Raw genomic sequence first — 356,039 nt, 5'->3', positions numbered from 1 at the left:
ACCCACACGAATTGCTTGATTCAGTTGTTAAAGAGCGGTTGGTTAAGATCTTTCGTCTCAACCGAGGCGCGCATTCTACAGCAGCCTCATTTGCTGTCAAGTGATTATTTTCAGAAGTTTTCGAAGAATTCTTCAACAACTTCAACCACTTGCGCTTCCGATCTCTCGTCAGCGGGAGGCGAATTCTACAGCGTTACACGCTGCTGTCAACACCTCTTTTTCACCGCTTTCGACCGAGAAGATCGAACCGTCAAAAGAGCCAAACATCACCGCCCTTTCAACTCCTTCCAGACTTCGATGAACTGAAGCAACTTGCTGTCGAAAACTGCATAACTCATTGAATCTCAAGGAGTTTTCCGTTTCGACTGCGCCGGAAGTGGGGCGAATTATAGACATCTGAAATCTGCCGTCAACACCTATTTTCATAATTCTGTCACATCGGTCAAAAACTCCCGAAAACACGAAGGCCGACCCACAGGGGTCGGCCTTTGTTGCACCGCTCTTCTTTTTACAAGCTAGGGAAAGCGAACTGCGAAGCCTCATGGCTCGCACGCTGCGGCCAGCGCTGAGTGATGGCCTTGCGACGGGTATAGAAGCGCACACCATCCGGGCCATAAGCATGCAGGTCGCCGAACAGCGAACGCTTCCAGCCGCCGAAGCTGTGGTAAGCCACCGGAACCGGCAGCGGTACGTTGACGCCGACCATGCCGACTTCGATCTCGTCGCAGAACAGACGCGCCGCCTCACCGTCACGAGTGAAGATGCAGGTGCCGTTGCCGTATTCATGATCGTTGATCAGCTTCATCGCCTCTTCCAGGCTGTTGACCCGAACCACGCACAACACCGGCCCGAAGATCTCTTCCTTATAGATGCGCATTTCAGGGGTGACGTTGTCGAACAGGCAGCCGCCGAGGAAGAAGCCCTCTTCATGACCCGGAATGCTCAAGCCGCGACCATCGACCACCAGGGTCGCGCCAGCTGCCACGCCGTCATCGACATAGCCGCTGACCTTGTCCCGCGCCTGACCAGTTACCAGTGGGCCCATGTCCAGACCGCAGGAAGTGCCAGCACCGATTTTCAGCGCCTTGATCTGCGGAACCAGTTTCGCTACCAGCGCATCCGCTACCTGATCGCCGACACACACTGCGACCGAAATCGCCATGCAGCGCTCACCGCAAGAACCGTAGGCCGCACCCATCAGCGCGCTGACCGCGTTGTCCAGATCCGCATCCGGCATCAGCACCGCATGGTTTTTCGCCCCGCCCAGTGCCTGAACGCGTTTGCCGCGCTTGGTGCCTTCGGCATAGATGTACTCGGCAATCGGCGTCGAGCCAACGAAGCTCAGGGCTTTGACTTCCGGCGCTTCGATCAGCGCGTCCACTGCGGTCTTGTCGCCATGCACCACGCTCAATACACCTTTCGGCAGACCGGCTTCGATCAGCAATTGAGCAATCAGCAGCGTCGAGCTTGGGTCACGCTCGGACGGTTTGAGGATGAAGCAGTTACCGCAGACGATCGCCAGTGGGTACATCCACAGTGGCACCATCGCCGGGAAGTTGAACGGCGTGATGCCGGCAACCACGCCCAGTGGCTGGAAGTCCGACCAGGCGTCAATGTTCGGGCCGACGTTGCGGCTGTATTCGCCCTTGAGGATTTCCGGTGCGGCGCAGGCGAACTCGACGTTCTCGATACCGCGCTTGAGTTCACCGGCGGCGTCTTCGAGGGTCTTGCCGTGTTCTTCGCTGATCAATTGCGAGATGCGCGCTTCGTTCTGCTCCAGCAGTTGCTTGAAGCGAAACATCACCTGGGCACGTTTGGCCGGAGGGGTATTGCGCCATGCCGGGAACGCAGCCTTGGCGGCGTCGATCGCGTGTTGAATGGTTTCGCGGGTGGCCAGCGGCAGCTTGTGGATCGCCTGACCGGTGGACGGGTTGAACACATCAACCGCGCGACCGTTCTCGGTCACAAGTTCGCCATTGATCAAATGCGGGATAACGCTCATCGAATAACTCCTGAATTCTTGTGTACAGACGCCCACATGGGGCGCCTGTTATTCGCAGGTATATATAGAGGGAAAAATCAGTCGAGCTTGTTCAGCACTTCGCCAACCGCGTCGAACAGGCGATCGAGGTCTTGCGGCTTGCTGTTGAAGGTTGGGCCGAACTGCAGGGTGTCGCCGCCGAAGCGCACGTAGAACCCGGCTTTCCACAGGGCCATACCGGCTTCGAACGGACGCACAATGGCGTCGCCGTCACGGGCCGCGATCTGGATCGCACCGGCCAGGCCGTAGTTACGGATGTCGATGACGTTCTTCGAACCCTTCAGGCCGTGCAGGGCATTTTCGAAATGCGGTGCAACCTCGGCCACGCTCTGCACCAGGTTTTCCTTTTGCAGCAGGTCGAGTGCCGCCAGGCCAGCGGCGCACGCCACCGGGTGGGCCGAGTAGGTGTAGCCGTGGGGGAATTCCACCGCGTATTCCGGAGTCGGCTGATTCATGAAGGTCTGGTAGATCTCGGAGCTGGCAATCACTGCGCCCATCGGAATCGCGCCGTTGGTGACTTGCTTGGCGATGCACATCAGGTCCGGGGTCACGCCAAAGCTCTCGGCGCCGAACATCGAACCGGTACGGCCGAAGCCGGTGATCACTTCATCGAACACCAGCAGGATGTTGTGTTGATCGCAGATCTCGCGCAGACGCTTCAGGTAACCCTGCGGCGGAACCAGTACGCCAGCGGAACCGGCCATTGGCTCAACGAAGACCGCCGCGATGTTCGAAGCGTCGTGCAGTTCGATCAACTTCAGCAGTTCATCAGCCAGAGCAATACCGCCCTGCTCCGGCATGCCACGGGAGAATGCGTTGCTGGCCAGCAGCGTGTGCGGCAGGTGATCGACGTCCATCATCGCCTGACCGAACAGCTTGCGGTTGCCGTTGACGCCGCCGAGGCTGGTGCCGGCAATGTTCACGCCGTGATAACCACGGGCACGGCCGATCATTTTGGTCTTGGTCGACTGACCTTTCAGACGCCAGTAGGCCCGGACCATCTTCACCGCAGTGTCGGCGCACTCGGAGCCGGAGTCGGTGAAAAACACGTGGTTCAGATTACCCGGAGTCAGCTCAGTGATTTTCTCGGCCAACTGGAACGACAGCGGATGACCGTACTGAAAGCCTGGCGAGTAATCGAGGGTGCCCAGTTGTTTGGAAACGGCTTCCTGGATTTCCTTGCGGGTGTGCCCGGCGCCGCAAGTCCACAGACCGGACAGCGAATCGTAGATCTTGCGGCCCTTGTCATCGAACAGCCAGCTGCCTTCGGCACCAACGATCAGACGCGGGTCGCGCTGGAAGTTGCGGTTGGCGGTGTACGGCATCCAGTGCGCGTCCAGCTTCAGTTGGCTGGCCAGTGGCGACGGCGCGTTTTCAGGCATGTTCATCGGGCAAAACCTCGCAGGGCATAAGCATCAGGGAGATAAAAAGCGTTGTTGCAGCTAAGTTGCCACGGGGATAAAGTCGGTGAAATTCAACTCTTCTAACCTTCAGTTAGAACTTTGCTAAACAATGAGAACAATAAAATGAGCAGCCGCCGCGCAGATCCGCTGGCCCAGGTCAGTGACTTTGATATTCGCCTGCTGCGGATTTTCCGCAGCGTGGTGGAGTGCGGCGGCTTCTCGGCGGCGGAAACCGTGCTCGGCATCGGTCGCTCGGCGATCAGCCAGCAAATGAGCGATCTCGAACAGCGCCTCGGCCTGCGTTTGTGCCAACGCGGTCGCGCCGGGTTCTCGTTGACCGAAGAAGGCCGCGAGGTTTATCAGTCAGCGCTGCAACTGTTAAGTGCGCTGGAAAGTTTCCGCACTGAGGTCAACGGACTGCACCAGCACCTGCGTGGCGAGTTGATCATCGGCCTGACCGACAACCTCGTCACCCTGCCCCACATGCGCATCACCCATGCCCTCGCCCAGTTGAAGGAACGCGGGCCGGACGTGCAGATCCAGATTCGTATGATCGCCCCCAACGAAGTCGAACAAGGCGTGCTCGACGGTCGCCTGCATGTCGGCGTGGTGCCGCAGGCCAGCGCACTGTCGGGGCTGGAATATCAGCCGTTGTACAGCGAACGCTCGCTGCTTTATTGCGCGGTGGGCCATCCGCTGTTTTATGTCGATGACAAGCAACTGGATGACGAGCGCCTTAATAGCCAAGACGCGATTGCGCCGACCTTTCGTTTGCCGGCGGAGATTCAGGCGCATTACCAGGCACTCAACTGCACCGCCAGCGCTTCCGACCGTGAGGGCATGGCGTTTCTGATTTTGACCGGGCGTTACATCGGTTATCTGCCGGATCATTACGCCAGCCTGTGGGTGCAGCAAGGTCGCTTGCGTGCGCTGAAATCGACGACGCGTTTTTATGATTTGAGTCTGGCATCGGTCACGCGCAAGGGGCGGCGCCCTCATTTGGTGCTGGAGAGCTTTCTCGAAAGCCTCGCTGCGACGCGTTGAAAATATAAATCCAGGATCAATCGCTCCGGCCTCGAACAGCAAGATCAAAGGATCGCAGCCTTCGGCAGCTCATACATTGGAGGGTACACAAGCAGAAAGCTGAGCAAGTGGACAGGTTTTTGCAGTGAAGGGTGAACTCGATCCCTGAACAAGAAGCCTTAAACCATGCAGCCAGATTCTGAACCGTCCAGCGACCTGATCTACGGCCTCGACGACCGCCCAAATCCACCCGCCGCAATCCTCGCCGCCCTGCAACACGTGCTCGCCAGTTTCGTCGGCATCATCACCCCGCCGCTGGTGATCGGCTCGGCCCTCGGGCTGACCACGCACTTGCCGTATCTGATCAGCATGGCGCTGATGGTTTCCGGGGTCGGCACCTTTATTCAGGCGCGACGGCCGTTCGGCATCGGCGCCGGGATGATCTCTTTGCAGGGCACCAGTTTCGCCTTCCTCGGCGCGGTGCTGTCGGCCGGGTTTCTGGTCAAGCAGCGTGGCGGCAGCCCGGAAGACATTCTGGCGATGATCTTCGGCGTGTGCTTTTTCGGCGCCGTGGTGCAGATCGTCCTCAGCCGTTTCATCGGTCAATTACGCCGGGTTGTTACGCCGCTGGTGACCGGGATCGTCATCACCCTGATCGGCATCAGCCTGATCAAGGTCGGCATCACCGATCTGGGCGGTGGATTCAATGCGCCGGACTTCGGCGCGCCGGGCAATCTGGCGCTGGGGGTGTTCGTGTTGCTGACGATCATCCTGCTCAACCGCTCGAACACGCCGTGGGTGCGGCTGTCGGCAATCATTATCGGACTGCTGCTCGGCAGTCTGGCCGCGTGGTTTAGCGGGAAACTGGTTCCGCAGGCATTGCCTGACCTGCCGCTGGTGAGTCTTCCTGCACCGTTCAAGTTCGGTTTCAGCTTCGACTGGACAGCTTTCCTGCCGGTCGCGCTGATTTATCTGATCAGCACCATCGAAACCGTCGGCGACCTCACCGCCAACTGCATGCTCGCCCGCCAGCCGATCAGCGGCCCCTCTTATATAAGCCGACTGCGCGGCGGCGTGCTCGGTGACGGCGTGAGCTGCATGATCGCGGCCACTTTCAGCGCCTTCCCCAACACCACGTTTGCGCAGAACAACGGCGTGATCCAGTTGACCGGCGTGGCCAGCCGCTATGTCGGGCTGTACATCGGCGCGATTCTGTTTTGTCTCGGTCTGTTCCCCATGATCGGTGCGGTGCTGCAGCAGATCCCGAAACCGGTGCTCGGCGGCGCCACACTGGTGATGTTCGGCAGCGTGGCGGCGGCCGGGGTGCGGATCCTTGCACAGTCGCCGCTGGACCGACGCAGCATGCTGATCATCGCCACCTCGCTCGGCGTCGGCCTGGGCATTGCCGCGCAACCGAACCTGCTGCACCTGTTGCCGAAACTGGTGCAGAACCTGTTCGACTCGGCGATCACCAGCGGCGGCCTGACTGCGATCATCCTCTGCTTGCTACTGCCGGAGGCGAAAACCGCCAGCGTCGAATCCGCCGCAGCGCTGAACAAGATCGAACAGGCGTAACGGTTTTATTGCATCAGGACTTGTCGGATGCCTGTGGGTGCGTTATCAACGCAACTGGTTGCACCCACAGACAAACCGGAAGTGCCTATGACCTTTGAAGTCCCCGCTCATGGCGGCAAACCCGCCAGCCGCATTCGTCAGAAGAACGAAGAGACCATCCTCAAAGCCGCCGAAGACGAGTTCGCCCGTCACGGTTACAAAGGCACCAGCATGAACACCATTGCGCAGAATGCCGGGTTGCCCAAGGCGAACCTGCATTACTACTTCACCAACAAGTTGGGGTTGTACGTGGCGGTGCTGAGCAACATCATCGAGCTGTGGGACAGCACCTTCAACACCTTGACCGCCGAGGACGATCCGGCCGAAGCGCTGACCCGCTACATTCGCGCCAAGGTGGAATTCTCCCGCCGCCAACCGCAAGCCTCGCGGATCTTTGCGATGGAAGTGATCAGCGGTGGCGAATGCCTGACCGAGTATTTCAACCAGGATTACCGCGCCTGGTTCCAGGGCCGCGCAGCAGTGTTCCAGGCCTGGATCGATGCCGGCAAGATGGACCCGGTGGATCCGGTGCACCTGATTTTCCTGCTGTGGGGTAGCACCCAGCATTACGCCGACTTCGCCACGCAGATCTGTCGCGTCAGCGGTCGCAGCAAGTTGACCAAGCAGGACATGGAAGACGCCGGCAACAACCTGATCCGCATCATTCTCAAAGGCTGCGGCCTCACCCCGACTATTTAAGACGTTTATGCCTTTCACCCTCAGCGGTTTTTGCGAGTACCGCGAAGAGATTCGCAAGAGCCGCTTCATCACCTTCGCCGCGCCGATCGGCAGCCCCGCCGACGCGCAGGCGTTCTTCGAACAACACAGCGACTTGAATGCCTCGCACAACTGCTGGGCGTGGAAACTCGGTGCGCAATACCGCAGCAACGACGACGGCGAACCCGGCGGCACCGCCGGACGACCGATTCTGGCGGCCATCGAGGCGCAGGATTGCGATCAGGTCGCGGTGCTGGTGATCCGCTGGTATGGCGGCATTCAACTGGGCACCGGTGGTTTGGCCAGGGCCTATGGCGGCGGCGCGAACAAGTGCCTGCAGAATGCGGAAAAAGTGGAGTTGATCAGCCGGGTACCGCTCAGTTGCGCCTGCGGCTTTGCCGAGTTGGCGCTGGTGAAGCTGCGGGTGGCGGATCTGGGTGGCTTGGTGGTGGAAGAAAACTTCACCGCCAATGGTGTTGAGTTGCAGTTGGCGGTGGGTGAGGCGCAGATCGAGTTGCTGCAAACGCAGCTGGCGGATTTGAGTCGGGGGCGGATTGTGCTGCAGCGTTAAAAGATCAAAAGATCGCAGCCTTCGGCAGCTCCTACAGAGGAATGTGCGTTTCCCTGTAGGAGCTGCCGAAGGCTGCGATCTTTTAGGGCGTCGACGGATTTCTTTATTCCAGCAACTTGCCCACATCTGCTGTGCACCCGACTGTGGATAACCTGAGTACATTCCGCTGTAACCCTTCTGTCACGTGGCTTTGCGCGATTTGCTCACTTTTCGTCCACTGCGTGTGAAAAAAGGTAAATCCCACGTAAAAACAGATAGTTAGCGCTGTTTATCACCATTGGGAGATAGCACCTCAGCGCTTATGCCAAGGATTTCCAATTGCGCACAAATACTGTGGAGCAACCTGTGGATAACCCGTTTATGGCTGGCGCAGCCGCAGGTTCTGCATAGGCCCCACGCATTTGCTCGTTTTTTGATCAGTTGTCCACGGGCAAAACTGGAGCCTGATCAACGGCTTTGCTCTCAATTGGTGCCGTACTTCTCGAGCATTACCCCTTCGACGCTCTACGGCAACCGTGGGCGCGCAAGGCCCGACAAGGTTCCTGACTCAATGGCCAGGAAATTGCTTTATCCACAGGCACAACTCCAAGTCAGTCGAGCCTGTCATGCCAAGCCCAGATTCAACGTCGCGCCTGCAACTGCGCCAGATCAGCAAACGCTACCCCGGTTGTCTGGCCAATGACGCCATCGACCTGAGCATCGCGCCGGGGGAAATCCACGCCCTGCTCGGTGAGAACGGCGCAGGCAAAAGCACACTGATGAAGATCATCTACGGCGTTACCCAGGCCGATTCCGGCGAGATGCTCTGGGAGGGCCTGCGGGTGAACATCCGCAACCCGGCGCAGGCCCGGCAGTTGGGGATCGGCATGGTGTTCCAGCATTTCTCGCTGTTCGAAACCCTCAGCGTCGCGCAGAACATTGCTCTGGCCATGGGGGCCAAGGCCGGCACGCCGAAACAACTGGAGCCGAAGATTCGCCAAGTGTCGCGCCGCTACGGCATGGCGCTGGAGCCGGAGCGACTTGTCCACAGCCTGTCGATCGGCGAGCGGCAACGGGTGGAGATCATTCGCTGCCTGATGCAGGACATTCGCCTGCTGATCCTCGACGAGCCGACGTCGGTGCTGACGCCACAAGAGGCCGACGAACTGTTCATCACCCTGCGCCGTCTCGCCGCCGAGGGCTGCAGCATTCTGTTTATCAGCCACAAGCTCGCGGAGGTGCGCGCACTGTGCCATAGCGCCACGGTCTTGCGCGGGGGACGGGTCGCCGGACATTGCCTGCCGGCCGAATGCTCGGATCAGCAATTGGCGCAGATGATGGTCGGCGAAGCGGCGGCGTTGATCGGCGAATACCAGAAAGTCAGTGGCGGTACGGACTTTCTACAGGTCAACGGCTTGAGCTGGCACAACCCCGATCCCTTCGGCTGCTCGTTAAGCGACATCAACCTGCAAGTGCGCAGCGGCGAAATCGTCGGTATCGCCGGGGTCGCGGGCAATGGACAGGATGAGTTGCTCGCCCTGCTCAGCGGTGAACAAACCCTGCCCCGCAACGGCGCGACAACGATTCGTTTCGCCGGGCAAGCGGTCGCCGATTTGCGCCCGGATGCGCGGCGCCAACTGGGTCTGGCGTTCGTCCCGGCAGAACGCCTGGGTCACGGCGCGGTGCCTGAACTGAGCCTTTCCGACAACGCCTTGCTCACGGCCTTTCAACAAGGGCTGGTGAGCAATGGTTTGATCCAGCGCGGCAAAGTCGAAACCCTCGCACAAACCATCATTCAGCGCTTCGGGGTGAAAACCCCGGGCACTCACGCTGCCGCGCGCAGCCTTTCCGGCGGCAATCTGCAGAAATTCATTCTTGGCCGGGAAATCCTCCAGCAACCGAAACTGCTGATCGCCGCGCACCCGACCTGGGGCGTCGACGTTGGAGCGGCGGCGACCATTCACCGCGCGCTGATTGCCCTGCGCGACGCCGGCGCGGCGATCCTGGTGATCTCCGAAGACCTCGACGAACTGTTCCAGATCAGCGACCGCCTCGGCGCCCTGTGCGCGGGGCGTCTGTCGCCGCTGCAGCACACCACCGACACCCTGCTGAGCGATGTCGGCGGCTGGATGGCCGGGCACATCAACCCCACGCATTCATCGGCCACGGCCTGACGGAGTTTCCCCAACATGCTGCTTTCCCTCGAACCCCGTGGCCAGCAATCGCGCCTGATGCTGTGGTGCTCGCCGTTGCTGGCGGCGCTGCTGACACTCGGCTGCGGCTCGCTGCTGTTCATCGCCCTCGGCCATGATCCGCTGCAAACCTTGCACACGCTGTTGATCGCACCGGTCAGCGATCTGTATGGCGTCTCCGAACTGCTGGTCAAGGCGCTGCCGATTCTGCTCTGCGCATTGGGCCTGGCGGTGGCGTATCAGGCGCGAATCTGGAACATCGGCGCCGAAGGTCAGTTACTGCTCGGTGCACTCGCTGGAAGTGCCTTGGCGGTGAACATCATCGACCTGCAAAGCCGTTGGGCACTGGTGCTGATTCTACTCACCGGCACCTTCGCCGGTGCCGCCTGGGCCGGGCTGACGGCATGGCTGCGCACGCGCTTCAACGCCAACGAAATCCTCACCAGCATCATGCTCAATTACATCGCGCTGAACCTGCTGCTGTTCTGCGTGCACGGGCCGCTGAAGGATCCGGCCGGCTACAACTTTCCCGAGTCGGCGATGTTCGGCGATGCCAGTCGCCTGCCACTGCTGATGGAGGATGGCCGGGTGCACGCCGGGGTGTATTTCGCCCTGCTCGCGCTGGTTGCGGTGTGGGTGTTGTTGCAGAAAAGCTTTGTCGGTTTCCAGATCAAGGTGCTCGGTCTGGATAAACGTGCGGCGGGGTTTGTCGGCTTTCGCGAAAAACGTCTGATCTGGCTCGCGCTGTTGATCAGCGGCGGCCTGGCCGGGCTGGCCGGGGTCTGCGAAGTCACCGGGCCGATCGGCCAATTGGTGCCGCAAGTCTCGCCGGGCTATGGCTATGCAGCAATCACCGTGGCGTTTCTCGGGCGGTTGAACCCGATCGGGATTCTGTTCTCAAGCCTGCTGATGGCGCTGCTGTACATCGGCGGTGAAAGCGCGCAAATGACCCTGAATCTGCCGCAAGCGATCACCCAACTGTTCCAGGGGATGATGCTGTTTTTCCTGCTGGCCTGCGACGTGCTGATTCTTTATCGGCCACGCCTGAAACTGCGCTGGGCACGGCGCGCATCGTCCCCTGCCGTAACCGCCGGAGCGCTGTGATGGATATCGATCTGCTGAGCAATATTTTCTACGCCATGGTGCGTTGCGGCACGCCGCTGTTGTTGGTGGCGCTGGGTGAGTTGATCTGCGAGAAGAGTGGCGTGCTCAACCTCGGGCAGGAAGGGATGATGCTGTTTGGCGCGGTGATCGGTTTTATCGTCGCCCTCAACAGCGGCAACCTGTGGCTCGGCGTGTTGCTGGCGATGCTCGCGGGGATGCTCTTGTCATCGCTGTTTGCCCTGGTGGCGCTGGTGTTCAACGCCAATCAGGTGGCGACCGGGCTGGCGCTGACGATCTTCGGTGTGGGCCTGTCGACCTTTGTCGGTGCAGCGTGGGTCGGCAAGCCGTTGGCCGGATTCGAGCCGTTGGCGATTCCGTACTTGAGTGAGATTCCGCTGATCGGGCGCATGCTGTTTGCTCAGGACTTGCTGGTGTACCTGTCGTTCGCGCTGTTTGCGCTGGTGGCGTGGGTGATCATCAAGAGCCGTGTCGGGTTGATCATTCAGGCCGTTGGCGAGAACCCGGACGCGGCCAGTGCGATGGGCCTGCCGGTACTGACCGTGCGCACGCTGGCGGTTTTGTTCGGCGGGGCGATGGCCGGGTTGGCGGGGGCGTATCTGTCGCTGGCGTACACGCCGATGTGGGCCGAGAACATGACCGCCGGACGCGGCTGGATCGCGCTGGCGCTGGTGGTGTTTGCCAGTTGGCGGGTATGGCGGTTGTTGCTCGGGGCGTATCTGTTTGGCCTCGCCAGCATCCTGCATCTGGTGGCGCAGGGCTTGGGGCTGGCGATTCCGTCGAGTCTGCTGGCGATGCTGCCGTATGTGGCGACGATTGTGGTGTTGGTGCTGTTGTCGCGCGATGCCGTTCGGACTCGGTTGTATGCGCCGGTGTCGTTGGGGCAGCCGTGGCAGGCGGGGCATTAAAGCGATGACCCTGCCGGCCTCTTCGCGAGCAAGCCCGCTCCCACAGTGTCCGTGTTGTGTACCTGACTTGCGAACACCGCTGAGGGTCCTGCGAATTTGACAAGCAACCGCGCTAAAGCCTGGAGTATGCTCCGGGGTCAGCAGCTCTTTTGAGACCCGGCTCGATGTGTTGCGACGAGTGTTGCAACTACGGCTGGGTCAGGCGTGTCCATTGACTCCGTGAACCGTAATCTTCAAGGAACCCCGTCATGTCCCAGGCAAAAAACGCACTGATCATCGGCGCCTCCCGTGGCTTGGGCCTCGGGCTGGTGAAAACCCTGCTGGCCGACGGCTGGCAAGTGACCGCCACCGTGCGTAATCCGCAAAAGGCCGAGGCGCTGCAAGCGCTGGGCAAGGTGCGGATCGAGAAACTCGACATGGACGACCAGCAGGCGGTGATCGCCCTGAGCCAACAGCTCAAGGGCGAGACCTTCGACCTGCTCTTCGTCAACGCCGGGGTCAAAGGCCCTGAAGTGCAAACCCCGGGCGGCGCGACACTGGCCGAAGTCGGGCAACTGTTTTTCACCAACGCCGTGGCGCCGATCAACCTGGCGCAGCGCTTCGTCGGGCAGATCCGCGACGGCAGCGGCGTGCTGGCGTTCATGAGTTCCGGTCTGGGCAGCGTCACCGTCCCCGACGCCCCGGAGCTGGCGCTGTACAAGGCAAGCAAGGCCGCGCTGAATTCGATGACCAACAGTTTTGTCACCCAGTTGGGTGAGCAGAAACTCACCGTGCTGTCGCTGCACCCGGGCTGGGTGAAGACGGATATGGGCGGTGAAGGTGCTGACCTGGATGTAGAGACCAGCACGCGCGGGCTGATTGATCAGGTGAATGCGTACACCGGCAAGGGCGGGCATCACTTCATCAACTACAAGGGTGAAACCATTCCCTGGTAAGCACCACAGATCTTCCCTGTAGGAGTGAGCCTGCTCGCGATCGCAGTGTGTCCGTCACCGATGATCTTGAATGAAAGACCGCTATCGCGAGCAGGCTCACTCCTACAAGGGGATGGTGGTGTCCTGTCGGGTTGGGCTTGCCCGATCCGGCGATTTGTTTGAAACTCCGCACCTCGTCCATCGCGACGACCCTGGATCAGCAGACAGGGCAACACTGAGCTGGCAACCCTGAACCCCACTTTCAGAGGAGCCGGCCACAATGCCTGCGACCCGTACCTGGTTAAAAAATCCCCTCGCCATTTTCACGGCCAACGCGCTCGATGCCCGTGGCGGTCTGGTGCTGCAAGACGGCGTGATCGTCGAAGTGCTGGCAGCCGGTCAGCAACCGTCGGCGCCGTGCAACGAAGTGTTCGATGCCCGCGAGCATGTGATCCTGCCGGGCCTGATCAACACCCATCACCATTTCTATCAAACCCTGACTCGCGCCTGGGCGCCGGTGGTCAATCAGCCGTTGTTCCCGTGGCTGAAAACCCTGTACCCGGTATGGGCGCGGCTGACCCCGGAAAAACTCGCCCTCGCGACAAAAGTGGCTTTGGCTGAACTGCTGCTGTCGGGTTGCACCACCGCCGCCGACCACCACTACCTGTTCCCGGACGGTCTGGAAAACGCCATCGACGTGCAAGTCGACACCGTGCGTGAACTTGGCATGCGCGCCATGCTCACTCGCGGTTCGATGAGCCTCGGCGAGAAAGACGGCGGCCTGCCGCCGCAGCAGACCGTGCAGGAAGGTCAGGTGATTCTCGACGACAGCCAGCGCCTGATTCACGAGTACCACGAGCGCGGCGACGGTGCGCAAATCCAGATCGCTCTGGCACCGTGCTCGCCGTTCTCGGTGACCCCGGAAATCATGTCGGCCAGCGCCGAACTGGCGAATAAACTCGACGTGCGTCTGCATACGCACTTGGCGGAAACCCTCGACGAAGAGGATTTCTGCCTGCAGCGTTTCGGCCTGCGCACCGTGGATTATCTGGACAGCGTCGGCTGGCTCGGCCCGCGCACGTGGCTGGCCCATGGCATCCACTTCAACCCGGAGGAAATCGCTCGCCTCGGCCAGGCCGGCACCGGCATCTGCCACTGCCCGAGTTCGAACATGCGTCTGGCCTCCGGCATTTGCCCGAGCATCGATCTGACCGATGCGGGCGCACTGTTTGGTCTGGGCGTGGATGGTTCGGCCTCCAACGACGCGTCGAACATGATTCTCGAAGCGCGGCAGGCGTTGTACATCCAGCGCCTGCGTTACGGCGCCGAAAAGATCACCCCGGAACGCGTGCTGGGCTGGGCGACCAAGGGGTCGGCGAGCCTGTTGGGACGCACCGACATTGGCGAGCTGGCGGTGGGCAAGCAGGCGGATCTGGCGTTGTTCAAGCTCGATGAGCTGCGCTTCTCGGGTAGCCATGATCCGATTTCGGCGCTGTTGTTGTGCGGTGCCGATCGTGCGGATCGAGTGATGATTGGCGGCAAGTGGCGGGTGGTGGACGGCCAGGTTGAAGGGCTGGATCTGAAGGGTCTGATCGCCGATCACAGCCAGGCTGCGCGCCAGTTGATCGCCGGTACCTGATCCACCGCCGATGAAACCCTGTAGGAGTGAGCCTGCTCGCGATAGCGGTGTGTCAGAGAAGAATATCTCGACTGACACTCAGCTATCGCGAGCAGGCTCACTCCTACAATTGTTTTGTGGTGGGCTTAAAGGCCGAGCAGGGAGAGCATGATAAACGTCGCAAACAGCACGAAGTGGGTCATGCCTTCGATGGCATTGGTCTCGCCGTCATTCAGGTTGATCGCACTGACGATCAGCGTGATGAAGATCATCACCGTCTGCACCGGGGTCATCGCCATCTGAAACGGCTGACCGGTGTACAGCGCCATCGCTTCCATCACCGGCACCGTCAGAATCACCGTCGACAGTGACGCGCCCATCGCGATGTTCACCACCGACTGCATGCGGTTGGCCAACGCGGCACGCAACGCCGTCAGAATCTCCGGTGCTGCGGAAATCGCCGCCACCAGAATCGCCGTGATCACCGGCGGCGCGCCCGTGCCTTCCAGGCCCAGATCGAGGGTCTTGGACATCACTTCGGCCAGTGCGCCGATCACCACCACGCCGAACACCAGAATGCCGATCGACCACGCCAGGCTCAGCGGTTTCGGTTCATCTTCCACCGGTTCTTTCTTGCGGCGCTTGTCCGGGTAGCTGTAGCTGAAAAAGTAACTGTGCGGCCCGACCTGCATCCGCAGGAACAACGCATAAAGCACCACCATCGCGCCGATGGTGAACGCTGAATAAATCTTCCAGTTCGCCGCCGGAATAAACTCCGGCACCACCATCGACACGCCCATGGCGGTGAGGATCATCACGCTGTAGCTGCGTGCCGAGTCATCGTTGTACGACTGCTCGCCATGCTTGAGTCCGCCCATCAATGCGGCGAGGCCGAGGATACCGTTGATGTCGAGCATCACCGCCGAATAGATCGTGTCCCGCACCAGCGTGGCCGACGCTTCATTGCTCATCATGATCGCCAGGATCACCACTTCCACCAGCACCGCTGCCAAGGTCAGGATCATCGTGCCGTAGGGGTCGCCGACTTTTTCGGCGAGCAGTTCAGCATGATGGGCAACGCGCATCGAGGCAGCGACGATGAAGGCGATCAATGCCAGCCCGCAGATCAGCGCGACGATCTGGCCGCTGTGGAGCATCCAGTGTTCCAGAGGATAGGCGATGCACGCGGCAATCACCGCCAGCAGCAGAAAGCTTTCTTGCTTGAGGATCGTGAGCATGGCGGGCCTTTTTGCCGAGAGGTTCGAATGAGCTACTGACTGCGGCGCGGCGCTAACGTTTCGTTACACCTTAGCGCACCAACTGATAGCGGTCCTTTGGCAGGTGCACTTTTATTGGCCTTGAAGGCCCTATCGCGAGCAGGCTCACTCCTACAGAGGAATGCGATCCTTTGTAGGAGTGAGCCTGCTCGCGAAGGCCATCACACGGTTTCAAACCAGTTTGTTGTCCTGTTGGTCAGCAATTTGCATTGCCCCTGACCACACACAACAAAATGGAGCTCCAATTCATGCAAATACGTCCGCTGCATAAACTGCTGTGCGCCGCCATCGGTCTGGGGATCAGCCTGAGCGCCAGCGCTGCCGATCCGCTGAAGGTCGGTTTTGTCTACATCGGCCCGATTGGCGACCACGGCTGGACGTATCAGCATGAACAGGGGCGCAAGGCGCTGGCGGAGAAATTAGGCCCGCAGATCAGCACCAATTACGTCGAGAACGTGGCCGAGGGCGCCGACGCCGAGCGGGTGATCCGCAACATGGCCAAGGACAACTACGACCTGATCTTCACCACCTCCTTCGGCTACATGAACCCGACGCTGAAAGTCGCCAAACAGTTTCCCAAGGTGACCTTCGAACACGCCACCGGCTACAAGCAGGACAAGAACCTCGGCACCTATCTGGCGCGCACTTATGAGGGTCGTTATGTCGGCGGTTTCCTTGCAGCGAAGATGACCAAGACCAAGAAGATCGGTTACGTCGCCTCGTTCCCGATTCCGGAAGTGATCCGCGACATCAACGCCATCCAGCTGGCGCTGAACAAGTACAACCCCGGCACCGAGATCAAAGTGGTGTGGGTCAACTCGTGGTTCGACCCGGGCAAGGAAGCCGACGCCGCCAACGCGCTGATCGATCAGGGCGTGGACGTGGTGTTCCAGCACACCGACAGCCCGGCGCCGATCCAGGCCGCCGAACGGCGTGGCGTGTACGCCGTGGGTTACGCCTCGGACATGGCGCACTTCGGCCCGAAAGCGGTGCTGACTTCGATCGTCAACGACTGGGCACCGCACTACATTCAGGCGACCCAGAGCGTGATCGACCACAACTGGAAGTCCCAGGATTACTGGGGCGGGCTGAAGGAAGGCACGGTTGAACTGCCGATCAGCGACCTGGTGCCGGCACCGGTGAAAGCCGAGGCCGAGCAGATCATTGCCGACATCAAGAGCGGTGCGCTGCAACCGTTCACCGGGCCGATCAAGGATCAGGCCGGCGTGGAGAAAATCCCGGCGGGCGTGAGTGCGACGAATGCGGAACTGGCGTCGATGAACTATTACGTGGAAGGGATGAAGGCCGAGATGCCGAAGTAATTCCGGCCCCACCACCATTCCCCTGTGGGAGCGGGCTTGCTTGCGAAAGCGGTGTATCAGCCAACGCATGTATCGACTGACACAGCCCCTTCGCGAGCAAGCCCGCTCCCACATTTGGATCTTCAGTGTTCTCAAGGATTGTGTATGGATCAGCTCCCGATCATCGACATCAGCCCGCTCTATTCCACCGACCAAAACGCCTGGCCCGCCGTCGCCGCGCAGATCGACCAGGCCTGCCGCGAATGGGGCTTTTTCTACATCAAAGGTCATCCGATTTCAGCGCAGCGCATCGACGCCGTGCTCGATCAGACTCAACGTTTTTTTGCTCTGCCCGCAGCGGAAAAACTCAAGATCGACATAACCCAGACCCGCCATCATCGCGGCTACGGCGCCATCGCCACCGAGCAACTCGATCCGAGCAAGCCCAGCGATCTGAAAGAAACCTTCGACATGGGCCTGCACTTGCCGGCGGATCATCCCGACGTGCTCGCGGAAAAACCGCTGCGCGGGCCGAATCGCCATCCGGCGCAAGCAGGCTGGGAGGCGCTGATGGAGCAGCACTACCTCGACATGCAGGCCCTCGCGCAAACCCTGCTTCGCGCCATGACCATTGCGCTTGGCATCGAACGGGATTTCTTCGACAGCCGTTTCACTGAGCCGGTCAGCGTCTTGCGAATGATCCACTACCCACCGCGCCACACCGCCAGTTCCGCCGACCAACAAGGCGCCGGCGCGCACACCGACTACGGCTGCATCACCCTGCTCTACCAGGACAGCGCCGGCGGCCTGCAAGTAAAGAACGTCAAAGGTGAATGGATCGACGCGCCGCCGATTGACGGCACCTTCGTGGTCAACCTCGGTGACATGATGGCGCGCTGGAGCAATGACCGTTATCGCTCGACACCGCATCGGGTGATCAGCCCGCTGGGGGTGGATCGCTATTCGATGCCGTTCTTCGCCGAGCCGCACCCGGACACCCGCATCGAATGCCTGCCCGGTTGCCAGGACGCACAGCATCCGGCGAAATATCCGACCACCACATGCGCCGAATTCCTGCTGTCGCGCTTCGCCGATACCTACGCCTATCGGCGCGAGCCGCAAGCGGTGTGATGGATCGCTTGGTCAGGTTTTGCCAATTGTTTCGGCGAGCATCTGTAGAATGGCCGCCATCTGCACCTGATGAGAAAAGAATATGTACGATTGGCTCAACGCCCTGCCCAAGGCCGAACTGCACCTGCATCTGGAAGGCTCGCTGGAGCCTGAGTTGCTGTTCGCCCTGGCCGAACGCAACAAGATCGCCCTGCCGTGGAGCGATGTCGAAACCCTGCGCAAGGCTTACGCCTTCAACAACCTGCAGGAATTTCTCGACCTGTATTACCAGGGTGCTGACGTGCTGCGCACCTCCCAGGATTTCTACGACCTGACCTGGGCCTACCTGCTGCGCTGCAAAGCGCAGAACGTGATTCATACCGAACCGTTCTTCGACCCGCAGACCCACACCGACCGGGGCATCCCGTTCGAAGTGGTGCTCAACGGCATCGCCGCCGCACTCAAGGATGGCGAGCAGCAACTGGGCATCACCAGCGGTTTGATCCTGAGCTTCCTGCGTCATCTGAGCGAAGACGAAGCACAGAAAACCCTCGATCAGGCGCTGCCGTTCCGTGATGCATTCGTCGCCGTCGGCCTCGACAGCTCGGAGATGGGTCACCCGCCAAGCAAGTTCCAGCGTGTGTTCGACCGTGCCCGCCACGAAGGCTTCCTGACTGTTGCCCACGCCGGTGAAGAAGGCCCGCCCGAGTACATCTGGGAAGCTATCGACCTGCTGAAAATCCAGCGCATCGACCATGGCGTACGCGCCATCCAAGACGAGCGCCTGATGCAGCGGATCATCGACGAGCAGATTCCGTTGACCGTGTGCCCGCTGTCGAACACCAAGCTCTGCGTGTTCGATCACATGTCGCAGCACAACATCCTCGACATGCTCGAGCGTGGGGTGAAGGTCACCGTCAACTCCGACGACCCGGCGTACTTCGGTGGTTACGTCACCGAGAACTTCCATGCGCTGCATGAACACCTGGGCATGACCCAGGATCAGGCCAAGCGTCTGGCGCAGAACAGCCTGGATGCGCGTCTGGTAAAACCATAAGCAACACCGCATAACCTCTGTAGGAGTGAGCCTGCTCGCGATAGCGGAGTGTCAGATACACATCTTTTAACTGACACACCGCTATCGCGAGCAGGCTCACTCCTACAATTGGATCTATGTTCAGCCAGCGTTCTCTGCTTCAGTCAGCTCTTCCAGGGTTTTACCGCGCGTCTCCATCCCGAACAGCCACACCACCCCCGCCGCAATCGCAAAGCACAGCGCGCCCAGCGCAAACACCCCGCCCTGCCCGGTAATCGGGAACACCAGCCCGGTCACCAGCGGCCCGAGCAACGAGCCGACACGGCCAATCGCCGAGGCAAAGCCCGAGCCTGTGGCGCGCGCCGAAGTCGGGTACAACTCCGGCGTATAGGTGTAGAGCACCGCCCACATGCCGAACAGGAAAAACTGCATCAGCAGCCCCGAGCTGATCAGCAAGGCGACGTTGCCGCCGAACACCGCGCTCTGCCCGTAGAGAAACGCCATCACCCCGCCGCCAAGCAACGTCACGATGCACACCGGCTTGCGCCCCCAGCGCTCCACCAGCCACGCCGCCATCAGGAATCCGGGAATCCCGCCCAGAGAAATCAGCACGGTGTAATACACCGACTGGGTCACGGCAAAACCCGACTGTTGCAACAACGCACTGAGCCACGATGTCAGCCCGTAGAAACCGAGCAAGGCGAAAAACCACAGGCTCCAGATCATCGTCGTGCGCTGACGATATTGCGGCGACCAGATCTGCCTGAGCGCCGAGAAGAAGTTGCCCGGCGGCGTCACTGTCCTTGGCAGGCGCACCGGCTCAGGCAGCGTCGCGACCCCGAGCGACGTGCGCACGCGCGCCTCGATAGCGCCGAGGACCTTATCCGCTGCTTCGTGGCGTCCGGCTTGCTCCAGCCAGCGCGGTGATTCGGGGATAAAGAACCGGATCGCCAGCACAAACACCGCCGGCACCGCCAACACCAGGAAAATGTCGCGCCAGCCAATCAATGGCAGCAGGAAGTACGACAGCACCCCGGCGGCGACGAAACCCAGCGGCCAGAAACCGTCCATCAATGCAATGTAACGCCCGCGCCGTTGCGCCGGGATCAATTCAGAAAGCATCGATTGTGCAATCGGAAACTCCATGCCCATGCCGATCCCCAGCAGGATGCGGAACAGTGTCAGGCTCTCGACCGTTTGCGCGGTCGAACACAGGTAACTGGCCACGCCCCACAGCACGATGCTCCACTGAAACACCGGTTTGCGCCCGAAGCGGTCGGCGAGCATGCCCGACAGCGAAGCCCCCAGCACCATGCCGAAAAAACTCGAACTGGCGAGCAGGCCAGCCTGTGCACTGCTCAAGCCGAACTCGGTTTTGATCGAACCGAGCAGGAACGTCATCATGGCCAGGTCCATGGAGTCGAAAAAGAACGCCAGGGCAATGATGATGAAAATGACCCGGTGATAACCGCTGAGCGGCAGCCGTTCCAGGCGTTCTGCCGCGCTGAAGTTTCGCGTATCCATGCCCATCCCCTCCGCAATGTGTGCGGATCGAGTGTGCGCGATAACGCCTCAGCGCTTTTTCTGGATACGACCTGTTCGCAGTCACAGGCGACGCCAGCGTCGAAGTGTCGGCCGGCGACCGCTCTACTACGCCAATTCCAGCTCTGTTTCCTTGGCGAACCGGTGAATTTCCCGCTGCCCGGCCGGGGTCACTTGCAAGGCTCGGGAATCCTTGGGCAATGCCAGCCAGCCGTACTGCATGAACAGTTGCAGCACCGCCGCGCCCAGTGAACCGCCCAAGTGCGGGCGACGCTCGCTCCAGTCCGGACAGGCACACGCCACCTGAGCCTTGCGATGAGCGAGGGCCTGGATGAATACCCCGCGGCTGGCCAGTTGCGTCGAGCCTTTGAGGGTCACCACGACCCGCTGCTCGATCTGTTCGAGCCATCCGGCATCGAGCAGACGTTGATACAGATCGGCGGCCAGCGTGCCCCCCAAATGGTCATCGCAAAAGCGCGCACGCAGCAGTGAAGACGGCGCAGTCCGGGGGTTGACGCTCGGCGTCGAGCGTTTGAATACGTGAGGAATTTCTCGTGGTGCGCTGGCGATCGTGGCACTGGCCAGGGCCTCGATGGCCGCCGCGATCTCCGGGGCTGCCAGGCGGAAAAAGCGCTTGCGCCCACGAACCTCGACTTTCAACAGCCCCCCGGCGGACAAACGCCCCAGATGCGCACTGGCCGAGGATGGCGACAACCCTGCCAGCAGCGCCAGCTCTTCGGTCTGGCGGGCCGAGCCATCCATCAACGCCCACATCATCGCACTGCGCTTGGGGTCGGCCAGCAGCGTGGCGATCTGGCTGATGCAAGGTGCATGTTCCATGTATTCACTCCCTGTTGAATCGTATCGTCTACTGCTCGAAGACATCTTGACCAGTAATGGGTCATCGGCCAAGACGGGTAAAACGCCATGAACCGGAGCAAGCCAGGCCGGTGCTGCGGCACCCGTCGATGGAGTGTCCGCGGCGTTTGTGCAGCGCTCGCCCGGCCCTGGAAAACCGGCCGGATTCAGTCCTGACCGGTTATCGGTGCAGGTTTGAGGCGGTGGCTAGTATAAGCGGGATGCACGCTGCTTCCTGCGCCGTGGCTGACACGAATGGTGATAGTTCCTGAGTGAAATTTCGCTAATTGCCTGCGACTAATGATCAACTTTCGGGAAATGGGGAAATTGACTACTCAATTCGGCGCATCGGCTGGCGAGCATTTCCCTCAAAAGGTTCACCGGCTTACTCAATTGTGCGCGATGGGCGCACAACAGATTCAGCGGAGCACGCTCACAGAGCAGCTCCGGCAGCAACACTTTGAGGCGTCCGGCGAGGACATCCGCACCGACATCGAGCCACGATTTGTAGGCGATCCCCGCCCCCGCCACCGCCCACAACCGCACGACGTCGGCGTCATCACTGAAGCGATCGCCACTGACCGTCAGACCGACTTCACGTTTGCCGTCATGAAAACTCCAATGGTCGTGCACGCGGCTGCCGAGCATGTAGAGCAGGCAGTTGTGCTGCGCCAGTTGTTCGAGCTGACGCGGTTCGCCGTGGCGCGCCAGGTACGCCGGCGATGCGCAGAGCACGCGGCGATTGTCCGGGGCGATGGGCAGCGCCACCAGGCTCGAATCTTCCGGCTCGCCATAGCGCAGGGCGATGTCCACCGGCTGGCGGAACAGGTCGGCGATGCGATCACCGAGTAACAGGCGCACGGTCAGCTTCGGATGCTCGCGCTGAAAATCGTCGAGCCACGGCAACAACAGGTTGCGCCCGAAATCCGAAGGCGCCGACAACTGCAGGATGCCGCTGACCTGATCCTGCGCGCTGGAGAGAAATCGCCGGCCTTCGTCCAGCGAACTCAACGCGGTTCGCGCGTATTCGAGAAAACCCTCACCCTCGGCGGTCAGGCGCAGGCTGCGGGTCGAGCGCGCCAGCAAGCGCACGCCCAGTTGTTGTTCGATGCGCTTGAGCGCCGCGCTGGCCACAGCGGCAGACATATCCATCACTCGCGCCGCTGCAGACAGGCTGCCCAGATCCGCAGCGCGAACGAACAACTGCAAATCGTCGAAACGCAGCATTTTCGGCCTCGATTATCAAAATAAAATTGAAAGAGACTGCTCTTTTAGCTGGTTTTATCGCGCCGATAAATAGCCAATGATGGGTTCAAGCAAATTTACCCAGCGACTGGAGCCAAACATGTCCCAAGCATTCACCGCCATCGCCACGCTGATCGCCAAACCCGGCCAGCAGGACACTCTCGAAAACGCCCTGCGCGCACTGGTTGAGCCGAGTCGCGCCGAAGAAGGCTGCGACCAGTATGACCTGCACCGCGACCTGGCCGATCCGCTGACCTTTTATGTGATCGAACACTGGGCCAGCGAGGAAATCCTTTCGGCGCACAACGCCAGCGCGCATTTTCAGAACTTCCAGGCCGCAGCCGGCCACTGCATCGAACACTTCCAACTGAAACGCCTGGGCGTCATCGCCTGAGCCCTTCTTCTATTACCGTTACGGAGCAAGTCATGAAAGCCATCGCCTATTACGCCTCCCTGCCGATCAGCGACGAAAAATCCCTGCAAGACATCGAACTGCCTGAGCCGGTCGCCGGCCCGCGCGACCTGCTGGTGGAAGTCAGAGCCATCTCGGTAAACCCGGTCGACACCAAGGTGCGGCAGAACGCGGCGCCGGAAAACGGCGCGGCAAAAGTGCTGGGCTGGGACGTGGCCGGTGTGGTCAAGGCTGTCGGCAGTGACGTGACGCTGTTCAAGGCCGGCGACAAAGTGTTCTACGCCGGCTCCATCGCCCGTGCCGGTGGCAACAGCGAACTGCACGTGGTCGATGAGCGCATTGTTGGTCACATGCCCAAATCCCTCGGTTTTGCCGAAGCCGCCGCGCTGCCGCTGACCGCGATTACCGCGTGGGAACTGCTGTTCGAACGCCTGCAGATTCGGGAGGGCAAGACCGATGAAGGTCAAAGTCTGCTGATCGTCGGCGCCGCCGGCGGCGTCGGTTCGATTCTTACCCAACTGGCCAGGCAGTTGACCGGGCTCAAGGTCATCGGCACCGCGTCCCGTGCACAGACTCGCGACTGGGTGACCGAGCTGGGCGCCGACCTGGTGATCGACCACAGCCAGCCGTTGAGCGAAGAACTGCAACGCGCCGGCATTGATCAGGTGACCCACGTCGCCAGCCTGACCCAGACCGATCTGCACCTGGAGCAACTGGTCGAGGCGCTGGCGCCGCAAGGCAAACTCGCGCTGATCGACGATCCGAAGTCGCTGGACGTGAGCAAGCTCAAGCGCAAGAGCCTGTCGCTGCACTGGGAGTTCATGTACACACGCTCGCTGTTCGAAACCCCGGACATGATCGAGCAGCACAAACTGCTCAACCGCGTGGCCGAGCTGATTGATGCGGGGACGCTGAAGACCACCGTCGGCGAGCATTTCGGCACGATCAACGCGGCGAACCTGCGACGTGCGCATGAGCTGCTGGAAAGCGGCAAAGCCAAGGGCAAAATTGTTTTAGAAAGTTTCTGAAAACCCGAACGTCGTCATCGGCGCCAGTCCTTTCAAGGGCTGGCGCTGTTGTTTGCCGTCAGTCAGATGCTCGCTCGTTGTCACAAATCCGATCGTATTCAGGTCTACACTCGAAGCCTCTGCGATGCATCTTTTACACAAGGGAGGTCAGTAATGAAGATCCTGATAAAAGAAGTGGCAAAGTCCCAATGGCAGGTTCGCCTGGACCAGCACGCCGTGACCTTTCGCAGTGAAGCCGAGGCGCTCGCCTTCACCCGTACCCTCGAAGCGCGCCTGCACGCGCCCCATCGGATTCCCGACCCCGGACAGCAACGCGCCGTCGGCTAAGGCAATCAGGCTTCGGCCTGTGCTTGCGCCAGTGCCCGGGCATTCTGCAAATGCCGGGTGTACATCGCGACGCTGACCACCAGCAACCCGCACAGACTGATGACCATGGCCATCGGCATGGCGCTGCCATCGTGCAGAACGCCCACCAGCGAAGCCGCGCCGGACGCCACGCTGAACTGCAGGCAGCCCATCAGTGCCGACGCACTACCGGCACGCGCACCTTGGCCGTTCATTGCACACGCCGCTGCGTTGGGCAGGATGCAGCCGAGGCTGGCGATACACACGAACAACGGAATCAACAGCGGCCACAATGCCTGGGTGTGCAGCGAGCTGACCGCGAGCAAAGAAACCCCGGCCAGCAGATACACCCACACCGCCCGCGCCAGCAGGAACGCCGGACCGCGCTTGGCCAACAGCCGCGCATTGACCTGGGCCACCAGAATGAAACCCGCCGCATTGGCGCCGAACAGCCAGCCGAAATGCTCGGCCGGTACGCCGTAGAGTTTGATGAAGACGAACGGTGATCCGGCGATGTAGGAAAACATCCCGGCAACCGCGATACCGCCGGTCAGCGCGTGGCCGAGAAATACCCGGTCGCCGAACAACCGGCCGTATTGGCGCAACGCACCGGACAATGGCTGGCGCGGCACGTGGGCCGGCAGACTTTCCGGCAGCCCCAACGCCACAGCCAGGCCGGCCAGTGCGCTGAAGCCCGTCAGTGCGAGGAAGATCGACTGCCAGCCCGTGGTGTTGACCAACAGACCGCCGAGCAACGGCGCGAGAATCGGCGCCAGGCCCATCACCAGCATCAGTTGCGAAAAGACTTTCGCCGAACCGACCGCATCACACTTGTCGCTGACCACCGCTCGTGAAATCACCATCCCCGCGCAGCCACCCAGTGCCTGAACGAAGCGCGCGCCGATTAGCCATTCCAGATTCGGCGCGTAGGCGCAAGCCAGCGAGGCCAGGGTAAACAGCCCGACACCGACCAGCAGCGGCAGGCGCCGCCCAAACCGGTCGGCCACCGGGCCATACAACAACTGCCCGATCGACAGACCGGCGAAATAGGCTGCCAGGGTCAGCTGGACGTGCTTTTCATCGGTGCCAAAGGCCAGCGCCATCGACGGGAACGCCGGCAAATAAAAGTCGATCGCCAGCGGACCGAAGGCGCTCAAGGCACCGAGAATCAGAATGGTACGGAAGTTCATCAGGCATCCAAGTGGGATAGGAGTCAGCAGCCCGACAGTCTAGCCGCACTGGGACACCATGAACATTCCGATAGCTCGCTAACTATTAGAAATCAGATGACCTACATCTGAAACCTGTGACGAGGGAGCTTGCTCCCGCTGGACTGCGCAGCAGGCCCAGTGTTTTTCAATTGGAAAAAAGGGCCGCTTCGCGACCCGGCGGGAGCAAGCCCCCTCGCCACAGGGGATTTATCGTTATCAGGCGAGTTTTACCCGGTAGCCCTCTTCGCTGATCACCTCGATCACCTGCTCGGGGCTGAGCGAACTCTCGACGCCGACTTCTTTGGCCGCCAGATCGACCCGCACGCTGGCCGCCGGATCCTTCGCTTGCACCGCGCTGGTGATGGCTTTGACACAGTGGCCGCAGGACATGCCTTGAACGTTGAACACTTGCATGGATTTGACTCCTTTGAGTGAGGTTGCCGGCAGTGTCGAGCTTGCCACCATGGCAAGGTCAAGTTCTGCAGAAACCTGCCGGGCTGGCAATCGGCGTCGCGCTCAGCCAAGCTGCGTGCATCAATGACTCAAATTCAGGAGATTCAGCCATGCGCTGGTCAGCTTTCAGCCTGTTTGGCTTGCTCAGCCTCTTTGCTGCCGTTCCTCAAGTACAAGCCGCCGGCGAGGATTTTGCGGTGCTGATCATTTCCCGCGAGCGTCTGGAAGTGTCGACCTCCTGCGAGATCGGCGTGTACCTCGAGGATCAGTTGTCGGCACGACTTTTCCAGGAGCAAAGCACCTCGTTCAACCTGCCCCCGGGCACTGTGTCGCTGCGTCTGAAACTACTGCCGGGGCAAGTGCCGGGCTGTAATCCGGGTTTGCTGGCGCCAGGTTCGCAGGAGATCAAACTGCAGGCTGGTGATGTGCAGAAGTATCGGATCGCGATGACTCAGGAAGGCATGTACCTCAAGCGCGCCGATCTCGGGTATTAAGTTGGCGCTTGACCTTGCCCGCGTGGCAAGGTTGATCCTTGTAGACATCTTCTACAGGGAGTAAGACCGATGTCCGATTCCATCACCTTCGATCTGCCGATTGCCGGCATGACCTGCGCCAGTTGCGCCGGACGTGTCGAGCGGGCGTTGCGCAAAGTCAGCGGCGCCAGTGCCGTCAGCGTCAATCTCGCCACTGAACAGGCCCGCGTCCAGGCGCCCGGCGACAGCTTGCCGGCGTTGATGGAGGCGGTTGAACGCGCCGGTTACAGCGTGCCGCAGCAGACTGTGGAACTGAGCATCGACGGCATGACGTGCGCCTCGTGCGTCGGTCGCGTCGAGCGCGCCCTGAACAAGGTCCCCGGGGTGAAGAGCGTCAGCGTCAACCTCGCCAACGAACGCGCGCACCTCGAATGGCTCGGTCAGGTCGATATTCAGTCGCTGCTCGATGCTGTGAGCAAGGCCGGCTACTCGGCCAGCGTCTGGCAAGCCGAACTCCCCGCCACCGATAAACAGCAACAGCGCCTGCAACATGAGCGCTGGGCGCTGATCTGCGCGATCGCCCTGGCCTTGCCACTGGTGTTACCAATGCTGCTGCAACCGTTCGGCATTCACTGGATGCTTCCGGCCTGGGCGCAATTCGCCCTCGCCACCCCGGTGCAATTCATTTTCGGTGCACGTTTCTACGTGGCCGCTTGGAAAGCCGTGCGCGCCGGCGCCGGTAACATGGACTTGCTGGTGGCCCTCGGCACCAGCGCCGGTTATGGCTTGAGCCTGTACGAATGGGCCACCGCCGCCGGGCGCATGCCGCATCTGTATTTCGAAGCTTCAGCCGTGGTGATCGCCTTGGTGCTGCTCGGCAAATATCTGGAAAGCCGCGCCAAGCGTCAGACCGCCAGCGCCATCCGCGCCCTCGAAGCCTTGCGCCCGGAACGGGCGATTCAGGTCATCGACGGTCGCGAGCAGGACGTGGCGATCAGCGCCCTGCGTCTGAACGATCAGGTCTTGGTCAAACCCGGTGAACGTTTCCCGGTAGACGGCGAAGTGCTTGAAGGCCAGAGCCACGCCGACGAAGCGCTGATCAGCGGCGAAAGCCTGCCAGTGCCAAAACAGCCGGGCGACAAAGTCACCGGCGGTGCGATCAACGGTGAAGGTCGGCTGCTGGTGCGCACCACTGCCCTCGGTGCAGAAAGCGTGCTGGCGCGGATCATCCGTCTGGTCGAGGACGCTCAGGCAGCGAAAGCGCCGATCCAGAAACTGGTGGATAAAGTCAGCCAGGTGTTCGTGCCCACCGTGTTGCTGATCGCCCTCGCCACCCTGATTGGCTGGTGGCTGTACGGCGCACCCATGGAAACCGCGTTGATCAACGCCGTCGCCGTGCTGGTGATCGCCTGTCCGTGTGCCCTGGGCCTCGCTACCCCGACGGCAATCATGGCCGGCACCGGCGTGGCTGCGCGCCATGGGATTCTGATCAAGGATGCCGAAGCGCTGGAACGTGCCCATGAAGTCGACAACGTGGTCTTCGACAAGACCGGCACGCTGACTTCCGGCACCCCGCGTATCGCCCATTTCAGTGCGCTGGATGGCGATGAAAATACCCTGCTGACACTGGCCGGCGCCCTGCAACTCGGCAGCGAGCATCCGCTGGCCAAAGCCGTGCTGGACGCTGCTGCCGAGCGCAGTCTGCCGGTGCCGGATGTCAGCGACAGTCAGTCCCTGACCGGTCGCGGCATCGCTGGCACGCTTGACGGTCGGCGCCTGGCGCTGGGCAATCGGCGCTTACTGGAGGAAAGTGGCCTGAGCGCGGGCAATCTCGCCGAGTTCGCCAAGGCTTGGGAAAGCCAAGGCCGAACCCTGTCGTGGCTGATCGAGCAAAGCCCGGAACCGCGTGTACTCGGCTTGTTCGCCTTCGGCGACACGCTCAAGCCCGGCGCACTGCAAGCCGTGCAGCAACTGGCCGCCCGAGGTATCCACAGCCATCTGCTGACCGGCGACAACCGTGGCAGCGCCAAAGTCGTCGCCGAGGCCCTGGGTATCAGCAATGTCCACGCCGAAGTGCTCCCCGCCGACAAAGCCGCGACCGTCGCCGAACTGAAGAAGACCGGTGTGGTGGCGATGGTCGGCGACGGCATCAACGACGCCCCCGCACTGGCCGCCGCCGATATCGGCATCGCCATGGGCGGCGGCACCGATGTGGCCATGCACGCCGCCGGCATCACTCTGATGCGCGGCGATCCACGGCTGGTGCCGGCAGCACTGGAAATCAGCCGCAAGACCTACGCGAAGATCCGCCAGAACCTGTTCTGGGCCTTCGTCTACAACCTGATCGGCATTCCGCTGGCGGCGTTCGGCTTCCTCAATCCGGTGCTGGCCGGTGCGGCGATGGCGCTGTCGAGCGTCAGCGTGGTGAGCAATGCGCTACTGTTGAAAACCTGGAAACCGAAGGATCTGGAGGAGCACCGATGAACATCGGCCAAGCGGCCCGGCACAGTGGCCTGAGCGCGAAGATGATCCGCTATTACGAGTCGATCGGCCTGCTCAAGGCTGCCCATCGCACTGACAGCGGCTACCGGATCTACAGCGACGATGATCTGCACACCCTGGCGTTCATCAAGCGTTCGCGGGATCTGGGGTTTTCCCTGGAGGAAGTCGGCAAGCTGCTGACCCTGTGGCAGGATCGCCAGCGCGCCAGTGCCGATGTGAAAGCGCTGGCCCGTCAGCACATCGACGAGCTGAATCAGAAGATCCGCGAGCTCGGCGAATTGCGCGACACCCTGCAGGATCTGGTCGAGCACTGTAATGGCGACCATCGCCCCGACTGTCCGATCCTCAAGGAACTGGCGTCGGGCTGCTGCGCGCAACCCGCCCGCGCTTGAGCGCCAGCAACTTCACGGTCAACAAGGTGCCTAGCGGAATGCCGTGGAACAGCATGACCACGGCACCCGGTGTCCACCAGCCGTAAAACGGCGCGGCAATCAGCATGCCGACGCCGAACCCGGTCATTTGCAGCAAGGTCAGGAAACTGAAAATCGGCAGACGCAAATGCTCCGGTTCACGTTGCAGGCGCGACATCAGGCCGACTTCGGAAACGCCGTCACCCAACCCCGCGGGCAGGGAAAACAGCAGCAGCCCGAAAAGGCTGTGCTGCTGAAACATCAGGATAAAGCCGCAGGACATTAACGCCACACCGAAGAAATACCGTCGCTCCAAATCACGGTTATCCGTGCCTTTAAGGCGACTGGCAATCCGTGCGCCGAGCAGTTTGCCGCTGGCCCACACCGCCAGCATCAGGCCCAGCGTGGTGCTGGCCGAATCGGGTGTGAGCAATTTGGAAATGATCGGAAAGCCGACGTTGTGCGCGGCGCTGCCCAAGGTATCGGCCATGGTCACGGCGAGCATCGCGGCAACCACCGGAGCACTGCGCAGGCCTTGTTTCAGGGCTGACCATTCGCCGCGTTCGCTGGCCGATTGTTCGCTGACGTCTGCAGCGGCAAAGCGCAACGGCGTAATCAACAACGCCGCCAGCAAGTAGGTCAATGCGTTGAGCGCGAATACCGTTTCGAAACCGAAGGCCGCCACCAGCAAACCGGAAACCAGACTGCCGCCGACCATCGCCGCCGAGGATGCCGAGGTGATCCAGGCATTGGTTTTCAATAGCTGCGCCGGGTCGATCAGCCGTGGCAACTGACTGTTGAGGCCGATGGCGAACATCGAGTTGCCAAAGCCCAAACCGAAGGCAATCACCGGCAACAGCAACGCCTGCTGGCTCACCGGCAGGATCAACAGCAGACCGAGCAGCGCCGCGCGCAAAAGATCGAAGGCAATCAGCGGCATCCGGCCATACCAGCGCCGGTAGAAACGCGTACCGATCAGACTGGCAAAGATCCCCCCGCCAACCCGGCTGGCGAGAAAGATCCCGACGCTCATGGCGCTGTTGCTCAGCAGGTAAACGTAAGTCGCCAGCGCGACCATGTTGAGGAAGGCGCCGAAATCGGAGATCAGCCGGGCGGTGATGATGAGGCGGGCGTTCACATTCAATCCTTGAGTGTGCGAGGGCGGACAAGATTCCCACACACATTCCAGGAACACCACACATCCCTATGGGAGCGGGCTTGCCCGCGAAGGCGGTGTGTCAGCCAACAAGGATGGCGGCTGATACGGCCCCTTCGCGAGCAAGCCCGCTCCCACAGGGGATCTGCGGTGGTGCTGGAAATGGGGCATGCACAAAAAACCCGGCCGAAGCCGGGTTTCTGTTCAAGCGCTTACTGCATCCACGGTGGCGGAGGCGGTTCGTCGGACTTGCCTTTGGGCTCGTCATCCGCCGCACGGATCGCCTGCTTGCGCTCTTCGTCGAGCCGCGCCGCTTCAATCTCGCGCAATACACCGCCAACGTCGGCCAGATCTTCCGGATCGTCGAACTCGCCAGTCAGCACGCTGTTGGGGTGCAAGGTGCCGGCTTCGTACAGCGCCCACATTTCTTTCGCATAGCGGGTCTGTTTCAGCTCCGGGGCAAAGCGCCCGAAGTACGAAGCCATGTTGCCCACATCGCGCTCGAGCATGCTGAACGCGTGGTTGTTGCCCGCCGCATCCACCGCCTGCGGCAGGTCGATGATCACCGGGCCGGTCGGGGTCAGCAGCACGTTGAACTCCGAGAGGTCACCGTGCACCAGACCGGTACACAACATCAGCACGATCTGCGAGATCAGGAACGCGTGATATTCGCGGGCCTGATCCGGCTCCAGCACCACGTCGTTCAGACGCGGCGCGGCATCGCCGTACTCATCGGCCACCAGCTCCATCAGCAGCACGCCATCGAGAAAATCGTATGGCTTGGGCACTCGCACGCCGGCACCGGCCAGACGGAACAGCGCCGCGACCTCGGCGTTCTGCCAAGCGTCTTCGGTCTCTTTGCGACCGAATTTCGAACCCTTGGCCATCGCCCGGGCCTGCCGGCTGTTACGCACCTTGCGGCCTTCCTGATACTCGGCCGCCTGGCGGAAACTGCGTTTGTTCGCCTCCTTGTAAACCTTCGCGCAACGTAACTGGTTACCGCAGCGCACCACATAAACAGCTGCTTCTTTACCACTCATGAGTGGGCGCAGCACTTCGTCGACCAGACCGTCTTCGATCAGGGGTTCAATGCGTTTTGGAGTCTTCATCAGCTTTTATTGTGGGTCCTTTATTACCAAACACGCGAATGTCACTCGTTATACGGCAATCCTCGCGCTACGGGGAGGGGTTGCCGACCTGTGAACCCTGTGGATGCACACACTATGCCGAAATAATCGACTATTGCCGATCATAGCCGAGCCCGTTTGAAATGTTGGCAATCAGCGTCGAGGGCATTTGCGACAGAATCTGACATCGCATGCATTTCCCTCCTGTGGGAGCGGGCTTGCTCGCGAAGGCGGTATGTCAGCCAAAATTACAGTAACTGACACGGCACCTTCGCGAGCAAGCCCGCTCCCACAGGGGGATTGCGCTCAACGTTCGATAATCGCGGTGACACCCTGCCCCCCAGCGGCACAGATCGAGATCAGCCCCCTGCCCTTGCCTGCCGCATCCAGCAATTTCGCCAGGTTGGCGACAATCCGCCCGCCGGTCGCAGCAAATGGATGCCCCGCGGCCAGCGAGCTGCCTTTGACATTCAACCGGCTGCGGTCGATCGAACCCAGCGGTGCGTCCAGCCCCAAGCGCGTCTTGCAGTATTCCGGGTCTTCCCAGGCCTTGAGCGTGCACAGCACCTGCGCGGCGAATGCTTCGTGAATTTCGTAGTAGTCGAAGTCCTGCAAGGTCAGCCCGTTGCGCGCCAACAGGCGCGGCACGGCATACACCGGCGCCATCAACAACCCTTCGGCGCCGTTGACGAAATCCACCGCTGCCGCCTCGCCATCGCGCAGATAGGCGAGGATCGGCAGACCACGCTCCTTTGCCCATTCCTCACTCGCCAGCAACACCACCGCGGCCCCATCGGTGAGCGGCGTGGAGTTGCCCGCCGTCAGCGTGCCCTTGGCGCTTTTTTCGAAAGCGGGTTTTAGCGTGGCGAGTTTTTCCAGAGTCAGGTCCGGGCGCAGGTTGTTGTCACGGGTCAGGCCGAGGAACGGTGTCATCAGGTCGTTGTGCCAGCCTTCGCTGTAGGAGGCGGCGAGTTTGTGATGGCTTTCGAGCGCCAGTTGATCCTGCTCTTCGCGAGGGATATTCCAGGTCTGGGCCATCAGCTCACAGTGCTGCCCCATCGACAGACCGGTACGCGGCTCGCCGATACCGGGGAGTTCCGGGATCAGGTGCCGTGGTCGCAGTTGCAGAAAGGTTTTCAGCTTGTCGCCGGTGGTCTTGGCGCGGTTGGCCTGCAGAAGAATTTTGCGCAGGCCTTCGCTGACGCTGATCGGCGCGTCCGAAGTGGTGTCGACGCCACCGGCAATGCCGCAGTCAATCTGGCCGAGGGCAATTTTGTTCGCCACCAGCAGCGCCGCTTCCAGCCCGGTACCGCAGGCTTGCTGGATGTCATAGGCCGGGGTGGCCGGTGACAGCCGTGAGCCGAGCACGCATTCGCGGGTCAGACTCATATCCCGTGAAAATTTCAGCACCGCACCGGCCACCACTTCACCGATGCGCAGACCGTGCAGGTTGTAACGTTCGATCAGGCCTTCAAGGGCAGCGGTGAGCATCACCTGATTGCTGGCAGTGGCGTACGGCCCGTTGGAACGGGCGAAAGGAATACGGTTACCACCGATGATGGCGACGCGGCGCAGCTGACTCATGAAAAGCTCCTTATCCAAATGGTCGAATTCACCGGAATCCCCTGGTAGGAGTGACCTGTGGCGAGGGGATTCATCCCCGATGGGTCGCGCAGCGGCCCCCTCATTGCAATCGCTATACATTGCGACTGCTTCGCAGCCGATCGGGGATGAATCCCCTCACCACAGGTCACTCCTACAAGGTTCAGCGTTGTTACTGAATTTGTGTTTGGCCACACAACCATCAGCGGCCGACTACTCTGCTGTTCTAGCGTAGGCCTTATTGCGTGGATCGAACGATTGATTGCCGTTGGTAGTCCACACTTTGAACCCCAACTTTTGGAGAGCGTTCCATGTCTGACCGCTATATCGACTTCGCCAACTCATCCATCGGCCACCGTCTGGTCGGGGCTTTGGGCCTGCCGTCGCCGGTGCGGCTGGAACGCTGGCAGGCCGGACGCCTGCGGCCGGTAGACGGTGCGCTGCTGATCGGTGGCGGGCCGCTGGCTGAACGGGTCAATGCGTTCGCCAACCGCCTGACCGATGCGATCTACAGCTACGGCACCGAACCTTCAATGGCCACCGCGTGGATTCCCGGGCACGGGCCGAAACTCAAGGCCGTGGTGTTCGATGCCAGCGACCTGCAACACACCGACCAGCTCAAACAGCTGCGCGAATTCTTCCAGCCACTGATGAAAAACCTCGACCACAGCGCACATCTGGTGATTCTCGGCCGCGCCCCGGAGACCCTGCGCGATCCCTTCGCCTCCAGTGCGCAACGGGCACTCGAAGGCTTTTCGCGTTCGCTGGCCAAGGAGCTGCGCAGCGGCGGCACGCTGCAACTGATCTATGTCGGTGAGGGTGCCGAAGATCAACTGGAAGGGCCGTTGCGATTTTTCCTCTCACCAAAAAGTGCCTTTGTCTCCGGGCAGGTGATTCGCCTGACCGCGTGCACTACACCCGTCAGCGACTGGACCCGGCCATTGGCCGGACGCAAGGCGCTGGTCACCGGCGCGGCACGCGGGATCGGCGCATCAATCGCCGAAACCCTGGCCCGCGACGGCGCCGAGGTGATTCTGCTCGATGTGCCGCCGGCCAAGACCGATCTGGAAGCCCTCGCCGCGCGCCTCGGTGGCCGGGCGATCACCCTCGACATCTGCGCCGACGACGCTGCAGCGCAACTGATCGAACAGCTGCCGGACGGCCTCGACATTCTGGTGCACAACGCCGGGATCACCCGCGACAAGACCCTGGCCAACATGACCCCGGAATTCTGGGATGCGGTGCTGGCGGTCAACCTCAATGCCCCGCAGGTGCTGACCAAGGCCCTGCTCGACAGTGGCACCCTGCACGACAATGCGCGGGTGATTCTGCTGGCCTCGATCAGCGGCATCGCCGGCAATCGCGGACAGACCAACTACGCCACGAGCAAGGCCGGACTGATCGGCCTGGCGCAGGCCTGGGCGCCGACGCTGCACGAACGCGGTATCAGCATCAACGCGGTAGCACCGGGCTTCATCGAAACCCAGATGACCGCGCACATCCCGTTCGGCCTGCGTGAGGCCGGACGGCGCATGAGTTCGCTGGGCCAGGGCGGTTTGCCGCAAGACGTCGCCGAAGCCGTCGCGTGGCTGGCGCAACCGGGCACCGGCGCTTTTACCGGCCAGGCGCTGCGGGTCTGTGGCCAAAGTGTTCTGGGGGCGTAGACATGAGCATTGAATGGCACACCCTCGACCGAGAACCGAGCTTGCCCGGGTTGTACACGCGGGCCGCGACGCGGCGCAAGATCACCGGCACCCGACTGCCCGAAACGGGTTTGCGTTGCTGGGTCGATGTCGACCCGCAGAAACTGGCGGCCTATCGCAAGGTCTGCGGCTTTGCCGATGACGGCCTGCTGCCGCCGACTTATCCACACATCCTCGCGTTCGCCCTGCAGATGCAATTGCTCACGGCCAAGGAGTTTCCGTTCCCGTTGCTGGGGCTGATTCACCTGAGCAACCGCATTCGCGTGTTGCGGCCGATGGGCGGGATCAACCGAGCACAAATCAGCGTCCGTGTGCACAACCTGCAGCCACATCCCAAAGGCGCGACTTTCGAGGTGTTGACCACTCTGGATGATCAACTCGGGCCGCTGTGGGAAGCCGAAAGCCAGATGCTCTGTCGCGGAGTGAAACTCGACGGCGAACCTGTCGAGCAACACTGGGAACCGTCCCAGGTGTTGACGCAAGTGGCGCAATGGAAAGCCCCCGCCGATATCGGTCGGCAGTACGCCAAAGTGTCGGGCGACTACAACCCGATTCACCTGAGCGCTGCCAGCGCCAAACTGTTCGGTTTTCCCACGGCGATTGCTCACGGTCTGTGGAACAAGGCACGAACCCTCGCCGCACTGGCTGATCATCTACCTAAGGCCAACCTTGAAATCGCCGTGCACTTTCGCAAACCGGTGCGCTTGCCCAGTGAGGTTTCATTGCTGGCGAGTGCACCGGGGTCCAGCGGCGAGTTGCGCCTGATCGGCAACGGCGATCTGGAGCACATGGTCGGTCAGTGGCAACCGGTTGCCTGACCCCGTACCCCGGAGGCAAGCCTGTAAATTGTGTATATATCACTTAAGTTTTGCCGCGCCCGAGACCGTACTCTGAAAAACTCCAGGCCTTGATTTTCAAGGCCTTTTTTTATGCGTCTATATCTTGGGTATTAGTGCTTAGGCACGGCGCGGCGCCTTATATATAAAGGCGTTAATACCAACTTGAGAATGGTAGAAAAGCACCGCGCGATCGAGATTGGCACCACGGACGAGGCATCACCGGCGACAGATCGGTGAGCCATCGAAAACGACGAATGTTGTTACAGGTGCAAGGAATCTCAATCATGAAAACTCAAGTGTGGTGCAAATCGGCAACAGCTCTGGCATTGATCCTCTCTCTCGGTCTGGCTGGCTGCAGCAGCGGCGGTGGCGGCCATCACAGCAGCTCCGGCAGTTCTTCGCCAGACGGCGCAACGTCGGGCACTGGCGGCACTGGCGGCACTAGTGGCAGTGGCGGTACTGGCGGCACCGATACCGCTGGCACAGGTGGTACCGGTGGCACTGGCGGTACCGGCACGACCAACCCGACCAATCCGACGAACCCAACCAATCCTACCAATCCGACAGACCCTACGGATCCAACCAATCCGACCAACCCGACCACGACACCACTGGTGACCACCACCCTGGTGCAGGATGTCGGTAACACCGTCGCCGGTGTCGGCGATGGCGTCGGTCAGATCGGTGATTCGCTGAGCACCGTTCCGGTGGTCGGTGGCGTCGTGCAAAGCGCGGCCAACACCGCTGGCAATGTGGTCAGCACTTTGGGTGATGGCGTGGCCAACGGCATCGGCAAACTGGGCACGGTCGACAATGGCCTGGGCGTCACCGCAGCCTCGGTCGGCGGCGTGGTTTCAGATGTCGGCACCGGCGTCTCGGACCTGAGCGGCAAACTGGCGACCGCCACCGGCAGCGTTCCGGTCGTCGGCGGCGTGGTGACCAAAGTCGCCCCGGTACTCGACGGCGTCGGCGAGAAAGTCACCATGCTCGGCGACACCCTGAGCCTGGCTACCACCACCGGCCCACTCGGTTCAGTGACCAAGAGTGTCGGCAACGGTCTGGTGCCAGTGATTGCGATGGTGGAAAGCACCACCGACAAAGTAGGCGATGCGACCGGCCTCGGCGCTCCGCTCAATGGCGTGATCGGCCAGGTCGGCGGCGCCGTCAAAGGCCTGGGTGGTCAAGTGACCGGTGCCGGTAGTGGCAACGCCTTGACCAACACTGTTGGCGGCGCCTTGACCAATGTCGGCACCGCCGTCGGCAAAGCCGGCGGGCTGGTGGATAACGGTACCAGCACCGGCGGTGGTCTGGGTGGCGGCCTGGGCGGTACCGGTCTGCTGCAAACCGTTGGTGGCGCCGTGGTCAATGTCGGTTCCGGCCTGAATGCCGGCAGCACCAACGGCGTGGTCAGTGCCGGCGGCGTCACGGCTGGCGGACTGGGCAACACCATCGCCTCGCTCAACACCGTACTCGGTGGCTCGGGCACGCCGATCACCGCCACCACCTCGCCACTGGCCACGGTCGGCGCCACCGTCGGTGCCGGGCTTAACCCGGTCACCAGTGCGGTCACCAGCGTTACCCAACAAGTCGGCGCCGCAACGGGTCTGGGTGCGCCGGTCTCCGGTCTCACCGGCCAGGTTGGCGGCGCCGTCAGCAGCATCGGCAACACCATTGCCGCCACCAACAACCCCGTCACTACCGCCGTCGGTGGAGTGGTCAGCAACGTCGGCGCTACCGTCGGTGCGGTCGGTGGCCTGCTCAACGGTGGCACCAGCACCGGAGGCACCGCAACCGGAGGTCTGGGCGGCGTGCTCGGTGGTCTGACCGGCGCCCTGGGAGGTAACAATCGCTAAATTGCACCTGGCCGATTCGACGGCCTCACCTACAGCGCCTACGCTTGGTTGAGGGCGGAAGATTCCCACGAGTCTTCCGCTTTTTTCTTAGGAAAAATTCAGCCCAGCGCTGTGATCTGACCATGGAGTGTCCTATGCGCGTAATGGCATCCCTGCTGTTCCTCAGTCTCAGTTCCGCCGCCCTCGCCGACACCCTGCCCAGCTTTCTCAACAGCAACGAAACCACGCGTAACCTGCCCGTGCCGAACCTGCCGGCGGATGCCTATCGCCCCGCCGCCACGCCCCTGCAAGTACCCGACCCCGGCGCGGCCACGGCGCAGCCGCTGTTGATGGAGACCAAAATCAATCTGAAAACCGTGCAGATCGAAGGCGGCACGATCTACCCGCTCAACGAACTGGCTGAAGTCTACAAACCCCTGATCGGCCACCCGAGTAGCCTCGCCGACCTGATCGAAGCCACACGCGACATCACCCGGCGCTACCAGAAGGACGGTTATCTGCTGTCCTATGCCTTCCTGCCGCAACAGCGTTTCGACGATGGCGTGGCCCGGGTGGTGTTGGTGGAAGGCTATGTGCGCGATGTGCAGGTGCAGGGCGATGTCGGCCGGGTCAAAGGCCTGCTCGACGAACTGGCAGCCAAAATCCAGGCCGAACGCCCGCTGACCCGCAAGACCTTCGAACGCTACACCACCCTGATGACCCGGATCCCCGGGGTGACCATCCAGGCGCAAGTGCCGCCGCCCGGCACCACCGACGGTGCAACGACGCTGGTGGCCCAGGCTAGCCGCAAACCGTTCACCAGCACCATGAGCACCACTGAAGACAACCGCAACGGTACGCAGGCGTTGCTGGGGGTCAGCAGTAATTCGCAGACGGCGATGGGCGAGCAACTGACCCTGAGCGGTCTGTTTCCACCGGGCGACGATCACGAGCGCTACTACCGTGTGGACTACAACCAGTTCCTCAACAGTGAAGGCACGCAACTGAGCCTGTTTGCCTCACGCTACCGGGCTGACCCGGGCACCAATGTGCTCACCAGCGACGGCTTCGAACTCAAGCCGCACAAGGAAGACGATCGTTACTCCATCGGCATCAGCCACCCGTTCATTGCCGCTTCCAACGAGCTGCTTAACGCGGGAGCGCGGCTGTATGCAGTGGATAACAAGAACCGCTACGACGTGGTCGGCTATCCGATCAGCATCGAAGAGCGTACCAACGTGCGTGCCCTCGCATTCGAAGGTGACTGGCGCAAAAGCGATGCGCGGCAATTGCGGATTCTCAGCGGCGGCGTGTATCAAGGTCTGGACAGCATGGGCGCGCATTCCAACAACCCGGCGCTGGACCTGAACTTCCTGCGCCTGCGCCTTTCCGGCGTGCAGAGCGACAAGTTCTTCGACAACTGGCAAGGCGTGCTGTCGGCCGCGCTGTACTGGAGCGACGACACCCTGCCTGACAGCGAGCGTACGGTGTTCGGCGGGCAGAATTTCGGCCGTGGTTACCCTGACGATCAGGCATCGGGCGACAAAGGCTGGGGCGCGGCTTACGAGGTCAACTACAGTTTCAATCGCGACGGCAACTGGGTGCGCATCCTGCAACCGTATGTGGTGCTGGATCGTTCGAAAACCTGGTTCAACAAACTGCAGGTGCAGAGCAACGACCTGTCATCGGCAGCAGTGGGGCTGCGCTTTGGCGACGCCAAGTACTACAACATTGCGTTGGAGGCCGCCAAGCCGATGTCCGATGAAGCACTGGATACGTTCAATCGTCGGGCGCGTTACAGCATCAGTTTCAGCTATCAACTGTAGGGTGTCTGATCAATCAACAGAGCAGACAGACCGCCTTCGCGAGCAAGCTCGCTCCCACATTGGAATGCACATCCCTGTGGGAGCGGGCTTGCTCTCACATTGCAGCGCATATCCCTGTGGGAGCGGGCTTGCTCGCGAAAGCGGTGGATCAGTCAGCATTTTTATCGACTGACACTACGCCTTCGTGAGCAAGCTCGCTCCCACAGTTTTTACGCGATGCGGATCAGAACGCGTAACGCACCTTCGCGGTGAAGCTGTCGGCGTCGAAACCGCTGGAGGTCAGATAGTTGTAGGAGCCGCCGACGCTCCAGGCGCCCATGCGGTAGTTGGCGCCCAGGCCCAGTTCATAGCTGTCACGCACCGGAGTGGTACCGCGGCTGACGGAGGGCTCGCCCCCCAGCACGAATGCCGATGTGGTGCTGACCTTGTCACCGATGAAGTCATGCCAGGCCATCAGCTTCGCTTCCGGTTCCAGGCTGCCGCTGCCGACATCGAATGCCGCCGCCAGACGTGCACCGACGCCCATCTCACCGACTTCATAACGCTGACTGCCGACCTTCAGCGACGCCGAGCTGCCCTTCTCGCGATACGCATCCATGCCCACATTGGCATAGCGCGCGCCGACTTGTGGTTCCAGCACCACATCAGGCATCAGCCGCAGGCTGTAACCGGCCAGAGCGCTCACGCCGAAAACGTCACTGTCGTAATCAGCCTTGGCTTGAGTGCCGGCGATATGACGTTTGTATTCGTTGTCGTTCCAGCCGTACATCAGCGACGAGTCGACGAACCAGTTGTCATGCACCCAGTTGCTGTACAGCGTCAGCGCATGCCCGGTGACTTTGGTCTTGTTGCCGAGATCGGATTTCACATCGGTATCGAGGTAGCTGTAGGCCAGACCCAGTGTGGTATCGGCATTCAACTGACCATCGGCACCGACCGCGATCCCGTGGCTGTCGGCGTCATAACCGGCCACACCGCGACGCTCGTCCTGGTTGGCATCGCTGCTCAGGGCTTGCAGCCACACACCTTTTTCCGGGGCGCCGGTGGCTGAGCGTGCGCGACTGGAGCGATCATTGATCACGCCCGAGACCAGCGTCTGGCTGTTGGTCGCCGCGTGCAGTACACCACGGCTGACATCCGGGCTGAGGGTTTCACTCAGGCGCGCCAGTTCGGCATCGGTGCTGGCGTTGGCGAATGCCTGGAACACCGGATCCTGTTCATCGAGGCGTGCCAGCAGTCCTGGCACATGCCCCACCGCCGTCGCCGCATTATCACTGCCGCCGACTGCCAGGGTGTTCTCGGCCAGCACCTCGCTCGACTTGGTTGTCACCACGCTGGTGATGTCATTGCCGCTCACGCCGAAGCTCTTCACGTCCAGCAGAGCGGAGGTCGAGGTCACGGTCAGGTTGTTGCCACCGACCAGATTCCCCGAGCTGATCAGGGTGTAACGCGTGCCACCGGGGCTCACGCGAAAATCACTGGAGCGCGCCAGCAGACGCAGTTGCGCGCCCGGGGCGACATCGGTGGTGCCGGTGACTTTCAGTACAGGCAGCGCCGGGTTGGTGTCATTGCCCAGGTACATCTCCAGCACCGAGTTCGACTCTTCCATGTCGAAGTCGCCGATGAAGGTGGTGTGCGGTTTCATCAGGGTCAGCGTGCCCTCCTCGATGGTGACGTAGCCGGAGCGGATGGTCGAGCCGTCGAAAATCGCGTCACCGTCGACCTTGACCCCGGACAGGCCGAGCAGATCACCCTTCACCGCGCCGCCATAGAAGTAGAAATAGCTCGCGCCGTCATCGACCTGGATCGCCGCCTTGCCACCCTCGATCAACCCGTTCATTTGATAAATGCCGAAAGGCAGGGCGCCATTGGCCTGGCCACTGACATGCACACCGATGTCCTCACCGGAGATGGTTCCGCCGTTCCACAGCGCGGTGGAATTGGCACCAATCGGACCGCTGAACTTGACCCCCTCGAACACCAATGCCTCGGCATTGGCGCCGGTCGCACGGATGGTCCCTGTGTTGTTGACCGACAGGCTCAGCGTTGCGCCGTCAAGCAATACGCCCAATGCGTCGGTACCGCTTGCGCTGATGGTGCCTCGGTTGCTCAGCCCGGTCATGCTGGTATGCACCAGCAACAGGCCACTGGCGGTCTCGCCGCTGACATCGATGCTGCCGTTATTGACGAATGAGTTGCCCAGCGTGCTGCCGATATCGGAAATACCGCTGGAGGTACCTGCATCGCTCAGGCCGTGAACCGAAATAGAGCCTTCGTTGATCAGCGCGCCGGCGATGTTGTTCGGCACCACTCCAGCGGTCCACAGACTGATACCGGTTCCGAACTTGGCACCGTCAATCCGGATATTGCCGGTGTTACGCAGTTGATCCGCCGTCACGCCAGTGAGTTGTGCGCCGTAGGTCATACTCACCTGGGAAACGGGCGCGATGTTGCCGTTACCGCTCAGAGTGATCAGCCCCCAGTTCTGCAGATTACTGGTCAGCGGGCCGCCACTCAGATCGTGGTTCAGGCTCGCGCCAGCGGCGACAGCCATAGAGGTGTGCAAAACAGTGGCGGCGGAGATGGAAAGCGCCAGGACAGAGCGGCGCAGGCAAACGATAGTCACGCGAGATTCCCTTCCAAAACATGAGAAACAGTTTCAGCAGGGTTCATTACGTGATTCAGGCATCCCTACCGTCCCGCCAGGTCGTCCTGGCTCGGGCGCGGGGGAATGTACACGAGCCATCATTTTGATACCACACAAAAGTCAAAGTGATGGCGTCAATTTTCAGGGCAATACATCGAGTATCCGCTCAGGCCGCATTCTCCTGCGCGCTTGAGCTTTGCGATCAACCTAGTTTTTGCTCTCGATCTTGCCGCCCGCATCCGGATCGTATAAGTCCGGAATCTCGTAGCTGTATTTCTTCAACCAGCGTTGCAGCGCCAGCTCCCGCTCTGCCGCGGTGGCGGTTTGCGGTTTGGGCGAAGCGGCGTGGTTGCGGCTTTGCAGCAATAGCCAGCCTTCGGTTTCCTGTTGCTGCGCCGAGGCCGGGCCGGCATCGATTGCCTGGGCGGCGAACGGCAGGCTGAGCAGGGCCAGGCAGCACACGCTGTGCAAGGTATTCATGGTCATCTCCCGGAGTGTCACTTAAGCGCCGACGGTTGTGGGTCAGCCACCACCGCCACCTGATTACCGGCCGCCGCCGGGGCCTTGGCCGGCACTTTGAGTTTTTCCGCGCGGGCTTGGGCGTCGGCGAACTGCTCCGGCGTCAGGTGCGCGCGGCTGACGATTTCGGCGGCTTGCTGCCAGTTGTTCTGGTACAGCAGCAAGCTCACCAGATTCAGCGTGGCCAGTTGGTCGTTCTGCTTGAGTTCAATAGCGGTAAGGAATTCGAAGCGCGCGTCCTCAAGACGCAACTGGTTGAGGTAGACCACGCCCAGGTCGTTGCGGATCTTTTCATTGGTCGGCGCCAGACGCACCGCGCGCTGCAGGTGCGCCTGGGCCTGACCGTTGTCGCCACGGGCGGCATAGATCTGTCCCAGGCCATGTTCGGCATCCGCCGTCAGACAGGTGCCGAGCAAACCGCGATACAGCGGCTCGGCTTCGTTGCGCCCGAGCAAGCGGTAAACCCTGGCCTTGCGCAGGCGTACCTCGACCAGTTTGTCGGGCAGACTTTGCAGATTGGCCAGGCTGGCGTGCAGCTTGCCGTCGTTGGCCAGATCGTCCGCCAGGTTCAGCGCCAGTTCCTGTTCGGAATCGAGTTTGCTGCAACTGCTCGGTGCGAGCATCGCCGACCACGGCGCCTGGCCGTCAGTGGCGCAACCGCCGAGTAACAACACACTTGCCAGGACAATCAATGCTTTCATCAAACGCTCTCCATGAGCCACGTTAGCTTGCAAATGCCCGGGTAATCGCGGTGAACCCCGGGCCGGCCAGTACGATCAGCAAGGCAGGAAACAGAAACAGCATCATCACCACCGACATCTTCGCTGACATCTTCGAGATGTATTCCTGCAGCCGGGTCAGGCGGCGGTCGTCGAGTAATTGTTTGAGCGCCAGCAGTGACTTCATCGCCCCGCCACCCTGCTGGATCAGTTGCTGCAAAATCACGCAGGTGTCGGTGAACTCATCGACCGCGAGCATCACCGAGGCCTTGTTCAGTTCCTGTCCCAGCTCCAGTCCCGAGTCAACCCGGGCCAGAATCAGGCGCAGTTCGCGGGTCAGTTCCGGCAGCAGTTTCTGCCCTTCGGTGCTGAGCACGCGCAAGGCTTGTTCGACTGCCATGCCTGATTCGAACAGGATGCGCAGCAGCGGAATGAACGTGGAGATTTCCACCGCGATGGTTTTCTGCCGGCGTCCGGCGGCGTAGGCCAGCAGCCGCTTGGGCAGCAGGTAACCGGCGCCGGTGGCGAGCATCGGCACGATCCAGCGGTTGGCCGCTTGAGGGAAGAACACCTCCTGCAGAAAGATCGCCAGCCCCAAAACCAGCAGCGGCGTGCCGATCTGGCAGGCGGCGAACAGCGAGCGCTCGTTGGCACGGCGCCAGCCCAGGCGACTGAGCAGGGTCTGGGTTTCGCTGTCGATGCTCACCGAGCGCTGACCGAACCTGCTGTTGCCCAGAGCCCGCAGCCAGCTACCAAAACGGTTCTCGCGCACCAGTTGCCCCTGCAAGCGCTGGTTGACCTGGCGCACCCGGCGGCGCTCGGTGAGCAAGTGATTGACCACCAGCAACAACGCACCGAGCAGCAGCATCAGAGCGGCGAGATAGACCATTTCAAATACTCCGCAACATGCGCCACAGCGCCAGGCAACCGGTCACTTGCAATACCACGGCGATGATCAACATGGTCCGGCCACCGGAGTCATGCCACATGCCGAGCATGTAGCCGGGGTTGGTCAGCATGAAGTAGCTCACCAGAATCACCGGCAGCGAACCCAGCACCCACGCGGTCATGCGTGTTTCGCCAGTGAGCGCGCGCAGCTGCCGGGCGCCCTGGTCACGCTCGCGGATCAGCTTGATCAGGTTCTCCAGCAGCTCACTGGCATTGCCACCGTAGCGATGGTTGACCTTGAGGCCGAGGGCAAACATGCGCAGTTCGTCCTGCTCGTAGAGTTCGGCGAAATCGCTGACCGCATCCGGCAGGTTGACGCCCAGTTGCACGTTGCGCTGCACCCGGCCCATGGCTTTTTTCAGCGGATCGTCGCTCGATTCGATGCCGCCCATGACCGCGTCGCTCAAGGTGCGCCCAGATTTCAGGCTGCGCACGGTGTAGTCGAGCAACTGCGGCAACTGCTCGATCATGCGTTTGATCCGGCGTTGGTACAGCCAGGAAATGTACAGACGCAGGATCAGCGGCGGCGCCAGCAGCATCGCCAGCAAACCGATCCAGTCCGCCAGCAGATAGCCGAGGACAATCGCCACGCCCCACAGGGTCAGCCACAGCCCGAAACGTTCGGTCGGACGACCAAGCCCGGCGCGCAGAAACATCCGTTCAAGCCCGACCCAGGTCGGCCTCTGCGCGACCAGTTGTGGCTGCCCCGCCGCCAGGCGATTGAGCACCCGTTCGTTAGCGGTCTTGTGGATGCCGTGCACGAACAGCCAGATCGACAGCCCGAGCAGAATCAGACAAAGCAGGATGAGAATGGCCGGTCCGATCATGATGCAAGTCCCATGCGGTCAGCCCAGGTGGGTCTCGTGGCGCAACTTGTCGCCGGCCGGATTGACCGCTTCGCGCAGGAAGCCGAAACCGGTACGCCGATCAAGGCGAAACAAGGTGTTGGTGACGTAGACGTCTTCGCGGATGCCGACCACTTCCACCACCTCGCTGACACAGCGACGGCCGTCGGGCATGCGGGTCAGCTGGATGATCACGTCGAGGGCGGCGCAGATCATCTGGCGCAAGGTACGCTCGGCGATCGAGCGACCGGTCAGCCCCACCAGCGTCTCCAGACGCAGCAACGCATCCTGCGCATTGTTGGCGTGCACGGTGCTCATCGAGCCGTCGTGACCGGTGTTCATCGCGGTCAGCACATCGACCACTTCGACCCCACGAATCTCGCCGAGGATGATCCGGTCGGGACGCATGCGCAGGGCGTTGCGGATCAGGTCGCTGGCCTTGACTTCGCCGTGGCCCTCGGCGTTCGGCGGACGGGTTTCCAGGCGCACGACGTGCGGGTGGCCAAGCTGCAATTCGGCGACGTCTTCGATGGTCACCAGACGCTCGTGGGGGTTGATCAATTGGCTGAGGATGTTCAGCAGCGTGGTCTTGCCGGTGCCGGTACCGCCGCTGATCAGCACGTTGCAACGCTTGCCCACCGCCTCCTGGAGGAACTCGAAAATCGCCAGATCGATGGTCTGCATCGCCATCAGGTCGCTGCTCTTGAGCATGTCCTTGCGAAACTTGCGAATCGACAGGCATGGGCCGTCGAGCGCGATCGGCGGGATGATCGCGTTGACCCGGCTGCCATCCGGCAGGCGTGCATCGACCATCGGTGAAGACTCATCGAGGCGCCGCCCAAGTGGCGCGAGAATCCGTTGCATGACCCGTTCGACGTGGTGCGCGTCGATAAAACGCAGGTCACTTTGATGCAGCACGCCATCGCGCTCAATGAACACCCGGTGCGGGCCGTTGACCAGAATCTCGGTCACCGACTGATCGCGCAGCAGCACTTCCAGCGGGCCGAAACCGGTGAGTTCATCGACGATTTCTTCGGCCAGCCGCTCCATCTCGTAACGGGAAATCGCCAGGTGCAGGCGGGCAATGTATTCGGCAACCTTGTCGGTGACAAACTGCGCCAGCAATTGGCGCGAGCCTTCCAGCAGGTTTTTCCCCGACTCCTCGATGGCGTCGATGATGTAGCGGTGCAGGACCAGTTTCAGGCCTTCGTGATCAGTATTGCCGGTCGCGCCGCGCTGCACCGCGCCGAACAGTTTTTCCGCGCTCATGAGGTGCCTCGCAAGCGGTCGAACCAGGTGACTTTGGGTTTGGCCAGGCCTTCGGAGCGCTTGGCCAGACGCTCGCCGAGAGCACGCAGGCTTTGCGTGAGTTTTTCCCGCGGGGCCAGTTCGAACAGGCTGACGCCCTGGTTCTTGGCGTTCAGGCGCACTTCGGCGTTGGCCGCCAATACCGCGATCACTTCGAGGTTGAAGGTTTTGCCCAGGGTTTCAGCATCCGGGGCAACGCTGCCCAGATAGCCGTCCACCAGCAAACGCGCGTGGTCGAGCTTCATGCCTTTCTCGCGCCACAGATTGAGCACGGCCAGGTTGCGGCGGCAGTTGAGCACGTTCTGATCGGTGTACCAGATCAGCTTGTCGCAGTGGCTGACAAAGGTGCGCAAGGCTTCACTGTCGGACTGCCCGGTGAGGTTCACGACGATGTGCTGGAAGTGTTGGCGCAAGGCGCTGAGCAACATGTACAGCTCGGCGGCGCTGGTGTTTTCCAGCGGCTCGTCGCTGCTGGCATACGCCAGAATCCGCAGCCCCGCTTCAGCGCTGGTGAAGGCACTGTCGATCAGGGTCGCGTCGAGCCTGCGCAAGTGACGCAAGGCATCGCCGAAGTGGAACGAACTCTCGAGCCCGAGCAGCGCCAGGCTGTCGCCGCGCGGCAGCCCCAGATCCAGTAGCAGGGTCTGCTGTCCGCTCTTTTGCACCACCTGCGCCATATGGTTGGCCAGCAGCGCGCCATCGCAATAGCTCTGCGTGCCGTACAACACTGTGAGGCCACCAAGCTGCGTGTTGGCCGCCACCGGTGGCAAGCGCTTGTTCAAGCGCCGCACCAGCCCGGCGACCTCACTGGCCCGCGAACCGTAGGCGACGAAATCCCGGGCGCCGGCACGCATCGCGTTTAGCACCAGTTGGTTGTCCATGCCGTCGCCGAGCGCGACGATGGCGAGCATCGGTTTGGCTTCCAGCGCGCCTTCAATCAACGCACTCTGCGCGACCACGTGGTCTCGATCGAGGCCGACGAACACCAGACTGGCGAAGGTGACGTCGACCAGCGCCAGCAACTCATCCAGGCTCCCGGCCCCGGCGCTCACCACCTGACCCAGCGGCGCGAGTGCGCCTTGCAGCCACTCCAGATCGGTGCTGTTACGGGTGATCGCGAGAAAGGTCTGGCTCAGGTTCTGGTTCATTGGGACAGCCCACTGCGCTTGTCGAAGTTACCGTTTTCGAGGAAGAACATGCGGTAGAAATTCGGATCGTAGTTGCGCAGTTTTTCCCCCGGCAGCGACGGCAGTTGCGCGTCCGCCGCCAGTGGCTGCACCAGATGCGGGGTGACGATCATCAGCAGTTCACGCTCTTCGCGTCTGATCTGCGAGCCTTTGAAAAAGGCGCCGAGCACCGGGATATCGCCCAGCCCCGGAAACTTGTTCACTTGCGAGGTGTTGCTGGTGCTGATCAAGCCACTGATGACAAAGCTTTCGCCGTCGGCCAGCGAGATGCTGGTGTCGGTACGGCGTACGGTAAGGGCCGGCACCGGGGTGCCGGCGATACTGATGGCGTTGGCGTAATCCAGTTCACTGACTTCCGGCGCGACCTTCAATGCCACGCGATTACGGTCGATCACAGTCGGCGTCAGGGTCAGGCGGATGCCGAACTCCTTGTACTCGATAGTCACCGTGTCGCTGCCGGCGCTGGGCACCGGAATCGGGATTTCACCGCCGGCCAGAAAGCTTGCGCTTTGCCCGCTCAGCGCCACCAGGCTGGGGCGCGCGAGGGTGTAGGCGAAACCGCTGGTTTCCAGGGCATTGATGATCGCCATGGTCTTGCCGCCGACCCACGAGAAATTGAACAGGCCGTTATCCACCGGCAGTCTCGGCGTCGGCACGCCGTCGATGGGTGGCAAAGTACCGGGCGATCCGAAGAGGAAATTGCCCCGAGTGCCGATCAGCGAAGCGGTGGCTTCCTTGAGTTTGGTGCGGCTGACTTCGACGAAACGAATGTCGGTCTGCACTTGCGAGGGCAGCGTCGGATCATCGGAAGGCAGTCTGCTGGCGCTGGTCAGTGCGGCGGTGGCACTGCCCTTGACGAACACCATGCTCTGCCGCGGTTCACTGGAGCACGAGGTCCAGACCATCAGGCTGGTGGCGCCGGGAGCCACCCCGGTGAGTAGAAACGAGGCGCTGCCGGTGTCATGCACGTCGGCGATCTTCGGGTCGCCGATGGCCACACGGGTGATCGCCACGGGTGACTGGATATCCTGCTGGAACCCTTCGCCAATCTCGATCACCGGCGGCATACGGCCGAGTGCCGAGCAATTGCCGGTAGCCGCGATAGCGGCGTTGATCGACAGTCCCATCAGTATCAAGGCCCGGACGACAGGTGTTAATAGCGGCCTGAATCGACTCTGCATGCACGTGGATCCTTGCTCAGTCATGGGGCTTGTTGGGAAAGCTGATTGCCGCGGATCACTTCCATCGGCCGCGCACCGCCGTGGCCGCCAGTGGCCGGCGCTTTCGGCGCGGCACCGAGGGCCAGTTGGGTGAACTGGAAGAGTTGGCTGTTGGCGTTGTCCAGATGCGCCGGCGCCTGCTTTTCACCGGCCCAGTATTTGGCCAGACGCTGTTCCTCGCTGCTGCGCACGGCCAGGCGCAGGGTACCGACCTGAGTGGCGAGCATCATCCGGCTCAGCAATTGTTCAGGCACGGCCAACACCACGGTGCGCGCGGCGATCCGGCGCTGATCCTGTTTGAGTTTTTCGTCGGCGCTCAGGGCCGGGCTGGCGGGCTGCCCATCGTTGGTCAGGCCGTATTGCTCACCGACGCCGAGCACGCGCATGGCCGGCACGACGATCTGCGCCGACTGCTGCAGATTGCTCGCGTCCTGACGCAGGTAGAGCAGCACATCAACGTAGTCGCCGGGCACCAGTTGCCCGGCGGCGCCGATCACTTCGTCCACGGCCACGGTGAGCGCGCGCTCGTCACTGCGGATCATCCGCGCCAGCGCTCCGCCGGCTTCGAAGCTTTCATCGTTGAGCCAGGTGCCGGCGCTCAAATGGCGCCACGGTTTACGCCCCACGACCTGATCAACACTGGTCAGGCTGCCGGCCGGCGCACTGCGCAATTTTTCCACGGCCACATCGGCAGCGGTCAACGGGGTGAACGGCGGCACATCGTGCAATAGCACGACCACGGGCTGACGGGTCTGATCCTCGGCGGCGGCCACGGTTTTTTCCACCACCACTGCTGAAGCGGCAGGCGCCGGGGCAACGGGAGCCGGCTGTCGACTGAGGACCAGGCCCCAGTAACCGACAATGATTGCCCCAAGCAACAACACTGCCGCAAGCCCCATGGTGACGCGACTGTTCATGACGGCTCTCCCTTTCCTCACTGCACCGACAGCCTGTACTTCCTGCCGAGAGAATTTTTCGCGATCAGGCAGCTATGAACATGCAACGATTTCGCTATTTCCAAGCTAGCTGATCCGAGCCAAAACGCCATTTCTGACAGCAAAATAACTCACTAAAGTATGAGTCCTGGCCAATTAACTGTAGGGTTTGGCTCGACTAACGTTCTGGTTAATCCTTTGTGATTAATCCGTTCTTACAGTTGTTGACCGGGGGTTTGTTGACAATGCTTTGATAGCACGGTGAAAGCATGCCGCTGTAGCGTTGGATCGGCGCCAGAGGCGCAAAGGAGTGGACGTATGATTCTCGAATATCTGCTGGCCAGGGCCCGTCTTTTTCTCAAAAGCGAGGAAGGGGCGTCGGCAATCGAGTACGCAATCGTGGTGGCCATGGTGGCCGTGGTTGTCGTGGTGTTCGTGACACCTGTCGGCAACAAGGTACTGGCGATTTTCAATTCAGTTCTGACCAGTCTTGGCGGAACGGCTCAGGTCCGACCTACGCCTTGATACCCCCCGCTCGTCCCCTTTCAATGCCCGCGCGCGGGTGAGCAATCGCGCGCCCGGGCGTTGACGAGGCCATTGAATTTCCAGCGTGCGGCCGAGGGCTGACGCAAAGGAGAATGCTCATGGTGCTTGAATATCTGTTGCTGCGTGCGCGGGCGTTTTTGGCAAATACGGAAGGCGCTTCGGCCATCGAGTACGCGATTGTGGTGGCCATGGTGGCGGTAGTGGTGGTGGTGTTCGTGACGCCGGTTGGCGCTCAGGTGCTGGCGATCTTCAACAGTGTGCTGGTATCCCTCGGCGGCACTGCACAAACCGCTCCGGTACAAACCCCCTGATGTGAGTCGCGTCCGGCGAATGTCGCGCTACACTCGATCTCACTTCCAGCTTTTCAGGGACTGCCCATGACTGCCTCCTCGCTCCCCCGCCAACAGTTGCTTCTGGTTGACGACGAAGAGGACGCGTTGCTTGAGCTGGCCGAGTTACTGGAGGGCGAGGGCTTTGTCTGCCACACCGCCACCTCGGTGAAACTCGCCCTGCATCACCTCACCCGCTTTCCGGATATCGCCTTGGTGATTACCGATCTGCGTATGCCGGAAGAGTCCGGCATGTCGCTGATCAAGCGCCTGCGCGAGCACACTTCACGCCAGCATCTGCCGGTGATCGTGACCTCCGGACATGCCGACATGGAGGACGTCAGCGACATGCTGCGCCTGCAGGTGCTGGATCTGTTTCGCAAGCCGATCTACCACGTGCGCCTGCTGGAAACCCTGGACAATCTGTTCCCCAAACCGAAGACGCAGGCCGGGTAATACGGGCGAGGTGTTTTTGGCAGAATTGACTGCCTGTCCGCGTGGGACAGGCAATCGCGATCAGTGTGCGGTTACACGCTGACGGGCGGCCGAAGCACTGGGCGACAGCGCCAATGCCAACTGCGTGCGGTTGTGCATATGGGTCAGGCGCAAGACCTGCGAGACATACAGTTTCACGGTGTTTTCGGTGATGCCCAACTCGCAGGCAATCTGATAGTTGGTCTGCCCCTTGCCCACCAGCCGAGCCACATCCAGCTGTCGTGGCGACAATTGACTGAAGATCTCCGGAATCTCCTGCTCGGCTTCGGCGCTGTCGCCGCCGAGCATGTCTTTGACCACCGCCGCCGGATTGCGTCGGACCTTGTCCAGATCCTGGTAGAGATCGTCGATGGACTCCGAGAGAAATTGCAGCTTCTGGTTCAGGTGCCCCAACTGCACATTCTTGTGCCGCTCGTGCAGCGCCGCTTCCTGACGCTTCACGCCTTCGAGCAGTTCATCGAGCTGGATCGGCTTCTGGTAATAGTCGGCAATCCCGGCGCGCAACGCCTTGATCACGTCCTGTTTGTCGGCGCGACCGGTGAGCATGATCGCTTCGAACACCCGGTGTTTGCCGCAGATACGTTGCAGTTCCTGCACCATCTGAATGCCATCCTTGTCCGGCATATGCAGATCACTGAGCACCAGGCCGATTTCCGGGTCTTCGCTAAACCGTTCGATCGCCTGCATGCTGGATTCACACGGCACACAGCGGTAGCCGCTGCTTTCGAGAAACTCGCACAATTCTTCGACGATCAAGGGTTGATCATCGACCACGAGCACTTTTACCGCCGACGTAAGCTTGTTCACGAACCACTCCATTGCTCGAGGCCAAAGCTGACTTTTTCTGCACTTTGGCGGTGTAACGACTTCATTTGAAAGTAGACGCACTTTCCGACTATGTACATAGGACTAGTGGCGCCTGGCGACTAATGGATCCAATGAATCGAAGCCAGTACCCCCAGCAGCACGAACGGTGCAAATGGCAGCTTTTTTGACGTTCCAGGCTCCAAATATCGAAGATGTTCTCTAAGTCGTTGACTCATATGAAGCCAGACTCTTGGCGCAATCAGCAGCCAGAGCAAACTGGCGATACCCGCGCCGATAAACGCACACAGAATGAATAAACCGTTCGTCGCAAGGCCCATGGCTGTCATTAATTTCACATCGCCCGCGCCCATCCGGCCCATGAAATATCCTGGAACAGTTAACCCCAGGGCGATCGCGGCGGCCCACCATCCTTGCTGCGCATCAGCCCCGAACCAAGTGGTGCCGGTCACCCACAGATGAATCAGCGCCAGCGCTCCCGCACCGAACGTCAGCACATTAGAGATGCGCCGTTGCCGGGCATCCTGGGCGGCGCACAGGGCGAGCCAGATCAGGAGAACTAAACTGTGCATCCGGTTAAATCCATCCGATTTTGCTGATTGATTCTATGCTGATACTACGCAGTGAAAGTCAGGGTAGACGCACTCATGAAAACCGGCTTCGCAAAATCACAGGCAGGCGCAGTGGCGATCGAATTCGCCTTGGTATTCGTGATTTTTTTCGCCGTGTTCTACGCGCTGGTCAGTTACAGCCTGCCGTTTCTATTGATGCAGAGCTTCAACGAGGCGACGTCCGAAGCGGTGCGCCGCAGCGTCGCGGTGGATCCGAATACCCCCGGCTATGCCTCGGTGGTGGTGAGCACTGCCAACGCCGTATTGGCCGATCAATTGCAGTGGACATCAACCCTGAATCTGGTGGTCGGCGTCGACACCTCAGCGGTCTATGACGCCGCTCAGGGCACGTTGACGGTCAGCGTCAATTACCCCACCAGCAAGCTCAATCAGATCATGCCGTTTCTGGTGCTGCCGGGGGTGGGCGCGGTGCCCAGCCTGCCCGCCAACCTCACCGCCTCGTCGAGCCTGAAATTTTGACCGGCGGCGACAATCTGTTCGGACGCCTGCTCAAGCGTGCGCCACCGCCAGCCAACGAACTGCCCGATCATCTCGGCGCACCGCCGCTGGGCTTGCACCTGCAACTGGATCACGACGGCTGCGTGTTGCAAATCGCCGGGCCGTTGCGTCACCAACTGGCACAACAACCGCCCCACAACTCGCCGTTGCCGCTGTCGACTTATTTGCTGGCGCACAGCACGCTGGCCATCGAGGGCTGCCCGCAGGACTGGCAGGGGCAAATGCTCGATCTGGACTTTCCCGGCCTCAGCGATCAGACCCTGCACCTGCGCGGTTGGGTGCAGCCTTCGGCGGCGGGCTGGGTGCTGCAACTGATGGACATCGGCGACCTGCTGCTGGAGCGCCAGCAAGCGCGCCACCGCGAAGCCTGCCAGGCACTTGCCGGGCAGATCAGCGAACACCTGCGCGTCTGTAGCCTGACGCGTTTGCCGAGGGTGGTCAGCGAGCAATTGCAGGCCATCGCCCAGCGCTGGCATATCCCGTGTCTGGCCATCGCCCTGCTCGACGAACAGGCACAGGGCTGGCAGATCTACGAGCAATATCGCGCCCACGATGCGCCCATGCTGTGGCAGGACGGCCAGCGTCTGGGCACGCCGCTCGACAGCCTCAACGGCAGCGCGCCGCAGCGCCTTGGCGCCCATCACGGCTTGTACGAACACGCGCGGGTAGAGGCCACGTTCGGTAACGCCGACGGATTCGCCGTGCCCTACAGCGATGATCGCGGGGTGGTGGCGTGGCTGCTCTGCGGCTTCTATACCGTGGACGTTGCCGCGCCGCACCTCAGCGACCGCGACTGGATGGCACTGACCAGCGCCCTCGCCGGCCCGCTGCTCAGCCGCCTGCGAGAACAGCAACATCATCACTACACCGAACGCCTGGAATCGCTGCAGACCCTGCTCGGCACCGGTTGGTGGGAACTGCATGGCGACGACGTGCTGCTGGCGCCGTCGCTGCTCGATGTGTTGCCGGCGGAACGTGCTCGCATCTCGCTGCAAGACTGGCTGGCACTGATTCATCCGGCCGACCGCGAAGAACTGCGCAGTCGTCTGCATGCCCTGCAATTGCATGGCGAAGCGCTGACCCTGTGCGTTCGCCTGCACCGCAGCGGTCCCGGACAAACGCCCCTGTGGTATCGCGTTCAGGGCCAGGTCGCCGGCAGCGGTGAACAGCGGCGACTGGTGGGATTCATGCTCGACATCAGCGACATCCAGAACCAGCAGCAACGCGCCGAAGCCGCCCATGCGCGGCTGGATAACCTGATCGCCAGTTCGCCGGCGGTGATTTATGTGCAGCGCTACGTCGAGGGTGCGCTGCTTCCGGACTTTTTCAGCGCCAGCCTGCAGCCGCTGCTGGGCTGGACGCCGGCCGAGGGCTGCGCCGCCGACTGGGTGCAACTGATTCATCCCGAAGACCGCGAACTGTATTTCGCCCGCACCCGACAGCTGTTGCGCGAAGGCTCGGCGCGCGCGCGTTTTCGCTTGCGCGACGCACGCGGCGACTACCACTGGCTGCTCGACGAAGCCAAGCTGCTGCGCAATGACCTTGGTCTGCCGGTCGAAGCCGTCGGGCTGTGGCTGGACGTCACCGAAGCGACCCTCGCCGCCGAACAGGTCAGACACAGCGAAGAGCGCTACCGGATTCTGGTGGAAGACTCTCCGGCGATGATCTGCCGTTATCGCCCGGACCTGACCCTGACCTTCGGCAACCGGCCGCTGGCGACCTATCTGGAATGCACCCCGGAGCAATTGCCGGGGGTCGATCTGGGCAGCTGGATGTCCGACGAACAACGCGCCGCCTTCGTCCAGCGTCTGGCACTGCTGACGCCGGAGCTGCCGGTGAGCACCGCCGAAATCAGTTTGCAATTGCCCGGGCGCGAGCACGCCTGGTGGGTGTGGTCTGATCGCGGGGTGTTCGATGAACACGGGCGCCTGCTTGAGGTGCAGGCCGTGGGCCGCGACAACACCGAGGTGCGGCGCTCGCAGCAGCAACTCACACAAAGCGCAAAAATGGCCACCCTCGGCGAAATGGCTACCGGTTTGGCCCATGAAATCAACCAGCCGCTGAACGTGATGCGCATGGCCATCGTCAACGTGCTCAAGCGTCTGGGTAACGGTGATGTGCAGATCGACTACCTCACCGACAAGCTCAATCGCATCGACGCCCAGGTGCAGCGTGCGGCGAAAGTGGTCGATCACATGCGCGTGTTCGGCCGTCGTTCGGAGATCGAGCAACAACTGTTCAACCCGGCCTCGGCCATTGAAGGCACGCTGTCGCTGCTGGCCGAAGGCATGCGCGGCAAGGGCGTCGACCTGCGGATCAGCGAAACCGCTTTCAGCGTGCAGGTGCGCGGTTATGTCGATCAGTTGGAGCAGGTGCTGATCAACCTGATGGTCAACGCCCGCGATGCGCTGCTCGGCAAACGCGAGAAAGACTCATCGTTCAAGCCATGGATCTCGATTTATGCCGAGCGCGACGAGCACAAGGTGCGACTGTGGGTCGAGGACAACGGCGGCGGCATCGACCCGCGCTTGCTGGAGCGGATTTTCGAACCGTTCTTCACCACCAAACCGGTGGGCGTCGGCACCGGGCTGGGGCTGTCGGTGAGCTACGGCATCATCGAAAACATGGGTGGTCATTTGAGCGTGCGCAACTCGCTGGAGGGCGCACGTTTCTGCATCGAGTTGCCGATTGCCCCGGACGCCTAGATCACCAGATAGGCCTTGCCGGTCTGGCCGCAGGTCATGTTGGCACCGACGTCGACGTCCATCAGGTTGATGCCCAGGCTTTTCAGCAGATTGTTGAGCAATGGGTCGAGCAATGGGCTTACCAGGTTGGTCACAACAGGCAGCAGATGATTGGTGACATCACTGATCAATGAGGCGACGCCAGTCACAATTGCGCCTAGCGGATTACTACCTTGTGGCCTGTATACGATCAAATTGATCCCCGCCAACGTATTGCTCAGGCTGCCGACGATATTGGAGGTCGGCGCAGCTGATTGCACGCTTGGCGGTAGTTTCAGGTTGGCGGGCGTTGCGAATGGCGTACCGCTGGAAAACAACAAGTCCTGCGAGTTTTGCGCAACGCTGGTATCCAGCATGATCGCGATACCGCCGGCACCGTATTGAATATGCGAATTGGGGTCACAACTGCCGAGCCCAACGACCCTGTAGCACGTCGCGATGCCAAGATCGATCAGCGGCAAGGGCGTGACCGTCGGCTCGGCTGAAGATGAGAAGGCATTGGTCGGGTCGATCTTGCCGAGCTTGAGGTCGGCAATCGAGGTAATGGTATGCGCCGTCAGGCTCTTGGTACCGGTGGATCCGTTCGGGCAACTGTAATCAGTGACATAACTTTTGGCACCACCGGCATCCAGGCTGATATCGATTCTCGGCGACGGCAAAAGCAGTGGATCCAGTTGCTGACAGCCAAGGCAGACCACCGAGTTCAGTACTGCCACCAGATTCAGGCCGAGCACAGCATTGAGCGTCGAGGTCAGCCCACCCACCAGGCCCAGCACCGCGTTGGTCAGCCCGGCCACCCCGCTCAATACCGGCAGATCCACCGAGAGCATCGTGCGGATCTGCGCCGTGCGCACATAAATCCGGTCCGCCCCCAACGGATTGGCCTTGGCCCGCGCCGGATCACCAATCGCCGAGAACTGCGGCGGCTCGATCACCTTGACCCGCACCGTGACATTCGCCAGCCCCAGCACGCTGATCGGCAAGGTCGCGGCCACCGCGCTTTTGCTGTTGGCCAGTTGCACCACACCCTGAATCAGTTGCAGCAGTTGCAGGTTGGCATCCAGCCCGGCTGCCGTGGTACCGGTCTGCAACTGCAGGATGTCGCCGAGTTTGACCGGCGCCGCATTGATCGCCGCAACCTGCAGCTGACCCAACGCAGTAATCACCGTGGCGGTCGCGCCATTGAGCTGCACCACCGTCGCGGCCGCCTGAATCAGCTGAGTGACCGTGGCCTGGGTGTTGAGCAGTTGCGTGTAGTTGCCGGCGGCGACGTTGAGGTTGATCGCCAGTTGATTGAGGTAGCTCAGCAGGTTGATGTCGGTATTGAGCAGACCGTCCCAACCCAGTGCCGTGAGGTTGACGTTGCCGCCGAGCAGCCCGGAGAACAGCGGATTGAGAATGTTCGACTGGGCGGTGTTGATGCTCGCCAGGGTGCTGCGGATGTTCAGTTGCGCAACCGTCGGGGTCGGTTGCGCGGCGACGGCCGAGGCGTTGAGCGTGGTGTTCAGGCTGACCGCCGAACCGCTGAACAAGGCCTGCACGCCACCGGCAAAACTGGTGGTGACTGTGCGGCTGGCGTCCACTTTGATTGCGCTCGACCGGGTTGCATCGGCGGTGAACGCGCGCAAGCCGCTGGCCGCGGTCTGCACGCTGCCGCAGGTGGTCGTCAGAGTGTTGTTGGTATCGACGGTATAGCCGTTGCGCACTGCGCTTTGCCCGGCATACGTGGCGGCGCTCAGACCGGACTGACAATTGCCGCCGCGACTGACCGCTTCCAGCGCCGCGCTGTCGACCACCCGCTGCAATTTGCGCTGTTCCATGTACAGCCGACCGGTATCGACCACCAACAGCATCAACACCAGCGCCAGACTGAGGGTGGCAGCCGCCATCAAGCTGATCGCCCCGCGTTGCCGGGCCGGGCCGTTGAACTGCGAACAAGGCGACATGGCGCACTCCTTTGCCGGCGCGTTGCCGAGCGCTACCTCCGATGGTGAATTTGAGTGTAGACGGCGCTAGTGGCAACGCGCCATTTGGTGCTGCACAAAACCCTGCTGGTCTTCGCCTGCTCGCGAATGCGCTGTGTCATTCAACATGGATGTGGCTGACACGCCGTCTTCGCGAGCAAGCTCGCTCCCACAGGGGGATTTGTGGTGGGGCAAAAAAATGGGAGCCTCTTGGGCTCCCGTTTTTTTTACAGCGGACTAGCGCGGTGGATAGTTGGCCAATATCCGGCTGACGGTTTCGCGCACCGCGTTGCTGCGATCCTGTGGATTGGGCGTGCTGCTGAGCATTTGCTCGTCGCTGCCACGCCACACCAGTTTGCCGTCCTTGCCATCGAGCAGGTCGATCTGGATGGTCGCCACCTTGTAGGTGATATTGCGGGTTTCGTTGTACATCGGCGCGCCCCAGTAACCGTTCCACGGGCCGCCCCAACCGCCGCCGTAGTTGGTGGTCACTTGCTGCTGACGATCCTCGACGATCAGGTAGGTCTGCACGCTCAAATCACCCTTGGCGCCCGCAGCGGCAGGGCGCAAACCGCGCTGGTCCAGTTGATCGGTGACGGCCTGGCGGATGCGCTGCTCGGTCAGGTCGCTCTTGATCCGGGGATCATCCGGGCGATATTGCAGCGCCGGTTCTTTCCAGCTCCAGCTGCGATAGGCGGCAAAGTCGCGGCTGGCGTCAAAGTCGTGATTGACCCGGTTGGCGGCACAAGCGCTGAGCAGCGCGGCCATGGCCAGTAAAGCGAGACGGCGGTACATGGTTTTTCTCCGGTTGAAGACATGAACCTGCTAGAGCTTCTCGATTAACCGAAGCTAGCTCGGAGGATACGCCGACATGGCCTTTTCCACAGCCTCGCGAATCGCATCGGTGCGGTCGATCTGGCTGCCCTTGTTGGCGGTTTCGGCGCTGGCGCTCCATACCGGTTGGCCGGTGCCGGCGTCGAACAGGTCGACCCGCACCACCACAACCTGCTCCTGATAGGTGCGAACAATCGGCACGCTGTTGTACATGCCGTAACCGTGCCCGTAGCGATCATAGCCACTGTATCCGCCGTAGCCGTACCCGTAATCGTCCTGGACCTGACGCAAGCGGGTTTCCAGACGCAGGTTGGCGGTAACGAACAGGTCGGCCGGGCGATTGTCGTGCAACGGGCGCAGCCCGCGCTGATCCAGCGCATTGCTCACCGCTTCGGCCACTTGCGCCGAATCCGCCCAGGCGGTGCCCGGCGGCAATTGCCCATTGAGCCAGGCCCAACTGCGATAGCGTCCATAATCGCGCGTTGGCGCCGGATAGGCGCTGCGATCAAAGGTGTTGGCCGCTTGCGGCGGCGCTGGCGGCAGCGGCCGCGACTGCGCGACGTAGGGGTTGCTGCCCTGGCAGGCGGCCAACCCCAGACAGATCAGCAGTAACCCCGATTGTGCTTTCATTTTGCGCTCCGATCAGATCGGCCGGCAGATCCAGTGCAAGTAACGCCCAAGCCCGGCGAAGCTTGGGTGACGACGGTGCGCGAGCTCCATCTCCAGCAAATCCACCAGTTCGGCGCGGGCCTGAAATTCCACCGGCATGTAGTCGTGGAAAACTCGGATCCCGCTCTGGCTTTCGACCTGCCACAAGCCTGCGAGTTGCGTTGCCAGTTCCCGCGGATCGAGTGGCTGCTGCGGGGTCAGGCTCTGCTTTTCACCGGCCATGGTGTTTTTGCGCATTTTCTTGAAATGGCCTTTGAGCAGGTTGCGATAAATCAGCGCATCACGGTTGTAGAACGCCAGCGATAGCCAGCCACCGGGTTTGGTCAATTGATGCAGCACCGGCAGGATCGCGTGGGGTTCGGCCAGCCATTCGAGCACGGCGTGGCAGATCACCAGATCGTACGGCTCGGTGAGCTGACCGAGCAGTTCCTGCCACGGCGCCTGAATGAACGTCGCGCTCTGCCCGGCTTCGGCGAAGCGCTGGCGGGCACCTTCGAGCATCGGTTCGGCCGGCTCGGTGAAGGTCACGTCATGGCCACGCTCGGCCAGCCACAGCGACATGTGGCCCAGACCGCCACCGATGTCCAGCACGCGCAACGGTCGATCCGGCAACGCTTCGGCAAGATCGGCCTGCAACACCGCGAGGCGAATCGCGCCTTTGGCGCCGCCGTAGATTTTTTCGGCGAAACGGGTCGCCAACTGATCGAAATGCCGGTCGCTCATCAGCTGAACCGCCGTTCGCTGTCGGCGAGCTTGCTGCGCACCACTTCATTCATGTCCAGCCCCAACTCGCTGCACAGCAGCAACAGATACAGAACGATGTCGCCGACTTCCTGCCCGGCATGCGCCAGTTTGTCCGCCGGCAACTGGCGCGACTGGTCTTCCGTCAGCCACTGGAAAATCTCCACCAACTCGGACATCTCGACGCTGGCGGCCATGGCGAGGTTTTTCGGGCTGTGAAATTGCCGCCAGTCATTGCGGTCGCGAATGGCGTGCAGGCGTTCGGTCAGTTCAACAAGGTTCATCGGGCTCTCCTGAAGGCGTATAGCTTCGGGGGGATACGCGTTGAAGGCAAGGCCCATGTTGGAGCTGCCGCAGGCTGCGATCTTTTGATCTTGCCCTTGAAAATCAACGGCAAAAGATCGCAGCCTGCGGCAGCTCCTACAGATTTTCCGTTCGGCGCAGCAATGGGCCATACTCCTGACAGGGAACTCGGCCACCCGCGTTGTGGCCCAAGGCTCAGCTCTTTCATCAGGATGCACACATGCAGGTAGAAAGCTTTTTCGAATGGCTCGGCCAGGCACTCGGTTCGATCATCCGTTTCATCGTCGATGGGCTCAGCGGCCTGTTCAACATTCTGAGCAACGCTGGCGGCAACTTTGTCGATGGCCTGGCCAAGACGCTGGGCATGGACACCTCGATCATCAGCATCCTCGCGCTGATCGTCGGCCTGATGCTGCTGTGGTCGGCCATTCGCGCGTTCATGAATGCGTCGATCATTGCCGGGATCATCTGGCTGCTGTTGGGGTTGTGGTTGCTGAGCTGGATTATTCACTGACACCCCTCTTCTACTGTGGGAGCGGGCTTGCTCGCGAAAGCGTCAGATCAGTAAAAGCTGTTTTGACTGACACACTGCCTTCGCGAGCAAGCCCGCTCCCACAATAGATCGCATGAATCGCTACAATCCCCGCTCCCCCAAGGAGCCCGCATGTCCAACCTGATTGCCGACTGGCGCGACCGCCCGACTCACCGCAAGGTCTGGGCGCTCGCCGCGCCGATGATTCTTTCGAATATTTCCGTGCCACTGGTGGCGCTGGTCGACAGCACTGTCATCGGCCACCTGCCCCACGCCCATCAGTTGGGCGCGGTGGCGGTCGGCGCCAGCCTTTACACATTTCTCGCCTGGGCCATGGGTTTTCTGCGCATGGGCACCACCGGGTTTGCCGCGCAGGCCGCCGGGCGCAGCGATGGCGCGGCGTTGCGGCAGATTCTGTTGCAGGGTCTGCTGCTGGCGCTGGGACTGGCAATCGTGCTCGGCACTCTCGGTGTGCCGTTGAGCGGCGTGGCCCTGCATTTCATGCAGCCGTCAGCCGAACTCGATCAACTGACCCGTGAGTTCTTCCACACCCGGCTATTCGGTTTGCCGGCAGCGCTGGCCAGTTACGCCTTGGTCGGCTGGTTCCTCGGTACCCAGAACGCCCGGGCGCCGCTGGCGATTCTGCTGAGCACCAACCTGATCAACATCGCTCTCAACCTGTGGTTCGTGATTGGTCTGGAATGGGGTGTGGTCGGCTCGGCCCGGGCCTCGGTGATTGCCGAGTGGAGCGGCGCCCTGCTCGGCCTGTGGCTGACCCGTGGCGCTTTGCGCGCCTATCCCGGGCACATCGCCTGGGCAGCCTTGAAGGTGTGGCAGAGCTGGCGCCCGTTGCTGGCGGTCAACCGCGACATCTTCATCCGCAGCCTGGCGCTGCAATCGGTGTTTTTCCTGATCACCGTGCAAGGCGCGCGACTCGGCGATGCCACGGTGGCAGCCAACGCCCTGCTGCTCAACGGTTTGCTGTTGACTGCGCATGCGCTGGACGGTCTGGCGCATGCGGTCGAAGCCTTGTGCGGACACGCCATCGGCGCCCGTGACCGGCTCGCCCTGCGTCGCTCGCTGGTGGTGGCCGGCGGCTGGTCGTTGCTGGCCAGCCTCGGTTTTGCCGCGCTGTTTCTGTTAGGCGGGCACCTGTTCATCGAGATGCAAACCGACATCCAGAGCGTGCGCGACACCGCGTTCATCTACCTGCCCTATCTGGCGGTGTTGCCACTGATTGCGGTCTGGAGCTACTTGCTCGACGGTCTGTTCATCGGCGCCACTCGCGCCCGGGAAATGCGCAACGGCATGCTGCTGACCGTCGCCCTGCTGCTGCCGTTCGCCTGGGCGCTGCAAGGGCTGGGCAATCATGGGCTGTGGATAACGTTCCTGCTGTTTATCGTGTTGCGCAGCCTGACCCTCGGCGCACTGGCCCTGTGGCTGCGGCGTAACAACGGCTGGTTCAGCGGTACCGCTCACTGAGCAGGCGTGTGTCTGACGAACGCGACGACCTGATCGAGCACCGGCGCCAGCCGTCGTAGTGGCCGCGACAGGCTCGCCACCAGCGTCACATGATTGGGGCGCGAGTAGTACAGATCCTGCACCGGGACGCCTGCCTCGCGCAGTTTGCGCGCCAGGCCTGCGGTGTTGCGTGCCGGGTTGACCAAATTGTCCTTGGTCGCGGCAATCAGCAGCGCCGGGGGTTCACCGCTACGGACATGGTTGATCGGCTGCGATTGCGGCGGTGAGTCGGGCCAGAAGAACACCGGACGCACCTGCGGATTCTCGATCGGCAGAAAATCATACGGCCCGGCCAAACCGATCCAGCCGCTGAGGTCTTCGGGCGACATGCCCACCGCATTGAGCAGACCCGGATCCAGCGCCAGCATCGCCGCGTTGTAAGCGCCGGAACTGTGGCCCATCAGGTACAGGCGTTGCGGGTTGCCGGAGAACTCGCGGATATGCGCCCGGGTCCAGGCCACCGCCCGCGCCGAATCTTCAAGAAACAGCGGATAGCGCACTTGCGGGTAGAGCCGGTAATCCGCCAGCACCGCGACAATTCCCCGCGACGCCAGCGCCTCGCCGACAAACGCGTAATCGCCGCGAGCGCCGCTGTTCCAGCTGCCGCCGTAGAAGAACACCACCACCGGCGCATCCTTCAGCGGCTGGCGAGGCACGTAGACGTCGAGCTTCTGTCGCGGATCATCGCCGTAGGCGATGCCGGTGGTGCTGTGAAATGTGTCATCGGGAGTCAGCGCATTCAGCACCTTGACTGGAGAACACCCGGTCAGCACCAGCAGCAGGAACCCGCCGAGCATTGCGCCGAACCGTTGCCACAGAGGGTTTGCCATGGATGCCGCACCTCAGGGTTGATCTGTCTGCCAGTGCTGTCGCACATGATCGAGGCGTTCCTGCTGGCTCAGTCCGTCCGGCGCGCCGGGCAGTTGCGCCCGCGGATGCTGCAGGCGTAGCCACAACCAGTCATCCAGCACCCTGCGGTCGCTGAAACCCAGGTTCAGCCCCTCCTGCACATGGGAGGCCATGCGTGCGTAGTCGGTTCCCATTGATTGACACCAGCGCCAGATGTGTTGCTCCAGCAGGCAGCTTTGCAAACGTTCGCGCTGACGATGGGTGAGGCTTTCGTCAATCCCCAGCGGCTCGACCGCCCACTGCGGGTTGCGCAGTTGCTGCCAGCCCTGACTGCCGATGGCGAGGTCAGCCCAGGTGCCACCGAACCAGCGCAGCAGACGAATCGGCCCGAGCCAGCGGCTCAAGTCGGCGGCGTCACAGGCGTCGAAGAAATAACTTGCCGTCTGCCGATTGTAATAACCGAGCAAGGCACGGTGATTGAGGTCGAACGAGACGCTGAGCATCCGCCGCAAGTGACGCAGAAGTATCGGCGACGAGGCATCGCTGGCGAGCAACAGCCCCCGCCAGGTCTGCGGATCGCGGTGGCACAGCGCAGCTAGTGCCGGGCTCTCATGCAGGTCGACCAAGAGCGGCCCGTGCTCGCTTACCGCCTGAAACTCGGTGCCCTCGAACAGCCGCGTGCAACGTACGCTGGCGAACCCCTGACGCAGTGTCGCCAGCGCCTGCTGCGCATTGGCGCCATCGAGCAACAGCCACTGTGCCTGCGGGGCAAACCCCACGCCGCTCAAGCGGCGCCGCCCTGATCCAGCGACGCGAGCAGTCGGCAACTGCAGATCGACGCCGTGCAGTGGTTGTAACTGCCGCCGCCGGGCATCAGGCACAACAGCAACAGCGGTTCGGCAGACGTGAGCCATTGCGCCAGGCCCGCGCTCGGCAGCACGTCCGGCAACACCAATGGCGCTTCGCAATCTTCGATCACCGCCGGTTCCTGCAGCACGCCACTGATCACCGGCTGATCCGGATCGCCTTCATGAAAACTCACCACCACTTCAACGCCTTCGCGCAACGATGTCAGTGGGGCGTCGCTCAACGCTGCTGCGAGCGGCAGCCAACAATGGCTGGCGGCAGCGCCTTCACCCTGATAAAGCCAGTCGAACTGCACCGCCACCGGCCGCCGATCGTCGGGCTGCGGTTCATCGACCGTCACCACCCACGCACGTTGCAGACTGTGCATGCGCGGCCTGGCACACGTGCTCGTCAGTGCGGGCAGTGGCGCCTGAGCGGCGGCGACGATCCGGTTGCTGTAAGACGGCTCGCTGGCGGGATCAGCACGATGCTCGATCCGGCTCAGCAACCAGCGGCGGTCGCATTCGGCAAACGGATGCGCGGTCAACGCCAGCCACTGTGCGGCGCGCAAGGTCGGCAGATCGCTGTGGCCATAAGCTTTGCCGGGTTGCGCCGAACACGCGTCCACATCGCTGGCGTCCACCTGCATCTGCCAGCGTCTTACCGCCGGGGTGCTCGCGCCATCGTCCACAGATGCCGCGCCGGCCACGGGAAACCGCGCAGGATCATCGACAAAGACCAGACAATGTCCGTCCGGCCGGTGTTCGAAGTAATAGTGTATTCGCGCCTGCGCGCACAGCCGCTGCACGAACTGCAGGTCCGACTCACGGTACTGGGTGCAAAAAGTGTGCACCGGGTATTCGCACTGCAAATCAAAACGCCGTTGCGCGCCCACGATGCCGTGCTCCTTGAGCACCTGCGCGAGAATCTTCGGTACGCAATGGCTGCTGAAAATCCGCTGACTGAAACGCAGCGCCAGATAACTCAGCTTCGGTCCCAGTGTCACTCGACACAAGCGGGTGTCCTGATCGTGCTCATGCTGGACGACACTCTGCAATTGCCCGCTCAGGCCATTGTGCCCGGGACCGAACTGCAGGAACGCCGAGCGGTAAAGCAGACCGGCAAGGTCCAGTTGCGGGTCATCGATCAACAGATCGATATCAAAGGCGAAGGGTTCGCTGATGCCCTCACTTCCGGTAAAGGCCAGCACCTCGAAGGGCTCGGGCAGCCCCGTTACATCGAGACGAAACGACGGCTCGTTGACTGATTCGAACATGGGCGGATCTCTACAGGAGGGGCGGCCGGGGATTCTCGCCGAGAGCCATGGCCGAGTAGAGAGCTGAAGTACAACTTAGGAAATGACCTACGCGAAAAGCAGACCGGATCACTTCTCCGGCTGTGGCAGGCAATTATTTCGCAGGGGATTTGGGAAATGTCCCACCGGGTCATCCGAATTTTCCACAGCTTGAGGGAAAATTTCTGACAACCCGGTGCAACAGACCTGACTCAGGAAGACAGGTAGGAGGAACGGGTCAGACCCAGACGCAAGGCATCGAGGAACTGCGTGCGTTCGCTGGCACTGATGCGGGCACTGGCGCACTTGTCGCGGTAGTGGGTCATCAGTTCTTCCGGCGATAAGTGCACGTAACGCAGCATGTCTTCGATGGTGTCGTGGGTCTCGATACCGGCGTGGTACACGCTGCCATCGGCGTTCTGGTAGATGTTCACCGAGTCGGTGTCACCGAACAGGTTGTGCATGTCGCCGAGGATTTCCTGATAGGCGCCGACCAGGAACACGCCCAGCAGATAGTCTTCACCTTCGTTCAGACCGTGTACCGGCAGGCTGGTCTCGATGCTCTGCTCGTCGACGTACTGGTTGATCTTGCCGTCGGAGTCGCAGGTCAGGTCTTGCAGCACGGCGCGACGCAGTGGCTCTTCATCCAGACGATGCAGCGGGATGATCGGCAGTACCTGATCGATCGCCCAGGTATCCGGCAGGCTCTGGAATACCGAGAAGTTGCAGATGTACTTGTCGGCCAGCTTGTCGTTGAGTTCGTCGAGCACCTGGCGGTGCGAACGCTGACGTGCCTTCAACGAGTTGTGCAGGCGACGGCACACGGCAAAGTAGCACTGCTCGGCCAGGGCTTTTTCCGCCAGGGTCAGTTTGCCGTCGGCATACTGGGCGGCCACGTCGCTCATGTAGTGGGTGGCGCGCCAGTAGGTCTCGGTGACCATTTCGATATCGGTCGGGCCAAGCAAGTCGACCAGCCACTGCACGGTTTCCGGCAGGTTTTCCTTGTTTTCGATCAGCGGGATTTCGTCGTTGTGTTTCTCGACGTCGGTCACCTGCACCACCAGCATCGCATGGTGCGCGGTCAGCGAACGGCCGCTTTCGGAGAAGATGTGCGGATGCGGCAGGCTCTGCGCGTCGCAGAATTCCTTGAGCATGCCGACCACGACACCGGCGTAATCGTCCATGTCGTAGTTGATCGAACTGGCATTGCGCGAGTGGGTACCGTCGTAGTCGACACCCAGACCGCCGCCGACGTCGATGTGATCGACCGGCAGGCCCAGGTTGCGCAGCTCGCCGTAGTAACGGATCGCTTCCTTGAAGCCGTGCTGGTAGTCAGCCAGGTTGGCGATCTGCGAACCCATGTGGAAGTGCAGCAGACGAATGCCCTGATCGAGGCCGGCGGCGCGGAAGCGCTCGACCACCGACAGCAGTTGCGCCGCCGACAGACCGAACTTGGATTTCTCGCCACCGGTGTCCGCCCACTTCGACGACGCCAGCGACGACAGACGCACGCGCAGGCCGACCTGTGGCTTGACCTTCAGCGAGGCAGCTTCTTCGATCACCAGGCCGACTTCGGATTCTTTCTCGATCACGATGAACACGTTGTGGCCGAGCTTCTGGCCCATCAGCGCCAGACGGATGAACTCGCGGTCCTTGTAACCGTTGCAGACGATGGTGCCGCCCTTCGGCGCCAGTGCCAGCACCGCCAGCAGCTCAGGCTTGGAGCCGGCTTCCAGACCGATGGAAACGTTCTGGGTGGCGATGATGTTCTCGATCACCGCTTCTTGCTGGTTGACCTTGATCGGGTACAGCGCGGTGTACTTGCTCTGGTATTCCAGGCGCTCGATGTTCGAGTCGAAAGCACCAGTCAGCTGACGGACACGGTCTTGCAGGATGTCGGGGAAACGTACCAGCAACGGCAGGGACAAGCCGCTCTTGCGCAGTTGGTCGACTTGTTCGAACAGGTCGATGGGCGAGCTGCTCGGGCCGTTCGGACGAACTTCGACGCGACCGGCGTCATTGATCGCGAAATACCCGGCCCCCCAATGGCGAATCCCGTAAACACTGCGGCTGTCCGCAACTGTCCATTGGCTGCCATCGTCTTTACGTGTGCGTCGTACGGACATCGAAGTCCCCTATAAAGAAGTCATAGTGCGTCGCCTGATCGCAGGCCGGCGCAGTCTAAAGAATGAAAATGACGGTTCGTCAGTGCGGCGGTAGACCGCACTGACTGCGTGGAGTTTAGAAACCGGTATGAACAGGCTCTGTGAAAACCATGGAGACGACGCCGGCGCTGAACATGCAGAACCGGAACAAGCCGCGGGTGGTTTTCACAGAGGCTGCTAGCCGCCGGACTTCTTCGCTTTGAAACCGTGTTTGATCAGCTCTGCCAAGAGTAGCTCGACATGATCGCCCTGGATTTCGATGATCCCGTCCTTCAACGCCCCGCCGGTGCCGCAACGTTTCTTCAACGTTGTCGCCAACTCTTTGAGGGCGTCTTCGGCCAGTGGCACGCCGGTGATGGTGGTCACCGTCTTGCCGCCACGGCCCTTGCTCTCGCGACGCACGCGGGCAATGCCGTCTCCGGCCGGGATCACGGTTTGTTTGCAGATACAGGCGTCCACCGGTTTACTGCATTCCGGGCAATGACGACCTGCGTCGGTGGAAAATACCAGGCCACCAAGGGCGGCGAAGGATGCGGCTTTTTTGGCCACCGGCAATCCTCTTGGGAGGACAAAGACTGATCGCGACCTTGGGCAAGGTCATCGACCGCGAAGCCCCACTCAGGCAGGGGCAGCGCTACTGCACCGAAATCGTTGAACCGCTCGACTTCGACCTGTAGGAGCTGTCGAGTGCAACGAGGCTGCGATCTTTTGATCCTGATCTTCAAGGATCAAAAGATCGCAGCCTTCGGCAGCTCCTACATGCCTGTCGTCGTTCAGGCCCACGTCAAACCATTCGGTGCAGCTTGAAAAGGTCGCGCAGTGTAACGGCAAAAAGCGCAATTGCTAAGAGCCAATCGGCGCCAATTTATGTGTTCTTTGCGACGCCGCTCTGCTGGGCCTTCAGATAGCGCATCAACGCGGCCAGAGAGTCCGGGCAGTAAGGCTTTTGCTGGATTTCCAGCATTACCTGATCGACCGGAATAAAGCGTGCTTCCAGCACTTCTTCCGGCTGCAGTTTCAACGGGCCGTCCCACACCGCGGAAAACGCCGAGCACCAGAGGCGATTGCCGGTGTCCTCGAAGAAGAAATGATCGTGGGCGGTCAGTTCCACCCCGCTCACGCCCAACTCCTCTTCCAGCTCGCGGGCGGCCGATTCGGCGTAGGTCTCATCGGCCTGCACCATGCCGCCGGCAGCCACGTCCCAGTAACCGGGGTAAATGGCCTTGCTCAAGGTGCGCCGATGTACGCAGAGTTCGCCGGCAGAGTTGAACAGCATGATGTAGGTACCGCGACCGATCAGGCCACGCTCACGCAGATCGGCTCGTACCAAGGCGCCGAGCAGATTGTCCTGCTCGTCGACCCAGGCGATCCGTTCGGCATCGGAGGCGGCGCGGTGCGCCGCCTCTTTGGCGCTATCGACCATGACTCAGCCCTGATTGAGCAGTTGGCGCAGATCGATCACTGCGGCGTTGGCCCGGGAAATGTAGTTGGCCATGACCAGCGAGTGGTTGGCCAGCACGCCGAAGCCGCTGCCATTGAGGATCATCGGACTCCAGACCGGCTCCTGCGACGCTTCCAGCTCACGGATGATCTGGCGCACGCTGACCGTAGCGTTCTTTTTCGCCAGCACATCGGCGAAGTCCACTTCGATGGCGCGCAACAGGTGCGACAACGCCCAGGCCTGGCCGCGCGCTTCGTAGAACACGTTGTCGATCTGCATCCACGGGGTTTCGACGACTTCCTCGTCAACCTGCGGTACTTCGCCAACCGCCGGCACTTCGGTTTTCAGCGCGGTGTTGAGCTTGACCCGGCCGACACTGGCGGACAGACGTTGCGACAGCGAACCCAGACGGGTGCCGACATCGCCCAGCCAGTTGTTGAGGTTGTCGGCGCGGGCGTAGAACAAGGCGTTTTTCTGCGTTGGATCAGACAAACGCGCCTGATAACGGCTCAGGGAGTTGATGCCTTCCTGATACTCCGATTCGCTCGACGGCAGGATCCAGCTCTTGTTGTCGAAGTTGAAACGCGGTTCGGCCTTGGCCAGATCGGCGTCTTCGGCCGACTGCGACTGCGAACGGGCGAAGTCTTTACGCAGGGCACGGGTCAGGTCACGTACCTGCACCAGCACGCCGTATTCCCAGCTTGGCGTGTTGTCCATCCACAGGCCAGGCGGGAAACGATCGTTGGAAATGTAGCCGCCCGGTTTGTTCAGCAACGTACCGGCAACGGTCTTGAGGGTTTCGACCGTGGTGTAGCCGACGACCATTTGCTTGCCTTCTTTCTCGGCAGCCGCCTGGGCATTTTGCGCCACCGGAAACAGCGCCGGCTCCTGGCTCCAGTACCAGCCCAGACCGATGGTCACCAGCAGATAAATGCCGATCAGCGTGGCCAGCGCGCGGCTGAACAACAGCCCGCCCACATAGCTGCGGGTGGCCGACTTCGGCTCAGCGGCACGTTCAGGCGCGCTGCCCGCGCGGTTCTTCCAGTCCAGCATGGCGATATCCTTTCAATCACTTGGGTTCAACGGTTCGACCACAACCATACAACAACGTGCCAAGGCCGGCACCCGCCATTGAAGAGAAGCAGAAAATCCACGGAACGCGCGGCATCGCCCCGCGAACTCTCTAGGGGTTTCCCTGATGCACTATCACCAAAGACGCCCCGGAACAGGCAATTGCAGATCAGCGCCTGTCTGCAGCACAGCGTTGTGCACACAGGCGTTTTGCCCCATCGATCAGCGCCATACGCCCGGTTTACGGGAGGCTCACCGACGAACAGGTCCAATCCGATACCACCCGGTCAGAAACTGAATTGTGCAGCACCGCAGATTATTGACGCACGACACTCATATAAGGGAAAAGAGGTGCTAGCATAGAGCCACCAGTCGATCTCAGCATGCGCCCTAACTAGTAGTCAGGATATGACCGAGCCAGAAGACCCCAGCCGTGAGCGCCTCAAGCACCACTTTGCCCAGCGGGTAATTCATCAGGCACGTCAGATTCTTGAGATATGGCAGCGCCTGCAACGCAGTGAGTGGTCCACCGCCGACCTCGCCGAACTGAGCGAGGCCAATTTGCGTCTGCTGCGTTTTGCCGAGCGCTTCGAACAGCCCGAGCATACGCAACTCGCGCGTCATATCGGTCAGTCGCTGGAAGCGGTGGACGCCAATCGTGGGCGCCTGAGCAGCGGCCTTATCACCGATCTCAATCGCTTGATGCAGCGCCTGTCGCGCACCGGTCTGCGCCATGGCGATCAACTCGATCAGACCTTCCTGCCGCCACTGCGCAAACCGATCTACGTCATGTTGCAGGATCACGACCGCGCCGAGCGGCTGGCCAAGCAGTTGGAATTTTTCGGCCTGACCGCGCAGGCGCTGGACAGTGTCTCGGCGTTTCGCTCCTCGATGGTTGAGCGCTTGCCCGCCGCGATCGTCATGGACGTGGACTTCAGCGGGCCCGGCGTCGGCCTGCAACTGGCTGCCGAAGCCCAGGTCGGCCTGGAAGAACCGCTGCCGCTGCTGTTTTTCAGCCTGCACGAAACCGACACCCCGACCCGCCTCGCCGCCGTGCGCGCCGGCGGCCAGGAATTTCTCACCGGCACCCTCGAAGCGTCGAGCCTGCTGGAGAAGATCGAAGTCCTGACCTGCGTCGCCCAGTACGAACCTTATAAAGTGCTGATCATCGACGACTCTCGCGCCCAGGCCTTGCACACCGAGCGCCTGCTCAACAGCGCCGGGATCGTCACCCGCACCTTGATCGAACCGATCCAGGCGATGGCCGAACTGGCGGATTTCCAGCCGGATCTGATCATCCTCGACATGTACATGCCGGCCTGCACCGGCACCGAACTGGCCAAGGTCATTCGCCACAACGACCGCTACGTCAGCGTGCCGATCATTTATCTTTCGGCCGAAGACGATCTGGATAAACAGCTCGACGCCATGAGCGAGGGCGGCGATGACTTCCTGACCAAACCGATCAAGCCTCGGCATCTGATTACGACTGTGCGCAACCGCGCCGCCCGTGCGCGCAACCTCAAGGCGCGGATGGTCCGCGACAGCCTCACCGGCCTGTACAACCACACGCACATCCTGCAATTGCTCGAAGACTGCTCGTTCCGCGCCCGTCGCGAGAACAAGCCGCTGAGCTTTGCCATGCTCGACATCGACCACTTCAAACGGGTCAACGACAGCCACGGCCATCCGATGGGCGACCGAGTGATCAAGAGCCTGGCGCTGTTCCTCAAGCAACGCCTGCGCAAGACCGACTTCATCGGCCGTTACGGCGGAGAAGAATTCGCTATCGTCATGCCCGACACCGATATAGAAGCGGCGCACAAAGTGCTCGACGAGATCCGCCAGCGCTTCGCCGAAATCCACTACCCGGCGCAGCCGCACGATTTGTGGTGCACCTTCAGCGCCGGCGTAGTGGAAATGCACGAAGACTCCGACAGCCTGATGATGGCCAGTCAGGCCGACGAAGCGCTGTACCGCGCCAAAGGCGCCGGACGCAATCGGGTGCAGACCGCGCGCGACTCAAAGCAAAGTGCCACTTTTTCATCGGAATCCACCGATTCGGTCATAACCCTGTAACAGAACCGCAATAAATTCAGGCGCTTACCATTTCTGCCGTTGGTAGCCGTCATGCGCCTGAAGTTGCTCACCAATCTCAACACTCTGCTGCTGGTCGCCGTCTGCGTGGCCCTCGGCGCGACGCTGTGGTGGTCGCAAAAAGCCCTGGAGCGTCCGTATCTGTTGATGGAGCGCTACCTCGGTCTGTCGCAGCAATTTCAGAATGACGTGGCGCGCAATGTCGAGGACTACCTCGCCAGCGGCGACGCCCTGCGCCTGAGCAGTGCCAGTCAGGCCATCGACGGCTTGCAGAAGGAACTCGGCGAACTGCCGCCGGCACTGGCCGACACCCTGCGACCAAGTCTGGCGAGCCTCGAAGAATTCAGCAAAACCGACCTGCTCGCGGCCGGCAAACTGGCCGGTGATCCGCAGGCGTTGCTGTTGCAGGCCGAACGCGAACTGAGCGCCAGCCTCGATCAACTCAGCACCTACGCCAATGGCAACGCTTCTTACCTGACGCCGCTGCTCGTCGCTTCGCAACACTTGGGCAAGCTGTCGCTGGCCCGCGACAAACTGGTCAGCAGCGGCCGCAGTGAATTGGCCGCCGACGTCGAGCGCGAAGTCGACAATATCCGCATCCAGGCTCAGGCCATCGACGCCCTGCCCCTGCTCGGCGTGGTCGCCAGGAACGAATCCGGCAGTGATGATTTCGCCGCAATGATGGGCATCGAAAGCACCGAAAAAGCCGCCGCCGAAGACGCCGGTGTCGGCCTCAAGCGCGAACTCAACAGCCTGCTCGGTCGCTATCCGGCGGAGCTGGCACGTACCCGCGAGCAGATCCAGAAACGCACCGACCTGAGCACCGCGACCCACCTGAAAATCGCTGCCGTGCAACACGCCATCGCCGGACTCGAGCCGGTGGTACGCGCCCAGCACGGGCAGATCCAGGGTGAAGTGCGGTTGATGCAGGGCGTGATGATCGGCCTGATTCTGCTGATCGCGCTGTTGATCGACACCCTGCAGCGGCGCCTGTCGCGCACTCTGACCAACCTCGCCCCGGCGCTATCGACCTGGGCTGAAGGCGATTTCAGTCGCGACATTCAGTTGGGCAAGACCAACCGCGAACTGCATGACATCGAGGCTTCGCTCAACCGCTTGCGCGCGTATCTGGTGGATCTGGTCGGGACGATTCGCGGCAACGCCGAACAGGTCGCAGGCAGCAGCCGCACCCTGGCCGAGCTGAGCAATGACCTGCACACCGGCGCCGAGCATCAGGCCGGCGACACCGCGCTGATCCGCGATTCGCTGGGTGAGCTTGAAGCGACGATTCAGCAGGTCGCTGGCGATGCACGACAGGCCGCCGATGCCAGTCGCCATGCGGGTCTTGCCGTCGAGCACGGACAAACCGTGATCGGCCAGAGCCTCACCGGCCTGCATGCGCTGGTCGGCGAGGTGCAAGGCAACGCGCAGATGATCGAGCATCTGGCCGAAGAGTCGGCGACCATCGGCGGCGTGCTGACGGTGATCCGCTCGATCGCAGACCAGACCAACCTGCTGGCGCTGAATGCGGCGATCGAAGCGGCACGGGCCGGGGAAATGGGCCGTGGTTTTGCGGTGGTGGCCGAGGAAGTGCGCTCACTGGCACAACGTACGGCGGGCGCGACGGCGGAAATCCAGACGCTGATCGCCGGCCTGCAAACTGCTGCCCGACAATCGGTTGAAGGCATGCGTGCGCAAGTCGAACACGCCGAAGCCACGGCCAGTCAGGCACAAGCGGCAGATGGCGCACTGGATAAAATCGTCGGCGCGATCCAGACCATTTCCGACACGGCGATCCGCATCGCCGACATCACCGCCCAGCAGAGCGGCGCGGTCAGCGAGATTCGTGATCACAGCGAGCGGATCCATCAATTGGGCGGGGATAACCTGCTGCGCATCGGCGAAGGTCGCGAACAGGGCGAGAACCTGCTGGTATTGGGCGGGCAATTGCATACCGCCGTGCAGGCATTCCGCGTCTGAAAAATCGCCTTCGCGAGCAAGCCCGCTCCCACATTGGAATGCGCACCCCTGTGGGAGCGGGCTTGCTCGCGAAGGCGGTATTCCTGTCCCCACAAATGACCGGATCAAATCACTCAGTCATAAATTTCGCGCAAACATCGGTCATCGTGCTGGCTATTGCAGAGAACTGGACAGTCACAAAGCCTTTGCGGCATAGTCGCCGGGTTCTGACGACTGCTCATTCATAACAAGGAACACGCAGATGGCGACGCTACTGGTGCTGCACGGCCCCAACCTGAACCTGCTCGGCACCCGCGAACCCGGCACTTACGGTTCAACGACACTGGCGCAGATCAATCAGGATCTGGAGCGCCGCGCCCGTGAAGCCGGCCATCATCTGCTGTATCTGCAAAGCAACGCCGAGTACGAATTGATCGACCGCATCCACGCCGCTCGCGGTGAGGGTGTCGATTTCATTCTGATCAATCCAGCAGCTTTTACGCACACAAGCGTCGCATTACGTGACGCGCTGCTGGGAGTGAGCATCCCATTCATCGAAGTGCATTTGTCCAACGTGCACAAGCGCGAACCTTTCCGCCATCACTCTTACTTCTCCGATGTAGCGGTGGGAGTGATCTGCGGCCTTGGCGCCAGCGGTTACCGACTGGCCCTGGAGGCCGCACTAGAACAGCTTGAAACACAGGCAACGACTTGAACCACAAGCGTTAAACGCCCCTGACCGACCCTTGGGAGTTGATGATTCATGGATATCCGTAAAGTTAAGAAACTGATCGAATTGCTGGAAGAGTCCGGCATCGACGAGCTCGAGATCAAGGAAGGCGAAGAGTCCGTACGCATCAGCCGTCACAGCAAGACCCCGGCTCAGCAGTACTACGCTCCGGCGCCAATGCAGGCTCCGGCCGCTGCACCTGCCGCCGCTGCCGCTCCAGTGGCTGCTGCCGCTCCGGCTGCCGCTGCTGCTCCTGCGCTGAACGGCACCGTGGCCCGCTCGCCAATGGTAGGCACCTTCTACCGTAAATCTTCGCCAACCTCGCCAGCCTTCGTTGAAGTCGGCCAGACCGTGAAGAAAGGCGACACCCTGTGCATCGTCGAAGCCATGAAGATGATGAACCACATCGAAGCTGAAACCAGCGGTGTGATCGAATCCATCCTCGTCGAAGACGGCCAGCCGGTTGAGTACGACCAACCGCTGTTCACCATCGTTTGAACTGCGGAGAGCCTTTGATGACTGCGAAGTTGGAAAAAGTTCTGATCGCTAACCGCGGTGAGATCGCCCTGCGGATTCTGCGTGCCTGCAAAGAGATGGGCATCAAGACCGTCGCCGTTTACTCCAAGGCCGACAAAGAGCTGATGCACCTGGGTCTGGCAGACGAATCCGTCTGCATCGGCCCGGCTTCTGCCGCTCAGTCCTACCTGCACATCCCGGCCATCATCGCTGCCGCTGAAGTGACTGGCGCTACCGCCATTCACCCAGGCTACGGTTTCCTCGCGGAAAACGCCGATTTCGCCGAGCAAGTCGAGAACTCCGGCTTCGCCTTCATCGGCCCGAAAGCCGAGACCATTCGCCTGATGGGCGACAAGGTATCGGCCAAGCACGCGATGATCGAAGCAGGCGTGCCTACCGTTCCAGGTTCCGACGGCCCGCTGCCGGAAGACGAAGAAACGGCGCTGCGCATCGGTCGTGAAGTCGGCTACCCGGTGATCATCAAAGCCGCTGGCGGCGGCGGTGGTCGCGGCATGCGCGTGGTGCACAAGGAAGAAGACCTGATCGCCTCGGCGAAACTGACCCGCTCCGAAGCTGGCGCGGCGTTCGGCAACCCGATGGTCTATCTGGAAAAATTCCTGACCAACCCGCGTCACGTCGAAGTTCAGGTACTGTCCGACGGCCAGGGCCACGCGATCCATCTGGGTGACCGCGACTGCTCGCTGCAACGTCGTCACCAGAAGGTGCTTGAAGAAGCACCGGCACCGGGCATCGACGAGCAGGCACGTCAGGAAGTTCTGGCTCGCTGCGTCAAGGCGTGCATCGACATCGGCTACCGTGGCGCTGGTACCTTCGAGTTCCTGTACGAGAACGGTCGTTTCTACTTCATCGAAATGAACACCCGTGTTCAGGTGGAGCACCCGGTTTCGGAAATGGTCACCGGTATCGACATCGTCAAGGAGATGCTCAGCATCGCCGCTGGCAACAAGCTGTCGTTCACGCAGGATGACGTGGTGATCCGCGGTCACTCGCTGGAGTGCCGGATCAACGCTGAAGACCCGAAAACCTTCATGCCGAGCCCGGGCACGGTCAAGCATTTCCACGCCCCAGGCGGCAACGGTGTTCGCGTCGATTCGCACCTGTACAGCGGTTATGCAGTTCCGCCGAACTACGACTCGCTGATCGGCAAGCTGATCACTTACGGCGCCACCCGCGACGAAGCCATGGCGCGCATGCGCAATGCCCTGGACGAAATCGTGGTTGACGGGATCAAGACCAACATCCCGCTGCACCGTGATCTGGTTCGTGACGAAGGCTTCTGCAAAGGGGGCGTGAACATTCACTACCTCGAGCACAAGCTGGCTGGCGACAAGCACTAAGCTTCAAGTCCGCACCAGACAAGGCCGCCTTCGGGCGGCTTTGTTGTTTCTACAGGTTTCATAAAACCCTGTAGGAGTGAGCCTGCTCGCGATGAGGCCGGCACATTCAGCATATGTGTCGACAGCACCATCGCCATCGCGAGCAGGCTCACTCCTACAAGGGATGGCGTTCCAAGTCTCTCCCACAAACCGCCTGCGCTCGCGTAAACTTGCGCGCTTCTCGCTGGCCGCTAGGCTGCAATCATATTTTTTTCAAAGGTGCCCGCCATGCCTTGGCTGCAAGTACGTCTCGCCATCAGCCCGGAACAAGCCGAAACCTACGAAGACGCTTTCCTTGAAGTGGGCGCCGTGTCGGTGACCTTCATGGACGCCGAAGATCAGCCGATCTTCGAGCCGGAACTCAACACCACTCCACTGTGGGCGCACACGCACCTGCTGGCCCTGTTCGAGGGCGGCACCGAGCCTGCGCCGGTGCTGGCCCATCTGGAACTGCTGACCGGCAGCCCGCTGCCCGAGCATCACAGTGAAGTCATCGAAGACCAGGACTGGGAGCGCAGCTGGATGGACGGTTTCCAGCCAATGCGTTTCGGTCAGCGCCTGTGGATCGTGCCGAGCTGGCACGCCGCCCCCGAGCCCGATGCAGTCAATTTGCTGCTGGACCCGGGCCTGGCGTTCGGCACCGGCACCCACCCGACCACCGCCCTGTGCCTGGAATGGCTCGACGGTCAGGATCTGAAAGACTGCAACGTCCTGGACTTCGGCTGCGGCTCGGGGATTCTGGCGATCGCCGCGCTGCTGCTCGGTGCGAAAGAAGCCGTCGGTACCGACATCGACGTGCAGGCGCTGGAAGCCTCCCGCGATAACGCCGGGCGCAACAACATCGCCGATGAGCTGTTCCCGCTGTACCTGCCGGAAGATCTGCCGCAGGTCAAAGCCGACGTGCTGGTCGCCAACATTCTGGCCGGCCCGCTGGTTTCCCTGGCGCCGCAATTGTCCGGCCTGGTGAAAACCGGCGGTCGTCTGGCCCTGTCAGGCATCCTCGCCGAACAAGGTGAAGAAGTCGCCGCCGCTTATGCGCAGGACTTCGATCTGGACCCGATCGCCAATCGCGATGGCTGGGTGCGTATCACCGGCCGTCGGCGCTAGAATGACCGCCTGCATAAACCGGATCGCCGCATGACCGACAGCTTCGTCACCCAGTGCCCGCATTGCCAAACCAGCTTCCGCGTCAGCCATGCTCAATTGAGCGTGGCCCGCGGGGTGGTTCGCTGTGGCTCCTGCCTGCAAGTGTTCAACGCCGCCAAACAGCTGCTGGAACAACACGCCGGCAAGGAAGCGGTCACGCCGGTGGCGCCGGCCATCGTCCAGCCAGCCCAGGCTCAGCCTCTGGTCAGCGAGCCGCCGCCGGTGGTCGAAGCGCCCGTCAACGACGAACCGCCCGCGCCGCGCGCCATCAGCCAAAAGCAATGGAGCGCCAGTGAGCTGGACCTGGACAGCCTCGATCTGGACGAAGAACTCGCCCGCCTCGAACAACGGGAAATCCAGCCAACCACCGAATTCGGTCGTCAGCGGGAAGAGTCCCTGAGCGCTCGGCGCGACAGCCCTGAAGCCGATGAAACGGTGTGGCGCGACAGCCTGTTCAGCGCCCGCGACGATGAACGCCTGCCCGAGCCCGAAGATCAAGTCGAACCCGAGATCGTCGAACCTGAACCGGTAAAAACCGCGCGCACCGAGCCTTCGTTGTCGCTGGAGCCGGTGGATCTGGATGACGAGCCGCCGATCCCGCAACTGCGCCTGCACGACCCGATCGATCCGAATGCCCGCCGCGAACGCCTGTCGGCCAACGTCGAGCCGGACGATGACGAGCTGCCCTCGGTCGAGCCGCTGCGCAAAAAACGTGAACGTGCCGAACCCGGCGTGCGCGCCGAAGTGCTGCAGGATCTGACCGACGACCCGCTGCAACTGGATTGGCAGAAACGCCGCTCGCCCTGGGGCCGGCGCCTGCTCTGGGGCTTGCTGGTGCTGTTGGCGGCCGCCGGTCTGGCCGGCCAGTACATCGCCTATCATTTCGATGAGCTGGCCCGCCAGGATCAGTACCGCCCATGGTTTCAGCAGTTCTGTCCGCAGATCGGCTGCACGGTGCCGTCCAAGGTCGACATCGCCAAGGTCAAGAGCAGCAACCTGGTGGTGCGCAGCCATCCGGAGTTCAGCGGGGCGCTGGTGGTGGATGCGATCATCTACAACCGCGCGACGTTCTCCCAGCCATTCCCGCTGCTGGAGCTGCGTTTCGCCGATCTTAATGGCCATCTGATCGCCAGTCGTCGCTTCAAACCCGGCGAATACCTCAATGGCGATCTCGAAGGCCTGGCGGAAATGCCGCCGCAGACGCCGATCCACATCGCGCTGGATATCCTCGATCCAGGCCCCAAAGCGGTGAATTACAGCCTGAGTTTCCACTCGCCCGAGTGAACCGCTTCATCGCTTCAGGTTTGACGGCAGTTTTCTGACTTTGTCCACGGCAACCAAACCGCGGGTAATAACAGAATAACTGTTCAGATTTTGTTCAATTCAGCCTTTATCCAGTCATCGAGAGCGGGTATCATGCCAACCCTTTTTCGAACTCTCATGATCCGGCCCCACTTCAGGGAAGTCCTATGTCGGCGGTACGCATCGGCCCATATACATTGCAGAACGGTTTGATTCTCGCCCCGATGGCGGGCGTCACCGACCAGCCCTTTCGTCAGCTGTGCAAGCGTTTGGGCGCAGGGCTTGTAGTCTCGGAAATGGTCACCAGTGACATGAGCCTGTGGAACACCCGCAAGTCGCGCATGCGCATGATCCACGAAGGCGATCCCGAGCCACGCTCGGTGCAGATTGCCGGTGGCGATGCGCAGATGCTGGCGGACGCGGCACGGGCCAACGTCGAACTGGGCGCACAGATTATTGATATCAACATGGGTTGCCCGGCAAAAAAGGTCTGCAACAAGGCCGCCGGCTCCGCGTTATTGAAAGACGAAGCACTGGTTACCGAGATCCTGCAGGCCGTCGTCGCTGCAGTGGATGTGCCGGTGACCCTGAAGATCCGCACCGGATGGGATCGCGACAACAAGAACGGCCTGACCGTGGCGAAGATCGCCGAGCAGGCCGGGATCACCGCGCTGGCAGTGCATGGCCGCACTCGCGCCGATCTGTACACCGGTGAAGCCGAGTACGACACGATTGCCGCGATCAAGCAGGCGGTGTCGATCCCGGTGTTTGCCAATGGCGATATCGATTCGCCGGAAAAGGCCCGTTACGTGCTTGACGCGACCGGTGCCGATGGCCTGCTGATAGGCCGGGCTGCCCAGGGGCGGCCATGGATTTTTCGCGAGATCGAACACTTCCTGCGTACCGGCGAGAAATTGCCGGCGCCGGAGCTGAGCGAAGTGGAACGCATCCTGCTGGAGCATCTGGCCGCACTTCACGCCTTCTATGGGGATGTGATGGGCGTGCGCATTGCCCGCAAGCATGTGGGCTGGTATCTCGCAACCTTGCCGGGCGCCAGGGAGTTTCGCGCCCACTTCAATCGTTTGGATGGTACGGAAACACAATGCGCCAACGTTCGGGAGTTTTTCGCCGAGCGTTACAAGAGCCTGACAGGGGACGAAGAAGGGGTGGCCGCATGACGATGATGACCGAGACTTTAGTGAGTGGAACAGCACCCGTGAGCGACAACGTGAATTTGAAACAGCACCTCAATACCCCGAGCGAAGAAGGTCAGACCCTTCGCGGGAGTGTCGAGAAGGCGCTGCACAATTATTTCGCCCACCTTGAGGGCGCGTCCGTCACGGATGTGTACAACCTGGTGCTCTCCGAAGTCGAGGCTCCCCTGCTCGAAAGCGTGATGAACTACGTCAAGGGCAACCAGACCAAGGCCAGTGAGCTGCTGGGACTCAACCGCGGCACGCTGCGCAAGAAACTCAAGCAGTACGATCTGCTGTAAGCATTCAATCAAACCAGAAAGGCGCCCGCGTAAAACCGGTCGCCTTTTTTGCTGACTTCCTTTGCTTTTGATGGAAATTGAGATGACCGACCAGACTACCCGCCTGCCGATCCGCCGCGCCTTGATCAGCGTTTCCGACAAGACCGGGATCCTCGAATTCGCCAAGGAGCTTGACGCTCTGGGCGTCGAGATCCTCTCCACCGGCGGGACGTTCAAGCTGCTGCGCGACAACGGTGTCGCCGCAGTGGAAGTCGCGGATTACACCGGCTTCGCGGAAATGATGGACGGTCGGGTGAAAACCCTGCACCCGAAAATCCACGGCGGGATCCTCGGTCGTCGCGGTATCGACGATGCGATCATGAACGAGCACGGCATCCAGCCGATCGATCTGGTTGCGGTCAACCTGTACCCGTTCGAAGCCACCATCAACAAGCCCGGCTGCGACCTGCCGACCGCGATCGAGAACATCGATATCGGCGGCCCGACCATGGTTCGTTCGGCAGCGAAAAACCATAAAGACGTGGCGATCGTGGTGAATGCCAGCGATTACGCCAACGTTCTGCAAAATCTCAAGGCCGGCGGCCTGACCTACGCTCAGCGTTTCGACCTGATGCTCAAGGCGTTCGAACACACCGCCGCCTACGACGGCATGATCGCCAACTACATGGGCACCGTGAATCAGGCTGCCGACGTGCTGAGCACTGAAGGTCGCAGCGAATTCCCGCGCACCTTCAACAGCCAGTTCATCAAGGCTCAGGAAATGCGCTACGGCGAGAACCCGCATCAGAGCGCGGCGTTCTACGTGGAAGCCAAACCTGCCGAAGTCGGCATCGCCACCGCGACCCAACTGCAAGGCAAAGAGCTGTCGTACAACAACGTGGCCGACACCGACGCCGCGCTGGAATGCGTGAAGAGCTTCGTCAAGCCAGCCTGCGTGATCGTCAAGCACGCCAACCCGTGCGGCGTGGCGGTGAGCCCGGATGCCGAAGGCGGTATCCGTCAGGCCTACGAACTGGCCTACGCCACCGACACCGAGTCGGCCTTCGGCGGCATCATCGCCTTCAACCGTGAACTGGATGCCGAGACCGCCAAGGCGATCGTCGAGCGTCAGTTCGTTGAAGTGATCATTGCTCCAAGCGTCAGCGAAGAGGCGCGCGCCATCGTCGCCGCCAAAGCCAACGTGCGCCTGCTGGCCTGTGGCGAGTGGTCGGCGGATCGCGCTGCGGCCTGGGACTACAAGCGCGTCAACGGTGGCCTGCTGGTGCAGAGCCGCGACATCGGCATGATCGGCGCCGACGACCTCAAAGTGGTGACCAAGCGTGCACCGACCGAACAGGAAATCAACGACCTGATCTTCGCCTGGAAAGTCGCCAAGTACGTTAAATCCAACGCCATCGTCTACGCCAAGAACCGTCAGACCATCGGTGTCGGCGCCGGCCAGATGAGCCGCGTAAACTCCGCACGTATCGCTGCGATCAAGGCTGAGCACGCCGGTCTGCAAGTGGCCGGTTCGGTGATGGCCTCGGACGCGTTCTTCCCGTTCCGCGATGGTCTGGACAATGCAGCCAAAGTCGGTATCACTGCGGTGATCCAGCCGGGCGGCTCTATGCGTGATGCTGAGGTGATCGCTGCCGCAGACGAAGCAGGCATCGCGATGGTGTTCACCGGCATGCGCCACTTCCGTCACTGATACAACTCGATCCAAATGTGGGAGCGGGCTTGCTCGCGAATGCAATCTGTCAGCAACAGCCGTTTTGCCTGACACACCGCTTTCGCGAGCAAGCCCGCTCCCACATAAAGCGCTCCAGCAGCGCCTGACAGATTTTTGAGGTTTTTGAAATGAATGTTTTGATCATTGGCAGCGGTGGCCGTGAACACGCCCTGGCCTGGAAAGTGGCTCAGGATCCGCGCGTGCAGAAGGTTTTCGTCGCGCCGGGCAACGCCGGTACCGCGATTGAAGCCAAGTGCGAGAACGTCGCCATCGACGTGCTGGCCCTTGAGCAACTGGCCGACTTCGCCGAGAAAAACGTTTCCCTGACCATCGTCGGCCCGGAAGTGCCGCTGGTGGCTGGCGTGGTCGATCTGTTCCGCTCCCGTGGCCTGGACTGCTTCGGCCCGACCGCCGGCGCTGCGCAGCTGGAAGGCTCGAAAGCCTTCACCAAGGATTTCCTGGCGCGTCACAAGATCCCGACCGCCGACTACCAGAACTTCACCGAGATCGAGCCGGCCCTGGCTTACCTGCGTGAAAAAGGTGCACCGATCGTGATCAAGGCCGATGGCCTGGCCGCCGGTAAAGGCGTGATTGTTGCCATGACCTTGGCCGAAGCCGAAGACGCCGTGCGCGACATGCTCGCCGGCAACGCGTTCGGCGATGCCGGTTCGCGCGTGGTGATCGAGGAATTCCTCGACGGCGAAGAAGCCTCGTTCATCGTCATGGTCGACGGCAAGAACGTGCTACCGATGGCCACCAGCCAGGACCACAAACGTGTTGGCGACGGCGACAGCGGCCCGAACACCGGCGGCATGGGTGCCTACTCCCCTGCCCCGGTGGTCACCGCCGACGTGCACCAGCGCGTGATGGATCAGGTGATCTGGCCGACCGTGCGTGGCATGGCCGAAGAAGGCAACGTCTACACTGGTTTCCTGTACGCCGGTCTGATGATCGACAAGGCCGGCAACCCGAAAGTCATCGAATTCAACTGCCGCTTCGGCGACCCGGAAACCCAACCGGTGATGTTGCGTCTGCAGTCGAGCCTGGTGCTGCTGGTCGAAGCCGCTCTGGCGCAAGCGCTGGACAAGGTTGAAGCACAGTGGGATCCGCGTCCGAGCGTCGGCATCGTACTGGCCGCTGGCGGCTACCCGGGCGACTACGCCAAGGGTGCGGCGATCAACGGTCTGGACGCAGCCGCAGTCCTGGAAGGCAAAGTCTTCCACGCCGGTACGGCGCTGAAGGATGGCAACGTGGTAACGGCCGGTGGTCGCGTACTCTGCGCCACCGCCATGGGCGCCAGCGTGAGCGAAGCGCAGCAGCAAGCCTACAAGCTGGCCGCCGCCATCGACTGGGAAGGCTGCTTCTACCGCAAGGACATTGGCTACCGCGCCATTGCCCGTGAACGTGGCGAAACTCAGGAATAAGCTGTCCTTCACGTCCGGCGCGGGATGCAGTCCCTCGCCGGGCTGTTCCGCCGCCGCGCATCGTTATATTCTGGCATCAACCTACGAAGGGATTTCGCCGTGCGCTGGCTCAGGATTGCCATAAGTTTCACCGTCACGATGCTGACCTTGCTCTGCATGCTCCCGGCCCAGGCCGCGCAAGGCAGTGGCTGGTCGGTATTGCTTGACGATCAGGGCAATCTGCAACTGAGCGACATCCGCTCGGCTCGCTACACCAATCAATTCAGCCCCATCGAACTTGATCGCCTCACGGCGGCCGAGCCCGATGGCGCACTGTGGCTGCGCTTCAAACTGGCGCCGGGCAAGCACGAACAAGTGCTGCGGATCTTTGCCCCCGACCTGTCCAACCTCAGTCTCTACGTGCTCGACGGCGACAAGCTGATCGAACAACGCACCTCCGGCACCCAGCAGCCACAAGTCGAACGGCCGCTGCCGAGCAGCGATTTTCTGCTGCCCTTGCCGCAGAGCGACAAGTCCCTCGATGTTTATCTGCGGATGGTTTCCGACCATCAGCTGCGCCCGCACATCACCCTGCAATCGGCGGTGATGAGTGCCGCCGACCAGAACCAGACGCTGATCTTCGGTCTGCTGTTCGGCTGCCTCGGCATGCTGCTGCTGCACAACCTCGTGCGCTACGCCTACTCGCGCTCACGCAGCAGCCTGTGGCTGGCGGTCTGCGAAGGCCTGCTGGGCCTGAGCCTGTTGCTGTTGCTCAACCTCGCAGGGCCTTGGTTGCCGAACTGGCACGCGATCCAGACCCCGGGCGCTTATCTGGCGTTATTGCTGACCGCCCCGGCCGGGCTGATGTTCGCCCTGCGCTTCTTCGCCCCGCTCGGCCCGCACCCGCTGAACAAACTGTTGCTGGGCGACATTCTGTTTATCGTGATCTGCAGCCTGCTGCTGTTGTTCGTCAACACTCTGCCGCTGAACATCATCACCTACGCGCTGGTGGCGCTGGCCGGTCTGAGCATGTTGCTGGTCGGCTTCTATCACTGGCAAAAAGGTTATCGCCCGGCGCGACTGTTCGTGGCCGGGATGGTGGTGTTCAACATCGGCACGCTGATCATCCTGCCGGCGTTGCTGGGGCTGACCCTGGTGTCGCCACAAGGCCTGATCATGACCCTGATGGGCTTCATCTGCATCAGCGGCCTGCTGATGAGCATCGCCTTGGGTGAACGCCAGCGCAGCATCACCGAAAGCCGTTTCAGCATCAGCCGCGACCTCGCCGCGAGCAATGCCGAGATCAACGCCAAGGCCGAATTCCTCGCCAAGATCAGCCACGAAATCCGCACCCCGATGAACGGCGTGCTGGGCATGACCGAACTGCTGCTGGGCACCCCGCTGTCAGTCAAGCAACGCGATTACGTGCAAACCATTCACAGTGCCGGCAACGAACTGCTGACGCTGATCAACGAGATCCTCGACATCTCCAAGCTCGAATCCGGGCAGATCGAGCTGGACGACGTGCAGTTCGACCTCAACGCGCTGATCGACGATTGCCTGAGCATCTACCGCGCCAAGGCCGAACAGCAGAACGTCGAACTGATCAGCTTCATCCAGCCGCAAGTGCCACGCGTGATCAGCGGCGACCCGACCCGCTTGCGCCAGACCCTGCTGAGCCTGCTGGAAAACGCCTTGAAAAAAACCGACGAAGGCGAAGTGCTGATCGTTGTCGCCCTCGACGAGCGCAGCGTCAAACCACGGCTGCGCATCGCCGTACAGGACAGCGGCCAGCCGATGGAGACGGAAGAACGCGATGCACTGCTGCACGCCGAACTGCACAGCAAACACTTCCTCTCGGCCAACCGTCTGGGTGGCAACCTCGGGCTGGTGATTGCGCGGCAACTGATTCGCCTGATGAATGGTGAATTCGGGATCAAGAGCGGCGCCAATCAGGGCAGCACCTTGTGGCTGACCCTGCCGCTGGACCCGGATCGCCTCGAACACCCGACCTCCGACCTCGACGGCCCGCTGCAAGGCGCACGCGTGCTGGTGGTGGACGACAACGACACTTGTCGCAAGGTGCTGGTGCAACAATGCAGCGCCTGGGGCCTGAACGTCAGCGCCGTGCCATCGGGCAAGGAAGCATTGGCGCTGCTGCGCACCAAGGCGCACCTGCGCGACTATTTCGATGTGGTGCTGCTGGATCAGAACATGCCCGGAATGACCGGCATGCAACTGGCGGCCAAGATCAAGGAAGACCCGAGCCTGAACCACGACATCCTGTTGATCATGCTCACCGGCATCAGCAACGCGCCGAGCAAGATCATCGCGCGCAACTCCGGGATCAAACGCATCCTCGCCAAACCGGTGGCCGGCTATACGCTCAAGACCACCCTCGCCGACGAGTTGAACCAGCGCAATAAAGGTCAGGTGGTGTTCCAGCCGCAAGTGCTCACACCCGCCACGGCAGCCAAGGTACCGAGCGACTTCCGCATCCTCGTCGCTGAGGACAACACGATTTCGACCAAAGTGATTCGCGGCATGCTCGGTAAACTCAACCTGCAACCGGACACCGCCAGCAACGGCGAAGAGGCCCTGCAGGCGATGAAGGCCCAGCGTTACGATCTGGTGCTGATGGACTGCGAAATGCCGATCCTCGACGGTTTCTCGGCAACCCAGCAACTGCGCGCGTGGGAAGTCAGCAATCAGCGCATACGCACGCCGATCGTCGCGCTGACCGCGCACATCCTCGCCGAACACAAGGAGCGCGCACGCCAGGCCGGGATGGATGGCCACATGGCCAAACCGGTGGAGCTGTCGCAACTGCGCGAGCTGATCGAACACTGGGTAGCCCAGCGCGATCAGCAGAACCGTACGGCGTCGACCTTTTAAGCAGGTGTACCACGCCAGTTCGAGCGTGACTCAATCGGCTGCGCCGTTCTCTTCGGCTGAAACATCTTAAGTCAGCCTCAACAACGCCACGTTCGCTTCAAGCCTGTCCTGGACTTTCAGGGCGATGGCTGAGCGAACCGGCCCATAAAGCGCTTCGGACAACTTGGCACTGGCAGAGCGCCTGCAAACACTGCCGCGAATATCCTCAGCCTGGAATAGCTCGGCCAAAGGGTTGTCAGCGAGAAGCCGTCCAGTCTCAAACTCGATGTAGACGCTGCTCATCGACATCGGCGAGTGCGCCTCGACCGCCAACAGCCGTACAGTCATGGCGACATCTGACTGATCCGTCGATACATCGCTGGCGCTTTTCTGCATGTAACCCCGCAGCAGCCCTATTGCCGGTTCGCTTGCGGAAAGTTCTGCCAGTCGACGCATGACTGCGTTCGCAACGCCACATTGCTCCACAGCATCCTCGAACTCAGGAGCGACCACCCAGTCAACGATAGACACGCTGTTACCCTGTGCGACGGACAGATCCAACCGTGCTCTGAAATGTCGCAGCCAATATTTGTCCAGAAATTCCATGTAGACGTCATACCAGCCAATACCCGGATTTTTCTCAAGTTTCTTGTTGGCCGCCAGTTGCGCCAACAACAGAGAGTTTATTAAATCCTGATAGCGTTCCGGTTTGTCTGCCGGCGGAATCAGTACAACGGCACCCGCAACGATCAAAACGGAATATTTGCAATTCATATAATCGCCCCCCCAAAAAAAAGCAGTCGAACTTCGACTGCTTTTTTCGATTTATCAGATATCAATATCTTCAATCTGATCGATACCCACCAGCTTTTTCTTGATCGTCTCACGCACTGCGTTGGCGACGTCGGTATTTTTGGCAAAGAAAGTTTGAGCTCGATACAAACTTACATTACGAACATCGACATCCACGAACATCACTTTGGTAGAGGTGTTCTTGCGCAGAAAACGCACCGTGCCCAGCGCCATGATTGCCTCACCGTCGAGTTCGACACACGCTCCGGTCGAGATGCCACCCACGCCGTGGTCCAGCAAATTTCGCTCATAAGCGGTCAACGCAGCAGTGTCCCGTTTTTGCAGGGCCGAGATTGCATCACCCGCTACCTTCAGCATCAGAACGCTGGTTGGCCCTGGCAGTGCAACATTAGCCAGCACGGAACCCAGAATCTCCAGTACCAGCTTGTCCATCCGCACACTCGTGCCTTCGACATTGAGGTCATTGTAGTACTGATCGATGGGCGTCCAGCCAGCGAGGGTCATCACCTCACGGAACCGCTTATACCACTCTCGGCCCTGATGCTCTTCGGGGTATAGCTTGTTCGCTGCACGTGTGGCGAACAGAAGAGCGTTCTGGGCATCCGACTTGTTCTGATCCGAAAGTTTGCCAGAAAAACCCATTGTGGCTTCGCCGACAACAGAACCTGTCGACGGTGCCTCGATTTCGTCCCCTACAGCCAACAGGCCGCGAGAGCGAATAACCGGCTTACCACCCACATCACAGGCTTCAATCGCGTTAATACAGGAAGAGATATAAAGCTCATTAACGATTTGGCTATGCACAATAAAAGTCCTTGTTATTTATCAGGCAAGTCCCTCTTGAACTTGCAAGAAAACAATAAACAAACAAACCCATCACTACAAACCCAAATCTGTAACATCTTATCCAGCCAACACGACACAACTAACAACATCGCACAAAACAACTATCAAAATAAAAAACGAAAAAACCGAAGGCCTCGCGCAGCATCTTCTGCACACACAAGCAACTAACCGACTGATAGACTTGCCGTCATCACTCTCCGGATGCGAGTCGCCCTCATGCTCCACGTGTTATTCAGCGTTTACCTGAAGATGCTGGTGCTCTACAGCCCGTTCTTCGTGTTGTCCTGCTTCATCAGCCTGACCCGTGGCTACTCGCGCAAGGAACAGCGGCGCCTGGCCTGGAAAGTGGCAATCGCCACTTTGATCTCCAGCGTCTTGCTGTACCTGTTCGGGAGGGTGATTTTCGATGTCTTCGGGATCACTGCGGACGCATTCCGCATCGGTGCCGGCAGCGTGCTGTTCATCTCGGCATTGGGCATGGCTCAGGGCAAGCCGGTGGTACAGAGTGATAACGTGCAACAGGACGTGACGATCGTCCCGCTGACCATCCCGCTGACCGTCGGCCCGGGCACCATCGGCGCCCTGTTGGTGATGGGCGTCAGTCAGCCGCACTGGGACGACAAACTGACCGCGATCATGAGCATCACCCTGGCCAGTTTCACCGTAGGGGTGGTGCTGTATCTGTCCAATCACATCGAACGGGTGCTCGGCGATCAGGGCCTGCAGATCGTCAGCCGGCTGATGGGCCTTTTCGTTTGCGCACTGGCGGCGCAAATCATCTTTACCGGGATCAAGGGCTACCTGGTGTCCTGAACGAAAAAAGGCTGCGGAGGACAATCTCCGCAGCCCGGTCTGATCTGCCAACTCGCAATGGCTTACTGGTCGATGGACAGCCCGATCAGCGCGCCGAGTTCCAGCACGGTTTCCGTGGCCATCGCACTCATCAGTTCCTCCAGGCGCACGGTCACCGAGGTTTCGTCAGGTAACGGAATCCCGAATGTCACCTGCTGTTGCCGTACCGCATCAAGGCTCGTGGCATTGCGCAAGATGATGCTGCTTCCCGAATCGGGATCCGTCAGCAGCAAGTGGCCGTCGGACATCGAGACCAGCCACCGCTGCATCGGCTCCAGTGTCAACGCCAGATGAATGCCTGCTTCCTCGGCGTCGACAATCAGGCAATCAAGCCGATCCCAAGTCTGTCGGGCCAGTGAAAGGTAATCTGCAGATTTCGCAAACTTGAGTACCAGTGTATCGACGCCATCCGGAATCGGTACAATCCTGCCCGATGAGCCAATACCGTCGATAACCAGCGTATCTGCAATCCGGCTGACCGCTTCCACAGTCATCGATGTATCGATGGGTTTAATGTCTTCACTGGCATTGCTGAACAGTCGGCCCGTCACAGGGTTATGCAGCACCAGGGTCTGATCGTTTGCCACGCCCAGATATTGTGGCCATTCACGTCCTGACACCGAGACACTGAGCAGACGGCCGGCTGCGACGTCATACCAGCTGCAAAGATTATCGCTCCTGCCCGCAAAGAGGTAAGGACCGCTACGCTGACCGGCAAGCAGTCGCGCCAGCTTTTGCTCCCGCGCCTGACGAGACTCCAGGCCATTGAAGAATTCGACTTCCACACCGACGATACGCGGTGGCTCGCCATCGGCCAGGTCGAACAGCACGTGGTCATGCCGGCGGACGTGCAGGCCGGCTCCATGTGGCACGGCCCAGGCAAAAGTGTCCCGCGGCATGACTCGCTGCATCGGGGCCAGCAGTTGCGCCTGCAGCAGACGTGTCCCCGAACCGAATGCCGCCGCCAGGCTTTCAGGCGCCATGAAGGGCTGACGATAGATTCGTCCGGATGCCCAGTCCATCATCCACGCCGCTTTTTTATCTGGCGTCAGCCTCAACACGCGCATGGCTTTGCCCGCCGTGTCGGCAATCAGAAATTTCTGATCCAGATAGATGACATACAGCGATGTCTTGCCCGTTGCATCGCTGATACCTCCGACTTCCACGCCATCGGCGGACCCGTTCTGAATGTTGGTCCCGACCGTTTCCCACCACTTGAACCCTTGCCCAGTGCGCTGCTGGCGGGCCGACAGCCATGCGTGATTGAGTCCCACCAGCCGAGTCTGGCCGTCGTCACTCATCTGGAACAGCATGCCTTCATCAGTGAGGATGACGTATTGTCCGCCCTGGCGGTGCACATGCTGCACCTCAAGGTGCAAGACACTTTGTGCAAACATCTCGGGCATCTGATCCGCTGCGCCGATGTGCTGTCGATAAACAAGGCGATGGCCAAGATGATGAAACAACACTGTATCGCCGCTTGATTGAAGCGGATCAAGCAGCACCCAATCGAGAAAGTCAGGTGTACCTTCCGTATTGCGCAGCACAGGCCGAATGACGCGCTCATCTTCACTGCGCACCCAGGCTCGGGTGGCTTTGCGCAAATTCTCGTCGAAGGTGTCGATCGTAATCATTGCGCCCAGTGTGAATTCCACTCTCTGGTCATCAAGTACCTCATGGTATGGGTAGTCGTGCCGTCGGAGGAAATCCGAAACATTGTCGCGTCCTTCGCGAATGATCCACGGATGGTCTGAATTCATATCGGAAATCGCAGTAAGGGCGAGGTAGTCTTCACCGAGCAGGTAAGTCAGCTTGTAGAAGCTTTTCCACATGTCTTCAAAGCGCTGAACCACTTGCAGCAAACCCTCTGGCGTCACCTGAATCGAAACAATGCAGGGGTTTTTTGTTGAATGTATTTTCATCACCCGGTAAGTGCGCTTGATCTGTCCGGTGACCAGATCCGTACGCCAGATGATTCCCTGCGCCGGGCAGTAATAAAACATCTCTTCGCCGATCTTCGGGCCGATGCAGATCTGCGCCGCATACTGCGGGTCCAGTCCGCGCACCAGGTGCATGGCATCTTCGGTGTGGTCGTACCAGGCCGTGGTACGACCGCCAGTCAGGGCATCGTGATAGTTGCGGATGACCGTCGGGCCATCGGCCAGACGATGAGCGCGGGCGAGTTCGCGCAAATGCTTGCGTGTGGCCGGGCCGTCGGCATCGTTGAGCGCGTCGAGTTCAGCAAAGAGCAGCGCGCCCGTTGCCCAGCCAACCTGATAGAAGCCCTCCGCAAGTTGCAGGTACACGACACTCCTGGCGGGCACCTGCACCCGCATCGAGCCCAACTGAAAAGTATCCTGTTCCAGCTTCACCGCCGCCGCACTCACCCACGGGGCACGCAATGACCACGTCATTGGATCATCGGAGGAAACCTGCAGCCGCAACGACTTGACGCCCTCGGTCAGGGTGATCGAGCAGTGCCCGCCAGTGGCATCGATGTCATAGCAAAGGTAACCGTGCACCTCCTGCGGCAATGGGGGGACGTGCAGAAAACGCTGATCAGGGCCAATCGCAACGCTGACGCGGGTTTCCACGTAGTTGGGCACCATTTTTTCGATGATGTATTCGGTCGGCAACCGGTAAAAAGTGAACCAGAATTGCCGCTTGCCTTCCCTGTCGTGCTCCAGCGCCAAAGCCGTTTCCAGGTTTTCCCTGAGTGTTGTCGAAAAGGGTAGACCACCGTATTCGTAGCCCAGGAAGCACTCTGGCAAACTCGGCAGCACGACGCTTTCAATACCGGGAGTCATATCGAGGGAAATCGTGCCGCGAAGGTCGAGAGTCTCTCGAATGCTGAAAGCCTTGCTGCGATCCCCAATGATCTTCGGCGGATGCAGATCGGAGTAATCGTCCGCTGCGAAAATCCTGTGATGGCCGAAGGTAATGAGTCCTTTGCGCAAATCAAGCCCGGTATAGACCGCACAAGGATTGGCAATGTAGGTATCGCCTTGCACCGAATGGCTTTGCGGTCGATAGGCCGAATGCACATCATTCAGATAACGGCCGATCCGTCTTCCACGTTCAGCCCTGGCGCTGAACCCCTCGACCAGGGCGCCGATGCCCACCGCGAGTCCGCCCAGAATCACTCCGGCGCCGCCGAGGAAGGCCGCCGCCGTGCCCGCACCGGCAACACCGGCGCCCAAAGCGCCAACACCCAGCGCCAGCCCAGCTGAATCGAAGGCCAGCTGCGTAGCATAGACCGCACGCTGGATATCGTTTTGGGCATTGACCAACAGATAAATGTCGAAGCCGATGCTGGCCAACTGCAAAACGGTTCCGACACCTTCGTTCAAGACGTTGCCCAGTGCATTACTGACAATCGACGAGGTGGTTTTGGCCACCCGCAGACCGTCGGTAAAGGCATGACGCACCAGATTCAGCAGTTGCACTGCGTCGACCACCAGCCCGTGAGCCATCTGCGCGTAGGCCAGGTAACCGTGGATGCGCACTGCCGACGTCAACGCGGTCGACCCCATCCCGGACTCCGCGTTCTGCAACCCGAGCAGCAGGGCTTGAATGGCAAATCCGGCATTGAGCGTGTGCACCGCACCGACATCCGTCGGATCGATCACTGGCGCCCCCGCGCGTCTGCCGGACAACGCTTCAAACGTATCGCTCAGGTAAGACTTGATCCCTTGCAGGCGCGTGTCATTGGTCTGCACTGTGCGTGTGCGCTGCGGATCACTGGCACTGACCATGGTGATTTCGCTGCGCCCTTGCGCAGTGTTCTTCAGGGAGTCGAATACCGGAACGAAGTCACGAGACAGTTGATGCTCGTCCTGTAACCGCAGGGTGGAGCTTTCGATCCTCCGCGCCCACTTGTGGCTGTCCACACTGCTCAGCGCCTGTCCCAGACGCGCATTCTCTGACAGCGAACGCGCGCGCAAAGCGGCATGCTGACTCCAGGGTTCGACGGCACGCCCGCCACCCAGCGGGTCACTGCTGAGCAAATGCTCAACGCTAATTTCCGAAGGCAACGATTTACCGGCAATGCTTGCGCCCTCGAGTTCGATGACCTCGAAAACGCTGGCAGCCCCCCGTTCCAGACCATAAAGCCTGGCAATCACTTCCTCCTGCATGAAGCGCTGGACGCCTTGTTGCAGATCCTCAATCCGGGCGAACGCATACAGCCCGAAGTTGGGATCGTAGAAGCGATAGGATGTCTCGCCTTGCGCTACAACCTTGCTCACCAGCATCGAATGATTGTCTGTGTTGAGCAACAGGCTGCCGGCAGCGGTTTTCGCTTCCAGCGTCTGCATCACAGTGGCCAGGTTCGCCGCCGGTTTCTTCTCGCCGAATCGCGCCATGGGTACGCCACGCAACTCGTCCAGCACCTTGAGCAGGGCATGGGCTTGCGGTGCGTCGGGAGTGAGATTGGCAATCGCCAGTTTGCCGATCAGCGCGCGCTCGGCCGAAGCGCCTTTCTCCAGCGCGGCGGCCATCACCAGCGCCAGTGGATAGCAGCGTCGGCCCGGATCCCCCGCACCGCGCAACAACAAATCCTGCGGCAATTGTCTGGCCGTATGCGCACCCGCCTCGAAGAACGCCTCGCGCACTGCCGCACCCCGCGCAAGGATCGACGCCCGGCGCTCATTCACGGCGGCGACCTCGACCCGACTCACGTACTCGCGCCATTGCCGCACGCTGATCGGTTCGGCAAATGCCTGCGCCTTCAGCACCCTGGAGTTCTGCCCGAGCGATTCGCGCTCCGATGCATTGACTCGTGCCTCGACCGGTGCAGGATCGCGATTGAGCAGTGTCTGTTCGATCACCTCGTAGCGCGCGACCAGGCCACGCTCGCGCGTATCTTCGGCAAAGGCGACTGTGGTTGCCCAGGCGTCAGCGAACCCGGCCTGATCCAGCGTCACAGCACCGAACAGGCCACCAAACATTACCCGGTGCAACGGGCTCAACTGATCCAGTGGCAACTTGCCCGCAGCGATGCGCGCCAAGGCCTCGTTGAGATTACCCAGTGACTCGGCCCCCATGGACGTTGGAGCTTTGTCGACTGCCTGGTTCAGCACCTGCTGTCGAGCATCAAAATCGAGGCGGATGGGGACGTTGAACGTCACATCACCGCTCAAGCGGTCATTCATGGCCCGTACAAACGGCTCACCCAGGTCATCCAGCAGTTGCTGCAGAACCGAAGTCAGCAACACTGATTTTCCTTCTATGACCGGCCAGCCAAGTTTGAACGTGAGGGTCCGCTCTTTCAGCAAGTCGGCCAGATTACCGGCGTAGCGCGACTTGATCTTGCCCGAATTCCACTTCTCATGTTCTTTTGCCAGCCAGTCTTCGGGGGTACCTTTCACGGCCCAACCGGAGATCATTTCCTCTTCGGTGAAGACGTTGAAGCCCTCGACCTGCTTCAGGTGTTTGCGAATCGTGGGCAGTTGCTCATGCTGCATGTCTCTTTCGACATAGCCGACTACACCGCTTTCAAGCGCACCTGGTCCGGTCATGTCGATAGTGCCCAAAGCGTCGAGACGAATTCCGTCCTGGTAATAACCGGCGATGGCCCTTACGAGTCGGTCGGGGGAATAGCCAGACGAACTTGGCAAGCGCCCGTCAGCCTGGGCTTCAAGTACGACCTTGACTGTAATATCCAGGACTGCCGCCACATCTGATGGCGTCACGCCTGCGAGGCTCATGCGGCGCTCAACCTCATACAGGCAGTCATAGTTCGTCCGGATCAAGTGCATGCTCGCATTGACCATGCCGCTGCCAGGGTGAGCCAGAACATAGGCATTCATTTCACTCGCCGACGGATCGCCCCAGGCCGCGCCGCGCCCGATGGCATCCTGGGGCAAAGACGTCGACAGTGGCGAAGCAAAAATCTGCTCGGCACCCGGTTTGCTCCGGGCGAATGCGCTCAGTGCCTGAAGATGTTCGGCGGGAATATGTGCGGTTCTGTCGACATAACGTTGCCGATCCCGCCCCGGCATCAAGGCATCGTCATGGTTGAGCAGCAACTGCAGGACACCGATCTTCGCGTCTGTGCTGAAACCACTGATGTCCACGCCACCCGGCTTCTCGATCAGCGGCGGCAAATAATCCATGTCGCTATAACGCCCGCCCTCGAGAAATTCGGCCTGCAACCGCACCACATCACTAGCTGCAGCGAAGTTGCCGCGCATGGCGACTTCGCGCTGGTAGACGTCCGCCAGAGAGTGACTGGCAAACTCCTGGCGAACATCGCGCAGGCGCAAATCCTCACCCACCATGGCCTGATGTGAATCCAGACATTTCTGGCGGAAGGCTTCGAGCGTCGCACGGTCCTTGCCATAACCCCGCACCATCAGGTCGATCCGCGCCTCGTCTGCGCGTCCGGCCCAGCGTGGCTGATTCAGGTAGTCGAACATCTGCTGTTTGAGTACCCGTGCGCGGTCTTCGATCATGCGGGACAGCGCCGTCGCGTTCGCCGAACTGGCGTCTGGTGATTCCATCGTGTGCGCACGGGCACTGTCGAGAATCACTCGGTTCATTTCAAAGGCCAGCAGCGCGTCACTGTCATACCAGAGATTGAATGCATATCCCTGCGACGCCAGTACCTTGCGCCAGATGTTCATGTAATCGCGCTGATTCGGCCCGACCTCACTGCCACCGACCCAGACAAAATGCATGATGCGCGGTATCGGTTTGCCAGCGGAGAGCATCTTCACAGTCGCACTCAAGCGGCGGTCGTAGTCGCCCAGTTTCAGGCGCAGTTTATTGACCTGAGCATCCGCGGCGTCCAGCTGTGTTGATTCAATCGCGTCCTTTAGCAATCTGATCGCTATCAATTGTTCTGCAAGACTGGTAGCCGCCGTAGCTCCGTCGTAGTAGCGCCAAGGAGCCTCCCCCAGGCTACCGCTGACGGACTCAAGTTCTGTACGCGCAATAAGATCGGCGAACACTCTGCCCATCGTGACTTCATCCATAATGCTCAATGCAATTTCCTTTTTTTTGGCCAAACGAACCCATCGCGACGACATGAGCCGTCGCGACACAGAGAAAAAACAAACTTCAAAAAAAACCAACGAAGACTTTCGTCAGGCCGGCACCGCTCCCAGCAACTGCGCAAGCGTTGCACTAGCGTCGGCATCATCGACTTCGACGATTTCCCGCAGCCTGTGCACCAGGCTCGATACCGCATAGGAACGCCCGCCCTCGAACCCGAGGAAGACGTCGCCGCGCATCGCCGGATCCGCCGAGCACACATCCCGCAGGATCAGGCTGTGCTGGCGATCCGGGTCGACGATCAGCAAGTGCTCGTCGACAAACGACAGTTGCAGTTTCTGCGGTGCGTCCAGCGCCCAGACCAGCTTGCCGGGAATCGCCGGAACCTCGCCCAGTGGGTGCCGACAATCGACAATCACCGAGTCCAGCCGCAACCAGCAGGCCCTCGACAGGTGGTACGTGACGCCGCCCTGCCCCAGGCGCAACACCAGACAGCTCACGTCATCAGCGATCAGTGGCAACAGGTCTTCGACCTTGTTCTGCCCCTCGACCACCAACACCTCGGCGTCGCGCCGCACGTATTCGAAAGGGCCGATGCTCTGCTGACCGGGATAGACGTGCACGCGGTGTGCCCGACGCTCGTGCAACAACACGTGCCGATGGCGGGTGCCGAGCAATTCGCAATCGTGTGGCAGATCCTGGCCCGCTACCCGAATCAGTTGTGCATTCGCCACGTCGTACCATTGCAGGTTGCCCGCGCCAGACTCCACGGCGATGTAGGACTCATGCCCGGCGGTCTCCAGCAATGCCTGCAGAGACTCCGGCAAATGCTCCGCGTGCTCGCTTGCCCAGTGACGATCAACGCCAATGATCTTTTCAGCTTCCTGATATCGCAGCTTGAGTGACACGCCGTTGACCGATGTCCCGCACAGACCGGAGCCGTCGTTGCTCACGGCACTGAACCGCCAGTCGTCCCACTCGGCCTGCGGTGCCGGCAGCAACTCGCTTGCCAGTAACTGTGCGCCGCTGCCGAACGCTGGTTCGAGCTGCCGACTGTCGAAGAACAGCTGACTCCAGATCTCACCGCTGGCGACGTCAAACAGCCAGGCCGCCTGGTTGTCCGGTGTGACCCCGAGCAGGCGCATTTCCCGTTCGTGCCCCGGATCGCACAACAGCAGGCGGTTATCCACACACCAGGCACACAGGCTGCGATCACCGGCGGCGTTGCGCAGACCCAGAATGGCGAAACTATTGACCGGGTACTTCGCCGCCAACGCTTCCAGCGCTTGCCACCACTGTGCGCGCCCCCTGAGCCAGCGCTCACTCAAGCCACCCAGATGCACTTCACCCTCTGCGGTCAGGTTGAAGAACAGGCCGTCATCGGTCAGTGCCAGATACCCGTCCTGCACCGGCACCACGTCATTGAGCCCGTCGGGTTGCAGCCATTGATGCGTCCATTGCGCCGGCCAGCGCTCGCTGCCGGCGGGTGCGCTCTTTTGCACCTTGCACAGTTTTTGCGCCAGCCGGTCGTAGATGAAAAACAGCTCCTGCTCATCGTTGACCGGCAGAAGCAGCAGATCATCCAGATGCTTGATCGAATCGACCCAGCCGCGGTCATGCCCGAAGGCAAACGGATGAATGCACAACAGGTCACGGCTGCGAATCCAGACCAGGTCACGTTTGCCCGGATCGAACGCCCAGCAGACCGACACGTAGGCGGCCGGTTGCCAGTCGACGGTGCTGACGCCTGCGCGTTCGGGCACCGGCGGTAACGTGAAATAGTGACCAAGCACCACCGACCAATGCGTCAAGGTCGGACTGGCGAACACTCGGTGGCCCAGCTCACGGTCCACCTCTCGGGTAACCGCAACCAGCTGCAGTTGGCCCTCATGGATCAGGTAATTGAATTGCGTGGCATGCCGATCGGCCCCCAACCATTGCTGTTCGATATGAATCACGCCCTGCGCATCGACCTCAATACGCCGAACGCTGCACTGCCCCTCCATCACCAGCAGACGGTAGCGGCATTTGAGCAAACCGCTGACAGCATCGATCTGCCAGATATCGTAGTTGTGCACCTCATAGAAGAATGCAGAATCGCCGACCACCGCCGCCAGCAGCATTTCATCGGCAGCCAGTACCTCTTCACTGCGGATGTACAGGAAGCGATCCTCGGCAGCGTCGTACCAGGCCGTGGTGTGGCGCGGTTGTCCCTGGGGCTCGAAAGGAATCGGAAAGTGATGAACCGGCGTGTAAGGCAGCACCAGTCGATGCTCCCGGGCCAGCGTCTGGTAATGCGTGAGGAGTGACTGCTCATTCTCCCCGGCTGGCGCGCTCTGCTCGATAATGTCCAGTCGTCCGCCACTGCGGTTGACCTTGAACGATTGCCGCCCGGTCAGTTGCAGAATGACCTCATGCCGTCCTCTGCCGCTGAACGTCACCTTCACGCCACCCACAGAAAGAACCCCGCCGACGTCGATCCGCACATCCCTCTCGGTGGCCCAGGCAGCTACCAGATTCCAGCGGCACTGCTGCAGGCTGGGAGACTGCAACTGGACATTGACCCCGCGATTGAGGATCAGTGAACAGGCGCCGCCCGCACCTTCGATGCGGTACGACACCTTGTCGTGCCAGACCGGTGGCGTCATCGGCACCGCCAATGCACGTTCGTGGGCATCCAGCCGCACCTCGATCACGGTGGGCCGATACGACGGTGCGAGACGGTTGATGATGTAGTGCACGGGAAAGGAGTAGAACGAGAACAGAAACCGCCATTGGCCAGCCGCATCCTTCTTCTCCAGCTTGCGGGCCGTATCGAAACCGGTGTCGTGACGCAGCGTCGAGAATGGCAGCGCCTTGTATTCGTAACCGTAGTACGTGGTCGGCGTACACGGCAGGACGACCAGTTGCGTAGTCGGCGGATCGAAGTGGATGTAGCCGGGAAGCCCCAGTTCACGCCGCAGATCGAGCGCTTGTTGATCATCCGGATTGAAATCCGGCACCCCGAAATGGTCGCGCAGCCGATACACCTTCGGACTGTCGAGCACCAGCATCGCACGATTGAAGTCCAGGCTCTGGACGACCAGCGAGGGGTGAGCGACCCACGCCCCGAGCCCGTCGTCATAGCGATAACCGACACCCCGACAGGCCCGCTCCAGATCATCGAAGAACAGCCCGACCTCCTGCGCCTGCTCAGCGATCCTGGCGAACCCCTGGGCCAGGGCCGCCACACCCACAGCCAGTCCGCCCAGAATCACCCCGGCTCCACCGAGCACGGCTGCCGCTGTTGCCGCACCCGCCGCGGCGGCTCCCAGACCACCGGCGGTCAACGCCAGACTGGCGGAGTCGAAGGCCAGTTGGGTGCCGAACTGCGCGCGCTCGATCTCGCTGTCTGCCGTCGCCAATTGATAGATGTCGAAGCCGACATTGGCCAGCCCCAGCACCGCGCCCACACCTTCGTTGGCCACATGTCCCAGCGCCTCGCCAACCACCGGCGCACAGGTACGGGCGATGATCTTCTCTTCATTGAGTGCGGTTTTGATCAGACTGATCAGGCCGGCGACATCCGTGACATTGCCATGCACCAGCTGCGCGTAATTGACGTAAGCGTGCAACCTCACGGCGGTGGTCAAGGTGCGGTCTTCTCCCTCTCGTCCACGCAAGACGTTCATCAGTGCCTGGATGGTGAAGCCGGTATTGAGCGTGTGTACGGCCCCGGCCTCGGTCAACTGTGGCGAGGCTCGGGTGCCAAGTACCGAAAACTGCTCCGACAGATAACTTCTGATGCGCAGCAGGCGATGATCGGTGCTGACCACCTGCACCACATGCTCGGCCTGCGAGGGATCGATCAGGTTGATCCGGTACTCGCCGGCGGGCGTTATCTCCAGGGTTTCGAACAACGGCACCAGCGGTTTTGCCGAAGCATGCAAATCCTGTAAAGCCTCAGTCGTCTGGGCAATCTGCTGTCCCCACCACTGGCTGTCCAGATCGCGCAGGCTGCGCCCCAGATGCGGATTGCTGACCAGTGAATGGCCGCGGGCACTGTTCAAGCGCCGACGGATCGGTCGCGGTGTATGCTCCGGCAGGACATTGTCGGACTCCAGCAATTGCCCGACACGCAATCCGCCGGACAGATTCAGGGCCGAAATCTTTTGTCCCTGCAGCTCGATCAGATCAAACGTCGGGCGCGCGTCGTCGCCATAGGCCGCATAGTATTTCGCCATGCCCTGTTTCTGGAAAAGGTCGGTCAGTGCCAGTTGGAACTGGTCAGGCTGGCTGAACTCGAACACGCCGAAATTGGGGTCATAGAAATGATAGGTGGCGTGCCCACCATTGAAGATTTTCGCCACCAGCATGGCGTGGTTGTCCGAGTTGAGCATCAGCGTGCGCGAGCTGGCGAACGCTTCCAGTGTGGTGCCGAGCTGCTGCAGATCGACGCGCCCCAACGGCTTGCCGATGTCGTGCAATTGCACGCCACGCAACTCTTCGAGTGCCTCCAGAAACACCATTGAATCGTGCTGCTGCGGCTCGGCAGTGGCCAGGAAGAATCGCTCACGCAAGCGTCGCGACGCCGCCACGCCGTGCTCCAGAGCAGCACTCATGATCAGCGCCAGCGGGTAACAGCGGCCACCGGGATCACCCGCCCCCTGGAGCAACAGATCCTGTGGCACCAGTTTGACGTCACTGGCCTCGATTTGCCCCAGTACCTGACCCAGCCGCAGGATCACCTGTTCACGATGCTCGCGGGTGGCGATGGTCTGGATATGGGCAACATGACGCCCCCATTGAAACAGCGTGTGCGCCTGCGACAGCGCGGCTCGTTTCAACGTCAACGCGCTGTCCGACGACACCATCGGCTGATCGACATGACTGGCGAGACCGGCCATGAATTGCGGCGCACGATGCTGATAAAGATGGCGTTCAATGGCCGCATAACGCACCGACGCCCCTACCTCGGCAACGCTGTTGGCCAGATTTTCCAGTTCGGGGGCAAGTTGCGTGAAGCTTGAGTTATCCAGTGAGCGTGCGCCGAGCATCTGTCCCAACACTACCCGTTGCAAGGGACTGATCTGGAAGAACTGCAGCGAACCCTCGGCAATGCCGCTTAGCAACTCATCCAGCGCCAGCCTCTGAATCCGCGCATCGCTGAGCGACGCCGGAGCTAGCAAAGTGACGGGCTGGGCCTTGATGGCCTGACGATCGTCGAACCCCAGACCCGGCCCTTCGGGAAAAACCAGCGGACCGTTATGACCTTGTCTCATCGCCTCCACAAACGGTGCACCGAGTCTGTCGATCATCCGTTGCAGTACATCCGTCAACAGCACCGGCCGGCCCTCGATGAGCGGCCAACCCTCCTCGAACACCACGCTTTGCTGGGTCAGCAATGCCGTTACATCGCCGCTGTAGCGCGCGCTGTACTGCCCTTCACGCCAGCGTTGCTGCTCGTCGAGCACCCACTGCCGGGTATCAATGGCGTTGTCTTTCCAAGAGTGATCCAGCTCTTCCTCGGTCTTGTCGTTGACCATCCACAGCGGTTCGATAGCCGCCTCCACACGTAACGCTTCCGCTTCGCGCGGGACGAAGTTGTGCCGTTCGTAATCGGCCATGCCATCGCGCATCGCGGCTGGCCCCGTCAGATAAATCGTTCCCTCGCTCTGCGGGCGGATGCCGTCACTGAAGTAGCCCGCGATGGCGAGCATCAGAAAATTGGCCGCCAGGTCCTCGGTCATCGACAGTTCGGCCAGAGGGCCAAATGTCTGCTCGAGCACTTCGCGCGCCAACCCCGTCATGCCTTCAAAGTCGCTCAGTGCAACGCCACGCTTGGCGGCGAGGCGGCTCGTCTGTTCAATGGCCTCATAGTTGAACCGAAACCGCTCGATCACGCTTTTGAGCATCGGCGATTGCGCGTGAGCCATCAGGAACGAGTTACTCAACGTGTTTTGCACGGCAACGGCGCGCAGGTCCTGCGGACGCACCAGCAACTCTGCCGGCGCCTGGAACACCTCGCTCAGTGCCGGCTGCTGTCGGGCAAAAACCTCAAGCGCGGCGCGGTATTCCTCGGGAATCCGGTCAAGATAATCGGTGTATCGGTCACGCAATGCCTGGCGTCCCGGCATCCAGTGCGGGTTGTGATCGAGCAGCAGTTGCAGCACGCCAAGGCGCGCATCACCAGCGAACGTACTGATGTCGATCCCGCCCATGGTTTTGACCAGTGGTGGCAGATTATCGACATCGACATAGCGGCCACCTTCGTCGAACACCGCCTCGACCCGCACCACATCGGAGGCGGCAGCCAGATTGCCACGCATCCGGGTCTCGCGATCATAGATGTCCTGCAATCGCAGCGGTGCGTCGAGGTCACGCAAGTCGCGCAACTGCAAATCACCACCTGCCACAGCCAACAGACTGCGCCGGTTTTGCTCGATCACGCTTTCCAGTTGTGCCGCATCCTGGCCGTAGGCACGGGACAACAGGTCGACCCGCGCTTCATCCGCTGATAACCCTCGCTCCAGCGCCGCATTGATGTGCAGGAACATCTGCTGCTTGAGGACGATGACCCGCTCTTCATACAGCGTACCCAGCCTGGCGTCGGTAATATTCTCGCTGCCGCCGTGCTGCATGGCGTCAGCCTTGGCAGCCTCGACAATCAACTTGTTGGTTTGCCAGGCCAGTAGCGCGTCACTGTCATACCAGAGATGGAGGCTGTAGCCCTGCCCGCTCAATACTTGCTTCCACAGATTGAGGTAATCATGCTGAATCGCGCCCAGACCACCGCCCAGCCAGACGAAGTGCAGGTTCTTTACAACCGCTGTTGCGGCAGTCTTCGCGTAAGTCTCGCTGTTTCGCAGGCGGGTCTCGAAAGCCTGAATACTGCTGTAGATTCGCGATAAAGCGTCTTTCGGCGGTTCAGCCTGGCTATGGGAGTCACGACGCAGACGCGATACGCCAATCAACTGTTCCAGCGAATGTTTGAGCAATGTCAGGGGTTCAATCAATCGCGGGGAATCGAGCAACCCGATACATGCAAAGTAATAGCGCCAGACTGACTGATAAACGTCACTGTCCCGGTGGACCAACAGGGCCCGCTCAAGATCAGCCTGTTTGAACAGGCTGATAAAACTAACATAACCGCTGGCATCTTGAAGTCTTTGATCGTGCATGAAAGTTCCTCCGTTACTTGACCAACATCATGTGTGCAGATGGGCACTTGGATGACGAACAAGCTAACGGCTGGCGAACCATCGCTCAAACTTCAGAACTTTCAATACATGTCAAAAAAGACAATTCAAAAACAACTGATAACGCGTGTAACAGCAACAAGTTATTGCAACAACCCTGATATATAAATCAACACAGCTGGAGAATATGCGGCACAACTGCGCGCGGACTGTTGCTGTGATCTGTCAAGATTCAGAATAAGTCCGACAAGATGTAAGTAACAAGAAAGATCCCACGCGGGGCTGATGCAGGTCACACACGTCCCGCTGAAAAATACGACACCGGCAAATCCGGAAACACTCTACCCGCAATATCCGGCATGGCGAGGGAGCAGCCCCCCTCGCCTGCGGTCAGGACTGCGGCTTTTCGCCGTACCAGCGCGGCGTGTAGACCCACTCGCCACCGTCCGCTTTGGCAAAGGTGCAAGTGGTCGAGGAACCGATCAGGACCATGGTGCGCATGTCCACCTGATCCGGGGTCAGTTGCCCCAGTGTCGTCACGCGCAGGGTTTGCCCCGGACGACCGATGTCGCGCCCCAGCACCACTGGCGTAGCCGCAGTGCGATGCTGCGCGACGATTTCCAGCGCACGCCCCAATTGCCACGGGCGCGCCCGGGAGATCGGGTTGTAGAAGGCCAGGGCCAGATCGGCCTCCGCCGCCAGATCCAGACGTTTTTCAATGATCGACCACGGCTTGAGGTTGTCCGACAGCGACATCACGCAGAAATCATGACCCAACGGCGCCCCCGCTTGCGCAGCCGTCGCAAGCGAAGCGGATACACCTGGCAGGATTTCCAGCTCGACACTGTGCCAGGCCGGATCGGTCGACTCGTGCAACGCTTCGAGCACCGCCGCGGCCATGGCGAACACGCCGGGGTCGCCGGACGAGACCACGATCACCGAACGGCCCTCGGCCGCCAGCCGGAAGGCGTGGCGGGCGCGCTGCATTTCTTCGCGATTGTCGGTGCAGTGCTGCACCTGATCATCGCGGAACGGACCGGCCATGCGCACATAGGTCTCGTAGCCGAGCACATCGGTGGCCCGCGCCAGTTCGGCCTTGACCGCTGGCACCATCAGTTCGGCAGCGCCGGGGCCGAGGCCGATCACCGCCAGACGCCCGCGCTGCCGACCGATCTGCGCGACGTCCAGCGGCTGTTCGGCGAGCGCAATCGCCAGACCGTTGGCATTGCTGATCGCGGCCTGCGGCAGTGCCTGACGAGCCAACTCGCCGAGGTCTTTCTGCGCCGCGACAAAGCGCAGCGGCACCCCCAGTTCGAGGGCTGCTTCGCGGAGTCTGGCCGACGCCATTTCAGTGTCAGCCGCCAGCAGACAGGCCAGCGACTGCTGAGCAATCCCGGCCTGCTGCAACGCGGCGCGCACGGCATGCGGCAGATCGTCCACCTGCGCGCTCACCGCCAGCGCTGCGCTGCGCGGATAGATCAGCAACTCATTGGCGCTCGCGACACGCTCGGCACTGCCGACATGAATCGAGCGCTGCGCCTGCGGGTCTTGCGGCAACTGCGCCTGATCCAGCCACGGCGCGGCGCCTTCGATGCGCACGCTGTGCCCGGCCAGCAGATCGGAAACGAAACGCTTGCCCAGTTCCAGATCAGCCAGCGCATAACCGCTGGGTGGATTGAGCAGACAAGTGCCAAAGCGCAATTCGCCACTGGTGGTGATCGCGACTGCGACCTGCAATGCCGCGCCGATTTCCCGGGCCATGACATTCACCCCGCCGAGGCCACCAAGCAGTGGCACCACGGCGCTGCCGTCTTCAGCAACAGCGAGTACCGGCGGTTCAGCGCCCTTCTCCAGCAGCAACGGCGCCAAGGTGCGAATGACAATGCCGGCCGCACACAGGGCGATGATCGGTGTGTCTCGCTGGTACAACTCACGCAGGGTCGCGCCGAATTCCTCATAGATGCGGTCGGCGCCCTCGACGCGCCCGGCGAGGCCGTGGATCTGCGCCGTCGGATACAACTGCTGGATCCGCCGTGCGGTGGCGAGCGCGCCCTGTCCGAGGATGACAATGGCCGGTGTGGATTGCGTCATCAACCTTGCCACCGTTCGCCCGGGACGATGATCAGCGAGAAGTACGGCGAGGACATCGGCTCGACCTGATCCAGCGGCACGATCTTCTGATTGGCCATGGTCGCGCGTTCGACGTACAGCGCCCGCTCGGCCAGACCGAGTTCTTCGAGTACCGCACGGACCTTGGGAAAGTTGCGCCCCAGTTTCATGATCACCGCCGCATCGGCGTCGGCCAGACGGCGCTTGAGATCCTCATGCGGCAGCACGCCGGAGAGCACCGACAGGCTCTGGTTGCGATACACCAGCGGCGCGCCGAGCACCGAGGCGCCGCCGAGCATCGAGCACACGCCCGGCACCACTTCGGCTTCATAGCGCGTGGACAATCGATCGTGCAGATACATGTAGGAGCCGTAAAAGAACGGATCGCCTTCACAGATCACCGCCACATCGCGGCCGGCGTCCAGATGCGCAGCCACTGTCTCGGAGGCTTCATCGTAGAAGTCGCTGATCACCTGTTCATAGGACAGTGGCGCCGGCAGCACTTCGGTGGTCACCGGGTACACCAGCGGCAGCAGATTCTGCGCGTCCTGCAGGTGCGCTTCGATGATGCCGAACGCATTGCCCTTTTTACCCTTGGCGACGAAGTACGCCACCACTGGCGACTCGCGCAGCAGTCGCAGGGCTTTGACGGTAATCAGTTCCGGATCACCGGGGCCCACACCGAGGCCGATCAGACGTCCTTTGGCCTGCATCATTCGATCTCCGTGGCGAGGGCATTGACTGCGGCGGCGGCCATGGCGCTGCCGCCGAGCCGGCCTTGCATAATCACGAACGGTACGCCGCGACTGTCAGCCGCCAGCGCCGCTTTCGATTCGGCAGCGCCGACGAAGCCCACCGGAAAGCCGAGGATCAGCGCCGGTTTCGGTGCGCCGGCATCGAGCATTTCCAGCAGGTAAAACAGTGCGGTCGGCGCGTTGCCGATCACCACCACACTGCCTTCCAGGTGCGGACGCCACAGCTCCAGCGCCGCCGCCGAGCGGGTGTTGCCCAGCTCACGGGCCAGATCCGGCACGCTGTCGTCGCGCAAGGTGCAGATCACCTGATTGTTGGCCGGCAGACGGGCGCGGGTCACGCCTTCGGAGACCATCCGCGCATCACACAGGATCGGCGCACCGGCCGCCAGCGCATCGCGCCCGGCCTTGCCGGCACCTTCGGAGAACTGCAGACCATCGACGGCCTCGACCATGCCGCAGGCGTGAATCACCCGCACCGCGAGTTTTTCCAGATCGGCCGGGATGCGCGCCAGATTGGCCTCGCTGCGAATGATCGCGAAGGAGTTGCGATAAATCTCCTGACCGTCGCGGATGTAATCAAGCATCAAGGGGGCTCCGTGAGCGGGCGTCGAGCAGAATCGCGGCCGCTTCAATAGTAAGGTTGCGTGCGTGCAGCGTGCCGAAACCCGGCAGCGCTGCATCGCGAAAATAGAGATCGTAATGACCGGGGCTGACCGCCAGCAATGTCGCCGCTGCGCGATGGGCCGCCGCGCAAGAGCGCGGGCAACCGGACAGGTGCACGTGCTGCGCCTGTGGCAGCAGCGTCGCCAGCAGCCGGGCGTCATATTTGGTATCGGCCAGGCCTTTGCCGCAGCCGCTGGAGCCGGTGCAGGCAATCAGTCGGGACAGCGGCTCGCCGGCGTCGGTCAGCCAGTGCAATTGCGTCAGGTATTGCAGGACTCGCGCCGCGTCGGCGGGCTTCACGTTCGGCAGCAGCAGACTTTGCCAAGGGGTGAAACGCAGGCTGCCATCCCCGAACTCGCGGGCCAGTCGGGCCGCACCACGCAGCATGGCCGGAGCGAGACGGCCGAGCGCCGGCACCGCACCGACATACACCCGGTCGTCAGCATTTTGCCGGTGGACACCGATGTGCAGAGCATCCGCCAGCGGCGTGCGCTGTCGGGTGACGGCAGCTTTGATCGCCACGCGTTCGCGCAACTGTTCGAGAAGCGCCTGCAGCGGCAGTTCATCGAGCAAATGGCGCATGCGCGTCTGCTCCGGTCGTGCCAGATCAAGGAACAACTCCAGCACCGCGACCACCAGCGCATGGCCGTTACTCAGTGTCACAACACCGGCCGCATGATCGATCGGACTACCGGCCAGACCGAACGCCAACAAAACCTCACCGTCACGTTCGAACGCCGAAAGCCACAGATCATGCGGATGCTCGAGCATCGCCAACGCCTCACCGCCGTCCAGTTGCACGGCGAACTTGGCGCTCAACTCATGAAAGCGCGGATGTGTCTGCAGAGTCGCCAGAATCTGTTCGGCCAAGGGCCGGGTATCGAACAGCAACTGCCGATCGATCCCGGCACTCGGGCTGAGCATCAGATTGCGCACATCGTCGCCCGCTGCGGTTTGCGGCCCCAGGCCGGCGGCCAGCAAACTGTCGATCAATGCCGCTGACTGCTCGCCGATGCCGCGAATCTGCAGATTGGCGCGGTTGGTCGCCTCGATCGCGCCACTGGCAAAACGCTCGGCGGCATCGGCCACCGCGTTGGCCTGATCAGCAGTGATCGAGCCGCCATTGAGCTTGATCCGGCAGATACCGCCATCCAGCGCCTGGACAATACGCAGCAACCCCGGACAAGCCGAGGGGCGCAGAGCGGTGGACATAGAGCGTTCGTTCAAGGGATGACCGGCTGGCTGGCAGCGCTGTGATGGGCGAAAGGTCGCCATTATGCCTGCTTTGCCCGAGCGCATGAAAATGCCTGCCGGTCGGAAACTGCGGCTTTTCAGAGTTCGACCTCTTCAAGGTCAACCACGCTCTCGCGAATCGCCTGATCTACAACGTCCCGGTTTTTGTCGATGTCCCGGCGATTGATCACCATTCTTCTGGCGCGGATGTCCAGTTGCGACATCGGTTGATGGACCTGCCAGAACAGGTAGTTGGTACTCAATACCAACTTGAAAAAGCGGATTTGGCTGAACACCACAACCAACTCGCCGTTGGCGTTCTGACTGACCGGCACAATGTGCGAGGTGAAGGCCTTGCCACTCAGGGCGGTAAACTTTTGCAGTAGCGCTACATCTTTTTCAAGCGCTGCCAGCCCGGCTTCAACCTGCGCTAATTGAACGCTCGCGAGCAAGGGTGCTGTCGACCGCCGCCACGCCTCCTGCACACTTCCGGAAAACGCCTCCTGGACCAGCACCACCGGTTTCTCCTCCTGTTTCCAGTCACATGACCACAGGCCTCCGACAAAGTAATCGAACCACTCTGCAGGCTGCAGGCTGCTGTCACAACGGCTGTCCGCCGCAATCTGCGCGAGATAAATGCAGTTCCTCACAAATCTGTTATCGGCCTCTGCCCGCCCCTCCAGTCCGACGAACAACATATTATTAACGGCAACTGCATTATTCTGACTTAAACGTGTAGCTGAATTGATATCCATATCGCCCCCTGCCAACTTGGCACGTATTAAATTTATAATTTCATTGCGCCAGACTTATTAAAAAGAACTGACTTGAATCAAACTAACAAAAACGGAAGTTTAAAAAATCACTATTACTCGACATTAAGTTTCCGCGTTGCTCTCGACTCGCCGCGACGACAGACCCGCGTCAGATGCCGGCAGCCGCGTTATCATGCCGCCCGTGAAGATCTACTCGGAATTAAGGAACGGCATGACACCCTGGCTGACGGTTGTGGGAATCGGTGAAGACGGCTTCAAGGGCCTGGGCAAAAATGCCCGGCGGGCCCTGATGGGCGCCTCGCGGATCATCGGCGGCCAGCGGCAACTGGACTTGCTGCCGGTGTGCATTCGTGGCGAACGCACTTTGTGGCCGAGTCCGTTTTCCCTCGCGCCGGTATTGGAGCAGCGCGGCGAAGCGGTGTGCGTGTTGGCCAGTGGTGATCCGATGTTCTACGGCGTCGGCGCGAGCCTTGCGCGACACGTGCCGAGTATCGAGATGCTGATCCTGCCCGCGCCCTCCTCCTGTTCACTGGCCGCCGCCCGGCTCGGCTGGCCGCTTCAAGAGGTGGTCACCCTATCGCTGGTGGCGCGACCACTGGCGGCACTCAATGCGCAGCTGTTCAGCGGGGTGCGTCTGTTGTTGCTGAGTAATGACCGGCAAAGTCCGGCGGCAGTCGCGGCGCTGCTGCGCGAGCGCGGTTTTGGCGGCAGTCGCCTGACTGTACTTGAGCACCTGGGTAGCGATACCGAACGGCGCGTCGAAAGTACGGCCAATGAATGGAATGACCCGGCGACTGCCGATCTGAATGTGATCGCCATCGAATGCCTGGCCGATGCGCAGGCGCCACGCCTGTCGCGTCTTGCCGGACTGCCCGACTCGGCATTCCAGCACGACGGTCAACTGACCAAACGCGATGTACGCGCGATCACCCTCGCCCGCCTCGCGCCGATTCCCGGCGAACTGCTGTGGGATGTCGGCGGTGGTTGCGGCTCGATCAGCATCGAATGGATGCGCGCGCACCCGAGCTGCCGCGCCATCGCCATCGAGGCGGACGAAGGCCGACAGGCCTTGATCGAACACAACCGCGACGCGTTGGGCGTGCCCGGTCTGCACTTGGTGCGTGGCCGTGCGCCGCAAGCCCTCGCCGGACTGGAGCGCCCGGACGCGATCTTCATCGGCGGCGGCGTGACCCGCGAAGGCGTGTTTGAAACCTGCTGGGAACAACTCAAGCCCGGTGGCAGGCTGGTCGCCAACGCCGTGACCCTGCAAAGTGAACTCGCCCTGATGCACTGGCGCGAACGCCACGGCGGCGAACTGACCCGAATCCACGTGGCCCAGGCGCAACCGCTGGGCGAGTTCGACACCTGGCGTCAGGCGTTGCCGATTACCCTGCTGGATCTGGTCAAACCCCTCGATGCGTGACGAAACCGCCGAACAACCCGCGCCCCTGCGCAGCGGTCTGACCACCGGCAGCTGCGCCACCGCCACCAGCCTCGCCGCCGCCCGCCTGCTGCTCGGCGGTACGTCGGCGGATGCGGTGCAGATCGTCCTGCCCAAAGGCAAACAGGTGCAGATGCGCCTGGAGTTCTGCCGGCTGACCGAAGGCGGCGCCGAAGCCGGGACGATCAAGGACGCCGGCGACGACCCGGACGTAACTCACGGTGCGCTGCTCTATTCACACGTGCGGCTGCTGGCCGAGCCGGGGATTCGCTTCGTCGCGGGCGCAGGTGTCGGCACCGTGACCCGACCGGGGCTGGTGCTCGGCGTCGGTGAACCGGCGATCAACCCGGTACCGCGCAAGATGATCAGCGACCACCTGACGCTGCTCGCCACCGAAAGCGCTTATGCCGGCGGTTTCGAGGTCACGGTCAACGTCGAGGGCGGCGAAGCGCTGGCGTTGAAAACCATGAATCCGCGTCTGGGCATTCTCGGTGGTTTGTCGATCCTCGGCACCAGCGGCATCGTCCGGCCGTTTTCCTGCGCGGCGTACATCGCCTCGATCCATCAGGGCATCGATGTCGCCAAAACCAACGGCTATCTGCACATTGCCGCGTGCACCGGCAACACCAGCGAAGACACCATGCGCCGGGTCTACGACCTGCCGGAAATCGCCTTGATCGAAATGGGCGACTTTGTCGGTGCGGTGCTCAAGCATCTGCGCAAAGTGCCTGTGGATAAACTCAGCCTGTGTGGCGGCTTCGGCAAGATCAGCAAACTGGCGGCCGGGCACATGGATCTGCACTCGCGGCATTCGAGCATCGACCTGCCGCAACTGGCTGAATGGGCGGCGGCGATGGGTGCCGATCAGGCGTTGCAGCAGAGCATTCGTAAAGCGAACACCAGTCAGCAGGCCCTGGCGATGGCCAGTGCGGCAGGCGTCGCCCTCGGCGATGAGGTCTGTCGCCATGCGCTGAATTTCGCCCGCAGCGTGGTGCCGGCGAAAGTACAGGTCGAGGTGTTTGCAATTGATCGCCAGGGCGGCATCGTCGGCCATGCCGGAGGTTTTGCATGAAACGGATCTTGTTGCTCGGCGGCGTCACTGAGGCGTTGGCCATCGCCCGTACGCTGGGGCCAGAACACATTTACAGTCTGGCCGGCGTGGGCCGAGTGCCTACCGACCTGACCTGTCAGGTGCGCGTCGGCGGTTACGGCGGCGCCGAAGGTCTGGCGCAATTCATTCGCGCTGAAGGCATCGACCTGCTGTTCGATGCGACCCACCCTTACGCCGCGCAAATCAGCCGCAACGCCGCCAGTGCCGCGCAACTGTCCGGCATTCCCTGCTGGGCCCTGCGCCGCCCCGCGTGGCGGCCGCAACCGGGCGATGACTGGCGTGAAGTCAGCGACTGGGCCGAACTGATCGAAGCCCTCAAACCGTTCCGCCGCCCGCTGTTCACCCTCGGCCGCGAACCGCTGCAACACCTCGACGAAATCCCTGCCAACCAGTTCTGGACCCTGCGCGCCCTCGACGTCTACCCCGGCAACGAACGCTGCGAAGTGATCGGCGCCCGTGGGCCGTTTCTGCTTGAGGAAGAACACGCACTGTTCGAGCGCCGGCAGATCGATGTGTTGATCAGCAAGAACAGCGGCAGCACCGCGACCGAGCCGAAACTGGAAGTGGCGCGGGAGTTGCGAGTGCCGGTGATGGTGTTGAAGCGGCCGGTGTTGCCGGGGGTTGATCGGGAGTTTGTGACGACGGATGAAGTCCTTGCTGCCCTTGCCGCCTTCATCCGGCTTTAACCCAGTGTAGCTCTCGAATACGCCTTCGCGGGCAAGCCCGCTCCCACAGTGGTCGGCGGCGACTGCATAGTCTGTGTATGCCAGAAACCCTGTGGGAGCGGGCTTGCTCGCGAAGGCGCCGTCCCTGACAGCTCGTATGCTGAACGTTGAAAAGACAGATCAAAAGATCGCAGCCTCGTTCCACTCGTCAGCTCCTACAGGATCGGCGGATGAGAATGGCGTAGCGAATTTCCACCGCTACACTCCTTTCAATTGATCTGCGACACCAAACCGCACGACGCCTTTTTACTTATCGGCCCTGATCAGGCTAAATAGCCCGCGCCTGATTGCCCACCCAACGGATCTGTCCCATGAACCGACACCGGCTTGCATTTGCCTGGATTGCCTGCTTCGCAGTGCTGTTCAACATGCTCGCCATGCCGATGACCGGGGCGATGGCGCAGGCGGCCAGTTCACCGGCCGAACAATTGCTGTGGAGCAGTTTCTGCACCGGCAGCGGGACGAAGATGGTGGCGATCAACATCGGCACCACGGAGCAGAAAGCCCCGTCCAACGACAGCCATTCCAACATGCAGCATTGCTGGTGCTGCTCGGGTTCTGCGCCGCTGGTGGCGTTGCCGGGCCATACGCCGCAGCTGTATTTCGCCCGCTACGAAAGCAATCGCAGCGTGGCGCCGCCCTCGTTGCAAACACCGACACCGCGCCAGCAATGGCCGAGCCTCAATCCCCGCGCCTCGCCTCTGGTCTGATCTGTCTCGCAATTGACCTGCGTTTCACATCGTTCTGGAGAACTGCCATGTTGAACAAACTCTTCGTCATCGCTGCGCTGTTGCTGCCTGCGTGCTTCGCCCATGCCCACGAATACAAGGCCGGCGAGCTGGAAATCGCTCACCCGTGGTCGCAGGAGCTGCCGCCCAACGCGCCGACCGTCGCCGCTTATTTCGTGATCAGCAATCCCGGCAAGACCGACGACCGCCTGCTCGGCGTCGACTCGCCGATCACCGCCGAAGCGCAACTGCATGAGCACGTGATGCAGGGCGATCTGATGAAGATGCAGCAGGTGCCCGACGTGTTGATTCCTGCCGGCGGCAAGGTCACGTTCGCGCCGATGGCCTATCACGTGATGCTGCTCAACCCGAAAGACCGCAGCCTGCTCAGCGACGGCAAACGCTTCCCGCTGACCCTGCATTTCGAGAAGGCCGGAGACGTGACCGTCGAAGTCGCGGTGCAGAAGAAACCACCGCAAGACACCCAGGCACACGATCACGCCCAGTAACCGATCCGGCTGACCACGCCCGTGCGCCCGCAACGCGCCGGGGCGTCCCGCCTGCATCGCCAGAGCCAGACTCTGACCCGCGGTAGCTGGATCGCCCTGTTCGCCATGTTGATGATCTTCATCGGCCCGCTGATTTCTCAGTCGATGCCGATGGATCAGCACGCCTCGACTTCCATGGCGATGTCCATGGACATGCCGGGCATGGATTACTCCGCGCACGGCGCACAACCGGCTGCCGAACACTGCCCGCCACAATCCTCGCACCACGCCCTGTGGGAAAAATGCGGTTATTGCAGCCTGCTGTTCAACTGCCCGGCGCTGACCGGTGGCGGCACTTTCGCCACGTTCAGCATCGCCCACGTCAACACCTTCACCCCATCCTCTCCACGCCTGGGCCATGCCCGGCAGACCTTCTTCCCCGGCGCCCGCACCCGCGCCCCGCCCGTCAACGCGTAAACACCGCACCTTTGATTGCACACGGTTGAGAAGACAGCTTCAGGCTGCCGGCCGTGTCGTTTACGACTGTTTGATGGAAATTGTCATGTCCAGGTTTTCTGCTGTTCCACGCTCGGGTTCTGCCCAGGCTTCCTTCGCCTTGAACGAATCGCGCATTCGTTTCTCACATGCTACTGCCGTCCTTTGCGGTGTCCTGCTGTCCCCGCTGGTGCTCGCCGATGACCACGCCGGGCACAACCAAGAACTGAGTCCGACGGTGATCACCGCGATCGCTCCAAGCTCGCCGCTGACTATCGTCACCAACCCCAAGGACCCGCGCCAACCGGTGCCGGCCAGCGATGGCGGCGATTATCTGAAGACCATTCCCGGCTTCGCTCTGGTGCGCAACGGCGGCACCAACGGTGATCCGGTGCTGCGCGGGATGTTCGGTTCGCGGCTGAACATTCTCACCAACGGCAGCATGCTGCTCGGCGCCTGCCCGGGGCGGATGGACGCACCGACCTCGTACATCTCGCCGGAAACCTACGACAAACTCACGGTGATCAAGGGCCCGCAAACCGTACTCTGGGGGCCAGGCGCATCGGCCGGCACGGTCCTCTTCGACCGTGAGCCGGAAAGCTTCGGCGAACTCGGCACGCGGGTGAATGCCAGCGTGCTGGCCGGCTCCAACGGACGTTTCGACAAGGTCGTCGACGCCGCTGCCGGCGGGCCATTGGGCTACGTGCGAGTGATCGGCAACACCGCGCACTCCGACGACTACCGCGACGGCAACAACGACATCGTCCCGTCGCGCTATGACAAGTGGAACGGTGACATCGCCGTCGGCTGGACCCCGGACGCCGACACCCTGATCGAACTCACCGCCGGCAAGGGCGATGGCGAAGCGCGCTACGCCGGACGCGGCATGGACGGTTCGCAGTTCCTGCGCGAAAGCCTCGGCCTGCGCTTCGAAAAATCCAACATCACCGACGTGCTAGAGAAACTCGAAGCACAGGTCTACTACAACTACGCCGACCACGTGATGGACAACTACAGCCTGCGCACACCATCCGGCACCGGGATGATGGCCGGGCCCATGGCCTCCAACGTCGACCGTCGCACCCTCGGCGCGCGGATCAAGGCGACCTGGCGCTGGGCCGACATCCAGCTGATGACCGGTCTCGATGCGCAGACCAACGAGCATCGTCAGCGCAGTGGCATGGGCATCGACACCTACAAGGATCAGCCCTACACCAAGGATGCCGATTTCCATAACTACGGCGTGTTCAGCGAACTGACCTGGTACGCCGCCGACCGTGATCGCCTGATCACCGGCGCCCGGGTCGACCGTGCTTCGGCCAAGGATTACCGGCAGAGCATTGGTTCGGGAATGATGAGCCGGCCAAATCCGACCGCCGACGAGACCCGCGCCGACACCCTGCCAAGCGGCTTCGTGCGTTACGAGCATGACCTTGCTGACAGCCCCGCCACGCTGTACGCCGGCCTCGGTCACGCGCAGCGCTTCCCGGATTACTGGGAGCTGTTTTCACCGAAGTCCGGCCCGGCCGGTTCGCTGAATGCGTTCGACTCGATCAAACCGGAGAAGACCACCCAGTTCGACTTCGGCGTGAACTACAAGACCGCCGAACTCGAAGCCTGGGCCTCGGGCTACGTCGGTGTGGTGCGCGACTACATCCTGTTCGACTACACGCCAACGATGATGGGCATGAGTACTTCGCGCGCGGAAAACATCGACGCACGGATCATGGGTGGCGAACTCGGCGCCGCCTACAAACTCACCGATAACTGGAAAGCCGACGCGACCCTGGCTTACGCCTGGGGCAAGAACAGCAGCGACGGCAAGGCCCTGCCGCAAATGCCGCCGCTGGATGCGCGTTTCGGCCTGACCTACAGCGAAGACAACTGGAGCGCCGGGGCGCTGTGGCGCGTGGTCGCGGCGCAAAACCGCATCGACCAGAACAAGGGCAACGTGGTCGGCAAGGACTACGACAAGAGCGGCGGCTTTGGCGTGTTCTCGCTCAACGGCGCCTACCGGATCAACAAAAACTGGAAGGTCAGCACCGGCGTCGACAACCTGTTCGGCAAGGCTTACGCCGAGCACCTGAACCTGGCCGGTAACGCCGGTTTCGGCTACCCGGCCAACGACCCGCAAGCGATCAACGAACCGGGGCGCACGCTCTGGACCAAGGTCGATATGAGTTTCTAACAGTCAAATCCCACCCTGTGGGAGCGAGCTTGCTCGCGAAGGGGACGGCACATCCAACATAGATGCAGCCTGACACGACGCCTTCGCGAGCAAGCTCGCTCCCACAAGGGTTGCAGAACAACTAAAAGATCCAAGCCAAGCGGAGCAAACGTGATGCAAAAGCCCAAACCGAATTTCTACAACCTGGCGTGGCGCTGGCATTTCTATGCCGGATTATTCGTCGCGCCGTTCATGGTAATGCTGGCCCTGACCGGCATCATCTACCTGTTCAAACCGCAACTCGATTCACTGATGTACAGCAGCCTGCTCAACGTCCCCGCCGGGCATCACACGGTGCCGGCCGATGATCTGCTGCAACGGGTCAAGAGCGCTTATCCACAGGGTCAGATCACCCAATACCTGCCGCCGGCCAACGCCGAACGCAGCGCGCAATTTGTCGTGAAGAATGAAGGTCACGAACTCAATGTGTTCATCGATCCGTACCACGGCGACATCCTCGGCGAGCAGGATGCGAAGAAAAATCTGCAAGCCGTCGCGCGCGCCATTCACGGCGAACTGATGATCGGTACGCTCGGTGATCGCCTGATCGAACTCGCCGCCGGTTGGGGCGTGGTGCTGGTGGTGTCGGGGGTGTTTCTGTGGTGGCCGCGCGGTCAGGCCGCCGGAATTCTGTGGCCACGCCTGAGCAGTCGCGGTCGAGTGTTGTGGCGTGATCTGCACGCGGTCACCGGGTTCTGGGGCGCGGCATTGCTGCTGGTGATGCTGCTCAGCGGCATGACCTGGACCGGCTTCTGGGGCAAGCAGTACGCCCAGGTATGGAACGTGTTCCCGGCCGCGATGTGGAACAACGTGCCAACCTCCGACGTCGAGGCCGGCAGCCTCAACAACGCCGCGCGCCAGACCGTGCCGTGGGCAATGGAAAACACGCCGATGCCGATGTCCGGTGACCACGCCGAACACATGGCCCACGGCGGCATGCAGCACGGTCCCGCCGCTCCCGCGATCAGCCTGCAAGAGGTGCAGAACATCGCGCTTGAACGCAAGGTCGAACCCGGCTACAGCATTACTCTGCCGACCACCGCGACCGGGGTGTTCACCATTGCCGTGTTCGCCGACGACCCGCGTAACGATGCGACCCTGCATGTCGATCAGTACACCGGCAAGGTCCTCGCCGATGTGCGTTTCGAGCAGTACGGCGCAGTGGCGCGGGCCACGGAAATCGGCGTGATGCTGCATGAAGGCAAGATGTTCGGCACCTTCAACCAGATCATCGTGCTGCTGATCTGCCTGATGATTCTGCTCAGCGCCGTCAGCGGCGTGGTGATCTGGTGGAAGCGGCGTCCGCAGGGCAAGTTCGGCGTGCCGCCGCTGCGCCATGACCTGCCGAAATGGAAAACCGGTGTGGCGATCATGCTCGCGCTGGCCGTGATCTTTCCGCTGGTGGGCGCTTCGCTGGTACTGGTCTGGCTGCTGGATCGCCTGCTGTTGTCGCGTCTGGGCCGCCAAGCTGAATCTGCCTCACCTTCATCGTGAAGCAGGCGAGATGCGCGTTTCAGACAGATCTTTAAACTGCCGGGGCTTAAACTTCGGCATTTTTTAGTGTTACTGTGTAACACAAATATGCCGCTCTGCCCGCAGCCACAAGTTGCGGGCTTTCTTTTGAAGAAGTGATTCACCGCCCCGATGAACAAGTACCTCTTGTCCAGCCTCTGCCTGTTCGCCCTGAACAACGCCAACGCTGACGGCCAGCCGCTGACGCTGCCCACCGGCACCATCTCCGCGCCTGCGATTGACGAAGAAAGTGTCAGCCTGACCACGCCGACCGCCGCCGGCTCGCGCCTGAACCTGACGGCCATGGAAACTCCGGCCAGCGTCGAAAGCCTCAGCGGCGAGCAGGTGCGTGCCCGTGGTGATCGCAGCGTGCAGGACGCCGTGTCGCGCAGCACCGGCATCAGCCGCACCGGCACCCCGGGCGATGGCGGTACCTCGTTGCAGGCACGCGGTTTTACCGGGCAGAGTTCGGTGATGCAGTTGTATGACGGCAATCGGATGTACACCGGCATGGGCACCGTGACCTTTCCGGTCGACACCTGGTCGGTGCAGCGCGTCGACGTACTGCGCGGCCCCGCCTCGGTGCTGTACGGCGAAGGCGCGACCGGTGCGGTGGTCAACGTGATTCCGAAGAAACCGTTCGAAGGCGACATCGAAAACCACTTGCGCGTTGGCTACGGCTCCTACGACAGCCAGCAGCAGGCGTTCGACAGCGGCGGCTCGCTGACCGACACCCTGAGCTATCGCCTCAATCTCAATCGCCTGCGCAGCAACGGCTGGATCGATCGCGGTGATTCATCAAGCGACTTCATCAGCGCCGCGCTGCGCTGGCAGGCCACTGATGATCTAGCGTTCACCCTCGCCCACGACTACGGCGATCAGCGCCCGCAGAACTACTTCGGCACGCCGCTGATCAACGGCCGATTACGCGACAGCCTACGCAACAAGAACTACAACGTGCGTGACGATCAGCAGCACTACAACGATCAGTGGACGCGCCTGACCACCGATTGGCAGATCAACGACGCCGTCAGTGCCAGCAACGAGCTGTACTACCTCAAGGCCCAGCGCCGCTGGCAGAACGCCGAGAACTACAACTTCGACCGCGACAGCCAGCAACTCAGCCGCAGCGGCTACTTCGGCATCGGCCACAAGCAAGAGCAGGTCGGTGACCGTCAGACGTTCACCTTCAAGCACTCGCTGTTCGGCCTCGACAGCCAAACGGTGACTGGCGTCGATTACAACCGCATCCGCTTCCAGCTCAACAGCAACTCGCCGTTCAACGACGTGCTACCGAACGGTCAGGCGCTGGATCTGTATCACCCGCAACCGGGCTACTTCGAAAGCGCCAACCCGTACCGCGACCAGTTCGACAGCACCACAAAGCAGATGTCAGTGTTCGGCGAAAACCGCACGCAACTGAGCGAGCGCTGGTCGTTGGTGACAGGAGTGCGCCGCGATTACGTACACGTGGATCGCAACAACCTGATCGACGACAGCCAGAGCGACAAGACTCTGACCGGCAACAACTGGAAGGCCGGACTCGTGTTTGCCCTGACGCCCGAGACTTCGCTCTACGCTCAGGTCGCGACCAGCACCGACGGCATCGGCGGCCTGATATCCCTCAGTCCGAGCCAGCAGCAATACGACCTCTCGACCGCGCGCCAGACCGAGGTCGGCCTGAAGCAGTTGTTCTGGGATCAGCGTGGCGAGTTCACCCTGGCGGCCTATCGCATCGTCAAGAAGAAGCTGCTGACCGACGATCCGGGCAACCCGACGCTCAAGCAGCAAGTCGGCCAGCAATCTTCCAACGGCCTGGAGGCCAGCCTCGATCTGCAACTGCCACACGCCTGGCAACTGCAGGCCAACGCGGCGATTGTGAAGGCCAAGTACGATGACTTCTCCGAGGTGGTCAACGGGCAAACCCTGTCGTACAACGGCAATCGCCCGGTGGATGTGCCACGGCGCACCGCCAATCTGTGGCTGAACAAAAACCTCAGCGATGATCTGAAGGCCGGTGCCGGTGTGCGTTACGTCGATGCGCGTTACGCCGACATGGCCAACCGCAACGAGCTGCCAAGTTACACCGTGGTCGATGCAACGCTGTCGTGGCAAGCTCTGCGCAACACCACGCTGGGCCTGCAGGTGAACAATCTGTTTGACCGCCAGTACGCACAAAGCCAATACAATGAGGGCCAGCAGTGGATTCTCGGCGAGCCGAGATCGTTCTTCGTCACGGCCGATTACACCTTTTGATTCACTGGCCCTTCGCGAGCAAGCCCGCTCCCACATTGAAACGCGATCAACTGTGGGAGCGGGCTTGCTCGCGAAGGCGTCATCAGCAACACCCGATATTTCAGAGTAGAAGATGACCTCACTGACCCTCGCCAACCTCGCCTGGACACCCCTGGGCCACGGCCACTGCCATCACCAGTTCCAGCTGCGTGACGCCTCGTTGCAGGTGGCCGCCGGTGAGTTTGTCGGTTTGATCGGTCCCAACGGCAGCGGCAAGACCAGCCTGCTGCGCTGCGCCTATCGCTTCAGCCAGCCGGAAAGCGGAGAGGTCAGACTCGATCATCACAACGTGTGGAAACAGTCCTCGCGCTGGTGCGCAAAACGCATCGCCGTGGTCCTGCAGGAATTTCCCGACGCCTTTGGCCTGACCGTCGAAGAAGTGGTCGCCATGGGCCGCACACCGCACAAAGGCCTGTTCGATGGCGACACGCTGGAAGATCGCAATCTGGCGACGCAAGCGCTCAAATCAGTCGGCCTCGACGGCTTCGAAGACCATGCGTTCGCCACCCTCTCCGGCGGTGAAAAACAACGGGTGATCCTCGCCCGCGCCCTGACCCAGCAACCGCAATTGCTGATCCTCGACGAGCCGACCAACCACCTCGACCCGCGTTATCAGCTCGAACTGCTGCAACTGGTCAAACGTCTGCAGATCGGCACCCTCGCCAGCATTCACGACCTGAACCTGGCCGCCGCGTTCTGTGACCGACTGTACGTGATCAATCACGGGCGCATCGTCGCCAGCGGCACGCCGCAACAGGTGCTCACCACCGAGCTGTTGCGCGACGTGTTCGGCGTCGAGGCGTTGATCGACTCCCATCCCCTCCACGGCTACCCGCGAATCACCTGGATAACCCGACCATGACTGTGCGCTCCCTGCTTTGCGTCGCTCTTCTGTTGTGCAGTGCCCCGGCCTTCGCCGAAGCCACGAAATACCCGCTGACCATCCACAGCTGCAACCGCGAAGTGACCTTCAACGAGGCGCCGAAGCACGCGGTCAGTCACGACATCAACATGACCCAGATGATGCTCGCCCTCGGCCTCAAATCGCGCATGGCCGGTTATAGCGGCGTCAGCGGCTGGAAGTCGGTGACGCCCCAGATGCAGTCGCTGCTCGACGGTTTGCCGGAACTGGCCGCGAAATATCCGTCGGTGGAAACCCTGCTCAACGCCAACGTCGATTTCTTTTTCGCCGGTTGGGATTACGGCATGCGCGTTGGCGGCGACCTCACCCCGCAGACCCTGCAACCGTTGGGCATCAACGTGTATGAGCTGACCGAGTCCTGCGCCTTCGTGATGAAGCGCCCGGCGGCGACGCTGGACGACACCTATAACGACCTGCGCAACCTCGGGAAAATTTTCGACGTGCAGGATCGCGCCAACGCACTGATCGCCGACATGCAGAATCAGGTCGCCGAGATCCGCAAAGACCTGCCCGCCAACAAGCCGCGGGTATTTCTCTACGACAGCGGCGAAGACCGCGCCATGACCTCCGGGCGTCTTGGCATGCCGCAAGCGCTGATCGACGCTGCGGGCGGGCGCAACATTCTCGATGACGTCGAAGCGAGCTGGACCCGGGTCAACTGGGAGACCGTGGTCGAGCGCAATCCGCAGGTGATCGTGATCGTCGACTACAGCGAAATCACTGCTGAACAGAAGATCGAATTTCTGCTGAAGAACCCGGCGCTGCAATCGGTGGACGCGATCAAGAACCAGCGCTTCATCGTCATTCCGTACGTGCAGGCCACGCCGGGGATCGATAACGTGCTGGCGGTGGAAACCCTGGCCAAGGGGTTCCACGGCGAATGATCGACCGTCGCTACGCCTTGTTGCTGATCGCCCTCGGCGCCGTGTTGCTGGTGTCGTGCGTGGTGTCGCTCGGCTTTGGCCCGGCGCGGGTGCCGGTGGACGTGGTGTGGCGGATTCTCCTGCACAAGGCCTTGGGTTTCGGCGAGGTGAGCTGGAGCGCCGGGCAGGAACACATTGTCTGGCTGATCCGTGTGCCGCGCATGTTGCTCGGGGCGTTGGTCGGTGCCGGGCTGGCGTTGATTGGCGCGGTGCTGCAAGCAGTGACGCGTAATCCACTGGCCGATCCGCACCTGCTCGGCGTCACTTCCGGCGCGACACTTGGCGCCGTGATCGTGGTGCTGCACATCGGTGAAATCATCGGTCTGCTGACCTTGCCGATTGCCGCATTCATCGGTGCATTGCTGAGCATGTTTCTGGTACTGGGCATTGCCAACCGTCAGGGTCGGCTCGACAGCGATCGCCTGCTGCTGTGCGGCGTGGCGGTATCGTTCGTGATGATGGCGATCGCCAACCTCCTGCTGTTCATGGGCGACCACCGCGCCAGTTCGGCGGTGATGTTCTGGATGCTCGGCGGTCTCGGCCTGGCGCGCTGGGAGCTGCTGGCGGTACCGGCGCTGAGCGTGTTGTTCGGCCTCGGACTGTTGCTGGGCATGGCCCGGCCGTTGAACGCCTTGATGGCCGGCGAACAGACTGCCGTGACCCTTGGCCTGAATGCCCGCGCGGTGCGTTTGCGGGTGTTTGTGATCGCCTCGTTGATGACCGGGGTGCTGGTGTCGATCAGTGGCTCGATCGGTTTTGTCGGGCTGATGGTGCCGCACATTGCCCGGCGTCTGGTGGGTGCCGAACACCGCCGATTGCTGCCCGCCTGTGTGCTGCTCGGCAGCCTGTTTCTGGTGTGGGTCGATGTCGCCGCGCGGACTCTGATCGCGCCGGAAGACCTGCCCATCGGCGTTGCCACCGCGGCCATCGGCGGCCTGTTCTTCATTGGCCTGATGCGCCGCCGTTGAGCCTCCTGTAAGGCATGAGGCTGGTTTCGCCAGCGCGGAATCACCAACGTGACGTTTACTCCGCCCGGCAAAAAACCAAGATTTTTCCTACAGGTTTTTCAGGTTGTCCGTCGGAAGCACGCGCCCTAGTGTTCCGCGGTCGCTGAACACTCAGCCCTCCGCTGCGCAAGGCTCGGCGAGTCCTGCGCCTGTCCGAACACGAAAGGAAAATCACGTTGCTCAAGACCATTCTTGCCTCAATCGTATTTATCTCGGCGCCTGCATGGGCAAGCCCGCCCCCCTTCACCGGCACGGATTACAGCGGTACGTACGAATGCAAGGGAATGGACAGCCATATCGGCGAATTCAGAGGCACTGTCGATATGTCACTGAATGCCGGGCAAAGTACCGGTGAGTACGGTGCTTACCGCTTCACCCTGACCCTCGCCGACAAGTCTCTGTACAACGGTTTTGCCGCAGCCGATGCAGACTCGCTGGCCATTTACTTTGCGCACACCGATCCCGCCTTGAAGGACTACGGCGTTGGCATTGCAAAGATGAAATCAGCTCCAGACGGCAAGACGTCCTTTATCAAGTACTACTACGGCCCGGAATATGAGGGCGGCGGTCACGGTATGGAAAACTGCGTCAAGGGCTGATTCGGCCCACTCCCTGAAAAGTGCTGTCGCCCTGCGGCAGCACCACAATGAAGCACGCCCTCGCACCACCGCCACTCGCTTGTCCTCTCCTGGTGCGCGCCGCTATCGCGCAACCGCTCTGACACGACATTTTCCTGCCCGATCCCGACCGGGCACAGCCCTTGCAAAACACACCTTCAGTCGTCCGCATCTGCCAACCATAAAAAACTTTAACGTTCATGGAGATCGCACAATGAAGCGTCGCAGTTTGATCAAGGCTTTCACACTCACGGCATCCATTGCCGCGATGGGCATGACCTGGACTGTCCAGGCGGCCGAGACCATCAAGGTCGGGATTCTGCACTCGTTGTCCGGGACCATGGCGATCTCCGAAACGTCGCTCAAAGACATGGCGCTGATGACCATCGACGAGATCAACGCCAAGGGCGGGGTGAACGGCAAGATGCTCGAACCGGTGGTGGTCGACCCGGCATCGAACTGGCCGCTGTTCGCCGAAAAAGGCCGGCAGTTGCTGACCCAGGACAAGGTCGCCGTGGTCTTCGGTTGCTGGACCTCGGTGTCGCGTAAATCGGTGCTGCCGGTGTTCGAAGAACTCAACGGCCTGCTGTTCTACCCGGTGCAATACGAAGGCGAAGAGATGTCGCCGAACGTGTTCTACACCGGCGCCGCGCCGAACCAGCAAGCGATCCCCGCCGTTGAATACCTGATGAGCGAAGAAGGCGGCAGCGCCAAGCGCTTCTTCCTGCTCGGCACCGACTACGTCTACCCGCGCACCACCAACAAGATCCTGCGCTCGTTCCTGCATTCCAAAGGCGTGGCCGACAAGGACATCGAAGAGGTCTACACCCCGTTCGGTCACAGCGACTATCAAACCATCGTCGCCAACATCAAGAAGTTCTCCGCCGGCGGCAAGACAGCGGTGATCTCCACGGTCAACGGCGACTCCAACGTGCCGTTCTACAAAGAGCTGGCCAACCAGGGCCTGAAGGCTACCGACGTACCGGTGGTGGCGTTCTCGGTGGGTGAAGAAGAGCTGCGCGGCATCGACACCAAACCGCTGGTGGGCAACCTTGCGGCGTGGAACTACTTCGAGTCCGTGGAGAACCCGGTGAACAAGAAGTTCGTCGCTGACTGGAAGGCCTACGCGAAGAAACACAACCTGCCGGGCGCCGACAAAGCGGTGACCAACGACCCGATGGAAGCCACTTACGTCGGCATCCACATGTGGGCGCAGGCAGCGGAAAAAGCCAAGTCCACCGACGTCGACAAGGTTCGCGAAGCGCTGGCCGGCCAGACTTTCGCCGCGCCGTCCGGTTATACGCTGACCATGGACAAGACCAACCACCACCTGCACAAACCGGTGATGATCGGCGAGATCCAGAGCGACGGTCAGTTCAACGTGGTGTGGCAGACCGAAGGCCCGATCCGCGCGCAGCCGTGGAGTCCGTTTATCGATGGCAACGACAAGAAGCCGGATTATGCGGTGAAGAGCAACTGAGCCATTGGGTGTCGGCCTCACGCCTGGCGTGAGGCCGACTCGATCCCCCTGTGGGAACAATATTTTGTGGTGAGGGGATTCATCCCCGATGGGTCGCGAAGCGACCCCAAATGCTACAGGCGCGATGTACCTGTGAATCGCGGCGACTGTTTTTGCGACTGCTTCGCAGCCGATCGGGGATGAATCCCCTCGCCACAAAGACTGTGCCCACAATTAGTCCGCGCAAGGCGACTCTTTATGCCGACTACCCTATACCGCTTCATCCTCGCCATCGCACTGCTGTTGCCGATGACTGCCTTTGCCGGCGACGCCGAAGACTTCGTCGCCGCCAACCCCGTGCAACAGGCCAAACTGCTGGAAGCCTGGGCCGCGCAGCCCGAGCCGGCGCGTGTCGAGCTGATCAACGCCCTGCAACAAGGCGAATTGATCATCGACGGCCAGCCGAAAACCCTGCGCCTGAACAACCGCCTGCGAGGTCTGATCGACACCGCTCTGGCCAGCCACCAATTGCTCGCCGCCGACGCCAAAACCCGTCTGATTGCCGCGCAGCAATTGCAGAAAAGCGCGAAACCCGCGCAGCTGAAATTCCTCGACCAGCAACTGGCTGGCGAAAAAGACGAGAACGTCCACGCCGCCCTGAGCCTGGCGCTGGCCAATCTGCAACTGGTGGACAGCGACCCGGCGGTGCGTCTGGCCGCCGTGCGCCTGCTCGGTGAAACCGGCGATCCGCTGGCCCGCACGCGCCTCGAAGGCCTGCTCGAACCCGGCGTCGAAAGCGATGCCGGGGTGCGCACCGCCGCCGAAACCAGTCTGGCTCAGGTCAAGCGCAAACTGCTGATCGGCGAAGTGTTGGGTCAGGCGTTCAGCGGCATGTCCCTCGGCTCGATCCTGCTGCTCGCGGCCCTCGGTCTGGCGATCACCTTCGGCCTGCTCGGGGTGATCAACATGGCCCACGGCGAGATGCTGATGCTTGGCGCCTACTCGACCTACGTAGTGCAGTTGCTGTTCCAGCGCTACGCCCCGCAAGCCATCGAGTTCTACCCGCTGATCGCGCTGCCGGTGGCGTTCTTCGTCACGGCGGCAATCGGCATGGCGCTGGAACGCACGGTGATTCGTCATCTCTACGGCCGACCGCTGGAAACCCTGCTCGCCACCTGGGGCATCAGCCTGATGCTGATCCAGTTGGTGCGCCTGCTGTTCGGCGCACAGAACGTCGAAGTGGCGAACCCGGCGTGGCTGTCCGGCGGTATTCAAGTACTGCCGAATCTGGTGTTGCCGTACAACCGCATCGTGATCATCGCTTTCGCCTTGTTCGTGGTGGTGCTGACCTGGCTGCTGCTGAACAAGACCCGCCTCGGTCTCAACGTCCGTGCGGTCACGCAGAACCGCAACATGGCTGCCTGCTGCGGCGTGCCCACCGGCCGCGTCGACATGCTCGCCTTCGGCCTCGGCTCGGGCATTGCCGGGCTCGGCGGTGTGGCGCTGAGTCAGATCGGCAACGTCGGCCCGGACCTGGGTCAGAGCTACATCATCGACTCGTTCCTGGTGGTGGTGCTCGGTGGCGTCGGGCAACTCGCCGGCAGCGTGCTCGCCGCGTTCGGGCTGGGCATCGCCAACAAGATTCTCGAACCGCAGATCGGTGCGGTACTCGGCAAGATCCTGATCCTCGCGCTGATCATTCTGTTCATCCAGAAACGTCCGCAAGGCCTCTTCGCACTGAAAGGACGGGTGATCGACTGATGAACCAGCCTCTACTTGTCACGGCCACGCAAAAAGCCGGGCCGAAAGTCACCATTGCCATCGGCGCGGTGATCCTCGCGCTGCTGATCGCCCTGCCGCTGCTCTCGCTGCTGGCGCCGGACAGTGCGCTGCATGTCTCGGCGTATACGCTGACGCTGGTCGGCAAAATCCTCTGCTACGCCATCGTCGCCTTGGCGCTGGATCTGGTCTGGGGTTACGCCGGGCTGTTGTCGCTTGGCCACGGTCTGTTCTTCGCCCTCGGTGGTTATGCGATGGGCATGTACCTGATGCGTCAGGCCGCCGGTGATGGTTTGCCGGCGTTCATGACCTTTCTGTCGTGGACCGAACTGCCGTGGTACTGGAGCGGCACCAGCAGTTTTATCTGGTCGATGTGCCTGGTGGTGCTGGCGCCGGGTCTGCTGGCGTTGGTGTTCGGCTTCTTCGCCTTCCGCTCGCGGATCAAGGGTGTGTATTTCTCGATCATGACCCAGGCCCTGACGTTCGCCGGGATGCTCCTGTTTTTCCGCAACGAGACCGGCTTCGGCGGCAACAACGGCTTCACCAACTTCCGCACGATTCTCGGTTTCGGCATCACTGAACCCGGCACTCGCGCAGTGCTGTTTCTGGCCACCGTGTTGTTGCTGGTGGCAAGTCTGTTCATCGGCTGGCGTCTGGCGCAGAGCAAGTTCGGCCGGGTGCTGACGGCGCTGCGCGATGCGGAAAACCGCCTGATGTTCTGCGGCTACGACCCGCGCGGTTTCAAACTGTTCGTCTGGGTCTTGAGCGCGGTGCTGTGCGGTCTGGCCGGGGCCTTGTATGTGCCGCAAGTGGGGATCATCAACCCCAGCGAAATGTCCCCGACCAACTCGATCGAAGCGGCAGTGTGGGTGGCCCTCGGCGGTCGCGGCACGCTGATCGGGCCGCTGCTCGGCGCCGGTGTGGTCAACGGCATGAAGAGCTGGTTCACCGTGGCTTTCCCCGAATACTGGCTGTTCTTCCTCGGCGCGCTGTTCATCGTCGTGACGTTGTATTTGCCCAAAGGCGTGATCGGCCTGCTGAAGAAACGAGGTGAACAATGAGAGTCACTGCGAGTGCTGAATTCATGCTCGAACCGGCGTTTTTCCCCGTGGAACCGAACAAGGACGAAGGCACCAGCCGTGACTCGATCGGCCTCGGCCAACGCGTCGGCCCGGGCCTCGATACCCGTCACGGCACGATCCTGACCCTGGAAGACATCAGCGTCAGCTTCGACGGCTTTCGCGCGCTGAACAATCTGAACCTGTACATCGGTGTCGGCGAACTGCGCTGCATCATCGGCCCCAACGGCGCGGGCAAGACCACGCTGATGGATGTGATCACCGGCAAGACCCGCCCCAGTCACGGCAAGGCGTGGTTCGGCGAAACCCTGGACCTGACGCAGATGAGCGAAGTGCAGATCGCGCAGGCCGGGATCGGGCGCAAGTTCCAGAAGCCGACGGTGTTCGAAGCGCTGAGCGTGTTCGAGAATCTTGAGCTGGCGCAGAAGACCGACAAGTCGGTGTGGGCCAGTTTGCGCGCGCGTCTGAGCGGTGAGCAGAAGGATCGCATCAGTGACGTGCTGGAAACCATCCGCCTGACCACCTCGGTCAATCGCGCGGCGGGCTTGCTGTCCCACGGTCAGAAGCAGTTTCTGGAGATCGGCATGTTGCTGATGCAAGACCCGCAATTGCTGCTGCTCGACGAACCGGTGGCGGGCATGACCGATGCCGAAACCGAATTCACCGCCGAGCTGTTCAAGTCGCTGGCCGGCAAGCATTCGCTGATGGTGGTGGAGCACGACATGGGCTTCGTCGGCTCGATTGCCGACCACGTGACGGTGCTGCATCAGGGCAGCGTGCTGGCGGAAGGATCGCTGGAGCAGGTGCAGGACAACGAGCGGGTGATCGAGGTTTACCTCGGCCGCTGAGCTGCAAACACCTTTCCAAACTGTAGGAGTGAGCCTGCTCGCGATAGCTGTGTATCAGATAAGCCGGCGTTGACTGATACGCCGCTATCGCGAGCAGGCTCACTCCTACAAGGGATTTGAGGAGATTCTGAACATGCTGCAAGTCGACAAGCTGCACCAGTACTACGGCGGTAGCCACATCCTCCGTGGCCTCTCATTCGACGTAAAAGTCGGCGAAGTCACCTGCCTGCTCGGGCGCAACGGCGTGGGCAAGACCACCCTGCTCAAATGCCTGATGGGCCTGTTGCCGGCCAAGGAAGGCGCGGTGAACTGGGAAGGCAAAGCGATCACCACGCTCAAGCCGCACCAGCGTGTACACGCCGGGATCGCTTACGTGCCACAGGGCCGGGAAATCTTCGGCCGGCTCACGGTGGAGGAGAATCTGCTGATGGGCCTGTCACGGTTTCCCGGCAGCGAAGCGAAAGAAGTACCAGGTTTCATCTACGAATTGTTCCCGGTGCTGCTACAAATGAAGCAGCGCCGCGGCGGCGACCTGTCCGGCGGTCAGCAACAGCAGCTCGCTATCGGGCGCGCATTGGCCAGTCGTCCGCGATTGCTGATCCTCGACGAACCCACCGAAGGCATTCAGCCCTCGGTGATCAAGGAGATCGGCGCGGTGATCAAGAAACTTGCGGCGCGTGGCGACATGGCGATTTTGCTGGTCGAGCAGTTCTACGATTTCGCTGCGGAGCTGGCCGATCAGTACCTGGTGATGTCCCGGGGCGAGATCGTGCAGCAGGGTCGCGGCGAAAATATGGAGGCCGAGGGTGTACGAGGTCTGGTAACAATTTAATCTGTAGCTTCCTAACGATAATTACAAACCATGAACTTACCGCTTCCCACTGCCCTGTTTACCCCGAGCTGGCACGCCGAGCTGGAGCTGGCCTACGCCCGCTTCGGCGACTGCACACGCCCGGTTCAGCGCCGGCACCTCGGCCCGCTGCGCGTGCAAAAGCACCTGTATGCCGAAGGCCCCGAGGTCTGCCAGCACATCATCGTCCACCCGCCGGGCGGGATCGCCGGGGGTGACCGACTGAACATCAGCGCCCGCGTCGAACAGGACGCCTGGGCACAGATCACCAGCCCCGGCGCCGCCAAGTGGTATCGCGCAACGGGGCCGGCGTATCAGCAGCTTGACCTGAAAGTCGCTGCCGGTGCGACGCTGGAATGGCTGCCGCAGGAAACCATCGTCTACAGCGCCGCTCAGGCTGAACTCACCACCTCGATCGAACTTGAGGGCGATGCGCGGCTGTTCTACTGGGACGTGGTGGCGCTGGGCCGACCGGCCAGTGGCGAGCGCTTCGACCTTGGACACTTTCAAGCGCATCTGGATATCCGCCGTGATGGCCGGTTGCTGTGGCACGAACGTCAACGGATCACCGGCAATGACGGTTTGCTGGATTCGCCGATCGGTCTGGATGGCAATCCGGTGTTTGCGACGCTGCTGGTCACCGGTGAAATTGATGCCGAGTTGCTGGAGCGCTGCCGCTCGCTGGGGCATGCAGTGCGCGGTGATCTGACCCAGTTGCCCGGCCTGTTGGTGGCTCGGTGTCTGGCGTCAGAAGCATTGCTGGCCCGTGCCTGGCTGATCGATTTATGGCGCTTGTTACGCCCGGCTCTGCTAGGCCGCGAAGCCCAGCCACCGCGAATCTGGAACACCTGAAATGCATTCTCCATTAAACCCCTGTAGGAGCTGCCGCAGGCTGCGATCTTTTGATCCTCAAGAGCAACATCAAAAGATCGCAGCCTGCGGCAGCTCCTACAGGGCGTACGACTTAACTTTCTTCTGCCGAGATTTGAAAAACAAATGGACCTGACCCCACGCGAAAAAGACAAGCTGCTGATCTTCACCGCCGGCCTCGTCGCCGAGCGCCGACTGGCCCGTGGCGTGAAGCTCAACTACCCGGAAGCCATGGCCTACATCTCCGCCGCGCTGCTCGAAGGCGCCCGTGACGGCCAGACCGTGGCCGAGCTGATGCACTTCGGCACCACGCTGCTGAGCCGCGAGCAGGTGATGGAAGGCATCCCGGAAATGATCCCGGAGATCCAGGTCGAAGCGACGTTCCCCGACGGCACCAAACTGGTCACCGTCCACCAACCGATCGTCTGAGGCCGCGCCATGACCTACACCATTCGCGATGCGCTGCACGCCGACCTGCCGGCGATCCGCGACATCTACAACGACGCGGTGCTCAACACCACCGCGATCTGGAACGAATCGGCGGTCGACCTCGGCAACCGCCAGGCGTGGTTCAGCGCCCGTCAGGCCCAGGCCTACCCGATTCTGGTGATCGTCGACGCCGACAACGTTGTGCTCGGCTACGCTTCCTTTGGCGACTGGCGGCCGTTCGACGGTTTCCGCCATACCGTCGAGCACTCGGTCTACGTGCGCAGCGACCAGCGCGGCAATGGCCTTGGCCCGCAATTGATGAGTGTGCTGATCGAGCGGGCCAAAGCCTGCGACAAGCACGTGATGGTCGCCGCCATCGAAAGTGGCAATGCCGCCTCCATTCGTCTGCATGAGCGTGCCGGTTTCAGCATCACCGGACAAATGCCGCAAGTCGGCACCAAGTTCGGTCGCTGGCTCGATCTGACCTTCATGCAACTGACCCTCAATCCTGGCGCCCAGCCGCCGGTCGCCAACAAGGAGTGACACGCGATGAACCCCGCCCAACTGCGACGCGTCAATGCGGAAAGTTTTGCGCACTATCGTCAGGGCCTGATTGATCTGCTGCTCGACGCCGTAGGTTATGGCGCCAGCGTCGGTTTCATGGCCGACCTCGATGCCGCGCAGGCCCGCGCCTATTTCGATGAAGTGCAGCAACAAGTGAACAAGGGCAGTGTGTTGCTCTGGGTGGTGGTCAAGGATGAAGAGGTGCAGGCCAGCGTGCAGTTGGGCCTGTGCCAGAAGGCCAACGGCCTCAATCGCGCCGAAGTGCAGAAGCTGCTGGTGCGCGAACAGGCGCGTCGACGCGGCCTCGGTCAGCAATTGATGAATGCGCTGGAGCTCGAAGCGGCCAAGCACAAGCGCGGCATGCTCTACCTCGACACCGAGGCCGGTTCGCCCGCCGAAGATTTCTACAAGGCCCTGGGTTACACCCGCGCCGGCGAAATTCCCGATTACGCCTGCGACCCGCACGGTACCTATCGCCCGACCGCCCTCTACTACAAGATTCTGCAAGGAGCCCGGCCATGATTCCCGGCCAGTACCAGATCCAGCCCGGCGACATCGAACTAAATGTCGGCCGCCGCACCCTTAGCCTGAAGGTCGCCAACAGCGGCGACCGGCCGATTCAGGTCGGTTCGCACTATCACTTTTTCGAAACCAACGACGCGCTGACCTTCGACCGCGCCGCCAGCCGTGGCATGCGCCTGAACATCCCGGCCGGCACCGCGGTGCGCTTCGAGCCAGGGCAGAGTCGCGAGGTCGAACTGGTGGAGTACGCCGGGCATCGGCGGGTGTTCGGCTTTGCCGGGCGAGTCATGGGTGATCTCGACTGAGATCGGTGCGCCCCCAAAAAGATCGCAGCCTTCGGCAGCTCCTACAAATGCTCTGCGGTCTCGAGCCGAGCACTGACTGTAGGAGCTGTCGAGCGCAGCGAGGCTGCGAAAGCGAGCTATGCGAGCGGTCTCAAATCCAATTGAATCCCAAGGCAAGCACATGAAGATTTCTAGAAACGCCTACGCCGACATGTTCGGCCCCACCGTCGGCGACAAGGTGCGCCTGGCGGACACTGAGTTGTGGATCGAAGTCGAAAAGGACTTCACCACCTACGGCGAAGAAGTGAAGTTCGGCGGCGGCAAAGTCATCCGGGATGGCCAGGGCCAGAGCCAGTTGCTCGCCGCCGAGGTGGTCGACACGCTGATCACCAACGCGCTGATCATCGACCACTGGGGCATAGTCAAAGCCGACGTCGGTCTCAAGGACGGGCGGATCGCCGCGATCGGCAAGGCCGGTAACCCGGATGTGCAGCCGAACGTGACCATCGCCATCGGCGCCAGCACCGAAGTGATCGCTGGTGAAGGTATGATCCTCACCGCCGGCGGCATCGACACGCACATCCACTTCATCTGCCCGCAGCAGATCGAAGAAGCGCTGATGAGCGGCGTCACCACCATGATCGGCGGCGGCACCGGGCCGGCGACCGGCACCAACGCCACCACCTGCACCTCCGGCCCATGGCACCTGGCGCGCATGCTCCAGGCCGCCGACGCGTTCCCGATGAACATCGGCCTCACCGGCAAGGGCAACGCCAGCCTGCCGGAGCCGCTGATCGAGCAGGTCAAGGCCGGGGCTATCGGCCTCAAGCTGCACGAGGACTGGGGTACCACCCCGGCGAGCATCGACAACTGCCTCAGCGTCGCTGACCAGTACGACGTGCAGGTGGCGATCCACACCGACACCCTCAACGAGTCCGGTTTCGTCGAAACCACCCTCGGCGCGTTCAAGGGCCGCACCATCCACACCTATCACACCGAAGGTGCCGGCGGCGGCCATGCGCCGGACATCATCAAGGCCTGCGGTTTTCCTAACGTGCTGCCGAGCTCGACCAACCCGACCCGGCCATTTACCCGCAATACCATCGACGAACACCTCGACATGCTGATGGTCTGCCACCACCTCGACCCGAGCATCGCCGAAGACGTGGCGTTCGCCGAAAGCCGTATCCGCCGCGAAACCATTGCCGCCGAAGACATCCTCCACGACCTCGGCGCGTTCTCGATGATCAGCTCCGACAGCCAGGCCATGGGCCGCGTCGGCGAAGTCATCACACGCACCTGGCAGACTGCCGACAAGATGAAAAAGCAGCGCGGCCCGCTGCCGCAGGACGGCGAAGGCAACGACAACTTCCGCGCCAAGCGCTACATCGCCAAGTACACGATCAACCCGGCGATCACCCATGGCATCAGCCATGAAGTGGGTTCGGTGGAAGTCGGCAAATGGGCTGATCTGGTGCTGTGGCGTCCGGCGTTTTTCGGCGTCAAACCGACGCTGATCCTCAAGGGCGGCGCCATCGCCGCCAGTTTGATGGGCGACGCCAACGCGTCGATTCCAACCCCGCAACCGGTGCACTACCGCCCGATGTTCGCCAGTTACGGCGGCTCGCTGCACGCCACCAGTCTGACCTTCATCAGTCAGGCCGCGCAGGAGGCCGGGCTGCCCGAGGCACTGGGATTGAAGAAGAAAATCGGCGTGGTCAAAGGCTGCCGCGAGGTGCAGAAAACCGACCTGATCCACAACGATTACCTGCCGAACATCGACGTCGACCCGCAGACCTATCAGGTCAAGGCCGACGGCGTGCTGCTCTGGTGTGAACCGGCGGAAACCCTGCCGATGGCCCAGCGCTACTTCCTGTTCTGACGCACGGCAAAAGGCCCCGGGTCCGTATCTTGCGCACGGTCCCGGGGCCTTTTTCGTGATGCTGGGAAAGCACTGTGCAAACGGTCGTGTATTTCCCGCCAAAGGGGCTAATATTCGATTCGCTCCGCCTATTTTCAGGAACTGCCCATGCGTCTTTCCGAGTTCATCGTGGCCAATATCGACCCTATCGTCGATGAGTGGGAACAGTTCGCCGCGACCATCACGCCGGCCGCCGACTATCTGGATTCCACTGCGCTGCGCGATCACGCCAGCGAGATTCTGCGGGCTGCGGCCCGCGACATGAACAAGCCGCAAAGCCCCGCCGAACAAGCTGACAAAGCCAAGGGCGAAGGGCCGGAAATGACCCCGAGCCTGGACGAGGCCGGCGCCAGCCATGGCGAATTGCGCCACACCGTCGGTTTCGATCTGGTGCAAATGACCAGCGAATTCCGCCATTTGCGCGCCTGCGTGATCCGCCTGTGGGTCAACAGCCTTGAGTCGCCGGACGTGACCTATTTCCAGGACATGATCCGCTTCAACGAAGCCATCGACGAAGCCCTGGCCGAATCCACCGCGGCTTACGCCGAGCAGGTCAACCGCTCGCGGGATATCTTCCTCGCCATCCTCGGCCATGACCTGCGCGCGCCGCTGCAGGCGGTGAGCATGTCCACCGAACTGTTGCTGCGCAAAGCCAGCCTTGAAGGTGATGCGCTGGAATGTGCCTTGCACATCAAACGCGGTGCGCGGCACATGGCGGCGATGGTCAGCGATCTGCTGGAACTGGTGCGCAGTCGCCTGGGCCGTAGCTTGCCGATCGAGCCGGCACCGATGGATCTGGCCGTTGCGGCGCGAGCGGCGATTGCCGAAGCCTGCGCCGGTCATCCGCAATCCGATCCACGACTCACGGTGCACGGTGACACCCGCGGCGTGTGGGATGCCGGACGGATCGACCAGTTACTGCAAAACCTGATCGGCAATGCCTTGCAGCACGGTGCCAACCAGCGCGACGTGACCCTCGATCTGCGTGGCGAGGGCGATAGTGTGTGCCTGTCGGTGCACAACTACGGCACACCGATTTCCGAAGAGGCGATCGGCACGATTTTCGACCCGCTGGTGCGCAGCGCCGACGAAGAACTCGGGCAGCCGTCGACCAGCCTCGGGTTGGGCTTGTTCATCGTCAAGGAAGTGGTGACCGCCCATGGCGGGACGATCGACGTCAGCTCAAGCGAGGCTGACGGCACGCTGTTCAGTGTGGTGTTGCCGAGAAAGGTTTAGCAGGCCAACCGCGTAATCGTTCTTCGCGAGCAAGCTCGCTCCCACAGGAGACCGCAGTCAACCTGTGGGAGCGAGCTTGCTCGCGAAGGAGCCGGCATATACACCCCATAAACAACGCTAGAACTACTCGACCACCAAGCGTCCCAATCGCTGACGCAGCATCCGGTTTTCCGCCCGCAACTCGTGCACTTCCTCCAGCAGATTCAGTGCCAGGGCGACGCCCTCCCACTCCAGCTCAAGCTCGCGCCGCAACTTCGCGGCGCGCTTGGCCAGGCTCAGTTCGTAGTCGGTGAACCGCCATTCCCGGGGCTGTGCGCCCTGAGGTTCGAGGATGCCGTGTTCGACGATTTCGATCACGTAGACGTCCGACAGATCGGCCGCCTCACAGAATTCTGCCATGTCCAGTTGAACGATCAGGGGGCTGCTCATGATGGGCTACTCCGTCGTCGGATTCAGAAGTTCTCTCGTGGGTTGAACGCTGCTTTTTTCGCCAGTTCCTGCCACAGCGCCTTGACCTCGTCGTCGGAGGTTTTCGGCATCACGGCCTTGAGCTGCACGAACAGATAACCGCGCTCACCGGCCTTGTTCTTCAAGCCATGCCCCTTGGCGCGCATGCGCTGGCCGTTCTGGCTGCCGGCTGGAACCTTGAGGTTGATCTTGCCGGTCAGGGTCGGCACGGCGACTTCAGCGCCTAGCGCCAGCTCCCACGGTGCCAATGGCAGGGTGATGATCAGGTTTTCGCCTTCGACATCGAATTTCGGATGCGGCGCAAAGCGAATGGTCAGGTACAGGTCACCATTGGCGCCGCCACCGATGCCCGGTGCGCCCTGCCCTTTGAGGCGGATGCGCTCGCCGTCGGTCACGCCCGCCGGAATCTTCACGTTCAGGCTCTTGCTGGTGTTGCTGACGTGCTGACCGTTGGCGTTGTATTGCGGGACCTGAAAGCTGACCTTCTTCGACTCGTCCGACAGCGTCTCCTCAAGGAAGACCGGCAGTTCCATTTCCACGTCTTGCCCTCGGCGCCCTGCACTGCGTTGTTGCCGACCGTCGCCACCGAAACCGGCGCCGCGATTGCCGAAGATCGAACTGAAGAAGTCCGAGAAGTCGCCGGTGTCGCCACCGCCGCCACCAAAACCGCCACGGCTCTGCCAGCCCGGCGGGCCCTGGAACGGCTGACCGTGCTGGCCATAACGGCGCAGTTCGTCATATTCGGCGCGCTTGTCGGCGCTTTTCAGCGCTTCATAGGCTTCCGAGGCGTCCTTGAACTTGGCCTCGGCGTCTTTTTCCTTGCTGACATCGGGGTGGTATTTGCGCGCCAGCTTGCGATAGGCAGCCTTGATCGCCTTGTCGTCCGCTGTCGGCTCCACGCCGAGTATCTTGTAATAGTCTTTAAAGTCCATCGAAGGAATCACCATCCGTTATCGATTTCGCGCCGAGGCCAGCATGCGCTCATTCGCGCGTGCCGGGTTGACCGATCTCAACTTTGTGACCGGGTGGCGCAGCAGAAGTTTATCGGCAGTGGACGACGGTTCTTGCGACCGCCGGTATGTCTGCCGGCCCATGCCAGCAAGTTTGGGGCGAAGCTGCGACTTTCAAGAAGCTTAGTCGTGAAATAGCAGATGACCGGCCTTCGAATCTGCCGCGCACTGACATACACTGCGCGGCCGTTTTTTGACCGGAACCCGAAAGACATGAACAACGCCTCTCCAGCCCGTGCCTGCGGTATCGACTTCGGCACCTCCAACTCCACCGTCGGCTGGCTGCGCCCCGGCATGGAAACGATGATCGCGCTGGAAGACGACAAGATCACCCTGCCGTCGGTGGTGTTCTTCAACATCGAAGAGCGCCGTCCGGTTTACGGTCGTCTGGCCCTGCACGAGTATCTGGAAGGCTACGAAGGCCGGCTGATGCGCTCGCTCAAGAGCCTGCTCGGCTCCAAGCTGATCAAGCACGACACCAGCGTGCTCGGCACGGCGATGCCGTTCAAGGATCTGCTGGGCCTGTTCATCGGTCAGCTCAAGAGCCGTGCCGAAACGGCCGCCGGTCGCGAGTTCGAACAAGTGGTGCTGGGGCGTCCGGTGTTTTTCGTCGATGACGACCCGCTGGCTGACCAGGAAGCCGAAGACACCCTGGTCGAAGTGGCACGCAAGCTCGGCTTCAAGGACGTGTCGTTCCAGTACGAACCGATCGCTGCAGCATTCGACTACGAGTCGACCATCGAAAAAGAAGAGCTGGTGCTGATCGTCGACATCGGCGGTGGTACTTCGGACTTCTCGCTGGTGCGCCTGTCGCCCGAGCGTCGCGGCATGGACAACCGTCACGACGACATTCTCGCCACCGGCGGCGTGCACATCGGCGGTACCGATTTCGATAAACAGCTGAGCCTGCAAGGCCTGATGCCGTTGTTCGGCTACGGCAGCCGGATGAAGAGCGGCGCCTACATGCCGACCAGTCACCACATGAACCTGGCGACCTGGCACACCATCAACTCGGTGTACTCGCAAAAGTCGACTCTGGCGCTGGGCAGCATGCGCTACGACATCGAGGATACCGGTGGCATCGACCGTCTGTTCAAGCTGATCGAACAGCGCGCCGGGCACTGGCTGGCGATGGAAGTCGAAGAAACCAAGATCCAGCTGACCCACGCCGACAGCCGCCACGTACCGCTGGACCGCATCGAGCCGGGCCTGAGCGTGGAACTGAGCCGCGCCCTGTTCGAGTCGTCGATCGACGCCTTGCTTGAACGCGTGCGCGGCAGCGTTACGCAGCTGTTGAACGATGCCAACGTGTCGGTGGCTCAGGTTGATACGGTGTTCTTCACCGGCGGTTCGAGCGGCATTCCGGCGCTGCGCAACAGTGTTTCGGCGATGCTGCCGAATGCGCGACATGTGGAAGGGAATATCTTTGGCAGCATCGGCAGCGGTCTGGCGATCGAGGCGATGAAGCGTTACGGCACTATGGCCTGATCCGGAATCGGCGGTGCGCCCTTCGCGAGCAAGCCCGCTCCCACAGGATCACACTCAACCTGTGGGAGCGGGCTTGCTCGCGAAAGGGCCCTTTCAAACGCTATAAGGCTTGAATCAAACCATCCCGCCCAGCTTCAACTCACTCTTCAGATACGCGTAATAAATCGGCCCCGCCACCACTCCCGGCAGGCCGAACGCGGCTTCGAACACCAGCATCGCCAGCAGCAACTCCCACGACTTGGCACTGATCTGCCCGCCGACAATGCGCGCGTTGAGGAAGTATTCGAGTTTGTGGATAAAGATCAGATAGCCCAACGCCGCCAACGCCACCCAGATCGACAGCGACAGGCCGACGATGGTGATCAGCGTGTTCGACATCAGGTTGCCGATCACCGGCAGCAGGCCGAGCAGAAAGGTCAGGACGATCAGGGTCTTGGTCAGCGGCAGCTTGATGCCGAACATCGGCAGGATCACCGCCAGAAAGACCCCGGTAAAGATCGTGTTGAGCAGGGAAATCTTGATCTGCGCGAAGACGATGTTGCGAAAGGCTTGCACCAGCAGATGCAGACGGTCAAACAGTGCCGCGGCCAGCGGTTTGCGCTTGGTCACGTCGGGAATGCGCTGCAAGGCGATAATCGCGCCGAGCACCATGCCAATCAGCAGCGTGACAAACATGTGCGCCGCGTCCTTGCCTACCAGTTGCAGCTCGGACAGGTGCTTGCTGGCCCATTGACCGATAGCCACGCGAAATTCTGCGGCACTGGCCGGCAGGTAGGCATCAAGAAACGGCGGCAGTTGCCCGCGCGCGCGATCGACCACGCCCATGAATTTGTCGAGCGAGGCGCCGGGGTTTTCCGCTTCGTGCAGCAGGAAACTGATGGCGCCGGCAAAGATCAGCGCCAGCGCACTGACCACCAATGTGCCGAGCAGCGCCACTGCCAGCCAGCGCGCACGCCGGCCTTCGATCAGCCGTTGCAGTTGCGGCGTGAGCATGTTGACCAGTTCGAACACCAGCAGACCCGCCAGCAGGCTGGGCAACAAACGCAGCGGCAACACCAGCAACAGACCGCCAAAGATAATGATGCAACTGACCCAGAACACAACATGACGCTCAGAAAACGTTGGCATACAGCCTCAAAACGAACGGCGTAAAAGGATTGGCAGTCTGCCAGCGTTCCGGGGAGAGCACTAGGTATATGCGGTGCTTGAGATTGGCGGTGCCAAGACCGGTTTCTTCGCGAGCAAGCTCGCTCCCACATTGGAATGCGCACTCCTGTGGGAGCGAGCTTGCTCGCGAAGAGGCCAGCCCGCTCACCACAAGACTCAAGTGCTTACTTTTTCTTCAGGCAATCACTCATGAAGGTCTTGCGCGCATCGCCGGTCAGCGCCTTGGTTTTCGCATCGGCGTTGCAGGTCTTCATTTTTTCCTGCTGCGGGGTCAGCACTTTGCCGTCATTGGCGGCCGGTGCTGCCTTGAGGCAGGTGCTCATGAAAGTCTTGCGCTCGTCGCCCTTGAGGCTCTTGGCGGTAGCGTCGGCATTGCAGGTGGTCATTTTGTTCTGTTGCGCCGTGGCGGCGAAACCCTGGGAACACAGGAGCAGACCGATCATCAACAACGGGACACGCAGCATCTTCATGGAGTTTTCTCCTTGTCGCCGCATCGATGGAGGCGGCCTGCGCTGAAGTGTAGCCAAATCTTGTTACACCTTCCTGCCTTCCAGGTGGCTACGCCGATACTGTTCCGGCGTACAGCCGGCCTGCCGGGCAAACATGGCGATGAAGGCCGAGCCGCCGCTGTAACCCAGATCGAAGGCGATTTCCTGCACGCTCTTCGTGCTTTCCAGGGCCTCGATGGCAGCCAGATAGCGCAGACGCTGACGCCATTCGCCGAAACTCATCCCCAGCTCGCGCACGAACTGCCGGGCCAACGTACGCTCGCTGACGTGCACCTGCGCCGCCCAGTGCGCCAGTGGCTGGTTGTTCCCCGGTTCAGCCTGCAACGCGTCGAGGATCGCCAGCAGCCCGGGATTGCTCGCATACGGCAGATAGCACTCATGCACTGGCGCCTGTTGCAGTTGATCGACCAGCACCTGGGCCAGACGCTGATCGGCCTCCAGTTCGGGGATCTTCACGTCGCGGGCGGCGAAGTCCTTGAGAATCGCCTTGAGGATGTCGCTGATCGCCAGGGTGCAGGCGCGCGCCGGCAGATCGGCGCAGACCTTCGGATCGAGGCACACCGCGCGATAGTTGACCGGTTGGTGGCTGTAGAAACTGTGCTCGACCTGCGGCGGCACCCACACCGCGTAGTGCGGCGGCGACATGAAGCGGTTGCCGTCGACGTCCATGTGCAGCACACCGTGGGCCGCGTACTCCAGCGTGCCCCACGGATGACGGTGCGGCGCGGCGTATTCATGGGCGTTGAAGTCGGCGTAGCGGAAGTACACCGCCGACGGCAGTTCGCTGAAATCCAGCAGATCGATGTGTTTGCTGTTCATGCTGTCCGGTTGCAGAGGCAGGTTGTCCGGTTCGCAGTATAGGGCTGCATCCAGACAAGGGATAATCAGCGTTCATCAACGTTCTGGTTTTAACCCATGCAATACGCGTTTCCCCTGCTGGCGATTTTCATCTGGGCCGGCAATACCGTGATCAACAAACTGGCGGTCGGGGCGATCTTCCCCGCCGAGATCGGTTTCTATCGCTGGCTGCTCGCCGGTCTGTTGTTCACCCCGTTCATGCTCAAAGCGGTGATTGCACACTGGCCGCAGATCCGCCCGAATCTGGGCAAGATCTTCATCCTCGGCGTGCTCGGGATGGCGGTGTATCAAAGCCTCGCCTACTTCGCCGCGACCCTGACCACGGCGACCAACATGGGCATCATCCTGTCATTGATGCCGCTGATGTCGCTGGCCATGGCCATCATCAGCCTCGGCCAGCGCCTGACCGCCGGCGCCTTGTTCGGCGCAGTGCTGTCGTTCGCCGGCGTGCTGGTGGTGGTGTCGTCCGGCAGCCTCGGCGCCTTGCTGCAACACGGGGTAAACCTGGGTGACGCGATGATGCTGATCGCCACCCTGGCCTACGCGATCTACAGCACCTTGCTGAAAAAATGGCAGCTGCGCCTGCCGCCGCTGGTGTTGTTGTATTTGCAGGTGCTGGTGGCGATTGTGGTGCTGTTTCCGCTGTACGCCGCCTCGCCGAAAACCGGCTTCACCGCGCAGAACATTCCGCTGGTGCTGTATGCGTGCCTGCTGGCCTCGATGCTCGCGCCGCTGGCGTGGATGCAGGCGGTGCAGCGTCTGGGGCCGAGTCGCACGACCTTGTTCTTTAACCTGCTGCCGCTGATTACCGCGCTGATTGCGGCGGTGGTGTTGAAGGAAGAGCTGGCGATGTATCACCTGGTGGGTGGGGTGTTGACGTTGGGTGGGGTGATTCTTTCCGAGCGCTGGACCACCGTTCTAGGCCGCAAACTCAGCGTTGCCTGATTTTGCCCTGTGGTGAGGGGATTTATCCCCGATGGGGCGCGAAGCGACCCCGCTATTTATCTCAAAACAAGGGCTGCTGCGCAGCCCATCGGGGATGAATCCCCTCGCCACAAAAGCGAGTCACAATCCCGCAGCCTTTAGCCGCGCCGCATGCTCGACAAACAACCGCACCGGATCCGCCCCTTTGCCCACCAGCCCCAGCGACTGATTGACGATATCGAAGTGATCCAGCGGATAGTCGTCGCCAATCACCGTGCCGAGGTGTGAGCTGTAGCGCCCGACCATCCCGTCACACTGCCCTGGCTCGCGCACGAAGGTTTTCGCGAACAAGCGACAGCTGCGGTTGGTGCCGTCGAACAGGTTGCCGCCGCGATCGGTCTTGCCCGGTTGCAAGGTTCCCGACCACGAGTAATACCGCACGCCATTGACCTCTTCCGGCCCCTGCCCGCCCCAGGTCTCGGGCAGGCCCTGTGGATAACGCTGATTGAACAGCGCCACGCCTTCGCTGGTCAGCGATTGATGCGAAGCGTGGATGTCCACCGGCAGTTTCGGCCCGTGATAGCCGGTTTCCAGCAATGCCATCAGCCAGCCGACAAAACGCAACAGCACCTCAAGCACGCGGCCCTTGGCACTGTTCGCCGGGTAGTGTTTCTGCAGATAGTCGGCCAGTTCCGAACCGTGATTGGGCCCGGCCACGGAGGTCACCGAGGCGACCAGATCCGGCCGTTTGGCAGCGGCATAACGCGCGGTCAGCGAACCCTGGCTGTGGCCGAACAGATTGACTCTGGCGGCGCCGGTCTCGCGCAGAATCTCGTCGATCCGCGCCAGCAACTGCTCGCCGCGCACCTCGGTGGAATTGAGCGGCGACACCTGCACCGCAATCACCGTCGCCCCGCCACGGCGCAACGCCTTGATGATCCCGTACCAATACGGATACAGCAGCAGCCGGATAAACCCGAGCATGCCCGGCACCAGTACCAGTGGATAACGTGTCGCCGAACCTTGTGACATGGGCAAACATCCTTGTGGTCGCTGAGTGGATGCCAGACGTGCAAAACGCCCGCCAAGCTTCCTCCCTGATGATGACAACTGCACCATCAGCCTACTTCAGGCCCACCACCCCCGCCACAATCAGCCCCACCGACAGGAGTTTGACCAGGGTCAGGCTCTCGCCGAGCAGGGCAAAACCGAGAAACACCGTGCCCAGCGAGCCGATCGCCGTCCAGATCGGATAGGCGATGCTCACCGGCAACTCGCGCATCGCTAACGTCAGGAAGTAGATCCCGCCAATCGCCGCCGCCACCGTGATCAGAGACGGCCACAAGCGGGTGAAGCCTTCGGTGTACTTCATGCCCATGGCGAAAGTCACCTCGAAGCCGGCGGCGATCAGCAGGAACAGCCAGGCCACTTAGAACGTCCGGGCGAGGTCGAGCAAACGCTGCTCGGCCTCGGCCACTGACACGGCGAAGGTGCGCTCGGCCGACTCTTCGCCCTCGGCCGCGACCACGCTGACGTCGTTGATGCCGATAAAGCCCAGCGCGGTGCGCAACCACGGATCGGCATGGTTCAACGCTTCCAGTTCGCCGCCGGGGCCGAAGCCGAAACCGCCGCGACTGGTGACGATCAGCGCTTTCTTGCCTTGCAGCAGCGGCGTGTACTGGGCCACGCCGTTGTCCAGGGTGTGGTCGAACGTCAGGCCCAACCGTACGATCTGATCGACCCAGGCCTTGAGTCCGCTGGGCACGCTGAAGTTGTACATCGGCGTGGAAATCAGCAGCAGATCGTGTTCGAACAACTCGCCGACCAGTTGATCGCTGAGCGCCAGATCGGCCTGCATCGACAACGGCCGTGCTTCGGGTTCAGGGTAAAAAGCCGCCGCCACAAACGCTTCGTTGACTGGCGGGATCAGCGCCCGTCCGACTTCCCGGCGGGTGACCTGCGCCTGTGGATGGCGCACCTGCCAGGCGCTGAGAAAACTTTCTGCCAAACGTCGTGAGTGCGAACGATCACCGCGCGGGCTGGCATGGATCGCAAGAATCTTGCTCATCTGAAACTCCTTGGGACTAGACTTGAGTGGCTAAGTGGCGCCAGATTGGCGCCGACCCGCTGCTGTCTCAACTGAGCAAAAATCAGTCGGGATGAATCCATTTCACCCATGGAGTATTCAATGTTCGCCTCGTTGCCGCTGACCGCCCTGCGCGCCTTCGAATCCGCGTCGCGGCTGCTGAGTTTCAAGGCTGCCGCCGAAGAGTTATCGGTTACGCCCACGGCGATTTCTCATCAGATTCGCGCGCTGGAAGACTGGCTTGGCGTGGCGCTGTTCGAACGTTTGCCACGTCAGGTACGCCTGACCGAAGGTGGCGAGCGGCTGTTTCGCAGCCTGCACGGCGCGCTGCTGGAAGTCGCGCAAAGCGTCGACACCCTGCGTCCGCAACGCAGTGGCAGCAGCCTGACACTGTCGACCACCGCCGCGTTTGCCGCGCTGTGGCTGGTGCCGCGCCTCGGGCGGTTCTATGCGCAACACCCGAACATCAACGTGCGCCTCGATACCCACTGCGAAGTCATCGACCTGCATCAGGACGCCAGCGTCGATCTGGTGTTGCGCTACAGCCTCGACGACTACCCCAATCTTTACGGCGTGTGCCTGTTCGATGAGTCTTTTGGCGTGTACGGCTCGCCGGAGCAAGTGGCGCTGGCCGCCCGGCGCACGCCGGCGCTGATCAGCGTGCGTTGGCACAACTCGAAGCTGTATGCCCACGGCTGGGAAGCGTGGTGTGCTGGCTCAGGCGAAAACTGGTTGAACCAGCAACTGGCGATCCGCGAATACGACGAAGAGCATTACGCCCTGCAAGCAGCGATTGCCGGGCAAGGTCTGGTGCTGGCGAGCAATATTCTGGTCTCGCAAAGCGTCGCCAGCGGGTTGCTGGTGCCATACAAGGGTCAGGTGCAGGTCGATGGTGCCGGGTACAGCGCGCTGTGTGTGCCGGGACGGGAGCGGCATCCGCCGGTACGGGCGTTTTTTGCCTGGTTGCAGGAGGAGGCCGTGTTGTCCGGCCTGACACCACGATCGCAGCCTTCGGCAGCACCTGCAGGGGGCTCGGCGTAAAACCGATAAAACTTTTTGCATCGCGCAGGACTCACAACCTGGGTAAGCGATCACGTCCGCAGAACGTGACGCCAATCGGATTAGCCTCCAGGAGACTGAAATGAGCGACCTGCATTTGTCTGATGTTCAAACCCTGCGCGAACGCGCACGGCAACACGTCGAGAACGGCGCGGTAACCGAGAGCTACAGCGCCAACCGTGAAGAGGTGCTGCGCTTGCTCAACGAATCGCTGGCCACTGAACTGGTCTGCGTGCTGCGCTATAAGCGTCACTACTTCATGGCCAACGGTCTGAAAGCCAACGTGGCCGCCGACGAATTCCTCGAACACGCAACCCAGGAAGCACAACACGCCGACCGTCTGGCCGAGCGCATCGTGCAGCTGGGCGGCGAGCCGGAGTTCAACCCGGACCTGCTGTCGAAAATGTCCCACGCCCAATATGTGGCCGGGAACACCTTGAAGGAAATGGTCTACGAAGACCTGGTGGCCGAGCGGATCGCCATCGACAGCTACCGCGAGATCATTCAGTACATCGGCGAAAAAGACCCGACCACCCGGCGCATCTTCGAAGACATCCTGGCGCAGGAAGAAGAGCATGCCGATGACATGGCCGACATTCTGAAAGACCTCTGAACCTTCTATATCGCTATCGCGAGCAGGCTCACTCCTACAAGATTTGCGCTGTACCTGTAGGAGTGAGCCTGCTCGCGATGACGCTTTTACAGACGCTGAAGATTTACTTGGTTGGCTTGACGGTGACCGGCGCCTTGCCCGACTTCATCTGCTCAAGCAGAGGCGCGCATTGATTCGGCTCCCCACCACTCGGCGCCACCAGCGCCAGCAGCCCCGCAGCCGGCGCAGCAATCACGCCCAGCGCCACCATCCCCGCGCCGCGCAGCATCAATGGCACGGCCTTGACCCCGGCGTCCGGCTTGATGAACTTGCCGCGCACGTACAGCGGTGAGCGCAGCGAAATCAGACGCCAGCCCTTGGATTCCGGCGTAACGGTCAGATCCAGTTGCTCGGTGGCCATGTTCGCGGTGCCGTCGATGTAAATGATCGCGTTCTCGGTATCGAACACAAACAACCGCGTGGTCGCCAGGCCGGTCTTGATGTCGAAGTCCGCCGCCGCGCAGTTGATCTTCACTTCCTTGTCGCCAAAGATTTTGCCGACTACATAGTTGCCGACGTTGAGCCCCGCCAGTTCCATCAGCTCACGGCTGATGGCACCGTCGTTGATCAGCATCTTCAACTGGCCGTTGGCGCCGCCGAGCAGCTTGGCCACCGAGTTGCCGCGACCGCTGATGTCAGCGTCGCCATTGAGCTCGCCGAAGCTGGTTTTCATCGGTTCGAAGGTCGGGAACAACTGCTTGAGCTTGAAGCCGCGCGCGGTCAGTTTGGCCCGGCCCTCCAAAGGTTCGGTGCGACCGTTGAGACGGATCTGCGCGTCCAGATTGCCGCCGGCCACGCCGAAGCGCAGCGGTTCGAGGCTGAGTTCACCGTCGTTGAGTTTCAGGTGGGTATAGAGGTCGGTGAACGGCAGTTTCTCGCTGTGGACGATGCGCTTGCCGGTGAACTCGACATCGGCATCCATCGCGCGCCAGCGGTCGGTCTTGAATTCTTCCACCGGCAACACTTTGTCCGTCGGCTGCTTGCTCTCGCCGCCGCGGGCCTTTTGCTTGTCATTGGAGTCGGCGCCGATCAGCGGCGCAAGGTCGGCGAACAGCAGTTGATTGGACAGCAACGCGCCGCTGAGCTTGGGCCGTGGCTGGCTGGCGACGTAGGTCAGATTGCCGTGAATATCACTGCCGCCGATCTTGCCGTTGAACTGTTCATAGGTGAACTTCGCCCCGCCCGCATCATGCAGCTTGGCAATCAGATGGCCGTCGGTGGCGTACGGCGGCGTGTCCGGCAGGGTCACTCCGGTCAGTGGATAGAGGTTGCCGAGGCTGGCACCGGCCAGTTTCAGCCGCAGATCAAGAGCGCCGAGGTTGAGCGGATCGGTCAAGGTGCCGGCGAGCTCGATGCTGGTGGCGCCGATCTTCGCCTGGGCCTGCAGCGGGAATGGTTTGTTCGCGTCCTGCAACGCCAGCAATCCGCCGATCTTGCCTTGGCCAGTGAGGTTCTGGCCGTGGTATTGGCCTTTGACCTTCAGCGCGAACGCATAGTCCTGCGGCGCGGCGCCCTTGTCCTGCGCGGTCTTCGCGGCTTTGGCGCCGACGATATCGCTGAACGGAATCGGCTTGCCCAGCGGATCGATCAATACGTCGAGATTAGTCTTCAGCGTCTGGTCATCGAGCGTGACGTGGCCCTTGTCGAAACCGATGGCGCCAATGTCCACCACCCAGTTCGACGGTTCGGCATTCGGGTCTTTCGGGTCGAACTTGAAGGTCCAGTTGGCGCGGCCATCAGCCAGGCGTTGCAGTTGCGCATTGGGTTCGGTCAGGTCGATGCGCGGGATGGTCACCCGTTGCGCCAGCAGGGCCAATGGCGAGATGCGCAGCTCCACGCGTTTGAGCGTGACCATCTGCGGCTGCTTCGACCAGTCCGGATTGCCCAGCGTCAGGTCTTCAGCGACCACGTGCGGCCACGGCACCCAAGCCCGCCAGCCGCCCTCGTCCGGCTCGCGCTGCCAGATCACCGCAAGGTTGCCATTGATGGCGAACGGTCGATGCAATTCTTCCGAGACTTTGGCGTTGAGCGGCGGTTTGATCCGGTTCCAGTCGAAGAACACGATGATCAGAACCAGTACCGCCAGCAACAGTACGAGGATGGCGAAGGTCCAACTGAAGATTTTTCCGGTGCGCGTCATGCACAAAACTCCTGATGACGACCGCACGCCGATTTCGCGACGCACAGCTGAAACGGCGGGCCAAAGCGGCCCTCATGAAATCTACGACTGGCAAACAGTACGCAGGTTTAATCGAAATATGGATTCCATGGCAAAAAATCGCCCGAATGCTGACTGATTGGTCGAGCAGCGTTACCGCCACCCGCACATTTGCGAGGCGCGAGTGAGTCGAAAATACCCACCACGGTGCAAAACCACCGCCCGCAAACGCCCGAGCTAGAGCGCCTCGGCAGAACAATCAATTCTGTTGATTATTACCATTGCGTTTATGAACTTTTATATCGACTTATCGAGAGTAGCATTGGCTTCGTACCCACTTTATCGCCCTCCCAAGGAGCAACCCATCATGAAACGCCAATTACTGCTCAGCCTTACCCTCTCGATGCTAGCCAGCACTGCTTTCGCCCTGCCCGCTGCCGAACAGGCTACCCCACAAGTGAAATCCAGCCACTCGGTGTTCAGCCAGACTGTTGCTGCTGATGGCGGCGACCGCACTCCACAAGGCCAGACCCTGGCTGAAAACGGCCGTAATCGTCTGGAAGAAAAAGGCCTTGTACAAGATGGCTACGACAAGACTCCACAAGGTCAAGCTGTAGCAGAAGGCGGCCGTGATCGCCTGGAAGAGAAAGGTCTGGTGCAAGACGGCTATGACAAGACTCCACAAGGTCAGACTCTGGCTTCCGATGGCAGCGACCGTACTCCACAGGGGCAGACCCTGGCTTCCGATGGCAGCGACCGCACTCCACAGGGTCAAACCCTGGCTTCCGACGGCAGCGACCGCACTCCACAAGGCCAGACCCTGGCTGAAGACGGTTTCGATAAAACCCCACTGGGCCAAGCCGTTGCCGAAGGCGGTGGTGACCGTGTGATCGAACGCAACAGCGCTTTGAGCTAAGCCCATGGCGGCCTGGAAAAAAAGCCCAATCACCGGATTGGGCTTTTGACTTTTTCAGCACTGACAATCTGCAAAATCCCTTTTTCCGCTGACTTCCCCCCCCCCTGCCGTTCGACGCCAGCAAAGCCGATTTGCTAGAGTGCGGCGCTTGTCCCGCTCAAGAAAACGCCTCTGCGATGCTGCCCCGCGCCGAACAGAAACAACAGACCCGCAACGCCCTGATGGACGCTGCCCGCCATTTGATGGAAAGCGGCCGAGGATTCGGCAGCCTGAGCCTGCGCGAAGTAACCAAGACCGCCGGCATCGTGCCCACCGGTTTCTACCGGCACTTTGCCGACATGGACGAGCTGGGTCTGGTGCTGGTCAGTGAAGTCGGCCAGACCTTCCGCGAAACCATTCGCCTGGTGCGCCACAACGAATTCGTCATGGGCGGCATCATCGATGCGTCGGTGCGGATCTTCCTCGACGTGGTCAGCGCCAACCGTTCGCAATTCCTGTTTCTCGCTCGTGAGCAGTACGGCGGTTCGCAACCGGTACGTCAGGCGATTGGCCGCCTGCGCGAAAACATCAGCGCCGACCTCGCGGCCGACCTGACATTGATGCCCAAGTTGCAGCATCTGGACGCTGCCGGTCTGAGCGTGATCGCCGACCTGATCGTCAAATCGGTATTCGCCACCCTGCCGGACATCATCGACCCGCCTGCCGAAGCCCTGCCGGAGCATCTGACGCCACAGGCGAAGATCACCCAGCAATTGCGCTTCATCTTTATCGGCCTCAAGCATTGGCAAGGGCTGGGCAGTACAGAGTAATTCCCTCTCTCTTTCTCTGACACAACACTGATCCCCTGTGGGAGCGGGCTTGCTCCGAGCGGCGATCCGACGAAAGCGGTGGGTCAGTCACTTCATTGTTGACTGATGCACCGCTTTCGCGAGCAAGCCCGCTCCCACCTTGGTCATGCACCGTCGCTCACATTTGGTGCATGTAAAAATCTTCACGCACCAAAACCTTCCAAAATTCCGCAACATCTTGAAACATCCTCTACGCTCCGACAGGGATTTCCTACATCTCGCCCGGTTGGCAAGCACCTTGCTCTAGCCCTCCTACAAGTCCACTGCTGGAAGCTTTCCGATGCTGGTGATTCATCGCAGAATCGACCCTCAACCTGTCTGGTCCGCCGAGTTGCACCTGACCTTCGAAGCGCGGAGCAAAAGCCGCCTGCGCTGTTTCAGTGCCGACGGTGAAGACGTCGGGTTGTTTCTGGAGCGCGGTCAGGCACCGTTATATGACGGCGAATGCCTACAGGCCGAGGACGGCCGCATCGTTCGCGTTTGCGCCCGCCCCGAGCAACTGCTGCACGTCACCTGCGCCAATGCCTTCGAACTGACCCGCGCCGCCTATCACCTGGGCAACCGCCATGTCGCTCTGCAAGTCGGCGATGGCTGGCTGCGTCTGCTCGACGATTACGTGCTCAAGGCCATGCTCGAACAGCTTGGTGCCCAGGTCGAGGCGATTGAGGCGCCGTTCCAGCCGGAACACGGTGCCTACGGCGGCGGCCATCACCATTCGCGGCATGGCGACGAAGATTTCAATTACGCGCCCAAACTTCATCAGTTCGGCGTACGCCTGTGAATCCGGCCTGGGCGCTGTTGCGCCTGGCCAGTCCGCAACTGCCGATTGGCGGCTACAGCTATTCGCAAGGCCTGGAAATGGCGGTGGATAACAGCCGCGTGAACAGCCCGGACAGTGCCCGCCGCTGGATCAGCGATCAGTTGCTGCTCAACCTCGCGCGTTTCGAGGCGCCGCTGCTGCTTGCCCATTGTCAGGCCGCGGCCGAGGAAAACTGGCCCGAGTTGCTGCGCCTCTGCGAAACCCACCGCGCCAGCCGCGAGACCCGTGAGTTGCATCTGGAGAGCCGGCAGATGGGTTACTCGCTGCAGCAATTGCTCAATGGTCTTCCGGAACTCGACACGCCGGCCCGCAGCTTTCTTGAGCAATGCGTTGAACCGCACCTGGCCCTCGGCTGGGCACTCGCCGCGCGCGCCTGGGGCATCAACCCGCAGGACGCCCTCGCCGCGTGGCTGTGGAGCTGGCTGGAAAACCAGTTCGCCGTATTGATGAAAACCCTGCCGCTGGGCCAGCAAGCCGCCCAGCGTCTGACCAGCGAACTGCTGCCGCTGCTGCAACAGGCGCAGCAGGACGCCACCCGCATCAATCCCGAACACATCGGCAGCGCCGCATTCGGCCTGTCCCTGGCGTGCATGGCGCATGAGCGCCAGTACAGCCGACTGTTTCGCTCTTAGGAGAACAAACCATGAACACACAACCCCTGCGCGTCGGTATCGGCGGCCCGGTCGGTTCCGGCAAGACCGCATTGACCCTGGCCCTGTGCCTGGCATTGCGCGATCGCTACAACCTGGCCGTCGTCACCAACGACATCTACACCCGCGAAGACGCCGACTTTCTGGTGCGCAACGAAGCGCTGGCCCCGGAGCGGATCATCGGCGTGGAAACCGGTGGCTGCCCGCACACGGCAATTCGCGAGGACGCCTCGATCAACCTCGAAGCGGTCGATCAATTGAACCGGCGCTTTCCGGGGCTGGACCTGATTCTGGTGGAATCCGGCGGCGACAACCTGTCGGCGACTTTCAGCCCGGAGCTGTCGGACCTGACCATCTACGTGATCGACGTCTCCGCCGGTGACAAGTTGCCGCGCAAGGGCGGACCGGGGATCTGCAAGTCCGACCTGCTGGTGATCAACAAGATCGACCTGGCACCGCTGGTCGGCGCCTCGCTGGAGATGATGGACAGCGATACCAAACGCATGCGCAACGGCAAGCCATTCGTCTTCAGCAACCAGAAAACCGGTCTGGGCCTGGAAGAAATCATCGCCTTCATCGAACGCCAGGGCCTGCTGAACGCCGCCTGACTTATTGACCAACAAGGAAGCTTCTCCATGACACTCAAACGTATTCTCGGCGCCGTGGCGCTGCTGCTGACCCCGGCCCTGGCCTTCGCCCACCCGGGCCACGGCGACAGCGGTCTGGTCGCCGGCATCAGCCACCCGATCGGTGGCCTCGACCACTTGCTGGCGATGGTCGCGGTCGGCCTGTGGGCGGCGCAGCAACAAGGCGCGGCGCGCTGGGCGCTACCGTGCACATTCGTCGGCACCATGCTGATCGGCGGCATGCTCGGCTTTGAAGGGCTGGAGCTGCCGGCGCTGGAAAGCGGGATCGCCGCTTCGGTGCTGGCGCTGGGTCTGGCGGTGGCACTGGCCGTGCGTCCGCCGCTGGTGATGGCGGTGACGGCAACGGCACTGTTTGCGTTGTTCCATGGCGTGGCGCATGGCCTGGAACTGCCGGACATGAGCAGCCCTTGGGCGTATGCCGCCGGTTTTGTCGCGGCGACGGCGGCGCTGCATGCGGCGGGTTATGGCTTGGTGCGCGTGTTGCCTCATGCTGCTGCGCCGCTGGTGCGACTGGCCGGTGCTGCTTCGGCGCTGACCGGCGCCTGGTTGCTGGCAGGCTGATCACTATCGCCTGAACCGGCCTCTTCGCGAGCAAGCCCGCTCCCACACTGGATTTGTGGTGTACACAAAACCTGTGGGAGCGGGCTTGCTCGCGAAAGCGGTCTGACAGACACCGCGTCTCTAAAGGACGCCGCTCTGCTACCATGTCGCGCAATCGCCCCAGCCGTGACGACGTCCGCCAATGCCCCATGCCTCCCGCTCCACCTCCCTGCCCGAATTGACCGCCCTGTTCAGCAACGTGCAACAGCACTTTCTGAACGTGATCGTGCCGCTCTGGCAAGGCCCGGGCTGGAACGCCGACATGGCGCTGCCCTACGAAGCACTCGACGCGGCGCATCATCCGTTGCCACCGCAACGCTATCGGGCGATGGCCTGCGCACGGCAGCTGTATCTGTTTTCCAGCCTGATCGGGGTTGTGGATAACGCCGAGGTACGCGCCGCCGCGCTGTTCCGCTCGCTGCAACGGCATTTCCACGATGCCGAGCACGGCGGCTGGTTCTACAGTATCGACGCGCAAGGCAAGCCGCTGGATCAGCGCAAAGATCTCTATACCCACGCCTTCATCCTTTTCGCCTGCGCCCATTACTGGGCCAAGTCCCGGGAGCCGCTGGTGGAATCCACGCTCAACGCCGCACTGGAAATCATCGGCCGGCGCTTCGCCACCGGTGATGGCCTGTACGAAGCCTGTCTGGACCGCGACTGGATAACCCTGCAAACCGGGCCACTGCAAAACCCGCTGATGCACTTGGCCGAAGCGTTCCTCGCCACCTTGGCGGTGCGTGAAGACGCGGCGACGCAGCAAGCGCTGGTCGAGTTATGCACAGCCATGCACAAGCAGTTCGTCGATCCGCAGCATGGTGTGTTGATGGAGAAACCGCTCGGGGCTGTGGATAACTGGTACGAGCCAGGGCATCAGTTCGAATGGTATTTCCTGCTTGAATCTTCAGCCCTGCTGCGCGGTTCGAAACTGCACGCGGCGCTGGAGCGAGCCTTCGCGTTCACCGAGCAATTCGGCGTTGAACAGCCGTCCGGCGCCGTGCGGGCAATGCTCGATCTGGAACTGGACGGTCGCCCGAAAGATTCGACTCAGCGCATCTGGGCGCAGGCGGAATACCTGCGCGCCCTGACCTTGCGCCCGGACAGCGAAGCCACCGTACTGCGCCAGTTGCAGGCGCTGCAGCAGCGGTTTCTGCATGCGGGCGGGTGGCATGAATGCCGGGATGAGCTGGGAGAGGTCAGCCGCAAGGACATGCCTTCGACGACGCCTTATCACTTGGCGACGTGCTACAGCGGGCTGGCTGAATATCTGCGTTGATTGAAAAATAGCTTTCGCGAGCAAGCCCGCTCCCACAGGGGAATTTCAGCGAACACAAAATTTGTGTACAGCTCGGATTCCTGTGGGAGCGGGCTTGCTCGCGAATAGCCGTTACACGGTCTCTAGGCAATCCACTTCTTGTCGCCCGTAAAGCTGATCGTCAACCAGCGTGCCGCATCCGGCTCGCCGAGCTGCGCCGAAATTTCCTCACGCAAGGCATCCAGCTGCCCCACGCTCTGCAGCCGGTAATCCGCCGGCAACACCACATGAATCTCGATAAACCGCGCCCGCCCGTGCTTCTGCACGTAGGTCACGTAATCATCGAAACCATGCTCGGCCTTCGCCGCTTCCATGACCTGACGCACCTGATCATCCAAGGTGTCCGGGGCAATACCCAGTACATCACGCAGCGCCGGGCCGAGGATCTTGAACGCCGGCGGCAGCATGGTCAGCGCCAGCACGATCAGGATCAGCGGGTCGACAAATTTCGCCCACTCGTCAAAACCCTGAGCCTTGAGCAGCAACGCGGCGAGAAAACTGATCAACAGACCCACCGAGAGCATCGCGTCCACCAGCCAGCTGATGTTGTCGAACTGAATCAGGCTGGACTTGAGCTTGCGATTACGCCGACGCACGTAGAAGAAATAGGCGAATTCGACGACGGTGAACACCGCCGCATAAATGATCACCAGTCCCAGCTCGATCTCGCGGCCACCGTTGATGATGCCGAACACACCGTTGAGAAACGCGTAGATGGCGATCAACAGCAGGAAGCTGCCTTCGATCAGCAGCACCATCGGCTCCAGATGCCAGAAACCGAACTGGAAGCGGTGATTGCTTTCTTTGGCGATCAGCCTGGCGGTGATCAGCATCAGCACTTTGATGAACGTTGCGATCAGCGAGAAAAAACCATCGAAAAGGATGGATTGCGAACCTGAAACAAAACCGGTGACGATCCCGGCAATCGACACCGCGAACATCAGGATGGTCGATTGTTTGAGCAGTGACTGCTCACCTCGGTTACTCACTTTAACTCCTCGAAAACCTTGAAAACCGCGGGGTGCGGTGGGGTTGTTGCGAGGGGAGTTTACCTTATCGGTATTTATTGCCTGTGACGGCCCCTTCGCGAGCAAGCTCGCTCCCACATGAGACCGCGATCAAATGTGGGAGCGAGCTTGCTCGCGAATGGCCTCAAGGCGGTGTCAGGCCTTGTTACGCTCAATGGCAAACCCGGCCCAGGTCTGGCTCACCGGCATCAGCTCCAGGCTGTTGATATTGATGTGCGCCGGGGCGTTGAGCACCCAGAAGATGGTCTCGGCGATGTCCTGCGGCTGGATCGGCTCGGCACCGGCGTAGGTCGCGTTGTAGCGTTCCTGGTCACCGGCAAAACGCACCAGCGAGAACTCGCTCTCGCACAGACCAGGCTCGATGTTGCTGACGCGCACGCCAGTACCCTGCAGGTCGCAACGCAGGTTCAGCGAGAATTGCTTAACGAACGCCTTGGTGGCGCCATACACGTGGCTGCCCGGGTACGGGTAGTTGCCTGCGATCGAACCGAGGTTGACGATGCCGGCGCCACGGCCGTGAGCGATCAACCGCGGCAGCAGCAGACGAGTGCTGTACATCAGGCCTTTGACGTTGGTATCGACCATGGTGTCCCAGTCGTCGAGATCGCATTTGGGTGCTGGATCGACGCCCAGCGCCAGCCCGGCGTTGTTGATCAGGCCACGCAGCTTGGCGAACGACGGTGGCAGATTGGCAATCGCCTCTTCCATTGCCTTGCGGTCACGCACGTCGAGCACCAGGCCATGCACTTCGGTCTGTTTCGACAGCTCGGCGCACAGGGCGTCGAGACGTTCTGCACGACGACCGGTCAACACCAGTTTCCAGCCGGCCTCGGCAAAACGACGGGCACAGGCTTCACCAAAACCGGAGGTTGCGCCGGTAATAAACAGGGTGTTGGACATCGTGTTCTCCTTGCGTCGGCCGCCAGCGCAGCCATTGGAATAGAAAATCAGCAGCCAGCATGCCCGGCCCGGCATTCACGAGCAACACCTGCACCGGGACATCTTCCGATCAAAATTCGATCAATCGTCGCTACACCTTATGTGGCGTGGCCTGTAGCCATGTGCACGCACGTTATCCACAGTCCCTTCCACAGTTTCCGGGGGCAAGTGGAAACGCGTAAAGCCGCGCCACACAAGGCTTTGCGCGGGAAATAGAAAGTTTTTTGCTTGACCCTGAAGCAGCTGTTGTGCCGGAGATGGCATTTTGCACGACCGGCCGGTCAGCGCGGTGATTGCGCGAGGCCAGTAATTACGGCCCTCAGCGCAGTCTTTCCAGAGTTTAGTCACAGACTTATCCACAGGCTTACTCACATGAAATTGCCTCTACAGCACAGCCTAGAAAAAGGTTGACAACAGCGTCTTCAGCTCCCGCAAAAACACCTGATCAAAAATCAATCACCAGCCTGCAGGCCACGTTCAACAAGGGCTTCAGCCAGCTACTCCCACGTTATTCACAGCCAGCTCCACAGTAAACGGGGACAAGTCAAAACTGTGGAAAAACAGCCATTTGCAGCGTCTATATGTCGCGCTTTGGCAGCGATGGGAATTTGTTTTCCACAATTTTGTAAATCGCGCAAAACCTTGTAGGAGTGAGCCTGCTCGCGATAGCGGTGTATCAGCCACCTCGAATGCGGAATTTAGTACCGCTATCGCGAGCAGGCTCACTCCTACAGGGGATTTGCGCTGGACTTGGGATGTAAAAAGCCCCGGGACTTTCGTCGCGGGGCTTTGTGGACAACTCAAGCAGAATCAGTGCCCGCCCAGATAGGCGTTACGCACCTCCTCGTTCACCAACAACTCTTTACCGGTACCGGTCAGGCGAATCTCGCCGTTGACCATCACGTACGCCCGATCCGACAGCTTCAACGCATGGTTGGCGTTCTGCTCGACGAGGAAAATGGTCATGCCGGTTTTCGCCAGTTCACGCAGGGTGGCGAAGATCTGTTTCACCACGATTGGCGCCAGGCCCAGGCTCGGCTCATCGAGCAACAACAGCTTCGGCCGACTCATCAGGGCGCGGGCAATAGCGAGCATTTGCTGCTCGCCGCCGGACATGGTCATCGCCCGTTGAGTGCGACGCTCTTCGAGCCGCGGGAACAGCTCGAACATGCGCTGCATATCCTCCTTGGCGTACTTGTCACCAATCGGGATGGTGCCCATCAGCAGGTTTTCCTCGACGGTCATGTCGGGGAACACCCGCCGCCCTTCCGGCGACTGCGCGATGCCGTTGGAGGCAATGTAGTGCGAGGACTTGTGAGTGATGTCGACGCCTTGATAGAGGATCTGCCCCCCCGCCGCCCGTGGCTGGCCGAAGATCGACATCAGCAGCGTCGATTTACCCGCGCCGTTGGAGCCGATCAGGCTGACGGTCTCGCCTTCGTTGATCTGCAGCGACACGCCTTTGAGGGCCTGGATCGGGCCGTAGAACACGTCCAGGTCTTTGAGTTCGAGGATCGGTTGGCTCATACCAGTTCCTCTTCATCGGCGCCCAGGTAGGCGGCAATCACTTTCGGATCGTTGCGGATCGCGTCGGGCCCGCCCTCGGCGATGACCACGCCGTGATCCAGCACCACGATGTGGTCGGAAATGCTCATTACCATGCCCATGTCGTGTTCGATCAGCACCACGGTCAGATCATGCTCGTCGCGCAGCAGCCGGATCATCGCGCTCAGCGCTTCGGTTTCCTGAGGGTTGAGGCCGGCGGCCGGTTCGTCGAGACAGATGATCTGCGGCCGTGTGCACATGGCCCGGGCGATCTCCAGACGGCGTTGCTGGCCGTAGGACAGTTCACCGGCCAGACGGTTGGCGCAGTCCACCAGATCGACCACTTCCAGCCAGTAGAACGCGCAGTCCAGCGCATCGCTCTCGGCCTTGCGGTAGCCCTTGGTGTTGAGGATGCCGGCGAGCATGTTGCGGTTGACCCACATGTGCTGCGCCACCAGCAGGTTTTCCAGCACCGACATTTCCTTGAACAGGCGAATGTTCTGGAACGTCCGGGCCAGGCCGGCGCGGTTCACCAGGTGGGTGCCGCCAAACATCTTGTAGTACAGACGGCTGAGGAAGCTTTTCGGCGACACGAAGTCGGTCGGTTTGAACGACTCGCCCAGCAATTGAATGACGTTGGTCTGCTGGCCACGCACGTTGAGCTCGATCTTGCCGCCGGAGGCCTTGTAGAACCCGGTCAGACAGTTGAACACCGTGGTCTTGCCGGCACCGTTCGGCCCGATCAGGGCAAAGATCGAGTTGCGTTTGACCTTGAGGCTGACATCGCTCAGGGCCTTGATGCCACCGAAGTGCATCATCAGTTTTTCCACAGAGAGTACGACTTCACTCATGGCGCAGTCCTCTCATAGTGAATGGCACCTTTGCGTGGAGTGACCCCGGTACGGCTGATGCGGATCAGCCCTCGTGGTCGCCAGATCATCATCAACACCATCAGGATGCCGAACAGCAGCACGCGGTATTCAGCGAAGCCGCGCAGCAGTTCCGGGGCAACCGTCAGCACAAATGCAGCGATCACCACACCGATGGTTGAACCCATGCCGCCGAGTACGACGATGGCGAGGATCAGTGCCGATTCGAAGAAGGTGAACGAGGTCGGGTTGACGAAGCCTTGATAGGTGGCGAAGAACACCCCGGCCAGGCCCGCGGTCGATGCACCGATGGTGAACGCCGAAAGTTTGACCAGTACGTGGTTCAGACCCATCGAGCGGCAGGCGATTTCATCTTCGCGCAACGCTTCCCAGGCGCGACCCACTGGCATCTTCACCAGACGATGCTTGATGTACAACACAGCCAACACCACCAGGAACAGTACCGCGTAGATGAAGTAATACTTCACGTCCGGGTTGTAGGCGATGCCGAAGAACTCGTGAAACGGCACCCCGCCATCTTTGGCCCGCTTGCCGAACTCCAGACCGAAGAAGGTCGGCAGCGGCGCCGGCATCCCATTCGGGCCGCCAGTCAGCGACAACCAGTTGTTGAGGACCAGGCGAATGATTTCACCAAAGCCCAGGGTCACGATTGCCAGATAGTCGCCGTGCAGACGCAGCACCGGGAAACCGAGGATGCAGCCGGCAAGCCCTGCGGTGATCGCCGCCAGTGGCAGCACGGTCCAGAAGCCCAGCCCGAGGTATTGATAACCCAGCGCCAGACCGTAGGCGCCGATGGCGTAGAACGCCACGTAACCGAGGTCGAGCAAACCGGCCAGACCGACCACGATGTTCAACCCCAGACCCAGCAGCACGTAGATCAGCCCGAGGATGACCACGCCCAGCAGGTACGAGTTGGAGACAAACGGCACGATGACGGCGAGCACAATCAGCAGCGGAATGATCCAGCGCAGGCGTGATTTGTGATCGGCAGGCAGCACATGCACACCGGACCCGGTGCTCTCGAAACTGTCGAGAATTTTCAGGCCTTTGGGGGTTTGCAGGAACAGGCTGAGGGCAAACCGGCCGATCATGACAATGCCGATGATCCACGCCACACGGGTCGATTCGAGGTTGAAGCTGTAACCGTCGAGGACGACGCCGACAATCGGCCCGAATACGATCAGGGCAATCAGGCCGGCCAGGACCGCCTCAACCAGACTTTTTTTGATATCGATGGTTGTTTTAGTGGTTGAAGACATCGCTTACACCTTCGACACAAGAGGACGGCCCAACAGGCCCTGAGGCCGGAAGACCAGAACAAGTACGAGCAGCGAGAAGCTGAACACGTCTTTGTAGTCGGAGTTGACCAGGCCCGAGAACAGCGACTCGGAAATGCCGAGAATGATCCCGCCAAGCATCGCACCAGGCAGAGAGCCGATGCCGCCGAGCACCGCCGCGGTGAATGCCTTGATGCCAATGATGAAACCGGCATAGAAGTCGAACGTGCCGTAGTTCATGGTGATCAGCACGCCGGCCAGAGCCGCCATGGCTGCACCGATGATGAACACATAGGAAATCACCCGGTCGGTGTTGATCCCGAGGATCGAGGCCATCTTGCGGTCTTGCTGAGTGGCGCGGCACATGCGGCCGAGCTTGGTGTACTTGATCACGTAGGTCAGCAGACCCATACCGACGAATGCGGCCACCAGAATGAAGACTTTGGTGTAGGTCAGTTGCACGAAGCCAGTACCGACTTCAACACGCCAAGCCCCGGTCAGCAGGGTAGGCACACCCTGTTGTTTGGCGCCTTGGGCGATCTGTGCGTAGTTTTGCAGGATCAGGGAAATGCCGATGGCGCTGATCAACGGTGCCAGTCGAGTGGAGTTGCGCAGGGGTTTGTATGCGACACGCTCGATGACCCAGCCATACACCGCTGTGATCACGATGGTGAAAATCAGTGTGCCGAGCATCAGGAGCGGGAAGGATTCAATACCGAAGTAAGCCAGCAGAGCCAGACTGATTGCCGCCAGGTACGCGGAAATCATGTAAACCTCGCCGTGGGCGAAGTTGATCATGCCGATGATGCCGTAGACCATTGTGTAGCCGATGGCGATCAGGCCATAGACCGACCCGAGGGTCAGGCCGTTGACCAGTTGCTGCAGGAAAATACCATCCATAACGCAATCTCACGCAATGAGAACCTGCCCACCGAAGCGGGCGGTTCTTCTAGGAAAAATACAGATTTACGTCGGAGCAATGCAGACACGTTCCCCCCGAACACCATCGCCTCCTGTGGGAGCGGGCTTGCTCGCGAAAGCGGTGTATCAGTTACCGTTGATGGCGACTGACACCCCGCATTCGCGAGCAAGCCCGCTCCCACAGGGGTTCATGGCGTTCGGATGATCGCGTCAGCCCTTACTTCTGTTTTTCCAGCTGGTGATATTTGCCGTCCTTGTCCCACTGGTACACCACGTAGTCGGAGACTTTCAGGTCGCCCTTGGAGTCCCAGGTTTTTTCGCCCATCACGGTTTTCACCGGATTTTTCTTCAGCCAGGCCGCAGCCTCTTCGCCCTTGTTGGACTTCGCACCGTTGAACGCGGCAGCCAGGGTTTGTACCGAAGCGTAGGCATACAGGGTGTAGCCTTCAGGCTCGGTGCCGGCCTTACGGAACGCGTCCACCACGGTCTTGCTGTCAGGCAGCAGGCGTGGGTCGGCGCCAAAAGTCATCAGCACGCCGTCAACGAATTGCGGGCCACCGGCGGTGGTCACCAGTTCGTCAGTCACGATGCCGTCATCGGACATGAACTTGACGTCTTTCAGGCCTTGTTCACGCAATTGACGAACCAGCGGGCCGGCCTCCGGATGCAGGCCGCCGAAGTAGACGACGTCGGCGCCAGCGCCACGGATCTTGGTGACGATGGTGCTGAAGTCTTTTTCGCCACGGGTCAGGCCTTCATACAACACGGGCGTTACGCCGCGCTTGACCAGTTGTGCCTTGGTGGCATCCGCCAGCCCTTGGCCGTAGGTGTCTTTGTCGTGCAGTACGACGACTTTCTTGCCCTTGAGCACGTCGACGATGTAGTCGCCGGCCACGATGCCCTGCTGGTCGTCACGCCCGCACATACGGAACATGGCGCTCAGGCCGCGCTCGGTAACCTGCGGGTTGGTGGAACCCGGGGTGATCGCGATGATCCCGGCTTCGTCGTAGATTTCCGAGGCGGGGATCGTGGAGGAAGAGCAGAAGTGTCCGACCACGCCGGCGACTTTCTGGTTGGTCAGGTCCTTGGCGACTGTCACCGCCTGCTTCGGTTCGCAGGCATCATCGCCCTTGACCAGTACGATCTTCTCGCCGTTGACGCCGCCTGCCGCGTTGACCGCGTCCGCCGCCGCCTGTGCACCCTTCATGTACTGCTCGCCAAATGCCGCGTTGGCGCCAGTCATTGGACCCGCTACACCGATTTTCACATCAGCTTGAGCAAACGCAGAAACACCCAACGCAGTAGCCACTGCGAGGGCCAGAAAGCCTTTCTTGTAAAACGTCTGGGACATGAGGTGGTGCTCCAAGGTTTTTTTTAGTTGGCACTGCGACTTCACTTCACTGAATGCTCTGAGCAAGCGCCGTGCCATCGGTTTTTTATTCTTCAAAAAGTCGCTGCTTTCTTGTTATTTCGACTGTTTCGTTCCCATTTTCATTGGGCGTGCAACCGTCTAAACCGCGGAAGGTGAAACCTTATTAAATCTGAGGCGCAACCCGCTTGCGCCATCATTGCAACCGCGGCACCAAACGACGTGCAACCAGCCTGTAACAGCTCGCGTCACCGAACTGCACACTGCTGGTGCGGGACTGCTACAACCCGCACCATTAGAGGCTAGTCGTTACTCCGAAAAGCGCCGCGTTACGCAACATATTTCAACACTCAAATCACGATGCGCAGGCACTGGCCCGCGTGATACAGCGAGAACCCGGCCTCGTACAGACAGCTGCGCAAACCGACACCGGCCAAGGGCTGCATCGGTGCGAAGGGAATCGGCAGGGCTTGAGGATTGCCGTTACACAGGTAGTCGGCGAAGGCTTTGCCGACCACAGTGCCGGTGGTCACGCCGCGACCGTTGTAACCGGTGACGGCCACCAGGCCGGGCGCCGGTTCGAACAGGCGCATCAGGTGATCGGGAGTGAAGGCGATGCGCCCGGTCCAGGTGCATTCCCATTCCACCGGCTTCAGATGGGGGAAGTAATGCTGCTGCACACGATCGGCCCAGGCCTTGAGGAACCACGTCGGTTTCTGATTGCCATTGCCCAGACTACCGAGCAACAACCGGCCGTCCTTGTCGCGGCGAATACTGCTCAGCACCTGGCGCGTGTCCCACGAGCCCTGCCCGCCCGGGAGGATTTCCTGGGCGGCGTCTTCGGTCAGTGGCACCGACGCGACCTGATAGTAATAACCGGGGAAGAAGTTGCGCTTGAGTTCGGTCCAGTCGCCTTCGGTGTAGGCGTTGGAGGCGATCACCACTTGCTCGGCGAGTACCGAACCTAGCTCGGTCTGCACCGACCATTGCTGGCCCACGCGCTCAAGACGGGTCACTGGCGAGTGATCGAACATCTGCCCGCCCAGCCCCTTCACCGCGTTGGCCAGTCCGGTGACATAAGCCATCGGGTTGAGCGTACCGGCGCGGCGGTCGAGCAGTGCGGCGGCAATCTTCTGCGTGCCGGTGGCTTGCTCGCAGGCCTTGCCGGTGAGCAGTTCGACCGGCGCCCCGCGACGCTTCCACTGTTGTTCGCGACTGCGCAGATCCGCCTCGCCCTTGGCGTTGTGCGCCATGTGCAGGGTGCCTTCGCGGCGCAACTGACAATCAATGTTGTATTTATCCACAAGGCTGAACACCAGCGCCGGCGCCGCCCCGAGCATTCGGTTGAGCTGACTGCCGACCGCTTCGCCGAAACCGGCTTCGATCTCGTCCGGCGGGATCCACATGCCGGCGTTGACCAGCCCGACGTTGCGTCCGGAGCCGCCGTGCCCGGCGCGGTGCGCTTCGAGCACGCAGACGCTTTTGCCTTTTTCCAACAGATGCAGCGCCGCCGACAACCCGGTAAATCCGGCGCCGATCACGCAGACATCGACTTTGACCTCGCCGCGCAGGGCGGAGTTATCCGGGCGCTGCGGCGTAAGTGTTTCCCACAGACATTCTTCGCGTAACGGCATTGCCAGACTCCAACAGAAACCTGCCAAACACACTGCTGATCCTGTGGGAGCGGGCTTGCTCGCGAAAGCGGTGTTTCAGCCAACATCTGTGTCGACTGACCCACCAACTTCGCGAGCAAGCCCGCTCCCACAGGGGATCTGCGTCATTCCAAGCTCAGTCGAAGGTGATGCCCTGCGCCAGCGGCAACTCCAGCGAGTAGTTCACGGTGTTGGTCTGGCGGCGCATGTACGCGCGCCAGGCGTCGGAGCCCGACTCACGACCGCCACCGGTTTCTTTCTCGCCACCAAACGCGCCGCCGATTTCCGCGCCGCTCGGGCCGATGTTGACGTTGGCGATGCCGCAGTCGCTGCCGACCGCCGACATGAACTGCTCGGCCTCACGCACGTCGGTGGTGAAGATGCACGACGACAGGCCTTGCGGCACCGCATTGTTCAAGCGCAGCGCTTCCTGGAAGTCGCTGTAGCCGACCACGTAGAGGATCGGCGCAAAGGTTTCGCTGCAGACCACATCACTCTGCTCTGGCATTTCGACAATGGCCGGCGACACGTAGTAGGCGTTGGGGAACTGCTCTTCGAGCTGACGCTTGCCGCCGAACACCCGGCCGCCCTCGCTCAGCGCCTGCTCCAGCGCGTCCTGCATGTTTTCGAAGCTGTGTTTGTCGATCAGCGGGCCGACCAGATTGCCTTCCAGCGGATGGCCGATACGCACTTTGGCGTACGCGGCTTTGAGGCGAGTGACGATTTCTTCCTTCACCGACTCATGGGCAATCAGCCGACGCAGGGTGGTGCAACGCTGACCGGCAGTGCCGACCGCGCTGAACAGAATGGCGCGCACGGCCATGTCCAGATCGGCGCTCGGGCCGAGGATCATCGCGTTGTTGCCGCCCAGTTCGAGAATGCTGCGGGCAAAACGTGCGGCGACTTTCGGCGCCACTTCGCGGCCCATGCGGGTGCTGCCGGTGGCGCTGATCAGCGCGACACGCGGGTCATCCACCAGCGCTTCGCCAGCATCGCGACCACCGATGATCACCTGGCAGAGATTCGCCGGCGCATCGGTGAAATTCTTCACCACACGGTCGAACAGTGCCTGGCAGGCCAGTGCGGTCAGCGGGGTTTTCTCCGATGGTTTCCACACCACCGGGTTACCGCAGACCAGCGCCAACGTGGTGTTCCACGCCCACACCGCGACCGGGAAGTTGAACGCGCTGATCACGCCGACCACGCCCAGCGGATGCCAGGTTTCCCGCATGTGGTGGCCCGGGCGCTCGGAGGCGATGGTCAAGCCGTACAACTGACGCGACAGGCCGACGGCGAAGTCGCAGATGTCGATCATCTCCTGCACTTCACCGAGGCCTTCCTGAGTGATCTTGCCCGCTTCCCACGACACCAGTTCGCCGAGGTCAGCCTTGTATTCGCGCAGCACTTCGCCGAACTGACGCACCAGCTCGCCGCGACGCGGGGCCGGCACCTTGCGCCACTGCTCGAAAGCATGATCTGCGCGACTGATGTGCTGCTCGACTTCGGCCGGGCCTTCCCAGTTCACAGCGGCGATGCGGCTGCCGTCGATGGGCGAATGCACCGGCACTTTGCCGTTCTGGTACAGGGCCGGGTTCACACCAAGACGATCAAGCAATGCGGCAACCATGGGTCACTCCTCAAGCGAAAAACTGAATGTGTGCGGCCGAATGTTCACGACCGGGCAGGCCTTTAGTTGTAGCTTCCCGAGGGCAAGGCAACAAACGACCTTTACGCGAGATATCATTCCGTTTATTCATGCTGCGCACAGAAAGACAAGAAAAAGGGACCACCCATGCTGAATAAACGCCACTTGCCGTCGATCACCGCGTTGCAGTGCTTCGAGGCCGTGACCCGGCACCTGAGCTTTACCCGGGCCGCCGAGGAGCTGAACCTGACCCAGAGCGCTGTCAGCAAGCAAGTGGCGCAGCTTGAGGAATTGTTGCAGCACTTGTTGTTCCGTCGGGTGCGTCGGCGTTTGCAGATGACCCCGGCCGGGGATTTGTACCTGGTGGAAGTCCGAAAAATCCTCACCCAGGTGGAAATGTCCACGCATTACCTGCGTTCCTACGGCGGCGAGACCGAAGTCCTGCGCGTTTCTACCCCTTCGACCTTCGGCGCGCGCTGGCTGGTACCGCGTCTGAAGGGCTGGCGTCTGCGCCATCCGTCGATCCATCTCGACTTGTGCAACGAGCAGGAGGCCGATGACTTGCTGCAGGGTCGCAGCGATCTGGCGTTCTATTTCGGCCAGAGCTCACGGCCCGGCACCGAATGCCTGAAGCTGTTCGGCGAAGAGCTGGTGCCGGTCTGCGCCCCCGGCAGCCTGCCGGACACGCCCTTCACCGACCCGACGCAACTGACCGATCTGGTGCTGCTGCAAAATGCCTCGCGCCCACAGGCCTGGCACGACTGGTTCGACAGTCAGGGTTACCACACCGAGCACAGCTATCACGGGCCGCGTTTCGAAACCTTTTATATGTGCATCCGCGCTGCTCAGGTCGGCTGCGGTGTGGCGCTGCTGCCACGGTTTCTGGTGGAAGAGGAATTGGCCGACGGCAAACTGGTCATTCCCTGGCAGCATGCAATGCCCAGCTCCGACGCCTATTACCTGGCCTACCCGGAGCATGCGGCGGAAGTGCCGAAGGTGCGGGATTTTGTGAAGTGGATGCTGGAGCAGATCGACAGCCCGGACCTGACGCCGATATAGAGTTTTCAACAACCCTGTGGGAGCGGGCTTGCTCGCGAATGCGGTGGGTCAGTCAATTCAAATGTGACTGATGCACCGCATTCGCGAGCAAGCCCGCTCCCACAGGTGATCTCGACGCTCTTAAAAAATGCTGGCAATCCCCACCGCTGATATGCGCCACTAGCGTCATTGATTGATCCCGCGCAACCGCGCGGTGCACCTGGAGACCCCGTTTATGAGCGAGAGTGTGTTTGCCGATCGCATCGTGCAGAACCTGCTCGACACCGACTTCTACAAACTGACGATGATGCAGGCGGTGCTGCACAACTACCCCAACGTCGAAGTCGAATGGGAGTTTCGTTGCCGTAACAGCGAGGATCTGCGGCCGTATCTGGCCGAGATTCGCTACCAGATCGAGCGTCTGGCCGAGCTGAGCCTGAGTGCCGACCAGTTGAGTTTTCTCGAGCGCATCACCTTCCTCAAGCCGGATTTCCTGCGCTTTCTCGGACTGTTCCGCTTCAACCTGCGCTACCTGCACACCGGCATCGAGAACGGCGAACTGTTCATCCGGCTGCGCGGTCCGTGGCTGCATGTGATTCTCTACGAAGTGCCGCTGCTGGCCATCGTCAGCGAAGTGCGCAACCGCTATCGCTACCGGGAAATCGAGCTGGTACAGGCGCGGGAAGAGCTGTATCGCAAATTCGACTGGCTCAGCGCCAACGCCTCGACCGACGAACTGGCGCAATTGCAGGTCGCCGACTTCGGCACCCGCCGGCGCTTTTCGTATCGCGTGCAAGAAGAAGTGGTCAACGTGCTCAAGCACGATTTCCCCGGGCGCTTCGTCGGCACCAGCAACGTGCACCTGTCCCGCGAGCTGGATATGAAGCCGCTGGGCACCATGGCCCATGAATGGATCATGGCCCATCAGCAACTCGGCCCACGGCTGATCGACAGCCAGATCGCCGCCCTCGACTGCTGGGTGCGCGAGTATCGTGGTCTGCTGGGGATTGCGCTCACCGATTGCATCACCACCGACGCGTTTCTCGGCGACTTCGACCTGTTCTTCGCCAAGCTCTTCGATGGTTTGCGCCATGATTCCGGGGATCCGGTGCAGTGGGGCGAAAAATGCATCGCCCACTATCACAAGCTCGGCATCGACCCGATGAGCAAGACCCTGGTGTTCTCCGACAGCCTGACCCTGCCCAAATCGCTGGAGATCTTCCGCGCGCTGCACGGGCGGATCAACGTCAGCTTCGGCATCGGCACCAACCTGACCTGTGACATTCCGGGTGTCGAACCGATGAGCATCGTGCTTAAAATGACCGCCTGCAACGGCCAGCCGGTGGCGAAGATCTCCGACGAGCCAGGCAAGACTCACTGTAAAGACCCGAATTTCGTCGCCTATTTGCGACATGTGTTCCAGGTTCCTGCCGTTTCCAGCCTATCTAGCAAGGAGTGAATTCATGCAAGCCGTACAGCGTGAGATTGCTGAACAGCTCAAGGTGCAACCGCCATTCGCCGGGCATCAGGCCCTCGAAGCGGAAGTCGCCCGGCGCATCACCTTTATCCAGGATTGCCTGGTCAATTCCGGCCTCAAGACCCTGGTGCTGGGCATCAGCGGCGGCGTCGACTCGCTGACCGCCGGCCTCCTGGCCCAGCGCGCCATGCGTGAACTGCGCGAGCGCACCGGCGACGACGCCTACAAATTCATCGCTGTGCGCCTGCCGTACGAAACCCAGTTCGATGAGCACGATGCGCAAGCGTCGGTGGATTTCATCGCCCCGGACGAACGCCACACCGTGAACATCGGCCCGGCGGTCAAATCCCTGGCCAGGGAAGTGGCGGCGTTCGAAGGCAAACACGCGGTGTCGGTGGATTTCGTGCTCGGCAACACCAAGGCGCGGATGCGCATGGTCGCCCAGTACACCATCGCCGGCGCGGCGCACGGGCTGGTGATCGGCACCGACCACGCGGCGGAAGCGGTGATGGGCTTCTTCACCAAGTTCGGGGACGGCGCCTGCGACCTGGCCCCGCTCAGCGGTCTGGTGAAAAACCAGGTTCGCGCGATCGCCCGCAGCTTTGGCGCGCCGGAATCGCTGGTGGAAAAAGTGCCGACCGCGGATCTGGAAGACCTGTCGCCAGGCAAACCCGACGAAGCCTCTCACGGCGTGACCTACGCCGAGATCGATGCCTTCCTGCACGGCGAGCCGGTGCGTCAGGAAGCGTTCGACATCATCGTCAACACGTACAACAAGACTCATCACAAACGGGTCATGCCGTTTGCGCCTTGATTGCATGGTGATTGAATGAAAAAGCCCGCTGAGGAGTGATCCTCAGCGGGCTTTTCTTTGGCCAGTTCACCTGTCGATGCTGATGGCCTCTTCGCGGGCAAGCCCGCTCCCACAGTGTCCCGGTTGTTCACAAAATGTGTGACCGACACAAACCCTGTGGGAGTGGGCTTGCCCGCGAAGAACGATGATGCGGTGCGTTGATTACTTAACAGTAATCGTGCCTTTCATCATCGAGATGTGGCCCGGGAACGAGCAGAAGAAGCCGTAGCCACCGTCTGCAATCTTGGCCACGTCAAAGGTCAGCGAATCGGTTTCCTTGGCGCCGATGATCTTGGTGTGAGCGATGATGCGCGCGTCACCTTCCGGCAGGTAGTTCTTGTCGATGCCCGCGGCCAGGCCAGCGGTAGCGATTGGCTGCATGTCAGCTTCTTTGCTGATCACCAAGTTGTGGCCCATGACGTTCTTCGGCAGGTTGCCGGAGTGGGTCAGTTCGACAGTGAAGGTCTTGCAGCTCTTGTCGATCACGATCTCCTTGGTGTTGAAGGACATCTGATCGGTGGAATCAACGGTGGTTTTGCACTCGGCAGCCATCAATTGGCTGCTGGCCAGCGCCAGCAGGGATACCGCAACAACTTTGGAAAACATGGTGAATCTCCAAGGCAGGGTTAACAAAAACACGAATGGTGGAAAGACTGCCTGAAATCTTCGCAAGTTCCTATGACTTGAGTCAAAAATTGTATACAACTTTCAGGCTATGACACTCATCGAAACAATCTACCGGCCAGATTCCCCGGCCGGGCCTATGATCGGCGCATCTACTGAAACGGAGTGCCGATCATGTTCTTTAACGGTCTGTTGTGCAGTTTGCTCGCCGCCTACGCCTGTGGCGCCAGCGGTACCTTTGAATCGCCAGAACGCGAAGTCTAGCCCTTGGATCGAGGCCTGCCAGCCATTACCCTGTGACGGATTGACCCAGGAGGAAGGCATGTCTCTCAAATCCGTTTGTGTATTTTGCGGTGCCAACGCCGGCACTGATCCGGCTTACACCGAAGCCGCCCAAGCCCTTGGCCGGGCCCTCGCCGAGCGCCAGCTGACGCTGGTTTACGGTGGTGGCGCCGTGGGATTGATGGGCCTAGTCGCCGACGCCGCCCTGGCCGCTGGCGGCGAAGTGATCGGGATCATTCCGCAAAGTCTGATGGACAAGGAGATCGGCCACAAAAGCCTGACGCGCCTCGAAGTGGTCGATGGCATGCACGCGCGCAAGGCGCGCATGGCCGAACTGAGCGATGCGTTCATCGCATTGCCCGGCGGCCTCGGCACGCTGGAAGAGCTGTTCGAAGTCTGGACCTGGGGCCAGCTCGGCTACCACGGCAAGCCGCTGGGCCTGCTGGAAGTGAACGGTTTCTACAGCAAACTCACGGCTTTTCTCGACCATATCGTCGGCGAAGGCTTCGTTCGCGCGCCGCATCGTGACATGCTGCAAGTGAGCGAATCGCCACAAACCCTGCTCGACGCCCTCGATCAGTGGAAGCCGACCGTCACGCCCAAGTGGGTCGACCAAAAACCCGGCTAACCGCCGGACACCGATACAGGGCAGAATACGCGCCGCTCAACCTCACCTTCGACCCCAGAGGATCGCCCATGGCCAAACCCAATTACTCCTTCGCCAAACGTCAACGAGACCTGGCAAAGGAGCAGAAGAAAGAGGAAAAGCTTCAGCGCAAGAAACAAATGGCTGAAGAAGCGGCACTGAACCCTGACGGGGAAGTGGCGACTGATGACGATGTTGATGTTGATGCACCGAAAGACCAGGCGCCTGACGCCTGAGCCCCACCGGGTTTGATGATCGAGTCAGACCCTGCGGATTTGTGACGGGGCTGGCGGCTCAGCCGCTGGCCCTCACAGCCCTCCCCGTTTTCCGAACACGATACGACTTCCTGTGGGAGCGGGCTTGCTCGCGAAAGCGGTGTGTCAGTCACATCAACGTTGAATGTGAAGACGCTTTCGCGAGCAAGCCCGCTCCCACATGGGTTGTTGTGTTATTCCAATGGCATCACGGTAACGCGGACCTCCGGGTCGTGAGACCCGCCCCCCAGAATCACCCCGCGCAACGGCGACACATCGGAAAAATCCCGGCCCCACGCCAGGGTGATGTGCTCCAGCGCCGGCTGCACGTTGTTGGTCGGATCGAAATCCACCCACCCGAGTACCGGGCAGAACACCGAGACCCAGGCATGCGACGCATCGGCGCCGATCAGCCGTGGCTGTCCCGGCGGCGGCTGGGTCAGCAGATAGCCACTGACGTAGCGCGCTGCCAGCCCTCGCGAACGCACGCAAGCGAGCATCAGGTGCGCGAAGTCCTGACACACACCGCGTCGGCGCTCCAGCACTTCCACCAGCGGCGTCGCCACTTGCGTGGCCTCGGCGTCGAAGGTGAATTCGCTGAAAATCTTCTGCATCAAGGCCTGCACGCCCAGCAACAAAGGCCTGCACGGTGGAAAACAGCTTTCGGAAAATTCGACGAAGCTGCGCTTCAAATGCACGTAGGGTGACTGAAACCGATAGCGACAAGCCTCGAGCATTTCGGCGGACAACGGCTGGCTACTGTAAGTCAGCGCGTTGCGCGTCTGCTCCCACGCCGGGGACAGATTGAAGTCCGCCAGCGGCCGCGCCAGCACCTCAACCGTGAGCCGGGCGTTGACCTGCAACTCGTCATGCGGGCGCTCGAAGGCCAGTCGGGTCAGCGGATTGCCGAACACATCCAGCTCATCCCGCCGCGTGGTCGGCTCCGGGCTGATCAGCAATTGCTGCTCGGTGCAACGCTGCCACGTGCACTCACGCGGCCACAGGTGCGCGAGTTGCTGCGCCAGCGACACCGGGCTGTCGTAGTGGTAACAGGTGTCGTGGAAGATCTGGTAGTGCGCGCTCATCAGACGGACACCGTGCGCTGGCTGACATCGTCGACATGGGCAAAGTGGCGCAGCGCCAGCCGATCGGACACCTGACCGCTGGCTTCGGCAATCTCCTGCAGCAGGTTCGCCAGACCATCAAGCGCGGCACGCACGCTGTTTTCCCCGAACAGCGGGTTCTCCAGACAGCCCAGATCGAACCGCGCCAGACGCTCGACCAATTGCGGCAATCCGGCCTCGCGAGGCACGCCGAAATCATCATTCAATCGCTTGAGCGTGCGGGTCACCAGTTTCAACTGAAACAGCACCGCATGCGGGTTCTGCTCATCCAGCAGCAACAGGTCGAGCACCGGAATCAACTGCGCCACCGCCAGATACCGCGAACGGTAGGTGATGCTGCTGTTGCCCAGCTCCAGCAGCCATTCCAGCCCCGCCTGATCGAACGCCCCGGCGCCGCGCAGAAACGCCGCCAGACTGCTGCTGAGAAACTGCAACCGTTCGATGCGCCGGCCGATCATCAGAAAGCGCCAGCCTTCGTCGCGGGTCATGTCGTCGAGCGCGAACCCCGAGAGCGCCGCCAGCGACATCACCAGTCGGTTGAGGAAATCCAGCAACTCGCCGAAGTCCGGCTCTTCGGTGTCCAGCTCCATTGCCTCGCGCTGCAACTCGACCAACGCCTGCCAGTTTTCCCGTGAAAGCTTGCCGCGCACCTGCGAGGCCGCCCACTGCAAACGTTGCAGGTTGGAGCGCAGGCTGAACGACCAGTCCTCGCCGAGCAGCGCCGCCAGCAGCCGCTCCGGCAGCTCACCCTCCTCCGGCAGCAACATCAGCCGCTCGCCCAGCTCCACGGCGGCCTGCAAGGCTTGCGGGTCATCACCATCGACATACCGCGCGAGCATGATCCGCAGCAGTCGCGCACTGTCGTCGCAACGCTCGCAGTAACGGCCGAACCAGAACAGGTTCTCCACCACCCGCGAGGGCAGATAAGGATCGCGGCGCACCAGATCGTGTACGCCGACGTTGCGCTGGGTTTTCCATTGCTCGCCACTCGGCGCACGATCGCCCAACACCCAGGTGTCCTTGCTCGCGCCACCGCGTTGCATCGACACCACTTCGGCATCGGCCTCGGCGGCAACCCGGGTCAGTCCACCGGGCAATACGCGATAGCCATCACCACTGGCCACCGCATACACGCGCATGCCGATCGCTCGCGGTTGCAGTTGGCCGTCTTCGGCCTGCCAGATCGGCGCCTGGGACAGCTGCGCCAGTTCTTGCGCGACATAGGCGTATGGCCGCGCCTGCATCCGCTCGGCGAGCGCCTGGCGCTGTTGTTCGCTCAGATCGCGGCCGAATACCGGCGCGAAGCTTTGTGAGGGGAACGCCGGTTTGATCAGCAGCTCCGGAAGCTTTTCCAGCGCCTGCGCCAGCACCGGCGCCTCGCCGCACCACCATGTAGCGATGGACGGCAGCAGCAGTTCTTCGCCGAACAGGTACTGATTGATCTTCGGCAGAAATCCGAGCAATCCCGGCGACTCCAGCACGCCGCTGCCCAAGGCATTGGCCACCAGCACCCGGCCCTGACGTACCGCCTCCAGCAAGCCGGGCACACCGAGTGCCGAATCGGTACGCAGCTCCAGCGGATCGCAGAAGTCATCGTCGAGGCGGCGCATGATTGCATGCACCCGGCGCAGACCACTGAGGGTTTTCAGGTACACCGTCGCATCGCGCACGGTGAGGTCGCCGCCTTCGACCAGCGGATAACCGAGCTGGCGTGCCAGATAAAGGTGTTCGAAATAGCTTTCGTTGAAACGCCCCGGGGTGAGCAACACCACCAGCGGCGCGTCGTCGGCACACGGCGCCTGACGCGCGAGGGTTTCCTGCAGGGTGCGGAAGAAGCCGGCCAGGTGCTGCACCTTCAGATCGCGGTACAACTCGGGAAACGCCCGCGACACGATGGTGCGATTTTCCAGCGCATACCCCGCGCCCGAAGGTGCCTGAGTACGATCCGCGGTGACCCACCAGCGGCCGTCCGGCGTGCGCGCCAGATCCACGGCGTATAGATGCAGAAAGGCATCTTCCGGTGGCGCGATGCCCTGACAGGGCCAGAGAAAATTGTTGTGACCGAACACCAGCTCCGCCGGTAACAGCCCTTCGCTGATCAGCCGCTGGGGCCCATACAGATCGGCCAGTACCGCGTTGAGCAGGCGTGCTCGCTGGGCAATCCCCGCCGACAGTTGCTGCCACTCATCAGCAGCGATCACGTGCGGCAGCAGGTCCAGTTCCCACGGGCGGTCGGCGCCCTTGGGATCGGCATAGACGTTGTAGGTCACGCCGTTTTCCTGAATCTGCCGGGCCAGCAACGCCTGCCGCTGCACCAGTTGCGCCGGGGTGCTGCGCTGCAATTGATCGAACAGCCGCCGCCAGTGCGGGCGCACTTCCCCGCTGTCATTCAGCAGTTCGTGATAAGTGCCCGCAGTGCGCGGGTAGCGGTCTAGCAGGTCAGGCATGGAAAGCTCGGCAGACAGCAGGGAACGGTCAGACTAACGCAGGCACATGACATGCGGATATACGAAAAATCCGCATGTCGTGCAGGACTTAGAAACGTCGCAAATCGAGCGTCATCGGCAGCTCGTCAGAGATTGTCAGGTTGGGTATCGGAAGTTTCCCCGGCGTGTGCCCGATGCGGAAAAACCGCGCCATGCGCCGGCTCTCCGCTTCGTTGGCATTGACCGGTAACGTCTCGTAATTGCGCCCGCCCGGGTGCGCCACGTGGTACTGGCAACCGCCCAGCGAACGCTGCATCCAGGTGTCGAGCAGGTCGAACACCAGCGGCGCGTGCACCGGGATGGTCGGTTGCAGGCAGTTGGCTGGTTGCCAGGCCCGAAAGCGCACACCCGCGACGAACTCACCGATGCGCCCGGTCGGTTGCAGCGGCAGCGGAATGCCGTTGCAAGTCAGCAGATAACGCTGCGGCGGCAGGCCGCTGAGCTTGATCTGCAAACGCTCCAGCGACGAATCGACATAACGCACCGTGCCGCCCGCCGTACCCTCCTCGCCCAGCACATGCCAAGGCTCCAGCGCCTGACGCAACTCCATCTCGATGCCGTTGACCGCGTAATCGCCGACTTTGGGAAAACGGAATTCCAGATGCGCAGCAAACCACTCGGCGCGCAATGGATAACCGGCGTTGTTCAGTTCGACGATGACGTCGGCGAAATCCTGCTCGATAAAGTGCGGCAGCATAAAGCGGTCGTGCAGCTCGGTGCCCCAGCGCGCCAGTTTCGGCGGCGCATACGGCTCGCGCCAGAATCGCGCAACCAGCGCGCGCAGCAACAACTGCTGAGCCAGGCTCATGCGCGCGTGCGGCGGCATTTCGAAGGCGCGCAGCTCTAGCAGGCCGAGGCGCCCAGTGGCACCGTCCGGCGAATACAGTTTGTCGATACAGAACTCGGCGCGATGAGTGTTGCCGGTAACGTCGATCAGCAGATTGCGCAGCAGGCGATCCACCAGCCACGGCGCGCACTCTTCGCCCGGTTCAGGCATCTGCGCGAAGGCGATTTCCAGTTCGTACAAGGCGTCGTTGCGTGCCTCGTCGACCCGCGGCGCCTGCGAGGTCGGGCCGATGAACAGGCCGGAAAACAGGTAGGACAGCGACGGGTGGTTGTGCCAGTAGCTGATCAGACTGCGCAGCAGATCCGGGCGGCGCAGGAACGGTGAGTCCGCCGGGGTCGCGCCACCGAGGACGAAATGGTTGCCGCCGCCGGTGCCGGTGTGGCGCCCGTCGATCATGAATTTTTCGGTGGTCAGGCGGGTTTGCCGCGCCTGTTCATAGAGAAACTCGGTGCGCTCGACCAGTTCGTCCCAGGTCGCGGACGGCTGCACGTTGACCTCGATCACGCCCGGATCCGGGGTAATGCGGAAGTTGCTCAGGCGCGGATCGCTCGGCGGCTCGTAACCTTCCAGCAGCACCGGGCAATGCAGCTCTTCGGCGGTGGCTTCGATGGCCGCCACCAGTTCCAGATAGTCCTCGACCCGTTCCAGCGGCGGCATGAACAGATACAGACGCCCTTCGCGCGCTTCGGCGCAGAAGGCGGTGCGGGTCAGCCAGTCGGCGGACTCGTCGATTTTCGGCGTACGTTCGGCGGCCGTTGCGGATTCGGCATGGCTGTTGAGCTGGGTGGTGTCCGGCAGCTCGGGGAAGTCCTGATTCGGATCGTTGGGATGAATGAACGGATACTCCGCCGCCTTCACCCACGGCTGCGAGCCGAGCGGCAAGCGGTAACCCAGCGGCGAATCCCCCGGCACCAGCCGGCAATGCTCGTCGCGCAAATACCAGCGCCCGCTCTGCCATTGATCCCCCTTGGCGGTACGCGCCAGCGGCAGCACCTGGCCGATCACTTTATCCAGGCCCTGAGCGAAGACTTTGCGCAGACGCGCACGCTCCAGCGGTTCTTCCAGACGCGAGTCTTCGGCACTGACGTTGCTCGGCAATGCGCCCTCACGCCAGAGGTAATAGAAATTGTCTTCGTAGGCCGGAAACACGAAACGTGCCGGCAGTTTCAGGCGCTCGGCAACACTCGCCAGAAAGCGCCCGGCCAGTTCGCCATTGGCGCCGTAATCCTGTTGCTCGTCGGCGATCAGCGCGCTGTTGTGCCAGATCGGCACGCCGTCGCGGCGCCAATAGCAGTTGAGCGACCAGCGCGGCAATTGCTCGCCGGGGTACCACTTGCCCTGACCGAAATGCACCAGGCCTTTCGGCGCATAGTGCTGGCGCATGCGCTGGAACAGTTCGGCGGAGAGGCGGCGCTTGTCCGGGCCCAGCGCGGCGGTGTTCCACTCGGCGCCATCGGGGTCGTCGATGGAGACGAAGGTCGGCTCGCCGCCCATGGTCAGGCGCACATCGCCTTCCAGCAAGTCGGCATCGATCTGCCGGCCCAGCGCCTGAATCGCCAGCCACTGCTCATCGGTGTAGGGCTTGGTCACCCGTGGCGCTTCCCAGATCCGCTCCACCGACATTTCGTGGCTGAACTGGCATTCGCACGGTTCGACCAGACCACTGATCGGCGCCGCCGAGGATGGATCGGGACTGCAGGCCAGCGGGATATGCCCTTCACCGGCGAACAGCCCGGAAGTGGCATCCAGACCGATCCAGCCAGCGCCCGGCAAGTACACCTCGCACCAGGCGTGCAGGTCGGTGAAGTCCACTTCGGTGCCGGACGGGCCGTCGAGACTCTTCACGTCGGCGGTCAGTTGAATCAGGTAACCGGAAACAAACCGCGCGGCCAGCCCGAGGTTGCGCAGCAGCTGCACCAGCAGCCACGCCGAGTCGCGGCAGGAGCCGGACGCATGTTCGAGGGTGTGTTCCGGGGTCTGCACGCCCGGTTCCATGCGGATCAGGTAGCGAATGTCTTCGCTGAGGCGCTGGTTGAGCATCACCAGGAAATCCACAGCGGGCAGCGGCGTGGGGTCGATCCCGTCCAGATAGGCTTTGAATGCCGGGGTCAGCGGCAGCGTTTCGAGGTACGGCGCCAATTCCTTGCGTTCATCTGCGGCGTAAGTGAAGGGGATTTTCTCGGCATAGGGTTCGAGGAAGAAGTCGAAGGGGTTGAACACCGCCATCTCGGCCAGCAGGTCGACCTCGATGCGCAACTCATCGGTTTTCTCGGGGAACACCAGCCGCGCGAGGTAGTTGCCCTGCGGGTCTTGCTGCCAGTTGATGAAATGCTGCTCGGGCGAGACCTTCAGCGCATACGAGAGGATCCGCGTGCGGCTGTGGGCGGCCGGGCGCAGGCGTACGATCTGCGGGCCGAGTTCGACAGCGCGGTCGTAGCGGTAATGCGTGACGTGATGCAATGCGACATGAATCGACACGGCGTGCCTCCTGCGAGCCTAAGCGTATTCGAAAGCGCGCAAGACTTATGCCATGCAGGGGCTTGGGCGCTTTCCCGGAATGCTCAAGGCAGTACAGCACCAAAATCGGGCGATGCGGGGAAATGGTTTGGCGAGTTTGCTTCTATTTGTGGCAGACATGCGATTGGTGGTTGCATGTGCCGTCCTCTTCGCGAGCAAGCTCGCTCCCACACTTGAAATGCATTCCCCTGTGGGAGCGAGCTTGCTCGCGAAGAGGACAGCAGGCTCAACACATTTCCTGAGGCCTGCAAATGCAAAACGCCAACCCGAAGGTTGGCGTTCTGTTGAAACAAAAAGCGACTTAGCGCGGTACGACCGGCTTGCGAGCCGGTTTCGGCCCCTTGCCCTTGGCTGCTTCCTTGCGCTCCTTGGCCGCCTGCTGGTTGCGGGCGAACGCCGCAGCCTTGGCTTGTTCACGCTTGTCCCAAGGATTGCCACCGTCGCTGGCACGCGGCGGCAGGCCGGTGTGCTGGGTGAGAATCTTGGTGGTCTTCTCTTTCGCGACCTTGTGGCTGCCGGCCGGCGTCGAGTTCTTGCGACGGGCGCTCTGGTAGCTGTCGGTGGCCGGCTGGTGCAGCGGGATCAGCTGATTCTTGCCCGGCCCGATCAGGTCGGCGCGGCCCATGCGGGTCAGCGCTTCACGCAGCATCGGCCAGCCTTTCGGATCGTGATAACGCAAGAACGCCTTGTGCAGACGCCGCTGCTCTTCGCTCTTGACGATGGTCACACCGTCGCTCTTGTAGGTGACCTTGCGCAGCGGGTTCTTGCCCGAGTGGTACATCGCGGTCGCGGTGGCCATCGGCGACGGATAGAACGCCTGCACCTGGTCGGCACGGAAACCGTTGCCCTTGAGCCACAGCGCCAGGTTCATCATGTCTTCGTCGGTGGTGCCCGGGTGCGCGGCGATGAAGTACGGGATCAGGTACTGCTCTTTGCCTGCTTCCTTGGTGTACTTCTCGAACATCCGCTTGAAGCGGTCGTAGGTACCGATCCCCGGTTTCATCATCTGGTTGAGCGGACCTTCCTCGGTGTGTTCCGGGGCGATCTTCAGGTAACCGCCGACGTGGTGGGTCACCAGCTCTTTGACGTACTCCGGCGACTCGACCGCGAGGTCGTAACGCAGGCCGGAGGCAATCAGGATCTTCTTCACACCCGGCAATGCACGGGCGCTGCGGTACAGCTGAATCAGCGACGAGTGGTCGGTGTTCAGGTTCGGGCAGATGCCCGGGAACACGCAGGACGGCTTGCGGCACGCGGACTCGATTTCCGGGCTCTTGCAGGCGATGCGGTACATGTTCGCGGTCGGGCCGCCGAGGTCGGAGATGACGCCGGTGAAGCCTGGAACCTTGTCGCGGATCTCTTCGATTTCGCGAATGATCGACTCTTCGGAACGGTTCTGGATGATCCGGCCTTCGTGCTCGGTGATCGAGCAGAAAGTGCAGCCGCCGAAGCAGCCACGCATGATGTTTACCGAGAAACGGATCATGTCGTAAGCCGGGATTTTCTCCTTGCCATACGCCGGGTGCGGAACCCGCGCGTAAGGCATGCCGAACACGTAGTCCATTTCTTCAGTGGTCATCGGAATCGGCGGCGGGTTGAACCAGACGTCGATCTCGCCATGCTTCTGCACCAGCGCGCGGGCATTACCCGGGTTGGTTTCCAGGTGCAGCACGCGGTTGGCGTGGGCGTACAGAACCGGGTCGTTACGCACCTTTTCCATCGACGGCAGGCGGATCACGGTCTTGTCGCGGGTCATGCGCGGGCTGGCCAGAATCTGTACGACCTTGGCTTCTTCGGGATCATCCACCGGCCCCTTCTCTTGCTCGATGGCGCAAGCCTGGGTGTCCTGGGTGTTGACGTACGGGTTGATGATCTTGTCGACCTTGCCCGGACGGTCGATGCGCGTGGAGTCGACTTCGTACCAGCCCTGCGGCGTGTCGCGGCGGATGAACGCGGTGCCGCGCACATCGGTGATGTCTTCGATCTTGTGCCCGTAGGAAAGTCGCTGGGCGACTTCGACGATGGCGCGCTCGGCGTTGCCGTACAGCAGAATGTCGGCGCTGGCGTCGATCAGGATCGAGTTGCGCACGCGATCCTGCCAGTAGTCGTAGTGGGCGATGCGGCGCAGGGAAGCTTCGATGCCGCCGAGGACGATCGGCACATGTTTGTACGCTTCCTTGCAGCGCTGGCTGTAGACCAGGCTCGCGCGATCCGGACGTTTGCCCGCCATGCCACCCGGGGTGTAGGCGTCGTCGGAACGGATTTTCTTGTCCGCGGTATAGCGGTTGATCATCGAGTCCATGTTGCCGGCCGCGACGCCGAAGAACAGGTTCGGCTCGCCGAGCTTCATGAAGTCGTCTTTGGATTGCCAGTTCGGCTGGGCAATGATCCCGACGCGGAAGCCCTGGGACTCCAGCAGCCGGCCGATGATCGCCATGCCGAACGACGGGTGATCGACGTAGGCATCACCGGTGACGATGATGATGTCGCAGGAATCCCAGCCGAGCTGATCCATCTCCTCCCTGCTCATCGGCAGGAATGGCGCTGGCCCGAAACATTCGGCCCAGTACTTTGGATAGTCAAATAACGGCTTGGCTGCTTGCATGTCGATAACCGGTGTTGGCTTTCATTGAATTTCGCGGGCGGAATATAGCACAAATTTTGACCAATTCCGACGGCTGTGGTCGGAAATTGCGCCACGCCCATTCGCGAGCAAGCCCGCTCCCACATTTGAATGCATTCCAAGTGTGGGAGCGGGCTTGCTCGCGAAGGCGTCAGCTCAAACGATGAAGAATTTACTCGTCGTCGTCGAAGTTGTAACTGCCCGGCGCGAGGTTTTCGAAGCGGGTGTATTTACCGATAAAGGCCAGGCGGATAAAGCCGATCGGGCCGTTCCGCTGCTTGCCGATGATGATTTCGGCGATGCCCTTGTGTTCGGTTTCCGGGTGATACACCTCGTCCCGGTACACGAACATGATGACGTCGGCGTCCTGCTCGATCGCTCCGGATTCCCGCAAGTCGGAGTTCACCGGACGTTTGTTGGGACGTTGTTCCAGGGAACGGTTGAGCTGCGACAGCGCCACTACCGGGCAGTTGAATTCCTTGGCCAGGGCTTTGAGGGATCGGGAGATTTCGGAAATCTCGTTGGTCCGGTTGTCACCGCTGGAGCCGGGAATCTGCATCAGCTGCAGGTAGTCGATCATGATCAGGCCGATGTCGCCATGCTCGCGCACCAGACGTCGGGTCCGCGCGCGCATTTCCGACGGGCTGATGCCGGCGGTATCGTCGATGAACAGTTTGCGATCATTGAGCAGGTTGACCGCCGAGGTCAGGCGCGGCCAGTCGTCGTCTTCGAGCTGGCCGGAACGCACCTTGGTCTGATCGATACGACCGAGGGACGAGAGCATACGCATGATCAGCGATTCACCTGGCATCTCGAGGGAGTACACCAGCACCGCCTTGTCGCTGCGCAGTACGGCGTTTTCCACCAGGTTCATGGCGAAGGTGGTTTTACCCATCGACGGACGGCCGGCGACGATGATCAGGTCGGACGGTTGCAGACCGCTGGTCTTCTCGTCGAGGTCGGTATAACCGGTGGACAGACCGGTGATTGCGTCGGCGGTGTTGAACAAGGTGTCGATGCGATCGATGGCCTTGGTCAACAGTTCGTTGACCCCCACCGGGCCGCCGGTCTTGGGCCGCGCCTCGGCGATCTGGAAGATCTGCCGTTCGGCCTCGTCGAGGATCTCTTCGGCTGTACGGCCTTCAGGGTTGAAGGCGGCGTCGGCAATTTCGGTGCTGATACCGATCAACTGACGCAACGTCGCCCGCTGGCGAACAATCTGCGCATAGGCCTTGATGTTGGCGACGGACGGCGTGTTTTTCGCCAGCTCGCCGAGGTAACCGAGGCCGCCGACCTGAGACGTCTGACCTTCCTTGTCCAATTGCTCGGCCAGGGTCACGACGTCGATCGGCATGTTCTGATCGGCCAGTTTGGCGATCGCACGGAAGATCAGACGGTGGTCATGTCGGTAGAAATCGCCGTCGGAGACTTGATCGAGCACACGTTCCCAGGCGTTGTTGTCCAGCATCAAACCACCGAGTACGGCCTGTTCGGCCTCGATGGAATGCGGCGGCACCTTCAGGGCAGCGGTTTGCAGATCGTATTGCTCGGGAGCGGTGATTTCGTTCATGGCCACTTGGAGTCAGGTTTGAAAACGGGAGTACCAGAAAGACAAAGGGCACGACCTGTAAACAGGATCGTGCCCGATGTTACCGGCAAGCACCCGAGGGTGCCAGCCGACAAGTATTGCTTAAGCTGCTACCACGACAACGCGTACGGTGGCTTCAACTTCGGCGTGCAGGTGCACAGCCACGTCGAATTCACCCACGTTGCGGATGGTGCCGTTCGGCAGACGAACTTCGCTCTTCTGCACTTCAACGCCGGAAGCGGTCAGTGCGTCAGCGATGTCGTGAGTACCGATCGAACCGAACAGCTTGCCTTCGTCGCCAGCGGTGGCAGTGATGGTCACTTCCAGCTCGGCCAGTTGGGCAGCACGGCTTTCAGCCGATGCTTTACGGTCTGCGGCAGCTTTTTCCAGCTCGGCACGACGCTCTTCGAACGCAGCCAGGTTGGCAGCGGTCGCAGCGGTAGCCTTGCCGAAAGGCAGCAGGTAGTTACGGCCGTAACCGGCCTTAACGTTTACTTTGTCGCCCAGGTTGCCCAGGTTGGCGATTTTTTCCAGAAGGATCAGTTGCATGTGGAAATCCTCTTAACTTTTAACCTTCACCGTTCGCGTTATCGGTGTCTTTCGACACGTGACGACCGCGAAAATCAATCAGGCTGTCGACAATGGCCAGAACCACGAGCAACGGATAGATCAGCTGCATGAACAGCAGCAGTGTCACGTACAACCCCACCAGCCAGAAACCGGCCAGTCGCTTCTGCCCGACCAGCCCGTGAATCAGGGCGAGTCCGGCGAACACCAGCGGTACACTGCACAACGGCGTCAACATGGCCATCTGTGCACCGAGATTCGGGCCCAGAAGCATCAACGCCAGCAGCAACATCGCCGGCCCCATCGGGATCCGGATGGCGCGAAACTCGCGACCAAAACCACCCGGGTTGTACAACAACGCCTGCCAATGCCGCCCGACAATCAGGCTCAGCACGCTGACGATCTGCAACAACGCCGCAATCAGTCCGGTCAGGACCGGTGCAATCAGGGACGCGAACCGCGCTTGCTCATCGACCGACAATTGCTTGTAGGTTTCACCAAGAAGCGCCGGCATGACCTTTATCAAGGCCTGCGCGAGCATCTCGATCTGGGCCGCAAACGCCGCCCCGAGCACCACTGAAAACACCGCTCCAATCACTACGCTGACCAGCAGCGTGCGAACCCAGGACTCGCTTGCGCGCAACACCAACGCAAGCCCCGAAGACCCCAGCAGCACCAGAAGTGCCCGTGGATCATCGGCATACAGCCACCAGACCAAAGCCGGCAGCAGCCCCAGAGACAGAACACCCAGGGCGTCCGTCAGTCCGCGCCGCAGAAGCACCAGGCTCCCGGCGGCAGCACCCAACCAATACAACAACGGCAATGTTGCACATCCAGCCACCACGAGAGTGGCCTGCATACGGCCTCGCATGATGAACTCAGCTAAGGCACGCATGCATTCAATCCTTTGCTACTTGTCGACTGCCCGGTCTCAGCGGCCGTGGCTGTCGGTGTAGGCCAGCAGGGCCAGGAAGCGGGCGCGCTTGATAGCGGTGGCCAGCTGACGCTGATAACGAGCTTTGGTACCGGTGATGCGGCTTGGAACGATTTTGCCGGTCTCGGATACGTAGGCTTTCAGAGTGTTGAGATCTTTGTAATCGATCTCTTTCACGTCTTCAGCGGTGAAGCGGCAGAATTTACGACGACGGAAGAAACGTGCCATTTGATAGGCTCCTTAAAAGGTCCGTGGATTACTCGTCAGCGTTATCGCTGTTGTCGCTGTCATCACCCTCAACGCCATCAGCGTCGGAGTGCTCAGGACGGTCGCGACGCTCACGGCGCTCACTGCGGTTTTCTTCAGCCTTGAGCATCTCGGACTGGCCGGTAACGGCTTCGTCGCGACGGATGACCAGGTTACGGATCACAGCATCGTTGTAGCGGAAGTTGTCTTCCAGCTCGGCCAGGGCCTTGCCAGTGCACTCAACGTTCAGCATCACGTAGTGAGCCTTGTGAACATTGTTGATTGCGTAGGCCAGTTGACGACGGCCCCAGTCTTCCAGACGGTGGATTTTGCCGCCGTCTTCTTCGATCAGCTTGGTGTAACGCTCAACCATGCCGCCGACTTGCTCGCTCTGGTCAGGGTGGACCAGAAAGATGATTTCGTAATGACGCATGAATGCTCCTTACGGGTTGTAGCCTGCCGCTCAAAAACGGTCAGACAAGGAGTGAATGACACTTATGGACTTGCTGGCGCGGGGCACATGCGTGCCTGCCGCCACAGCAAGGGGCGCAATTGTAGAGAAGGGACTGCGCAGGTGCAAGGCAATTGGTGATTATTTGAACAACCACCGGATACAGGCCACACCACAAAACAATGTAGGAGTGAGCCTGCTCGCGATGAGGGCGCAACATTCAACTTTGATGCTGAATGTAACTCCGCTATCGCGAGCAGGCTCACTCCTACAGGGGATTTGCAACAGGTCAGGCTTTCCTGGCAGCAGCCTTGGCCTTGGCGCCGCGTTGGCGCTGCGCTTCGAACAGGCACACACCGGTTGCCACGGACACGTTGAGGCTGCTGACGCTGCCGGCCATCGGCAGGTTCACCAGATAGTCGCAGTGCTCGCGAGTCAGGCGACGCATGCCTTTGCCTTCGGCACCCATGATCAGGATGGTCGGGCCGGTCAGGTCCTGGTCATAAATGCTGACCTCGGCCTCACCCGCCGTGCCGACAACCCACAGACCGCGCTGCTGGAGCTTTTCCAGAGTGCGCGCCAGGTTGGTCACCGCCACCAGTGGAATCACTTCCGCCGCGCCGCAGGCGACTTTACGCACCACCGGCGTCAGAGTTGCCGACTTGTCCTTGGGCACGATCACCGCCAGCGCGCCGGCAGCATCCGCCGACCGCAGGCAGGCGCCGAGGTTGTGCGGGTCGGTCACGCCGTCGAGCACCAGCAACAGCGGTGCGCCTTCGGTACGATCGAGCAGCTCGTCGAGCATTGCCTCGCCCCAGACCTGGCTCGGACTGACGTCCGCCACCACGCCCTGGTGCACGCCTTCAACCCAGGCGTCCATTTCGCGGCGCTCGGCCTGACCGATCTGCACACGATTTTCGTTGGCCAGTTCGATCAGGGTCTGCACGCGCGGATCGTTGCGGCTTTCGGCCAGCCAGATCTGCTTGACGCGTTTAGGGTGATGACGCAGCAACGCTTCTACCGCGTGAACGCCGTAGATTTTTTCCAACTGACTCATGACTTCGCCTTCGGTTTACGCGACCCGCCACTTTTGGCTGGAGCCGAACCCGCTTTCGGCGGGCCTTTACGGTGTTTGCTCGGTTTGGCTGGCTTGCCGCCGACGGCCTTCTCAGGCGCCGACCGTCCGGTCTTTCCCCCAGACGCCGCTTTACCACCGCTTTTGGCTTCGGCCAGCAAGGCCTTCTTCAATTCACGGCTTTTGCGCAGCTCGGCATTTTTCGCCACGGCATCGCTCGGGCGATAGGCCTCGACAGCTTTTTCCTTGGCCGGACGACGGCTGGCGGTTTTGGCCGGAGCCTTGTCTTCCACAGCCTTGCTCGCAGGCGCTGCGGTATCGGCGCCACGTTTCTTGCGACCGATCGGTGCGCTGATGGTTTTTTCGGCCATCTCGAAGTCGATCTTGCGCTCGTCGAGGTCGACGCGCATCACGCGCACTTCAACGGTATCGCCAAGACGGAAGCTGCGACCGGTGCGTTCGCCCGCCAGGCGGTGATGCACAGGATCGAAGTGGTAGTAGTCGCCCGGCAGCGCGGTGACGTGCACCAGGCCTTCGACGTAGATATCGGTCAGTTCGACGAACAGGCCAAAACCGGTCACGGCGGTGATCACGCCCGGGAACGATTCGCCCACACGATCTTTCATGAACTCGCACTTGAGCCAGTTCACCACGTCGCGGGTGGCTTCGTCGGCACGGCGCTCGCTCATCGAGCACTGCTCGCCGAGTTGCTCCAGCGCCGCTTCGTCGTACGGATAGATGCGTGCCTTCGGAATGGTCATCGCCCCGGCACGACGAACGTGCGGAGTGTCCTGTTTCGAATGGATCACGCTGCGGATGGCGCGGTGCGTGAGCAGGTCCGGGTAACGACGGATCGGCGAGGTGAAGTGGGTGTAGGCTTCGTAATTCAGGCCGAAGTGGCCTTCGTTCTGGGCGCTGTACACCGCCTGGCTCAGGGAGCGCAGCATCACGGTCTGGATCAGATGGAAATCCGGACGGTCCTTGATGCTAGCCAACAGGGCCTGATAGTCCTTTGGCGACGGGCCGTCCTTGCCTTTGTGCAGGGACAGGCCGAGCTCGCCGAGGAAGGCGCGCAGTTTTTCCAGACGCTCCGGTGGCGGGCCGTCGTGGACGCGGTACAGCGCGGGGATTTCGTGCTTCTTGAGGAATTCGGCGGTGGCCACGTTGGCCGCCAGCATGCACTCCTCGATCAGCTTGTGCGCATCGTTACGAGTAGTCGGACGAATTTCGGCAATCTTGCGCTCGGAACCGAAGATGATCCGGGTTTCCTGCGTTTCGAAATCGATCGCGCCACGCACGTGACGAGCCGCCAGCAACACCTTGTACAGCGCATAGAGCTGCTTGAGGTGCGGCACCACGTCGGTGTATTCGCCGCGAAGCTTGCGCGCTTCGGTGGCTTTCGGCGTTTCCAGCATCGCGCTGACCTTGTTGTAGGTCAGACGGGCGTGGGAATGGATCACCGCTTCATAGAAGCAGTAGTCGGTCATTTCGCCGGACTTGGAGATGGTCATCTCGCAAACCATGGCCAGACGATCGACGTGCGGGTTCAGCGAGCACAGGCCGTTGGACAGCTGCTCCGGCAGCATCGGCACCACGCGCTCGGGGAAGTACACCGAGTTGCCGCGCACCTGGGCTTCGTTGTCCAGCGCCGAACCGATCTTCACGTAGCTGGAGACGTCGGCAATCGCCACGTACAACTTCCAGCCACCGGAGAACAGACGCAGTTTGCCCGGTTTGGCTTCGCAATAAACCGCGTCGTCGAAGTCGCGGGCATCTTCGCCGTCGATGGTGACGAACGGCAGATGGCGCAGGTCGACACGCTTCTCTTTGTCTTTCTCTTCGACTTCCGGCTTGAGCTTGGCGGCTTCCTTGAGCACCGCTTCAGGCCAGACGTGCGGAATGTCGTAGGTACGCAGCGCGACATCGATTTCCATGCCCGGCGCCATGTAGTTGCCGACCACTTCGACCACATCGCCTTGCGGCTGGAAGCGCGGCGTCGGCCAGTGGGTGATCTTCACCTCGACGAACTGACCGATCTGCGCGTTGGCATTACGGCCTGGCGTAACCAGCACTTCCTGCTGGATCTTCGGATTATCGGCAACAACGAAACCGATACCGCCCTCTTCGAAGTAGCGACCGACGATCGTTTCGTGGGCACGGGACACCACTTCGACGATCACGCCTTCACGGCGGCCACGACGGTCGAGACCGGACACCCGTGCCAGCGCACGGTCGCCATCGAACACCAGACGCATCTGCGCCGGGCTCATGAACAGGTCATCGCTACCGTCGTCCGGCACCAGGAAGCCGAAACCGTCACGGTGACCGCTGATGCGGCCCAGGATCAGGTCGAGCTTGTCCACCGGCGCATAGGTGCCACGGCGGGTGTAGATCAATTGAGCGTCGCGCTCCATGGCGCGCAGACGGCGGCGCAGGGCTTCGATCTGGTCTTCTGTGGTCAGACCAAACTCTTCAACCAGTTGCTCGCGGGCAGCAGGCGAACCCCGATCTGCGAGATGCGCCAGGATCAGTTCGCGGCTGGGAATAGGGTTTTCATATTTTTCCGCTTCACGAGCGGCCTCGGGATCGAGGGACTGCCAATCGGCCATTAGAGAGTTTTCACCTTGTCTATATGCGGGTTAGTTTGGCATAGGCGCCATCAAACGGGAAATTTCCGACTATATAAGGCCCTTGTGGAGCCTTGTATCGACGCCTGAAAGCCCTTTTGAACACCGCTGGTAAAAAAATTCATTTTTTTTGCTGACAGGGGTTTACAGTTAAAAAGGCGCTCCGTATAGTGCGCGCCATCGACGACGTACACACGTTGACGAGATGCCCAGGTGGTGAAATTGGTAGACACGCCAGCTTCAGGTGCTGGTGACCTTACGGTCGTGGAAGTTCGAGTCTTCTCCTGGGCACCAATTTCGAGTTTGAGACTAGATCAGTTTCAAGACTCACACAAAACCCGCGAAAGCGGGTTTTTTGCATTCTAAGCAACGGGTTTGTTAAAACTGATTAATTAAAATTAAATCAGGGGTTTACAGATCAAAAAGCGCTCCGTATAGTGCGCCACATCAACAGCGGCGACGCTCGCGATGAATGCCCAGATGGTGAAATTGGTAGACACGCCAGCTTCAGGTGCTGGTGACCTTACGGTCGTGGAAGTTCGAGTCTTCTTCTGGGCACCAATTCAAACTCAAGGTTACGACGTTGAGTTTCCCAAAAACCCGCGAAAGCGGGTTTTTGCGTTTCTGGCCTTTAAAAATCTACAAGCCTCTGTGGCGAGGGAGCTTGCTCCCGCTCGACTGCGAAGCAGTCGCAATCTCTGAGCGCAACGTTAATTGAAGCAGAAGCGAGGGCCGCTTCGCACCCCAGCGGGAGCAAGCTCCCTCGCCACAATGATCATAGCGACCAGCCTCTAGCAAACACTCAACCGACCCGCAAGGCGCACTTGAGAAACAATATCGTTTATCATTGTTGCAAGTTTTTGCAATGCGACAGTGAGGAACCCTGCGAATGATGTTTCGAAATACCCTGCGCCGCGGCTTGACCTTCACCCTGCTCGGCCTGGCACTCGCCACTCCCCTCACCCAGGCAGCCGATGCGGTTTCCCTGACGCTCTACAACGGTCAACACAAAGAAGTCGGCGATGCGATCGCCAAGGCTTTCGAGGCCAAGACCGGCATTCACGTCAACGTACGCAAGGGCAGCAGCAACCAGCTCGCCAGCCAGGTCATCGAAGAAGGTGACCGCTCCCCCGCCGACGTGATCTACACCGAAGAATCTCCCCCACTGAACAACCTCGGCGAGCAAGGTCTGCTGGCCAAGACTGACGACGCCACGCTGGCCGTACTGCCCAAGCAATACGTAGCCGGCAACGGCACCTGGATCGGTGTCACCGCGCGGGTTCGCGTGGTTGCCTACAACCCGAAACTGGTCGATGAGAAAGACCTGCCGAAGTCGGTGATGGAGTTCTCCGATCCAAAGTGGCAAGGCAAAGTCGGTTTCGTCCCGACCAGCGGCGCCTTCCAGGAACAGGCCGTGGCGATCATCAAGATGCACGGTCGCGACGCCGCTGAGGAATGGCTGACCGGGCTGCGCGCTTTCGGTAAAACCTACAGCAACAACATGGTCGCGCTCAAAGCCGTGGAAAACGGCGAAGTCGCCACCGTGCTGGTGAACAACTACTACTGGTTCGCTCTGCAGCGCGAGAAAGGCAAACTCGACTCGAAACTGCATTACTTCACTGGCGGTGACGTCGGCGGACTGATCACCGTATCCAGCGCTGCCGTGCTGAAATCCAGCAAACACCCAAAAGAAGCCCAGCAATTCCTTGCCTACATGGCCAGTGAGGAAGGCCAGCGCGTGATCACCCAGACCACCGCCGAATACCCGCTGCACAAAGGCATGGAATCGGATCGCGGACTCAAGCCGTTCAGCGAACTGCAAGCGCCGAACGTAACCCCGGCCGATCTGGGCAACGCCGAAGAAGCGCTGGAACTGGAACGTGAAGTTGGCCTGAACTGATGGCCACATCGTTATCTGCCCCCGCCGCGCGCGGGGGTTACGTGCCACGACGCAAACGCCCGTCGATCTGGCTGGTGCTGCCAGTGTTATTGCTGGTGGTCATGAGCCTGTTGCCACTGGCTTACGTCGGCCTGAAAGCCTGGCAAGCCGGGTGGGCGGAGGCGCTGCACTTGTTGTGGCGCCCGTACGTGTTCGGTCTGCTGCGCAACACCCTGGCGCTGATGGTTGGCGTGACGCTGGCTTGCGGTGTGATCGGCCTGTCGCTGGCGTGGTTGCTGGAGCGCAGCAATCTGCCGGGACGACGCCTGTGGGGGGTGATTCTGTGCCTGCCATTTGCGGTACCGGCGTTTGTCAGCAGCTTCACCTGGGTGTCGCTGAGTGCGCAGTTCGAAGGCCTCGGCGGGGCGATACTGGTGATGAGCCTGTCGAAGTATCCGCTGATCTTTCTGCCGGTAGCGGCAACCTTGCGCAACCTCGATCCGTCCCTTGAAGAATCCGCCCGCACCTTGGGACAGAACCGCTGGGGCGTGTTTTTCCGCGTCACCCTGCCGCTGCTCTGGCCATCGCTGCTGGCCGGTTCGCTGCTGATTGCTCTGCACATGCTGGTCGAGTTCGGCGCGCTGTCGATCATCGGCCTGCAAACCTTCACCACCGCCATCTACCAGCAATTCGAACTGGAATTCAGCAACGCCAACGCGGCGATGCTTTCGGCAGTGCTGCTCGCGCTGTGCCTGATGCTGTTGTGGCTGGAGCTGCGGGTACGCGGCAAGGGTCGCCACGTACGCACCGGCCAGGGTGCAGCGCGGCAGGCTGAACAAGTACGCCTGGGGCGGTGGGCGGTTGTCGGTCAGCTGTATTGCCTGTTGCTGGCGATTATCGGCAGCGGGATCCCGTTGGGCATGCTCGCGTACTGGCTGGCGGTCGGCTCATCGGCAGCCTTCCCGGTCGCGGCGATCACCGAGGCCCTGCTGTCGTCGCTGGCCTTGTCGCTGGGTGGCGCGGCGCTGTGCCTGCTGCTGGCGGTGCCGGTCGGGCTGCTGGTGGTGCGTTACAAGGGTCAACTGGCGATCTGGGCCGAACGCTTGCCGTATCTGCTCCACGCCTTGCCGGGCCTGGTGATCGCGCTGACGCTGGTGTATTTCGCCCTGCATTACGTGCCGGCGCTGTACCAGACCTCGGCATTGCTGCTGATCGCTTATGCGCTGCTGTTCCTGCCATTGGCACAGGCGCCGATTCGCACGGCACTGAACAAGGCTGCGCCACAACTGGAAGAAGCGGCACGCACGTTGGGGGCATCGTCATTCACCGCGTTTTGCCGGGTGACCCTGCCGATCATCTTCCCGGCACTGGGTGCGGCGTTTGCGCTGGTATTTCTGGATGCAATGAAGGAATTGACGGCGACGCTGCTGCTCAGTCCGACCGGGCTGAACACGCTGGCGACCGAGGTCTGGGCGCATACGGCGAATGTCGAGTTTGCGGCGGCGGCGCCTTATGCGGCGTTGTTGATTGTGGTGTCGGGGTTGCCGGTGTATCTGCTGACGACGCGGATGTATCTGAGCCGCTGAAATCGCCTTCGCGAGCAAGCCCGCTCCCACAGTTTGACCGAGTCCCTACCTGGGAATGCGATCGAATGTGGGAGCGGGCTTGCTCGCGAAGAGGCCCGCCCGGACACCTTTAAGCCCTGAACTGCCCCAGGCTGGCTTTCAACTGCGCCGCCAAGCCATCCAGCACCCTGCCACTCGCCGTAGTTTCCACCACCGCCTGCGCCGCCTTCTCGGCCTGGGCATGAATCGTTTCGACCCGTCCGCGCACTGCCTGCGCGCCCTGCGCCTGATGCGCCGCTGCCTGGGTCGCCAGACCGATCGCCGCGTGCACCTGCTCGACCGAAGCCTGCACTGACTGCTGCAACCGTGCGCTATCGCGCAACACCAGCAAACCTTCGCTGGCCTGACGCCCCGCCTGACCGATCGCTTCTACCGCTTCACGCGCGCCCTGCTGCAACGCGACGATGTGCGCCTGAATGTCGCCGGTCGAGCTTTGCGTCTTGCTCGCCAACGCGCGCACTTCATCCGCGACCACGGCAAAACCGCGCCCGGTCTCACCGGCCCGCGCCGCTTCGATCGCCGCATTCAAGGCCAGCAGGTTAGTTTGCTCGGCGATGCCGTGAATCACCGTCAGCACCACTTCGATCTGCTCACTCTGCTGCGCCAGCCGCTCGATGACTTTCGCCCCGGTGTCGACCTGCCCGGCCAGCGCCTCGATCAGGCTGCCGACTTTCGCCGAGGTACGAGTGTTTTCATCGGTGGCCTGGCGAATATCCACCACCTGCTTCAACGCCGCCTGCATGGCATGGCTTTCCGATTGCGCCTCGTCAGCCATTTGCGACAGCGCGCGCAGGCTTTCCGCCACTTCGTCACGCTGCATCCCGGCCGCTGCGTCGGCACCGGCATTGCGCAGGGTCATGGCGCCGATTTCCACACCGGTACGCTGGGCCACGTCGCCCGCCTCGCGCACGATCGGCTGCAACTTATCCACAAAGCGATTGACCGCCGAGGCCATGTCGCCGATTTCGTCTTTGCTGTTGATCTGCACGCGCTTGGTCAGGTCGCCCTCGCCTGCCGCCAGATCGTCCATCGCCGCGTTGAGCATCTTCAAGCGATTGACCACCCGATGCCCAAGCACCACCGCCAGCAACAACAGCACGCCGCAACCGACCAGCGCCAGGCCCACGCCGATACGCCAGCGCAAGGTCGCGGCGGCGTCCTGCACGGTGCTGGTGGTGTTGGCTTTCATCTCGGCGGCGGTAGATTGCGCCGACTGCAGGCGCGCCTGCATCGCTGCCGCGCTGTCGGCGGCAGCGCCCTTGAGGCTATCGCCGACCAGTTGATCACTGCTGGCGATCAGCGCCGAGAAGCGCTGGTCGAGCGCGGCCAGATCGGTTTCCACCGACGCCGTCGAAACGCCCATCAGCACTTTGCCGATCTCCACGCCGTTGGGGTTGATCGAAGCTTCGAGGTAGTAGACCGAAGGATCGTTTTTCGCCGCGTCCAGCACCTTGTCCAGCGCACGTTCGCCCTGGCCTTTTTCCAGCAAGGCCTTGTTGATCGGGTTTTCTCGATTGAGATAGCGCGTCAGATGCTGCCCGGTGGCATCGTCGTAAACCACGAACAACACGTTGGGATTGCGTTGAGCGCGGCGGGCGAATTCGGAAAGGGTTGGCACGTCACTGTCCCACATGGCACGCGGCGCCACCGAGGCGAGCAACTGGGCCATATCATTGGCCGAGTCCTTGAGATCTTTTTCAAGTGTCGTACGCAGTTGCGCCTGCTCGTCCTTCAGACGCGCGGACAGGCCGGCGGTCAGACGCTGCCGGGTACTGGAGGAAAGGTTATCGAGGCTTGAGGTGACTTCACGCCCGGCCTGCTCCAGTTCGCCGGAGAGCTTTTGGCTGTCAGCGCCCAGACGAGTGCCGAGATCGGCTTCCAGCGCCGTGACCGTGCTTCGTGTCAGGGCGACTGCCACCAGCACTTGCACCAAAAGGGCGATACCAAGGGTAACGAACACGGGCCGCAACAAACGGCTTTGTAACAGTGAGAGAACGGCCGACACTGTGAATCCCTCTACTTCTGACGCCATTAATTTGATGGCACTCTTGTAGGAAGATTTACAGCAAAGGTCATGCCGTCCAACAGGCATAAACGACAAAGGCCCCGATTAAGGGGCCTTTGTTTTTTACATCAACGACTTATCAAGCGAACGGATGGCGCAGAACGATGGTTTCGTTGCGATCCGGGCCCGTCGAAATAATGTCGATCGGCGCGCCGATCAACTCTTCAACGCGCTTGATGTAGGCACGAGCGTTAGCTGGCAGTTCTTCCAGGGACTTGGCGCCCACGGTCGATTCGGTCCACCCCGGCACTTCTTCGTACACGGGCTGCAGGCCTACGTAGCTGTCAGCGTCGGTCGGCGCCACGGCGTTGCCTTGCGCGTCTTTGTAACCGGTGCAGATGTTGATGGTTTCCAGGCCATCGAGTACGTCCAGCTTGGTCAGGCAGATGCCCGAGATGCTGTTCACATCGATAGCGCGACGCAGGATAACGGCGTCGAACCAGCCGCAACGACGGGCACGGCCGGTAGTCGCGCCGAACTCGTGACCTTGCTTGGCCAGGTGCGCGCCCACTTCGTCGAACAGCTCAGTCGGGAATGGACCCGAACCTACGCGAGTGGTGTAAGCCTTGGTAATGCCCAGGATGTAGTCGAGGAACATCGGGCCAACGCCCGAACCGGTCGCCACGCCACCGGCGGTGGTGTTGGAACTGGTCACGTACGGGTAGGTACCGTGGTCGATGTCGAGCAACGAACCCTGGGCACCTTCGAACATGATGTCTTTGCCGGCGCGACGCAGGTCGTGCAGCTCGGCAGTCACGTCGAGCATCAGCGGCTTGAGCAGCTCGGCGTATTCCTTGCACTCGGCCAGGGTCTTTTCGAACTCGATGGCCGGCTCTTTGTAGTAACCGACCAGCATGAAGTTGTGGTAATCCACCAGTTCACGCAGCTTGTCTTCGAAGCGCGGCATGTTCAGCAGGTCGCCCACGCGCAGGCCACGGCGTGCAACCTTGTCTTCGTAAGCCGGGCCGATGCCGCGACCGGTAGTACCGATCTTCAGCTCGCCACGGGCTTTTTCACGGGCCTGGTCCAGCGCCACGTGGAAGGACAGGATCAGCGGGCAGGACGGGCTGATACGCAGGCGCTCGCGCACCGGTACGCCTTTCTCTTCCAGCTTGGTGATCTCACGCAGCAGGGCGTCAGGTGCAACCACCACACCGTTGCCGATCAGGCACTGCACGCCTTCGCGCAGCACGCCCGACGGGATCAGGTGCAAGACGGTTTTCTCGCCGTCGATCACCAGGGTGTGGCCAGCGTTGTGGCCACCTTGGTAGCGCACTACGGCGGCAGCATGTTCGGTCAGCAGATCAACGATCTTGCCTTTGCCCTCATCACCCCATTGGGTGCCCAGGACTACGACATTCTTACCCATAACACTTGTCCTCATTCGCGCAAACTTGGTGCCGGCGATGGCCGGCAGGAAAACTCAAGAAGCCAGTGGCGATACTTGCCAAAGCCCGTTCTGCTGAATCAATTGCCGGTCGCAGTCCGCATCACGGGCGGCGGCCAAAGGTTGTCCAGGCAATGCCTGAACGACACGCTGACCCTCACTGCGCAACTGGCAAACCTGCTGCCAGAGTGCCGCATCCGTACTGTCAGGCATCCAGATACCGCCAGACGGTAGCTCGATCTCAGCACGCCCCAGGGTCACCAGGGTTTTCAAATCGGTGGAAAAACCAGTCGCCGGACGCGCGCGCCCAAAATCCGCGCCGATGTCGTCGTAGCGACCGCCCTGAGCGATGGACTGGCCCACGCCCGGGACAAACACCGCGAACACCACACCGGTGTGGTAGTGGTAGCCGCGCAACTCGCCCAGATCGAAGTACAGCGGCAGCTCCGGGAAACGCGTCGCCAGACGATCGGCGATCTCCAGCAAATCTTCCAGCGCCGCCAGAACCGGCGCCGGTGCACTGGCCAGACGCTCACGGGCGGCAGTCAGCACTTCACGGCCGCCACACAGGTCGACCAGCGCCCGCAGCATGCCGGACAGATCGGCCGGCAGGCCTTCGGTCAAGGTAATGACCTCGTCGATGGCCTTGCGTTGCAACGCATCGAACAACTGCTGCTCGACTTCACCGGACAGACCGGCGGCGCGCGCCAGACCACGGTAGATGCCGACATGGCCAAGGTCCATGTGCACATCCGGCACGTCGGCCAGTTGCAGCATGGCCAGCATCAGGCTGATGACTTCAACGTCGCTGCTCGGGCTGGCATCGCCGTACAGCTCGGCACCCAGTTGAATCGGGCTGCGCGAGGACGACAGTGCGCGCGGCTGGGCATGCAGCACGCTGCCGGCGTAGCACAGACGGCTCGGGCCTTCGCGACGCAGGGTGTGCGCATCGATGCGCGCCACTTGCGGCGTGATGTCGGCCCGGAACCCCATCTGCCGACCCGACTGCGGGTCGATGACCTTGAAGGTACGCAGATCCAGGTCCTGGCCCGCACCGGTCAGCAGGGATTCCAGGTACTCGATATGGGGAGTCACGACAAACTCGTAACCCCAGCTCTGGAACAGATCCAACACCTGACGACGCGCGACTTCAATGCGCGCCGCTTCCGGTGGCAGTACTTCTTCGATGCCATCTGGCAGCAGCCAGCGGTCTACCGTTGCCATTACGCCATTCCCCTTTGATCCGGGCGGCCAGCCTGCGGGCGAGCCTTGAGTGAAGCAGAAAATGACCGATCCGTTCAAAACGCACGCGCATGAACGACGCGGCGAAAGGCCTTTTACCGGCTTCGCCCATCACTTTCCTCGAAAATCTCTCGGGCCATTCAACCCGATGCCTGCAACAAAAAACAGCAATCAAACGTGCAGACGCAAAAAAGCCGGGAATTTCCCGGCTGCCGCATCATACACACGTTTTCCCAAAGGATCACCCCGCCCGAGGTTTTAGCCGCCGGGCGGAATGATTCAGGTCAACGTCGTATCAAGGCTTGGACTTTTCCAGGTAACGGAAGAAGTCGCTGCTTGGGTCGAGAACCATGACGTCGGATTTGTTCGCGAAGCTTTCACGGTAGGCACGCAGGCTACGGTAGAAACCGTAGAACTCCTGGTCCTGACCGTAGGCCTTGGAGTAGATCGCAGCGGCCTGGGCATCGCCGTCACCGCGAATCTCTTCGGATTCACGATAGGCTTCAGCCAGCAGCACGCGGCGTTGACGATCGGCGTCGGCACGGATGCCTTCAGCCAGCTCGTTACCCTTGGCGCGATGCTCGCGAGCTTCACGCTCACGCTCGGTGCTCATACGCTCGAACACGCTGCGGTTCACTTCTTTCGGCAGATCGATGGTTTTGACCCGGACATCGACCACTTCGATCCCCAGCTCTTTTTCCGCCATCTTGTTCAGCGATGCGGTGATGTCAGCCATCAGCGCATCACGCTCACCCGACACGACTTCGTGCAGGGTGCGCTTGCCGAACTGGTCACGCAGACCGGACTCCAGACGACGGGACAGACGCTCGTCGGCGATCTGCTTGAGGCCGGACGTCGCGGTGTAGAAACGCTCGGCATCTTTCACCCGCCACTTGGCGTAGGCATCGACCATCACGGCTTTCTTTTCCAGGGTCAGGAAGCGCTGTGTCGGTGCATCCAGCGTCATCAGACGTGCGTCGAATTTACGCACCTGGTTAACGTAAGGCACTTTCACATGCAGGCCTGGCTGAACATCGGCCTGAACCACGCGACCGAATTGCAGCAGCACCGCACGCTCGGTCTGAGCCACGATGTAGAAGCAGTTCCAGCCCACCAGTACCACGACGACGCCTACGATCAGGGCGATCAGCGATTTATTGCTCATCAGCGGGTCTCCCTTGTACGTGTCTGCGGCACGTCAGAGACATGCGGCGTGACGTCCGTTTTGTTGCTGGCGGCGGCCGAACCGGTAACCGGTGCATTGCCGCCCGAACTGTTCTGGATCATTTTGTCCAACGGCAGGTAAAGCAGGTTGCTCTGGCCGTCCTTGTTGCCGGTTACGAGTACCTTGCTGGTATTACTGAAGACTTCCTGCATGGTGTCCAGATACAGACGCTGGCGGGTGACTTCAGGCGCCTTGCGATACTCGGCGACCAGTTTGGTAAAGCGATCAGCCTCACCCTTGGCGCGCGAGACCGTTTCGTCGCGGTAACCGTTGGCATCCTCGAGGATACGCTGGGCCTGACCACGAGCTTCCGGCACTACGCCGTTGGCGTAGGTTTCCGCCTGGTTGCGCGAACGCTGCTCGTCTTCACGGGCGCGGATCACGTCGTCAAAGGCTTCCTGCACTTCACGCGGTGCCGCTGCGCTCTGTACGTTGACCTGAGTGACGGTGATACCAGTACGATAGGTATCGAGGAAACGTTGCAGACGCTCCTTGATTTCGCTGGCCATCAGTTCACGACCTTCGGTCAGCACCTGGTCCATGGCGGTTGAACCCACCACGTGGCGCAGGGCGCTGTCGGTCGCATGCTGCAGGCTGATTTCCGGCTGATCGACGTTCAGCACGAAGTCCTGCAGGTTGCTGATCTTGTACTGCACGGTCAGCGGCACTTCGACGATGTTCTCGTCTTCGGTCAGCATCTGGCCCTGCTTGGTGTAGGCACGCTCACGCGTGACGTTCTCCATGTACTTCTTGTCGATCGGCGGGAAATAGATGTTCAGGCCGGGACCGACCGTCTCGTAGTACTTGCCGAAGCGCAGCACCACGGCTTGCTCCTGCTCGTCGACCACATAGACCGCGCTGTACAGCCAGACAGCCGCCAGCACGACAAGGCCGATGCCGAGCAGACCGCCGAAGCCGCCACCACTCCTGCCCGAACCACCGCCGTCATCACCACCGCGTTTCTTACCACCACCGAACAACCCGTTCAGGCTTTCCTGCAGCTTTCGGAAGGCCTCGTCGAGATCCGGTGGCCCCTTGCGGTCGCCGTTATTGCGGCGCTTGCCACCCCAAGGATCCTGATTATTCGAGTTGCCACCCGGCTCATTCCAAGCCATAGCGCTCTCCATCTGATAAAGCAAAGACGCACCCACGGCGCGCCGACCAATGCTACAGAATGCCTGCCGTTGCGGCACAACCGCTTTGCCAGGCTTTTATTGCAAAGTGTGTTGCTCGATGAATTCCATCGGCTGCAATCCTTCGCGGCTTACCAGTCGATTCAACTCGACCCGGGGCAAACGAACGGCCAGCAGGCAGATGCCTTCTTCGTCATGCTCTTCTTTCTGTACCGCACCGAGTTCGAAGAACTGCGCACGCAGTCGAGCGAATCGTTGCGGCAAGCGCAATGTGCCCACGAACAAATCACTGCCCAGCAATTCGGCAATGGCTTGCTCAAGCAATTCCAGCCCCGTGCCATCACGCGCTGACAGCCAGACCCGCTGCGGTTTGCCATCGGCATCGCGCTGGATCTGTGGCTCCACGCCTTCAAGCAAATCGAGTTTGTTGTATACCTCGAGGATCGGCAAGTCCTGGGCTCCGATCTCGCCCAGTACCACCATCACCTGCTCGATCTGCAACATGCGATCCGGCTCGGCCGCATCGATCACGTGCAACAGCAGGTCGGAATTGCTCGACTCTTCGAGCGTAGACCGAAATGCCTCGACCAGCTTGTGCGGCAAGTGCCGAATGAACCCTACCGTGTCAGCCAGAACGATCGGCCCCAGGTCGTCCAGTTCCAGACGGCGCAGGGTCGGGTCCAGCGTGGCGAACAATTGGTCGGCCGCGTACACCTCGGACTTGGTCACGTTATTGAACAGCGTGGATTTGCCGGCGTTGGTATAGCCCACCAGAGACACGGTAGGAATATCCGCACGAGAGCGGCCGCGACGCGATTGCTCGCGCTGGCTGCGCACTTTTTCCAGACGACCCTTGATCTGACGCAGACGAACCCGCAGCAGACGCCGGTCGGTTTCGAGCTGGGTTTCACCCGGGCCGCGCATGCCGATACCGCCACCCTGACGCTCAAGGTGAGTCCAGCCGCGAACCAGCCGGGTGCTCATGTGATCAAGCTGCGCCAGTTCTACCTGGAGCTTGCCTTCATGGGTACGGGCGCGTTGGGCGAAGATATCGAGAATCAGGCCGGTACGGTCGATCACGCGACACTCGAAAACACGTTCGAGGTTACGCTCCTGACTGGGCGTGAGAATGTGATTGAAAATCACCAGATCGGCCTTTTCGGCATGGACCAGGTCGCGTAATTCCTCGACCTTGCCGCTGCCAATCAGGAATTTGGCGGTTGGCCGATGACGCGGTACGTTAAAAAACGCAACGGTCTCGGCGCCCGCCGAATTAGCCAATTCCTGAAACTCCTGCGGATCTTCGCGCGCCTCAGGGTCCTGACCTTCCAAGTGAACGAGGATGACTCGCTCACCACCACCGTGGCGCTCAAAGAACAAAGGAGACTCCTATCAGGCGTTACCTGGCTCAGCGTCACCTGCATCGGATTCGGTTGCGCTAGGCAGACGAATTGGACGTACTGGCACGACTGTCGAGATAGCGTGTTTGTAAACCATCTGGCTGACGGTGTTTTTCAGCAGGATAACGAACTGGTCGAACGACTCGATCGTGCCTTGCAGTTTGATCCCGTTGACCAGGTAGATGGAAACCCCAACTTTCTCTTTACGTAAAGTATTCAGGTAAGGGTCTTGTAGCGAATGCCCTTTTGACATGTGCCGCACTCCTTTAAGGATTCAATAATAAAAATAGGTAATTCAGATGGCTTTGGCCGCCACACCCCCAAGGATAGACGGCAATTGCAAGGACTCAGCTCAATATGGAGATGGTCCCAAGGTATTTCAAGGCGCGTGGCAGATTGTCGCAATCAAGACTGTCCAGCCAGTGCAGTTCTTCCCAGCTGCGCAGCCAGGTGAACTGGCGCTTGGCCAATTGACGCGTGGCAATGATGCCGCGTTCCTGCATTTCAGCTAACGACAGCTTGCCATCCAGGTAGTCCCAGACTTGGCGGTAGCCTACCGCACGTATAGACGGCAACCCGGAATGCAGGTCACTTCTTTTACGCAGGGCTACGACCTCGTCGATGAACCCCTGTTCCAGCATATTTGTGAATCTTTGTTTAATGCGCTCGTGCAGTACCTGGCGATTTGCCGGAGCAATGGCCAAGTTCGCGACAGTATAGGGCAATTGTTGCCGTCCCGAAGCGGCTGCTTCAGTACTTTGCGCAGATTGTTGCTGACGCAGGGCGGTCATGCTCTGACCGCTGACCCGATAAACCTCCAGCGCCCGACTCAGGCGTTGCGGATCGTTCGGATGAATGCGTGCTGCCGACACCGGATCGATGATCGCCAGTTGATCGTGCAGGGCTTGCCAGCCAAGGCGTGCAGCCTCTTCTTCGATCTGCGCACGGACCTCGGGATCGGCCGCCGGCATGTCCGCCAGACCGTCAACCAGCGCCTTGTAATAGAGCATGGTGCCACCGACCAGCAGCGGAATTTTTCCGCGCGCGGTGATTTCGGCCATGGCTTGCAGGGCATCGCGACGAAAATCTGCAGCCGAATACGCTTCGGCGGGATCGAGAATGTCGATCAAACGGTGTGGATATTCGGCCAGCAACTCTTTGGAAGGCTTGGCGGTACCGATGTCCATGCCGCGATAGACCAGCGCCGAATCGACACTGATCAGCTCGCACGGCAGCACCTTGGTCAGCTCGATGGCCAGGTCGGTCTTGCCCGCAGCGGTCGGGCCCATCAGGAAAATCGCTGGAGGAAGCTGGCTCATCAACGACCGCGCAGGAACAGTTTGTCCAGATCGTCCAGGCCCAGTTGGGTCCAGGTCGGTCGGCCATGGTTGCATTGACCGCTGCGTTCGGTGTTTTCCATGTCGCGCAGCAGGCCGTTCATTTCTGGCAGGGCCAGGCGCCGGTTGGCACGGATCGCGCCGTGGCAGGCCATGGTCCCGAGCAGTTCGTTCAGGTGCGCCTGAATCCGGTCGCTGGTGCCGTATTCCATCAGGTCCGACAACACGTCACCCACCAGCCGATTGGCCTCGGCCTGCTTGAGCAGCGCCGGAATCTGGCGGATTGCCAATGTTTCCGGGCCCAGACGCTGCAGCTCGAAGCCCAGTTTCTGGAACCATGCAGCGTGTTCTTCAGCGCAATCGGCTTCACGCTGACTGACCGCCAGCGATTCCGGCACCAACAGCGGCTGGCCGCTGAGACCTTCGCTGGCCATGGCGATTTTCAGGCGTTCGTACATGATCCGCTCGTGCGCGGCATGCATGTCCACCAGCACCAGCCCCTGAGCGTTCTCGGACAGAATGTAAATGCCCTTGAGCTGCGCCAGTGCGTAACCGAGCGGCGGAATGTCTTCCTGACCGGCCGGCAGCGCGTTGGCATTCGCTTCCGGCAACGGTGCGAAGAACTCGCGGTAAGCGGCTTGAGCCTCGGCGGCCGGCACAGCCGACTGCGGACGCGGTGTGTACTGATACTGATAAGCGCCGCCAGCACTGGCGCCCGACGAAGTATTAAACGCCGGTTGCGCCTGCGGCTGCTCCAGCAGCGCATTGGCCGCCAGGCGCATTTCGCCCTGCGGGCCGAATTCGCCGGCCTCAATACCCGTTGGACGCACCACGGCTGTGGTGACAGAGCCGGCCAACTGATCTTCCGGACGCACATCGCCCAACGCGCGGTGCAACGTGCCGTAAAGGAAGTCATGCACCATGCGCCCGTCACGGAAGCGCACTTCGTGCTTGGTCGGGTGCACGTTGACGTCCACCGCCGCCGGGTCGACCTCGAAAAACAGCGCAAAAGTCGGATGACGACCGTTGAACAGCACATCGCGATAAGCCTGACGCACCGCGTGGGCCACCAGTTTGTCGCGTACCGCACGGCCGTTCACGAAGAAATACTGCAAGTCCGCCTGGCTACGGTTGAAGGTTGGTAACCCGACCCAGCCCCACAGGTGCAAGCCATTGCGCTCGATCTCGATCGGCAGCGCCTGTTCGAGGAAGCCCGAACCGCAGATCGCCGCCACACGCCGGGCGCGGGCCGCATCGTCATGGGCCTCGTGCAGGCTGAGGATGGTCTTGCCGTTGTGGCGCAGATGGAAGGCCACATCGAAACGCGCCAGCGCCAGGCGCTTGATCACTTCTTGCAGGTGATCGAATTCGGTTTTTTCAGTCTTGAGAAACTTGCGCCGCGCCGGGGTGTTGAAGAACAGGTCGCGCACTTCCACCGACGTACCGACCGGATGCGCCGCCGGCTGCACCCGAGGCGCCATGTCGCGACCTTCGGTTTCGACCTGCCAGGCCTGATCGGCGTCGCGGGTGCGCGAGGTCAGGGTCAGGCGCGCCACGGAGCTGATCGACGCCAGTGCCTCACCACGGAAGCCCAGGCTCATCACCTGCTCGAGGTCTTCGAGATTGCGAATCTTGCTGGTGGCGTGACGGGCCAGCGCCAGCGGCAGGTCGTCGGCGGAAATGCCGCTGCCGTCGTCACGCACCCGCAGCAGCTTGACGCCGCCCTGCTCGACATCGACGTCGATGCGTTTGGCACCGGAGTCGAGACTGTTTTCCAGCAACTCCTTGATCACCGAAGCCGGGCGCTCGACCACCTCGCCGGCGGCGATCTGGTTCGCCAGCCGTGGGCTGAGCAGTTCGATGCGGGCAGCGTTCAACACCTGGTTCATTCTTTGGACGCCAGTTCGGTGCCTGGAATGGTCAAGTGCTGACCGACTTTCAGCTCATCGCTTTTCAGGTTGTTGGCAGCACGCAGCGTGGCCGGCGACACCTGATAGCGCACGCCGATCATCGCCAGCGTTTCACCCGGACCGACACGGTGGTCACGCGGCCCTTGGGCGATCTTGCCGGAATCACGCAGCCAGGCAATGTAGGTGCCCGGCGGAGGGTTCTGCTGGAAGAACTGGCGCACGCCGCTGCTGATCGAACGCGCCAACGCCTGCTGGTGGCTCGATGCCGAGAGTTTGTTCGCTTCGTTGGCGTTGGAGATAAATCCGGTTTCGACGAGGATTGACGGGATGTCCGGCGACTTCAGCACCATGAACCCGGCCTGCTCCACACGCTGCTTGTGCAGCGGGGTTACGCGGCCGATGTTGGTCAGGACTTTCTGGCCGACGTTGAGGCTGGAAGTCAGCGACGCGGTCATCGACAGGTCGAGGAGCACGCCGGCGAGCATGCGATCCTTGTCGTCGAGGCTGACGTTGCCGGCACCACCGATCAGGTCGGAACGGTTTTCGCTGTCGGCCAGCCAACGGGCGGTCTCCGACGTCGCGCCGCGATCAGACAGGGCAAACACCGAGGCACCGAAGGCTGCCGCAGACGGCGCAGCGTCGGCGTGGATCGAAACGAACAGGTCGGCGCCCTTCTTGCGGGCAATTTCGGTACGGCCGCGCAACGGGATGAAGTAGTCACCGGTCCGTGTCAGCTCGGCGCGGAAGCCTTTCATGCCGTTGACCTGACGCTGCAGTTCGCGGGCAATCTGCAGCACCACGTCTTTCTCACGCTGGCCGCGCGAGCCGGACGCACCCGGGTCTTCGCCGCCGTGACCGGCGTCGATCACCACAATGATGTCGCGCTTGCCGGCCGGGGCTGGTGGCAGTTTGATCGCCGGTTCCGACGGTGTCACCGGCACTGCCGGCACGGTGGCGACGGATGGCGTCGGGGCTGGCGGCGGCGCGGCATCGGCCGGGTTGTCGAACAGGTCGACCACCAGACGGTTACCGTATTGCGCGTTCGGCGCCAGCGAGAAACTTTTCGGAGTGACGGCTTTTTTCAGGTCGATGACCACCCGCAGGTCGGTCGGCGTACGCTGGGCCGAGCGCATCGCGGTGATCGGCGTGTTAGCGGTCGAGACCTTTAGCGGCGCCCCCAGGGTGGCGCCATTGATGTCGATCACCAGCCGATCCGGTGCGGTCAGGGTGAAGACGCTGTGCTGCACCGGGCCGCTCAGGTCGAAGACCAGTCGCGTGTTGTCCGGCGCCCGCCACAGGCGCACGCTGTTGACCTTTGTCTCGGCCACAGCGTTGACGGTTACTGCCATCAACATCAGTCCAACGGCAGCCACCAACGCGCGAAAGCGCATACCTAACCCCATCATTTAATTGGATTCCAATGCCAAAGCGGCACACCAGGCCTCGCCACGCGAGCCCTGGGATAAAATTTTCAGCGAACGCCCGCTGTCTTGCGGGCTAATGGTAATGGTCAGGTCAGGCTTTGGCAAAAAGCCTGCACCTTTATCGGGCCACTCGATCAGGCACAGGGCATCGTCTTCGAAATAGTCGCGGATGCCGAGAAACTCCAGCTCTTCCGGATCGACCAGACGATACAGGTCAAAGTGGAAGGCGCGCACGTCGCCGATCTCGTAGGGCTCGACCAGGGTGAAGGTCGGACTTTTTACCGCGCCAACATGCCCCAGGCCACGAATGATGCCCCGCGACAGGGTGGTTTTGCCCATGCCCAGGTTGCCTTCCAGGAAAATCAGGCCATGGCCCTGGGTCACGCGGGCGATCCGTGCGCCAAAGTCGCTCATGGCCTGTTCATCGGCCAGGTACAGGGTTACTTCAGACACGGTGCATGCTCCTCCAACAACTGACGAATGACTGGAATCAGATCACTGGCCGCCAGCCCACGGCCGAAATTACCTTGTTGCGCGCCGGCATTGGCGTGCAGCCAGACTGCCAGGCACGCGGCATCGAAGCCATCCATGCCTTGGGCCAACAACGCGCCAGTCAAGCCGGCGAGTACGTCGCCCAGGCCGGCGGTGGCCATGGCCGGATGGCCTTGATGACACAGCGCCAGACGCCCATTGGGGTGGGCGATCAGGCTGCCGGCGCCTTTGAGCACGACGACGGCCGAGTATTTTTTGCTCAACGCCCGAGCGGCGGCCGGGCGATCGGCCTGCACCTCAGCGGTACTGACGCCCAACAGCCGCGCGGCTTCGCCCGGATGCGGGGTGATCACGCAATCCTTGGGCAGGCTGACAGAACCGCTCGCCAGCAGATTCAAGGCATCGGCGTCCCATACCTGTGGCAGCGGCGCATTGGCGGCAGCGGACAACAGCGCCCGCCCCCAACTCGCCTGCCCGAGTCCCGGGCCTACCACCAGCACCGAGACCTTTTCCAGCAGCCCCATCAACTGATTGGCCGACGACGTGCCGAGCGCCATGACTTCCGGCATCCGCGTCAGCGCTGCCGGAACATGTTCCGCACGGGTTGCCAGCGACACCATGCCTGCGCCGCTACGCAGCGCACTTTCGCTGCTGAGCAGAATCGCCCCGCCAAAGCCCTGATCGCCACCGATCAGCAGCAAATGCCCGAAGCGCCCTTTGTGTGCAGCGGGCGCACGCGGAGCCAGTCGTGGAAGATTAGCCGTGGTGATACGCAGAGCGCTGACAGGAATGTCACGGTAGATGTCGGCGGCGGCTTGCAGATCGTTAAACACCAGCGCCCCGACCTGATCCGCCGCTTCCCCGGTGAACAGGCCGAGCTTCAAGCCGATAAAAGTCACGGTAAGGTCGGCATGAACCGCAACGCCGAGGACATGCCCGGTGTCGGCAGACAATCCGGAAGGAATATCCACCGCCACCACCGGCAGGCCACTGGCATTGATCGCCTTGATCGCAGCGGCATACGGCTCACGTACATCGCCGGCCAGCCCGGTGCCGAGCAAGGCATCGACAATCACCCCGCGCAGCTCGCTTTGCGCGATCCAGTCCTGCACAGCGACGCCATCGTTGATGGCCTGTGCATAAGCCTGTGCTGCATCGCCCTGCAAACGTTGCGGATCAGCTACGGCCAGCACCCGCACCGCCCAACCGGCTCGATGCGCCAGCGCGGCGATCAGAAAACCATCGCCGGCGTTGTTGCCATGCCCGGCAAGCACGGTCAATTCGTTCGCCGCAGGCCACTGCCGTACTAGTGCACGCCAGGTCGCGTGCGCGGCGCGCTGCATCAATTCGAAGCCCGGCGTACCCGCAGCGATCAGCCGCGCATCGAGTGCTCGCACCTGTGCGGCGCCATACAGCGCGTCGGGTAATTCATCTTTCGTGTGCGGCATGCGTCTTCGGACTCCGATGTCTGGCAGAATTATACGCACCTCAGCTCCGGTTTCTCTCGCCTCATGTCCGCCATCACCACAGATCTGCCCGCCCTCGCCCAATCGATCAAGGATTGGGGCCGCGAGCTGGGCTTCCAGCAAGTCGGCATCAGCGGTCTGGACCTGGCCGAGCATGAACAGCACCTGGAGCGCTGGCTCGCCGCCGGTTACCACGGCGAAATGGATTACATGGGCGCTCACGGCAGCAAACGCTCGCATCCGGAGCAATTGGTTCCGGGTACGCTGCGTGTGGTTTCGCTGCGCATGGACTACCTGCCCGGCGACACGCAAATGGCGCAAATGCTCGCGCAACCGGAGAAGGCTTACGTCTCGCGTTATGCCTTGGGCCGCGATTACCACAAATTGATCCGTAAACGTGTGCAGCAATTGGCCGACAGGATTCAGTCGGAGATCGGCCCGTTCGGTTTCCGTGCCTTCGTCGACAGCGCCCCGGTGCTGGAAAAAGCCATCGCCGAGCAGGCCGGGCTGGGCTGGATCGGTAAAAATACCCTGGTGCTGAACCGCAAGGCCGGCAGCTATTTCTTCTTGAGTGAACTGTTCGTCGATCTGCCGCTGCCGGTGGACGAACCGCACAGCAGCGAACATTGCGGACGTTGCACCGCGTGTCTGGATATCTGCCCGACCAATGCTTTCGTCGGCCCCTATGTGCTGGACGCCCGGCGCTGCATTTCCTACCTGACCATCGAACTGAAAAACGCCATCCCCGAAGACCTGCGCCCGCTGATCGGCAACCGCGTGTTCGGCTGCGACGACTGCCAGATCGTCTGCCCGTGGAACCGCTTCGCCCGGCCATCCGGGGAAAGCGATTTCAAGCCACGGCACAACCTGGACAACGCTGAACTGGCCGAGCTGTTTCTGTGGGACGAGGACAAATTTCTCAGCAGCACCGAAGGCTCGCCGTTGCGCCGCGCCGGTTACGAGCGCTGGTTGCGCAATCTGGCAGTCGGGCTGGGCAACGCGCCGTCGAGCATTCCGGTGCTGGAAGCCTTGAAGGCGCGCCGCGATTACCCGTCCGATCTAGTCCGCGAACACGTCGAGTGGGCGCTGAAACAGCACGATCAATTGTAGGAGCTGCCGCAGGCTGCGATCTTTTGACTTTGATTTTTAAAAGACAAGATCAAAGGATCGCAGCCTGCGGCTGCTCCTACAGGGGAATGCATTAATGCTCGTCGTTGTAGACGAACTTGGGCATTTCCCAGTGAAAACGGATCGCCAGCAACCGCAACAGAAAACCGCCGAACAAGGTAATCAGGATCGCCTGTTCGCTCGGAACATTCAGGTACAGGCACAGCATGTAGCACCACGCGGCGGCGAACGAGACGCTGGCGTACAGTTCGCGACGGAAGATCAGCGGGATGTCGTTGCAGAAGATGTCGCGCAGGATGCCGCCGAAGACGCCGGTGATCACGCCGCTGACCGACGCCACCAGCATGCCGTGGCCCATTTCCAGAGCGGTCATGCAGCCGATCAGGGTGAACGCCACCAGACCGACCGCATCGAGCACCAGAAACAGTGACCGCAGGTGACGCATCCAGCGGGCGGTGAACACGGTGAGCATCGCGGCGGCGGAGGTCAGCACCAGATATTCCGGGTGTTTTACCCACGTCAGCGGATAGTGCCCGAGCAGCACATCGCGCACCGAACCGCCGCCCAATGCCGTGACGCAGGCAATCAACACCACCCCGAACCAGTCCATGCCGCGCCGCCCGGCAGACAGCGCGCCGGTCATGGCTTCAGCGGTAATGGCGATCAGATAGAGCATCAGCAACATGGCGGCGGTCCTGGCAGGAAGGCGCGCAGTCTAGCCATTTCAGCGCCGCACCAGAAGGGGGCGCACTCCGGGTTGCATTTCTGACTTGAATCTTACGGGACTCTGACGCCCTCTTCGCGAGCAAGCCCGCTCCCACAGGGGGAACGCATTCCAAATTGTGGGAGTGGGCTTGCTCGCGAAGACGTCAGGGCAGACACCCCTCAATCAGAACTTGATGAAATGCTTGCGGTAGTGCTGCAGCTCGGCGATCGACTCGCGGATGTCGTCCAGCGCCAAGTGGGTGCTGCCCTTCTTGAAGCTGTCGCGCACGTCCGGTGCCCAGCGTGCGGCCAGCTCTTTGAGCGTCGACACGTCGAGGTTGCGGTAGTGGAAGTAGCTTTCCAGCGCCTTCATGTGGGTATAAAGGAAGCGGCGATCCTGGCAGATGCTGTTGCCGCAGATCGGCGACTTGCCCTTCGGCACCCACTTTTCCAGGAAAGCGATGGTTTCAGCCTCGGCCTCGGCCATGCTGATACGGCTGTCACGCACGCGCTGGGTCAGACCCGAGTTGCCGTGGGTGCGGGTGTTCCACTCGTCCATACGGGCGAGCACTTCGTCACTGTGGTGAATGGCGATTACCGGGCCTTCGGCCAGGGTGTTCAGGTCACTGTCGGTGACGATGGTGGCCATTTCGATGATGACGTCGTTTTCCGGATCCAGACCGGTCATTTCCAGGTCGATCCAGATCAGGTTCTGCGGGTTTTGCATATTCGGGCTCCTAGGCAATGCTGCGCAGTTTAGCCTAGGCCGATGCCCGGGCGTGCTAAACTCGCGGCCGTTTTACCTAATCGCTGCATTCTTCAGACGGAACACCCATGGCCAAACGCCAACTCAATCGTCGTCAAAACTGGCGCATCGAAAAGATTCAGGGCGAGCGCGCCGCGCGCGCCGCCAAACGCGAGTCCTCGGCGGTCGAAGCCCTCGAGGGCGGCGACCTCGGCCCTGAGCAACACGGCCTGGTGATCGCCCACTTCGGTGTGCAGGTCGAGGTCGAGGCCGTGGACGGCGAACAGGCCGGCCAGGTTTTCCGTTGCCACCTGCGGGCCAACCTGCCGGCGCTGGTAACCGGTGATCGGGTGGTCTGGCGCGCCGGCAACCAGGGCATCGGGGTGATCGTCGCGCAACTGCCGCGCAACACCGAGCTCTGCCGCCCGGACAGCCGTGGCCAGCTCAAGCCGGTCGCCGCCAACGTCGACATGATCGTCATCGTCTTCGCGCCGCTGCCCGAGCCGCATGCCAACCTGATCGACCGCTACCTGGTTGCCGCCGAACACGCAGGCATCCGCCCGCTGCTGTTGCTGAACAAGTTCGACCTGATCGACGAGCAGAACGCCCCGGCGCTCAATGCCCTGCTGGCGGTGTACCGCACGCTGGGTTATCCGGTGCTGGAAGTCTCGGCGCATCACGGCAACGGCATGGAGCAGTTGCAGAAGCAGCTCGACGGGCGCATCAGCGTGTTCGTCGGCCAGTCCGGCGTCGGCAAGTCGTCGCTGGTCAACAGCCTGCTGCCGGAAGTCGAAACCCGTGTCGGCCCGTTGTCGGAGTTGTCCGGTCAGGGCACGCACACCACGACCACCGCGCGCCTGTTCCACTTCCCAGGCGGCGGCGAGCTGATCGACTCCCCGGGTATCCGTGAGTTCGGCCTGGGCCACGTCAGCCGCGCCGACGTCGAAGCCGGTTTCATCGAGTTCAATGACCTGCTCGGCACCTGCCGCTTCCGCGACTGCAAGCACGATCGCGAACCCGGTTGCGCACTGCTCAAGGCCCTGGAAGACGGCCGCGTGCAGCAGCAGCGGATGAACAGCTACCGCTCGATCATCGCCAGCCTGCCGGAAAACGGCTACTAAACATCTGCACCGGCAGCCTCTCGTCCGAGGGCTGCCGGATGTCGGATCGCGCCTGACAAATCCTCGATTCCGTTAAACGTCAGACTCTTCTGACAGACTCGCTCGCACCTGATTGCAGGACATTTCTCTTTCACCGCCCAGCCCTTGTAGGCTCGCGTCAGATGCCTAGATTGGGGTCCTCCTTCGCACCTTCGCGACCTTCGAGGAACCCCATGCAGACCTTTCACCTGTTCATCAGCCATTCGTGGAACTACGCCCACGCCCACGACAATCTGGTACGCCTGCTCGGCGCCAAACCGGATTTCAGCTTCAAGAATTTTTCCGTGCCGCCGCACAACCCGATCATGGGCGCGCAGACCGACAAGCAGCTCGAAGAAGCCATCGAAAACAAGATCCGTCCGTGCTCGGCGGTGCTGATCATGGCGGGCATGTATTCGACCTACAGCAAGTGGATCAACAAGGAAATCGAGATCGCCAAGCGCATGGGCAAAGTGATCATCGCCATCAAACCGTTCGGCGCCGAGCGCATTTCCACTGTCGTGCGTGAGGCGGCACACGCCGAGTGCGCGTGGAACACCAACAGCATCATTGGTGCGATCCGTCAGCACACGGCGGTCTAAACATGCGCAAGGGGCTGTTTATCGGCATCAACCACTACGACTACGTTTCGCCCTTGAGCGGTTGCTGCAAAGACGCCATGGCCATGGCGTCCGTGCTGAAGACCGACGCCAACGGTGATCCCAACTTCAAGAACGTGGTGCTCACCTCGGCTGAGGACAACCTTGGCCGAGGCAAGCTCGAAGACCAGATTCGCGAGCTGTTCTGCGGCGACTGCAACGTCGCGTTGCTGTACTTCGCCGGGCACGGCGGCTTCGACAGCGACAACGATGAAGGCATGCTCCTGCCGCAGGACTATCGCAGCGCCAAGGACGGAATCCGCATCAGCGACATCCTCAACTGGGCCGCCAAAGCCACGAAAATCAAAAACAAAGTGATCATCCTCGACTGCTGCCAGAGCGGCGCGGCCGGCGAAGTGCGCGCCTTGCGCAGCGAAAGCAGCGTGGTCGGCGAAGGCATGACCATTTTGACCGCCTGCAAAAAGGAAGAGCCAGCCATGGAAGGCGCGCAACACGGTGTCTTCACCGGCTTGCTGTTGCAGGCCCTGCACGGCGGTGCGGCGAACATTCTCGGCAAGATCACACCGGGCAGCCTGTATTCCTTCGTCGACAACGCGCTCGACGCCTGGGAGCAGCGTCCGGTGTTCAAGACCAACGTCTCGCAGTTCATTTCCCTGCGCGAGGTCTCGCCGCTGATCCCCAAGGAGATTCTGCGCAAACTGCCGGAATGGTTCGCCGAAGCTGAATCGACGTTCCGCCTTGCCCCCAGCTACGAACCCACCGAAGCAACGTTCGACCCGGAGCACGGCGAGGTTTTCGCTCAGCTGCAAAAGTGCAATCGCCACAGCCTCATCGAACCGGTCGACGCCGAACACATGTACTACGCCGCCATTCACTCCACGGGCTGCCGCCTCACGGCGCTCGGCGCCTATTACCGTGAACTCGCCATAAAAGGACACTTCTGATGCCCGTATTCATCAGCTACCGCCACATTGATCGCCCGCAGGCCATGGCGATCAATGCGCAATTGATGCAGGCCAACATCAAGACTTACCTCGATGTGCTCGACCCGGAGTCGCAGACCACCGATGACATCACCGGGGTGATCACCCGCAACATCACCGAATGCACGCACCTGCTGGCGGTGGTTTCGGAGAAAACCGCACTGTCGTGGTGGGTGCCGTTCGAAATCGGCGAAGCGACCATCAGCAACCGCCGGATCTGCTCGTTCCGCACCGGGCAGACGCAACTGCCGGAGTATCTGGACAAGTGGCCGAAGCTGAGCACAGCCAGTGATCTGAATTTCTTCATCGATGCCTATCGTGAAGAAGTATCGAGCAAGCGCTCGATGACGCTGGATTCGAGCAACGAATCCTTCAGCGGCACCTATAAGCGCAACGCCGATCTGTTCCATGAACAACTGAAAAACCGGATTCGGCGCGGGTTCTGAAGCCGCACGACAGCCACAAAAAAGCCGACATCACTGTCGGCTTTTTTGTCGGTCACTGCTTCGGCGCGGGGGCCGGCGCAGCAGCTGGTGGAGCTGTTGGCGCTGGCGCCGCAGTCCCCGGCGCGGCCGGTTTCGGTGCGGCGTCGTCGAACAGGTTCAAGCGTTCGCGCAACTCGTGTGCCGGCACCGGTTGCTGATCCGCCGGCAGCGCGTTCGGATCGACCGGCGTCGCCGGAGCGGCGCCGTTCTGACCTTCGGCGGCGGGCTTGGCCGCGTCGGCACCTTGCGAACCTTCGATGGCGGCCTGGGCCTTTTTGGTCAGGACCACGATGTCGATGCGGCGGTTGACCGGATTGAACGGGTTTTCCTTGTCGAACAGCGCCGACGAGGCATAACCGACAACCCGCGCCACCTGCGAATCCGGATAGCTGCCGGCCACCAGCGCACGCCGTGCAGCGTTGGCACGGTTGGCCGAGAGCTCCCAGTTGCCGAAATCGCCGGTGCCGATATACGGCTTGGCGTCGGTGTGGCCGCTGATGCTGATCTTGTTCGGCACCGCTTTGATGGTGTCGGCCATGGCCAGCAGGATGTCTTCGAAGTACGGCTTCAGACGTGCGGAACCTGAGTCAAACATCGGCCGGTTTTCCGCGTCCATGATCTGGATGCGCAAGCCGTTCGGGGTGATCTCGAACAGGATCTGATCCTTGAACTTCTGCAACTGCGGGTTCTCGTCGACCTTGTTCTGCAGTTCTTGCAGCAACAGCTCCAGGCGTTCTTTCTCGACCTGTTCGGCCATGCCTTCGACCTGCTCGGTGTCGACCGTGACCTTGTCCGGTTGCGGCTGGGATTTCACCTCAGGGTTGAGGGTGTTTTCCGGTGCCAGGGTCGGCGTGCCGCCCAGATCAATGATGTACGGCGTGCCGCTTTCGGAGAAGCCGACCGGATCCTTGAAGTAACCGGCGATGGCGATCTTCTGCTCCGGTGTCGCGGTGGACAGCAGCCACAACACCAGGAAGAACGCCATCATCGCCGTGGCGAAGTCGGCGAAGGCGATTTTCCACGCCCCGCCGTGGTGCCCACCGGCTATGCGCTTGACGCGCTTGATGATTATCGGCTGATTATTTTCCATGGCTTAGCGACCGCGAACGGCTTGTTCCAGCTCGGCAAAGCTTGGACGGTGCGCCGGGTACAGAACCTTGCGCCCGAACTCCACGGCCAGCGATGGCGGCATGCCGGAAGCCGAAGCCACCAGCGAGGCCTTGATGGCCTCGTAGACGTTCAGTTCTTCCTTGGCATCGTGCGCCAGGGAATGCGCCAACGGCCCGAAGAAACCGTAGGCCGCGAGAATACCGAAGAAGGTACCGACCAGTGCCGCACCCACGTGCAGGCCGATGGATTTCTGATCGCCTTCACCCAGCGACGCCATGGTCACCACGATACCCAATACCGCCGCAACGATACCGAAACCGGGCATGGCGTCGGCAATGCCGTTCACCGCATGGGACGGGTGCTCGAGGTCTTCCTTAAGGCTGTAGAGTTCCATGTCGAACAGGCCTTCCAGCTCATGCGGAGCCATGTTGCCGGAGGACATGATGCGCAGGTAATCGCAGATGAACGCGGTCATGCGCTCGTCTTTGAGCACGGCCGGGTACTTGGCGAAGATCGGGCTCGCGGCAGCGTCTTCGATATCGCCTTCGATGGCCATCATGCCTTCGCGGCGGCTCTTGTTGAGGATCTCGTAGATCAGGCCGAGCACTTCCAGATAGAACGTGTGGCTGAAGCGCGAACTGAACATGCTCAGGGATTTCTTGAGCACGTGCATCGTCATGTAACCGGGGTTGGCCTGGAGGAATGCACCGAGGGCCGCACCGCCGATGATCATCACCTCGAAGGGCTGGATCAGGGCGGCAATCTTGCCGTGGGAGAGCACGTATCCGCCGAGCACGCTCGCGAATACGACGATGATGCCGATAATTTTAGCCATAGGTAGAAAGTACTTATTTAAGTCGGGTTCAAGGTCATATTCGGAAGTTAAAAAATCTCTTCTTCTACTTATCGGCAAAACTGCGCCAGACTATAGCCAGTTCAGGCGAAAAGCCAATTTAGCCCATGCCGGGCGCGTCTACAGTCAGTGAAGATCTCGTCCAGACATGGCTAATGAAACGAACGTCCCACACGCAAAACCGACCACGCTCGAGGGCTGGGTCAAACTGCTCGATGGCGTGCGCCTGCCCGTGCCGCAAGAGGCTCACGACAAGGTTTGCCGGGCGATCCGCGACAACCGCAGCTCGCTGCGCGATATCGCCGACCTGATGCAGGACAGCCCGGCGCTGGCCTTGAGCATCATTCGTGAGGCAAATCGTCACACCCACGGCACCATGGCCGCTCCGGCGGAAAATCTCGAGGTGGCGATCAACCGCCTGGGCCTGGCGCGTACCGAAGAACTGCTCGCGCGTCTGCCCGTCGAACCGCAGATGCAGATCCCCAAGGCCCTGCGCCAACTGCAAATGATCAGCCAGCACGCGACGCAACAGGCCAACGGTTTTTTTGCCAGTCGCCTGGCGCGCCTGTGGCAGGACATTCACTGGGGCAGCCTGTTGTTTCTCTCGCCGTTATGGCCGCTGGCGCTGACGTTTCCCGAATTGCTCGAAGAGTGGGAGCTGCGGGTTATCCACAAGGGCGAATCGGCGCGCACGGTCGAGAAGCAATTGTTTGGCGTGCGCCTGCTGAAGATCGCCGAAGCGCTGGTGCAAGTCTGGCACCTGCCGATCTGGGTGCAGCAGGGCTATAAACTGCTGCTCAGCGAACAGCGCGAACTGGTGAAAGTACTGCGCATCGCCCGCGACAGCGAACATCCGTTGCGCCAGCAGAATCGCCTCGACGACGATCCCACCCTGCGCCGCTGGCTCAACCAGCCGGCCAACACCGTGTTGCTGGCCAACGGCCTGGCGCTGTCGGCGCAACAGGCCTGGGACAGTCCGCACAGCGAGCGCTGGCAGTACCTGACCAGCCTTTATCTGCAAATCTCGATGGACGAAGTGCAGCAGCAGTTGCACCAGCAAGCCGCCAATAGTGCGCGCCAGCATGCCATGCCCGATCTGTGGCACCCGGCGGTGTCGTTATTATGGCCATGGGGCACCCATCGCTTGCCGGCCGGGATGCTGCCGGCGGCGGCACCGAATGCCGAGGATCTGACGCAGTGGCGCCGGCAATGCGCCGAACTGCTGGCCGAGCCGAGCCGCTTCACCAATGCCATGAGCCTGACCGTCGCCGCCCGTGATGCGCTGGTCGCCAGCGGCATGCGTCGGGTGATGCTTCTGATGGCCGACCGCACGCAATCGAATCTGCGGGTGCACCAGACCTTCGGCCTGCCGAAGGAAGCAGCCGCGCTGAATTTTGTCGTCAGTCAGAGCAAAGTCCTGCAACGGTTGCTCGCGCAGCAGGCACAGGTGCGGATCAACCCCGAGAACAACGCACAGTTTTCCGCATTGTTGCCGCCGGGCCTGCGTGCGCTGTTCCGTGGCGAGCATCTGTTCCTGCGCTCGCTGGTCAATAACGGCCGGGTGATCATGATCGTCGTCGCCGACCAAGGCGGCGGACCGTTCGCCGACATCACCGTGCAAGCCTTTGGCAAAACCGCGCAGTGCATCGAAAAAGCCCTGCACAGCTTTAGCAGCCGTGGCCGATGAGGCTGCGCTACAATCCCCCCCTTTGTGCTCTGGAGACCTCACATGTCTGACTTCTCTGGCTTGCCGCTCGTCATCGAGCCGAGCGACCTGCTCTCGCGTCTCGATTCCCCTGAACTGATTCTGGTGGATCTGACCAGCCCTGCCCGTTATGCCGAAGGTCACCTTCCCGGCGCACGCTTTGTCGACCCCAAGCGCACCCAGCTCGGCCAGCCACCGGCGCCGGGGCTGCTGCCGGCCAAAGCCGATCTGGAGGCGTTGTTCGGTGAGCTGGGGCATCGTCCGGACGCGGTTTACGTGGTCTACGACGACGAGGGTGGTGGCTGGGCCGGGCGTTTCATCTGGCTGCTCGACGTGATCGGTCATGACAAATACCACTACATCGACGGCGGTTTGCCGGCATGGCTGGAAGCGGGCATGCCGATGTCGATCCAGGTACCGCCTGCAGTGGGCGGCCCGGTGGCGCTGACCCTGCACGACGAGCCGACGGCAACCCGCGAATACCTGCAAAGTCGTCTCGGCGCCGCCGATCTGGCGATCTGGGACGCCCGCGGGCCGCTGGAATATTCGGGCGAGAAGATGCTGGCCGCCAAGAGTGGACACATCCCCGGTGCGGTGAACTTCGAGTGGACCGCCGGCATGGACAAAGAGCGTCAATTGCGAATTCGCACGGACATGCCGCAAATCCTCAAAGACCTCGGGATCACCAAGGACAAAGAAATCATTACCCACTGCCAGACCCATCACCGGTCGGGCTTCACTTATCTGGTGGCCAAGTCCCTCGGTTATCCGCGGGTCAAGGGCTACGCCGGTTCCTGGGGCGAGTGGGGCAACCACCCTGATACGCCTGTTGAGATTTAAGGTTTTTTAAGGACAACCAATGAAAGAGCGTCTGTTTATCCTCAGCCAGTACCTGCTGCCTCATCACCTGCTGTCGCGCCTGGCCGGCTGCGTTGCCGAGTGCCGCGTGCGCTGGTTCAAGAATGCCTTCACCCAGTGGTTCGCCAAGCGTTATCAGGTGGACATGTCGCAAGCGCTGGTCGAAGACCTGACCGCCTACGAGCATTTCAACGCGTTCTTCACCCGTGCCCTGAAAGACGGCGCGCGGCCACTGGACCAGACGCCGGGCGCGATCCTCAGCCCGGCCGACGGTGCGGTCAGCCAGCTCGGCCCGATCGAACACGGTCGGGTGTTCCAGGCCAAGGGCCACAGCTTCAGCGTACTGGAACTGCTCGGCGGTGATGCGGCCAATGCGGCGCCGTTCATGGGCGGCGACTTCGCCACCATTTACCTGTCGCCGAAGGACTACCACCGCGTGCACATGCCACTGGCCGGCACTCTGCGCGAGATGGTCTATATCCCGGGCCGGATCTTCTCGGTCAACCAGACCACCGCGGAAAACGTTCCGGAGCTGTTCGCCCGCAACGAGCGTGTGGCGTGCATTTTCGACACCGAGCGCGGGCCGATGGCCGTAGTGCTGGTCGGCGCAATGATCGTCGCTTCGATCGAAACCGTGTGGGCCGGCCTGGTCACCCCACCGAAGCGCGAACTGAAAACCTTCCGCTACGACGAAGCCGCCCGTGCGCCGATTCATCTGGAAAAAGGCGCGGAGCTGGGTCGCTTCAAGCTGGGTTCGACGGCGATCGTGCTGTTTGGCCCGGATCAGGTGAAGTGGGCCGAAGAACTGGTGGCGGGTTCGCCAGTGCAAATGGGCCAGGCCCTGGCCCTGCCGACGGCCTGAGCCGGCTGATCCGCCCTTTCACACGTCTGTGAAGGGGCGGACACGACCTGAGAGGCGCCGTTACTCTATCTGCCCACGGAAGCCGATCGGCCCTTCGTTGGCGTAGGTATTGGTGCCACTGAGGTTTTTCCCTCCATCGCTGGAAGTGACGCTCAACGCGACTACGTTCTGATTGTCCCGTCCACCGATCACCCACTTGCCGCCCGGATGCCATGGGGCATCATTGCCACCCCACTGGTTCTCGACGTTGTATTGATTCTGACCGGTGCGCTGCGCCTTGAAGCCAATCGGGCCTTCGCCGGCGTAAGTCATGGTGCCGGTGAAGCTTTTGCCGCCATCGCTTGACTTGATCTCGATGGCGACGACTTGCTGGTTGTCCCGCCCGCCCAGCACCCAGGTTCCACCCGGATGCCACGGTGCCGAACTACCGCCCCATTGATTTGCCACTGCATATTTAGACATGAACCTCATCTCCTTGAAGTTTCGGGAGACCTGCCCGAGGTTGACGGCAGGCCGTGCAACCGTGCGTTTCCGATCGCACGTCTGAGAGACTAGTAGGGCTTGTTGAATGGCATCCGGCCAGTAGACCAGCGGTCAAAAAGCCTGACGCCATCCGGCGAAACAGACCACAACTGCTAGAGTTCCTGGTGTTGCCAATTTCGCCGCTGGAGCCAATCACGGCATGAGTGAGTCACGCCCCCAACCCTCCCTGCGCGCCCTGATCCCGACGCAAACGCGCCTGTCGTTCTGTGAAGCCACCCCGCGCGACCTCAAGCGCTGGATCGCCGGCCTGCCCAAGGCCAACATCGGCGAAACCGCTCGCCAGTTGTATCAAGGCCTGGGCGAACTCAACCAACTGCTCACCCCCAGCGACAATCGCCTGCAACTCCTGGAGCTGCTGCGCCCCGAGGTTTACTTCGTCTGCCAGCATCTGGAGCGGCACTTTCTGCATCAGGCGATCATGCTCGATGAGCGCTCTCGCAAGATCAGCAACCTGTGTCAGGCGCTACAAAGTCATCTGGCCATCGGCTACAAGCAGATCGTTCTGCGCATTGTCCCCAAGTATCACAAGGATCGTGCGGCACTGGTCAGTCAGGCCCTGCAACGCGCCGCGCATGCGCTCAAGGGGCAACTGCTGCGGGCGACGCAGCTGTACAGTCCGCCGCCGGAACATCTGTGGTTCGAGCTGCATCAGCTGTATCGCTGCGCTTGCGCCTTGCAGTTGCAACAGCGTCGGGTGCATGACGATCTGGCGAGCCTGAGCAGCGAACTGAGCCTGGAACAGACCTACATCGCCGCCCTGCTGCTGGGCAGCGCCCGTTGCAATCAACTGCGGCAGAACCAGATCGCCCGGCTGGCCGAAGTGCTGGAACCGTGGAGTGCCTTGCTCAAATTGCATCCCGGCAGTCCGCAGGATGGATTGTTCGCCATCAGTGCCGAACTGGATGCAGGGCCGCGCTACCGCAGCATGTTTCGCAAAGAACAACAGGGCGCATTGCTGGGCTTCGATCCGCAGCCGCTGGTGAACGTGATCGAAGCGCATTTACTGCAGCAGGAAACGTCGACGCCGCTGCCAGTCCCGGCAGGACTGAGCCTCGACACCCTGCAACATTTGCACGCCAGTTGGGGCCAGGCCGCCGAGCGCAGTTTTCAGCGCACCGCAGGTCAGGGCAGCCTGACCGTGTGCGTGGGCATGAGCGCCCTGCACTTTTACCTGGGCGGCGAACGCAGCTTCAGCGAACTGCTCAAACATCCCGGTGCTCGCGCGGCCAACTTCAGTCGCGTCGTGGTCCAGGGCGAAAAGGACAGCTGGAGCCAGGCCTTCGACGCCGCCCCGCAAAGCAATGCAGATGAATTTCTGCCCTACGAGGAAATCCAGTACGACCATCTCGGTGAAGACGAAAACACAGCCGACCACACACCGCACTACCCGACCTACGCCTTGCCGGTGATCAACCACAGCCCCGGTGGTTATTGCCTGGGCTGGCCGGGTGAGGTGCCAACCGAGTTGCAGGCTGGGGAGATGGTCGGGATTCAGGACAGTGCGAGTCAGGGCTGGAGCATTGCGGTGGTGCGCTGGATTCGTCAGGTACGCGGCAGCGGGCCGCAAATGGGCATCGAGCTGGTGGCGCCGCACGCCGAGCCCTGCGGCTTGCAACTGGTGCGTGCGCGGGATGATCACAGCCATTATTTGCGCGGCTTATTGCTACCGGAGATCAGCGCCATCGACTTGCCCGCGACCTTGCTCGCACCGCGTCTGCCATTTCAGGAAGGCAATAAAGTGCTGATCAACACCCACGGCGAAGAACACCGCGCCGGGCTGGATCGACGGGTGGCGAGTACGCACAGTTTCAATCAATTTGCCTATCGCTCGCTGGAAGCCGCGCAGAATGGCGGGGGCGAGGAGGATTTTGATTCGTTGTGGAAGTCGCTTTGAAAGCAAAAGATCGCAGCCTGCGGCAGCTCCTACAGGGAAACGCGTATTCCAGTGTAGGAGCTGCCGCAGGCTGCGATCTTTTGATCTTTAATTACAACTGCCCGTCGCGATCGCGGAAGCCCAGCAGATACAACACGCCATCCAGCCCAAGGGTGGAAATCGCCTGCTTGGCCGACTGCTTGACCAGCGGCTTGGCGCGGAACGCCACACCCAGCCCGGCAATCGCCAGCATTGGCAGGTCATTCGCACCGTCGCCCACGGCGATGGTCTGCTCCAGACGCAAGCCTTCCTTGTCCGCCAGCTCCTTCAACAGATCAGCCTTGCGCTGCGCATCGACAATCGGCTCGATCGCCACGCCGGTGCACTTGCCATCGACCACTTCCAGTTCGTTGGCGAACACGTAGTCGATGCCGAGTTTGGCCTGCAACTGCTTGGCGAAGTACGTGAAGCCGCCGGACAGGATCGCGGTCTTGTAGCCCAGGCGCTTGAGTTCGGCGAACAGGGTTTCCGCGCCTTCGGTCAGGCGTAGCGACGCGCCGATCGAGTCCAGCACGCTGACATCCAGGCCTTTGAGCAACGCCAGGCGCTCCTTGAAGCTGGCGCGGAAGTCCAGTTCGCCGGCCATCGCGCGCTCGGTGATGGCCGAAACTTGCTCGCCCACCCCGGCCGCCTTGGCCAGTTCATCGATGACTTCGGCTTCGATCAGGGTCGAGTCCATGTCGAACACCGCCAGACGCCGATTGCGCCGGAACAGCGAATCTTCCTGGAAAGCGATGTCGACGTTCAGCTCCTGCGCGACGCTGAGGAATTCGGCGCGCAGAGCCTGCGGATCCGCCGCTTCGCCACGCACGGAGAACTCGATGCAGCCCTTGCCTTTGTCCGCCGGAGTGTCCAGCGGCATGCGACCCGACAGACGGTCGATATGATCGATGTTCAGGCCATATTTGGCGGTGATCGAGCTGACCGCCTGCAATTGGCCGGCGGTCACTTTGCGGGTCAACAGGGTGACGATGTGGCGTTTCTTGCCCTGATTGCCCACCCATTGCTGGTAATCCTCTTCGGACACCGGGGTGAAGCGCACCTGCTGGTCGAGCTCGTAGCCCTTGAACAGGATGTCCTTGAGCACGGCTTTGCCCTGCTCGGAGTCGGGAATTTCAACCAGGATGCCGAACGACAGGGTGTCGTGGATCACCGCCTGACCGATGTCGAGAATGTTCACACCACCTTGTGCCAGAACGCCGGTAATGGCCGCAGTCAGACCCGGACGGTCGACTCCCGTGATGTTAATCAGGACGATTTCGCGCAACGCGCACCCCCGCAACTGGAAAAAAACCGCATTCTACCCACTTTCAGTGACCATCGGGCACCGCGAGCGCTTTGCCGGTCTAGGGCCTGTCGCTATACTGCGCGTCAACTTCACGGACAAAAGAGCCGAGCTCAGTGAACCGGCCCACGCCAGTTAAAACCGATAACTTCTTCCTGCTGATCTTCCGTGCACTGCGCCATCGCCGTGTACCGATTGCATTGCGCATTGCCAGCCATAACGTGATCCTGGTCGCTCTGGCCCTGGTGATCTATGCCGGGGTAATGGGCTTGCAGTTCAAGCAGGCCATGCACGAGCAGGCCGATGCGCTGGGTGAAAGCCTGACCACGCAGACCGCCACTTCCGCCACGGAACTGTTGGTGTCCAACGACATCCTCAGCCTCAACGTGCTGCTCAACAACCTGACCAAGAACAAGCTGGTGGCCCACGCGGCTATCTATAGCGTGGATAACCGCATCCTCGCCGAGTCCGGTCAGCGCCCCAAGCACAGCCTGCTGGGCGAAGCCGAGGGCATGTACGAGAGCAAGATCACCTTCCAGGACGTGACCGCCGGGCAACTGCGCATCAGCCTGGACATGGATCAGTTCCAGCAGCCGATGACCATCAGCCTGCAAAGCATGGGCATTCTCAGTGCGATTCTGTTGGCGCTGTCGCTGGCCCTGAGCCTGCGTATGGGCCGCTACCTGTCGACGCCGTTGCTGCAATTGCGCGTCTGGCTGCGGCGCATCGACGAACACACGCCGGGCATAGATCGTCAGGACGAAATCGGCGATCTGGCGCGTCAGCTGCACGCCAACTTCGCGCCGGAGCCTGCGCCTGAACCCGAGCCCGAGCCGGAACCCGAGTTTGAAGACGAAGATGAGCCAGAGTTCGAAGTGCGCAACCTGCGTGACCCGAGCTTTGACGAAACCCGCCCGATGGCCGCGCAAAAACCGGCACCGCGCCACGTGGTCAGCACGGTTGAAGACGATGATGACGACGAAGACCCGTTTGCCGATCTGCGCGACGAGTCGCTGACCGAAGCTGTTCCGGTGCCGCGTAAAGCGACCCCGAGCGTGCCGCAGCACAGTGCGGTGCTGGCGATCCAGCTGGGCTCGCAAGAGCAACTGCGTCGCCTGCCTCGCGCCCGTCTGGAAGAGTTGCTGGAGCGCTACCGCGACTGCCTCGATCAGGCCGCTTCGCTTTATCAGGGCGAAATCGAAACCCTGAACGATGGCAGCACACTGATGCTGTTCCACACTGAAGACAGCGGTGACGACTACCTGACCAATGCGATCTGCTGCGGCGAGTTGCTGCGGGCGCTGGGCCATCAGTTGCAGATCGAAGTCGCCGACAGCGGCATCACCCTGCAATTGCAACTGGGCCTGACCCTGGGCGACGAATTGTTCGGCCTGAGCCAGATCGACCTGCTGCTGACCGATTCGGCTCAGGATGCACTGGCCCTGTCGCAACACAGCCGCAACCTGCTGCTGGTCGAGCGCAAGATCGGTGACGACGCGCTGATTCGCCAGCGTGCGCGGATCCGTCCGATCGCCAGCCCGGAAGGCGCTTGCTGTGTCGAGCGCTTGATGGAGCCGTATCCGTCGATGCTTGAGCGACAACTGGCGCGGATGCATGAGCGCCGGGCGTAAGCCTCAGGCCTGAAACACAGAAGCCCGCAGACAAGTGATTGTCTGCGGGCTTTTTTGTTGCCTGTACCGGCCCTTTCGCGAGCAAGCTCGCTCCCACAGTGGACGGTGGCTGCCACAGACCTTGTGAACACCTTCAAGACCTGTGGGAGTGAGCTTGCTCGCGAAGAGGCCCGCACTGACGGCAAAGATTTCCAGCCCCCAGACACAACAAAGCCCGCACAAGGCGGGCTTTGTTTTGACTCAAACCACACTCAGAAGCGGAACACTTCCATATCGGTACGAATCGGCGAAGCCATCGGAATCTTCGGCTGCTTCTCTGCATCCGCTGCCGGCGCTGCCGGTTTAGGCGCTGCCTTACGCGGTGCTTCGGCCACCGGAGGCTGGTTGGCCAATGGCTTGAGCGCCACCGACAACTGCTCGGCCAGACGCTGCAGCAGAATGCCTTGAGCCTGCACCTGCGAAGCCGTGGTGCCGGCATGCAGCTCCTGCAGATGAACGATGCGGTTGTCGCGCACCTGACCACGACGGTCGATCAGACGCCATTGCGCATCGAGGATCGCCGGTTGTTTCTCACCGGAGTCCAGACGCGTGATGGTCAGCAATACCTGCACATCCGGAGCAAACCCCAGAGTGGCGGGTGCCAATACCACACGCTGGCTGTCCAGATGACCGGCCACCTGCCGCATCAGCAATTGATCGATATCCGACGAAAGGCTGCCCGCCCAGCGACCGTCGGTCGAGGCTTGCAGGCTGCCATCCGGTTGACGTTGCAGCAAAGTTTCACGTTGCAGGTAATCAGCAATGACTACCGGACCCAACAAAACCGCCATGCCTGTGCTTTGCGCAGGCTGAGCCGGACTTCCGCTGTCCAGCTGATACAGCGACACCGGCTGGTGAACGCTGCAACCCGCCAGGCCCAAAACGCCGGCGAGCAGGAAAATAAGGGGGCGCAGAGCAGTCATCATCCCGTCCAGGTGGCCGCCACAAGGCTGACCACAGTGAAAATACTCAATAAATATGAAGAACGCTCGGCCACGCCGGCGCTTGGAAAGGCCATATCATCCGTGAATATGCGTTCCGACTCCAGCGCCAAAGCGTCGATCTACGCGTTAAATCGTAGATCGAGCTCTCTAGGACGCCTGATTGAGGTTTTCGACGAGCAGCGCATCGACCCGCTGGAAGCCCCTTGGCAGCTTATTGCCACGACGGCCACGTTCACCTTTGTAGTGTTCGAGGTCGTCGGCTTTGAGCGACAGGGTCCGTTTTCCGGCCTGCAGCACCAGAGTGGCGCCTTCCGGAAGCACGGCGATGTCCGTGACATATTCTTCGCGACTGGCCACGCGTTCACCGGAGATCCCGATGATCTTGTTGCCTTTGCCCTTCCCTAATTGTGGCAGATCGCTGATTTTGAAGATCAGCAGGCGACCTTCGGTCGTGACCGAAGCCAGCCAGTTCTGCTCACGATCGGCCACTGGACGCGGCGCGATCACCTTGGCGTTGTTCGGCAGGCTCAACAGGGCTTTACCGGCCTTGTTCTTGGCTTGCAGGTCTTCGCCTTTGACCACGAAGCCGTAACCGGCATCGGAGGCGATCACGTACAACGCATCGTCTTCCGGCATCAGCACGCATTCGAAGGTCGCGCCCGGTGGCGGGGTCAGACGGCCGGTCAACGGCTCGCCCTGGCCACGCGCCGACGGCAACGTATGCGCGGCGACCGAATAGCTGCGGCCAGTGGAGTCAATCACCACGGCAGACTGGTTGGAACGCCCCGCCGCCGAGGTCTTGAAGCCGTCGCCGGCCTTGTACGACAGGCCGGTGGCATCGATGTCATGACCTTTGGCCGAACGGATCCAGCCTTTTTCCGACAGCACGACGGTGACTTTCTCGTTCGGCAGCAGATCGTGCTCGGTCAGCGCTTTCGCTTCAGCACGCTCGACGATCGGCGAACGACGGTCATCGCCGTAGGTTTCAGCGTCTTTCAGCAGCTCGGTGCGCACCAGCTTCTTCAGCTTGGCTTCGCTGCCCAGCAGGGCTTGGAGCTTGGCTTGTTCCTTGAGCAGTTCATCCTGCTCGTCGCGCAGCTTCATCTCTTCCAGACGCGCCAACTGCCGCAGGCGGGTGTCGAGGATGTAGTCGGCCTGGATCTCGCTGAGGGCGAAACGCTCGATCAGCTTGGCTTTCGGGTGCTCCTCGGTGCGGATGATGTGGATCACTTCATCCAGGTTGAGGTAAGCGATCAGCAAACCGTCCAACAGATGCAGGCGACGCTCGACCTTGTCGAGGCGGAATTGCAGGCGGCGACGCACGGTCAGCACGCGGAATTCCAGCCATTCGACCAGCAATGCCCGCAGGTTCTTCAGCTGCGGCTTGCCGTCCAGACCGATGATGTTGACGTTGACCCGGTAGGTCGACTCCAGCTCGGTGCTGGCGAACAGGTGCTGCATCAGCGCCTGGTGATCGACGCGGCTATTGACCGGAATGATCACGATGCGGCACGGGTTTTCGTGGTCGGACTCGTCACGCAGGTCAGCGATCTGCGGCGCTTTCGACGGCTTGGCCTGCATCAGCGCGGCGATCTGTTCCAGCACTTTGGCCCCGGAGACCTGGTGCGGCAGCGCGGTGACGATGATGTCGCCATCCTCGACGTGGTACACGGCGCGCATGCGCACCGAGCCCTTGCCGGTTTCGTACATTTTCAGCAGGTCGGCGCGCGGCGTGATGATTTCCGCTTCGGTCGGATAGTCCGGGCCTTGAATGTGTTCGCAGAGCTGTTCGACCGTGGCTTTCGGCTCATCGAGCAGACGCACGCAAGCAGTGGCGACTTCGCGCAAGTTGTGCGGCGGCACGTCGGTGGCCATGCCCACGGCAATGCCGGTGGTACCGTTGAGCAGGATGTTCGGCAAACGTGCCGGCAACACCAGCGGTTCCTGCAGGGTACCGTCGAAATTCGGGCCCCAGTCGGCCGTGCCCTGGCCCAGCTCGCTGAGCAGCACTTCGGAATAGCGCGACAGGCGTGCTTCGGTGTAACGCATAGCGGCGAAGGACTTCGGATCGTCCGGCGCACCCCAGTTGCCCTGGCCGTCGACCAGCGTGTAGCGATAGCTGAACGGCTGGGCCATCAGCACCATCGCTTCGTAACACGCCGAGTCGCCGTGCGGGTGGAACTTGCCGAGCACGTCACCGACGGTACGCGCCGATTTCTTGTGCTTGGAATCGGCGTCCAGCCCCAGCTCGCTCATGGCGTAGACGATACGCCGCTGTACCGGTTTCAGGCCGTCGCCGATATGCGGCAGGGCACGGTCCATGATCACGTACATGGAGTAGTTGAGGTAGGCATTTTCGGTGAAGTCAGCCAGCGAGCGGCGTTCTACACCGTCCAGGCTGAGATCAAGGGAGTCGCTCATGCGGGCCTCATCGGTTCGTTGTCTGGCGCAGCAGCATGGTGCCACCGCGCTGGGTAAATTCAAGTTTGTTCAGGGCGCTCATGCCGAGCAGCACCTGATCGCCATGCAGCCCCGGCGCCACCAGTGCGCGGACATCCCGCAGCACGATGTCGCCCAGTTGCAGGCGGTCGATCTTTGTCCGGTAGCCCTGGCTCAGGCCGTTGGCCGTGCTCAGGGTCACACCGAAACCTTCTTCCAGTTTCAACCGCTTGGCCAGATCCGCCGGGATCGCCACATCGGTCGCGCCGGTATCGAGCATGAACTCCACCGGCTCACCGTTGATCTGGCCACTGGCGACAAAATGCCCTAGGGCGTTGCCGGCCAGCCTTACTTCGATCACGCCGCCATGCTGCTCGGACGTGACCACCACGTTCGGATTCTGCTGACGCTCTTCCCACTGGCCGAAAAACCGCGTGGCCAGAAACAACCCCGCGCACCAGGCCAGAATCATCAACACCCGGCCGGCGCGCTTGCCCGGCGGTTGCTGACTCACGGTTTGGCGCTCCAGCCACCTTCAGGCGCGGCGAAGCGCCAAACGACCGGGCGAACCTCGCCGTCGGCCCGCGGGCCGAAATTATTGTCGACGCCGACCCATGCACCATCAGCGTCAACGATCAGCGCTTCTTCCAGCCCGAAGTTCTGCGAGTAACGGCGGTTGGCCTGCAACAATTCAGCGGCGTACGACCAGCAATGCTCGACCTTGGCGGTCTGCGCATCGCGCCGACAAATCTGGAAGGCGTTGCGCTCAAGGGTAAACAATTTGCCGTTGAACAACGAAAGGTCGGAAAAGTCGCGATCGACCGCTCTGGCCTTCGGGAACTGCGGCGGCTGCATCTGCTTGCCGCCCTCGCTGAGCAGCACGCAACGACCGTCGCAATCCCACACCGTCTGCTGACGCTTGATCAATAGCAAGCCCCGGTTTTGCCGTTCGCCGGCCAGCCACATCTGATCACCCGCCGGGTTGATCGCCAGACCTTCGAAGATCGCATTGAAATGCAGGAGCATGCCACTGGCCCGCGCTTCGCGAACCATCATCGGCGAAATCTTCAGCCAGTTGACCGGGCCGCTGACGGGCACCTGCAAGACCGCCGCGTGGCCCTCGCTGACAATGTAGCGATTGCCGGCGCTGTCGCAGCTGATGCCCTCGAAATCCAGATCGCCACCGCGCACGAACGACGCGGCCCAATTGCGCGAGCGTAATCCCCACGGCAAACCGGTCTCCGGCACCAGAGGCACGTCGATGTGCAAAGCCTCGGCCTGCCAGACCTGATCGGCGGTATTGAGCCGATAAATCTGGTCGTCATCGCGATCCGACACCGTCCACAACTCGCTGCCACACATGGCCAGCCCCGACAGGTTGCCGCCGCGCATGCCGACGACCGGGTGTTCGGAGAGCACGCGCAGTTCCTGCAACGGCTCCGCCGACACGCTCATCGCACTCAGCAGCAACACACCCGCCAAGGCCCAGCCAAGCCGCATCAGGCCAGCACCTCGGCGAGGTTGCCTTTGGATTCGAGCCAGGTCTTGCGGTCGCCGGCGCGTTTCTTCGCCAGCAGCATGTCCATCATTTCCGAGGTTTCGGCAAAATCCTCGCCCAGCGTCAGTTGCACCAGACGCCGGGTGTTCGGGTCCATGGTGGTTTCACGCAGCTGCGGCGGGTTCATTTCACCCAGACCTTTGAATCGGGTGACCTGCGGTTTGCCGCGCTTCTTCTCGGCCACCAGACGATCGAGAATCCCGTCGCGCTCCGCTTCGTCGAGGGCGTAGTAAATCTCTTTGCCGAGGTCGATGCGGTACAGCGGCGGCATCGCCACGTAGACGTGCCCGGCATCCACCAGCGGGCGGAAATGCTGGACGAACAACGCGCAGAGCAAGGTCGCAATGTGCAGACCGTCGGAGTCGGCGTCGGCGAGGATGCAGATCTTGCCGTAGCGCAGTTGACTCATGTCTGCCGCGCCCGGATCGACCCCGATGGCCACGGCGATGTTGTGCACTTCCTGGCTGGCGAGCACTTCGCTGCCGTCGACTTCCCAGGTGTTGAGGATCTTGCCGCGCAACGGCAGGATCGCCTGGAATTCCTTGTCCCGCGCTTGCTTGGCGGAACCGCCAGCGGAATCACCTTCGACCAGAAACAGCTCGGAACGCATCGGATCCTGACCCGCGCAGTCGGCCAGTTTGCCCGGCAGCGCAGGGCCCTGAGTGACGCGTTTACGCTCGACTTTTTTACTCGCTTTCAAGCGGCGACCGGCGTTGTTGATCGCCAGTTCGGCCAGCGCCAGACCGGTTTCCGGGTTGGCATTGAGCCATAGGCTGAAGGCGTCCTTGACCACCCCGGAGACAAACGCCGCCGCTTCACGGGACGACAGACGCTCTTTGGTCTGGCCGGAGAATTGCGGTTCCTGCATTTTCATCGACAGTACGAAAGCGATGCGCTCCCAGACGTCCTCCGGCGCCAGCTTCACGCCGCGTGGCAGCAGGCTGCGGAATTCGCAGAACTCACGCATCGCATCGAGCAGGCCCTGACGCAGACCGTTGACGTGGGTACCGCCCTGCGCCGTCGGGATCAGGTTGACGTAACTTTCCTGCACCGCGTCGCCACCTTCCGGCAGCCACAGCAGCGCCCAGTCCACCGCTTCTTTATTACCGGCCAGGCTGCCGCAGAACGGCTCGTCCGGCAGGCGTTCGAATTCGCTGACTGCGTCCACCAGATAGGAGCGCAGGCCGTCTTCGTAATGCCATTCGACTTTCTCGCCGGTGCCCTTGTCTTCGAAGCTGACCAGCAGCCCCGGGCATAGCACAGCCTTGGCCTTGAGCACGTGCTTGAGGCGGCTGATGGAGAATTTCGGTGAATCGAAATATTTCGGATCCGGCGCGAAGTACACGCTGGTGCCGGTGTTGCGCTTGCCAACGGTGCCGACGATTTCCAGTTCGGTGGCCTTGAAGCCATCCTTGAAGGTCATCTGGTATTCGTTGCCGTCACGCTTCACGCGCACCCGGACCTCGGTCGACAGGGCGTTGACCACGGAAATACCCACCCCGTGCAGACCGCCGGAGAACTGGTAATTCTTGTTGGAAAACTTGCCGCCCGCATGCAGCTTGGTGAGGATCAGCTCGACACCCGACACGCCCTCTTCCGGGTGAATGTCGACCGGCATGCCGCGACCGTCGTCGCTGACTTCCAGCGAGTGATCGGCGTGCAGAATGACCTGCACCGATTTGGCGTGGCCGGCCAGGGCTTCGTCGACACTGTTGTCGATGACTTCCTGGGCGAGGTGGTTCGGCCGACTGGTGTCGGTGTACATGCCGGGGCGTTTGCGCACCGGGTCGAGGCCCGAGAGGACTTCGATGGCGTCGGCGTTATAAGAGCTAGCGCTGGGAGTGGCCATAGGGTCTCGTCGTCAGTGATTCAATGAAAAAGGGGCAAGACTTCACAGTGCGGTGAAATCGATTGCCTGATACAAATCGGCGCCAATGCCGGCAAAACTCAACAACGCCGGCAATTGCCCGGCAAAACCCTGGTAACCATGGTCGCCGCCGGCCTGAATGCGCAGGGCACAGGCCCGGTAATACTGCTGGGCGAGGCGATAATCCAGTGTTTCATCGCCGGTCTGCAACCACACCTGATAACGCTGTGCATCCACGGGCGCCGGCACTTCCAGCTCGGCCAGGGCGGTTACATGGTCGTGGGTCAGTTCCCAGGTCTCATTGGTATACAGGTTTTGCTGCGTGCCCAGGTAACCGTCGAACATCCGGTGCGGGCTGACCGCCGGGTTGACCAGCAGGGCTTTCAAGCCGTGGCGCTCAGCCAGGTGAGTCGCATAGTAGCCGCCGAGTGAGCTTCCCACCAGCAACGGCCGGCCCAGCTCGGCAATCGCCTGCTGCAACTGACCGATGGCTTCACGCGGGTGGTGATGCAGCGCCGGGACACGCAACTGGTCGCTCAAACCCAGCCGTTCCATCACCTCGACCAGCTGGCAGGCCTTTTTCGAGGCCGGCGCGCTGTTGAAACCGTGGATATAGAGGATCGAACCGGACATTGGAGCTCCCTGGGTGTCGGCGAAAGATAGCGGAGTTTACAGGGAGTCAGGGGAACGGCATAAACAAAAACCCTGTGGCGAGGGAGCTTGCTCCCGCTCGGCTGCGCAGCAGTCGTAACCCAGACAATTCAAATCATCTACGGATATGCGGTGACTGGGTTCAGGTCTGCTGCGCAGCCCAGCGGGAGCAAGCTCCCTCGCCACAAGAGTGTCAGTAACCGTTGGAGCCGTAATCGACGGTGAATTCGAAGTCGGTAACGCGCTCGACGCCAGTTTCCAGCCGCCCGTCCGGCAGCAGCCGCAACCAGCGATAACCCGGCGCCTGCTCACCGACCTTGAAGTCGTGACTGCCCGGTTCGAACTGAATGCAGGTCGATGGCGAGGCCATCAGCCGCACGCCATTGCGTTCGCGGTCGATTTCCTGATGCACATGCCCCCACAGCACCGCGCGGGCCTGTGGAAAACGATCGAGCACGTCGAAGAATGCTTCGGGATTGCGCAAGCCGATCGGCTCCATCCACGGGCATCCGATCGACACCGGATGATGGTGGAAGCACACCAGATGATGGCGCTCCGGGGCTTCGCTCAATGAGCGCGCCAGCAACTGCAATTGATCATCCTGCAGATACCCCGGCACAGAGCCCGGCACCGCCGAGTCGAGCAAGGTCACGCGCCAGTTGCCGATATCGACCACCGACTCCAGCAGAGCGCTTTGCACCGCGGCCTCCGCCATGATCAGCGGTTCATCGTGATTGCCGGGAATCCAGCGCGCCGGTGCATCGATCTGCGCGCTCATCTGGCGAAACAGCTGATATGACTCCAGCGTGCCGTCCTGAGAGATATCGCCAGTGGCCAGCATCAGATCGATCTGCGGCTGCTGCCTTAGCACCAACTCAATGACCTTTTGCAGGCTCTCGCGGGTGTTCATGCCCAGCAGCGTGCCGCCCGCCTCGGCGAACAGATGACTGTCGGATAACTGCACCAGCAGCGCCGGATCGGCGGTGGTCAATGTGGATACGCTCGGCAAGGCGTTCTCCCAGGGCAAAAGCACGGAATCGGTTGAGTGCCGCAATTATGCTGGGGGATGGCGCAAAGGGGAAACCGGCGAACCGGACGCAGTTCACAACTAGCGTACGACTTCGTACTCGTGCCCCAGGGCCAGACAATGGCTCAGCCACTCCCCCAGGAACAGATTGAGCTGGGCCTTTTCATCCGGCTGATGCATCGCGGCGTTCGGGTAAGGATAGATGCCGCGAAAGCGTCGTGCATGCTCGGCGCTGATCACTTCGGCCATGCGCGCGTCGTGATAGACCTGCACTTCCAGTTGTGGCACCGGCAGCCACGGCAAACTGTGTTCCTGACGCACCTGCAAAGTGGTGGTGTACGGACAGGTCTGCAGCACTTCGAGGGCCAGCACGCCGAGCATCTGCTCGCCCTGGGTCACGGCGATGCGCCGCGCCTCGGGGTCGTTGCGCATGTCCGGCACCAGTCGCATCAGGCGCGCGTAGTTGGCCTCGCAGGCGGCTTGCAGCCCGGCGAGGTCGACTCGATAGCGATCGCGCAGCTTGTTTACGACCATAACCCCCTCACTTCGGCGCGGTTCAGCGCCAGCCATTGCAAAGCGATGATGCTCGCCGCGTTGGCAATGCGTCCGTCACGGACGGCCTGCAAGGCATCTTCAAAGGCCCAGACCGTGACGCGGATATCTTCTGCTTCTTCCTCCAGCCCATGCAGGCCGCCTACGCCCTCGGTGCTGCAACGCCCCAGGTACAAATGCACGAATTCGTTGCTGCCGCCCGGCGACGGAAAGTATTTGGTCATCGGCCACAGGGCCTTAATGTTCAGTCCAGCTTCCTCCTGCGCCTCACGGTGAGCAACTTCTTCCGGTTGCTCATCCTTGTCGATCAGACCGGCGACCAGTTCGACCAGCCACGGGTTGTCGGTCTTGCCCATGGCGCCGATGCGAAACTGCTCGATCAGCACCACTTCGTCGCGCTGTGGATCGTATGGCAGCATGCACACGGCATCGTGGCGGACGAAGATTTCACGGTTGATTTCGCGGCTCATGCCACCGGCGAACAATTCATGGCGCAGGTGAACACGGTCGAGCTTGTAAAAGCCCTCGTAGCATTTTTCGCGCCGCACGATATCAACGGCGGTCGGAATGGCGTTGGCAAAATCAGTCATGAGCATCCTCTTTACTGCAATTCCATTACGAGGCTGCCTTGCGTGAGTGGCAACCTCGACTTCGCGCCATCCTAACGCGCCCGAACGGTTTGATGCAGCCCCTTTACCGTCAGCGGGATGGACGGTGGCGGCGAAACCCACTCTAATTAGCTTAGTGGCGAACTGACTGCTTCGGCGAGGGTCGAAGCGGATAACTTTTTGCCTTCCCCTGTTTCAGAAAGGACGCCCATGTCGCTTTTCAAAATTGCCTCCGTGGCCGCCATCGCCCTGACCCTGGGTGCCTGCGCCAACCTGTTCCAGCCCAACTACCGCACGCCGCTGGAAACCACCCGCGACGCGTCGGAAACCCTGAAACCCGGTTGCTCCAACCCGGACTGCCCGCTGGTGAACATCGACACCCTGCACTTCCCGGCAGAACCTGCACTGGACGGCATCATCGAAAAACGTCTGCTGCAAATGACCCGCACTGAAGCGAACGCGCCGGTAGCGCCAACCCTGGCCGCCTATCGTGATCAATTCCTGCGCAACGCCGGCCCGCGCAACAGCAGCTATTTGCAGGCCAAGGTACGCGAGCAGCATGACGGCTTGGTGATCATCGAACTGTCGAGCTACCTCGACACCGGCGGCGCCCATGGCACCCCGGGGCGCGGCTTCATCAACTACTCGCGCCAGCAGCATAAAGTGCTGAACCTGTCGGACATGTTGCTGCCGGGTCAGGAAGAAGCGTTCTGGAAAGCGGCGCAAGTGGCGCACAACAGCTGGCTGATCAGCACCAAGCTCGATCAGGAAGCGGATTTCGTGAAGAGCTGGCCGTTCGTCAAAACCCCGAACGTGGCGCTGACCTACGGTGGCGTGATCCTCAAGTACGACGTGAGCACCATTGCGCCTTACGCACTGGGCCACGTCGAACTGAAGATCCCTTACCCGCGTCTGAACGGCATCGTCAAACCCGAGCTGTTTCCGGGCCGTAACTGAAGGCTCGCCCCAGCACCAGCTGCAACAGCCCTGCCAGCACCAGTGCCGGCAGGGTCGCGCCGACATCCGGATACAGATTCGCCAGCAAGTGGTAGGTGCTGATCCCGCCCAGCCACGCCAGAAGCGCCGGCCAGCGCAACGCGGCTGACGCCACCTGAGCACTGCGCTTGCGCAGGATGAAGTGATCCACCAGCACCACGCCGAACAGCGGCGCGAACACCGAGCCGATCAGCAACAGGAAGTTCTGGTACTGCGCCAAGGGTGCCAGCAGTGCGATCAGGGTGCAGATCACGCCGATGGCCAAGGCCAGATGTTCGACTTTCAAGCGCAACAGAATCCCGCTCGATACCGCCGCCGAATGAATATCGGCGAAAGCGTTTTCCGACTCATCCAGCAGAATCAGCAACAGCGGAATGCCCAGACCGGCCCCGGCCAGTGCCAGCAGCAACGCATTGACTTCACCGCTCGGCGCGAACGCCAGGGTGTAGGCCACGCCGAGACTCATCAACCAGAAGTTACCGATAAAGAAGCCGATCGCAGTGCCGCCGAACACGTTCTTCGCACGCTTGCCGAAGCGCGAGTAATCGGCGATCAGCGGCAGCCACGAAAGCGGCATCGCAATGGCAATGTCGAAGCCCACGGCGAACGGCATCGAACCGTCCCCGTCCCGCGCCCAGAGTGCCGCCAGATCAGCCTTGGCGAACAGATTCCAGGTCAGCCAGATGCACGCGGCCAGAATTAGCCAGATGCCCCACTTGCGCAGGATTTGGCGCACGAACGTCAGCGGCCCGCTGACCGCGAGCAAAGTCGCCAGCGCACCGAAGCACAAGGTCCAGAGCATCGGACTGGCCCACAGCGAACCTTCGCTGAACGCACGGCTGCCGAGCAGGCTGGCGGCGTCACGCATGACGATGATTTCGAACGAGCCCCAACCGATCAGTTGCAGCAGGTTGAGCAGCGCCGGCAGGCTTGCGCCTTTGTGGCCGAGGCTGAGTTTGAGCGCGGCCATCGACGACAGGCCGGTGTCGCTGCCGATCACGCCGACCGCTGCCAGCAGCAGCACGCCCACCAGCGTGCCGAGGAAGATCGCCAGCAGTGAACCGGAGAGGCCCAGACCGGGCGCGAGCAAGGCACCGGTCTGCAACACCATCAGGCCGATGCCGAGGGAAAACCACAGGGAAAACAGATCGCGACCGCCGAACACCCGCTTGTCGGCGGGTACGGCTAGGTCGGGGGAATAAGTGCCGGGTTGAATGCTCAAGGGTGTTATCTCGGAGGAGTATTTTTGTCATTGAGATCCTTGGTGCCTGTTCTGACGCCTTCGCGAGCAAGCCCGCTCCCACACTGGATCGCCTGTGAACACAAGTTTCGTGAACAACTGGATTCAAATGTGGGAGCGGGCTTGCTCGCGAAGGGGCCAGCACAGACACCGCAGACTTCAGGTCAGATCAAACCTTCTTGTACAGCTGACTGCCTTCCTTCTTGAACCGCTCGGCCTGTTCCGCCAGGCCCTGGGCGACGTCCACGTCGACCGCGTCGATCCGCTGGTTGGCCGCGTACTCGCGGACTTCCTGAGTGATCTTCATCGAGCAGAATTTCGGCCCGCACATCGAACAGAAGTGCGCGACCTTGGCCGAGTCTTTCGGCAGGGTTTCGTCGTGATACGAACGCGCGGTGTCCGGGTCCAGACCGAGGTTGAACTGGTCTTCCCAGCGGAACTCGAAACGCGCCTTGCTCAGGGCGTTGTCACGAATCTGCGCGCCCGGATGCCCTTTGGCCAAGTCCGCCGCATGCGCCGCAATCTTGTAGGTGATGATCCCGGTCTTCACGTCATCCTTGTTCGGCAAGCCGAGGTGTTCCTTCGGCGTCACGTAGCAGAGCATGGCGCAACCGAACCAGCCGATCATCGCCGCGCCGATGCCCGAGGTGATGTGGTCGTAACCCGGAGCGATGTCGGTGGTCAGCGGGCCGAGGGTGTAGAACGGCGCCTCGTCGCAGCACTCCAGCTGCTTGTCCATGTTCTCTTTGATCAACTGCATCGGCACATGGCCCGGGCCTTCGATCATGCACTGCACGTCGTGCTTCCAGGCGATCTTGGTCAGCTCGCCGAGGGTTTCCAGTTCGCCGAACTGCGCTTCGTCGTTGGCGTCGGCAATCGAGCCCGGACGCAGGCCATCGCCCAGCGAGAAGCTGACGTCGTAGGCCTTCATGATTTCGCAGATTTCGTCGAAGTGGGTGTAAAGGAAGTTCTCTTTGTGGTGCGCCAGGCACCACTTGGCCATGATCGAACCGCCACGGGAAACGATGCCGGTCACGCGCTTGGCGGTCAGCGGCACGTAGCGCAGCAGCACGCCGGCGTGGATGGTGAAGTAGTCGACGCCCTGCTCGGCCTGCTCGATCAGCGTGTCGCGGAACAGCTCCCAGGTCAGGTCTTCGGCGACGCCGTTGACCTTCTCCAGCGCCTGATAGATCGGCACGGTACCGATCGGCACCGGCGAGTTGCGGATGATCCATTCGCGGGTTTCGTGAATGTGTTTGCCGGTGGACAGGTCCATCACCGTGTCCGAACCCCAGCGAATGCCCCAGGTCAGTTTCGCCACTTCTTCTTCGATGGACGAACCCAGGGCGCTGTTGCCGATGTTGCCGTTGATCTTCACCAGGAAGTTACGGCCGATGATCATCGGTTCCAGTTCGACGTGGTTGATGTTGGCCGGAATGATCGCGCGACCACGGGCGATTTCTTCGCGGACGAATTCAGCGGTGATTTCTTTCGGAATGCTCGCGCCGAAGCTGTGGCCGGCGTGTTGCTGGTTCAGCAGGCCAGCGGCGCGGGCCTCTTGCAGCTTCATGTTTTCGCGGATGGCGACGTATTCCATCTCGGCGGTGATGATGCCTTTGCGCGCGTAGTGCATCTGGCTGACGTTGGCCCCTGCCTTGGCGCGGCGCGGGTTGTTGACATGAGCGAAACGCAGTTTGGTCAGTTCAGGGTCGGCGAGGCGCTCCTGACCGAAGTTGGAACTCAGGCCTGGCAAACGCTCGGTGTCGCCACGGTCATCGATCCACGCCGAACGCACGTCGCCCAGACCTTTGCGCACGTCGATCACCACGTTCGGATCGGTGTACGGGCCCGAGGTGTCATACACGGTGACCGGCGCGTTGATTTCGCCGCCGAAATCGGTCGGCGTCACATCGAGGGTGATTTCGCGCATCGGCACGCGGATGTCCGGGCGCGAGCCCTGAACGTAGACTTTTTGCGAACGGGTGAACGGCTGAACCGACTGCTCATCGACCTTGGCCGAGTCACTCAGGTTGATCGCGTTTTTTGCTTTTGTAGTCATCACGGGCTCTCCAGACAGCATCCAGGCAATGGATTGTCGGAGCAGAACCTGAAAGGCACGGACGCACCAGGACTGGTGCTGTGCATCGTCGTCGAGCGTTCGATTGTCGAACAATTTCCCGGACGAAGCACAAGAGGACTCGCCGGGTGACGAGAAATCTTGTTCCCTACGCAGGCGCTAACCTGATCAGGTTCAACGGGATCCGAAATTATTCGATCTCAGCCTCATAGCAAGGCACCCCGACAAGAACCCGGCCAGTCTAGACACAACCGGCAAAGAACGCCAACACCGCGGCAAACACCATGATGAATGGCGCAATTACCGGGACTTGCAGGATTGTTGCCGCACGATTGCGCAACTACACTCGCTTTGCCCTGCGCGCCTTGACGCTGCCGGGGCCGCGCCGTAGCCTTGGCGCGCACATTATTTCCGTAATATTTTTGCTAGGGATCGCCTCATGCTGCGCAAACTTTCACTGGCTCTTGCCGTGTCTTGTGCGTCCAACGCAATGGCCTGGGCAGCAGAAGCGCCCTTGTCGACCAAGACCGATCTGGTCAGCGTCTATCAGGAAGCCGTCGACAACAACGCCGATCTGGCCGCCGCCCGCGCCCAGTACGGGGCCCAGAAAGAAGTGGTGCCGCAGGCCCGCGCGGGGTTGCTGCCTAACCTGTCCGGCGGCGCCGAAGTGGCGGATGTGCGCACCTCGATCGACCAGCCTTCAGCCATTGCCAATCGCAGCGCGCATTCCTATCAGGCGACCCTGGCCCAGCCCTTGTTCCGCGCCGACCGCTGGTTCCAGTATCAGGCCGCCAAGGACGTCAACGAACAAGCCGCGCTGCAACTGTCGGCCACCGAGCAGAACCTGATCCTGCAATCGGCCGAAAGCTACTTCAACGTGCTGCGCAGCCAGGACAATCTGGCCTCGACCAAGGCTGAAGAAGCCGCGTTCAAGCGTCAGCTCGACCAGTCCAACGAACGCTTCGATGTCGGCCTGTCGGACAAGACCGACGTCCTGCAATCGCAGGCCAGTTACGACACCGCGCGCGCCAACCGTATCGTTGCGCAGCGTCAGGTTGACGATGCGTTCGAAGCGCTGATCACCCTGACCAACCGTCAGTACAACTCGATTCAGGGCATCGTCCACACGCTGCCGATCCTGCCACCGGCGCCAAACGACGCTAAGGCCTGGGTCGAAACCGCGGGCAAGCAGAACCTCAATCTGCTGGCGAGCAACTTTGCGGTCAGCTCCGCCGAACAGACCCTCAAACAGCGCAAGGCCGGTCACCTGCCGACCCTCGATGCCGTGGCCAAATACGAAAAGGGTGACAACGACGCCCTCGGTTTCGCCAACCCGAACGCCTTCGGTACGCCGTACAGTGGCAACGTCGAGCAAAGCACCCTGGGCCTGCAACTGAACATCCCGATCTACAGTGGCGGGCTGACCAGTTCGCAAGTGCGCCAGTCCTATGCGCAACTGGATCAGAGCGAGCAACAGCGCGAATCCCTGCGCCGGCAAGTGGTGGAAAACACCCGCAACCTGCACCGCGCGGTGAACACCGATGTCGAGCAGGTACAGGCGCGCCGCCAGTCGATCATCTCCAACCAGAGCGCAGTGGAAGCCACGGAAATCGGTTATCAGGTGGGGACGCGCAACATCGTCGACGTGCTCGACGCCCAGCGCCAGCTGTACACTTCGGTGCGCAACTACAACAACACCCGTTACGATTACATCCTCGACAACCTGCGTCTGAAGCAGGCGGCGGGGACGTTGAATCCGGGCGATCTGGAGGATCTGCGGCGTTATTTGAAAGCCGACTACAACCCGGACAAGGATTTCCTCCCGCCGGATCTGGCCAAGGCAGCCGAAGCGCAGCTCAAGGCCCGGCCTTAAGCCTGAAAAGCAAAAGATCGCAGCGTGCCGCAGCTCCTACAATGAAATGCATTTTCCTGTAGGAGCTGCGGCACGCTGCGATCTTTTCGCTTTTGGGTGTGCTGACTTACTTGATCAACCGGCCCAAGCCATCCAGCAACCGCTGCAGCGCACCCTGATTACGGCGCATCACCGCCAGCCCCGCCTCGGCCATGCGCTGGGCATCGCGCGGCAATTCGAACAAGCGCTGCACTTCCACCGCCAGCCCTTCGGCATCATCCACTTCGGCCAGCGCACCGGCCTCGCGCAACTGCGCGGCGATGTCGAGGAAGTTGAACAGATGCGGGCCGCTGATTACCGGTTTGGCCAGGGCCGCCGGCTCCAGCAGGTTATGCCCGCCGTTCGGCACCAGGCTGCCACCGACAAAGGCGCTGTCGGCCAGCGCATAGAGAAACAGCAACTCGCCCATGGTGTCGCCGAGCAGCACTGAAGTGTCCGCCTCGACGTTGGCACCGGTGGAACGGCGCACCGTGGCAAAGCCTTCACGCTGGCACAACTCGAACACCGAGTTGAAGCGCTCAGGATGGCGCGGCACCAGGATCAGCAACGCATTCGGGTAGTTCGCCAGCAGCCGGCGATGGGCGTCGAGCACCACTTCGTCTTCGCCTTCGTGGGTACTGGCAGCGATCCACACCGGGCGCTCCAGCGCCTGCCATTGACCGCGCAACTCATGGGCGCGCTCCAGCAGTTGCGGGTCGATGGTCAGGTCGAACTTGATCGAGCCAGTGACTTCGACCGTCTGCGGACGCGCGCCCAGATCACGGAAGCGCCGAGCTTCGGCTTCGGTCTGCACCGCGAACAAGCTCATTTCAGCGAGCATCGGCGCGGTCAGCTTAGTGAAACGGCCATAGCCCCGGGCCGATCGTTCGGACAACCGGCCGTTGGCCAGCGCCACCGGAATTCCGCGCTTGGCGCACTGATGGATGTGGTTGGGCCACAACTCGGTTTCCATGATCACCGCCAGTTTCGGTTTGGCGTGATCAAGAAAACGCGCCGCTGCGCACGGCAAATCATAGGGCAGATAGCAATGCTGGATGCGCGGCTCGTTGGCGAACAGCGCCTGTATCCGTTCTGATCCGGTCGGGGTCATGCAGGTCACGGTGATCGGCAGCTGTGGATAACGTTGCAGCAAGGCGCGAATCATCGGCGCAGCGGCGATGCTTTCACCTACCGACACCGCGTGCACCCAGATCCCGCCGGGCTGCAGTGACGGCATCCCGTAGGAGAAGCGCTCGCCAATCCGTTTGGCATATGCCGGGGCCTTGCGCGAGCGCAGCCACAGCCGAATCGCCACCAATGGCAGCCCCAGGTAAAACAGCGCGGTGTAGAGAGTTCTATTCATGGCGGCGGAGTTTATCGACTTTTGTCGCCAATCGCCCGCAAGTGCACGGCAAAACGTTCAGCCAGCCAGCGTGCAGCCGGGCCGAGGGGTTCATCCCGGCGCCAGACCAATTCCACCACCAACGCCGGCGGGGTCCATTCGCTGTCCAGTTCGACCATCAACCCCTGATAGGCCGAGTACTGCACCACATGCCGGGGCAGCCAGGCCCAGCCGAGATCGCGCACCAGCCATTCGGCCATCACGTAGAAGCTGTCGGCGCGCCACACTTGCGGGCTGGCCGGTTCGTTGCCGGGGTAGACGCTGGTCTGCGTCGACATCAACAATTGCCGATGCTGCGCCAGTTGCTGGCAGGTGACGTAGGACTGCGTCGCCAGCGGATGATTGATGCCGCAGACCGTGACCATTTCCACCCGACCCAGAACCCGACGCTCCAGCGCTTCGGGAATTTCGTCGTGATAGAACAGAAGGCCCAGATCAGCGCGACGCTCGACCAGTTTGCGTGCGACTTCACCTTGAGCGGCGCTGGTCAGTTGCACTTCGAGGCTGGGAAATTGCTCGGCCAGCGCATCGAAGCTTTCCACTAGTGCCTGATACGGCATGGCTTCATCCTGAGCCACGCGCAACTGCGCTTCCTGACCGCGCATCATCGCCATCGCCCGACCATTGAGGCGCGCGCACTGACGCAGCACTTCCCGGGCTTCTTCGAGCAGGGCTTCGCCCGCTTCGGTGAGCCTGGGCGAGCGACCACTGCTACGCTCGAACAGGCTGACGCCCAAATCGTCTTCCAGCATGGCAATCGCACTGCTGATCGCCGACTGCGCCTTGCGCTGCTGACGCGCCACCGCAGAAAACGAGCGTTGTTCGGCGACGCTGACGAAGGCGCGCAGTTGTTCCAGATTCCACAGGGTATTCATGCAGCAACCCATCTTCAAAACAGATAGGTAATGACTTTACCCCATCTGGCGAGCGACTAGAATGCCGCCTCAGCAAGCAACGTTTTACATGAGGATCTACACATGAACGCCTACGCCTTTCTGGCTATCGCCATCTGCGCCGAAGTGATTGCCACCGTTTCGATGAAAGCGGTCAAAGGCCTGAGCACCCCGCTGCCGTTGATTCTGGTCATCGTCGGCTACGGGATCGCGTTCTGGATGCTGACGCTGGTGGTGCGCACTGTGCCGGTGGGAGTCGCCTACGCCGTGTGGGCGGGCATGGGCATCGTCATGGTCAGCGTCGCGGCGCTGTTCATTTATGGGCAGAAGCTGGACGTGCCGGCGATGCTCGGGATGGCGCTGATCGTGCTCGGCGTGGTGGTCATCCAGCTGTTCTCCAAGACTGCCGGGCACTGATTTGCATTAACGCAAATCCCCTGTGGGAGCGGGCTTGCTCGCGAATGCGGTGTGTCAGTTAACAGAAATGTTGTTGACACACCGCATTCGCGAGCAAGCCCGCTCCCACATTTGGTTTTGCATCTGCCCTGTTGATCATCGACAAATCCCGCTCTTTCCCGAGTCTGTATACTGCGCCCTCGTCTTGAACACTGAGGTCGTTGCATGCCATCCGTTATTTCCACCGACGTTCTGATTGTCGGCGCTGGTGTCGCCGGCCTCTGGCTGAACGCGCGTCTGCGCCGCCAGGGTTTTTCGACCGTGCTGGTGGAAAGCGCCAGTCTCGGCGGCGGGCAGAGCGTGAAGTCCCAGGGCATCATTCACGGCGGCGCCAAATATGCGTTGCACGGTGCGCTGACCGGCGCCTCGGAAGCCATCGCCGACATGCCGCGCCGCTGGCGTGAAGCGCTGGCCGGCAACGGCGAGCTGGACCTGTCCGGTGTGCGTCTGTTGTCCGAAGCGCATTACCTGTGGTCGCCCGGTACACTCGCCGGCAACCTCACCAGTTTCTTCGCCAGCAAGGCCGTGCGTGGCCGGGTCGATCAGGTCAAGGGCGAGCAACTGCCGCCGGCCCTGCAAGACAAGCGCTTCAAGGGCAAGGTCTATCGCCTCGCCGAACTGGTGGTCGACGTGCCGAGCCTGATCCAGCGCCTGGCCGATCTGGCCGGTGACGGTCTGCTCGCCGGGCAAACCATCGAGCCGCTGCTGGAAGCGGGCGTACTGGTCGGCCTGAAAGTCGACGGCCGCGAGATTCGTGCCCAGCGCATCGTCCTCAGCGCCGGTGCCGGCACTGCCCGATTGCTGGAAGACCTGGGCCTGACTCAACCGGCAATGCAACGCCGGCCGCTGCACATGATTATCGCCAAAGGCCCAAGCCTGAAGCCGCTGTACGCTCACTGCCTGGGCGGCGGCACCAAGCCGCGCATCACCGTCACCACCCACCCGGCCGCTGATGGCAACTGGGTCTGGTACCTGGGCGGCGACATTGCCGAAAGCGATGGCGTGGCCCGCGAACCGGCCGAGCAGATCGCCACCGCGCAGAAAGAGCTCGGCCAGTTGCTGCCATGGATCGACCTGAGTCAAGTGCAATGGGCGACCTTGCGCGTCGACCGCGCCGAACCTCTGCAAACCGGCCTGACCCGCCCGGACAACGCCTTCCTCGCCGAAGAGGGGCGCTTGCTGGTGGGCTGGCCGACCAAACTCGCACTGGCGCCAGACTTTGCTGACCGGGTCATCACCTCGCTGGAGCGCGACGGCATTCAGCCACAAGCCGCCGAACCTTTGCCGGCGTTGCCAAAACCACCGATGGGCGTTCCAGCCTGGGAGCAACTGCTGCCATGACTATCGCGAACCTGCACGAACTGCACCGCCCACTGGGCAGCACCGGCCTGACGGTCTCGCCGCTGGGCCTGGGTACGGTCAAACTGGGCCGCGACCAAGGGGTGAAATACCCCAACGGTTTTCAGATTCCCGATGACGATGCCGCGCGCATGCTGCTCAGGCAGGCACGCGAATTGGGCATCAACCTGATCGACACCGCCCCGGCCTACGGTCGCAGCGAAGAACGCCTCGGCCCGCTGCTGCGCGGCCAGCGGCAAGACTGGGTGATCGTCAGCAAGGTCGGTGAAGAGTTTGCCGACGGCCTGTCGCGCCATGACTTCAGTGCGGCGCACACGCGGATGTCGGTGGAGCGCAGCCTGCAACGTCTTGAAACCGATTTTATTGACCTGGTGCTGGTGCACTCCGACGGCAACGACCTGGCGATCCTCGAACACGAGGAGGTCTACGCCACCCTCGCTGCACTCAAGGCCGAGGGCAAGATTCGCGGTTTCGGCTTCTCCGGCAAAACCGTCGAAGGTGGACTCAAGGCGCTGGAGCAAGGGGACTGCGCGATGGTCACCTACAATCTGAACGAACAGAACGACAAGGCAGTCATTGACTATGCTGCTGCCCACGGCAAAGCCATTCTGGTGAAAAAAGCCCTGGCCAGCGGCCACGTATGCCTGAGTCCGGGCGTGGATCCGGTGCGCGCCAGCTTCGAGTTGTTGTTCCAGCAGCCCGGCGTGGCCAGTGCTATTGTCGGGACGATCAATCCGCTGCACCTCGCCCATAACGTTGCGACCGTTGCCCAGGTCCTTCGTGGTCACTGACGCCGCCCCGCGGCCTTAAGCAGGAGCCGACATGCCGCGCACGCTCATCAGAAAGAACCCGAGCAACTTCAAGACACTGCCGCTGTTCGTCGAGGCCACGCCCGAAGGCCTGACCTATCAGAGCGTCGGCATGCCGCTGAACTTCGCCCAGACCTTGCAGCGGCGTAAACCGGTGAGCGTGGCGGATGCCGAGCGCTTCGCGGTGGAGTTGGCCAACCTCGGGGTCTCGGTGCGCCTGACGCTGCATTGGCAAAATCGCGATTACTGGGTGCTGGTGCGCCAGCGCCGGCAGGATCGCGGCGATGTGGTGCTCAAGCTGATTTCCGGTTATGTGCCGGCTCATGAGCTGAACATCCCGCTGCACACGGCGATTCAGGAAATCGCCGAAGAGTGTCTGCTGGAAACCCCGGAAGGCTGGCTCGGCGGGCGTTTCAACGACACTTGGCTACCGGCGCCCTACTCCTCCGCGCTGCATTATCGCGAGGCCCTGCCGTTTCGCCTGACGCCGCTGTCCGGCTCGGCACGACCGGTGCGCTGCGCCAATCTGCAATTGCTCGAACGACCACGGGCCTACGTGCATCTGCCGACAGCATCGCTGCAACTGATCTACGACTTGCGCCTGGACGTGCCCAAGGAAGCGAAATCCCTCAGCCTGTTTCACGTCGATGAACGCCTGGAAGGTGATCAACTGGTGGCGCGACTGGACCGCAAGCGCCCCGATCTGTACCTGATGCCGTTGCAGGACGGCGAACCGCTGGCCGAGCTGTATACCTTGAAGAAAGGTCAGCTGTCTCCGGCGGGCACGCGCGGTCTGTATCTGGCCGAAAGCTTTGCCAGACAGGATGGCTGGCTGGTGCGCGAGGAGCGGATTCGCTGGAAGGACTGGTTACGCCAGCAAGGCCTGACGCCGCCAGAGAAACCTACCGGATTGGCGCGGTTGCGCGGCAAGGCAAAGCAGTTGCTGAAGAAGATCGTGCCGCGCAAAAAAGTCAGCTCCTGAAACGCAAAAGATCGCCGCCTGCCTCAGCTCCTACAGGGAAACGCATTCCAATGCAGGCGCTGCCGCAGGCGGCGATCTTTTCAGCTTGAATCAGTGACCGCGGATTTTTTCCACGATCGCGGTGGTCGAGCTGTTTTCCACCAGCCCCAGCACTTTCACCGTACCGCCGTAAGCCTTGACGATATCAGCGCCGACCACTTGGTCGATACCGTAATCACCACCCTTGACCAGCACATCCGGCTTGACCTCGCGCAGCAGGTTTTCCGGGGTGCCTTCGGGGAAGCTGATCACCCAGTCCACCGCACCGAGGCCGGCAAGTACCGCCATGCGTCGGTCGACACTGTTGATCGGACGACCCGGCCCTTTCAGGCGGCTGACCGAGGCGTCATCGTTGATTGCCACGATCAGCCGGTCGCCCTGGGCGCGCGCCTGCTCGAGGTAGGTCACATGACCGGCATGCAGAATGTCGAAGCAGCCGTTGGTGAAGACGATGCGCTCGTTGTGCGCGCGAGCATCGGCCACCGCCAGTACCAGTTGCTCCAGCCCCAATACGCCACGTTCCGAGCCCTCTTCACGCTGGATCGCACGGCGCAGTTCAGGGGCGCTGATCGCCGCAGTACCGAGCTTGCCGACCACAATGCCCGCCGCCAGATTGGCCAGCGCCACCGCGTGCGGCAGCTCTTCACCGGCAGCAATCGCCGCCGCCAGGGTGGAAATCACCGTGTCGCCGGCACCGGTCACGTCGAACACTTCACGGGCACGGGCCGGCAAATGCAGCGCCGGATGCTCCGGACGCAGCAGGGTCATGCCGTGTTCCCCACGGGTGACCAGCAATGCGCCGAGTTCGAGATCGTGCATCAGGGCGGCGCCCTTGCTCACCAGCTCGTGTTCATCGGCGCAACCGCCGACGATGGCTTCAAATTCACTGAGGTTCGGCGTGATCAGACTGGCACCACGGTAGATCGAAAAATCCTTGCCCTTGGGATCCGCCAGCACCGGAATGCCTTTGGCACGGGCTGCCTGAATCAGGGCCTGATGGTTTTTCAGCGCGCCTTTGCCGTAGTCCGACAGCACCAGCACCTTGATGCCTTCGAGCAGATCATCGACCTGCGAGGCCAAGGCCAGCGCATCGGTGGCAAACGGTTCTTCGAAGTCGATACGCAGCAATTGCTGGTGGCGGCTCATGACCCGCAGTTTGACGATGGTCGGCTGATGCGCAATGCGCTGAAACAGCGCGCGTACGCCCGCACCCTTGAGACTGTTGCTCAGGCTGTCGGCGGCTTCGTCATCACCGGTCACACCGACCAGCGACGCCGGCGCACCCAGCGCGGCAATGTTCAAGGCAACGTTGGCAGCACCGCCCGGGCGGTCTTCGATTTGCTCGACTTTTACGACCGGAACCGGTGCCTCAGGGGAAATCCGTGAGGTTCCACCATGCCAGTAACGGTCGAGCATGACATCGCCGACCACCAAGACTGGGGCTTGATCGAATCGCGGCATGGACAACTTCATGGAGCAACCCACATACAAAATGAACAGGGGCGCGATATTAACACAGGGTTGGCGCAGGCTTGAGTGCAGCCTGCAACAGGATGAAACAGTCCGTTATTTTGCTCATTTTTTGAGCACCAACGCTGCCAGTTGTCCACAGGCTTCGGACAATTGCAGCGCCTCGGTGTCGATCTGCCACTCGGCTGCCAATGGCGCTTCGTAAGGACTGTCCACGCCCGTAAAGTGCGTGATCCGACCTTCCCGTACAGCCTGATACAAACCTTTCGGATCACGACGGGCGCAGACTTCCAGCGTAGTGCTGACGTGCACTTCAATGAACTCACCCGGGGCAAACAGTCTGCGCGCAGCGTCGCGTTCGGCGCGGAAGGGCGAAATGGCCGCAACGATCACAATCAGCCCGGCGTCGACCATCAACCGCGCCACCTCGGCCATACGCCGAATGTTTTCCCGGCGACAGACGTCGCTCATGCCCAGGTCGCGGCACAGTCCATTGCGCACATTGTCGCCATCAAGCAAAAAGGTGTGCAGACCCGACGCATGCAGGTGCAGTTCGAGGGCATTGGCCAGGGTTGACTTGCCGGCGCCGGAAAACCCGGTCAACCACAGACAACGCGGGCGCTGTGCCTTGAGCGCTGCCCGGGCCTGGTGCGAGAGCGCCAGACCGTAAGGCCGAATGGCGAGCGTCTGTAGCGGCAGTGACAGGGACTCATTCATAACCGAGCAACTCGTAATCACGCTGATACACCCGACGCACCAGTCGCCGGGTGCGCACCGAACAGAACTCGCGCGCCGGCGTCGATTGTCGTTCCCGCGACACGTTGACGTGAGGCAACTCCACAGTCAGCCCCAACTGCTCACATACCAGACGAAAATCCCGCGTCAGGTGTTCCTGATACCCGATGAAGTCCAGCGCCAGATGCCCCAGCGAATCGGTAAGAAAGTCCGTCTGCGCGGCAAAGTGCAACTGCCGGGAAATCGTTTCCGGATGCAGCCAGCGTGCAACAAAGTCATCAAAATCGCGGTATTGCCGCACCAGCCGCTGCGCCAGATGGTCACGCGCGCTCAACTCGTTGCCACGCAAAAAGGCGTAGGCCGAATAGGCGCGTTCCAGCGGGTCGCGAACAAAAGCGAACTTGAAGGCGTTGGCGAACTGCTCGGGGAATTGCTCTTCGTACCAGTACAACGGCAAGTGCCCGGGACGCCAGCCGTTGAACAGCGCCGTGCAAACGCTGCTGCCAGCACATTTCGGGACATGGATGAACAGGCAGGAACGTTGCTGGAAGGGCTGGGGAAACGTCAGGTTGGCCGACATCGACTTGTTCACCACCTGCCGATCGACCACCGACAGGCGCCCGAGCAGAAAGGCCCGCTGCGGCTTGGGCAGCAGTTTCCAGAGATAGCGTTGCAACATGAAAGCACCCGCGCGACGGGGATGGCCCCCTCGATGAAAAGTCAGAGTTCGTTGAGGAACCTTAACAAGCGCGGTGCCCGGATTTATTCCGGTTTGGTCAAGAAGGGTAAAGGTCTGGATACAAACGACTGTGGGAGCGAGCCTGCTCGCGATAGCGGGTGAACATTCGACACGGACGTCGTCTGTTGCAGCGCTTTCGCGAGCAGGTTCACTCCCACAGGGCAGGGCCTGGAATCAGGCGATATCTTCGGCCGGGGCATCGAGGCCCATGGCGTTGAGGCGCGCGTAGTAACCATTTTGCGCCAGCAACTGGTCGTGGGTGCCGCGCTCGACGATGCGGCCCTGATCCATGACCAGAATCAGGTCGGCCTTCTCGATGGTCGACAGACGGTGAGCGATCACCAGCGTGGTACGCCCCTTCATCACCTGATCCAGTGCCGCCTGAATGTGCCGCTCGGACTCGGTGTCGAGTGCTGAGGTGGCCTCGTCGAGAATCAGCAGTGGCGCGTTCTTCAGCAACGCACGGGCAATCGCCAGACGCTGACGCTGACCACCGGAAAGCAGGACGCCGTTCTCGCCGACCTGGGTGTCCAGACCTTGCGGCAGTTGCGAAATGAAGTCCATCGCGTAGGCATCACGTGCGGCTTTCTCGATGTCCTCGCGCGGCGCACCGGCCAGATCGCCATAAGCGATGTTGTTGGCCACGGTATCGCTGAACAGGGTCACGTGCTGGGTCACCTGAGCGATGTGACGACGCAGGTTGAGCAGTTTGTACTGTTCGACTTCCACATCGTCGATGAGGATTTCGCCCTTGTCGTGGTGATAGAAACGCGGGATCAGGTTGGCCAGCGTCGACTTGCCACTGCCCGAACGCCCGACCAGTGCGACCATCTGCCCCGGCTGAACCGAGAAGCTGATGTCGTCCAGCACCTGGCGTTCGGTGCCAGGGTAGGTGAAGCTGAGGTTGCGCACGTCCAGACGACCGCTCACCGCATCGCGCTCGACCGTACCGGTATCGACTTCCGGCTCGACGTCCAGTTGCTCGAAAATGCTCTCGGCACCGGCCACGCCTTTCTGAATGGTCGAACTGACTTCGGACAATTGACGGATTGGCTTGGGCAGCAGGCCCGCCAGGGTGATGTAGGCAACCATGTCACCGGCCGAGGCGTCACCGCGCAGGTACAGCACGAGGAACATCAGCACCGCCATGGCGGTGTAGATCACCAGTTGCAGCATCGGCGTATAGATCGCACCCGTGCGAGTCATGCGCAGTTGCTTGTCGGTGTTGCCCTGGCTGGCATCGAAGAAGCGCTTTTCTTCATAGGCCTCGCCGCCGAAGCTGCGAACCACGCGATAACCCTGAATGGTTTCCGAGGCCACATGCGTGACGTCACCCATCGCCAGTTGAATCTTCTTGCTCTGTTTGCGGAATTTCTTGCTGGCGGTGCGCACCATCAAGGCGATGAGCGGCAGGATAGCCACCATCACCAGGGTCAGCTTCCAGTTCATGAACAACAGCGAGGCGAACAGGAAAATCACCGTCATGCCTTCACGGATTACGACCTTGATCGCATCTGTTGCCGCCCCCGTGACCATCGTCACGTTGAAGGTGATACGCGAAATCAGATGACCGGAGTTATGCTTGTCGAAGTAGCGGTTAGGCAGCACCAACAGGTTGTTGAACAACTGCACACGCAAGTCATGCACCAGGCCCAGGGAAACCTTGGCCAGGAAATAGTTGCCCAGATAGGAGCCCAGCCCCTGCCACGCGGCGATCAGGATGATCAGTAGCGGTACGGCCTGCAACAGTTGCAGGTCACGCAGGTACGGCACGGAGGGAAACAGCACCGCTTCAGGGTTGGACAGGCCATCGACAAAGTACTTGAGGATGTAGCCAAGCATCGGTTGCGTCGAGGCGAAAATCAGAAAGCCGACGATGCTGATCAGGAACAGACTGATGTACGGCCGGACATAGCCGAGCAGGCGGAAGTAGATTTTCAAGCTCGATGGGCTTGCGGCGGGACTGGAATCGGTCATATCACGCGAAAGTCGATAAAAAGGACGCTGACTTTAGCACAGCTTCTTCAGGGTTCTGGCAATCGGCGAAAGGCTGTTATTGTTATGCACCTTTTCTGCATCAAATAGCCATCACTCGAATGGTCGATCAACCTCAGGAATGAATCTCACAGCATGCAACTTCGCGGCTTCAGCAGTACGTCCAATCGGATTTTCGATTTCATTAGCCTGTGGATTCTTCCCGCCGGTTATTTCCTGCTCCTGTGCGCGCTGTTCTTTTTGCCGGGTCGAAGCCTGCATCACAAGCTGTTCTATGGCCTGTTCAGCATTCCGACACTGATCGCCCTATGCCTGCGCCCGCGCGAACTCAAGGAGCTGCTGCGCGAGCCGATCTTCATTGCAGTCCTGCTGTTTGCTGCGTGGGCCTTGCTCAGCCTGGCGTGGGGCCCTGGCGAGCTACTTGGCGGAATGTTCAAGCCACCGCTGCACACTTTGCTGCTGTTTGCCGGCTGTTACCTGCTGGTGCGCTATCGCAGCGATATTCTGCAACCCTTGCTGTTCGGCGCGGCGCTGGTCGCACTGATCGCCACGACCATTTTCCTGTTCATGTTCGCCCGGGTTTATGAACCAGGCATGCGCCTGATCGGCGGTGGTGCCTTCGATAACCCGTTGCTCAGCTCGCACCTGTTCGGCTTCTTCAGTGCCTACTGGCTGAGCGTGACCATGACCTGCAAGCGCCGCCAGATGATGTGGCTCAGCGTGCCGGCGATGGCGATCATGTTCATGTCGGTGATCGGCACTGGCTCCCGAACGCCGCTGGTAGCACTGACCATGGCCGCGCTGTGGCTGTGCTTCATCTGCTGGAACCGACGTTCAGTGGGGTTGCTGGTGGCCCTGGCCCTGAGCGGGGTCGCGATCTTCACGCTGTTTTCGCAGATGATCATTGAACGAGGTGATTCCTACCGGCTGGAAATCTGGCAAATCGTGTTGCACAAGATTGCCGACCACCCGTGGCTCGGTCATGGCTACAGTGCCACCCTCGCTGTCGACCCGGGCGTTGGCTACATCCTTCAGGAACCACACAGCTTTGTCCTCGGTGTCCTGTATTACGTCGGGATCATCGGCCTGCTGCCATGGTTGTTTTTCCTGTTCTGGGGCCTGCTGAGCAGTTGGCGCCAGCGTGTGCAGCCACTGCTGATCATTGCCTCGACCTGGCTGGTATTCGGTATCGGTGCCGGGCTGACCGAAGGCGGCGGGATCATTTCGCGGCCCAAGGAACACTGGTTCCTGTTGTGGATCCCACTGGCACTGATCGCGGCGTTGAGCATCAATCAACGCGCGCGGCGTCTGTTGACCCTTCCAGTGCAAAAGCTGTCGCTTGAAGGCCTGGAACAATTGAGCCGCGAAGCCCGGATCATCGAAGAAGACGGCCTGGGCCCGAAAGTCCTGCGCCTGTCCGATGGCAGCTTCCTCAAACTGTTCCGCCGTCGCCGCTGGTACACCTCCGGCAGTTTCAATCCCTACTCCGAACGTTTCGCGGTCAACAGCGAACAACTGCGCCAGATGGGCATTCCGACCCCACAAATATTGAATCTGTACCGTCTCGACGATGGCAGCAGTGCCGTGCATTACACGCCATTAGCGGGGCACACGCTGCGTCAGGTGCTGCAGAGCATTACGGCTCCGGCGGTGCGCCAGGCGCTGGTGGAGCGCTTTGGCAAATTCATGGCGCAACTGCACGAGAAAGGCGTGTATTTCCGCTCGCTGCATCTGGGCAACGTACTGGTGCTGGAAGATGGCGAGTTCGGCTTGATCGATCTGGCCGACCTGCGTATCTACCCTACTCCGCTCAGTCTTTCCCTGCGCCAACGCAATTTGCGTCATATGCAACGTTACACTGTCGACAAACGCTGGCTGTTCGAGGATCACCTCGATGCGTTGCTCCAGGGGTACGCCATGACGGCGTCCAAATCCGCGGTTGAAAATCTGCACAGGCAAGTGCTGGCCGGCAACGCCCCGGCCCGAGTTCAGTGATGATCGAAACCAATCCGCTTATCGCGCTGGCAGCCTATCTGCTGGCCATCGTCACCTCCGCCCTGCTGTTGCGCGCGGTGCCGAAAATCGCTCGGCACCTGCAGCATTCCGGCGAAAGTCGATATGCCAGCATCGACGGTCTGCGCGGCTATCTGGCGTTTGGTGTGTTCGTGCACCACTCGGTCATTACCTGGATCTTCTTGCGCACCGGGGTGATCGACTTTCCGCCGAGCAACTTCTATTCGATGCTGGGTCAGGGCAGCGTCGCGCTGTTCTTCATGATCACCGGTTTTCTGTTCTGGAGTCGCCTGCTCGCGCAGGGACGCAACCATGACTGGCTGGCGTTCGGCGTCTCACGGGCATTTCGTCTGTATCCGCTGTACCTGCCGCTGATGCTGCTGGTGTTCGTCTCGATCTTCCACTTGCAGGACTGGCAAATGAAGGAGCCTGGCCTGGAGCTGTTCAAACAGATCCTCGCCTGGCTGACGTTCGACCGCCCGGACATCAACCAGTACCGTCATTCCGGCATGCTGATATCCAACGTCACCTGGACGCTGGCCTATGAGGTGTTTTTCTACATGGCGCTGCCATTGGCCGGGCTGGTGTTCATCTACCGCGGCAGCTGGTTGCAAGTGGTGCTGTGCCTGATCGGCATCTACACGCTGTACCAGGTCATCGGCTGGGAACATTCGCTGAAGAAACACTTTCTGGCGAGCTTCCTCGGTGGCATCGCCGCCGCCTACTGGATTCGCCGACCGGCGCTCGTGGCATGGAGCCAGTCACGCCTGGCGAGCATCATTGCCGTGCTCGCGCTGGTGATTGCGTTCACCGCGTTCAGTCGTGCATTCAAGACTGCACCGCTGTTTTTGCTGGGATTGTTTTTCGTGATCGTAGCGTCCGGCAATAATCTGTTCGGCGCGCTGAAACCACGCAGCATTCGCTGGCTCGGCGAAATCAGCTACAGCACCTATCTGCTGCACGGGTTTGTCCTGTGGTTGATGGTGCAACGGCTGCCGCTATTGCTGGATATCGATGCGCGAGAAACGGCGGTGTACCTGCCCTTGGTGGCCGTCTGCACGTGCTTGCTGATTCTGATCAGCAGCGCGACGTTCCTCTATATCGAACAGCCGGGCATGGCTGCCGGCAAGAAGGTTGTGCATTGGCTGCGCCAGCGTCAGAAGGGCGAAAAGCGCCTGCCGGAGAAGGTCGCTCGCTGAGTGCGAGCGACTGCCGGCTCAGTCCTTTTCCAGCGGGGAAAAGAGCAAACGCCCCAGTCCGCGCCAGGTCTTCTTGTTCCAGGCCTTGAACGGGATCTGTGCCAGTAGCTCGCGTGCCAGCTTGCGATTTCGGTTGGCGGTCTTGAGGAACATCGAGTTCAGCGCCTTGAAGCGCACTTCGTCGTACAGCGGATGATCGCTGAACAGCGCATAGGTGCGCAGGATGTTCTCGATCATGAAGCGATGGTTCTTGTACGAGTTGGTGGCGTGCTTGCGGTAGCGCGCCATCACCACATTCAAACCGTCGATGAAGTAGCCAGCACGGGTCACCTTCAGCTCGATGTACAGGTCTTCAAGACGAATCGTCGGATCGAATCCTCCCACCTTCTCCAGCGCCTCACGACGGATCATCAACGTCGGTGCCGGTGGATACGGCTTGCGTTCAAGAAACATGTCGTCGAAATCGAGGCGGCGAAACGGCACGTCGCGGCGCTGACGCTTTTCTGGATAAAGGCTGCCGTCGGCGTGCATCAGCTCGATATTGCCGGCACAGATCCCGACTTCAGGCTTGCCGTCCATGTACGCCACCTGGGTGGCAATACGTTCGGGGTACATGATGTCGTCGGAGCCGAATGGCACGATCAGGCTGCCCTTCGAGCGGGCGATCGCGCCGTTGAGGGTGTTGGTCAGGCCCTGATTCTGCTGCACACGGAAATCGAAGCGGTACTGCGCCTGCAAAGCGCTGATGCGCTCGACGCTGTCGTCCTTCGAACCGTCGTCGACCACCAGCAGCTCAATATTCTTGTAACTCTGGTTGAGGACGCTGAGGATGCTTTCTTCAATATACGGGCCGTGGTTGTACGAGGCGATGATCACGGTGACGAGAGCGTTGGCTTCGCTCATGGCTTGTTCTTCGCTCACGGTTTTCTCTTCGCTCACGGCTGCTCCTTGCGGGCCTGCTCCAGGCCAGAGTCGATCAGATCCAGGTATTCCTGACGGAACACCTCGATGTCGTGTTGTTCCTGCAGATAGCGGTAGGCCTGCTCGCCCTTGGCCTTGAGTTCGTCGTCCGACAGCGCCAGATAGTTATCCAGCGCGGCGACCAGACTCGGCACGTCCTTGGGCGTGATCGCCAGACCACCGGCACCTTCGATCAGCGGCAACATCGCCGGCACGTTCGAAGCGATCACCGGCAGGTGTCCGCTCATGCCTTCGAGCAACGCCAGGCCCAGGCCTTCGGCCAGCGACGGCATGGTCCAGATGTCGAACGCACGCACGTATTGCAGAGCGTTTTCCTTGAAACCCAGCAGGTGCGCGCGACCGCTCAGGCCCAGTTGCTCGATCTCGGCCGCCAGCGGTGCCTGCAGGCGCCCGGCACCGATGATCGCCAACTGGGTGTTCGGGTATTTGTCCTTCAGTGCGGCAAAGGCTTGCAGCAGATAGGTGTGGCCCTTGACCGATACCAGCCGCCCCAGCGCGCCGATCAAGCGCACATTCGGATCGATGCCCAACAACTCGCGAGCTTTTTCGCGGCTGTGCTGCAAGCCTTCGGCCTGCTGGATGTCGATGGCATTGGTGATGGCGTAGGTGTTCTGGTCGGTGAAGCCGCAATCGCAATCGAGCAGGTACTGTTTGACCGCCGGCGACACACCGACGAAGCGCCAGTGCCGATCGATCAGACGCTGGGTCTGACGACGCCGGTAAAAGCGGTCGTATTCGCCGAAACCGTGGGAGATGCCAATGCACAGCGGCACCTTCAGCCAGCGATTGAGCGCCAGCATCATGTTCACCGGTTTGAAGCGGTTGCAGATCACCACGTCGAACTTTTCCCGGCGGCAGAACTTGTACAGCTGCCACATCGCCCGCAGGCGCATGCCCTTGAGCGACTTGTCGGAAAACTCGAAGTACACCGAATGGTCGGCCCGGCTCACCGGCTCGCCCGGCCCCGGTTTGCCGCGCAGGAAAGCCGCGGTGATCTCATAGCGATCGCTCGGCAGCGCCTTGACGATCTGCTCGGCGAGGTCGGCAAAGTCATGGGCTTTGACGTTGTAGTCGGGTTGCAGCTGCAACACCTTGAACCGTTGACTCATGACTCTCCCCGCTGAACGACTGTCTCACCGTGCTTCAGTAGCCAGAACAACTCCTGGCGCCTGACCGCTTTTCGAAAAAATTCGTTTTCGCCGTACACCGACGCGGCCCGCCCGGCGAGCACACACTGGATAACCCGGCGCAGGCGACGCTTGAACGGTGCCGGCGGCTGCAAGTCATGCATCATGCCCAGCGCCATGGCCTTGTCCCGCTGCAACTCGATGGACAGCGGCAGGCACAGCGGCTGCATCGGCACCGCCAAATCGAAGGCCGGCGGCAAGGCAATGCCCTGCCCGGTGTTGCCCATCGGCCAGCGGTCGTTGTCATGCAAATGGTTGGCATAACCGAGCAACGTCGGCTGCCAGTCGAGACCCTGGAGCGCCTGCAAAACCGCTTGCTGGGCGCAGATATGGTCAGGGTGCGGATCGAGGGTCGGGTGCGGCAGCACGATCACCTCCGGACGCGCGCGCAGCAGCACTTCACGCAGGTCGGCCAGCAGGTTGTTCCAGGTCGGCGCGCCGTCGGCATCGCCCGGCAGAGTGAACGGATTCAACTGACGAAACAGTCGCGTGTCGTTCAAGTCCGCTTCGCGCGAGCCCGCCGCCTGATTCGGTGCGGCCTGCATCGCCGCCAGTTGCAGGCAGAAGTAGCCGAGTTGCACGCAGTGTTCCTGCGGCACACCAGCCCAACGCGGCACGGCGAGGCTGTCCCAGGCACGCAGACGGCCCTTGAGCCGCGCCGCCTCGACCTTGTTCATGCCCATCTGTTGATAGTGTTCGGCTTCGATCTCACCTGCGGTCAGAGTGACGATCCAGGCTTCATCGGCCTGACTGTACAAGCCATACGCCGCCAACTCGGCATCGTCGGCGTGCGGGGCAATCACCATCACCCGCTGACGGCGGTAGTCCGGTTGCTCCAGCGCCCACAGCAGCGGCTCGCCGAAGACTCGGCAAAAGCGCCCGCGCAAGCGCAACTGGCCTTGCGACAAAGCTTGCGCCTGACCGCTCAGATTCAGATAACGCAGGCCATTGACCCCGCGCTCGAAGGTTTGCGAATCGGGATTCGCCCCGCCGAGCAGTTCGACGCGCGGATCAAAGAAGCGTCCGAGCCAACTGCTTTTCACTCGCACCGCGAGGATCAACGTCGCTTCGTCGACCAGCATCACGCCTTCATCCAGACGCAACTGCTCGCCGCTCAAATGCACCTTCGGCTGCGGTGTGAACGGCGGAAAGCTGTACTGGTAATCGTCTTTCGGCGAATAGAACAGATGATCGGCAAACCACGCCTCGTGGGCGATCCAGCCAACCACCGCGAGCACCAGCGGCAACCACCACGCGACCAGCACACCGAGCGCGATCAACGCGACCAGGGCGATCAGCAAGGTAATGCGTTTATTGCGCCGATGACGCTTGAGCAGTTGCTGTTTGCGGCTCATGGGCTGACTCATACGGTGAACACCGGCACAGGATTGCACCAGCGATCCTTGTATTCACGGTCGGCGCGACCGAAGGAAAACCGCAGCGGCTTGTTCAGGGCGCGCGCATGTTCCCAGGCGCTTTGCGTATTCAGAAAGCTCAACACACTTCCGGGGCTGAATTCGCGGGTCTCGGGATCGACGCCACCGTTGATGTATTCGACGCTGATCCACTCCGGCGCTTCGACGCGGTACACCAGTTGAATGGCGATCGGCGCATCATTGAGGAAGATCACCGAGCCAATCAGCAGTTCGCGCAGCAGCTCGATGACCTCGGCCATGCGCGCCGCGCCGGTGGCCGGGAAGCCCCAGCGGCGCTGGAACAGATCACAGTAGATCGCCGCCAGTTCGCCACTGGAAAACTCTGCGACCGGACGTACCACGCCACCCGCCTCTTCCAGCAGGCGCAGTTCGCGGCGCTGGTTGTAGCGAAACTTCTTCGACAGCTCTTCGGGGGTGCGGGCCATGGCCAGTTGTTCGGTCTGCAACTTGAGGCCGCTGAAGCGGTTTTCATTGAGCGCCGACAGATAGCGTGCGCGATGGCGCAACGGTGCCTGGGCATCGACGGCGGCCGGCAGGATCAGCTCGGCATTGCCGAGGTCGAACAGACCTTTCTTGCCGTTACGCTTGAGCACGTCCTTGGACAGGGCCAGGTCGCGGCCCCAGGTCGGGATCGCCGCTTTGACTTCGCCGCCCTGCTCCCACGCCAGATAGCGCACCGGGATGCCGGCCAGATCCGCCAGACGCTCGACAACCAAAGGATGGGTCGCGACGCTGCCGCCAAAACGCTGCCAGGCGGTGGCATAGGTGGAGGCGTCAACGGGCGACCAGCCACGTTCGCGCCAGCCTTGAAATCGGTTGAGCATCAGCCCCTCGGTGCCAGATCGGTAACTTGCGGCAGACGCCAGAAGGTGTCGCGCACCGCACGGTCGGAGAAACGCTCGCGCAGGCGGTCGAGCATCAGCTCGGCGCACTGCCGGCGCTGCTGATCATCCATACCGGCCAAATGTTGCAGGCCTTGTGCAAGGTGTTCGGCATCGCCCAGCGGGAACAGAATGCCAACGCCTTCGACCACTTCCTTCGCCCCGCCACACGCAGTGGCGAGCAACGGTACGCCGGCGGCCATGGCCTCCAGCAGCACCATGCCGAACGGTTCGTGATCGGAGCTCAGGGCAAACACGTCGAAGGCGCGGAAGTAATTGCGCGCGTCCGGTACCTGACCGAGAAACAGCACCCGGTCACCGATGCCCAGCTCGCGCGCCAGCTCCTTGAGGTCCTGTTCCAGACGGCCCTTGCCGAGAATCACCAGCTGACTGTTGCCCGGCAGTCCGGGTAACGCCGCGGCGAAACCGTGCAACAACGTGGCTTGATCCTTGTCCGGGTGCAGCCGTCCGACGTTGCCGACAATGAACGCATCCGCCGCCAGACCGAGGGTCTCGCGAGCCTCGCGGGCTGACACCTGACTGGCCTGCAAGGCCGGCACATCGATGCGGTTGTACAAGGTCTGGATGCGCGTCGACGGCCATTTCGGCAGACAGCGCCGCATGTCGTCGCGCACCGCGTCGGAGACGCCGAGCAGGCTCAGGCGCTTGCGGAAAATGTGCGCGAACAGCTTGCGCGTGCCGCGTTTGTAATCGTCAAACGCGTGATGCACGCCAATCACCGGCAGCGAGGTGCCGAGCAAGGCGATGTAGATCGGCTTGAAGCGATGGGCGATGCAGAAACTGAAATTGCGTGAAGCGGCGATCTTGCGCAGATCGCCGATGGCGCCCAGCTTCAGGCCACGAATGGCCTTGGAGCTGTATTCCATGAACAACACTTCATCGGAAGCACACGCTGCGGCCACCTCGCTGTCGGCGGCCCCGGTCAGAAAGACCGTGGTCACCCGATAACCGGTGCCCGCGAACAGGCTGGCGTACTGCCGTGCGCAGTCGAGGAACGGCCCGTCATAGCCGTGACAGAACTGCAGCACATGGCGTTCAGCCGAGCGAGTCATAAGCGTTTGCGCCCTCTTTGACCACCAGAATGTCTTCCATGATCAGGTACTGCAGATCGGAGCCGAAGAACATGTTCAGGGCGTCGGTCGGCGAGCAGATCATCGGTTCACCACGACGGTTCAGCGAGGTGTTCAGCGACACGCCGTTGCCGGTGAGGTCTTCCAGTGCCTTCATCATGTCGTAGTAGCGCGGGTTGTATTCGCGCTTCAGGACCTGAGCCCGGGAAGTGCCGTCTTCGTGGACGACTTCCGGCACGCGGGTCTTCCACTCTTCCGCCACTTCGAAGGTGAAGGTCATGAACGGCGCCGGGTGATCGATCTTGATCATCTGTGGCGCAACGGTATCGAGCATCGACGGGCAGAACGGCCTCCAGCGCTCGCGGAACTTGATCTGGTGGTTGATGCGGTCAGCCACACCGGCCACGCTCGGGCAACCGATGATCGAACGACCACCGAGCGCACGCGGACCGAACTCCATGCGGCCCTGGAACCAGGCCACCGGGTTGCCATCGACCATGATCTTGGCGATCTGCTCCGGCATGTTGTCGAGCTTGCGCCAGGTCGGCTTGTTCTCGTGACGGGCGCACGCGGCGATCACGTCTTCGTTGCTGTACGACGGGCCGAGGTAGACGTGTTCCATCTTCTCGACCGGCACGCCACGGGCGTGGGACACATAGGCCGCTGCGCCGACCGCGGTACCGGCATCGCCGGACGCCGGCTGTACGAACAGTTCCTTGATGTCATCGCGGGCGATGATTTTCTGGTTCAGCTTGACGTTCAACGCGCAGCCACCGGCGAAGGCCAGCTTGCCGGTTTCCTTGAGCACATCGCCCAGGTAGTAGTCGATCATCTGCAACGCCAGTTTCTCGAACAGCGCTTGCATGCTCGCGGCGTAGTGGATGTACGGTTCGTCGGCGATATCGCCTTCACGCTTGGGACCCAGCCACTCGATCAGCTTCGGCGAGAAGTAGAAGCCTTTGCCCTTCTCTTTATAGCGACGCAGGCCGATCACATTGGCGTAGTCGGTGTTGATCACCAGTTCGCCGTTCTCGAACGAGGCCAGACGCGAGAAATCATATTTGCTGGCGTCGCCGTACGGCGCCATGCCCATGACCTTGAACTCACCGTCGAGCATCTCGAAACCGAGGAACTCGGTGATCGCGCCATACAGGCCGCCGAGAGAGTCCGGATCGAAGAATTCCTTGATCTTGTGGATCTTGCCGTTTTCGCCATAACCGAAGAAGGTCGTCGCGTACTCGCCCTTGCCGTCGACGCCGAGGATCGCGGTTTTCTCTTTGAAACCCGAGCAGTGGTAAGCGCTGGAGGCGTGAGCCAGGTGGTGCTCGACCGGCTCGATCTTGATCTTCTTCGGATCAAAACCCAGTTGCTCCAGGCACCAGACGATCTTGTTGCGATAGCGCTTGTAGCGACGGTTGCCCATCAGGATCGCATCGAGGGCGCGATCCGGCGCGTACCAGTAACGCTTGGCATAGTGCCAGCGGGCCTTGCCGAACAGGCTGATCGGGGCGAACGGAATCGCCACCACGTCAACGTCGGACGGCTTGATACCCGCCTGTTCCAGGCAGAACTTCGCCGATTCGTAGGGCATGCGGTTCTTTGCATGCTTATCGCGGACGAAGCGCTCTTCTTCAGCCGCCGCCACCAGCTTGCCGTCGATGTACAAGGCGGCTGAAGGGTCATGGCTAAGGGCGCCGGACAGGCCAAGAATCGTCAATGCCACAGGGTCTAGCCTCTTTAGTCTGCATTCAGGCGCGATGCGCCTTGAAAATTGATGTGCCCTCGCACCGGGCGAGAGACAGCTAAAGGGCGGGATTATAGCGTAAACGTGGCGGGAATGACCCTGTGCGAATTGCCCTTGGTGAATCGGCCCGGTGAAACCTTGCTTTCACACTCAATAACCGCCCGCGCGCCAATAGATACCAAGATTGCCGTCACTGGCTTGGCGGTAAATCGTATACGGCAACACCACCGTATCCAGCACCCCGGACAATGGCAGGTCCAGCAACACGAATGGCACCAAGACGCCGGAGGGGTCAGGGGGCGCGTGGAGCACACAGAAGTCGAACGCCAGACCACTGTAGATCCGCGGTATCGATTGGCAGTAGGTTTTCTGTTTGCGCATGTCGCGGGCGACGTCAGCGTCCATTTGCAGCACCGAGGCGGTGGTGCCGCAGCCGGATAAAAACCATGCGCAGGTGCTGAGTGTTACGGCGTTTTTGATGGTCAAGTCTTGCCCTCCGAAGTGGTCAGGGCAAGCTAGCATCGAGGCTGGAGCGGGCACAGTTCATGGCTTCTGGAGAAGCTGTAGGACAAGTCAGTGGAGTTTGTCCGCTATTGCTCAACGGGAGATTTTTGGGCCGTAAAAGCCCTATCGCGAGCAGGCTCACTCCTACCGGGGAATGCATTCCCATGTGGGAGCCAGCCTGCTGGCGAAGGCGGCTCAGGCCGCGCTGGAGATGTCCTTGGGCAACCGCTGATCGATCACCTGATACAGCGCGCTGCTCTCGGGCCAGTTGCGCATGAACCGCGCCCGATCCCGCGCATAGGCCGGTGCGAAACTTCCGACAGAGCTGTGCTGACACATCGAATCCAGATCGATCAGTGCCCAGCGATCTTCCTGCCAGAACAGGTTATGCCCCTTGAAGTCGCCATGACTGATGCGCTCGGCAATCAACCGTGCGAACAGTTGATCCAGCGCCTGCAACTCGGACTCCGGCGCCGCACCGCTTTCCACATATGGCGCAAAGCGCTCGATGATGTCCGGCCCTGGCAGGAACTCGGTCACCAGATAGGCGCGGCTGCGCAGCCACAAAAAGCGCTTTTCCAGCACTGCCAGCGGTTTCGGCGTAGCGATGCCAAGGAATGCCAGACGATTACCTTCACGCCAAGAGTGCCACGCGCGGCTCGGACGCCAGAAACGCTTGAGCCAGTGCGCGAAGCCTTTGATGTTGTAGCGCTTGATCACCAGCGAGCGCCCGGCCACCTCGACCTTGCCGACGCTCGCCGCGCCGCCAGTCTTGTACAGATGGCCCTGATCGAGCAGCGCATCGGCCTGATCCAGCACCGGGAGCATCGCCGCTTCTTCCTCGCGACGGATCGCCCGCAAGGCGAACGCACCGCGCTGCACACTGAACAACGTGCACTCGCGGCCCACCTTGATCAGGTAATCCTTCAGGCGCCAGGCGCGCACCTTGGCGATCTGCTTCTGCAAGGCTTCCAGCGGCAACGCGTGCTCGCTATTGCTCAGCAGGTAATACACCAGCAATTCTTCGGTGAACGGCTCCAATGACTTGGGCAACTGGGCGAAAAACACACCGAGGTTTTCCAGCACTTTCTGCCGCGACAACGGCTGGCCAGCGGTCTCGGCGCAGATCCCGGCGCCATCGATCAGGTACAGCTGACCGCCCTGACGCAGCAGGTTGTCCAGGTGCAGATCTTCCTGCCACAGGCCTTTGCCATGCAGTTGACCGATCGCGCCCAGCGCCTCGGCGAGTACCGCCGATTGCTCGTCCGCCAACACTGGCAGCGATTCGACTTTCTGCCAGGCCTCACCGAGGCTTTCGGCACCTTCGAGGAATTCGAACAGCAGCCAGCCGCCCTCGCCGTCCTGCAAGCCATCGGCCAACAGCAACGGCGTGGTCAGACCTTGCTCCGCGAGCAGCTTGACGCCCGCCAGCTCGCGCTGAAAATGCCGCGCAGCCTTGCTGCCCACCAGCAATTTGGCCAGCACCGGCCGTCCGCGCCAGACCCCGGCACCGACATAGCGCTGCCCCGGCAACACCCGCAGCAGGCTCAGCAGTTGCAGATCCGCAGGGCCTGCAGCATCGGCAAGCGAAATCGTCAGCGGCAGACTCGGCGCACGTCCGGCGTTTTTCAGTTCGGACAAGCGCATCAACGGGTCTCCTTGCGACTGCGCCGTGCGGTCAGGCGCGTCACCCAACTGTCGACCAGCGAACTGTTGACTGGCTGATCGAGATAGGCCGCGAGCAACTCGCGCAATTGCGCTTCGCTCCACTCCGGCGCGCGCCGCAGCAGCGGTTCCAGATCCTTGACCCGGTCGCGCATGCCGAACAGCAGGGGCCGGGTCTTTTCCAGGTCGATCAGCTGTGCCCGATAGCGCTCGCCGTCAGCCTGCAAAAAGATGTGTTTCGGATAAAAGCAGCCGTGCACCTGACGCACGCCGTGCAGCTGGCGCGCCAGTTGTCCACAGGCCTTGAGAATGGCCGATTGCTGCACGGCGGTCAGCTCGGACCAACGCTGAAGCAACGAGTCGAGATCATCCCAGCCGTCGAGGGCACGGGTCAGCAGGATCGCCTGGACTTCGCCCTTGACCTTGCGCTCACCGAAGAACGCCGCTTGCAGCGCCGGGATCCCCAACTTGTTGTAGCGGCTGATATTGCGAAACTCACGGGCGAAACTCGGCTCGCCGAACGGCGCATGCAGGGTGCGGGTCAGGTAGTTGCTCTGGCGCTTGAGGTAGTAGGCCTGCCCTTCAAGCTCCAGGCGAAACACGCTGCTCCAGCCACCACCATCGGTGTTCGGTTCGTCCACGGCTTCGAGCTGTTTGGCCCAGAGCGCGTCGAAAGTGCCGAGGCCATGACGCTCAAGCAGCGCCCGGTCTTCAGCGGCCAGGAAATCAGTCATTCGCGTCCCTCGAAAAATCTCACCACGTGGCGAATCCGTTTCTTGTCGGCGGCATTCAGCCGATCACGTCCGCGGTATTGCAGGTAAAAGCGCAGGCGCTGGGTATTCGACAGGTGATACTTGGCCACCTTGTCGAGACAGGCCAGGTCCTTGGTGATCCGGTACTTGAGCCAGAAGCCGCGCCAGAAATCGCCATTCGGGCAGTCGATCAGAAACAGCTGCGCCTGATCGTCGATCAGCAAATTGCGCCACTTCAGATCGTTATGGGTAAAGCGGTGATCGTGCATGATTCGGGTGTAGCCGGCCAGTTGCCGGCTGATGCCATCAACCCACAGGCGATCCTTGAGTTTCGGATCGTTGCGTTCGGCCAGCGCCGAGAGGTCTTCGGTGCGCGGCAGCTCGCGGGTGATCATCGCGCCACGGGCATAGGCCGCGCCACGTCGCTCCAGGCCCCAGGCCACCACTTCGGCGGTGGGAATGCCCCACTTGGCGAAGCGCTTGAGGTTCTGCCACTCCATCTTCACCCGGGGCTTGCCCAGGTAACGGCGCAAGCCTTTACCGGCGCCGACGTAGCGTTTGACGTAGTAATTCACGCCGTTGCGCTGCACGCGGATGACTTCGGACAGCGGGTCGCGGGTCAGGCGCTCGCCCTGCAGGGCAAACACCGCTTCGAGGCTGCCGAAATCTTCGGCCAGTTCGCTGTATTGCGGTTCAAGCGTCCAACCCGCCATCAGAGCGCATCCCCGTAACGCTGTTTGCGCGCATATAGCTTGTTGGCCTTGCCCTCGAGCCAGCTCAGCAGCGGCGCTTCTTCCGCCAGGATCTGTCGCAGCGGTTGCTGGAAATAGCCCTTGAGAAAACGCAGCTTGTCGCGACGGGTCAGGCCGATGTCCAGTGCCGAGAAATACAGCGCGGCCAGATCCTTGTTGCGCCAGCGTTGAGTAATTCTTGGGCGAGTCTGGGCGCGGTGCAGGTCGATCACCGACAGCTTGAAATCTTCCGGGGTGATCGGCTTGTCGGTGTGCAGCAGAAAGTGGCAGATGTAGCAGTCGCGGTGGTTGACCCCGGCGCGGTGCATCATGCCGGTCATGCGTGCCACTTCAGCGATCAGCGCGCGCTTGAGTTTTGGCTGCGGCGGATTCTTGACCCAATCGATGCTGAAATCTTCGAGGCTGATGGTCGGCGCCAGCTCTTCGGTGACGATGAACGAATGCTGATCGGCCGGGTTGCTGCCCTTCTCGCCGTAAGCCACGGCGGTCATGGTCGGCACGCAGACTTCCTGCAGACGCTGGATCGCCTTCCACTCCTGACCCGCGCCGAGCACCGGCAGCTTGGCGGTCAGCAGGTTCTTGAAGATCTCGCCCCAGCCGATGCCCCGGTGGATCTTGACGAAAAAGCCGTTGCCGTCGACTTCCGTGCGCAGCGTGCGTCGAGCTTCCAGCTCGCGGTAGACCTCGCCCTGCAAGCCTTCGACTTCGGCGAACGGGTCGCGTCCGGCCCAAAGGCTTTTGAACGGTTCAGCCAGCATCAACTTCATTTAAGCGTGCTCCGCCAGAATCACATCGGCCGCGTGCTGCGGCATGCTGTAGAGGTCGGCCGTCTCGGCGAAGGCCAGACCATTGCGGCTCCAGGCCGCGCGTGCAGCGTCGTCATTCAACATGTCAGTCAGGTATTGCGTCAGTTGCGCCTGATCGAACGGTTCGTCCAGCACTCGCCCGGCGTCCGCCTCGGCAATGTAATGGGCGTAACCGCAGACCGCGCTGACCAGCACCGGCAACCCGGCGACCAGCGCTTCGAGCAATACGGTGCCGGTGTTTTCGTTGTACGCCGGGTGGATCAACAGGTCGGCGCCCAGCAGGAAACGCGGGATGTCGCTGCGGCCCTTGAGGAACGTCACGTTGTCGCCCAGGCCCAAAGTCGCACTCTGCATCTGGAACAATTTGGGGTCATCCTGGCCGATTACAAACAGCCGGGTGCGTTTCTTCAGCTCGGCGGGCAATCCGGCCAGCGCCTTGAGGCTGCGATCGACGCCCTTGGTCTTGAACCCGGAGCCGATCTGTACCAGCAGCAACTCGTCGTCCTTGAGGCTGAATTCGGCGCGGAAACCGGCGCGAATCTCGTCGGCATCCGCCGGCCGGCGACGATCCTGGGCGATGCCCGGCGGCAGCAGGTGGAAGCGCTCCAGCGGCGTGTCGTAGTGCTTGATGAACAGCGGCTGCTGCACTTCGGAAATCATCAACACTTCGGTTTTCGCATCTTTGGCGAACACCGCGCGCTCATACTCGGCGAAGTGCCGATAGCGGCCCCAACGGCGGTACAGCGAATGGCGCAGATTCTGCGCCTTGTCTTCGAAGCAGCCGTCGGCGGCGTAGTAGACGTCCAGACCCGGCATCTTGTTGAAGCCGATCAAGCGATCCACCGGACGCTTGGCCAGATCCGCTTCCATCCACGCCGTGAGCTTCTCGTTGCGCCGATGATTGAAGAACGCCTTGACCGGCGCCACCAGCACTTCGAAACCGGGCGGCACGTCGCCTTCCCAGATCAGGGTGTAGACGCGGATCTGATGGCCGCGCTTCTGGCATTCGAGGGCGATGCGCATGAAATCGCGCTGCAAGCCACCGAACGGGAAATATTTGTACAGGACAAAAGCCAATTGCATCAGCGCAGCTCCTCAGCCATTAACAACGTGCTCAGTCGGCTGGCGACACGCTCGGGATTCACACGCGTGAAGCACAGTGGCTGCTCGCGTTTCAGGTCAAACTGACGGGCATCCTGCGCGGTCGGTTGATACGTACATTTCTTTTGCAGGCAAGGGGCGCAGGGGAAATCACTGGCCATGTGAATCTGCACCTTGCCATAGGCGCCGGTCAGGCCCGGGTTGGTCGGGCCGAACAGCGAAATTGTCGGCACATCCAGCGCGGCCGCAAGGTGACCGAGACCGGTGTCCACCGCGACGCAGGCCTGGGCACCGGCCAGCACTTTGCCGACCCCGGCCAGATTCAGCTTCGGCAACACTTCGGCGTGTTTGAAACCGGCGGCAATGCGTTCGGCACGGGCCTTCTCCAGCGGGTTGCCCCACGGCAGTTTTACCCCGACGCCCAGATAGCCGACGCGCTCGGTCAGCTCGCGCCAGTAGGCTTCCGGCCAGTGTTTGGTGTCCCACGTGGTGCCGTGCAAGAACACCACGAAGGAGCTCTTGCGCGGCAATTCGACCAGACGCTCGACGTTGAGGCCGTAGTCGCCCAACCCTTTGGGCAGGTCATAGCCGAGGGCGATGGCGAACAGCTGACGCACCCGTTCGACCGCATGCTGCCCACGGGCCACCGCCAGTTTGCGGTCATAGAAACGTGCAGCGATCGGCTCACGCGCCGAGCCTTTGTCGAGACCAGCTACCGGGGCTTTGACGTAGCGCGTCAGCCAGGCGCTTTTCAGCAGGCCCTGAGCGTCGATCACCAGATCGTATTGGCTGGCGCGCACGCTTTGCTTGAAGCGCTTCCACTCGCCGCTCTTGATCGTCTGCCAGAGGTTCTTGCGCCAACGGCGGATCGCCACCGGAATCACCTTGCCGACGGCCGGGTGCCAGGTCGGGATCTCGGCGAAGCCTTCTTCCACCACCCAGTCGAACTTGATCCCGGGGATGGCCCGGGCCGCGTCGGTCAGCGCCGGCAACGCGTGAATCACGTCGCCCAGCGATGAAGTCTTGATCAGCAATACCCGCAACTTAATGAACCTCGACCACGGAGCCCTGCAGTTTCTGCAAGGCATCGTTGACCGCGTCCGGCATCAGCTGGCGCAGGCAGTTGTAATGGCCGAAACGGCAGGTACGGTCGAAGCACGGGCTGCAGTCGAGTCCCAAACGAACGATTTCGACGTGCTCGGCCAGCGGTGGGGTGAACCCCGGCGACGTCGAGCCGTAGACCGCCACCAGCGGACGGTTCAGCGCAGCAGCGACGTGCATCAGGCCGGAGTCGTTGGACACCACCGAGTCGGCACAGGACAGCAGGTCGATGGCCTCGGCCAGCGAGGTACCGCCGCTGAGGTTGACCGATTCTTCACGCAGGCCGGGAATCAGCCGTGCGCGAATGTCTTCGCCCACCGCGTGGTCATTTTTCGAGCCGAACAGCCACACCTGCCAGCCTTCGCGAATCCGCGCTTCGGCAACCTTGGCGTAGTGCTCGGACGGCCAGCGCTTGGATTCGCCGAACTCCGCGCCGGGGCACAGGGCCAACACCGGGCGGTCGAGGGTCAGGCCGAACTTGGCCAGCGCCGCTTCACGGGTCACCGGATCGATTTGCAGGCTCGGACGCGGATAAGGTTTCGGCAGCTCGGCGTTCGGCTCGTAAGCCAGGGCCATGAAGCGTTCGATCATCAGCGGATAACGTTCTTTATCCAGCGTGCGCACGTCATTGAGCAGGCCGTAGCGGAATTCGCCACGCCAGCCGGTGCGTTGTTTGATGCCGGCGAAAAACGGCACCAGCGCCGATTTCAGCGAGTTCGGCAGCAGGATCGCCTGATCGTACTGGCCGGCCAGGGACTTGCCGATCCGCCGGCGAGTGGCCAATTCCAGTGCGCCATGGCCGAGCGGAAAGCTCAAGGCCTTGCGCACTTCGGGCATGCGCTCAAGGATCGGCCGGCTCCACTCGGGGGCCAGCACGTCGATTTCGCATTGCGGGTGGCGCTGCTTGAGACACTGAAACAGTGTCTGCGCCATCACCATGTCACCGACCCAACTGGGCCCAACGATCAGAATATTCATGTGGTTTCCATAAACGAACCGGGGAGGCATTTACGCCTCCCCGCCTCGAGAATTCTACAAACACTGTAGATCTGCTGTGGAAGCGCGCTTGCTCGCGAAAGGGTCTTCACATCCAACATTATTGTCGTCTGATACTCCGCTATCGCGAGCAGGCTCGCTCCCACAGGGTTTTGCATCCGGCCCTTAATCTGCAATCAACGCAGATCCAATGTGGGAGCGGGCTTGCTCGCGAAGGGGCCGTCACATCCTGCATCGATGGTGACTGACACTGCGCTTTCGCGAGCAAGCCCGCTCCCACAAGGTATTCGGTGCTTTAAATATCCGGTTTCAGCTTAGCCCCAACTCACGCCAGATCCGCAATACCTGCCGGCGCTCCTCGACAAACTGGTCGCCTGCAATCACCCCGGCGTCCTTCTGCAAGGCCTGCCGGTGGGCGGCGGAGCGGTAGGCTTTATAGGCCTCACGCAACAGGCTGGCATCTTCGGCAGGCATCAGCCGTTCGTGCTCCAGCTCTTCCAGAATGCGGATGTTATCGGTCCAGCGCAGCAATGGCGGGTGGCTGTGCGACCACGCCAGGGCCGCGTATTGCACCATAAATTCAATATCGACGATACCTCCGGCGTCCTGCTTGAGGTCGAACGGCGCCGTGGCCTCGAAGGCATTTGCCGCGGTACCGGCCGCCGTGCTCTTGCTGCCGAGGTTATCGCGCATCTTGGCGCGCATCTCGCTGACTTCCTGTTGCAGCTTCGCCAGATCCCGCGCCTTGCCCAAAACCTGCGCGCGGACTTTCTCGAAGGCCTGGCCGACATCCTGACTGCCGACCAGCACCCGCGCCCGCACCAAGGCCTGATGTTCCCAGGTCCAGGCTTCATTTTCCTGATAGCGCTCAAACGCCCCGAGCGAGCTGACCAACAGCCCCGACGCGCCGGACGGCCGCAAACGCATATCCACTTCGTACAGCTGACCGGAGTTGGTCTGCGCCGTCAGCAAGTGAATGATCCGCTGCCCCAGTCGGGTGAAGAACTGTGCGCCATCGATCGGCTTCGGCCCGTCGGTTTCCGCCTGCGGATCACCGTCATGGATGAACACCAGGTCCAGATCCGAACCATGCCCCAGTTCCAGCCCGCCGACTTTGCCATAACCGACAATGATGAAGCCGGGATCGCACAAACTGCCGTCAGTGCGCAGCGGCGTGCCGTATTTGGCCACCGTCTGGCGCCAGGCCAGCGCCAGCACTTGTTCGAGAATCGCTTCGGCGAGCCAGGTCAGGTAATCACTGACTTTCATCAACGGCAGACTGCCAGCGATTTCCGAGGCGGCGACGCGTAAGCGGTGCGCCAGTTTGAAGTGGCGCAGGGCTTCCATCTGCTGTTCGAGGTCATCTTCGGGGATCCGCGTCAGGCGCTCGCGCAATTCGGCGGCGAGCTCCGGGGCCAGTGGCGGCTTGAACAGCCGGCCTTCGTTGAGCAATTCATCGAGCAGCAGCGGGAAGCGGGTGATTTGCTCGGCGATCCACGGACTGGCCGCGCACAGCGTCAGCAAGCGCCGCAGGGCGCCGGGGTTTTCCGTCAGCAGGACCAAATAAGCCGAACGTCGGGCGACCGCTTCGACCAGCGGCAGCACCCGCTCCAGCACCAGATCCGGGTTGTCATGCTCCACCGCCTGAGCCAGCAGGCGCGGAATAAACGCATCGAGACGCTCGCGACCCAGCCGCTGCATCGCGCGCAATTGCGGGCTGCCGCGCAAACCGGCCAGCGCTTTCAGCGCTTTGGTCGCGTCCTTGAATCCGCCTTCTTCCAGTTGCCGGCAAGCAGCCTCTTCGTCCTGCTCTTCTTCCCACAGCGGCAACCACTCACCGCCCACCACCACTTCGCAGTCGGCGCCCTCTTCTTCATCGGGATCGGCGATCACCTGCGCGAAGTGCCAGGCCACCCGGCCGCGCCAGAACATCAGCTTTTCATGGAAGGCCTGCCAATCGGCGAAGCCGAGCATGAACGCAATGCGCGCCTGATCCTGAGCGCCGTCCGGCAACATCTGGGTCTGGCGGTCGGCAATCGCCTGAATCGCGTGCTCGGTGTAACGCAGGAATTCGTAACCTTCAAGCAGCTCGCTGATCACCGCCGGCGGCAGATAGCCCTGTCCTTCCAGCGTGCTCAGCACCTTTAATAGAGGACGCTGTTGCAGGCTGAGGTCGCGCCCGCCGTGGATCAACTGGAAGGCCTGGGCAATGAACTCGACCTCGCGGATACCGCCGGAGCCGAGTTTGATGTTGTCGGCCATGCCCTTGCGCCGCACTTCCTGCTGGATCAGCTGCTTCATGGTGCGCAACGCTTCGATCGCCGAGAAGTCCAGGTAACGGCGGTAAACGAACGGCCGCAGCATATCGAGCAACTGTGCGCCCGCCACCTGATCGCCGGCCACCACCCGCGCCTTGATCATCGCGTAGCGTTCCCAGTCGCGGCCCTGATCCTGGTAATACTGTTCCAGCGCATTGAAGCTCAGCACCAGCGCGCCGGACGATCCGTATGGACGCAGGCGCATGTCGACGCGGAACACGAAGCCGTCGACCGTCATCGGGTCGAGGGCCTTGATCAGGCGCTGACCGAGACGAATGAAGAATTCCTGATTATCCAGCGCGCGCTTCACACCGACGGTTTCGCCGCCCTCGGGGTAGGCGAAGATCAGGTCGATGTCCGACGACAGATTCAACTCGACCGCGCCGAGCTTGCCCATGCCGAGAATGACCATCTGCTGTGGCAGACCACTGCGCCGGCCGGTCGGTGTGCCGAACTGCTGGCAATGGCGGCTGTACAGCCATTGGTAGGCCTGGTCGATAGTGGCGTCGGCCATGTCGGAAAGGTCGCGGCAGGTCTGCACCAGATCGGCCTGGCGGTTGAGGTCACGCCAGATGATCCGCACTTGATGCCGTGCGCGCTGGCGGCGCAGGACGCGCCCAAGTTCGTCTTCGCTTTGCGCCGTGTTCACGGCGGCGGCAATCTGCGCGCACAATTCACCCGGCGCGAACGGCCGATCAAGTTCGCCGGACTGCACCAGTGACAACAACATCAAAGGGTCACGAACGCTCTGTTCAATGACGAAATCGCTGGCGGCACTGACGCGGGCGAATTGCGCCCAGCGTTCCGGGGTCCAGTTGGAGAAGCCGTGATCGTCTTCCAGCGCGGCGACGGCCGTACGGAACGACTGCTCGGATCGAGTGACCAACGGCAGGAGAATGGCGGGGAGTTCAGCGAGCACGGGCAGGGTCATGGTCTATCCTTGATCGGCGTGTAAATGGCCGCTTGTAGTGTTTGATGAAAACCCGCTACGCGAAGGACTGTCGAACAAAAGTTAGAAATAGCTGAAATTTCTTCTTCTTTGGCATCCAGCATCAAACTTTCACCTTTTTCGGATGGTAATCGACCAACCTTAACGATTATTCTCACAACGCAGTCGGAGGCCACAAGCCTTTCCTCTGTAGTTTTACTACTCGTCTATACAGGCGAAAGGCTGAAATGCTCAAAGATTTGTAGTAAAACTACACGCCGCCGGAACAACCTGTCGGCAATCCAAGAATTTTAAATCGTCTGCCCACAAGGCCAGTCGCAAACTCAGGCAACCGATTCTGGAAGCCTTTCCGCCCTGGAGCAAGCCATGCAAGACCTCGATCCCGTCGAAACCCAGGAATGGCTGGACGCCCTGGAATCGGTTCTCGACAAAGAAGGCGAAGACCGTGCTCACTATCTGATGACCCGTATGGGTGAACTGGCGACCCGCAGCGGTTCGCAGCTCCCTTACGCCATCACCACGCCTTACCGCAACACCATCCCGGTAACCCACGAAGCACGCATGCCTGGCGACCTGTTCATGGAACGCCGCATTCGCTCGCTGGTACGCTGGAACGCGATGGCCATGGTAATGCGTACGAACCTGAAAGATTCTGACCTGGGTGGTCACATCTCCAGCTTCGCTTCCAGCGCGACCCTGTATGACATCGGCTTCAACTACTTCTTCCAGGCCCCGACCGACGAACACGGCGGCGACCTGATCTACTTCCAGGGCCACACCTCGCCAGGCGTTTACGCCCGTGCATTCATGGAAGGCCGCATCACCGAAGACCAGATGAACAACTTCCGCCAGGAAGTCGACGGTCAGGGCCTGTCGTCCTACCCGCACCCTTGGCTGATGCCTGACTTCTGGCAGTTCCCGACCGTATCCATGGGTCTGGGTCCGATCCAGGCGATCTACCAGGCACGCTTCATGAAGTACCTGGAACACCGCGGTTTCATCCAGCCGGGCAAACAGAAAGTCTGGTGCTTCCTGGGCGACGGCGAGTGCGACGAGCCGGAATCCCTGGGCGCGATCTCCCTGGCCGGCCGCGAGAAGCTGGACAACCTGATCTTCGTCATCAACTGCAACCTGCAGCGCCTCGACGGCCCGGTTCGCGGCAACGGCAAGATCATCCAGGAACTCGAAGGCGTGTTCCGCGGTGCACAGTGGAACGTGACCAAAGTCATCTGGGGCCGTTTCTGGGACCCACTGCTGGCCAAGGACGTCGACGGCATCCTGCAGCGTCGCATGGACGAAGTCATCGACGGCGAGTACCAGAACTACAAAGCCAAAGACGGCGCGTTCGTTCGCGAGCACTTCTTCAACACGCCTGAACTCAAGGCGATGGTTGCCGATCTGTCCGACGACGAGATCTGGAAACTCAACCGTGGCGGCCACGACCCGTACAAGGTCTATGCGGCATACCACGAAGCGGTCAACCACAAAGAACAACCTACCGTCATCCTGGCCAAGACCATCAAGGGTTATGGCACCGGTGCCGGCGAAGCGAAAAACACTGCGCACAACACCAAGAAAGTCGACGTCGACAGCCTGAAATTGTTCCGTGACCGCTTCGACATCCCGGTCAAGGACGAAGAGCTGGAGAATCTGCCGTTCTTCAAGCCAGAGCCAAACAGCGCCGAAGCCCGCTACCTGAGCGAGCGCCGTGCCGCACTGGGCGGTTTCGTACCGCAGCGCCGCGCGCAGAGCTTCAGCGTACCGACCCCGGACCTGGACACCCTGAAAGCCATCCTCGATGGTTCGGGCGACCGTGAAATTTCCACCACCATGGCCTTCGTGCGGATCCTCGCGCAACTGGTCAAGGACAAGGAAATCGGCCCGCGCATCGTCCCGATCATCCCGGACGAAGCCCGTACCTTCGGTATGGAAGGCATGTTCCGTCAGTTGGGCATCTACTCCTCCGTCGGCCAGCTCTACGAGCCAGTCGATAAAGACCAGGTGATGTTCTACAAGGAAGACCAGAAAGGCCAGATCCTTGAAGAAGGCATCAACGAAGCGGGCGCCATGAGTTCGTTCATCGCCGCCGGCACTTCGTACTCCAGCCACAACCAGCCGATGCTGCCGTTCTACATCTTCTACTCGATGTTCGGCTTCCAGCGTATCGGTGACCTGGCCTGGGCCGCTGGCGACAGCCGTACCCGTGGCTTCCTGATCGGCGGCACCGCCGGCCGTACCACCCTGAACGGTGAAGGCCTGCAGCACGAAGACGGTCACAGCCACCTGCTGGCCGCGACCATCCCGAACTGCCGCACCTACGATCCAACCTACGGCTACGAGCTGGCGGTGATCATTCAGGACGGCATGAAGAAGATGACCGAAGAGCAACAGGACATCTTCTACTACATCACCGTGATGAACGAGTCGTACCAGCAGCCAGCCATGCCGGCCGGTGCCGAAGAAGGCATCAAGAAAGGCATGTACCTGCTCGAAGAAGACACCCGCGATGCGGCGCATCACGTACAGCTGATGGGCTCCGGCACCATCCTGCGTGAAGTGCGTGAAGCGGCGAAGATCCTGCGTGAAGAGTTCAACATCGGCGCTGACGTATGGAGCGTCACCAGCTTCAACGAACTGCGTCGCGACGGCCTGGCCGTAGAGCGCAGCAACCGTCTGAAGCCTGGCCAGAAGCCTAAGCAGAGCTACGTTGAAGAGTGCCTGAGCGGCCGTAAGGGTCCAGTGATTGCCTCTACCGACTACATGAAGCTGTTCGCCGAGCAGATCCGCCAGTGGGTACCGTCCAAGGAATTCAAAGTCCTGGGCACCGACGGTTTCGGCCGCAGCGACAGCCGCAAGAAACTGCGTCATTTCTTCGAAGTCGACCGTCATTTCGTGGTGTTGGCAGCCCTGGAAGCACTGGCTGACCGTGGTGATATCGAACCTAAAGTCGTGGCCGAGGCCATCGTCAAGTTCGGCATCGACCCGGAAAAACGCAACCCACTGGACTGCTGAGGAGACATTTTGTGAGCGAACTCATTCGCGTACCTGACATCGGCAGCGGTGAAGGTGAAGTAATTGAACTGTTTGTGAAGGTCGGCGACCGTATCGAAGCCGACCAGAGCATCCTGACCCTGGAATCGGACAAGGCCAGCATGGAAGTGCCAGCCCCGAAAGCCGGCGTCATCAAGAGCCTGAAAGTCAAGCTGGGCGACCGCCTGAAAGAAGGCGACGAACTGCTTGAGCTGGAAGTCGAGGGCGCCGCTGAAGCGGCCCCTGCACCTGCTGCTGCACCGGCTGCAAAAGCTGAAGCCAAACCGGCTGCCGCTCCTGCTGCTGCCGCGCCAGCCGCTGCCCCTGCTGCCGCTTCGGTGCAGCAAGTGCACGTGCCGGACATCGGCTCGTCGGGCAAGGCGCAGATCATCGAGATCCAGGTCAAGGTCGGCGACACCGTCGAGGCTGATCAATCGCTGATCACCCTCGAATCCGACAAGGCCAGCATGGAAATCCCGTCGCCTGCCGCGGGCGTGGTCAAGGCCATCAGCGTCAAGCTCAACGACGAAGTCGGCACTGGCGACCTGATTCTGGATCTGGAAGTGGCGGGTGCTGCGGCCCCGGCTGCGGCCGCTCCGGCTCAGGCTGCTGCGCCGGCCGCTGCCGCTGCGCCTGCTCCTGCGGCAGCCCCGGCTGCTCCAGTGGCTGACAGCGTTCAGGACATCCACGTTCCGGACATCGGTTCGGCCGGCAAGGCCAAGATCATCGAAGTCCTGGTCAAGGCTGGTGACAGCGTTGAAGCCGACCAGTCGCTGATCACTCTGGAATCCGACAAGGCAAGCATGGAAATCCCATCGCCTGCCGCTGGCGTGGTGGAAAGCGTTTCGATCAAGCTGGACGACGAAGTCGGTACCGGCGACCTGATCCTCAAGCTGAAAGTCAAAGGCGCGGCCCCTGCTGCTGCCCCGGCTCCAGCTGCCGCCGCTGCTCCTAGCGCTCCGGCGCCAGCCGCTGCTGCTCCGGCTGCCGCTGCACCTGCTGCTGCCGCTCCGGTTGCTGCTCCGGCCAAGCCAGGCGCGAAGGTCCACGCCGGCCCTGCCGTGCGTCAACTGGCCCGCGAGTTCGGCGTCGAACTGAGCGCCGTTGGCGCCAGCGGTCCGCACGGTCGCATTCTGAAAGAAGACGTGCAGGTTTACGTCAAAGCCATGATGCAGAAGGCCAAGGAAGCACCGGCCGCTGCCGCTGGCGCAACCGGTGGCGCGGGCATCCCGCCGATTCCGGTCGTGGACTTCAGCCGCTTCGGTGAAATCGAAGAAGTGCCGATGACCCGCCTGATGCAGGTCGGCGCTGCCAACCTGCACCGCAGCTGGCTGAACGTGCCGCACGTGACGCAATTCGACTCGGCGGACATCACCGAGCTGGAAGCCTTCCGTGTGGCGCAGAAAGCCGTCGCGGAGAAGGCCGGCGTCAAGCTGACCATCCTGCCGTTGCTGCTCAAGACCTGCGCGCACCTGCTCAAGGAACTGCCGGACTTCAACAGTTCGCTGGCGCCAAGCGGCAAGGCGATCATTCGCAAGAAGTACGTCAACATCGGTTTCGCGGTCGACACCCCGGATGGCCTGCTGGTACCGGTCATCAAGAACGTCGACCAGAAGAGCCTGCTGCAACTGGCCGCAGAAGCTGCTTCGCTGGCTGAAAAAGCCCGTACCAAGAAGCTCTCTTCGGACGAGATGCAAGGCGCCTGCTTCACCATTTCCAGCCTCGGCCACATTGGCGGCACCGGCTTCACGCCGATCGTCAACGCGCCGGAAGTGGCGATCCTCGGTGTTTCCAAGGCAACCATCCAGCCAGTCTGGGACGGCAAAGCCTTCCAGCCGAAACTGATGCTGCCACTGTCGCTGTCCTACGATCACCGTGTGATCAACGGCGCTGCTGCTGCACGCTTCACCCAGCGTCTGGGCAGCCTGCTGGGCGACATCCGCACCATCCTGCTGTAAAGCATTCGGCCCTCCGGCAACGGAGGGCCGATTGCGTTCCACGTTTTCGAGCGCCACACGCTCGTACCTCAACCCCGTCAGTTTGACGGGGCTTTTTTTGCCCGAAGAAAAGTTACGAGGGTCTTATTCCTACAACTTCGGTCTACTTAAGCCACGAGCCCAGTCCACTTCGCGCCGATATTTTTTATCCGCCGACAACTAACCTTGGCGGCACAAGTTAAACGAATAACTTTCTAAACACTGACCGTTATTCAAGTATCAATTCGAATGGATTCGAACATGTTAAAACCAACTGTCGGCCCGATTATTGGCCATACAACAACTAATCACGCACGCATCTTCATGCGCGGCGACTCGCAAAACAACGCCACCATATTCGCCGGCCTGCGTTATCGAAAGCGCGACAGCAAACAATGGTCAAATAGCCTTTTTTCCCGTTTAAGTGCATTGCGCGATTTTTGCCAGGTCTTTTCATTGAATGACCTGGAGAGCCATTGCGAGTACGAATATCAGGCGGGCTGGTTCAGCCCCATGAGCCCTGTGCATACCGTCGAGAGCATCGCCGAATTGCCTTTGCAATGGCCGCGCGAGATCTACCGTTTTCGCACCCGCGCCAGCGACGCCGCGCAGCCACGCGCTTACATCATCGGCTCCTGTCGCTACTTGCGCATGACCGCCGGCATTGCTTCCCTACCCCAATTTGGCGACCGAATATTCGCCTCGATCAATCAGTTGATCGAAGGCGCCGAACCCCCGATCAGCGCCACCCTGATGACCGGAGACCAGATCTATGTCGACGACCTCAACCTGATTGCCCCGGATCGCGAATACAAGGACATCCTCGATAAATATCGCGCGGCCTTCTCACAACCGAATATTCAGCAGCTGATGTCCGGCACTTCGACTTATATGATCCTCGACGATCACGAAATTGAAGACAACTGGCCGGCGAACGCCAGCAAGTCCGATCATGAGTTATATCGCAATGCAATGGCGGCGTATGAGTTGTATCAAGCCAGTCATAGTCCGGCGCATGAACTAACGGTTGATGGCGAGATTGATCATTCGAAACTGGCGCGTTACTGGTATCAGTTCAGCGATGGTGATATTGAATGGTTTGTCACTGATAGCCGCACTCGGCGCAACCTGGCTGCTGATGATCGACGCATCCTGGACAGCGAGCAGGAACAGGCCCTGGTCGCCTGGCTGAGCACCAGCAAGGCACGGGTCAAATTCGTGGTCACCAGCGTGATGTTCTATCCGGATCGCAAACTGCACGGCGACGATGCGTGGAAAGCCTTCCCGGAGCAGCGCCTGCGCCTGCTGGAAACCATTCGCACCCGACAGATCAGGAATGTCGTATTCGTCTCGGGCGACGTGCACGGCTCGCTGACCTCGCGCCTGACCCACAGCGAAGACCCGGACTTCGAAGTCCATACCATCGTCTCCTCGCCGTTGTGTAACAGCAAACTGTTGCCCTATGCCAAGGCGTCGACGTTCATTCTTGATCAGCCACTGGTGCGCACTGCAGCGGGCGACTATCAACACGAGTTGACCTGCGCAGTGGTCAGCGAAGACAACTTCGCGCATATGGTGGTCGAGACTGATCAGATTTTGATCAGTTACCATGATCGGGATGGCAAGAAGCTGCAATCGATCAGCCTGAAATTACGTTGAGATCCTGAAAGATCGCAGCCTTCGGCAGCTCCTACATTGGTATGCATCGCCTGCAGGAGCTGCCGCAGGCTGCGATCTTTTGCTCTTTTCCAAGAGGGGCTGGAGAAATGCGCTATGCGGCCGACACATTCTTATAGCACTTGGCCTTCATCTCTCTTGTCAGTCGGTGCCGCAATGATGCAACCTTGCCGCAGGCAACAGTAAAGAGGGCGAGAGCCCGGCGCGTTCAGCATATTTCCAAGCGAGTTCCTTCATGAAGAGCCAACCCGATGCCGCCAGCCGTATGGCGGCCGAGGTAGTGACGCAGTTGCCTGTGCCCTCGCGGCTCGGCATGCTGCGTTTCGAGCGCTTGAATGAAGCCAGTTGGGCGATGCTGTTTCTCGATCCCAATTGCGAACGCCAGTTCGGCCAGCCGGCCGTTGAACTGTGTGCTCTGGTCGGCTCGCCCTACGCCAGCCTGATGGAGCCCGAAGCGCGTTATCAACTGCACGACAATATTCAGCAACAACTGTGCAACAGCCCGCATTATCTGGTGCGCTACACCTTGCACACCGCCGCTGGCGACTTGAGCATCCTCGAACTCGGCGAAGCCTATAAGCAGCACAATCGGCACTTGCTGCGCGGTTATCTGCTGGCGGTCGATAATGTGTTCGACGAGGCACCAGCGTTGCCCTCGGTCGATCTCGAAACCCAGAACTCGCGCCTGCAGATCGCCCTCGAACTCAACCAGCGCGCCCAGCAGGAACAACTGCAGCACCTCGATCGCGTACGCGCCCAGCAGGATCTGATTCTGCTGCTCGCGCGCCAGCGCTACAGCAGCCATAACTCGCTGCAGGAAGCCGCTGAACTGATCACCCGCTGCGCCTGCGACATCTATGAAATCGACTGCGCCAGCCTGTGGAACCTCGAAGGCAATCTGCTGGTGCCGATTTCCGCGTATCACCGCGCCACGCAGGAATACATCCTGCCGGAGGTGATCGACATCAGCGGTTTCCCCGACTACATGGAAGCGCTGCACGGCAGCCGCGCCATCGACGCGCACAATGCGATGCGCGACCCGCGCACCCGCGAGATGGCCGAAGCCCTGCGCCCGCGTGACGTCAACGCGATGCTCGACGCCAGCATCCGGGTCGACGGCCAGGTGGTCGGCGTGCTCTGTCTGGAGCAGACCGGCGTCACCCGCGCCTGGCAGTCCGATGAAATCGCCTTTGCCGGTGAGCTGGCCGACCAGTTCGCTCAGGTCATCAACAACCACAATCGCCGCACCGCCACCAGCGCCCTGCACCTGTTCCAGCGCGCGGTCGAGCAAAGCGCCAACGCCTTTCTGCTGGTCAATTGCGACGGCGTGGTCGAGTACGTCAACCCGAGCTTCACCGCGATTACCCAGTACTCCACCGAGGAAGTCCACGGCCAGCGCCTGTCGGAACTGCCGGCGCTGGAGAACCTCAGCGAGCTGCTGTTCGACGCGCCTTCGGCGCTGGCCAAGAGCAACAGCTGGCAGGGCGAATTCAAGAGCCGGCGCAAGAACCTCGAACCGTACTGGGGCCAGTTGTCGATCTCCAAGGTGTACGGCGACAACCGTGAGCTGACGCACTACATCGGCATCTACGAAGACATCACCCAGACCAAACTGGCGCAGCAGCGCATCGAACGCCTGGCGTACACCGACAACCTGACCAACCTCGGCAACCGCCCGGCGTTTATCCGCAATCTGGACGAACGCTTCGCCCGCGATAGCGATACGCCGATCAGTCTGCTGCTGGTGGACATCGACAACTTCAAGCGGATCAACGACAGCCTCGGTCACCAGACCGGCGACAAACTGTTGATCAGCCTTGCCCGGCGCCTGCGCAACAGCCTCAGCCCGAGTGGCAGCCTCGCGCGCTTCGCCAGTAACGAGTTTGCGGTGCTGCTCGACGACACCGACCTCGCCACCGGCCAACAGATTGCCAATCAACTGCTGGCGACCCTCGACAAACCGATGTTCGTCGACAACCAGCTGATCAGCGTCACCGGCTCCGTGGGCCTGGCCTGTGCGCCGCTGCATGGCCGCGATCCGCAGACCCTGATGCGCAACGCCGGCCTCGCACTGCACAAGGCCAAGGCCAACGGTAAACATCAGGTGCAGGTGTTTACCGAAGCACTGAACGCCGAGGCCAGCTACAAGCTGTTCGTCGAGAACAACCTGCGCCGCGCCCTGACCCAGAACGAGCTGGACGTGTTCTACCAGCCCAAGCTGTGCCTGCGCAGCGGTCGCCTGCTGGGCATGGAAGCGCTGCTGCGCTGGAACCACCCGGAACGCGGCATGATTCGCCCGGACCAGTTCATCAGCGTCGCCGAAGAGACAGGCCTGATCATTCCGATCGGCAAGTGGATCGCGCGTCAGGCCTGCCGCATGAGCAAGGCGCTGACCGCGGCGGGCATGGGCAACCTGCAAGTGGCGATCAACCTCTCGCCGAAGCAGTTCTCTGATCCGGATCTGGTCGCGTCCATCGCCAATATCCTCAAGGAAGAAGCGCTGCCGGCCAATCTGCTCGAACTGGAGCTGACCGAAGGCCTGCTGCTGGAAGCCACCGAAGACACCCACTTGCAGCTCGACCAGCTCAAGCGCCTGGGCCTGACCCTGGCCATGGACGACTTCGGTACCGGCTACTCGTCACTCAGCTACCTGAAGAAATTCCCGATCGACATCATCAAGATCGATCGCAGCTTCATCCACGAAATCCCCGACAACCAGGACGACATGGAAATCACCTCCGCGGTGATCGCCATGGCCCACAACCTGAAACTCAAAGTCGTGGCCGAAGGCATCGAGACCGCCGAGCAACTGGCGTTCCTGCGTCGCCACCGCTGCGACGTCGGCCAGGGCTACCTGTTCGACCGGCCGATCCCCGGCGCCGAGCTGATCCAGGCGCTCAAGCGCTACCCGCGCGGCCCGCTCTGCCTCTAGCCCCCACAGATATCCCTGTCGATGAATTCCCCTTGTGGGAGCGGGCTTGCTCGCGAATGCGGTTTGTCAGGCAATGTTGATATCGACTGACACACCGCTTTCGCGAGCAAGCCCGCTCCCACATTTGAATAGTGCGAAATCCGGCATCATTGGGCACACTGGCGGTCTGACTTTTTACATCCCATCCTGACTGAGAGGAACGATCATGGTTCTACGCTCGGAAATTCTGGTGAACAAAAACGTGCTACCGACCAAAGATCAAGCTCTGCCCGGCCGCGAAACTGCGATGACCCTGCCTGAAAAGCATTTCGTCTTCGAAGAAACTCCGCTGCTCGGCCCGTTTTTCCAGGACGTCGACTTTGCGATCTTCGGCTTGGGTTGCTTCTGGGGTGCGGAACGCCGTTTCTGGCAGCGCGAAGGCGTGGTCAGCACGGTGGTCGGCTACGCCGGCGGCTACACGCCGAACCCGACCTACGAAGAAGTCTGCTCGGGCCTGACCGGCCACGCTGAAGTAGTGCTGGTGGTGTATGACAAAGCCAGAGTCAGCTACGAAGAGCTGCTGGCAATGTTCTGGGAACTGCATAACCCGACGCAGGGCATGCGTCAGGGCAACGACATCGGCACCCAGTACCGTTCGGTGATCTACGCGACCAGCCCGGAGCACCTCGACGCGGCGCTGAAGAGCAAAGAGGTGTATCAGGCTGAACTGTCGAAGGCGGGTCTGGGCGAAATCAGCACCGAGATCGAGCAGGCGCCGACCGTGTACTTCGCCGAGGCGTACCACCAGCAATACCTGGCGAAAAACCCGGAAGGCTACTGCGGAATTGGCGGCACCGGCGTGTGCATGCCTCCGAGCCTGGCGGGTAACTAAGTCCTAAAAGCATCGCGGGCAAGCCCGCTCTCACAAGGTCGTGCGCGATTCCAGAATCTGCGCGAACCCTGTGGGAGCGGGCTTGCCCGCGAAGGCGTCCGATCAGACACCGTTAAACCAATTGATCAGCTCTCGGCGATCAACCAATCCATCTGCCACCCACCCTGGGTCTGCCCAAGCTTCTTCGACAACCAAGGCAACAGCTCACGCAACTCTTCCTCCAGCCCCCACGGCGGATTGGCAATCGCCATCCCGGACCCGTTCAGGCTGTTCGGCGTATCCAGCGGATGCACCAGCAACTCCACGCGCAGCAACTTCGGCGCGCCGGTACCGGCCAGATCCTGATAAAACCGCCGCAACGCACGCTGATCCTTCACCGGGTACCAGATCGCCGCCACGGTTTGACGCATCCGGCCAATCGCTTCTTTCAGCGACGCCGCACACTTTTGCATCTCGTCGAGCTGCTCAAACGGCGGATCGATCAGCATCACCGCACGTTTCTCCTGCACCGGCAGCATCGCCCGTGCCACATGCCAGCCCTCGCCGAGATGCACCTTTACCCGACGGTCGCCGGCCATGTTCTCTTTGAGCTGCACGCCGTCTTCCGGGTGTTTCTCGTTGAGCATCACCCGATCCTGCGGCCGGGTCAGACGCCGCGCCAGCTCCGGCGAACCCGGGTAGTAGCGCAACTGGCCATCCGGGTTCATCTCGTGCAGCACCTTCATATAGTCGGCGGTCAGCGCCGGCAGATCCGGCTGATCCCACAAGCGCGCGATGCCTTCCAGATACTCGCCGGTACGGTTGGCCTGATCGCCCTGCAAGTCATACAGACCGATACCGGCGTGCGTGTCGAGATAGGCAAACGGCTGCTCCTTGCGCGACATCAGGGCGATGAGGCGGGTCAAGGTCAGGTGTTTGAACACATCGGCGTGATTGCCGGCATGGAAGGCGTGACGATAATTCATGGCTGCTCCTGCGAGGGCCGTGAAGTTTACCTTTTACCGGACGGCAAGTCAGGGGGTGGCGGCCGAGCGGGCAAAAGCCTTTCCCTCACCCTAGCCCTCTCCCGCTGGGAGAGGGGACTGACGGTGGTGATCTTGCGGGTTACATCGACCTGAAAGATCAACGTGATCTCAGGCTTGGCCAATCGAAGATCACCGCAGCAGTCGCAAGTCGGCGTATATCGCCCAGACACCTCGGTCAGTCCCCTCGCCCTCTGGGCGGTCCGACGTTTCGGGGGGCTAGGGTGAGGGCATGGATTGATGGAGTTACATTTGCCCGACATGACCGACAGGACGTCAAAAAACCATGCGTCATTTCATTATTTCTTTACTGTCTCTTACTGCCTCATCCCTGGCCCTCAGTGACGAAAAAAATGCTGACCAGGCTCGCCTAATGCTCAAGAACTACGGTTTGAGTCACTGCATCCTGAAGCCATTCAAAGAAAATTCAGCATTGGAAAAAGACATCGGTCTGTCCGCTATTGCAGACTGACTGCCGCACCCTCAACGTCAAAAGATCGCAGCCTTCGGCAGCTCCTACAGATGATCCCGTGTAGGCGCTGCCGAAGGCTGCGATCTTTTGGTCTTGTTCCTGGAAATTCAGGAAGGCATCGCGCGCAACCGCTTGCCGATGACATCGAGTACATCACACCCATCACGTAACGGAATCACGCAGAGCTGGGCGAAGTCGCTGAGGATCATCGAGTCGCACTCGATCGAGCCGCGCATGCACAGGTTTTCCAGCACTTGGACGACGGTGCGGATGCGGTGGTTGGCAGCGACCGTCCACTCCTCATCGCGACAAAAGCAACATAAAGAAACATCTTCCTACTGAATTCACGTCGTTCCAATCGCAGAGGGAATGCGAAGATCCGTCTCACTTAAAACCTGTAAAGAGGGAAATTTACATGGGTAGAAAGGTGATCGGAATCGGTGCTCCAACTTCAACAGGAGGCTCGGTACTGGAAGGAAACGTCGGAATTAACATTGATTACGCCGTGAGCACTTCGTCCATCGGACACATAGCCAGTTGCCCTGTATGCCCTCCTGGCAAAGGCCCCATCGTCGCTGTCGGACCAAGAACAGTCACTCTACCTGCAGGGCCGGTTGCGCTAGAGGGCGATTATGTAGCGTGTGGTTGTCCACCGAAATCCAACACTGTTCTCTCTGGTCAATCATCCGTTTTTGGCGGCGGCGAACACAGCGCTGCGAGCTTCTCAGCCATCATCCCTTTGATCCCCAAACCAAAGAGTATTCAACGCATTACGTTTTCATATGGGGAGAGCCAGATTCCGGTCGACTCGGTTTCTCGCTTCTACACCGACCTGAATATTCATGTAAAAACTTCGGGTTACTCACCCGGCGAGATCGTTAGTGTGACGATCACGGGTGCAGCAGAAAAAACTCTGTCCGGCCTCGTGGGGGCGAAAGGTATAGCGATTATTCCAAACGCTTTTCAAGGTGAAGTCTTCGACATGGAAGGTGAAGTCTAATGGCTCAGCTCAATATCAGCTCAGGTGGCGTAACCACTAACATCGTCGTAAAGCGTCCAAAATTCAGCACTCTGTGGACTGCTTACGCGGAAGTTGGCCTGAAAAGCTCAATTGATGTTTATGCGCTTGTTGGGGGTAACGTTGAGGCAGCCCGAGCAGAAAAGCCTGACGCTTACGCGAACGCTTGCGCACTGAGGATAAGCAGGGGATTTAATTATGGCGGATACAAAATTCCGAAAGGAACGATCATTCCGAGCAAGTCCATTTATCGTCTGGCCGGTGCAGACCAACTCCCCTACATTATGAAAGTCGCAGATTTTCTGACGTTCCTGAAACACAACTGGGGCGCTCCGGATCGCGAGCTAAAAATGAGTGAGGCAGATTTCATCAATGGCAAGAAAGGCGTGATTATCATGGAGATCACGGGATGGCTCGATGCTACGGGTCATGCGACTTTATGGAATGGCAGCACCACCGGAGACAACAGCGACTACCATCGTCCGGATAGCCACACTTACGACCGGCCAAGCGTAAAGCTGGAAAAGATCAACTTTTGGGAGTTAAAGGGATGAAATTCCAACTAATCATCGCATTGAGCGTTTTGGGCCTTTCTGGCAATGCCCTAGCGAGCGAAGTTGACGTGAACAGTGCGAGGACTTCATTGAAGAATTACGGACTCGCCAACTGTATTTCAAGTCAATTCAAAAATCAGTCCGATATTAAGTCGGATATCGGACTTGCTATCGGCGCTTACTCCGCCATGGGGAAAGGGCAACACGCAATATCGCAGAATGAAGATACGCTTGAAGTCATCCATGACCCTTATGCGGAAACCGAAAAATTCATGACAGACGCATATGCGAAGGCTTCTTCTACCAGCAAGCAGTCGGGCAAAAATGTTGTGTTTTATTCTTGCCTCGAAATTTACAACTCACCTGCCTTCGAAGCATTTATCAAGTCGCAGGATGCGTATATCTCAGACTGACTGCCGTACCCTCAACGTCAAAAGATCGCAGCCTTCGGCAGCTCCTACAGGGGATTCCATGTAGGAGCTGCCGAAGGCTGCGATCTTTTGATTTTGCTTCTGGAAACTCAGGAAGGCATCGCGCGCAACCGCTTGCCGATGACATCCAGCACATCACAACCGTCGCGCAACGGAATCACGCAGAGCTGGGCGAAGTCGCTGAGGATCATCGAGTCGCACTCGATCGAACCGCGCATGCACAGGTTTTCCAGCACCTGGACGACAGTGCGGATGCGGTAGTTGGCGGCGTCCATCAGGACGTCGGAGGGGGCGTGGGTGTCGACGAACAGCGTGGGCATGTCGTTGCAGTTGCTGGTCAGGGCCATGTAGCGGTTGTCGGGGTGGGGAATGTATTTTTCGTAGGGTGGATCCGGTTTAAGCGTCGTCATCTTTTGAACCTCTGGTAGTGAAGTGGGCGTCCACCATTTCCCTCCTACGGGTTTGGGTGGCAGCCGTGCGCGGGGTAGGAGTACCGAGACCAGAGAACTCGGCCACGCCGAAGCGTGCCCGCGCATAGCCGCCGCAAATGATCTTACGGACGCACGTAGACTGCCGCAAATCGGGCAATGACGTTTATGCACTCTTCTAGTCTCAAGGCTCCTACACCCTGTCGCCGCATCTGCGGTGACCTTTTAAGACTATCCCTGCAACCCATCGCCCACCAGTTCATGAAAACCGCCGCAACTCGAAGGAAGCGTCCGAAGCCTTCGCCCGGAAATGTCACTCCGACTCTGCCAGCAAATACGCCAACAACGCCGATTGCGACGATTCTTCCGACGTTGAGCGCTGAAAAAACTGCCCGATCTTGCAGCGCAGTACAGCCTCAGGAAAAGCCTCGAACAACGCCGGATGCTCCTCGCTCAGCCACTGCACGGCGTTGCCGACCCGAACGTCATCCCCTGCCGAAGCCAATACCGAATCAGGCACCGCCCACCAAGGAAAAGCCCGCCCCGAAACCGGCGCCCGCCCCCCGATTTCCAAGGCCTGACCATTGATCAGTCCGCGTGAAATCACCGGCAACAACTGCGCCGGATCCACGGCATCCGACTGCAAGATCGGCAACAAAAACCGCCCATCCCAAAACCGAAAGAACACCGCTTTGCCGTCCGGCATCAGCACCTGAGTCAGGCTGCGAAAGTGCTCGACCAGCACTTCCAGACTCGCCGAAGACACCGCCAGCCAACCCCAGTCGCAAGACTCGGTAGAGGCCACCCAATCGAGAAACTCACTGTCAGTAGCGACAATTCCCACGAAGGGCATCACCGCGTCCCACTCGGCGTAGATCGTCTCCGCCCAGATCGGCTTAGGTGCGACCAATGGAGGCCTGGCGTCGCTGGCGTTACTGAAGATCGCGAACAGTTGTTCCGAAGGTTTCAGCGGTTCACGCGCCAGCCACTCTGCCGGCATGAGGCAATCAGGCTGCACAAACACCATCCTTGCAACGCTCACACTCTTCGCAGAACGGCGCATCGCCTTTGAAACTCATGATTTGTGCGGCGGTGAGCATGGCCGCCGGCGCTGCGGCCAGTTTCTCCGGCAACCCCGGCACCACCGGCGCGGCGTTCATCGCTGCCATCGGCGCGCCGCCCACGACAATCGGCACGCTACTGAAAATCCCGCCGGGACCGATGTTGATCCACTGCCCGCCGGCCTGAATCGTCGCGCTCGCGCCGCCGTCGATTACCACTTGTTGCCCGGCACTGACGTGGATTTGCGCGCTGGCGCTGGTCATCTGATTGCTCACCCGAATATGCCGATCGCCAACCACCGTCAGGTGATCGTCCTGTTTCACTTCGGTCTGGCGCTGACCATGAGTAATGCGTTGTTCGTCGGCCCGCAACTCATGTTTGGCGGTACCCGTGACCACGATGCTGCGCTGGTTATCGACCTGCACCTGTTGGTCGTGCAGTACATGCTGGGTCCAGTTGCGCTGGGCGCGCAGGTAGATTTCTTCGGCGCCCTTTTTGTCCTCGATTCGAAGCTCGTTGTAACCGCCGCCACCGGGACTGCTCTGGCTGCGGAAGATGCTGCGGGTCTTGTCCGCTGGCAAATCCAGCGGCACCGGAGTCGCGGCGTTTGGCAGACAACCCATGACCAGCGGTTTGTCGGCATCAGCATCGATGAAACCGACCAGCACTTCCATGCCGACCCTCGGGATCAGCACGCTGCCGTAACGGTCATGCGCCCAACCCCTGGCGACGCGCAGCCAGCAACTGGAATGCTCGTTGAGTTCGCCGTCGCGATCCCAGGCCAGTTGCACCTTGACCCGCCCAAACTCGTCGCAGTGGATTTCGCTGTCCGGCGGCCCGGTGACAACCGCCGGTTGATAGCCGAGCATGCGCGGTTTTTCCGGTCCCAACGCCGGTCGAAAGAACACATCCCACGGCGTGGCAAGAAAGGTATTACGGTAACCCTGGAATGCTTCCCCATCGCTGGTCACCGACTCCTCCAGCACTTGCGGCTGTCGGCCGTGGTGTTCGACCGAGGTCAGCAGCCACAGGTCGTTCCAGTCGCTACGCGGATGGTCGATCAGTTGCAGGAAATGTCCACAAACCAATGCGGATTCGTCGCTGACGCCCTCGGCCTGACGGTAATCGGCGACATGTCGCTCCAGCGCTCTTTGGGCGAGGTGCTTGCCGGTTTCACGATCGTTGAATTGGCCGGGGAAGTGATAATCCTCGAGCACCGGGCGCAGCTCACCGTCGACTCGACTTTGCAACTGCAGACGCGGCTTGATGAAGTTGTAATCGCGCCGGGTCACTACGCTGGTACGGGTCTCCACGCGAACATTGAAACGATTGATCGCCGGCGCGCCACCGGCCATGCCGCTGCCGGGCAGATACAGCGTCGGTCGAGCCAGTTTCGGGAACACCGTCTGATCATCACCGAACACCAACAGGTGACCTTCCGGGCTGTGCTGAAAGTGGTAATGAATGCCGACTTCGGCGCACAGGCGCTGGATAAACGCGAGGTCACTTTCGGCGTATTGCACGCAGTACTCGCGCTCCGGGTACTCGCTGCCTAGGCGAAATTCGAATGCATCGCGCAGAATCGAATGATCCTTGAGCACCTGCGCGACGATTTGCGGCACCGTCTGATGCTGAAAAATCCGCTGATTGATGCGATGCCCAAGGTAGGTCAGACGCGGTACCAGGCTTAAGTGATAGCGCGTCAGACGCTTCCCGGAATCACCCTGCCCGACCTGATAAATCTGACCATGGACACCGGAACCTTCCGCATCGAATCTCAGAAACGCCTGACGGTGCAGCAGGCTTTCGAGGTCCAGATCCGGTCGCTCACTGACCAGTTCCAGCTCGAAACGAAAGGGTTGGCTGATGGCTTCCTTGCCCGTGAACTCAAGGACTTTGAGATCAATTTGGGCGCCTTCTAGGGTCAACGTGAAACGCGGTTGATTGGCAGGCGCGAACATCCGATGTCTCTCTGCAGATTGAGGGCGGGCGATTCTGCATGAGGGGCAAGGGGTGTTGGGTGGGTGACGGGAAAATCAGATTTGCCCTACTTTTTCTGGTGAAAAAGCCTTCGAAAATCGGCGCATGCGACTACAGACAACCTCTCAAACTCACCACCGAACAACTGTGGGAGCGGGCTTGCTCGCGAAAGGGCCGTGTCAGTCGACATTGATTTCATTTGACCCACCGCATTCGCGAGCAAGCCCGCTCCCACAGGGGATCTATGCTGAGTCAGGGGTATTGCAGGCATAAAAAAACGGCCCGCCTCCAGTAGGAAACGGGCCGCTCTCTTGTGAGCCGAAGCTCAATGCATCACTTGTTCAGGTGGAAATCTTTTTCCGCCGCTTCGAAGCGCTGCACCATGCCTTTGGTTGGCTCGCCCATTTTGCTGACGATGTAGATGGCCAGACTGGCGAAGATGAAGCCCGGGATGATTTCGTACAGACCCAGCAGTTCGAAATGCTTCCAGACCACGACGGTGATCGCGCCGACCAGGATGCCGGCCAGTGCGCCGTTGCGGGTCATGTCTTTCCAGATCACCGAGATCAGCACCACCGGACCGAACGCGGCACCGAAACCGGCCCAGGCGTAGGACACCAGGCCCAGTACGCGGTTTTCCGGATTGGCGGCCATGGCGATAGCGATCAGCGCCACCAGCAACACCATCGCGCGGCCGACCCACACCAGTTCTACCTGGGAGGCGGATTTGCGCAGGAAGGTTTTGTAGAAGTCTTCGGTCAGGGCGCTCGAGCACACCAGCAACTGGCAGCTCAGGGTGCTCATCACAGCAGCCAGAATGGCCGACAACAGCACGCCAGCAATCCATGGGTTGAAGAGGATTTTCGCCAGCTCGATGAACACCCGCTCGTGGTTCTCGGTCACGGGACCGGCGACTTCCGGGTGCGCCGAGAAGTAGGCGATACCGAAGAAGCCCACAGCGACGGTGCCGCCCAGGCACAGAATCATCCAGGTCATGGAGATGCGACGGGCGTTGGCAATCGACTTCACCGAGTCAGCGGCCATGAAACGCGCGAGGATATGCGGTTGACCGAAGTAACCCAGACCCCAGCCCATCAGCGAGATGATGCCGATGAAAGTGGTGCCCTTGAGCATGTCGAAGTTGCTCGGGTCCTGCGCCTCGATGGCCAGGAACGTGGTATCGACGCCGCCGGTGGCCAGCAGCACGATGATCGGCGTCAGCAGCAGGGCGAAGATCATCAGCGTGGCTTGCACGGTGTCAGTCCAGCTCACCGCGAGGAAACCGCCGACGAAGGTGTAGGCAATCGTCGCCGCAGCACCGGCCCACAGCGCCGTCTCGTAGGACATGCCGAAAGTGCTTTCGAACAGACGGGCGCCAGCCACGATGCCGGAAGCGCAGTAAATGGTGAAGAACACCAGAATCACCACCGCCGAGATGATACGCAGCAGGCCGCTTTTGTCTTCGAAACGGCTGGAGAAGTAGTCCGGCAGGGTCAGGGCATCGCCGTTGTGCTCGGTCTGCACGCGCAGACGGCCGGCGACGAACAGCCAGTTCAGGTAGGCGCCGACGATCAGGCCGATGGCGATCCAGCTTTCGGACAGACCGGACATGTAGATGGCGCCCGGCAGGCCCATCAGCAACCAGCCGCTCATGTCGGAAGCACCGGCAGACAGAGCCGTGACGACGCTGCCAAGGCTGCGGCCGCCAAGAATGTAATCAGAAAGGTTGTTGGTGGAGCGATAGGCCATGAAGCCGATCAGCACCATTGCTGCGATGTAGATCACGAACGTGATCAGTGTTGGATTGCTTACGCTCATTAAGTTACGCCCTGGCTTTGTTTTTATGTAGCAGCGGTGATCTATCGCACACAAACGACGACGTTTGGCAGACGAATCGGGATCCCGCGCATTTAGGACTGATGTTTCCCCAGGAAAGCCACCAGCCGATGCACCGGGTATTCCCGGTTGCACCTTGGGCGCGAATGCTATGCAACAAACCAAAAAAGGTGCAACCAGTTTCTGGTGATTAAGTTGCACCTAGTCGGATATACCGATAAACAGGCCGTTTTTGCTCCCTTTTAGCGCAGTCAGCTCGCTCCGCTAGAAGTAAAAGCACCAAGCAGGAGCGGCACTTCAGTACCAGAAAATAATTCCTGACGAAGCGTTTATTTTTCCGACAAAAAAGGGTTGCACCCGGTTGCACCTCTTTCGGCGCACGGCTAATCTTGCCGCCAGCTGATGCCACGCAACTGTGGCAACCATGAGGATAAAAATATGGCTACCACCACCCTTGGGGTCAAACTCGATGACCCGACCCGCGAGCGCCTGAAGGCTGCCGCGACCTCGATTGATCGCACACCGCACTGGCTGATCAAGCAGGCAATTTTCAATTACCTGGAAAAACTCGAGGGTGGTGCAACCCTGACCGAGCTGAACGGTTTGACCGCCAAAGACACCGACGATGCCGGTGAAGTCCATACCGATCACGCCCACCAGTGCTTCCTCGAATTCGCTGAAAGCATCCTGCCGCAATCGGTACTGCGCGCATCGATCACCGCTGCTTACCGTCGCCCTGAGCCGGAAGTGGTGCCGATGCTGATCGAGCAGGCGCGCCTGCCGGCACCGATGGCCGACGCCACCAACAAACTCGCCGCGACGATTGCGGAAAAACTGCGTAACCAGAAAAGTGCCGGCGGTCGTGCAGGCATTGTTCAGGGCCTGCTGCAGGAATTTTCCCTGTCGTCCCAGGAAGGCGTGGCGCTGATGTGCCTGGCCGAAGCGCTGCTGCGCATCCCGGACAAAGGCACTCGCGATGCACTGATCCGCGACAAGATCAGCACCGGCAACTGGCAGCCGCACCTGGGCAACAGCCCGTCGCTGTTCGTCAACGCCGCGACCTGGGGTCTGCTGCTGACCGGCAAACTGGTGTCGACCCACAATGAAGCCGGCCTGACTTCGTCGCTGAGCCGGATCATCGGCAAGAGCGGCGAGCCGATGATCCGCAAGGGCGTCGACATGGCCATGCGCCTGATGGGCGAGCAGTTCGTCACCGGCGAAACCATCGCCGAAGCACTGGCCAACGCGAGCAAGTTCGAAGCCAAGGGCTTCCGCTACTCCTACGACATGCTCGGTGAAGCGGCACTCACCGAACACGACGCGCAGAAGTACCTGGCGTCGTACGAACAAGCCATCCACTCGATCGGCAAAGCCTCCCACGGCCGTGGGATTTATGAAGGCCCGGGCATTTCCATCAAGCTCTCGGCCCTGCACCCGCGATACAGCCGTGCGCAGTACGAGCGCGTGATGGACGAGCTGTACCCGCGCCTGCTGTCGCTGACCCTGTTGGCCAAGCAATACGACATCGGCCTGAACATCGACGCTGAAGAAGCCGACCGTCTGGAGCTGTCGCTGGATCTGCTCGAGCGCCTGTGCTTCGAACCGCAACTGACCGGCTGGAACGGCATCGGTTTCGTGATTCAGGCTTATCAGAAGCGTTGCCCATACGTGATCGACTACGTGATCGATCTGGCTCGCCGCAGCCGCCATCGCCTGATGATCCGCCTAGTGAAAGGCGCGTACTGGGACAGCGAAATCAAGCGCGCCCAAGTCGAAGGTCTGGAAGGCTATCCGGTCTACACCCGCAAGGTGTACACCGACGTTTCCTACATTGCCTGCGCGCGCAAACTGCTGTCGGTGCCGGAAGTCATCTACCCGCAGTTCGCCACGCACAACGCCCACACCCTGTCGGCGATTTATCACATTGCCGGTCAGAACTATTACCCGGGCCAGTACGAATTCCAGTGCCTGCACGGCATGGGCGAACCACTCTACGAGCAGGTTGTCGGCAAAGTTTCCGAAGGCAAGCTGAACCGTCCGTGCCGCGTGTACGCACCGGTTGGCACCCACGAAACCCTGCTGGCGTACCTCGTGCGTCGTCTGCTGGAAAACGGCGCAAACACCTCGTTCGTCAACCGCATCGCCGACCAGTCGATTTCGATTCAGGAGCTGGTGGCCGATCCGGTGGCGCAGATCGAGCAGATGGCAACCGTGGAAGGTGGTTTCGGCCTGCCGCACCCACGCATTCCGCTGCCGCGTGATCTATACGGTGCCGAGCGCGCCAACTCCGCCGGCATCGACATGGCCAACGAACATCGTCTGGCCTCGTTGTCCTGCGCGCTGCTCGCCACCGCGCACAACCACTGGAAAGCCGCGCCGATGCTCGGTTGCGCCTCCAGCAACGAAGCCCCGGCACCGGTGCTGAACCCGGCGGATCACCGCGATGTGGTCGGCCATGTGCAGGAAGCTACCGTCGAAGACGTCGACAACGCGATCCAGTGCGCGCTGAATGCTGCGCCAATCTGGCAGGCCACTCCGCCAGCCGAACGTGCAGCGATTCTGGAACGAGCCGCCGACCTGATGGAAGGCGAGATCCAGCCACTGATGGGCCTGCTGGCCCGTGAAGCCGGCAAGACCTTCGCCAACGCCATTGCCGAAGTGCGCGAAGCGGTCGACTTCCTGCGCTACTACGCGGTGCAGGCGCGCAACGACTTCAGCAATGACGCCCACCGCCCACTGGGCCCGGTAGTGTGCATCAGCCCGTGGAACTTCCCGCTGGCCATCTTCAGCGGTCAGGTCGCTGCCGCACTGGCTGCCGGTAACCCGGTACTGGCCAAACCGGCTGAACAGACTCCGTTGGTTGCCGCGCAAGCCGTGCGCTTGCTGCTCGAAGCCGGGATTCCGGAAGGTGTGCTGCAACTGCTGCCGGGTCGCGGTGAAACCGTCGGTGCCGGTCTGGTCGGTGATGAGCGCGTCAAAGGCGTGATGTTCACCGGTTCTACCGAAGTTGCGCGTCTGCTGCAGCGCAACATCGCCGGCCGTCTCGACAGCCAGGGCCGTCCGATTCCGCTGATCGCCGAAACCGGCGGGCAGAACGCGATGATCGTCGACTCCTCGGCACTGACCGAACAAGTGGTGATCGACGTGGTGTCCTCGGCCTTCGACAGCGCCGGTCAGCGTTGCTCGGCCCTGCGTGTACTGTGCCTGCAGGAAGATTCCGCCGACCGCGTCATCGAAATGCTCAAAGGCGCGATGGCTGAAAGCCGTCTCGGCAACCCTGAGCGTCTGTCCGTGGACATCGGCCCGGTAATCGACGCCGAAGCCAAGGCCGGTATCGACAAGCACATCCAGGCCATGCGCGATAAAGGTCGTAGCGTCTATCAGGTGGCTATCGCCGACAGCGAAGAAGTCAAACGCGGCACCTTCGTCATGCCGACCCTGATCGAGCTGGAAAGCTTCGACGAGCTGCAACGCGAGATCTTCGGCCCGGTGCTGCACGTGGTGCGCTACAAGCGCAAGGACATCGACCAGTTGATCGGCCAGATCAATGCCTCCGGTTATGGCCTGACCCTCGGCGTGCACACCCGTATCGACGAGACCATCGCCAAGGTGATCGACAACGTCAACGCCGGTAACGTCTACGTCAACCGCAACATCGTCGGTGCCGTGGTCGGCGTGCAGCCATTCGGTGGCGAAGGCCTGTCGGGGACTGGCCCGAAAGCCGGTGGCCCGCTGTACCTGTACCGCTTGCTGTCGACCCGCCCTACTGACGCGATCGAGCAATCCTTCGCTCGCGGTGATGCGGTCGTCGCCCCGGACGTGCGTCTGCGTGATGCCATGAGCAAACCGCTGAACGCCTTCAAGGCTTGGGCCGAGAGCAACAAATACGCCGACCTGAGCACACTGTGCGTGCAGTACGCCGCGCAATCGCAAAGTGGTATCACCCGCGTGCTGGCCGGCCCGACCGGCGAGAAAAACAGCTACGCGATCCTGCCGCGTGAACACGTGCTGTGCCTGGCGGACGTCGAAGGCGATCTGTTGACCCAACTGGCGGCGGTCCTGGCTGTCGGCGGTTCGGCGGTATGGCCGGAGTCCGACATCAGCAAGGCCTTGTTCGCACGCCTGCCGAAGGAAGTTCAGGCGCGGATCAAACGGGTTGCCGACTGGCACAAGGATGAAGTGGTGTTTGATGCCGTGCTGCATCACGGTCATTCCGACCAGTTGCGTGGTGTCTGCCAGCAGATTGCCAAACGCGCCGGTGCGATCGTTGGCGTTCAGGGCCTGTCCCAGGGCGAGACCAGCATTGCGCTGGAGCGTCTGGTGATCGAGCGGGCGTTGAGCGTTAACACTGCTGCGGCGGGTGGTAATGCGAGTTTGATGACCATCGGTTAAGACCCGATGGGCCAGGCAACCGCAATGGTTGCCTGACGATCAAATCCCAATGTGGGAGCGGGCTTGCTCGCGAAGGCGTAGTGTCAGTCGACATCTGCAGTGACTGATGCACCGCTTTCGCGAGCAAGCCCGCTCCCACAGTTGTTTGGGGTGCTTGGTAAGTCGGTGCTCGGCTCCAACATCACCGTCATCAATCATCCTGTTAAGTCTTTATCAGCACGCCTAGACTCGGCCCAACCCCAAATTTCAGGTAGGCCGCCATGTCCGAGACGCTGCTCAGTTCCCGCAATCTGGCTTTCGAGCTGTACGAAGTCCTCGATGCCGAGGGCCTGACCCGGCGTGAGCGGTTTGCCGAGCACAATCGTGAGACCTTCGACGCGGCGATCGGCACTGCGCGCAGCATCGCCGAGAAATACTTCGCACCGCACAACCGCAAGGGCGACGAGAACGAGCCGCGCTACGAGAGCGGACAGGCGATGCTGATTCCCGAAGTAAAACCGGCGGTGGACGCATTCCTCGAGGCGGGTTTCCTCAATGCTGCGCGCAGCTTCGAAGCGGGCGGCATGCAACTGCCGACGCTGCTGTCACAAGCGTGCTTTGCGCACTTTCAAGCGGCGAACGCGGCGACCACCTCGTACCCGTTCCTGACCATGGGCGCGGCGAACCTGATCGAAAGCTTTGGCACCGACGAGCAAAAACAGCGCTTTCTGCAACCAATGATCGACGGCCGTTTCTTCGGCACCATGGCCCTCACCGAACCCCATGCCGGCTCCTCACTGTCGGATATTCGTACCCGCGCCGAGCCGGCGTCCGACGGCACTTATCGGCTCAAGGGTAACAAGATCTTCATTTCCGGCGGCGATCACCCGCTGTCGGAAAACATCGTGCACATGGTCCTGGCCAAGCTGCCGGATGCGCCGCCGGGGGTGAAAGGCATTTCGCTGTTTATCGTGCCGAAGTTTCTGGTCAACGCTGACGGCAGCCTCGGCCAGCGCAACGATGTGCTGCTGGCCGGGCTGTTCCACAAGATGGGCTGGCGCGGCACCACCTCCACGGCACTGAACTTCGGCGATAACGGCGAGTGTGTCGGCTATTTGGTGGGCAAGCCGCACCATGGCTTGAGCTACATGTTCCAGATGATGAACGAGGCGCGGATCGGCGTCGGTATGGGCGCGGTGATGCTCGGTTACGCCGGCTACCTGTATTCGCTGGAATACGCCCGCGAACGCCCGCAAGGCCGAGTGCCGGACAGCAAGGATCCGACCACGGCGCCAGTGGCGATCATTCAGCACGCCGATGTCAGACGCATGCTGCTGACGCAAAAGTCCTACGTCGAAGGGGCCTTTGACCTCGGCTTGTACGCCGCGCGGCTGTTCGATGACACCACCACACTGGAAACCGAAGCCGAGCGCAAACAGGCCCATGAGTTGCTGGATTTGCTGACGCCGATCGTCAAATCCTGGCCGTCGGAGTTCTGCCTTAAGGCCAACGAATTGGCGATCCAGATCCTCGGCGGCCACGGTTACACCCGTGAGTATCCGGTGGAGCAGTATTACCGCGACAACCGTTTGAACCCGATCCACGAAGGCACCCACGGCATTCAGTCGCTGGACTTGCTCGGGCGCAAACTGGCGCAGAACGGCGGCGCCGGATTGAAGCAACTGATCCGTCTGATCGCCGACACCGCCGAGCGCGCGACTGCGTATGAATCGTTGACCGCGCTGCGTGAGCCATTGGAGAAACTGGTGGCGCGCCTGCAAGCGGTGACCATCGGCCTGCTCACCGATCTGGCGCAGGGCAAGATCAACAGCAGCCTGGCGAATTCGGCGCTGTACCTGAAAGTGTTCGGGCACACGGTGATTGGCTGGCGCTGGCTGGAACAGGCGATCCGCGCCGAGGAGGGGCTGGCCAAGGGCAATACGGCGGATGCTGACTTCTATAAGGGCAAGCTGCAGGCGGCGCGGTACTTCCTGACGTGGGAAGTGCCGGGTTGCCAGCATGAGCTGGCGTTGCTGGAGGCGCGGGATGATACGTGTCTGGCGATGCAGGATGCGTGGTTTTGATCCGGATTATGTGTCGCAGTTGAAATCCAATCGCGAGCAGGCTCACTCCTACAGTTGGAATGTGTTTCCTTGTAGGAGTGAGCCTGCTCGCGATGGCGCCAGTTCAGGCAATACATCTCTCAACTCAACTTGAACCCACCCATCTGCCTCGCCAGATCATCCGCCAGCTTCTGCAACATCTGACAATCCTCGCGACAGGCCCGAACCTCCCCTGCCGTCGCCCGGGCCAGATCGGAAATCCCCTGCACGTTGCGATTGATCTCTTCAGTCACCGCCGATTGTTCTTCCGTCGCGGTCGCCACCTGATGGTTCATGTCGCTGATGCGCTCGACCTGTCCGGTAATCGCGGTCAACGACGCGCCCGTACGTTGGCTCGACTCAACCCCGGTGCCGGTCGCAGCCTGACCCGTACGCATCGATGACACGGCATTCTCGGCGCCTTGCTTGAGGCTGCCGATCATTTGCTGAATCTCGTCGGTGGAGGCCTGGGTTCTGCGCGCCAAGGTGCGCACTTCATCCGCCACTACCGCAAACCCGCGCCCCATATCTCCGGCGCGCGCCGCTTCAATCGCCGCGTTGAGCGCCAGCAGATTGGTCTGCTCGGACACCCCGCGAATCACCGCCAGCACCGAATCGATCGACGCCACCTGATGCGCCAGCTCACCGACCGCGCCCGCCGCCACGCCAATCTCGTCGGACATGCGTTCAATATGGCGGATCGAGCCACCGACCACTTCCCGCGCCTGCATTGCTTCATCGCGAGCAGTTTGTGAAGCCAGCGCGGCGTTGCCGGCGTTCTGCGCGATTTCCTGCACAGTCAGGCCCATTTCATGCACCGCCGTGGCGACCATGTCGGTCATTTCCTGCTGGCGCCCGGAGCGTTCGGCGGTGTTTTCCACCACTTTCGCCACTTGGCCGACCGCCGTGCGCAAGCGCTCACTGGTGGTCAGCACTTCGCCAATCAGCCCGCGCTGGCTGTCGAGAAAACGGTTGAAGCCGCGCGCGAGATCGCCCAGCTCATCGGCGCGACTGGAATCTAACCGATGGGTCAAATCTCCACCGCCGCTACCGATCGCTACCAGCGCGGCTGTTACCTGACGAATCGGCCGCACCAGCCCTTGGGCCAGCCACACCACCAGCGCCAGGCACACCAAAGCCACCGCCAGGCCGATACCGCCACTCATCCACATCGCCTTGCGGGCTTCGGCGTAGATCTGCGATTGCGGCACTTCGGCCACCAGCGTCCAGCCCAGATCACGCAACGGCAGGCTGAAGGCGAGGAAGTCTTCGCCATCGCGCTGGAAGGAACTGTTGCTGGCGACTTTCTGCCCCATGACCGCTTGCGCCGCCGACGCACCGATCTGCTCCGTGAGGGTGCGCTTGCCGCTGAACTGCGCCTCGGGATGGACCTGGATCAAACCGTCGGAACGCACGAGGTAGACCTTGCCGCGCTCGCCAAAGCTGAAGTTGTGGATCAGCTCCGACAGCTCTTTCATGCTCAGGCCCAACCCGGCCACGCCGACCACCTTGCCGGCGTGCTCGACCTTCAAGTCGATGAACAGCGCCAATTCTCCGGTGGCGCCATCGTTGTCGATGTTCAGGGTGCGCGGCTGATTGCTATCGAGAAAGGAGTAGAACCAGGCATCGGCCGGTTTGGCCCGACTGAGGGTGCGATCCAGGCCCTTTTCGGTAATGTAGTGATTGGAGTCGGTGCCGATGATCAATGCGGTGAAGGCTTTATGTTCGGCGCGGATGCCTTCCAGATACTGCGCGAAAGCCGCTGTTTTGCTGTTGTCTTCGCCCGCTGCCAGCCAGTCGCGCACCATGCTGTTGCTGGCGATGTCTTTGGCGGCGGTCAGGGGTTGGACGAGGATGCGTTCGATATCGTTGCGCGTCGCTTCGATGCTCGACGGCAGCGCTTGTTCGACCAGATAGTTCTGGGCGAGGCGGTTGACCACCAGGGTATAAATGCCAACCACGATCAGGATGCTGACCAGCAGGGCGGTGCCCATGCTGAGAATCAGCTGCCATTGAATACTGCGTCGCCACAACTGCATGGAGCACCCCCAAAGAATAAGTGGCCGAAACAATGCAACAGCCGTGCCGATTGTATACAATCCGATCGACAATCTATTCTTTGGTTGTGCGCAACCCCATCAGCCCTGATTGATGGTCTTGGCGATGGTGTCGACCGTGGCGCTGACTTGCTCTTGGTAACGGTCGAGTTCTTCCTGGTGCTGCTTCTTCATTTCGATCTGCTGCGAGCACAGGTTCATCGCTGCCAGCACCAGCAAGCGGTCACCGATCAGCGTCGGGTATTTGCGTTTGGTGTCGGCCAGTGCGGCCTTGAGCATCAGTGCGGCGTCCAGCAGGGTCTGTTCTTCCCCGGCCGGTGCCTTGATCGAATAGTCCTCCCCGAGAATGGAGATGACTTTTACCCCTGCGGTGCCGTGGTTCATGCGCTGACAGGGCCTGCGTTGACGCGATCAACCAGAGCCTGGATGCGCGCTGCGGTGGCGCCGTGCTTCTCTTCCTGTTCCATCAGGCTCAGTTGCAGGCTTTCGTTTTCATCCTTGGCCTGGGCCAGTTCCGTGGACAGGGTCTGGTTGGTTTGCGCAAGGGTCTGGTTCTGTTGCACCAGGTCGCTGACGAGCTGTTCCAATTGGCTGAGGGATGCTTCCAACATTTTGATCTTCCAAGCGTTTTTCAAAGGGCGCGTACGATAAAGAAAAGTCACTGCGGATGCCAGGGTTATACCGGCGCAAGGCCTTGATTTTCCTGGCGGCCGACCGTTCTCGCGAGTTTAAAAGACTGTGATCTGCCGATCTGGTTCCTGCACTTCGTCGCCCAGGCCCATATGCGACAAATACGCACAGTGCCTCAAGACTTTAGTCGTATGACCGATAAGTCATCCATACAGCAGTCTCAGCCCGCATGGATGCGGCCCTTTTTGGTATCCGCGCCATGTCCCTTCGCAATATGAATATCGCCCCCCGGGCGTTCACCGGTTTCGCCCTGATCGGCGGCCTGATGCTGATTCTCGGCGTGTTTGCCCTGAACCAGATGAGCAAAATCCGTGGCGCTGCCGAGGACATCACGTCCAGCAGCGTGCCGAGCATCAAGAACCTCGACGAGTTCACCCAGCTGACCTTGCGCCTGCGGGTGCTGTCGTATCGTTTGCTGGTCAACCGCGAGCCGGACGTGCAGCAGAAGACCGTCGAGTTGCTGGACATGCGCAATCAGCAGATTCGTGCCGCCCAGACCGCCTACGAGCCGTTGATCGGCAGCCCGGAAGAACGCGCCGCCTACGATCAATACGTGCAATTGCTCGGCCAGTACCGGCAGATCGAAGACCGGATGAAGAGCTTGTCGCGCAACAATCAGGTGGACGAGTTGCGCAACCTGCTCAACACCGAGTTGCTGAACAACTCCGAAGCGATGAACACCGTGCTCAACCGCCTGATGCAGATCAACGGCGAGCAGATCAGCCAGACCAATCAGGAAGCGGCCGACCAGTATTCCTCGGCGTTCAATCTGGTGGTCACCCTGTTGGTGATCGCCACCGGCCTGACCTTCCTGTTCGCCTGGCTGCTGACCGTCAGCATCACCAAGCCGATTTCCAAAGCGCTGGACGCGGCGGAAACCATTGCCGAGGGCAACCTGACCCAGCCGATCCACGTCGACGGTAGCGACGAAGCCGGGCGCCTGCTCGCGGCAATGGCCAAGATGCAATCGAAGCTGCGCGACACCTTGCAGCGCATCTCCGGCTCGGCCACCCAGCTTGCATCTGCGGCGGAAGAGCTGAACAGCGTCACCGACGAAAGCGCCCGTGGCCTGACCCAGCAGAACAACGAAATCGAACAGGCCGCCACCGCGGTCAACGAGATGACCAGCGCCGTGGAAGAAGTCGCCCGCAATGCCGTGAGCACTTCGGAAGCCTCGAAGAACGCCACCACTTCGGCCGGCGACGGCCGCGACCTGGTGCAGGAAACCGTCAGCGCCATCGAACGCATGAGCGCCGACGTGCAGAGCACCGCGACCCTGATCGGCGATCTGGCGAATGAATCCCGTGACATCGGCAAGGTGCTGGACGTGATTCGTGGTCTGGCGGATCAGACCAACCTGCTGGCCCTGAACGCAGCGATCGAAGCGGCGCGTGCCGGTGAAGCCGGGCGTGGTTTTGCCGTGGTGGCCGATGAAGTGCGTGCCCTGGCGCATCGCACCCAGCAGTCGACCAGCGAAATCGAACGCATGATCGGCAGCATCCAGAGCGGCACCGAACACGCCGTGGACTCGATGCGCAACAGCACCGAGCGCGCCGAATCGACCCTGAACATCGCCCGGGGTGCCGGGATGTCGCTGGACACCATCAACACCGCGATCGTCGAGATCAACGAGCGCAACCTGGTGATCGCCAGCGCTGCCGAAGAGCAGGCGCAAGTGGCCCGCGAAGTGGATCGCAACCTGGTGAACATCCGCGACCTGTCGGTGCAATCGGCCACCGGCGCGAATCAGACCAGTGCGGCGAGCAACGAGCTGTCACGGTTGGCGCTGGATCTGAACAATATGGTCGGGCGGTTCAGCCTGTAACAACATTTACCTTGAAGTAAATGAAATCTCTGTGGCGAGGGAGCTTGCTCCCGCTCGGCTGCGCAGCAGTCGCTGATCCAGCCAACTTGTTTATCCTGATAAACCTTTATCCTGATAAACCGCAGCATCTGCATTTGGGGGCGCTGCGCACCCCAGCGGGAGCAAGCTCCCTCGCCACAGTCATCACCCGCCATACAAACGATGTGACTGCTTTGCAAAAAGCTTTTTGACAGCATCACATTTCAACAGGTTAGAATCGCTGGCACGCAGACTGCATGGTCAGTTTGTGCCCGTCTTTACGCTTCTGGAGTACTGCCTTTGAATGCGACGACCATCAACAGCCTGTTCTTGATCGGCGCGTTGCTGGTAGGTGCAAGCATTCTTGTCAGCTCACTTTCCTCCCGTCTCGGCATCCCGATTCTGGTCATCATTCTCGCGGTCGGCATGGCGGCGGGGGTCGATGGCGGCGGGATCATTTTCGATAACTACCCGACGGCCTATCTGGTCGGCAACCTCGCACTGGCGGTGATCCTCCTCGACGGCGGCTTGCGCACACGGGTTTCAAGTTTTCGCGTGGCGCTGTGGCCGGCGTTGTCGCTGGCGACGGTCGGGGTGCTGATCACCACCGGGCTGACCGGCATGGCGGCGGCGTGGCTGTTCGACCTGAACCTGATTCAGGGCCTGCTGATCGGCGCCATCGTCGGCTCCACCGACGCCGCTGCGGTGTTCTCGCTGCTCGGCGGCAAGGGTCTCAACGAACGGGTGACCGCCAGCCTGGAAATCGAATCCGGCAGCAACGATCCGATGGCGGTGTTCCTCACCGTGACCCTGATCGACATGCTCGCCAGCGGCCAGACCGGCCTGCACTGGAGCCTGCTGACCCACCTGATCCGCGAATTCGGTATCGGTGGCGTGATCGGTCTGGGCGGTGGCTGGCTGATGCTGCAACTGGTCAACCGGATCAACCTCGCCACCGGCCTGTATCCGATTCTGGTGATTGCCGGCGGTCTGGTGGTGTTCGCCCTGACCAACGCCCTGCACGGCAGCGGCTTCCTTGCGGTGTACCTGTGCGGTCTGGTGATCGGCAACCGCCCGGTGCGCAGCCGTCACGGCATTCTGCACATGCTCGACGGCATGGCATGGCTGGCACAGATCGGCATGTTCCTCGTGCTGGGGTTGCTGGTTACCCCGCACGATTTGCTGCCGATCGCCCTGCCCGCTCTGGGTCTGGCGCTGTGGATGATTCTGTTCGCCCGGCCGCTGTCGGTGCTGGTCGGTCTGCTGCCGTTCAAGGCGTTCCACGGCCGCGAGAAAGCATTTATTTCCTGGGTCGGCCTGCGCGGCGCGGTACCGATCATTCTCGCGGTGTTCCCGTTGATGGCCGGGCTGCCGAATGCGCAGCTGTACTTCAACCTCGCGTTCTTCATTGTGCTGGTGTCGTTGCTGGTGCAGGGCACGAGCCTGCCGTGGGTGGCCAAACTGTTGAAGGTGACGGTGCCGCCCGAGCCGGCGCCTATCTCCCGTTCGGCACTGGAAGTGCACATCACCAGCGAGTGGGAGCTGTTCGTTTACAAGCTCGGCGCCGAGAAATGGTGCATCGGTTCGCCCCTGCGCGAGCTGAAAATGCCCGAAGGCACCCGCATCGCCGCCCTGTTTCGTGGCCAGCAACTGCTCCATCCGTCGGGTAGTACGGTGCTGGAAGTCGATGATTTGCTGTGTGTTATCGGCCATGAACACAACTTGCCAGCGCTCGGAAAACTGTTCAGCCAGGCGCCACAACGCGGTCTGGATCTGCGCTTCTTCGGCGACTTCGTGCTCGAAGGAGACGCCCAGCTTAAAGCGGTTGCCGCGCTGTATGGCCTACCGGCCGAAGGCATCGATCCGGACATGACCCTGGGTGCGTTCATTGCCCAAAAGGTCGGGGGTGCACCGATCGTTGGCGACCAGGTGGAGTGGAACAACACCCACTGGACGGTCGCGGTAATGGACGGGAACAAGATCGGCAAAGTGGGCGTCAGATTCCCCGAAGGAAGTCGCCCGGGCCCCGGTCTCTTCCTCTAAACTGCGTCCACTCTCACTTGCTTGACCGGTCTCTATGCCTACCCTGCGCTCCTTCTTTTTCGCGGCCCTGCTGGGCCTGAGTCTTTCCGTCGGCCCGCTCTACGCCGCCGAACCGCCGTCCAGCGAAGCCGTGCAGGCCAGCCTGGACAAGCTGGCCGACAGCAAACTGCCGGATGCCGACAAGAAGTCCCTGCAGTCAGTCCTGCAAACCACGCTCAATCAACTCAACAGCCGGCGTGATTACGACCAGAAGCTGATCGACCTCAAGCAGCAACTGGCCTCCGCCCCTCGGCAGACCATCGAGAATACCCGCGAACTGTCACGCCTCAAGGCCACGGCGGTGGTGCCGGTGGCGCAGCGTTTCAGCAAAGAGTCGATCCAGCAGCTGGAGCAGATCCTCACTGATCGCTCGACCCAGCAAAGTGACCTGCAAAAAGCCCTGGCCGATGCCAACAGCCTGATCATCACCGCCCAGACTCGCCCCGAGCGTGCGCAGGCAGAAATCTCTGCCAGCCAGACGCGCATCCAGCAGATCAACAACATCCTCAAATCCGGCAAGGACGCGGGCAAGACCGTCAGCGCCGAGCAGCGCGACCAGTTGAACGCCGAGCTCGCTGCGTTGAACTCACTGATTCCGCTGCGCCGTCAGGAACTGGCGGGCAACAGCCAGTTGCAGGATCTGGGCAACAGTCAGCACGACCTGCTCTCGGAGAAGTCCGACCGTCTCGACCGTGAGATCCAGGAACTGCAGACCCTGATCAACCAGAAGCGTCTGGCGCAATCTCAGGAAACTGTCACTCAGCAGTCGATCGAGGCACAGAAGGCCGGCGGCAGCAGCCTGCTCGCCACCGAAAGTGCAGCCAACCTCAAGCTCTCCGACTACCTGCTCAAAAGCACCGACCGCCTCAACGAAGTCACTCAGCAGAACCTGCAGACCAAACAGCAGCTCGACAGCCTGACCCAAAGCGATTCGGCCCTCGACGAGCAGATCAACGTGCTCAAGGGCAGCCTGCTGCTGTCGAAGATTCTCTATAAGCAGAAACAGGCGCTGCCGCGACTCAAGGTCGACCGCGATCTGGCGGACCAGATCGCCGATATTCGCCTGTATCAGTTCGAAGTCAGCCAGCAGCGCGAACTCCTGAGCAATCCGGCGACCTACGTCGACAACCTGCTCTCCACCCAGCCGCCGGAACAAGTCACCCCGCAACTGCGCAAGAGCCTGATGGAACTGGCCAACACCCGCGCCGATCTGCTGGAGCGCCTGAACCGCGAACTGAGCGCGGTGCTCAACGAATCGATCACCCTGCAACTCAACCAGAAACAATTGCTGAGCACCGCGCAGAGCCTGCGTGCGACCCTTGACGAGCAGATGTTCTGGATCCCCAGCAACAAACCGCTGGACGCTGAATGGATTCGCGGCGTGCCAGAGCGGCTCAAGCGTCAGATCGACACCCTGCCGCTGGCCTCAAGCCTGAGCGAGCTGACCGACGGTCTGACCCAGCGCCCGTTGCTGTTCCTGCCGCTGGCCCTGTTGATCGGCGCTCTACTGTGGCGACGCAAAGCGCTGTACGCGCGACTGAACAAGGTTCACCAGGACATCGGGCACTTCAAGCGTGACAGCCAGTGGCATACGCCGCAGGCGATTCTGATCAACATTCTGCTAGCGATGCCGGTGGCGCTCGGTCTGGGCCTGTGCGGCCTGGCCTTGCAGATCGACGCCCGTGGGCAGAACGCCAACATGGGCGCGGCGCTGCTGCAGATGGGCCAGGCGTGGCTGGTGTTCTACACCGCTTACCGGATTCTCTCGCCGGGCGGTGTGGCCGAGTTGCACTTCCGCTGGGACAAGCCGCAGGTCGAGTTCCTTCAGGGCTGGATCCGTCGCCTCGGACTGGTGGTGATGGCCCTGGTGACCGTGGTGGCCGTCGCCGAGCTGCAACCGGCAGCGCTGGCCGACGACGTGCTCGGCATGCCGGTGGTGCTGACCTGCTACGCGCTGATGGCGTGGCTGCTCAGCCGCCTGCTGATCAGCAGCCCGGCCCACGAAAACACCTCGCTGTTCCGCAAGGCCGTCGGTGTGATGTTCACCCTGCTGCCGATCGCCCTGTTCGTCGCGGTGTGCTTCGGCTACTACTACACCGCACTGAAACTCAGCGACCGATTGATCAACACCCTGTACCTGCTGATGTTCTGGCTGGTGATCGAAGCCACCTTCGTCCGTGGTCTGGCGGTCGCCGCACGCCGTCTGGCCTACCAGCGCGCCTTGGCCAAACGTCAGGCCGCGAAAGAGGCCGGCGACGGCGAAGCGGTGATCGAGGAGCCAACCCTGGACATCGAAAAGGTCAACGAACAGTCGCTGCGCCTGATCCGTCTGGCGCTGCTCGGCGGCTTCATCGCCGCGCTGTACTGGGTCTGGGCCGACCTGATTTCGGTGTTCTCGTACCTCGACAACATCACCCTCTACGAATACACCAGCGGCACCGGCGCCAACATGAGCATGGTACCGATCAGCATCGGCGACATGCTCGGCGCGCTGATCATCATCGGCATCACCTTCGCCCTGGCGCGCAACCTGCCGGGTCTGCTCGAAGTGTTCGTGTTGTCGAAACTCAATCTGGCGCAGGGCAGCGCCTATGCGACCACGACGTTGTTGTCGTATGTGATCGCCGGCGTCGGTTTTGTCTCGACCCTGTCGACCCTCGGTGTGAGCTGGGACAAGTTGCAGTGGCTGGTGGCGGCGCTGTCGGTCGGCCTCGGCTTCGGTATGCAGGAGATCTTCGCCAACTTCATCTCCGGCATCATGATCCTGTTCGAACGTCCGGTGCGGATCGGCGACACCATCACCATCGGCAACCTGTCGGGCACGGTGAGCAAGATCCGCATCCGCGCCACGACCATCACCGACTTCGACCGCAAGGACATCATTGTCCCGAACAAGACGTTCATCACCGGGCAACTGATCAACTGGTCGCTGACCGACACCATCACCCGCGTCACGCTGAAACTCGGCGTGGATTACGGCTCCGATCTGGATCTGGTCAAGGAACTGCTGCTCAAGGCCGCCCGGGAAAACCCGCGCGTGCTCAAGGAACCCGAGCCGCACGTGTACTTCCTCAACTTCGGCGAAAGCACCCTCGACCACGAATTGCGCATGCACGTACGTGACCTCGGTGACCGCAACCCGGTACTCGATGAGGTCAACCGCTTCATCAACCGCGAGTTCAAGAAGCAGCACATCAACATCTCGTTCCGCCAGATGGAGGTGTACCTGAAGAACCTCCACGGTCAGGAATACAAGATGGTGCCGATCGAGCCGGAGACCAAAACCATCGTACCGATCCCCGACGATCAGAAACCGCTGCAAGAGCCGCCGCCGGCCAAACTCGACTAACCGGTCTGATCCCAGCAGAATGCTCGGACATTCTGCTGGAGCCGGCCCTTGAAAGCCCTCGACGAACTGACCTTCGACAATCGCTTCGCCCGCCTGGGCGACGCGTTCTCCGCCCATGTGCTGCCCGAGCCGATCGACAACCCGCGTCTGGTCGTCGCCAGCCCGGCGGCCCTGGCCTTGCTCGATCTTGATCCGGCAACCGCTGAGACTCAGGAATTTGCTGAACTGTTCGGCGGCCACAAGTTGTGGGCCGATGCCGAACCACGAGCGATGGTCTATTCCGGGCATCAGTTCGGCGGCTACACGCCACAACTGGGTGATGGTCGCGGACTGTTGCTGGGCGAGGTCTACAACGACGCTGGCGAACACTGGGATCTGCATCTGAAGGGCGCCGGACAGACGCCGTTTTCGCGTATGGGCGATGGCCGCGCTGTGCTGCGTTCGTCGATCCGTGAGTTTCTCGCTTCCGAAGCACTGCACGGGCTGAACATCCCGTCTTCACGGGCAGCCTGCGTGATCGGCTCCGACACTCCGGTGTGGCGCGAAAAGCAGGAACGCGCGGCGATGGTACTGCGTCTGGCGCCAAGCCATGTGCGCTTCGGCCACTTCGAATACTTCTACTACACCAAGCGTCCCGAGCAGCAGAAATTGCTCGGCGAACACGTATTGGCGATGCACTATCCCGAGTGCCTGGAGCAGCCGGAGCCGTATCTGGCGATGTTCCGCGAGATCGTCGAGCGCAACGCCGAACTGATCGCCAAGTGGCAGGCCTACGGCTTCTGTCACGGGGTGATGAACACCGACAACATGTCGATCCTCGGCATCACCTTCGACTTCGGCCCGTTCGCCTTCCTCGACGATTTCGACGCCAACTTCATCTGCAACCACTCGGATGATCAGGGCCGCTACTCGTTCAGCAACCAGGTGCCGATCGGCCAGTGGAACCTCAGCGCTCTGGCCCAGGCCCTGACGCCGTTCATCAGTGTCGAAGCCCTGCGCGAAACCCTCGGCCTGTACCTGCCGCTGTTCCAGGCGCACTACCTCGACCTGATGCGCCGCCGCCTCGGCTTCACCACCGCCGAGGATGACGACCAGAAACTGCTCGAAGACCTGCTGCAACTGATGCAGAACAGCGGCGTCGACTACACCTTGTTCTTCCGCCATCTCGGCGAAGAGTCAGCAGAACAGGCTGTCGCCCGATTGCGTGATGACTTCGTCGATATCAAAGGCTTCGACGCCTGGGGCGAGCGCTACGTGGCACGGGTTGCCCGTGAAGGCGACAGCGATCAGGAACAGCGCCGGGCGCGGATGCACGCGGTCAACCCGCTGTACATCCTGCGCAACTATCTCGCGCAAAAAGCCATCGACGCCGCCGAACAAGGCGACTACTCCGAGGTGCGCCGGCTGCATGCGGTGCTGAGCAAACCGTTCGACGAGCAGCCGGGGATGGAAGGTTATGCCGAACGGCCACCGGAGTGGGGCAAGCATCTGGAGATCAGTTGTTCTTCCTGAGACGTCTTAGACAAATACGTCTACAGGAAGCTTGAAAAACTCGGCCAGCCAGCGAACCTGCCGCAAGTTTAACTGCCGCTTGCCGCTCAGGATTTCCGAGACAACTGACTGAGTACCGACCCCGGGCAAATCGCTCTGGGTCAAACCATGTTCACGCATTAAATATCCCAACACTTCATGACCTGGTGGTTTAGGCACCGGATGATGCGTGCGATCCCACTCCTCAATCCAGTCACTGATGATGTCCAGCAGGCTCGCGAGTGGATGCGAGCCATCATCACCGGTTATCTCAAGGATCTCGTCGACGGCCTGAACCAAGGCGTCGTAGTCATCTTCATTTTCTGGCCGACGCAGAGGACGAGGAAAGAAATCCGGATTTTGGTCAGCACCGGAATCTAGCCAAACATTCTCGAAACCAACAAAGTCCCCGGCAAACGAGTAAATCGCGCGGACATTTAAGTCTTTAACAGACTCAGATCCTTCTAAAAGCTGTGAGAGCGAAAGACGTTTACCCGTTGTGAAGGCCATAGGGATGGGAGTCCAAGCGTTATTTGGTTCAGGTCTGCTCAAGATTACCAATTGGATCAAATACAGATAATCAGATTCAGCACCGACGCGCGTAGGTCCTTTCCTTAAGTGACGATGGTAATGACCTACAGACCGATTCCTTGATAATCGCGACTTTGCCTCCAGATCAGTCTTATAGACTTCCTGCCCGAGAGCCCATCATGTCTGAACCACTCCTTATCCCGTGCCCCGCCTGCAACGGCCTCAACCGCATCCCCGCCGAACGCCTCGCCGACCAGCCAAAATGCGGGCGCTGCAAATCCGCGGTACTGCTGAGCAAGCCGTTCGAACTCAAGCAAGGTGACTACGCCAGCCAGATCAAAGGTGATCTGCCGTTGTTGGTGGATGTGTGGGCGGACTGGTGTGGGCCGTGCAAGTCGTTTGCGCCGGTGTTCGAGCAGGCGGCGGCGCAGTTGGCGGGCAAGTGCCGGTTGGCCAAGCTCGACAGCGAGGCCAATCAGCAGTTGTCGGCGCAGTTGGGGATTCGTTCGATTCCGAGCCTGATTCTGTTCAAGAACGGTCGGGAAGTGGCGCGCCAGAGCGGGGCCTTTCCGTTGCCGCAGTTGATGGCGTGGCTGCGTAGCCAGGGCATCTGATACCACACAGAACCCAATGTGGGAGTGAGCCTGCTCGCGATGGCGTCCGGTCAATCAACTCATATGTTGGCTGACAGGACGCCATCGCGAGCAGGCTCACTCCTACAGTGGATCTGCGTCGCTCAGCAAATCAGTGGTCTTCGAGCAGGTTGTGCAGTTCGACGAACTGCTGCGTCAGCTTGTGCCGTGGGTCGAGGTGGATCAGCGGGGTGCTGGCCTGGTGCGACTCGCGCATGCGCACCGAGCTGTTCAGGTACACCGGCAGCACCGGCAAGCCCTCGGCAATCAACTCATCGAGAATCTGTTGCGGCAGGCTGGCCCGGACCTGGAACTGGTTGACCACGATGCCTTCGACTTCCAGACCTTCGTTGTGGTCTTCCTTCAACTCTTCAATCTCCGCCAGCAGCCCGTACAGCGCCTGGCGCGAGAAGCTGTCGCAATCGAAGGGAATCAGTACACGATCGGCGGCGATCAACGCCGACACAGCATAAAAGTTCAGCGCCGGTGGCGTATCCAGATAAATCCGGTCGTATTCGCCATCCAGCTCATCCAGCAACTTACGCAGCTTGTTGATCTTGTGTTTGGCCTCAAGCTTGGGCTGCAGATCGGCCAGCTCAGCGGTGGCGGTGATGATATGCAGGTTGTCGAACGGGGTTTCGTAGATGTCGGCCTGGTTTTTCTTCGAGAACGGTCCTGATGACAAGGTTTGCTTGAAGAAGTCGGCAATGCCCATCGGTATGTCATCGCCGGTGAGCCCCGTCAGGTACTGAGTGGAGTTGGCCTGGGCGTCGAGGTCGACCAACAGCGTGCGATAGCCCTCGCTGGCACTCACCGCGGCCAGATTGCAGGCAATGCTGGATTTGCCCACGCCACCTTTCTGATTGAACACCACGCGCCGCATGACAAAACCTCCGTGTATCAAAGAATGACCGAGTGTAGTTGCCTGTGCGCACGCTTCGCTACCTCAACGACGCGGACTACAGAGTCAGGCGCAAAAATCAGCGGGCACAGTGGGCAAAAACCTCGCGATTGCGCTGATATGCCCGACAGACAAATCCCGCACGATCCGGATAATGGCCAAGTGACATTTTTTCCACGAACCACTCGGTACATTTCGTTGCGCAAAACGTAACCAACATTTGCTACACACCCGTCGCACCGGGATAATGCGCGCCACCCGGCGCCATGCGCCACGTCAAGTCAGCCGCGGCCCTGGCGACTCAAAGCGTCATAAAAGCCCGCAGGGGCGGGATGAACATCCGTGATCAACTTCAACATCGCCCAATGGCGCGCGTGGGCCCCGGGGCTCGACAGCGTGGACGCGTGGCAGGCCTGGAGCCGACAACCGGTCGTGCTCCCGGGCAGCGATGTCGCGCCCGATGTGTCGTTTCTGCCAGCCATGCAGCGTCGACGCCTCAGCCGTCTGGCGCGGATGGCGTTCAGTGTCGGCTGGCCGCTGGCCGACGGACGGGAGAACCTGCCGCTGGTGTTTGTTTCACGACACGGCGAAACCCCGCGCACCTTCGAGATCCTCAGTGACCTGGCCAAGGACGAGCCGTTGTCGCCGACCCAGTTCAGCCTGTCGGTGCACAACGCGATCATCGGCCTGTGGTCGATCATGCGCGGCGAAACCAGCGAAATGACTGCACTGGCGGCCGCAGGCGATGGCCTGGAACACGGCATCCTCGAAGCCGCCGCCCTGCTCGATGAGGGCGCGCCGGCGGTGCTGCTGATCATCACCGAAGAACAGCCGCCACAGGCCTATTCGCAGTGGATCGACGACGTGCCGTTCCCTTATGCGCTGGGTCTGTTGCTCACCCCCGGTACCGACTGGCGGCTGACCCTGAACAGCGGCCCGCAAGCACTGTCCAAAGCGCACTGGCCCCACGCGCTGAATCTGTTGCGCGCCCTGCTCGGCCAGCAACCCCATTGCCAACATGCCTGGAAAAATCGTGTATGGACCTGGCAACGCAACCCGTGACCGAGAAGAACCGCGACGCCTATTACTGGCGCCTGCTGGCCACCGCCGCCAGTTTCGCCCTGTTCGGGCTCGGCGGGCTGTGCCTGCGGCTGCTGGTCTTTCCGCTGCTTGGCTGTCTGCCCGGGGATGCACTGAAACATCGTCAGCGCGCGCGGCAGACCGTCAGTCGGCTGTTCTGGTTTTTTGTGCGGTTCATGGCCCGCACCGGCGTGCTGACTTACGACATTCAAGGCGCGGAACGCCTCGGCCGCCCGGGGCAGATGATCATCGCCAACCACCCGTCGCTGATCGACGTGGTGTTCCTGATCGGTCTGGTGCGCCAGGCCAATTGCGTGGTGAAGAAAAGCCTGTGGGAAAACCCGTTCACCCGCGGCCCGCTGCGCCGCACCGAATACATCAGCAATGACGGCAGCATGGACATGCTCGACGCCGCCGCCGAGTCCCTGCAAAACGGCCAGACCCTGATCATCTTTCCCGAAGGCACCCGCACCCAGCCGGGGCAGGCACCGGCCTTTCATCGGGGGGCCGCGGCGATTGCCCTGCGCGGTGCGAAAATCCTTACGCCAGTGGTCATCAAGGTCAGTCCGACTACCCTGACCAAGGCCGAACCCTGGTATCGCATCCCCCGCCGTCGCGTGCACTTCAGTTTCCGTGTCGGGGCCGATATAGATCCACAGACTTTCGCCACGCAAGGCCCCGCCCCGCAAGCCTCGCGCAAGCTCAACGACTATTTGCACACTTACTTCATCAAGGAGCTCGCCGAAGATGAGCGATCTGCACCGTGACATAAAACTGTTGATCATCGACGCCCTCGGCCTCGAAGACATCAGCGCCGACGACATCGGCGACGACCAGACGCTGTTCGGCGAAGGCCTCGGCCTGGACTCCGTCGACGCACTGGAACTGGGTCTGGCGATCCAGAAAAAGTACGGCATCAAGATCGACGCCGACGCCAAAGACACCCGTAACCACTTCACCAACGTGGCGAGCCTTGCGGCGTTCGTCACGGCAAAACAGGCAGCTTGAGACCGGACCATGCAAACTCGTGACGACATTTTCAACACCCTGCGCGATGCCTTGGTCGAGCTGTTCGAACTGGATCCGGCGCGGATCAGCCTGGAGTCCAACCTGTATCAGGATCTGGAGATCGACAGCATCGACGCGGTCGACCTGATCGATCACATCAAACGTCAGACCGGCAAGAAAATTGCCGCCGAAGAATTCAAATCGGTGCGCACCGTCGGCGACGTGGTCGAGGCGGTCTACCGTCTGGTTCAACCGGCCGCATGAGCCGATTGATCGGCCTCGGCCTGCTGCTGGCGGGGCTGCTGTACCCCTTTGCGGTGTATTTCGGCATGGAGCACTTCGCCCCGTGGCAGTTCGGACTGCTGCTGGGCGGGTTGTGGCTGGCGCGCGCACTGACCGGCGAGCGCAAGCCCGGCAGCCGCTGGATGGCGTGCGTGGCGATCGGGTTCTGCCTGCTGCTGGCGCTGTTCGACAGTCCGCTGTTACTGCGCTGGTATCCGGTGCTGATCAGCGGTTTCATGCTGGTGCTGTTCAGCCTGAGCCTGAAATACGGGCCGCCAATGGTCGAGCGTCTGGCGCGATTGCGCGAGCCGCAATTACCGCCCGAGGCGATCCGCTACACCCGTCAGGTCACGGTGGCCTGGAGCGTGTTTTTCTTCTGCAACGGTTTGTGCGCCGCGCTCCTGACCCTGTGGGCGCCGCTGCATTGGTGGATGTTGTACACCGGTCTGATCTCCTACGGATTGATCGGCCTGATGTTTGCCATTGAATGGCTGATACGACAACGGGTAAGAGGCCGTAAATGAACTGGATAAAACTTGAGCAACTGTTGCTCAAGGCCCTGCCGGAACGCGCGATCAGCGCCGCCCCGGCCCTCGACCACACGCAACTGCGCGAACAGGCGCTGAGCGTTGCCGCCGGCCTGCAGGCACGCGGCGTGCAGCGTATGGCGGTGCATCTGGAAGATGCTGCCGACCTCGCCATCGCCCTGCTCGGGGCCTGGCGCGCGGGTGTCAGTGTATTGCTGCCCGCTGACCTGCAAGCGCAGACCCGCCAGCGCTGGTCGAATGAAGTCGATCTATGGCTGACCGATCACAGCGCGGATGTTCACTTGAACGATCTGCTGCAGCCGGCCCTGCCCGGCGCTGAACTGGATCTCGACCAGTGCCGCCTGAGCCTGTGCACCTCCGGCTCCAGCGGCGAGCCCAAGCGTATCGACAAGACCGTGCACCAACTGGCCAACGAGGTCGAAGCGCTGGAGCAACTGTGGGGCGCAGATCTCGGTGAAGCCTGGATCATCGGCAGCGTCGCCACCCAGCACATCTACGGTTTGCTGTTCCGGGTGCTGTGGCCGCTGTGCGCCGGACGGCCGTTCGTGCGCAGGCAACTGGCGTTTCCGGAAGACCTGCAGCGCGCCAGCCGCGAACACCCGGCCTTCGCCTGGGTCGGCAGCCCGGCATTGCTCAAGCGCATGGGCGACAACCTCGACTGGCCGGCCCTGAGCGCCGTGCGCCGGGTGTTTTCCTCCGGCGGCGCTTTACCCGCAGACGCGGCGCAGAGCCTGCAGCAACGCCTGCAACAGTGGCCGACCGAAATCCTCGGCAGCTCGGAAACCGGCGGCATCGCCTGGCGTCAGGGCGCCAGTCTGTGGCAGCCCTTCGCCGGGGTTGAGCTAAGCCAGGACAGCGACGGCGCCCTGCTGATCGCTTCTCCCTATCTGCCGGCCGGGCATGTCGAACATACCGCCGATGCCGTGCGCATCGCCGCCGACGGACGTTTCGAACTGCTCGGGCGGCTGGACCGCATCGTCAAACTCGAAGAGAAGCGCATCTCCCTGCCGATGCTCGAACAGGCACTGGTCGCCCACGAGTGGGTCACCGAAGCACGGTTGGGCGTGGTTCAAGAAAACCGTGCGGTGCTTGGCGCCTTGATGGTGCTCAGCGAGGCGGGCCTGTTTGCCTTGCGTGAGCAGGGCCGCCGCAGCCTGACCGAAGCCCTGCGCAAACACCTGAGCCAGCATTGCGAAGCCCTGGCCTTGCCCCGGCGCTGGCGTCTGGTGCGACAACTGCCACTGAACAGCCAGGGCAAGCTGCCGCAGGCCGACATCGAAGCGCTGCTGCTGGCGCCACGGCCGAAAGCTCCAGAAGTGGTGGAACAGGTCGAAACCGACGGCGAGTGGAGCCTGCAATTGAGTGTTCCACCGGACCTGGCCTACTTCAGCGGTCACTTCCCCAAGGCCCCGGTGCTGCCCGGCGTGGTGCAAGTCGAATGGGCGCTGAACCTTGGCCGACAACTGCTGAACCTGTCTGGCAAATTTGCCGGCATGGAAGTGCTGAAATTCCAGCAATTGGTACGCCCGGGCGATGAAGTCCAGCTGCACCTGCGTTTCGATCCCGAGCGCGGCAAACTGTATTTCGCCTACCGTAACGACACCGCGACTTGCTCCAGCGGACGAATCCTCCTGGGAGCTGCCGATGCTTAACCTGTGGCGAGGGAGCTTGCTCCCGCTGGGCTGCGAAGCGGCCCCAAACTCGGTCCACGCAAAACTGCGAGCGAGTGCTGCGCACTCGAGCGGGAGCAAGCTCCCTCGCCACAATGGGGGCGTGAATCATGCATAACCCCTGCGCCGTGATTCCGGTCTACAACCATGAAACCGCGATCGGCACCGTGGTCGATGCCCTGCTCGCCCGGGGCCTGCCATGCATTCTGGTGGACGACGCCAGCACCCCGTCCTGCGCGCGCGTGCTGGATGCGCTGGCCGAACGCGAAAGCGTGCATCTGGTGCGCCTGACCCTCAATCAGGGCAAGGGCGGCGCGGTGATGACCGGCCTGCGCGAAGCTGCTCGTCTGGGCTTCACCCATGCCCTGCAAGTTGACGCCGACGGCCAGCACGACCTGCACGACGTCGCCCGTTTCGTCGAGGAATCCCGCGCCCACCCGGACGCGATGATCTGCGGTTATCCGCTGTTCGACGAGAGCGTGCCCAAGGGCCGTTTGTATGCGCGTTATCTGACCCACGTGATGGTCTGGATCAACACGCTGTCGCTGCAGATCCGCGATTCGATGTGCGGCTTTCGCGTCTATCCGCTGGCTCCGACGCTGGCGGTGATCGACTCGGCGCGGGTCGGCAAGCGCATGGATTTCGACTCCGACATCCTCGTGCGCCTGTCGTGGCGCAACCAGCCGATGCGTTGGCTGCAGACCAGCGTGCATTACCCGCTGGACGGCGTCTCGCACTTCCGTCTGCTGCACGACAACGCGCTGATTTCCAGCATGCACACCCGGTTGTTCTTCGGCATGCTGCTGCGCCTGCCCGTCATCCTCTGGCGCCGGTGGCGCACATGAGCGTCGAGACCGACAAGAAGCACTGGGCCGACCGCGAAGAGCGCGGCAGCTTCCTGCTGATGAAATTCACCGCGTTCGCCGCCAAGGTGCTTGGCCGACGCCTGCTCAGTCCGTTGCTGTACGGCATCGTCCTGTACTTCTTCCTGTTCGGCCGCACCGCGCGCAACAGTGCCTGGCAATACCAGCAACGGCTGGCCGACTGGAGCAACCGCGCCGAATTGCGCCCGAGTTACTGGCGGGTGTTCCGCCAGTTCATGGCGTTCGCCGATTCGCTGCTCGACAAGCTCGACGTGTGGAACGGCAAGCTGCGCATCGAGCAGATCGAAATCATCGACCCGGCACTGCTGCGCAATCAGTTGCGCGGCAGTCGCGGGCAACTGCTGGTCGGCGCGCACCTGGGCAACCTTGAGGTATGCCGGGCGCTGGCCGAGATCGGCGAAAAGGTCACCATGAATGTGCTGGTGCACACCAAGCACGCCGAGCAGTTCAACCGCTTGCTGGGCGAGGCCGGGGCGACCAATCTGCGCCTGATTCAGGTCAGCGAACTGGATCCGGTGATCATGCTGCAACTGCACGAACGTCTGGAGCGCGGCGAATGGCTGGCGATTGCCGGCGACCGCGTACCGTTGCATGGCGGGCGCAGCGTCACCGTGGATTTTCTCGGCCACCCGGCAGCGTTTCCGCAAGGCCCGTGGTTGCTGGCCGGTTTGCTCAAATGCCCGGTCAATCTGCTGATGTGCCTGAAACAACCGGACGGCCACTATCGCCTGACCCTCGAGCCGTTCGCCGACAGCGTGACGTGGACGCGCCGCGAGCGCGAGCAGGTCATTCATCAGTGGGCCACCCGCTATGCGCAGCGCCTGAGTCACTATTGCCTCGAAGCCCCGCACCAATGGTTCAACTTTTACCCTTTCTGGAAGACCGATGACGACGCCAACCCATGAGCCGGTAACCTTCGGCGAACGCCCTTTGCGCATCGAAGACGTGCTGGCCCTGGCCAACCGTCAGGCGCCCGTGCAGTTGCAGAGCGACGCCGCTTACCGCGAGCGTATCGCCAAAGGCGCACGGTTCCTCGATTCGCTGCTGGACAAGGAAGGCGTCATCTACGGCGTGACCACTGGTTACGGCGATTCCTGCGTGGTCGCGGTGCCGCTGCATCACGTCGAGGCACTGCCGCGTCATCTCTACACCTTCCACGGTTGCGGCCTCGGCAAACTGCTCGACGCCCAAGCCACACGCGCGGTGCTGGCGGCGCGCTTGCAGTCGCTGTGCCACGGCGTGTCCGGGGTGCGAATCGAACTGCTGGAGCGCCTGCATGCCTTCCTTGAACACGACATCCTGCCGCTGATTCCGGAAGAAGGTTCGGTCGGCGCCAGCGGTGATCTGACGCCGCTGTCCTACGTTGCCGCAACCCTGTCCGGCGAGCGCGAAGTGCTGTTCCGTGGCGAGCGTCGCCAGGCTGCCGACGTGCATCACGAACTGGGCTGGACGCCTTTGGTGCTGCGCCCGAAAGAAGCGCTGGCCTTGATGAACGGTACGGCGGTGATGACCGGCCTCGCCTGCCTCGCGTTCGCCCGCGCCGACTATCTGCTGCAACTGGCCACGCGCATCACCGCGCTCAACGTGGTCGCGCTGCAAGGCAACCCGGAACACTTCGACGAGCGTCTGTTCGCCGCCAAGCCGCATCCGGGGCAGATACAAGTCGCCGCGTGGCTGCGCAAGGATCTGGCGATCGACGCGCCGACCGCGCCGCTGCATCGCCTGCAGGATCGCTACTCGCTGCGCTGCGCCCCGCACGTGCTCGGGGTGCTGGCCGACAGCCTGAACTGGCTGCGTGCGTTCATCGAGACCGAACTCAACAGCGCCAACGACAACCCGATCATCGACGCCGAAGCCGAGCGCGTGCTGCACGGCGGGCACTTCTACGGCGGGCACATCGCGTTCGCCATGGACAGCCTGAAAAATCTGGTGGCCAACGTCGCCGACCTGCTCGACCGGCAGCTCGCGCTGCTGGTCGACGAGCGCTACAACCATGGCTTGCCGAGCAACCTGTCCGGCGCCCCGGCGGATCGCGCCATGATCAATCACGGCTTCAAAGCCGTGCAGATCGGCACCAGTGCCTGGACCGCCGAAGCGCTGAAAAACACCATGCCGGCCAGCGTGTTCTCACGCTCCACCGAGTGCCACAACCAGGACAAGGTGAGCATGGGCACCATCGCCGCCCGTGACGCGATCCGTGTACTGGAGCTGACCGAACAGGTCGCCGCCGCCACGCTGCTTGCGGCCAATCAGGGCGTCTGGCTGCGCGGTCGCGATGAAGACGCGCGTGCGCTGCCACCTTCGCTGGCCGCCATGCACGAAGAGCTGACCAAGGACTTCCCGCCGGTCATCGAAGACCGTGCACTGGAAGGCGAACTGCGCCTGTGTCTGCAACGCATCGCCGAGCAACACTGGAGGCTGCATGCGTAGCGCCGGAGTCCTGCACGCCGACACGGAAATCCTCGTGCCGTTTTTCGACGTCGACACCATGCACGTGGTCTGGCACGGGCACTACGTCAAATACCTGGAAGTGGCGCGCTGCGCGCTGCTCGATCAGATCGGCCACAACTACACGCAGATGTCCGAGTCCGGTTACGCGTGGCCGATCATCGACCTGCAACTGCGTTATGTGCGGGGCGCGGTGTTCGGCCAGCGCTTGAACGTGCGCGCCAGTCTGGTGGAGTGGGAGAACCGCTTGAAGATCAATTATCTGATCACCGACCTGCAGACCGGCGAACGCCTGACCCGCGCCAGCTCGGTGCAGGTAGCGGTCGAGATCAGCAGCCGCGAGATGCAACTGGCCTCACCGAAAGTGTTCACCGATGCGGTGGAAGGGATGCTGCGATGAACCTGTTCTGCAAATGCCTTGGCGCGATGGCACTGCTCGCCGTGTCGACACTGGCCAGCGCCTTCGACCTGCAACAGCTCAGCGAGCAACTGGCGAAACCGGAAGTGATCCACGGCCAGTTCATTCAGGAAAAACACCTGCGCGCGCTGCCTCAGCCGCTGATCAGCAAGGGCAGCTTCGTGCTGGCGAAAAATCACGGCTTGCTCTGGCTGCTCAAGAGCCCGCTGCAACAGGATTACCGCATCACCGCCAACGGCATCGCCCGTCGCGACGGCAACGTTTGGCAGTTGCTGCCGAACAAGAGCGCCGGTGCAGAACAGAACCGCTTGTTCCTCGCTGTGCTGCAAGGCGACAGCAGCGGTCTGCAACGGGATTTCGAACTGGCCCTGAGCGGCGATGCACAGCAGTGGAAACTCACCCTGACCCCGCGCTCGGTGCTGCTCAAGCAGGTATTCAATCAGATCAATATCGACGGCGGTGCCCTAGTACAGACCATCGAACTGCTGGAAACCCAGGGCGACAGCACCGTGCTGCGCATGCAGGACAGCAGCGCCGGACAACCGTTGAGCGAAGCGGAGCAACATGACTTTGCCGAGTGAACGCAGGCTGCCGCGGCTGTTCCTGATCCTGCTACTGGCGGTCGTCGCGCTGGCCGGGTGGCAGTGGCGCGACGGTGCGCCGCTGTCGGCCAACCTCATGGAGCTGGTGCCCGGAACCAATCCTGACGCCCTCGAACTGCGCGCCGAACAACGCATGCAGGAGCCGCTTAATCGGGAAATGCTGGTATTGGTCGGCCACGCCGATCGCCAGCAAGCGGTGGCCATGGCGCAGACTCTGGGCGAGCAATGGCAGACCAGCGGTCTGTTCGAAAAGGTCCAGTGGAACCTGCAGGCGGATCTGCCGGCGCTGCGCACGCAACTGCTGCAAGGTCGACTGGCGATGCTCTCGGCAGATGACCGGCAACTGCTGACCGAGCATCCCGATGCGTTCATTCAGCAACGGGTGCAGGCGCTGTTCGACCCGTTCAACGGGTTCACGCTGGTGCCGAGCCAGGACGACTGGCTGGGCCTGACCGGACGCATTCAGAACAGCCAGCCGAAACACGGCGCGGTGCAACTGGACATCGGCAGCGGCGCACTGGTCGCCGATGCCGACGGCAAGAGCTGGGTGCTGCTGCGCGCGCGCACCACCGGCAATGCCTTCGACATGAATCTGCCGCTGCAAGTCGCTGATCTGCTGCAGCACAGTCGCGAGCAGGCGGCGAAATCCGACGTGCAACTGTTGGCCGCCAGCGGTCTGCTCTACGCCGCCAACGGTCAGCAGCAAGCCACCCGCGAAATGACCTGGGTTGGCGGCGGCGCGACGGTCGGCATTCTGCTGTTGCTGCTGCTGGCGTTTCGTCGCTGGCGGGTACTGCTGGCGTTCGTGCCGGTGCTGGTGGGCATGCTGTTCGGCGCGGTGGCCTGCGTGGCGCTGTTCGGCCACATGCACGTGATGACCCTGGTGCTCGGTTCCAGCCTGATCGGCGTGGCGGTGGATTACCCGCTGCACTATCTGTCGAAAAGCTGGAGCCTCAAGCCGTGGCGCAGCTGGCCGGCGCTGCGCCTGACCCTCTCCGGACTGACGCTGAGCCTGATCACCAGCGCCATCGGTTATCTTGCGCTGGCCTGGACGCCCTTCCCGGCGCTGACGCAAATCGCGGTGTTCTCCGCTGCCGGCCTGCTCGGTGCTTACCTGTCGGCGGTGTGCCTGCTGCCGGCCCTGCTGAAAAACGTTGAACTGCAACCGGCGCAATGGCCGCTGCGCCTGGCCGAGCGTCTGGTGCAGCTGCGCGAAACCCTGCTCGAACACGTGCGCACCCCGGTGCTGTTGGCGCTGTTGGTCGCCTTCTGCGCCGGCGGTCTGGTGCAGCTGCAAAGCAAGAACGACATCCGCCAGTGGGTCGGTGCGCCACAACGCCTGACCGATGAAGCACAAACCATCGCACGCATCACCGGCTATCAGCCGACCAGCCAGTTCTTCCTCGTGCGCGGCGCCAATCAGCAGCAACTGCTGGAGCGTCAGGCCGCACTGAGCGAACGTCTGCAGCAACTGGTCAACCTCGACAAACTGCAAGGCTATCTGGCCCTCGACCAACTGCTCAGTCCGCCGAGCCAGCAACAGCAGGTTCGCGAAGCGCTGAGCAAACTGCCGCAATACTGGCAGCCATTGCTCGACCTCGGCGTACCGCTCGCGTCGTTGCAAACCGAGTTGCAGCAGCTGCAGAACCTGCCTGCCGAAGACATCGACGCCGCACTGGCCGGGCCGTTAGGCGAGCCTTACCGTACGCTGTGGCTCGGCCCGACCGCTGACGGCGTGGCGGCGATGACCAGCCTGCAGGGCCTGAACAATCCGTCACTGCTGCGGGTGCAGGCGCTGGACTTGCCGGGGGTGACGCTGGTGGATCGTCTCGGCGAATTGAACAATGTATTCGCCGCGACCCAGATCAGCGCCGCCGAACTGAAACTCGCCTCCTGCGTGTTGATTGTGCTGGTACTGACCGTGCCGTTCGGCTTCGGCGGCGCCTTGCGCATCGTCGCCCTGCCGCTGCTGGCGGCGCTGTGCAGCCTGGCCAGCCTCGGTTGGCTCGGTCAGCCGCTGACCCTGTTCAGCCTGTTCGGCCTGCTGCTGGTGACGGCGATCAGCGTCGATTACGCGATCCTCATGCGTGAGCAGGTCGGCGGTGCGGCGGTCAGCCTGCTGGGCACCTTGCTGGCGGCGCTGACGACCTGGCTGTCGTTCGGGCTACTGGCGGTGTCGAGCACGCCGGCGGTGAGCAATTTCGGCCTGTCAGTGAGCCTGGGGCTGGCTTTCAGTTTCATTCTGGCGCCGTGGGCCGGACGTCACGTCCACCGCGCCGCCGTCGCAGAGCCGGCAGCATGATGGTCGTCGGTTTCTGGCTGATGGCCCTGGCGCTGTTCGCCGTGGCGACCCGTATCGGCCGGCATTTCGGCCTGATCCCGATCGTCAGCCAGTTGCTGCTGGCCAGCTTCGGTTTGCCGTTGTTGATGTACTTCTGGATCGAACCGGGCTGGCAGCTCAGCGGTGCTCAACTGATTGCACCGGGGTGGCTGAAACACCTCTACAGCCTGAGTTTCGCGCTGTTGCTCGGGCACATTCTCAGTGATGTGATCGACCTGCGGCTGGACCGCCAGAGCGTGAAAATCGCCGTGCCGAGTTTTGCCGTGCCATTTGCCTCCGGTCTGGCCGCCGCCTGCTGGCTGCTACCGGCGCAACCGTGGCTGAACTCGCTGGCCATTGGGCTGGTGTTCGCGATCACCGCGATCCCGGTGCTGTACCTGTACCTGCGCCACATCGACTATCCGCCCGCCGCCACCCGGCGTCTGGTGCAGACCGCCATCATCATCGACCTGACCTGCTGGACGCTGTTCGGTCTCGCTCAGGGCAGTCTGCATCTGAGCAGCCTGTTGCTGCCACTCGGCCTGGCCTGCGTGCCGCTGCTGTTGCATCTGCTGCGCGTGCGCCGACCACTGACCTACAGCCTCGGCTTCTTTGCGCTGCTGGTGTTGGCCGAGCACTACAAACTCAACGCGCTGATTTTCGGCATCGGTTATCTGCTGTGCATGGCGTTGCTGAAAGTGCCGTTGGTGCTGCCATTGCCGGCGCGGTGGATGAGCCGTTTGCAGACGTGGATCGCGATCCCGCTGATCCTCACCTTCGGCATCGTCCAGATCGACGTGCACAGTGCCCTCGCCAGCCTCGGCGCAGTGCAATGGGCGGCGCTGCTGCTGTTGCCGATTGCCAGTAAACTGCTCGGCAACTGGCTGGGTCTGGGCTGGGCCGGTGCATCGTTCGAAGGCGCCAGCCGCTGGCGTGAAAGCGTGCTGCTGAACATTCGCGGCTTGAGCGAAATCGTCTTTCTCAATCTGTTGCTGCAACAACAGCTGATCAGCCCGGCGCTGTACTTCGCGCTGATGCTGATGGGCCTGATCGCGACGCTGCTGCCGGCCCTGATCGGCCTGCACCGCGCGCCCCTGAAAACCACCGCCACTGTGCCCGGGAGTTCACGTGCCAACCGTTGAAATGCAACGTCGTCAGGTAGTGATCATCGGTGCCGGCCCGTCCGGCGCCATCGCCGCCGCCCTGCTCAAGCGCAAGGGCCACGATGTGCTGGTGATCGAGCGCCAGCACTTCCCGAGGTTTTCCATTGGTGAAAGCCTGCTGAGTCACTGCCTGGACTTCGTCGAAGAAGCCGGCATGCTCGACGCCGTCAACGCCGCCGGCTTCCAGCGCAAGACCGGTGCTGCGTTCGCCTGGGGCGAGCGCTACAGCGCCTTCGATTTCAGCGACACCTTCAGCGCAGGTAAACCCACCACGTTCCAGGTGCAGCGCGCCGATTTCGACAAGCTGCTGGCCGATCAGGCCGAATTGCAGGGTGCCGAAATTCGCTACGGCGACGCCATCGTCCGCGTTGATTTCGACCGCGCCAGACCGCAGCTCGACGTGCTACGCGAAGACGGCAGCGAGTACCGCGTCGAAGCGGATTTCGTGCTCGACGCCAGCGGCTACGGGCGGGTGCTGTCGCGCATGCTCGATCTGGAAGCGCCGTCGAATTTCCCGGTGCGCCAGGCGGTGTTCACCCACGTTGAAGATCACATCGACAATCCGGCCTTCGACCGCGAGAAGATCCTCGTCACCACCCATCCCGAGCACCGCGACATCTGGTTCTGGACGATCCCGTTCAGCAACGGTCGCTGCTCGGTGGGCGTGGTCGCCGCCGCCGAACATTTCAAGGGTCGCGACAGCGATCTGGATGCCTGCCTGCGTGGTTTCATCGCCGAAACCCCAAGCCTCGCCGGCGTGTTGAACAACGCGGTGTGGGACACCCCGGCGCGCACCCTCGGTGGTTATGCGGCCAATGTGAAAACCCTGCATGGCCCGGGCTTCGCCCTGCTCGGCAACGCCGCGGAATTTCTCGACCCGGTGTTCTCCTCGGGCGTGACCATCGCCATGCGTTCGGCGAGCATGGCCGCCGCTGTCCTGCACCGGCAGTTGCAGGGCGAAACCGTCGACTGGCAGCGCGAGTTCGCCGAGCCGCTCAAGCGCGGGGTCGACACCTTCCGCTGCTACGTCGAAGGCTGGTACGCCGGCACCTTTCAGGACGTGATTTTTTATCAAGACAGTCAGGCGGACATTCGCCGAATGATCTGCTCGATCCTCGCCGGCTACGCCTGGGATGAACGCAACCCGTTCGTCAGCGAAGCGCGCCGCCGGTTGAAGATGATTTCCGAACTCTGTGCAAAGGACGCCCCATGAATTACTTGAGCGACAGCTACGTCGAGGAAACCCGCTTCGGTTTCTGGTTCCTGCGCAGCCACACCTGGCAGCACCATGTGTTGCGCGTGGCGATCAACGACCTGCGCGGGTTGTTCAGCGAGTCGCTGCCGGCCAATCCGGTGCTGCTGGATGCCGGCTGTGGTCAGGGCAAATCGTTCCGCCACCTGCGCCAGACCTTCGTCCCACAGCGTCTGATCGGCGTCGATGCCGATCCGCACAGCCTGCAATTGAGCGCCGAAGAAGCGGCGCGCCAGGGTTTCGATGTGGAGCTGATCGGTAGCGATTGCGCAACGCTCAATGTCGCCGATGCCAGTGTCGACCTGCTGTTCTGCCATCAGACCTTTCATCATCTGGTCGAACAGGAAAAAGCCCTCGCCGAGTTCTACCGCGTGCTCAAACCGGGCGGTTATCTGCTGTTCGCCGAGTCCACCGAGGCTTACATTGATACTTGGGTGATCCGCTGGCTGTTCCGTCATCCGATGCATGTGCAAAAGAGCGCGGCGCAGTACCTGGAGATGATTCGCCAGCAGGGTTTCGAGTTCGGCGAGCGCAACGTTTCGTACCCGTATCTGTGGTGGAGCCGGTCGCAGGATTTCGGACTGCTGGAACGGTTTGGATTGCGCCGGCCGAAGCCGTTTGGCGAGCGTGAGGAGACCTTGGTGAATGTCGTCGCGCGAAAACCATTGGCAGGGGCTTGCTGATGCAACACTTAACCTGTGGGAGCGGGCTTGCTCGCGAAAGCGCTGGGTCAGCTTGCATTGATGTCGGATGTGCCGACGCCTTCGCGAGCAAGCCCGCTCCCACAGGGGTTGTGGTGTGGCTGGTATTGTTGCTAACGGCCCTGTTGAGTGGTTGCGCCAGCCAGGCGCCGTTGCCAGCGGGCAACCCGACATTGCCGCTGCCGATGCAATTGCACATCGAACGCCAACAAGCCGATCAGCGTCAGGACTGGCTGTTGGTGATCCAGCGCGAAGGCCCCGGCATTCGCTGGTCGATGATGGATCCGCTGGGCATCCCCCAGGCGCGTCAGCAACTGATCGACGGTCGCTGGCAGGCCGACGGGCTGCTGCCGCCCAACCCGGAAGCCCGGGAGCTGTTTGCCGCGTTGCTGTTCGCCCTGACCCCCTCCGGCGAACTGGCGCGCAATTATCCCGCCGCGCAGCAGCAGGGCGAGCAACGCACGCTGGCGCCGCGCTGGACGATCCGTTATGCACAACCGTTGAGTTTCCAATTGAATCTGCCCCAAGGCCCGAACTATCGGGTTTCTCCCCTCGGTGAACCGACGCCATGACTGCCTACCTCAATGCCCTCGGCGTGATTTGCGCGCTGGGGCGCGACAAGCAACAGGTCGCGCAAAACCTGTTTGCCGGTGACTGCTCGGGGATGCGCCGCGAGTCCGGCTGGGTGGCCGGGCATGAATTGCCGGTGGCGGCGGTGCACGGTGAGCTGGCGGCGATTCCGGCCGAACTGGCCGACCAGAGCAGCCGCAACAATCAACTGTTGCTGGAAGCCGCGCTGCAGATTCGCGAGGACATCGACCGGGCGATCCAGACCTACGGTCGCGAGCGCATCGGCGTGGTGCTCGGCACCAGCACTTCGGGGATCGACGAAGCCAGCCGCGGGTTGGCGCATTACCTTCGCGAGCAGCAGTTCCCTGGCGAATACGACTATCGGCAACAGGAACTCGGCGCCCCGGCGAATTTTCTCGCCGACTGGCTGCAACTCAGCGGCCCGGCCTATGTGATTTCCACCGCCTGCACGTCCAGTGCGCGGGCGTTGATGAGCGCGCAGCGCCTGCTCGATCTGGGCCTGTGCGACGCGGTGCTGTGCGGCGGGGTCGACAGCCTGTGCAAACTCACGCTCAACGGTTTCAGTTCACTGGAAGCGGTGTCTGACCAGCGCTGCAATCCGTTCTCGGCCAACCGCAACGGCATCAACATCGGCGAAGCGGCGGTGCTGTTCCTGATGAGCAAGCAACGCAGCGACGGCCCGGCCATTGCCCTGCTCGGCAGCGGTGCCAGCTCCGACGCGCACCACATCTCCGCGCCGGAACCGAGCGGTCGCGGCGCCCTGCAAGCGATGCAGAAAGCCTTGCACCGCGCGCAGCTGCAAGCGGCGCAAATCAACTACCTGAACCTGCACGGCACGGCGACCCAGCACAACGATGCGATGGAAAGTCTGGCGGTTGCCACGCTGTTTCCTGAAGGCGTGGCCTGCTCGTCGACCAAGCCGATGACCGGTCACACCCTCGGCGCTGCCGGTGCCCTCGAAGCGGCGTTCTGCTGGCTGAGCCTGAGCGCCGACAACCCGCAGCACGCCTTGCCGCCACACGTCTGGGACGCCCGGCCCGACCCCGACTTGCCGGCGCTGAAGTGGGTGACCGCGAGCGAACGCCTGTCGTCCATTGCACCCCGCTACCTGATGAGCAACTCGTTTGCTTTCGGCGGCAACAACGTCAGCCTGATTATCGGAGACGCCCCATGAACGACTGGCCGCTCGCCGAACTGCTGCCCCACGCTGGCGACATGATTCTGCTCGACCGCATCCTCAGTTTCGACGAAGAGCAGATCCACACCCGCCTCATGGTCAAGCCCGACGGTTTGTTCAGCCTGCCCGACGGCAGCCTGCCAGCGTGGGTTGGCGTTGAGTTGATGGCGCAAAGCGTCGCCGCGTTTGCCGGATGCCATGCACGGCGGAAGGGCAACCCGGTGGAGTTGGGGTTCCTGCTCGGCACGCGCAAATTCGAGTGCAACGTCGAGGCCTTCCCGGCTGGCAGCGAACTGACCATCCACGGGATCCGTTCGCTGGAAGACGACAACGGCATGGGTGTTTTCGAATGCCACATCCACGGGCCTGACATACAAGCCAGCGCACGCTTGAACGTGTTCCGCCCGCCGCAGCCCAGCCAATACCTTGAACAAAACAGAGAGTCGAACGATGACTGAATCCGTACTGGTCACCGGCTCCAGCCGTGGCATCGGCCGCGCCATTGCCTTGCGTCTGGCGCAGGCCGGGCATGACATCGTCCTGCACTGCCGCAGCGGCGTGGCTGAAGCCCAGGCCGTGAAAGCCGAAGTCGAAGCGTTGGGCCGCAGCGCGCGCACCCTGCAATTCGACGTCGCCGACCGCGAAGCCTGCAAAACCATTCTCGAAGCCGACGTCGAAACCCACGGCGCCTATTACGGCGTGGTACTCAACGCCGGCCTGACCCGCGATGGCGCTTTTCCGGCGCTGAGCGATGACGATTGGGACGTGGTGTTGCGCACCAATCTCGACGGTTTCTACAACGTCCTGCACCCGGTGATGATGCCGATGATCCGTCGTCGCGCCGCCGGTCGGATCGTCTGCATCACCTCGGTGTCGGGTTTGATCGGCAACCGTGGCCAGGTCAACTACAGCGCCTCCAAGGCCGGGGTGATCGGTGCGGCGAAAGCGTTGGCGATTGAACTGGGCAAGCGCAAAATCACGGTTAACTGCGTCGCGCCGGGCCTGATCGACACGGCGATGCTCGACGAAAACGTGCCGGTGGAAGAGCTGATGAAAATGATCCCCGCACAACGCATGGGCACCCCGGAAGAGGTCGCCGCTGCGGTGAATTTCCTGATGTCGGCGGAAGCCTCGTACATCACCCGCCAGGTTCTGGCGGTCAACGGAGGTTTGTGCTGATGAAGCGCGTCGTCGTCACCGGCATGGCCGGCATCACCTCGCTGGGCAGCGACTGGCAGACCATCGCCGGGAACTTCGCAGCCAACCGCAGCGGCATCCGCCGGATGGACGAGTGGGACCGCTTCAGCGAACTCAACACCCGCTTGGCCGGGCCGATCGATGATTTTGTCGTGCCGGCGCACTGGACCCGCAAACAACTGCGCAGCATGGGCCGGGTGTCACGGCTGGCGGTGGGCGCGGCGGAACAGGCACTGGCGGACGCCGGCCTGCTCGGTGACGAATCGATCAAGGACGGACGCATGGGTGTGGCCTGCGGCTCATCCACCGGCAGCACCGACGAGATCAAGGCGTTCGGCAATATGCTGCTCAATTCGGTGGCCGAGGGCCTCAACGCCAACTCCTACGTGCGGATGATGCCGCACACCACCGCGGCCAACATCAGCATCTTCTTCGGCCTCACCGGGCGGCTGATCCCGACGTCCAGCGCCTGCACCAGCGGCAGTCAGGGCATCGGCTACGCCTACGAGGCGATCAAGTTCGGACGGCTGCCGCTGATGCTCGCCGGCGGTGCCGAAGAACTGTGCCCGACCGAAGCCATGGTGTTCGACGCGCTCTACGCCACCAGCCTGAAAAACGATGCACCGCAGACCAGCCCACGCCCGTACGACAAGGGCCGCGACGGTCTGGTGATCGGCGAAGGCGGCGGCATGCTGGTGCTCGAAGAGCTGGAGCATGCGCTGGCTCGCGGTGCGCGGATCCACGCCGAGATCGTCGGTTTCGGCAGCAACGCCGACGGCCAGCACACTACCCGCCCCGAGCAGGTCACCATGCGCCGTGCAATGGAACTGGCGCTGGAAGACGCCGGGCTTGCGCCGGATGCCATCGGTTACGTCAATGGTCACGGTACCGCTACAGAACAGGGCGACATTGCCGAAACACTGGCGACCAGCAGTCTGTTCGGCGAACACATGCCGATCAGCTCGCAGAAGAGTTTCCTCGGCCACACGCTGGGGGCCTGCGGCGCGCTGGAGTCGTGGTTCAGCATCGAGATGATGAATCGCGATCTGTACGTGCACACGCTCAACCTCGACGAGGTCGATCCGCACTGCGGCAAGCTCGACTACCTGCGCGGCGAATTCCGCCAGATGCATCACGAATACGTGATGAACAACAATTTCGCTTTTGGTGGCGTCAACACCTCGTTGATTTTCCGCCGCTGGCACTGACCGCAACACGTTTGGAGTGAAGGGAATGACTCAGTTTCACCGCATCGCCGCCCTGCTGGCCCTGGCCTTTGTGCTCGGCGGTTGCACCAGCAAACCGGTTTACAACGCCAAGGAAGAGTTCTCGCCCAACCTCGGCTTCACCCAGCAACAGATGAGCCGCGCCATCGTCACGGCGCTCAATGATCGCCAGTGGGTGGTGCAGTCGGTGCGCCCGGGCATGATCAAAGCGGCGATTACCGTACGCGGCCGTCATCACGCCGAAGTCGACATCCCGTTCAGCCCGACCTCGTTCGAAATCGACTACCGCAGCAGCTACGGCCTCGACGCCAAGGACGGCAAGATCCACGGCAACTACAACCGCTGGGTCAACCGCCTGCGCGACAACGTGCTCAAGGAACTGTCGATCAACCCGGACATCGAGTTCGTCAACGACCTGGGCATCGTCAAGCAAGGCGCCGACGAGCCGACTTACCTGAGCTTTCGCGAGGGCGTCAAACGCGCCACCGACGCCGGCCTGCTCGACGGCAGCGTGAAGTTCTACCTGGCCGGCGAAACCCTGCCAAAACAGGTGCGCAAACTCGACACCGTCAGCAGCAGCCGCAAAACCAACGGCTCGAACAAATCCGACACCGACGCCTGCTTCTGGGCCCTGCAATCGGCCCTCGCGACCCTGCAGAACGCCGCGAAAAAAGCCGACGCCAACGCCGTGATCAACATCGCCAGCGTCGACCAGCGCGACCTCTACAAAGACACCGAGAAATTCCAGTGCCGTGCGGGCCTGGTGGTGTCGAGCGTGGCGTTGCGTGGGGATCTGGCGCACGTGGATTGATTGAACTGTAGAAACGACAAAGGGCGCCCTGCGGCGCCCTTTGCTATTCTGTTCAGCTCAAGTGCTGGCATGTAACTTCAAGCCCAACGCCTTTACCACTTTCAGAATCGTTCCAAACTCAGGATTTCCTTCACCTGACAGTGCACGGTAGAGACTTTCTCGAGACAGCCCGGCGTCACGTGCGACTTGGGTCATGCCTCGCGCTCTCGCAATGGTGCCCAGTGCCTTGGCGATAAAGGCAGGATCATCTCCAGCCTCCTCCATGCAGGCATCCAGATAATTGGCCATGTCCTCTTCTGTCTTGAGGTACTCGGCTGAGTCCCAACGAGTGAATTGTTCGGTCATGGGTTTTGCTCCTGCCAAGACTCCGCGATGAGCTTGGCTTGCTTGATATCTCGGGGTTGGCTGCTCTTGTCTCCACCACAAAGGAGGATGACCACTTGCCGACCTTGTTGCATGAAATAGACTCGATATCCGGGGCCATAGTCAATTCTGACTTCGCTGAGCCCTCACCGACGGCTTTGACATCACCAAAATTCCCATCGGCCATACGATCAATGCGCACCTGAATACGCATCCTGGCGCGGCTGTCAGCCAGCTTCAAAAGCCAGCTGGAGAATGTTGAACTTCGAATAATCTCGGGCATGCTTGGAAGTGCAGCCCTTGAGCTACACATGTTCCAGATGGTTTTATCTGCACCGACGTACGGTGTCTACACTCGTTAAATCGTTGAATGCTGACTCGCAAAGTCAAGGAGATGACCATGCAAGTGAAAGCCCTGATCGCCGCCGCACTCCTCGGGCTATTGCCCAGCGCCAGCCACGCCACCAACCTGATGTACATGCCGTTCGAAACCGTGCTCTCGGATGCGATTCGCGCCGGGCGGCTGGATGGCAGTGTGAAGTTCTATCTGATCGGCAACGGGCCGCAGGGCACTCAGCAGTTGTTGCGCCGGGATGTGATCAGTGATTTGCGCACCAACGGTTTCAACAAGAGCGATCACGACTCCTGCGAGTGGGTGCTGCAGTCGAACCTGATCAAGTTGCAGGCCGATGCCAAACGGGTCGGGGCGAATGCGGTGGTCAACATCGTCAGTTATTACGACCAGCATGTGCGCAAGGATTTGAATACCTATGAGTGCCGTGCGGGGGTGTTTGTGACGCGGGTGGCGTTGAAGGGGGATCTGGTGCGGTTGCCCTGAGAGGTGTGGTGTTTGGGCGGGCGCCTTCGCGAGCAAGCCCGCTCCCACAGGGGAACGTATTCCAGGGTGGGAGCGGGCTTGCTCGCGAAGAGGCCGGCAGGCATCACACTGATGAAGGTTCGACCTTGCGTGTAAGCAGTTCGACAAATGCCTTGGCCATCGGCGATTTCTGATCCTTGCGCTGCACCAGCCACACCGCCGACACCGCCTCCGGATCGAGCAGAGGTCGATAGACCACACCGTCAATGCGCATCCGCTGATACGACGCCGGCAACACCGAAACCCCCAGCCCCGCTGCGACCAGTCCGATGATGGTCATCGCTTCCCCGGCCTCCTGGGCGAAGTGCGGGCTGAACCCGGCATCGCGGGCCAGACTGAGTAGTTGCGCATACAGCCCGCTGCCGTAGCTGCGTGGAAAGAACACAAACGGCTCCAGCGCCAGCGCCGAGAGGAACAGGCCTTCCTCGCTGCCTTGCGCCAACGGATGTTTGGAGCCGAGCACCGCCACCAGCGGCTCACGCATCAGCTCGACCACACTCAGCGAATCCGGCAGGCCCAGCGGGCGCATGATCCCGACTTCGATCGACTGATCCACCAACGCATCCGCGACCATGGTGCTGCTCATCTCCCGCAGGTTCAGGTGCACTGCCGGGAAGCGCTGGCGAAAAGAAAAAATCGCCTGGGGAATGGTCGAGTTGAACGGGGCCGACGAGGTGAAGCCAATCTTCAATTCGCCCAGTTCGCCGAGTTGCGCACGCCGGGCGACGTCCGCCGCTTTGTCGACCTGCGCCAGCACCAGCCGCGCCTCCTCCAGAAACAATCGGCCAGCCTCACTCAGCTCGACCCGACGATTGGTGCGTTCGAACAACCGCGCGCCGACCTCTTGCTCCAGCGCCTGAATCTGCTGACTCAGCGGTGGCTGGGAAATACCCAGCACCTGTGCGGCGCGGCCGAAATGCAGTTCTTCGGCGACGGCGATGAAGTAGCGCAGATGACGCAATTCCATGGAAACCCCATTAGGTCGTTAAAGCTATCAAACAGGTCGAACAATATATTGGATAGAAACATTAGCCAGCTATATGATTTTTTCATTGCCTGCCTGGCCGTGTCCTCCGAGGTCTGATGTGAAAACCGCCGCCGCCCCTCTTGCACATGAAGTTCCGCCTGCCGCGGCGGACGATGTCATCGCCGAGCTGCAGGAGATCTACATCGAAAAAGGCACGCCGATGTTCATGCGCACAGTGCTGGCGCTGTTCAGCGGTGGCTTCGCGACCTTCGCTTTGCTGTATTGCGTGCAGCCGATGATGCCGCTGCTGTCCAACGAGTATGGAATCAACGCGGCGCAGAGCAGCCTGATTCTGTCGGTGGCGACCGGCATGCTCGCCATCGGACTACTGATCACCGGGCCGATTTCCGACCGGGTCGGACGCAAGCCGGTGATGGTCGCAGCGCTGTTCGCCGCCGCGCTGTGCACCATCGCCAGCTCGATGATGCCGAGCTGGCAGGGCGTGCTGATCATGCGCGCGCTGATCGGGCTGTCGCTGAGCGGCCTGGCGGCCGTGGCGATGACTTACCTGAGCGAGGAAATCCACCCGCAGCACATCGGTTTGGCGATGGGCCTGTACATCGGTGGCAACGCGATTGGCGGGATGAGCGGGCGGTTGATCACCGGGGTGTTGATCGACTTTGTCAGCTGGCACACGGCGATGCTGGTGATCGGCGGTCTGGCACTGGTTGCGGCGGCAGTGTTCTGGAAGATCCTCCCCGAGTCGCGCAACTTCCGCTCACGCTCGCTGCACCCACGCAGCCTGCTCGATGGCTTCACCATGCACTTTCGCGACGCCGGCCTGCCGCTCCTGTTTCTTGAAGCATTCGTGCTGATGGGCGCCTTCGTCACTCTGTTCAACTACATCGGCTATCGTCTGCTCGCCGCGCCGTACAACCTCGATCAGGTGTTCGTCGGTTTGCTGTCGGTGGTGTACCTGTCGGGCATCTACAGCTCCGCGAAGATCGGTTCGCTGGCGGACAAACTGGGACGGCGCAAAGTGCTGTGGGCAACCATCGCACTGATGTTCGCCGGCCTTGCGCTGACTATGTTCACGCCGCTGTTGCTGGTGATCGTCGGCATGCTGATCTTCACCTTCGGCTTTTTCGGTGCGCACTCGGTGGCAAGCAGCTGGATCGGCCGGCGCGCGACCAAGGCCAAGGGCCAGGCGTCTTCGCTGTACCTGTTCAGCTACTACGCAGGCTCCAGCATCGCCGGGACGGCGGGCGGGGTGTTCTGGCACTTGGGAGGCTGGAACGGGATTGGCCTGTTCATTGGTGCGCTGTTGCTGGTGGCACTGCTGGTGGCGTTGAAACTGGCGAAGTTGCCACCTCTGACCGGCGCGACTATCTGAGCTGCAGCCGCGCCTCGATCAGCGTGTCGCGCGGCTCCAGCGTCAGTGACTGCAACAAGACGTCGTCCCGCTCAAGCCTGTCCAGCCAGCGCAGCAGTGGCTCGGGCTGGCCGCTGAGGGTCAGGCGAATCTGCTCGTTATCGCTGTCCATCTGCTGCACCTCAAGCCCTGCCGTAACGAGGCTCTCGCTGATCCTCAAGGACAACGGCTGACTGGCATCGGACAACGATCGGCTCTGCGGTTGAGCGCGCTCCAGCTGCACGGCGAAATGCTGTTGCTGGCGATACCGATGCTCGGCCGCGTCCAGCCGTTGCATCGCCGGTTGCCAGATGCAAAAAAATAGCGCGCCGCCGAGCAGCCCGGCGATCAACAGCACAAGCAGGCCACGCTCACGCTGCGAGAGGCGTCGCCATCGCTTGATGTGAACGTCGGTGTTCATACGTCATCCTCCCAGGTCAGCGTTGCCGTCACCCGGTCGACCATCTTGCTGGCGCCATCGATCCTGATTGTCAAACCTTGCTGGCGACCGCGCTCACGCAGGCGCTCAAGCTCGGCAAAACTGTTTGCCGTCAGTTGCACTTTCCAGCCATTGGCTTGCTCATATTCAATGCGCCTGACCTCAACCTGACTGGCGCCAATCACTTGTTCGACCAACCTGACCAGCGCTGCAATGCGCGTATCGCGCGACTGCGCAGGCACACTCTGAATCGCCTCGATCTGCGCGGTCAGGCCAACGATTTGCGCGTGTTGTGGATACAGCGTCTTGAAGCGCTGGTCATTGATCTGCGCCAGGCGCCGTGTTTCGCCATCGAGGAAACGTATCCGCGTTTCACTGGCGCCCGCGCCCAGCAACAACAGGATCAGCACCACCGCCGATAAGGCACGCCACGGCAGCGGTGAGTTTCGGGGAGCAAATTCGCCATGTCGCAGGTTGATCGCCTGACGAAAACCCTCCGTCAGCCATGCCTGTTCATCCGGCTCATCACGCCAGAGCATGTCCTCGGGCAACACACTCTTCAGCGCCAGCAAACCTTCCTCCGTCAACGCGAGCCGGGCCGGCAACGCTCCACCCAATAGCCATCGCCCGAACCATCGGGTAGCGATCGGCTGATCCGTGGGCAGCAAATCGGCATCAACGAACACCGAGCGCACCTGCAGGCCATTTTCGGTGAGCAGCGACAACACCGCCGCCAAGCGCTCACGAGCGATGACGATCAGCGGATAACGTCGCTCGGCATCCGCTCGACCGACGCTCAAGTGCACCTTGTCCAGCGCTTCGCCAAGCTGCTCTTCCACCGCAAACGCGAGGGCCTGCGCGGCGGGCGCACGGCGGCCGGGCCAGGGTTCACTGCGCAACCAACTGCAGGATTCGATGGGCAGTAACAAGTCGATTTTTTGCCCGTGCAGCACTTGGGCCGCTTGATGCAGCGGCATTGTTAACCGCTCGCCGGTGTGCGACCAGAGACAACAAGGCCAGTCGGACGACATGTCCGCAAGCCCTTCGGCGGTCAGGTAAAGCCAGTTTTTCATTGCGTTATCTCGTTGCCGCGGGAGGGAAGTAAACGGCGTTGCAGGACTGTCAGTCGGGCTGTTTTCGCGATGTACTCGATGTCGGTGCTCAGCGTCAGCACCTGCTGGTCTTGCACGACGCGCACAGTCAGGCGGTGCCAGCGGCTGTCGACACCGAGGCCATGCGTGTTGACCCCGGCATCGGCAATCAGTGGATCGGTGCCGAATGCTTGAACACCGGGCCAAGGCTGCGCCGAGCGCTGGCGAACCAGCGCATCGGCGGTGGCGGATTCGATTTCCAGCACGCGCAGCAACAGCGCCGGTGCGGTGTTGATATTCAGCGTCGCATCCGTGGGCAGCAGCGCTACCCACGGTTCCAGGCGGCGCAGCGTGGTCGCATCAAAACCCGGCAGTAGACGCAACTGGCTCACTTCGGACAAGGCGCCGACCTGACTCGGTTGCAGCGCGGGCAGCTCCAGCAATTCGAGCAGCCTCGCCCAGCGCTCCAGCGTCACCACCTCGATCTGGCCCTGGCGCAGCAATGCGTTGAGATTGAACCGCGCCGACAGGTCCTCGATTTGCACCTCGACCTGCGCCTGATCGCTATCGAGTTCGAGAATGATTCGGGGCCAGTCGCGAAGTATCTCGGCGTGGCTTTGCTGACTCACCACAGCCCGATGCAAACGCCGCAGCGCCCAGGCTTCTCCGGCCTCTGCCAATTGGCGCAGGTGCAGGGTCTGCAACTGCTGCGCGCTGCTCTGCAAGGACAGTCGGTGGCTGCGCAACAGGCCACTGGTGATCAGCAAGGCCAGGCTCAACACCAACATCACGCTGATCAGCGCCAGCCCTTGTTGCCGGCGCTTCATGACAAGGCTCCCGGCAACAACCACACCCGGCGAATCGCCTCATAGCGCCGAGTCGACACCTGCAGCTCCAGCGCCAAAGGTGTACCCGCAGAGGCCTCGATCATTCGCCATCGCAGATCAATCACCTCATCCAGCAGTTTCTGCCGCTGGACAGTCAGCGCCCCCTCGGCGCGGCTTTCGCGCCACAGCACGCCGTCGTGCAGGCGATAGGTCAGTTCCTGGCGTTCGCTACGCGGTTGATCCAGCGGATTGCGCCAGTTGCTGCGTTGCACACGCAGTTGCCCGGCATTCAAGACCAGGGGCTGCCCGGTGACCTGCAACAGGTCACGCTCGATCGCCGCCACCGCCCGTTGCAGACTTCTGAACCCGCGTTCGTGGTCGGCCGTCGCATGCTGCACGCGCAACACGCTGTCAAACAGGCCCCAACTGGCAAGACCAAGCACGGCGAAAATCGCCAGCGCGATGATCAGTTCCAGCAAGGTGAAACCGCGTTGGTCAGTCATGACGACTGTGCAACCGAGCCATTGTTCGATAGAGCGGCTGATCGCTGTCGGCCAGACTGACTTCCAGCTCCACCGAAAACTGCCCCGCTGTATCGACTTCGCGCAAGTGCTGGCTCAGGCGCCAGTCACGACGATCCATGCGCACGATCTGCTGCTGTTGCCCGCTGACCCAGGCGCTTTGCAGGCGCAGTTCGCTGAGCCGGTTATCCGCCAGCCATGCTGCAAACAGCCGCTGCTCAGCCGCACCGCTCTGCTGCACCACGTAACGGCTTGCCGATAACAGGGACGCCGCCAGCACCGCGAAAATTGCCAGCGCCACCATGACTTCCAGCAACGTGAAACCTTGCATCCGCCTGACCATCGCTCGCTTATTCATCGAGCGTTACCTCACTCAAGCCATCCGACGCCAGACCGGCCCAGACCCGCTCGCGACTTGCCAGCAACAAGCTGAATGCGCTGATTTCATCACTGCTGAGCATCAATAATTGCGGAGCCGGTGCGCTGTTCAGCAAACGCACCGGCAGACCATCCAGCACAAGCTGCGCATGCAGATCCGCCGGCCATTGCTGCAGGGCCGTCAACGGCTGCCAGCCTTGCGCGTCGAGCTGCAGAACGCGATAGCCCTCAAGGCTGAAACCCACGCCAAATTCCCGTCCCTCAAGCACCGCGCGTTCGCGAAACTGCTCGATCATCCGCGCAATCCGGCTCGCCTCCTGTCGCGCCACTTGCGCCGGATTATTCCCGCCGACCAGGCTGACCATGCCCAGCAGCATGCCGATCAGCACCATGACCACCATCAATTCCAGCAAGGTGAAACCCCGGCAACGCTGGCGCATCAGTCGACGGTCCAGTTGCCGATGTCGGCGGCGTGACCTTCCCCGCCACTGACGCCATCGGAGCCCAGCGAATACAAGTCGTAACCGCCGCCCACTGAGCGCGTGCCAGGGTTGAGGTATTGATACGGCGTGCCCCACGGATCACGCGCCAGACTTTTCAGGTAACCGGCAGGGTTCCAGTTGCGCGCCACCGGTGTGCCGGTCGGGCGTTTAACCAGCGCTTCCAGGCCCTGCTGCGTGGTGGGGTAACGCGCGTTGTCCAGCCGATACATCTCCAGCGCCGTGGCAATTGCCTGAATGTCGATCTTCGCCGCGGTGGTCTTCGCCTGATCCGGCCGGCTCATGAATTGCGGCACGACAATCGCGCCGAGAATGCCGATGATGACCACCACGACCATGATTTCGATCAGGGTGAAACCGCGCTGCGCGGCCGCTGTGTTTCTGTGCAGAAGAGCCATGGATCAATTCACCAATTGGTTGAGACTGAGGATCGGAAGGAGGATGGCCAGGACGATCAGCAACACCACAGTGCCCATCACCAGCAGCATCGCCGGCTCGAACAGACTCACCATCAACGCGATGCGCGCGGCGAGGCTGGCTTCCTGTTGTTCGGCGGCACGGCCGAGCATCGCGTCGAGTTCACCGGCGCGCTCACCGCTGGCAATCATGTGCAGCATCATCGGCGGGATATCGCCGCTACGTTCCAGGCTGCGGCTCAGGGTCGAGCCTTCGCGCACCGCGCGCGCGACCGCGCTCATGCGTGCACGAATGGTCCGGTTACCGATGACGGCAGCGGCGATTTCCAGCGCATCGACCAAGGGCACCGCGCTCTTGCCCAGAATCGCCAACGTGCTGGCAAACCGCGCCGCTTCCATGGCACGCAGCAACGCGCCGATCAGCGGAATGTTCAACACCAGCGCATGCCAGCGCAGCCGCCAGATGGGCTGACGCAAACTCCAGCGCCAGCTGCCAAGCAGCGCCAGACCACCGCCCGCAAACAGCAGACCAGTCTGGCGTACACCGTCGCTGAGACTGATCAGAGCGCGGGTCAGCCATGGCAGCGGCTGGCCGCTGTCGATGAAAATTTTCACGACGTCCGGCACCACATAGCCCAGCAGAAAAGCGACGATGACCACGCTCGCGAACATCAGAATCGCCGGATAGATCAGTGCCATCTGGATCCTTTGCCGCGATGCCTGCCGCGCCTGGGTGTAAGCGGCCAGTTGTTCAAGCACATGCCCGAGATGACCGGAGCGTTCACCCGCCGCCACAGTGGCCCGGTACAACTCGGGAAAAGCCGCCGGAAAGCGGCCTAACGCGACGGCCAGCGCATGCCCTTCCATGACTCGTCCGCGCACTGCCCACAGCAGTCCGGCCACGCGTCGCCTGGCGGTTTGACGGGCGACCACTTCCAGAGCTTCCTCCAGCGGCAGACCGGCCTGCACCAGCGTCGACAATTGCAGCGTCAGCAGTGCCAGATCGCCAGCGCTCAGGCGGCCGGCGCGCCATGCTCCGTGGCCGTCGCCATGGCCGCGCAGTTCCTTGAGCTGTAATGGCCACAGCCCACGCTCACGCAACTGCTGTCGCGCATGCCGGGAATTCTCCGCTTCGAGTTGGCCACGGCAGCGATGACCCTGAGCGTTGTCGGCGCGGTAATCGAAGGTCGGCATCGGCTAGTCCTCCTGCGTCACGCGCAGCCACTCATCGACGCTGGTGACGCCATCGAGCACCCGTTGTCGAGCAGCCTGAAACAGACTTCGCGACTCCTTACGCGTGGCGTCGGTCAGTTCGCGCTCACTGGCCCCCTGATGAATCAGCGCGGCAACCGCATCGGTGATGCTGATCAATTCGTAGATGCCGATGCGTCCCCGATAGCCATGCTGACAATGCTCACAGCCCTGCGCACGAAACAGTGGCGGCGCCGCCAGGGGCTCAAGCCCCAACCGCTGGCAGGTCGCCGCATCGGCGACATACGCTGTCTTGCAGTGCACACACAGCGTGCGCAACAAGCGTTGCGCGAGAACACCGACCAGCGACGAGGCCAGCAAATACGCATCCACGCCCATGTCGACCAGGCGCGTCACCGCGCCGACGGCGTGATTGGTGTGCAATGTCGACAACACCAGATGTCCGGTCAACGAAGCCTGGACGGCGATCTGCGCCGTCTCGCGATCACGGATTTCACCAACCATCACCACGTCCGGATCCTGACGCAGAATGGCGCGCAAACCGCGTGCAAAGGTCATCTCGACTTTCGGATTGACCGGCATCTGGCCGATCCCCGGCAGGTGATATTCAATCGGGTCCTCGACCGTGAGAATGTTGCGCGACGGATCATTCAGGCTGCTCAACGCGGCATACAGGCTGGTGGTTTTGCCGGAGCCGGTCGGCCCGGTGACCAACAAAATGCCATGAGGTCTGGCGAGCAGTCGTTGCAGCGTGGCGAGGGTGTCATCCGGCATGCCCAGACTTTGCAGTTCCAGGCGTCCGGCCTGTTTGTCGAGCAGGCGCAGCACCACGCGCTCACCGTGCGCCGACGGCAGCGTCGAGACCCGCACATCGACTTCGTGGCCGGCCAGACGCAGGGCAATCCGGCCATCCTGCGGCACACGTTTTTCCGCGATATCCAGCCGCGCCATGACCTTGATCCGCGACACCAGCAACGTTGCCAGTTCGCGCCTTGGCCTGAGCATTTCGCGCAACTGGCCGTCGACGCGCATACGCACCGAAAGGTATTGCTCGAAGGTTTCCAGATGCACGTCCGAGGCCTGCGCGCGCACCGCTTCGCTGAGCAGTGCATTGATCAGGCGAATCACCGGTGCATCGCCCTGTTGCTCCAGCAGGTCTGCGGTCTGCGGCACTTGCTCGGCGAGGCTGAGCAGATCAAGTTCATCGTCCAGCCCTTGCGCGACCTGTTGCGCGGCGCTCTGGCCTTCACGATAGGTCGCGGCCAGTCGCTCAGCGAACAGCTCCGGCGCAAGCACCTCGATCGACAACTCGCGGGCGCACAACCGGCGCACTTCGGCGAGCGCCGTCAGTGACGTGTCGCCGCGAATGAGCAGGCAGGCCTGCGTGCCCGTGCCTTGCAGCAGCACGCCAAACCGCCGGGCGAAGCCGAACGGCAGGACTTCCAGCGCGGCACTCATGGCGCCACCGTTGCCGGCTCAAACAAATGTCGCGCCTCGGCCGGTAGCAACAGCGAGTTGCTCTCCCCGGCTTTGGGCTGGCTCAGATCACGCAAGGTGTCGTAACGCTGCTGGCTGATGCCGGAGAGATCCTCGCGACTGCGCACGATGGTCGGACGCAGAAACACCATCAGATTGCTTTTGGTCTGGGTGTCGCGGCTCCAGCGAAACAACGCGCCGAGATAGGGAATGTCGCGCAGCAGCGGCACACCGCTTTTCTGCGTGCGCACGTTGTCGCGGATCAGCCCACCGATCACAATGATCTCGCCGTCGTCCGCAAGAATCGTGCTTTTCAGGGCACGTTTGTTGGTGATCAGATCCGAGGAATCAATCCCCGACACCGAGGGCGCGATGTCCGAGACTTCCTGCTCGACTTCCAGGCGCAGGGTCGAGCCTTCGTTGATGTAGGGTTTGATCTTCAGGCTGATGCCGACATCCTTGCGCTCGACCGTGGTGAAAGGATTCTCTGCACCGCTGCTGTTGGTGGAGTACGAACCGGTCTTGAACGGCACGTTCTGCCCGACGATGATTTCCGCTTGCTGATTGTCCAGGGTCAGCAGGCTCGGCGTGGACAGCAGATTGCTCCGCGTATTGCTCGCAAGGGCCGAAATCAAAGCGCCGAAACGGTCGCTGCCCAATTGCAGAATCGCGCCGTCGGGCGCCGATATTTTCTCGTCGAACGTCAGCCCGCCGACGATGGGAATGTCGGTACCGGGAAAGTTGATAAAGCCCTTGGCGTCACCGGTGCTCAAGCCCCACTGCACGCCCACGGCGTCAGCGATATCGCCGGAAATTTCCACGATGGCGGCGTGGATCAGCACTTGCGCGCGAGGCTGATCCAGCTCGCGAACGATATTTTCAATGGTTCTGACCTGAGCCGGATCGGCAATCAGCACCAACGCATTCTGGCTCTCGTCGGCCTTGAGCATGAACGGCGTCGCCACGGCCGCGTCCTTGCCGTTGCCGAGGGCCACTGGCTGCTTGCGATTCTGGCCCATGCTCTCCAGCACTTCTGCCAATTGCCTGGCATCGCTGTGGCGCAAACGAATCACCCGCGCAGTGTCGAGACTGGCGGTGGCCGGAACATCGAGCTCGCGAATCAGCTCGGTCAGACGCTGACGTACGACAAGGGGGCCAATGACAATCAGTCGATTGGTTCTGACATCGGCCAGCACCTGAATCGGCGAGTCGGCATTGCGCTTGCCCAGCGAAGACTCGATGACGGTGGCGACATCACTGGCCTGGGCAAAGCGCAGCGGCACCACGGCGTGCTGATCTTGCTGCCCTGCGTCGAGTTGGAGCACCACGCGGGCGATGCGCTCAACGTTGGCCTGAGTGTCGGTGATCACCAGGGCGTTGGCCGACACTGACGGACCGAAGTAGCCGTTGGCAGACACCAATGGCCGGAGCAGCGCGGCCAGATCGGCAGCGCTGCTGGTGTTCAGTTCAATGACCCGGGTAATGAATTGCGCCGGAGTCGCTTGCGTATCGGCAGATTGGCTGGCGCGGGTTTTCACGTCGGCCACCGGGGTGATCAGGATGCGGTCGCCCTCATCGATCACGGTGAAGTTGTGCGCGTCCAGCACCGAGTAGAACAAGCGCCGTACGCCTTCGCGATCCAGCGCCTGACGGGACATGACGGTGACGCGGCCCGACACGCGCGGGTCGAGCACCACGGTGGTGCCGAGGATCGCCGAGATTTCTTCGACGATGTCGCGCAACTCGGCCTGATTCATCGCCAACTGCCAGCGCTGTTCCACGGCGTGCACCGGGTATCCGAGAAGCGGCGTCGCCAGCACGGCGCAAGCCAACAAGACGCGCAGGGCCTGCGCGCCAATCAAACTGTTCATCAATGTGGTCACTCTGACTGCCCGACGAGCGGGCGTAGAAAACGTGCGGAAATCTCAGCGGGTTTTGCCTCGGCGGGCGCTGACAAGTGCGTGAGGAATGCGCTGGCAGGGCGCGCGAAAGGTAATAATTCCTCCCGGCCCTTGTTCCATAACACCACGTGCTGCGCTTCAACCCGACGCAACACGCTGCCGCTCGGCAAGTCGTCGCCAACCCGATACAACCGCGCCCCTTGAGCGGTGCTGATCAACGCTTTCGACAGGCCACTGTCGGCGACAAACGTCGCTTGCAGGGTCAGCGACTCGGCACTTGGCTGAAGTGCGGTGAGCGTTGCGAGGCCGAATACCGTCGCCACCGCCGTGGTGTTCAACGGCCCGGGCATGGGCGCAGCCGGCAGCGGTACGGCGACCGGCAGCGGCAGGCGTTGCGCATGGCGAAATGCCCACTCCTGCCACGCAAGAAACACGGCACATGCGACCGGCAGCGCCCACAGGCTCAATGATGAAAAGATCCTCACCGGTTGCTCATCCCGAACGTCCGCACGCCTGACGAATGCGCGAACGCCACGACATGCGCCGCAACACGCGATAACCCCGCAGCTCGTGCAGGATCACCGCGCCGATATGCATGGCGACCAGTACGGCCAGGCCGGTGCAGGCCCAGATGTGCAGCACGAAAAAGCCATCCGTCAGCGCTACATCGTTCAGCGGTTGAGGGAACTCGAGCAGGCCGAATACAGGGATCGGCCGATCCATCATCAACACGCCACTCAAAAGCACCACCACCACCAGCACATAGATCAGCCGATGGACAAACATGGCGAGCATTTTGCCCGGGGATACCTGCGCCATGCGCTCATGTCGCAGATGGCGGACAAACAACACCAGACGCCAGCAAAACACTGGAATGAACAGCGTGGTCAGCGAAACATTAACCCCGGCCACCCACTGTTTGGTGTCATTGGCGACGTTAATGTTGGCCACATAGAACCCGGTGACCAACGTCCACAGGATCACCGCTGCCGACACCCAATGCAGCAGCATTTGTTGCTTGGAATAAACTGGAAGCATCATTCGAATCGCCCCTGAAAAACACCAGCGGTCAGACGCCCCCTTCAGGCCGCCTGACGCCATTACGCAGAACGGGCCTTAGAGCTTGTTCCACGCCACATCCGAGTGCTCGCCAACGCCCGGTTCAAAGGCATTCGCCTCAGGCGTGTACTGCTTGCAATAGCCGGATGCCGGGAACGGTTTGCACTCGAACACCTCATCGGTTTTCGCTTGCAGTACCTTGGTGCCGGCGGTGTATTCGCTCAGTCCTTCAGGGAACAGGAAGTCGTAATCGGCACCCGCGCCTTCACCCGTGACGTTTACCGGCTGGGTGTCCTGACGGGTGGTGCGGCCATCCAGCGTGGTACCCACCAGGGTCAGAGTGTGCGGGCCGGGGTTGCTGCGAATGTCCATGGCCAGCGAGGTCACACCGCTGTCGGCTTGAGCAGTGGTGGTGCCGACCAGCTTGTTCTGGTCGTTGAACAGGTTGGCTTCAACGTTCATTTTGCGGTTGGACATCATGCTGAAATCGACTTTGGTTCGGCCTTTGTCGAGCACGTATTCCGGTTGTTGCGAAGTCACCGCCATGCGCGCGTCGGTGTCCTCTTTCATCAGCAGTTGCACTTCGTAGCGTACGACGCCGCTGTCTTTTTGCGCGTACAGCGTGTTGGTGCCACGAATCGCTTCGACGTCGCCGTTTTCATCGCGAACACCCGCGCGGATCAGGGTCTGCGACTGGTTGATCTGCTGGGCGAGCTTGAACGACCAGTTTTGCGGCTCGGCGTCTTCAGCGTTGTCGATCGAGATTTCGACGCTGTAAGCCGCGCTTTCACCCGCTGCGGTGAAGGCGCGCGCCTTGACCTTGTCACCGGTCAGCAGCGGCGTGGCAGCAGCAATGGTGCCAACGGCAGACCAACCACCCGGCAGCACGGCTTCTGCGAGGATGTTCACGTCAGCGACGCTGTGGAACGCCGCCGCGGTATCGCCGACGCTCCAGATTGCGAGGATCACATGGTGACCGTTTTTGTCCTCGGGGATGCTGCAGTGGTGCTTGGTGCCGGGTACCGGGAGCTGGAAATCACCCTCGACCTGGCAAAAAGGCGTGCTCTCGAACGAAGCGCGTTTGAGCGATTCATTCGGGTTCCAGCCATTACGGGTGATGAAATATTGGTGTTTTTCTACAGGGTGCGGAGCTTTGTAATGCCACTGGAAATCCAGAGTGCGCTCTTTGAGCTCGGTGAGCTGCCAACGGGTGGCGGACTGCACGTCCATGGGAGAAAACAGCTCGTGGCCGCCGCTGGCGATTTTGCCGTCAATCGGGCCTTGCCCGGGTGCGCCGCCGACGCCTGCCGGAAAGCCCTTGAAGGTTTCACCGACACTTTGCGGCTCATACTGAGCTTGACCACAAGCGGTGTTCACCCCCTTCTGACAGAGAAAAGCGCGCGATGGCGGAAACTCCACATAACCATGGGCCGCTGCGCCCGAAGAACCCAACAGGGCCGATAACAACATCAACGAAGAAGCACATGTTGTCGACGCACTTCTTTTAAAAGTAGGTTTTTTCATTGTTATTCCAGGCAAATCTTAATAAGCGAGCCCGGCCCGACGCCAGGCTCTATTACAGCACTCAGCGCCATGCCGAGCACATGCCTGAAACCTTACGTGGATAGAGAAAAGTTCTATGTAGGAGTAATCGTCGGGTGCAGCAGGAATAGTCTCCGCAATAATTAATCCGACAACTAAGGAAAGAATTCTTACAACAGGAAATGATTAATTAAAATTTGAAGCAGCATAAAAAAAGCCTGTCCCGCATAACACGGGACAGGCTTATTTATGCAGATGTTGCGAAGTTATTCGTGGTACTGCGCCGACAACTCATGCACCGCACGCAGGAACGCGCCGGCATGCTCCGGGTCGACCTCAGGGGTGATGCCGTGACCCAGGTTGAACACGTGACCACTGCCCTTGCCGTAGCTGGCCAGAATGCGGCCCACTTCTGTGCGGATCGCTTCCGGTTTGGCGTAGAGCACGGTCGGGTCCATGTTGCCTTGCAGCGCGACCTTGTCGCCGACACGGGCGCGAGCGTTGCCGATGTCGCAGGTCCAGTCCAGGCCCAGTGCGTCGGCACCGGCCTCGGCGATGCTTTCCAGCCACAGGCCGCCGTTCTTGGTGAACAGGATCACCGGCACCTTGCGCCCGTCGTGCTCGCGGATCAGGCCGCTGACGATTTTCTTCATGTAGGCCAGGGAGAACTCCTGATACGCCGCCGCCGAAAGGTTGCCGCCCCAGGTATCGAAGATCTGCACCGCTTGCGCGCCGGCCTGGATCTGGCCATTGAGGTACGAGGTCACCGACTGCGCCAGCTTGTCCAGCAGCAGGTGCATGGCTTGCGGGTTGTCGTAGAGCATCGCCTTGGTCTTGCGGAAGTCTTTCGACGAGCCGCCTTCAACCATGTAAGTGGCGAGAGTCCACGGGCTGCCGGAGAAGCCGATCAGCGGCACACGGCCGTTCAGCTCGCGGCGGATGGTGCTGACCGCGTCCATCACGTAGCCGAGGTCTTTGTGTGGATCCGGGATCGGCAACGCTTCGATGTCGGCCAGGGTGCTGACGACTTTCTTGAAGCGCGGACCTTCACCGGTCTCGAAGTACAGGCCCTGGCCCATGGCATCGGGGATGGTGAGGATGTCGGAAAACAGGATCGCCGCGTCCAGTTGCGGATAGCGGTCGAGCGGCTGCAGGGTGACTTCGCAGGCGAATTCCGGATTCATGCACAGGCTCATGAAATCACCGGCCTGGGCACGGCTGGCGCGGTATTCCGGCAGGTAGCGGCCGGCCTGGCGCATCATCCACACCGGGGTGACGTCAACGGGTTGCTTGAGCAGGGCGCGGAGGAAACGGTCGTTCTTCAGGGCAGTCATGTCGGCATCCGGAAAAAAAGTGCGGGCATTTTCTCAGAGCGCGACGCAAAAGGCACGGATGCAGGTCAGCCTTTTGTCTATCGGGTCAATTTGTTGCGTTGTATTGAGCGCACAGAAACCAATGTGGGAGCGGGCTTGCTCGCGAAAGCGGTGTGTCAGTCAATACATCGGGTGACTGTTACAAAGCCTTCGCGAGCAAGCCCGCTCCCACATTTCTGATCGCATTTCAGGCTGAAATGTAATCAGACGCCCAGGTAATCGAGGATCCCTTCGGCGGCATTGCGGCCTTCGAAGATTGCCGTCACCACCAGGTCGGAACCGCGCACCATGTCGCCACCGGCGAAGATTTTCGGGTTGCTGGTCTGGTGCTTGTACTGACCCTGCTCAGGCGCAACGACGCGGCCCTGGCTGTCGGTCTGGATTTCGAACTGTTCGAACCACGGCGCCGGGCTCGGGCGGAAACCGAACGCGATGACCACGGCATCGGCCGGGATGATCTCTTCGGAGCCCGGGATCGGCTCGGGGCTGCGACGGCCACGGGCATCCGGTTCGCCGAGACGGGTCTCGACCACCTTCACGCCTTCGACCTTGTCTTCACCGACGATCGCGATCGGCTGGCGGTTGTAGAGGAATTTCACGCCTTCTTCCTTGGCGTTCTTCACCTCTTTGCGCGAGCCGGGCATGTTCGCTTCGTCACGACGATAGGCGCAGGTCACCGACTTGGCGCCCTGACGGATCGAGGTGCGGTTGCAGTCCATCGCCGTGTCGCCACCGCCGAGCACCACGACCTTCTTGCCTTTCATGTCGACGAAATCTTCCGGCGACTTTTCAAAGCCCAGGTTGCGGTTGACGTTGGCAATCAGGAAGTCCAGCGCGTCATAAACGCCCGGCAGATCCTCACCGGCAAAACCGCCCTTCATGTAGGTGTAGGTGCCCATACCCATGAATACCGCATCGTATTCGGCGAGCAGGTGCTCCATGGTCACGTCCTTGCCGACCTCGGTATTGAGGCGGAACTCGATGCCCATGCCGGTGAAGACTTCGCGACGATTGCTCAGCACAGTCTTCTCTAGCTTGAACTCGGGGATGCCGAAGGTCAGCAGACCGCCGATTTCCGGGTTCTTGTCGAACACCACCGGGGTCACGCCGCCACGCACCAGCACATCGGCACAGCCCAGACCCGCCGGGCCGGCACCGATGATCGCGACACGCTTGCCGGTCGGTTTGACCTTGGACATGTCCGGGCGCCAGCCCATGGCGAACGCGGTATCGGTGATGTACTTCTCGACCGAACCGATGGTCACCGCGCCGAAGCCGTCGTTGAGGGTGCAGGCACCCTCGCACAGCCGATCCTGCGGGCACACCCGGCCGCAGACTTCCGGCAGGGTGTTGGTCTGGTGCGACAGCTCGGCGGCCTGGAGGATGTTGCCCTCGGCCACCAGCTTCAGCCAGTTGGGAATGAAGTTGTGCACCGGGCACTTCCATTCGCAATACGGGTTGCCGCAACCCAGGCAGCGGTGGGCCTGATCGGCCGACTGCTGGGGTTTGAACGGTTCGTAGATCTCGACGAACTCTTTCTTGCGTTGACGCAACAGTTTCTTCTTCGGATCCTTGCGCCCGACATCGATGAACTGGAAGTCGTTATTCAGACGTTCAGCCATTGTTAAAACCTCATCAAACTCTTCAGGCGCATATCACTGCGGGTTGGCACGAGTGCTGGAAAGCAACGATTTCAGGTTGGCAGCCTTAGGCTTGACCAGCCAGAAACGACGCAGGTAGTCATCAAGGTTTTCGGCGAGCTCACGACCCCACTCGCTCTCGGTTTCCTTGACGTACTCGTTCAGCACGTTCTGCAGGTGGCTGCGGTAGGCTTCCATCGCCTCGCCGCTGATCCGCTGGATTTCCACCAGTTCGTGGTTGACCCGGTCAACGAAGGTGTTGTCCTGATCGAGCACGTAGGCGAAACCACCGGTCATGCCAGAGCCGAAGTTGTAACCGGTCTTGCCCAAGACGCAGACGAAACCACCGGTCATGTACTCGCAGCAGTGATCGCCAGTGCCTTCCACAACCGTGTGGGCACCGGAGTTACGCACGGCAAAACGCTCGCCCGCGGTGCCGGCGGCGAACAGCTTGCCGCCGGTGGCGCCGTACAGGCAGGTGTTGCCGATGATGGCGCTGTTCTGAGTCTGATAGACGCTGCCTTTCGGCGGCACGATGACCAGTTTGCCGCCGGTCATGCCTTTGCCGACGTAGTCGTTGGCGTCGCCTTCCAGGTACATGTTCAGACCGCCGGCGTTCCACACGCCGAAGCTCTGACCGGCCGTCCCTTTGAAGCGGAAGGTGATCGGCGCGTTGGCCATGCCCTGATTGCCGTGCTTGCGTGCGATTTCGCCGGAGATCCGCGCACCGATCGAACGGTCGCAGTTGCAGATGTCCAGTTCGAACTCGGCACCGCTGAGGTCATTGATCGCCGAGGTCGCCATATCGACCATTTTCTCGGCCAGCAGGCCCTGGTCGAACGGCGGGTTGCGCTCAACGCCGCAGAATTGCGGTTTGTCCGCCGGGATGTGATCGCTGCCCAGCAGCGGGGTCAGATCCAGATGGTGTTGCTTGGCGGTCTGGCCCTCGAGGATTTCCAGCAGATCGGTACGACCGATCAGCTCTTCGAGGGAACGCACGCCGAGCCTGGCCAGCCACTCACGGGTTTCTTCGGCGACGTAGGTGAAGAAATTCACCACCATGTCGACGGTACCGATGTAGTGATCCTTGCGCAGCTTCTCGTTCTGCGTCGCAACGCCGGTGGCGCAGTTGTTCAGGTGGCAGATGCGCAGGTATTTGCAGCCCAGCGCGATCATCGGCGCGGTACCGAAGCCGAAGCTTTCGGCGCCGAGGATGGCCGCCTTGATCACGTCGAGGCCGGTTTTCAAGCCGCCGTCGGTCTGCACCCGGACTTTGCCGCGCAGGTCGTTGCCGCGCAGGGTCTGGTGAGTTTCAGCGAGGCCGAGTTCCCACGGTGCGCCAGCGTATTTGATCGAGGTCAGCGGCGAAGCACCGGTGCCACCGTCGTAGCCGGAGATGGTGATCAAGTCCGCATAGGCCTTGGCCACACCGGCAGCGATGGTGCCGACGCCCGCTTCAGCCACGAGTTTCACCGAGACCAGCGCCTTCGGGTTGACCTGTTTCAGGTCAAAGATCAGTTGCGACAAGTCTTCGATCGAGTAGATGTCGTGGTGCGGCGGCGGCGAAATCAGGGTCACGCCCGGCACTGCATAACGCAGTTTGGCGATCAGCCCGTTGACCTTACCGCCCGGCAGTTGCCCGCCCTCGCCCGGCTTGGCGCCTTGGGCGACCTTGATCTGCAGCACTTCGGCGTTGACCAGGTATTCCGGGGTTACGCCGAAACGGCCAGTGGCGACCTGTTTGATTTTCGAGCTCTTGATGGTGCCGTAGCGCGCAGGGTCTTCGCCGCCTTCGCCGGAGTTGGAGCGCGCACCGAGGCGGTTCATGGCTTCGGCCAAGGCTTCGTGAGCTTCCGGCGACAGAGCGCCCAGCGAGATGCCGGCGGAGTCGAAGCGCTTGAGCACCGATTCCAGCGGTTCGATTTCACTGATGTCCAGCGGCTTGTCGAGAGTCTTGACCTTGAACAGGTCGCGAATCATCGACACCGGACGGTTGTCCACCAGCGAGGTGTATTCCTTGAACTTGGCGTAGTCGCCCTGCTGCACGGCGGCTTGCAGGGTGTTGACCACGTCCGGGTTGTAGGCGTGGTATTCGCCGCCGTGGACGAACTTCAGCAGACCGCCCTGCTGGATCGGCTTGCGCGGACTCCAGGCTTCGGTGGCCAGCGCTTTCTGCTCGGCTTCGATGTCGACGAAACGCGCACCCTTGATGCGGCTCGGCACGCCACGGAAGCTCAGCTCGCAAACCTCTTCGGACAGGCCGATGGCTTCGAACAGCTGCGCACCGCGATACGAGGCGATGGTCGAGATGCCCATCTTCGACAGGATTTTCAGCAGACCTTTGGTGATGCCCTTACGGTAGTTCTTGAACACCTCGTAGAGGTCGCCCAGCACTTCACCGGTACGGATCAGGTCACCCAGCACTTCGTAAGCCAGGAACGGATAGACCGCCGAGGCGCCGAAACCGATCAGCACCGCAAAGTGGTGCGGATCGCGTGCGGTCGCGGTTTCAACGAGGATGTTGGAATCGCAGCGCAGGCCTTTTTCAGTCAGACGGTGGTGCACCGCACCGGTCGCCAGCGAGGCGTGGATCGGCAGTTTGCCCGGAGCGATATGGCGGTCACTGAGGACGATCTGGGTACGCCCGGCACGCACGGCTTCTTCAGCCTGATCGGCAACGTTGCGGATCGCCGCTTCGAGGCCGACGCTTTCGTCGTAGTTGAGGTCGATGATCTGCCGCTCGAAACCCGGGCGGTCGAGATTCATCAGCGAGCGCCACTTGGCCGGCGAGATCACTGGCGAGCTGAGGATCACGCGCGAGGCGTGTTCCGGCGATTCCTGAAAGATGTTGCGCTCGGCACCGAGGCAGATTTCCAGCGACATCACGATCGCTTCACGCAGCGGGTCGATCGGCGGGTTGGTGACCTGCGCGAACTGCTGGCGGAAATAGTCGTACGGCGTGCGCACACGCTGCGACAGCACGGCCATCGGCGTGTCGTCGCCCATCGAACCCACGGCTTCGTAGCCTTGTTCACCGAGCGGGCGCAGCACCTGATCGCGCTCTTCGAACGTGACCTGATACATCTTCATGTATTGCTTGAGCTGATCGACGTCGTAGAACGCCGAACCGTGGTCGTTATCTTCCATGGTCGCCTGGATACGCAGAGCGTTTTTGCGCAGCCATTGCTTGTACGGATGACGGGACTTCAGACGGTTGTCGATTGCGTCGGTATCGAGGATCTGCCCGGTTTCGGTGTCCACGGCGAGGATCTGGCCCGGGCCGACACGGCCCTTGGCAATCACGTCCTCTGGCTGGTAGTTCCAGACGCCGATTTCCGAGGCAACGGTGATGAAACCGTTGGTGGTAGTAACCCAGCGTGCCGGACGCAGACCGTTACGATCGAGCAGGCACACCGCGTAACGACCATCGGTCATCACCACGCCGGCCGGGCCGTCCCACGGCTCCATGTGCATCGAGTTGTACTCGTAGAACGCACGCAGATCCGGGTCCATGGTTTCAACGTTCTGCCACGCTGGCGGAATGATCATCCGCACGCCACGGAACAGGTCGATGCCACCGGTGACCATCAGTTCGAGCATGTTGTCCATGCTCGAGGAGTCGGAACCGACACGGTTGACCAGCGGGCCGAGCTCTTCCAGATCCATCAGATCGTTGGTGAACTTGGTCCGACGGGCCTGCGCCCAGTTACGGTTACCCGTAATGGTGTTGATCTCGCCGTTGTGGGCGAGGAAGCGGAATGGCTGGGCCAGCGGCCATTTCGGCAAGGTGTTGGTGGAGAAGCGCTGGTGGAACACGCAGATCGCGGTTTGCAGGCGCTGGTCACCCAGGTCCGGATAGAACGCGGCCAGGTCGGCCGGCATCATCAGGCCTTTATAGATGATGGTCTTGTGCGAAAAGCTGCAGATGTAGTGGTCGGTGTCGGCGGCGTTGGCCACGGACGAGCGACGACGGGCGCTGAACAGCTTGACCGCCATGTCCTGATCGCTCAGGCCTTCACCGCCGATGTACACCTGCTCGATCTGCGGCAGGCGCTCAAGGGCCAGGCGGCCGAGGACGCTGGTGTCGATCGGCACTTTGCGCCAGCCGATCAGTTGCAGGCCTTCAGCAAGGATCTCGCGGTTCATGTTCTCGCGAGCGGCTTCGGCCTTGGCCGGATCCTGGTTGAAGAAGACCATGCCCACAGCATATTGCTTGGGCAGTTCGACGCTGAAGTTTTCCTGGGCAATCGCCCGCAGGAACGCGTCAGGCTTTTGAATCAGCAGACCGCAACCGTCACCGGTCTTGCCGTCGGCATTAATCCCACCGCGGTGGGTCATGCAGGTCAGGGCCTCGATGGCCGTTTGCAAAAGGGTATGACTGGGCTCGCCCTGCATATGGGCTATCAGGCCGAAACCGCAGTTATCCTTGAATTCATCTGGTTGGTACAGACCTGCTTTCATAGACACTTTCTCACCAGGCTGCCTCTTTACGAGGCAAATTTCTTTTCAATTCAACCACTTGCTTGCCGCGCCGAACGTACGCCGGCTTTGCGGGGGCAAAAGGGTGGTCATTGTACACAGCGACACAGAGGCTCACAAATTTGACGACGAAATGTCGCAAATTCATGTCGCATTTGTGAAAGGTTTAAAGCGATCTGCTGTGCTAGTCAAAACTTTTTTAATTTTGACCGCAACGACTCAAAGACTACTGTGACGCAGACACCACAAGGCACGCGACCTGGAAGGAAGCGCGCACTTGTAGAAATTTTGAGGTGCTTGGAGAGGCGGCCTGGGTAAGGCCGCCGAATCTTCAGCGAGTTGTTGCCAGTTCCTGTTGGACGCTGGCGACAGTGCGAGGCCAAGGTTTACCAGCCTGAACCTTCGCTGGCAAGGCCTTGATGGCAGAAACGGCTGCATCACGATTGGCGAAGTTGCCATAGGTGATCACGTAGAGAGGCTTGCCGTTGAGGACTTTCTTGAAATAACGGTACTCGCCGCCCTGCTCCTTGACGAAGTTCTGCGCGGTCGCTTCGGAGCTGGTGCCGAGGATCTGCACCACGTAGTTGCTGGTCGGCTGACCGGCGTACCAGTTGCCACCGGCAGCCTTGGCCACGGTAACCGGCTTCTCGGCCGGTTTGGCGGCGGCAACAGGCTTGGCCGGAGCCGGAGCCGGTTTGGCCGCTGGCGCTGCCGGAGCAGGCTTGGCGGTGGCGACCTGAGTCGGTGCCGGGGTCGGCTTGGCCGCGGGTGCCGGAACCGGGGTTGGCGCCGGGCCAGCCGGAACACCTGCCGGTGGTGCGGAAGTCGTTACGGTCGGCGGTGTTGCGCTGGAGCCTTCGACAGGCACGCCGTCGTCACCTTCAGTGATGCCACCCGCAGCTTCAGCCAACGGGCCGCGCATCACCGGCTGCGAGTTGCCGACCAGCGGCAGCGGCATCGGCTGGGTATTGCCGGCGAACTCGACGTTCGGTGCGCCGCCATTGGCGCCTTGGCCCAATGGCAGTTGTGCCTGTTCGTTGGCAGGTGCGCCGGTGGTTGGCGCCTTGTTGCGACCCGGCATCAGCCAGGCGGCGGCGACCGCGACCACAACGACGGCGGAAATCGCCAATACGTGTTTCTTCGGCATGTTGAACCCCATACTTGGACGCTTGACCGCAGAGCGGCTGGCAATCATGACTTCGATCAGTGCATCGCGAGCGACCTGGTTGATGTTGCCAGGCCAACCCTCGGCGCTTTCGTGAATCTCAGAGATCTGATCCGCGGTGAAAAGTTCGACACCCCGGCCCGCACCTTCCAGCCGTTGGTCGAGATATTCGCGGGTCTCTTCTTCGGTGTAAGGCTGCAGTTCGATGACGTGGAAGCGTTCTTCCTCGAGGTGCAAGGCCTCCAGTTGCGCGATCAGCGACGACTCACCGAACAGGAACACGTGCGGACGACCTTCCGGCGCACCGGCACCCAGCGCCATCAGCGCCTCGAGGGCGGATTCGTCGAGCTGCTCGGCATCATCCACCAGCAGATAGACCTCCTGGCCGGTAAGCGCGAGTTGCACTACCTGATCCAGAATCGCGCCAACTTCGGCCTGAGCCACGTTCAGTGCCTGAGCCACCTGACGCAGCACACCGGCGGCATCGCCAGCACCACGGGCCGACACGACAACGCTTTGCACCGATTGCTTGTTGGTGCTGGCCACCAGCGCCTGACGCAGCAGGGTCTTGCCACTGCCTTGCGGGCCGGTGACCACCAGCAGCAACTGGCTGTAACGCGCCAGATGGTGCAGTTGACCCAGCACCGGTTTGCGCTGGGCCGGGAAGAATTTGAAGCCCGGCACCCGTGGCGCGAAAGGGTCGTGACTTAACTGAAAATGGCCGAGGAACGCCTCGTCGGCATGCAAACTAGTCATCGGAATCTTATTAACCTTTAAGCTGAGCCAGAGCGCGGTAATCCGCTCCCAGCGTGGCCTGTAGAACCTCTTTCGGATAATCGGCGGTCACCACCGCTTCGCCCATCCGGCGCAGCAGCACCAGGCGCAGACGACCGTCGATCACTTTTTTATCAATTGCCATATGTTCGAGAAAATCGGCTTCGGTCATTTCTTCCGGCGGAATCACCGGCAGACCGGCACGCTGGAACAGACGAATGCCGCGATCACGCTCCTGCTCGCTGATCCAGCCCAGACGCGCGGACATCTCCAGCGCCATCACGGTGCCAGCGGCGACCGCCTCACCATGCAACCAGACACCATAGCCCATGTGGGTCTCGATGGCGTGGCCGAAGGTGTGGCCGAGGTTGAGCGTGGCGCGCACGCCGGTTTCCTTCTCATCGGCACCGACCACCGCAGCCTTGGCCGCGCAGGAACGCTCGATGGCGTAGGTCAGGGCCTTCTGGTCCAGCGCACGCAGGGCGTCGACATTGTCTTCGAGCCAGGTCAGGAACGGTTCGTCGCAGATCAGGCCGTACTTGATGACCTCCGCCAGACCGGCGGACAGTTCACGCTCCGGCAGGGTTTTCAGCGATGCGGTATCGATCAGCACCACGTTCGGCTGATAGAACGCGCCGACCATGTTCTTGCCCAGCGGATGGTTGATGCCGGTCTTGCCGCCCACCGACGAATCGACCTGGGACAGCAGCGTGGTAGGAATCTGGATGAAGTCGACGCCGCGTTGGTAGCAAGCGGCGGCAAAACCGGCCATGTCACCGATCACTCCGCCGCCGAGGGCGATCACGGTGGTGCGACGATCATGACGGGCGGTCAGCAGACCGTCGAAGATCAGTTGCAGGGTTTCCCAGTTCTTGAAGGCTTCGCCGTCCGGCAGCACCACCGAGATCACCGAGAACTGTGCAAGACTGCGGGTCAGACGTTCGAGATAGAGCGGCGCCACGGTCTCGTTGGAGATGATTGCCACTTGCCGCCCGTGAATATGCGGCGCCAGCAACTCAGGCTGATCCAACAAACCTTCGCCAATATGAATCGGGTAGCTGCGCTCGCCCAGATCGACCTTGAGTGTCTGCATGTGTCCCCACAGTGAAGATGGAAGCAGGCGTCCTGCCCTGAATTATTGGTTGTCTGCGGCCTATAGCGAATCTGACGCCGCTCGCACGCCATCCGCCACAACCTCGGCGGCTGTGACAGGACGCCGAGGATAGCGCATTTCGGGCGGCGCTTTAACGGGGTGGCAGCTGTGCCAGACGGTCGAGAATGTCGAGCACCACCATGCGCGGTGGCCGCTCGTCGGTTTCCACCACCAGATCGGCAATCTCCCGATAGAGCGGATCGCGGATCTCGAGCAGGTCACGCAGGGTTTTCGCCGGATCGGCGGTGCGCAACAAGGGACGATTGCGATCGCGCGAGGTACGCCCGACCTGCTGCTCGACGGAGGCGTGCAGATACACCACCCGCCCGCCCGCGTACAGGGCCTTGCGGTTGGCATCGCGCATCACCGCTCCGCCGCCGGTCGCCAGCACCACGCCGTCGAACGCGCACAGCTCGGCGATCATTGCCTGCTCACGGTCACGAAAGCCGGGCTCGCCTTCCTTGTCGAAGATCCACGGGATATTGGCGCCCGTGCGCAGTTCAATTTCCTTGTCGGAATCTTTGAACGGCAGGCGCAGCTCTTTGGCCAGCAACCGGCCGATGGTGCTTTTTCCAGCGCCCATCGGTCCTACAAGAATCAAATTTCGCACAGAATCAACGACTCACAGCAATCGCCTGGTTATTCATGATACGCGGAGTGAGAAATACCAGCAGCTCGGATTTTTTCTCCGAAACCACATCACGCCGGAAAAGGCGGCCAAGATACGGCACATCGCCAAGAAATGGCACCTTATCTACGACCTTGCTTTGAGTATTTGAGAAAACGCCCCCAATCACGATGGTCTCACCGTCGTTCACCAACACCTTGGCGTTGACTTCGTTCTTCTTGATCGGCGGTACATCCTGCACCTTGTTCAGGTAGTCCGGTTCGTCCTTGGTGACCTTGACCTCCATGATGATGCGGTTGTCGGGGGTGATCTGCGGCGTCACTTCCAGCGACAGCGAAGCCTCCTTGAACGACACCGACGTCGCACCGCTGGAACTGGCTTCCTGATACGGAATCTCCGTGCCCTTGAGGATCTTCGCCGTCTCCTTGTCGGAGGTGACTACCTTAGGCTGGGAAACGATTTCGCCGTTGCCGGTTTTTTCCATCGCCGTCAGCTCAAGATCGAGCAGCACGTTATCGGTAATGAAGGCGATGCCGATCCCCGAGGTGTTACCAACCGTGCCCATGTCGACGAACGGCGAGTTGGTGCTGGTGCTGCCCGGAGTGCCAATGGTGGTCGAGGTGCCGTTACTGACCCCGGAGGTGTTCCAGTTGCCTTTGTTCTGGATCGAACCGCCCCAGCGCACACCCAGACTCTTGTCGTAATCGACGTTGGCTTCGACGATCCGCGCCTCGATCATCACCTGACGCACCGGAATATCCAGTTGCGCCACGATCCG

Annotated in this window: 298 protein-coding genes, 2 tRNA genes, 4 pseudogenes and 1 riboswitch (1 of these 305 running past the window's edge); of the genes and pseudogenes, 145 read left to right on the top strand and 159 right to left on the bottom strand. The window is 61.3% G+C overall.

Going from position 1 to position 356,039, the window contains the following annotated elements:
- Positions 1-508 precede the first annotated feature (508 nt).
- Together CKW11_RS15735 and CKW11_RS15730 are read right to left on the bottom strand one after the other, a co-directional pair.
- Complete coding sequence (locus CKW11_RS15735; protein WP_003221397.1) at positions 509-2,002, bottom strand: CoA-acylating methylmalonate-semialdehyde dehydrogenase; 1,494 nt, start codon at positions 2,000-2,002, stop codon at positions 509-511.
- 77 nt (positions 2,003-2,079) lie between these two features.
- On the bottom strand, positions 2,080-3,429 hold the full coding sequence (locus tag CKW11_RS15730) for an aspartate aminotransferase family protein (protein WP_095138240.1): 1,350 nt from the start codon (positions 3,427-3,429) through the stop codon (positions 2,080-2,082).
- 138 nt (positions 3,430-3,567) lie between these two features.
- On the opposite strand from CKW11_RS15730, the gene CKW11_RS15725 reads away from it, so the two are divergent.
- The 9 genes from CKW11_RS15725 to CKW11_RS15685 all read left to right on the top strand — a co-directional run bounded on the left by CKW11_RS15725 (position 3,568) and on the right by CKW11_RS15685 (position 14,123).
- Positions 3,568-4,488: a LysR family transcriptional regulator gene (locus CKW11_RS15725; protein ID WP_095138239.1), complete on the top strand. Its 921-nt coding sequence runs from the start codon at positions 3,568-3,570 to the stop codon at positions 4,486-4,488.
- A 165-nt stretch (positions 4,489-4,653) separates the two neighbouring features.
- Positions 4,654-6,042 (top strand): uracil-xanthine permease family protein, encoded by a 1,389-nt coding sequence (locus CKW11_RS15720; protein ID WP_095138238.1) that lies wholly within the window; start codon positions 4,654-4,656, stop codon positions 6,040-6,042.
- A gap of 87 nt (positions 6,043-6,129) precedes the next feature.
- Complete coding sequence (locus tag CKW11_RS15715; RefSeq protein WP_095138237.1) at positions 6,130-6,780, top strand: TetR/AcrR family transcriptional regulator; 651 nt, start codon at positions 6,130-6,132, stop codon at positions 6,778-6,780.
- 7 nt (positions 6,781-6,787) lie between these two features.
- Positions 6,788-7,369 (top strand): YigZ family protein, encoded by a 582-nt coding sequence (locus CKW11_RS15710; protein ID WP_095138236.1) that lies wholly within the window; start codon positions 6,788-6,790, stop codon positions 7,367-7,369.
- 605 nt (positions 7,370-7,974) lie between these two features.
- On the top strand, positions 7,975-9,522 hold the full coding sequence (locus tag CKW11_RS15705; protein WP_095138235.1) for an ABC transporter ATP-binding protein: 1,548 nt from the start codon (positions 7,975-7,977) through the stop codon (positions 9,520-9,522).
- Positions 9,523-9,537: 15 nt separating this feature from the next.
- Positions 9,538-10,644, top strand: a complete 1,107-nt coding sequence (locus CKW11_RS15700; protein WP_095138234.1) for an ABC transporter permease — start codon at positions 9,538-9,540, stop codon at positions 10,642-10,644.
- Positions 10,644-11,570 carry an ABC transporter permease gene (locus CKW11_RS15695; protein WP_003221385.1) on the top strand — a complete coding sequence of 309 codons (927 nt, stop codon included), beginning with the start codon at positions 10,644-10,646 and terminating at the stop codon, positions 11,568-11,570. Before CKW11_RS15700 ends, CKW11_RS15695 begins: the two co-directional genes overlap by 1 nt.
- A 248-nt stretch (positions 11,571-11,818) precedes the next feature.
- On the top strand, positions 11,819-12,505 hold the full coding sequence (locus CKW11_RS15690) for an SDR family oxidoreductase (RefSeq protein WP_095138233.1): 687 nt from the start codon (positions 11,819-11,821) through the stop codon (positions 12,503-12,505).
- 259 nt (positions 12,506-12,764) lie between these two features.
- The gene (locus tag CKW11_RS15685) at positions 12,765-14,123 is read left to right on the top strand and encodes an 8-oxoguanine deaminase (protein WP_095138232.1); all 1,359 of its coding nucleotides are present in this window, start codon (positions 12,765-12,767) and stop codon (positions 14,121-14,123) included.
- A 125-nt stretch (positions 14,124-14,248) separates the two neighbouring features.
- Here CKW11_RS15685 and CKW11_RS15680 read toward each other — a convergent pair whose 3' ends face one another.
- The gene (locus CKW11_RS15680) at positions 14,249-15,340 is read right to left on the bottom strand and encodes a calcium:proton antiporter (protein WP_095138231.1); all 1,092 of its coding nucleotides are present in this window, start codon (positions 15,338-15,340) and stop codon (positions 14,249-14,251) included.
- 287 nt (positions 15,341-15,627) lie between these two features.
- Here CKW11_RS15680 and CKW11_RS15675 point away from each other — a divergent pair, with 287 nt between their 5' ends.
- The 3 genes from CKW11_RS15675 (at position 15,628) to CKW11_RS15665 (ending at position 18,847) form a co-directional block, all read left to right on the top strand.
- Entirely contained in the window at positions 15,628-16,701 is a 1,074-nt protein-coding gene (locus tag CKW11_RS15675) for a BMP family ABC transporter substrate-binding protein (protein ID WP_095138230.1), read from the top strand.
- Between the two features lie 144 nt (positions 16,702-16,845).
- Positions 16,846-17,811 (top strand): isopenicillin N synthase family oxygenase, encoded by a 966-nt coding sequence (locus CKW11_RS15670; protein WP_095138229.1) that lies wholly within the window; start codon positions 16,846-16,848, stop codon positions 17,809-17,811.
- Between the two features lie 82 nt (positions 17,812-17,893).
- Entirely contained in the window at positions 17,894-18,847 is a 954-nt protein-coding gene (locus CKW11_RS15665; protein WP_095138228.1) for an adenosine deaminase, read from the top strand.
- Positions 18,848-18,967: 120 nt separating this feature from the next.
- Here the strand turns inward: CKW11_RS15665 and CKW11_RS15660 are convergent, their stop codons facing one another.
- From CKW11_RS15660 to CKW11_RS15650, 3 genes are all read right to left on the bottom strand, one after another.
- Complete coding sequence (locus CKW11_RS15660; protein ID WP_095138227.1) at positions 18,968-20,350, bottom strand: MFS transporter; 1,383 nt, start codon at positions 20,348-20,350, stop codon at positions 18,968-18,970.
- A gap of 126 nt (positions 20,351-20,476) precedes the next feature.
- Positions 20,477-21,208 carry a helix-turn-helix transcriptional regulator gene (locus CKW11_RS15655; RefSeq protein WP_095138226.1) on the bottom strand — a complete coding sequence of 244 codons (732 nt, stop codon included), beginning with the start codon at positions 21,206-21,208 and terminating at the stop codon, positions 20,477-20,479.
- Positions 21,209-21,523: 315 nt separating this feature from the next.
- Positions 21,524-22,453: a LysR family transcriptional regulator gene (locus CKW11_RS15650; protein ID WP_095138225.1), complete on the bottom strand. Its 930-nt coding sequence runs from the start codon at positions 22,451-22,453 to the stop codon at positions 21,524-21,526.
- Between the two features lie 118 nt (positions 22,454-22,571).
- Between CKW11_RS15650 and CKW11_RS15645 the strand changes: the two genes are divergently transcribed.
- The 3 genes from CKW11_RS15645 to CKW11_RS28655 all read left to right on the top strand — a co-directional run bounded on the left by CKW11_RS15645 (position 22,572) and on the right by CKW11_RS28655 (position 24,238).
- Positions 22,572-22,865, top strand: coding sequence for a putative quinol monooxygenase (locus CKW11_RS15645; RefSeq protein WP_095138224.1), 294 nt, complete (start codon positions 22,572-22,574; stop codon positions 22,863-22,865).
- 32 nt (positions 22,866-22,897) lie between these two features.
- On the top strand, positions 22,898-23,911 hold the full coding sequence (locus tag CKW11_RS15640) for a zinc-binding alcohol dehydrogenase family protein (RefSeq protein WP_095138223.1): 1,014 nt from the start codon (positions 22,898-22,900) through the stop codon (positions 23,909-23,911).
- Positions 23,912-24,064: 153 nt separating this feature from the next.
- Positions 24,065-24,238 carry a hypothetical protein gene (locus CKW11_RS28655; protein ID WP_166496092.1) on the top strand — a complete coding sequence of 58 codons (174 nt, stop codon included), beginning with the start codon at positions 24,065-24,067 and terminating at the stop codon, positions 24,236-24,238.
- 5 nt (positions 24,239-24,243) lie between these two features.
- On the opposite strand, the gene CKW11_RS15635 is transcribed toward CKW11_RS28655, so the two are convergent.
- Positions 24,244-25,446, bottom strand: coding sequence for a multidrug effflux MFS transporter (locus CKW11_RS15635; protein ID WP_095138222.1), 1,203 nt, complete (start codon positions 25,444-25,446; stop codon positions 24,244-24,246).
- A gap of 237 nt (positions 25,447-25,683) precedes the next feature.
- Positions 25,684-25,881, bottom strand: a complete 198-nt coding sequence (locus tag CKW11_RS15630; RefSeq protein WP_095138221.1) for a heavy-metal-associated domain-containing protein — start codon at positions 25,879-25,881, stop codon at positions 25,684-25,686.
- 149 nt (positions 25,882-26,030) lie between these two features.
- Here CKW11_RS15630 and CKW11_RS15625 point away from each other — a divergent pair, with 149 nt between their 5' ends.
- The 3 genes from CKW11_RS15625 (at position 26,031) to cueR (ending at position 29,287) form a co-directional block, all read left to right on the top strand.
- Positions 26,031-26,414, top strand: coding sequence for a hypothetical protein (locus CKW11_RS15625; RefSeq protein ID WP_095138220.1), 384 nt, complete (start codon positions 26,031-26,033; stop codon positions 26,412-26,414).
- A gap of 69 nt (positions 26,415-26,483) precedes the next feature.
- On the top strand, positions 26,484-28,877 hold the full coding sequence (locus CKW11_RS15620) for a heavy metal translocating P-type ATPase (protein ID WP_095138219.1): 2,394 nt from the start codon (positions 26,484-26,486) through the stop codon (positions 28,875-28,877).
- Positions 28,874-29,287, top strand: coding sequence for a Cu(I)-responsive transcriptional regulator (gene cueR / locus CKW11_RS15615; RefSeq protein ID WP_047600471.1), 414 nt, complete (start codon positions 28,874-28,876; stop codon positions 29,285-29,287). Before CKW11_RS15620 ends, cueR begins: the two co-directional genes overlap by 4 nt.
- Here the strand turns inward: cueR and CKW11_RS15610 are convergent.
- From CKW11_RS15610 to CKW11_RS15600, 3 genes are all read right to left on the bottom strand, one after another.
- Positions 29,241-30,443, bottom strand: coding sequence for an MFS transporter (locus tag CKW11_RS15610; RefSeq protein ID WP_095138218.1), 1,203 nt, complete (start codon positions 30,441-30,443; stop codon positions 29,241-29,243). The two genes, cueR and CKW11_RS15610, sit on opposite strands and share 47 nt — an antisense overlap.
- 230 nt (positions 30,444-30,673) lie before the next feature.
- On the bottom strand, positions 30,674-31,570 hold the full coding sequence (locus CKW11_RS15605) for a PA4780 family RIO1-like protein kinase (RefSeq protein WP_003221347.1): 897 nt from the start codon (positions 31,568-31,570) through the stop codon (positions 30,674-30,676).
- 324 nt (positions 31,571-31,894) lie between these two features.
- The gene (locus tag CKW11_RS15600) at positions 31,895-33,172 is read right to left on the bottom strand and encodes an acetyl-CoA C-acetyltransferase (protein WP_095138217.1); all 1,278 of its coding nucleotides are present in this window, start codon (positions 33,170-33,172) and stop codon (positions 31,895-31,897) included.
- A 329-nt stretch (positions 33,173-33,501) separates the two neighbouring features.
- On the opposite strand from CKW11_RS15600, the gene CKW11_RS15595 reads away from it, so the two are divergent.
- The 4 genes from CKW11_RS15595 (at position 33,502) to CKW11_RS15580 (ending at position 39,390) form a co-directional block, all read left to right on the top strand.
- The gene (locus CKW11_RS15595) at positions 33,502-34,854 is read left to right on the top strand and encodes a 3-oxoacyl-ACP reductase (RefSeq protein WP_095138216.1); all 1,353 of its coding nucleotides are present in this window, start codon (positions 33,502-33,504) and stop codon (positions 34,852-34,854) included.
- Positions 34,855-34,856: 2 nt separating this feature from the next.
- Positions 34,857-35,711, top strand: a complete 855-nt coding sequence (locus tag CKW11_RS15590; RefSeq protein WP_095138215.1) for a MaoC/PaaZ C-terminal domain-containing protein — start codon at positions 34,857-34,859, stop codon at positions 35,709-35,711.
- Between the two features lie 305 nt (positions 35,712-36,016).
- Complete coding sequence (locus CKW11_RS15585) at positions 36,017-37,585, top strand: collagen-like triple helix repeat-containing protein (protein ID WP_095138214.1); 1,569 nt, start codon at positions 36,017-36,019, stop codon at positions 37,583-37,585.
- A gap of 134 nt (positions 37,586-37,719) precedes the next feature.
- The gene (locus CKW11_RS15580; RefSeq protein ID WP_095138213.1) at positions 37,720-39,390 is read left to right on the top strand and encodes a ShlB/FhaC/HecB family hemolysin secretion/activation protein; all 1,671 of its coding nucleotides are present in this window, start codon (positions 37,720-37,722) and stop codon (positions 39,388-39,390) included.
- Positions 39,391-39,613: 223 nt separating this feature from the next.
- Here the strand turns inward: CKW11_RS15580 and CKW11_RS15575 are convergent, their stop codons facing one another.
- The 9 genes from CKW11_RS15575 to cpaB all read right to left on the bottom strand — a co-directional run bounded on the left by CKW11_RS15575 (position 39,614) and on the right by cpaB (position 49,700).
- On the bottom strand, positions 39,614-42,016 hold the full coding sequence (locus CKW11_RS15575) for an autotransporter outer membrane beta-barrel domain-containing protein (protein ID WP_095138212.1): 2,403 nt from the start codon (positions 42,014-42,016) through the stop codon (positions 39,614-39,616).
- A gap of 228 nt (positions 42,017-42,244) precedes the next feature.
- On the bottom strand, positions 42,245-42,517 hold the full coding sequence (locus CKW11_RS15570; RefSeq protein ID WP_095138211.1) for a DUF3613 domain-containing protein: 273 nt from the start codon (positions 42,515-42,517) through the stop codon (positions 42,245-42,247).
- 17 nt (positions 42,518-42,534) lie between these two features.
- Positions 42,535-43,257, bottom strand: coding sequence for a tetratricopeptide repeat protein (locus tag CKW11_RS15565; protein ID WP_095138210.1), 723 nt, complete (start codon positions 43,255-43,257; stop codon positions 42,535-42,537).
- Positions 43,258-43,279: 22 nt separating this feature from the next.
- Positions 43,280-44,164 (bottom strand): type II secretion system F family protein, encoded by an 885-nt coding sequence (locus CKW11_RS15560; RefSeq protein WP_095138209.1) that lies wholly within the window; start codon positions 44,162-44,164, stop codon positions 43,280-43,282.
- 1 nt (position 44,165) lies between these two features.
- Positions 44,166-45,050 (bottom strand): type II secretion system F family protein, encoded by an 885-nt coding sequence (locus CKW11_RS15555; protein WP_095138208.1) that lies wholly within the window; start codon positions 45,048-45,050, stop codon positions 44,166-44,168.
- 18 nt (positions 45,051-45,068) lie between these two features.
- The gene (locus CKW11_RS15550) at positions 45,069-46,337 is read right to left on the bottom strand and encodes a CpaF family protein (RefSeq protein ID WP_095138207.1); all 1,269 of its coding nucleotides are present in this window, start codon (positions 46,335-46,337) and stop codon (positions 45,069-45,071) included.
- Positions 46,334-47,524, bottom strand: coding sequence for a pilus assembly protein (locus CKW11_RS15545; RefSeq protein WP_095138206.1), 1,191 nt, complete (start codon positions 47,522-47,524; stop codon positions 46,334-46,336). The genes CKW11_RS15550 and CKW11_RS15545 overlap by 4 nt, the downstream gene beginning before the upstream one ends.
- Positions 47,521-48,744 carry a type II and III secretion system protein family protein gene (locus CKW11_RS15540; RefSeq protein ID WP_095138205.1) on the bottom strand — a complete coding sequence of 408 codons (1,224 nt, stop codon included), beginning with the start codon at positions 48,742-48,744 and terminating at the stop codon, positions 47,521-47,523. Before CKW11_RS15540 ends, CKW11_RS15545 begins: the two co-directional genes overlap by 4 nt.
- Positions 48,745-48,764: 20 nt before the next feature.
- A complete protein-coding gene (gene cpaB / locus CKW11_RS15535) occupies positions 48,765-49,700 on the bottom strand; it encodes a Flp pilus assembly protein CpaB (protein ID WP_095138204.1) in 936 nt (311 codons plus the stop codon).
- A gap of 336 nt (positions 49,701-50,036) precedes the next feature.
- On the opposite strand from cpaB, the gene CKW11_RS15530 reads away from it, so the two are divergent.
- The 3 genes from CKW11_RS15530 to CKW11_RS15520 all read left to right on the top strand — a co-directional run bounded on the left by CKW11_RS15530 (position 50,037) and on the right by CKW11_RS15520 (position 51,049).
- A complete protein-coding gene (locus tag CKW11_RS15530; RefSeq protein WP_095138203.1) occupies positions 50,037-50,243 on the top strand; it encodes a Flp family type IVb pilin in 207 nt (68 codons plus the stop codon).
- 119 nt (positions 50,244-50,362) lie between these two features.
- A complete protein-coding gene (locus CKW11_RS15525; RefSeq protein WP_095138202.1) occupies positions 50,363-50,575 on the top strand; it encodes a Flp family type IVb pilin in 213 nt (70 codons plus the stop codon).
- Between the two features lie 66 nt (positions 50,576-50,641).
- A complete protein-coding gene (locus CKW11_RS15520; RefSeq protein ID WP_095138201.1) occupies positions 50,642-51,049 on the top strand; it encodes a response regulator in 408 nt (135 codons plus the stop codon).
- A gap of 60 nt (positions 51,050-51,109) precedes the next feature.
- Here CKW11_RS15520 and CKW11_RS15515 read toward each other — a convergent pair whose 3' ends face one another.
- Positions 51,110-51,895, bottom strand: coding sequence for a response regulator transcription factor (locus CKW11_RS15515; protein WP_095138200.1), 786 nt, complete (start codon positions 51,893-51,895; stop codon positions 51,110-51,112).
- A gap of 119 nt (positions 51,896-52,014) precedes the next feature.
- On the bottom strand, positions 52,015-52,485 hold the full coding sequence (locus CKW11_RS15510; RefSeq protein WP_095138199.1) for a prepilin peptidase: 471 nt from the start codon (positions 52,483-52,485) through the stop codon (positions 52,015-52,017).
- Positions 52,486-52,560: 75 nt separating this feature from the next.
- Here CKW11_RS15510 and CKW11_RS15505 point away from each other — a divergent pair, with 75 nt between their 5' ends.
- Both CKW11_RS15505 and CKW11_RS15500 read left to right on the top strand, forming a co-directional pair.
- Entirely contained in the window at positions 52,561-53,004 is a 444-nt protein-coding gene (locus tag CKW11_RS15505; RefSeq protein ID WP_047600510.1) for a TadE/TadG family type IV pilus assembly protein, read from the top strand.
- Positions 53,001-55,748: a PAS domain-containing sensor histidine kinase gene (locus tag CKW11_RS15500; RefSeq protein ID WP_095138198.1), complete on the top strand. Its 2,748-nt coding sequence runs from the start codon at positions 53,001-53,003 to the stop codon at positions 55,746-55,748. The genes CKW11_RS15505 and CKW11_RS15500 overlap by 4 nt, the downstream gene beginning before the upstream one ends.
- Here the strand turns inward: CKW11_RS15500 and CKW11_RS15495 are convergent.
- The 5 genes from CKW11_RS15495 to CKW11_RS15475 form a co-directional block, all read right to left on the bottom strand.
- Positions 55,745-57,733 carry a pilus assembly protein TadG-related protein gene (locus CKW11_RS15495; RefSeq protein WP_095138197.1) on the bottom strand — a complete coding sequence of 663 codons (1,989 nt, stop codon included), beginning with the start codon at positions 57,731-57,733 and terminating at the stop codon, positions 55,745-55,747. The two genes, CKW11_RS15500 and CKW11_RS15495, sit on opposite strands and share 4 nt — an antisense overlap.
- A 255-nt stretch (positions 57,734-57,988) precedes the next feature.
- Entirely contained in the window at positions 57,989-58,546 is a 558-nt protein-coding gene (locus tag CKW11_RS15490) for a DUF4136 domain-containing protein (RefSeq protein WP_095138196.1), read from the bottom strand.
- A gap of 54 nt (positions 58,547-58,600) precedes the next feature.
- Complete coding sequence (locus CKW11_RS15485; protein WP_095138195.1) at positions 58,601-59,215, bottom strand: DUF4136 domain-containing protein; 615 nt, start codon at positions 59,213-59,215, stop codon at positions 58,601-58,603.
- A gap of 12 nt (positions 59,216-59,227) precedes the next feature.
- Positions 59,228-59,977, bottom strand: a complete 750-nt coding sequence (locus tag CKW11_RS15480) for a methyltransferase (protein ID WP_095138194.1) — start codon at positions 59,975-59,977, stop codon at positions 59,228-59,230.
- The gene (locus CKW11_RS15475) at positions 59,977-60,279 is read right to left on the bottom strand and encodes a MazG-like family protein (RefSeq protein WP_007951009.1); all 303 of its coding nucleotides are present in this window, start codon (positions 60,277-60,279) and stop codon (positions 59,977-59,979) included. Before CKW11_RS15475 ends, CKW11_RS15480 begins: the two co-directional genes overlap by 1 nt.
- A 239-nt stretch (positions 60,280-60,518) precedes the next feature.
- Here CKW11_RS15475 and CKW11_RS15470 point away from each other — a divergent pair, with 239 nt between their 5' ends.
- Positions 60,519-60,812: a hypothetical protein gene (locus CKW11_RS15470; protein ID WP_007963021.1), complete on the top strand. Its 294-nt coding sequence runs from the start codon at positions 60,519-60,521 to the stop codon at positions 60,810-60,812.
- 150 nt (positions 60,813-60,962) lie between these two features.
- Positions 60,963-62,312, top strand: a complete 1,350-nt coding sequence (locus tag CKW11_RS15465; RefSeq protein ID WP_095138193.1) for an MATE family efflux transporter — start codon at positions 60,963-60,965, stop codon at positions 62,310-62,312.
- Here the strand turns inward: CKW11_RS15465 and CKW11_RS15460 are convergent.
- The 7 genes from CKW11_RS15460 to CKW11_RS15430 all read right to left on the bottom strand — a co-directional run bounded on the left by CKW11_RS15460 (position 62,306) and on the right by CKW11_RS15430 (position 69,999).
- A complete protein-coding gene (locus tag CKW11_RS15460) occupies positions 62,306-63,181 on the bottom strand; it encodes an alpha/beta hydrolase (protein WP_095138192.1) in 876 nt (291 codons plus the stop codon). The two genes, CKW11_RS15465 and CKW11_RS15460, sit on opposite strands and share 7 nt — an antisense overlap.
- 12 nt (positions 63,182-63,193) lie before the next feature.
- Complete coding sequence (locus CKW11_RS15455; protein WP_095138191.1) at positions 63,194-63,988, bottom strand: DUF4123 domain-containing protein; 795 nt, start codon at positions 63,986-63,988, stop codon at positions 63,194-63,196.
- Positions 63,985-65,322 carry a contractile injection system protein, VgrG/Pvc8 family gene (locus CKW11_RS15450; protein ID WP_095138190.1) on the bottom strand — a complete coding sequence of 446 codons (1,338 nt, stop codon included), beginning with the start codon at positions 65,320-65,322 and terminating at the stop codon, positions 63,985-63,987. The genes CKW11_RS15455 and CKW11_RS15450 overlap by 4 nt, the downstream gene beginning before the upstream one ends.
- A 230-nt stretch (positions 65,323-65,552) precedes the next feature.
- On the bottom strand, positions 65,553-67,466 hold the full coding sequence (gene speA / locus CKW11_RS15445; protein WP_095138189.1) for an arginine decarboxylase: 1,914 nt from the start codon (positions 67,464-67,466) through the stop codon (positions 65,553-65,555).
- 216 nt (positions 67,467-67,682) lie between these two features.
- Positions 67,683-68,054 carry a translation initiation factor Sui1 gene (locus CKW11_RS15440; RefSeq protein WP_007914613.1) on the bottom strand — a complete coding sequence of 124 codons (372 nt, stop codon included), beginning with the start codon at positions 68,052-68,054 and terminating at the stop codon, positions 67,683-67,685.
- A gap of 316 nt (positions 68,055-68,370) precedes the next feature.
- Positions 68,371-68,928 (bottom strand): NUDIX hydrolase, encoded by a 558-nt coding sequence (locus CKW11_RS15435; RefSeq protein WP_095138188.1) that lies wholly within the window; start codon positions 68,926-68,928, stop codon positions 68,371-68,373.
- Between the two features lie 3 nt (positions 68,929-68,931).
- The gene (locus tag CKW11_RS15430; protein WP_007963034.1) at positions 68,932-69,999 is read right to left on the bottom strand and encodes a DUF2333 family protein; all 1,068 of its coding nucleotides are present in this window, start codon (positions 69,997-69,999) and stop codon (positions 68,932-68,934) included.
- A 426-nt stretch (positions 70,000-70,425) separates the two neighbouring features.
- Between CKW11_RS15430 and gcbA the strand changes: the two genes are divergently transcribed.
- The 12 genes from gcbA to CKW11_RS15370 all read left to right on the top strand — a co-directional run bounded on the left by gcbA (position 70,426) and on the right by CKW11_RS15370 (position 86,668).
- Positions 70,426-72,096, top strand: a complete 1,671-nt coding sequence (gene gcbA, locus CKW11_RS15425; protein ID WP_095138187.1) for a diguanylate cyclase GcbA — start codon at positions 70,426-70,428, stop codon at positions 72,094-72,096.
- A 51-nt stretch (positions 72,097-72,147) separates the two neighbouring features.
- Positions 72,148-74,094 (top strand): methyl-accepting chemotaxis protein, encoded by a 1,947-nt coding sequence (locus CKW11_RS15420; protein ID WP_095138186.1) that lies wholly within the window; start codon positions 72,148-72,150, stop codon positions 74,092-74,094.
- 241 nt (positions 74,095-74,335) lie between these two features.
- Positions 74,336-74,788, top strand: a complete 453-nt coding sequence (gene aroQ / locus CKW11_RS15415) for a type II 3-dehydroquinate dehydratase (protein ID WP_007914604.1) — start codon at positions 74,336-74,338, stop codon at positions 74,786-74,788.
- 48 nt (positions 74,789-74,836) lie between these two features.
- Positions 74,837-75,301, top strand: a complete 465-nt coding sequence (gene accB, locus CKW11_RS15410; protein WP_024164417.1) for an acetyl-CoA carboxylase biotin carboxyl carrier protein — start codon at positions 74,837-74,839, stop codon at positions 75,299-75,301.
- Positions 75,302-75,318: 17 nt separating this feature from the next.
- Complete coding sequence (accC, locus tag CKW11_RS15405; protein WP_095138185.1) at positions 75,319-76,677, top strand: acetyl-CoA carboxylase biotin carboxylase subunit; 1,359 nt, start codon at positions 75,319-75,321, stop codon at positions 76,675-76,677.
- 267 nt (positions 76,678-76,944) lie between these two features.
- A complete protein-coding gene (gene prmA, locus CKW11_RS15400; RefSeq protein WP_027613592.1) occupies positions 76,945-77,823 on the top strand; it encodes a 50S ribosomal protein L11 methyltransferase in 879 nt (292 codons plus the stop codon).
- Positions 77,824-77,853: 30 nt separating this feature from the next.
- Entirely contained in the window at positions 77,854-79,146 is a 1,293-nt protein-coding gene (locus CKW11_RS15395) for a DUF3426 domain-containing protein (RefSeq protein ID WP_095138184.1), read from the top strand.
- 185 nt (positions 79,147-79,331) lie between these two features.
- Positions 79,332-80,342: a tRNA dihydrouridine synthase DusB gene (dusB, locus tag CKW11_RS15390; protein ID WP_007961945.1), complete on the top strand. Its 1,011-nt coding sequence runs from the start codon at positions 79,332-79,334 to the stop codon at positions 80,340-80,342.
- On the top strand, positions 80,339-80,659 hold the full coding sequence (fis, locus tag CKW11_RS15385) for a DNA-binding transcriptional regulator Fis (RefSeq protein WP_003221275.1): 321 nt from the start codon (positions 80,339-80,341) through the stop codon (positions 80,657-80,659). Before dusB ends, fis begins: the two co-directional genes overlap by 4 nt.
- Before the next feature lie 82 nt (positions 80,660-80,741).
- The gene (gene purH, locus CKW11_RS15380) at positions 80,742-82,349 is read left to right on the top strand and encodes a bifunctional phosphoribosylaminoimidazolecarboxamide formyltransferase/IMP cyclohydrolase (protein ID WP_095138183.1); all 1,608 of its coding nucleotides are present in this window, start codon (positions 80,742-80,744) and stop codon (positions 82,347-82,349) included.
- A gap of 149 nt (positions 82,350-82,498) precedes the next feature.
- Entirely contained in the window at positions 82,499-83,794 is a 1,296-nt protein-coding gene (gene purD / locus CKW11_RS15375; protein ID WP_095138182.1) for a phosphoribosylamine--glycine ligase, read from the top strand.
- A 99-nt stretch (positions 83,795-83,893) separates the two neighbouring features.
- Positions 83,894-86,668: a hybrid sensor histidine kinase/response regulator gene (locus CKW11_RS15370; protein WP_095138181.1), complete on the top strand. Its 2,775-nt coding sequence runs from the start codon at positions 83,894-83,896 to the stop codon at positions 86,666-86,668.
- A 66-nt stretch (positions 86,669-86,734) separates the two neighbouring features.
- Here CKW11_RS15370 and CKW11_RS15365 read toward each other — a convergent pair whose 3' ends face one another.
- Positions 86,735-87,421, bottom strand: coding sequence for a hypothetical protein (locus tag CKW11_RS15365; RefSeq protein ID WP_095138180.1), 687 nt, complete (start codon positions 87,419-87,421; stop codon positions 86,735-86,737).
- A 54-nt stretch (positions 87,422-87,475) separates the two neighbouring features.
- The gene (locus CKW11_RS15360; protein ID WP_095138179.1) at positions 87,476-88,264 is read right to left on the bottom strand and encodes a hypothetical protein; all 789 of its coding nucleotides are present in this window, start codon (positions 88,262-88,264) and stop codon (positions 87,476-87,478) included.
- A 258-nt stretch (positions 88,265-88,522) separates the two neighbouring features.
- Between CKW11_RS15360 and CKW11_RS15355 the strand changes: the two genes are divergently transcribed.
- The gene (locus CKW11_RS15355; RefSeq protein WP_027613585.1) at positions 88,523-89,119 is read left to right on the top strand and encodes a MarC family protein; all 597 of its coding nucleotides are present in this window, start codon (positions 88,523-88,525) and stop codon (positions 89,117-89,119) included.
- A gap of 62 nt (positions 89,120-89,181) precedes the next feature.
- On the opposite strand, the gene CKW11_RS15350 is transcribed toward CKW11_RS15355, so the two are convergent.
- From CKW11_RS15350 to CKW11_RS15320, 7 genes are all read right to left on the bottom strand, one after another.
- Positions 89,182-96,135, bottom strand: a complete 6,954-nt coding sequence (locus CKW11_RS15350) for a TcdA/TcdB pore-forming domain-containing protein (protein WP_256582078.1) — start codon at positions 96,133-96,135, stop codon at positions 89,182-89,184.
- Between the two features lie 111 nt (positions 96,136-96,246).
- Positions 96,247-103,314: a TcdA/TcdB pore-forming domain-containing protein gene (locus CKW11_RS15345; RefSeq protein WP_095138177.1), complete on the bottom strand. Its 7,068-nt coding sequence runs from the start codon at positions 103,312-103,314 to the stop codon at positions 96,247-96,249.
- 408 nt (positions 103,315-103,722) lie between these two features.
- Positions 103,723-105,423 (bottom strand): precorrin-3B C(17)-methyltransferase, encoded by a 1,701-nt coding sequence (cobJ, locus tag CKW11_RS15340; protein ID WP_095138176.1) that lies wholly within the window; start codon positions 105,421-105,423, stop codon positions 103,723-103,725.
- Positions 105,423-106,157 (bottom strand): precorrin-2 C(20)-methyltransferase, encoded by a 735-nt coding sequence (locus tag CKW11_RS15335; RefSeq protein ID WP_095138175.1) that lies wholly within the window; start codon positions 106,155-106,157, stop codon positions 105,423-105,425. The genes cobJ and CKW11_RS15335 overlap by 1 nt, the downstream gene beginning before the upstream one ends.
- Positions 106,154-106,780, bottom strand: a complete 627-nt coding sequence (locus CKW11_RS15330; RefSeq protein WP_047291046.1) for a precorrin-8X methylmutase — start codon at positions 106,778-106,780, stop codon at positions 106,154-106,156. Before CKW11_RS15330 ends, CKW11_RS15335 begins: the two co-directional genes overlap by 4 nt.
- On the bottom strand, positions 106,773-108,071 hold the full coding sequence (gene cobG, locus CKW11_RS15325; protein WP_305887138.1) for a precorrin-3B synthase: 1,299 nt from the start codon (positions 108,069-108,071) through the stop codon (positions 106,773-106,775). Before cobG ends, CKW11_RS15330 begins: the two co-directional genes overlap by 8 nt.
- Positions 108,072-108,190: 119 nt before the next feature.
- Positions 108,191-108,847 carry a hypothetical protein gene (locus CKW11_RS15320; protein ID WP_095138173.1) on the bottom strand — a complete coding sequence of 219 codons (657 nt, stop codon included), beginning with the start codon at positions 108,845-108,847 and terminating at the stop codon, positions 108,191-108,193.
- A 232-nt stretch (positions 108,848-109,079) separates the two neighbouring features.
- Here CKW11_RS15320 and cbiE point away from each other — a divergent pair, with 232 nt between their 5' ends.
- The 25 genes from cbiE to CKW11_RS15195 all read left to right on the top strand — a co-directional run bounded on the left by cbiE (position 109,080) and on the right by CKW11_RS15195 (position 135,200).
- Complete coding sequence (gene cbiE / locus CKW11_RS15315; RefSeq protein ID WP_095138172.1) at positions 109,080-110,291, top strand: precorrin-6y C5,15-methyltransferase (decarboxylating) subunit CbiE; 1,212 nt, start codon at positions 109,080-109,082, stop codon at positions 110,289-110,291.
- Positions 110,284-111,381 carry a cobalt-precorrin-5B (C(1))-methyltransferase gene (locus tag CKW11_RS15310; protein WP_095138171.1) on the top strand — a complete coding sequence of 366 codons (1,098 nt, stop codon included), beginning with the start codon at positions 110,284-110,286 and terminating at the stop codon, positions 111,379-111,381. The genes cbiE and CKW11_RS15310 overlap by 8 nt, the downstream gene beginning before the upstream one ends.
- The gene (locus CKW11_RS15305) at positions 111,378-112,106 is read left to right on the top strand and encodes a cobalt-precorrin-6A reductase (RefSeq protein WP_095138170.1); all 729 of its coding nucleotides are present in this window, start codon (positions 111,378-111,380) and stop codon (positions 112,104-112,106) included. Before CKW11_RS15310 ends, CKW11_RS15305 begins: the two co-directional genes overlap by 4 nt.
- A gap of 350 nt (positions 112,107-112,456) precedes the next feature.
- A complete protein-coding gene (locus tag CKW11_RS15300) occupies positions 112,457-112,855 on the top strand; it encodes a DUF2946 domain-containing protein (protein ID WP_047600578.1) in 399 nt (132 codons plus the stop codon).
- A gap of 47 nt (positions 112,856-112,902) precedes the next feature.
- The gene (locus CKW11_RS15295; protein ID WP_095138169.1) at positions 112,903-113,382 is read left to right on the top strand and encodes a copper chaperone PCu(A)C; all 480 of its coding nucleotides are present in this window, start codon (positions 112,903-112,905) and stop codon (positions 113,380-113,382) included.
- 21 nt (positions 113,383-113,403) lie between these two features.
- Complete coding sequence (locus CKW11_RS15290) at positions 113,404-113,838, top strand: DUF2946 domain-containing protein (RefSeq protein ID WP_095138168.1); 435 nt, start codon at positions 113,404-113,406, stop codon at positions 113,836-113,838.
- 85 nt (positions 113,839-113,923) lie between these two features.
- Positions 113,924-116,044: a TonB-dependent copper receptor gene (locus tag CKW11_RS15285; protein WP_095138167.1), complete on the top strand. Its 2,121-nt coding sequence runs from the start codon at positions 113,924-113,926 to the stop codon at positions 116,042-116,044.
- Positions 116,045-116,197: 153 nt separating this feature from the next.
- Positions 116,198-117,577 carry a PepSY domain-containing protein gene (locus tag CKW11_RS15280; protein WP_095138166.1) on the top strand — a complete coding sequence of 460 codons (1,380 nt, stop codon included), beginning with the start codon at positions 116,198-116,200 and terminating at the stop codon, positions 117,575-117,577.
- A gap of 150 nt (positions 117,578-117,727) precedes the next feature.
- Positions 117,728-119,851, top strand: a complete 2,124-nt coding sequence (locus CKW11_RS15275) for a TonB-dependent siderophore receptor (protein ID WP_095138165.1) — start codon at positions 117,728-117,730, stop codon at positions 119,849-119,851.
- Positions 119,852-119,963: 112 nt separating this feature from the next.
- Complete coding sequence (locus CKW11_RS15270; protein ID WP_027613567.1) at positions 119,964-120,752, top strand: ABC transporter ATP-binding protein; 789 nt, start codon at positions 119,964-119,966, stop codon at positions 120,750-120,752.
- The gene (locus CKW11_RS15265) at positions 120,749-121,696 is read left to right on the top strand and encodes an ABC transporter substrate-binding protein (RefSeq protein ID WP_095138164.1); all 948 of its coding nucleotides are present in this window, start codon (positions 120,749-120,751) and stop codon (positions 121,694-121,696) included. Before CKW11_RS15270 ends, CKW11_RS15265 begins: the two co-directional genes overlap by 4 nt.
- Positions 121,693-122,703 (top strand): iron ABC transporter permease, encoded by a 1,011-nt coding sequence (locus tag CKW11_RS15260; RefSeq protein ID WP_095138163.1) that lies wholly within the window; start codon positions 121,693-121,695, stop codon positions 122,701-122,703. Before CKW11_RS15265 ends, CKW11_RS15260 begins: the two co-directional genes overlap by 4 nt.
- A gap of 215 nt (positions 122,704-122,918) precedes the next feature.
- Positions 122,919-123,341, top strand: a complete 423-nt coding sequence (locus tag CKW11_RS15255; protein WP_095138162.1) for a hypothetical protein — start codon at positions 122,919-122,921, stop codon at positions 123,339-123,341.
- Between the two features lie 232 nt (positions 123,342-123,573).
- Positions 123,574-124,839: an urea ABC transporter substrate-binding protein gene (gene urtA / locus CKW11_RS15250; RefSeq protein WP_095138161.1), complete on the top strand. Its 1,266-nt coding sequence runs from the start codon at positions 123,574-123,576 to the stop codon at positions 124,837-124,839.
- Positions 124,840-125,076: 237 nt separating this feature from the next.
- Positions 125,077-126,579, top strand: coding sequence for an urea ABC transporter permease subunit UrtB (gene urtB / locus CKW11_RS15245; RefSeq protein WP_095138160.1), 1,503 nt, complete (start codon positions 125,077-125,079; stop codon positions 126,577-126,579).
- Positions 126,579-127,658, top strand: coding sequence for an urea ABC transporter permease subunit UrtC (gene urtC / locus CKW11_RS15240; RefSeq protein WP_095138159.1), 1,080 nt, complete (start codon positions 126,579-126,581; stop codon positions 127,656-127,658). The genes urtB and urtC overlap by 1 nt, the downstream gene beginning before the upstream one ends.
- Positions 127,655-128,524 (top strand): urea ABC transporter ATP-binding protein UrtD, encoded by an 870-nt coding sequence (gene urtD / locus CKW11_RS15235; protein ID WP_095138158.1) that lies wholly within the window; start codon positions 127,655-127,657, stop codon positions 128,522-128,524. Before urtC ends, urtD begins: the two co-directional genes overlap by 4 nt.
- Before the next feature lie 133 nt (positions 128,525-128,657).
- Positions 128,658-129,356 carry an urea ABC transporter ATP-binding subunit UrtE gene (gene urtE / locus CKW11_RS15230; RefSeq protein ID WP_095138157.1) on the top strand — a complete coding sequence of 233 codons (699 nt, stop codon included), beginning with the start codon at positions 128,658-128,660 and terminating at the stop codon, positions 129,354-129,356.
- Between the two features lie 30 nt (positions 129,357-129,386).
- Complete coding sequence (locus CKW11_RS15225) at positions 129,387-130,226, top strand: urease accessory protein UreD (RefSeq protein ID WP_095138156.1); 840 nt, start codon at positions 129,387-129,389, stop codon at positions 130,224-130,226.
- A gap of 144 nt (positions 130,227-130,370) precedes the next feature.
- Positions 130,371-130,673: an urease subunit gamma gene (gene ureA, locus CKW11_RS15220; protein WP_007915951.1), complete on the top strand. Its 303-nt coding sequence runs from the start codon at positions 130,371-130,373 to the stop codon at positions 130,671-130,673.
- 9 nt (positions 130,674-130,682) lie between these two features.
- Positions 130,683-131,216, top strand: a complete 534-nt coding sequence (locus CKW11_RS15215) for a GNAT family N-acetyltransferase (protein ID WP_047600616.1) — start codon at positions 130,683-130,685, stop codon at positions 131,214-131,216.
- A gap of 6 nt (positions 131,217-131,222) precedes the next feature.
- Positions 131,223-131,759, top strand: a complete 537-nt coding sequence (locus CKW11_RS15210) for a GNAT family N-acetyltransferase (RefSeq protein ID WP_027613558.1) — start codon at positions 131,223-131,225, stop codon at positions 131,757-131,759.
- A complete protein-coding gene (locus tag CKW11_RS15205) occupies positions 131,756-132,064 on the top strand; it encodes an urease subunit beta (RefSeq protein ID WP_007966984.1) in 309 nt (102 codons plus the stop codon). Before CKW11_RS15210 ends, CKW11_RS15205 begins: the two co-directional genes overlap by 4 nt.
- A gap of 160 nt (positions 132,065-132,224) precedes the next feature.
- Complete coding sequence (gene ureC / locus CKW11_RS15200) at positions 132,225-133,925, top strand: urease subunit alpha (protein ID WP_095138155.1); 1,701 nt, start codon at positions 132,225-132,227, stop codon at positions 133,923-133,925.
- Between the two features lie 147 nt (positions 133,926-134,072).
- The gene (locus tag CKW11_RS15195; RefSeq protein ID WP_095138154.1) at positions 134,073-135,200 is read left to right on the top strand and encodes a sensor histidine kinase; all 1,128 of its coding nucleotides are present in this window, start codon (positions 134,073-134,075) and stop codon (positions 135,198-135,200) included.
- 123 nt (positions 135,201-135,323) lie between these two features.
- On the opposite strand, the gene CKW11_RS15190 is transcribed toward CKW11_RS15195, so the two are convergent.
- Positions 135,324-135,629, bottom strand: a complete 306-nt coding sequence (locus CKW11_RS15190; protein WP_003221201.1) for a chaperone modulator CbpM — start codon at positions 135,627-135,629, stop codon at positions 135,324-135,326.
- A gap of 23 nt (positions 135,630-135,652) precedes the next feature.
- A complete protein-coding gene (locus CKW11_RS15185) occupies positions 135,653-136,600 on the bottom strand; it encodes a DnaJ C-terminal domain-containing protein (RefSeq protein WP_027613553.1) in 948 nt (315 codons plus the stop codon).
- 291 nt (positions 136,601-136,891) lie between these two features.
- Here CKW11_RS15185 and CKW11_RS15180 point away from each other — a divergent pair, with 291 nt between their 5' ends.
- Positions 136,892-138,166, top strand: coding sequence for an Hsp70 family protein (locus CKW11_RS15180; protein ID WP_095138153.1), 1,275 nt, complete (start codon positions 136,892-136,894; stop codon positions 138,164-138,166).
- A gap of 114 nt (positions 138,167-138,280) precedes the next feature.
- Here CKW11_RS15180 and CKW11_RS15175 read toward each other — a convergent pair whose 3' ends face one another.
- The 3 genes from CKW11_RS15175 to CKW11_RS15165 form a co-directional block, all read right to left on the bottom strand.
- The gene (locus CKW11_RS15175) at positions 138,281-139,294 is read right to left on the bottom strand and encodes an AI-2E family transporter (RefSeq protein ID WP_095138152.1); all 1,014 of its coding nucleotides are present in this window, start codon (positions 139,292-139,294) and stop codon (positions 138,281-138,283) included.
- 203 nt (positions 139,295-139,497) lie between these two features.
- Positions 139,498-139,803 carry a PsiF family protein gene (locus CKW11_RS15170; RefSeq protein WP_007966973.1) on the bottom strand — a complete coding sequence of 102 codons (306 nt, stop codon included), beginning with the start codon at positions 139,801-139,803 and terminating at the stop codon, positions 139,498-139,500.
- Positions 139,804-139,866: 63 nt separating this feature from the next.
- Entirely contained in the window at positions 139,867-140,661 is a 795-nt protein-coding gene (locus CKW11_RS15165) for a helix-turn-helix transcriptional regulator (RefSeq protein ID WP_095138151.1), read from the bottom strand.
- Positions 140,662-140,757: 96 nt separating this feature from the next.
- Between CKW11_RS15165 and CKW11_RS15160 the strand changes: the two genes are divergently transcribed.
- Positions 140,758-141,645 (top strand): DMT family transporter, encoded by an 888-nt coding sequence (locus CKW11_RS15160; RefSeq protein ID WP_027613549.1) that lies wholly within the window; start codon positions 140,758-140,760, stop codon positions 141,643-141,645.
- Between the two features lie 120 nt (positions 141,646-141,765).
- On the opposite strand, the gene CKW11_RS15155 is transcribed toward CKW11_RS15160, so the two are convergent.
- The 3 genes from CKW11_RS15155 to CKW11_RS15145 all read right to left on the bottom strand — a co-directional run bounded on the left by CKW11_RS15155 (position 141,766) and on the right by CKW11_RS15145 (position 143,692).
- Positions 141,766-142,656, bottom strand: coding sequence for a triacylglycerol lipase (locus tag CKW11_RS15155; RefSeq protein WP_095138150.1), 891 nt, complete (start codon positions 142,654-142,656; stop codon positions 141,766-141,768).
- A gap of 91 nt (positions 142,657-142,747) precedes the next feature.
- Positions 142,748-143,053: a multidrug efflux SMR transporter gene (locus CKW11_RS15150; protein ID WP_095138149.1), complete on the bottom strand. Its 306-nt coding sequence runs from the start codon at positions 143,051-143,053 to the stop codon at positions 142,748-142,750.
- Positions 143,054-143,692 (bottom strand): FMN-dependent NADH-azoreductase, encoded by a 639-nt coding sequence (locus tag CKW11_RS15145; protein WP_095138148.1) that lies wholly within the window; start codon positions 143,690-143,692, stop codon positions 143,054-143,056.
- A 108-nt stretch (positions 143,693-143,800) separates the two neighbouring features.
- Here CKW11_RS15145 and CKW11_RS15140 point away from each other — a divergent pair, with 108 nt between their 5' ends.
- Complete coding sequence (locus CKW11_RS15140; RefSeq protein ID WP_177440002.1) at positions 143,801-144,751, top strand: LysR substrate-binding domain-containing protein; 951 nt, start codon at positions 143,801-143,803, stop codon at positions 144,749-144,751.
- A gap of 100 nt (positions 144,752-144,851) precedes the next feature.
- Positions 144,852-145,382 carry a bacterioferritin gene (locus tag CKW11_RS15135; RefSeq protein ID WP_047600645.1) on the top strand — a complete coding sequence of 177 codons (531 nt, stop codon included), beginning with the start codon at positions 144,852-144,854 and terminating at the stop codon, positions 145,380-145,382.
- A 103-nt stretch (positions 145,383-145,485) separates the two neighbouring features.
- On the opposite strand, the gene CKW11_RS15130 is transcribed toward CKW11_RS15135, so the two are convergent.
- The gene (locus CKW11_RS15130) at positions 145,486-147,561 is read right to left on the bottom strand and encodes an AsmA family protein (RefSeq protein WP_095138146.1); all 2,076 of its coding nucleotides are present in this window, start codon (positions 147,559-147,561) and stop codon (positions 145,486-145,488) included.
- Positions 147,562-147,946: 385 nt separating this feature from the next.
- On the opposite strand from CKW11_RS15130, the gene CKW11_RS15125 reads away from it, so the two are divergent.
- The 7 genes from CKW11_RS15125 (at position 147,947) to CKW11_RS15095 (ending at position 153,336) form a co-directional block, all read left to right on the top strand.
- Entirely contained in the window at positions 147,947-148,495 is a 549-nt protein-coding gene (locus tag CKW11_RS15125) for a hypothetical protein (RefSeq protein ID WP_047600649.1), read from the top strand.
- A gap of 176 nt (positions 148,496-148,671) precedes the next feature.
- Positions 148,672-149,304 carry a TetR family transcriptional regulator gene (locus CKW11_RS15120; protein WP_027613541.1) on the top strand — a complete coding sequence of 211 codons (633 nt, stop codon included), beginning with the start codon at positions 148,672-148,674 and terminating at the stop codon, positions 149,302-149,304.
- A 319-nt stretch (positions 149,305-149,623) separates the two neighbouring features.
- Positions 149,624-150,124, top strand: a complete 501-nt coding sequence (gene ureE / locus CKW11_RS15115) for an urease accessory protein UreE (protein ID WP_003221180.1) — start codon at positions 149,624-149,626, stop codon at positions 150,122-150,124.
- Entirely contained in the window at positions 150,121-150,795 is a 675-nt protein-coding gene (locus CKW11_RS15110; protein WP_095138145.1) for an urease accessory protein UreF, read from the top strand. Before ureE ends, CKW11_RS15110 begins: the two co-directional genes overlap by 4 nt.
- A gap of 11 nt (positions 150,796-150,806) precedes the next feature.
- Positions 150,807-151,421 (top strand): urease accessory protein UreG, encoded by a 615-nt coding sequence (ureG, locus tag CKW11_RS15105; RefSeq protein ID WP_095138144.1) that lies wholly within the window; start codon positions 150,807-150,809, stop codon positions 151,419-151,421.
- Between the two features lie 27 nt (positions 151,422-151,448).
- Positions 151,449-152,021, top strand: coding sequence for a HupE/UreJ family protein (locus tag CKW11_RS15100; protein WP_095138143.1), 573 nt, complete (start codon positions 151,449-151,451; stop codon positions 152,019-152,021).
- A gap of 181 nt (positions 152,022-152,202) precedes the next feature.
- Positions 152,203-153,336, top strand: a complete 1,134-nt coding sequence (locus CKW11_RS15095) for an AGE family epimerase/isomerase (RefSeq protein ID WP_095138142.1) — start codon at positions 152,203-152,205, stop codon at positions 153,334-153,336.
- A 122-nt stretch (positions 153,337-153,458) separates the two neighbouring features.
- On the opposite strand, the gene CKW11_RS15090 is transcribed toward CKW11_RS15095, so the two are convergent.
- The 9 genes from CKW11_RS15090 to CKW11_RS15040 all read right to left on the bottom strand — a co-directional run bounded on the left by CKW11_RS15090 (position 153,459) and on the right by CKW11_RS15040 (position 164,623).
- Positions 153,459-154,364, bottom strand: a complete 906-nt coding sequence (locus CKW11_RS15090; protein WP_095138141.1) for a cation diffusion facilitator family transporter — start codon at positions 154,362-154,364, stop codon at positions 153,459-153,461.
- 174 nt (positions 154,365-154,538) lie between these two features.
- Positions 154,539-155,303 carry an SDR family oxidoreductase gene (locus CKW11_RS15085; protein ID WP_027613536.1) on the bottom strand — a complete coding sequence of 255 codons (765 nt, stop codon included), beginning with the start codon at positions 155,301-155,303 and terminating at the stop codon, positions 154,539-154,541.
- Positions 155,304-156,152: 849 nt separating this feature from the next.
- Positions 156,153-156,869, bottom strand: coding sequence for an ABC transporter ATP-binding protein (locus CKW11_RS15075; protein WP_095138140.1), 717 nt, complete (start codon positions 156,867-156,869; stop codon positions 156,153-156,155).
- Positions 156,866-157,738 carry an ABC transporter ATP-binding protein gene (locus CKW11_RS15070; RefSeq protein ID WP_095138139.1) on the bottom strand — a complete coding sequence of 291 codons (873 nt, stop codon included), beginning with the start codon at positions 157,736-157,738 and terminating at the stop codon, positions 156,866-156,868. Before CKW11_RS15070 ends, CKW11_RS15075 begins: the two co-directional genes overlap by 4 nt.
- Positions 157,735-159,036, bottom strand: a complete 1,302-nt coding sequence (livM, locus tag CKW11_RS15065; RefSeq protein WP_095138138.1) for a high-affinity branched-chain amino acid ABC transporter permease LivM — start codon at positions 159,034-159,036, stop codon at positions 157,735-157,737. Before livM ends, CKW11_RS15070 begins: the two co-directional genes overlap by 4 nt.
- Before the next feature lie 3 nt (positions 159,037-159,039).
- Positions 159,040-159,954 (bottom strand): branched-chain amino acid ABC transporter permease, encoded by a 915-nt coding sequence (locus tag CKW11_RS15060; RefSeq protein WP_007915894.1) that lies wholly within the window; start codon positions 159,952-159,954, stop codon positions 159,040-159,042.
- A gap of 238 nt (positions 159,955-160,192) precedes the next feature.
- Positions 160,193-161,326 carry an ABC transporter substrate-binding protein gene (locus CKW11_RS15055; RefSeq protein ID WP_007915892.1) on the bottom strand — a complete coding sequence of 378 codons (1,134 nt, stop codon included), beginning with the start codon at positions 161,324-161,326 and terminating at the stop codon, positions 160,193-160,195.
- 368 nt (positions 161,327-161,694) lie between these two features.
- Positions 161,695-162,978: an FAD-binding oxidoreductase gene (locus CKW11_RS15050; RefSeq protein ID WP_095138137.1), complete on the bottom strand. Its 1,284-nt coding sequence runs from the start codon at positions 162,976-162,978 to the stop codon at positions 161,695-161,697.
- A gap of 154 nt (positions 162,979-163,132) precedes the next feature.
- On the bottom strand, positions 163,133-164,623 hold the full coding sequence (locus tag CKW11_RS15040) for an aldehyde dehydrogenase family protein (protein WP_095138135.1): 1,491 nt from the start codon (positions 164,621-164,623) through the stop codon (positions 163,133-163,135).
- Positions 164,624-164,788: 165 nt separating this feature from the next.
- Between CKW11_RS15040 and CKW11_RS15035 the strand changes: the two genes are divergently transcribed.
- From CKW11_RS15035 to nadE, 3 genes are all read left to right on the top strand, one after another.
- Positions 164,789-165,700: a LysR family transcriptional regulator gene (locus CKW11_RS15035; protein WP_095138134.1), complete on the top strand. Its 912-nt coding sequence runs from the start codon at positions 164,789-164,791 to the stop codon at positions 165,698-165,700.
- Between the two features lie 214 nt (positions 165,701-165,914).
- A complete protein-coding gene (gene pncB / locus CKW11_RS15030; RefSeq protein ID WP_095138133.1) occupies positions 165,915-167,138 on the top strand; it encodes a nicotinate phosphoribosyltransferase in 1,224 nt (407 codons plus the stop codon).
- A 4-nt stretch (positions 167,139-167,142) separates the two neighbouring features.
- Positions 167,143-167,970 (top strand): ammonia-dependent NAD(+) synthetase, encoded by an 828-nt coding sequence (gene nadE, locus CKW11_RS15025; protein WP_095138132.1) that lies wholly within the window; start codon positions 167,143-167,145, stop codon positions 167,968-167,970.
- Between the two features lie 201 nt (positions 167,971-168,171).
- Here the strand turns inward: nadE and azu are convergent, their stop codons facing one another.
- Positions 168,172-168,615: an azurin gene (azu, locus tag CKW11_RS15020; protein WP_095138131.1), complete on the bottom strand. Its 444-nt coding sequence runs from the start codon at positions 168,613-168,615 to the stop codon at positions 168,172-168,174.
- Between the two features lie 340 nt (positions 168,616-168,955).
- Between azu and CKW11_RS15015 the strand changes: the two genes are divergently transcribed.
- Both CKW11_RS15015 and CKW11_RS15010 read left to right on the top strand, forming a co-directional pair.
- Positions 168,956-169,543, top strand: a complete 588-nt coding sequence (locus tag CKW11_RS15015) for a TIGR00730 family Rossman fold protein (RefSeq protein WP_095138130.1) — start codon at positions 168,956-168,958, stop codon at positions 169,541-169,543.
- 68 nt (positions 169,544-169,611) lie between these two features.
- Positions 169,612-169,797 (top strand): hypothetical protein, encoded by a 186-nt coding sequence (locus CKW11_RS15010; RefSeq protein WP_095138129.1) that lies wholly within the window; start codon positions 169,612-169,614, stop codon positions 169,795-169,797.
- A gap of 212 nt (positions 169,798-170,009) precedes the next feature.
- Here CKW11_RS15010 and CKW11_RS15005 read toward each other — a convergent pair whose 3' ends face one another.
- From CKW11_RS15005 to rnr, 11 genes are all read right to left on the bottom strand, one after another.
- Positions 170,010-170,900 (bottom strand): transglutaminase family protein, encoded by an 891-nt coding sequence (locus CKW11_RS15005; protein WP_095138128.1) that lies wholly within the window; start codon positions 170,898-170,900, stop codon positions 170,010-170,012.
- A complete protein-coding gene (locus CKW11_RS15000; RefSeq protein ID WP_095138127.1) occupies positions 170,900-173,386 on the bottom strand; it encodes a circularly permuted type 2 ATP-grasp protein in 2,487 nt (828 codons plus the stop codon). Before CKW11_RS15000 ends, CKW11_RS15005 begins: the two co-directional genes overlap by 1 nt.
- A gap of 88 nt (positions 173,387-173,474) precedes the next feature.
- A complete protein-coding gene (locus tag CKW11_RS14995; RefSeq protein ID WP_095138126.1) occupies positions 173,475-176,750 on the bottom strand; it encodes a DUF2126 domain-containing protein in 3,276 nt (1,091 codons plus the stop codon).
- A gap of 340 nt (positions 176,751-177,090) precedes the next feature.
- Positions 177,091-179,394 carry a YgiQ family radical SAM protein gene (locus tag CKW11_RS14990; protein ID WP_095138125.1) on the bottom strand — a complete coding sequence of 768 codons (2,304 nt, stop codon included), beginning with the start codon at positions 179,392-179,394 and terminating at the stop codon, positions 177,091-177,093.
- Between the two features lie 190 nt (positions 179,395-179,584).
- On the bottom strand, positions 179,585-180,982 hold the full coding sequence (gene dnaB / locus CKW11_RS14985) for a replicative DNA helicase (RefSeq protein ID WP_003221138.1): 1,398 nt from the start codon (positions 180,980-180,982) through the stop codon (positions 179,585-179,587).
- 120 nt (positions 180,983-181,102) lie between these two features.
- The gene (gene rplI, locus CKW11_RS14980; protein ID WP_003221136.1) at positions 181,103-181,549 is read right to left on the bottom strand and encodes a 50S ribosomal protein L9; all 447 of its coding nucleotides are present in this window, start codon (positions 181,547-181,549) and stop codon (positions 181,103-181,105) included.
- A 19-nt stretch (positions 181,550-181,568) separates the two neighbouring features.
- A complete protein-coding gene (locus tag CKW11_RS14975; protein WP_095138124.1) occupies positions 181,569-182,462 on the bottom strand; it encodes a hypothetical protein in 894 nt (297 codons plus the stop codon).
- A 36-nt stretch (positions 182,463-182,498) separates the two neighbouring features.
- Positions 182,499-182,729: a 30S ribosomal protein S18 gene (gene rpsR, locus CKW11_RS14970; RefSeq protein ID WP_002551829.1), complete on the bottom strand. Its 231-nt coding sequence runs from the start codon at positions 182,727-182,729 to the stop codon at positions 182,499-182,501.
- A 28-nt stretch (positions 182,730-182,757) separates the two neighbouring features.
- A complete protein-coding gene (rpsF, locus tag CKW11_RS14965) occupies positions 182,758-183,180 on the bottom strand; it encodes a 30S ribosomal protein S6 (protein WP_003221133.1) in 423 nt (140 codons plus the stop codon).
- A 307-nt stretch (positions 183,181-183,487) separates the two neighbouring features.
- On the bottom strand, positions 183,488-184,255 hold the full coding sequence (gene rlmB, locus CKW11_RS14960) for a 23S rRNA (guanosine(2251)-2'-O)-methyltransferase RlmB (RefSeq protein WP_095138123.1): 768 nt from the start codon (positions 184,253-184,255) through the stop codon (positions 183,488-183,490).
- Positions 184,252-186,882, bottom strand: coding sequence for a ribonuclease R (gene rnr, locus CKW11_RS14955; protein ID WP_027611420.1), 2,631 nt, complete (start codon positions 186,880-186,882; stop codon positions 184,252-184,254). The genes rlmB and rnr overlap by 4 nt, the downstream gene beginning before the upstream one ends.
- 225 nt (positions 186,883-187,107) lie before the next feature.
- On the opposite strand from rnr, the gene CKW11_RS14950 reads away from it, so the two are divergent.
- The 4 genes from CKW11_RS14950 (at position 187,108) to CKW11_RS14935 (ending at position 190,365) form a co-directional block, all read left to right on the top strand.
- Positions 187,108-187,194: transfer RNA gene (locus CKW11_RS14950), tRNA-Leu, on the top strand.
- A gap of 180 nt (positions 187,195-187,374) precedes the next feature.
- Positions 187,375-187,461 (top strand) — tRNA-Leu (locus CKW11_RS14945).
- A 328-nt stretch (positions 187,462-187,789) separates the two neighbouring features.
- Positions 187,790-188,800 (top strand): extracellular solute-binding protein, encoded by a 1,011-nt coding sequence (locus CKW11_RS14940; protein WP_041065682.1) that lies wholly within the window; start codon positions 187,790-187,792, stop codon positions 188,798-188,800.
- Complete coding sequence (locus tag CKW11_RS14935) at positions 188,800-190,365, top strand: iron ABC transporter permease (RefSeq protein WP_095138122.1); 1,566 nt, start codon at positions 188,800-188,802, stop codon at positions 190,363-190,365. Before CKW11_RS14940 ends, CKW11_RS14935 begins: the two co-directional genes overlap by 1 nt.
- Positions 190,366-190,474: 109 nt before the next feature.
- On the opposite strand, the gene CKW11_RS14930 is transcribed toward CKW11_RS14935, so the two are convergent.
- The 12 genes from CKW11_RS14930 to CKW11_RS14875 all read right to left on the bottom strand — a co-directional run bounded on the left by CKW11_RS14930 (position 190,475) and on the right by CKW11_RS14875 (position 205,467).
- The gene (locus tag CKW11_RS14930) at positions 190,475-192,409 is read right to left on the bottom strand and encodes a methyl-accepting chemotaxis protein (protein ID WP_095138121.1); all 1,935 of its coding nucleotides are present in this window, start codon (positions 192,407-192,409) and stop codon (positions 190,475-190,477) included.
- Between the two features lie 139 nt (positions 192,410-192,548).
- A complete protein-coding gene (locus CKW11_RS14925; protein ID WP_047600700.1) occupies positions 192,549-193,838 on the bottom strand; it encodes an adenylosuccinate synthase in 1,290 nt (429 codons plus the stop codon).
- A gap of 54 nt (positions 193,839-193,892) precedes the next feature.
- Positions 193,893-195,080 (bottom strand): ATP phosphoribosyltransferase regulatory subunit, encoded by a 1,188-nt coding sequence (locus CKW11_RS14920; RefSeq protein ID WP_095138120.1) that lies wholly within the window; start codon positions 195,078-195,080, stop codon positions 193,893-193,895.
- Positions 195,081-195,393: 313 nt separating this feature from the next.
- Positions 195,394-196,263, bottom strand: a complete 870-nt coding sequence (hflC, locus tag CKW11_RS14915) for a protease modulator HflC (RefSeq protein WP_047600702.1) — start codon at positions 196,261-196,263, stop codon at positions 195,394-195,396.
- Entirely contained in the window at positions 196,263-197,438 is a 1,176-nt protein-coding gene (hflK, locus tag CKW11_RS14910; RefSeq protein WP_095138119.1) for an FtsH protease activity modulator HflK, read from the bottom strand. The genes hflC and hflK overlap by 1 nt, the downstream gene beginning before the upstream one ends.
- 96 nt (positions 197,439-197,534) lie before the next feature.
- A complete protein-coding gene (gene hflX / locus CKW11_RS14905; RefSeq protein ID WP_003221114.1) occupies positions 197,535-198,836 on the bottom strand; it encodes a ribosome rescue GTPase HflX in 1,302 nt (433 codons plus the stop codon).
- A 12-nt stretch (positions 198,837-198,848) separates the two neighbouring features.
- Complete coding sequence (gene hfq, locus CKW11_RS14900) at positions 198,849-199,109, bottom strand: RNA chaperone Hfq (RefSeq protein WP_003221112.1); 261 nt, start codon at positions 199,107-199,109, stop codon at positions 198,849-198,851.
- 94 nt (positions 199,110-199,203) lie between these two features.
- Positions 199,204-200,175 (bottom strand): tRNA (adenosine(37)-N6)-dimethylallyltransferase MiaA, encoded by a 972-nt coding sequence (gene miaA / locus CKW11_RS14895; protein ID WP_095138118.1) that lies wholly within the window; start codon positions 200,173-200,175, stop codon positions 199,204-199,206.
- Positions 200,175-202,073, bottom strand: coding sequence for a DNA mismatch repair endonuclease MutL (mutL, locus tag CKW11_RS14890; protein WP_171061819.1), 1,899 nt, complete (start codon positions 202,071-202,073; stop codon positions 200,175-200,177). Before mutL ends, miaA begins: the two co-directional genes overlap by 1 nt.
- A gap of 5 nt (positions 202,074-202,078) precedes the next feature.
- On the bottom strand, positions 202,079-203,458 hold the full coding sequence (locus CKW11_RS14885; protein WP_371917878.1) for an N-acetylmuramoyl-L-alanine amidase: 1,380 nt from the start codon (positions 203,456-203,458) through the stop codon (positions 202,079-202,081).
- Between the two features lie 51 nt (positions 203,459-203,509).
- Positions 203,510-203,980, bottom strand: coding sequence for a tRNA (adenosine(37)-N6)-threonylcarbamoyltransferase complex ATPase subunit type 1 TsaE (tsaE, locus tag CKW11_RS14880; protein WP_007967425.1), 471 nt, complete (start codon positions 203,978-203,980; stop codon positions 203,510-203,512).
- Positions 203,968-205,467, bottom strand: a complete 1,500-nt coding sequence (locus tag CKW11_RS14875) for an NAD(P)H-hydrate dehydratase (protein WP_095138116.1) — start codon at positions 205,465-205,467, stop codon at positions 203,968-203,970. Before CKW11_RS14875 ends, tsaE begins: the two co-directional genes overlap by 13 nt.
- A 63-nt stretch (positions 205,468-205,530) precedes the next feature.
- Between CKW11_RS14875 and queG the strand changes: the two genes are divergently transcribed.
- Complete coding sequence (queG, locus tag CKW11_RS14870) at positions 205,531-206,595, top strand: tRNA epoxyqueuosine(34) reductase QueG (protein WP_095138115.1); 1,065 nt, start codon at positions 205,531-205,533, stop codon at positions 206,593-206,595.
- A 91-nt stretch (positions 206,596-206,686) separates the two neighbouring features.
- Here the strand turns inward: queG and CKW11_RS14865 are convergent, their stop codons facing one another.
- Together CKW11_RS14865 and orn are read right to left on the bottom strand one after the other, a co-directional pair.
- A complete protein-coding gene (locus tag CKW11_RS14865) occupies positions 206,687-207,298 on the bottom strand; it encodes a trimeric intracellular cation channel family protein (protein ID WP_047290974.1) in 612 nt (203 codons plus the stop codon).
- A 204-nt stretch (positions 207,299-207,502) separates the two neighbouring features.
- Complete coding sequence (gene orn / locus CKW11_RS14860) at positions 207,503-208,045, bottom strand: oligoribonuclease (protein WP_003221098.1); 543 nt, start codon at positions 208,043-208,045, stop codon at positions 207,503-207,505.
- Between the two features lie 107 nt (positions 208,046-208,152).
- On the opposite strand from orn, the gene rsgA reads away from it, so the two are divergent.
- From rsgA to CKW11_RS14840, 4 genes are all read left to right on the top strand, one after another.
- Entirely contained in the window at positions 208,153-209,184 is a 1,032-nt protein-coding gene (gene rsgA / locus CKW11_RS14855) for a small ribosomal subunit biogenesis GTPase RsgA (RefSeq protein ID WP_095138114.1), read from the top strand.
- Positions 209,185-209,396: 212 nt separating this feature from the next.
- Entirely contained in the window at positions 209,397-209,804 is a 408-nt protein-coding gene (locus CKW11_RS14850) for a TIR domain-containing protein (protein WP_095138113.1), read from the top strand.
- Between the two features lie 2 nt (positions 209,805-209,806).
- Positions 209,807-210,766: a caspase family protein gene (locus CKW11_RS14845; protein ID WP_095138112.1), complete on the top strand. Its 960-nt coding sequence runs from the start codon at positions 209,807-209,809 to the stop codon at positions 210,764-210,766.
- A complete protein-coding gene (locus CKW11_RS14840) occupies positions 210,766-211,251 on the top strand; it encodes a toll/interleukin-1 receptor domain-containing protein (RefSeq protein ID WP_095138111.1) in 486 nt (161 codons plus the stop codon). The genes CKW11_RS14845 and CKW11_RS14840 overlap by 1 nt, the downstream gene beginning before the upstream one ends.
- A 52-nt stretch (positions 211,252-211,303) precedes the next feature.
- On the opposite strand, the gene motB is transcribed toward CKW11_RS14840, so the two are convergent.
- Positions 211,304-212,380, bottom strand: coding sequence for a flagellar motor protein MotB (motB, locus tag CKW11_RS14835; protein ID WP_027611405.1), 1,077 nt, complete (start codon positions 212,378-212,380; stop codon positions 211,304-211,306).
- 3 nt (positions 212,381-212,383) lie between these two features.
- Positions 212,384-213,235 carry a flagellar motor stator protein MotA gene (gene motA / locus CKW11_RS14830; protein WP_007952169.1) on the bottom strand — a complete coding sequence of 284 codons (852 nt, stop codon included), beginning with the start codon at positions 213,233-213,235 and terminating at the stop codon, positions 212,384-212,386.
- 166 nt (positions 213,236-213,401) lie between these two features.
- Between motA and CKW11_RS14825 the strand changes: the two genes are divergently transcribed.
- The 3 genes from CKW11_RS14825 to asd are packed head-to-tail and all read left to right on the top strand — an operon-like array spanning position 213,402 to position 216,678.
- On the top strand, positions 213,402-214,940 hold the full coding sequence (locus CKW11_RS14825) for an HDOD domain-containing protein (RefSeq protein ID WP_095138110.1): 1,539 nt from the start codon (positions 213,402-213,404) through the stop codon (positions 214,938-214,940).
- 42 nt (positions 214,941-214,982) lie between these two features.
- Entirely contained in the window at positions 214,983-215,798 is an 816-nt protein-coding gene (rhdA, locus tag CKW11_RS14820) for a thiosulfate sulfurtransferase (RefSeq protein ID WP_095138109.1), read from the top strand.
- 19 nt (positions 215,799-215,817) lie between these two features.
- A complete protein-coding gene (gene asd / locus CKW11_RS14815; RefSeq protein WP_003221083.1) occupies positions 215,818-216,678 on the top strand; it encodes an archaetidylserine decarboxylase in 861 nt (286 codons plus the stop codon).
- Between the two features lie 60 nt (positions 216,679-216,738).
- Here asd and CKW11_RS14810 read toward each other — a convergent pair whose 3' ends face one another.
- Positions 216,739-217,140, bottom strand: a complete 402-nt coding sequence (locus CKW11_RS14810; RefSeq protein WP_095138108.1) for a lectin OAA — start codon at positions 217,138-217,140, stop codon at positions 216,739-216,741.
- 220 nt (positions 217,141-217,360) lie between these two features.
- Between CKW11_RS14810 and CKW11_RS14805 the strand changes: the two genes are divergently transcribed.
- Positions 217,361-219,115, top strand: a complete 1,755-nt coding sequence (locus CKW11_RS14805) for a molecular chaperone (protein WP_095138107.1) — start codon at positions 217,361-217,363, stop codon at positions 219,113-219,115.
- Between the two features lie 91 nt (positions 219,116-219,206).
- On the opposite strand, the gene serB is transcribed toward CKW11_RS14805, so the two are convergent.
- Positions 219,207-220,421: a phosphoserine phosphatase SerB gene (serB, locus tag CKW11_RS14800; RefSeq protein ID WP_095138106.1), complete on the bottom strand. Its 1,215-nt coding sequence runs from the start codon at positions 220,419-220,421 to the stop codon at positions 219,207-219,209.
- Positions 220,422-220,555: 134 nt separating this feature from the next.
- On the opposite strand from serB, the gene CKW11_RS14795 reads away from it, so the two are divergent.
- Positions 220,556-222,070, top strand: a complete 1,515-nt coding sequence (locus CKW11_RS14795; protein ID WP_095138105.1) for an AhpA/YtjB family protein — start codon at positions 220,556-220,558, stop codon at positions 222,068-222,070.
- A 251-nt stretch (positions 222,071-222,321) separates the two neighbouring features.
- On the opposite strand, the gene CKW11_RS14790 is transcribed toward CKW11_RS14795, so the two are convergent.
- From CKW11_RS14790 to CKW11_RS14750, 9 genes are all read right to left on the bottom strand, one after another.
- Complete coding sequence (locus tag CKW11_RS14790; RefSeq protein ID WP_095138104.1) at positions 222,322-223,032, bottom strand: membrane integrity-associated transporter subunit PqiC; 711 nt, start codon at positions 223,030-223,032, stop codon at positions 222,322-222,324.
- A gap of 168 nt (positions 223,033-223,200) precedes the next feature.
- Positions 223,201-225,474 (bottom strand): DNA topoisomerase IV subunit A, encoded by a 2,274-nt coding sequence (gene parC / locus CKW11_RS14785; RefSeq protein ID WP_095138103.1) that lies wholly within the window; start codon positions 225,472-225,474, stop codon positions 223,201-223,203.
- A gap of 7 nt (positions 225,475-225,481) precedes the next feature.
- On the bottom strand, positions 225,482-226,006 hold the full coding sequence (locus CKW11_RS14780; RefSeq protein WP_095138102.1) for a TIGR02281 family clan AA aspartic protease: 525 nt from the start codon (positions 226,004-226,006) through the stop codon (positions 225,482-225,484).
- Positions 226,003-226,992, bottom strand: a complete 990-nt coding sequence (locus CKW11_RS14775) for an esterase-like activity of phytase family protein (RefSeq protein WP_095138101.1) — start codon at positions 226,990-226,992, stop codon at positions 226,003-226,005. Before CKW11_RS14775 ends, CKW11_RS14780 begins: the two co-directional genes overlap by 4 nt.
- Entirely contained in the window at positions 226,992-228,899 is a 1,908-nt protein-coding gene (gene parE, locus CKW11_RS14770; protein ID WP_095138100.1) for a DNA topoisomerase IV subunit B, read from the bottom strand. Before parE ends, CKW11_RS14775 begins: the two co-directional genes overlap by 1 nt.
- Positions 228,900-228,941: 42 nt before the next feature.
- Positions 228,942-229,550, bottom strand: a complete 609-nt coding sequence (locus CKW11_RS14765; RefSeq protein WP_095138099.1) for a YqiA/YcfP family alpha/beta fold hydrolase — start codon at positions 229,548-229,550, stop codon at positions 228,942-228,944.
- A gap of 211 nt (positions 229,551-229,761) precedes the next feature.
- A complete protein-coding gene (gene cpdA / locus CKW11_RS14760; RefSeq protein WP_095138098.1) occupies positions 229,762-230,577 on the bottom strand; it encodes a 3',5'-cyclic-AMP phosphodiesterase in 816 nt (271 codons plus the stop codon).
- 99 nt (positions 230,578-230,676) lie between these two features.
- Positions 230,677-231,129, bottom strand: coding sequence for a DUF1249 domain-containing protein (locus CKW11_RS14755; RefSeq protein WP_007967395.1), 453 nt, complete (start codon positions 231,127-231,129; stop codon positions 230,677-230,679).
- Complete coding sequence (locus CKW11_RS14750) at positions 231,120-231,737, bottom strand: NUDIX domain-containing protein (RefSeq protein ID WP_095138097.1); 618 nt, start codon at positions 231,735-231,737, stop codon at positions 231,120-231,122. The genes CKW11_RS14755 and CKW11_RS14750 overlap by 10 nt, the downstream gene beginning before the upstream one ends.
- Positions 231,738-231,965: 228 nt before the next feature.
- On the opposite strand from CKW11_RS14750, the gene CKW11_RS14745 reads away from it, so the two are divergent.
- A complete protein-coding gene (locus CKW11_RS14745) occupies positions 231,966-232,712 on the top strand; it encodes an RsiV family protein (RefSeq protein WP_095138096.1) in 747 nt (248 codons plus the stop codon).
- Here CKW11_RS14745 and cytX read toward each other — a convergent pair.
- A complete protein-coding gene (gene cytX / locus CKW11_RS14740) occupies positions 232,681-233,973 on the bottom strand; it encodes a putative hydroxymethylpyrimidine transporter CytX (protein WP_095138095.1) in 1,293 nt (430 codons plus the stop codon). The two genes, CKW11_RS14745 and cytX, sit on opposite strands and share 32 nt — an antisense overlap.
- 187 nt (positions 233,974-234,160) lie before the next feature.
- Positions 234,161-236,050, bottom strand: a complete 1,890-nt coding sequence (gene thiC / locus CKW11_RS14735) for a phosphomethylpyrimidine synthase ThiC (RefSeq protein WP_095138094.1) — start codon at positions 236,048-236,050, stop codon at positions 234,161-234,163.
- A gap of 146 nt (positions 236,051-236,196) precedes the next feature.
- A riboswitch (TPP riboswitch) is annotated at positions 236,197-236,302 on the bottom strand.
- Between the two features lie 205 nt (positions 236,303-236,507).
- Between thiC and CKW11_RS14730 the strand changes: the two genes are divergently transcribed.
- Positions 236,508-237,941 (top strand): TolC family outer membrane protein, encoded by a 1,434-nt coding sequence (locus tag CKW11_RS14730; RefSeq protein WP_047600737.1) that lies wholly within the window; start codon positions 236,508-236,510, stop codon positions 237,939-237,941.
- Between the two features lie 106 nt (positions 237,942-238,047).
- Here the strand turns inward: CKW11_RS14730 and waaA are convergent, their stop codons facing one another.
- Positions 238,048-239,322, bottom strand: coding sequence for a lipid IV(A) 3-deoxy-D-manno-octulosonic acid transferase (gene waaA / locus CKW11_RS14725; protein WP_095138093.1), 1,275 nt, complete (start codon positions 239,320-239,322; stop codon positions 238,048-238,050).
- A gap of 11 nt (positions 239,323-239,333) precedes the next feature.
- Positions 239,334-240,236: a LysR family transcriptional regulator gene (locus CKW11_RS14720; RefSeq protein ID WP_095138092.1), complete on the bottom strand. Its 903-nt coding sequence runs from the start codon at positions 240,234-240,236 to the stop codon at positions 239,334-239,336.
- A 102-nt stretch (positions 240,237-240,338) separates the two neighbouring features.
- Between CKW11_RS14720 and CKW11_RS14715 the strand changes: the two genes are divergently transcribed.
- The 4 genes from CKW11_RS14715 to CKW11_RS14700 all read left to right on the top strand — a co-directional run bounded on the left by CKW11_RS14715 (position 240,339) and on the right by CKW11_RS14700 (position 243,860).
- A complete protein-coding gene (locus CKW11_RS14715; RefSeq protein WP_003221050.1) occupies positions 240,339-240,671 on the top strand; it encodes a multidrug efflux SMR transporter in 333 nt (110 codons plus the stop codon).
- A 204-nt stretch (positions 240,672-240,875) separates the two neighbouring features.
- Positions 240,876-242,051 carry an FAD-binding oxidoreductase gene (locus CKW11_RS14710; RefSeq protein ID WP_095138091.1) on the top strand — a complete coding sequence of 392 codons (1,176 nt, stop codon included), beginning with the start codon at positions 240,876-240,878 and terminating at the stop codon, positions 242,049-242,051.
- Entirely contained in the window at positions 242,048-242,860 is an 813-nt protein-coding gene (locus CKW11_RS14705) for an aldo/keto reductase (protein WP_095138090.1), read from the top strand. The genes CKW11_RS14710 and CKW11_RS14705 overlap by 4 nt, the downstream gene beginning before the upstream one ends.
- A gap of 31 nt (positions 242,861-242,891) precedes the next feature.
- On the top strand, positions 242,892-243,860 hold the full coding sequence (locus tag CKW11_RS14700) for a metal ABC transporter ATPase (protein ID WP_095138089.1): 969 nt from the start codon (positions 242,892-242,894) through the stop codon (positions 243,858-243,860).
- A 90-nt stretch (positions 243,861-243,950) separates the two neighbouring features.
- On the opposite strand, the gene hldE is transcribed toward CKW11_RS14700, so the two are convergent.
- The 4 genes from hldE to msbA form a co-directional block, all read right to left on the bottom strand.
- Entirely contained in the window at positions 243,951-245,372 is a 1,422-nt protein-coding gene (gene hldE / locus CKW11_RS14695) for a bifunctional D-glycero-beta-D-manno-heptose-7-phosphate kinase/D-glycero-beta-D-manno-heptose 1-phosphate adenylyltransferase HldE (protein ID WP_041065802.1), read from the bottom strand.
- A 102-nt stretch (positions 245,373-245,474) separates the two neighbouring features.
- Positions 245,475-246,086, bottom strand: coding sequence for an adenylyl-sulfate kinase (gene cysC, locus CKW11_RS14690; protein WP_095138088.1), 612 nt, complete (start codon positions 246,084-246,086; stop codon positions 245,475-245,477).
- A complete protein-coding gene (locus CKW11_RS14685; protein WP_095138087.1) occupies positions 246,079-246,783 on the bottom strand; it encodes a sulfotransferase family 2 domain-containing protein in 705 nt (234 codons plus the stop codon). Before CKW11_RS14685 ends, cysC begins: the two co-directional genes overlap by 8 nt.
- 234 nt (positions 246,784-247,017) lie before the next feature.
- Positions 247,018-248,820 (bottom strand): lipid A export permease/ATP-binding protein MsbA, encoded by a 1,803-nt coding sequence (msbA, locus tag CKW11_RS14680; protein WP_095138086.1) that lies wholly within the window; start codon positions 248,818-248,820, stop codon positions 247,018-247,020.
- Positions 248,821-248,973: 153 nt separating this feature from the next.
- On the opposite strand from msbA, the gene CKW11_RS14675 reads away from it, so the two are divergent.
- Both CKW11_RS14675 and CKW11_RS14670 read left to right on the top strand, forming a co-directional pair.
- Complete coding sequence (locus CKW11_RS14675; RefSeq protein ID WP_095138085.1) at positions 248,974-250,833, top strand: bifunctional O-antigen ligase/aminoglycoside phosphotransferase family protein; 1,860 nt, start codon at positions 248,974-248,976, stop codon at positions 250,831-250,833.
- Positions 250,833-252,050 (top strand): acyltransferase, encoded by a 1,218-nt coding sequence (locus tag CKW11_RS14670; RefSeq protein WP_095138084.1) that lies wholly within the window; start codon positions 250,833-250,835, stop codon positions 252,048-252,050. The genes CKW11_RS14675 and CKW11_RS14670 overlap by 1 nt, the downstream gene beginning before the upstream one ends.
- A gap of 18 nt (positions 252,051-252,068) precedes the next feature.
- Here the strand turns inward: CKW11_RS14670 and CKW11_RS14665 are convergent, their stop codons facing one another.
- From CKW11_RS14665 to CKW11_RS28840, 16 genes are all read right to left on the bottom strand, one after another.
- Entirely contained in the window at positions 252,069-252,953 is an 885-nt protein-coding gene (locus CKW11_RS14665) for a glycosyltransferase (RefSeq protein ID WP_095138247.1), read from the bottom strand.
- 32 nt (positions 252,954-252,985) lie between these two features.
- Positions 252,986-254,140, bottom strand: a complete 1,155-nt coding sequence (locus CKW11_RS14660; protein ID WP_095138083.1) for a glycosyltransferase family 4 protein — start codon at positions 254,138-254,140, stop codon at positions 252,986-252,988.
- Positions 254,137-255,573: a PIG-L deacetylase family protein gene (locus CKW11_RS14655; protein ID WP_095138082.1), complete on the bottom strand. Its 1,437-nt coding sequence runs from the start codon at positions 255,571-255,573 to the stop codon at positions 254,137-254,139. The genes CKW11_RS14660 and CKW11_RS14655 overlap by 4 nt, the downstream gene beginning before the upstream one ends.
- 8 nt (positions 255,574-255,581) lie before the next feature.
- Entirely contained in the window at positions 255,582-256,478 is an 897-nt protein-coding gene (locus CKW11_RS14650; protein WP_095138081.1) for an antimicrobial resistance protein Mig-14, read from the bottom strand.
- On the bottom strand, positions 256,478-257,608 hold the full coding sequence (locus CKW11_RS14645) for a glycosyltransferase (RefSeq protein WP_027611372.1): 1,131 nt from the start codon (positions 257,606-257,608) through the stop codon (positions 256,478-256,480). Before CKW11_RS14645 ends, CKW11_RS14650 begins: the two co-directional genes overlap by 1 nt.
- Positions 257,592-259,349: a carbamoyltransferase gene (locus CKW11_RS14640; protein ID WP_095138080.1), complete on the bottom strand. Its 1,758-nt coding sequence runs from the start codon at positions 259,347-259,349 to the stop codon at positions 257,592-257,594. Before CKW11_RS14640 ends, CKW11_RS14645 begins: the two co-directional genes overlap by 17 nt.
- A 171-nt stretch (positions 259,350-259,520) precedes the next feature.
- The gene (locus CKW11_RS14635) at positions 259,521-259,856 is read right to left on the bottom strand and encodes a YceK/YidQ family lipoprotein (protein ID WP_095138079.1); all 336 of its coding nucleotides are present in this window, start codon (positions 259,854-259,856) and stop codon (positions 259,521-259,523) included.
- Positions 259,857-260,069: 213 nt separating this feature from the next.
- On the bottom strand, positions 260,070-261,521 hold the full coding sequence (locus CKW11_RS14630) for a lipopolysaccharide kinase InaA family protein (RefSeq protein WP_095138078.1): 1,452 nt from the start codon (positions 261,519-261,521) through the stop codon (positions 260,070-260,072).
- The gene (locus CKW11_RS14625) at positions 261,521-262,273 is read right to left on the bottom strand and encodes a lipopolysaccharide kinase InaA family protein (RefSeq protein WP_095138077.1); all 753 of its coding nucleotides are present in this window, start codon (positions 262,271-262,273) and stop codon (positions 261,521-261,523) included. The genes CKW11_RS14630 and CKW11_RS14625 overlap by 1 nt, the downstream gene beginning before the upstream one ends.
- Complete coding sequence (locus tag CKW11_RS14620) at positions 262,270-263,004, bottom strand: lipopolysaccharide kinase InaA family protein (RefSeq protein ID WP_095138076.1); 735 nt, start codon at positions 263,002-263,004, stop codon at positions 262,270-262,272. The genes CKW11_RS14625 and CKW11_RS14620 overlap by 4 nt, the downstream gene beginning before the upstream one ends.
- A complete protein-coding gene (gene rfaP, locus CKW11_RS14615) occupies positions 263,004-263,810 on the bottom strand; it encodes a lipopolysaccharide core heptose(I) kinase RfaP (RefSeq protein ID WP_095138075.1) in 807 nt (268 codons plus the stop codon). The genes CKW11_RS14620 and rfaP overlap by 1 nt, the downstream gene beginning before the upstream one ends.
- Positions 263,811-264,932, bottom strand: coding sequence for a glycosyltransferase family 4 protein (locus CKW11_RS14610; protein WP_095138074.1), 1,122 nt, complete (start codon positions 264,930-264,932; stop codon positions 263,811-263,813). It abuts the gene before it with no gap.
- Entirely contained in the window at positions 264,932-265,993 is a 1,062-nt protein-coding gene (waaC, locus tag CKW11_RS14605; RefSeq protein ID WP_095138073.1) for a lipopolysaccharide heptosyltransferase I, read from the bottom strand. The genes CKW11_RS14610 and waaC overlap by 1 nt, the downstream gene beginning before the upstream one ends.
- Position 265,994: 1 nt before the next feature.
- A complete protein-coding gene (gene waaF / locus CKW11_RS14600) occupies positions 265,995-267,029 on the bottom strand; it encodes a lipopolysaccharide heptosyltransferase II (protein ID WP_047290935.1) in 1,035 nt (344 codons plus the stop codon).
- Between the two features lie 327 nt (positions 267,030-267,356).
- Positions 267,357-270,296 (bottom strand): bifunctional [glutamate--ammonia ligase]-adenylyl-L-tyrosine phosphorylase/[glutamate--ammonia-ligase] adenylyltransferase, encoded by a 2,940-nt coding sequence (gene glnE / locus CKW11_RS14595; RefSeq protein WP_095138072.1) that lies wholly within the window; start codon positions 270,294-270,296, stop codon positions 267,357-267,359.
- Positions 270,293-270,418 carry a hypothetical protein gene (locus tag CKW11_RS28840; RefSeq protein ID WP_256198919.1) on the bottom strand — a complete coding sequence of 42 codons (126 nt, stop codon included), beginning with the start codon at positions 270,416-270,418 and terminating at the stop codon, positions 270,293-270,295. Before CKW11_RS28840 ends, glnE begins: the two co-directional genes overlap by 4 nt.
- A 262-nt stretch (positions 270,419-270,680) precedes the next feature.
- On the opposite strand from CKW11_RS28840, the gene aceE reads away from it, so the two are divergent.
- From aceE to msrA, 5 genes are all read left to right on the top strand, one after another.
- Entirely contained in the window at positions 270,681-273,326 is a 2,646-nt protein-coding gene (gene aceE, locus CKW11_RS14590; RefSeq protein ID WP_003220999.1) for a pyruvate dehydrogenase (acetyl-transferring), homodimeric type, read from the top strand.
- Between the two features lie 11 nt (positions 273,327-273,337).
- Positions 273,338-275,302, top strand: a complete 1,965-nt coding sequence (gene aceF, locus CKW11_RS14585) for a dihydrolipoyllysine-residue acetyltransferase (RefSeq protein WP_095138071.1) — start codon at positions 273,338-273,340, stop codon at positions 275,300-275,302.
- Positions 275,303-275,581: 279 nt separating this feature from the next.
- On the top strand, positions 275,582-276,979 hold the full coding sequence (locus CKW11_RS14580) for an alkaline phosphatase D family protein (RefSeq protein WP_095138070.1): 1,398 nt from the start codon (positions 275,582-275,584) through the stop codon (positions 276,977-276,979).
- Positions 276,980-277,232: 253 nt separating this feature from the next.
- Positions 277,233-279,929 carry a bifunctional diguanylate cyclase/phosphodiesterase gene (locus CKW11_RS14575; RefSeq protein WP_095138069.1) on the top strand — a complete coding sequence of 899 codons (2,697 nt, stop codon included), beginning with the start codon at positions 277,233-277,235 and terminating at the stop codon, positions 279,927-279,929.
- 205 nt (positions 279,930-280,134) lie between these two features.
- Positions 280,135-280,800, top strand: a complete 666-nt coding sequence (gene msrA, locus CKW11_RS14570; protein WP_095138068.1) for a peptide-methionine (S)-S-oxide reductase MsrA — start codon at positions 280,135-280,137, stop codon at positions 280,798-280,800.
- Positions 280,801-280,925: 125 nt separating this feature from the next.
- On the opposite strand, the gene CKW11_RS14565 is transcribed toward msrA, so the two are convergent.
- Positions 280,926-281,765, bottom strand: a complete 840-nt coding sequence (locus CKW11_RS14565) for a 23S rRNA (adenine(2030)-N(6))-methyltransferase RlmJ (protein WP_003220988.1) — start codon at positions 281,763-281,765, stop codon at positions 280,926-280,928.
- A gap of 343 nt (positions 281,766-282,108) precedes the next feature.
- On the opposite strand from CKW11_RS14565, the gene CKW11_RS14560 reads away from it, so the two are divergent.
- Positions 282,109-282,294 (top strand): hypothetical protein, encoded by a 186-nt coding sequence (locus tag CKW11_RS14560; RefSeq protein ID WP_095138067.1) that lies wholly within the window; start codon positions 282,109-282,111, stop codon positions 282,292-282,294.
- Positions 282,295-282,401: 107 nt separating this feature from the next.
- On the opposite strand, the pseudogene CKW11_RS14555 reads toward CKW11_RS14560, so the two are convergent.
- Positions 282,402-282,581, bottom strand: a pseudogene (locus CKW11_RS14555) (hypothetical protein); the annotation flags it as partial.
- A gap of 128 nt (positions 282,582-282,709) precedes the next feature.
- Here CKW11_RS14555 and CKW11_RS14550 point away from each other — a divergent pair.
- From CKW11_RS14550 to CKW11_RS14540, 3 genes are read left to right on the top strand one after another with little or no spacing between them, the layout of a single operon-like run.
- Positions 282,710-283,294 (top strand): PAAR domain-containing protein, encoded by a 585-nt coding sequence (locus CKW11_RS14550; RefSeq protein ID WP_095138066.1) that lies wholly within the window; start codon positions 282,710-282,712, stop codon positions 283,292-283,294.
- Positions 283,294-283,866 (top strand): type VI secretion system amidase effector protein Tae4, encoded by a 573-nt coding sequence (locus tag CKW11_RS14545; protein WP_095138065.1) that lies wholly within the window; start codon positions 283,294-283,296, stop codon positions 283,864-283,866. The genes CKW11_RS14550 and CKW11_RS14545 overlap by 1 nt, the downstream gene beginning before the upstream one ends.
- A complete protein-coding gene (locus tag CKW11_RS14540) occupies positions 283,863-284,279 on the top strand; it encodes a hypothetical protein (RefSeq protein WP_095138064.1) in 417 nt (138 codons plus the stop codon). Before CKW11_RS14545 ends, CKW11_RS14540 begins: the two co-directional genes overlap by 4 nt.
- Before the next feature lie 107 nt (positions 284,280-284,386).
- Here CKW11_RS14540 and CKW11_RS14535 read toward each other — a convergent pair whose 3' ends face one another.
- The 4 genes from CKW11_RS14535 to putP form a co-directional block, all read right to left on the bottom strand.
- Entirely contained in the window at positions 284,387-284,707 is a 321-nt protein-coding gene (locus CKW11_RS14535) for a hypothetical protein (RefSeq protein WP_095138063.1), read from the bottom strand.
- 331 nt (positions 284,708-285,038) lie between these two features.
- Positions 285,039-285,743, bottom strand: a complete 705-nt coding sequence (locus CKW11_RS14530) for a DUF4123 domain-containing protein (RefSeq protein ID WP_095138062.1) — start codon at positions 285,741-285,743, stop codon at positions 285,039-285,041.
- Complete coding sequence (locus CKW11_RS14525) at positions 285,733-287,748, bottom strand: type VI secretion system tip protein VgrG (protein WP_095138061.1); 2,016 nt, start codon at positions 287,746-287,748, stop codon at positions 285,733-285,735. The genes CKW11_RS14530 and CKW11_RS14525 overlap by 11 nt, the downstream gene beginning before the upstream one ends.
- A 352-nt stretch (positions 287,749-288,100) precedes the next feature.
- Positions 288,101-289,585 carry a sodium/proline symporter PutP gene (putP, locus tag CKW11_RS14520; RefSeq protein ID WP_095138060.1) on the bottom strand — a complete coding sequence of 495 codons (1,485 nt, stop codon included), beginning with the start codon at positions 289,583-289,585 and terminating at the stop codon, positions 288,101-288,103.
- Between the two features lie 456 nt (positions 289,586-290,041).
- Here putP and putA point away from each other — a divergent pair, with 456 nt between their 5' ends.
- Together putA and CKW11_RS14510 are read left to right on the top strand one after the other, a co-directional pair.
- Positions 290,042-293,995 (top strand): trifunctional transcriptional regulator/proline dehydrogenase/L-glutamate gamma-semialdehyde dehydrogenase, encoded by a 3,954-nt coding sequence (putA, locus tag CKW11_RS14515; protein WP_095138059.1) that lies wholly within the window; start codon positions 290,042-290,044, stop codon positions 293,993-293,995.
- 260 nt (positions 293,996-294,255) lie between these two features.
- Entirely contained in the window at positions 294,256-296,058 is a 1,803-nt protein-coding gene (locus CKW11_RS14510) for an acyl-CoA dehydrogenase (protein ID WP_095138058.1), read from the top strand.
- A 119-nt stretch (positions 296,059-296,177) separates the two neighbouring features.
- On the opposite strand, the gene CKW11_RS29150 is transcribed toward CKW11_RS14510, so the two are convergent.
- The 4 genes and pseudogenes from CKW11_RS29150 to CKW11_RS14495 form a co-directional block, all read right to left on the bottom strand.
- Positions 296,178-296,909, bottom strand: coding sequence for a methyl-accepting chemotaxis protein (locus tag CKW11_RS29150; RefSeq protein WP_371917877.1), 732 nt, complete (start codon positions 296,907-296,909; stop codon positions 296,178-296,180).
- A gap of 135 nt (positions 296,910-297,044) precedes the next feature.
- A pseudogene (locus CKW11_RS29145) lies at positions 297,045-298,070 on the bottom strand (cache domain-containing protein); the annotation flags it as partial.
- 144 nt (positions 298,071-298,214) lie between these two features.
- On the bottom strand, positions 298,215-298,517 hold the full coding sequence (locus CKW11_RS14500; protein WP_095138056.1) for a cell division protein ZapA: 303 nt from the start codon (positions 298,515-298,517) through the stop codon (positions 298,215-298,217).
- Positions 298,514-298,744 carry a hypothetical protein gene (locus CKW11_RS14495; protein ID WP_007967306.1) on the bottom strand — a complete coding sequence of 77 codons (231 nt, stop codon included), beginning with the start codon at positions 298,742-298,744 and terminating at the stop codon, positions 298,514-298,516. The genes CKW11_RS14500 and CKW11_RS14495 overlap by 4 nt, the downstream gene beginning before the upstream one ends.
- A 248-nt stretch (positions 298,745-298,992) precedes the next feature.
- Here CKW11_RS14495 and CKW11_RS29140 point away from each other — a divergent pair.
- The 5 genes and pseudogenes from CKW11_RS29140 to selO form a co-directional block, all read left to right on the top strand.
- A pseudogene (locus CKW11_RS29140) lies at positions 298,993-299,745 on the top strand (MCP four helix bundle domain-containing protein); the annotation flags it as partial.
- A gap of 30 nt (positions 299,746-299,775) precedes the next feature.
- Positions 299,776-300,648, top strand: a complete 873-nt coding sequence (locus tag CKW11_RS29135; protein WP_371917813.1) for a methyl-accepting chemotaxis protein — start codon at positions 299,776-299,778, stop codon at positions 300,646-300,648.
- A gap of 318 nt (positions 300,649-300,966) precedes the next feature.
- Entirely contained in the window at positions 300,967-302,709 is a 1,743-nt protein-coding gene (locus CKW11_RS14485) for a potassium/proton antiporter (protein ID WP_095138054.1), read from the top strand.
- 34 nt (positions 302,710-302,743) lie between these two features.
- Positions 302,744-306,097 carry a mechanosensitive channel MscK gene (gene mscK, locus CKW11_RS14480; protein WP_095138053.1) on the top strand — a complete coding sequence of 1,118 codons (3,354 nt, stop codon included), beginning with the start codon at positions 302,744-302,746 and terminating at the stop codon, positions 306,095-306,097.
- Between the two features lie 48 nt (positions 306,098-306,145).
- Positions 306,146-307,609, top strand: coding sequence for a protein adenylyltransferase SelO (selO, locus tag CKW11_RS14475; protein WP_095138052.1), 1,464 nt, complete (start codon positions 306,146-306,148; stop codon positions 307,607-307,609).
- A gap of 6 nt (positions 307,610-307,615) precedes the next feature.
- Here selO and CKW11_RS14470 read toward each other — a convergent pair whose 3' ends face one another.
- Complete coding sequence (locus CKW11_RS14470; RefSeq protein WP_095138246.1) at positions 307,616-307,963, bottom strand: type II toxin-antitoxin system HigA family antitoxin; 348 nt, start codon at positions 307,961-307,963, stop codon at positions 307,616-307,618.
- A 374-nt stretch (positions 307,964-308,337) separates the two neighbouring features.
- Here CKW11_RS14470 and trxC point away from each other — a divergent pair, with 374 nt between their 5' ends.
- Positions 308,338-308,772, top strand: a complete 435-nt coding sequence (trxC, locus tag CKW11_RS14465; RefSeq protein WP_095138051.1) for a thioredoxin TrxC — start codon at positions 308,338-308,340, stop codon at positions 308,770-308,772.
- 130 nt (positions 308,773-308,902) lie between these two features.
- Here the strand turns inward: trxC and CKW11_RS14460 are convergent, their stop codons facing one another.
- On the bottom strand, positions 308,903-309,673 hold the full coding sequence (locus tag CKW11_RS14460; RefSeq protein ID WP_095138050.1) for a ParA family protein: 771 nt from the start codon (positions 309,671-309,673) through the stop codon (positions 308,903-308,905).
- Between the two features lie 360 nt (positions 309,674-310,033).
- On the opposite strand from CKW11_RS14460, the gene CKW11_RS14455 reads away from it, so the two are divergent.
- From CKW11_RS14455 to CKW11_RS14355, 21 genes are all read left to right on the top strand, one after another.
- Positions 310,034-310,753: a beta-ketoacyl synthase chain length factor gene (locus CKW11_RS14455; RefSeq protein ID WP_095138049.1), complete on the top strand. Its 720-nt coding sequence runs from the start codon at positions 310,034-310,036 to the stop codon at positions 310,751-310,753.
- Positions 310,729-311,538: a 1-acyl-sn-glycerol-3-phosphate acyltransferase gene (locus CKW11_RS14450; RefSeq protein WP_095138048.1), complete on the top strand. Its 810-nt coding sequence runs from the start codon at positions 310,729-310,731 to the stop codon at positions 311,536-311,538. Before CKW11_RS14455 ends, CKW11_RS14450 begins: the two co-directional genes overlap by 25 nt.
- On the top strand, positions 311,519-311,779 hold the full coding sequence (locus CKW11_RS14445) for a phosphopantetheine-binding protein (RefSeq protein ID WP_095138047.1): 261 nt from the start codon (positions 311,519-311,521) through the stop codon (positions 311,777-311,779). The genes CKW11_RS14450 and CKW11_RS14445 overlap by 20 nt, the downstream gene beginning before the upstream one ends.
- Before the next feature lie 9 nt (positions 311,780-311,788).
- Entirely contained in the window at positions 311,789-312,043 is a 255-nt protein-coding gene (locus CKW11_RS14440; RefSeq protein ID WP_003220947.1) for an acyl carrier protein, read from the top strand.
- Positions 312,040-312,585 (top strand): hypothetical protein, encoded by a 546-nt coding sequence (locus CKW11_RS14435; protein WP_095138046.1) that lies wholly within the window; start codon positions 312,040-312,042, stop codon positions 312,583-312,585. Before CKW11_RS14440 ends, CKW11_RS14435 begins: the two co-directional genes overlap by 4 nt.
- The gene (locus CKW11_RS14430) at positions 312,582-314,261 is read left to right on the top strand and encodes an acyl-CoA synthetase family protein (RefSeq protein ID WP_095138045.1); all 1,680 of its coding nucleotides are present in this window, start codon (positions 312,582-312,584) and stop codon (positions 314,259-314,261) included. The genes CKW11_RS14435 and CKW11_RS14430 overlap by 4 nt, the downstream gene beginning before the upstream one ends.
- A 128-nt stretch (positions 314,262-314,389) precedes the next feature.
- Positions 314,390-315,124, top strand: a complete 735-nt coding sequence (locus CKW11_RS14425) for a glycosyltransferase family 2 protein (RefSeq protein ID WP_095138044.1) — start codon at positions 314,390-314,392, stop codon at positions 315,122-315,124.
- Positions 315,121-316,068 (top strand): glycosyl transferase, encoded by a 948-nt coding sequence (locus tag CKW11_RS14420; RefSeq protein WP_095138043.1) that lies wholly within the window; start codon positions 315,121-315,123, stop codon positions 316,066-316,068. The genes CKW11_RS14425 and CKW11_RS14420 overlap by 4 nt, the downstream gene beginning before the upstream one ends.
- Entirely contained in the window at positions 316,049-317,593 is a 1,545-nt protein-coding gene (hutH, locus tag CKW11_RS14415) for a histidine ammonia-lyase (RefSeq protein ID WP_095138042.1), read from the top strand. Before CKW11_RS14420 ends, hutH begins: the two co-directional genes overlap by 20 nt.
- Positions 317,586-318,011, top strand: coding sequence for a thioesterase family protein (locus tag CKW11_RS14410; protein ID WP_095138041.1), 426 nt, complete (start codon positions 317,586-317,588; stop codon positions 318,009-318,011). Before hutH ends, CKW11_RS14410 begins: the two co-directional genes overlap by 8 nt.
- Positions 318,008-318,610 (top strand): outer membrane lipoprotein carrier protein LolA, encoded by a 603-nt coding sequence (locus tag CKW11_RS14405; RefSeq protein WP_095138040.1) that lies wholly within the window; start codon positions 318,008-318,010, stop codon positions 318,608-318,610. The genes CKW11_RS14410 and CKW11_RS14405 overlap by 4 nt, the downstream gene beginning before the upstream one ends.
- Positions 318,594-320,933: an MMPL family transporter gene (locus CKW11_RS14400; protein ID WP_095138039.1), complete on the top strand. Its 2,340-nt coding sequence runs from the start codon at positions 318,594-318,596 to the stop codon at positions 320,931-320,933. Before CKW11_RS14405 ends, CKW11_RS14400 begins: the two co-directional genes overlap by 17 nt.
- Complete coding sequence (locus tag CKW11_RS14395) at positions 320,930-322,093, top strand: sodium:proton antiporter (protein WP_095138038.1); 1,164 nt, start codon at positions 320,930-320,932, stop codon at positions 322,091-322,093. Before CKW11_RS14400 ends, CKW11_RS14395 begins: the two co-directional genes overlap by 4 nt.
- Complete coding sequence (locus CKW11_RS14390) at positions 322,080-323,327, top strand: NAD(P)/FAD-dependent oxidoreductase (protein ID WP_095138037.1); 1,248 nt, start codon at positions 322,080-322,082, stop codon at positions 323,325-323,327. Before CKW11_RS14395 ends, CKW11_RS14390 begins: the two co-directional genes overlap by 14 nt.
- The gene (locus tag CKW11_RS14385; protein ID WP_095138036.1) at positions 323,324-324,049 is read left to right on the top strand and encodes a class I SAM-dependent methyltransferase; all 726 of its coding nucleotides are present in this window, start codon (positions 323,324-323,326) and stop codon (positions 324,047-324,049) included. The genes CKW11_RS14390 and CKW11_RS14385 overlap by 4 nt, the downstream gene beginning before the upstream one ends.
- Entirely contained in the window at positions 324,049-324,639 is a 591-nt protein-coding gene (locus CKW11_RS14380) for a hypothetical protein (protein ID WP_177440001.1), read from the top strand. The genes CKW11_RS14385 and CKW11_RS14380 overlap by 1 nt, the downstream gene beginning before the upstream one ends.
- A complete protein-coding gene (locus CKW11_RS14375) occupies positions 324,636-325,832 on the top strand; it encodes a beta-ketoacyl-[acyl-carrier-protein] synthase family protein (protein WP_095138034.1) in 1,197 nt (398 codons plus the stop codon). The genes CKW11_RS14380 and CKW11_RS14375 overlap by 4 nt, the downstream gene beginning before the upstream one ends.
- On the top strand, positions 325,829-326,293 hold the full coding sequence (locus CKW11_RS14370; RefSeq protein WP_095138033.1) for a hotdog family protein: 465 nt from the start codon (positions 325,829-325,831) through the stop codon (positions 326,291-326,293). Before CKW11_RS14375 ends, CKW11_RS14370 begins: the two co-directional genes overlap by 4 nt.
- Positions 326,286-327,014, top strand: coding sequence for a 3-oxoacyl-ACP reductase FabG (gene fabG, locus CKW11_RS14365; protein WP_095138032.1), 729 nt, complete (start codon positions 326,286-326,288; stop codon positions 327,012-327,014). Before CKW11_RS14370 ends, fabG begins: the two co-directional genes overlap by 8 nt.
- Positions 327,014-328,240: a beta-ketoacyl-ACP synthase gene (locus CKW11_RS14360; RefSeq protein WP_095138031.1), complete on the top strand. Its 1,227-nt coding sequence runs from the start codon at positions 327,014-327,016 to the stop codon at positions 328,238-328,240. Before fabG ends, CKW11_RS14360 begins: the two co-directional genes overlap by 1 nt.
- Before the next feature lie 25 nt (positions 328,241-328,265).
- A complete protein-coding gene (locus CKW11_RS14355; RefSeq protein ID WP_007967258.1) occupies positions 328,266-329,069 on the top strand; it encodes a hypothetical protein in 804 nt (267 codons plus the stop codon).
- Positions 329,070-329,126: 57 nt separating this feature from the next.
- Here the strand turns inward: CKW11_RS14355 and CKW11_RS14350 are convergent, their stop codons facing one another.
- Together CKW11_RS14350 and CKW11_RS14345 are read right to left on the bottom strand one after the other, a co-directional pair.
- Entirely contained in the window at positions 329,127-329,414 is a 288-nt protein-coding gene (locus CKW11_RS14350) for an addiction module antidote protein (RefSeq protein WP_007943750.1), read from the bottom strand.
- Positions 329,411-329,715 (bottom strand): annotated as a pseudogene (locus CKW11_RS14345) (type II toxin-antitoxin system RelE/ParE family toxin). Before CKW11_RS14345 ends, CKW11_RS14350 begins: the two are co-directional and overlap by 4 nt.
- A gap of 117 nt (positions 329,716-329,832) precedes the next feature.
- Between CKW11_RS14345 and CKW11_RS14340 the strand changes: the two are divergent.
- On the top strand, positions 329,833-330,270 hold the full coding sequence (locus CKW11_RS14340) for an excinuclease (RefSeq protein WP_095138030.1): 438 nt from the start codon (positions 329,833-329,835) through the stop codon (positions 330,268-330,270).
- 103 nt (positions 330,271-330,373) lie between these two features.
- Here CKW11_RS14340 and CKW11_RS14335 read toward each other — a convergent pair whose 3' ends face one another.
- Positions 330,374-331,276, bottom strand: a complete 903-nt coding sequence (locus CKW11_RS14335; protein ID WP_095138029.1) for a LysR family transcriptional regulator — start codon at positions 331,274-331,276, stop codon at positions 330,374-330,376.
- A gap of 118 nt (positions 331,277-331,394) precedes the next feature.
- Here CKW11_RS14335 and CKW11_RS14330 point away from each other — a divergent pair, with 118 nt between their 5' ends.
- A complete protein-coding gene (locus tag CKW11_RS14330) occupies positions 331,395-332,669 on the top strand; it encodes an MFS transporter (protein ID WP_095138028.1) in 1,275 nt (424 codons plus the stop codon).
- Here the strand turns inward: CKW11_RS14330 and gspM are convergent.
- The 20 genes from gspM to pilQ all read right to left on the bottom strand — a co-directional run.
- Entirely contained in the window at positions 332,662-333,108 is a 447-nt protein-coding gene (gspM, locus tag CKW11_RS14325; RefSeq protein WP_095138027.1) for a type II secretion system protein GspM, read from the bottom strand. The genes CKW11_RS14330 and gspM overlap by 8 nt on opposite strands.
- The gene (gene gspL / locus CKW11_RS14320) at positions 333,105-334,199 is read right to left on the bottom strand and encodes a type II secretion system protein GspL (protein WP_095138026.1); all 1,095 of its coding nucleotides are present in this window, start codon (positions 334,197-334,199) and stop codon (positions 333,105-333,107) included. Before gspL ends, gspM begins: the two co-directional genes overlap by 4 nt.
- Entirely contained in the window at positions 334,196-335,044 is an 849-nt protein-coding gene (locus tag CKW11_RS14315) for a general secretion pathway protein GspK (RefSeq protein WP_095138025.1), read from the bottom strand. Before CKW11_RS14315 ends, gspL begins: the two co-directional genes overlap by 4 nt.
- Entirely contained in the window at positions 335,041-335,547 is a 507-nt protein-coding gene (gspJ, locus tag CKW11_RS14310; RefSeq protein ID WP_095138024.1) for a type II secretion system minor pseudopilin GspJ, read from the bottom strand. Before gspJ ends, CKW11_RS14315 begins: the two co-directional genes overlap by 4 nt.
- Positions 335,540-335,923, bottom strand: a complete 384-nt coding sequence (gspI, locus tag CKW11_RS14305; RefSeq protein ID WP_095138023.1) for a type II secretion system minor pseudopilin GspI — start codon at positions 335,921-335,923, stop codon at positions 335,540-335,542. The genes gspJ and gspI overlap by 8 nt, the downstream gene beginning before the upstream one ends.
- Positions 335,916-336,383, bottom strand: a complete 468-nt coding sequence (gene gspH, locus CKW11_RS14300) for a type II secretion system minor pseudopilin GspH (protein WP_095138022.1) — start codon at positions 336,381-336,383, stop codon at positions 335,916-335,918. The genes gspI and gspH overlap by 8 nt, the downstream gene beginning before the upstream one ends.
- Positions 336,383-336,841 carry a type II secretion system major pseudopilin GspG gene (gene gspG / locus CKW11_RS14295; RefSeq protein WP_095138021.1) on the bottom strand — a complete coding sequence of 153 codons (459 nt, stop codon included), beginning with the start codon at positions 336,839-336,841 and terminating at the stop codon, positions 336,383-336,385. The genes gspH and gspG overlap by 1 nt, the downstream gene beginning before the upstream one ends.
- A 3-nt stretch (positions 336,842-336,844) precedes the next feature.
- Positions 336,845-338,053: a type II secretion system inner membrane protein GspF gene (gspF, locus tag CKW11_RS14290; protein WP_095138020.1), complete on the bottom strand. Its 1,209-nt coding sequence runs from the start codon at positions 338,051-338,053 to the stop codon at positions 336,845-336,847.
- A 3-nt stretch (positions 338,054-338,056) separates the two neighbouring features.
- Positions 338,057-339,529, bottom strand: a complete 1,473-nt coding sequence (gene gspE, locus CKW11_RS14285) for a type II secretion system ATPase GspE (protein WP_095138019.1) — start codon at positions 339,527-339,529, stop codon at positions 338,057-338,059.
- Positions 339,526-341,418, bottom strand: coding sequence for a type II secretion system secretin GspD (gene gspD / locus CKW11_RS14280; RefSeq protein WP_095138018.1), 1,893 nt, complete (start codon positions 341,416-341,418; stop codon positions 339,526-339,528). The genes gspE and gspD overlap by 4 nt, the downstream gene beginning before the upstream one ends.
- An 8-nt stretch (positions 341,419-341,426) precedes the next feature.
- The gene (locus CKW11_RS14275) at positions 341,427-341,915 is read right to left on the bottom strand and encodes a type II secretion system protein N (RefSeq protein WP_095138017.1); all 489 of its coding nucleotides are present in this window, start codon (positions 341,913-341,915) and stop codon (positions 341,427-341,429) included.
- Positions 341,916-341,940: 25 nt separating this feature from the next.
- Entirely contained in the window at positions 341,941-342,489 is a 549-nt protein-coding gene (locus CKW11_RS14270) for a cytochrome b (RefSeq protein WP_095138016.1), read from the bottom strand.
- Positions 342,490-342,564: 75 nt separating this feature from the next.
- A complete protein-coding gene (gbpA, locus tag CKW11_RS14265) occupies positions 342,565-344,031 on the bottom strand; it encodes an N-acetylglucosamine-binding protein GbpA (RefSeq protein ID WP_095138015.1) in 1,467 nt (488 codons plus the stop codon).
- A 284-nt stretch (positions 344,032-344,315) separates the two neighbouring features.
- Positions 344,316-345,383 carry a uroporphyrinogen decarboxylase gene (gene hemE / locus CKW11_RS14260; RefSeq protein WP_007968321.1) on the bottom strand — a complete coding sequence of 356 codons (1,068 nt, stop codon included), beginning with the start codon at positions 345,381-345,383 and terminating at the stop codon, positions 344,316-344,318.
- A 242-nt stretch (positions 345,384-345,625) separates the two neighbouring features.
- Positions 345,626-347,044: an FAD-dependent oxidoreductase gene (locus CKW11_RS14255; RefSeq protein ID WP_095138014.1), complete on the bottom strand. Its 1,419-nt coding sequence runs from the start codon at positions 347,042-347,044 to the stop codon at positions 345,626-345,628.
- 33 nt (positions 347,045-347,077) lie between these two features.
- Positions 347,078-351,523, bottom strand: a complete 4,446-nt coding sequence (gene gltB, locus CKW11_RS14250) for a glutamate synthase large subunit (protein WP_095138013.1) — start codon at positions 351,521-351,523, stop codon at positions 347,078-347,080.
- Between the two features lie 349 nt (positions 351,524-351,872).
- The gene (locus tag CKW11_RS14240; RefSeq protein ID WP_095138012.1) at positions 351,873-353,462 is read right to left on the bottom strand and encodes an AAA family ATPase; all 1,590 of its coding nucleotides are present in this window, start codon (positions 353,460-353,462) and stop codon (positions 351,873-351,875) included.
- 10 nt (positions 353,463-353,472) lie between these two features.
- Complete coding sequence (gene aroB, locus CKW11_RS14235; protein ID WP_095138011.1) at positions 353,473-354,573, bottom strand: 3-dehydroquinate synthase; 1,101 nt, start codon at positions 354,571-354,573, stop codon at positions 353,473-353,475.
- Positions 354,574-354,724: 151 nt separating this feature from the next.
- Positions 354,725-355,243 carry a shikimate kinase AroK gene (gene aroK, locus CKW11_RS14230; protein ID WP_095138010.1) on the bottom strand — a complete coding sequence of 173 codons (519 nt, stop codon included), beginning with the start codon at positions 355,241-355,243 and terminating at the stop codon, positions 354,725-354,727.
- Between the two features lie 4 nt (positions 355,244-355,247).
- Positions 355,248-356,039, bottom strand: the final stretch of a protein-coding gene (gene pilQ, locus CKW11_RS14225) for a type IV pilus secretin PilQ (RefSeq protein WP_095138009.1). It continues 1,281 nt past the right edge of the window; only the last 792 of its 2,073 coding nucleotides appear in the window; its start codon lies off the right edge, out of view; the stop codon is at positions 355,248-355,250.

The sequence above is a fragment of the Pseudomonas sp. Irchel s3a10 genome, assembly GCF_900187525.1.
Taxonomy (GTDB): Bacteria; Pseudomonadota; Gammaproteobacteria; order Pseudomonadales; family Pseudomonadaceae; genus Aquipseudomonas; species Aquipseudomonas koreensis_G.
Note: the sequence above shows the minus strand (reverse complement) of the source record. Positions and strands in the feature narration are given on the sequence as shown.

Coding starts and splice junctions, on each gene's coding strand:
- CKW11_RS15590 (WP_095138215.1), top strand. CDS start 34,857: ATGAGCATTGAATGGCACACCCTCGACCGAGAACCGAGCTTGCCCGGG.
- CKW11_RS14710 (WP_095138091.1), top strand. CDS start 240,876: ATGCCATCCGTTATTTCCACCGACGTTCTGATTGTCGGCGCTGGTGTC.
- CKW11_RS14545 (WP_095138065.1), top strand. CDS start 283,294: ATGGCTCAGCTCAATATCAGCTCAGGTGGCGTAACCACTAACATCGTC.
- CKW11_RS14750 (WP_095138097.1), bottom strand. CDS start 231,737: ATGACTGATTTTGCCAACGCCATTCCGACCGCCGTTGATATCGTGCGG.
- purD (WP_095138182.1), top strand. CDS start 82,499: ATGAATGTTTTGATCATTGGCAGCGGTGGCCGTGAACACGCCCTGGCC.
- hflK (WP_095138119.1), bottom strand. CDS start 197,438: ATGGCTTGGAATGAGCCGGGTGGCAACTCGAATAATCAGGATCCTTGG.
- CKW11_RS14805 (WP_095138107.1), top strand. CDS start 217,361: ATGAGTGAGTCACGCCCCCAACCCTCCCTGCGCGCCCTGATCCCGACG.
- fis (WP_003221275.1), top strand. CDS start 80,339: ATGACGATGATGACCGAGACTTTAGTGAGTGGAACAGCACCCGTGAGC.
- rsgA (WP_095138114.1), top strand. CDS start 208,153: ATGGCCAAACGCCAACTCAATCGTCGTCAAAACTGGCGCATCGAAAAG.
- CKW11_RS15155 (WP_095138150.1), bottom strand. CDS start 142,656: ATGTCACAAGGTTCGGCGACACGTTATCCACTGGTACTGGTGCCGGGC.
- CKW11_RS14610 (WP_095138074.1), bottom strand. CDS start 264,932: ATGCAATTGGCTTTTGTCCTGTACAAATATTTCCCGTTCGGTGGCTTG.
- CKW11_RS15700 (WP_095138234.1), top strand. CDS start 9,538: ATGCTGCTTTCCCTCGAACCCCGTGGCCAGCAATCGCGCCTGATGCTG.
- CKW11_RS15125 (WP_047600649.1), top strand. CDS start 147,947: ATGAAACGCCAATTACTGCTCAGCCTTACCCTCTCGATGCTAGCCAGC.
- CKW11_RS15670 (WP_095138229.1), top strand. CDS start 16,846: ATGGATCAGCTCCCGATCATCGACATCAGCCCGCTCTATTCCACCGAC.
- CKW11_RS14450 (WP_095138048.1), top strand. CDS start 310,729: ATGGACCTGGCAACGCAACCCGTGACCGAGAAGAACCGCGACGCCTAT.
- ureE (WP_003221180.1), top strand. CDS start 149,624: ATGCTGGTGATTCATCGCAGAATCGACCCTCAACCTGTCTGGTCCGCC.
- CKW11_RS15355 (WP_027613585.1), top strand. CDS start 88,523: ATGCTCCACGTGTTATTCAGCGTTTACCTGAAGATGCTGGTGCTCTAC.
- CKW11_RS15660 (WP_095138227.1), bottom strand. CDS start 20,350: ATGGATACGCGAAACTTCAGCGCGGCAGAACGCCTGGAACGGCTGCCG.
- CKW11_RS14620 (WP_095138076.1), bottom strand. CDS start 263,004: ATGGCGGGTTGGACGCTTGAACCGCAATACAGCGAACTGGCCGAAGAT.
- CKW11_RS15010 (WP_095138129.1), top strand. CDS start 169,612: ATGGCCAAACCCAATTACTCCTTCGCCAAACGTCAACGAGACCTGGCA.
- CKW11_RS14240 (WP_095138012.1), bottom strand. CDS start 353,462: ATGACTAGTTTGCATGCCGACGAGGCGTTCCTCGGCCATTTTCAGTTA.
- CKW11_RS15680 (WP_095138231.1), bottom strand. CDS start 15,340: ATGCTCACGATCCTCAAGCAAGAAAGCTTTCTGCTGCTGGCGGTGATT.
- ureG (WP_095138144.1), top strand. CDS start 150,807: ATGAACACACAACCCCTGCGCGTCGGTATCGGCGGCCCGGTCGGTTCC.
- CKW11_RS14720 (WP_095138092.1), bottom strand. CDS start 240,236: ATGAATACCCTGTGGAATCTGGAACAACTGCGCGCCTTCGTCAGCGTC.
- queG (WP_095138115.1), top strand. CDS start 205,531: ATGTCCGCCATCACCACAGATCTGCCCGCCCTCGCCCAATCGATCAAG.
- CKW11_RS28655 (WP_166496092.1), top strand. CDS start 24,065: ATGAAGATCCTGATAAAAGAAGTGGCAAAGTCCCAATGGCAGGTTCGC.
- CKW11_RS15460 (WP_095138192.1), bottom strand. CDS start 63,181: ATGGCAAACCCTCTGTGGCAACGGTTCGGCGCAATGCTCGGCGGGTTC.
- CKW11_RS15420 (WP_095138186.1), top strand. CDS start 72,148: ATGCGCCTGAAGTTGCTCACCAATCTCAACACTCTGCTGCTGGTCGCC.
- nadE (WP_095138132.1), top strand. CDS start 167,143: ATGCAAGCCGTACAGCGTGAGATTGCTGAACAGCTCAAGGTGCAACCG.
- urtB (WP_095138160.1), top strand. CDS start 125,077: ATGCCGACTACCCTATACCGCTTCATCCTCGCCATCGCACTGCTGTTG.
- fabG (WP_095138032.1), top strand. CDS start 326,286: ATGACTGAATCCGTACTGGTCACCGGCTCCAGCCGTGGCATCGGCCGC.
- CKW11_RS15335 (WP_095138175.1), bottom strand. CDS start 106,157: ATGATGCAGGCCAAAGGACGTCTGATCGGCCTCGGTGTGGGCCCCGGT.
- CKW11_RS15485 (WP_095138195.1), bottom strand. CDS start 59,215: ATGAAAGCACAATCGGGGTTACTGCTGATCTGTCTGGGGTTGGCCGCC.
- CKW11_RS15685 (WP_095138232.1), top strand. CDS start 12,765: ATGCCTGCGACCCGTACCTGGTTAAAAAATCCCCTCGCCATTTTCACG.
- CKW11_RS15265 (WP_095138164.1), top strand. CDS start 120,749: ATGACTGTGCGCTCCCTGCTTTGCGTCGCTCTTCTGTTGTGCAGTGCC.
- CKW11_RS15490 (WP_095138196.1), bottom strand. CDS start 58,546: ATGTACCGCCGTCTCGCTTTACTGGCCATGGCCGCGCTGCTCAGCGCT.
- CKW11_RS14745 (WP_095138096.1), top strand. CDS start 231,966: ATGTCGCTTTTCAAAATTGCCTCCGTGGCCGCCATCGCCCTGACCCTG.
- CKW11_RS14550 (WP_095138066.1), top strand. CDS start 282,710: ATGGGTAGAAAGGTGATCGGAATCGGTGCTCCAACTTCAACAGGAGGC.
- msrA (WP_095138068.1), top strand. CDS start 280,135: ATGGTTCTACGCTCGGAAATTCTGGTGAACAAAAACGTGCTACCGACC.
- aceE (WP_003220999.1), top strand. CDS start 270,681: ATGCAAGACCTCGATCCCGTCGAAACCCAGGAATGGCTGGACGCCCTG.
- hfq (WP_003221112.1), bottom strand. CDS start 199,109: ATGTCAAAAGGGCATTCGCTACAAGACCCTTACCTGAATACTTTACGT.
- dnaB (WP_003221138.1), bottom strand. CDS start 180,982: ATGAACGAAATCACCGCTCCCGAGCAATACGATCTGCAAACCGCTGCC.
- CKW11_RS14560 (WP_095138067.1), top strand. CDS start 282,109: ATGCGTCATTTCATTATTTCTTTACTGTCTCTTACTGCCTCATCCCTG.
- CKW11_RS15430 (WP_007963034.1), bottom strand. CDS start 69,999: ATGCTGGACTGGAAGAACCGCGCGGGCAGCGCGCCTGAACGTGCCGCT.
- gspH (WP_095138022.1), bottom strand. CDS start 336,383: ATGCGCCAGCGTTGCCGGGGTTTCACCTTGCTGGAATTGATGGTGGTC.
- cobG (WP_305887138.1), bottom strand. CDS start 108,071: ATGTCCACCGCTCTGCGCCCCTCGGCTTGTCCGGGGTTGCTGCGTATT.
- CKW11_RS15260 (WP_095138163.1), top strand. CDS start 121,693: ATGATCGACCGTCGCTACGCCTTGTTGCTGATCGCCCTCGGCGCCGTG.
- glnE (WP_095138072.1), bottom strand. CDS start 270,296: ATGACCCTGCCCGTGCTCGCTGAACTCCCCGCCATTCTCCTGCCGTTG.
- gspD (WP_095138018.1), bottom strand. CDS start 341,418: ATGAACAGTTTGATTGGCGCGCAGGCCCTGCGCGTCTTGTTGGCTTGC.
- CKW11_RS15655 (WP_095138226.1), bottom strand. CDS start 21,208: ATGGAACATGCACCTTGCATCAGCCAGATCGCCACGCTGCTGGCCGAC.
- CKW11_RS14440 (WP_003220947.1), top strand. CDS start 311,789: ATGCAAACTCGTGACGACATTTTCAACACCCTGCGCGATGCCTTGGTC.
- CKW11_RS15480 (WP_095138194.1), bottom strand. CDS start 59,977: ATGAGCGACCGGCATTTCGATCAGTTGGCGACCCGTTTCGCCGAAAAA.
- CKW11_RS14255 (WP_095138014.1), bottom strand. CDS start 347,044: ATGGCTGAACGTCTGAATAACGACTTCCAGTTCATCGATGTCGGGCGC.
- CKW11_RS15225 (WP_095138156.1), top strand. CDS start 129,387: ATGAACTTACCGCTTCCCACTGCCCTGTTTACCCCGAGCTGGCACGCC.
- CKW11_RS14990 (WP_095138125.1), bottom strand. CDS start 179,394: ATGCAAGCAGCCAAGCCGTTATTTGACTATCCAAAGTACTGGGCCGAA.
- CKW11_RS14670 (WP_095138084.1), top strand. CDS start 250,833: ATGATCGAAACCAATCCGCTTATCGCGCTGGCAGCCTATCTGCTGGCC.
- accB (WP_024164417.1), top strand. CDS start 74,837: ATGGATATCCGTAAAGTTAAGAAACTGATCGAATTGCTGGAAGAGTCC.
- CKW11_RS15300 (WP_047600578.1), top strand. CDS start 112,457: ATGAACCGACACCGGCTTGCATTTGCCTGGATTGCCTGCTTCGCAGTG.
- CKW11_RS28840 (WP_256198919.1), bottom strand. CDS start 270,418: ATGCTGGATGCCAAAGAAGAAGAAATTTCAGCTATTTCTAACTTTTGT.
- CKW11_RS15060 (WP_007915894.1), bottom strand. CDS start 159,954: ATGGATGGTATTTTCCTGCAGCAACTGGTCAACGGCCTGACCCTCGGG.
- CKW11_RS15085 (WP_027613536.1), bottom strand. CDS start 155,303: ATGTCCAACACCCTGTTTATTACCGGCGCAACCTCCGGTTTTGGTGAA.
- CKW11_RS14575 (WP_095138069.1), top strand. CDS start 277,233: ATGAAGAGCCAACCCGATGCCGCCAGCCGTATGGCGGCCGAGGTAGTG.
- aroQ (WP_007914604.1), top strand. CDS start 74,336: ATGGCGACGCTACTGGTGCTGCACGGCCCCAACCTGAACCTGCTCGGC.
- CKW11_RS15620 (WP_095138219.1), top strand. CDS start 26,484: ATGTCCGATTCCATCACCTTCGATCTGCCGATTGCCGGCATGACCTGC.
- cbiE (WP_095138172.1), top strand. CDS start 109,080: ATGACACCCTGGCTGACGGTTGTGGGAATCGGTGAAGACGGCTTCAAG.
- CKW11_RS15735 (WP_003221397.1), bottom strand. CDS start 2,002: ATGAGCGTTATCCCGCATTTGATCAATGGCGAACTTGTGACCGAGAAC.
- CKW11_RS15520 (WP_095138201.1), top strand. CDS start 50,642: ATGACTGCCTCCTCGCTCCCCCGCCAACAGTTGCTTCTGGTTGACGAC.
- CKW11_RS15555 (WP_095138208.1), bottom strand. CDS start 45,050: ATGATCGGACCGGCCATTCTCATCCTGCTTTGTCTGATTCTGCTCGGG.
- CKW11_RS15725 (WP_095138239.1), top strand. CDS start 3,568: ATGAGCAGCCGCCGCGCAGATCCGCTGGCCCAGGTCAGTGACTTTGAT.
- hldE (WP_041065802.1), bottom strand. CDS start 245,372: ATGAAGTTGTCCATGCCGCGATTCGATCAAGCCCCAGTCTTGGTGGTC.
- CKW11_RS14500 (WP_095138056.1), bottom strand. CDS start 298,517: ATGAACCACGGCACCGCAGGGGTAAAAGTCATCTCCATTCTCGGGGAG.
- CKW11_RS14410 (WP_095138041.1), top strand. CDS start 317,586: ATGCGTAGCGCCGGAGTCCTGCACGCCGACACGGAAATCCTCGTGCCG.
- parC (WP_095138103.1), bottom strand. CDS start 225,474: ATGAGCGACTCCCTTGATCTCAGCCTGGACGGTGTAGAACGCCGCTCG.
- CKW11_RS14865 (WP_047290974.1), bottom strand. CDS start 207,298: ATGTTGCTGATGCTCTATCTGATCGCCATTACCGCTGAAGCCATGACC.
- rfaP (WP_095138075.1), bottom strand. CDS start 263,810: ATGAAGTTGATGCTGGCTGAACCGTTCAAAAGCCTTTGGGCCGGACGC.
- CKW11_RS15345 (WP_095138177.1), bottom strand. CDS start 103,314: ATGCACGATCAAAGACTTCAAGATGCCAGCGGTTATGTTAGTTTTATC.
- CKW11_RS14645 (WP_027611372.1), bottom strand. CDS start 257,608: ATGACTCGCTCGGCTGAACGCCATGTGCTGCAGTTCTGTCACGGCTAT.
- CKW11_RS15665 (WP_095138228.1), top strand. CDS start 17,894: ATGTACGATTGGCTCAACGCCCTGCCCAAGGCCGAACTGCACCTGCAT.
- CKW11_RS15180 (WP_095138153.1), top strand. CDS start 136,892: ATGAACAACGCCTCTCCAGCCCGTGCCTGCGGTATCGACTTCGGCACC.
- miaA (WP_095138118.1), bottom strand. CDS start 200,175: ATGAGCCAGCTTCCTCCAGCGATTTTCCTGATGGGCCCGACCGCTGCG.
- msbA (WP_095138086.1), bottom strand. CDS start 248,820: ATGACCGATTCCAGTCCCGCCGCAAGCCCATCGAGCTTGAAAATCTAC.
- gltB (WP_095138013.1), bottom strand. CDS start 351,523: ATGAAAGCAGGTCTGTACCAACCAGATGAATTCAAGGATAACTGCGGT.
- CKW11_RS14375 (WP_095138034.1), top strand. CDS start 324,636: ATGACTGCCTACCTCAATGCCCTCGGCGTGATTTGCGCGCTGGGGCGC.
- CKW11_RS15465 (WP_095138193.1), top strand. CDS start 60,963: ATGTCCAACCTGATTGCCGACTGGCGCGACCGCCCGACTCACCGCAAG.
- CKW11_RS15675 (WP_095138230.1), top strand. CDS start 15,628: ATGCAAATACGTCCGCTGCATAAACTGCTGTGCGCCGCCATCGGTCTG.
- CKW11_RS15475 (WP_007951009.1), bottom strand. CDS start 60,279: ATGAACCTTGTTGAACTGACCGAACGCCTGCACGCCATTCGCGACCGC.
- rpsR (WP_002551829.1), bottom strand. CDS start 182,729: ATGGCACGTTTCTTCCGTCGTCGTAAATTCTGCCGCTTCACCGCTGAA.
- motB (WP_027611405.1), bottom strand. CDS start 212,380: ATGGAAAATAATCAGCCGATAATCATCAAGCGCGTCAAGCGCATAGCC.
- CKW11_RS14935 (WP_095138122.1), top strand. CDS start 188,800: ATGGCCACATCGTTATCTGCCCCCGCCGCGCGCGGGGGTTACGTGCCA.
- CKW11_RS15100 (WP_095138143.1), top strand. CDS start 151,449: ATGACACTCAAACGTATTCTCGGCGCCGTGGCGCTGCTGCTGACCCCG.
- CKW11_RS29150 (WP_371917877.1), bottom strand. CDS start 296,909: ATGGTCGCCACGGCGGTGCATGAAATGGGCCTGACTGTGCAGGAAATC.
- CKW11_RS15005 (WP_095138128.1), bottom strand. CDS start 170,900: ATGAGCGCGCACTACCAGATCTTCCACGACACCTGTTACCACTACGAC.
- ureA (WP_007915951.1), top strand. CDS start 130,371: ATGGACCTGACCCCACGCGAAAAAGACAAGCTGCTGATCTTCACCGCC.
- putP (WP_095138060.1), bottom strand. CDS start 289,585: ATGAGCGTAAGCAATCCAACACTGATCACGTTCGTGATCTACATCGCA.
- CKW11_RS15195 (WP_095138154.1), top strand. CDS start 134,073: ATGCGTCTTTCCGAGTTCATCGTGGCCAATATCGACCCTATCGTCGAT.
- CKW11_RS15280 (WP_095138166.1), top strand. CDS start 116,198: ATGCAAAAGCCCAAACCGAATTTCTACAACCTGGCGTGGCGCTGGCAT.
- CKW11_RS15140 (WP_177440002.1), top strand. CDS start 143,801: ATGGAGTATTCAATGTTCGCCTCGTTGCCGCTGACCGCCCTGCGCGCC.
- CKW11_RS14430 (WP_095138045.1), top strand. CDS start 312,582: ATGAACTGGATAAAACTTGAGCAACTGTTGCTCAAGGCCCTGCCGGAA.
- mscK (WP_095138053.1), top strand. CDS start 302,744: ATGCCTACCCTGCGCTCCTTCTTTTTCGCGGCCCTGCTGGGCCTGAGT.
- cueR (WP_047600471.1), top strand. CDS start 28,874: ATGAACATCGGCCAAGCGGCCCGGCACAGTGGCCTGAGCGCGAAGATG.
- CKW11_RS14400 (WP_095138039.1), top strand. CDS start 318,594: ATGACTTTGCCGAGTGAACGCAGGCTGCCGCGGCTGTTCCTGATCCTG.
- CKW11_RS15135 (WP_047600645.1), top strand. CDS start 144,852: ATGAGCGACCTGCATTTGTCTGATGTTCAAACCCTGCGCGAACGCGCA.
- CKW11_RS14335 (WP_095138029.1), bottom strand. CDS start 331,276: ATGGAATTGCGTCATCTGCGCTACTTCATCGCCGTCGCCGAAGAACTG.
- CKW11_RS14700 (WP_095138089.1), top strand. CDS start 242,892: ATGCCGCGCACGCTCATCAGAAAGAACCCGAGCAACTTCAAGACACTG.
- purH (WP_095138183.1), top strand. CDS start 80,742: ATGACCGACCAGACTACCCGCCTGCCGATCCGCCGCGCCTTGATCAGC.
- hutH (WP_095138042.1), top strand. CDS start 316,049: ATGACGACGCCAACCCATGAGCCGGTAACCTTCGGCGAACGCCCTTTG.
- CKW11_RS15600 (WP_095138217.1), bottom strand. CDS start 33,172: ATGAGTCAGCTGCGCCGCGTCGCCATCATCGGTGGTAACCGTATTCCT.
- CKW11_RS15350 (WP_256582078.1), bottom strand. CDS start 96,135: ATGGATGAAGTCACGATGGGCAGAGTGTTCGCCGATCTTATTGCGCGT.
- CKW11_RS15470 (WP_007963021.1), top strand. CDS start 60,519: ATGCAGGTAGAAAGCTTTTTCGAATGGCTCGGCCAGGCACTCGGTTCG.
- CKW11_RS15710 (WP_095138236.1), top strand. CDS start 6,788: ATGCCTTTCACCCTCAGCGGTTTTTGCGAGTACCGCGAAGAGATTCGC.
- CKW11_RS14395 (WP_095138038.1), top strand. CDS start 320,930: ATGATGGTCGTCGGTTTCTGGCTGATGGCCCTGGCGCTGTTCGCCGTG.
- gspL (WP_095138026.1), bottom strand. CDS start 334,199: ATGAAAAACTGGCTTTACCTGACCGCCGAAGGGCTTGCGGACATGTCG.
- CKW11_RS15185 (WP_027613553.1), bottom strand. CDS start 136,600: ATGGACTTTAAAGACTATTACAAGATACTCGGCGTGGAGCCGACAGCG.
- CKW11_RS14360 (WP_095138031.1), top strand. CDS start 327,014: ATGAAGCGCGTCGTCGTCACCGGCATGGCCGGCATCACCTCGCTGGGC.
- accC (WP_095138185.1), top strand. CDS start 75,319: ATGACTGCGAAGTTGGAAAAAGTTCTGATCGCTAACCGCGGTGAGATC.
- CKW11_RS15000 (WP_095138127.1), bottom strand. CDS start 173,386: ATGCCTGACCTGCTAGACCGCTACCCGCGCACTGCGGGCACTTATCAC.
- CKW11_RS14810 (WP_095138108.1), bottom strand. CDS start 217,140: ATGTCTAAATATGCAGTGGCAAATCAATGGGGCGGTAGTTCGGCACCG.
- CKW11_RS14715 (WP_003221050.1), top strand. CDS start 240,339: ATGAACGCCTACGCCTTTCTGGCTATCGCCATCTGCGCCGAAGTGATT.
- asd (WP_003221083.1), top strand. CDS start 215,818: ATGAAAGAGCGTCTGTTTATCCTCAGCCAGTACCTGCTGCCTCATCAC.
- CKW11_RS14885 (WP_371917878.1), bottom strand. CDS start 203,458: ATGTTGATGGCAGTAACCGTCAACGCTGTGGCCGAGACAAAGGTCAAC.
- CKW11_RS15095 (WP_095138142.1), top strand. CDS start 152,203: ATGCCCCATGCCTCCCGCTCCACCTCCCTGCCCGAATTGACCGCCCTG.
- CKW11_RS15190 (WP_003221201.1), bottom strand. CDS start 135,629: ATGAGCAGCCCCCTGATCGTTCAACTGGACATGGCAGAATTCTGTGAG.
- CKW11_RS15305 (WP_095138170.1), top strand. CDS start 111,378: ATGAAACGGATCTTGTTGCTCGGCGGCGTCACTGAGGCGTTGGCCATC.
- CKW11_RS15715 (WP_095138237.1), top strand. CDS start 6,130: ATGACCTTTGAAGTCCCCGCTCATGGCGGCAAACCCGCCAGCCGCATT.
- CKW11_RS14380 (WP_177440001.1), top strand. CDS start 324,049: ATGCAACACTTAACCTGTGGGAGCGGGCTTGCTCGCGAAAGCGCTGGG.
- CKW11_RS15720 (WP_095138238.1), top strand. CDS start 4,654: ATGCAGCCAGATTCTGAACCGTCCAGCGACCTGATCTACGGCCTCGAC.
- CKW11_RS15295 (WP_095138169.1), top strand. CDS start 112,903: ATGTTGAACAAACTCTTCGTCATCGCTGCGCTGTTGCTGCCTGCGTGC.
- CKW11_RS15560 (WP_095138209.1), bottom strand. CDS start 44,164: ATGGTCTATCTCGCCGCTCTGATGCTGCTGCTCGGTGCGTTGTTGCTG.
- CKW11_RS14355 (WP_007967258.1), top strand. CDS start 328,266: ATGACTCAGTTTCACCGCATCGCCGCCCTGCTGGCCCTGGCCTTTGTG.
- CKW11_RS15070 (WP_095138139.1), bottom strand. CDS start 157,738: ATGAGTGAAGTCGTACTCTCTGTGGAAAAACTGATGATGCACTTCGGT.
- CKW11_RS15205 (WP_007966984.1), top strand. CDS start 131,756: ATGATTCCCGGCCAGTACCAGATCCAGCCCGGCGACATCGAACTAAAT.
- CKW11_RS14840 (WP_095138111.1), top strand. CDS start 210,766: ATGCCCGTATTCATCAGCTACCGCCACATTGATCGCCCGCAGGCCATG.
- rhdA (WP_095138109.1), top strand. CDS start 214,983: ATGTCTGACTTCTCTGGCTTGCCGCTCGTCATCGAGCCGAGCGACCTG.
- CKW11_RS14630 (WP_095138078.1), bottom strand. CDS start 261,521: ATGCGCTTGTCCGAACTGAAAAACGCCGGACGTGCGCCGAGTCTGCCG.
- CKW11_RS15310 (WP_095138171.1), top strand. CDS start 110,284: ATGCGTGACGAAACCGCCGAACAACCCGCGCCCCTGCGCAGCGGTCTG.
- CKW11_RS15595 (WP_095138216.1), top strand. CDS start 33,502: ATGTCTGACCGCTATATCGACTTCGCCAACTCATCCATCGGCCACCGT.
- CKW11_RS14730 (WP_047600737.1), top strand. CDS start 236,508: ATGCTGCGCAAACTTTCACTGGCTCTTGCCGTGTCTTGTGCGTCCAAC.
- CKW11_RS15145 (WP_095138148.1), bottom strand. CDS start 143,692: ATGAGCAAGATTCTTGCGATCCATGCCAGCCCGCGCGGTGATCGTTCG.
- rpsF (WP_003221133.1), bottom strand. CDS start 183,180: ATGCGTCATTACGAAATCATCTTTCTGGTCCACCCTGACCAGAGCGAG.
- orn (WP_003221098.1), bottom strand. CDS start 208,045: ATGCAAAACCCGCAGAACCTGATCTGGATCGACCTGGAAATGACCGGT.
- livM (WP_095138138.1), bottom strand. CDS start 159,036: ATGTCTTCAACCACTAAAACAACCATCGATATCAAAAAAAGTCTGGTT.
- CKW11_RS15395 (WP_095138184.1), top strand. CDS start 77,854: ATGACCGACAGCTTCGTCACCCAGTGCCCGCATTGCCAAACCAGCTTC.
- prmA (WP_027613592.1), top strand. CDS start 76,945: ATGCCTTGGCTGCAAGTACGTCTCGCCATCAGCCCGGAACAAGCCGAA.
- CKW11_RS15690 (WP_095138233.1), top strand. CDS start 11,819: ATGTCCCAGGCAAAAAACGCACTGATCATCGGCGCCTCCCGTGGCTTG.
- cobJ (WP_095138176.1), bottom strand. CDS start 105,423: ATGACGCAATCCACACCGGCCATTGTCATCCTCGGACAGGGCGCGCTC.
- CKW11_RS14625 (WP_095138077.1), bottom strand. CDS start 262,273: ATGACTGATTTCCTGGCCGCTGAAGACCGGGCGCTGCTTGAGCGTCAT.
- CKW11_RS15565 (WP_095138210.1), bottom strand. CDS start 43,257: ATGAAAGCATTGATTGTCCTGGCAAGTGTGTTGTTACTCGGCGGTTGC.
- speA (WP_095138189.1), bottom strand. CDS start 67,466: ATGTCCGTACGACGCACACGTAAAGACGATGGCAGCCAATGGACAGTT.
- CKW11_RS14925 (WP_047600700.1), bottom strand. CDS start 193,838: ATGGGTAAGAATGTCGTAGTCCTGGGCACCCAATGGGGTGATGAGGGC.
- CKW11_RS29135 (WP_371917813.1), top strand. CDS start 299,776: ATGGCCAAGATGCAATCGAAGCTGCGCGACACCTTGCAGCGCATCTCC.
- CKW11_RS15015 (WP_095138130.1), top strand. CDS start 168,956: ATGTCTCTCAAATCCGTTTGTGTATTTTGCGGTGCCAACGCCGGCACT.
- CKW11_RS15130 (WP_095138146.1), bottom strand. CDS start 147,561: ATGACGCGCACCGGAAAAATCTTCAGTTGGACCTTCGCCATCCTCGTA.
- CKW11_RS15160 (WP_027613549.1), top strand. CDS start 140,758: ATGCAATACGCGTTTCCCCTGCTGGCGATTTTCATCTGGGCCGGCAAT.
- CKW11_RS14675 (WP_095138085.1), top strand. CDS start 248,974: ATGCAACTTCGCGGCTTCAGCAGTACGTCCAATCGGATTTTCGATTTC.
- CKW11_RS14370 (WP_095138033.1), top strand. CDS start 325,829: ATGAACGACTGGCCGCTCGCCGAACTGCTGCCCCACGCTGGCGACATG.
- CKW11_RS15035 (WP_095138134.1), top strand. CDS start 164,789: ATGCTGAATAAACGCCACTTGCCGTCGATCACCGCGTTGCAGTGCTTC.
- CKW11_RS14565 (WP_003220988.1), bottom strand. CDS start 281,765: ATGAATTATCGTCACGCCTTCCATGCCGGCAATCACGCCGATGTGTTC.
- CKW11_RS14350 (WP_007943750.1), bottom strand. CDS start 329,414: ATGACCGAACAATTCACTCGTTGGGACTCAGCCGAGTACCTCAAGACA.
- CKW11_RS15285 (WP_095138167.1), top strand. CDS start 113,924: ATGTCCAGGTTTTCTGCTGTTCCACGCTCGGGTTCTGCCCAGGCTTCC.
- CKW11_RS15540 (WP_095138205.1), bottom strand. CDS start 48,744: ATGCAGAGTCGATTCAGGCCGCTATTAACACCTGTCGTCCGGGCCTTG.
- CKW11_RS14685 (WP_095138087.1), bottom strand. CDS start 246,783: ATGTTGCAACGCTATCTCTGGAAACTGCTGCCCAAGCCGCAGCGGGCC.
- CKW11_RS15320 (WP_095138173.1), bottom strand. CDS start 108,847: ATGGATATCAATTCAGCTACACGTTTAAGTCAGAATAATGCAGTTGCC.
- CKW11_RS15505 (WP_047600510.1), top strand. CDS start 52,561: ATGAAAACCGGCTTCGCAAAATCACAGGCAGGCGCAGTGGCGATCGAA.
- CKW11_RS14650 (WP_095138081.1), bottom strand. CDS start 256,478: ATGCTCAACCGATTTCAAGGCTGGCGCGAACGTGGCTGGTCGCCCGTT.
- waaF (WP_047290935.1), bottom strand. CDS start 267,029: ATGAATATTCTGATCGTTGGGCCCAGTTGGGTCGGTGACATGGTGATG.
- aroB (WP_095138011.1), bottom strand. CDS start 354,573: ATGCAGACACTCAAGGTCGATCTGGGCGAGCGCAGCTACCCGATTCAT.
- trxC (WP_095138051.1), top strand. CDS start 308,338: ATGTCTGAACCACTCCTTATCCCGTGCCCCGCCTGCAACGGCCTCAAC.
- CKW11_RS14340 (WP_095138030.1), top strand. CDS start 329,833: ATGCAAGTGAAAGCCCTGATCGCCGCCGCACTCCTCGGGCTATTGCCC.
- CKW11_RS14425 (WP_095138044.1), top strand. CDS start 314,390: ATGCATAACCCCTGCGCCGTGATTCCGGTCTACAACCATGAAACCGCG.
- CKW11_RS15525 (WP_095138202.1), top strand. CDS start 50,363: ATGGTGCTTGAATATCTGTTGCTGCGTGCGCGGGCGTTTTTGGCAAAT.
- CKW11_RS14665 (WP_095138247.1), bottom strand. CDS start 252,953: ATGAGCGAAGCCAACGCTCTCGTCACCGTGATCATCGCCTCGTACAAC.
- CKW11_RS14875 (WP_095138116.1), bottom strand. CDS start 205,467: ATGCCGCACACGAAAGATGAATTACCCGACGCGCTGTATGGCGCCGCA.
- putA (WP_095138059.1), top strand. CDS start 290,042: ATGGCTACCACCACCCTTGGGGTCAAACTCGATGACCCGACCCGCGAG.
- urtA (WP_095138161.1), top strand. CDS start 123,574: ATGAAGCGTCGCAGTTTGATCAAGGCTTTCACACTCACGGCATCCATT.
- CKW11_RS15585 (WP_095138214.1), top strand. CDS start 36,017: ATGAAAACTCAAGTGTGGTGCAAATCGGCAACAGCTCTGGCATTGATC.
- CKW11_RS14975 (WP_095138124.1), bottom strand. CDS start 182,462: ATGCGTGCCTTAGCTGAGTTCATCATGCGAGGCCGTATGCAGGCCACT.
- CKW11_RS14705 (WP_095138090.1), top strand. CDS start 242,048: ATGACTATCGCGAACCTGCACGAACTGCACCGCCCACTGGGCAGCACC.
- CKW11_RS15605 (WP_003221347.1), bottom strand. CDS start 31,570: ATGAAGACTCCAAAACGCATTGAACCCCTGATCGAAGACGGTCTGGTC.
- gbpA (WP_095138015.1), bottom strand. CDS start 344,031: ATGAAAAAACCTACTTTTAAAAGAAGTGCGTCGACAACATGTGCTTCT.
- CKW11_RS14445 (WP_095138047.1), top strand. CDS start 311,519: ATGAGCGATCTGCACCGTGACATAAAACTGTTGATCATCGACGCCCTC.
- CKW11_RS15645 (WP_095138224.1), top strand. CDS start 22,572: ATGTCCCAAGCATTCACCGCCATCGCCACGCTGATCGCCAAACCCGGC.
- CKW11_RS15075 (WP_095138140.1), bottom strand. CDS start 156,869: ATGAGCCAACCGATCCTCGAACTCAAAGACCTGGACGTGTTCTACGGC.
- CKW11_RS15170 (WP_007966973.1), bottom strand. CDS start 139,803: ATGAAGATGCTGCGTGTCCCGTTGTTGATGATCGGTCTGCTCCTGTGT.
- gspG (WP_095138021.1), bottom strand. CDS start 336,841: ATGGCTCTTCTGCACAGAAACACAGCGGCCGCGCAGCGCGGTTTCACC.
- CKW11_RS15210 (WP_027613558.1), top strand. CDS start 131,223: ATGAACCCCGCCCAACTGCGACGCGTCAATGCGGAAAGTTTTGCGCAC.
- gspM (WP_095138027.1), bottom strand. CDS start 333,108: ATGAACACCGACGTTCACATCAAGCGATGGCGACGCCTCTCGCAGCGT.
- gspI (WP_095138023.1), bottom strand. CDS start 335,923: ATGAATAAGCGAGCGATGGTCAGGCGGATGCAAGGTTTCACGTTGCTG.
- CKW11_RS14825 (WP_095138110.1), top strand. CDS start 213,402: ATGGCTAATGAAACGAACGTCCCACACGCAAAACCGACCACGCTCGAG.
- CKW11_RS14540 (WP_095138064.1), top strand. CDS start 283,863: ATGAAATTCCAACTAATCATCGCATTGAGCGTTTTGGGCCTTTCTGGC.
- ureC (WP_095138155.1), top strand. CDS start 132,225: ATGAAGATTTCTAGAAACGCCTACGCCGACATGTTCGGCCCCACCGTC.
- CKW11_RS15705 (WP_095138235.1), top strand. CDS start 7,975: ATGCCAAGCCCAGATTCAACGTCGCGCCTGCAACTGCGCCAGATCAGC.
- CKW11_RS14790 (WP_095138104.1), bottom strand. CDS start 223,032: ATGACTGCTCTGCGCCCCCTTATTTTCCTGCTCGCCGGCGTTTTGGGC.
- rplI (WP_003221136.1), bottom strand. CDS start 181,549: ATGCAACTGATCCTTCTGGAAAAAATCGCCAACCTGGGCAACCTGGGC.
- CKW11_RS15650 (WP_095138225.1), bottom strand. CDS start 22,453: ATGCTGCGTTTCGACGATTTGCAGTTGTTCGTTCGCGCTGCGGATCTG.
- CKW11_RS15215 (WP_047600616.1), top strand. CDS start 130,683: ATGACCTACACCATTCGCGATGCGCTGCACGCCGACCTGCCGGCGATC.
- CKW11_RS14845 (WP_095138112.1), top strand. CDS start 209,807: ATGCGCAAGGGGCTGTTTATCGGCATCAACCACTACGACTACGTTTCG.
- pncB (WP_095138133.1), top strand. CDS start 165,915: ATGAGCGAGAGTGTGTTTGCCGATCGCATCGTGCAGAACCTGCTCGAC.
- CKW11_RS14940 (WP_041065682.1), top strand. CDS start 187,790: ATGATGTTTCGAAATACCCTGCGCCGCGGCTTGACCTTCACCCTGCTC.
- CKW11_RS14535 (WP_095138063.1), bottom strand. CDS start 284,707: ATGACGACGCTTAAACCGGATCCACCCTACGAAAAATACATTCCCCAC.
- CKW11_RS14765 (WP_095138099.1), bottom strand. CDS start 229,550: ATGTCCGGTTCGATCCTCTATATCCACGGTTTCAACAGCGCGCCGGCC.
- CKW11_RS15550 (WP_095138207.1), bottom strand. CDS start 46,337: ATGAGCGCGGAAAAACTGTTCGGCGCGGTGCAGCGCGGCGCGACCGGC.
- CKW11_RS15635 (WP_095138222.1), bottom strand. CDS start 25,446: ATGAACTTCCGTACCATTCTGATTCTCGGTGCCTTGAGCGCCTTCGGT.
- CKW11_RS14315 (WP_095138025.1), bottom strand. CDS start 335,044: ATGAAGCGCCGGCAACAAGGGCTGGCGCTGATCAGCGTGATGTTGGTG.
- CKW11_RS15330 (WP_047291046.1), bottom strand. CDS start 106,780: ATGCTTGATTACATCCGCGACGGTCAGGAGATTTATCGCAACTCCTTC.
- CKW11_RS15630 (WP_095138221.1), bottom strand. CDS start 25,881: ATGCAAGTGTTCAACGTTCAAGGCATGTCCTGCGGCCACTGTGTCAAA.
- CKW11_RS15495 (WP_095138197.1), bottom strand. CDS start 57,733: ATGTCGCCTTGTTCGCAGTTCAACGGCCCGGCCCGGCAACGCGGGGCG.
- CKW11_RS15435 (WP_095138188.1), bottom strand. CDS start 68,928: ATGGTCGATAGCGCCAAAGAGGCGGCGCACCGCGCCGCCTCCGATGCC.
- CKW11_RS15050 (WP_095138137.1), bottom strand. CDS start 162,978: ATGCCGTTACGCGAAGAATGTCTGTGGGAAACACTTACGCCGCAGCGC.
- CKW11_RS14775 (WP_095138101.1), bottom strand. CDS start 226,992: ATGCGGCTTGGCTGGGCCTTGGCGGGTGTGTTGCTGCTGAGTGCGATG.
- CKW11_RS14510 (WP_095138058.1), top strand. CDS start 294,256: ATGTCCGAGACGCTGCTCAGTTCCCGCAATCTGGCTTTCGAGCTGTAC.
- CKW11_RS15365 (WP_095138180.1), bottom strand. CDS start 87,421: ATGAATTGCAAATATTCCGTTTTGATCGTTGCGGGTGCCGTTGTACTG.
- CKW11_RS14850 (WP_095138113.1), top strand. CDS start 209,397: ATGCAGACCTTTCACCTGTTCATCAGCCATTCGTGGAACTACGCCCAC.
- CKW11_RS14405 (WP_095138040.1), top strand. CDS start 318,008: ATGAACCTGTTCTGCAAATGCCTTGGCGCGATGGCACTGCTCGCCGTG.
- CKW11_RS15695 (WP_003221385.1), top strand. CDS start 10,644: ATGGATATCGATCTGCTGAGCAATATTTTCTACGCCATGGTGCGTTGC.
- gspE (WP_095138019.1), bottom strand. CDS start 339,529: ATGAGTGCCGCGCTGGAAGTCCTGCCGTTCGGCTTCGCCCGGCGGTTT.
- parE (WP_095138100.1), bottom strand. CDS start 228,899: ATGGCCACTCCCAGCGCTAGCTCTTATAACGCCGACGCCATCGAAGTC.
- CKW11_RS14525 (WP_095138061.1), bottom strand. CDS start 287,748: ATGTTCGCGCCTGCCAATCAACCGCGTTTCACGTTGACCCTAGAAGGC.
- CKW11_RS15580 (WP_095138213.1), top strand. CDS start 37,720: ATGCGCGTAATGGCATCCCTGCTGTTCCTCAGTCTCAGTTCCGCCGCC.
- thiC (WP_095138094.1), bottom strand. CDS start 236,050: ATGACTACAAAAGCAAAAAACGCGATCAACCTGAGTGACTCGGCCAAG.
- rlmB (WP_095138123.1), bottom strand. CDS start 184,255: ATGAGTCAGTTGGAAAAAATCTACGGCGTTCACGCGGTAGAAGCGTTG.
- CKW11_RS15165 (WP_095138151.1), bottom strand. CDS start 140,661: ATGAACAGCAAACACATCGATCTGCTGGATTTCAGCGAACTGCCGTCG.
- CKW11_RS14755 (WP_007967395.1), bottom strand. CDS start 231,129: ATGGTCGTAAACAAGCTGCGCGATCGCTATCGAGTCGACCTCGCCGGG.
- CKW11_RS14270 (WP_095138016.1), bottom strand. CDS start 342,489: ATGATGCTTCCAGTTTATTCCAAGCAACAAATGCTGCTGCATTGGGTG.
- cpaB (WP_095138204.1), bottom strand. CDS start 49,700: ATGAACAGTCGCGTCACCATGGGGCTTGCGGCAGTGTTGTTGCTTGGG.
- CKW11_RS15730 (WP_095138240.1), bottom strand. CDS start 3,429: ATGAACATGCCTGAAAACGCGCCGTCGCCACTGGCCAGCCAACTGAAG.
- CKW11_RS15450 (WP_095138190.1), bottom strand. CDS start 65,322: ATGTTCGAATCAGTCAACGAGCCGTCGTTTCGTCTCGATGTAACGGGG.
- CKW11_RS14460 (WP_095138050.1), bottom strand. CDS start 309,673: ATGCGGCGCGTGGTGTTCAATCAGAAAGGTGGCGTGGGCAAATCCAGC.
- gcbA (WP_095138187.1), top strand. CDS start 70,426: ATGACCGAGCCAGAAGACCCCAGCCGTGAGCGCCTCAAGCACCACTTT.
- CKW11_RS15040 (WP_095138135.1), bottom strand. CDS start 164,623: ATGGTTGCCGCATTGCTTGATCGTCTTGGTGTGAACCCGGCCCTGTAC.
- CKW11_RS15530 (WP_095138203.1), top strand. CDS start 50,037: ATGATTCTCGAATATCTGCTGGCCAGGGCCCGTCTTTTTCTCAAAAGC.
- CKW11_RS14655 (WP_095138082.1), bottom strand. CDS start 255,573: ATGAGCCGCAAACAGCAACTGCTCAAGCGTCATCGGCGCAATAAACGC.
- CKW11_RS15120 (WP_027613541.1), top strand. CDS start 148,672: ATGCTGCCCCGCGCCGAACAGAAACAACAGACCCGCAACGCCCTGATG.
- CKW11_RS15625 (WP_095138220.1), top strand. CDS start 26,031: ATGCGCTGGTCAGCTTTCAGCCTGTTTGGCTTGCTCAGCCTCTTTGCT.
- CKW11_RS14580 (WP_095138070.1), top strand. CDS start 275,582: ATGTTAAAACCAACTGTCGGCCCGATTATTGGCCATACAACAACTAAT.
- CKW11_RS14420 (WP_095138043.1), top strand. CDS start 315,121: ATGAGCGTCGAGACCGACAAGAAGCACTGGGCCGACCGCGAAGAGCGC.
- hflC (WP_047600702.1), bottom strand. CDS start 196,263: ATGAGCAATAAATCGCTGATCGCCCTGATCGTAGGCGTCGTCGTGGTA.
- CKW11_RS14660 (WP_095138083.1), bottom strand. CDS start 254,140: ATGAGTCAACGGTTCAAGGTGTTGCAGCTGCAACCCGACTACAACGTC.
- urtC (WP_095138159.1), top strand. CDS start 126,579: ATGAACCAGCCTCTACTTGTCACGGCCACGCAAAAAGCCGGGCCGAAA.
- CKW11_RS14495 (WP_007967306.1), bottom strand. CDS start 298,744: ATGTTGGAAGCATCCCTCAGCCAATTGGAACAGCTCGTCAGCGACCTG.
- CKW11_RS14435 (WP_095138046.1), top strand. CDS start 312,040: ATGAGCCGATTGATCGGCCTCGGCCTGCTGCTGGCGGGGCTGCTGTAC.
- CKW11_RS15270 (WP_027613567.1), top strand. CDS start 119,964: ATGACCTCACTGACCCTCGCCAACCTCGCCTGGACACCCCTGGGCCAC.
- CKW11_RS15640 (WP_095138223.1), top strand. CDS start 22,898: ATGAAAGCCATCGCCTATTACGCCTCCCTGCCGATCAGCGACGAAAAA.
- CKW11_RS15510 (WP_095138199.1), bottom strand. CDS start 52,485: ATGCACAGTTTAGTTCTCCTGATCTGGCTCGCCCTGTGCGCCGCCCAG.
- CKW11_RS15545 (WP_095138206.1), bottom strand. CDS start 47,524: ATGAACCAGAACCTGAGCCAGACCTTTCTCGCGATCACCCGTAACAGC.
- dusB (WP_007961945.1), top strand. CDS start 79,332: ATGTCGGCGGTACGCATCGGCCCATATACATTGCAGAACGGTTTGATT.
- CKW11_RS14920 (WP_095138120.1), bottom strand. CDS start 195,080: ATGGCAACGGTAGACCGCTGGCTGCTGCCAGATGGCATCGAAGAAGTA.
- rnr (WP_027611420.1), bottom strand. CDS start 186,882: ATGGCCGATTGGCAGTCCCTCGATCCCGAGGCCGCTCGTGAAGCGGAA.
- azu (WP_095138131.1), bottom strand. CDS start 168,615: ATGTTTTCCAAAGTTGTTGCGGTATCCCTGCTGGCGCTGGCCAGCAGC.
- gspF (WP_095138020.1), bottom strand. CDS start 338,053: ATGCCGACCTTCGATTACCGCGCCGACAACGCTCAGGGTCATCGCTGC.
- motA (WP_007952169.1), bottom strand. CDS start 213,235: ATGGCTAAAATTATCGGCATCATCGTCGTATTCGCGAGCGTGCTCGGC.
- CKW11_RS15055 (WP_007915892.1), bottom strand. CDS start 161,326: ATGTCCCAGACGTTTTACAAGAAAGGCTTTCTGGCCCTCGCAGTGGCT.
- cysC (WP_095138088.1), bottom strand. CDS start 246,086: ATGAATGAGTCCCTGTCACTGCCGCTACAGACGCTCGCCATTCGGCCT.
- waaA (WP_095138093.1), bottom strand. CDS start 239,322: ATGAATAGAACTCTCTACACCGCGCTGTTTTACCTGGGGCTGCCATTG.
- urtE (WP_095138157.1), top strand. CDS start 128,658: ATGCTGCAAGTCGACAAGCTGCACCAGTACTACGGCGGTAGCCACATC.
- CKW11_RS14385 (WP_095138036.1), top strand. CDS start 323,324: ATGAATTACTTGAGCGACAGCTACGTCGAGGAAACCCGCTTCGGTTTC.
- CKW11_RS15175 (WP_095138152.1), bottom strand. CDS start 139,294: ATGCCAACGTTTTCTGAGCGTCATGTTGTGTTCTGGGTCAGTTGCATC.
- hemE (WP_007968321.1), bottom strand. CDS start 345,383: ATGACTGCCCTGAAGAACGACCGTTTCCTCCGCGCCCTGCTCAAGCAA.
- CKW11_RS15275 (WP_095138165.1), top strand. CDS start 117,728: ATGAACAAGTACCTCTTGTCCAGCCTCTGCCTGTTCGCCCTGAACAAC.
- urtD (WP_095138158.1), top strand. CDS start 127,655: ATGAGAGTCACTGCGAGTGCTGAATTCATGCTCGAACCGGCGTTTTTC.
- gspJ (WP_095138024.1), bottom strand. CDS start 335,547: ATGACTGACCAACGCGGTTTCACCTTGCTGGAACTGATCATCGCGCTG.
- CKW11_RS15570 (WP_095138211.1), bottom strand. CDS start 42,517: ATGAATACCTTGCACAGCGTGTGCTGCCTGGCCCTGCTCAGCCTGCCG.